This is a genomic window from Acinetobacter sp. DL27 (assembly GCF_055810995.1).
The window spans coordinates 288,358-749,730 of the sequence record NZ_CM147947.1; the positions used below are offsets into that span (position 1 = coordinate 288,358).

The 461,373-nt window shown below is 41.7% G+C and carries 442 protein-coding genes, 13 tRNA genes, 6 rRNA genes, 9 pseudogenes and 1 riboswitch (2 of these 471 cut by a window edge); of the genes and pseudogenes, 288 read left to right on the plus strand and 182 right to left on the minus strand.

Annotated features, from left to right (window positions below):
- The 7 genes from rsmH to AC0KVP_RS01320 all read left to right on the plus strand — a co-directional run.
- Window positions 1-193: the final stretch of a 16S rRNA (cytosine(1402)-N(4))-methyltransferase RsmH gene (gene rsmH / locus AC0KVP_RS01290; RefSeq protein WP_473338375.1), read on the plus strand. The gene continues 731 nt to the left of window position 1, outside the view; the window shows 193 of its 924 coding nt (coding positions 732-924); its start codon lies beyond the left edge, outside the window; the stop codon is at window positions 191-193.
- On the plus strand, window positions 193-525 hold the full coding sequence (ftsL, locus tag AC0KVP_RS01295; protein WP_004691506.1) for a cell division protein FtsL: 333 nt from the start codon (window positions 193-195) through the stop codon (window positions 523-525). Before rsmH ends, ftsL begins: the two co-directional genes overlap by 1 nt.
- 12 nt (window positions 526-537) lie before the next feature.
- Window positions 538-2,361 (plus strand): penicillin-binding protein PBP3, encoded by a 1,824-nt coding sequence (gene ftsI, locus AC0KVP_RS01300; RefSeq protein WP_010327652.1) that lies wholly within the window; start codon window positions 538-540, stop codon window positions 2,359-2,361.
- Window positions 2,362-2,368: 7 nt separating this feature from the next.
- Window positions 2,369-3,865 (plus strand): UDP-N-acetylmuramoyl-L-alanyl-D-glutamate--2,6-diaminopimelate ligase, encoded by a 1,497-nt coding sequence (locus AC0KVP_RS01305; protein WP_473338378.1) that lies wholly within the window; start codon window positions 2,369-2,371, stop codon window positions 3,863-3,865.
- A 9-nt stretch (window positions 3,866-3,874) separates the two neighbouring features.
- Window positions 3,875-5,284: a UDP-N-acetylmuramoyl-tripeptide--D-alanyl-D-alanine ligase gene (locus AC0KVP_RS01310; RefSeq protein WP_473338380.1), complete on the plus strand. Its 1,410-nt coding sequence runs from the start codon at window positions 3,875-3,877 to the stop codon at window positions 5,282-5,284.
- Window positions 5,285-6,403: a phospho-N-acetylmuramoyl-pentapeptide-transferase gene (gene mraY, locus AC0KVP_RS01315; RefSeq protein ID WP_058951625.1), complete on the plus strand. Its 1,119-nt coding sequence runs from the start codon at window positions 5,285-5,287 to the stop codon at window positions 6,401-6,403. It abuts the gene before it with no gap.
- A gap of 70 nt (window positions 6,404-6,473) precedes the next feature.
- On the plus strand, window positions 6,474-7,280 hold the full coding sequence (locus AC0KVP_RS01320; RefSeq protein WP_473338382.1) for a putative RNA methyltransferase: 807 nt from the start codon (window positions 6,474-6,476) through the stop codon (window positions 7,278-7,280).
- Window positions 7,281-7,311: 31 nt separating this feature from the next.
- Here the strand turns inward: AC0KVP_RS01320 and ponA are convergent, their stop codons facing one another.
- Window positions 7,312-9,840, minus strand: coding sequence for a penicillin-binding protein PBP1a (ponA, locus tag AC0KVP_RS01325; protein WP_473338384.1), 2,529 nt, complete (start codon window positions 9,838-9,840; stop codon window positions 7,312-7,314).
- A gap of 165 nt (window positions 9,841-10,005) precedes the next feature.
- Here ponA and AC0KVP_RS01330 point away from each other — a divergent pair, with 165 nt between their 5' ends.
- The 15 genes from AC0KVP_RS01330 to AC0KVP_RS01400 all read left to right on the plus strand — a co-directional run bounded on the left by AC0KVP_RS01330 (window position 10,006) and on the right by AC0KVP_RS01400 (window position 28,363).
- Window positions 10,006-11,064: a pilus assembly protein PilM gene (locus AC0KVP_RS01330; protein WP_004978085.1), complete on the plus strand. Its 1,059-nt coding sequence runs from the start codon at window positions 10,006-10,008 to the stop codon at window positions 11,062-11,064.
- The gene (locus AC0KVP_RS01335; protein ID WP_336956218.1) at window positions 11,064-11,720 is read left to right on the plus strand and encodes a PilN domain-containing protein; all 657 of its coding nucleotides are present in this window, start codon (window positions 11,064-11,066) and stop codon (window positions 11,718-11,720) included. Before AC0KVP_RS01330 ends, AC0KVP_RS01335 begins: the two co-directional genes overlap by 1 nt.
- The gene (locus AC0KVP_RS01340; protein WP_473338386.1) at window positions 11,717-12,439 is read left to right on the plus strand and encodes a type IV pilus inner membrane component PilO; all 723 of its coding nucleotides are present in this window, start codon (window positions 11,717-11,719) and stop codon (window positions 12,437-12,439) included. The genes AC0KVP_RS01335 and AC0KVP_RS01340 overlap by 4 nt, the downstream gene beginning before the upstream one ends.
- On the plus strand, window positions 12,439-12,966 hold the full coding sequence (locus AC0KVP_RS01345) for a pilus assembly protein PilP (RefSeq protein WP_094148569.1): 528 nt from the start codon (window positions 12,439-12,441) through the stop codon (window positions 12,964-12,966). Before AC0KVP_RS01340 ends, AC0KVP_RS01345 begins: the two co-directional genes overlap by 1 nt.
- Window positions 12,967-13,030: 64 nt before the next feature.
- Entirely contained in the window at window positions 13,031-15,064 is a 2,034-nt protein-coding gene (locus tag AC0KVP_RS01350; RefSeq protein WP_473340374.1) for a type IV pilus secretin PilQ, read from the plus strand.
- Window positions 15,065-15,152: 88 nt separating this feature from the next.
- On the plus strand, window positions 15,153-15,635 hold the full coding sequence (locus AC0KVP_RS01355) for a shikimate kinase (protein WP_207778853.1): 483 nt from the start codon (window positions 15,153-15,155) through the stop codon (window positions 15,633-15,635).
- A gap of 30 nt (window positions 15,636-15,665) precedes the next feature.
- Window positions 15,666-16,745, plus strand: a complete 1,080-nt coding sequence (aroB, locus tag AC0KVP_RS01360) for a 3-dehydroquinate synthase (RefSeq protein WP_473338388.1) — start codon at window positions 15,666-15,668, stop codon at window positions 16,743-16,745.
- Between the two features lie 13 nt (window positions 16,746-16,758).
- Window positions 16,759-17,598 (plus strand): hypothetical protein, encoded by an 840-nt coding sequence (locus AC0KVP_RS01365; protein WP_473338389.1) that lies wholly within the window; start codon window positions 16,759-16,761, stop codon window positions 17,596-17,598.
- A 447-nt stretch (window positions 17,599-18,045) separates the two neighbouring features.
- The gene (gltB, locus tag AC0KVP_RS01370; protein ID WP_473338391.1) at window positions 18,046-22,521 is read left to right on the plus strand and encodes a glutamate synthase large subunit; all 4,476 of its coding nucleotides are present in this window, start codon (window positions 18,046-18,048) and stop codon (window positions 22,519-22,521) included.
- Window positions 22,522-22,593: 72 nt separating this feature from the next.
- The gene (locus AC0KVP_RS01375; RefSeq protein ID WP_473338393.1) at window positions 22,594-24,015 is read left to right on the plus strand and encodes an FAD-dependent oxidoreductase; all 1,422 of its coding nucleotides are present in this window, start codon (window positions 22,594-22,596) and stop codon (window positions 24,013-24,015) included.
- A gap of 224 nt (window positions 24,016-24,239) precedes the next feature.
- On the plus strand, window positions 24,240-25,118 hold the full coding sequence (locus AC0KVP_RS01380; RefSeq protein WP_473338395.1) for a metal-dependent hydrolase: 879 nt from the start codon (window positions 24,240-24,242) through the stop codon (window positions 25,116-25,118).
- Between the two features lie 149 nt (window positions 25,119-25,267).
- Complete coding sequence (locus tag AC0KVP_RS01385; RefSeq protein WP_125280904.1) at window positions 25,268-25,858, plus strand: LemA family protein; 591 nt, start codon at window positions 25,268-25,270, stop codon at window positions 25,856-25,858.
- A gap of 46 nt (window positions 25,859-25,904) precedes the next feature.
- Window positions 25,905-26,978 (plus strand): TPM domain-containing protein, encoded by a 1,074-nt coding sequence (locus AC0KVP_RS01390; protein WP_473338398.1) that lies wholly within the window; start codon window positions 25,905-25,907, stop codon window positions 26,976-26,978.
- Entirely contained in the window at window positions 26,972-27,532 is a 561-nt protein-coding gene (locus AC0KVP_RS01395) for a TPM domain-containing protein (protein ID WP_473338400.1), read from the plus strand. Before AC0KVP_RS01390 ends, AC0KVP_RS01395 begins: the two co-directional genes overlap by 7 nt.
- Window positions 27,533-27,844: 312 nt before the next feature.
- Complete coding sequence (locus AC0KVP_RS01400) at window positions 27,845-28,363, plus strand: hypothetical protein (RefSeq protein ID WP_004691485.1); 519 nt, start codon at window positions 27,845-27,847, stop codon at window positions 28,361-28,363.
- A 67-nt stretch (window positions 28,364-28,430) separates the two neighbouring features.
- Here AC0KVP_RS01400 and AC0KVP_RS01405 read toward each other — a convergent pair.
- Together AC0KVP_RS01405 and AC0KVP_RS01410 are read right to left on the minus strand one after the other, a co-directional pair.
- Window positions 28,431-29,055, minus strand: a pseudogene (locus AC0KVP_RS01405) (HAD family hydrolase).
- Window positions 29,056-29,178: 123 nt separating this feature from the next.
- Window positions 29,179-29,445, minus strand: coding sequence for a hypothetical protein (locus AC0KVP_RS01410; RefSeq protein ID WP_004691484.1), 267 nt, complete (start codon window positions 29,443-29,445; stop codon window positions 29,179-29,181).
- A 162-nt stretch (window positions 29,446-29,607) separates the two neighbouring features.
- Here AC0KVP_RS01410 and AC0KVP_RS01415 point away from each other — a divergent pair, with 162 nt between their 5' ends.
- Complete coding sequence (locus AC0KVP_RS01415; RefSeq protein ID WP_004691483.1) at window positions 29,608-29,838, plus strand: helix-turn-helix domain-containing protein; 231 nt, start codon at window positions 29,608-29,610, stop codon at window positions 29,836-29,838.
- A 15-nt stretch (window positions 29,839-29,853) separates the two neighbouring features.
- Here the strand turns inward: AC0KVP_RS01415 and AC0KVP_RS01420 are convergent, their stop codons facing one another.
- On the minus strand, window positions 29,854-30,852 hold the full coding sequence (locus AC0KVP_RS01420) for an Arc family DNA-binding protein (RefSeq protein ID WP_017397242.1): 999 nt from the start codon (window positions 30,850-30,852) through the stop codon (window positions 29,854-29,856).
- A 429-nt stretch (window positions 30,853-31,281) separates the two neighbouring features.
- Here AC0KVP_RS01420 and AC0KVP_RS01425 point away from each other — a divergent pair, with 429 nt between their 5' ends.
- The 4 genes from AC0KVP_RS01425 to AC0KVP_RS01440 are packed head-to-tail and all read left to right on the plus strand — an operon-like array spanning window position 31,282 to window position 37,060.
- Window positions 31,282-32,709, plus strand: a complete 1,428-nt coding sequence (locus tag AC0KVP_RS01425) for a tyrosine-type recombinase/integrase (RefSeq protein WP_473338406.1) — start codon at window positions 31,282-31,284, stop codon at window positions 32,707-32,709.
- Window positions 32,706-34,643 carry a hypothetical protein gene (locus AC0KVP_RS01430; RefSeq protein WP_126035065.1) on the plus strand — a complete coding sequence of 646 codons (1,938 nt, stop codon included), beginning with the start codon at window positions 32,706-32,708 and terminating at the stop codon, window positions 34,641-34,643. The genes AC0KVP_RS01425 and AC0KVP_RS01430 overlap by 4 nt, the downstream gene beginning before the upstream one ends.
- Complete coding sequence (locus AC0KVP_RS01435; protein WP_473338411.1) at window positions 34,640-36,697, plus strand: hypothetical protein; 2,058 nt, start codon at window positions 34,640-34,642, stop codon at window positions 36,695-36,697. Before AC0KVP_RS01430 ends, AC0KVP_RS01435 begins: the two co-directional genes overlap by 4 nt.
- A 3-nt stretch (window positions 36,698-36,700) precedes the next feature.
- A complete protein-coding gene (locus AC0KVP_RS01440; protein WP_062032388.1) occupies window positions 36,701-37,060 on the plus strand; it encodes a hypothetical protein in 360 nt (119 codons plus the stop codon).
- 70 nt (window positions 37,061-37,130) lie between these two features.
- Here AC0KVP_RS01440 and tfpZ (AC0KVP_RS01445) read toward each other — a convergent pair whose 3' ends face one another.
- The 3 genes from tfpZ (AC0KVP_RS01445) to AC0KVP_RS01455 form a co-directional block, all read right to left on the minus strand.
- Window positions 37,131-37,865, minus strand: a complete 735-nt coding sequence (tfpZ, locus tag AC0KVP_RS01445; protein WP_062032385.1) for a TfpX/TfpZ family type IV pilin accessory protein — start codon at window positions 37,863-37,865, stop codon at window positions 37,131-37,133.
- Between the two features lie 4 nt (window positions 37,866-37,869).
- Window positions 37,870-38,253 (minus strand): PARP domain-containing protein, encoded by a 384-nt coding sequence (locus tag AC0KVP_RS01450; RefSeq protein WP_062032382.1) that lies wholly within the window; start codon window positions 38,251-38,253, stop codon window positions 37,870-37,872.
- Between the two features lie 80 nt (window positions 38,254-38,333).
- Entirely contained in the window at window positions 38,334-38,864 is a 531-nt protein-coding gene (locus AC0KVP_RS01455; RefSeq protein WP_473338413.1) for a pilin, read from the minus strand.
- Between the two features lie 762 nt (window positions 38,865-39,626).
- On the opposite strand from AC0KVP_RS01455, the gene AC0KVP_RS01460 reads away from it, so the two are divergent.
- The 3 genes from AC0KVP_RS01460 to tfpZ (AC0KVP_RS01470) are packed head-to-tail and all read left to right on the plus strand — an operon-like array spanning window position 39,627 to window position 42,573.
- Complete coding sequence (locus AC0KVP_RS01460; RefSeq protein ID WP_473338416.1) at window positions 39,627-40,088, plus strand: pilin; 462 nt, start codon at window positions 39,627-39,629, stop codon at window positions 40,086-40,088.
- Window positions 40,076-41,827, plus strand: a complete 1,752-nt coding sequence (locus tag AC0KVP_RS01465; RefSeq protein ID WP_473338419.1) for a PglL family O-oligosaccharyltransferase — start codon at window positions 40,076-40,078, stop codon at window positions 41,825-41,827. The genes AC0KVP_RS01460 and AC0KVP_RS01465 overlap by 13 nt, the downstream gene beginning before the upstream one ends.
- A complete protein-coding gene (tfpZ, locus tag AC0KVP_RS01470; RefSeq protein WP_473338421.1) occupies window positions 41,827-42,573 on the plus strand; it encodes a TfpX/TfpZ family type IV pilin accessory protein in 747 nt (248 codons plus the stop codon). Before AC0KVP_RS01465 ends, tfpZ (AC0KVP_RS01470) begins: the two co-directional genes overlap by 1 nt.
- A 54-nt stretch (window positions 42,574-42,627) precedes the next feature.
- On the opposite strand, the gene bfr is transcribed toward tfpZ (AC0KVP_RS01470), so the two are convergent.
- From bfr to gmk, 6 genes are all read right to left on the minus strand, one after another.
- Window positions 42,628-43,092: a heteropolymeric bacterioferritin subunit Bfr gene (bfr, locus tag AC0KVP_RS01475; RefSeq protein WP_004691472.1), complete on the minus strand. Its 465-nt coding sequence runs from the start codon at window positions 43,090-43,092 to the stop codon at window positions 42,628-42,630.
- Window positions 43,093-43,344: 252 nt separating this feature from the next.
- Complete coding sequence (locus tag AC0KVP_RS01480) at window positions 43,345-43,539, minus strand: bacterioferritin-associated ferredoxin (protein ID WP_010327639.1); 195 nt, start codon at window positions 43,537-43,539, stop codon at window positions 43,345-43,347.
- A 155-nt stretch (window positions 43,540-43,694) separates the two neighbouring features.
- The gene (locus tag AC0KVP_RS01485; protein WP_473338424.1) at window positions 43,695-44,078 is read right to left on the minus strand and encodes a RidA family protein; all 384 of its coding nucleotides are present in this window, start codon (window positions 44,076-44,078) and stop codon (window positions 43,695-43,697) included.
- A 69-nt stretch (window positions 44,079-44,147) separates the two neighbouring features.
- Window positions 44,148-46,247: a RelA/SpoT family protein gene (locus AC0KVP_RS01490; protein ID WP_348959180.1), complete on the minus strand. Its 2,100-nt coding sequence runs from the start codon at window positions 46,245-46,247 to the stop codon at window positions 44,148-44,150.
- A gap of 223 nt (window positions 46,248-46,470) precedes the next feature.
- Entirely contained in the window at window positions 46,471-46,752 is a 282-nt protein-coding gene (rpoZ, locus tag AC0KVP_RS01495) for a DNA-directed RNA polymerase subunit omega (protein WP_004978050.1), read from the minus strand.
- A gap of 77 nt (window positions 46,753-46,829) precedes the next feature.
- A complete protein-coding gene (gene gmk, locus AC0KVP_RS01500) occupies window positions 46,830-47,453 on the minus strand; it encodes a guanylate kinase (protein ID WP_178896389.1) in 624 nt (207 codons plus the stop codon).
- 134 nt (window positions 47,454-47,587) lie between these two features.
- On the opposite strand from gmk, the gene ispH reads away from it, so the two are divergent.
- The 12 genes from ispH to rplS all read left to right on the plus strand — a co-directional run bounded on the left by ispH (window position 47,588) and on the right by rplS (window position 58,168).
- Window positions 47,588-48,538 (plus strand): 4-hydroxy-3-methylbut-2-enyl diphosphate reductase, encoded by a 951-nt coding sequence (gene ispH, locus AC0KVP_RS01505; protein WP_126035090.1) that lies wholly within the window; start codon window positions 47,588-47,590, stop codon window positions 48,536-48,538.
- A gap of 163 nt (window positions 48,539-48,701) precedes the next feature.
- Complete coding sequence (locus AC0KVP_RS01510) at window positions 48,702-49,145, plus strand: GspH/FimT family pseudopilin (protein WP_473338429.1); 444 nt, start codon at window positions 48,702-48,704, stop codon at window positions 49,143-49,145.
- On the plus strand, window positions 49,142-49,648 hold the full coding sequence (gene pilV / locus AC0KVP_RS01515; protein ID WP_473338432.1) for a type IV pilus modification protein PilV: 507 nt from the start codon (window positions 49,142-49,144) through the stop codon (window positions 49,646-49,648). Before AC0KVP_RS01510 ends, pilV begins: the two co-directional genes overlap by 4 nt.
- A gap of 1 nt (window position 49,649) precedes the next feature.
- Window positions 49,650-50,621: a PilW family protein gene (locus tag AC0KVP_RS01520; protein ID WP_473338434.1), complete on the plus strand. Its 972-nt coding sequence runs from the start codon at window positions 49,650-49,652 to the stop codon at window positions 50,619-50,621.
- On the plus strand, window positions 50,621-51,427 hold the full coding sequence (locus tag AC0KVP_RS01525) for a PilX N-terminal domain-containing pilus assembly protein (protein ID WP_473338435.1): 807 nt from the start codon (window positions 50,621-50,623) through the stop codon (window positions 51,425-51,427). Before AC0KVP_RS01520 ends, AC0KVP_RS01525 begins: the two co-directional genes overlap by 1 nt.
- Window positions 51,424-54,993 (plus strand): pilus assembly protein, encoded by a 3,570-nt coding sequence (locus AC0KVP_RS01530; RefSeq protein WP_473338437.1) that lies wholly within the window; start codon window positions 51,424-51,426, stop codon window positions 54,991-54,993. The genes AC0KVP_RS01525 and AC0KVP_RS01530 overlap by 4 nt, the downstream gene beginning before the upstream one ends.
- Window positions 54,994-55,003: 10 nt before the next feature.
- A complete protein-coding gene (locus tag AC0KVP_RS01535) occupies window positions 55,004-55,441 on the plus strand; it encodes a type IV pilin protein (RefSeq protein ID WP_473338440.1) in 438 nt (145 codons plus the stop codon).
- Window positions 55,435-55,905 carry a type IV pilin protein gene (locus tag AC0KVP_RS01540; protein WP_473338443.1) on the plus strand — a complete coding sequence of 157 codons (471 nt, stop codon included), beginning with the start codon at window positions 55,435-55,437 and terminating at the stop codon, window positions 55,903-55,905. The genes AC0KVP_RS01535 and AC0KVP_RS01540 overlap by 7 nt, the downstream gene beginning before the upstream one ends.
- A gap of 145 nt (window positions 55,906-56,050) precedes the next feature.
- Entirely contained in the window at window positions 56,051-56,308 is a 258-nt protein-coding gene (rpsP, locus tag AC0KVP_RS01545; RefSeq protein ID WP_004718284.1) for a 30S ribosomal protein S16, read from the plus strand.
- A gap of 28 nt (window positions 56,309-56,336) precedes the next feature.
- Entirely contained in the window at window positions 56,337-56,885 is a 549-nt protein-coding gene (rimM, locus tag AC0KVP_RS01550) for a ribosome maturation factor RimM (protein ID WP_004978035.1), read from the plus strand.
- Between the two features lie 27 nt (window positions 56,886-56,912).
- Entirely contained in the window at window positions 56,913-57,653 is a 741-nt protein-coding gene (trmD, locus tag AC0KVP_RS01555) for a tRNA (guanosine(37)-N1)-methyltransferase TrmD (RefSeq protein ID WP_160362134.1), read from the plus strand.
- 140 nt (window positions 57,654-57,793) lie between these two features.
- A complete protein-coding gene (rplS, locus tag AC0KVP_RS01560; RefSeq protein ID WP_004691454.1) occupies window positions 57,794-58,168 on the plus strand; it encodes a 50S ribosomal protein L19 in 375 nt (124 codons plus the stop codon).
- A gap of 59 nt (window positions 58,169-58,227) precedes the next feature.
- On the opposite strand, the gene AC0KVP_RS01565 is transcribed toward rplS, so the two are convergent.
- The 3 genes from AC0KVP_RS01565 to AC0KVP_RS01575 form a co-directional block, all read right to left on the minus strand.
- Window positions 58,228-59,199 carry an esterase/lipase family protein gene (locus AC0KVP_RS01565; RefSeq protein ID WP_004978033.1) on the minus strand — a complete coding sequence of 324 codons (972 nt, stop codon included), beginning with the start codon at window positions 59,197-59,199 and terminating at the stop codon, window positions 58,228-58,230.
- A gap of 173 nt (window positions 59,200-59,372) precedes the next feature.
- The gene (locus AC0KVP_RS01570) at window positions 59,373-60,338 is read right to left on the minus strand and encodes an esterase/lipase family protein (protein WP_473338455.1); all 966 of its coding nucleotides are present in this window, start codon (window positions 60,336-60,338) and stop codon (window positions 59,373-59,375) included.
- Window positions 60,339-60,392: 54 nt separating this feature from the next.
- Window positions 60,393-61,424, minus strand: coding sequence for a lipase secretion chaperone (locus AC0KVP_RS01575; RefSeq protein ID WP_473338457.1), 1,032 nt, complete (start codon window positions 61,422-61,424; stop codon window positions 60,393-60,395).
- A gap of 154 nt (window positions 61,425-61,578) precedes the next feature.
- Here AC0KVP_RS01575 and truB point away from each other — a divergent pair, with 154 nt between their 5' ends.
- The 3 genes from truB (at window position 61,579) to AC0KVP_RS01590 (ending at window position 63,903) form a co-directional block, all read left to right on the plus strand.
- Entirely contained in the window at window positions 61,579-62,484 is a 906-nt protein-coding gene (gene truB / locus AC0KVP_RS01580) for a tRNA pseudouridine(55) synthase TruB (protein ID WP_473338460.1), read from the plus strand.
- 34 nt (window positions 62,485-62,518) lie between these two features.
- Window positions 62,519-63,286, plus strand: a complete 768-nt coding sequence (locus tag AC0KVP_RS01585) for a sulfite exporter TauE/SafE family protein (protein WP_004978029.1) — start codon at window positions 62,519-62,521, stop codon at window positions 63,284-63,286.
- Window positions 63,287-63,444: 158 nt separating this feature from the next.
- Window positions 63,445-63,903 (plus strand): hemerythrin domain-containing protein, encoded by a 459-nt coding sequence (locus AC0KVP_RS01590; RefSeq protein WP_004978028.1) that lies wholly within the window; start codon window positions 63,445-63,447, stop codon window positions 63,901-63,903.
- Between the two features lie 42 nt (window positions 63,904-63,945).
- Here AC0KVP_RS01590 and AC0KVP_RS01595 read toward each other — a convergent pair whose 3' ends face one another.
- The 3 genes from AC0KVP_RS01595 to serA all read right to left on the minus strand — a co-directional run bounded on the left by AC0KVP_RS01595 (window position 63,946) and on the right by serA (window position 67,243).
- Entirely contained in the window at window positions 63,946-64,818 is an 873-nt protein-coding gene (locus AC0KVP_RS01595) for an EamA family transporter (RefSeq protein ID WP_473340377.1), read from the minus strand.
- A gap of 178 nt (window positions 64,819-64,996) precedes the next feature.
- Window positions 64,997-65,872, minus strand: a complete 876-nt coding sequence (locus tag AC0KVP_RS01600) for an EamA family transporter (RefSeq protein WP_473338465.1) — start codon at window positions 65,870-65,872, stop codon at window positions 64,997-64,999.
- A 138-nt stretch (window positions 65,873-66,010) separates the two neighbouring features.
- A complete protein-coding gene (gene serA, locus AC0KVP_RS01605) occupies window positions 66,011-67,243 on the minus strand; it encodes a phosphoglycerate dehydrogenase (protein WP_004691438.1) in 1,233 nt (410 codons plus the stop codon).
- Window positions 67,244-67,607: 364 nt separating this feature from the next.
- Between serA and AC0KVP_RS01610 the strand changes: the two genes are divergently transcribed.
- Both AC0KVP_RS01610 and AC0KVP_RS01615 read left to right on the plus strand, forming a co-directional pair.
- Entirely contained in the window at window positions 67,608-69,017 is a 1,410-nt protein-coding gene (locus AC0KVP_RS01610; protein WP_004978025.1) for an FAD-binding oxidoreductase, read from the plus strand.
- A gap of 140 nt (window positions 69,018-69,157) precedes the next feature.
- A complete protein-coding gene (locus tag AC0KVP_RS01615) occupies window positions 69,158-69,529 on the plus strand; it encodes a hypothetical protein (RefSeq protein WP_004978014.1) in 372 nt (123 codons plus the stop codon).
- Between the two features lie 98 nt (window positions 69,530-69,627).
- On the opposite strand, the gene AC0KVP_RS01620 is transcribed toward AC0KVP_RS01615, so the two are convergent.
- Complete coding sequence (locus tag AC0KVP_RS01620; RefSeq protein ID WP_473338471.1) at window positions 69,628-70,197, minus strand: LuxR C-terminal-related transcriptional regulator; 570 nt, start codon at window positions 70,195-70,197, stop codon at window positions 69,628-69,630.
- 435 nt (window positions 70,198-70,632) lie between these two features.
- Here AC0KVP_RS01620 and AC0KVP_RS01625 point away from each other — a divergent pair, with 435 nt between their 5' ends.
- Together AC0KVP_RS01625 and craA are read left to right on the plus strand one after the other, a co-directional pair.
- Window positions 70,633-71,970, plus strand: coding sequence for an MFS transporter (locus tag AC0KVP_RS01625; RefSeq protein WP_473338476.1), 1,338 nt, complete (start codon window positions 70,633-70,635; stop codon window positions 71,968-71,970).
- Between the two features lie 278 nt (window positions 71,971-72,248).
- Complete coding sequence (craA, locus tag AC0KVP_RS01630; protein ID WP_473338478.1) at window positions 72,249-73,478, plus strand: chloramphenicol efflux MFS transporter CraA; 1,230 nt, start codon at window positions 72,249-72,251, stop codon at window positions 73,476-73,478.
- A 106-nt stretch (window positions 73,479-73,584) separates the two neighbouring features.
- Here craA and AC0KVP_RS01635 read toward each other — a convergent pair whose 3' ends face one another.
- The 5 genes from AC0KVP_RS01635 to AC0KVP_RS01655 all read right to left on the minus strand — a co-directional run bounded on the left by AC0KVP_RS01635 (window position 73,585) and on the right by AC0KVP_RS01655 (window position 78,963).
- The gene (locus tag AC0KVP_RS01635) at window positions 73,585-73,884 is read right to left on the minus strand and encodes a DUF3817 domain-containing protein (protein ID WP_087527333.1); all 300 of its coding nucleotides are present in this window, start codon (window positions 73,882-73,884) and stop codon (window positions 73,585-73,587) included.
- Window positions 73,885-73,998: 114 nt separating this feature from the next.
- Window positions 73,999-76,149 carry a YccS family putative transporter gene (gene yccS, locus AC0KVP_RS01640; RefSeq protein WP_473338481.1) on the minus strand — a complete coding sequence of 717 codons (2,151 nt, stop codon included), beginning with the start codon at window positions 76,147-76,149 and terminating at the stop codon, window positions 73,999-74,001.
- Between the two features lie 213 nt (window positions 76,150-76,362).
- Window positions 76,363-76,914, minus strand: a complete 552-nt coding sequence (sodC, locus tag AC0KVP_RS01645) for a superoxide dismutase family protein (RefSeq protein ID WP_005401320.1) — start codon at window positions 76,912-76,914, stop codon at window positions 76,363-76,365.
- Between the two features lie 145 nt (window positions 76,915-77,059).
- The gene (locus tag AC0KVP_RS01650) at window positions 77,060-78,181 is read right to left on the minus strand and encodes an AI-2E family transporter (RefSeq protein ID WP_171065377.1); all 1,122 of its coding nucleotides are present in this window, start codon (window positions 78,179-78,181) and stop codon (window positions 77,060-77,062) included.
- A gap of 137 nt (window positions 78,182-78,318) precedes the next feature.
- On the minus strand, window positions 78,319-78,963 hold the full coding sequence (locus tag AC0KVP_RS01655; RefSeq protein ID WP_004977991.1) for a ParA family protein: 645 nt from the start codon (window positions 78,961-78,963) through the stop codon (window positions 78,319-78,321).
- 123 nt (window positions 78,964-79,086) lie between these two features.
- Here AC0KVP_RS01655 and AC0KVP_RS01660 point away from each other — a divergent pair, with 123 nt between their 5' ends.
- Window positions 79,087-79,560 carry a Holliday junction resolvase-like protein gene (locus AC0KVP_RS01660; RefSeq protein ID WP_131230694.1) on the plus strand — a complete coding sequence of 158 codons (474 nt, stop codon included), beginning with the start codon at window positions 79,087-79,089 and terminating at the stop codon, window positions 79,558-79,560.
- 63 nt (window positions 79,561-79,623) lie between these two features.
- On the opposite strand, the gene AC0KVP_RS01665 is transcribed toward AC0KVP_RS01660, so the two are convergent.
- Window positions 79,624-80,265, minus strand: coding sequence for a class I SAM-dependent methyltransferase (locus AC0KVP_RS01665; RefSeq protein ID WP_473338486.1), 642 nt, complete (start codon window positions 80,263-80,265; stop codon window positions 79,624-79,626).
- Window positions 80,266-80,439: 174 nt separating this feature from the next.
- On the opposite strand from AC0KVP_RS01665, the gene AC0KVP_RS01670 reads away from it, so the two are divergent.
- Complete coding sequence (locus AC0KVP_RS01670) at window positions 80,440-81,000, plus strand: hypothetical protein (protein WP_058870379.1); 561 nt, start codon at window positions 80,440-80,442, stop codon at window positions 80,998-81,000.
- Between the two features lie 217 nt (window positions 81,001-81,217).
- Here AC0KVP_RS01670 and AC0KVP_RS01675 read toward each other — a convergent pair whose 3' ends face one another.
- Window positions 81,218-81,550 (minus strand): HopJ type III effector protein, encoded by a 333-nt coding sequence (locus AC0KVP_RS01675; RefSeq protein WP_339399731.1) that lies wholly within the window; start codon window positions 81,548-81,550, stop codon window positions 81,218-81,220.
- Between the two features lie 387 nt (window positions 81,551-81,937).
- Here AC0KVP_RS01675 and crcB point away from each other — a divergent pair, with 387 nt between their 5' ends.
- Window positions 81,938-82,315, plus strand: a complete 378-nt coding sequence (gene crcB, locus AC0KVP_RS01680; protein ID WP_004691408.1) for a fluoride efflux transporter CrcB — start codon at window positions 81,938-81,940, stop codon at window positions 82,313-82,315.
- A 121-nt stretch (window positions 82,316-82,436) separates the two neighbouring features.
- Here crcB and AC0KVP_RS01685 read toward each other — a convergent pair whose 3' ends face one another.
- Together AC0KVP_RS01685 and AC0KVP_RS01690 are read right to left on the minus strand one after the other, a co-directional pair.
- On the minus strand, window positions 82,437-82,691 hold the full coding sequence (locus AC0KVP_RS01685) for a type B 50S ribosomal protein L31 (RefSeq protein WP_004691406.1): 255 nt from the start codon (window positions 82,689-82,691) through the stop codon (window positions 82,437-82,439).
- A 129-nt stretch (window positions 82,692-82,820) separates the two neighbouring features.
- Window positions 82,821-84,119 carry an ABC1 kinase family protein gene (locus AC0KVP_RS01690; RefSeq protein WP_473338493.1) on the minus strand — a complete coding sequence of 433 codons (1,299 nt, stop codon included), beginning with the start codon at window positions 84,117-84,119 and terminating at the stop codon, window positions 82,821-82,823.
- Window positions 84,120-84,311: 192 nt separating this feature from the next.
- Here AC0KVP_RS01690 and AC0KVP_RS01695 point away from each other — a divergent pair, with 192 nt between their 5' ends.
- Window positions 84,312-84,521: a DUF1737 domain-containing protein gene (locus AC0KVP_RS01695; protein WP_005401312.1), complete on the plus strand. Its 210-nt coding sequence runs from the start codon at window positions 84,312-84,314 to the stop codon at window positions 84,519-84,521.
- A gap of 53 nt (window positions 84,522-84,574) precedes the next feature.
- Here the strand turns inward: AC0KVP_RS01695 and AC0KVP_RS01700 are convergent, their stop codons facing one another.
- Together AC0KVP_RS01700 and AC0KVP_RS01705 are read right to left on the minus strand one after the other, a co-directional pair.
- Window positions 84,575-85,876: an MATE family efflux transporter gene (locus tag AC0KVP_RS01700; RefSeq protein ID WP_080632284.1), complete on the minus strand. Its 1,302-nt coding sequence runs from the start codon at window positions 85,874-85,876 to the stop codon at window positions 84,575-84,577.
- Between the two features lie 101 nt (window positions 85,877-85,977).
- The gene (locus AC0KVP_RS01705; RefSeq protein ID WP_035326225.1) at window positions 85,978-86,439 is read right to left on the minus strand and encodes a DMT family transporter; all 462 of its coding nucleotides are present in this window, start codon (window positions 86,437-86,439) and stop codon (window positions 85,978-85,980) included.
- Window positions 86,440-86,562: 123 nt separating this feature from the next.
- Here AC0KVP_RS01705 and hemW point away from each other — a divergent pair, with 123 nt between their 5' ends.
- Window positions 86,563-87,717: a radical SAM family heme chaperone HemW gene (hemW, locus tag AC0KVP_RS01710; RefSeq protein ID WP_473338497.1), complete on the plus strand. Its 1,155-nt coding sequence runs from the start codon at window positions 86,563-86,565 to the stop codon at window positions 87,715-87,717.
- Between the two features lie 312 nt (window positions 87,718-88,029).
- Window positions 88,030-88,536 (plus strand): hypothetical protein, encoded by a 507-nt coding sequence (locus AC0KVP_RS01715; protein WP_473338501.1) that lies wholly within the window; start codon window positions 88,030-88,032, stop codon window positions 88,534-88,536.
- 158 nt (window positions 88,537-88,694) lie between these two features.
- On the opposite strand, the gene AC0KVP_RS01720 is transcribed toward AC0KVP_RS01715, so the two are convergent.
- On the minus strand, window positions 88,695-89,072 hold the full coding sequence (locus AC0KVP_RS01720) for a hypothetical protein (RefSeq protein WP_473338504.1): 378 nt from the start codon (window positions 89,070-89,072) through the stop codon (window positions 88,695-88,697).
- Between the two features lie 499 nt (window positions 89,073-89,571).
- Between AC0KVP_RS01720 and hchA the strand changes: the two genes are divergently transcribed.
- Window positions 89,572-90,441, plus strand: a complete 870-nt coding sequence (hchA, locus tag AC0KVP_RS01725; RefSeq protein ID WP_473338506.1) for a glyoxalase III HchA — start codon at window positions 89,572-89,574, stop codon at window positions 90,439-90,441.
- Window positions 90,442-90,565: 124 nt separating this feature from the next.
- On the opposite strand, the gene AC0KVP_RS01730 is transcribed toward hchA, so the two are convergent.
- The 3 genes and pseudogenes from AC0KVP_RS01730 to AC0KVP_RS01740 all read right to left on the minus strand — a co-directional run.
- Window positions 90,566-91,327 (minus strand): substrate-binding domain-containing protein, encoded by a 762-nt coding sequence (locus tag AC0KVP_RS01730; protein WP_473338509.1) that lies wholly within the window; start codon window positions 91,325-91,327, stop codon window positions 90,566-90,568.
- 209 nt (window positions 91,328-91,536) lie between these two features.
- A pseudogene (locus AC0KVP_RS01735) lies at window positions 91,537-91,881 on the minus strand (acyl-CoA dehydrogenase C-terminal domain-containing protein); the annotation flags it as partial.
- A gap of 53 nt (window positions 91,882-91,934) precedes the next feature.
- A pseudogene (locus tag AC0KVP_RS01740) lies at window positions 91,935-92,738 on the minus strand (IS5 family transposase); the annotation flags it as partial.
- Between the two features lie 51 nt (window positions 92,739-92,789).
- Between AC0KVP_RS01740 and AC0KVP_RS01745 the strand changes: the two are divergent.
- A complete protein-coding gene (locus AC0KVP_RS01745) occupies window positions 92,790-93,815 on the plus strand; it encodes an IS30-like element ISAba125 family transposase (protein WP_004994718.1) in 1,026 nt (341 codons plus the stop codon).
- Between the two features lie 4 nt (window positions 93,816-93,819).
- Here the strand turns inward: AC0KVP_RS01745 and AC0KVP_RS01750 are convergent.
- Window positions 93,820-93,957 (minus strand): annotated as a pseudogene (locus AC0KVP_RS01750) (IS5/IS1182 family transposase); the annotation flags it as partial.
- A gap of 465 nt (window positions 93,958-94,422) precedes the next feature.
- Between AC0KVP_RS01750 and AC0KVP_RS01755 the strand changes: the two are divergent.
- The 4 genes from AC0KVP_RS01755 (at window position 94,423) to AC0KVP_RS01770 (ending at window position 97,975) form a co-directional block, all read left to right on the plus strand.
- A complete protein-coding gene (locus AC0KVP_RS01755; RefSeq protein WP_473336427.1) occupies window positions 94,423-95,355 on the plus strand; it encodes an IS5 family transposase in 933 nt (310 codons plus the stop codon).
- Between the two features lie 372 nt (window positions 95,356-95,727).
- Window positions 95,728-96,105 carry a hypothetical protein gene (locus tag AC0KVP_RS01760; RefSeq protein WP_062032604.1) on the plus strand — a complete coding sequence of 126 codons (378 nt, stop codon included), beginning with the start codon at window positions 95,728-95,730 and terminating at the stop codon, window positions 96,103-96,105.
- Window positions 96,099-97,286, plus strand: coding sequence for a CsgG/HfaB family protein (locus AC0KVP_RS01765; protein WP_473338513.1), 1,188 nt, complete (start codon window positions 96,099-96,101; stop codon window positions 97,284-97,286). The genes AC0KVP_RS01760 and AC0KVP_RS01765 overlap by 7 nt, the downstream gene beginning before the upstream one ends.
- An 86-nt stretch (window positions 97,287-97,372) precedes the next feature.
- Window positions 97,373-97,975 carry a hypothetical protein gene (locus AC0KVP_RS01770; RefSeq protein ID WP_279677481.1) on the plus strand — a complete coding sequence of 201 codons (603 nt, stop codon included), beginning with the start codon at window positions 97,373-97,375 and terminating at the stop codon, window positions 97,973-97,975.
- Window positions 97,976-98,097: 122 nt separating this feature from the next.
- Here AC0KVP_RS01770 and AC0KVP_RS01775 read toward each other — a convergent pair whose 3' ends face one another.
- Window positions 98,098-99,921, minus strand: a complete 1,824-nt coding sequence (locus AC0KVP_RS01775) for an acyl-CoA dehydrogenase C-terminal domain-containing protein (protein WP_078389970.1) — start codon at window positions 99,919-99,921, stop codon at window positions 98,098-98,100.
- 231 nt (window positions 99,922-100,152) lie between these two features.
- Here AC0KVP_RS01775 and AC0KVP_RS01780 point away from each other — a divergent pair, with 231 nt between their 5' ends.
- Window positions 100,153-102,570 (plus strand): hypothetical protein, encoded by a 2,418-nt coding sequence (locus AC0KVP_RS01780; protein WP_473338516.1) that lies wholly within the window; start codon window positions 100,153-100,155, stop codon window positions 102,568-102,570.
- A 42-nt stretch (window positions 102,571-102,612) separates the two neighbouring features.
- On the opposite strand, the gene aroE is transcribed toward AC0KVP_RS01780, so the two are convergent.
- From aroE to hemF, 3 genes are all read right to left on the minus strand, one after another.
- The gene (aroE, locus tag AC0KVP_RS01785) at window positions 102,613-103,401 is read right to left on the minus strand and encodes a shikimate dehydrogenase (RefSeq protein ID WP_473338518.1); all 789 of its coding nucleotides are present in this window, start codon (window positions 103,399-103,401) and stop codon (window positions 102,613-102,615) included.
- Window positions 103,402-103,492: 91 nt separating this feature from the next.
- Window positions 103,493-103,699 carry a hypothetical protein gene (locus tag AC0KVP_RS01790; protein WP_086208984.1) on the minus strand — a complete coding sequence of 69 codons (207 nt, stop codon included), beginning with the start codon at window positions 103,697-103,699 and terminating at the stop codon, window positions 103,493-103,495.
- 285 nt (window positions 103,700-103,984) lie between these two features.
- Window positions 103,985-104,926: an oxygen-dependent coproporphyrinogen oxidase gene (hemF, locus tag AC0KVP_RS01795; RefSeq protein ID WP_062032571.1), complete on the minus strand. Its 942-nt coding sequence runs from the start codon at window positions 104,924-104,926 to the stop codon at window positions 103,985-103,987.
- 266 nt (window positions 104,927-105,192) lie between these two features.
- Between hemF and hemN the strand changes: the two genes are divergently transcribed.
- A complete protein-coding gene (gene hemN / locus AC0KVP_RS01800; protein ID WP_178895959.1) occupies window positions 105,193-106,557 on the plus strand; it encodes an oxygen-independent coproporphyrinogen III oxidase in 1,365 nt (454 codons plus the stop codon).
- A gap of 60 nt (window positions 106,558-106,617) precedes the next feature.
- On the opposite strand, the gene ribA is transcribed toward hemN, so the two are convergent.
- Window positions 106,618-107,220 carry a GTP cyclohydrolase II gene (ribA, locus tag AC0KVP_RS01805; RefSeq protein ID WP_058870370.1) on the minus strand — a complete coding sequence of 201 codons (603 nt, stop codon included), beginning with the start codon at window positions 107,218-107,220 and terminating at the stop codon, window positions 106,618-106,620.
- Between the two features lie 305 nt (window positions 107,221-107,525).
- Between ribA and dxs the strand changes: the two genes are divergently transcribed.
- The 8 genes from dxs to AC0KVP_RS01845 all read left to right on the plus strand — a co-directional run bounded on the left by dxs (window position 107,526) and on the right by AC0KVP_RS01845 (window position 116,690).
- On the plus strand, window positions 107,526-109,427 hold the full coding sequence (gene dxs / locus AC0KVP_RS01810) for a 1-deoxy-D-xylulose-5-phosphate synthase (protein ID WP_178895960.1): 1,902 nt from the start codon (window positions 107,526-107,528) through the stop codon (window positions 109,425-109,427).
- A 116-nt stretch (window positions 109,428-109,543) separates the two neighbouring features.
- Complete coding sequence (locus tag AC0KVP_RS01815) at window positions 109,544-110,374, plus strand: inositol monophosphatase family protein (RefSeq protein WP_004691373.1); 831 nt, start codon at window positions 109,544-109,546, stop codon at window positions 110,372-110,374.
- Window positions 110,375-111,126: 752 nt separating this feature from the next.
- Window positions 111,127-113,064, plus strand: a complete 1,938-nt coding sequence (locus AC0KVP_RS01820; RefSeq protein ID WP_473338529.1) for a DEAD/DEAH box helicase — start codon at window positions 111,127-111,129, stop codon at window positions 113,062-113,064.
- Window positions 113,065-113,466: 402 nt separating this feature from the next.
- On the plus strand, window positions 113,467-114,285 hold the full coding sequence (locus tag AC0KVP_RS01825) for an ABC transporter ATP-binding protein (RefSeq protein WP_473338533.1): 819 nt from the start codon (window positions 113,467-113,469) through the stop codon (window positions 114,283-114,285).
- Window positions 114,282-115,061: a lipid asymmetry maintenance ABC transporter permease subunit MlaE gene (gene mlaE / locus AC0KVP_RS01830; protein WP_004691368.1), complete on the plus strand. Its 780-nt coding sequence runs from the start codon at window positions 114,282-114,284 to the stop codon at window positions 115,059-115,061. Before AC0KVP_RS01825 ends, mlaE begins: the two co-directional genes overlap by 4 nt.
- Window positions 115,061-115,735 carry an outer membrane lipid asymmetry maintenance protein MlaD gene (mlaD, locus tag AC0KVP_RS01835; protein ID WP_224468200.1) on the plus strand — a complete coding sequence of 225 codons (675 nt, stop codon included), beginning with the start codon at window positions 115,061-115,063 and terminating at the stop codon, window positions 115,733-115,735. The genes mlaE and mlaD overlap by 1 nt, the downstream gene beginning before the upstream one ends.
- Before the next feature lie 20 nt (window positions 115,736-115,755).
- Complete coding sequence (locus AC0KVP_RS01840) at window positions 115,756-116,391, plus strand: MlaC/ttg2D family ABC transporter substrate-binding protein (RefSeq protein ID WP_004691364.1); 636 nt, start codon at window positions 115,756-115,758, stop codon at window positions 116,389-116,391.
- 11 nt (window positions 116,392-116,402) lie between these two features.
- Window positions 116,403-116,690, plus strand: a complete 288-nt coding sequence (locus tag AC0KVP_RS01845) for an STAS domain-containing protein (RefSeq protein ID WP_004691363.1) — start codon at window positions 116,403-116,405, stop codon at window positions 116,688-116,690.
- 82 nt (window positions 116,691-116,772) lie between these two features.
- Here AC0KVP_RS01845 and AC0KVP_RS01850 read toward each other — a convergent pair whose 3' ends face one another.
- Window positions 116,773-117,786, minus strand: a complete 1,014-nt coding sequence (locus AC0KVP_RS01850) for a CorA family divalent cation transporter (protein ID WP_004691361.1) — start codon at window positions 117,784-117,786, stop codon at window positions 116,773-116,775.
- Window positions 117,787-117,938: 152 nt separating this feature from the next.
- Between AC0KVP_RS01850 and AC0KVP_RS01855 the strand changes: the two genes are divergently transcribed.
- Both AC0KVP_RS01855 and AC0KVP_RS01860 read left to right on the plus strand, forming a co-directional pair.
- Complete coding sequence (locus tag AC0KVP_RS01855) at window positions 117,939-118,538, plus strand: LOG family protein (protein WP_004691359.1); 600 nt, start codon at window positions 117,939-117,941, stop codon at window positions 118,536-118,538.
- Complete coding sequence (locus tag AC0KVP_RS01860) at window positions 118,535-118,939, plus strand: NUDIX hydrolase (RefSeq protein ID WP_473338542.1); 405 nt, start codon at window positions 118,535-118,537, stop codon at window positions 118,937-118,939. Before AC0KVP_RS01855 ends, AC0KVP_RS01860 begins: the two co-directional genes overlap by 4 nt.
- Here AC0KVP_RS01860 and AC0KVP_RS01865 read toward each other — a convergent pair whose 3' ends face one another.
- The gene (locus tag AC0KVP_RS01865) at window positions 118,940-119,587 is read right to left on the minus strand and encodes a ComF family protein (protein ID WP_473338545.1); all 648 of its coding nucleotides are present in this window, start codon (window positions 119,585-119,587) and stop codon (window positions 118,940-118,942) included. It lies immediately after the preceding gene.
- On the minus strand, window positions 119,574-121,619 hold the full coding sequence (gene recG / locus AC0KVP_RS01870; protein ID WP_473338548.1) for an ATP-dependent DNA helicase RecG: 2,046 nt from the start codon (window positions 121,617-121,619) through the stop codon (window positions 119,574-119,576). Before recG ends, AC0KVP_RS01865 begins: the two co-directional genes overlap by 14 nt.
- Window positions 121,620-121,652: 33 nt before the next feature.
- Between recG and AC0KVP_RS01875 the strand changes: the two genes are divergently transcribed.
- Window positions 121,653-122,468, plus strand: coding sequence for an NAD-dependent epimerase/dehydratase family protein (locus AC0KVP_RS01875; RefSeq protein WP_473338550.1), 816 nt, complete (start codon window positions 121,653-121,655; stop codon window positions 122,466-122,468).
- Window positions 122,469-122,668: 200 nt separating this feature from the next.
- Here the strand turns inward: AC0KVP_RS01875 and AC0KVP_RS01880 are convergent, their stop codons facing one another.
- From AC0KVP_RS01880 to plsB, 3 genes are all read right to left on the minus strand, one after another.
- Complete coding sequence (locus AC0KVP_RS01880; RefSeq protein WP_473340379.1) at window positions 122,669-123,238, minus strand: RloB family protein; 570 nt, start codon at window positions 123,236-123,238, stop codon at window positions 122,669-122,671.
- Between the two features lie 144 nt (window positions 123,239-123,382).
- Window positions 123,383-124,762, minus strand: a complete 1,380-nt coding sequence (locus AC0KVP_RS01885) for an AAA family ATPase (protein ID WP_473338553.1) — start codon at window positions 124,760-124,762, stop codon at window positions 123,383-123,385.
- 292 nt (window positions 124,763-125,054) lie between these two features.
- Complete coding sequence (gene plsB, locus AC0KVP_RS01890; RefSeq protein WP_473338555.1) at window positions 125,055-127,628, minus strand: glycerol-3-phosphate 1-O-acyltransferase PlsB; 2,574 nt, start codon at window positions 127,626-127,628, stop codon at window positions 125,055-125,057.
- 291 nt (window positions 127,629-127,919) lie between these two features.
- Here plsB and AC0KVP_RS01895 point away from each other — a divergent pair, with 291 nt between their 5' ends.
- Both AC0KVP_RS01895 and AC0KVP_RS01900 read left to right on the plus strand, forming a co-directional pair.
- Window positions 127,920-128,792, plus strand: a complete 873-nt coding sequence (locus AC0KVP_RS01895; RefSeq protein WP_473338558.1) for an acyl-CoA thioesterase — start codon at window positions 127,920-127,922, stop codon at window positions 128,790-128,792.
- Window positions 128,793-129,010: 218 nt separating this feature from the next.
- Window positions 129,011-130,270, plus strand: coding sequence for a dicarboxylate/amino acid:cation symporter (locus tag AC0KVP_RS01900; protein ID WP_473338560.1), 1,260 nt, complete (start codon window positions 129,011-129,013; stop codon window positions 130,268-130,270).
- Between the two features lie 54 nt (window positions 130,271-130,324).
- Here AC0KVP_RS01900 and AC0KVP_RS01905 read toward each other — a convergent pair whose 3' ends face one another.
- The 8 genes from AC0KVP_RS01905 to AC0KVP_RS01940 all read right to left on the minus strand — a co-directional run bounded on the left by AC0KVP_RS01905 (window position 130,325) and on the right by AC0KVP_RS01940 (window position 138,934).
- A complete protein-coding gene (locus AC0KVP_RS01905) occupies window positions 130,325-131,269 on the minus strand; it encodes a metal-dependent hydrolase (protein ID WP_317454949.1) in 945 nt (314 codons plus the stop codon).
- A 141-nt stretch (window positions 131,270-131,410) separates the two neighbouring features.
- Window positions 131,411-132,271, minus strand: coding sequence for a ribosome biogenesis GTP-binding protein YihA/YsxC (yihA, locus tag AC0KVP_RS01910; RefSeq protein ID WP_004977914.1), 861 nt, complete (start codon window positions 132,269-132,271; stop codon window positions 131,411-131,413).
- Between the two features lie 103 nt (window positions 132,272-132,374).
- A complete protein-coding gene (locus AC0KVP_RS01915; protein WP_078390010.1) occupies window positions 132,375-132,824 on the minus strand; it encodes an RrF2 family transcriptional regulator in 450 nt (149 codons plus the stop codon).
- 89 nt (window positions 132,825-132,913) lie between these two features.
- A complete protein-coding gene (hmpA, locus tag AC0KVP_RS01920) occupies window positions 132,914-134,122 on the minus strand; it encodes an NO-inducible flavohemoprotein (RefSeq protein WP_062032527.1) in 1,209 nt (402 codons plus the stop codon).
- Window positions 134,123-134,244: 122 nt separating this feature from the next.
- Window positions 134,245-135,813, minus strand: a complete 1,569-nt coding sequence (locus AC0KVP_RS01925; RefSeq protein ID WP_473338566.1) for a hypothetical protein — start codon at window positions 135,811-135,813, stop codon at window positions 134,245-134,247.
- A gap of 62 nt (window positions 135,814-135,875) precedes the next feature.
- Window positions 135,876-136,028, minus strand: coding sequence for a hypothetical protein (locus AC0KVP_RS01930; protein ID WP_473338568.1), 153 nt, complete (start codon window positions 136,026-136,028; stop codon window positions 135,876-135,878).
- 108 nt (window positions 136,029-136,136) lie between these two features.
- Window positions 136,137-137,717 (minus strand): helicase HerA-like domain-containing protein, encoded by a 1,581-nt coding sequence (locus tag AC0KVP_RS01935; protein ID WP_473338570.1) that lies wholly within the window; start codon window positions 137,715-137,717, stop codon window positions 136,137-136,139.
- Window positions 137,718-137,725: 8 nt separating this feature from the next.
- Window positions 137,726-138,934: a PLP-dependent transferase gene (locus AC0KVP_RS01940; protein WP_473338572.1), complete on the minus strand. Its 1,209-nt coding sequence runs from the start codon at window positions 138,932-138,934 to the stop codon at window positions 137,726-137,728.
- A 161-nt stretch (window positions 138,935-139,095) separates the two neighbouring features.
- On the opposite strand from AC0KVP_RS01940, the gene AC0KVP_RS01945 reads away from it, so the two are divergent.
- From AC0KVP_RS01945 to AC0KVP_RS02095, 31 genes and pseudogenes are all read left to right on the plus strand, one after another.
- Window positions 139,096-139,821 (plus strand): type 1 glutamine amidotransferase, encoded by a 726-nt coding sequence (locus AC0KVP_RS01945; RefSeq protein WP_473338573.1) that lies wholly within the window; start codon window positions 139,096-139,098, stop codon window positions 139,819-139,821.
- A gap of 277 nt (window positions 139,822-140,098) precedes the next feature.
- Window positions 140,099-140,410: a 30S ribosomal protein S10 gene (gene rpsJ / locus AC0KVP_RS01950; protein WP_000070912.1), complete on the plus strand. Its 312-nt coding sequence runs from the start codon at window positions 140,099-140,101 to the stop codon at window positions 140,408-140,410.
- Window positions 140,411-140,470: 60 nt separating this feature from the next.
- A complete protein-coding gene (rplC, locus tag AC0KVP_RS01955; RefSeq protein WP_004691328.1) occupies window positions 140,471-141,109 on the plus strand; it encodes a 50S ribosomal protein L3 in 639 nt (212 codons plus the stop codon).
- 11 nt (window positions 141,110-141,120) lie between these two features.
- On the plus strand, window positions 141,121-141,723 hold the full coding sequence (gene rplD / locus AC0KVP_RS01960; protein WP_004691326.1) for a 50S ribosomal protein L4: 603 nt from the start codon (window positions 141,121-141,123) through the stop codon (window positions 141,721-141,723).
- Complete coding sequence (gene rplW / locus AC0KVP_RS01965) at window positions 141,720-142,040, plus strand: 50S ribosomal protein L23 (RefSeq protein WP_004691323.1); 321 nt, start codon at window positions 141,720-141,722, stop codon at window positions 142,038-142,040. The genes rplD and rplW overlap by 4 nt, the downstream gene beginning before the upstream one ends.
- 11 nt (window positions 142,041-142,051) lie before the next feature.
- Window positions 142,052-142,876, plus strand: a complete 825-nt coding sequence (gene rplB, locus AC0KVP_RS01970) for a 50S ribosomal protein L2 (protein ID WP_004691322.1) — start codon at window positions 142,052-142,054, stop codon at window positions 142,874-142,876.
- Window positions 142,877-142,895: 19 nt separating this feature from the next.
- Entirely contained in the window at window positions 142,896-143,171 is a 276-nt protein-coding gene (gene rpsS, locus AC0KVP_RS01975; protein ID WP_004281508.1) for a 30S ribosomal protein S19, read from the plus strand.
- 9 nt (window positions 143,172-143,180) lie between these two features.
- The gene (rplV, locus tag AC0KVP_RS01980) at window positions 143,181-143,510 is read left to right on the plus strand and encodes a 50S ribosomal protein L22 (RefSeq protein WP_004691320.1); all 330 of its coding nucleotides are present in this window, start codon (window positions 143,181-143,183) and stop codon (window positions 143,508-143,510) included.
- A 1-nt stretch (window position 143,511) separates the two neighbouring features.
- Window positions 143,512-144,328 (plus strand): annotated as a pseudogene (gene rpsC, locus AC0KVP_RS01985) (30S ribosomal protein S3).
- A complete protein-coding gene (rplP, locus tag AC0KVP_RS01990) occupies window positions 144,268-144,681 on the plus strand; it encodes a 50S ribosomal protein L16 (RefSeq protein WP_004691317.1) in 414 nt (137 codons plus the stop codon). Before rpsC ends, rplP begins: the two are co-directional and overlap by 61 nt.
- Window positions 144,681-144,878 carry a 50S ribosomal protein L29 gene (gene rpmC, locus AC0KVP_RS01995; RefSeq protein ID WP_004650482.1) on the plus strand — a complete coding sequence of 66 codons (198 nt, stop codon included), beginning with the start codon at window positions 144,681-144,683 and terminating at the stop codon, window positions 144,876-144,878. Before rplP ends, rpmC begins: the two co-directional genes overlap by 1 nt.
- Window positions 144,875-145,132 (plus strand): 30S ribosomal protein S17, encoded by a 258-nt coding sequence (gene rpsQ, locus AC0KVP_RS02000; RefSeq protein WP_004691314.1) that lies wholly within the window; start codon window positions 144,875-144,877, stop codon window positions 145,130-145,132. Before rpmC ends, rpsQ begins: the two co-directional genes overlap by 4 nt.
- Window positions 145,133-145,224: 92 nt before the next feature.
- A complete protein-coding gene (gene rplN, locus AC0KVP_RS02005; RefSeq protein WP_004657680.1) occupies window positions 145,225-145,593 on the plus strand; it encodes a 50S ribosomal protein L14 in 369 nt (122 codons plus the stop codon).
- Window positions 145,594-145,602: 9 nt separating this feature from the next.
- The gene (rplX, locus tag AC0KVP_RS02010; protein WP_004691313.1) at window positions 145,603-145,920 is read left to right on the plus strand and encodes a 50S ribosomal protein L24; all 318 of its coding nucleotides are present in this window, start codon (window positions 145,603-145,605) and stop codon (window positions 145,918-145,920) included.
- Between the two features lie 15 nt (window positions 145,921-145,935).
- A complete protein-coding gene (gene rplE, locus AC0KVP_RS02015) occupies window positions 145,936-146,472 on the plus strand; it encodes a 50S ribosomal protein L5 (protein WP_004691311.1) in 537 nt (178 codons plus the stop codon).
- A 9-nt stretch (window positions 146,473-146,481) separates the two neighbouring features.
- Window positions 146,482-146,787, plus strand: a complete 306-nt coding sequence (gene rpsN / locus AC0KVP_RS02020) for a 30S ribosomal protein S14 (RefSeq protein ID WP_004691309.1) — start codon at window positions 146,482-146,484, stop codon at window positions 146,785-146,787.
- 12 nt (window positions 146,788-146,799) lie between these two features.
- Window positions 146,800-147,195 (plus strand): 30S ribosomal protein S8, encoded by a 396-nt coding sequence (gene rpsH, locus AC0KVP_RS02025; RefSeq protein ID WP_004691308.1) that lies wholly within the window; start codon window positions 146,800-146,802, stop codon window positions 147,193-147,195.
- Between the two features lie 13 nt (window positions 147,196-147,208).
- Window positions 147,209-147,742 carry a 50S ribosomal protein L6 gene (rplF, locus tag AC0KVP_RS02030; protein ID WP_004691306.1) on the plus strand — a complete coding sequence of 178 codons (534 nt, stop codon included), beginning with the start codon at window positions 147,209-147,211 and terminating at the stop codon, window positions 147,740-147,742.
- Window positions 147,743-147,756: 14 nt separating this feature from the next.
- A complete protein-coding gene (gene rplR, locus AC0KVP_RS02035) occupies window positions 147,757-148,107 on the plus strand; it encodes a 50S ribosomal protein L18 (protein ID WP_004650473.1) in 351 nt (116 codons plus the stop codon).
- 2 nt (window positions 148,108-148,109) lie between these two features.
- Window positions 148,110-148,607, plus strand: a complete 498-nt coding sequence (rpsE, locus tag AC0KVP_RS02040; protein WP_004691304.1) for a 30S ribosomal protein S5 — start codon at window positions 148,110-148,112, stop codon at window positions 148,605-148,607.
- 6 nt (window positions 148,608-148,613) lie between these two features.
- The gene (gene rpmD / locus AC0KVP_RS02045) at window positions 148,614-148,790 is read left to right on the plus strand and encodes a 50S ribosomal protein L30 (protein WP_004691302.1); all 177 of its coding nucleotides are present in this window, start codon (window positions 148,614-148,616) and stop codon (window positions 148,788-148,790) included.
- A 3-nt stretch (window positions 148,791-148,793) separates the two neighbouring features.
- Window positions 148,794-149,234, plus strand: coding sequence for a 50S ribosomal protein L15 (gene rplO, locus AC0KVP_RS02050; protein ID WP_004691300.1), 441 nt, complete (start codon window positions 148,794-148,796; stop codon window positions 149,232-149,234).
- Window positions 149,235-149,279: 45 nt separating this feature from the next.
- Window positions 149,280-150,599: a preprotein translocase subunit SecY gene (gene secY / locus AC0KVP_RS02055; RefSeq protein ID WP_171054269.1), complete on the plus strand. Its 1,320-nt coding sequence runs from the start codon at window positions 149,280-149,282 to the stop codon at window positions 150,597-150,599.
- Between the two features lie 19 nt (window positions 150,600-150,618).
- Window positions 150,619-150,735: a 50S ribosomal protein L36 gene (gene rpmJ, locus AC0KVP_RS02060; protein ID WP_000867907.1), complete on the plus strand. Its 117-nt coding sequence runs from the start codon at window positions 150,619-150,621 to the stop codon at window positions 150,733-150,735.
- Window positions 150,736-150,842: 107 nt separating this feature from the next.
- On the plus strand, window positions 150,843-151,199 hold the full coding sequence (gene rpsM / locus AC0KVP_RS02065; protein WP_004691296.1) for a 30S ribosomal protein S13: 357 nt from the start codon (window positions 150,843-150,845) through the stop codon (window positions 151,197-151,199).
- 19 nt (window positions 151,200-151,218) lie between these two features.
- Window positions 151,219-151,605 (plus strand): 30S ribosomal protein S11, encoded by a 387-nt coding sequence (gene rpsK, locus AC0KVP_RS02070; protein WP_001040166.1) that lies wholly within the window; start codon window positions 151,219-151,221, stop codon window positions 151,603-151,605.
- A 12-nt stretch (window positions 151,606-151,617) separates the two neighbouring features.
- Entirely contained in the window at window positions 151,618-152,244 is a 627-nt protein-coding gene (gene rpsD, locus AC0KVP_RS02075; RefSeq protein WP_004691294.1) for a 30S ribosomal protein S4, read from the plus strand.
- Between the two features lie 16 nt (window positions 152,245-152,260).
- On the plus strand, window positions 152,261-153,268 hold the full coding sequence (locus AC0KVP_RS02080) for a DNA-directed RNA polymerase subunit alpha (RefSeq protein WP_004691292.1): 1,008 nt from the start codon (window positions 152,261-152,263) through the stop codon (window positions 153,266-153,268).
- 18 nt (window positions 153,269-153,286) lie between these two features.
- Window positions 153,287-153,652, plus strand: a complete 366-nt coding sequence (rplQ, locus tag AC0KVP_RS02085) for a 50S ribosomal protein L17 (protein WP_004691290.1) — start codon at window positions 153,287-153,289, stop codon at window positions 153,650-153,652.
- A gap of 195 nt (window positions 153,653-153,847) precedes the next feature.
- Window positions 153,848-155,338 (plus strand): flavin-containing monooxygenase, encoded by a 1,491-nt coding sequence (locus tag AC0KVP_RS02090; protein ID WP_473338592.1) that lies wholly within the window; start codon window positions 153,848-153,850, stop codon window positions 155,336-155,338.
- 135 nt (window positions 155,339-155,473) lie between these two features.
- A complete protein-coding gene (locus tag AC0KVP_RS02095; protein WP_473338594.1) occupies window positions 155,474-156,268 on the plus strand; it encodes an alpha/beta fold hydrolase in 795 nt (264 codons plus the stop codon).
- 35 nt (window positions 156,269-156,303) lie between these two features.
- On the opposite strand, the gene AC0KVP_RS02100 is transcribed toward AC0KVP_RS02095, so the two are convergent.
- Window positions 156,304-157,476 (minus strand): acyl-CoA dehydrogenase family protein, encoded by a 1,173-nt coding sequence (locus tag AC0KVP_RS02100; protein WP_473338597.1) that lies wholly within the window; start codon window positions 157,474-157,476, stop codon window positions 156,304-156,306.
- Window positions 157,477-157,668: 192 nt separating this feature from the next.
- Between AC0KVP_RS02100 and AC0KVP_RS02105 the strand changes: the two genes are divergently transcribed.
- The 6 genes and pseudogenes from AC0KVP_RS02105 to AC0KVP_RS02130 all read left to right on the plus strand — a co-directional run.
- Window positions 157,669-157,926 carry an FAD assembly factor SdhE gene (locus AC0KVP_RS02105; protein ID WP_473338600.1) on the plus strand — a complete coding sequence of 86 codons (258 nt, stop codon included), beginning with the start codon at window positions 157,669-157,671 and terminating at the stop codon, window positions 157,924-157,926.
- Window positions 157,927-157,931: 5 nt separating this feature from the next.
- On the plus strand, window positions 157,932-158,318 hold the full coding sequence (locus AC0KVP_RS02110; protein WP_473338604.1) for a protein YgfX: 387 nt from the start codon (window positions 157,932-157,934) through the stop codon (window positions 158,316-158,318).
- Between the two features lie 520 nt (window positions 158,319-158,838).
- Window positions 158,839-159,876, plus strand: coding sequence for a hypothetical protein (locus tag AC0KVP_RS02115; protein ID WP_473338607.1), 1,038 nt, complete (start codon window positions 158,839-158,841; stop codon window positions 159,874-159,876).
- A gap of 71 nt (window positions 159,877-159,947) precedes the next feature.
- Window positions 159,948-160,520: a rhombosortase gene (rrtA, locus tag AC0KVP_RS02120; protein WP_279688527.1), complete on the plus strand. Its 573-nt coding sequence runs from the start codon at window positions 159,948-159,950 to the stop codon at window positions 160,518-160,520.
- Window positions 160,521-160,702: 182 nt separating this feature from the next.
- Window positions 160,703-162,305: pseudogene (locus tag AC0KVP_RS02125) on the plus strand (TRAP transporter large permease subunit); the annotation flags it as partial.
- Window positions 162,306-162,445: 140 nt separating this feature from the next.
- Window positions 162,446-162,985, plus strand: a pseudogene (locus tag AC0KVP_RS02130) (TRAP transporter large permease subunit); the annotation flags it as partial.
- Window positions 162,986-163,490: 505 nt separating this feature from the next.
- On the opposite strand, the gene AC0KVP_RS02135 reads toward AC0KVP_RS02130, so the two are convergent.
- The 5 genes from AC0KVP_RS02135 to rnr are packed head-to-tail and all read right to left on the minus strand — an operon-like array spanning window position 163,491 to window position 169,662.
- On the minus strand, window positions 163,491-163,913 hold the full coding sequence (locus AC0KVP_RS02135; RefSeq protein ID WP_473338611.1) for a hypothetical protein: 423 nt from the start codon (window positions 163,911-163,913) through the stop codon (window positions 163,491-163,493).
- Window positions 163,914-163,925: 12 nt separating this feature from the next.
- Entirely contained in the window at window positions 163,926-164,138 is a 213-nt protein-coding gene (locus AC0KVP_RS02140; RefSeq protein ID WP_171054267.1) for a YheV family putative zinc ribbon protein, read from the minus strand.
- A gap of 52 nt (window positions 164,139-164,190) precedes the next feature.
- Window positions 164,191-166,233 (minus strand): M3 family metallopeptidase, encoded by a 2,043-nt coding sequence (locus AC0KVP_RS02145; protein WP_473340382.1) that lies wholly within the window; start codon window positions 166,231-166,233, stop codon window positions 164,191-164,193.
- A gap of 52 nt (window positions 166,234-166,285) precedes the next feature.
- Window positions 166,286-167,167: a VanW family protein gene (locus AC0KVP_RS02150; RefSeq protein WP_473338613.1), complete on the minus strand. Its 882-nt coding sequence runs from the start codon at window positions 167,165-167,167 to the stop codon at window positions 166,286-166,288.
- A gap of 56 nt (window positions 167,168-167,223) precedes the next feature.
- The gene (gene rnr / locus AC0KVP_RS02155; RefSeq protein WP_473340384.1) at window positions 167,224-169,662 is read right to left on the minus strand and encodes a ribonuclease R; all 2,439 of its coding nucleotides are present in this window, start codon (window positions 169,660-169,662) and stop codon (window positions 167,224-167,226) included.
- A 264-nt stretch (window positions 169,663-169,926) separates the two neighbouring features.
- On the opposite strand from rnr, the gene AC0KVP_RS02160 reads away from it, so the two are divergent.
- From AC0KVP_RS02160 to AC0KVP_RS02170, 3 genes are all read left to right on the plus strand, one after another.
- Window positions 169,927-170,016, plus strand: a tRNA-Ser gene (locus AC0KVP_RS02160).
- A gap of 14 nt (window positions 170,017-170,030) precedes the next feature.
- Window positions 170,031-170,107, plus strand: a tRNA-Arg gene (locus AC0KVP_RS02165).
- Between the two features lie 48 nt (window positions 170,108-170,155).
- Window positions 170,156-170,232 (plus strand) — tRNA-Arg (locus AC0KVP_RS02170).
- A 65-nt stretch (window positions 170,233-170,297) separates the two neighbouring features.
- Here AC0KVP_RS02170 and AC0KVP_RS02175 read toward each other — a convergent pair.
- Window positions 170,298-170,720, minus strand: a complete 423-nt coding sequence (locus AC0KVP_RS02175; RefSeq protein ID WP_473338618.1) for a hypothetical protein — start codon at window positions 170,718-170,720, stop codon at window positions 170,298-170,300.
- Between the two features lie 41 nt (window positions 170,721-170,761).
- Between AC0KVP_RS02175 and AC0KVP_RS02180 the strand changes: the two genes are divergently transcribed.
- The 4 genes from AC0KVP_RS02180 to AC0KVP_RS02195 all read left to right on the plus strand — a co-directional run bounded on the left by AC0KVP_RS02180 (window position 170,762) and on the right by AC0KVP_RS02195 (window position 173,803).
- A complete protein-coding gene (locus tag AC0KVP_RS02180) occupies window positions 170,762-171,694 on the plus strand; it encodes an IS5 family transposase (RefSeq protein ID WP_473336427.1) in 933 nt (310 codons plus the stop codon).
- A gap of 577 nt (window positions 171,695-172,271) precedes the next feature.
- A tRNA-Arg gene (locus AC0KVP_RS02185) sits at window positions 172,272-172,348 on the plus strand.
- Between the two features lie 270 nt (window positions 172,349-172,618).
- Window positions 172,619-173,116: a YcxB family protein gene (locus AC0KVP_RS02190; RefSeq protein WP_183174498.1), complete on the plus strand. Its 498-nt coding sequence runs from the start codon at window positions 172,619-172,621 to the stop codon at window positions 173,114-173,116.
- A gap of 42 nt (window positions 173,117-173,158) precedes the next feature.
- Window positions 173,159-173,803, plus strand: coding sequence for a fumarylacetoacetate hydrolase family protein (locus AC0KVP_RS02195; RefSeq protein WP_281199580.1), 645 nt, complete (start codon window positions 173,159-173,161; stop codon window positions 173,801-173,803).
- 59 nt (window positions 173,804-173,862) lie between these two features.
- Here the strand turns inward: AC0KVP_RS02195 and AC0KVP_RS02200 are convergent, their stop codons facing one another.
- On the minus strand, window positions 173,863-174,669 hold the full coding sequence (locus AC0KVP_RS02200; protein WP_148825451.1) for an AraC family transcriptional regulator: 807 nt from the start codon (window positions 174,667-174,669) through the stop codon (window positions 173,863-173,865).
- Between the two features lie 104 nt (window positions 174,670-174,773).
- Between AC0KVP_RS02200 and AC0KVP_RS02205 the strand changes: the two genes are divergently transcribed.
- Window positions 174,774-175,709 carry a DMT family transporter gene (locus tag AC0KVP_RS02205; protein ID WP_279693700.1) on the plus strand — a complete coding sequence of 312 codons (936 nt, stop codon included), beginning with the start codon at window positions 174,774-174,776 and terminating at the stop codon, window positions 175,707-175,709.
- 110 nt (window positions 175,710-175,819) lie between these two features.
- On the opposite strand, the gene AC0KVP_RS02210 is transcribed toward AC0KVP_RS02205, so the two are convergent.
- A complete protein-coding gene (locus tag AC0KVP_RS02210) occupies window positions 175,820-177,070 on the minus strand; it encodes a YihY family inner membrane protein (RefSeq protein WP_062032475.1) in 1,251 nt (416 codons plus the stop codon).
- A 115-nt stretch (window positions 177,071-177,185) separates the two neighbouring features.
- Here AC0KVP_RS02210 and wrbA point away from each other — a divergent pair, with 115 nt between their 5' ends.
- The gene (gene wrbA / locus AC0KVP_RS02215; protein WP_148825453.1) at window positions 177,186-177,779 is read left to right on the plus strand and encodes an NAD(P)H:quinone oxidoreductase; all 594 of its coding nucleotides are present in this window, start codon (window positions 177,186-177,188) and stop codon (window positions 177,777-177,779) included.
- A gap of 43 nt (window positions 177,780-177,822) precedes the next feature.
- On the opposite strand, the gene AC0KVP_RS02220 is transcribed toward wrbA, so the two are convergent.
- From AC0KVP_RS02220 to AC0KVP_RS02240, 5 genes are all read right to left on the minus strand, one after another.
- A complete protein-coding gene (locus tag AC0KVP_RS02220) occupies window positions 177,823-178,197 on the minus strand; it encodes a hypothetical protein (RefSeq protein ID WP_473338632.1) in 375 nt (124 codons plus the stop codon).
- Window positions 178,198-178,408: 211 nt separating this feature from the next.
- On the minus strand, window positions 178,409-179,461 hold the full coding sequence (locus tag AC0KVP_RS02225; RefSeq protein WP_473338636.1) for a sensor domain-containing diguanylate cyclase: 1,053 nt from the start codon (window positions 179,459-179,461) through the stop codon (window positions 178,409-178,411).
- Between the two features lie 276 nt (window positions 179,462-179,737).
- Entirely contained in the window at window positions 179,738-180,313 is a 576-nt protein-coding gene (locus AC0KVP_RS02230) for a xanthine phosphoribosyltransferase (RefSeq protein ID WP_004691243.1), read from the minus strand.
- 90 nt (window positions 180,314-180,403) lie between these two features.
- Window positions 180,404-181,114 (minus strand): DUF3108 domain-containing protein, encoded by a 711-nt coding sequence (locus AC0KVP_RS02235; RefSeq protein WP_078426185.1) that lies wholly within the window; start codon window positions 181,112-181,114, stop codon window positions 180,404-180,406.
- 155 nt (window positions 181,115-181,269) lie between these two features.
- A complete protein-coding gene (locus AC0KVP_RS02240) occupies window positions 181,270-181,947 on the minus strand; it encodes a hypothetical protein (RefSeq protein ID WP_473338642.1) in 678 nt (225 codons plus the stop codon).
- Window positions 181,948-182,207: 260 nt separating this feature from the next.
- Here AC0KVP_RS02240 and AC0KVP_RS02245 point away from each other — a divergent pair, with 260 nt between their 5' ends.
- Together AC0KVP_RS02245 and AC0KVP_RS02250 are read left to right on the plus strand one after the other, a co-directional pair.
- Window positions 182,208-183,065: an energy transducer TonB gene (locus AC0KVP_RS02245; RefSeq protein ID WP_473338645.1), complete on the plus strand. Its 858-nt coding sequence runs from the start codon at window positions 182,208-182,210 to the stop codon at window positions 183,063-183,065.
- A 289-nt stretch (window positions 183,066-183,354) separates the two neighbouring features.
- Window positions 183,355-185,502 carry a TonB-dependent siderophore receptor gene (locus AC0KVP_RS02250; RefSeq protein ID WP_473338649.1) on the plus strand — a complete coding sequence of 716 codons (2,148 nt, stop codon included), beginning with the start codon at window positions 183,355-183,357 and terminating at the stop codon, window positions 185,500-185,502.
- Between the two features lie 177 nt (window positions 185,503-185,679).
- Here AC0KVP_RS02250 and AC0KVP_RS02255 read toward each other — a convergent pair whose 3' ends face one another.
- From AC0KVP_RS02255 to miaB, 4 genes are all read right to left on the minus strand, one after another.
- Window positions 185,680-186,090, minus strand: a complete 411-nt coding sequence (locus AC0KVP_RS02255) for a hypothetical protein (protein WP_473338653.1) — start codon at window positions 186,088-186,090, stop codon at window positions 185,680-185,682.
- Between the two features lie 100 nt (window positions 186,091-186,190).
- Window positions 186,191-186,670, minus strand: a complete 480-nt coding sequence (gene ybeY, locus AC0KVP_RS02260; RefSeq protein WP_004691232.1) for an rRNA maturation RNase YbeY — start codon at window positions 186,668-186,670, stop codon at window positions 186,191-186,193.
- Between the two features lie 57 nt (window positions 186,671-186,727).
- Entirely contained in the window at window positions 186,728-187,804 is a 1,077-nt protein-coding gene (locus AC0KVP_RS02265) for a PhoH family protein (protein WP_004977846.1), read from the minus strand.
- Between the two features lie 38 nt (window positions 187,805-187,842).
- Window positions 187,843-189,300 (minus strand): tRNA (N6-isopentenyl adenosine(37)-C2)-methylthiotransferase MiaB, encoded by a 1,458-nt coding sequence (gene miaB, locus AC0KVP_RS02270; RefSeq protein ID WP_473338656.1) that lies wholly within the window; start codon window positions 189,298-189,300, stop codon window positions 187,843-187,845.
- Between the two features lie 309 nt (window positions 189,301-189,609).
- On the opposite strand from miaB, the gene AC0KVP_RS02275 reads away from it, so the two are divergent.
- The 5 genes from AC0KVP_RS02275 (at window position 189,610) to AC0KVP_RS02295 (ending at window position 194,211) form a co-directional block, all read left to right on the plus strand.
- Entirely contained in the window at window positions 189,610-191,577 is a 1,968-nt protein-coding gene (locus AC0KVP_RS02275) for a lytic transglycosylase domain-containing protein (RefSeq protein WP_473338657.1), read from the plus strand.
- A gap of 87 nt (window positions 191,578-191,664) precedes the next feature.
- On the plus strand, window positions 191,665-192,258 hold the full coding sequence (locus AC0KVP_RS02280) for a ribonuclease T2 family protein (protein ID WP_473340386.1): 594 nt from the start codon (window positions 191,665-191,667) through the stop codon (window positions 192,256-192,258).
- Between the two features lie 169 nt (window positions 192,259-192,427).
- Entirely contained in the window at window positions 192,428-193,414 is a 987-nt protein-coding gene (locus AC0KVP_RS02285; RefSeq protein WP_004691225.1) for a malate dehydrogenase, read from the plus strand.
- 173 nt (window positions 193,415-193,587) lie between these two features.
- Window positions 193,588-193,848 (plus strand): DUF2789 family protein, encoded by a 261-nt coding sequence (locus AC0KVP_RS02290; protein WP_473340388.1) that lies wholly within the window; start codon window positions 193,588-193,590, stop codon window positions 193,846-193,848.
- Between the two features lie 105 nt (window positions 193,849-193,953).
- On the plus strand, window positions 193,954-194,211 hold the full coding sequence (locus AC0KVP_RS02295; protein WP_004691219.1) for a DUF2789 family protein: 258 nt from the start codon (window positions 193,954-193,956) through the stop codon (window positions 194,209-194,211).
- A gap of 84 nt (window positions 194,212-194,295) precedes the next feature.
- Here AC0KVP_RS02295 and AC0KVP_RS02300 read toward each other — a convergent pair whose 3' ends face one another.
- Both AC0KVP_RS02300 and AC0KVP_RS02305 read right to left on the minus strand, forming a co-directional pair.
- A complete protein-coding gene (locus tag AC0KVP_RS02300) occupies window positions 194,296-194,823 on the minus strand; it encodes a hypothetical protein (RefSeq protein WP_004691217.1) in 528 nt (175 codons plus the stop codon).
- A gap of 72 nt (window positions 194,824-194,895) precedes the next feature.
- Window positions 194,896-195,498: a 2OG-Fe(II) oxygenase gene (locus AC0KVP_RS02305; RefSeq protein WP_473338663.1), complete on the minus strand. Its 603-nt coding sequence runs from the start codon at window positions 195,496-195,498 to the stop codon at window positions 194,896-194,898.
- A 115-nt stretch (window positions 195,499-195,613) separates the two neighbouring features.
- Between AC0KVP_RS02305 and AC0KVP_RS02310 the strand changes: the two genes are divergently transcribed.
- From AC0KVP_RS02310 to rrf (AC0KVP_RS02345), 8 genes are all read left to right on the plus strand, one after another.
- Window positions 195,614-196,471, plus strand: a complete 858-nt coding sequence (locus AC0KVP_RS02310) for a 23S rRNA (adenine(2030)-N(6))-methyltransferase RlmJ (RefSeq protein WP_473338666.1) — start codon at window positions 195,614-195,616, stop codon at window positions 196,469-196,471.
- A 43-nt stretch (window positions 196,472-196,514) separates the two neighbouring features.
- Window positions 196,515-197,345: a CDP-diacylglycerol--serine O-phosphatidyltransferase gene (gene pssA, locus AC0KVP_RS02315; protein WP_473338668.1), complete on the plus strand. Its 831-nt coding sequence runs from the start codon at window positions 196,515-196,517 to the stop codon at window positions 197,343-197,345.
- A 27-nt stretch (window positions 197,346-197,372) separates the two neighbouring features.
- On the plus strand, window positions 197,373-198,446 hold the full coding sequence (locus AC0KVP_RS02320) for a DUF6670 family protein (RefSeq protein WP_473338670.1): 1,074 nt from the start codon (window positions 197,373-197,375) through the stop codon (window positions 198,444-198,446).
- 436 nt (window positions 198,447-198,882) lie between these two features.
- Window positions 198,883-200,420: ribosomal RNA gene (locus AC0KVP_RS02325) — 16S ribosomal RNA — on the plus strand.
- A 61-nt stretch (window positions 200,421-200,481) separates the two neighbouring features.
- Window positions 200,482-200,558: transfer RNA gene (locus AC0KVP_RS02330), tRNA-Ile, on the plus strand.
- Window positions 200,559-200,626: 68 nt separating this feature from the next.
- Window positions 200,627-200,702 (plus strand) — tRNA-Ala (locus AC0KVP_RS02335).
- A gap of 338 nt (window positions 200,703-201,040) precedes the next feature.
- A 23S ribosomal RNA gene (locus tag AC0KVP_RS02340) occupies window positions 201,041-203,934 on the plus strand.
- Window positions 203,935-204,113: 179 nt separating this feature from the next.
- Window positions 204,114-204,228: ribosomal RNA gene (rrf, locus tag AC0KVP_RS02345) — 5S ribosomal RNA — on the plus strand.
- Together the 16S, 23S and 5S rRNA genes with 2 tRNA genes alongside form the textbook arrangement of a ribosomal RNA operon.
- A 746-nt stretch (window positions 204,229-204,974) precedes the next feature.
- Here rrf (AC0KVP_RS02345) and AC0KVP_RS02350 read toward each other — a convergent pair.
- The 3 genes from AC0KVP_RS02350 to AC0KVP_RS02360 all read right to left on the minus strand — a co-directional run bounded on the left by AC0KVP_RS02350 (window position 204,975) and on the right by AC0KVP_RS02360 (window position 207,315).
- The gene (locus AC0KVP_RS02350; protein WP_473340392.1) at window positions 204,975-206,351 is read right to left on the minus strand and encodes a dihydrolipoyl dehydrogenase; all 1,377 of its coding nucleotides are present in this window, start codon (window positions 206,349-206,351) and stop codon (window positions 204,975-204,977) included.
- Between the two features lie 210 nt (window positions 206,352-206,561).
- Window positions 206,562-206,987, minus strand: a complete 426-nt coding sequence (locus AC0KVP_RS02355) for a protein tyrosine phosphatase family protein (protein WP_473338672.1) — start codon at window positions 206,985-206,987, stop codon at window positions 206,562-206,564.
- On the minus strand, window positions 206,980-207,315 hold the full coding sequence (locus AC0KVP_RS02360) for a protein tyrosine phosphatase family protein (protein ID WP_005401736.1): 336 nt from the start codon (window positions 207,313-207,315) through the stop codon (window positions 206,980-206,982). Before AC0KVP_RS02360 ends, AC0KVP_RS02355 begins: the two co-directional genes overlap by 8 nt.
- 124 nt (window positions 207,316-207,439) lie before the next feature.
- Here AC0KVP_RS02360 and AC0KVP_RS02365 point away from each other — a divergent pair, with 124 nt between their 5' ends.
- From AC0KVP_RS02365 to AC0KVP_RS02375, 3 genes are read left to right on the plus strand one after another with little or no spacing between them, the layout of a single operon-like run.
- Complete coding sequence (locus tag AC0KVP_RS02365) at window positions 207,440-208,336, plus strand: alpha/beta hydrolase (RefSeq protein WP_473338675.1); 897 nt, start codon at window positions 207,440-207,442, stop codon at window positions 208,334-208,336.
- Window positions 208,337-208,768: a thioredoxin TrxC gene (gene trxC, locus AC0KVP_RS02370; RefSeq protein ID WP_201952554.1), complete on the plus strand. Its 432-nt coding sequence runs from the start codon at window positions 208,337-208,339 to the stop codon at window positions 208,766-208,768.
- A gap of 17 nt (window positions 208,769-208,785) precedes the next feature.
- Window positions 208,786-209,208, plus strand: a complete 423-nt coding sequence (locus tag AC0KVP_RS02375; RefSeq protein WP_010327557.1) for an acyl-CoA thioesterase — start codon at window positions 208,786-208,788, stop codon at window positions 209,206-209,208.
- Window positions 209,209-209,283: 75 nt separating this feature from the next.
- Here AC0KVP_RS02375 and AC0KVP_RS02380 read toward each other — a convergent pair whose 3' ends face one another.
- The 3 genes from AC0KVP_RS02380 to AC0KVP_RS02390 all read right to left on the minus strand — a co-directional run bounded on the left by AC0KVP_RS02380 (window position 209,284) and on the right by AC0KVP_RS02390 (window position 210,936).
- Window positions 209,284-209,781, minus strand: a complete 498-nt coding sequence (locus AC0KVP_RS02380) for a nuclear transport factor 2 family protein (protein ID WP_473338680.1) — start codon at window positions 209,779-209,781, stop codon at window positions 209,284-209,286.
- Window positions 209,782-209,918: 137 nt separating this feature from the next.
- Window positions 209,919-210,419, minus strand: coding sequence for a DUF4442 domain-containing protein (locus AC0KVP_RS02385; RefSeq protein ID WP_004697618.1), 501 nt, complete (start codon window positions 210,417-210,419; stop codon window positions 209,919-209,921).
- 28 nt (window positions 210,420-210,447) lie between these two features.
- Entirely contained in the window at window positions 210,448-210,936 is a 489-nt protein-coding gene (locus AC0KVP_RS02390) for a YajQ family cyclic di-GMP-binding protein (protein WP_004697619.1), read from the minus strand.
- 91 nt (window positions 210,937-211,027) lie between these two features.
- Between AC0KVP_RS02390 and AC0KVP_RS02395 the strand changes: the two genes are divergently transcribed.
- Window positions 211,028-211,342, plus strand: coding sequence for a rhodanese-like domain-containing protein (locus AC0KVP_RS02395; RefSeq protein WP_004983438.1), 315 nt, complete (start codon window positions 211,028-211,030; stop codon window positions 211,340-211,342).
- Window positions 211,343-211,443: 101 nt separating this feature from the next.
- Here the strand turns inward: AC0KVP_RS02395 and mnmC are convergent, their stop codons facing one another.
- Genes mnmC through AC0KVP_RS02415 form a run of 4 tightly spaced genes read right to left on the minus strand, consistent with a single transcriptional unit; the run spans window position 211,444 to window position 214,842 of the window.
- Window positions 211,444-213,357, minus strand: coding sequence for a bifunctional tRNA (5-methylaminomethyl-2-thiouridine)(34)-methyltransferase MnmC2/FAD-dependent 5-carboxymethylaminomethyl-2-thiouridine(34) oxidoreductase MnmC1 (gene mnmC, locus AC0KVP_RS02400; RefSeq protein ID WP_473338686.1), 1,914 nt, complete (start codon window positions 213,355-213,357; stop codon window positions 211,444-211,446).
- Window positions 213,358-213,387: 30 nt separating this feature from the next.
- Window positions 213,388-213,891 (minus strand): SH3 domain-containing protein, encoded by a 504-nt coding sequence (locus AC0KVP_RS02405; protein ID WP_148825464.1) that lies wholly within the window; start codon window positions 213,889-213,891, stop codon window positions 213,388-213,390.
- Between the two features lie 4 nt (window positions 213,892-213,895).
- The gene (locus AC0KVP_RS02410) at window positions 213,896-214,198 is read right to left on the minus strand and encodes a YciI family protein (RefSeq protein ID WP_279701304.1); all 303 of its coding nucleotides are present in this window, start codon (window positions 214,196-214,198) and stop codon (window positions 213,896-213,898) included.
- A 29-nt stretch (window positions 214,199-214,227) separates the two neighbouring features.
- Window positions 214,228-214,842, minus strand: coding sequence for a septation protein IspZ (locus tag AC0KVP_RS02415; RefSeq protein ID WP_004697624.1), 615 nt, complete (start codon window positions 214,840-214,842; stop codon window positions 214,228-214,230).
- Window positions 214,843-214,886: 44 nt separating this feature from the next.
- Between AC0KVP_RS02415 and AC0KVP_RS02420 the strand changes: the two genes are divergently transcribed.
- Window positions 214,887-215,738, plus strand: coding sequence for a PHP domain-containing protein (locus AC0KVP_RS02420; RefSeq protein WP_159153283.1), 852 nt, complete (start codon window positions 214,887-214,889; stop codon window positions 215,736-215,738).
- Window positions 215,739-215,805: 67 nt separating this feature from the next.
- Here the strand turns inward: AC0KVP_RS02420 and AC0KVP_RS02425 are convergent, their stop codons facing one another.
- Together AC0KVP_RS02425 and radC are read right to left on the minus strand one after the other, a co-directional pair.
- Window positions 215,806-216,717: a bestrophin family protein gene (locus AC0KVP_RS02425; protein WP_004697627.1), complete on the minus strand. Its 912-nt coding sequence runs from the start codon at window positions 216,715-216,717 to the stop codon at window positions 215,806-215,808.
- Between the two features lie 75 nt (window positions 216,718-216,792).
- Window positions 216,793-217,485, minus strand: coding sequence for a RadC family protein (radC, locus tag AC0KVP_RS02430; RefSeq protein ID WP_473338692.1), 693 nt, complete (start codon window positions 217,483-217,485; stop codon window positions 216,793-216,795).
- Window positions 217,486-217,596: 111 nt separating this feature from the next.
- Here radC and coaBC point away from each other — a divergent pair, with 111 nt between their 5' ends.
- Both coaBC and AC0KVP_RS02440 read left to right on the plus strand, forming a co-directional pair.
- Window positions 217,597-218,871, plus strand: coding sequence for a bifunctional phosphopantothenoylcysteine decarboxylase/phosphopantothenate--cysteine ligase CoaBC (gene coaBC / locus AC0KVP_RS02435; RefSeq protein WP_078390221.1), 1,275 nt, complete (start codon window positions 217,597-217,599; stop codon window positions 218,869-218,871).
- Between the two features lie 77 nt (window positions 218,872-218,948).
- Window positions 218,949-219,338: a cytochrome b562 gene (locus tag AC0KVP_RS02440; RefSeq protein WP_473338695.1), complete on the plus strand. Its 390-nt coding sequence runs from the start codon at window positions 218,949-218,951 to the stop codon at window positions 219,336-219,338.
- 60 nt (window positions 219,339-219,398) lie between these two features.
- Here the strand turns inward: AC0KVP_RS02440 and secB are convergent, their stop codons facing one another.
- From secB to rsgA, 4 genes are all read right to left on the minus strand, one after another.
- Window positions 219,399-219,848, minus strand: coding sequence for a protein-export chaperone SecB (gene secB, locus AC0KVP_RS02445; RefSeq protein WP_004697631.1), 450 nt, complete (start codon window positions 219,846-219,848; stop codon window positions 219,399-219,401).
- A 27-nt stretch (window positions 219,849-219,875) separates the two neighbouring features.
- Window positions 219,876-220,130, minus strand: a complete 255-nt coding sequence (grxC, locus tag AC0KVP_RS02450) for a glutaredoxin 3 (RefSeq protein WP_004697632.1) — start codon at window positions 220,128-220,130, stop codon at window positions 219,876-219,878.
- A 19-nt stretch (window positions 220,131-220,149) separates the two neighbouring features.
- Window positions 220,150-220,557, minus strand: coding sequence for a rhodanese-like domain-containing protein (locus AC0KVP_RS02455; RefSeq protein WP_004697633.1), 408 nt, complete (start codon window positions 220,555-220,557; stop codon window positions 220,150-220,152).
- Between the two features lie 97 nt (window positions 220,558-220,654).
- A complete protein-coding gene (gene rsgA / locus AC0KVP_RS02460; RefSeq protein ID WP_473338698.1) occupies window positions 220,655-221,713 on the minus strand; it encodes a ribosome small subunit-dependent GTPase A in 1,059 nt (352 codons plus the stop codon).
- A gap of 124 nt (window positions 221,714-221,837) precedes the next feature.
- On the opposite strand from rsgA, the gene orn reads away from it, so the two are divergent.
- The 3 genes from orn (at window position 221,838) to AC0KVP_RS02475 (ending at window position 224,233) form a co-directional block, all read left to right on the plus strand.
- Complete coding sequence (gene orn, locus AC0KVP_RS02465) at window positions 221,838-222,392, plus strand: oligoribonuclease (RefSeq protein WP_004697635.1); 555 nt, start codon at window positions 221,838-221,840, stop codon at window positions 222,390-222,392.
- A gap of 158 nt (window positions 222,393-222,550) precedes the next feature.
- Complete coding sequence (locus AC0KVP_RS02470; protein ID WP_004697636.1) at window positions 222,551-223,285, plus strand: Bax inhibitor-1/YccA family protein; 735 nt, start codon at window positions 222,551-222,553, stop codon at window positions 223,283-223,285.
- Window positions 223,286-223,429: 144 nt separating this feature from the next.
- Window positions 223,430-224,233: an enoyl-ACP reductase FabI gene (locus AC0KVP_RS02475; RefSeq protein WP_004697637.1), complete on the plus strand. Its 804-nt coding sequence runs from the start codon at window positions 223,430-223,432 to the stop codon at window positions 224,231-224,233.
- Window positions 224,234-224,345: 112 nt separating this feature from the next.
- Here AC0KVP_RS02475 and AC0KVP_RS02480 read toward each other — a convergent pair whose 3' ends face one another.
- From AC0KVP_RS02480 to AC0KVP_RS02490, 3 genes are all read right to left on the minus strand, one after another.
- On the minus strand, window positions 224,346-224,516 hold the full coding sequence (locus AC0KVP_RS02480; RefSeq protein ID WP_473338701.1) for a hypothetical protein: 171 nt from the start codon (window positions 224,514-224,516) through the stop codon (window positions 224,346-224,348).
- A gap of 142 nt (window positions 224,517-224,658) precedes the next feature.
- The gene (locus AC0KVP_RS02485) at window positions 224,659-224,817 is read right to left on the minus strand and encodes a hypothetical protein (RefSeq protein ID WP_473338702.1); all 159 of its coding nucleotides are present in this window, start codon (window positions 224,815-224,817) and stop codon (window positions 224,659-224,661) included.
- On the minus strand, window positions 224,817-225,098 hold the full coding sequence (locus tag AC0KVP_RS02490; protein WP_473338704.1) for an ECs_2282 family putative zinc-binding protein: 282 nt from the start codon (window positions 225,096-225,098) through the stop codon (window positions 224,817-224,819). Before AC0KVP_RS02490 ends, AC0KVP_RS02485 begins: the two co-directional genes overlap by 1 nt.
- A 339-nt stretch (window positions 225,099-225,437) precedes the next feature.
- Between AC0KVP_RS02490 and AC0KVP_RS02495 the strand changes: the two genes are divergently transcribed.
- Window positions 225,438-225,854 (plus strand): hypothetical protein, encoded by a 417-nt coding sequence (locus AC0KVP_RS02495; RefSeq protein WP_473338707.1) that lies wholly within the window; start codon window positions 225,438-225,440, stop codon window positions 225,852-225,854.
- A 24-nt stretch (window positions 225,855-225,878) separates the two neighbouring features.
- Here the strand turns inward: AC0KVP_RS02495 and AC0KVP_RS02500 are convergent, their stop codons facing one another.
- The 7 genes from AC0KVP_RS02500 to AC0KVP_RS02530 form a co-directional block, all read right to left on the minus strand.
- Window positions 225,879-227,288, minus strand: a complete 1,410-nt coding sequence (locus AC0KVP_RS02500; protein WP_473338709.1) for an efflux transporter outer membrane subunit — start codon at window positions 227,286-227,288, stop codon at window positions 225,879-225,881.
- Between the two features lie 9 nt (window positions 227,289-227,297).
- A complete protein-coding gene (locus tag AC0KVP_RS02505) occupies window positions 227,298-229,289 on the minus strand; it encodes a MacB family efflux pump subunit (protein WP_178928287.1) in 1,992 nt (663 codons plus the stop codon).
- Between the two features lie 2 nt (window positions 229,290-229,291).
- Window positions 229,292-230,626 carry a MacA family efflux pump subunit gene (locus tag AC0KVP_RS02510; RefSeq protein WP_178928286.1) on the minus strand — a complete coding sequence of 445 codons (1,335 nt, stop codon included), beginning with the start codon at window positions 230,624-230,626 and terminating at the stop codon, window positions 229,292-229,294.
- Window positions 230,627-230,741: 115 nt separating this feature from the next.
- Complete coding sequence (holA, locus tag AC0KVP_RS02515) at window positions 230,742-231,731, minus strand: DNA polymerase III subunit delta (protein ID WP_178928285.1); 990 nt, start codon at window positions 231,729-231,731, stop codon at window positions 230,742-230,744.
- A gap of 12 nt (window positions 231,732-231,743) precedes the next feature.
- Window positions 231,744-232,253, minus strand: a complete 510-nt coding sequence (locus AC0KVP_RS02520) for an LPS-assembly lipoprotein LptE (protein WP_062031226.1) — start codon at window positions 232,251-232,253, stop codon at window positions 231,744-231,746.
- Between the two features lie 247 nt (window positions 232,254-232,500).
- Window positions 232,501-235,122 carry a leucine--tRNA ligase gene (gene leuS / locus AC0KVP_RS02525; RefSeq protein ID WP_178928284.1) on the minus strand — a complete coding sequence of 874 codons (2,622 nt, stop codon included), beginning with the start codon at window positions 235,120-235,122 and terminating at the stop codon, window positions 232,501-232,503.
- Window positions 235,123-235,256: 134 nt separating this feature from the next.
- Window positions 235,257-235,622 carry a DUF4124 domain-containing protein gene (locus AC0KVP_RS02530; protein ID WP_473338713.1) on the minus strand — a complete coding sequence of 122 codons (366 nt, stop codon included), beginning with the start codon at window positions 235,620-235,622 and terminating at the stop codon, window positions 235,257-235,259.
- A gap of 770 nt (window positions 235,623-236,392) precedes the next feature.
- Between AC0KVP_RS02530 and AC0KVP_RS02535 the strand changes: the two genes are divergently transcribed.
- From AC0KVP_RS02535 to AC0KVP_RS02620, 18 genes are all read left to right on the plus strand, one after another.
- Window positions 236,393-238,120: an acetolactate synthase 3 large subunit gene (locus tag AC0KVP_RS02535; protein WP_010327538.1), complete on the plus strand. Its 1,728-nt coding sequence runs from the start codon at window positions 236,393-236,395 to the stop codon at window positions 238,118-238,120.
- Complete coding sequence (ilvN, locus tag AC0KVP_RS02540) at window positions 238,117-238,608, plus strand: acetolactate synthase small subunit (RefSeq protein ID WP_004697653.1); 492 nt, start codon at window positions 238,117-238,119, stop codon at window positions 238,606-238,608. The genes AC0KVP_RS02535 and ilvN overlap by 4 nt, the downstream gene beginning before the upstream one ends.
- A gap of 105 nt (window positions 238,609-238,713) precedes the next feature.
- Complete coding sequence (gene ilvC, locus AC0KVP_RS02545; RefSeq protein WP_004983494.1) at window positions 238,714-239,730, plus strand: ketol-acid reductoisomerase; 1,017 nt, start codon at window positions 238,714-238,716, stop codon at window positions 239,728-239,730.
- 72 nt (window positions 239,731-239,802) lie between these two features.
- Window positions 239,803-240,228, plus strand: a complete 426-nt coding sequence (locus AC0KVP_RS02550; RefSeq protein ID WP_473338719.1) for a DUF2971 domain-containing protein — start codon at window positions 239,803-239,805, stop codon at window positions 240,226-240,228.
- A 43-nt stretch (window positions 240,229-240,271) separates the two neighbouring features.
- The gene (locus AC0KVP_RS02555) at window positions 240,272-240,643 is read left to right on the plus strand and encodes a hypothetical protein (protein WP_473338721.1); all 372 of its coding nucleotides are present in this window, start codon (window positions 240,272-240,274) and stop codon (window positions 240,641-240,643) included.
- 104 nt (window positions 240,644-240,747) lie between these two features.
- Window positions 240,748-242,028, plus strand: coding sequence for a glycosyltransferase family 4 protein (locus AC0KVP_RS02560; protein ID WP_473338723.1), 1,281 nt, complete (start codon window positions 240,748-240,750; stop codon window positions 242,026-242,028).
- Window positions 242,029-242,220: 192 nt separating this feature from the next.
- Window positions 242,221-242,772, plus strand: coding sequence for a phosphatase PAP2 family protein (locus AC0KVP_RS02565; protein WP_178904921.1), 552 nt, complete (start codon window positions 242,221-242,223; stop codon window positions 242,770-242,772).
- Window positions 242,773-242,862: 90 nt separating this feature from the next.
- Window positions 242,863-243,063 (plus strand): Fe-S cluster assembly protein IscX, encoded by a 201-nt coding sequence (iscX, locus tag AC0KVP_RS02570; RefSeq protein WP_004697668.1) that lies wholly within the window; start codon window positions 242,863-242,865, stop codon window positions 243,061-243,063.
- A gap of 110 nt (window positions 243,064-243,173) precedes the next feature.
- On the plus strand, window positions 243,174-243,605 hold the full coding sequence (ndk, locus tag AC0KVP_RS02575) for a nucleoside-diphosphate kinase (protein ID WP_004697669.1): 432 nt from the start codon (window positions 243,174-243,176) through the stop codon (window positions 243,603-243,605).
- 123 nt (window positions 243,606-243,728) lie between these two features.
- Complete coding sequence (gene rlmN, locus AC0KVP_RS02580) at window positions 243,729-244,964, plus strand: dual-specificity RNA methyltransferase RlmN (RefSeq protein ID WP_004697671.1); 1,236 nt, start codon at window positions 243,729-243,731, stop codon at window positions 244,962-244,964.
- Window positions 244,965-244,980: 16 nt separating this feature from the next.
- Window positions 244,981-245,781 carry a type IV pilus biogenesis/stability protein PilW gene (pilW, locus tag AC0KVP_RS02585; RefSeq protein WP_279701324.1) on the plus strand — a complete coding sequence of 267 codons (801 nt, stop codon included), beginning with the start codon at window positions 244,981-244,983 and terminating at the stop codon, window positions 245,779-245,781.
- Window positions 245,772-246,548 (plus strand): helix-turn-helix domain-containing protein, encoded by a 777-nt coding sequence (locus AC0KVP_RS02590; protein WP_062031311.1) that lies wholly within the window; start codon window positions 245,772-245,774, stop codon window positions 246,546-246,548. The genes pilW and AC0KVP_RS02590 overlap by 10 nt, the downstream gene beginning before the upstream one ends.
- 18 nt (window positions 246,549-246,566) lie before the next feature.
- Window positions 246,567-247,682, plus strand: coding sequence for a flavodoxin-dependent (E)-4-hydroxy-3-methylbut-2-enyl-diphosphate synthase (gene ispG, locus AC0KVP_RS02595; protein WP_004697677.1), 1,116 nt, complete (start codon window positions 246,567-246,569; stop codon window positions 247,680-247,682).
- Window positions 247,679-248,974: a histidine--tRNA ligase gene (gene hisS, locus AC0KVP_RS02600; RefSeq protein ID WP_178928280.1), complete on the plus strand. Its 1,296-nt coding sequence runs from the start codon at window positions 247,679-247,681 to the stop codon at window positions 248,972-248,974. Before ispG ends, hisS begins: the two co-directional genes overlap by 4 nt.
- 27 nt (window positions 248,975-249,001) lie before the next feature.
- Window positions 249,002-249,700, plus strand: coding sequence for a YfgM family protein (locus AC0KVP_RS02605; RefSeq protein WP_473338741.1), 699 nt, complete (start codon window positions 249,002-249,004; stop codon window positions 249,698-249,700).
- Window positions 249,697-250,842: an outer membrane protein assembly factor BamB gene (gene bamB, locus AC0KVP_RS02610; RefSeq protein WP_473338745.1), complete on the plus strand. Its 1,146-nt coding sequence runs from the start codon at window positions 249,697-249,699 to the stop codon at window positions 250,840-250,842. The genes AC0KVP_RS02605 and bamB overlap by 4 nt, the downstream gene beginning before the upstream one ends.
- Before the next feature lie 168 nt (window positions 250,843-251,010).
- Complete coding sequence (gene der, locus AC0KVP_RS02615) at window positions 251,011-252,420, plus strand: ribosome biogenesis GTPase Der (RefSeq protein WP_004697684.1); 1,410 nt, start codon at window positions 251,011-251,013, stop codon at window positions 252,418-252,420.
- A gap of 90 nt (window positions 252,421-252,510) precedes the next feature.
- The gene (locus AC0KVP_RS02620; protein WP_473338747.1) at window positions 252,511-253,185 is read left to right on the plus strand and encodes a 4'-phosphopantetheinyl transferase family protein; all 675 of its coding nucleotides are present in this window, start codon (window positions 252,511-252,513) and stop codon (window positions 253,183-253,185) included.
- 32 nt (window positions 253,186-253,217) lie between these two features.
- Here AC0KVP_RS02620 and secF read toward each other — a convergent pair whose 3' ends face one another.
- The 7 genes from secF to queA form a co-directional block, all read right to left on the minus strand.
- Window positions 253,218-254,192, minus strand: a complete 975-nt coding sequence (gene secF / locus AC0KVP_RS02625) for a protein translocase subunit SecF (RefSeq protein ID WP_005401700.1) — start codon at window positions 254,190-254,192, stop codon at window positions 253,218-253,220.
- 8 nt (window positions 254,193-254,200) lie between these two features.
- Window positions 254,201-256,102: a protein translocase subunit SecD gene (secD, locus tag AC0KVP_RS02630; RefSeq protein ID WP_058870295.1), complete on the minus strand. Its 1,902-nt coding sequence runs from the start codon at window positions 256,100-256,102 to the stop codon at window positions 254,201-254,203.
- Window positions 256,103-256,157: 55 nt separating this feature from the next.
- Window positions 256,158-256,487 carry a preprotein translocase subunit YajC gene (yajC, locus tag AC0KVP_RS02635; RefSeq protein ID WP_004697692.1) on the minus strand — a complete coding sequence of 110 codons (330 nt, stop codon included), beginning with the start codon at window positions 256,485-256,487 and terminating at the stop codon, window positions 256,158-256,160.
- A gap of 103 nt (window positions 256,488-256,590) precedes the next feature.
- Entirely contained in the window at window positions 256,591-257,721 is a 1,131-nt protein-coding gene (gene tgt, locus AC0KVP_RS02640) for a tRNA guanosine(34) transglycosylase Tgt (protein ID WP_004697695.1), read from the minus strand.
- Between the two features lie 296 nt (window positions 257,722-258,017).
- Complete coding sequence (locus tag AC0KVP_RS02645; protein ID WP_168159464.1) at window positions 258,018-258,587, minus strand: LemA family protein; 570 nt, start codon at window positions 258,585-258,587, stop codon at window positions 258,018-258,020.
- 25 nt (window positions 258,588-258,612) lie between these two features.
- Window positions 258,613-259,641, minus strand: a complete 1,029-nt coding sequence (locus AC0KVP_RS02650) for a hypothetical protein (RefSeq protein WP_473338750.1) — start codon at window positions 259,639-259,641, stop codon at window positions 258,613-258,615.
- Window positions 259,642-259,650: 9 nt separating this feature from the next.
- Window positions 259,651-260,691 carry a tRNA preQ1(34) S-adenosylmethionine ribosyltransferase-isomerase QueA gene (queA, locus tag AC0KVP_RS02655; protein WP_279698310.1) on the minus strand — a complete coding sequence of 347 codons (1,041 nt, stop codon included), beginning with the start codon at window positions 260,689-260,691 and terminating at the stop codon, window positions 259,651-259,653.
- Between the two features lie 184 nt (window positions 260,692-260,875).
- On the opposite strand from queA, the gene AC0KVP_RS02660 reads away from it, so the two are divergent.
- The 6 genes from AC0KVP_RS02660 to AC0KVP_RS02685 all read left to right on the plus strand — a co-directional run bounded on the left by AC0KVP_RS02660 (window position 260,876) and on the right by AC0KVP_RS02685 (window position 265,284).
- Window positions 260,876-260,962: transfer RNA gene (locus AC0KVP_RS02660), tRNA-Leu, on the plus strand.
- Between the two features lie 157 nt (window positions 260,963-261,119).
- Window positions 261,120-262,448: a tyrosine-type recombinase/integrase gene (locus AC0KVP_RS02665; RefSeq protein ID WP_058951641.1), complete on the plus strand. Its 1,329-nt coding sequence runs from the start codon at window positions 261,120-261,122 to the stop codon at window positions 262,446-262,448.
- 57 nt (window positions 262,449-262,505) lie between these two features.
- Window positions 262,506-263,531, plus strand: a complete 1,026-nt coding sequence (locus AC0KVP_RS02670) for an IS30-like element ISAba125 family transposase (RefSeq protein ID WP_004994718.1) — start codon at window positions 262,506-262,508, stop codon at window positions 263,529-263,531.
- A 38-nt stretch (window positions 263,532-263,569) separates the two neighbouring features.
- Complete coding sequence (locus AC0KVP_RS02675) at window positions 263,570-263,848, plus strand: hypothetical protein (protein ID WP_473338755.1); 279 nt, start codon at window positions 263,570-263,572, stop codon at window positions 263,846-263,848.
- Window positions 263,849-264,080: 232 nt separating this feature from the next.
- Window positions 264,081-265,052 (plus strand): phage/plasmid replication protein, II/X family, encoded by a 972-nt coding sequence (locus AC0KVP_RS02680; RefSeq protein ID WP_058951643.1) that lies wholly within the window; start codon window positions 264,081-264,083, stop codon window positions 265,050-265,052.
- The gene (locus AC0KVP_RS02685; RefSeq protein WP_058951644.1) at window positions 265,039-265,284 is read left to right on the plus strand and encodes a helix-turn-helix transcriptional regulator; all 246 of its coding nucleotides are present in this window, start codon (window positions 265,039-265,041) and stop codon (window positions 265,282-265,284) included. Before AC0KVP_RS02680 ends, AC0KVP_RS02685 begins: the two co-directional genes overlap by 14 nt.
- A 62-nt stretch (window positions 265,285-265,346) precedes the next feature.
- Here AC0KVP_RS02685 and AC0KVP_RS02690 read toward each other — a convergent pair whose 3' ends face one another.
- From AC0KVP_RS02690 to AC0KVP_RS02715, 6 genes are all read right to left on the minus strand, one after another.
- Window positions 265,347-266,018: a hypothetical protein gene (locus AC0KVP_RS02690; protein ID WP_058951645.1), complete on the minus strand. Its 672-nt coding sequence runs from the start codon at window positions 266,016-266,018 to the stop codon at window positions 265,347-265,349.
- A gap of 83 nt (window positions 266,019-266,101) precedes the next feature.
- Window positions 266,102-266,791: a hypothetical protein gene (locus AC0KVP_RS02695; protein WP_439736491.1), complete on the minus strand. Its 690-nt coding sequence runs from the start codon at window positions 266,789-266,791 to the stop codon at window positions 266,102-266,104.
- Window positions 266,778-267,218, minus strand: a complete 441-nt coding sequence (locus tag AC0KVP_RS02700; RefSeq protein ID WP_058951646.1) for a hypothetical protein — start codon at window positions 267,216-267,218, stop codon at window positions 266,778-266,780. The genes AC0KVP_RS02695 and AC0KVP_RS02700 overlap by 14 nt, the downstream gene beginning before the upstream one ends.
- A gap of 3 nt (window positions 267,219-267,221) precedes the next feature.
- Window positions 267,222-268,316, minus strand: a complete 1,095-nt coding sequence (locus AC0KVP_RS02705; RefSeq protein ID WP_180009649.1) for a hypothetical protein — start codon at window positions 268,314-268,316, stop codon at window positions 267,222-267,224.
- 132 nt (window positions 268,317-268,448) lie between these two features.
- On the minus strand, window positions 268,449-268,823 hold the full coding sequence (locus AC0KVP_RS02710) for a hypothetical protein (protein ID WP_058951648.1): 375 nt from the start codon (window positions 268,821-268,823) through the stop codon (window positions 268,449-268,451).
- Between the two features lie 16 nt (window positions 268,824-268,839).
- Window positions 268,840-269,034: a hypothetical protein gene (locus AC0KVP_RS02715; protein ID WP_058951649.1), complete on the minus strand. Its 195-nt coding sequence runs from the start codon at window positions 269,032-269,034 to the stop codon at window positions 268,840-268,842.
- 118 nt (window positions 269,035-269,152) lie between these two features.
- Here AC0KVP_RS02715 and AC0KVP_RS02720 point away from each other — a divergent pair, with 118 nt between their 5' ends.
- The 5 genes from AC0KVP_RS02720 to AC0KVP_RS02740 all read left to right on the plus strand — a co-directional run bounded on the left by AC0KVP_RS02720 (window position 269,153) and on the right by AC0KVP_RS02740 (window position 276,220).
- Window positions 269,153-269,584, plus strand: coding sequence for a hypothetical protein (locus AC0KVP_RS02720; RefSeq protein ID WP_058951650.1), 432 nt, complete (start codon window positions 269,153-269,155; stop codon window positions 269,582-269,584).
- Window positions 269,585-270,098: 514 nt separating this feature from the next.
- On the plus strand, window positions 270,099-271,367 hold the full coding sequence (locus AC0KVP_RS02725) for a sensor histidine kinase (RefSeq protein WP_473338763.1): 1,269 nt from the start codon (window positions 270,099-270,101) through the stop codon (window positions 271,365-271,367).
- Window positions 271,368-271,448: 81 nt separating this feature from the next.
- A complete protein-coding gene (gene glnE, locus AC0KVP_RS02730; protein WP_473338765.1) occupies window positions 271,449-274,193 on the plus strand; it encodes a bifunctional [glutamate--ammonia ligase]-adenylyl-L-tyrosine phosphorylase/[glutamate--ammonia-ligase] adenylyltransferase in 2,745 nt (914 codons plus the stop codon).
- A 33-nt stretch (window positions 274,194-274,226) separates the two neighbouring features.
- A complete protein-coding gene (locus tag AC0KVP_RS02735; RefSeq protein ID WP_004983545.1) occupies window positions 274,227-275,153 on the plus strand; it encodes a branched-chain amino acid transaminase in 927 nt (308 codons plus the stop codon).
- Window positions 275,154-275,344: 191 nt separating this feature from the next.
- The gene (locus tag AC0KVP_RS02740; RefSeq protein ID WP_473338770.1) at window positions 275,345-276,220 is read left to right on the plus strand and encodes an ATP-grasp fold amidoligase family protein; all 876 of its coding nucleotides are present in this window, start codon (window positions 275,345-275,347) and stop codon (window positions 276,218-276,220) included.
- Between the two features lie 481 nt (window positions 276,221-276,701).
- Here the strand turns inward: AC0KVP_RS02740 and AC0KVP_RS02745 are convergent, their stop codons facing one another.
- Window positions 276,702-277,724: an NAD-dependent epimerase gene (locus AC0KVP_RS02745; protein WP_473338772.1), complete on the minus strand. Its 1,023-nt coding sequence runs from the start codon at window positions 277,722-277,724 to the stop codon at window positions 276,702-276,704.
- Window positions 277,721-278,890 carry a nucleotide sugar dehydrogenase gene (locus AC0KVP_RS02750; protein ID WP_473338775.1) on the minus strand — a complete coding sequence of 390 codons (1,170 nt, stop codon included), beginning with the start codon at window positions 278,888-278,890 and terminating at the stop codon, window positions 277,721-277,723. The genes AC0KVP_RS02745 and AC0KVP_RS02750 overlap by 4 nt, the downstream gene beginning before the upstream one ends.
- Window positions 278,891-279,072: 182 nt before the next feature.
- On the opposite strand from AC0KVP_RS02750, the gene AC0KVP_RS02755 reads away from it, so the two are divergent.
- From AC0KVP_RS02755 to AC0KVP_RS02800, 10 genes are all read left to right on the plus strand, one after another.
- Window positions 279,073-279,846: a glycosyltransferase gene (locus AC0KVP_RS02755; protein WP_473338777.1), complete on the plus strand. Its 774-nt coding sequence runs from the start codon at window positions 279,073-279,075 to the stop codon at window positions 279,844-279,846.
- Window positions 279,847-279,883: 37 nt separating this feature from the next.
- Window positions 279,884-280,855, plus strand: a complete 972-nt coding sequence (locus tag AC0KVP_RS02760) for a stealth family protein (RefSeq protein WP_473338779.1) — start codon at window positions 279,884-279,886, stop codon at window positions 280,853-280,855.
- A 9-nt stretch (window positions 280,856-280,864) separates the two neighbouring features.
- On the plus strand, window positions 280,865-281,629 hold the full coding sequence (locus tag AC0KVP_RS02765; protein WP_473340394.1) for a glycosyltransferase family 25 protein: 765 nt from the start codon (window positions 280,865-280,867) through the stop codon (window positions 281,627-281,629).
- A gap of 11 nt (window positions 281,630-281,640) precedes the next feature.
- A complete protein-coding gene (locus AC0KVP_RS02770) occupies window positions 281,641-282,411 on the plus strand; it encodes a glycosyltransferase family 25 protein (RefSeq protein WP_473338781.1) in 771 nt (256 codons plus the stop codon).
- Between the two features lie 88 nt (window positions 282,412-282,499).
- A complete protein-coding gene (rfbB, locus tag AC0KVP_RS02775) occupies window positions 282,500-283,558 on the plus strand; it encodes a dTDP-glucose 4,6-dehydratase (RefSeq protein WP_473338783.1) in 1,059 nt (352 codons plus the stop codon).
- Window positions 283,558-284,457 carry a glucose-1-phosphate thymidylyltransferase RfbA gene (gene rfbA, locus AC0KVP_RS02780; protein ID WP_473338788.1) on the plus strand — a complete coding sequence of 300 codons (900 nt, stop codon included), beginning with the start codon at window positions 283,558-283,560 and terminating at the stop codon, window positions 284,455-284,457. Before rfbB ends, rfbA begins: the two co-directional genes overlap by 1 nt.
- Window positions 284,442-285,464: a TDP-N-acetylfucosamine:lipid II N-acetylfucosaminyltransferase family protein gene (locus AC0KVP_RS02785; protein ID WP_473338792.1), complete on the plus strand. Its 1,023-nt coding sequence runs from the start codon at window positions 284,442-284,444 to the stop codon at window positions 285,462-285,464. Before rfbA ends, AC0KVP_RS02785 begins: the two co-directional genes overlap by 16 nt.
- A 3-nt stretch (window positions 285,465-285,467) precedes the next feature.
- Window positions 285,468-286,031, plus strand: a complete 564-nt coding sequence (locus AC0KVP_RS02790) for an acyltransferase (protein WP_473338794.1) — start codon at window positions 285,468-285,470, stop codon at window positions 286,029-286,031.
- Window positions 286,028-287,179, plus strand: a complete 1,152-nt coding sequence (gene rffA, locus AC0KVP_RS02795; RefSeq protein WP_473338796.1) for a dTDP-4-amino-4,6-dideoxygalactose transaminase — start codon at window positions 286,028-286,030, stop codon at window positions 287,177-287,179. Before AC0KVP_RS02790 ends, rffA begins: the two co-directional genes overlap by 4 nt.
- The gene (locus AC0KVP_RS02800) at window positions 287,176-288,006 is read left to right on the plus strand and encodes a glycosyltransferase (RefSeq protein WP_473338798.1); all 831 of its coding nucleotides are present in this window, start codon (window positions 287,176-287,178) and stop codon (window positions 288,004-288,006) included. The genes rffA and AC0KVP_RS02800 overlap by 4 nt, the downstream gene beginning before the upstream one ends.
- A gap of 22 nt (window positions 288,007-288,028) precedes the next feature.
- On the opposite strand, the gene AC0KVP_RS02805 is transcribed toward AC0KVP_RS02800, so the two are convergent.
- From AC0KVP_RS02805 to AC0KVP_RS02825, 5 genes are all read right to left on the minus strand, one after another.
- Window positions 288,029-288,949, minus strand: a complete 921-nt coding sequence (locus AC0KVP_RS02805) for a capsular polysaccharide synthesis protein (RefSeq protein WP_473338800.1) — start codon at window positions 288,947-288,949, stop codon at window positions 288,029-288,031.
- A gap of 11 nt (window positions 288,950-288,960) precedes the next feature.
- Window positions 288,961-289,179 carry a hypothetical protein gene (locus AC0KVP_RS02810; RefSeq protein WP_004983573.1) on the minus strand — a complete coding sequence of 73 codons (219 nt, stop codon included), beginning with the start codon at window positions 289,177-289,179 and terminating at the stop codon, window positions 288,961-288,963.
- Window positions 289,180-289,331: 152 nt separating this feature from the next.
- On the minus strand, window positions 289,332-290,216 hold the full coding sequence (locus AC0KVP_RS02815; RefSeq protein WP_473338804.1) for a lysophospholipid acyltransferase family protein: 885 nt from the start codon (window positions 290,214-290,216) through the stop codon (window positions 289,332-289,334).
- Between the two features lie 322 nt (window positions 290,217-290,538).
- Complete coding sequence (aspS, locus tag AC0KVP_RS02820) at window positions 290,539-292,323, minus strand: aspartate--tRNA ligase (protein WP_473338806.1); 1,785 nt, start codon at window positions 292,321-292,323, stop codon at window positions 290,539-290,541.
- Between the two features lie 151 nt (window positions 292,324-292,474).
- Window positions 292,475-293,239: a DUF4184 family protein gene (locus AC0KVP_RS02825; protein WP_473338809.1), complete on the minus strand. Its 765-nt coding sequence runs from the start codon at window positions 293,237-293,239 to the stop codon at window positions 292,475-292,477.
- A gap of 138 nt (window positions 293,240-293,377) precedes the next feature.
- Between AC0KVP_RS02825 and znuD the strand changes: the two genes are divergently transcribed.
- Both znuD and AC0KVP_RS02835 read left to right on the plus strand, forming a co-directional pair.
- The gene (gene znuD / locus AC0KVP_RS02830; RefSeq protein WP_473338811.1) at window positions 293,378-295,453 is read left to right on the plus strand and encodes a zinc piracy TonB-dependent receptor ZnuD; all 2,076 of its coding nucleotides are present in this window, start codon (window positions 293,378-293,380) and stop codon (window positions 295,451-295,453) included.
- A 164-nt stretch (window positions 295,454-295,617) separates the two neighbouring features.
- A complete protein-coding gene (locus AC0KVP_RS02835) occupies window positions 295,618-297,081 on the plus strand; it encodes a phospholipase D family protein (RefSeq protein ID WP_473338814.1) in 1,464 nt (487 codons plus the stop codon).
- 93 nt (window positions 297,082-297,174) lie between these two features.
- On the opposite strand, the gene AC0KVP_RS02840 is transcribed toward AC0KVP_RS02835, so the two are convergent.
- A complete protein-coding gene (locus AC0KVP_RS02840; protein WP_473338817.1) occupies window positions 297,175-297,627 on the minus strand; it encodes a hypothetical protein in 453 nt (150 codons plus the stop codon).
- A gap of 194 nt (window positions 297,628-297,821) precedes the next feature.
- On the opposite strand from AC0KVP_RS02840, the gene AC0KVP_RS02845 reads away from it, so the two are divergent.
- Complete coding sequence (locus AC0KVP_RS02845; protein ID WP_473338819.1) at window positions 297,822-298,277, plus strand: RcnB family protein; 456 nt, start codon at window positions 297,822-297,824, stop codon at window positions 298,275-298,277.
- 70 nt (window positions 298,278-298,347) lie between these two features.
- Here the strand turns inward: AC0KVP_RS02845 and AC0KVP_RS02850 are convergent, their stop codons facing one another.
- Window positions 298,348-298,845 (minus strand): phosphate-starvation-inducible protein PsiE, encoded by a 498-nt coding sequence (locus AC0KVP_RS02850; protein WP_004983586.1) that lies wholly within the window; start codon window positions 298,843-298,845, stop codon window positions 298,348-298,350.
- A 140-nt stretch (window positions 298,846-298,985) separates the two neighbouring features.
- A pseudogene (locus AC0KVP_RS02855) lies at window positions 298,986-299,156 on the minus strand (acyl-CoA dehydrogenase C-terminal domain-containing protein); the annotation flags it as partial.
- Between the two features lie 617 nt (window positions 299,157-299,773).
- Between AC0KVP_RS02855 and AC0KVP_RS02860 the strand changes: the two are divergent.
- Genes AC0KVP_RS02860 through AC0KVP_RS02880 form a run of 5 tightly spaced genes read left to right on the plus strand, consistent with a single transcriptional unit; the run spans window position 299,774 to window position 303,425 of the window.
- Window positions 299,774-300,169, plus strand: coding sequence for a type IV pilin protein (locus tag AC0KVP_RS02860; RefSeq protein ID WP_473338824.1), 396 nt, complete (start codon window positions 299,774-299,776; stop codon window positions 300,167-300,169).
- Entirely contained in the window at window positions 300,166-300,639 is a 474-nt protein-coding gene (locus tag AC0KVP_RS02865) for a GspH/FimT family pseudopilin (RefSeq protein WP_279744890.1), read from the plus strand. The genes AC0KVP_RS02860 and AC0KVP_RS02865 overlap by 4 nt, the downstream gene beginning before the upstream one ends.
- Before the next feature lie 3 nt (window positions 300,640-300,642).
- Entirely contained in the window at window positions 300,643-301,143 is a 501-nt protein-coding gene (locus AC0KVP_RS02870; protein WP_473338827.1) for a type IV pilus modification PilV family protein, read from the plus strand.
- A 13-nt stretch (window positions 301,144-301,156) separates the two neighbouring features.
- Window positions 301,157-302,251 carry a PilW family protein gene (locus tag AC0KVP_RS02875; RefSeq protein ID WP_473338830.1) on the plus strand — a complete coding sequence of 365 codons (1,095 nt, stop codon included), beginning with the start codon at window positions 301,157-301,159 and terminating at the stop codon, window positions 302,249-302,251.
- A 13-nt stretch (window positions 302,252-302,264) separates the two neighbouring features.
- Window positions 302,265-303,425 (plus strand): pilus assembly PilX family protein, encoded by a 1,161-nt coding sequence (locus tag AC0KVP_RS02880; protein ID WP_473338833.1) that lies wholly within the window; start codon window positions 302,265-302,267, stop codon window positions 303,423-303,425.
- Window positions 303,426-303,492: 67 nt separating this feature from the next.
- Here AC0KVP_RS02880 and AC0KVP_RS02885 read toward each other — a convergent pair whose 3' ends face one another.
- From AC0KVP_RS02885 to AC0KVP_RS02895, 3 genes are all read right to left on the minus strand, one after another.
- On the minus strand, window positions 303,493-305,274 hold the full coding sequence (locus AC0KVP_RS02885) for an acyl-CoA dehydrogenase C-terminal domain-containing protein (protein ID WP_473338835.1): 1,782 nt from the start codon (window positions 305,272-305,274) through the stop codon (window positions 303,493-303,495).
- Between the two features lie 197 nt (window positions 305,275-305,471).
- Window positions 305,472-307,274 (minus strand): acyl-CoA dehydrogenase C-terminal domain-containing protein, encoded by a 1,803-nt coding sequence (locus AC0KVP_RS02890; RefSeq protein ID WP_473338837.1) that lies wholly within the window; start codon window positions 307,272-307,274, stop codon window positions 305,472-305,474.
- 305 nt (window positions 307,275-307,579) lie between these two features.
- On the minus strand, window positions 307,580-308,197 hold the full coding sequence (locus AC0KVP_RS02895) for a hypothetical protein (protein WP_473338840.1): 618 nt from the start codon (window positions 308,195-308,197) through the stop codon (window positions 307,580-307,582).
- A gap of 137 nt (window positions 308,198-308,334) precedes the next feature.
- On the opposite strand from AC0KVP_RS02895, the gene baeS reads away from it, so the two are divergent.
- The 3 genes from baeS to AC0KVP_RS02910 all read left to right on the plus strand — a co-directional run bounded on the left by baeS (window position 308,335) and on the right by AC0KVP_RS02910 (window position 312,260).
- Window positions 308,335-309,987, plus strand: coding sequence for a sensor histidine kinase efflux regulator BaeS (baeS, locus tag AC0KVP_RS02900; RefSeq protein WP_078425720.1), 1,653 nt, complete (start codon window positions 308,335-308,337; stop codon window positions 309,985-309,987).
- Between the two features lie 19 nt (window positions 309,988-310,006).
- Entirely contained in the window at window positions 310,007-310,693 is a 687-nt protein-coding gene (locus tag AC0KVP_RS02905) for a response regulator (protein ID WP_473338846.1), read from the plus strand.
- A gap of 211 nt (window positions 310,694-310,904) precedes the next feature.
- On the plus strand, window positions 310,905-312,260 hold the full coding sequence (locus AC0KVP_RS02910) for an amino acid permease (protein ID WP_473338850.1): 1,356 nt from the start codon (window positions 310,905-310,907) through the stop codon (window positions 312,258-312,260).
- Between the two features lie 971 nt (window positions 312,261-313,231).
- Here AC0KVP_RS02910 and AC0KVP_RS02915 read toward each other — a convergent pair.
- The 7 genes from AC0KVP_RS02915 to AC0KVP_RS02945 form a co-directional block, all read right to left on the minus strand.
- On the minus strand, window positions 313,232-313,603 hold the full coding sequence (locus tag AC0KVP_RS02915; protein WP_473338853.1) for an MmcQ/YjbR family DNA-binding protein: 372 nt from the start codon (window positions 313,601-313,603) through the stop codon (window positions 313,232-313,234).
- A 68-nt stretch (window positions 313,604-313,671) separates the two neighbouring features.
- On the minus strand, window positions 313,672-315,117 hold the full coding sequence (locus AC0KVP_RS02920; RefSeq protein ID WP_473338856.1) for a protein adenylyltransferase SelO: 1,446 nt from the start codon (window positions 315,115-315,117) through the stop codon (window positions 313,672-313,674).
- Between the two features lie 78 nt (window positions 315,118-315,195).
- On the minus strand, window positions 315,196-315,525 hold the full coding sequence (locus tag AC0KVP_RS02925) for a DHCW motif cupin fold protein (RefSeq protein WP_473338859.1): 330 nt from the start codon (window positions 315,523-315,525) through the stop codon (window positions 315,196-315,198).
- A 74-nt stretch (window positions 315,526-315,599) separates the two neighbouring features.
- The gene (locus AC0KVP_RS02930; protein WP_473338861.1) at window positions 315,600-316,766 is read right to left on the minus strand and encodes an acyl-CoA desaturase; all 1,167 of its coding nucleotides are present in this window, start codon (window positions 316,764-316,766) and stop codon (window positions 315,600-315,602) included.
- A 277-nt stretch (window positions 316,767-317,043) separates the two neighbouring features.
- Window positions 317,044-317,766: a glycerophosphodiester phosphodiesterase gene (locus AC0KVP_RS02935; RefSeq protein ID WP_473338865.1), complete on the minus strand. Its 723-nt coding sequence runs from the start codon at window positions 317,764-317,766 to the stop codon at window positions 317,044-317,046.
- Window positions 317,767-318,067: 301 nt separating this feature from the next.
- Window positions 318,068-318,646: a cob(I)yrinic acid a,c-diamide adenosyltransferase gene (locus AC0KVP_RS02940; RefSeq protein ID WP_078388464.1), complete on the minus strand. Its 579-nt coding sequence runs from the start codon at window positions 318,644-318,646 to the stop codon at window positions 318,068-318,070.
- 99 nt (window positions 318,647-318,745) lie between these two features.
- A complete protein-coding gene (locus AC0KVP_RS02945; RefSeq protein ID WP_473338870.1) occupies window positions 318,746-320,620 on the minus strand; it encodes a TonB-dependent receptor plug domain-containing protein in 1,875 nt (624 codons plus the stop codon).
- A gap of 35 nt (window positions 320,621-320,655) precedes the next feature.
- A riboswitch (cobalamin riboswitch) is annotated at window positions 320,656-320,862 on the minus strand.
- Between the two features lie 144 nt (window positions 320,863-321,006).
- Between AC0KVP_RS02945 and AC0KVP_RS02950 the strand changes: the two genes are divergently transcribed.
- The 4 genes from AC0KVP_RS02950 (at window position 321,007) to AC0KVP_RS02965 (ending at window position 325,008) form a co-directional block, all read left to right on the plus strand.
- Window positions 321,007-321,648: a phosphoribosylanthranilate isomerase gene (locus AC0KVP_RS02950; protein ID WP_473338872.1), complete on the plus strand. Its 642-nt coding sequence runs from the start codon at window positions 321,007-321,009 to the stop codon at window positions 321,646-321,648.
- Entirely contained in the window at window positions 321,632-322,861 is a 1,230-nt protein-coding gene (trpB, locus tag AC0KVP_RS02955; RefSeq protein WP_279698817.1) for a tryptophan synthase subunit beta, read from the plus strand. Before AC0KVP_RS02950 ends, trpB begins: the two co-directional genes overlap by 17 nt.
- 478 nt (window positions 322,862-323,339) lie before the next feature.
- A complete protein-coding gene (locus tag AC0KVP_RS02960) occupies window positions 323,340-323,852 on the plus strand; it encodes a DUF1543 domain-containing protein (protein ID WP_473338876.1) in 513 nt (170 codons plus the stop codon).
- A 163-nt stretch (window positions 323,853-324,015) separates the two neighbouring features.
- A complete protein-coding gene (locus AC0KVP_RS02965; protein ID WP_159153230.1) occupies window positions 324,016-325,008 on the plus strand; it encodes a DUF2804 domain-containing protein in 993 nt (330 codons plus the stop codon).
- A 64-nt stretch (window positions 325,009-325,072) separates the two neighbouring features.
- On the opposite strand, the gene AC0KVP_RS02970 is transcribed toward AC0KVP_RS02965, so the two are convergent.
- A complete protein-coding gene (locus AC0KVP_RS02970; RefSeq protein WP_473338878.1) occupies window positions 325,073-325,948 on the minus strand; it encodes a metal-dependent hydrolase in 876 nt (291 codons plus the stop codon).
- A 135-nt stretch (window positions 325,949-326,083) separates the two neighbouring features.
- On the opposite strand from AC0KVP_RS02970, the gene AC0KVP_RS02975 reads away from it, so the two are divergent.
- Window positions 326,084-327,106 carry an AraC family transcriptional regulator gene (locus tag AC0KVP_RS02975; protein WP_473338880.1) on the plus strand — a complete coding sequence of 341 codons (1,023 nt, stop codon included), beginning with the start codon at window positions 326,084-326,086 and terminating at the stop codon, window positions 327,104-327,106.
- A 52-nt stretch (window positions 327,107-327,158) separates the two neighbouring features.
- On the opposite strand, the gene AC0KVP_RS02980 is transcribed toward AC0KVP_RS02975, so the two are convergent.
- A complete protein-coding gene (locus tag AC0KVP_RS02980; protein ID WP_473338884.1) occupies window positions 327,159-328,490 on the minus strand; it encodes a Na+/H+ antiporter NhaC family protein in 1,332 nt (443 codons plus the stop codon).
- A gap of 372 nt (window positions 328,491-328,862) precedes the next feature.
- Here AC0KVP_RS02980 and trpA point away from each other — a divergent pair, with 372 nt between their 5' ends.
- The 4 genes from trpA to AC0KVP_RS03000 are packed head-to-tail and all read left to right on the plus strand — an operon-like array spanning window position 328,863 to window position 332,861.
- A complete protein-coding gene (gene trpA / locus AC0KVP_RS02985) occupies window positions 328,863-329,666 on the plus strand; it encodes a tryptophan synthase subunit alpha (protein ID WP_005401958.1) in 804 nt (267 codons plus the stop codon).
- Window positions 329,663-330,559 carry an acetyl-CoA carboxylase, carboxyltransferase subunit beta gene (gene accD / locus AC0KVP_RS02990; RefSeq protein ID WP_004697788.1) on the plus strand — a complete coding sequence of 299 codons (897 nt, stop codon included), beginning with the start codon at window positions 329,663-329,665 and terminating at the stop codon, window positions 330,557-330,559. The genes trpA and accD overlap by 4 nt, the downstream gene beginning before the upstream one ends.
- Window positions 330,556-331,839: a bifunctional tetrahydrofolate synthase/dihydrofolate synthase gene (folC, locus tag AC0KVP_RS02995; protein ID WP_473338887.1), complete on the plus strand. Its 1,284-nt coding sequence runs from the start codon at window positions 330,556-330,558 to the stop codon at window positions 331,837-331,839. The genes accD and folC overlap by 4 nt, the downstream gene beginning before the upstream one ends.
- Window positions 331,830-332,861 (plus strand): SPOR domain-containing protein, encoded by a 1,032-nt coding sequence (locus AC0KVP_RS03000; protein WP_473338890.1) that lies wholly within the window; start codon window positions 331,830-331,832, stop codon window positions 332,859-332,861. Before folC ends, AC0KVP_RS03000 begins: the two co-directional genes overlap by 10 nt.
- A 25-nt stretch (window positions 332,862-332,886) precedes the next feature.
- Here the strand turns inward: AC0KVP_RS03000 and AC0KVP_RS03005 are convergent, their stop codons facing one another.
- From AC0KVP_RS03005 to AC0KVP_RS03015, 3 genes are all read right to left on the minus strand, one after another.
- On the minus strand, window positions 332,887-333,462 hold the full coding sequence (locus AC0KVP_RS03005; RefSeq protein ID WP_473338891.1) for a dual specificity protein phosphatase family protein: 576 nt from the start codon (window positions 333,460-333,462) through the stop codon (window positions 332,887-332,889).
- Window positions 333,459-334,283: an MBL fold metallo-hydrolase gene (locus tag AC0KVP_RS03010; RefSeq protein ID WP_159153222.1), complete on the minus strand. Its 825-nt coding sequence runs from the start codon at window positions 334,281-334,283 to the stop codon at window positions 333,459-333,461. The genes AC0KVP_RS03005 and AC0KVP_RS03010 overlap by 4 nt, the downstream gene beginning before the upstream one ends.
- A 309-nt stretch (window positions 334,284-334,592) precedes the next feature.
- Entirely contained in the window at window positions 334,593-335,234 is a 642-nt protein-coding gene (locus AC0KVP_RS03015) for a peroxiredoxin (protein ID WP_473338894.1), read from the minus strand.
- 345 nt (window positions 335,235-335,579) lie between these two features.
- Here AC0KVP_RS03015 and AC0KVP_RS03020 point away from each other — a divergent pair, with 345 nt between their 5' ends.
- The 9 genes from AC0KVP_RS03020 (at window position 335,580) to AC0KVP_RS03060 (ending at window position 342,628) form a co-directional block, all read left to right on the plus strand.
- Entirely contained in the window at window positions 335,580-335,999 is a 420-nt protein-coding gene (locus AC0KVP_RS03020) for a hypothetical protein (RefSeq protein WP_473338896.1), read from the plus strand.
- Between the two features lie 215 nt (window positions 336,000-336,214).
- Window positions 336,215-338,938, plus strand: coding sequence for a preprotein translocase subunit SecA (secA, locus tag AC0KVP_RS03025; protein WP_473338898.1), 2,724 nt, complete (start codon window positions 336,215-336,217; stop codon window positions 338,936-338,938).
- 192 nt (window positions 338,939-339,130) lie between these two features.
- Complete coding sequence (locus AC0KVP_RS03030; protein WP_004983653.1) at window positions 339,131-339,478, plus strand: hypothetical protein; 348 nt, start codon at window positions 339,131-339,133, stop codon at window positions 339,476-339,478.
- A gap of 157 nt (window positions 339,479-339,635) precedes the next feature.
- Entirely contained in the window at window positions 339,636-340,856 is a 1,221-nt protein-coding gene (argJ, locus tag AC0KVP_RS03035; protein WP_473338902.1) for a bifunctional glutamate N-acetyltransferase/amino-acid acetyltransferase ArgJ, read from the plus strand.
- 145 nt (window positions 340,857-341,001) lie between these two features.
- On the plus strand, window positions 341,002-342,069 hold the full coding sequence (gene nadA, locus AC0KVP_RS03040; RefSeq protein ID WP_168159492.1) for a quinolinate synthase NadA: 1,068 nt from the start codon (window positions 341,002-341,004) through the stop codon (window positions 342,067-342,069).
- 153 nt (window positions 342,070-342,222) lie between these two features.
- Window positions 342,223-342,299: transfer RNA gene (locus AC0KVP_RS03045), tRNA-Pro, on the plus strand.
- 46 nt (window positions 342,300-342,345) lie between these two features.
- A tRNA-Arg gene (locus AC0KVP_RS03050) sits at window positions 342,346-342,422 on the plus strand.
- 35 nt (window positions 342,423-342,457) lie between these two features.
- Window positions 342,458-342,533 (plus strand) — tRNA-His (locus tag AC0KVP_RS03055).
- 18 nt (window positions 342,534-342,551) lie between these two features.
- A tRNA-Pro gene (locus AC0KVP_RS03060) sits at window positions 342,552-342,628 on the plus strand.
- A gap of 122 nt (window positions 342,629-342,750) precedes the next feature.
- On the opposite strand, the gene yfiB is transcribed toward AC0KVP_RS03060, so the two are convergent.
- The 3 genes from yfiB to yfiR are packed head-to-tail and all read right to left on the minus strand — an operon-like array spanning window position 342,751 to window position 344,967.
- Window positions 342,751-343,230: an outer membrane lipoprotein YfiB gene (gene yfiB / locus AC0KVP_RS03065; protein ID WP_168159424.1), complete on the minus strand. Its 480-nt coding sequence runs from the start codon at window positions 343,228-343,230 to the stop codon at window positions 342,751-342,753.
- A complete protein-coding gene (dgcN, locus tag AC0KVP_RS03070) occupies window positions 343,224-344,462 on the minus strand; it encodes a diguanylate cyclase DgcN/YfiN (RefSeq protein ID WP_473338906.1) in 1,239 nt (412 codons plus the stop codon). The genes yfiB and dgcN overlap by 7 nt, the downstream gene beginning before the upstream one ends.
- A gap of 4 nt (window positions 344,463-344,466) precedes the next feature.
- A complete protein-coding gene (yfiR, locus tag AC0KVP_RS03075) occupies window positions 344,467-344,967 on the minus strand; it encodes a regulatory sequestration protein YfiR (RefSeq protein ID WP_473338909.1) in 501 nt (166 codons plus the stop codon).
- Between the two features lie 506 nt (window positions 344,968-345,473).
- Between yfiR and AC0KVP_RS03080 the strand changes: the two genes are divergently transcribed.
- The 5 genes from AC0KVP_RS03080 (at window position 345,474) to rrf (AC0KVP_RS03100) (ending at window position 350,819) form a co-directional block, all read left to right on the plus strand.
- A 16S ribosomal RNA gene (locus AC0KVP_RS03080) occupies window positions 345,474-347,011 on the plus strand.
- 61 nt (window positions 347,012-347,072) lie between these two features.
- Window positions 347,073-347,149 (plus strand) — tRNA-Ile (locus AC0KVP_RS03085).
- Between the two features lie 68 nt (window positions 347,150-347,217).
- Window positions 347,218-347,293: transfer RNA gene (locus AC0KVP_RS03090), tRNA-Ala, on the plus strand.
- Between the two features lie 338 nt (window positions 347,294-347,631).
- Window positions 347,632-350,525 (plus strand): 23S ribosomal RNA (locus AC0KVP_RS03095).
- 179 nt (window positions 350,526-350,704) lie between these two features.
- Window positions 350,705-350,819, plus strand: a 5S ribosomal RNA gene (gene rrf, locus AC0KVP_RS03100).
- 257 nt (window positions 350,820-351,076) lie between these two features.
- Here rrf (AC0KVP_RS03100) and AC0KVP_RS03105 read toward each other — a convergent pair.
- From AC0KVP_RS03105 to AC0KVP_RS03135, 7 genes are all read right to left on the minus strand, one after another.
- Complete coding sequence (locus AC0KVP_RS03105; protein WP_419276938.1) at window positions 351,077-351,484, minus strand: roadblock/LC7 domain-containing protein; 408 nt, start codon at window positions 351,482-351,484, stop codon at window positions 351,077-351,079.
- Window positions 351,485-351,502: 18 nt separating this feature from the next.
- Window positions 351,503-352,051: a GTP-binding protein gene (locus tag AC0KVP_RS03110; protein ID WP_004695077.1), complete on the minus strand. Its 549-nt coding sequence runs from the start codon at window positions 352,049-352,051 to the stop codon at window positions 351,503-351,505.
- A gap of 9 nt (window positions 352,052-352,060) precedes the next feature.
- Window positions 352,061-353,026 carry a hypothetical protein gene (locus tag AC0KVP_RS03115; RefSeq protein WP_473338912.1) on the minus strand — a complete coding sequence of 322 codons (966 nt, stop codon included), beginning with the start codon at window positions 353,024-353,026 and terminating at the stop codon, window positions 352,061-352,063.
- A gap of 82 nt (window positions 353,027-353,108) precedes the next feature.
- Window positions 353,109-353,468 carry a hypothetical protein gene (locus AC0KVP_RS03120; protein WP_004695079.1) on the minus strand — a complete coding sequence of 120 codons (360 nt, stop codon included), beginning with the start codon at window positions 353,466-353,468 and terminating at the stop codon, window positions 353,109-353,111.
- 396 nt (window positions 353,469-353,864) lie between these two features.
- Window positions 353,865-354,524 (minus strand): hypothetical protein, encoded by a 660-nt coding sequence (locus AC0KVP_RS03125; RefSeq protein ID WP_473338914.1) that lies wholly within the window; start codon window positions 354,522-354,524, stop codon window positions 353,865-353,867.
- Window positions 354,525-354,541: 17 nt separating this feature from the next.
- Window positions 354,542-354,973 (minus strand): ClpXP protease specificity-enhancing factor, encoded by a 432-nt coding sequence (locus AC0KVP_RS03130; protein ID WP_005400226.1) that lies wholly within the window; start codon window positions 354,971-354,973, stop codon window positions 354,542-354,544.
- An 8-nt stretch (window positions 354,974-354,981) separates the two neighbouring features.
- On the minus strand, window positions 354,982-355,635 hold the full coding sequence (locus tag AC0KVP_RS03135; protein ID WP_004695093.1) for a glutathione S-transferase N-terminal domain-containing protein: 654 nt from the start codon (window positions 355,633-355,635) through the stop codon (window positions 354,982-354,984).
- A gap of 171 nt (window positions 355,636-355,806) precedes the next feature.
- Between AC0KVP_RS03135 and AC0KVP_RS03140 the strand changes: the two genes are divergently transcribed.
- Complete coding sequence (locus AC0KVP_RS03140) at window positions 355,807-356,070, plus strand: hypothetical protein (protein WP_473338917.1); 264 nt, start codon at window positions 355,807-355,809, stop codon at window positions 356,068-356,070.
- Between the two features lie 126 nt (window positions 356,071-356,196).
- Here the strand turns inward: AC0KVP_RS03140 and rpsI are convergent, their stop codons facing one another.
- Window positions 356,197-356,583: a 30S ribosomal protein S9 gene (rpsI, locus tag AC0KVP_RS03145; RefSeq protein WP_004695095.1), complete on the minus strand. Its 387-nt coding sequence runs from the start codon at window positions 356,581-356,583 to the stop codon at window positions 356,197-356,199.
- A gap of 12 nt (window positions 356,584-356,595) precedes the next feature.
- On the minus strand, window positions 356,596-357,024 hold the full coding sequence (rplM, locus tag AC0KVP_RS03150; protein ID WP_004695096.1) for a 50S ribosomal protein L13: 429 nt from the start codon (window positions 357,022-357,024) through the stop codon (window positions 356,596-356,598).
- A gap of 492 nt (window positions 357,025-357,516) precedes the next feature.
- Between rplM and pdxA the strand changes: the two genes are divergently transcribed.
- Genes pdxA through AC0KVP_RS03165 form a run of 3 tightly spaced genes read left to right on the plus strand, consistent with a single transcriptional unit; the run spans window position 357,517 to window position 360,180 of the window.
- A complete protein-coding gene (pdxA, locus tag AC0KVP_RS03155; RefSeq protein WP_473338919.1) occupies window positions 357,517-358,485 on the plus strand; it encodes a 4-hydroxythreonine-4-phosphate dehydrogenase PdxA in 969 nt (322 codons plus the stop codon).
- A gap of 32 nt (window positions 358,486-358,517) precedes the next feature.
- Window positions 358,518-359,330, plus strand: coding sequence for a 16S rRNA (adenine(1518)-N(6)/adenine(1519)-N(6))-dimethyltransferase RsmA (gene rsmA, locus AC0KVP_RS03160; protein WP_004695098.1), 813 nt, complete (start codon window positions 358,518-358,520; stop codon window positions 359,328-359,330).
- 1 nt (window position 359,331) lies between these two features.
- Window positions 359,332-360,180, plus strand: a complete 849-nt coding sequence (locus AC0KVP_RS03165) for a symmetrical bis(5'-nucleosyl)-tetraphosphatase (protein WP_473338922.1) — start codon at window positions 359,332-359,334, stop codon at window positions 360,178-360,180.
- A gap of 43 nt (window positions 360,181-360,223) precedes the next feature.
- Here AC0KVP_RS03165 and AC0KVP_RS03170 read toward each other — a convergent pair whose 3' ends face one another.
- The 5 genes from AC0KVP_RS03170 to hflX all read right to left on the minus strand — a co-directional run bounded on the left by AC0KVP_RS03170 (window position 360,224) and on the right by hflX (window position 363,915).
- The gene (locus tag AC0KVP_RS03170; protein WP_004695101.1) at window positions 360,224-360,673 is read right to left on the minus strand and encodes a DUF2147 domain-containing protein; all 450 of its coding nucleotides are present in this window, start codon (window positions 360,671-360,673) and stop codon (window positions 360,224-360,226) included.
- Window positions 360,674-360,952: 279 nt separating this feature from the next.
- Window positions 360,953-361,396, minus strand: coding sequence for a DUF2147 domain-containing protein (locus tag AC0KVP_RS03175; RefSeq protein WP_058870235.1), 444 nt, complete (start codon window positions 361,394-361,396; stop codon window positions 360,953-360,955).
- A gap of 87 nt (window positions 361,397-361,483) precedes the next feature.
- On the minus strand, window positions 361,484-362,158 hold the full coding sequence (locus AC0KVP_RS03180; RefSeq protein WP_004695104.1) for an LrgB family protein: 675 nt from the start codon (window positions 362,156-362,158) through the stop codon (window positions 361,484-361,486).
- 10 nt (window positions 362,159-362,168) lie between these two features.
- Window positions 362,169-362,540, minus strand: a complete 372-nt coding sequence (locus AC0KVP_RS03185; protein WP_333653657.1) for a hypothetical protein — start codon at window positions 362,538-362,540, stop codon at window positions 362,169-362,171.
- Between the two features lie 43 nt (window positions 362,541-362,583).
- Window positions 362,584-363,915 (minus strand): ribosome rescue GTPase HflX, encoded by a 1,332-nt coding sequence (gene hflX / locus AC0KVP_RS03190; RefSeq protein ID WP_473340396.1) that lies wholly within the window; start codon window positions 363,913-363,915, stop codon window positions 362,584-362,586.
- Window positions 363,916-364,302: 387 nt separating this feature from the next.
- On the opposite strand from hflX, the gene AC0KVP_RS03195 reads away from it, so the two are divergent.
- The gene (locus AC0KVP_RS03195) at window positions 364,303-365,127 is read left to right on the plus strand and encodes a lysophospholipid acyltransferase family protein (protein ID WP_473340398.1); all 825 of its coding nucleotides are present in this window, start codon (window positions 364,303-364,305) and stop codon (window positions 365,125-365,127) included.
- A 4-nt stretch (window positions 365,128-365,131) separates the two neighbouring features.
- On the opposite strand, the gene AC0KVP_RS03200 is transcribed toward AC0KVP_RS03195, so the two are convergent.
- Window positions 365,132-366,673 carry a phospholipase D family protein gene (locus AC0KVP_RS03200; RefSeq protein ID WP_473340401.1) on the minus strand — a complete coding sequence of 514 codons (1,542 nt, stop codon included), beginning with the start codon at window positions 366,671-366,673 and terminating at the stop codon, window positions 365,132-365,134.
- A 188-nt stretch (window positions 366,674-366,861) separates the two neighbouring features.
- On the opposite strand from AC0KVP_RS03200, the gene AC0KVP_RS03205 reads away from it, so the two are divergent.
- A complete protein-coding gene (locus tag AC0KVP_RS03205; protein ID WP_473338929.1) occupies window positions 366,862-367,872 on the plus strand; it encodes a metallophosphoesterase in 1,011 nt (336 codons plus the stop codon).
- Between the two features lie 7 nt (window positions 367,873-367,879).
- On the opposite strand, the gene AC0KVP_RS03210 is transcribed toward AC0KVP_RS03205, so the two are convergent.
- From AC0KVP_RS03210 to trhA, 3 genes are all read right to left on the minus strand, one after another.
- Window positions 367,880-368,302 (minus strand): hypothetical protein, encoded by a 423-nt coding sequence (locus tag AC0KVP_RS03210; protein WP_201702540.1) that lies wholly within the window; start codon window positions 368,300-368,302, stop codon window positions 367,880-367,882.
- A 142-nt stretch (window positions 368,303-368,444) separates the two neighbouring features.
- Window positions 368,445-369,758 (minus strand): MFS transporter, encoded by a 1,314-nt coding sequence (locus AC0KVP_RS03215; RefSeq protein WP_005400235.1) that lies wholly within the window; start codon window positions 369,756-369,758, stop codon window positions 368,445-368,447.
- 143 nt (window positions 369,759-369,901) lie between these two features.
- On the minus strand, window positions 369,902-370,543 hold the full coding sequence (gene trhA, locus AC0KVP_RS03220) for a PAQR family membrane homeostasis protein TrhA (RefSeq protein ID WP_473338934.1): 642 nt from the start codon (window positions 370,541-370,543) through the stop codon (window positions 369,902-369,904).
- Between the two features lie 106 nt (window positions 370,544-370,649).
- Here trhA and AC0KVP_RS03225 point away from each other — a divergent pair, with 106 nt between their 5' ends.
- Both AC0KVP_RS03225 and AC0KVP_RS03230 read left to right on the plus strand, forming a co-directional pair.
- Window positions 370,650-371,864, plus strand: coding sequence for a class I SAM-dependent methyltransferase (locus AC0KVP_RS03225; RefSeq protein WP_473338936.1), 1,215 nt, complete (start codon window positions 370,650-370,652; stop codon window positions 371,862-371,864).
- A gap of 59 nt (window positions 371,865-371,923) precedes the next feature.
- Window positions 371,924-372,358: a GNAT family N-acetyltransferase gene (locus tag AC0KVP_RS03230; protein WP_473338938.1), complete on the plus strand. Its 435-nt coding sequence runs from the start codon at window positions 371,924-371,926 to the stop codon at window positions 372,356-372,358.
- A 32-nt stretch (window positions 372,359-372,390) separates the two neighbouring features.
- Here the strand turns inward: AC0KVP_RS03230 and AC0KVP_RS03235 are convergent, their stop codons facing one another.
- The 4 genes from AC0KVP_RS03235 to AC0KVP_RS03250 all read right to left on the minus strand — a co-directional run bounded on the left by AC0KVP_RS03235 (window position 372,391) and on the right by AC0KVP_RS03250 (window position 377,472).
- Window positions 372,391-372,732, minus strand: a complete 342-nt coding sequence (locus tag AC0KVP_RS03235) for a hypothetical protein (RefSeq protein ID WP_094148221.1) — start codon at window positions 372,730-372,732, stop codon at window positions 372,391-372,393.
- 189 nt (window positions 372,733-372,921) lie between these two features.
- Window positions 372,922-375,054, minus strand: coding sequence for a 3-hydroxyacyl-CoA dehydrogenase NAD-binding domain-containing protein (locus AC0KVP_RS03240; protein WP_473338940.1), 2,133 nt, complete (start codon window positions 375,052-375,054; stop codon window positions 372,922-372,924).
- An 11-nt stretch (window positions 375,055-375,065) separates the two neighbouring features.
- Window positions 375,066-376,271 carry an acetyl-CoA C-acetyltransferase gene (locus AC0KVP_RS03245; RefSeq protein ID WP_058870228.1) on the minus strand — a complete coding sequence of 402 codons (1,206 nt, stop codon included), beginning with the start codon at window positions 376,269-376,271 and terminating at the stop codon, window positions 375,066-375,068.
- Between the two features lie 190 nt (window positions 376,272-376,461).
- Window positions 376,462-377,472 (minus strand): AraC family transcriptional regulator, encoded by a 1,011-nt coding sequence (locus AC0KVP_RS03250; RefSeq protein ID WP_004695134.1) that lies wholly within the window; start codon window positions 377,470-377,472, stop codon window positions 376,462-376,464.
- Window positions 377,473-377,681: 209 nt separating this feature from the next.
- Between AC0KVP_RS03250 and AC0KVP_RS03255 the strand changes: the two genes are divergently transcribed.
- From AC0KVP_RS03255 to AC0KVP_RS03280, 6 genes are all read left to right on the plus strand, one after another.
- Window positions 377,682-378,800, plus strand: coding sequence for a CaiB/BaiF CoA transferase family protein (locus AC0KVP_RS03255; RefSeq protein WP_224468389.1), 1,119 nt, complete (start codon window positions 377,682-377,684; stop codon window positions 378,798-378,800).
- A gap of 119 nt (window positions 378,801-378,919) precedes the next feature.
- Window positions 378,920-380,197, plus strand: a complete 1,278-nt coding sequence (locus tag AC0KVP_RS03260; protein ID WP_473338943.1) for a carbohydrate porin — start codon at window positions 378,920-378,922, stop codon at window positions 380,195-380,197.
- Window positions 380,198-380,381: 184 nt separating this feature from the next.
- Entirely contained in the window at window positions 380,382-382,784 is a 2,403-nt protein-coding gene (locus AC0KVP_RS03265) for a glucose/quinate/shikimate family membrane-bound PQQ-dependent dehydrogenase (RefSeq protein ID WP_473338945.1), read from the plus strand.
- Window positions 382,785-383,165: 381 nt separating this feature from the next.
- Entirely contained in the window at window positions 383,166-384,809 is a 1,644-nt protein-coding gene (locus AC0KVP_RS03270) for a nitrite/sulfite reductase (RefSeq protein ID WP_473338947.1), read from the plus strand.
- Complete coding sequence (locus AC0KVP_RS03275) at window positions 384,802-385,287, plus strand: DUF934 domain-containing protein (protein WP_473338949.1); 486 nt, start codon at window positions 384,802-384,804, stop codon at window positions 385,285-385,287. Before AC0KVP_RS03270 ends, AC0KVP_RS03275 begins: the two co-directional genes overlap by 8 nt.
- Before the next feature lie 103 nt (window positions 385,288-385,390).
- Window positions 385,391-385,744: a DMT family transporter gene (locus tag AC0KVP_RS03280; protein WP_087528269.1), complete on the plus strand. Its 354-nt coding sequence runs from the start codon at window positions 385,391-385,393 to the stop codon at window positions 385,742-385,744.
- A gap of 13 nt (window positions 385,745-385,757) precedes the next feature.
- Here AC0KVP_RS03280 and AC0KVP_RS03285 read toward each other — a convergent pair whose 3' ends face one another.
- The 3 genes from AC0KVP_RS03285 to AC0KVP_RS03295 all read right to left on the minus strand — a co-directional run bounded on the left by AC0KVP_RS03285 (window position 385,758) and on the right by AC0KVP_RS03295 (window position 388,194).
- Window positions 385,758-386,210: a VOC family protein gene (locus AC0KVP_RS03285; protein ID WP_473338951.1), complete on the minus strand. Its 453-nt coding sequence runs from the start codon at window positions 386,208-386,210 to the stop codon at window positions 385,758-385,760.
- Between the two features lie 183 nt (window positions 386,211-386,393).
- Window positions 386,394-387,569, minus strand: a complete 1,176-nt coding sequence (locus AC0KVP_RS03290) for a thiolase family protein (RefSeq protein ID WP_473338953.1) — start codon at window positions 387,567-387,569, stop codon at window positions 386,394-386,396.
- A gap of 100 nt (window positions 387,570-387,669) precedes the next feature.
- Window positions 387,670-388,194: a GspH/FimT family pseudopilin gene (locus AC0KVP_RS03295; RefSeq protein ID WP_473338955.1), complete on the minus strand. Its 525-nt coding sequence runs from the start codon at window positions 388,192-388,194 to the stop codon at window positions 387,670-387,672.
- Window positions 388,195-388,569: 375 nt separating this feature from the next.
- Between AC0KVP_RS03295 and omp38 the strand changes: the two genes are divergently transcribed.
- Window positions 388,570-389,592, plus strand: a complete 1,023-nt coding sequence (omp38, locus tag AC0KVP_RS03300) for an outer membrane protein Omp38 (RefSeq protein WP_473338957.1) — start codon at window positions 388,570-388,572, stop codon at window positions 389,590-389,592.
- A 667-nt stretch (window positions 389,593-390,259) separates the two neighbouring features.
- On the opposite strand, the gene AC0KVP_RS03305 is transcribed toward omp38, so the two are convergent.
- The 3 genes from AC0KVP_RS03305 to AC0KVP_RS03315 form a co-directional block, all read right to left on the minus strand.
- Window positions 390,260-391,723, minus strand: a complete 1,464-nt coding sequence (locus AC0KVP_RS03305; protein ID WP_473340403.1) for an amino acid permease — start codon at window positions 391,721-391,723, stop codon at window positions 390,260-390,262.
- Window positions 391,724-391,732: 9 nt separating this feature from the next.
- Window positions 391,733-392,758, minus strand: a complete 1,026-nt coding sequence (locus AC0KVP_RS03310) for a methyltransferase (RefSeq protein WP_473338959.1) — start codon at window positions 392,756-392,758, stop codon at window positions 391,733-391,735.
- Between the two features lie 67 nt (window positions 392,759-392,825).
- On the minus strand, window positions 392,826-394,196 hold the full coding sequence (locus AC0KVP_RS03315; protein ID WP_473338961.1) for a uracil-xanthine permease family protein: 1,371 nt from the start codon (window positions 394,194-394,196) through the stop codon (window positions 392,826-392,828).
- A gap of 171 nt (window positions 394,197-394,367) precedes the next feature.
- Between AC0KVP_RS03315 and typA the strand changes: the two genes are divergently transcribed.
- The 3 genes from typA (at window position 394,368) to AC0KVP_RS03330 (ending at window position 397,299) form a co-directional block, all read left to right on the plus strand.
- Window positions 394,368-396,206 carry a translational GTPase TypA gene (gene typA / locus AC0KVP_RS03320; protein WP_473338963.1) on the plus strand — a complete coding sequence of 613 codons (1,839 nt, stop codon included), beginning with the start codon at window positions 394,368-394,370 and terminating at the stop codon, window positions 396,204-396,206.
- A gap of 201 nt (window positions 396,207-396,407) precedes the next feature.
- The gene (gene mscL, locus AC0KVP_RS03325; RefSeq protein WP_004695171.1) at window positions 396,408-396,842 is read left to right on the plus strand and encodes a large conductance mechanosensitive channel protein MscL; all 435 of its coding nucleotides are present in this window, start codon (window positions 396,408-396,410) and stop codon (window positions 396,840-396,842) included.
- A 127-nt stretch (window positions 396,843-396,969) separates the two neighbouring features.
- Complete coding sequence (locus tag AC0KVP_RS03330) at window positions 396,970-397,299, plus strand: gamma-glutamylcyclotransferase family protein (protein WP_473338967.1); 330 nt, start codon at window positions 396,970-396,972, stop codon at window positions 397,297-397,299.
- A 58-nt stretch (window positions 397,300-397,357) separates the two neighbouring features.
- Here the strand turns inward: AC0KVP_RS03330 and AC0KVP_RS03335 are convergent, their stop codons facing one another.
- Window positions 397,358-397,642, minus strand: coding sequence for a peptidylprolyl isomerase (locus tag AC0KVP_RS03335; RefSeq protein WP_004695176.1), 285 nt, complete (start codon window positions 397,640-397,642; stop codon window positions 397,358-397,360).
- Window positions 397,639-398,493, minus strand: a complete 855-nt coding sequence (gene mutM / locus AC0KVP_RS03340) for a bifunctional DNA-formamidopyrimidine glycosylase/DNA-(apurinic or apyrimidinic site) lyase (protein ID WP_473338971.1) — start codon at window positions 398,491-398,493, stop codon at window positions 397,639-397,641. The genes AC0KVP_RS03335 and mutM overlap by 4 nt, the downstream gene beginning before the upstream one ends.
- Window positions 398,494-398,846: 353 nt before the next feature.
- On the opposite strand from mutM, the gene AC0KVP_RS03345 reads away from it, so the two are divergent.
- The 3 genes from AC0KVP_RS03345 (at window position 398,847) to AC0KVP_RS03355 (ending at window position 402,385) form a co-directional block, all read left to right on the plus strand.
- Complete coding sequence (locus AC0KVP_RS03345; protein ID WP_473338976.1) at window positions 398,847-400,127, plus strand: carbohydrate porin; 1,281 nt, start codon at window positions 398,847-398,849, stop codon at window positions 400,125-400,127.
- Between the two features lie 108 nt (window positions 400,128-400,235).
- The gene (locus AC0KVP_RS03350) at window positions 400,236-401,351 is read left to right on the plus strand and encodes an NADH:flavin oxidoreductase/NADH oxidase (RefSeq protein ID WP_473338980.1); all 1,116 of its coding nucleotides are present in this window, start codon (window positions 400,236-400,238) and stop codon (window positions 401,349-401,351) included.
- 110 nt (window positions 401,352-401,461) lie between these two features.
- Window positions 401,462-402,385 (plus strand): AEC family transporter, encoded by a 924-nt coding sequence (locus AC0KVP_RS03355; protein ID WP_473338982.1) that lies wholly within the window; start codon window positions 401,462-401,464, stop codon window positions 402,383-402,385.
- 41 nt (window positions 402,386-402,426) lie between these two features.
- On the opposite strand, the gene AC0KVP_RS03360 is transcribed toward AC0KVP_RS03355, so the two are convergent.
- Window positions 402,427-403,236, minus strand: a complete 810-nt coding sequence (locus AC0KVP_RS03360) for a tetratricopeptide repeat protein (RefSeq protein ID WP_201952358.1) — start codon at window positions 403,234-403,236, stop codon at window positions 402,427-402,429.
- A 292-nt stretch (window positions 403,237-403,528) separates the two neighbouring features.
- Between AC0KVP_RS03360 and AC0KVP_RS03365 the strand changes: the two genes are divergently transcribed.
- Both AC0KVP_RS03365 and AC0KVP_RS03370 read left to right on the plus strand, forming a co-directional pair.
- A complete protein-coding gene (locus tag AC0KVP_RS03365; protein WP_004695190.1) occupies window positions 403,529-403,774 on the plus strand; it encodes a hypothetical protein in 246 nt (81 codons plus the stop codon).
- Window positions 403,775-404,115: 341 nt separating this feature from the next.
- Complete coding sequence (locus tag AC0KVP_RS03370; protein WP_473338986.1) at window positions 404,116-405,306, plus strand: PQQ-dependent sugar dehydrogenase; 1,191 nt, start codon at window positions 404,116-404,118, stop codon at window positions 405,304-405,306.
- A gap of 74 nt (window positions 405,307-405,380) precedes the next feature.
- Here AC0KVP_RS03370 and ygfZ read toward each other — a convergent pair whose 3' ends face one another.
- On the minus strand, window positions 405,381-406,103 hold the full coding sequence (ygfZ, locus tag AC0KVP_RS03375) for a CAF17-like 4Fe-4S cluster assembly/insertion protein YgfZ (RefSeq protein WP_473338990.1): 723 nt from the start codon (window positions 406,101-406,103) through the stop codon (window positions 405,381-405,383).
- A gap of 261 nt (window positions 406,104-406,364) precedes the next feature.
- Here ygfZ and acnD point away from each other — a divergent pair, with 261 nt between their 5' ends.
- The 6 genes from acnD (at window position 406,365) to AC0KVP_RS03405 (ending at window position 412,792) form a co-directional block, all read left to right on the plus strand.
- On the plus strand, window positions 406,365-408,971 hold the full coding sequence (acnD, locus tag AC0KVP_RS03380) for a Fe/S-dependent 2-methylisocitrate dehydratase AcnD (protein ID WP_473338994.1): 2,607 nt from the start codon (window positions 406,365-406,367) through the stop codon (window positions 408,969-408,971).
- Window positions 408,972-409,048: 77 nt separating this feature from the next.
- Entirely contained in the window at window positions 409,049-410,875 is a 1,827-nt protein-coding gene (locus AC0KVP_RS03385) for an NACHT domain-containing protein (protein ID WP_473338996.1), read from the plus strand.
- A gap of 123 nt (window positions 410,876-410,998) precedes the next feature.
- Window positions 410,999-411,142, plus strand: coding sequence for a zinc ribbon-containing protein (locus tag AC0KVP_RS03390; RefSeq protein ID WP_473338999.1), 144 nt, complete (start codon window positions 410,999-411,001; stop codon window positions 411,140-411,142).
- A 372-nt stretch (window positions 411,143-411,514) separates the two neighbouring features.
- On the plus strand, window positions 411,515-411,658 hold the full coding sequence (locus AC0KVP_RS03395; RefSeq protein ID WP_004695201.1) for a zinc ribbon-containing protein: 144 nt from the start codon (window positions 411,515-411,517) through the stop codon (window positions 411,656-411,658).
- A 119-nt stretch (window positions 411,659-411,777) separates the two neighbouring features.
- Window positions 411,778-412,353 (plus strand): DUF4126 domain-containing protein, encoded by a 576-nt coding sequence (locus AC0KVP_RS03400; RefSeq protein ID WP_159153321.1) that lies wholly within the window; start codon window positions 411,778-411,780, stop codon window positions 412,351-412,353.
- A gap of 232 nt (window positions 412,354-412,585) precedes the next feature.
- Window positions 412,586-412,792, plus strand: coding sequence for a hypothetical protein (locus AC0KVP_RS03405; RefSeq protein ID WP_004695205.1), 207 nt, complete (start codon window positions 412,586-412,588; stop codon window positions 412,790-412,792).
- Window positions 412,793-412,872: 80 nt separating this feature from the next.
- Here the strand turns inward: AC0KVP_RS03405 and AC0KVP_RS03410 are convergent, their stop codons facing one another.
- Entirely contained in the window at window positions 412,873-413,226 is a 354-nt protein-coding gene (locus tag AC0KVP_RS03410; protein WP_473339002.1) for a hypothetical protein, read from the minus strand.
- Between the two features lie 213 nt (window positions 413,227-413,439).
- On the opposite strand from AC0KVP_RS03410, the gene AC0KVP_RS03415 reads away from it, so the two are divergent.
- From AC0KVP_RS03415 to AC0KVP_RS03480, 14 genes are all read left to right on the plus strand, one after another.
- Window positions 413,440-414,138 (plus strand): hypothetical protein, encoded by a 699-nt coding sequence (locus AC0KVP_RS03415; protein WP_473339005.1) that lies wholly within the window; start codon window positions 413,440-413,442, stop codon window positions 414,136-414,138.
- A 106-nt stretch (window positions 414,139-414,244) separates the two neighbouring features.
- Window positions 414,245-414,517: a hypothetical protein gene (locus AC0KVP_RS03420; protein WP_473339007.1), complete on the plus strand. Its 273-nt coding sequence runs from the start codon at window positions 414,245-414,247 to the stop codon at window positions 414,515-414,517.
- 588 nt (window positions 414,518-415,105) lie between these two features.
- A complete protein-coding gene (locus AC0KVP_RS03425; RefSeq protein WP_010327416.1) occupies window positions 415,106-415,501 on the plus strand; it encodes a VOC family protein in 396 nt (131 codons plus the stop codon).
- A 637-nt stretch (window positions 415,502-416,138) separates the two neighbouring features.
- Entirely contained in the window at window positions 416,139-416,804 is a 666-nt protein-coding gene (locus AC0KVP_RS03430) for an RluA family pseudouridine synthase (protein WP_473339009.1), read from the plus strand.
- Between the two features lie 277 nt (window positions 416,805-417,081).
- Entirely contained in the window at window positions 417,082-418,038 is a 957-nt protein-coding gene (locus AC0KVP_RS03435; protein WP_473339011.1) for an SNIPE associated domain-containing protein, read from the plus strand.
- Between the two features lie 150 nt (window positions 418,039-418,188).
- Window positions 418,189-418,575, plus strand: coding sequence for a ribonuclease E inhibitor RraB (locus tag AC0KVP_RS03440; protein WP_004695219.1), 387 nt, complete (start codon window positions 418,189-418,191; stop codon window positions 418,573-418,575).
- Window positions 418,576-418,744: 169 nt separating this feature from the next.
- Entirely contained in the window at window positions 418,745-419,191 is a 447-nt protein-coding gene (locus tag AC0KVP_RS03445) for an SRPBCC family protein (protein ID WP_473339012.1), read from the plus strand.
- A 58-nt stretch (window positions 419,192-419,249) separates the two neighbouring features.
- Complete coding sequence (locus tag AC0KVP_RS03450; RefSeq protein ID WP_279739213.1) at window positions 419,250-419,600, plus strand: DUF488 domain-containing protein; 351 nt, start codon at window positions 419,250-419,252, stop codon at window positions 419,598-419,600.
- 180 nt (window positions 419,601-419,780) lie between these two features.
- Complete coding sequence (locus AC0KVP_RS03455; RefSeq protein WP_004695225.1) at window positions 419,781-420,119, plus strand: zinc ribbon domain-containing protein YjdM; 339 nt, start codon at window positions 419,781-419,783, stop codon at window positions 420,117-420,119.
- 141 nt (window positions 420,120-420,260) lie between these two features.
- Window positions 420,261-420,626: a 5-carboxymethyl-2-hydroxymuconate Delta-isomerase gene (locus AC0KVP_RS03460; protein ID WP_168158245.1), complete on the plus strand. Its 366-nt coding sequence runs from the start codon at window positions 420,261-420,263 to the stop codon at window positions 420,624-420,626.
- A 233-nt stretch (window positions 420,627-420,859) separates the two neighbouring features.
- Window positions 420,860-421,195 (plus strand): YegP family protein, encoded by a 336-nt coding sequence (locus tag AC0KVP_RS03465; protein ID WP_004695228.1) that lies wholly within the window; start codon window positions 420,860-420,862, stop codon window positions 421,193-421,195.
- A gap of 110 nt (window positions 421,196-421,305) precedes the next feature.
- Window positions 421,306-421,752, plus strand: a complete 447-nt coding sequence (locus AC0KVP_RS03470; RefSeq protein WP_348959709.1) for a YybH family protein — start codon at window positions 421,306-421,308, stop codon at window positions 421,750-421,752.
- Between the two features lie 98 nt (window positions 421,753-421,850).
- Window positions 421,851-422,255 (plus strand): NUDIX hydrolase, encoded by a 405-nt coding sequence (locus tag AC0KVP_RS03475; protein WP_348959708.1) that lies wholly within the window; start codon window positions 421,851-421,853, stop codon window positions 422,253-422,255.
- 39 nt (window positions 422,256-422,294) lie between these two features.
- Window positions 422,295-423,350 (plus strand): DUF1176 domain-containing protein, encoded by a 1,056-nt coding sequence (locus AC0KVP_RS03480; protein ID WP_348959707.1) that lies wholly within the window; start codon window positions 422,295-422,297, stop codon window positions 423,348-423,350.
- Here AC0KVP_RS03480 and AC0KVP_RS03485 read toward each other — a convergent pair.
- Complete coding sequence (locus tag AC0KVP_RS03485; RefSeq protein ID WP_213072649.1) at window positions 423,347-424,282, minus strand: tRNA dihydrouridine synthase; 936 nt, start codon at window positions 424,280-424,282, stop codon at window positions 423,347-423,349. The two genes, AC0KVP_RS03480 and AC0KVP_RS03485, sit on opposite strands and share 4 nt — an antisense overlap.
- A gap of 62 nt (window positions 424,283-424,344) precedes the next feature.
- Entirely contained in the window at window positions 424,345-425,931 is a 1,587-nt protein-coding gene (locus AC0KVP_RS03490; protein WP_473339015.1) for an ATP-binding cassette domain-containing protein, read from the minus strand.
- Between the two features lie 462 nt (window positions 425,932-426,393).
- Here AC0KVP_RS03490 and ampC point away from each other — a divergent pair, with 462 nt between their 5' ends.
- The gene (gene ampC / locus AC0KVP_RS03495) at window positions 426,394-427,560 is read left to right on the plus strand and encodes a class C beta-lactamase (protein ID WP_473339017.1); all 1,167 of its coding nucleotides are present in this window, start codon (window positions 426,394-426,396) and stop codon (window positions 427,558-427,560) included.
- A gap of 175 nt (window positions 427,561-427,735) precedes the next feature.
- Here the strand turns inward: ampC and AC0KVP_RS03500 are convergent, their stop codons facing one another.
- Window positions 427,736-428,545 carry a cytochrome C assembly family protein gene (locus AC0KVP_RS03500; RefSeq protein ID WP_010327405.1) on the minus strand — a complete coding sequence of 270 codons (810 nt, stop codon included), beginning with the start codon at window positions 428,543-428,545 and terminating at the stop codon, window positions 427,736-427,738.
- 139 nt (window positions 428,546-428,684) lie between these two features.
- On the opposite strand from AC0KVP_RS03500, the gene ffh reads away from it, so the two are divergent.
- Together ffh and AC0KVP_RS03510 are read left to right on the plus strand one after the other, a co-directional pair.
- A complete protein-coding gene (gene ffh, locus AC0KVP_RS03505; RefSeq protein ID WP_010327404.1) occupies window positions 428,685-430,091 on the plus strand; it encodes a signal recognition particle protein in 1,407 nt (468 codons plus the stop codon).
- 180 nt (window positions 430,092-430,271) lie between these two features.
- Window positions 430,272-430,871, plus strand: coding sequence for an RBBP9/YdeN family alpha/beta hydrolase (locus tag AC0KVP_RS03510; RefSeq protein ID WP_473339019.1), 600 nt, complete (start codon window positions 430,272-430,274; stop codon window positions 430,869-430,871).
- Here the strand turns inward: AC0KVP_RS03510 and AC0KVP_RS03515 are convergent.
- Window positions 430,862-431,593: a type III pantothenate kinase gene (locus AC0KVP_RS03515; RefSeq protein ID WP_062034027.1), complete on the minus strand. Its 732-nt coding sequence runs from the start codon at window positions 431,591-431,593 to the stop codon at window positions 430,862-430,864. The genes AC0KVP_RS03510 and AC0KVP_RS03515 overlap by 10 nt on opposite strands.
- Window positions 431,594-431,609: 16 nt before the next feature.
- Window positions 431,610-432,365, minus strand: a complete 756-nt coding sequence (locus tag AC0KVP_RS03520) for a biotin--[acetyl-CoA-carboxylase] ligase (protein WP_078389271.1) — start codon at window positions 432,363-432,365, stop codon at window positions 431,610-431,612.
- Window positions 432,366-432,393: 28 nt separating this feature from the next.
- Between AC0KVP_RS03520 and AC0KVP_RS03525 the strand changes: the two genes are divergently transcribed.
- From AC0KVP_RS03525 to ligA, 5 genes are all read left to right on the plus strand, one after another.
- Window positions 432,394-433,197, plus strand: coding sequence for a sulfite exporter TauE/SafE family protein (locus tag AC0KVP_RS03525; RefSeq protein ID WP_010327400.1), 804 nt, complete (start codon window positions 432,394-432,396; stop codon window positions 433,195-433,197).
- A gap of 159 nt (window positions 433,198-433,356) precedes the next feature.
- Entirely contained in the window at window positions 433,357-434,052 is a 696-nt protein-coding gene (locus tag AC0KVP_RS03530; RefSeq protein WP_473339023.1) for a GntR family transcriptional regulator, read from the plus strand.
- Window positions 434,053-434,062: 10 nt separating this feature from the next.
- The gene (smc, locus tag AC0KVP_RS03535; RefSeq protein WP_473339026.1) at window positions 434,063-437,515 is read left to right on the plus strand and encodes a chromosome segregation protein SMC; all 3,453 of its coding nucleotides are present in this window, start codon (window positions 434,063-434,065) and stop codon (window positions 437,513-437,515) included.
- 4 nt (window positions 437,516-437,519) lie between these two features.
- Window positions 437,520-438,515 (plus strand): cell division protein ZipA C-terminal FtsZ-binding domain-containing protein, encoded by a 996-nt coding sequence (locus AC0KVP_RS03540; protein ID WP_473339027.1) that lies wholly within the window; start codon window positions 437,520-437,522, stop codon window positions 438,513-438,515.
- A gap of 94 nt (window positions 438,516-438,609) precedes the next feature.
- A complete protein-coding gene (gene ligA / locus AC0KVP_RS03545; RefSeq protein ID WP_159153334.1) occupies window positions 438,610-440,649 on the plus strand; it encodes an NAD-dependent DNA ligase LigA in 2,040 nt (679 codons plus the stop codon).
- Window positions 440,650-440,925: 276 nt separating this feature from the next.
- On the opposite strand, the gene AC0KVP_RS03550 is transcribed toward ligA, so the two are convergent.
- Window positions 440,926-441,993, minus strand: a complete 1,068-nt coding sequence (locus AC0KVP_RS03550; RefSeq protein ID WP_473339029.1) for an SDR family oxidoreductase — start codon at window positions 441,991-441,993, stop codon at window positions 440,926-440,928.
- 273 nt (window positions 441,994-442,266) lie between these two features.
- On the opposite strand from AC0KVP_RS03550, the gene AC0KVP_RS03555 reads away from it, so the two are divergent.
- The 5 genes and pseudogenes from AC0KVP_RS03555 (at window position 442,267) to ftn (ending at window position 447,402) form a co-directional block, all read left to right on the plus strand.
- Window positions 442,267-444,408: a TonB-dependent receptor gene (locus AC0KVP_RS03555; RefSeq protein ID WP_473339030.1), complete on the plus strand. Its 2,142-nt coding sequence runs from the start codon at window positions 442,267-442,269 to the stop codon at window positions 444,406-444,408.
- Between the two features lie 74 nt (window positions 444,409-444,482).
- Window positions 444,483-444,773, plus strand: a complete 291-nt coding sequence (locus AC0KVP_RS03560; protein ID WP_279662116.1) for a hypothetical protein — start codon at window positions 444,483-444,485, stop codon at window positions 444,771-444,773.
- Entirely contained in the window at window positions 444,739-445,032 is a 294-nt protein-coding gene (locus tag AC0KVP_RS03565; RefSeq protein WP_183174132.1) for a hypothetical protein, read from the plus strand. The genes AC0KVP_RS03560 and AC0KVP_RS03565 overlap by 35 nt, the downstream gene beginning before the upstream one ends.
- Window positions 445,033-445,035: 3 nt before the next feature.
- Window positions 445,036-446,668, plus strand: a pseudogene (locus tag AC0KVP_RS03570) (PepSY-associated TM helix domain-containing protein).
- Between the two features lie 269 nt (window positions 446,669-446,937).
- A complete protein-coding gene (gene ftn / locus AC0KVP_RS03575; RefSeq protein WP_004695301.1) occupies window positions 446,938-447,402 on the plus strand; it encodes a heteropolymeric bacterioferritin subunit Ftn in 465 nt (154 codons plus the stop codon).
- Window positions 447,403-447,504: 102 nt separating this feature from the next.
- On the opposite strand, the gene AC0KVP_RS03580 is transcribed toward ftn, so the two are convergent.
- Window positions 447,505-448,074, minus strand: a complete 570-nt coding sequence (locus tag AC0KVP_RS03580; RefSeq protein ID WP_279669728.1) for a peroxiredoxin — start codon at window positions 448,072-448,074, stop codon at window positions 447,505-447,507.
- Window positions 448,075-448,224: 150 nt separating this feature from the next.
- Between AC0KVP_RS03580 and AC0KVP_RS03585 the strand changes: the two genes are divergently transcribed.
- The 11 genes from AC0KVP_RS03585 to AC0KVP_RS03635 all read left to right on the plus strand — a co-directional run.
- Window positions 448,225-448,971 (plus strand): alpha/beta hydrolase family protein, encoded by a 747-nt coding sequence (locus AC0KVP_RS03585; protein ID WP_473339035.1) that lies wholly within the window; start codon window positions 448,225-448,227, stop codon window positions 448,969-448,971.
- A 105-nt stretch (window positions 448,972-449,076) separates the two neighbouring features.
- The gene (gene bioA / locus AC0KVP_RS03590) at window positions 449,077-450,396 is read left to right on the plus strand and encodes an adenosylmethionine--8-amino-7-oxononanoate transaminase (RefSeq protein WP_473339036.1); all 1,320 of its coding nucleotides are present in this window, start codon (window positions 449,077-449,079) and stop codon (window positions 450,394-450,396) included.
- Window positions 450,393-451,550, plus strand: coding sequence for an 8-amino-7-oxononanoate synthase (locus tag AC0KVP_RS03595; protein WP_473339039.1), 1,158 nt, complete (start codon window positions 450,393-450,395; stop codon window positions 451,548-451,550). Before bioA ends, AC0KVP_RS03595 begins: the two co-directional genes overlap by 4 nt.
- A gap of 7 nt (window positions 451,551-451,557) precedes the next feature.
- Window positions 451,558-452,337 carry a malonyl-ACP O-methyltransferase BioC gene (gene bioC / locus AC0KVP_RS03600; protein ID WP_473339042.1) on the plus strand — a complete coding sequence of 260 codons (780 nt, stop codon included), beginning with the start codon at window positions 451,558-451,560 and terminating at the stop codon, window positions 452,335-452,337.
- Window positions 452,334-452,978 carry a dethiobiotin synthase gene (gene bioD / locus AC0KVP_RS03605; RefSeq protein WP_473339043.1) on the plus strand — a complete coding sequence of 215 codons (645 nt, stop codon included), beginning with the start codon at window positions 452,334-452,336 and terminating at the stop codon, window positions 452,976-452,978. The genes bioC and bioD overlap by 4 nt, the downstream gene beginning before the upstream one ends.
- A 627-nt stretch (window positions 452,979-453,605) precedes the next feature.
- Window positions 453,606-455,390, plus strand: coding sequence for an ABC transporter substrate-binding protein (locus AC0KVP_RS03610; protein WP_473339046.1), 1,785 nt, complete (start codon window positions 453,606-453,608; stop codon window positions 455,388-455,390).
- A 17-nt stretch (window positions 455,391-455,407) separates the two neighbouring features.
- Entirely contained in the window at window positions 455,408-457,216 is a 1,809-nt protein-coding gene (locus tag AC0KVP_RS03615) for an ABC transporter substrate-binding protein (protein WP_473339048.1), read from the plus strand.
- Window positions 457,217-457,240: 24 nt separating this feature from the next.
- Window positions 457,241-459,256, plus strand: a complete 2,016-nt coding sequence (locus AC0KVP_RS03620) for a M3 family metallopeptidase (RefSeq protein WP_473340406.1) — start codon at window positions 457,241-457,243, stop codon at window positions 459,254-459,256.
- A gap of 11 nt (window positions 459,257-459,267) precedes the next feature.
- Window positions 459,268-460,206: an ABC transporter permease gene (locus AC0KVP_RS03625; RefSeq protein WP_473339050.1), complete on the plus strand. Its 939-nt coding sequence runs from the start codon at window positions 459,268-459,270 to the stop codon at window positions 460,204-460,206.
- A gap of 7 nt (window positions 460,207-460,213) precedes the next feature.
- The gene (locus tag AC0KVP_RS03630; RefSeq protein WP_473339052.1) at window positions 460,214-461,359 is read left to right on the plus strand and encodes an ABC transporter permease; all 1,146 of its coding nucleotides are present in this window, start codon (window positions 460,214-460,216) and stop codon (window positions 461,357-461,359) included.
- 10 nt (window positions 461,360-461,369) lie between these two features.
- Window positions 461,370-461,373, plus strand: the 5' portion of a protein-coding gene (locus AC0KVP_RS03635) for an ABC transporter ATP-binding protein (protein ID WP_473339054.1). Its footprint extends 1,727 nt past the window's final position; the window shows 4 of its 1,731 coding nt (coding positions 1-4); the start codon lies at window positions 461,370-461,372; its stop codon lies beyond the right edge, outside the window.

Here is a 461,373-nt window from a genome sequence, read left to right on the forward strand (position 1 = left end):
TAAACAATTTATTCAAAAAGAGTCGACACTTGAGGAAGATATGGGTTGGGGTATGCCACAACAACGACCAGATACACGTCGTTTGAAGAAAGTATCACGTGTGAAAGCAAGTGATGCCGAGGTTAAAGCCAATCCACGTTCACGTAGTGCATGGCTTAGAGTTGCAGAGCGCTTAGCACTTAAAGGCGAATAATGAAAACTGAAGTCGTTGAAAAAATTCCAACAAAGTTAAAGTTTAAGAAGCTGATTGCCTATGTCATTTTATTGGTGCTGGTGTTTATCAGTGCCATGATGGTGGTGTTCCAAGTGTTTGAATACCGTCATGACTATCGCGAAATGAGCTCTTTTATGCGCGAGCGTGATGACTTAAATGCAGAGTGGGGCCGTTTGTTGATTGAACAGCAAACTTTTGGTGCAACTGCACAAATTGGAACGCGTGCAGTGACGCAATTGCGGATGTATTCACCACCTGCGGCGCAAACCGTAGTGATTTCTTTACCCACGACTTCAGAAGATAAAAAATAAGGCCGCTGTAACATGGTAGAAAAGCGTAAACCCACTCGTAAAAAACAACAAGCGGTGACTGAAAAATCGGCTCTACAGGTTGAAATGTGGCGCTTTTATCTCATGTGGGCAGTGGTTTTAGCTTGCTTTATTGCTTTGGTTGGACGTGCTTTTTACGTACAGGTCATCAATACTGAGTTTTTGCAAAACAAAGCCAATGCCAATATTTTAAGAACTGAAAAAATTAAAGCCATGCGCGGTGTGATTTATGACCGTCATGGTGTGCCTTTGGCGATCAGTACGCCGATTATGAAAGTGGTGATTGATCCACGTGATTATTTTGATAATAAAAAACTGTTTGATGAAATTACCGCTGAATTAGCCAAAGACCCGCACAATCGTAAATTGAAGCGTCAATTACCAGACAAAAACTTAAATCTGGATGAACTGGCTGATGCCGTGGGCATGGATCGTGCGGAACTGAAGCGGAAACTGAATGAACGTCCGCGTTCGCGTTACTTGGTCTTGAAAAAAGAAGTGCCACCTCAGCAAGCTGAATTGATTGCGAAACGTGAATTCCAAGGGGTGTATACAGAAAAGAACTACAAGCGTTACTATCCGCAACCACAACCGAATGCGCAAATTATTGGTTTGACCAACAGTGAAGGTTCGGGCATTGAAGGTTTAGAAATGCAGCTGAATCAACGCCTGTCGGGTATTGATGGTGAGCAGCAAATTGTTCGAGATAAAAAGGGCAATCGTTTTAAAGATGCTGAGGTGGTTAAAGAAGTTGAGCCGGGCGAAAATATTACGCTCAGTATTGATTCGCGCCTTCAGTACATTATGTACCGTGAACTGACTGCTGCGGGTGTAGCCAATAACGCGCGTTCTGCAACAGCGATTGCGGTCGATGTGAAAACAGGTGAAATTTTAGCGATGGCGTCGTGGCCGTCGTATAACCCGAACGATAAAAACAGTTTGTCCAATAAAGACGCCATGCGTAACCGTGGTGCGGTTGACTCTTTCGAGCCGGGTTCAACCATGAAGCCTTTGACCATTTCAATGGCTTTGGAAAGCGGAAAATACATGCCGAATACTGTGGTTAATACCACTCCGGGTTCGATGCGAGTCGGTAACCATACCATTCGAGATACACATAACTATGGTCCACTGACTTTGGGTGGAATTATTCAAAAATCGTCTAACGTGGGTGTGGCTAAAATTGCTTTGTCTCTCCCTTATGCAACTTTACCGACTTTTTATAAACGTCTCGGTTTTGGTCAGCGTTCTGCGGTTAAATTCCCAGGTGAAAGTGGTGGTTTAATTCTTCCGCCAAGTAAATGGAATGTATCGGAAGTCGCGACCATGGCATATGGCTATGGCTTAAATGCGACTGTGCTGCAAATGGTGGATGCTTATGCCATGTTGGCTAACAAAGGTGTGAAAATGCCTTTGAGTTTGTATAAGTTAGATGCGCCGCCCCGTGGTGAGCAAATGATTGATCCAAAAATTGCGGATCAAGTTTTGTTGATGATGGAAACTGCAACCTTACCAGGTGGTACCGCGACTCGTGCGACTATTCCGGGTTACCGTGTGGGTGGTAAAACAGGAACCGCACATAAGTTACGTGCTGACCGTAAAGGTTACTCAACCAATGAATATCGTGCACTTTTTGCCGGTGTAGCACCCGTTAGCGACCCGCGTTTAGCGATGGTGGTCGTGGTCGAAAACCCGCAAGGGACCTACTATGGTGGTACGGTGTCTGCGCCTGTATTTGCCCGTGTTATGCAAGAATCCTTACGTTTAATGAACGTGCCTTTAGATAAACCTTTAGATGCTCCTGTAATCAAGAGATAGGTGATGAATGTCCATTACATTTCAACAACTCTACACCGCTAACTTCAGCGCTGAATGGATGGCACAGCCATTTCAAGGTTTTGTTCTTGATAGTCGTAAAGTACAGGCAGGGCAAATTTTTATTGCGCTGACATCACTTTCACAACCTGAGAAAACAGAGCAGTTTGCGCAAATCGCCTTGGACAAAGGGGCTTTAGCGGTGGTGAGTGAAACTGAGCTTGCACTTGAAAACAGTATTGTGGTGCCGAATGTGCGTCACTTGATGGGAGACTGGCAAAAGCAATTTTTGTTGGCCACTAGCCAAGTCCAGCCTGCTCGTATTTTAGCGGTGACAGGAACCAATGGTAAAACCACGATTTCTCGTTTGGTTGCTGAGCTGTTGATGTTGCAAGGTCAGTCTTGTGCTGTGATGGGCACGACAGGTAATGGCATTTTACCGAATTTAGAAGCATCGTCGCATACCACTTTAGATGCGCTGCATTTACAAAATGCACTACATAGCTATGCCAAGCAAGGTGCTGAATTTGCTTCGATTGAAGCCTCTTCACATGGTTTGGAGCAAGGCCGTTTAGCGGGCAGTGAAATTGAAATTGCTGCATATAGCAACTTAAGTCGCGACCATTTGGACTACCATGGCACGCTTGAGGCCTATGCCGAAGCTAAATCTCGCTTGTTTCAATTTCCATCATTGAAAGTTGCAGTCATCAATCTGGATGATGAGCATGCTGGAGTCATGATTCAAGCGGCACAAAATAATCCAGCCCAACCGAAAATTTTAACCTATTCAACCACGCAGCCTGCAGACTATCAGGTGAAGAATATTCAATATAGCCTGACGGGTGCGAACTTTAGCCTGTGTACGGCACAGGCCGAATATCAGGTACAGAACCCATTATTGGGTCATTTTAATATTGAAAATTTGGTTGCAAGTTTAATTATGGTTGAACAAGCGGGTTTTGGTTTAGCCGATGTGGTTGCTACGACAGCACAGCTGAAGGGTGCACCAGGCCGTATGCAAGTGATTCGTGATGATGCGCGTTTATTTGTGGTTGATTATGCGCATACGCCTGATGCTCTGGTTCAAGTCTTAAGCACGTTGAAGCGCCATGTAGAACAGCAACTCTGGGCAGTATTTGGCTGTGGTGGAGACCGCGACCGTGGTAAACGCCCACTCATGACCCAAGCTGCTTTAAATGGAGCGGATGTAGTGTTGTTGACTTCAGATAACCCACGGACTGAAAATCCTGATCAAATTTTTGCCGATATGAAAGCGGGCGTTGATTTCTCAACTCGTGTGGTTCATGAAATCCATGATCGTCGTGAAGCGATTAAATTTGCCGTTCAACAGGCCCAAGCGGGTGATATTGTCGTGATTGCAGGCAAAGGTCATGAAAACTATCAAGAAATAGAGGGTGTTCGGCATTGGTTTGACGATGTCGTCGAAGTGCAATCCGCGATTGATGCACAGCACCACACTACTGATTCTGCTTATCCTGCACACTAAGGAAGTCATATGCATACCTCAACAACCAGCACAGTGCCTTTAGTGTCATGGAGCGCCGCACAGTTACTCGAAGCCACCCAAGGTTATTGGCTAAATGATCAAGCGCCAAATACTGAAATTAAACGTATTTTGACGGATTCGCGTGATGCAGAAGCAGGAGATGCTTTCTTGGCACTCAAAGGCGAACGTTTTGATGCGCATGCTTTTATTACGCAAGTTGCTGAACAAGGTTGCCAAGTGGCCATTGTGAGCCAGCCTGTAGATGCGGAGATTTGTCAGTTGGTGGTGCCTGATACACGTTTGGCATTAGGACAACTGGGGGCTTATCGTCGTGCACAAAACCCACAGCTAAAAGTGATTGCGCTGACGGGTAGTAGTGGTAAAACCACCACCAAAGAAATGTTAGGCAGTATTTTGTCACGTATAGCACCAACGTTGGTGACCCGTGGCAATCTGAATAACGACTTGGGTGTGCCGGTCATGTTATTGGAAATACGTCCTGAGCATCAATATGCAGTGATGGAGTTGGGTGCAAGCCATCAGGGTGAAATTGATTATACCTCGAATTTGGTCCAGCCCTTGGTTGCAGGCATTATCAATATTGGTACAGCACACTTGGGTGAGTTTGGTGGACGCGATGGCATCTGCCGTGCCAAGTCTGAGATTTATGCGCATATTGCTCCAAATGGCACATCAATTGTTCCTACAGCCGATGATTTTGCCGATAGCATTCGCCAAGCAGTACAAACTGAACAGGTGCTCAGTTTTGGTGCGGGTGGTGAAATCTTTGCCACTGAGATTGAGTTACAGGCACAATCTGCAACGTTTAAGTTGAATACCCCGCAAGGCGTGCATCAGGTGAATTTACCATTTGCTGGTGAGCATAATGTTCAAAATGCAACCGCTGCGGCAGCTTTTGCTTTAGCGATTGGCATCCGTTTGGATGAGATTGTAATTGGCCTTGAGCAAGCGGTCGGTGCAAAAGGGCGTTTGAACTTTATTCAACAAGGTCGACATTTGTTAATTGATGATACCTATAATGCCAACCCAACTTCGATGCGTGCAGCTGCTGAAGTGCTTGCACAGCAAGAGGGGGTTCGAGTGATGGTGATGGGCGATATTGGTGAGCTAGGCAGCTCTGCTGCACAGCAGCACTATATGCTGGGGCGTGATTTGGTCTCGGTGAAAGGGCTGAACTTCGTGGTGGCAGTCGGTGAATTTGCACCTGCGGCACAAGAAGGTGCTCGCAGCACCCAATATGGCAAAAAAATGCAGGCTTTTTTAACTCAAGAGCAGGCTTTGCCGTTCTTACTCAGTTTAATTGAAACACATCAACCCCAGTCTATGAGTTTCCTGTTTAAAGGTTCTCGTTATACCCATATGGAAACGTTGATGGCTGATTTGATGGAGAAACTCTAAATGTTGTTATGGTTATTTGAACAACTGGCGGGCTACCATAGTTCGTTTCAGGTGGTTCGTTATTTAACATTGCGTTCTTTGCTCAGTGTTTTAACCGCACTGACCATTGGTCTAGTGCTCGGTCCTGTGATGATTCGCAAGTTGCAAGCACTCAAATATGGTCAAGCCGTGAGTTCATATGCTCCTGAAAATCATGCCAAAAAAATGGGTACGCCAACCATGGGTGGGGTGCTGATCTTACTCTCAATTGGTATCTCCACACTGTTGTGGGCAGACTTATCCAACCCTTATGTATGGATTGTCTTGGCAGTGATGGTGATTTTTGGTGCAGTGGGTTGGGCCGATGACTGGATCAAGATTCGCTATAAAGACAATGCTGGCTTGCCTGCTCGTAAAAAGTTCTTTTGGACCTCGCTTGCATCATTGGGCGCAGGTATTGCGCTATATGTAATTGCACAGCAACAGACTAATCCTGTACATACCGCAAATATGCTGGATCTGCTGATTCCATTTTTTAAAGATTTAAGTATTCCTTTGTCGGTGATCCCGTTGGGTATTGGTTTTATCATTTTCACCTATTTGGTGATTAATGGTGCATCAAATGCCGTGAACCTTACTGATGGTTTGGATGGTTTAGCGATTATGCCTGTGGTACTGGTTGCAGCGGGTTTAGGCGTATTTGCATATCTGGCTGGTGATGTCCGTTTTGCCAATTATTTACATATTCCTTATGTGCGCTTTGCCTCTGAATTGGTGGTGATTTGTGCAGCTATGATTGGCGCAGGTTTGGCCTTCCTTTGGTTTAATGCACACCCTGCACAGGTCTTCATGGGCGATGTGGGTGCATTATCATTGGGCGCAATGCTCGGTACAATTGCGGTCATGGTTCGTCAGGAAATTGTCTTTGCCATTATGGCTGGTGTGTTTTTGGTCGAAGCGATTTCAGTCTTCTTGCAAATTGGCTCCCTCAGAATGCGCAATAAACGCGTGTTCTTGATGGCGCCATTACATCATCATTATGAGAAAAAAGGCTGGCGTGAAACCCAAGTGGTGATTCGTTTTTGGATTATCACAATTATGCTGGTAGTTTTAGGGCTAATGACCTTAAAATTGCGCTAAGCAAAAGTATGAAAAGAGTCGGCATTTGCCGGCTTTTTTTTATGCATGAGGTAATGTCTTGGAGAAAATAATGAATCTGCTCATGTGTCCTGTGTGTCGTGAGGCTTTAACTTTAAACGAAAGAACATGGCGCTGTGCGAATTCACATAGTTATGATGTGGCGAAACAAGGCTATGTCAATCTGCATGTCGTTCAACATAAGCACAGCAAAAATCCGGGGGATACGCCTGAGTCGGTACAAGCCCGCCGTGCCTTCTTAAGTGCAGGTCATTACGCGCCTTTACAGCAAGCAGTGGTAAATAAGGTGCGTGATTTACGTATTGAGAATTTACTTGATATCGGCTGTGGTGAAGGCTATTACACCGATGCGATGCAGGCTGAAGTGCTGCAATGTGTCGGTGTAGATATTGCAAAAAATGCGGTTCAAGTGGCTGCGAAAATCAATAAAAATATCACGTGGGTGGTAGGTACAGGAGCAACTTTACCCGTGTTGGATCAATCGATTGATCTATGTAGTAGTTTGTTTAGCCCGATTCCAAAACAAGAGATTTTAAGGGTGCTCAAGCCGCAAGGATATTTATTGGTGGTGACGCCTGCGCCTCAGCATTTATATGCAATGCGTGAAGCTTTGTTCGAAGAGGTGAAGCAGCATGAACCGAGCAAATTTGTAGAACAGTTGAGTGATGCGTTTGATTTGGTCAGTGATGATGTTGTTGATGCTGAACTTAAGCTTAATCAGCAGGACTTAAAAAACCTGATTGCCATGACCCCTTATGCCTATAAAGCAAAACAAGAGCGCCGTGAAGCCTTAGAGTCACAAGCAGCTTTTGACTTACATGCACAGTATCAAATTTTACTGTTTCAGAAAAAAGCATGAGTATAAAAAAGCCCGCAGATGCGGGCTTTTATTATTGGACTTGATCAATTAAATGATCGAGCGCATCCGATTTAGGTTTTGGTTGTTCTTTGGGTGCTTGCATGGTGGGTGGGGTGCTGTTCTTTGGAACCAACGTTTCCTCTTCACCTGGCAAATCATCAAAGTCACGCTCAGGAGCACGTGGAACCACCACCGGTGCAGGGCGATACAACGGTTGCGCCAAAGGTGGGGTTGGGCCTAAGTTGCTCTGAGGTGCTTCTTTCTGATGGCGTTGAATCGGGGCTTTGGCTTTGGCATCGAGTTGAACCCAAGCCGAAGGCGTGCCTTGTAAGGCCTTGGCCATGAAGTCTGTCCATATTGGGAGCGCAGCCACACCGCCGTATTCGCGGCGTCCTAAAGTCGTTGGTTGGTCGAAACCGACCCACGCTACGGTCACCAATTTGCCATTAAAGCCAGCAAACCAAGCATCTTTTGCATCATTGGTGGTTCCTGTTTTACCGCCCAAGTCATCTCGTCCAATCCGCAGTGCTGCACGGCCTGTACCATGTTGAATCACGTCTTTTAAAATATTCGCCATATCATAAGCTGAACTGGATTTTAAAATACGTTGCGCTTGACGATAGTCACTGTTGATTTCAACAGGATTTACCGATTTTTCAGCAGGGCTCAGCTCTTGGTTGGTGAGTTCAATTACTTCATCATCAGGTGTGATGGTGTCAGCAGATTGAGGATTTGGTTCTTGTTGAGAGATACAACTGATACATGCATATTCAGGGTTGTTTTGATAAATTACCTTGCCATAGGCATCTTCAATCCGATTGATGAAGTGTGGTTGAATGCGATAACCGCCATTGGCAAAGGCTGAGTAACCTGTGGCCATTTGAATCGGTAAAACCTGAGGTGTTCCGAGGGCAATGGTGTAGTTACGCGGAATCTGTTCATCGGTTAAGCCGAAGTCCATGAACAATTGACGTGTACGTTCAATGCCCACGGTTTGCAGGAGTCGAACTGACACGGTGTTACGCGATAAATAGAGTGCTCGACGCAGGGGAATCATGCCTAAATAGCGACCATCGGCATTACGCGGTGACCATTTTCCAATGGTGATCGGGCTGTCATTGACCATGCTATACGGTGTCATACCGCGCTCTAAAGCGAGTGCATAGACAAAAGGTTTAATAATCGAACCTGGTTGGCGCCAGCCTTGTGTGGTTCTATTAAATTTAGATTGATAAAAGTTATAACCACCAACCAATGCTTCTACAGCGCCATTGTTTGGGTTAAGTGCAATCAGCTGGCCCTGAACTTTAGGCAGTTGCACCAAAGCCCATGAGGTTTTGTTGTCATTGGGGCGCAGACGTACAATGTCTTTCACTTTAACAATTTGAGATGCTCTTGATGGTGCACCGCCTACCGCATTCGCATTGCGATAAGGACGTGTCCAAGACATGCCAGACCATGGCACGGTTACTGTTGAGCCATCTTGCATTAAGGCATCAAAACTATTTTGATTCACACGGGTAACTTCAGCAGGGAAGGTGTTGGCAAATGCACTAAAGCTACTTAAGGGTTTGTCATGGGCTTCCGCACCACGCCAACCATGACGACGGTCATAGGCTTCTAAACCATCTTGTACCGCTTGTTCGGCATAGGCTTGGCGTTCACTGTTGATGGTGGTATAGACCTTATAACCGGAGTCAATGGCATGCTCGCCGAACTTTTCAATCAGTTCACTACGGACCATTTCACCGATGTAGGGAAATCGGTTGCTTACCCCGCGGTCAGGCATATCAAGATTAATTGGTTCCGCAATGCCTTTTTCATATTGGCTTTGATTGATATAGCCTAGCTGGAGCATGCGACCCAAAATCCAGTTACGACGTTCTAAAGCACGTTCGGGGTTGACCACTGGATTGTATTTAGACGGCGCTTTAGGCAGGCCTGCAATCATTGCCATTTGCGCAATGCTGAGTTCATCTAAGCTTTTGTTGTAGTAGATTTTAGCTGCCGCTGCGATACCGTAGGCATTTTTACCCAAGAAAATCTTGTTGACATAGAGGGTTAAGATTTCCTCTTTCGTTAAATTCTGTTCAATTTTTCGTGCCAGAAAAACCTCAGTTAACTTACGTTTTAACGTACGCTCGGGACTGAGATAATAGTTTTTTGCCACTTGCATGGTGATGGTCGAGCCACCCGTTTGGACGTTTGACCCAGTAATACTTTCACTGACTGCACGTCCTAAACCTTTAAAACTGATACCACTATGCTCAAAAAAAGAAGAATCTTCCGCCGCTAAAAAGGCATGAATAAAACTTTGTGGGATCTGATCGTAATCTACGGGTACAGATAGCTTGCCACCGTATTCCGAAATGAGTTGGTTATCCGCACTATAAACTTGTAAAGGTTTTAGTAATGGCGCCTTTTTTAGAGTTGTCATTTGCGGCAAAGATGGGGCAATATAGAGATACATGCCATAAAAACCCATTGGAATTGAGACCAACATTATAATAATGATCAAAAAAAATGGATGAACACGGCCCGAACAAGATAGCTTTTTCATAACAAGTAAGTTTTAATAAGAGCTAATGGCAAACTAATTAGCGGTCAGTATATCCTGTACACATACGGAATGTTAGATGAGTTATTGTATCCGTATAAAATTATAGACGCAGACTAATTAGTGGGTTACTTTTTTTGGGGATAAAAAAATAATAGGAATGATACTGTGCTCAGGTTATATCGTAAGCCAAGTAAGGGGTTAATAGGAGTAGATATTAGTTCGACTTCTGTTAAGGTATTGGAACTTTCTGTTAAAAACAATCGGTATTGGGTGGAGAGCTATGCACTAGTCCCATTACCAGAAGGAAGTGTGGTCGAAAAAAATATATTGAATCCAGAAGCAGTTGGTGATGCCCTTGAGCGTGCGGTAAATTTGGCCAATGTTCAATCGACAGACGTAGCACTGGCAGTTCCGACGTCCATGGTGATTACTAAAATCATTGAAATGGATGCCGATATGAACGATGACGAACGTGAAATTCAGATTCGTGATGATGCTGAGCAATATATTCCATTCCCATTAGATGAAGCGAGTTTGGACTTTGAAGTCCTTCCAGACCGTTTAGCCAATCCAAATCGTGTCAATGTACTCCTCGTTGCAACTCGCATTGAAAATGTAGAGGCGCGTGCTGAAGCATTGGAGTTGGGCGGTTTAACGCCGAAAATTGCCGATGTTGAAAGTTTCGCCATTGAAAATGCATTCAAAGTCTTTTCAGATACACTCCCAATGGGCGTAAACACCGTTGGGATTCTGGACATTGGTCATACCATGACCACCTTGTCCGTCATGCAAAACAATAAAGTCATTTATACGCGTGAACAGGTATTCGGTGGTAAACAGCTGACCCAAGAAATTCAAAACCGTTATGGCTTGTCTTTTGAAGAAGCAGGACGTGCTAAAAAAAGCCGTACCCTGCCTGACGACTATGATATTGAAGTGCTTGAGCCTTTTCTTGAAGCAGTGGTGCAACAAGCAGCACGCTCTTTGCAGTTCTTCTTTTCGTCCTCTCAATTTAATGAGATCGACCATATTTTATTGGCAGGGGGGAATGCCAATATTCCAGGACTGGCGAAGTTATTACAACAAAAATTAGGTTATCGGGTCACCATTGCCAACCCATTTTTACAAATGGGCTTTTCTCCACAAATCGACATTAAAAAAATTGAAAATGATGCTTCATCACTCATGGTGGCATGTGGATTGGCATTGAGGAGTTTTGATTAATGGCAAAAATAAACCTACTCCCTTGGCGTGATGCGTTAAGAGAGAAACGAAAAAAAGAATTTATTGCCTATTGTATTGGGGCTGCATTAGTTGGGGTTTTAGCTGTTGCTTTGGCTTGGTTCTTTTACAGTCAAAAACTGGAAGATCAAGAACAAGCCAATCAGTTGGTGGTGAGTACCAATCAAAACTTAGATGTCCAATTAAAGTCATTGGAAGGTCTGCAAGAGCAGCGCAATGCGATTGTTGAACGGATGAAGTTGATCCAAGGTTTGCAAGGTCAACGTCCTGTGGCTGTGCGTTTGGTCGATGAAATGGTGCGTGTTACACCAACTAATATGTACATTACTAAGTTTGTGCGTACAGGTGATAAATTTACCATTGAAGGGAAAGCGGAAAGCCCGAATACAGTTGCGGAATTCTTACGAAATCTCGAAGCATCTGCGTGGTATCGCAATGCCTTTATGAATTCATTCTTGGTTGCTGAAGAGAAAAAAGATAAAGCGCCAAGTTCCATCGTGCCACGTGTTGAAGAAACCTATGGCACCTTTGTGGTTACGGCAGATTTAGATGAGATTGCACAGCCAGTAGCGCCTGATGCGACTACACCTGAAGCAGCAAGCACAGTTAATAATTCAACAGCGGGGGCAGCACAATGAGTCGCGATGAATTTGAAGAATTAACATCAGAAAACCATGCTGTAACCAAGAAAAAAATGACGGTTGATAAGTTTTTTCAACAGTTTAATACCTTAGATCCAAACAATTACGGTAGTTGGCCTTTTTCAGTCAAATTGACTTGTTGGATCTTTATCATTTTATTGATTGGGGCACTGGGTTATTTTGTCGTGATTAAGCCGAAGCTTGATGCGATTTCAAATGCACATGCACAAGAACAAAATTTACTGAATGAGTTTCGTGAAAAAGATTCAAAATTACGTAACTTGCAGCAATATCAAGCGCAATTGCAAGAAATGGAAGCTAATTTCAATCAGCAGTTAGAACAGTTGCCGAAAGAAACTGAAATTCCTGGTTTGGTTGAAGATATCAACGTGAGCGGCGTAAATTCTGGATTAAAGTTTAAAAATATTCGTTTAGAGCCAGAAATTCGCCAAGAGTTCTTTATCGAACAGCCGATTTCCATTGAAGCGACGGGTGATTATCATTCTTTTGGTTCATTTGTCAGTGGAATTGCAGCTTTACCGCGTATTGTGACTTTGCATGACTTCGATATCTCAGCATCAAGTAATAATGAGAAAAAGACGGATATTCCGCAAATTTCATACAGTGTAAAAGCGAAAACCTACCGTTATGTCGGGGCGACAGCTGCTACAGGTGTGGAAGATACAGCTAAGGCAGATGCAGGAGGTGCCAAGTAATGAAATATCAAAATCTCATGCTTAGTCTCTGCGTTGGACTATTCCTTGTGGGTTGTGATTCACGTATTGATGCGGTCAATATGCAAATGGCTGAAATTCGCAATCAGCCACCATTGCCGATTGAACCTGCGCCAGATTTCCCACCTGTACCGACTTTTAATTATGCAGCGCATCAATTAAAAAGTCCGTTTATGCCAAGCTCATTAGCGGCTGAACTGAAAATTATGGCTGGAAAACGTGTCTATCCAAACCTATCTCGCCAATTACAACCCTTGGAAAGTTATGCGATTGAATCGCTGAACATGAAAGGCAGCATGCGCGGACAAAATGGACAAATTTTGGCGTTGATTCAAACACCTGATGGTGAAATTGAACGCGTGCAGCGTGGTAGTTATTTGGGGATGAATCATGGTCGTGTGATTAATATCACCGCCACACAAATTGATTTGATTGAAATTATTCCGGATGGGCGTGAGGGCTATGTCGAGCGCCCGAGAAGCCTAGTATTAATTGGGCCGGCGCCTTAAAAAAGGAAAAGGAATAAAAATGAAAAATAGTGCTAAAGATTTTATATTTGGGGATGGCAATACGATGAACCATATGTTCCGTCAGTTTTCAATGGGTGCAATTGCAATGGCGGTGATGCAGGCTGCAAGTGCGCAAGTCAGTATTACGAATATTGTGCCAATGCAAATTCCGGGACAGGGAACAGAAATTCGTGTCATGTTCAACGGTTTGCCACCACAGCCGCAAGCCTATCAGTTGGAACAGCCATCACGTTTGGTTTTGGATTTTGATAAAGCACAGCAGAGCTTAAAACAAGGCAGTATTGCAGTGGCAACGGCTGAAGCAAGTACAGTAGATGTAACTTCAGATGCGCAGCGTTCACGTTTAACTGTAAATTTGACGGATGCCGGTGCATTTACTACACGTGTTGAAGGTAATACCTTTATTCTGAAAATTAACTCAGCGAACCCGGCGGTAGCAACACCTGTTGCTGCGGCGCGTTCAGAGCAAGGCATTTCAAATATTGGATTCCAACGCGGTTCAGGCGGTGAAGGCCAAATTGTGATTGATTTAAAAGGCAGTAATACGCCTGTCGATGTGAAACAGCAAGGCAGTAAAATTGTGGTGCGCGTTTTGGGGAATAAAATTCCTGCACACTTATCACGCCGTCTCAATGTGAATGATTTCGCAACACCAGTCTCGACCATTGATGCACAAAATGATGGTAGTAACGGCCTGATTACGATCCAGTCGAATGGCAGTTTTGAATATATGGCTTATCAGGCAGAAGATAAGCTCACGATTAGTTTAAAGCGTCCTGAAGATAAAAACCCAATGAAGCCTAAAGCACCAAGTGCTTATACAGGCAAAAAGATTTCTTTAGATTTCCAAGATATTGAAGTACGGCGTGTATTACAGCTCTTAGCTGATTTTACGGGCATCAATATGGTGGCTTCGGACACGGTACAAGGCAATATTACCTTACGTCTTAAAGATGTCCCATGGGATCAAGCACTTGATATCATTATGAAAACCAAGAATTTGGATAAGCGACGCAATGGTAATGTGATTTGGATTGCACCTGTAGCTGAGCTGATCAAATCTGAGGAAGATGAAGCGAAGGCCATTGCACAAAGTATAAAGCTTGCACCAATCCAAACCGATTATATTCAATTGAGTTATGCAAAAGCTGCTGATGTACTGAAGTTGTTAGAGGACTCCCGCGATGCTAAGGGGAGTGTGTCGAATCGTACCGCGGGTTCAGACTCCTTGGCTTTGGAAAGTTTATTGAGTTCGCGGGGGAGTGTTGTTTCTGACTCACGTACTAATACGCTAATTGTGAATGATACTTCACAAAATATTGATAAAATTAGAAAAATGATTGACTTGCTTGATGTGGCTGTGAAACAGGTGATGGTTGAAGCGCGTATTGTGACTGCTTCTACGGACTTTTCTCGTGAGTTGGGGATTAAGTGGAGTGCACAAAAACTTGGCAATAGTCCAGTATGGGGCGGGGATTTCCAACCGAGTTTTGATTTGGGGGTGGATTTAGCAACAAACACGGCTGGTACATTTAACTTTGGTTTATTGAAAATCTCGGATTATATGTTAAACCTTGAGTTAACTGCGCTACAGGCGGATGGTCATGGTGAAGTCTTGTCGGCGCCTAAAGTGCTTACTGGTGATAAACAAAAAGCCTATATTTTACGAGGAACAGAGATTCCTTATCAAACATATAGCGCGACAGAAGGCTTAAAAACCGAGTTCCGTGCGGCTAACTTAAAGTTAGAGGTGACTCCAAGTATCACGCCTGATGGTAAAGTTCAGATGGCACTCTTGGTTGAGAAAGACTCCATTGGTGCGATTACTAGTGATGGTATTGCGATTGACACCAGTGAATTACAAACCAATGTCTTAGTAGATGATGGTGAGACCGTCGTGCTGGGTGGTATTTTTGATGATGTGAAACGTAATGACTATGAAAAAGTGCCATTCCTAGCTGATTTACCAGTGGTGGGGAATTTATTTAAGAATAATGTCAAAACCACCATGCAAACTGAGTTATTGATTTTTGTGACACCACGAATTGTTAATGACAGTGTTTCAAGAAATCATTAATATATTTTCAATTTGAACAAATCTAAAAGGTGACTCCTTGCCAAGCAAAGAGTTTGAAACCCTACCAAATATTTATTTGGTAGGGCCTATGGGGGCTGGAAAAACAACGGTAGGACGACATTTAGCTGAACTGTTAGGACGTGAATTTCTCGATAGTGATCATGAGATTGAACGTAAAACAGGGGCAACGATTCCATGGATCTTTGAAAAAGAGGGTGAGCTTGGGTTTCGTAGTCGTGAAACGGTTGTAATCGATGAGTTAACCTCTCGACCCAACTTGGTCTTGGCCACAGGTGGTGGGGCGGTGACTCAGGCTCCAAATCGCGCATTTCTCAAACAACGTGGTATCGTTGTTTATCTTTATACTCCTGTAGAGATTCAACTACAGCGAACCTATCGTGATAAAAATCGCCCACTGCTTCAAGTGGAGAATCCTGAACAAAAGTTAACTGACTTACTCAGCGTTCGAGATCCTTTATATCGTGAAGTTGCCCATTATATTATCGAGACCAATCAAGGGGCTGCACGAGACCTGGCGCAGCGTATCTTAAACTTGATTCTTGTAAAGTAGTTTTGATTCAGTTTTGAAGTGATTTGATCCATGCAAACCTTATATGTTGAACTTGGCGAACGCCGTTACCCGATCTTTATTGGCAGTGATTTAGATCCGAAAGTTTTACTTGAGCCGTATATTCACGGACGCCAAGTGATGATTGTGAGTAATGAAACGGTCGCGCCTTTGTATTTAGCGCGTTACGTGGAAGCAATTGAAGCGTTGGGAAAAACAGTTGCAACGTGTATTTTGCCCGATGGTGAAAAATATAAGAATATTGAGCACCTCAACTTGATTTTTGATGCATTGTTAGCGTCAGGCTTCAACCGTGATTGCACAGTTTTAGCTTTAGGCGGTGGTGTGATTGGGGACATGGCGGGCTTTGCTTCGGCATGCTTCCAGCGCGGAGTCTATTTCATTCAGGTGCCAACGACACTTCTTTCACAGGTTGATTCGAGTGTCGGTGGTAAAACAGGGATTAATCATCCGCTGGGTAAAAATATGATCGGGGCATTTCAACAACCGCAAGTGGTCTTGGCGGATATGTCTCAACTCAAAACGCTGCCACCACGTGAGTTATCCGCAGGTTTGGCAGAAGTGATTAAGTACGCACTCTTGGGCGATGCTGACTTTCTCACTTGGTTGGAACAACATATGGATGATTTGGTGCAGGGTGATGAAGCTGCACTGGCTGAAGCTGTGTATCGTTCTTGTGCCCATAAAGCGCGTATTGTTGCCAATGATGAAAAAGAACAAGGCGAGCGTGCATTATTGAATCTTGGACATACTTTTGGACATGCGATTGAATCTTATCTAGGCTATGGTGAATGGCTCCATGGTGAAGCTGTGGCAACAGGTATGGTGATGGCAGCAGATCTATCGCAGCGTATGGGATGGATTAGTGCAGAAGATTTGGTACGTACAAAAAATATCATTCAACGCGCGAATTTACCGATAGTATGTCCGCAGATTCCTCTCGATGACTTTTTGGCATATATGGCTCATGATAAAAAAGTCTTGAACGGGCAATTGCGTTTGGTTTTGATGCAAGCGGTAGGACAGGCCATCATTACCAAAACATTTGATGTAGAATTGATGAAACAGGCGATTTTAGCCAACCAAGAATAGGCATAACTTTATTATGGTAACAACCCTTCGAACCCAGTGGCAGACAAAGCAAAATTATATTTGGCTTGCATTCGGAGGGGCATGCTTGTTTGGCGCTTTAGTCTTTTGGGCCATTACAGATCAAGAGACTGTGGTTGAAGTTGAAAAAAAAGCTGAATCCGAAGTTGAGTTACAAATTCAGCCAGAAAAAGTCGCAACCACCGCTCATTTAGGTTCATTCCTCGATGAAGTAAAACCTTTGGATATGACGACACGTGTTGTAGCAATCGCGCAGCATGAAGCTGAATTCCGTGGGACCAAATTTATTCAGGAAAATAAAAAGAACAGTACAGTTGAACTGTTTAGAGTCTCAGAAGAGGCGATTATTAAGCGCTTTTTGCAAAGGCAATCTGATCGTCAAGCTTTTAGCTACTTAAGACTAACAGGTGAAAACCAAATTGAGCAATATGTGCTGATCTATGGTGTATATAAAAATGCCAATGAGGCGCAAAAAGCATTGGCGGATTTAAAACTGACGTTGCCGAAGTCGGTGCAACCCAAAGTTGAAAAAATTGAAAGCTATGCAGACTATGTCAATGATCTTGGTTCTGACGAACTTGGACTTAGCAATAAGCTTTATGCTGTGCAGTTGAAACCAGCCGCTGTGCCCGTGATTGATGAAGCTACCCTTGCTGCGCGTCAACAAGCGGCACGTGCGGCAGTCGCACAAAATAAACAATCGACCACATCGACAACGGTTACTCGTCGTGATGCGGATGGAAATGTGGTTGATGTGCAAAAGTCACAAACGACCGTAGAGAATGCGCCACAAAATAAAACAAATGAACCTGAAGTGACCGACCCATTTAATTAAAATTGGTTCATTATGGCGCATCAAAAAATGTGAATTTCATATACGCACAAATATAGTGCAATAAATTGATTGTCTTCGAACTTTATTTTTACTTAAAAAACACAAACCTAATAAAACTAAAGCGCTTAACACACAAAATAAATAATTGGCACAGAACTTGCTTTAATGGTGCATGAATTGAGTTGATGTCACTGTTTTGGCGCAAAAAAGATTCGATTTATGAGCGAAATAGTAGCGGCCAAGTGCCTTAAATAAGTGCGTGACTGCTGCATACATTTTTTCAATTAAGACATGCATAAAGACGAAAATCAGTCTATCTTGGGTGTGAAGAAAAAATGCTGTACTTCAATCAGAATCTGAATATGAGTCAATTGAACGAATCGGCAAGAAGTAATTAGATTGTTAGACGCCCGACAGGGCCTGTAGAAAGAAGGGTACGCTATGCACATGCCATCGCCTAATACTGTAGCTCCCGCTCAAGGTTTATACCAACCGGATGAGTTTAAAGATAACTGTGGTTTTGGTTTAATCGCCCATATGCAGGGTGATGCAAGCCATGATCTTGTCAAGACTGCTATGCACAGTCTGAGCTGTATGACCCACCGCGGTGGTATTGCTGCAGATGGTAAGACAGGGGATGGTTGCGGTTTACTCTTAGCAATGCCAAAACAGTTTTTCCGTGAAGAAGCGAAAAAACTCAGTGATATTACGCTCAGTGAAGTTTTTGCTGTCGGCACGGTGTTTTTAAGCCTCGATCCAGCAATTGCAGCACATGCAAAACAAATTCTAACTAAAGAAATTGAATCTGAAGGTTGCCGAGTATTGGCGTGGCGTGTGGTCCCGACCAATAACGATGCTTTGGGTTCGATTGCGATGCAGTCACTTCCTGCATTTGAGCAAATTATTGTGAACTGCCCAATGGGTGTGTCTGAAGTTGAGTTTAACCGTAAACTCTTCTTGGCACGCCGCCGTGCAGAACAGCAGCTTACTAATGACCCTTCATTTTATGTAACCACATTATGTTCAACAGTGATTAGCTATAAAGGCTTGATGATGCCTGAAGCGATTGCTGACTTCTACACAGACTTGGCAGACCCACGTCTTGAGTCACATATTGTGGTGTTCCACCAACGTTTCTCGACCAATACATTGCCGCGTTGGCCTTTGGCTCAGCCATTCCGTTATCTTGCACACAATGGTGAAATTAATACCATTACTGCGAACCGTAACTGGGCGATGGCGCGTACGCCAAAGTTTGAAAACCCATTATTGCCTGGTTTAACTGAGCTCAATCCAATCGTGAACCGTACTGGCTCGGATTCTTCAAGCTTAGATAACATGCTTGAAATTCTTGTGGGCGGCGGTATGGACTTGTTCCGTGCACTGCGTATGTTGGTTCCGCCAGCATGGCAGAACGTGGAAACTTTAGATGCTGATTTACGTGCATTCTATGAGTTTAACTCGAAGCATATGGAAGCGTGGGATGGCCCTGCTGGTCTAGTGATTCAAGATGGTCGTCATGCGATTTGTATGTTGGACCGTAATGGTTTACGTCCAGCACGTTGGGTGATTACCAAAAACGGTTACATCACACTGGCGTCTGAAATTGGTGTATGGGGCTACGAGCCTGAAGACGTGATTTCTAAAGGTCGTGTCGGTCCAGGTCAAATTCTGGTGATTGATACTTTCACAGGTAAAATGCTCGACACTAAAGATGTCAGCACGCATTTGAAAAAAATGCGTCCTTACCGTGAATGGTTACGTGAAAACTCAGTCCGTGTACAAGGTAGTCCAGAGCTTGAAGAATATTTATGTGATCAAGGCTTAAAAGGCGACGACCTTAAAGCATCACAAAAAATGTTTATGGTGACCTTTGAAGAGCGTGACCAATTGCTTCGCCCAATCGCTGAAAGCGGTCAGGAAGCAGTGGGCTCAATGGGTGATGATACGCCAATGGCAGTTTTGTCTCGCCAAGTGCGTCATGTATCGGATTACTTCCGTCAACAGTTTGCTCAGGTCACTAACCCACCAATCGACCCATTACGTGAATCGATTGTAATGTCATTGGAAACATGTTTAGGCCGTGAGCAGAACGTTTTTGAACAAAGCCCTGAGCATGCAGATCGTTTGATTATTTCAAGCCCAGTGTTGTCAAATTCGAAAATGCATCAAGTCCGTACGTTGGGTCGTAAGGGTTATGAAATTGCAGATATCGATTTAAATTATGCGGAAGATGAAGGTCTAGAAGCTGCAATTGCGCGTATCTGTGAAGAAGCAGCGCAAGCGATTCGTGACGGCAAAACCTTGTTGGTGTTGTCTGATAAGAAAATTCGTCAAGGTTTCTTGCCTGCCAATGCATTAATGGCAACAGGTGCTGTGCATCACTATTTAATTAATGTCGGTTTACGTACGGATGCCAACATTATTGTTGAAACAGCATTGGCGCGTGATCCGCATCAATTTGCGGTTATTCTAGGCTTTGGTGCGACAGCAATTTATCCTTACCTTGCTTATGATGTGATCAATGACTTGGTTGCAAAAGGTGAGCTATTGGGTGACCCAATCCAAGCGCAAGTGAATTTCCGTAAAGGCATTGAAAAAGGCTTGTTAAAAGTCCTTTCAAAAATGGGTATTTCTACGGTGGCCTCTTACCGTGGTGGTCAGTTGTTTGAAGCGGTGGGTCTGTCTGAAGAAGTGGTTTCAAAATGCTTCACGGGTGTACCGAGCCGTATCAAAGGTGCAACCTTTGTTGACCTTGAAAATGACCAAAAGAAATTGGCCGATACTGCATGGAAAACACGTAAACCAATCGACCAAGGTGGTTTGCTGAAATTTGTCTTCGACAAGGAATACCATGCATTCAACCCAGATGTGATCAATGCTTTGCATAAATCAGTGCGTTCTGGTCAATATGCAGACTTTAAAGAATATGCTGAGCTGGTGAATAACCGTCCAGTGGCAACAATTCGTGACCTATTAAAGTTAAAAACAGATAACTCGATTGCTCTGGATCAAGTGGAGTCTGTAGAAGCGATTTTACCGCGCTTCGACTCTGCAGGCATGTCATTGGGTGCATTGTCTCCTGAAGCGCATGAGGCGATTGCGATTGCGATGAACACCATTGGCGGCCGTTCAAACTCTGGTGAGGGCGGTGAAGATCCAGCGCGTTATGGTACCATTCGTAACTCGAAAATCAAACAGATTGCATCAGGTCGTTTTGGTGTAACGCCTGCTTATTTAACCTCTGCTGAAGTTTTGCAGATTAAAGTAGCGCAAGGGGCTAAACCGGGTGAAGGTGGTCAATTACCAGGGGGTAAAGTGAATGGCTTAATTGCACGTTTACGTTATTCGGTACCAGGTGTGACCCTAATTTCTCCGCCACCGCACCATGATATTTATTCAATTGAAGATTTATCACAACTGATCTTTGACTTAAAACAAGTCAATCCTCAAGCGATGGTTTCCGTGAAACTGGTGTCTGAGCCTGGTGTAGGTACCATTGCTGCAGGCGTGGCAAAAGCCTATGCCGACTTCATTACCATTTCAGGTTATGACGGTGGTACAGCAGCATCACCATTGTCTTCAATTCACCATGCGGGTTCACCGTGGGAGTTGGGTCTTTCTGAAGCACATCAAGCACTTCGTGTGAATGACTTGCGTGGTAAAGTTCGTGTTCAAACCGATGGTGGTTTGAAAACAGGCCTAGATGTGGTTAAAGCGGCCATTTTAGGTGCTGAAAGTTTTGGCTTTGGTTCGACGCCAATGATTGCTTTGGGTTGCAAATACTTACGTATTTGTCACCTCAACAATTGTGCAACGGGTGTAGCAACGCAACAAGATCATCTACGTCAAGAACACTATATTGGCGAGCCACAAATGCTCATTAACTTCTTCACATTTATTGCTGAAGAAACACGTGAGTGGTTGGCAGCATTGGGTGTTGCAAGCGTGAAAGACTTGATTGGTCGTACAGACTTGCTTGAAATGCTTCCAGGTGAAACGGAGAAACACGCGCACCTTGATTTGAGTGCATTACTGGAGTCACATCCTTCTGCACAAGGCAAGGCACAGTACTGTGAAGTACAAGGCAATGCTCCATTCGATAAAGGCTTGCTTGCTGAGAAAATGGTTGCTGAAATGTTGCCAGCAATTGAAGCTGGGACCACTGGGGAATATCACTTCACCATTGGTAACTGTGACCGTTCAATTGGTGCACGTATTTCAGGTGAGATTGCGCGTCGTTATGGCAACCTCAGCATGGAAGCGCACCCAGTGAAGATGAACTTGGTGGGTACTGCGGGTCAATCCCTCGGTGTTTGGAACGCAGGTGGTTTGCACATTCGTTTAGAGGGTGATGCGAACGACTACGTGGGTAAAGGCATGGCAGGTGGTCGTGTGTCGATCTTCCCGCCAAAAGGTTCACCTTTCCAAACCCAAGAAACTGCAATCATTGGTAACACCTGTTTATATGGTGCAACGGGTGGTAAGTTGTTCGCAGCAGGTACAGCAGGTGAGCGTTTTGCAGTACGTAACTCGGGTGCTTTCGCTGTAATTGAAGGTGCGGGCGATCACTGTTGTGAATATATGACAGGCGGTATCGTGACCGTACTTGGTAAAGTGGGTCATAACTTCGGTGCAGGGATGACAGGCGGTTTTGCTTACGTTCTTGACCTTGATAATGACTTCGTTGATCATTACAACCACGAGCTGATTGAGCTGAATCGTATTTCGACTGAATCGATGGAAGAACATAAAGAGTTCTTAAGCCGTATCTTAGATGAACACATTGCTGAGACTGGTAGTGCTTGGGCGTACAAGATCCGTAATGAGTTTGATTTCTACAGTCGTAAATTCTGGTTGGTGAAACCGAAAGCAGCCAATTTACAGACCTTGTTGAAAACCACTCAAGCTGATCCACAATAATTCCACTACTGCTGATACATAGGCAGGTGCAGACGATAGATAAACGGGCTGCACCTACCCACGGAGAGAGACATGGCAGAGCGCCTAAACAATGACTTTCAATTTCTGGATGTAGCACGCCAAGATCCAGAGAAAAAAGAGATTCATGTCCGCAAAGCAGAGTTTGTGGAAATTTATAAACCTTTTACAGCGGAAGTGGCAGCAAATCAGACCCACCGCTGTTTAGAGTGTGGTAACCCATATTGTGAATGGAAATGTCCAGTACATAACTATATTCCAAACTGGTTGAAGTTAATTGCTGAAGGCCGTATTTTCCAAGCAGCAGAGCTGTGTCACCAAACCAACACGCTACCAGAAGTATGTGGTCGTGTTTGTCCGCAAGACCGTTTATGTGAAGGGGCTTGTACCTTAAACGATGGTTTTGGTGCAGTGACGATTGGTAATGCTGAAAAATACATCAATGACACCGCGTTTGCATTGGGCTGGCGTCCAGATATGTCTTCAGTAAAATGGACAGACAAAAAAGTCGCGATCATTGGTGCAGGCCCTGCGGGTCTAGGCTGTGCTGATATTTTGGTGCGTAGCGGGGTTAAACCTGTAGTATTCGACAAACGCCCTGAAATTGGTGGTCTACTGACTTTTGGTATTCCAGAATTTAAAATGGAAAAAGATGTGATGAAGCGTCGCCGTGAAATCTTCACTGGCATGGGCGTGGAATTCCGTTTAAATACTGAAATTGGTACAGATGTCACCATCGATCAATTGCTTACTGAATACGATGCGGTGTTCATGGGTATGGGTACTTATACCTACATGAAAGGTGGCTTCGCAGGTGAAGACCTTAATGGCGTCTATGATGCCTTGGATTTCTTGATTGCCAATGTCAACCGTACTCAAGGTTGGGAAAAAGACCCAAGCGAGTACATTAGTGTTGAAGGTAAAAAGGTGATCGTTCTTGGCGGTGGTGACACAGCAATGGACTGTAACCGTACCTCTATTCGTCAGGGTGCGGAAGTGGTGAGCTGTGCATACCGTCGTGACGAAGAAAATATGCCAGGTTCACGTCGTGAAGTGCAAAATGCCAAAGAAGAAGGTGTGAACTTCTTGTTTAACCGTCAACCGATTGAAATCGTCGGTGAAAATGGCAAAGTTACGGGCGTGAAAGTGGTTACAACTCAACTTGGCGAGCCTGATAGCCGTGGTCGTCGCAGCCCAGAACCAATTCCGGGTTCAGAAGAAATTTTACCTGCAGATGCAGTGTTATTGGCATTTGGTTTCCGTACCAGCCCTGCGGATTGGTTTACAAATGTGAATATTAACCTTGATGGTTCAGGTCGTGTGGTTGCAGCTGAACAGCAAACCTATAAATTCCAAACCTCAAATCCGAAAATCTTTGCGGGTGGTGATATGGTTCGTGGTTCAGACCTTGTTGTCACAGCGATTTGGGAAGGCCGTCAAGCGGCTGAAGGTATTTTGGATTATTTAGACATTTAATCTAAATCGTCCAACACAAAAACCCGCTTCGGCGGGTTTTTTTTATGATCACTATTTGCCTGAGATGATATGAAAGGGGTGGATCGGGATAAATCGAAAAAGATCTGGTGGATAGTCTGATAAAAATGGACGAATTTGCAAACGTACTAAGCATTTTTGCCATATGTGAACGGTCTCTAAATTCAGATACTGAAGATCGCTCGGTTAAATGTTAGGAAATAGACATGACTCAAGTGACGACAGAAAAACTATATCAACATCGTCCAAAAGCTCAGGGTATTACGATTCGACGTTTGCAATTCAACCCCAAAGCCATTCGTCGGCATTATTTTGCCAATTCACCGTTCATGTCGCATTTGCTGACGGCATTGTCTTCGACGTTTCCTATCGATGAGCAGTTCTTTGTGCATAGCGTACGCAATGTACGTGACCAAGTGAAGGATGACAATCTGCAAGCGCAGATTGCGGCATTTATTGGTCAAGAGGCGATGCATTCTCAAGCACACACGGCATTTAATGCTGCATGGCGCCGTGATGATTATAATCTCGACCGTTTTCAGGCATGGTTGGCGCGTAAAGATGATTATGTGAAAAACTTGCATCCTAAAATTCAGCTCGCAATTACCTGTGCTTTTGAGCATTTTACGGCACTTCTAGGCGGCTATATCTTAAGGCATCCTGAGGTATTGAGCACCTTGGATGATGATGCAGTGAAACTCTGGGTGTGGCATGCCATTGAAGAAATTGAGCATCGTGCAGTTGCGTTCGATGTTTATCAAGATGTCTATGGTGATGACAAGATTCGTCGTTTAATCATGCGCAGTGTAACAACAGGCTTTGCCAGTTTAACTTTTTACTCGGCCAGCCGTTTATTTTTACAAGACCGTAAAAAGAGTATACCGAAGTTGGGCGGGAATCTGTTTGGATTGTATTTACTGGCGAAGATGTTTGTGCAATTACTGCCTGAATATCTGTCTTACTACAAAACCAACTTCCATCCTTCTGACATTGATTACAGCCAGTTGTTGAAATACTGGAAAACCCGTTTGATAGAAGATTATCAACTAGACGGTTTTCAGCAGGAGTTGCACGCGGTTGTTTAGTATTAAATATAAAAATGAGCAATAAAGACCGAGTGAAAATCACTCGGTTTTTTCACTTTTAGCTACTTTAACTAAAAGCAACAAAAGGATAATCAAATGTGTTTACAATCAGGTTATTGCAATAAATACAAAAGAAAGAGGATAGCTGAATGAATTTTATGAAAAAAACTGCTGTCGTTGTTACCCTTGCGAGCACGTTAACGCTATCGGGCTGTGGTTATAATACCTTACAGGTTAAAGATGAGGCGGTTACAGCTGCGTGGTCGGAAGTACAAAACCAATATCAACGCCGCGCAGATTTGGTGCCGAACTTGGTGAATGTGGTGAAGGGGTATGCCAAGCATGAAGAGCAAGTCCTAACCGAAGTTACACAGGCACGTGCCAATGTCGCGGGTTTAAAAGTCGATAAAGAAGTATTAGAAGACCCTGCATTATTCCAAAAATATCAAGAAGCGCAGGCGCAAATGACAGGTGCGTTGTCGCGTTTAATTGCGGTCTCAGAAAACTATCCAGACTTAAAAGCCAATGAGCAATTCCGTGATTTGCAGGTTCAACTCGAAGGCACCGAAAACCGCATTGCTGTGGCGCGTAATCGCTACATTAGCACGGTGCAAGATTTTAACTCCTATGCACGTCAGTTCCCACAAGTCATGACCGCGAAGGTGATTGGGATGGATACCAAACCGAACTTTAGTGCGGAGCAAAGCGCGCAAAAAGCACCAACGGTGTCATTTAACTAACTGAAACTTCAGTGATCTAAAGCAATCGTGGGCATAGGGTAAATGTATGATAGGACAGCAGCAGTTCTTACGGTTTTCGTATACATGGGTGGTTGCATTCATTTTATCAGTACTGCTGTGTCTAAGTTCTTTAACATGGGCAGAGGTTGGTACAGCGACAGACAATGGGGCTGAAACAGCCATTACTGGAAAAATTATTCAAGGTCAGCAAGCGGCGAGTTCTAATAATGTAAGCTCGACGAATACTGATATCGTGCCACGATCACCAGTTGCCAATGAGATGGCAGAAGGTGAATCGATACGGACGTTGCCGACCTTAAATGAACCCGTGATCGATCAAGCGCATATTTTAAGTACTGAAGATAAGCAAGCCATTGGCCAAAAAATTCGTGCCTTGCATGACACAGGAAAAGCACAAATAGGCGTAGTGATTGTCCCGACCACAGGTCAAGAGGATATTTTTGGTTTTGCCATGCGTATTGCAGACCAATGGCAGCTCGGTTCAGCAAAGCAGGACAACGGTTTACTGATTGCAATTGCCGTTAATGATCGGCGTATGCAGATTCTTACAGGTTATGGTTTGGAGGGGGTTATTCCTGACATTATTGCGAATCGCATTATTAACCAACAAATCACGCCGTATTTTAAGCAAGCTCAGTATGCTCAAGGGATCAATGCGGGGCTTGCTGAAATTGAGCGTATTTTAAATCTTGATCCTGAAGTTGCAGCCCAAGCGGCGCAAGAACTACAAGAACGACAAGACCAAGCCATACGCGAACAGGAAGCCAAAAGTAAAACGTTTAGTACGGCTTTATTTATCTTAATTGCTGGCGCAATTGGCTCATTTGTGGTGGGTAAACGTTTAAGTGCTTCGACGGCTGCAGTTGCAGGAACCGTGGCAGGTTTGGTAAATGGAGCAGGCTTAATCACCAGTTTACTGATTGGTGGCGGTATTTTCTTTTTACTCATCACGACCTTAGCCCAAACGATATTTCAGCTCTTTCTCTCTTCTGGCGGCGGAGGTGGGCGTGGAGGTCGTGGTGGCGGTGGTTTTGGTGGGGGTGGATATAGTGGCGGAGGCGGCGGCTTCGGCGGTGGAGGAGCATCAGGGTCATGGTAACAACAACTGAAACGACGGACATCATCACTAAACCAAAGCTAGATGAAGTTGTACAACCCAGTTTTAAACGTTGGCTAAAGCATTTATTACACATGCCAGCGAGTAAACGCTTTTTTAATCAGCAAGATCAACATGCGATTTCGCAAGCGGTAGCTGCTGCTGAACATGGGCACATTGGGGAAATTCAGGTAGTAATCGAAGGGCATATGCCTGCTCGTGAGGCTTATTATCTAGACACGCGTGGACGTGCGAAACAGCTCTTTGCTGAGCTGGGTGTCTGGGATACCGAATTGAATAGTGGAATTTTGCTTTACTTAAACTTGTGTGAGCGAAAAGTTGAAATTGTGATTGATCGTGGGATACAGGATGCTACTACACAGCAAGTGTGGGATGAGGTTTGCCAGGGTATGATTGAAAAAATGTCACAGCAGCAGTATCGGCAGGCTTTAGTCGATGGTGTTATACAAATTGGGACTATTTTGGATCATTTCTATGCCAATAAAATAGACGATAAAGCTGATGAGTTGGGTAATTCTCCAATCATGTTGAACTAGAAAGAGGGAAACTGACAATATTTGTCAGTTTTTTACATAAAAATACAATGCTCAAAAATAAATTTTTAAATAGTGAAATAAAGTGCTGTTTTTTATTTGAAAATAAATATAATAAAAGTTGGCATAATACATGCTAATTACAAAGTAGCTTAAAAAGCTTATAAAAAATTAACAAAACATTTGTGGAGAATGTTATGAACGCTCAAAAGGGTTTTACTCTTATTGATACTCCATAAGTGTCCATATAAAATGAACATTCCATAAGTAAGCTCATATGGACATCATCGAATAAACGACAGACTCGTTCCCGCTATGAAGCAGAAATATTCCTTTGCTCTTCTTTTGTTTCTTCCTACATTGATTCATGCACAAGCGTTAGACTTAGATCAATATTCAGATATTTCATCAATTACGCAAATTGCTTCAAATCAAAAAATTCAAACAGAACTTCAAAAGCTGTTAAAGCATGATTATCAAAAATTTCAATCTCATTTTGAGCATTACTCAGCGCCTTATTTGTTGAAAACAGATGAGGCTTTGTACTATGAAGGTCGGTCTGCATCCAGTTTAGATGCTTCATCAGCGATTATTTTTGAAGATGGTCGATTGTTTGCTGCTATTTATTTTTATGAAACCAAGATACTAAAATACTTTAGTAATGATGCGAGTTGCTCAGAACAGTTACATCCTGCGATTCAAATTTTTGCTCAGCAGCGTGAAATTCAAAATATCGAGTATGTGACAGCTAGAGTAGATATCGCTTTAAAATATAATCTTGGTTTGCCTCCTCAATGCGAGGCTTATATAGAAAAACTAAAGAAAGGAGACTAATTTTAGTGATTGAACTTACATATATTTTTAAAAATAATTTTTTCTCAGTCCTGAGAGCAAATACTTGTCAGCCAATAATATCCACTAAAATATCTGCCAATTTTTGACCATTTTTACGATCTATCAATCTAGCAGACATGCCAAATGCTGTTGTCCCTGTAAAATCAGCCAAGAGCTGTGTCCCCAATAAATAAAACTTCTGAAGTTTGGCAACGTAGTTGGTCAATTAGCGATTGATAGATTTTCGGTCCAGGTTTAATTACACCAACTTCATAACTCCAAGCATAAGTATCAAGGGGAGGTAATAATGAAGAAAAAAATTTTCCATATGGCATAGCTAAATTTTAGCATAATCCCAATTTAATCCCCAATTTTTTTTAATTCTTCCAAAGTAGTTAAGGTATCTTCATATAGTGCAATAGACCGTAATTCTTCATTTAAATCATGTTCAAGTTCTTGCAGAAACTGGTCTGGAATATTTGCTGCTAATAGCTTTACACGTTCTACCAAATTTAAATTGCGGGATATAATAAATTTAGCATCATCAGGTTTTGGTTGTCACCCATTTTCTTTCAGCTATTTCATTAATTTTCTATATGGGAAACGTCTTTCTCCTATTTTATAAGTGTACCAAATACGTCAAAAGCAATGACTGATGGCTCAACATGACCTGTTTCTATAGATGATTCCATATTTTTAAAATCAATTAAATTAAGTTTCACTTTTAGTTGAGATTACCATAAGAGCATTGTCTCATTCTGAAGTAGATTGATGTAAAAAATTAAAGGAGATATTTATATCTCCCTTTGTTTGTTTTATTCACTAAAGTTTGTAAACATGATTTTAGGAAAATTTTTCATGAAGTGGCGACGAACTTGGTTGAAATCGTTAAGATCATGTTGAATTTTCGAAAAATTATTAACCCAAGCTAAAACGGCATCTTGATCATTTAAATTGGGGTTTACATTTAGAAACAAAGCTAAATCAAATGTCCGGTCAATATTAAACTCTTTGATGAGTGCAACGGCAGTCGAACGGACTTCTTCTGAAACAGATAATTTTGGGGAAAAGTAGTTATTCATCGCTAAAACTCCTTTGAAACAATATATAATGATATTTAAGAAGGTTAATTTGCTTCTTTGATATGTAAAATAACCTGTTGCAGGTTGAAATTAGCATAGATAGAACTTGGTATCAAGTTAAAATAACCTGCTATGGGTTGAAATGTTGTTTTGTGAGTTGTTATGATTAGATGTAGATTATCCGCTCTGATGGGCGAACGCAAAATTTTGAAGCTAAGTGATGTGGCGCATGCCACTAGTATTAACCGTAATACCTTGACGAATTTGTATTATGATCGTGCGATTCGAATTGAACTTTCGGTTGCAGATACCTTGTGTAAATATTTTAATTGTAATATGCAGGACTTGTTTGAATATAGTAATGAACCTGAAAAAAGGAATGACATTCAGTAATACGCCATCGCTATTTTAAAGCTGAATAGGATGCTTTAGATGCAATTCAGGATCATTCCAAATCGTCTGAATGTATTTCTCTTTAGCAAAATCTTGAATTATTCTTGCTCTTAATACATCAAAACCATTCCAATAGTCTAAAATTCCGTCAGGAAGTTTATCTGCTAAATCATCAATCCAAGGAATATGATGTAATTTTTCTACAATTGTTAAGGGATGAACTGTTCCAGTCAAAATAAGTTTAAACTGCTCTTCTGGAAGAAGGTGGCTATGTATAGATACATTGGGGTGGTAATATCGCAGTAACACTTTGGTCAATAAGCAAAAATATAACAATGATCTATATCCACCATCACCATTTACATTGCTAATATGGTATGGAGGTGAAAAAGTTTCAACTGCATAATTTTCATAGATTTTAAGAATAATTAATTGCCCCGTTTCTGACAGTTCTCGAATAAACTTTATTTCTTTCACCCTTGAGTTATTTAAATATTCATTATTAGGATTTGAACCTAAGAGCAGCTTTATATCTTTTTCTAAATACTCATTCAAACGTGTATGTTGAATATCATATGGAGTCTGTTTACCAAAGAGTAACCAGTTTGGATTTACTGAAGTATGTTGCGCTATTTTTTCCAGTTGTCCAAATGTAGGTTCTAATTCTGCCCTAAACCATGCTTCAGCTTCATCAGCCGTATCTTCACGTATCTCAAAAGCTAATTCAGCAATTGTAAATTCTCTAAAATGATAAATTTTTTTTAATTCGCTTAATACGAAATTTAAACGTTTAGCTACTACTTTTTTCCGTTCTGTAGGAGAGTGTGATCGTAAAAATTTTTCAACGATTTTTGCCGCTTCAACTTGGATATTATCATTCATGACGAATGAATCATAAAGCCGAGAAGTTGCTTCAGCATTGATGGAACGTTGATTGGCTTTCGCAGCATCATCCACTTTATTTTTTAACTCTTCTGGAATTCGAAGGTTAAATTGAATGTCTTTTTTACCCATACATTCCATGAATACTAGAAATTTTAGTACTAGCATTATGCTATAAAAAAAAAATTGACATAAGTGTTAGCATATTGCTATGTTAGCAATATGCTAACAAGTAGTTTATTGCATATGAAACAAACAAATCTTCGCTTACCCACAGATTTAGTTTCTTGGGCCAAACAAACGGCAAAGAAAAGACATCAGTCAATGAATGCTTTTTTTATTACAGAATTGGAACGATTAAGAAAGGAGGAACAGAGTGAATTGACAAAAAAGTAATTATTTTCATTCGGCAAAAAGTATAAAAGCCCATGTCGTAACCATGAGCTTTTATGGATGTCTTCATTGCTGATCAGACATTTGTATTTTGATGAATAGGGACATTTTTGTCAATCCTATCTCAAGATCACTTTTTGCCTGTTTTTAATAAACAGGAGGCTCAAAATGAGCACTAAACTTAAAAATGGTCAGTCACGCTACCAATCAAAAGCCAAAGTTGTGACCATTAAAAAATTTCAGTTATCGACGTTGAGAAAGGCAGCTGATCGTTTAAATGATGCAGCGTTCGAAAAACATGGTGATGCGTATCTCGAATTCCCTGTGATTATCCAGGGAGATGGCAACCCTTCTGAAATTTTTAATCTGTATTTGCTGAAAAAACTTGAGCAAACAATACAGTATGATTTTAAAACATTTGCATCTATTGCCAATCAGTTGGTTGATTTTCAGCGTTTTTTAGAAGATGAGCAACTAGACTGTTTGAAGTTCCACAAACTAAAACAGTCAAATGCGATTTTTAAATATCGCACTCGTCTTATTGAGCAAGCGAATGCAGGTCTAATTTCAGCTCGCTCTGCGAGTAATCGAATTAATGCGGTAGTGAATTTTTATCGATTTCTCGTTACAGAAGACTTAGTTGATCATCAGCGCTATGGCATACCGTTTAAAGATGTCTACAAATATATTGCCGTGGATAATGAGTTTGGCGCACGTCGAAAAATGGCAATTAAGTCGCATGATCTTGCGATACATGTTCCAGCCAAGGCTCCGAATTCTGAAGCCATTATTGACGGTGGTGAATTAAGCCCACTTACTGTTGAAGAGCAGGCTGTTATATTAAAAGCACTGCAAAAATCATCACGTGAATATCAATTGATGTTTTATCTTGCATTGTTTACAGGTGCTCGTTTACAAACGATTTGTACTTTGCGAATCAAAAACTTAATTGGTTGTGAGCTTGATAGTCATGGCTTTATTCGTCTGCCCGTTGGAGCGGGTACAGGTGTGGACACTAAATTTCAAAAGCCGATGACACTTTTGATTCCAAATTGGTTAGTACAAGATCTTAAAATCTATATCAATAGTGAGAAAGCGCGTCTGCGTAGACAGAAATCAAATTATGGCGACTCGGATGAAAACTATGTGTTTCTCACCAAGCTTGGTACACCTTTCTACACCAGCAAAGCTGAACAGCAGAAGTTAACTGAAAAGATCAAAGCATCTGACTCCTTTGAGACTCGACTGAAAATCTATGAAGGTGAAGCAGTACGTAGTTATTTTAAAATGGTGTTATTGCCTGAAATTCGTCTAATTGATCCACAATTTCCAAGCGTTAAATTCCATGATTTACGTGCCAGCTTTGGTATGAATCTGCTTGAAAGCCAGTTACAGCATTTACCCGAAGGGCATTCGGCTATGATAGCGGTCGAATATGTGCAAGCTAGGATGGGGCATCGCAATATTAGTACGACTTTGCAGTATTTGAACTATAAATCACGCTTGCAATGGCGCAATAAAATTCAGCATGAGTATGAGTCTAGCTTGATGAAATACGTCAAATCTTCTGTGGATTTAGCAGGAGATTTGTCATGAATTTTATTCGTACTCCATTGTTTGTAAATATCACTGATATTCATAAACAGATTACTGAACATGAGCATCTCATACTCGTGATCAAAGATAAAACAGCTTCATTTTCCTTTAGAACTTTAGACATCGGTACATTCTTTTTTGCTAAAAGAGTATGTTCTTCCGATATATCCGACCATGAGCTTGTTGCTTCTTTTGATGAAAAAAGACGCTATTTTTTAAAATGTTTTACCGATTATCTACTGCAAATGGATGGATCGGATCTATCAAAAGGGTTGTTCTATTTCATTATCAAAATATTTTTAGATTGGATTGATCAGCAAAAGAAAAATTTTGATTTATCCAATAAAGATAGTGTGATCGATGCCTATCGTCGTTACAGTAAATATTTAGTAGATCGGACTCTGCTTGCGGATACTGATGACGATAACTTGGCTGCGCATACCGCAAAGCAGTATCAGCGTTATGTTGCAAAACTGATCGCATATGTATTTGATTGTCATGAAATTGATATTGCTAGTCAAGCGATGCAAGTACAGTCGCAGCGTTATGATGTTCCCGTTTTACCAATTGCACAGGAGGATCATCAAAAAACGTATGCAACTTTGTTGAATGTATTTTCGGAAATCCATCGTATCGTTGTCCAGAAGGGTAACTTTCCCGCGCACTTTCAATCCGTGGATCAGGAAGAGTTCTATTTTTACTCAGGCTTTAATCATCAAATTGAAAAACAACATATTCAGTTTGATATGCACAGCTATTTGTCTAAATATTCAGCTATTCCCGATTTTTCAAAAATGTTGGTGGATTTCGGGCTTGCTGAAGATAGTGAGCATCGAAAGCGCTTACGTGAAAATCGTAATCAAGCGATTCGTAAGCTTGAAGAGCGTAATAAAGATAAACGACATATGGAGCGAGAGCGACTTGCCTCCTATGGTCTTTGCATCGGCATGTTGTTGTTTATCACACAAACGGGGGCTAATTTAGACACAGCTCAGCAGTTACAGCTAGATACGATGGAAATCTTGCCCTCAACTCAGGGGCGGAGATTCTCAGGAACAAAAAGTCGTGCTGGAGGGAAAGAAGTTCGGCCTGAGTTTGGGGTGACATTTGAACCTGTTTTTAGACAAATTTTAGAACTTAGAGCATGGTATATCCAAGATGAAACCTGTGATTTTGTCTTTCCACAACGTAATGAAATTCGAAGGCTTGTGCCGATTGGACATAATAAATTGCAAAATATAAAAAGCTTTTTACAACGCATTTTTCCTCAAATGGTTTGGATTACACCACAACAGTGGCGTAAGCATAAAAGCAGTCAAACCGTTGAGTTAAGTGATGGTGATTTACTGCTTGAAGCTGAAGTTATGGGTCACTCACTCGATACAGCAAGAAATAATTATGCACGTACGTCATTTAAAGATGCAGCTCAGCAAATTTCACTGTTCTTTAATGAGCTGAGAGATGTTGCAGTCGCACAAACTCGAACGCTTGAGCGAATTTCGGTACAAACGATAGATCAGCCTGTTGATGTTCAAACCTTACCTGTCGGTGCATGTGTGACAGCAACGCCACAGCCTGAAAAAGCACTTGGTTTTACTGCACAAGCGCCAACCCCAAACTGCCAGCAATTTGAGCATTGCTTGTTCTGTCATCACTATGCAATCCATGCCGATGATACGGATATTCGTAAGCTTTTATCACTGAAAAGTCTACTTGGTTATGTCAAACAAAAAGCCACGGATTTGATCAAATGGGAACAGCAGTTCGGTGTTGTACTACACCGAATTGACGAAGTACTTAATGATTTATCAAACACTTATGAAAATCTACATGACCGTATTTTTTCAATTCAAGAAGAAGTGGAAAGCGGTGATTTAGATGCCTATTGGCTCAATCATTTTGAATTATTACTTGATTTGGGGTGGATCGCATGAGTTCATTTAATTCGTATTTATATGCCAGTGGCGTTGCTGAGCAGTTTTTACCCGATGAATATCGGTTACAGAATCATCAGCTGACTGTTCCAGCCTCTTTTGTATTGTCTCGAATGAAAAGCGGTGCAATATTATCGGTTTATGCAGACAATGTTTGGGATCTTTCACCCTATTTGCCGAAGTGCCACTGTCGCCTGAATTTTGATAGCTGGCTTGAAAATGCTCGTGAAGATAATTTTCTCTTCTGTCAAATACGTACAGAAATGAAAAAAATCATCTTTGCGTTATTGTACGTTAAAACTGGTAAGTCGATTATTAAAAGTATTGAGCAGCGCCATCTTGCATTGCGTCAGTTTGCACGACTTGCATACAAGAATGGTTGTACGTTGCAGCAGTTATTTGGTGATGTCGCTTATCTATCGAAAGTCAATGATGCTTATGCTGGCTTGAGTTATCCAACCGCCTTGCGCATCAAAGCATTTTTAACCGATTGTTTTACTCTGCAACAGCAGTATCCCTCATTGATCCCAGCTTTTAGTACATATCAACTGATTGAGCATTTAGCAAAGTTAGCGGCTCAACTCAGATTGCGATCAGGTAAAGTCGGCCCGCAAACCAAAGTTATTCCTTCACGGCTTTATATCGCTTTAATTAATGCTTTAGCCGATAAATTGAATGAATTTAATCAAAATGCACCTGCCTTATTACAATGGTTTCAGCGTATTCAGCAGGATGCCAATTTTGCCCTGATGCCTGTGGAGTTTAAGCGTGCTAAACGAACAATAAGTTTCGACGATGCTCGTGATTTGCTGGGTTTAACTCAGCTTTTTGAAAATCATCAGATTGAAAAACATGCCAATCTCACTCGTTATATGACGATAATTCAAGGTATGGCCAAACTTTGGATTCATTTATTCACAGGTATGCGGGATAACGAAGTGAATCAGCTGTCTTATGACTGCTATCAAACCGTTCAGAGCAATGAACATCGTGTGCATGTGTTGATGGGTCACACCTCTAAGTTACATGGTGGCGGTAATAAATCGACCTATTGGATCACGTTTGAAGATATTCAGTTTGGCGTACGTGCAGCGCAAAGTATTGGTGAAATCTATGCTTTGCTCAATCCACATTATGATATGTCTAATCCTGCTGAATACCCATTATTTCCAACGCTTTACTCGCAAAAGCATCGAAATAAAAATAATCGAAATATTAAAAACGAAACGGATTTTATTTCCAATTTTTCAGGTGCTCCGACGCGAACGCAATCCAATTTTAATCTTTATCGATCTGCGATTTTAACGATGTTCGGGAAAGCATTAAGAATCTGTGAAAGTGATTTAGCCGAACTAGAAGCTTTCGATGCTTTCCGCAACTGGCGGGACGAAAAAGACTGTCAGATTGGCAAATATTGGAATATCTGTACTCATCAATTTCGGCGTTCTTTAGCAGTATATGGTGCGCGTTCAGGTGTGATCGGTTTGGGGGCTTTGTCAGTTCAATATAAGCATTTAACTGAAGCGATGACGTTATATTATCGGGAGAACTCAGTATTTGCTCCCAATATTTTAGCCAGCGATAGCCAAAAAGAGTTTCTTCAAGAGCTTGAATATCAGCGTTTAGTACACTCCTATGCACAGTTTGAGGAAGGTGTGATTCATAGTTCCAGTCGTTTGTTGGGTGGTGCAGGAACCTATTTGCAGCTGCAAAAAGACCGTGAGCAATTGTTGAAGGTTTTTCCTAATCGTGATGAGGCCATTAAGCGCATGAAAAAAGGTGAAATCGCCTATAAACCTAGCCTTTTTGGGGCTTGTACCAACCCTGATTCTTGCGAAAAAATTTCTTTTACGGCTATTACGAGCTGTCTAAGTTGTGCACATGCAGTGTTTGATGCTGTCAGTGCAGAGAAGATGAAAAAAGCAGTACAACGATTACAACGAGCACGAGATACACAAGCACCAAGCAGTTTGCTGTACGGTCAAATGGATAGCGAGATTATGGCTTTAAATAAGACTATTCAAAAAATTAAAACGATTAATATTGAGGTTTAAAATATGAGCGCACTCAATGAATACTATGCTGCTTTAGAGCGTTTAAAAGTCAATAAGCCGACAATTATTACCAAAGGCTCTGCAATTAATAATGACACTGTTGCACTGGAGGCTGGGCGTAAACGGGGTTCGATTAAGAAGAGCCGTCACGCTGCATTAATTGAGGCAATTGAGCTAGCTGCACAGGAAGCAGGGCAAAATATTCTTTCGCCTGCCCAGCAAATTGAGCAAGCGAAAACTAAGACCAAAGCGGTGAAAAGTGATTATGAGCAGCTGAAAGAAGATTATGAAAAACTGCTGGAAAAGTGCAATTCGCTGTTGCTGGAAAATTTTGAATTGAGGCAAAGTACTCGGACTATTTGATTGATATAGCCACTCAGTTTATGAACTTAGTGGCTTTTTAATAAATGGGGTAAAAAATATGCCGTTAAAATTATTCCCACGGTCTTAAGTCTACAATTTTGATGATAGAGGCGGATTCTTTATTGACCAAAACCACCATATCTAAAGCATTGGCTTTTAGTGGCAGCCATGCATCAGCTTTTGGATAGTTTTTCAAAAATTTTTCCACTTCCTGTTTTTTATTGTAGCGCTCTAGCTGGCTTAATGATAAAGCACGTTGTTGTACTTGTAGTTTAGCATCAATAAATTCAACATAGCGTTCTGGTTGTTGAGCAAGAGAAATACCCCCCAAAACCTCAGTAAAGATATCATCTTGATGTTGCTGAGCGCTCACTGCTGATTTTACTGCAACAAACTGTGGTTTGATTAATGATACATATTGAAATTGCGGCTGAGCTTGATCAATATTGTCTAAAATGATGTCATTTTTTCGCACTAACTCGAAACGATCTGCATGGAATACTAACCATGCAGGACGACCTTGTTCAATACTAAATATCCCATAACATAGAGCCGCAATTTGAATAATAATAATTACGCTTAGGTCAAGTTTAAGTGTTTTCTTACCTTCTTTATAGACCAATAAACCCAAGACTGGTCCGACAATCACGTCGATTGCCAACAGCATTAAAAAGATATGGGTAACGCCAACTGCGCTTGCGAGAGGAGATGGATACCAGATGAAAAAGACAAGTCCAACGACAAGTAAAGCAATCAGAAATGAAATAGATAAGTGGCTTAGAAAAAAAATTAGGCGTTTTGACATATTTTTACTTAAACTTATAATTTTCAGGAACTAAACAGTAGCCAATAATTTTAGGTTGAAATTTAGGTGATAAATGAATACCGAAGTTTTGCTCCACTATACATTCTTGTTTTATATTTGAAATGTCTACCATAATAATTATACCTTTTGGAGATAGATCGTTTCTAGCTGCACAAGCGTAATTCAATGCTAATGAACTGTTTTTAGCGAAGGAGATACTACTTAATTCACCACCAGTTTTTGGTTGAAAACCTTGCTTTTTAATATTTTCAAAATTCACTTCTGCGGTTCCGTGAAAGAGAATATGATTATTATTTTCAATTTCATCTGGAAATTGTCGATAATTACTTTCTTCACCCAATGATTGAAACTTATATTCTTTAATCATAATTTTTTATTTACTCAATAGTTGCTAACTTTTAACAATAAAAAAGACTGGCGCACCAGTCTTTTTAACACTAATTAAAATTAGTAAGTACCTTGACAAGAACCTGGTAAATATTTAATTGGCATTGGGTTGTTACCTGCAGCAGCAGGGCCACATTTCCAGCCTTCAATTGTCTGACCACCAGCCGTAGCGGCAACTAATTCACCTTTAGCAACAGCAACAGTAGCAATACCAGTACCTGCTGCAACAGCAGCCATCATTGGTGTGATACTAATTGAATTGGCCGTTGCGCTAGTTTCACCACCTAGATTAGCTTCATTACCAACTACTGTGATTACACCTGCAGTTGATGCAGATCCACTTGCAACCATTTTTGTTGGCTGGATTGAACAGCTTGATCCCAAAATATCACCTAAAGCCTGTGTAGGCGAGTTTTGAACTAAATCCGTAATGATTGTTCTACAAGAAGAAGCTGCCAAAATAACTTCAGATACACGCGCTTTAACTGTATAGTTTTGATAAGCAGGAAGTGCAACTGCAGCCAGAATACCGATAATAGCGACCACAATCATAAGTTCGATGAGCGTAAAGCCCTTCTGCATTGTATTCATAACATTCTCCACAAATGTTTTGTTAATTTAATTATAAGCTTTGTAAGCTATTTTAATATTAGCACTAAACGTGCCAATGTATATTATCTAATTATTTCTCATGAAATCAATAGATTGTTTAATAGATTAAAAATCTTAAAAACTTAAAAAGTAGATTTATGTAATTAAGTGACAAAAAATGTCAGTTTTATCGGTTTTGAGATATGTAAATATGAAAATTGCTTGTACTGGGAAAAGTTAAATTATTAGCAGCTAAGCGAGCAGAAAACTATGTTGCTTTGGTGGTGGTTGCTTGTGTGGGGATGAAAGCAATTTGGAATTGAAAGTGCTGTTGTATACGGAATGTTTCATATATCGGTGAGTAATAGAATGAAACGGCTTAAAGACTTCAAAATAACCGAACGAATACCTCGTGCAGCTGTAAAAGTTGTGTCCATGTAGTTTGGTGATGACGAAGCGACTAGGTGTATTGTTCTGCATCATACAAGACGTGAGATTCTTCAGCCTAAAGGAGAAATACAGAAGTTGACTTATAAATGAGTCTGGATTTTTTATTCAGTTTTAGCTTAACAAAATTTTAAAATATCTCACGATTAGTTTGCTTCATAAAATTCATGCTATCGCACTCAGTAAAAGCCATTTTCTGATATGGACAAAACTCAAAAGTTTGCCCATTAAAAAGCATGTCCATATGGACAAAATGAATAATGACGTAAAAATATATAATTCAGTAGTTTAATGCATGTCCATATAAAGTCACTTATGGAATGTTTTCTATTAATGATTGTTGTAGCCATTATTGGTATTTTGGCTGCAATTGCACTGCCTGCGTACCAAGATTATACAATTCGCGCTAAAGTATCTGAAGGAATTTTAGCTGGTTCAGCATGCCGTACAACAATTACAGAAGTATATCAATCTTCAGCATCTGGCTCATTGCCAGGAGCAGGAGCTTGGGGTTGTGAGAGTACCTCTGGTACTGCTCCAAGTAAATATGTTGCTAGTGTAACTACATCTGCTGCCGGTTTAGTTACAGTAACTTTAGGTGCAGATTCTTCTCTTAAAACGGCTGCAAATAAAACGATTGATATGACACCGTTGAAGAGTGATGGTACTGCTATGACTAGTGCTGAGGCTGGAACAAGTGTTCATTCGTGGAAATGTGGTCCAGGCGCTACAAATGGTATTGCTCCTAAATATTTACCAGGTTCATGCCGTGGTTAATATCTAATAGTTTAAAAAGGCTCTATATAGAGCCTTTTTTATTAGAGAAATTATTAATGTTAATAAAGTTTAAAAATATATTTTTATTGTTCTCTTTTTTATTAGTAGGATTTTCTTGGCTGACGCCTAATCACTATTTGCCTTGGACAACTGCTAATAATGATTTTTCAATTTTTTTAGCCTTATTTTTTTTGGGATTTTTTTTGCTTTTAAATAATATTAATTTAAGCATTCCTAAAATCTTTATTTTACTTATTGCTTTATCAGCTCTACCTTTATTGTTGTGGTCATTGAGAGGTAATGCTTTTTTTGGTGATGCATTGGTTTCTTCCATTTATATTGCGGGATTCTCTTTTGCATTTTTTATAGCTTTCAATCTTGCAAATGAAAGTGAAAAAATTAAATTCGAAATATATAAAGTATTCAGTTATCTAATTATTTGGACGTGTATTGTCTCGGTGGGAATCCAGTTAAGCCAATGGTTAATGTTAAAGATGGGCAGTGTCTTTATTGTTGATTTGGTGCCAGGAGGAAGACCTTATGCAAATTTTGCACAGCCAAACAATTTTGCGACATTCTTATGTTTAGGGTTGATGGCTAGCTTATATATATATGAAAAAAAATATATCAATGGAATATGTGGATCATTCTTAGCCATTTTTCTGTTATTTGGTTTAGTATTAACGCAATCAAGAACACCTTGGATATTTTCTATATGCTTTGCAATTTGGTGGGTTTGGAAAACGTATGATTTGAAGGTGTTGTTTTCGAGAAAAAAATTACTATTTTTTATAATTGTATATGTTGTCTTTCTTATCGTTATTCCTTTCTTATCTAAATTTCTAGGAGTAATCACAACTGCTGATATTGTTTCTAGAGCTACTAATGGATATTTGAGATTACCAATGTGGCATCAGATGTTGATTGCTATTCAACATGAACCTTGGTTGGGGTATGGCTGGAATCAGGTGAGTGTTGCTCAAATCACGGTATTTCTGGACTATCCAACAACAGAATGGATAGAACACAGTCATAACATTCTATTGGATTTAATAATTTGGAATGGTATCCCTTTAGGTATCTTGATTATTCTGGGTTTCTCATGGTGGTTATATCAATTAACTAAATTGGCAGCATCTATTGAAATAATAATTGCGCTTGCAATGATTGGCTCAGTGTTGGTTCATGCAATGCTAGAGTATCCTTTGGAGTATGCATTTTTTCTTATTCCAGTAGGTTTTTTACTGGGTTTAGTGCAAGCGGATCGATTGAATATAAAATTATTCAAAATTAATAAGAATTTTTTTGCTGTATTTTTATTATTTTATTTAATGTTATATGTCTGGATTTTTGTGGAATATCGAGTAATTGAAAAGGATGTTGAACTAGCAAGATTTGAATTAGCAAATATTGGAGAAATTCATTCAGAAAAAGCGGCACCAAATGTAATATTGTTGACTCAATTACGTGAGCAAATTCGTTTTATGCGTACGGAGCCAAAATCTAATATGACTTCTGAGCAGCTAAAATGGATGAAGCATGTGGCATATCGATATGCGATGCCGATTTCTTTGTATCGTTATGCGCAAGCATTAGCACTGAATGAGCAAGAGGTAGAGGCAAAACGACATTTACTCATTATTCAAAAACTATATGGTAGAACTTATACGTACGAATCTTTATTTAATAAGGATGCTACATTGGCTTTTAAGTGGAACGAACTGAGCGGATCAAAATAATGATGCCTTTCACATCGAAAAGAAAACTATTTTTTATTAAGCATTTAAGTGTTTCAATTTTAATTGCTTTAATTATTATTAGAATTGTCTTTTTTATTTGGTATCCATCACCACTTGCCACAGCGGTTGGCGTGACTCAAATCTTCCTTATGATGCTTGCTATAGATGTAATAGTCGGCCCTGTGCTGGGTTTATTGGTTTATAAAGAGGGTAAAAAAACCTTAAAAATAGATTTAAGCATCATCATTGCACTACAAATTTCAGCACTTGGCTATGGTATATATAGTATTGAGCAGGGCCGCCCTGTATGGGTTGCCTACAACGTAGATCGTTTTGAGTTGGTGCGAAAAAATGAAATGATTACAGATCATATAGAACAAGCACTTCCCCAATTTCAGCATCCATCTTGGTTTAAGCCACAATGGGTGGGTGTAGAGTTTGCTAAGGATGCAAATGTTCGGAATGATGATTTATTCGCAGAAGCATTAGGGGGTATTTCGATTGCGCAGAAACCTGAGCGTTATGTTGATTTTGTTCAAGCAAAACCACAACTGCAACAACGAACAAAAAGTTTGAAGGAGCTTAATCAGTATAATGATGTAAAACAAGTAGAGCGTATTGTGTCTAAATATCCTCAAGCAACTGGTTTTGTTCCTCTAAAAGCCAATGCTGTTGATATGACAGTTTTAATCAATAAAGAGAAAGGTGAAGTAGTGAAGATCGTCGATCTTCGACCTTGGAAATAAAGCTCAACAGTAAAAAAACCTGCATATGCAGGTTTTTTAAATGATAGAAAAGTTTTAAATCTGACTCTGAATATAATTCTCTACACCTACAGTCTCAACCAAATCAAGCTGTGTAGTTGTCCAATCTAACCACTCTTCTTCTTTTTCTAAAATTTCTTGAACAAGATCTCGAGTAACGTAGTCCAACTGCTCTTCGGCAAGCTTGACAGCAGCTTGAATGGATTCAATATTCTCTTTGACTTTACGGACATCACAGTTAAGAACTTCCACTGTGTGTTGACCGATGTAGAGTTTACCCAAGTGTTGTAGGTTTGGTAGACCTTCTAAAAAAAGAATGCGCTCAATGATTTTGTCAGCATGCTTCATTTGACGGATTGACTCTTTATATTCAGCTGAACCGAGTTGTTCAATCCCCCAGTCATTAAACATGCGAGAGTGTAGGAAATTTTGGTTAATGGCAGTTAAATGATGATAAAGCACCTGATTTAACTGATTAATTACATCACGATTGCCTTTCATGATAAAGCTCCATTCAAACTGCGGCTTAAAAATAATATCAATAACTTATGAGAAATATCTTAAACAACAAAGTGGTTTTTGGCGAGTAATTTATAGAACAGCAAATGAAAATCGCAATCAAAAGCATACGAGGTGGAAATTTGATTTTAGGCATTTAAAAAAGAAAACCCGCCTAGAGTCATAAGCGGGGGAGGAGTTACTCATAAAGAGTAAATTAATAATTATGGTTATTCTAAAAAACGAATCAAATACCTAGGCAGCAATGGCTAAGCGTGAGGCAATGGCAGATACTTCAGCACTGATGATTGAGCGTGCTTCTGGTGCACAACGACCACAGCATGTGCCGAGGTCGAGCATCTCGCGAACTTCGCGATAACTACCCGCACCATTTTCAACAGCGTCTTTAATATCTTGATCTGTAATACCACGGCATAAGCACACGTACATTTCAGCAAGCCACATGAAAGAAATAAGATAAGTGATATTATTGATAATTGTTATCGTTTGTCAATAAAAATCATTTGAAATCTCATTTGTCTTTATTGAGATTTTGGATAAAAAAAAGCCACTCAATCGGTGGCTTTTTCTTAAAAAAATATAACTTATTGATTAATAGTCACAATGCCATCCATCTCAACCAATGCATTTTTAGGTAGGCTAGCCACACCGAGTGCAGCGCGTGCAGGGTAAGGTTGTGCGAAATACTCGCCCATAATTTGATTGACCAACTGGAAGTTTGAAAGATCGGTTAAGAAAATATTCAACTTCGCGATATCAGCCAGTGTTCCACCAGCAGCTTCACAGACAGCTTTTAAGTTATCAAACACACGACGAATTTGTGCTTCAATGCCTTCAACCAACTCCATACTGTATGGGTCTAAACCGATCTGACCAGAAAGGTAAAGTGTATTGCCGACTAAGATTGCTTGCGAATAAGTGCCGATCGCAGCAGGGGCATTTTCAGTATGAATTACTTGGCGGGACATCGTGTTCTCCTATTATATTCACCATCAATCATAGCCTAGATTGGCATTAAAATGTGTGGATTTAAACAATTAACTCGCAATCGATGTTTCCGCAATACTAACAGGTTGAGCCAATCGACTGATACGTGGGAAGCCAAAATGCATACGTAGATCACGAATGATTTTTGCAATTTGCTTACGGTTGTGCACCACAACATTGACATAAGTCTTATCATCTTGATTACACACCATTTCAACCCCGATTTTTTCTTTACGGCATTGATAAATTAGGTCAGAAATTTGTTCGTCATCCATGGCCATGTTAATCAATAAATATGCAGTAAAACTAATTTCTTCTTCATTCTCGTTAGTCCACTGCAACGGCATGATATTTTCAGGGTGCAGATGTTGTTCATGTAGGAGGTTATGACAACGTGCACGATGCACAATAAGACCGCGGCGTGATAAATGTCCTTGAATTGGGTCACCCAACACAGGGTTACAGCAATGTGCGTATTTAACATCGACACCCTCAGTACCTTGAATGAGTCTGTCAGATTCCTGTGCACTTTGGTCATGCGCAAACAAATGATTCGCAACCAATTGCGGCAGTAAATCGCCCACGGCAATTTGTTCAAAGAGTTGGTCTTTACTTTCAATATGTCGCCATTGTAAAAGCTCTAACCAGTCTGATTCGGTTAAATCTTTAATGGATACATTGAATAGTTTTAAAGCGCGATTTAAAGCTTGTTGTCCAACAAGGCGTTGTTCTTCGATGTCTTGCTCACGCAGTATATTTTGTAGGGCACGGCGGGCTTTTTGCGTATTGACGAAGCTGAGCCAATCCGGGTTTGGGGTGGCCAAGACATCGGTTATAATTTCAATCACCTGACCACTGTGCAATGGCGTAGAAAGTGGTTTAGTTTCCCCATTGATTTTCGCACCTACCGCATGGTTACCTAAAAATAAGCTGGCAGAATATGCAAAGTCGACTACCGTTGCCCCTTGCGGTAACTCGTGTAGATGACCTTGTGGGGTATACACCCAAATTTTCTCTTGGTGTAAATAATCGAGCAGTTCGCTAAAAGTGGTTTTAGCACAGGCTCCATCGATCAAGACATTCAAGTTCTGCATCGAGGCTTGAATCGCAGAGCGGCAAGCTTGTGGAGCACTGTCGCCCAGTACTACACCAAAACGCGCCGCTTTACGCATCAGTTCGGTTTGAATGGTTACTGATAAGGTTGTATTTTCACCTTTTAAGCGCAGTAGCAGTGATTGGTTACCACCTGGGAGGGGTTTACGGATATGGTCTGCAAAGTGTAAAACTTGAAAACTCTCTCGCAACACATCGGCTAAGCGGTCACAGTCAGCAATGCTATTTAGAATAATTTCAAAGGCATGACTATGCGTGAGTTCATGTAGATCAATGTCATTTTTCACAAAGTGGCGTAACAGTTCGATATTATTATTTTTCTTTTTAATTCGACCTGAGATTTGATGGGTTTTTAATAGCTCAGTCAGATTATTTTCCCATTTGCTTTGATATTCACAGCGTTTGGGTTTGGTTTGCAGGAGGGCTTCTTGGACATTGTTATACATGTCGAGGTCAAGGTTTTGATAACACAGATGCTCGAGGTTATCGCCCATCTCATTCATACCAACAATACGTGCCATCGGGACAAAAATATCAAACGTTTCTTGGGCAATACGCGCACGTTTGTCGGGACGTAGTGCATCTAAGGTGGTCATGTTGTGATAGCGGTCAGCCAGTTTAATAATAATGACACGTGGGTCTTGTAGTGTGGCTTGCAGAATTTTTCGGAAAGAAGCGGCTTTATTATATTCTTTATCACTGGATTGGCTAAGTTTGGTGACGCCATCGACCAGTTCGGAAACGGTTTTTCCAAATTTTTCTGCAATATCTTCTTTGCTAAAGTCTGTGTCTTCAATCACATCATGTAAAAGTGCCGCCATCAGCGTTTCGGCATCTAGACGCATATGCGCTAAAATACAGCTGACCGCAATGGGGTGCAAAATATAGGGTTCGCCACTTTTACGGGTAATACCATCATGGGCAATATCCGCATAATCACAGGCCGCAAGCACTCGCTCGACGTCGCTTTCAGTTAAGTAAGCATCGATAATAGTTTTGAGCTGTTGTTTAGCTTGGCTGACCATTGGGCCTGGCATAAAACACCTTTAAGACGTAGCAATTACAAGAAAATTTTACTGATCCTCTAATGAAAAACATATTGCATGAGTTGTCAAATTTTTCATTGAGAGAAAAGCAAAAAAGATACACCTAAACCACGATGAATCCTATGTTCTAGTTATAACGTGTATTGGATAAATATAAAAGTTATCCAATAAAAAAGCCTAGTTAAAAACTAGGCTTTTAAGCGATAAATTTTTCTTATTGGAAAGAAAAACCATCTAAATTCAAATTGTTTGCAGAAAGTGCAAGATCAAGACTCGAAGTTTGGTAGTCTTGCTCACGTTGTTTCAAAATATCTTTAGAAACATGACCGATTGCGATTTCACGTAATGCAACAACAGTCGGTTTGTCATTGTCCCACTCAACAGTAGGTTCAATACCTTGACGTGCCAATTGACGCGCGCGTTTGCTTGCCACTAGTACAAGCTCAAAGCGGTTGTCTACATGGTCTAAACAATCTTCAACGGTTACGCGTGCCATAAGAGTTCTCGTTACAAAGGCTAAAATTAAACAGACTGTGCAGTATAAGGTGCTTTGTCTGTAGACTCAAGTTTTAATCACTTTTCAACAGGGGTGATCAGCTCAGAAATCATTTTCTGATGACGACTCGCTTGCTGTGTAATGACTAAACGATTGGCAATAATCACAGACTCAAGATCGTGCAATGCCTTATTAAAATCATCATTAATAATGACATAGTCGAAGTTAACATATTGTTGCATGTCTTCAACTGCACAGCCTAAACGCCGCTCAATCACTTCAACCGAGTCTGTGCCACGGTTAGACAGACGCTGACGCAGATCAAACTGGCTTGGTGGTAAAATGAAAATTTGTTTAGAGTCAGGAAAAAGCTTGCGAACTTGCTGTGCGCCTTGCCAATCAATTTCTAGTAGGACATCATGACCTTTCGCCAGTTGTTCTTTTACTGTAGTTTGAGCTGTACCGTAGTAATTACCAAAGACTTCGGCGTATTCAATAAAACCACCTTGTTCAACCAAGGCTAAAAATGAGTCTTTTTCGGTAAAATGGTAATGTACACCATCAAGTTCGCCGGGACGTTGCCCACGTGTAGTATGAGAAACAGAAACGTGAAGATTCGTTACACGGTCAAGGAGGGCTTTTACGAGGGATGTTTTGCCTGTTCCTGAAGCTGCAGAAACGACAAACAAGAGACCCGACATGATATTTTTCCTGATATGATAAAATATCTTCTCTATTTTAGAGCAGACAAGGTTTAAACGAAATAGCAAGGCGTCACTTTGTTTGCATTTATTTTATTAGTTTCCGCTGATTGAAAAGTGGTATCGAGGAACATATGGAAATTGTATTGGCCAATCCACGTGGTTTTTGTGCAGGTGTTGACCGTGCGATTGCCATCGTAAATCGTGCGCTTGAGTGTTTTAATCCACCCATTTATGTACGACATGAAGTGGTGCACAATAAATTTGTCGTAGACGATTTACGTCAACGAGGTGCAATTTTTGTCGATGAATTGGATGAAGTACCTGATGACAATATTGTAATTTTTAGTGCACATGGGGTCTCTAAAGCAGTACAGATCGAAGCCGAACGTCGTGGTTTAAAGGTTTTTGATGCAACCTGTCCATTGGTGACCAAGGTTCATATTGAAGTTACTAAATATGCTCGTGAGGGGGTTGAGGCCATCTTAATTGGTCATGAAGGCCACCCAGAAGTTGAAGGTACCATGGGGCAATATGACCTGAAAAATGGTGGTGCGATTTATTTGGTTGAAGATGAACAAGACGTGGCCGAGCTTCAAGTGCATCATCCTGAGCGCGTGGCTTTTGTTACTCAAACTACTTTATCAATTGATGATACTGCAAAAGTGATTGATGCGTTACGGGCGAAATTTCCTGAGATTCAAGGGCCGCGTAAAGATGACATTTGTTATGCGACTCAAAATCGTCAAGATGCGGTGCGTGATTTAGCAATCCAATGTGATGTGGTATTGGTGGTCGGTTCACCAAATTCATCGAATTCGAATCGTTTACGAGAATTGGCCGAGCGCATGGGTAAAGCCGCTTATTTGGTCGATAATGCAGATGAGCTTCAACAAGTATGGTTTGAAAATATCGTTAAAGTTGGTGTCACAGCGGGTGCGTCTGCACCTGAAATTTTAATTAAGCAAGTGATTCAACGATTACAAGACTGGGGTGCAACACCACCACAAGAGCTTGCCGGAACGGAAGAAAATATTACCTTTAGTTTGCCAAAAGAGTTACGTATTGCGGTAACTCAAGCCTAAAAGGTGGATTGGTTAACATTCTAATTTTATTGAAAAACTAACAGGTGATTGTAAATTGGCAATCATCTGTTTTTTTATGCCTTTTATCCTGTATTGTGCCGCTTTTGTAAAAAATTAGAATACGCTTTACATAGGCTTAAGCTTTGTTGCCGTGGGGGAGAGTATGCACAATAAACAAAAAGGGTTCACCTTAATTGAATTGATGGTGACGATTGCCGTAATGGCCATTATCGCAGTGATAGCGGTACCTTCTTTTGGCACTCTTTTACTAAGACAGAATTTAAAAAAAAGTACGCAAGAATTAGCTAATGTATTGGTTCAGGCAAGAGCAAAAGCAGCATTAGAACGTCGGGAAGTGACTGTGCAATTGAATACAACAGCTATTGCAGATTCAATCAGTCAATTGAACTGGATGCCAGAAGGCAAGGCTGTGCTTAAAGCTGGTTCTCCAACAAGTATTACATTTTTATCGAGTGGTTTAATTAAAAATGCAACGACCGATACCTCTTTTACTATTTGTGAGCAAAGTTCTGGCGAATTATCTAAAACAGTGAGCATTTCTAAAATGGGTACGATTCAACAGATTGCCGAGGGGACGTGCTCATGAAGATAATGATGTCGAGCCAAAAAGGTGTAGGTTTAATTGAAATATTGGTAGCGTTATTGATATTGGCTATTGGTATTTTAGGATTTATTGCATTGCAATATAGAGCTGTCGAGGCTACGTCTGAGGCGATTAATCGTGTGCAAGCAATGAATATTGCAAGAGATATGGCGGAGCGTATACGTGCGAATAGGAGTGGTTTCACTTCCTACAAGACAGAAACATCAACCGCAGGAAATCAAACATCATTTGCTACCAATTGTATAACTGACTCTTGTAGCGCGGCAGATTTGGCCGATTTTGATGTGGCTCAGGTTACGCAGAAGGCGGCTGTTTTGGGTATGACGGTCAACATGTTGTCTTGTGCAGGAAATAGTGATGGACGAAATTGTTTGTATGTTGCCTGGGGCGATACGAGTGCAACTGATGGTACCGCAACTGGGGATTGTACCAATGGGACTACTTATCATGGGGCTTCTACCTGCGTAATTATGGAGACCTATTAAAATGAAAAATAAGCAATTAGGTTTCACGTTAATCGAATTAATGATTTCTTTGGCATTAGGTTTGATTGTGGTTGCGGCTGCTATTTTATTATTTTTAACGGGGCAGAAAAGTGTAGCAATGCAAAAAGGTGTCGCGGAACTACAGGATAATGCCAACTTTGGTTTAAATTACATTACAAAAGATATTCGTTTGACTAATTTAAATGTGAGAAGTGCTGCAATTAACGATCAGACAACATATGGCGGAATAGTTTTAACAACATCGAATACTGAGCCAAAGAGTAATGTGTATCTAACTAGCACGGCATTAGATGTGGATTTCATTTCAAAAAATGATTTAACCAGTAATGTTGTAAATAGTAGTGATACTGCTGTGAATAGTGATCAGTTGGTGATCCAGTATTTGCCACAATACACTTTGGATGACAAAGGGACTGCGAGTACAACAGATGATGAGCTTGTTGGTGGTTTTGATTGTGAAGGTACTGAGCTTCGGTTTAATAAGGCATCGACAGGATTACAAGTCGTGGTGCAGCGTTACTTTTTAAGAGCAGATAGTAATAAAGCCGCAAATGAAAGTTTAGCTTTAGCTTTAGCTTGTGATGCTGGGCATTATGCATTAGAAACTCCGGCAGTGATTTCTAGTTATGGTGATGCTGGTGAAATTATCATGAAGCGTGTTGATCATTTTAGAGTGTTACTTGGTGTAGAAGCGAATGGCATGCACCGCTATATGCCCGTTTCAAGTTATATGGCATTAACGGCCCCGCGTCCTAGGATCTTATCTGTACAGTTGGGAGCATTGGTTCGTTCAACGCAACCCTTGGGAAATGATGCTGTTATTAAATCGAACCAAACCTTTCAGGTATTGGATCAGACCGTTAAAGTGAAAGCATCAACAGATCCTAAATATATTCGCCAAGTTGTATCACAAACTATCGCCTTGAGAAATGCTCTTGGGGAGCGTGAATAATGAAAACAAAACAAACGGGTGCAACGCTCATTGTTGTTCTGATCTTATTGGTTCTTGTGACCGTAATTGGTACATTGGCAGTGAGAAGTAGCCTGACTGCATTAAGTATTGCAACTAATAGCCAAGCACAGCAATTACTGGTGCAAAACTCTGATTCAGCAATATTTAATGTTGAAAACCCCGTTTTTTTGACTAGAAACACGGCTTATGATGGTCTGTTTGGGCAAATTAAAAGTGATGCGAACAAAGGTAAAGAGCTTGTTTTTTGTTATCGCGGTGCATCTAGTAATTTCTATGATTATAGTCAAGCGAGCTTTATGAAATGGGTGTCTGGGACTGCTCCTTCAAATAGTGAGTTGGGATTGGATGGTTACTGTAAAATTGGTGGTACGGAAAACTTTTTTACTAGTGGTCGCAGAGCTGTCATGACGCAAGTTGCGATTAAAGCCAATACAAGTTCTGATAGCTTGGATCTAGCTTTCCAACATATGCAAGAGGGCACGGATGTTGAAGCCTCAAAAATTGAAAAATCTGAAAAAATTTTAGTCATTGCGACATCTATAGTGCCAGCGTTAAGTACTGTCGAGGACTCTAAGATTAATAATTGTTTCTCTAAGCATATGAATCAAGTGGTTATTCCAAATGGAGTAACACCTGTACAAGACCCTGATGATTCTACTAAAACGATGGGTACTTCTGTTTCACAGTGCTTACAAAATTTAGGTGTGCCAGTCAACACACAAATTGCTGAATATAACTTAATGCAAGTCGTTAAAAAAACGGATTATTGGGAGGCAACATTATGAAAAATAAAGCGAAATTAATTACCTTTAATCTCTCGGTATTAAGCACTTTAATGCTGTGTGTGACTGCAAGTAACTATGCCAGTGATATTGAAATTTATAAAGCGCCGAATGCTTCAGATGGTAAAGCGCGAATCATGTTGAACCTTGATAACTCAACTTCTATGTCTGGCGACCCCTCCGGTATGAAAGGTGGACCGAGTACAATCAGTGATGACTTTCCTGGCGTAGATTGCCCTAGCGGTAAAGAGAAATATTATATCGATTCTGAAACAAAAACTTATGGTACAAAATCGTATACTTTTAATGCACTCTATTGTGAAATGCCCAAAGCGACTTATAACGGCTTAACGGGTGCAGCTAAAACTAGAGTCGATAATTTGTGTCCATCAACTACTTCGGGTAATCGTAAATGTTATAGCCGACTTACTATGTTAAAGCGTAGTGCCTTAGACGTGATTAATGATGTAAGTTTGGGGGCCAACGTTAAAATGGGTTTATCTTTTTTTCCTAAGCATGATGGTTCAAAACGTATTGCCGCAGGTCGTTTAGATGGTAGTGATAAAGTGACTAGGCCAGTGCCACTAGCTTGGTATAATCCGACTACAGGTGCAATTTGTGAGACAGCACCTTATACAGGGTGTAATGATGGCCGTGACCAACTAAGTAAGATTATAGCTAGTGTAGATATATCAGAAACAAATTATGATGAGAAAGAGGTTCCAGTAGCAAAAGGATATGGCGATGCAGCGCATGGATTATTGACGAATTCTGATGGCACAATTTTAACTGCAGACCAGTGTTCTGGTTATGGCATTTTTACCTTGACCTCAGGTATTCCTGATTCTGACGATGTAGGATACGCAAGAAATAAATTAAATTCTGTTTTAAGAGGGGAAACAGGAAGTACGATTTTGAATATGGTGGGTCAGTGTCCTGATGGTGGTAGTGGTGGATCTGCTGGCGATGGAATGGCTTGGAAATGTGTCAACGCTGCTGCTGCGCGATTGTTAGCTGGTAAAGCTAGAATTAACATGCCAGTCAAATCAGTCGTTGTGAGTTATGGTTCGACGATGACGCTCGGGCTTCCTGATTTACAACCATACGACTCTAAAGTGACCACGCAAAATACTATCAATACCAATCTTAGTAATTCATCAGTCGATACTAAAATCGTGAATGACAAAAGATATGCTGCCTATGCGGGATTAAATGGTGGTGGTGGCTATAATTCAGTTCAAGATCCAGATGCATTGTCTAAAACAATTAAAGACTTTATTGCAGATGTCGCTAAAGTAGACATTCCTTATATGACTACAGGAGCCCCGACCATTCCACAAGATCCACTAAATTCAGCATTGGTACAAAATAATGCTTATTTTTCTCAATTTAAACCGACACCAAACAAGTTAACGACTGTGGGAAGCCAGTTATGGGTTGGTAATATGAAAAAATATCGCGTCAATAATTTGGGGCGTTTAATTGGTAAAAATAATGACATCATTGGCGCAGCTGAAGTAAAAGAAGCGGTGACGAATGACCAAGGACAGTTAATTACGGGTACGCACGACTATTGGGCACCTGATGTCAGCTCTGTGGCCACTATCGCTCAAGGGAATGAAACGGTATGGGGGAGTGAGCTTTACGCTCGTATGGGCGGGGTGAAATCGCAATTGCCAATTGCGACTCTAGATCCTACTGGTAATATTACGTCAGATAATCGTAAATTACTGACCAACCGAGTGGTGAATGGTAGCGGTGTCGCTAGCGAAAGCACAGATTTAAGCCAAATTAACAGTGGGACTTGGGCAACTAATGATGCGAAACGTTCAGATATCATGAGTTTGTTCAAACTGCGTCAGTTAGGCGCAGTGATGCATTCATCGCCATTGTTACTTTCCAATGAAGGTAAAATGACCTATAACACGACGACCAATCAGCTCGAACCAAGTAATCGTGCAGATTATGTGTTGTTTGGTAGTACTCAGGGTTTACTTCATGTGGTCAAAGCAGATGACTATACTGCAATTAATGGTGGTGGTAAGGAGGTCTTTGCTTTTGTACCTCATGAAATGATTGAAAGACAAAGTAAAGCATTCTTAACACCTGAACAAACCTCAGAAGGCACAAATAAGCTGTTCTATGGAATCGATGCACCATGGGTAGCTTATACTGAATATGTACCTAAGACGGATGGTACTTTAACTGTGGGTCAAGGAAAACCAATTACTGTCGATGGTACGACCAGTTATTTACAAGGTAAACAACTGGTTTATGGTGGTTTGCGTATGGGGGGGCGTAGTTATTATGCGCTTGATTTACATGATATAAACAACCCCAGTTTAAAATTTCATATCAATCCAGCTAGTGCAGAAATTGGTACACCACTCAGTTATATGGGGCAAAGTTGGTCTAAACCTAAAATTACGTGGGTCAAGTGGAAAGGGCAACGTAAGTTGGTGATGTTTGTTGGTGGTGGTTATGATGCAGGTTATGAAACGGATACTTATAATCAAATCAATGGGACTGGCGCTGGTGTATATATGTTTAGTGCTGATGGTGCGGATGCGGGTAGTTTATTGTGGTGGGTAAGCAAAAACGCCGTAACTACGGATGCAACCACTAACCCAGATATTGCAGCGCTACATAGTCCAAATATGGCTTATAGTGTGGTCAGTGAAATTAAAACGACTGATCGAGACAATGATGGTTTGGTTGATCATCTATATTTTGGTGATTTAGGTGGTCAAGTCTTCCGTATCGATCTTAACAACAAAGCGACCATTACAGGTGCGTTTGCAACACGTTCAACTCGAATCCTCAATATGCATGCTTTAGGTGGAAAAAGCCCACGTTTTTATGCAGCACCTTCATTTGCAATTTTTAAAGATAGTCAAACCAGTAATTTATTTGCAGCGATCTCAATTGGTAGTGGGAATTTAAGCCATCCTTTGGCTGCTTATGATGAAGGTTCTGGCTGGACATCTGATGCTTTATATAACATATATGATAAAGACGTAACACGTTCAGATTTATATACATCAGATATTACCCTGAATACTCAAGATGCAGCGGTCGGAGCGACGGGTACGCGTGTAATCAATGAGTTGACTATGGCAAATCGTTTTATGCAAACTGCTACCAATATAGCGGCACCCGTAGCACCGTACGCAACTTCAGCAGGTTGGTACTATAAACTCCCAAGTGGCACCAAAATTCAGCATGAAAAAATCTTTTCTTCCCCGACTGCTATTGATTATGACCTATACGTGAGTAGTTATGATGCAAGTCGTTTAGGGTTAACGGGTGAATGTGGTGGTGGTGTACAAGGGGTTAGTACAGTACAAATTTTCTGTATGCCATATGGTCAATGTTCGGCAAGTGGTTATCCTGACCGTACATCTACTAATTACAGTGATGATCATGGACCAGGGATTCAGAATCATACGATTGCCAGTGGTGGTGATGGAACTACACGTTTGGTGGGTGGTGCAATTATTGGTAATAATTTAAATGATCAATATGCAACAACTATTAAATTCATTGCTCAACGCTGGTATGAGAAATAATAGGTGATCTATGACTAAGAATGGTTTCACCTTGATTGAATTGATGGTGGTGGTGGTGATTGTGGCAATTTTTGCTGCAATTGCCATCCCATCTTATCAAACTTATATCCGAAGAGCCGAGACATCGAAAGCACAGCAAGAAGTGAAGCGTATAGCGACACTACTTGAGCGCCATAAAGCACGAAATTTTAGTTATAAAGGTTTTGATTTATCTACACAGACGATTAATACCCCAAGAACGTACAGTTTTGAATTAAAAGATGGCTCAGATACTACGAAGTTGCTAAATGCAACTACTGCTTCAGGGCATTTATGGGTACTTAAAGCTATTACAACCGATGTTAAAAATTATAATTACTTAATCACAAGTACAGGAATACGTTGCAAAAATTTAACAGCAGCAAATATTACCTACACAGGATGTGGTGCGGGAGGGGAGGCATGGTAAGAATACAGAAAGGCTTTACCCTAATTGAGTTGATGATTGTTGTCGCTGTTATTGCAATTTTAGCAGCTATAGCCTATCCATCTTATCAAGAGTATGTACGTCGTACGAAGCGCGTTGACATGCAAGCAAGTCTTATGCAAATTGCTGATCAGATTCAAAGATATAAGATTGCAAACTTTAAGATTGTTGGGGCAACTGCAAGTGATTTCGGGATCGCCGCATCTTATCCAACACAGGGGGGCGGATTATATACAGTCAGTTTAACACCCGTGGCTGGAGTTCCTGCGGTTTTAAGTTCTCAGGATTGGATACTGACAGCCACACCTATTACAGGTTCTGCTCAAGAAGGAAATGGGCATTTGGTGTTAAACTCTCGTGGAGAGCGATGTTGGACCAAAGGAACAGACATTAATAGCGGTTCTGCCTGCACTCCTTCAGCCACCTCCAACTGGGACGGCAGATAAAATCCAAATTCAAAACTGTGGATAAACAAATTTTAATCTTTCTTTCGCAGCAAAGATAACGTAAAATATTGCCCTCTATGAAAGGGGTTTGAAATGTTCCGGTGGTCGGGGCAGGGATAATCCGTAAAAACTATAAGGTTGTATCATGGTAGTTATTCGTCTTGCACGCGGTGGTGCTAAAAAACGTCCGTTCTATCAAGTTATTGTAACTGATAGCCGTAATGCACGTGACGGTCGTTTCATCGAACGTATTGGTTTCTTCAACCCAACAGCTCAAGGTAAAGCAGAAAAACTTCGTTTAGATGCTGACCGTTTTGCACACTGGGTTGCTCAAGGTGCTCAACCATCTGAACGTGTTGCCTCTTTAGCTGCTCAAGCTAAGAAAGCTGCAGCTACTGCATAATTTTTGCTAATTAAGTAGTAGGTAGCCCATGACACCAACACAGAATGTTCCCGAAGATCGTATTCAGATTGGACAGTTACGTTCAGCATATGGATTAAATGGGTGGCTCTGGATCTATTCCAATACAGAACCGATGAGCAACATCTTTGACTATCTGCCTTGGTACATTGAAACCAAAGCAGGTTGGCAAACAATAGATGTAAAACGTTGGAAACCGCATGGCAAAGGCTTAGTTGTTTCGCTCAAAGGCGTCATTGATCGCACTGCAGCAGATAACCTAGTTGGCGCAAATGTCTGGATTTCAAAAGCGCAACTTCCTAAAGCAGGAATGGATGAGTTTTACTGGTCAGATTTGAAAGGCTTAACAGTGTTAGGTTTGGATGATGAAGAACAAGAAGTAAATCTCGGAAAAATCCATGAAATGTTTGAGACAGGTGCCAATGATGTGATGGTGGTTCACGCAACACCAGACAGCGTTGATGCTGAAGAGCGTATGATTCCATGGCATAAAGATGTGGTGCAACGCGTTGATCTCGAAGCTGGTCGTATCTACGTGAATTGGGGCGTAGATTACTAATTATTTTTGGAAATACGGGGGTCTGCGATGTTTTTTGCAGTCATTACGCTTTTTCCTGAAATGTTTGAAGCGATTACAGCCTACGGTATTAGCGGGCGTGCAGCAAAAAGTGATTTAGTACAAGTAACTTGTATTAATCCTCGTGATTATGCTGAGGGCAACTACAAACGAGTGGATGAACGTCCATTTGGTGGTGGTCCAGGTATGGTGATGATGGCTGAGCCTCTGGCAAAAGCAATTCAACGTGCCAAAGAGCTTGCCATGCAAGCAGGTGCAGTTCATGTTCCTGTGGTGTATATGTCACCGCAAGGAAAAACCTTAAATGAGCCTGCAGTACAACAGTTTGTCGACTATGATGGATTGATTGTGTTGTGTGGCCGTTATGAAGGGGTCGATGAACGTTTGATCCAAAAATATGTTGATCAGGAATGGTCGATAGGGGATTACGTTTTATCGGGTGGTGAGCTTCCTGCGATGGTTTTATTAGACAGTATTATTCGGAGACTTCCGGGTGCAATGTCTGATGAACAGTCTCATGTGCAAGACTCATTTGTGGATGGTCTTTTGGACTGCCCACAATATACCAAGCCAGACCATTTTGAAGGTTTGGATGTCCCTGAAGTCTTAAAGTCGGGACATCATGCCAATATTGAGAAATGGCGGTTTTTGCAGCGTTATCAACGAACACAACAACGCCGACCTGAGTTGGTGGAAAATGTGGAGTTGACGAAGCAGCAAAAGAAATGGCTAACAGATTTGAATACTTAATTGAGAGTATTCTTTTAATAGGCTCTTTGTGCATTGAAGTGGTCAAGCATAAAGAGAAAGATAATCGGGTCTATGCGATTTAGCCTCTATACCCAGCGGATATCAGACCTCTTCTGACCCGCACATATTGGAGATACCCCATGAGCGGTAAGCATCCTTTAGTACAAGCTGTTGAAAATGCACAGCTTAAACAAGACATCCCAGCTTTTGCACCAGGCGATACAGTTATCGTTCAGGTTAAAGTAAAAGAGGGTGACCGTGAGCGTCTTCAGGCATTTGAAGGTGTTGTAATCGCGAAGAAAAACCGTGGCTTGAACTCTGCGTTCACAGTACGTAAAATTTCTAGCGGTGTTGGTGTTGAGCGTGTTTTCCAAACTCACTCTCCAATCGTTGCTAAAATCGAAGTGAAACGTCGTGGTGACGTTCGTCGTGCTAAACTTTACTACCTACGTGAATTGTCTGGTAAAGCTGCACGTATTCGTGAAAAGTTACCAGCTCGTAAAGTTAAAGCTTAATTTTAAGTTTTATACGAGTAAAAAAATGCGCCCAATGGCGCATTTTTTATGCCTAAATTTTAGAGTCCTTGAAGCTTCAAACGGTTGGCGTGTTGACGATAAACATCCACAGGGTCTGGAGCAAAAATAGAACGTAGACCAAAGAACTGGTTAATCACATCTAAATGGTTCCAATTATAGTTATCGCGCACGGTCTTACCATATTTGGCACTACAACGTGAGACTAAGCCATCATTATCATTTGGCGCTTGCATGAGTAAGCCTGTCGCACCCAATAATGAGTCTGGATCAAGAATATTGGTTAATGTTGAGTTGCCAGAGAAAGAGTAAAAATAAACTCCATTTTCTTTCGCTAAACCTTCACCACAGCTTGTTTTTGGCATACCCAATGGATATTTCTGTGCAAAAGCTTTAGACCCAGCTTGACTCAAACTTTTACCAGCACCGAGTGCATCATGTGGAAGTGAGTTCGGATTTTGCTGTTGTGCCCAAACAATAGCCTTGGACCCAAAGTTGATTAAGCCTACCAGCGGTTGTTCTAGCGGCGTACCTTGCGCGGAAATAATCAAATCCGCCACAGGAGAGCCTTTTAAAGGACTAGAAATGGCTGTTGCAGACGCGATTTTATTGGGCATAACATTTGAGACATAGGCAATACTATGTCCGCCGTGACTATGACCAAGCAAATTGACTTTGGGTGCTCCTGTAATCGCTAAGATTTCATCTACTTGTTGCAGCAGTTGTTCACCACGAACTTCAGATGTGTTGAATGGAGAAACGCGTGTTGCCCATGCGTTTGCACCGTTACGGGCTAAATCTGGCAAGATTTGATACCAGTAATCCACACCAAGTTCATCGGTTCCTGCTCGAATCCAGCCACCCATACCATGTGCAAAAACCAAAGGGTATTTGGTCTTTGCATAATTAGAGGCAACGTAGTTTGATTTAATTTGTGAAGCAGCTGCTTGCGTTTGTGTAGCAGCAAGTGCGCAGGTCGACAGCAGTCCAGCTATCAATAATCCATATTTCATTGATCATCCTCGTTTTTTATTTTTTATGACGACAATTTAAGTTGTCAAAAATGAGTATAAAGGTGAGGGAGGAGGAGCGTAGAGAAATCCGATTAAATTAAATACAGTTTGTAACTGGATAATTCTAGGAGGCATCCCTCCGAAACGTTAAAGATTCGAAGGGAAAAATAGAACTAGAGTCCTTGCATTTTTAAGCGATTGGCATGTTGGCGATAGACATCAACAGGGTCTGCGCTAAATAGTCCACGTAGTCCCATAACTTGGTTGACCTCATCTAAATGGTTCCAGTCATAGTTATCACGGATGACTTTACCGAAGTGTGTACTACAGCGTGCCACTAAACCATCATTGTCTAAATGTCCATAGGCCAAAGGCCCCAACAGTGAGATCGCACTATCTGCAACATCGAGAATGTTCGTGACTTGAGACGTGCCAGTCCACGAATAGTAATACACGCCATTGCTGGATGTTGCACCGCTCTTGTTACAGTCTGAAGCCAGTGCTGTTGTTGGATATTTCTGATTAAAAGCACTGGAACCTTGCTCGCTAATCGAGGTGAGCGATGCCGTTAAATTGCTTTTTAATGCAGGGTTACTTTGTCCATAAGCAAGCATAGGACCAATAATATAATCCGCCGCTAGGCTGAGTAGTTGTGTTCCGCCTTGATTGGCAAGAAGCTGATCAGCCACTTTTGAACCTCTAAATGTTGCTCCCACACCTGTCAGTGAGGCCACATATTGCGGTTTAACTGCTTCTACATAGCGAATGGTTGGTCCACCATGGCTATGCCCAATCAAATTAACTTTGGGCTTGCCTGTCAGGGCGATGACCTCTTCAACTTGTTGTAGTAACTGTTCACCCCGTACTTCAGTTGACTCTAAAGGGGAAATTTGTGCTGCAAAGGTGGTTGCTCCATTTCGAGCCAAGTCGGGTAAAATTTGATACCAGTAATCTAGTCCAAGTTCGGCAACGCCCACTCGGCTGAACCCAAACATGCCATGGGTAAATAGCAATGGATATTTGGTTTGAGCATAATTACTTTTTACGCTTGCAGTCACCGTCTGTAATCCAGCTGTGGCTGTGGTTGCGCTGAGTCCAAGGCTGGTAATCAGTCCTACGAGTGACATTGTTTGTATCATTCTTTTCATTATAAACATTTTTTTCATCCTGAAAAAGTCAAACACGGTATAGCTTTAATCTGCGAACGGAAGTTTTCCTCCTGTGTCATGCGTGGTTTCAAAGGCTCCTAGTCGAAGTTGTTCTTGTGAATTATTAAACTGTTGATCACGTAGTTTTTGAATGGCTTGCTGCTGCGCATCTTGATTCATATTGCTTTTAAGAATGTTGTCGCGTTGTTCTAAGTAAGTATTGACCCGAGATTTCCAATTGCTTCGATCTTGGTCAAGTTTTTCTAAGCGTACGGTCGCTTCGGCACCGACAAGATTCTGGCGCATTTGGCGAATTTCTTCAGCAGAGCCGCCGCGCGCTTTAATATCTGAGGTCAGTTTACGCAGATCTTCGAGTTTGGAGAGTTGTTCTAGGTTTTCTTTCCAATCTTCGGGCAGTTGAGCAAACAGTTCTTTCAGTTTCTGCGCTTTCTGTACTTCAGTTAAGGATTGATCTGCCATGATGCTCATACGGTCTAAGGTATATTCATGGTAGGTATTTTCAGCGCCAAAGAGGCCTTCGATTTCATAGTCGGAAAAGAACTGACTGCGTAGGTTTTTCATCAAAGTGAAAATTTTACGATAGTACTCAGGGTCTTCTTTATTTAGGCTTGGCTCCTTCAGACTACCCAATTGCACACGATAATCTATATAGCGAGTCCAAAGATCTAAAATTTGCTTAAGCGCAGGTTCTTTATAACCTTGCTGGATATAGGCTTTAAAATCTTGCGTGATCTGGTCAATATTTTTTTCACCATATTGGGTAATAAAATATTCAAAACAGTTACGTGTTTGTTCATTAACAACTAAGCGATTACTTTGGTCAAGCACCAGTTGACAGTTGACTTCGGTGTCCTGTTGGCTGTTACTGGCAAAAGGCAACCCTGAAGCATGTGGCAAGTCTGACGCTGCGGGTAATAAGCCTGTCGTATTTTGAGCGCTAGAGCTAATCGGCCCTTGGTTTGAGCCGACAGTTGCATTAGGTGCGAGCCAAATGAGAAAACCAAGAATGACAACGATGATCACGGCGAAAATGAGCCATAATTTCTTTTTTTGCATATCCTATGCCTAACATCCCTATTGTATTTTTTATTTGGTTCATATGACTGAACTCGATTTATTCTGAAACAAAAGGGCAAATAAACAACAGAAAAGTTGTAAAACTAGACAAGCGGTTGATAGTATTGCGGCAGCTTTAAGACGTGTCTATGTTATGAAATCATCTGCTTCAAAAATCCAGCGCCGTGCCGTGAATGGTGTATTTTTATTGAATAAGCCATTGGGGATCAGTTCAAATGCGGCATTGCAAAAAGTGCGCTGGTTATACCGTGCGCAAAAGGCAGGGCATACGGGAGCGCTTGATCCATTGGCATCGGGATTGCTGCCGATTTGTTTGGGCGAAGCAACCAAGTTTTCGCACTTTTTGTTGGACTCGGTGAAGCGCTATCAAACCACCATTCAGCTGGGTCACAGTACCACCACAGGTGATGTAGAAGGCGAGCAGTTGTTAGAGCAGGCTGTACCTGAGTTAACCGAAGAGCTGATTCAGCCCGTTTTGGCTCAGTTTATGGGTGATATTCAGCAAGTGCCACCAATGTATTCCGCTTTGAAGAAAGATGGTCGTCCTTTATATGAGTTAGCCCGTAAAGGGATTGAGATTGAGCGTGAAGCACGCCCGATTACCATCTCTGCGATTGAGCTGCTTTCATTCACAGCAGACAGTGTCACCCTTGATATTACCTGCTCCAAAGGCACATATATTCGTGTTTTAGGCGAAGATATTGCGAAGGCATTAGGTACTTATGGTCATTTGACTTATTTACATCGCATTAAAACAGGTCATTTTGATCTGATTCCAAGTTATACCATTGAGTATTTGGAAAGTTTGTCTGAACAAGAGCGCGAAGCACTGTTGTTACCTGTGTATGCACCCGTAGATCATTTTCCTAAAGTACAAGTTCCAGAAGGGCGCAGTGAATACTTTAGTCGCGGTATGGAAAGTAATATTGAGCATACAGCGGAAGCGCAGGTCTTGGTTTTCGATGGGGAAAAATGCTTAGGTTTGGCTGAAATTACCGATAAGAAAAGATTGGTTCCAAAGCGGGTTTTAAATCTATAATCGAAATATATCACTCGGTAAAAAAGGATAAGGCGTGGACATTGACATTATTATCAGTCTGATCTTTTTTGCCTTTTGTGCAGGCGCAATTGACGCTGCCGTCGGTGGTGGTGGGCTGATCCAAATTCCCGCTTTGATGAATGCATTTCCGTCGATGGCACCTGCCACTTTATTTGGCACCAACAAATTAGCGGCAGTGGTGGGTACAGCCACTTCCGCCGTTTCCTTTGCCCGCAAAGTTCGCTTTGAATGGAAACTTTTGGCTGTGGTCGCAGTGTGTGCCACCATCAGTTCATTTGGGGGCGCGGCCAGTGTCGCCATGATTCCAAAAGAAGTCCTCCAACCCTTTGTCTTGGTCATGTTGATTGTGATGGCGGTCTATACCCTCATGAAGAAGCAATTTGGGCAAGTGCATATGGCACAGCGTGTGACGCCTAAAATTTTGCTGTTGGCGGGAATCGGGAGTTTAGCCATTGGCTTTTATGATGGTTTGTTTGGCCCAGGCACGGGCAGTTTCTTTATTTTCTATTTTATTCGCTATTTACGCGTCGATTTTTTGCATGCGGCGGCATTGGCTAAAATTGGCAATGTGATGACCAATCTTGCAGCGCTAAGCTTTTTTATTCCCTCGGGCCATGTGCTCTTTGCTGTAGGAGGCACGATGGCCGTCGCAAATATGATCGGGTCTATTTGTGGGGTAAAAATGGCGCTGAAATACGGCAGTGGTTTTATCCGCATTTTATTTCTTATTTTGGTGACGATTCTGATTGTAAGATTGAGCTATCAAATGTTTTTGATGTAATGGTGCGATACCTTTAAAACTTCATTACAAAAAACGCGCAGTCTGTGACCTCATTTCTCGTTTATTGCATTTATGATCAATACAGTGCACTCAATGCTGTACCAAGAAGCTTTTCAATAAAAAATGATGTTTTAAGTTGAATGGAACTGGAGCATAGAATGAATATATTTGAAGCCTTAAGAGAAAGTCACGTTATACAACGAAATTTGGCTGAACGACTACTCCAAACTTCAGGGGATACGCCTGAGCGCCGTGAGCTATTTGAACGCCTTAAAAATGAATTATTTGCCCATGCTGTGGCAGAAGACCGTTATTTTTATATCCCTTTAATGATGACTGATTCGGGCCTTAACATTACCCGCCATGCTTTGGCAGAGCATCATAAAATGGATGAGTTATTGGAGCAATTGACGGAGACGGAATTCTCAAATCCGGGCTGGTTGGCAATTGCAAAAAAATTATCGGAAACTGTACATCATCACTTACAAGAAGAAGAGCATGGTTTCTTTCAGCAAGCAGGAAAAATTTTACTCGATGCTCAAAAGACTGCGCTCGCCAAGCAGTATCAGCAGGAATATAAAAAATACAAAAAAATTGAAAAAGACAGTTTGGTTTAAGTCCATTTTAAACAAAAGATGGCGAGTGCCATCTTTTGTGATTTAAAGCGCGTCATCACTTTGCGGTTTGGCTCTAAAGGTAACACCAACGGAGGCAATCATAATACAAACTAGCGCTAACGTTTGCCACATGCTAATTTGTTCTTTCAGTAGTAACCAACCTGCCAAGGCTGCTAAAGCCGGCGACAAACTTGAAAGCGTCCCATAGCTGAGTTTACTTAAACGTTTCAAAGCCATCAGGTCTAGAGCATAAGGAATGGTTGTGGCGAGTAGTGCAATCAATAAGGCTTTGGGCCAGTATTCCGTTTGCATCAGCGCTGTTGGGTTATGCGTGGCACTAATGGGCAGAAGCACCAAGGCTGAGATCACAATAGCAATACTGAGAGCATGCATGCCGATATTTTGACGGACGACTTTTTGCCCAAAATAAATATACAGCGCCCAGCAAGCACCCGCTGAAACCGCAAATGCGGCTCCTAAGAACGAGAAGTTGCTTGCATTGGCTTGATGCCACGGCACCATCAGTGCAATGCCTAAAATCGCTAATCCGACCCAAATATAATCACGACGTTGTTTGATCGAGAGTAGCGCTAAAGTTAAAGGGCCTAAAAACTCTAAACCTACGGCAATACCTTGCGGCAGTTTACCCAGCGAAGCGTAGAATAAAATATTCATGAGGCATAAGGCTGCTGTATAGCTGAGTAAATCTTTCCACTTTAAATGCGGTAGGCGTTTAATGATGCTCCATGAGCGGAACATCAGCACAATTAAAATTGCGGCAAAGCACAGTCTAAGGGTCACCACGGTGAGGGGATCCAGCATTGCAATCAACTGCTTGGCAAAAGAAGCACTGATTTGATAGGACAGCATGGACAAGACCATGAACATCACTGCCATCAGTTGAGAATTAGGCATCATGCACACATCAGGTCATAGCGACCTGTTATTTTAAGACGGTGGATTAGTATAACGATTCAGCACCCAAGTTGGATGCTGAATAAGCTGAATTTTTTTAATGCAACGACATGAATTTAAAAGTAATCGATAGAGCCTTTGGATTTAAAAGCTAAATTCAAACTCTGGATTACATCGTTTAAACTGTAGCTTGGCGGTTTTTTTGGGCTGTATAAGTACAACCAATAGAAGCCATGATAATCACGCTGAGCGCAAGCCACTGTGACCACAATAGTTGCTCGCCTAGAAAGACAAAACCGGATAGTGCTGCGATAGCAGGTTCAAGGCTCATGAGCGTCCCAAAACTTAAAGCGGTTAAATTGCGTAGCGCAATCATTTCTAAGCTAAAAGGCAAAGCGCTAGCCAAAACTGCCAAAGCTATGAAATAGACCAAGTTTGAGGGTTTAAACACATTTGTGGGTAAACCACTGAATAGGGCAAGCGGCATTAATATCAGCATACCGACAAACATGCCTAAGCACACGGTATGGTTGCCCGAAACACCCGATGGGCGCTGCCCCGCCACGATATACAAGGCCCAACATGCACCTGCACCTAGTGCAAATGTGATCCCAAGAGGGTCTAAAGGTTGAGCAGCTTGGTCGAATGGAAACAGTAAAACCAAACCTAAAATAGCCAGCCCGACCCAAACAAAGTCAAAGCGTTGTTTGGCATAAAACAGAGCAACACTGAGTGGGCCAATAAACTCAAACGACACTGCAATGCCGAGCGGCAGGCGAGCAATGGATAAATAAAACAATAGGTTCATGCCTGCCAAAGCAAAACCATAGCTGAGAATGGCTTTATATTTGACTTGCTTAAAATCAACCTGCCAAATTTTAAACAGCACGGCCAAGATGATTGATCCCAACAGCAAGCGCATGGCGGAAACAGTTAAAATGGGAAATTGATCGAACAGCACTTTGGCCAGTGAACCACTACTTTGCAAGCTAAGCATTGCAATCAGCAATAAAAAGGTCGCTTGGAGGTGGGGAGTACTTTTTAGATTTGGCATTATTAGAATACTAGATAGAGAAATGAATACTTGCAAAAAGTAGCGGAGAATGTGCTTGGGTCGCACATAAAATTTTAACAAGTATTCAAAAATAAAAAAACCACAGCTTGGCAGCTGTGGTTTTTAAAAAGAGTCGAATTAGAACAATACGCGAACGCGGATTGTGCCTTCAACGTCTTGTAGAGTATCTAAAGCTTCTTGAGATGCTGTTGCATCTACATCCATTACCAAGTAACCCACATCACCTTTGGTCATGAGAGACTGACCTGAAATGTTGATGCCGTGTTCAGCAAACAAGTTGTTGATTTTTGACAACACGCCTGGCACGTTTTTGTGGATGTGAAGTAAACGGTGTTTACCTTCGGTCAACGGTAACGCGATTTCTGGGAAGTTCACCGCAGATAAAGTCATGCCTTTATCTGAATAAGAAACGAATTTCTCAGCCACTTCTAAACCAATGTTCGCTTGCGCTTCCATGGTCGAACCACCTACGTGAGGGGTTAAGATCACGTTTGGAATGTTACGTAGTGGAGAAATGAATTCTTCACCATTGGCTTTTGGTTCTTTCGGGAACACGTCAACCGCAGCACCAGCAACATGACCTGATTTCAAGGCATCTGCTAAGTCTTCAATCACGACACATGTACCACGTGCAGCATTGATGAAGATTGCACCTTCTTTCATTTGTGCAAATTTTTCTTTGGTCATGAAGTTACGTGTAGACGGAACATCAGGTACATGCAAAGAAACAACATCAGCATTGGCTAAAAGTTCGTTTAAGCTACCGACTTGACGTGCATTACCTAATGGTAGTTTTGTTACTGTGTCGAAGTAGATCACTTTCATACCTAAGCTTTCAGCAAGGACAGAAAGTTGTGAACCGATTGAACCGTAACCGACAATCCCTAAAGTTTTGCCACGAGTTTCGAACGAACCAACAGCTGACTTGTTCCAACCGCCTGCATGTGTATCTGTCGATTTTTCAGGTACACGGCGAAGAAGAAGAATAGCTTCAGCAAGTACAAGTTCAGCCACTGAACGTGTATTTGAGTATGGTGCGTTAAATACTGGAATACCACGAACCATCGCAGCATTTAAGTTCACTTGGTTGGTACCAATACAGAAACAACCAACAGCGATTAATTTATTCGCTGCTTCAAACACTTCTTCAGTGAGTTGTGTACGGGAACGAATACCAATGAAATGTGCATCTTTAATCGCTTCTTTCAACGCTTCACCTTCAAGCGCAGTTTTACGATAATCGATGTTGGTGTATCCGGCAGCATTTAGTGTGTCGATTGCGTTTTGGTGAACGCCTTCTAACAACAAGAAACGAATTTTATCTTTAGGAAGTGAAAGATGTTGGCTCATTACGGCTCCGCTACAAAGGCCAAATTTAGTGGCGATATAATAGCACGTACCGCGCCCGATATACATTTCCTTTATGCGGACTCTGCTGGGTATTTTTAGCCTCTATGGTGCGTAAAAAAGTCTTTTTGGTCTAATTAAACTAATCATTTCAAAGGTATCCTGAATAAAACAGCTTTTTCTGCGGGAAACAGAAAAAATGCCTTATAATATGACTCCGTGAAAATAAGCCAGTTGCACACTGCTGCTTAAATCCTCACGAACTGCCTGAGCCTTAGGGCATGGAAAGACTGAAATAAAGCGCTTTTCATGCAGAGAACCCTAGCGCCACAAACAACTTGTTTACTTCTTGCAAGGTCTGAAAACGATGAATGCTCCAGTCGCTTTAACCCCAGAGTTATTGACCCAATTGACAGCAATTGTAGGTGAAAACCGCATTAAAACCGATGCGGATAGCCTTGAAAATTGGGGACGCGATCATACCAAACATTTTGATCCAAACCCGTCAGTCATCGTTTTTCCATCGAGCACGGAACAAGTGCAAGCGGTTGTGAAACTTGCAAATGAGTTCAATGTTGCGATTACACCATCAGGTGGTCGTACTGGCTTATCTGCCGGTGCAGTCGCTGCCAACGGTGAAATTGTGGTAAGCATGGACAAGATGAACCAAATCTTGGAATTCTTCCCAGCAGACCGTATGGTTCGCGTCCAAGCAGGCGTGGTGACTGAACAGCTGCAAAACTATGCTGAAGAGCAAGGCATGTATTACCCCGTCGATTTTGCTTCTGCGGGTTCGAGTCAAATTGGTGGAAACATTGGCACCAATGCCGGCGGTATTAAAGTCATTAAATATGGCATGACGCGTAACTGGGTACTCGGTTTAACTGTAGTCACAGGTAAGGGTGATGTGCTGCGTCTAAACAAAGGCATGATCAAAAACGCCACTGGTTATGCACTGCAACATTTATTCATTGGTGGTGAAGGGACACTGGGTTTAGTGACTGAAGCTGAAATCAAACTGGAACGCCAACCGCAAGACCTTCAAGTAATGGTATTGGGCGTGCCTGACTTTGATGCTGTGATGCCTGTACTGCATGCTTTCCAAGCAAAAATTGACCTGACTGCATTTGAGTTCTTTGGTGAACTTGCAATGCAAAAAGTGTTGGCACATGGTCATGTACAACGTCCGTTCGAAACCGAATGTCCATTCTATGTATTGTTAGAATTTGAAGCGCCATTTGAGCCGATCATGGACAAGGCGATGGAAATTTTTGAGCACTGTATGGAACAAGGCTGGGTACTGGATGGCGTGTTGAGCCAAAGCCTCGATCAAGTGGAAAGCTTATGGCGCTTACGTGAAGACATTTCTGAGTCGATTGCTCCATTTACACCATACAAAAACGACATTTCAGTTTTGATTACCCACGTTCCTGCATTTATTAAAGAAATTGATGCGATTGTGGCAAGTAACTACCCAGACTTTGAAATCTGCTGGTTCGGTCATATTGGTGACGGTAATTTACACTTAAATATTTTAAAACCGGCTGACTTAAGTAAAGACGAATTCTTTGCCAAATGTCAGGTGGTGAATAAATATGTCTTTGAAACTGTAAAAAAATACGACGGTTCAATTTCTGCGGAGCACGGTGTGGGCATGACCAAAAAGCCATACCTTGACTACACCCGTTCAGCGGAAGAGATTGAATATATGAAGGCATTGAAGCAAGTTTTTGATCCAAACGGAATTATGAATCCAGGTAAATTATTCGATCTTTAAGTTCGAATTGAATTTTAAAAGCGCATCCATCGTGATGCGCTTTTTTATGGCTGAAGGAACTGAATTACATTTACTAAATAGTGTAATAGGCCTAAAAAAGGCATGATGGACTGATAAATAATGAATTTTGGGTGGGATTTATGTTGCGTCTTATTTTAGCTTCAGCCGTATGTGTGGGATTATTGTCAGGTTGTGCGACGACCAAAGAGTTAGTGAATAAAGTCGGTTCGTCAGATACGCCGTTGGCTCAGGTACTTAAAGAGCGTCCAGATTTGCGTAATGAGTTGGCTACGGTTGAAATCCGCCAATACTTTAATACGGTTGAGTCTCCGACTGCGGCAGAAGTCAAAGTGACTGAAACAGGGTTGTTAGATGATTCGGTGAAGTCGGTGCGTACCGTGTATAACTTTAAGTTGGTCGATGGCGACTGGGAAAAAACTGCGACGAAAACCTCTTACCAATGCGCGCGCGGTAAAAATACCAAGAACTTCCAAACAGCGAAGTGTTCTTGATTGAAATAGATCCTTGTTTTTCTGGTGATAAAAGTGGCGTAGTCGGTTTACGCCTTTTTATCATTATTATGTTGAACCATTCAAATAAAGATGACGTCTTAAAAATGTGTCAGGCGATTCTGAATAATAATTTTAGAGCTGAGTTCGCTTTTAGAATGAGCACCTAGCTTCTTCATTAAATTGGCTTTATGAACCTCGACTGTACGATGTGACAAGGAAAGTTTTCGTGCAATTTCTTTGCAGGTTAGTCCATTTACAAGGAGTTGCGTAATCTCAGACTCACGTTTGGTTAACTTCTGCTTACTTGTCAGCGGATGCTGTTCTTTACGTTCAAAATGCCACACCATCAATTGAAAAGGATCTTCAGGGGTGAGTGTACGTCCATGGGTATGTGTCCAGAAAATCTCTCCACTTTTATGCTGCATAAAGCGTTGATCCGAATAATGCAGGCTATTTTTTTGCAATAGGCTTTGCAAAGCATCATTTCCGACTTTCTCATAGTCTTCAATACTGGGGAAAATTTTAATAATGGAGTGATGAAGAAGCTCTTCACGCTCATAACCAAACATCTGAGCAAAGGCGTGATTCATTTCGACCATATGCCGATTACTGAGCACCACGATAGGTGCAGGGCTAAAATCAAAAGCCAATTTATTATAGTGAATCATAATAAGTATCCATACTTAGTATATGAAGCAATATAGTAAATTGTGCTGAATTAGCAATTGTAAAAAATGACCTTTTTATCTTTTCTATTGTTTTCAATGATGCATTTTTGATTCAAATATTGGGGTGGCCAAGTGCATCCTCAGTGCTTAAAAATCAAGAATTTATTTTTAAGCTTATGTAATCTAAATAAAAAATACTTTATGAAAACTACTTAAGTAATTAAGTAGATTGACTCTATTTCAAGATTCATCCACATTAATAAATTAGTGAATTTTCGTTCACTTTTATAATATTTTTCTTAAAGTTATGAGTCGTCATAGCTTTAAAACTCATGAAATCATAACCAATATCGTTATAGTCACGTGGTTTAAAAATCAGGACAGATTTTAAACGTGACAGAAAGCAGACAATACTAAGAATTGCAAGAGGTGGGTATGGAGCAGATACAAGGATCGGGTCTTCCACATAAAAAGTCTTCTCACCGTTTGGCTGGAATCTCCAGCATGGTGGGAACGACCATAGAATGGTACGATTTTTTTATTTATGGTGCCGCTGCAGCACTGATTTTTAATAAATTGTTTTTCCCAAATTTAGACCCTTTAACTGGGGTATTGGCCGCTTTCGCCACCTATGCGGTGGGATTTATCGGACGACCGCTGGGTGGGATTGTTTTTGGACACTTTGGCGACAAGATTGGTCGTAAAGCCATGTTGTTAACCACCTTGATTATGATGGGGATCCCGACGGTTTTGATTGGGCTATTACCTACATATGAAAGTATTGGTTATTGGGCAACTTTCTGTTTGGTCATTCTTCGATTTATTCAAGGTATGGCGATGGGGGGCGAGTGGGGTGGTGCTGTTTTGATGGCAGTTGAGCATGCACCCGAAGGTGGCAAAGGTTTCTGGGGAAGTTTACCTCAGGCCAGTGCAGGGGGAGGCTTATTATTGGCTTCTCTTGCTTTAGGCGCTGTTTCTTTACTGCCTGAAGCTAGTTTATTTAGTTGGGGATGGCGTTTACCATTCCTTGCCAGCATTCTGCTATTAGGAGTAGGTTGGTATATTCGCGTCAAAGTCCCTGAATCACCTGACTTCGAAAAAGTGAAAGAGCAGGCGCAGGAAATTAAAGTTCCTGCTATGCAAGTCTTTAAAAATCATCCACGTGAGTTGCTGACGATTATTTTTGCCCGTGCAGCAGAAAATGCTTGGTTTTATATTGCCTCTACATTTGCCTTGGCGTATACCACCACCAAACTAGGGATTCCGCGTCAGGATATTTTATTTGCAACGATTTGCGGTGCAGGCTTAATTATGGTGATGACACCATTGTGTGGACACTTATCGGATAAAGTCGGGCAACGAAATATGTTTATGTTTGGTCTCTTGGCCTTGGCATTATATTGTTATCCATTTTTCACTATGTTGGGGACCAAAGACCCAGTATTGGTTTGGACGGCGATTGTGTTAGGTATTGGTGTGGTTTTCCCAATTATGTATGCACCACAAGCCCAGCTATTTGCCCGTCAATTTCCCGCCGAAATTCGTTATAGTGGCATCTCTATTTCTGTACAATTTGCAGGTGTATTAGGGGGAGGCTTAGCTCCGCTTATTGCAACTAAACTCTTGAGTATTGGCGATGGCAGCCCACATTTAATAATTAGTTATATTGTGGGGATGGCTGTATTTGCAATCATTTGTTCTTTCTTTATGAAGCCAGATCATCTCACTCGTGAACCTAACACGATAAAAGTCAAAACTGAAATCTCAGCTTAGCGACTGTAAGAAAAATTACAATTTATCAAGTTATAAACTGCTAAAATACACCCACTTAAACTAGTGGGTGTATTTAGTTTGAGTTATAAAAATCTCACAACTGAAATCGTTTGATCTATCTTAGACACCTTGTGAATACGGTGTATTAAGCCGCGAAATCTCAGTGCATTCAAAAAACGTAATTTAATAAATTTTCTCAGTGCTTGCCATTGGGCTTAGTCGTCTCTCCCTCCAACGGACTTCGCTCAGGCTTGTACGCATTTTATATGTAGATAACAATGCAAAACGTACAAACTTTAAAGTTAAGCCGTGCCACATTGATGTTTCCTTTGGCATTGGTTTTATTCGAATTTTCGGTCTATATCGGTAACGATTTAGTCCAGCCTGCCATGCTCGCTATTACTCAAGACTTTGGGGTAAGCAGTGCATGGGCACCATCGTCTATGTCCTTTTATTTACTGGGCGGTGCTTGTGTCGCGTGGCTGCTTGGACCACTCTCAGACCGTTTAGGCCGTAAAAAAGTGTTGCTCGCAGGTGTGGCATTTTTCGTGCTTACTTGCCTCGCGATTTTACTTACTCAAAACATTGAGTCTTTTTTGGCGCTCCGCTTTTTACAAGGCGTGGGGCTATCGATGATTTCTGCTGTGGGTTATGCCGCAGTACAGGAAAGTTTTGAAGAACGTGATGCCATTAAAGTCATGGCACTCATGGCCAATATTTCTTTGTTGGCACCGCTGCTTGGCCCTGTAGTGGGCGCATTTATGATTGACCATGTGTCATGGCATTGGGGCTTTATTGGCATCGCCTTTTTGGCTTTTTTAAGTTGGTTTGGTTTAAAAGCCAAAATGCCTGCGACACAACAGCGTCATTCTAAAAAGCCGCTGCGCTATATTTGGGATGACTATAAAACGGTCTATAAAAATAAGACCTTTTTGGCGCTCACCTTTGGCCTACCGATGGTCGCCATGCCTTTGATGCTGTGGATTGCGCTGTCGCCTGTGATCTTGGTAGAGGAACTTGGCTTAAGCAGTATGCAATATGGCTTGGCGCAGTTCCCCGTCTTGGGGGGGCTAATTCTGGGCAACATTGTACTGATTAAAGTCATCGACAAAATGGCACTGGGTAAAACTGTATTAATTGGTTTACCTTTGATGTTCGTTGGTACGCTCTTGGTGGTGCTCGGCACCATTTTCCAAAGCTATTTCTTGCCGTTACTGATTGTGGGGATGACTTTGGTGAGCTTCGGTGAAGGCATTAGTTTTTCTGTGTTATATCGCTTTGCTTTGATGTCATCGGAAGTGTCCAAAGGGACGGTTGCCGCAGCCGTTTCGGTACTGATGATGTTTACGTTTTTCTTCGTGATTGAACTGGTTCGCATGGCTTATGTGGCATTTGGCCTTTGGGCCTATAGTTTGGTCTGCCTCATTTTGATTGCACTTTGGTTTAGCTTTCCACGTGCGACCGTGAAAAAAGTGATGCAAAAACGTCTCGAGCGTGGTGTTTACTAAGATTTTATTCAGCTAAGTGCACATCATAAAAAAGCGCGCATTCATTTGAATGGGCGCTTTTTATGACTGCTTTAAAAAATCCTTTTTAAAGCCAGTTTTTTTAGACTCAGGCTTCAGCTTGCTCAGGTTCTAATTTTTTAATTTTGGCATCAAACACAAAAGGGCCAAAAGGTAAGATCGAAGCGATCAAACCTAAAATAAACATCTTCAAAGACCACTTTTGCTTTTCACAGACCACAAACAGCACAATTAAAAACAAGATAAACAATACGCCATGCCCCATACCCACGTATTTGACTAGGATAGGGTTATCAAAGATGTATTTCATTGGCATCGCAATGAATAACAACAGTAAAAAAGAAATCCCTTCTAAAAATCCTACAACACGTAATGTCTGAATGTTCATGGTCAAAAAATCTATGAGAATGAAGCTCGAGTGTACGCAAGAACCAGATAAAAATGAACCACAATACGTCCTTACATCATGAACCATTTAAAGATCGTCGTTGTGTAGTCCATTTTATTTAATATCTCGGGCCAGTAGTTCAGTTTTTAACTTCAGCAATTCGGGCAAGGTTTCCAGTAGTAGACTGATTTGTTTGAGGACCAAGTGTAAATTCTGATTCATGGTTTCTTGAGCATTTAAGCGTTTAATCTCGGCCAGTTTCTGCTGGATGTCGAGTTCAGCTAATGCCTGCTGATGGAGCAGTACATGATTTAGCGTATTTTGACACCACAGCATGAGTTCCAGCACTTGTGTATCCTGTACCAATTCTCGGTGACTTCCCAAAGCAGAAATATAACTGAGTTGACTGTGGCTATATACCAAGTAGCGAAAAGCATGATGCACCAGCTCTGGGTTTGGATTCGGTTCAGTACTAAGACTGGAGATCATGTTCGCCAGTTCGGTTTGGGCATTATGCGCAGTACGACGTGCACTGCGGTAAGCTAGACTATTATTTTTGCCGTGTTGATATTGCTCACAGATGGCATTGAAATAGTTGAGGGTTGCATCGGATGCATTTTTAATGGTGTTGGAAATATTGCGGAAGTCCCAATCGGGCCAAATAAAACTCACTGCGAACCAAGCAATGGCACAGCCAATGAGGGTATCTATAATGCGCGGTAAAATAATGGCATAGCCTGCACCTTTTAAGTTAAAGATGAGCAGCACCATGAGTGTTGCCATCAGGGTCGCCATGGCATATTTCTTGGAGCTGAGATAGAAAAAGCACACGCCAAAAATAATGGTCAGTAACAGTTGTCCTTCAATACTTGGCACGAAATACAGCAGCGGAATCCCTAAAACAACGCCCAAAATTGTGCCCAAGGTTCGCATTTTTAAGCGGCTTTTGGTGGCAAAATAACGCATTTGGCAAACAAATAAGCCGGTGAGCAAAATCCAATAGCCATGTTGCGCAAAGGGCAGAAGCGAGATGCCATAACCTACAGCAAAGACAAAGGCGATGCGTACCGCATGTCGAAACAGTGCGGATCGGGGGGTGAGATGTTGACTGAGTTTGAGCCACAGATCATGCCAATCATGGATATCATCATCATATAAATTGAGGTTATCAATATGCTGCTGATAACGCTGTTCTTGGCGTGATTGTAGTTCGTTGAGGTGCTGAAAACGTTCATGCACACTGTCCAAATTATTTAAAATCAGTTGTAGATTTTTGACTTCAATATTGTGTGGATGATCTCGAATCCAGTCCTGCATGGAACTGTGTAAATTCAGCAACACCTGAGTGGTCGTTGGATCTGATACATAGGTTTGATTGTTCAAAATACACCGTGCCAAAGCCTGACAGGCAAGGGCTTGCAGCCGAATATTTTTTTGAATACGAAAAATGAGATCAGTTCGGCTAAAGTTTTGATGTAACTGCTCATAGTGCAAATAATTAGAGCTGGCTTGTTCATGAATGTCTTGAACGAGAAAATAGAGGTTGAGCCAATAAATCGTGTTTTGGTTAGCGCGAGACGCTTTTAGTCGCGTCAGTAGTGAACTTTTGGTGTGGTTAAAACTTTGCACCACAGTACTGTTTTGTAAGGATAAATCGTAGAGCAGCACTTCTACATTGTCTCGATTATCTGGGTCGAATAGACGTGCTTTTGCGTTGAGCAAATCGGCAACTTGGTTAAAACAGCGGCTTAAGTTGTCCTGAACGGCCAAGGTGGGTTTAAGGATATAAAACACAATGGCAGTACAGCCATACCATAATGCTCCCAAGACAAAACAACTGGGTTGAAAGTACCAAACCGAATATTCACCTAGGCCAAACATGCTGTATAGGGAAAGTAGAATGGTGCCAAAGCTCATTGCTGCATAGCGTTGCCCCAGTGCCCCCAGTAAAATAAAACAAGCACTAGACAGTGATAAATATAAGATGAAGAAGAATTTATAAGGATGCAAAAAATCTAGAATGCTACTAACACTAAAGAACAAGACACAGACATAGGCAAGGTTTCTGAGACGAATGCTGAGTCGGTCGTCGAAGTCAGTCAAGGCAGTTGCAATTGCACCTAATGTGGTCGGAACAATGAGTTGTTGTAGTCCTAAAAAATATAAACCTAAGGTTGTACCACTGAGCACAATCAAGATTTGCAAGCAATACATAAAAATTGCATTGGACTGAAAGGACTGAAACCACTGACGAAGATTGTTCACGATGTAATAGTCTAGGCTTAGTTTTATTTTGGTTTTAGCCTGAACTTTTTTCAGGGAACTGTCAATTTAATGCGGTGCTCCATCACATCAAAAATTCACCTCTTACACACAATGCAGCGGAGCATGGCTCCGCTGCATTGTGTATAAGTCGAAACTTATCCACATGTGCGAGGGGAAAACACTGCTTTATTCACAGTGCAGGGGACAATAGACTTATTTAATTACGCCACACGCAATACGGTCACCGCCACCGCCAAGTGGTTTAGGGGTGTCTGAATAGTTATCACCACCGGCATGCACCATCACCGCTAAGCCCTCAACGTCAGCTAAACTTAAGCGAGGAGCGAGTAAATTGACTTTTGCATTGCCTGCTGAATCGACATTCAAGATGGGTAAATCCCCCATATGTCCATTGAGTGGTGTGCCATGGTTTGGTGCTTTTTCTGGGTTAAAGTGTCCCCCAGCCGCTAAAGCAGCCACAGGTTTTCCTTCTTTTTCAGCTACATCACACGAACCTTTTTCATGGATATGAAAACCGTGTGGGCCGGGTGGAAGTTGAGTCAAATTGGTTTGAATTGCTAAACCAACAGGGCTATCAATAAAACGAATGGTACCAATTTTTTGTCCCACACCTGCAGTTGAAACAGCGTGTACATCGACGTCTTTGACCATCGTGTTGGTTTCAGTAGGTGTAGTGGTACATGCCACAGTCCCTAAACCGATTAAAGTCACAAGTGCGCTTAGTTTGAAAGCAGAAGACAACATGTTGGATCCTTTTTTCCTTAAAATTCAGAACTATTCAAACAAAGGCAGGGCTTCGGTTCAATGTTGTCCGTACAGCGTTTTTGTATCTGACATAAAAAAACGCATACTTTCGAGGAAAGCATGCGCTCAAGTCATTTCACTGAACTTATTTTTTGGGCGTATCTAAAGGCTCTTCAGGTGGATCATAAGCCAATGTCGCTTTCGGCATCATTAGGGGTTCGTTGACTTGTTCATGTAGCCATTCGCGCCAAATGGCTAACAGTACCGCTAGAATCACGGGCCCGACAAATAAGCCGACCATACCAAAGCTGGCTAAACCACCCAATACACCAAACATGATGAGTAAGAACGGAATTTGCGTTGCACCTGAGATCACCAATGGGCGAATCACATTGTCTGCTGTGCTGACCACACAAACACCCCACGCCATCACTCCAATCGCTTCAATGGTTTGCCCTTGAGAGAATAACCATAAAGACACGGCGCTATATGCCACAGGTGGGCCAAAAGGAATGAGTGCAAAGATAAAGGTTACAATGGTCAGTACCATTGGGTTTGGGACACCAGCAACAAAATAGCTCAGGCCTGCCAAGAGTGCTTGCGCAATTGCAGTCAGGCCAACTCCATAGACCACAGCACGCGTGGTTTCAGAAATAGTATCTAAATAGTGGTGGATACGTGGGCCAATCACCATCTCCAAAGCTTTACTGACCTGATTTAAAATGGTTTGTCCGTCACGATAGAAGAAGAATAACGACATCACCGCAAAGCAGAGTTTAAAAATATTTTTACTAATTTCACTCAGCACCAAACGACCATAGTTTAAGTGGCTTTGAAACCAGCCCGAGACATTTTGTACAATACTGTTCGGATCGGTGTTGATTTCTTTTAAGGTACGGGTGACTTCTTTACCAATGATGGGCAAGTCCCGAATAAATTGAGGGACATCTAAGTGACCTGAGAACACTTGTCTTTGCAGTTCATAAAACAGATTACGGCCTTCATGCTGCAGCATAAAGATGGCAAAGGTCAGCGGGATACCGACAACTAACACCACCATACTGATCATGATAGTGGCACTTAAGGTTGGACGTGGTCCACAGAGTTTCTGCACTGAGTGATATAAAGGCCATGTGATGTAGGCAATAATCGCAGCCCAAAGCACAGGTACAATAAAGTATTTCAGGACTTGAAAGCTCAAATAGAACAGAATAAAAATCAGTCCAAATAACAATACTTTTTGTAAGGCTGGTGCGTATCGTTGCACGGTATTCACTGCTATATCTCTAAGGTCAAAGTCATATTAACTGAAAAAAATGCGCACGAGAACGTACCCTTGGTAAGTTCTCGTGAATAACCGACTATAAACAGGGAATAGCCCCATTTTATCTATAGTAAAACATTTTAGAACCAAGCACTTGGATCATCGACAATGGCGTTGAGCAGCGGTTGCCATTGGCTTTGAATGGAGAGGTAATTCTTTTGTGTTTTATCAAATACGCTTAAACCTTGCATTGCCAATTGGCCATACGCGGTACGTTCTGAAATCCACGCTACAGGCTGTTGTTCAATTTTCGCAAAAAAATCTTGGATGTCTTTGGCACTGGCACTGTTGGCTTTGACCCGATTAGCCAAAAGCAAAATTTGCACTTTGCCTTTACGAATGCGTTTAATATCTTGTAAATGCTTTAAAAAACGGCGAGTACTGTCAATATCAAAAAATGAGGGTTGCAGTGGCGTCACAATTGCATGCGCTTCACTAACCAGTTGTTCGGCATGTTCACCAGACAGTGCACCTGGTGCATCGATAATTAAATATTCAATGTTTTTAGGCACTTCACCAATCGATTTCTCATGGCGCCAATCTAAACTTTGAATATGCGCTACTTGTTCTGGACGCTGTTTTAACCACTGACGAGCAGATTTTTGATTATCGGCATCGGCCAAAGCCACTTTATAACCTTTTTGTGCAAGTGCCGAAGCTAAATTGATTGCGGTTATCGTTTTGCCACAGCCACCTTTTTGGTTGGCGATTAATATCGTTTTCATGACCTTAAATGATTTTATTCTGCTCACCCCTAGCATATCATTCTTTTGTGTGTCGCATATGACACCAAACCAAAGTTGTAAGTTTAAATCTTGCTACCTGTAGCACAAAATTAGGAAAGAACCATGTCCATATGGATGGCAATGTTGATCGGTGCAGCAATTGGTGTGGTCTTGACCACCCTCATTTTAAGCCACAGCCGAAATGGACGCATCAAAGCAGAATATGAGCGCTACATTGCCGAATTAGAACTAGAGCATCAGCAGGCTTTAACCCATGCACAAAAGCGCAGTGTCAATACCAGTCGTGCAGTGCTCAAAGGTAAAATGGCGGAGCAACTGGCACCGATTATGCCCCAGTTTGAATACTTACCTAGTGATGCCAAGTTTTTGGGTGATCCTGTCGACTATGTGGTCTTTGATGGTTATACCGACCTACGTGATGGTGAAGGGCGACCAGAGGACATTGAAATTGTTCTCATTGATATTAAAAGCGGTGGGGCGAGGCTGACCAAAGGACAAGTTGCTATTGCACAAGCGATTCAAGCAGGGCGGGTTCGTTTTGAAACGGTCCGCATCGACTTCGATACGATCGAATAAGCTTGATAATGTCTACCCATGAAGGCATTTCTTTATATAGAGCAGATGCTTTCTACATGACTATCATGATCCATCGCTTGAGTGTGGCTTTTGAGCACGTGCAAAAAACATCAGTTGTCCGAGTTTCGGAATACCTTCGGCATAAAAGTAGTGCTGTTCTATCATATTAAATCCTGCTGCTTTTAAGGCCTGTTCAATGTTTCGATTGAGATGGCAACCATCGGCTAAACGCTTTTGCACAGGTGTGAGTAAGTGTTGTAGGCGCTGAATATAAAGGTTATTTGTATTTAATACATGTTCGACCACATGTAAGGTGCCACCCGGTTTGAGCACGCGTAATATTTCCGCCAAAGCCTGTTCTAGCTCAGCAATACTACACAATGTCCATGTACTGACTACATGCTCAAGGCTCTGGTCAGCAAAAGGCAACTTTTCCGCACGGGCTTGTACATGATGCACTTCAAATGCTGCTGCTTGTACCCGATCTAAAGCCAAATGATAAATTTCAGGACTGGGTTCAAGGGCAAAGACAGTATCGATATTTTGATAAAAGGGTAGATTCAGCCCTGTACCAAAACCAATTTCCAATACCTCTCCCTGAATCGGCAAAAGCAGTTCGCGGCGCTTGTCCATTAAGCTTGGTACTTGCATGACCTGATTCAGGACATGCGGAAAGATGTGTTGTTGATAGTATTTATAAAGCATGATTGTTTTTGGGGCTCTGTTCTTCAGCTCTAGCCTAACTGAAAAGTGTTGTGGCTAAAAGTAGACTGCATAATTCATTCATAATGTTACTAAGTTCATAAGCTTCTTTTCAGGAAACTGGACTAAGATGAAATTGTTTCGTATTTTCCTAGGTTGATGGGAATGAGGTTTGCAATGAAATCTAAATTTATCCTGCTCAGTTTACTCAGCAGTTTGCTGTTACCCATCAGTGCAAGTGCCACTGTAGATTACAACATTGCCAAAGGTTTAGCACCGACCTCTAAAGATCAATCGATTTCGGTATTGAAACCGTTTAAAGGTGATTTTCGAATTTTAGGTTCTAAAATGTATTCGGATGATGCACAAGCGAAATTCTCCCCGATTGACTACGCCGTGAGTTGGGGCTTGTTTGCTGAACCTGAAATTGCACGCCATATTACCGTGAATCAATACGACCGTTATCTCAATTGGAAAATCGATCGTTTGCCTGTGCCTGCCGAGCAAGCCATGCAAATGGTGTCGAATATGCACATTATTCCAGCCAACCCAGAAATTGCTAAACAAATTAAACACGTGAAACGTGGTGATTTGGTCCGTTTAAAAGGTGAGTTGGTTGAAATTAAAGACAAAGATATGGTTTGGACCTCATCCTTAACCCCGACCGATACTGGGGATGGTGCGTGTGAAGTATTTCGGGTCAGCTCAATTCAATGGATCGAACGGGTAAAGGGGTAATGTGGAAGTAGCGCGTAGTTACTTCATCGTGCTGTTTTAATGTTTTCTAGGCGATTAACACCCATATGAAGTCTTGCTCCACGTGAAACCTATTGGTCAAATCTGTGGATGCTTATAGGTGTATCAATGTTAATAGTATTTATAGTATCTGATAATAAAATTAATCTTGTATTGTTCGAAAACCACGTTCAAGTTGCTTGAACGTGGTTTTTTATCTTTATTTTGCAGTTAATGCCGTACCTTCAAATTCAATACCATCCCAACCATTTAACATGAACTGACGAATATTTTGATGATCTGTTGCATCAGGTGTCGCTAAAACAGAAGCATAGTGTTCTGCAAATAGGCTTAAAGTTTGCGCTTGATCGAGACCTTGAAGTTGTGCAAACGAAAACACTTTTGCGCTGCCTTGGTTTTCAGTTGCCGCATTGTGCTGCAAACCATTTTTAAATGCAGTTGGTGTATGTGTATAGGCTGCTTCAATAAAAGCCAATACATCTGAAAATTTTGCTTCGCCCGCTGCAAGCTGAGCCAATAATACCTGTGCCATGCGTCTATTTCCGACTAAATTTATATCCACATCATACCCAAAAAGTGTGCTCTTGTGAGTTTTTGCCTGAGAGAAAACCTTCTGTTTTGCATGAAGAACGAGTGCTAGTGATTTTAGGAATCTATGTTGTATTGGTCATAGAGTACATTAGGGGAAGTAAAGATATTCGGCGATGCTGGGTTTTCAATATCCCATGTAAAGCATGTGTGAGTTTGAATGCTGAAGTTCACTTTTGAGAGTGAGACAGCAAGATATGTAGGGGCAACAACCGATGTTGAAAAACCTTGAAGTACGAGGATTGATTCAGGTTTAATAGCATTATAGTTGATGGACTGTGGATAACTTCGGACTTATCCATACGCATTTTGTAAAGAATAGGATAGGTCAATGAATTGGATCTTGGTGGCAATGGGGGGCGGAATAGGGGCCTGTTTACGCTACGGTGCAGGATTATGGTTGTTTAAACCGAGTATGAGTTTTCCATGGCCGACATGGTGGATCAACATCATCGGTTGTTTTGCTGCGGGTATTTTCTTTGCTTTTAGCCAGAAGTTTCCAGTACTGCAACAAGAAGCACGTTTATTTTTGATGGTGGGCATATTGGGCGGTTTTACGACATTTTCTAGTTTTGGCCTCGAAACTTTTCAGTTATTTAGACAGGGACAAACAGTGCTGGCTTTGAGTTATGCACTGTCGAGTTTAGTGGTGGGCGTCATCGTGCTTGGGATCGGATTTTATCTGTTGGATAGTGTGCTTAAACATTAAGAAAAAAGCTGGTCAAAATAGGAACCAGAAAAGAACGCATAAAAAAGAAGCCTAAGCTGGAGGAGGTCTTAGGCTTCTTGATATCTTTACTATAACGCGTATAGCTTAAAGAAAAATGAAATTATTGTGAGCGTTTGAAACGCGCGAAACGTTTATTGAAGCTTGCAACACGACCTTCATTACTGGTTTGACGTTGTTCACCGGTATAAAACGGATGTGAAGCACTTGAGATATCTAAACTGACGTAAGGATAAGTCTTGCCTTCATACTCACGAGTTTGATGACTTTGTAAGGTACTGCCGATCACGAAAAACGCGTCGGCATTGGTGTCGTGGAACAGGACTTCACGATACTCTGGATGAATATTGGCACGCATAGACTTCTCCTTAAATGTATTATTTTGAAATGTTATAATATAACGATAAGGAAGTCAAAATAAACCCAGTGACTTTATGTAACTGGGTTTATTGAGTTGTAGCGATTTTATCGTGCCCGCAGTCTTTATTTAGGCGGGAGGCGGGACCAACTCTTCAAATAGATCATTGAGGTTGTCGTGCACTTTGAGATGAATCAGGTTCCAATAATGTCCTGAGACTGTGCGATTGACCATTAGTGTATCGGGTGAGGGTTTAAATACATCCCAGTATTTTAGTGATGGTTTGACCAGTTCAATACCATCATGATGCGCTGAGTTCTCAGCAAAGTCATACAAAGTGGTCAGTGGACGCATGAGCACCTCTAACCATGCTTTATACAAGTCGGCAGGGAACTTGCCTTGCTCAGACATCGAGTGCAAAGCAGTCAGTTGCTGTTCCATGACCAAGATATCACTGTCGCGCGCTGCTTGAATCAGCTGCTTAAAATGCATCACGATTTCAGTCGATAGGGTTTTTACACCGCCGTAGTCATACACGATCACGCTACCATCTTCTCGGAAAGCAAAGTTGCCCGGATGTGGGTCGCAGTGGAAGCGCTTTAAGAAGAAAATCTCACGGCCAATGGCACGAAATAAACGACGCCCCAGTTCATTGCGCGTCTCTTGTGACCATGTACTGGCAGTTTCAATGCTTTCGCCGTGCTCTAAGCTTAAGGTCAAAATATGACGGCTTGAATAGTCTTTGTAGACTTGAGGAATAATAATTTTAGAGTCTAACGCTTGATGAAAGGTTCTTGCGACCTCTAAGTTTTGGGCTTCTATTTGATAGTTTAGCTCATTGTCTAAACTGTCCTGAATTTCTTTAAAGAGTTGATCTTGCAGCTTACGGTCAATTTTGAGCACACCCATCAAGCGAAGCGCTAAACGTACTTGTTTTAAGTCACTTTCACAGGCTTCTTCTACACCCGGATATTGAACTTTAACTACAACTTGCTCACCACTCGGTAAAGTGGCTTTATGCACTTGGCCAATGGAGGCCGCGGCAAAGGGTTGTTCTTCAAAGGCTGTAAAAATTTGATTGAGCGGCTTGCCGAGTTCTTTTTCAACTTGAGCTTTGATCTCTTGAAAAGGCATCGCAGGCGCTTGACGTTGTAATTTACTAATCGCACGTGCCACTTCAGGCGGGAAAATGTCTTTGTATTGAGATGCAATTTGCCCGACTTTCATCACGGCACCTTTCATTTCACCTAAGGTATCTGCAATTTGAAGTCCAATGTCCTGAAAAAGCTGACTGCGCGCCGCATTTTTTTTATCTTCATCGGCATTGAAGTTTTTAATTGAATTGGTCACAGTCTTGGTTGCGATACTTGCCGTCATGCTGGCAAGTTTCATAAAGCGACGACCGGGCGTACGAGTCGTATTTGCCATGCGATATTCCTCGGGGCATCTTATTACATCTCAGATTTGATCATAGGCGACAAATGCAAAACTGCCTACTTTAAATTGTTAAGCTGATGTTTCTATTTAAATAATAGTGGTCAATTGTGTGAATTACACACAGGATGCTTTTGTATTTAAAAATCACGTTACACTGTGCGAAAAATTTTGAGTATGAAATAAATGAAAGTGTATCGTTATTTTACAGGCAAGGACGATGTGCATTTTTGTGCGCGCGTCACTCAAGCATTGAATGAAGGCTATAGTCTGTATGGTTCACCCACCATGACCTTTAATGGCAGTGAGGTAATCGTGGGGCAGGTGGTGGTTAAAGACGTTGAGGATGAGAGTGAAGTGCCACAAGGTTTGAAAGACGCTTTGGCACAACAGTAGAACAGTTAGAATAGGAAGAAAGGGCCTCCTTCCTATTCAATGCCATGCATAACTTAAGGATAGTCCTGACTGAGGCGTTTATTGTTGTTATAAAGTCGGAGCAAGAGCAGGGCACACGCCACGCTTAAACCGACAATCAGTCCAATCCAAACACCTGCTGCACCTATGTTGGTGTAGCGCGCCAAATAAATGCTGACAGGAAAAGCCACGATCCAATAGGCAACCATTGTGATCCACATTGGGCCTTTGGTATCTTGCATGCCGCGTAAACAGCCTGCGGCACTAATTTGCCAAGCGTCCATCAGCTGGTAGGCGAGTGCGAACAGCAGTAAATACATTGCAACTTCTGATACTTCATGATCCGAGGTATAAATCGCCACAATTTCAGGACGAAACAGTGCAATCAGCAGCATGGTCATCAGCGCCAAAACCGTACCTGTAGCCAGTCCGAGTTTTTGCACCTTTCGCATAGCCTCCCAGTTTTTTTCGCCATAGTAGGTCCCAACACGAATAGTCAGGGCGATGGCAAGGGACATCGGAATCATAAACAACTGAGAGGTGACCGACATTGCAATTTGATGCGCCGCCACAATGGTTTCACCCAGTGGGCTCAGAATAATTGCAGCGGTACTAAAAATACTGACTTCGAAGAAAATCGCTAAGCCAATGGGTAGGCCAAGTTTTAAAATGCGTTCGATCCAGTAGCGATCCATCTTCTCCCAAGTACTAAACACTTGAGTTTTTTGATATGCCGAAGCTTTAAAAATATAAGTGGCCAAGGTGAAAAACATGATCCACTGTAAAATTGCAGTGGCAAATCCACAGCCTGCTGAACCGAGCGCTGGAATCGGGCCGAAACCATACATAAAGACAAAGTTCAGTGGAACCAAAAGGACCAAGGCGGCTAAGCTAATGACGGTCACAGGACGTGGATGGCCGAGTGCTTCTGAGTATCCGCGCAGTGCTGCATACATAGTCACCGCAGGCATGCCAAAGCCAATGGCATGTAAAAATAAGCTGGCTTTAGGCAGTAAGTTTGCAGGTACACCCATGAGTGGTAGTAATAGTGGCATGCTTTGTAAAATTAAACCCGCAATGCTCCCCAAAATAAAGGCCACCCAAAGGGATTGGCGGGCAATGGTGGCGATTTTTTCAGGGGTACGTGCACCATTGGCTTCAGCCACCAATGGTGTTGTCGCAATCATGATGCCGCTGAACAGCAACATCACTGGTATCCATAAACCGACACCGACGGCAATTGAGGCTAAATCGGTAGGAGATAAATGTCCCGCCATGATGGTATCAATTAACCCGAGACCTGCTTGAGAAAACTGCGTGATCAGGATGGGCAGCATTAACACCAATAACTTTTTTAATTCGAAACGATGGGACGTGATTTTATTTGTAGTCGACACAAAAATTACTCATATTCATCATGTGCTTGGTCTAAATAAATTCAGCGTTGTAAAGTGAGAAGCACACCAATAAAAATTACGACGCCACCAAGTAAACGCTGCCAATTTACAGGCGTTTTTTCGGTACCAAGTAGACCATAGTGGTCAAAAATCACGGAGGTCAGGATTTGTCCAAAAATAACCAAACCTGAAAACGTGAGAAAGCCTAATTTAGGCGCAGTATAGATGCTTATACTGATGGCATAAACCCCTAAGCAACCACCGAGCCATAAGTACCAAGGAATATTTGAAAAATCATGTAACTGTGGTTTGTCGACGGGCTGGAGTACAACCAAAAGTGCTAAAACGCAGGTACCAATGAAAAAGGATAACAATGCGGCTTGTAGCGGAGAGTAAAAATATTCTCTGAGCTGTGTATTTAGTGCCGTTTGAAAAGTCATAGCAATGCCAATACCAAAGGCCAGTGGTAGCATAAACAGCAAGTGGCTCGATATTTTCATCATTTTAAACCATTCATTCTTCTTGTCTTTTTATCAGTCTAATCTAAATAGACGCAGATTTCATAAGTGTCTTGATGCAGTCATGTTAAAATATGCAAGATTACCGCTGTGCTTTAGAGTCTTTCCTTGACCGATTTACATCCTGCAAATATTCCGTTGTCTTTATATATTCACATGCCGTGGTGTGTGCGTAAGTGTCCCTATTGCGACTTTAATTCGCATGCAGTGCCAGATGGCAAGTTGTCTTTAGATTTAGAGCAAGAATATTTACATGCTTTGGTGGAGGACTTTAAAACTCAGCTTGAGTTTGCTCAAGGGCGTCACATTCATAGTGTGTTTATTGGCGGCGGAACACCGTCTTTGATTTCGGCACAAGGGTATCAATGGTTATTTGCCCAGTTAACAGCACTACTGCCTTTTGAGGCGGATTGTGAAATTACCTTAGAAGCCAATCCAGGTACAGTCGAACATGACCCTTTTGCCGATTATTTGGTGGCAGGTATCAATCGGTTATCGATCGGGGTTCAAAGTTTTAACACGGAACATTTAACCAAGTTGGGACGAATTCACAGTAATACCGATGCGATTTCTGCGATTGGCCTTGCGCGTGATGCAGGTTTTCAGCGAATTAATGTCGATCTGATGCATGGTCTGCCTGAGCAGACTTTAGAACAAGCTTTACTGGATTTGAAGCTTGCCGTGGACAATGGTGCAACCCATATTTCATGGTATCAACTCACGATTGAACCGAATACCGTATTCTTTAGAACCAAGCCTGTCTTACCTGTGGATGATGTGCTTGAAGAGATTCAAGCCCAAGGCGAAGCTTATTTAAGAGCGCAGGGTTTTATTAATTATGAAGTTTCAGCATGGCGTAAAGAGCTACCCTCGGCACATAATTTGAATTACTGGCAATTTGGTGATTACTTAGCAATTGGGGCAGGCGCACATGCCAAAGTTACCCAGCCAGATGGGGTCTATCGTTTTCAAAAAACTCGTTTACCGAAAGACTATTTAGCCAAAGTCCCTGCGGAGCATGTGCAGTGGAAACGCATTGAAGCAGATGAATTACCATTTGAATTTATGATGAATGCTTTGCGTTTAAATGATGGGATTGCAGCTGAAAATTATGCACAGCGTACAGGTTTGAGTTTGGATAGTTTAGCTGAAACGTTAGACTCACTCCGCAGTCGAAAATTAATGGTGGATGATGCCACACGTTTAGCGTGTACCGAGCAAGGGCATGTATTCTTAAATTCTGTTTTGGAAGAATTTATCTAAGTTTTATAAAGCCATGCTTGTGTGAATTATCATCATGGCTTAAATTTGGCTCAAAAGCGATACATGCGCTGCGGAAGTGATTTAAAAATTCTAATTTTTGGTGTTTTTTTATAAGGTATAGATTTATATAATAAAAATTGTTTTAGTGTTATTGATTGTAAGACCTATAAATCAGCATGGCACAGTCTTCATTTCGTAGTCGGCTAAGATATGTGAGAAAAAATAGAAGACATGAAATTGGGGAACGAATATCACGGCCTTCAGTAAGAATCTTCATTTAATTAAAAAAACTGAGAATTTGGGTATTCAAGCATGGCAAGAGTTTATACAAAGATCGGCGATATTTTTTCTGTAGACTTAGAGCATGGCACGAAGAAATATTTTCAACTTATTGCTTATGATCAAACACAACTGAATAGTGATGTGATTAGGGCATTTAAAACTGAGTATCCATGTGGACCTCACCCTGACATATCGGATATTGTTCATGGTGAGGTCGAGTTTTATGCCCACTGTGTGACGAGATGGGGAGTAAAAATGGATCTGTGGACTAAAGTTGGCAAGAGTACGGAGCTTGGAGATATTTCTAAAATTCTATTTAGAGATTCAAGAGATTATGGTGCGAAAGTAGGAGAGGAAACAATAAAAATATCTCAAAACTGGTATGTATGGCACATCAATGATGATCAATTTACTTATGTTGGAGAGTTAGAGGGGGAAAACCGTAAAGCCGAAATAGGGGTGGTTGTGAACCCTTTTGATATAGTGAAACGTATAAAAACAGGGTATTACGATTTCGTATATCCACAATTTGAATAGATATTTTCTTTTAAGTTCACTTAAGTTTTAGCTCAAATATTGAACAATAAAAATTGCGATTCAATCCACCTTTTTACATAAAGACTCATTCAAAGCCCAATCTGTGATTAGTGTTTCATGCATCTATATCGTTTTGATTTAAAAAATGATTGAATGATTTAATCATCATAGATCAGATCATCTTCATGCACATTGATAAAGTCAGGTTGCGGATTTGTATCAAATTGAACCGCAGAAATGGACTCTTTGCCTAGAATTTTCGCTTTCCCCACTCTGTGCATACCATCCATTAATCGGCCTTGAGCACATAAAATGATGGGATAAGCTAAATCTGCCTCTTGAATGAGTTGCATATGCGCAATAATGTCTTGAGTGGTTGGGTGAGTATCTGGATACCAATAAGCTTCGTCTAATTCCTTGATGTCTGATAGCGGAACTTGTCTGACTTGAAAAGATTGAGTGAGTTCGACCAAGCGATCGACATCCCAAATATGGGTATCGTTTTCAACTTTTCTAAAATGATATTGCTTTCTCATCAGGATTAAACCCAGCTAAAATACACAAGAATTAAAACATAAAGTCTAAAAGAATACCTGCGTGTAAAATTAAGCGAGTTAATAATCACCAGACTTTAAATGGTCAGCCCTTTTTGATTCAGCCACTATGAATAGGGTTGATTCATTTGTACGAATTAGCTTACATCAATTCTCGCTTTTTTCGCCTATACGTCTGCATGTGATTTTTTTAATATAGAACCATAGAGAGCAGGATGCTCCAATAGAATAACAATAAAGATCAGCTCAAGGACGAAGGTACGACAGGAGTCTTACCTCAGCACTTAATACGAAAAACCCCGACAGGATGTCGGGGTTTTTTATTGTCCAAATTTTTATCTTGTCATACAGGCAAGCTTATATTTACATCTTAAAACAGAGCCACGTTGAAACTTTGTTATGCTGAATAAATGAGCTGTGGTACAGAACTCTAGGTTTCGTAAAACTGAAAATAACCAAGTAATAATAAAGGAGAATCAGCATGGCACAGACCAGCCAAGACCGTAATCCAAGCCCAGATTTAGCTGAAGATAATGCATTCTTTCCATCGCCTTATTCACTTTCCCAATACACCGCCAGTAAAACCGACTTCGATGGAACCGACTATCCAACACCCTATATTGGGCATAAAAAAGTTTTGATGGTCGCAAGTGATGAGCGTTATTTACTGATGAAAAATGGCAAGTTCTTCTCCACAGGCAACCACCCTGTAGAAACTTTACTACCTATGTATCATTTAGACCGTGCGGGCTTTGACATTGATATTGCGACGTTATCCGGCAATCCAGTTAAACTTGAAATGTGGGCGATGCCCCATGAAGATGCTGTCGTGCCTGCAACATTCCAAAAATACTTAGCTCAGTTTAAGAAACCCTTAAAACTGACAGATGTGCTGAAAAATAGTTTGGGTGATGACTCTCCCTATTTGGCCGTTCTTATTCCCGGTGGGCATGGTGCTTTAATTGGTCTACCTGACAGTGAAGACTTAAAAACCTTACTGAAGTGGGCGGTGGCAAAAGATAAATTTGTCATTTCTTTGTGTCATGGGCCAGCAGGTTTATTGGCAGCCGCGGTTAATGAAGCGCCTGAAAACTATATTTTTAAAGGCTATAAAATGTATGTGTTCCCCGATGCACTAGACCAAGGGGTAAACTTAGACATTGGTTATATGCCGGGGGAGTTACCGTGGTTGCTGGCAGATCGCTTAGAAAAGTTGGGTGTTGAAGTGGTCAATAAAGAGATGTCGGGACAGTGTATTCAAGACCGTAAGTTAATTACAGGAGATAGTCCTTTGGCATCGAATACCTTGGGTAAAATGGCAGCACAAGCGCTTTTAGCCGAGGTTCAGTAGTTATATTTTCTTCAATCAAGAGCGCCGTGGCGCTCTTTTTTATGTCTAATTTGCTTGTTAAAGGTTCGATTTTTTAAGCTTGGAAACTGATCTTGAATGTGGATCAAAGATTAAAATTAAGCACTCATTTGTTCCAACCAAACTGTTTAAAAATCGCATGGCCTTGAGCAGAACTTAAAAACGTAATAAAACTTTTCGCTTCAGGATTTTTTAAACTGTGCTGAGTCAGTGCAACACCTGCATCACGGTAAATCACCAGTTCAGGTTCGATCGGAATAATTTGCCCAATGTCTGGATTACTGACTCCCCAAATATTGAACACCAACCATGCATCATAACTGCTGTCTGTTTCCCATGCTTTTTTCGCTGCGCCTGTATTGGGTGCATACATGGCGATATTTTTACGGAAGGATTTTGTGAGCTGAATGTTGCCCGTTCTACCCGCAATATCTTCCCACATGCCGACTTGGCCTGCGCCATGCGTGACCAGAACTTTAGTGTTTGGTTTGCTTAGATCTTTAAATCCCTGAATGTGTTTGGGATTGGCTTTTCTGACTAAAATGGCAGCAGGGCGTAAGTAAATGGGTTCAATGGAGTTTTTAATGATTTTGTCGGCAAAAACGCTTTCTAAATCAGACATCATGGCTTCCGAACCGCTATAGATGACGTCGGCATCGAGTTTGGCTTTGTCGGCCCATTGTGAAGTAGGACCAGCGGTTACATGGACATCTATCCCTGTCTTATTTTTAAATTGTTTCGCTGCTTCATGCATCGCTGGTGCTGGCCCACCTGGACCATAAACATTGATTGCCGCAATAGTGTCCATTGATAAAAAGCCCAGCATGAGCGGAAAGATATAGTAGCTCAGCTTATACATTTTTAACATTGTTATTTCCTTTATTGATATTTGAACGCTGATCATATTTGTTTTTCTGATGTAATTGAATATTTATATTATTTTTTTTGTTAAATGATTTTTTAATATGTGAAAGAGAACAGCAGCAACTACGAAGTTGCAGGTTTATGGAAATATAAGGTCGAACAAGAAATAAAAAGAGCGCCTAGACGCTCTTTTTATCGGTCTGATACTGTTAATTAGTAGTCAAAGCTAAAGTGTTCAGGTGCTAAAGAAGTCATGGTTTTTGAAGGATTGACCATTGCTTCGGCATGACCTTGGGTACGTGGCAATAAACGTTCGAAATAGAAGTCTGCAACTTTAATTTTTGCTTTATAGAATTCAGCAGATTCTTTGTCATCACCAGAAGCCAATTTTTCTGAAGCCACAGCCGCTTGTTGCGCCCAGAAATACACCATCATCACATAGCCAGAGAACATTAAAAAATCGACAGAAGCTGAAGATACCACGTCACGGTCTTTACGAGCTGCAAGCATAATGCGAACGGTTAAGGCATTCCATTATGCGCAAAGCTTAGTTAAGTTCGGCTTTGTTGCACAAAGATTTAAAAATTAAGATTTCCCATATCTACTCAAATTTAAGTGGCAACTTGGGTGTGAGGTCGGCCTAACTCTGTGAATTTATTTAATACTGCTACACGTGCATGCATCTCATTGACTTGGCTTTGAAAGTTTCTCGAACTGAGTTTATCCCCCAATAATTTGATGCAATGCATCTTAGTTTCGACCAAACTTCGCCGATGATAGCCTGACCATTTTTTCCATAGTGTCCTGCCTAAACGTTTAACTGTTCGAAGTAATTCATTTCGCTCTAGCGAGCTGATCTTTGTATCTTTCCAAGGTTTCGCATTTTTTCTTGGCGGAATCACCGCATGCGCTTGCCGATCTGCAATGACCTGACGGCATTGCTTGGTGTCATAAGCTCCATCGGTATAAACAGAGTCAATCTGATCATCTTGTGGAATCTGATCGAGTAAATCACCAAGCACTTGTGAATCACTCACATTATTTGTAGTGAGTTGAATAGCGCGTATTTGAAGGGTTTCAGCATCTATACCAATATGAAGTTTACGCCATTGGCGACGATATTCAGGTTGGTGTTTCTTACGCTTCCATTCACCTTCGCCTAGAAACTTTAAGCCAGTAGAATCGACGAGTAGCTGGAGACCATTACTGCTTTTTTGATAGTTAATTGCAATATCAATATGCTTTTGTCTTCTGCAGATGGTGGAATAGTCTGGTGCTGTCCAATCTAATCTACAAAGATGAATGAGACTTTGCACAAAGCCAGTGACCATGCGTAAAGACAATCGAAATAGGGATTTGATCATCAGACAGCATTGGATGGCTGTATCTGAATAAGTTTGATTTCGACCATGGGCAGAGTAAAACTTGAAGTGCGACATAAACCACCTAATTAATTTAAAGGGTTTATGGAGTATATAAAATTGTCATACCATCATCTTAACTTTGAAGATCGTACTGCATTAATGCTTGAGTCAAGAAAAGAAGGCTTTTCAGCCAGAAAATTTGCTGAACTCATTAAAAGACATCCTAGTACGATCTATCGTGAGCTTAAAAGAAATAGCATCAATGACGTTTATCAAGCTCGATATGCTTCTGATAACACCTTCGCTAGACGTAGACGTGGTCACAGAAAACTCAAAATCGATTCAATCCTCTGGAAATTTATTGTTGAAGCGATCCGTTGTTTATGGTCTCCTCAGCAAATAGCAAAGCGTTTAAAGACATTTCCTGATTTGGATCAAACAATGAATGTAAGCCATACAACGATTTATTCAACGATACGAGCATTACCAAAGGGTGAGTTGAAAAAAGACTTATTATCCTGTCTGCGTCATGAAAATAAAAAGCGAAAAGCTAACGGTGAACCTAAAAAAGATTCTATATTACAGGATATTAAAACTATTCATGAGCGCCCAGCCGAAGTTCAAGAAAGAAAAATACCGGGTCATTGGGAAGCTGATTTAATTAAAGGTAAAGACAATAAAAGTTCGATAGCAACACTTATTGAACGAAATACACGGCTCTGTATCTTGGCAACATTACCTGATGCAAAGGCAGAATCAGTGCGCAAGGCTTTAACTGAAGCTCTGAAATATTTACCTGCAGAACTGCGTAAAACGTTGACCTATGACCGTGGACGCGAGATGTCAGAACATAAAATACTCGAAGAAGATTTAGGCATAGATGTATATTTCTGTGACCCACATTCACCTTGGCAAAAAGGCACATGCGAAAATATGAATGGTTTAATTAGGCAATATTTACCTAAAGGGATTGATTTAAATCAGGCAGATCAGCATTATTTAAATCAAGTTGCCATGTCACTGAATACTCGTCCTAGAAAGGCGTTAGATTGGCTTACACCATTAGAGAAATTTGCTCAGCTTGTTGATTATCATATGGCTTTTGAAACTGTCGCACCTCATGTTTGAATTCGCCATGTTTACCTTTGGGTTGAGCGTACCATTGAGTCTTGGGATCGAACCAAATTGAGAGATTTCCTCGATTTATTAATGCACTGTTATAAGAAGACCAATTGGTTGTACGATAGATTTTAGGTGTGGGCTTATTCATTTGCGAATTATATTGCCGAATAAGACTTTATCGGTAGGTTTGTGCAACAAAGCCGTATAAAATCCATCTATATAATTTTCATAATTATTAGGTATGTGAAATTTTAAAAAACAAAATCAATAATAATATTTTTTATTTAAACCATATCCACCAAAAACAAATAACCCCCTATTAAAATAAAAATATTCAATTCAATTAGAAAAATTCCATATAACCATTTTTTTGCATCACCACTTATATCATTAACTTACATCAAAAAAAACAACTAAAAAAACCTATTAAATTAATTCTAAAAAAACCATAAATCAAAAAAAATCTTTAAATATATTTAACACACACATATAAATTAAAATTTTATCTAAATAAAGATATGCATATAACAGCTAGATGTATTTTTTGTTGGAACTTAACGGCTTTGTTGCACAAACCTACCGATAAAGTCTTATTCGGCAATATAATTCGCAAATGAATAAGCCCACACCTAAAATCTATCGTACAACCAATTGGTCTTCTTATAACAGTGCATTAATAAATCGAGGAAATCTCTCAATTTGGTTCGATCCCAAGACTCAATGGTACGCTCAACCCAAAGGTAAACATGGTCGAAATCAAACTTATTCAGATACAGCCATCCAATGCTGTCTGATGATCAAATCCCTATTTCGATTGTCTTTACGCATGGTCACTGGCTTTGTGCAAAGTCTCATTCATCTTTGTAGATTAGATTGGACAGCACCAGACTATTCCACCATCTGCAGAAGACAAAAGCATATTGATATTGCAATTAACTATCAAAAAAGCAGTAATGGTCTCCAGCTACTCGTCGATTCTACTGGCTTAAAGTTTCTAGGCGAAGGTGAATGGAAGCGTAAGAAACACCAACCTGAATATCGTCGCCAATGGCGTAAACTTCATATTGGTATAGATGCTGAAACCCTTCAAATACGCGCTATTCAACTCACTACAAATAATGTGAGTGATTCACAAGTGCTTGGTGATTTACTCGATCAGATTCCACAAGATGATCAGATTGACTCTGTTTATACCGATGGAGCTTATGACACCAAGCAATGCCGTCAGGTCATTGCAGATCGGCAAGCGCATGCGGTGATTCCGCCAAGAAAAAATGCGAAACCTTGGAAAGATACAAAGATCAGCTCGCTAGAGCGAAATGAATTACTTCGAACAGTTAAACGTTTAGGCAGGACACTATGGAAAAAATGGTCAGGCTATCATCGGCGAAGTTTGGTCGAAACTAAGATGCATTGCATCAAATTATTGGGGGATAAACTCAGTTCGAGAAACTTTCAAAGCCAAGTCAATGAGATGCATGCACGTGTAGCAGTATTAAATAAATTCACAGAGTTAGGCCGACCTCACACCCAAGTTGCCACTTAAATTTGAGTAGATATGGGAAATCTTAATTTTTAAATCTTTGTGCAACAAAGCCGGATTGAGTTGAAGAAATAAATTTATGTGGAAGTGTGTTTTTTATAATTTATTTTAATGAATTGTTTTAACACTTCTTATTGGGGGGTATTTTGTTGATTGAAATATTTTTTTACAATTGAAAGTGTATACCAAGTTTCAGTCAATAAAAAATAAAACAATAAGATACTTTTAGTTTGTTTTTCTGTTGAGTCATTTGTTTTTTCTTGGTGGTTTATTAAATTTTTTTATGTGATTTAATGTTTTTAGATTAAATAAAAATTAAATTTTATTAAACCGAGAGTGTGGAAATAATATGGGTTAATAGGGATGGTTAAAGTCATGAGAATAGCAGCAATTAATATAGGATTATGTTTTCTGTGTTTTTTAAGTAATTCCTATGCAACGTCGGATGAATGGAGTACACGCTGGAAACCTTCTGCGAACCGTTCAACAGAACATTTAGTTCAGGCCAATTTAATTGAGCTCATGGATTCAGACTATTATGACGGGCTGGGAAAAACCACAATTTACAGTACATCAACCAGCTCCATTGGTACGGTAAACTCATCTACAAGTAACGTTAATGTTAATGGTGGAGACAACACCGTCGATATTTCTAGTGATGCCGTGAATGAGGCAGATGTTACGTCAACAACCAATCAAAATAATCAAGCCTGTCCTAATTTGAGCACCCAACCGGGAGCCTCACTATGCTGAATTTTCAAGTAAATAGAAGAGTCGTATCTTCGGTGAGTGTTGTGCTTGTGTTAAGTCAAGTTGTGACAGGTTGTACTGGATTAGCGTTGTCTAATAAGAAGCCTGTCACCTTAGTGCAAGGTCCCCCAATTACAGATATTTTTACCCCTTTTGATATGGCTCTGTCTTGTCTAAAAGGACAGTTACGTAATGATGTTAATTTCTCCGTAGGCGCAATCTTAGATCAAACGGGTAAAGATGTGGTCACCAACGGAGGCAGCGGTAAAATGGTCACCCAAGGTGCAGGGGATATGGTGCAATCGGCATTGTTCCAAGCAGGTGTGAGTCTATTAAACCGTCGTGATCCCCGCATTATTGAAAGTGAGGCGAAGTGGGGTATTCGTGATCCAAGAAATATTCATGCTTCAGATTATTACGTCACTGGCAGTATCAATAGTTTAGATTTCATTCCAGGTGGTGGTTTTGATATGCAAATAGGCGGTGTTGGGCCAACCTATAGTCAAACCCGAATTATGGTTGGGCTCGATTTATCTCTCACTGATACCCGTAGCAGTAGAGTGGTCGCAAACGTCTCCTTACAAAAGCAAATCGTTTCGCAAGATTATGGTATTAATGCGGGTCGATTTGCAGGGCATACCTTACTGAATATTCAAGTAGGCAAGGGTGAACGTGAAGCAACCAATTTTGCATTACGTCAGATGCTCAATTTGGCGACCTTTGAATTGTTAAGCCAAGTGATTCCACCCAATACATTTGAAAGTTGCCGTGCAGCCATTCCACCTGAATTTGGAACTCTAAATTTAACCCGCAGTTCGGTTGCACTCCACAAATATAAAGAAAGCCAACAGCAAAACTATAGTGCAGGTTCAGAGACAGACAAAGCGTTGCTTGATACTCATTCCAAAAGCAGTGCACCTCTGAATGAAAAAAATAAATTAACGGATACACCAAGTAAAGATACACGACCTCCAAAACAGCGGGAATCGGATTTGATCAAAGATCCTGATGCGGAACAGGAGATGAGTAAACAAGATTTGATTAAATATATTAGTAAAAAACAGGCCGTACCATCACAGCCTGTAGAGAAAGAAGATAAGAAAACAGATGAACCACCACAATTGCTTTGGGATGCAAATCCAGCGGTCACTGAAAATTATTGGTCAACAAGCAATCGTGATTAACCGAATTTCAAGAATAGGCTCGCTCCTATTACATAAAAAAATGAGTACTTAGCGAGGAGTACTTTAGAGTGAATAAGGAAATAATTATGAATAATACTATCAAAACAATCGCCTTATCTGTATCTGTAGCTTTCCTATCAAGTGCTGCACTGGCTGGGGGAGGACATCATGTACAGGTGAATACAGGTTTACAAGACACTCTTGATTTATTAGCGCAAAATGCAACAAATGGAAGTGCTTTGAATCTTGCCATTAATACTAACAGTATCGATGCAACTGTGAATACTGCTGGTGGAATCAATAGTTTGGGAGATATTGAAACCTCTGCAATTGGTGCCGTGAACACTGGTAACATCACGCTTGAACAAGGCAGTGTGTATCAAGTGAGTTCTGGGTCATTTGCTGGAGAGTTTGATGCTTCTTTGAATGCTTGGAACGATGTGGGTGGTCATTATCATCAACAACTCGATTCAGGTGTTGAAGCTGCTGTTAGTGGAGCTGTTGATACTGAATATTATCAAGAGTTGAATAGTACTTTGAGTAATTACGCAGCTGCAAACCTAGCATTTAACTCAGGTTCTGTTGATGCTTCTGTGAATACCAAAGGCTTTAAAAACACAATTGATACCATCAAAACCTCAGCGATTGGTGCGGCGAACACAGGCAGTATTACTGTCACTGTAAAGTAAAATCATCCAACAACTTAGACAAAAAATCTAACTATCTGCCGATAGTTAGATTTTTTATTTTTGATGATTGTCATTCTATTTTATAAGGTACATAAATAGGATGATGCATTCAGTTTTTTCGCTTAGTAATCAAAGCTAAAGTGTTCAGGTGCTAAAGAAGTCATGGTTTTTGAAGGATTGACCATTGCTTCAGCATGACCTTGGGTACGTGGTAATAAACGTTCGAAATAGAAGTCTGCAACTTTAATTTTTGCTTTATAGAATTCAGCAGATTCTTTGCCATCACCAGAAGCCAATTTTTCTGAAGCCACAGCTGCTTGTTGTGCCCAGAAATACGCCATCATCACATAGCCAGAGAACATCAAGAAATCGACAGAAGCTGAAGATACCACGTCACGGTCTTTACGAGCTGCAAGCATAATGCGAACAGTTAAGGCATTCCACTGTGCGCATACTTTGGTTAAGTCCCATGCAAAACGACGCATGTATTTGTTGCGTGCCTGTTGACCACAGAATTTTAAAATTTCAGTGGTGTAGTCGCGAATCACTTTACCTTTAGAGGTCAGAAGTACTTTACGACCAATTAAGTCAAGTGCTTGAACACCTGTAGTGCCTTCATACAATGTCGCAATACGTGCATCACGTGCAATTTGCTCCATGCCCCATTCTTTAATGTAGCCATGACCGCCATAGACTTGCATACCATGGTTTGCAGCTTCCAAGCCTAATTCTGTTAAGAAGCCTTTTAAAATTGGGGTATAGAATCCTAAGTGATCATCATGTGCTTCAAATGCAGCAGTATCGCCACGTTCAAGCGCATCTGCCATTTTGTCGGCAATTTGCGCTGCGTAATAAATCATTGAGCGACCGCCTTCAGCAATCGCTTTTTGTGTTAGCAACATACGGCGAACGTCAGCGTGATGAATAATAGCATCCGCCACTTTTTCAGGGTCTTTCTTGCCAGAAAGTGCACGCATCGACATACGTTCTTTGGCATATGGAAGTGCACCTTGGAAAGAAAGCTCAGCATGTGCAATACCTTGAATTGCTGTACCAATACGTGCAGTATTCATAAAGGTAAACATGGCATGTAAGCCTTTGTTTGGCTCACCAATCAAGTAACCGACAGCATTATCAAAGTTCAACACTGCGGTTGCAGAAGCACGAATCCCCATCTTATGTTCAATTGAACCACAAGTCACAGGGTTACGTTCACCAAGGCTACTGTCTGCATTGACCAAGAATTTAGGCACAATGAACAGTGAAATGCCTTTGGTGCCTGCAGGTGCATCTGGAAGACGAGCAAGTACGATGTGAATGATGTTTTCAGTTAAATCTTGCTCACCTGCAGAGATGAAGATTTTGGTGCCTGAGATGTTATAAGTGCCATCGGCATTTAATTCTGCTTTGGTCTTTACTTGGCCTAAGTCGGTGCCACACTGAGGTTCAGTTAAACACATGGTACCTGACCATGTACCTGCCACTAAGTTCGGCATATACAGATTTTTTTGTTCGTCTGTACCAAACTGTAAAATGGTGTTCATACAGCCGATGCTTAAACCTGGGTACATTTGGAAAGACCAGTTTGCGGTGCCCATCATTTCCGATTTAATCAGATTTAAAGATTGAGGCAGGTTCTGACCGCCAAATTCTTCAGGGAAAGACAAACCTTGCCAGCCACCTTGGACAAACTGGTCGTAAGCGTCTTTGAAGCCTTTTGGTGTTTTCACTTCACCATTGTCGAAGGTACAACCTTCTTCATCGCCCGATTGGTTTAAGGGAGATAAAATATTTTCACAAAAATCTGCTGCGCCTTCTAAGATCATATCTACCGTATCAGCGTCGGCAGCTTCACCATTCGATAGGGTTTGATAATGTGCAGGATAGTCCAGCACTTCATTCATTAAGAAGCGAATATCATGTAAGGGAGCTTTATATGCAGGCATGTGTGTAATCCTAATTTAGAAATAGTATTGGATTATTTAAATCGATCATTTCATTATTCATACATCGTATCAAAATACATTGATAGATCCGACTTGAGAAAATGTCAGAAAGGCGAATTGGTAGATAAAATCATCAATCTAAAAAGACAGTTCTGTTACACTGACTCGGTGGTCTTTTGATCATGTACTTTTTTAATAAACTATAATTAACTCAGGTTTTCAGCAAGTATTATGCGCTTAAAATATATAACACTTTGTTTATTGGGTTTGAGTATCAGTGGGTGTACTCAGCATGTCATTAAATCCAATGCCTCTTCAGATCAGCAGCTCGGGCAACAAGCCACGCATGGTCTTAATGCCATGTTTGAAAATGCCAGCTATGATTTTAAAGGTCAGTTCTCTATTCAATCTGACTTTAATTTTAATGAGTCCAAGCCAAATTCCAAGTCCAATGCTCAGTCAAATGGGACGAATTTAGATCCAGAGCTGAAAAAACAATTAGATCAGTTATTAAAAAATCAAAAGATTTCCTTTACCACCAAAGAAAAACAAGCCTTATATGATGCACTTGCGCGTGAACAAAATCCGTATGCATCGTTGTATGGCAGTGGAGAATCACGTTCTGCTAAGGTTCAAATCGCAGAGTCTTTGGTAAATTTACTCAATGACTTACAGTTTAGTTATCAAGGTTCTGTGCATTTCCGTCAAAAATTGGCAGCATTGACTTTGCAGTTAAGTTATCAAAAACCAACCCTACAAGTGCAAGCACAGTTGCCGATGGTGGTTGATTTTAATGATTATAAATTTTACACCAACTACTTTGCCTTTATGCCGTTTATGGTGAATCGTGAAAGTCAGGATCGCTTTGCCTATATCGACTTTTCTAAGCATAAAGAAGCATTCAGTAATATCGATTTTAAAAAGTTTGCTGAATATTTGAAGCAGATGAATGCACTGCCATATGCTTTGGCAGAGCCAAATCAGGTGCATAGTGTTGATTTAAGCAAGTCAGAAAAAGAAGCAGGGCTAAGCAAGAAAATTCGCTATATGGGTGACTTAGAAACAGCACAAGTACAATTGGGCTTATTTGAATACGTCAATAAACTGCACTATACCCAGCAGATACAAGCTTTTGATGCTGAGAGTCTGATTAAGGATGCTGCAAAAACACCAAGGGCCGCGGAAGATGCAATGCAGGCAGCGAAAGAAGCAGAGATTGCTGCAAGTAGCGCAAGTGAAGACCCGGCCTATGATTCACTCGAACGTGTCAGTCATTTGGTGAACCAAAAAATGCAGAACTTGAGTGGTTATGGGCAGAGCGATGAACAAGACATTGTTGTAGATGCCGCTGCCGATGCTACGGTTGATGCAGCAGCAGATGTGGCTTATGCGCAGGCCGCGACAGAAGATGCTGATGAGACAGCAACTGAAGTGTCTGCTTCTGCAGCACCAAATACGCTATCTGAAGAAGCTTGCGATGCGCTCATCAACAGCAAGAACATTCCTATTGGTAAAGTGACCACATGCCGTGATTATCAAGATATTGATGTACTTGCACCTAAAATAACCAATGAATCTGTAGATGAAGAGACTTTTGGACAAGCAGCGACCAATGTTTTGGAAGAGCTGAAACCACTCTTTAGTGCGTATCAAACAGAGCAACTGGTAGACGCACAAAGCTTTAAACAACTTTGGCAAAAACATCAGGCTGAAATTACACCAATCATGGCACAGCTGGGTAGTGAGCGTTCACCGTTTGTGATGGATGTTGGACTGGACCAAAAAGGTCGTGCGCAAAACATGGATTACAACATTGTGATTAGCGATGAGCAAATTGGTAAGCTGCAAATTAAGAGCACCAATCAGGTGTTTAATTATGGCAGTGCGACCGCCATTGACCGTCAAGCTTTAAGAAATGCCAAATCGATTGAGGAAGTGTCTAAAGGTTCATTGCTGGAAAATGTAGTGAAAGGCATGCTGGGCCCGTTAGGTGCAGATTCATCAAGTGTAGAGAGCGCATCATCAAGCACAACAGAATTACCTAAGGCTATTTCAGATTATTACCAGCAGGCAGCGCAGCAAAGTTATGCACGTCATCATTCTGAAGTCAAAGCCTACCAAGCGGTATTTGCTTTGATGTTTGCCGCACAGCGTCCAGAGTATATTCGTTACTATAGCTCAGCGACCATCAATGAAATTTCAGAAGTGTATGCCTATGAGTTCATGGATGTTGCAGAGCCGAAGGGTGCAGCACTTAAACGTCTGACTCAGTTACGTCAAAAACATGCTTTACAACACAAACAAGACTTTGATGAGCTGGGTGAAAGTATCGCCAATATTGTTAATGATGCGTTGGAAAATGTACAAGAAAATCAGCATTGGAAGGATTTGGCGAAGAAATACAAAACCAAGCAAGCGGTCTTTGCTCAGGTCTATCAAGAAAAATTTACCGATACCTATGAGATTGACCAAGAGCAGAGCGCATATTTGACTCAGTCTGCACAAGTCTTTGCTAAAGCATTTGCAGATGACTTAAAAGGTCAATTGACAGAAAAATCGTTGCAAGGTTTGAAGCTTGAACATGACGACTTCTTTAGCGATTCGACCTATTACGAGACCTATAAAGCCGTACAGAAACACATGAACTAATCTGAAAAAAGAACCTCTGCAGAGGTTCTTTTTTATTTGTGCTTATAAAAAGTCTCTGAGGTTGGGTTTGATGCCATTCCAAATCGAAAAAGATTCAATTGCCTGACCAACCAGCATGCCGTAGCCTTCTGAGGTAGGTACGCCGCGAGCTTTGGCTTGATCCAAAAAAGTTGAGGGTTTGCCATAGGCCATTTCATAAGCATGTTGAAAGTGCAAATCTTCAGGCAGAATGAGGGCATCGCCACTTAGGCTGGCAGAGGTTGCGTTAATCACCAAATCAAATTGCCCTTCGAGTGCATCTAAGCCGATGGCTTGTAATTCAGCTTGCGGTACAGCTGTTTTTAAGTCACTCACCAGTTGCTCTGCACGGGCAAGGGTACGATTGGCAATCACAATTTTTTTCACCCCTGCTTGTACCAGTGGGTAAATGACGCCGCGAGTTGCACCACCTGCACCGATGATTAACACATCAGCCTGGTCTAAACTCCAGTCCAACGCACGAATGGCATCGACTAAGCCTTGTCCGTCGGTGTTGTCTCCATGCAGTTGACCATCGACCATCCACAGCGTATTGACTGCTTTCGCAATTTTAGCGCGTTCAGTGAGGACTGCGCAGGCGGCAAAGGCTTGTTCTTTAAATGGAACTGTGACGTTTAGACCTATGCCACCGTGGGCGAAGAATTCTTGAATGTTGGCGAGGAAGCCATCGAATGGCGCAAGACGTTTACTATAGTTGAGGTCGAGCCCCATTTTTTGTGCAAACGCATGGTGAAGTTCAGGTGAGCGAGACTGCTCAATCGGGTTGCCAATGACAGCGAATTGTTTGCTCATCGCACCAAGTCCATGTGAGAAATGCCGTTCAATATACGGCAAATTAGACTCAGGCTAAAGCGTTAGACTATTTTTTCTGAAGCAGAAGGGCTTATGGATTACAGATGTTGTGAATCGTATCAAACAATAGCTTTGCCGCTGTCAGGGTTAAGCCGATACCTGCAAATACAGTGATGCTGATGGAAGCATTGTCATTGAATGCACTTTCAGAAAAAATGGTGGTACTGATCGAGCTTAGCAACACAATAGCAAAGCAGAAAAGAACCATGGTGGTAGAGCTAACTCTTTTTGCGAACATGTTTGGGGCCTCATAGAACACAAAGGAGGATATTAAACATTGATGTCATTAAAATGAATGTATTGAAAATTACTTAATTTAGTTTACGGTTTTTGCGAACTTAAAAGAACCCAATTACTGTTTTAAACCTGTGACAATGTTTTAATAAATGCAAAGAAATGACGCTTTGTGTAGTGGTCATTCTACGGGGAATTGATCGGGAAATATATAAAATTTAATGTATAAGCTGCCCTAATCTGGTGAAAAGGGCATACGTGGGGGATTTAGAATTGTAAGTCTATGTGTCTATTTGAGCAGCTTGAGCCAATCTTGTGGTTTGAGGTAATAATCGGTGAGTTTTTTCTCAGCGGAATCAAGCTCCCATTCAGTTCGATATGACCAACCCGCCAAATTTGGCAAGCTCACTAAAATCGATTCAATCCGGCCACCTGTTTGTAAACCAAAGAGCGTGCCGCGGTCATAAACCAAGTTATATTCAACATAACGACCACGACGATAGATTTGAAAGTCGCGCTGTGCCTCGCTATAAGGCTTGTCTTGGTTACGTTGGAAGATTGGAAGAATGGCGTTGAGGTAGCCATTGCCCACAGCTTGGATATATTGGAAACAGGTTTCAAAGTCCCATTGATTGAGATCATCAAAGAATAATCCACCGACACCACGTTGTTCGTCACGGTGTTTTAAATAGAAGTAGTCATCACACCATTGTTTATGTTCGGCATAGACTTCAGCGCCAAAGGGCGCACATAAGTCATGCGCTGTCTGATGCCATGACAGTACATCTTCATCGTTGGGATAAAATGGAGTGAGATCGAAGCCCCCTCCAAACCACCAAATTGGATCTTGACCTTCTTTTTCAGCCACGAATAAGCGCACATTTGCATGTGAAGTCGGGACATTTGGATTTTTCGGATGGATCACTAAAGAAACACCCATGGCCTGTGCTTTGGCGCCTGCAATTTGCGGATGGCGTTCAGTCGCTGAAGCAGGGAGTTTAGATATGTTGATGTGTGAGAACATCACTCCACCTTTTTCAATCACCGTACCATTTTGCAGTACGCGTGAGCGACCCCCACCGCCTTCAGGACGCTCCCAATCATCTATTCCAAACTGCGCAGTCCCGCCACCTGCACGTTCTTGTTGTTCAAGTGCGGCACAAATACGAGCTTGTAAGTCGAGGAGAAATTCGCGAACACGTTGGATATCCGCAGACGTTGGGTGCTGCATGAAAAGCCTCATGGAAAAAGATGAAAACTGCCTACATCAAAACATAAAACAGCAAAAAGATTAAGAATATTTTCCGAAGAGTCCTACTGCAGCATTCGATGTTGTGAAGCAATTCAAAAATGAAATGCTGCCATTCGAAAATAACCTGACCAATTCGCTAGGTTGAATTCTGATTCTAAGCTCAGCAGAATAACCAAAGTACAGACCCGAGTTTGGCGATGCAGAATAGGCTGCATCTTCTGAATGCGGAAGAACTGATGGTAAATATGCGCGATTCATTGATTCAAAAATACAATGTTCCTGGTCCACGTTATACCAGTTATCCAACGGTGCCGTATTGGGAAGAGGCGCAGTTTTCTTTAGAGCAATGGAAACAGACGCTGAAAACATCGTTTGCTGAATCGAATTCAACTGAAGGCATAAGTTTGTATATTCATCTGCCTTTTTGCGAAAGTCTCTGTACTTTTTGTGGCTGCCACAAACGCGTGACCAAAAAGCATGAGATGGAGCAGCCCTATATTCAGGCGGTTTTAAAGGAATGGTCTCTTTATTGTGAATGGCTTGAAGAAAAGCCGCGCATTAAAGAAATTCATTTGGGTGGAGGAACGCCCACTTTCTTTGCTCCAGCACATTTAACTCAGTTAATTGAAGGCATCCTTGCGCATGCAGAGATTGCCGAGCAGTATGAGTTTAGCTTTGAAGGGCATCCGAACAACACCACACGGGAGCATTTGCAAGCCTTGTATGACTTGGGTTTTCGCCGTGTTAGTTATGGGGTACAGGATTATAATGAAACCGTACAAAAAGCCATTCATCGGATACAGCCTTTTGAACATGTTGCGCAGGTGACGCAGTGGGCACGTGAAATAGGCTATAGCTCAATTTCACATGATTTGGTCTTTGGTCTGCCTTTTCAAAACTTGGATGATGTGCTCAACACCATTGATCAAACCAATCGTTTACGCCCAGACCGTCTGGCCTTTTATAGTTATGCGCATGTGCCTTGGATCAAAGGCAACGGGCAACGTGGGTTTAAAGACCATGATGTGCCGAAAGATGAAATAAAACGGCAGTGCTATGAAGAAGGGAAAAAGAAGCTGCTTGCGCAGGGGTATCATGAAATTGGTATGGATCATTTTGCTTTAGAAAGTGATGCGATGTACCAATCATTTCAGGCAGGCACTCTGCATCGCAATTTTATGGGCTACACCGCATCAAAAACCCAAGTGATGATAGGTTTAGGTATTTCATCCATCAGCGATAGCTGGTATAGCTTTGCGCAAAATGAAAAAAAACTCGAAGATTATTATGTGCGACTCGAAAACAATGAACTTCCCGTCTATCGCGGGCATATTTTGAGTGCTGAAGATTTGCTAATTCGTCGCCACATTTTAAATTTGATGTGTAGCTTTCAGACGTCGTGGGCAGATTCAGATATGCAATTTCTGGAATTGGCTGAGGTCTTGGGACAACTGGAAGAAATGCAGGACGATGGTTTATTGGAAATTAGACCACACAGTATACGGGTGACTGAGCAGGGCAAAGCCTTTGTCCGCAATATTTGTATGGCGTTTGATTTGCATTTAAAACGCCGTCGACCTGAGAGTCGTATTTTCTCCATGACCATCTAATCTGATTGAAGTGCTCTAAGCCAGCCTTTTTCAAGCAGGCTTAGAGTAAGTTTTTAAATTTTAAAAATCATCTTTCTTGTACAAGTGTGCCATGCGTTCATGTTTGGTTTTTAAATATTCTTCATTGAAAGGATTTAAACCGACCGTCAAAGGCACACGATCCACCACATTGATCCCTTGTTCTTGCAGTGCTGCAATCTTCAATGGATTGTTAGTAATCAAACGGACTTGTTGAATATTTAAATGATCTAACATAATACTGACCATGTCATAACGACGTGCATCGGCAGGGAGGTTGAGCATTAGGTTGGCATCGACTGTGTCATGCCCTTGGTCTTGTAGCGCATAAGCACGAATTTTATTGGTCAGCCCAATGCCACGACCTTCTTGGCGCAAATACAGAATCACGCCTTGCCCAGCTTCATTGATCAGTTTTTGCGTGGCTTGCAATTGTGGACCACAGTCACATTTCAAGGAAGCAAAGGCATCGCCCGTGAGACATTCGGAATGAACACGGACTAAAACGGGTTCTGTGATCGGCTGATCCAAACCTTTTGAGAGTGCAACATGTTCTTCACCGGTCTTAGGATCTTGAAATACGGTGATGTTAAATTCACCAAAAGCAGTCGGTAAACGGGATGTAGCAACAAATTCAATAGGCACAGCTAAACCTGTAAATAGTTCAGAAATTGGCTAAAGTATAGCGTAATGCATCGACATTGGTAGAATTGCATCCATGAATTTATGCAGAAGATTTTCTTTTTTGTATAAAGCGAACGATAATAGTTGATAAATAGTAAGATTATTCAGGATAATCACCTGCACTAAACGAACACCCAGTGAGAGCACTGCTCAAAACTGCATCGCTAGAAATATGGCTGATTGAAGGTGATAGCATTCGACGATATGATCGAATTACCCATTTGACCTAGCTAGATTTGCCAGGCTTTAGAAGGCTTTGCCATATTATGTTGTATACAGAAATACCAGCTCATCGCCCTGTAACACCGTTGTTGGATACGATTGATCATCCTCAACAACTTCGCTCGCTTGAGCAAAGTCAATTAGCACAAGTGGCAGACGAGCTACGTCAATTTATTCTGTATGCCGCAGGACAAAGTGGGGGACACTTTGGTGCAAACCTCGGTGTAGTCGAGCTCACCGTGGCATTACATTATTGCTTCAACACGCCGAATGACCGCTTAATTTGGGATGTCGGTCATCAAGCTTATCCGCATAAAGCCTTGACGGGCCGCCGTGAACAGCTCACGACTATTCGTGCTAAAGATGGTTTGGCTGCCTTTCCTGCGCGTGATGAATCGGTGTTTGATACCTTTGGAGTCGGACATTCTTCGACTGCGATTTCAGCAGGTCTAGGTATGGCGCTGGCACGTCGTTATCAAAACAATCCATGTGAAGTGGTCGCGATCATTGGTGATGGGGCGATGACAGCAGGTATGGCCTTTGAAGCCATGAACGATGCAGTCGCGCATGATGCGGACCTGATGGTGGTGCTGAATGACAACGATATGTCGATTTCATGCAGCACAGGTGGTTTTGCTAAACATTTGGCTTCGATTTGGGAAAGTGGTCAGTCCATTAATATTTCGGCGGATGGCGAAGCTTATGTACAGCCACATCCTGAATGGATCTATAACTCACGCTTACATAGCGCAGCGACAGATGCGGCTGACAACGTCTTTAAAGCGATTGGTTTTGATTACTTTGGGCCTTTTGATGGGCACGATGTTGAGCAGTTGACACAAGTCTTTACCGCATTGAAAAAACGTAAAGGGCCACGTTTAATTCATGTTTATACCAAAAAAGGCAAAGGTTTTGCACCTGCTGAAGCTGACCAAATCAAATATCACGCGATTACAAAAATAAATGCCAAGTCTGCTCCGCAAACGGCGCCCAAATATTCAGATGTCTTTGGTCAATGGTTATGTGATGAAGCCGCACAAGATGAGCGTTTACTGGCGATTACCCCTGCCATGTGCGAAGGCTCAGGTATGGTGGGTTTTGCCAAACAGTATCCACAGCGCTTTTTTGATGTCGCGATTGCAGAACAGCATGCGGTGACTTTGGCGGCGGGCATGGCATGTGAAGGCTTAAAACCTGTGGTGGCCATTTACTCGACCTTCTTGCAGCGCGGCTATGATCAATTGATTCATGATGTGGCTCTGCAAAATCTCGATGTCACTTTTGGTATCGACCGTGCAGGCTTAGTGGGGGAAGATGGCCCGACTCATGCTGGGGCCTATGACTATGCCTTTATGCGCACCGTACCGAATTTGGTGATTATGGCGCCTAAAGACGAAAATGAATGTCGTCAAATGTTGCATACCGCTTATTTATATAATGGTCCTGCTGCAGTGCGTTACCCGCGTGGCAATGGCTTGGGGGTTGAGATTCAACAACAGATGACCCCGATCGAAATTGGTCAGGCTGAAATTGTAGCGAGCTTGAATGATGCCCAAGACGACGTTATTAGCATTCTTGCCTTTGGGAGTCGTGTTCAGGCCGCAGTAGAGGCAGCACAGGCATTGGCTGAGCAAGATTTAGCGGTTCGTGTGGTGAATATGCGCTTTGTTAAACCGCTTGATGAAAAGATGATAGCGACTTTAGCACCATCAACGGCTTTATTTGTTACGGTTGAAGAACATGCGGTAATGGCGGGTGCGGGCAGTGCAGTCAATGAATATTTGGCACAAGCTCAAATCGTGAAACCGATGTTAAATCTCGGTTTAGCGGATACCTTCATGCATCAAGCCACACATGCGCAAATGTTGCATCAGGCAGGACTAGATGCAGAAGGCATTGAAAGCTCGGTGCGCCAAGCGTGGTTAAAACTTGTACATATGGTTTAAGCACCGTTTTTAAATTTTAGAAACATTTTTTCCCTAAAAGCCCCGATCTTTGATAAGATGCGCGGGCTTTTATGCATTATTCTTTATCAATATCTTCAAATTGTAGTGGGTGTTCAATGGAACCTATGGTGGTGATGGCTGCGCGTGCGGCTCAATTAGTCGGTCAAGAGCTTTTAAAAGCGCATCAAAATCGTCATAAGCTCGATCTACAAGTCGAAGAAAAAGGAATTGATGGTCCTGTAACGCGTGTAGACCGTTACTTGGAACAATTGGCTATCGATACCCTACGTAAAAGCTATAAAAATCACAGCTTCCTTGGTGAAGAGTTTGGTTTTCAAGAAGGTAAAGGTCACGACGCAGATTGGTGTTGGATCATCGACCCACTTGATGGCACTTTAAACTTCATTAATGGCGTTCCTCACTTCTGTATCTCTATTGCAGTTCAACATAAAGGCATTACTCAACACGGCGTAATTTACGACCCTGTGAAAGATGAGTTGTTCTCTGCAAGTCGTGGTCGTGGTGCCATGATGAACCAACGTCGTATTCGTGTAAATGTGAAAGACAGTCTTGAAAATACATTCATGTCTGTGGGTCATGCTTACCGTGCAAAACGTAATGGCGAAGTGATTTCTTATGCAAAAAATCATTTTGATTCGTTGTTAAATGTGACTGAAGCTGGCGCGCAATACCGTCGTACAGGTTCAGCCGCATTAGATTTGGCGTACGTGGCAGCGGGTCGTTTCGATGCGTATTTTGAACTCGGCTTAAAGCCTTGGGATATCGCAGCTGGTGAGTTGATCGTGAAAGAAGCGGGCGGCACAGTGGTTGATGCACGTGGTGGTAGCGAATCTATGGAAAATGGCCAAGTACTGGCATGTTCTATGAAAATGTTGAAACCTCTGATGAAAGCAGTTGTACCTGCTTGGGGTGAAGCAGCTAAGTAATAGTATGCAGATCGTGTTTAAGACATTGAAAAAGCCCTCATAAGAGGGCTTTTTCTTTGATGAGGATGAAAAAAAGTAAAGACCTTTGTGGTGATTTACTTTATGGCTTTGACTTCTATTCAATTGTAAAACATAGGCTGTGCCAGATTCTGATCAACTCTGAATGCAGATCACGCTATACAGAAATAAAGTGGGTTAAAATTAGCCAGCGTATAGACACCTATTTAAGCTTGCTGTGTGTAATGTTCATTACAGGTCAGATAGCATGTCAAATCACGGCAGCATTAGAGCAAGAGCTAGTACAATTAATGGCGTTTTACGGCTGATAGTTGAGGGGGAGAAAGAAGAAAGCTATTCAATATTTTTCTAGATGGTCAAAAAAAATAAAGTGAAAACCTGCATTTATTCAATCTTTGAGGAAAATATTGTATCAATTTCACGAAAAGAGGTGACTTTTAAAAATATCCTGCTATACTCCGCCCACGCACTAAATTTCGTTCATTACCTGAACATTCTCTTCTATCATTGTGTATGCGCGTCCGGTCCAAAGAGAGGACATTATTTCGCGCCCCACCCAATCGCTTAAGCGATTCCTTCAGGTTGCGGCTGTAATCAAATGTGCGTTATACGCATCGTCGTTCTCGGATCGCCGCTGATTCTATATTTTCAGCGATTATTGCTGTGCCGCTTTTTGCCGATGTCCATCAGACCATATATTTAATGGAGCACCCATTTTTCGGGTGAAATACTCTATGAGCAAAACTTTTGCTGATTTTCCTTTACATGAATCGTTACAACAAGCTTTACAAAGCTTAGGTTTTACTTCTCCTACGCCTGTACAGGAACAATCGATTCCTGCAGCTTTAGAAGGTAAAGACCTTTTAGTATCTAGCCAAACAGGTTCAGGTAAAACTGCTGCGTTCTTACTTCCAACGTTAAACGCACTTGCAGCCCAAGAGACTTTCGTTCCGTTCAAAGAACGTATGAAAGCAATTACACAACCGAATATCTTGGTTCTTTGCCCAACTCGTGAGTTGGCGCAGCAAGTAAGCCAAGACGCGATTGGTTTTGTCCGTCACATGAAAGGTGCACGTATTGCAGCAATCATGGGTGGTATGCCTTTTGGTAAACAAATCCAACAGTTAAAAGGTGCGCAAGTTGTTGTTGCAACACCAGGTCGTTTACTTGACCTTGTAAACCGTCGTCAAATTAAATTAGACCAAGTTGATGCGCTTATTGTTGACGAAGCAGACCGTATGCTTGATCTGGGTTTCTCTGAAGACTTAGAAGCAATTAGCGATCTTGCTGCGAACCGTAAGCAAACCTTAATGTTCTCTGCAACATTTGCTGGTCGTATCATTACACTTGCTGAACGCATGATGAATGATCCACAACGTATTGCAATCGAAACTGGTCACTCTACGAATACTGACATCACTCAGACTTTACACTGGACTGATGGCTTTGAGCACAAGAAAAAATTACTAACGCATTGGTTAAGTGCTGAAGATCTTGATCAAGCTGTTGTATTCGCTTCTACTCAAGAAGATACCGATATGTTGGCTGAAGAACTTGCTGAAGCAGGTTTATCAGTTGTAGCACTTCATGGTGCTATGCCACAAACTGTGCGTAACCGTCGTTTACGTAGCATCCGTGAAGGTCGTGCAAAAATTTTAGTTGCAACCGACGTTGCTGCACGTGGTCTTGACGTACCAACTATTTCACACGTAATCAACTTCGGTCTTCCAATGAAGAACGAAGACTATGTACACCGTATTGGTCGTACAGGTCGTGCGGGTCGTACTGGTAAAGCAATCACTTTAGCAACTTACCGTGAACGCGGTAAAATCCGTGCTTTAGAAGATTTCTTAGATGCACGTTTGAATGTATCTGAAATTGAAGGTCTTGAGCCATCTCCACCTCCTGCACGCGGTAGTCGTGATGGCGGCGGTCGTGGTCGTGATGGTCGTGGTCGTGATGGTCGTGGTCGTGATGGCGGCGGTCGTGGTCGCGGTGGTTTCGGTGGTCGCGATGGCGGCGGTCGTGCTCGTTTCGAAGGTGAGTCTAACTTTAAACGTCGTGAAGGTGGTGATGACCGTCCACGTCGTAGCTACGATGACAAACCTCGTGGTGATCGTCCATCATTTGGTGGTGAAGATCGTCCACGTCGTGAGTTTAATAATGATCGTCCACGTCGTGAAGGCGGTTTCGGTGATCGTCCACAACGTTCTTTTGATGACCGTCCAAAACGTGATTTTGGTGATCGTCCAGCGCCACGTCGTGAAGGCGGTTTCGGTGATCGTCCGCAACGTTCTTTTGATGATCGTCCAAAGCGTGAATTCAACTCTGATCGTCCACGTCGCGAAGGCGGTTTCAACGATAAGCCACGTTTTGACTCGAATGATGACAACCGCGGTAACCGTGTAGACTACAAACCACGTCGTGAAGGTTCTTTTGGTGACCGTCCAAAACGTGATTTTGGTGATCGTCCAGCGCCACGTCGTGAAGGTGGTTTTGGTGACCGTCCACAACGTTCTTTTGGTGATGACCGTCCAAAACGTACTTTCGGTGGTGAAGACCGTCCTAAGCGTACTTTTGGTGGCGAAGACCGTCCGAAGCGTGAATTTAATTCAGATCGTCCACGTACTGAAGGTGGTTTTGACCGCCCACGTCGTAAGTTTAACGACTAAGTCTGAATGAATAAAAAAACCAGTGGAAACACTGGTTTTTTTTTGTCTACGGCTGTAAAAAAATAAATTAAAATGTATACTGAGTCATATTTTAATTGTATTGATAATAATGATGCACAATAATGAGGTTGAATCAATCGCCACACTCTCTGACGTGAAAGAGGTCAATATGGCACATTATCTCGGACTCTTTTTGCTGATTTGCAACATTCTTTTCTTTGTCTATAGTCGTTATGGATGAAGCAATTCATCTTATGTAACTTGTTTTCGCCGTTCAAATAAATATAAATACAACCAACTGAAATCAATTCGTGCACAAAATTAGACACGGAATACGCTAACATATCGTTTTTTAATCCTTTATAGTATGCATGCTGAAAAAATGCAGGAAAACGCACAGCTATGAATAATCAAGCGCCTCTGACTGCTCAAGCCCTCATTGAGGTCAAAGACCTGAGTTTTAAGCGAGGGGAACGTGTCATTTATGATCAGGTCAATTTAAAAATTCGACAGGGTCAAATTACGGGCATTATGGGACCATCGGGTACAGGTAAAACCACTTTACTGCGTTTAATTGGCGGTCAATTGACCCCTGACCAAGGTGAAGTGCTTTTTGATGGGCGAAATATTGCGAAAATGTCACGCAAAGATTTATTCGCTGCGCGTGCGCGTATGGGCATGCTTTTTCAAAGTGGCGCATTGTTTACCGATATGTCGGTATATGAAAATGTGGCCTTTCCGATAAGAGCACATACCAAGCTGCCTGAGCATTTACTGTCAGAAATCATATCTTTAAAACTAGAGTCTGTCGGCTTACGTGGTGCAGAACAGATGATGCCTTCTGAGCTCTCAGGCGGGATGAATCGTCGTGTTGCTTTGGCACGTGCAATTGCACTGGATCCTGAGCTGATCATGTACGATGAGCCATTTGCAGGACAAGATCCAATTGTGAAGGGTGTACTCACACGTCTGATTCGATCATTGAGAGAAGCTCTTGATTTAACAACGATTATTGTTTCACATGACGTGGCTGAAACTTTATCGATTGCAGACTATATCTATGTTGTTGCTGAAGGCAAGGTGCAAGGTGAAGGCACGCCTGAACAGTTACAGGCGAATGCATCTCCGTTTGTTAAACAGTTTTTAACAGGTACAGTTGAAGGGCCTGTCGATTATCAATTTAGCCATAAGGCATATCTAAATACTGAGGTGCAAGCATGAATGCGATAGCACTCTTAGGTCGACGCGTGATTGAACGGGTTCGCGGCATTGGTGTTGCCAGCCTGATGTTATTACAAATTTTATTTTCGATGCCCACTGCTTTAGGTGTTCGGTTATTTGTTTACCAAATGTACCGTGTTGGGGTGTTGTCGCTGCTTATTATTGTGGTGTCAGGGCTATTTATTGGTGCTGTCCTCGGGTTGCAGATGTATAGCATCTTGGTGACCTTTGGTAGTGAAGCGATGTTGGGTACAGCGGTTGCTTTGACTTTACTACGTGAGTTAGCACCTGTAGTGGCGGCATTGCTGTTTGCAGGTCGTGCGGGTTCTGCATTAACGGCTGAGATTGGCTTAATGAAAGCCACAGAGCAGCTGTCCAGTATGGAAATGATCGGGGTTGATCCACTTAAACGTGTGATTTCGCCGCGACTTTGGGCCGGTATTTTTAGTTTGCCGATGCTGTCTGTCATCTTCGCTGCGGTAGGGATTATGGGCGGTAAAATGGTGGGTGTGGACTTCTTGGGTGCAGATGAAGGTTCTTACTGGAGTGGCATTCAAAGTAGCGTAGAGTTCTATAAAGATGTCCTGAATGGCACCATCATTAAAAGTTTTGTTTTTGCTTTAATTTGTACATGGATTGCGGTGTATCAAGGCTATGCCTGTGAACCGACATCTGAAGGTATTGCGACATCAACCACACGCACTGTGGTGTATTCATCGCTCTGTGTTTTAGGTTTTGATTTTGTGTTGACTGCGGTCATGTTTGGAGGTGTTTAATGAAATCACGTGCAAGTGAGCTGGCAGTCGGCATATTTGTCATTTTATTCGGTATCGCTTTGTTCTTTATTGCGATGCGAGTGAGTGGTTTGGTGGGATCAAATCTCAGTGATCGCTATGAAATGAGTGCAACCTTCGATAATGTAAATGGTTTAAAACCACGTGCGAAAGTGACGATGAGTGGGGTGAAAATTGGTCAAGTTGATCAAATTAGCTTAGACCCTGTGACACGTTTAGCGACGGTTTCTTTTTCTTTAGATGGTAAATTAACGACCTTTAATGCAGCACAACTCAAAGAAGTTGAAAAGAATGCACTTGAAGAGCTTCGTTACAGTAGCGACTATACCTCTGCGGATGCTGCGCAACAAAAAGAAATGGAAAAGCAACTTATTGCGAACATGAAGTCCATCACCAGCATTGATGAAGATGCTTATATTATGGTGGCAACCAATGGTCTGCTAGGTGAGAAGTACCTGAAAATTGTTCCAGGGGGCGGTTTGAACTACGTGAAACGTGGTGAAAGCATTGGCAATACCCAAGGCACAATGGACCTAGAGGACTTAATTACTAAATTTATTACCGGTGGTGCAGGTAAATCGAAAGATGCTTCAGCAACAACTGAGCAACCTGAAACCGCTGAAACAGCAGATGCCAACGTGTCATTTGTTGAATGATTTGAAGAGGACCAATTGTAGTGAATACTTTATTGAAACAAACACTGACAGCTAGCATTTTAACTACAATGTTTGCAGGTACTGCTTTTGCAGCACCAAGTGAAGCACCACCTGCTTTTGTTAAAAAAGTGGCAGATGGCTTGATTGCGCGTTTAAAAGCGGATCATGCCAAGCTACAAAACAATCCAGCTGCTGTGAAAACGATTGTTCGTCAAAACTTAGACCCGTATGTGGATTCACAAGCGTTTTCTCGTATTGTGATGGGGACTTATGCAACCAATCAATACAGTACTGCTGCACAACGCGCGAAGTTTGAAAACAATTTCCGTGAAACACTGATTGAAAACTACGGTACTGCATTTGCGAAGTTCAGCAATCAGACATATACCATCCGTCCGTATAAAGAAACCAATAGCAAAAACCCTGTGGTGACGATCGACTTTAATAACAAAGGCGAAAAAATCCCAGTGTCTTTCCAGTTGGCGGATAAAGGCAACCAATGGAAAATCCGTAATATCAATGTGTCGGGTATTGACCTTGGTTTACAGTTCCGTAATCAGTTTGCGGCAACAGTTAAACGTAATGGCGGCGACCTAGATAAAGCGATTGCAAACTTCCAACCTGATGCAGAAGCAGCGGTTGAAAAGAAAAAATAAGTAGGTGAAAGGTGATTAACTTTAGCAATCAGGAAATGCAGCTTTCAGGTCAGATTACATATGACAATGCTGAAAGTTACTATCAACAAGGTTTGAAAGTGATTCAGTCACAGTCTTATCCTGTGGTGGTAAATCTGGCCCAGCTTGAGCATGGTAGTACATTGGCACTGGCGGTTTTGGTGCGTTGGTTGCGTCAAACACCCGATGCACATAGTTTACATTTTAAAGCTGTACCTGAAAAAATGATGAAGGTGATTCAAGCCTGTCATTTACAGGATGACTTAAAGTTAATCCCTTAAATAAAAAAAAGCACCCTAAGGTGCTTTTTTTATATGTTGCATTTCTTAAATCTATGAGGAAAAGCAGTGTTTTAAGCTGTACTCAAATCCATTTTTTCCAGCGGAAGTAAATGAGCGGACCAATCAGGAAAGCCATTAAGATCAGGCTCACCACAATAAAACTGGTGCCGCCTTTGGCAAAAGGTAACACATCGGTGTTCATACCGTAAATACTGGCAATCAGCATTGGTGGAGCGAGCATACTGGGTAAGATAGAGAAGCGACGAATCGTGTCATTCTGCTCGGTGTTAATGAAGCCTGAAGTGGTGTCCAGTAAGAATCGTACTTTTTGGAATAAGAAGGCATCATGCTCAACCAGTGAGCGAACGTCTTCACTGAGCTCTCGAATATCCGCATCATAAATATGACTGCCTAAAGCACGTGGACGTGATAAAAAGGTCAGTACACGGCGTAAGTCAATCAAACAAAGCTGTGCTTTTCCAAGCATATCTTCCAAGTGTGCTAGACGGGTAATCATGTCATCTAAGTCGAGAATCATCTCGCGGTGACGGTTATTCAGTACTTCTGTGGAATACTTTTCCAAGTCCTTGTGGATATCTTCTAAGATATCCGCAAGCTCGTCCAGCTTCGCCTCGAGTAAACCGAGTAAGATCCACGTTGGATCTTTATAATCGATTTCGTAGTCATTGCGGCGAGCACGCGCACGGAAGGCACGAAAGGCCACCAGTTTTTCACCACGAAGGGTAAAGAGCCGTTCTTTATGCAAAATGAAAGCGACAGTTTGTACCGTGGCAAGGGCACCGCTGCTTTCTTCAGGCTCACCATCGACTTGATAGTTTTTATTTTTCGTTAAAAAATACGTACTGATATGCAAAATACCGTCGTCATCACGGTAGAATCGAGCTGAAGATGAAATGTCTTCGAGTGATTTTAGCGTAGGTAAATTTTGTTCATATGCATCTAAAATCCACTGTTGTTCTTCTTGGGAGGGAGCAATGAGGTCAAGCCAGACCAAATCGGGCTGAAGATCGAAATCGCCATTAATGGTGATGTCTTCTAAGCTACCGCGCTCTGTGGCGTAAAAGGCTTCAAGCATGCCGTCTTTCTCCTTTGCGCAGTAATGGTTGAAGTGGATGGGTGTATTTTAGACAAGGATTGCAATAAAAACACTGATCGAATGGTTAAATTGCTAAAAAATATCCATTCATTTTAGTGAAGTTGCATGACAATTAAATATCAGAGTAAAAAATGACAAATTCAATTGCGATCTTTTGTGGTTCCGCATTAGGTTCAGATCAAATCTTTTCCGAAACAGCACGTCAGGTTGGACACGCCATTGCAGAACAAGGCAAAACCTTGGTCTATGGTGGTGGTCGTTCGGGCTTAATGGGTATTGTGGCAGACAGTGCTTTAGAGGCAGGCGGTCAAGTGATTGGCGTGATTCCACACGTGCTGGTGGATCGTGAGTTGGCGCATCAAGGTCTGACCGAGTTACATGTCGTCAAAGACATGCAAGAGCGTAAACTGAAAATGTCAGCCTTGTCGGATGGATTTATTGCAATGCCTGGCGGCGCAGGGACTTTAGAAGAAATTTTTGAACAATGGACGTGGGCTCAGCTCGGCATTCACCTCAAGCCGAATGCCTTTTTAAATGTAAATGGCTTTTATGATGATTTACTTAAATTCCTAAAGATGACCACCGACAAAGGCTTTACCCATGCACGCTTTACCGACAGCCTGATTGTATCGGATTCGGTGAAAGCCATTTTAAAGCAGATGGATCAGTTCCAAGCACCTGAACCGAAGTGGGGCATGGTTGATCCTGAGTTGTTGGATGTCAAAGCATGAAGGTGATTACGGTCGCTGCGGCTATTATTGTGAATGAACAGCAGCAGCTTTTGTTGGTGCGTAAGCAGAACACCGCATGTTTTATGCAAGTGGGTGGTAAGCTTGAGCCCAATGAAGCACCTGAGCAAGCCATGCTGCGTGAGATTCGGGAGGAAATTGGAAGTGATGCGATGATTGAACAGTTTGTTGGTCGTTTTGAAACTGCCACTGCCAATGAACCTGATTTTAAATTGGTCAGCTATGTTTACCATGTTCAGCTTCGGCAAGTGCCACAAATTGCAGCTGAAATTGCAGAAATGAAATGGGTCAGTTTGAATGACCAGCAGACTGCACTTGCACCGCTGACCACTGAGGTGGTCATGCCATGGGTACGTGAACATTTGATGATTGACGTAGTCTAATTATTCAAGTGCATAGGCAATACACGCGGCGCTGACTTTATGACAACCCAATTGTTCAAGCTGTAAAGTCAGTGCCTGAATCGAGCTGCCTGTGGTCACGACATCATCCAAAATCAAAACACGTCGGTAGCGTTTTACATACTGGCGCTGTTGTGGATCGATTTTAAATTGTTGTTGAATTTGATCTAAGCGTTCCAGTCGACTGAGTCCTTTTTGCGAATGTTGATGCAGTCGTATCACAGGCTGCCAAATGGGAACATTTAACTGCTTGGCTAAGTCTTTGGCGAGGATCATTGATTGGTTGTAGCCACGTTCCGCTAAACGCTGAGTCGAAATCGGCATCGGAACAATTGCTTGTACTTTAGTTAAGCGAATTTGCTGAAGAATGCCTGACAGTAGAGGTTGCCAATGCAGTTGTTGTTCATATTTGAACTGCTGAATAAGATGATCTAAAGGATATTGATACTGCCCTGCGACATGAATACTCAGCTCTTGTTTTTCAATGGTCTGTGGATGTATTGGGAGTTGTTGCCAACAGTCCAAACAGACCGAGTGCAGATCTGCGCGTACAATGCCACACAACTGACAAGGCTGTACTTTGTGTAGCAACTGTTTGGCGGTGTGCAGAAGATGACTAAACATAGGCATAGCGTGGTGCTTCAGGCAGCCAGCGTTTCAGTAAGGCTTCAGCATTTTGTGGATATTCTTTTAAGATCTGCGCTGCGACATAATGTGCTTGATTGAGCAAATGATCATCACGCTCCAGTTTGGCTACGCGAAAGCCCATATCACCCGTTTGTTTGGTACCGAGCAATTCACCGGGGCCACGGATTTCCAAATCTTTTTCGGCAATTAAAAAGCCATCATTGGTTTCACGCATGATGCGTAGGCGTTCTTGTCCATTTTGAGATAGTGGGCTTTTATATAACAGGGCGCAAAAGCTAGCCTTGGCGCCTCGACCAACACGGCCACGTAATTGGTGCAATTGAGAGAGTCCTAAACGTTCCGCATTTTCAATCACCATGATCAAGGCATTTGGTACATCGACTCCCACTTCAATCACTGTGGTCGCAATCAAGAGTTGTAATTCATTGGCTTTAAACTGTTGCATTACCGCTTGTTTTTCATCGGCTTTCATTTTGCCATGTACAAGGCCAATGTTGAGTTCTGGGAAGCGTTCTTTAATTTCTAAATAGGTCGCTTCAGCAGCTTGAGCATCTAAAGTTTCAGACTCTTCAACCAAGGTGCAGACCCAGTAAGCTTGTTTACCTTCTAGACAGTTGCAGGCAATACGCTGTAGGACTTCTTCACGGCGGTCGAGTGGAATGGTCACGGTTTGAATCGGGGTTCGTCCGGGTGGAAGTTCATCAATCACGGACGTGTCCAAGTCTCCATAGGCGGACATGGCTAAAGTCCGTGGAATAGGGGTTGCGGTCATGACCAATTGATGTGGGGTCATATTCTGCGCGCCTTTATTACGTAGGGCTAAGCGCTGATCGACCCCGAAGCGGTGCTGCTCATCAATAATTACTAATCCAAGTTTGGCAAAGCGGACATTGTCTTGAAACAGGGCGTGTGTACCCACCACCAGATGCGCTGTGCCATCTACAATGGCTTGTTCGGCTGAGGCACGGGCTTTGCCTTTTTGTTTACCTGAAAGCCAAGATACACTGAGTCCCAAAGGCTCAAACCATTTTTTAAAATTGAGATAATGTTGTTCCGCCAAAATTTCAGTCGGTGCCATTAACGCCACTTGCCAACCTTCTTCTAAGGCATGGCAGGCTGCGACTCCTGCAACCAAGGTTTTGCCTGCACCGACATCGCCTTGAACCAAACGTAACATCGGTTTATTGAGTTTTAAGTCTTGTACAATTTCTTTGGAGACGCGCTTTTGTGCATTGGTCATTTCAAAAGGCAGACTGCTGAGTAGTTGTTTGGCAAACTGACGACTGGCAGAAATACGTGGTGCTTCAATCTGTTGGATATAGGCACGACGGCTTAATAGACTGACCTGATGCGCAACCAACTCTTCAAAAATCAAACGTTGCTGGGCAGGGTGTGAGCCTTGGCCCAGTTGCAGCATATTGGCATCTACAGGAGGGTGATGGATGTAGTCCAACGCCTGTTTAAGTGCATAGCCATTGGTAAATTTTGCGGGTAGCAGTTCAGGTAAATCATCACTGTGCTTGGCTAAAGCCTGTTTGATGTATTCACGAAACTTAGGCTGAGTCAGACCTTCTGTGCTGGGGTAAATCGCAGTTAGTTGGGTTTGTGGAAGGGGCGTATGTTCTGTAATGAGTTGAATTTCTGGATGATACATTTCCAAGCCACGTGCACCCACACGGACTTCACCAAAAATGCGTAGACGATTACCGATCTTTGCACGGTCCGTTAAGCCTTTATAAATATGGTAAAAGCGCAAAGTCACTTTGCCAAAGTCGTCTTGCAGTCCAATCGCCATCGATTTACGTTTACCCGGCGGAAAGTCCACGCCTTGAATCGTGCCTTCAAGTAAGTAGCTACGCCCAACCGTCAATTGGTTCATGGGGATGATCGTGCTACGATCTTCATAGTCTCGTGGCAGATGAAACAATAGATCATCTGTAGTGAAGAGATTCAACTTTTCAAGTAGTGCAGCAGAGGCAGCTCCGACCCCCTGCAACTGATGGACTGCAGCCATGTCCCCTCAACTTTGTCTGTGATTTGGTGCTAAATGCATATTTTATTTATAGGTTATGGTAAAACATCTCAGCGTGTTGCTAAACAGTTATTTCAGCAAGGCCACCAAATTACCACAATTAGCCGGAGTCCGAAATCAGATGATTGGGCTGAGCATTTGACTCAAGATATTCATCAGTTGGATTTGTCTCAAGTCGCACCGATTGATGCCGTATATGTCTTACTCTCGCCTGAGAGCAGTATGGTGGAGTCGTATCAGAGAACTTTTGTAGACTCGATTGCACCCATGCTACATGCCTTAAAAAGTCATCCTTTAAAAAAAGTGATCGTGGTTTCTTCTACACGTGTCTATGGTGAAAGTGCAGGCGAGCGGGTTGATGATGATACTTGTCCCCAACCGAGCGATGCGCAAGGGCAGGTGCTATTGAACATGGAAACTTTGTGGCAACAGGCTTATCCATCTGAATGTGTGATTGTGCGTCCAACAGGAATTTATGGGACTTCAGTTGCACGTATGATTAAACTTGCAGCAACAACAAAAGCTTATCCCAAACTGCATTGGTCAAACCGAATTCATGTTGAGGATTTGGCTGCTTTTCTAGCGCAATTGCTTCACGTGGAACATACTGAAGAGTCTTACATTTGTAGCAATAGCCAACCGCTACCTTTACATGAAATTATTCAATGGTTTCAACAGCAGTTAGGACTACCAGCTTTGGTTTTGGAAAGGAATATGCCGTCAGGCAAGAAAATTTATGCTTCACGTATGCAACAGATGAGTTTTGAATTACAGCATCCACATTGTTTTGATGATTATTTGGCGTTGTTAGCAGAGTATGAGTCAAAATAATTTTCTACTTTCACTTATAAAAAATGTGAAGCATCGTTTGGAAAATGGCTGTGGAACGTGAAGAGTCATGATAAATCCGTTCTAGTGCGCTGAACTCTAGAACGAATTTAACTAAGACATTGATGCTTATATGAAAATTTCAAGAATTTCGTATAAGGTTTATTATGTTAATTTTAGAAGATATTTATAATTCATAAACATCAATTTAACGTTATTTCATTTTCTGTAAAAAACAAAGATAACATTTGATACATCTGTGACCCGAGCATTATAGGAAACTCATAACTTTCATTATTTTCCATCTCCATCTTTTCAATAGCATAAGCTTCATCTATTGCCTTTTGTATATTGCTAGGAATGAAGAAGAAATCAGGCAAGGTATGATTAGCTTTATACTTACCCAACTTTAGTTGTTTCATAATATTGGTTAGAAATTTTTCGATATATTTATATCTATTAGAAACATCGCCATTCAAAATAAGTTGGGCTTTTTCTTCTTCAGTCAATTCGACTAGTTTCTTAAAATAAAATACTAACCAAATTTCAAAACATGGAGCACTTACAATAGGGTTGTACTGTAATGTCTTACAATCTCTTACAGCATCTATAAGAACCTGTCCCCAAGAATCTCTATCCACAACTAACCAGCATGAATCACCTTCTTTCAAATTAGCTCTTCCTGCCTCACGCTTTAACTGTCCTAAAACTCTGTTAGGTGCGGAATGTGATGCTTCTTCTTTAGGGCGTTGAAAAGGGAGCAATCGACAAATTCTCCCGTGCTTCTCATTTAAGGCAGATAAGTATAAATATTCAGTTTTTGACCCTTAAGCAGCAATTAAAAAAATTTTATTAATTTCAACTGTGGAACTTATTCTATCAAAAGGTACTATTTCTCTAGGCATTTTATTAAAAATTTATAAAAAATAAGGGTTTCCATCAGTATCAGCTAAATCTAATTTATTTCCAAATTTAGGAATGCCATTAAATCTGCCAATTAAGTAATTTTTCCTAAGTTCCTTGTCAAAACGAACTTTAAATTCTTCCAAAGAGGATAAATGAGAAGAGCCGTCTTGAGCTTTCGCAATAAACCATACTTCATCTTTTCTAATTAATGTTTGATCTAGGAGGCCAGATTCATGAGTTGCTAAAATCAATTGTGATCTATTTGATATTGTTCTTGATGAATCTAAATAGAATTCAATAAAATTCATTACAAGATTAGGATGGAGACTTCTTTCTATTTCATCAATAATAATGACATTATCACCATCCATAGAGTCGACAAGTAGGGGGATTAAATCTAATAACCGCTTTGTACCATCTGATTCTTCATCAGTTGGATCAAACTCTATATATTGATCAGTACCCTGAACTTTCCTTTTTGTTATCATTTTAGAACAGGTTACGCTATCTCCATTTTTTTGTAAAAACACCAATTGGCCTGATCTTTGTTCAGAAAGAATAGCTGTTGTTTTTTCACCATCTTCCTCTAATAGTTCATTGATACTTTCAGTTAAAATATGTTCTGGGATTTTCACTCGGGAAGGATCAACGGAATGAAATTCAATAGAATTAATGCCAGTATCAAAGTATGATAGAAACTTACTAAACATTAATCTTAAATCTTCATTTTTCAATAATTCAAAATGAATACCAACAGATCTAGAATTTGGGTACACAATCGTTAAACTATTCTTAAACCAGTTCAGAATACTTCTTATGTGATCAAATGAAGAAAATTCTTTGTTAATCTCTAATTGTGAAGCATGGGTCAGTATTAATTTGTCTGACTTAACTGAGTTTACAAAGAAATTCCAAAATTCTTTTTCGGTATCTGAATATTTTTTAATTTTTTCATGATTAATTTTAATCTCATCATTAAGTCTTTCAAATATTAGGGTCTCTTTTGTTGGAGTTACTATATATAACCATTCTTCAACTACAGATTTTTTAGAAACTATAAAACCGTACGCATACATACGATCATTAACTTGGATTTCATATTCAAAACGACTATTAGAGTTGATTTCTGATGTAAGTTTGAACTTTTGATTTTGTATGGATGTCAGTCGTTCTTTACCGATAATTAATTTTCTACCAAAATCGATAGATTTAATTAAATTACTTTTACCAGAAGCATTGGCTCCAAAAACAGCAGAAAATTTTAATGTTTGTACGTTAGAAATAGCTTTATTTTTATGATATGCCTTACTTCTAGTTTTACCTGCAACCATTGAGAAATAAGTTCTTTCTTTAAAAGAAAGAAAATTTTCAACTGAAAATCTTACTAACATGGCATTCCTTATTGTGATATTTTCACATTTAAAACTATATTTATTGAATTTAAACCAAAAATCGTATCAATGAAAGTGAAAAAATCACATATAAAAATCAATTGTATGGCTTTGAAGCTGTAGAAATGGCTACAAAGGATCTATCAGTTCTAAAAATTTCCATTATTACAAAGCCTTGTTCAACACGAAGATGTAAGCCATTAAACATAAATTTCTTATACGAAATAGATTTTATTTTTATTCATTTACAGCATAGGCACCTACTCTCGCAGATACCTATGCACTTAAAAAATTACTTCTTCTTGCGTTTCAAACGCTTCTTCGCTTGTTCAGCAGCCACTTTGTCTAGCGTGTCTTTCAGTTCTTCATCGCTGAAAGTGGTGATGTGTTGCAACATTTGTAGCGTGACATCATCCAGTACCAAGTTGGCATATTGAGCAACGTTTTGAAAGTTCTCATCAAACACAATCGCGTTGTCTGAGTTGGTGCTGATATACCCTTGTTGCGTCAACACTTTAATAAAGCTTTGGAACAGGGCTTTATCAAAGAATTCAGGTGAGTTGAACTCATACAGGACAGACAGACGCTGACCCACCAAATGACTGAGCTCTTCAACCTGACGTGCTGAAATGTTCCCAGAACCGCGCTGTGTAATCAGCGCAAGCGTCATGTAGTAACGCTCAAGACTCTGCATGACTGGCGCAGCCAATACCACCAATTGGTTATGATCTTCGCTGTTTGGAGCAGGGGAAATCAAGTGGCCTTCGGCATCTTCAGAAATCAGTTTAGCTTGAATCAAACCATCTACATAAGCACAAATTTGATCTTTGAGTTCAGAATCTTCCCATTTTAAAAACAATTCTGCTTTTAAGAATGGATACAGCGTGCGAATTACATTGATTAAATCACCACGGCCAATGGTTCCATTGTGTTCAACCAAAGCAGCAACGAGTGATGGCAATACAAAGGCATGCAAAATGTTATTACGGAAGTAGGTCAGCAGTACCGCTTGATTGTCCGCAATCGCAATAATGTCACCAAGAACGTGATTGACGCGTTTGATCAGTTTCAGCTTTAAACCATAAGCAATGATTTCTTTACCTGATAATGGCGTGACCAAGAGGCGCTCATCATAAGGAAGTGTCGTCAACAACTTGCGATAGGTATCGAGCTGTTTGATACAAATTTCTTCATCAAGCGTATGCTTTTCAGTGGCTAGCAGCACCAAAGACAAGAGTGAAACAGGGTTCACTACAGCTGCACGGTTAATATTTTCTAAAATTGCATGTGCTGAACTGTTGACTGCATCAGAGACTTCTTGCGGAATTGGATCATCATTTTTAGCAATTTGTACATTCTCAGCGCCATGCTTTTTCAGCATGTCATCGAGGAAAACGGGCTCACCAAAGTTCAGATGGACTTTACCGAAAATACGTTCAATTTTGCGTAAAGTTTGCAGAATCCCAAAGACAGACTCGGCTTCTTTGGGTTTACCGTTCATCTCGCCGACGTAGGTTGCACCTTCCATCAAGCGTTCATAGCCAATATAGGTCGGAACAAAGACTATCGGTTTGGCACGACCACGCAAGTGACTGTGTACCGTCATGGCTAACATACCTGTCTTCGGTGGTAGCAGACGACCTGTACGTGAACGACCACCTTCGATGAAGTATTCTAAAGGCGTGTTACGCGACAAAATGCTGTATAGGTATTCTTTAAAGACCGAAGTGTAGAGCGCGTTACCGCGGAAAGTACGGCGAATAAAGAATGCACCGCCACCACGTAAAATTTGCCCAACAAATGGCATATTTAGGTTATCGCCCGCAGCAATATAAGGCACCATCAAACCACGGTTATAGACCACATAAGACAGCAGTAAATAGTCGATATGACTGCGGTGACATGGGGTATACACAATTTCGTAGTCTTTAGCCAACTCACGAACCGTATTGAAGTTATGTACTTCAACTCCGTCATAGAGCTGTGTCCATAAACGTGCCAGCGCCATTTCCGCAAAACGGATGGTTGAATGTGAGTAATCCGATACGATTTCATTGACATAACCAATGGCACGACGTTCAGCATCCAACATGCTAATTTTGCCGCGAATGCTTTCGCGGCGAATCGCATCTTGTACATCACTGGCTTTAATCAATGAATGCATCACGTTGCGGCGGTCTGAAAGGTCAGGGCCGAGTACCGCTTCACGGTGTGCATCGAGCTGATTATTTAAGGTATTTAGAATATACGTTGCAGGAGATAAATTTGGATAGGTGGTTTTTGCAAAGTCGACCAACGCACGTAAAGACTGACTTTCATGAAACTCTAAAAATGATTGACGACCATGTAAACCGATATTCATCAGCTGCTTCACCGTACTTGGAGTTGCCCAAGTGTCGGTAAATAGCAATTTAAACCAAGAGTCTTCTTTGTCTGGTGAACGTCCCCACAGTACCGTCACAGGTATCAGCTCCACGTCTAAATCGGGTTGTTGCTCTAAAGCTTCAACTAGACGTAATAGGCGCGGTGGAAAGGTGTGTGGTGAAGGGTTAAGTAAATTATTTTCATCGTTATGTTGTAAAAACACGATCGATGCTTTTTCTTGATGTGTCCCCACGACCAAAGGATCGAGTGCAGGAGCAAGTTTTAAACGACGCGTTTCACCATCCACCAATAGTGCATTACTGCGTGAGTGGTTTTGAAGCACATAACAGACAATTTTTTTGGGATGGCCTGAAGCTGCTGGGTCAGCATCTGTTGCTGTCGGTTCTGTTGGAACCTCACCCAATACATGTGGGGTTACTATGAGGTCAAGAAGCTTACTTGAAAGCTTTCTATACATTTGACCAAAGCCACTTTTGGACATATACACTCCTGCTTAAATGACCAATCCCGCAGTTTGTCTGAAGGGGTATTTATTTTGCGTAATTGTAAACATAAACCGTATGTCATTGCCTGACAAATTTGTTTTATATGGTGAATTTTATCGTTAAAAATCGTATTTTTAGTGGGAAATAACGAAAAAAACTTATGACAACTCAGTCAAGTAATCTATAGGGTTTTAGTCTGAATTTATGGCAAAATAGATTTTAATATCGATATCATACCTCATCACTTTACACAAAAATCTGGTCTCTCACCATTAAGTAGGTTGCTTATGAATGCCTTAACCCAAGAGTTGGTTGAATTACTGAGCCTCGAAAAAATTGAGGAAAATATCTTTCGTGGAAAAAGCCGTAATTTGGTTGGGAAGCGTGTTTTTGGCGGACAAGTCTTAGGTCAGGCTCTACGTGCGGCATCATATACGACGGATCGTCCAGCTCATTCTTTACATGCATACTTTTTATTTGGTGGCGATGTGAACGCGCCGATTATCTATGAAGTTGATCGAATTCGTGATGGTCGTAGTTTTGTCAGTCGCCAAGTGCGTGGTATTCAGCATGGTAAAACCATCTTTATGTGTATGGTGTCTTTTGCTGACAATGAAGAAGGCTTGAATTATCAAATCGGTGAGCCTGAGTATCCAGCACCAGAGTCTTTAAAGTCTGAGGCTGAACTGAAAAAAATGATGGTGGAATTTGTGCCTGAAAATGTGCGTGCAAGTTTTATGCGGGATCGTCATGTGGAAATTCGTCCTATCAATCCACAGAACCCGTACCAACCGCAGCCTGAAGCACCTGTGTATGCGCACTATATTCGTACGCATGACCGCATTGCAACAGAAGTGGATGAGATTTCGTTGCATCAGGCGATTGCAGCATTCTATTCAGATTTCACTTTAATGACCACGGCACTGCGCCCGCATGGTTTAAGTTATCTTTCGCCAAGTTTACAGTGTGCGAGTATCGATCATGCCATGTATTTCCATAAACCCTTTCGCGTGGATGACTGGATGCTGTATGACATGGATGCCACAGTCAGTGCCAGTTCACGAGGTTTAAACTTTGGACGAATGTGGCAAAACGGTGAGTTGGTGTGTAGCACTACGCAAGAAGGTTTGATTCGGCTCCGCGAAATCGAAGCCCAATAAAGTCTGAGTACAGAAAAAGCTGAGTGATATGACTCAGCTTTTTTTATGACTGAAAGGTGGTCAGAGCAGAGCTAGGAGTTGAGCTTCAATTGTAATAGTCTTATATTTTTGGGAGAGGCATATGGGGAAATGTGCAGTACTTGTGACAAAAAAATGCTCGATTCTAGTCCGTTCACATGGCATAGTTTCCCAAAGAAATCTTTGAAAAGCATGAAGCTATGAGCTTAAACACGCAAATTCTAATTGCAGCGATCTTTGGGGTCATCTTCGGATTTATTCTCAATCTTTTCCCGGGTACCGCTTTTTTAGACATGAGTTTGTATGGAATCGGGGTGGTCAGCAGTATTTTTATTGGTCTATTAAAAATGCTCTTGATTCCCCTTATTTTTAGCTCAATTGTTGTGGGGGTATCCAACTTACAAGCGGGTGGCCAGCTCTCCCGTGTTTGGAAAATTACGGTGGCATGTTGTGTCACTACCACGACTTTGGCCTTGATATTGGGTTTAAGCTGCGCGCATTTATTTGAAGTCGGCAAAGGTGTCGATATCGCCATGTTCCAAGACGCCATGGCCGCTCATCAAACTCCAGATACACTTACTCCATCTTCGTTCTTCACTAACTTTATTCAAAATACGCTGATTAACCCGTTTAAAGCTTTTGCCGAAGGCAATGTTTTAGCGGTGGTGGTTTTTGCGCTGTTCATTGGAGTGGCACTGGTTAAAGGCGGAGAAAAATTCCGTACGGTACGTAAGCTGAGTCAACAGTTCTTTGACATCATGATGTTGATGATTGGTTGGGTGATGAAGCTAGCCCCGCTAGGAATCTTTGCCTTACTTGCTAAGTTGATTGCCACTGAAGACATTTCGGTATTGAGTCGTTTGGCTGAGTTTGCGGCTGTGGTAACGGGCACTACCATTTTTCATGGTCTGGTGGTCTTACCGCTATTACTGTGGATTTTTGGCAAGATGAACCCGATGACCTTTTTTAAAGGTACACGTGTGGCGTTGATTACTGCTTTTGCCACCAGTTCAAGCTCGGCAACTATGCCTTTATCACTGAAATGTGCGCAAGAAAATCTCGGTGTACGTCCGCAAACAGCGGGCTTTGTGATTCCGTTGGGGACGCAGCTCAATATGGATGGTACTGCGCTGTATGAGGCAGCGGCAGCTTTGTTTATTGCCAACTTGATGGGACTAGATTTGACTTTGAGTCAGCAGTTGGTGGTGTGTCTGACGGCGATGATTGCCTCTTTAGGTGCTCCAGGGATTCCGAGTGCAGGCATGGTCACTATGATTATGGTATTGCAGTCTGTGGGGCTTCCTGCTGAAGCGATTGCGATTTTATTACCGATTGATCGCTTACTGGATACCGTGCGTACTGTGGTGAATGTACAAGGTGACATGATGATTAGTGTGGTGGTGGATCGACATACCAAGGATCTGGATGCACCTTTGCCCAATTTATCGAATCCGTCTTAAGTTTTGCTCTAAAATAAAAAAGCAGCTATTAAGCTGCTTTTTTTATTTTAGGATTTAAGCGACTTTGAGCATGGCACGTTTAGCCGCTGGGGATTGGTCTAAGTAGGCAATAGCATCTTCTGTTTTGGCTTCGTGTACAGGGTCATACCACGGCACTAAATAGCCAAATTGCTGTGAGATTAACCAGAGTGGACTTGGTAAAACTTGATGATTCCGTTTAGAAATAGACAGCCACTCACGCCAAATCCAAGGTTTAAACAGACTGGGTTGAATCGACTTAAAGCGGTCATCTTGTTTCATAATATGGGCCGCACCATCGACCCATAAACCCAGCACGGCAGCGATCACCACCAGACTCAAATAATAACGCGCAATGTAGCCACCACCTAAGTGTCGGTACAAATCAAATGCGACGGTTCGGTGTTCAATTTCTTCTGCGCCGTGCCATTTGATCAAGTCTAACATCGCAGGGTCAGCGCCCATTTTTTCCCATTCGGTGTTGTCCAGTGCATATTTTCCAAGGATACAGGTCATGTGTTCCACCGTGGCAATAATACCGAGTCGAAACAGATCCCACTGGTGCTCAAGTGCTTTAGGTACAGTGAGATCTAGTGGTTTATCAGCCAGTAATTTTCCAAATAAGAAATCCATCAACTCTAGATTACGGGAGACATCAATCTTTCTTTGGCTGAGATACTCTTTATTGGCTGAGTTGTGTGCCTGCGCATGCATGGCTTCTTGGCGAATAAAGGCTTGTACATCTTGCTTCAGCTTTTCATCGCTAATTTGCGGTAAGACTTTGTTATAGAGGCGGCAGAACCAGAACTCACCTGCGGGCAGGATCATATTAATTTCATTGATGAAATAGCTGGCAAAAGGTTGGCTGGGAATCCAATCAATTGGACTGTCTTGCCATTCAAATTTAACTTTGCGGGGCTTAATGGTGTAGGTAATCGAGGAACGAATTTTGTTTTTTTTCAAGCGAGACCATAATTTCATATGCTGACCTATTTTTATATGTATTGAATTTTTTTCACGTGCTGAATAAAGTCAGTATAAAAAAAAGTCCCCGATTGCGATTAGCAATAGGGGACACAGATACAGCAATAGATGATGCTTTTATAGGTTGGCGTTTAAAACTTAAGCCTCAGGCTGTGGTTTGGTTTCCACATCGTCTTCAGCATCAAGATCCATAGCGGCTTCAGGATCTTCATCGAATTCGTCTGCATCCAGCTCATCTGCCGTCGCATCTGGAATGCTGCTTAAGTCAAAATGTTGGGCTTGATCTAAAGTAAAATTCAGTCGTCCGCCCATCACACTCGCCAGTTCTTCTAGGCCTTGTTTGTTGAGAGAAGAGAACAATTGAATTGAGAAATCCAGTTTCATCTTTTTCAATTGGGCTTTCACTTCTTGCAATGCTTTAGATGCAGGGCCACGGTTGAGTTTATCGGACTTGGTCAGTAGCACATGCACAAACAATTTACGTGAATACGCCCATTCCAACATCATCACGTCAAAGTGCTGTAGCGGATGACGAATATCCATCAACAAGACTAAGCCTTGTAAGCTTTTACGCTGAATCAGGTAATTTTCTAACTCTTTTTGCCACACGATTTTCATCGCTTCAGGCACGGCTGCATAACCATAACCGGGTAAGTCGACGAGACGTTGATCGGGATTACCCAGACTGAAAAAGTTAATCATCTGTGTACGACCCGGTCTTTTCGAGGCACGAGCCAATTGCTTTTGATTGGTTAAGGCATTGATAGCACTAGACTTACCTGCATTTGAACGACCCGCAAAAGCAATTTCATAGCCTGTATCTTCTACACACAGGTTGAGCTTTGGGGCACTCATTAAAAACTCTGCTTTACGCAGCCAGTTGAGAGCGCGCACAGCATATTCAGTAACTGCAGAATCTACCTTTTTTTCATAGCTAATTTTTTGCTTTGGGGCAGCAGCAATTTTACTGTTTTTGGATTTTCCTCGGCTGTGGTGCATAACTCAACTTCAATTTATGATCTACAATCAGCCATTATAATGGAAGTCGAGCAGGCAATCGACCTTTGCAGCGTAAAGTCCGTAATCTTATCTATAAAAGACCTTAATCGGCGAGATTGATCAGGTTAATCGGCGAGTGGGTCGTGAACTTATTCTGAGCTTCAGTACCCAGTACATCCGCTAAGGTATATTGGTCTAAGCTGTGATAGAACTGGTCTAGCGCTTGATCTAAGATCCCTTTCAGTCCGCAATTCGAACGGAGTACGCAAGGCGGGGTGTTACATTCCACAATATTCTGATCCGCTTGCAAGATCCGTACAATCTCGCCCAGTCTTAAATGTAGGGTTTCTGGATTGAGTCGAATCCCACCGCCACGACCACGTGCAGTAATAATCCACTGCTGTTTCGCCATAAAGTGTACGATTTTCATCAAGTGGTTTTCGGACACTTGTAGAGCTTGCGCCAGTTCTGCGATGGTATGCGGCAGTGCTTTCGGCTGGGAAACATACATCAGAATTCGCAAAGCATAATCGGTAAATTTATTGAGCTGCATGAGGGTACTGATCGTTGATAAGCAAAAAAACAAAGGGCTAGTCTAGCATAACCTGACTAACCCTCTCTATTTTATGCCGATGGCATGGGTTAGTGGTGAACACCACCTGTGCCAAAAGCTTCACTGTGAATATTTTCGGCAGGAACACCACGGGCAATCAGGGCTTTTTGCTGTTCTGCCATAAATGGCATTGGGCCGCATAAGTAGTAATCTGCTTGAACAGGTAGAATCGCGCTATCAATGGTACTCAAATCAAGGCGACCCTTCGCATCATAATCTTGACCCAAAACATCGCTTTGATGTGGGAACTCATATGCAGTAAAGGTGCTTAAACGTGGGTATTTGGCTTTTAAGTCATGAATATGTTGTTTCATGGCATGCACTTGTTTGCTACGGCAGGCGTGTACAAAAGTCACAGGCTCTGGCATATCCAAAGTTACCAACTGATTCAGCATCGCCACCATTGGCGTGAGGCCTACACCACCACTAATAAAGACATTACGTTTGTTTGGGTCAATTAGGTAGAAGTTACCTGTTGGTGCAGACACTTCAATTTCAGCACCTTCGGCTAAACCATGCAGGGTATTTGACACCCAGCCTCCTGCCAAATCGCCTTTTTCATCTTCGCGTTTGACCGAGATACGTAAATAGTCAGCTTGAGGGCTAGTTGAAAGGGTATATTGGCGAGGTTGTTTTAGACCAAGTTCCTCAACAAATACACGGACTGAAATGTACTGACCTGCTTCATATTTTGGTAAATCACCACCGTCCACAGGGGCAAGATAGAAAGAGGTGATTTCATCGCTTTCCACTACTTTTTTCGCGATTTTAAAGTTGCGCCAGCCTAACCAGCTCCCTTTAGTTTGTTGATGTTGCTCATAAATCGCTTTTTCAGTACTAATGAATAAATCAGCCAATTGACCATACGCTGCAGCCCAAGCATCAATCAATGGATCTTCCATTGAAATACTTAAAACTTCACTAATCGAATGGAGGAGGTTTTCCCCAACAATGTTGTAGTCAGGTGCTTGAATATTCAAGCTGACATGTTTGTGGGCAATCAGCTCAACCACAGGAAGCAATACAGAAGGATCTTCAATGTTTTCTGCATAGGCCAACACAGCACCCGCCAAAGCTTGGGCTTGAGCACCACTGCGTTGATGCCCCATATTAAAGGTTTCTTTTAAATTAGGATTATTGCCTAACATACGGTTATAAAAATAACCTGTGAGTGCGACACCGTTTTCACGAAGGACGGGAACAGTTGCTTTTACAAGGTCAATTTGCTGCGGAGTCATGTTTGATCTCTCTTGGCTATCATTTATAAGATGTATTTAAAATATACCTTTAAAGGTGTAATGTAAATACATCTTTTAATAAAAATCATATTTTTTATATGGGATATATTTATAACATTGTTTTAATTTAAATTATCATGGTCAGGATGATAACCAAAAAAAATGCCAGATTGATGAATAACAGCATGTTGGTATTGTTGAAATAACACATGATCTTCACGATCAAGTGGAAGTTTGCCCTGCCATTGTCCAAAGTGATCCATATATCGTACCCATGATAAGGCTTTATCAAAGTCCTGTTTTTTTGTGAGTTGAGCACATGCCACTAAGTAATCTTCGACAAAGCGATGTTGGCGACAGGCTGAATATTTGATAATGTTAAAACATGATTGAAAATATTGATGCGCTTGTTGCAATTGATGCTGTAATAAGGCTTGTCGTCCAAGAACCCAATCTTTTAGCCATGGAAACATAACATATGCTTGGCTTTGTTCATGGTCTTGTAGCCATTGATTCATATCTATTGGTTTACCTGAGATAATGTCATAACCTTGCATCATATTTTCAATTGCAGGGTATTCATTGGTTTTGGCTTGATATTTCTGTAAGGTGTTCAGAACATGGGCAATCGTGACAATACAATACTGCTCTAGTGGTTGAAATAAAGAAATTTTTTGTGTTGCTTCTGCAAATTTCTTCGGTGAATGTTGTGCAAACTGTGCTATATTTTGTTGGCAGGGTGCTAAATATTTAAAGAATAAGTCCACGCATATTTGATCATGCATTTCCTGATTTTGTTCAAGGCTAAATCCTTCAGCCTGTTGTTGTAGTAAATGTTCTAATTCAGATGGACGCGCTTGATAAGCAGGCAAGAAAGCCTGGTTAATTAAGCTAAATTGTTGTTTGAATTGAGTAATTAAATTTTTGGTGAAATCTACGCCATAATGTTGGTCTACTTGCTCTAATACCGATGTCACCCATCGGGCTAAAAATAAATACGTTTTAAACAGTTGTTGTTGATCAGCTTTAATCTTATGTTGCTGCATAGCACGTTGAAAAGTTTGTTCTAAATCATGCCAAGTCGATAAATTTTTACCTTGTCGCCAATGACGGACGTTTTCCAAATCTCGTTGTTGAGTGATGTCATTTGATGAGGTGTGAAACGAGGTGGTGGTCTGTCCTGTCACTTGATAAATCCAGTCAATTACTATGGCTAGAGGTGTTTGCTGACCTCGCCCTAAAAACCAAAAAGGCGTGTCTATGGATTGAAATTTTTGAAAATGTTGATGGAATTTCCATTTGTATTTAAAGAATGACAGAACTAAACGAGGCATCCAAACCAGTTCAATCAAATAAGCAACATTGGTCTTTTTGTTCCGAAATGTTCCCTCACGATGAATGGTTTCCAAATAGCACTGAAATAAATCCACTAAACTCTGTCCAATCGCCGTGACCCAATCATCATCTTGAACAATTGACATGAGTTTTTCTCGAAGCAAAAATTGACAATCTTCAAAATTCTTTAAAAACTTTCCATCTTCTTTGGCTAGGCGACGAAGCTGAGTTTGTATTCGCTTAATTTCTTTTTGATTGTTATCAGATTGATCGTGACGGTCAGCTAAAATGCCTGAGCTATTAAAAATAAAATGGACAAGTTCACCTTGAGTTGGAAATCTGATTTGATTGCGCATTTAATGGATTCCCCCAAAAAATAAAAAGCACGTTATCGATGAGATAACGTGCAAATGAGTACTTATTTAGAACGATAAGTTGGATTCAGTTGTTTGCCACGATTACCCTGATTTTGATCATAGGTAAGGTTTGTACCTGTTGTACCACGATTGGCATTGACTATATTGGTGGCATTGTTTTGAATTGATTTTGGTTGAGATGATGATTTAGTCATGTTAAAACTCCAGTTGATTGTTAAGGAAATTTAACAATAAATCATCATCTCGTTATACTCACCGTGAAAATTGCCGACAAGATTTCATGATACTTTATGTTCCTTTTTTTACTTGCCGAAAATAGACCCTAAAATACCACGCATAATTTTCTGTCCCGTACTGCCGCCGAGGCTGCGTGCTGCACTTTTAGCGAACGTCCCCACTGTATCTTGAATTAGCTTCTCACGCTGTTTTGCTTCACGTTCAGCTTCCTTCTGCTGTTCTTTCGCGATACGTTCTTGCTCACGTGCTTGTTGCTTAGCCAGTGTTTCAGCTTCTTTGGCCTGCTGTTTCTCTAGCGCTTCTTGTTCTTTGGCTTGTTGTTTCTCTTGCTCTATCTGTACGGCTTGTTGTTGGCGTTCAACCACTTTATTTTGTAGAAGTTCAAAAGCACTTTCACGGTCTAGGCTTTTTTCATAAATGCCTGCCACGATACTTTGTGAAATTAAGGTTTGACGTTGTTCTGGGCTAATGGGGCTGAAAGACGAGTAGGGCGGCATCACCCATGCGCGCTCCACGACTTGTGGTGTGCCTTGTTCATCTAGGCAACTAATCAGAGCTTCACCCACGGCAAGCTCCGTGATGGCTTGCTCAACCTTAAATTCAGGGTTGGCGCGGAAGGTGTCTGCAGCCGTTTTGACTGCTTTTTGATCTTTCGGGGTAAAGGCACGTAAGGCATGTTGTACGCGATTGCCGAGTTGCCCCAACACGCTTTCAGGCAAATCCAGTGGATTTTGCGTGACAAAGTAAATACCCACCCCCTTGGAGCGAATCAGGCGCACCACTTGTTCAATTTTTTCTTGTAGCGCTGCACTGGCATTATCAAACAGCAAATGCGCTTCATCAAAGAAGAACACCAGTTTGGGCTTGTCCATATCGCCAACCTCAGGCAGCTGTTCAAATAATTCTGAAAGCATCCAGAGCAGAAAAGTGGCATAGAGCTTTGGGGTATTCATGAGTTTGTCTGCGGCTAGAATATTGATATAGCCGTGACCATTACTGTCGGTCTGAATAAAGTCGAGAATATTTAAGCTGGGCTCCCCGAAAAATTGATCACCGCCTTGATCGGCTAGTGCCAATAAATTCCGTTGAATCGCGCCAAGACTGGCAGGAGATAGGTTGCCATATTCGGCTTTAAACTCTGCGGCATGTTCACTGACATAACCGATCATGGCTTTTAAGTCTTTAAAGTCGATCAGTAACATGCCTTGATCATCTGCAATACGAAATACCGCAGATAGTACCCCTTCTTGGGTGTCATTCAAATTCAGCATACGTGCCAGCAACAGCGGACCAATTTCGGTAATCGTGGTGCGAATAGGATGACCTTGTTCAGCAAATAAATCCCAAAACACCACGGGTGATGCAGCAAAGGGAATGCTGTTGATGCCTAAACTTTTAATGCGTTCATCAAATTTTGGGTTGGATGCGCCTGCCTGCGCTAAGCTGGAAACATCACCTTTGGCATCGGCTAAAAATACGGGCACCCCGAGTCTGGAAAAACTTTCAGCCAACACCTTCAGGGTTACGGTTTTACCTGTCCCTGTTGCCCCTGCAATTAAGCCATGACGGTTGGCAAACTTCGAGTGTAGAACAACATCTTGTTGGGTATTCGTGGTTTTCTTGGCAATGATGATCGGGGTGCTCATACTTCTTCCTATTCAATTTTTTTGTGATGGTTATTCAGTTGTTTTAGTGCGTTTTCTATATCTTGAATTAAATCGGCAGGATGTTCTAGTCCTATACAAAAGCGAACCAATAAACCTTGTTGTAAATGTGTATGCTCAAGTACACGCATGTCTTTGAGGTCATAAAGCATCACCAAACTCACAGGACCGCCCCAACTAAAGCCGAGTTTGAAGAGTGACAGGGCATCACAAAACTGACGAATATCCTGCAGATCAAATTCGGGCTTGAAAATGACACTGACCAAACCTGCACTGTGTTGATCGACACAAATGTCTTTCCAATATAAATGACCTGCAGCACTCGAGTCAGCAGGGTGTAAGACCTGCACAAATTCCGGTTGTTGTTTTAGCCATGCTAGGAGTTGCAGCGCACTTTCAGACTGTGCGGCATAACGAATGCGCATTGATGCTAGACTGCGTTGGACTTGAGCAACATCATCCCCAGAGACGCTAATGCCTTGAATGGCATGCGTGCGAAAGAGTTGATGATGTAAAGCTCGCTCACGTGTCACGACTGAGCCCATTAAAATGTCTCCACCGCCACTTGGGTACTTGGTTAAAGCATGTACCGTCACATCTACACTTAAGTGCGCATCACTAAAATCAAAAGCATTAAAGGCAAGACCAGCGCCCCATGTATTGTCTAAAGCAGTGAGCACATGATACGTTTGCGCCTTTTTCACCAATCCAACCAAATCTGGAAATTCCAGTGTGACTGAGCCTGCGGCTTCTAGCCAAATCAGTTTTGCTTTTTCCGTCGGTTGGAAAGAGGACACATCAATAGGGTTATAAACACGAACATCAATGCAATAGCGTTTTTCTAGATTACGAAGATGCTCCATGTTTGGCCCGTAAATATTATCTGCCACCCAAACTTCATCACCGTGGCTTAGAAAGCATGAATTCACCAAATTAATTGCAGACAATCCACTTGGTGCGAGTAGGCAGTACTTTCCACCCTCAATTTGTGCAATGTTATCGCCCAATGTAAAGGTGGTAGGGGTGCCATGGGTGCCATAACTATAGTCATAGTCATCGGTCCAATGGCGATTAAATAGTGCATCGGTATCTTCAAAAATAATCGTCGATGCACGATACAGGGGAGGTTGGACCGTTGAGATGTACTGCGGTGCTTGTCTTGGTGCATGAACCAATGCGGTTTGCGGGTTTTTTTTCACGAATCGACTCATCATAAAGCGATAAATTGTTTTTAGCTTAAGAGAAAGTTTCTAAATAGGCGAGAAAATTGAACAAATGTGAATAAAGGTAAACAAAATAAAAAGTTGGCTTCAATTTTGCTAAATCATCTATAAGGATAGTAAAAAGAAGGCATAAGCGCATGACGTCGCATTTAAAAGTACATTATTTTCAGCATATTGCTGGTGAAGGGTTCGGCAGTTGCTATACATATTTAAAACAACAAGGTGCTGTAATCAGTGCAACAGAGTTTTTTGCTTTACCTATAGATCAAGCCTTAGAGATAGAAGCTTTACCGAGTATTGAGGATGTCGACTTACTGATTATTATGGGCGGTACCATGAGTGTGAATGATGAAGTAAATTTTCCATGGTTAAAGATCGAGAAGCGTTGGTTAAGGCGTTACTTGGCCGCTGGAAAGCCCGCGATTGGCTTATGCTTGGGCGGGCAATTGATTGCCAATGCGCTCGGTGCCGCGGTCAGTCGCAATGAACAACAGGAGTTGGGTTGGGCGACAGTGCGTAAAATCCAGCACGTCCCAACAGAATGCTTTGAGTTGCCTGAACAGTTTAATGTGATGCAATGGCATAGCGAGACCTTTGAAATTCCAAAAGGTGCTGTACATTTGGCTGAAAATACCGTCTGTCGCAATCAAATGTACCAAATTGGAAAGAATGTATTGGGTTTTCAATTTCACCCAGAGATCGTGCCAGAAACCTTAGCACTTTTTTTAGAAAATGATGACGAGCTGAATAAGTTTTCGGGGCAATACGTGGCAACTGAAACTGAATTGAAAAAATCACCAAAATTAAATTTTATTGAGGGAAATCAAATTCTTAACAGTGCAATTGATTATGTGTTGCGGTAAACAGTCTATTGATGCTTTTTTAAGCTACTGATAATCCAAACAAATTGAATATATTGTAAAAAACCAAAAATGGATTTGCTTATGCATTAAACAATGGCTATAATGAGCGACCCTTTAATGAAAGGGGGTTAACTGCGAATAAAGTAGTTAACATCGTGACAGTCGTGGCATCGATCATGACCTTAGTGATATTTCACTGCTCTTGACACTTACCTTTTTAGTGGGGTGAGATGCGTCAGGAGTGATTCTTTATATATTTGGCTTGGAGTTTACTGGTATGTCTAACCAGAGAATTCGTATCCGTTTGAAGTCTTTTGATCACCGTTTAATTGATCAATCAGCTCAAGAAATCGTAGAAACAGCAAAACGTACTGGCGCACAAGTTTGTGGTCCAATTCCAATGCCTACACGCATTGAACGTTTTAACGTTTTAACATCACCACACGTTAACAAAGATGCGCGTGACCAATACGAGATCCGCACTTATAAACGTTTGATCGACATCGTTCAACCTACAGACAAAACTGTAGATGCATTGATGAAGTTAGATCTTGCAGCTGGTGTTGATGTTCAGATCGCATTGGGTTAAGGCTTTCGGGTTAATTAACGCTCTAAGTTAATTAGGCCGCTTTTTTAGAGGTTTATGCACATGGCTATTGGTTTAGTCGGTCGCAAGTGCGGTATGACACGTATCTTTACAGATGCTGGTGTTTCTGTGCCTGTTACAGTGATTGAGGTTGATCCTAACCGCATCACTCAAATCAAAACGCTTGAAACTGATGGTTATCAAGCGATTCAAATCACTACTGGTGAACGTCGCGAATCTCGCGTAACTAACGCTCAGAAAGGTCACTTCGCGAAAGCGGGTGTTGCTGCTGGTCGTCTAGTTCAAGAATTCCGTGCAACAGAAGCTGATCTTGAAGGTCGTGAAGTTGGTGGAACTATCGGTGTAGACATGTTCACAGTTGGTCAAGTAGTTGACGTAACTGGTCAGTCGAAAGGTAAAGGTTTCCAAGGTGGTGTTAAGCGTTGGAACTTCCGTACGCAAGATGCTACTCACGGTAACTCACTTTCTCACCGTGTTCTGGGTTCTACAGGTCAAAACCAGACTCCTGGTCGCGTATTCAAAGGCAAAAAAATGGCTGGCCATTTAGGTGCTGAACGCGTAACTGTACAGGGTCTAGAAATTGTATCTATCGACGCAGAACGTTCAGTTTTAGTAGTGAAAGGTGCAATTCCTGGCGCTACTGGTGGTGACGTAACTGTTCGTCCTACGATCAAGGCCTGAGGGGAAATAACGTGAATTTAAATACTGTTTCCGGCTCTGCTGTTGAATTATCAGAAGTTGCGTTCGGTCGTGAATTCAATGAAGCTCTTGTACACCAGGTTGTTACAGCTTATTTAGCTGGTGGTCGTCAAGGTTCAAAAGCTCAGAAATCACGTGCAGACGTTTCTGGCGGTGGCAAAAAGCCATTCCGTCAAAAAGGTACTGGTCGCGCTCGTGCTGGTTCTATTCGTAGCCCAATCTGGGTAGGTGGTGGTAAAACTTTTGCTGCTCGCCCACAAGATTGGTCTCAAAAAGTTAACCGCAAAATGTATCGCGGTGCAATGCAATGTATCTTAGCTGAACTTGTTCGCCAAGATCGTCTTGTATTGGTTGAAGAGTTTGCTGTTGCTGCTCCAAAAACTAAAGAGTTGCTTGCAAAACTTAACGACTTGAATGCTACTCGTGCATTGATCGTTACAGAATCTGTAGATGAGAATCTATACCTTGCAGCGCGCAACATTCCACACGTTGATGTGGTTGATGCTGCTGCTATCGATCCTGTTAGCTTGATTGCGTTCGATAAAGTTGTTATGTCTGTAGCTGCTGCTAAGAAAATTGAGGTAGAACTCGGATGAACAACGAACGTATCTATCAAGTCCTACAAGGACCTGTATTCTCAGAAAAAGCACAAGTTTTAGGCGAAACTGCTGGTGTTCAAGTATTCAAAGTTGCACTTGATGCAAACAAACTTGAAATCAAAAAAGCTGTTGAGCAATTGTTTGGTGTTCAAGTTGTTAAAGTTAACACAACGATCACTAAAGGTAAGACTAAACGCTTTGGTAAAACATTAGGACGTCGTTCTGATGTTAAAAAAGCATACGTCACCCTGAAAGCTGGCCAAGATGTTGAAATGGCTGACTTGGGCGATACCGCTGAAAGCGCAGCGGAATAAGGACGAGAATTATGCCAATTCAAAAATGTAAGCCAACGTCTCCTGGACGTCGCTTTGTAGAGAAAGTCGTTCACGACCATCTTCACAAAGGTGCGCCTTATGCTCCGTTGGTTGAAGCTAAAAAACGTACTGGTGGTCGTAATAACAACGGTCACATCACGACTCGTCACGTTGGTGGCGGTCACAAGCAGCACTACCGTCTAGTTGACTTTAAACGTAACAAAGATGGTATTCCTGCAACTGTAGAGCGTATTGAATACGATCCTAACCGTACAGCACACATTGCACTAGTATTGTATGCTGATGGTGAGCGTCGCTACATCATCGCGCCTAAAGGCCTTCGCGCTGGCGATAAAGTTCAATCTGGTAATGATGCTCCAATTCGTCCAGGTAACTGTTTACCGCTTCGCAACATGCCTATCGGTTCTACTCTTCACAACATCGAACTTAAAATCGGTAAAGGCGCGCAATTAGCTCGTTCTGCTGGTACTTCAGTTCAGTTGTTGGGTCGTGACGGTTCTTACGCTATCGTTCGTTTACGTTCTGGTGAAATGCGTAAAATTCACGTTGAGTGCCGTGCAGTTCTTGGTGAAGTTTCTAACCAAGAAAGCAACCTTCGTTCACTTGGTAAAGCAGGTGCAGCACGCTGGCGTGGCGTTCGTCCTACCGTTCGTGGTATGGCGATGAACCCAGTAGATCACCCGCACGGTGGTGGTGAAGGTCGTAGCAAAGGTATTCAACCTGTAAGCCCATGGGGTCAAAAAGCTAAAGGGTACAAGACACGTACCAATAAGCGTACGACTAAGATGATTATTCGCGACCGTCGCGTTAAGTAACAAGTAAAGGAATCTGACAATGCCTCGTTCTCTGAAAAAAGGCCCATTCGTCGATGCGCACTTGTTCGCTAAGGTTGAAGCGGCTATCGCGGCTAATAACCGTAAGCCGATCAAAACTTGGTCGCGTCGTTCGATGATCCTCCCAGATTTTGTTGGTTTAACAATTTCTGTACATAATGGCCGTAACCATGTTCCAGTGATCGTATCTGAACATATGGTTGGTCACAAACTTGGTGAATTCGCGCCAACTCGTACCTATCGTGGTCACGGTGTTGACAAGAAATCTAAACGTTAAGGTGCTATGATGGAAGTTACTGCTAAATTACGCGGTGCCGCTATCTCGGCACAAAAAACTCGTTTGGTTGCAGACCTAATCCGTGGCAAATCTGTTGCTCACGCGCTTAATATTCTCAACTTCAGCAACAAAAAAGCTGCAGTTTTGGTTAAAAAAGCATTGGAATCTGCAATTGCAAACGCTGAACACAATAACAGTTTAGATGTAGACGACCTTAAGGTTACTACGATTTACGTTGATGAAGGCACTAGCCTTAAACGTATTATGCCACGTGCTAAAGGCCGTGCAGATCGTATTACTAAGCGTACTTGTCACATTACCGTTAAGGTAGGGGTTTGATATGGGTCAGAAGGTTCATCCAATCGGTATCCGCCTTGGTGTTGTAAAACGTCATAACGCCAACTGGTATGCGAGTCCGAAACAATACGCTGAATACTTGCTTAAAGATCTTCAAGTTCGTGAGTTTTTAACTAAAAAACTTAAGAATGCAATGATCAGCAATATTCTTATCGAACGTCCTACGGGCGCTGCTAAAGTAACTATTAGCACTGCACGTCCTGGTATCGTTATCGGTAAAAAAGGCGAAGACATTGAGAAATTACAGCGTGAGCTTACTCAAATTATGGGTATTCCAGCGCAAGTAAGCATCAATGAAATCGATCGCCCAGACTTAGACGCTCGTTTAGTTGCTGAAGCTATCGCTTCTCAATTAGAAAAACGTGTAATGTTCCGTCGTGCTATGAAGCGTGCGGTTCAAAACACAATGCGTGCTGGTGCTAAAGGTATCAAAGTTGAAGTATCAGGCCGTTTAGGTGGTGCTGAGATTGCTCGTACTGAGTGGTATCGTGAAGGTCGCGTACCTTTGCATACACTTCGTGCAGACATCGATTATTCAACTATGCGTGCTGAAACGACTTACGGTACGATTGGTGTTAAAGTTTGGATCTTCCGTGGTGAGATCTTGGGTGGCATGAAACAAGTCATGAACCCAGCTCCAGCTGAAGAGCGTCCAGCTAAACGCGGTCGTGGTCGTGGTGAAGGTCAAGAGCGTCGTGGTCGTCGCAATGATCGTTCTGCTGAAAAAGGAGAATAATCCATGTTACAACCTAAACGTACTAAATTCCGTAAAGTGCAGAAAGGCCGTAACACTGGTCTAGCTCACCGCGGTAGCTCGGTATCTTTTGGTACAATCGCACTTAAATCTGTTGAGCGTGGTCAAATGACTGCTCGTCAAATTGAAGCAGCGCGTCGTACAATCAGCCGTCGTATTAAACGTGGTGGTAAGATCTTTATCCGTGTTTTCCCAGACAAGCCGATTACTTCTAAGCCTCTTGAAGTGCGTATGGGTAAAGGTAAAGGTTCTGTGGAATACTGGGTTTGTCAAATCAAACCAGGTAAAGTCTTGTACGAAATTGATGGTGTTAACGAAGAATTGGCTCGCGAAGCGTTTACGCTTGCAGCTGCTAAACTTCCGTTTAAAACCACTATCGTGACTCGGACGGTAATGTAATGAAAACTAAAGATCTACGTGAAAAGTCGGTAGAAGAGTTGACAGCTTTGCTTGATGAGCAACAGCTTAACCAATTCCGTCTTCGTATGGCAAAAGCAACTGGTCAATTGGGTAAATCGCACGAAGTTGCACTTACTCGTAAGACAATTGCTCGTATTAAGACACTCCTTACCGAAAAACAGGGGAACGGACAATGAGTGAACAAACAGTTCGCACGTTAACCGGCAAAGTAGTAAGCGACAAAATGGACAAGTCTATTGTTGTACTTATCGAACGCCGCGTTCAACACCCGTTGTATGGCAAATCAATCCGCCGTTCAACTAAATTACATGCTCACGATGAGAACAACACAGCTAAAACTGGCGACGTTGTGACTATCAAAGAAAGCCGCCCAATTTCTAAAACTAAGTCTTGGACTCTAGTTGAAGTTGTTGAAGCTGCTGCTGAGTAATTAGACGTATCTGTTGCATCATCGGTTAATTTCGAGTACTCTTTGAGCCTTTCGAAATTGTGACCGGTGATGCTCGGTTTTGGAGTAGGGCAATGATTCAAACCGAAAGTATGCTAGACGTAGCAGACAATAGTGGTGCTCGCCGCGTACAATGTATTAAAGTACTTGGTGGTTCACACCGTCGTTATGCTTCTGTTGGCGACATTATTAAAGTTACTGTAAAAGAAGCTATTCCACGCGCACGTGTTAAAAAAGGTGACGTGATGAATGCTGTTGTAGTTCGTACAAAATTCGGTATCCGTCGTCCAGACGGTTCAGTGATTCGTTTCGACGATAATGCTGCTGTTATTTTGAACAACAACAAAGCGCCGATTGCAACTCGTATTTTCGGACCAGTGACTCGTGAACTTCGTACTGAACAGTTCATGAAAATTATTTCACTGGCTCCTGAAGTTCTATAAGAGGCAATCATGGCTAAGATTAAAAAAGGCGATCAAGTTATTGTGATCGCAGGTAAAGAAAAAGGCAAACAGGGTACTGTTCTGTCTGTTTCAAATGACCGTGTTATGGTTGAAGGCCTTAACTTGGTTAAGAAGCATCAAAAGCCGAACCGTGCAACAGGTGCTGAAGGCGCTGTAGTTACACAAGAAGCTTCGCTTCATATCTCTAACGTGGCAATTTTTAATGCTACAACCCAAAAGGCTGACCGTGTTGGTTACCAAGTGACTGAAGGCGTGAAAACTCGCGTTTACAAGTCAAATGGTGAATCAGTGGCGGTAGCGAAGTAATAGGTTGAAAAGGCAATGGCCAGACTTAAAACGCGTTACAACGACGAACTTAAGGCTCAATTACAAGAGACTTTAGCCGTTAAAAATGTGATGGATATTCCTCGCATTACTAAAATCACGATCAACATGGGTGTTGGCGCAGCTGCTGCTGACAAAAAACTCCTTGATGGTGCTCTTGCTGATATGCAAGCTATCGCTGGTCAAAAACCAGTTCTTACGTTAGCTCGCAAATCAATCGCTGGTTTCAAAATCCGTGATGGTTGGCCGATTGGTTGTAAAGTTACTTTACGCGGCGAACGTATGTACGAATTCTTAGACCGTCTAATCTCGATTGCGATCCCTCGTATTCGTGACTTCCGTGGTTTCTCTGCGAAATCGTTTGATGGTCGCGGCAACTACTCAATGGGTCTTAAGGAACAAATCATGTTCCCTGAAATCGATTTTGATAAGATTGATCGTATTCGTGGTATGGATATTACCATCACTACGACTGCTCGCACCGATGACGAAGGCCGTGCGCTTATGCGTGCATTCGGCTTCCCGTTCAAATAAGAGGTCGATATGGCTAAGAAAAGTATGATTAATCGCGAATTGAAACGCGAAGCTACTGTTGCTAAATACGCTGCAAAACGTGCTGAATTAAAAGCTGTTATTGCAAACGTAAATGCTAGCGACGAAGAGCGTTTCGAAGCGATGATGAAATTCCAAGCATTACCACGTAATGCGTCTCCAGTACGTTTACGTAACCGTTGTGGTTTAACTGGTCGTCCTCATGGTTACTTCCGTAAGTTCGGTTTAAGCCGTAACAAATTACGCGATACAGTAATGCAAGGTGATGTACCGGGCGTTGTTAAGGCAAGCTGGTAAGGAGCGCTATAGATGAGTATGCAAGATACCGTTGCCGACATGTTAACTCGTGTTCGTAACGCGCAAATGGCAAAGAAACAAACAGTTTCTATGCCTAACTCTAAGTTGAAGGTTGCTATTGCAAACGTTCTTCAACAAGAAGGTTACATTTCAAACGTAGAAGTTGCTGATGCTGAAGGCAAAGCAACTCTTACTTTGACTTTAAAGTATTTCGAAGGCAAACCAGTTATCGAAACTGTGAAACGCGTAAGCCGTCCAGGTCTACGTCAGTATCGCGGTAAAGATGCACTTCCGAGCGTTAAGCAAGGTTTAGGTATTGCAATTGTTTCTACAAGCAAAGGCATCATGACTGATCGCGCTGCACGTGCTGCAGGTATCGGTGGTGAAGTTATTGCTTTTGTTTCTTAATAGGTGATTCCTCATGTCTCGTGTGGCTAAAGCCCCAGTAACTGTACCTAACGGTGTAACAGTTACTCAGAACGGCCGGCAGGTCGAAGTGAAAGGTAGCAAAGGTACTTTGTCTTTCACCCTGCATGCGCTGGTCGAGCTTAAACAGGAAGACGGTATTTTAGCGATTGCTCCAAAAGCTGAGTCGAAAGACGCTTGGATGCAAGCTGGTACTGCTCGCGCTGTGCTTAACAACCTTGTAAAAGGTGTGAGCGAAGGCTTCGAACGTAAGTTACAACTTATCGGTGTTGGTTATAAAGCTGCGGTTAAAGGTAACATTGTTAACCTTAACCTTGGTTTCTCTCACCCGATTGACTATACGCTTCCTGAAGGTGTAACTGCTGAAACTCCTACAGCAACTGAAATTGTTCTTAAATCTGCTGATAAAGCACGTTTAGGTCAAGTTGCTGCAGATATCCGTGGTTACCGTCCACCAGAGCCTTATAAAGGTAAAGGTGTTCGTTATTCTGACGAAGTTGTACTTCGTAAAGAAGCTAAGAAGAAATAAGGCGCGAGGTTCTTATGAACGAAAAGAAACAATCCCGTTTGCGTCGTGCGAAAAGCACACGCTTGCACATCCGTGCGTTGGGTGCGACTCGTTTGTGTGTAAACCGCACTCCGCGTCACATCTACGCTCAAGTTATTTCAGCAGATGGTGGCAAAGTTTTAGCGCAAGCTTCAACTTTAGATGCTACTTTACGTGCTGGTACAACTGGTAACGTTGAAGCAGCTACTAAAGTAGGTGCTTTAATCGCAGAACGCGCTAAAGCAGCTGGTGTTACTAAGGTTGCATTTGACCGTTCTGGTTTCAAATATCATGGTCGTATCAAAGCCTTGGCTGATGCTGCTCGTGAAAACGGCTTGGAGTTCTAATCATGGCTAAAGTTGAACAAAACGAAGGTCTTGTTGAAAAGCTGGTTGCCGTTGATCGTGTAGCCAAAGTTGTTAAGGGTGGTCGTATCTTCTCTTTCACAGCATTGACTGTGGTTGGTGATGGTAATGGTCGTGTAGGTTTTGGTCGTGGTAAAGCACGTGAAGTTCCAGCTGCTATTTCTAAAGCACTTGAAGCTGCTCGTCGCAACATGATTACTGTTGACCTTGTTAACGGTACTGTACAGCACCCTATTAACGCGCGTCACGGTGCAAGCCGTGTTTACATGCAGCCTGCTTCTGAAGGTACTGGTGTAATCGCTGGTGGTGCTATGCGTGCAGTTCTAGAAGCTGTAGGCGTACGTAACGTATTAACAAAATGTTATGGTTCTACTAACGCTGCAAACGTAGTAAACGCGACTTTTAACGGTCTGCGTGATATGACTTCTCCTGAGAAGGTTGCTGCGAAACGTGGTCTTACAGTAGAACAAATTCAAGGGTAATCAATCATGAAAACGATTAAAGTTACCCAGACTAAATCTTCTGCGCATCGCTTGAAAAATCACAAGCTTAGCCTACAAGGTTTAGGTCTGCGTCGTATTGGTCATACTGTAGAAGTGCAAGATACGCCTTCTAACCGTGGTATGATCAACCAAGTCTACTATATGGTTAGTGTAGAGGAATAAGCCATGACTCTGCGTTTAAATGAGCTTGCACCTGCTGAAGGTGCAAAACGTGAAAATCGTCGTCTAGGCCGTGGTATCGGTTCTGGCGTTGGTAAGACTGGTGGCCGTGGTGTCAAAGGTCAGAATTCACGTAAGAGCGGTGGTACTCGTCCAGGCTTTGAAGGTGGTCAAACTGCGTTATATCGTCGTTTACCTAAATTCGGTTTCACTAGCCAAATCGCTTTGAAAACTGCTGAAGTACGTTTATCTGAGCTTACTAAAGTGGAAGGCGACATTGTTAGCCTAGAAACTTTAAAAGCTGCAAACGTTGTACGTAAAGATATGTTACGTGCTCGTATCGTACTTTCTGGTGAAATTACTCGTGCATTCACTGTTCAAGGTGTTGCTGTGACTAAAGGCGCTAAAGCTGCTGTTGAAGCTGCTGGCGGTAAAGTCGAGGAGTAATCGCTAGTGTCTATGTCTCCTAGTTCTTCAGGTCATGTCAATATGATGAAAGGCCAGCCATTTCATGTGAAATACCGTGAAATTATTCGCCGCATGATGTTTCTCATCGGTGCATTATTGGTTTTTCGACTAGGAGCACATATTCCAGTACCAGGCATTAATAATGCCGCACTTGAAAATCTTTTTAATGCAAACCAAGGCACGATCCTTGGTTTGTTTAACATGTTTTCAGGTGGTGCATTAGAGCGTATGTCCATTCTTGCTCTTGGGATTATGCCGTACATTTCTGCATCGATTATCGTGCAGTTAATGTCTACAGTTATTCCTTCGCTGGAAGCTTTAAAGAAAGAAGGCGAACAAGGCAAGCGTAAGATTAATCAATATACGCGACAGGGTACATTGTTCCTTGCACTCGTGCAGGCAATTGGGATGTGTGCTGGTCTGATCAGTCAAGGGATTACCTTAACTGCAGGTCTGGCTTTCTACGTACCAGCTGTAACCTCTTTGGTTGCAGGTACAATGTTCTTGATGTGGTTAGGTGAGCAAATTACCGAACGTGGGGTGGGTAATGGTATTTCCATGATCATCTTCGCCGGTATTGTTGCAGGTTTGCCGAATTTAATTCTGCAATCAATATCATCAGTAGATAATGGTCAAACCAGTCTAATCGGCTTGGTAATTTTTGGCGTGTTGTCTCTGGCTGTATTAGCTGCAATTGTGTTTATTGAGAAGGCGCAACGTCGTATTCCAGTAAACTATGCTCAAAAACAACAAGGACGTCGTGTATTTACTGCACAACAGTCACATTTGCCATTAAAAATTAATATGGCGGGTGTGATCCCTGCGATTTTCGCAAGTTCATTGCTTTTGTTCCCTGCGAGCTTAGGTCAATGGGTGGGTAGTGCAGATCCGAATGCGGGTATTATCAAACGTAGTTTGCAAGATTTGGCATTGGTGCTTTCGCCTGGTCAGCCGTTGTATTTGGTGCTCTTTGGTGCGTTAATTATCTTTTTCTGTTACTTTTATACAGCGCTTGTATTTAGCCCGAAAGAAGTATCGGAAAACTTGAAACGCAGCGGGGCTTATGTACCTGGTATTCGTCCAGGTGAGCAAACTGCTCGTTACTTAGATCATATTCTTAACCGTTTGACATTTATTGGCGCGATTTATATCACCATCATTTGCTTAATGCCGATGATTTTACAAAGCTCATTTGGTATTCCATTCTCTTTAGGTGGAACATCTTTGCTTATTGTTGTGGTGGTAGTGATGGACTTTATGGCTCAGCTGCAAGCTCATCTGACCTCGCATCAGTACGATAATCAAACGTTAATGAGAAAAACGACTGCTCATCCTAAGGGATAAGCGCACTTGAGGTTTCATCATGAAAGTACAAGCTTCTGTAAAGAAAATTTGTGGTAGCTGTAAAGTTATCCGTCGTAATGGGGTTATTCGCGTAATTTGTAGCGCAGAACCTCGTCATAAGCAGCGTCAAGGTTAATCTGATCAAGACCTGTTGATTTCAGTAGGCTAATTAGGTTATTATCCGCCCCTCAAGATTTTTGTGGGGCGGTTGATTGTCTTAACTGCCTTTTTGGAGAAAATTGAATGGCTCGTATTGCCGGTGTAAACATTCCGGATAACAAGCATGCTGTTATCTCTCTAACGTACATCTTTGGTGTAGGTCGCCACACTGCTAAAAATATTTTAGCTGCTGTTGGTATTGCGCCGACTACAAAGATCCGTGAATTAGATGACGCTCAGCTTGATGCGATTCGTGCAGAAGTTGCTAAGGTTCCGACCGAAGGTGATTTACGTCGCGAAATTTCCATGAACATTAAACGTTTAATGGATTTAGGCTGCTACCGCGGTCTTCGTCATCGTCGCAGCTTGCCTGTCCGTGGACAACGCACCAAAACTAACGCACGTACCCGTAAAGGTCCGCGCAAACCTATTAAGAAATAAGATTTCTGGAAGCTAAAAGATGGCTAAAGATACTCGCACACGCAAGAAGGTCACTCGTACCGTCTCTGAAGGTGTTGCACACATTCACGCTTCTTTTAATAACACCATTGTGACTATTACCGATCGTCAAGGTAATGCACTGGCTTGGGCTACCTCTGGTGGACAAGGCTTCCGTGGATCACGTAAATCAACTCCGTTTGCTGCTCAGGTAGCTGCTGAAGTTGCTGGTAAAGCTGCTTTAGACTACGGTTTGAAAAACTTGGACGTCCTTGTAAAAGGTCCTGGTCCTGGTCGTGAATCTGCGGTTCGTGCTTTAGGTGCAGTGGGTTATAAAATTAACAGCATTACCGATGTGACGCCAATCCCGCACAACGGTTGCCGTCCACCTAAAAAACGTCGCGTGTAAGGAGAAACATTCATGGCTCGTTATATTGGTCCAAAATGCAAACTCTCTCGCCGCGAAGGGACAGACCTGCAATTAAAATCTGGCGTTAAACCATTTGACGTCAAAACTAAAAAAGCTGCTAAAGCTCCTGGCCAACATGGCGGAGCGCGTGGTGGCAAACAATCTGAGTACTCACTACAATTACGTGAAAAACAAAAAGTACGTCGTATGTACGGTGTTTTAGAGCGTCAATTTAGTAATTACTATAAAGAAGCTGCTCGTGTGAAAGGCGCAACTGGTGAAAACTTGTTGAAACTGCTTGAAAGCCGTCTTGATAACGTCGTTTATCGCATGGGTTTTGGTTCTACACGTGCAGAAGCTCGTCAGCTTGTATCTCACCGCTCGATCACTTTGAATGGCCGTCGTGTTAACATCGCGTCTATCCAAGTTAAAGCTGGTGATGTAATTGCTGTGCATGAAGGTGCTAAACAACAATTGCGTATCAAAAACGCAGTTGAATTAGCTGCACAACGTGGTATTCCTTCTTGGATGGAAATTGACCATTCTAAGTTGGAAGGTACGTTTAAAGCTGCACCAGATCGTTCAGATTTACCTGCTGAAATCAACGAAAGCTTGATTGTAGAATTGTATTCTAAATAATCCTTGAGGTAGCAATATGACGCGTACTGCAAATGAGTTTCTAACTCCGCAAGCGATCAAGGTCGAAGCGGTTAGCGGGACCTCGGCAAAAGTTATTCTAGAACCCTTAGAGCGTGGCTTTGGTCATACTCTGGGCAATGCTTTACGTCGCATCCTTCTTTCTTCTTTACCTGGCGCTGCTGTGGTTGAAGTTGAGATTGAAGGTGTCGAGCACGAGTACAGTACTTTGGAAGGCTTGCAGCAGGACATCGTCGAGCTCTTGCTGAACCTAAAAGGATTGTCTATTAAGCTGTTCGATCAAAATGAAGCTTATTTGACATTAGAGAAACAAGGTCCTGGCGACGTAACTGCCGCTGACCTTCGTTTACCTCATAATGTTGAAGTGGTTAACCCTGAACATTTGATCGGTACTTTAAGTGCTTCAGGCTCATTAAAAATGCGCTTGAAAGTTTCTCAAGGTCGTGGTTATGAAACTTCTGACTCGCGTTTCCCAGAAGGCGAAACTCGCCCTGTAGGTCGCTTACAGTTAGATGCTTCTTATAGCCCAATCAAACGTGTGTCTTACACAGTGGAAAACGCTCGTGTAGAACAACGTACAGACCTTGATAAATTGGTCATTGATCTTGAGACCAACGGTACAGTTGATCCTGAAGAAGCGATCCGCAAAGCGGCAACAATCTTGCAACAACAAATTGCAATTTTTGTTGACCTTCAGAAAGATCAAGCTCCTGTTGCTCAAGAACCTCGTGAAGAAGTTGATCCGATTTTGCTTCGTCCAGTAGATGATCTAGAGCTTACTGTTCGTTCTGCTAACTGTTTGAAAGCAGAAAACATTTACTACATTGGTGATCTTGTACAGCGCACTGAGGTTGAGTTACTCAAAACTCCTAACCTTGGTAAAAAATCGCTTACTGAGATCAAAGATGTTCTGGCTTCAAAAGGCTTACAACTCGGCATGCGTTTAGAGAACTGGCCACCAGCTAGTCTCCGTATGGACGATCGTTTCGCCTATCGTAGCCGTTAATTAAGTAGGACTATCACCATGCGTCATCGTAATAGTGGTGTGAAATTAGGCCGTACAAGCAGCCATCGTAAAGCGATGTTTCAAAACATGGCTAACTCTTTGTTTGAGCACGAGTTGATCAAAACAACTGTGCCTAAAGCAAAAGAGTTACGTCGTGTAGCTGAGCCTTTAATCACTTTAGCTAAAAACGATACTGTTGCAAACCGTCGCTTAGCGTTTGCTCGTACTCGTTCAGCAGCAACTGTTGGTAAATTATTTACCGTTCTTGGCCCTCGTTACAAAGAACGTAACGGCGGTTATCTACGTGTTCTTAAAGCGGGCTTCCGTGCAGGTGATGCTGCGCCGATGGCTTACGTTGAACTAGTAGATCGCGAAGTTAAATAATTTCGTAGAACTATTCAGTTGTTCTTAGAAAAAGACCAGTGTTTCACTGGTCTTTTTTTATGGGTTTTTGTTCGACAATCTTTGTATTTTGGCCTGTAGTGACATATTTTACGACAGATATGTTTAAACTTGACATTGTGTATTGTCAGTTTTATGGTTTAATAAGAACAGAATATAAGACAGGATAAAAACAACATGGATAAGCACGTCGATCTGCTCATTGTAGGTGCTGGTATTTCAGGCATTGGCCTTGCGTCACATTTAACCAAGCATTGTCCACAACGTTCGTTTGAAATTATTGAACGTCGTGACAGCTTTGGTGGAACATGGGATTTGTTTAAATACCCAGGTATTCGTTCTGATTCAGATATGTCGACCTTTGGTTTTAATTTTAAACCGTGGCAACAAGCCAGCGTTTTGGCAGATGGTTCTTCGATTAAGGGCTATTTGGCGGAAGTCATTGATGAACAGAAACTCAAAGAAAAAATTCATTTTAAGCATCGCGTACTCAGCGCCAATTATGATTCTGCTCAGAAAAAGTGGCAGGTAGTGATTGAGAATGCAAAAGGCAAAAAAGAAAACTGGATTGCAAATTTTGTGTTTGGCTGTACAGGCTATTATAACTACGACCAAGGCTACCAACCTGATTTTCCAAATAAAGAAGTATTTAAAGGCGAGTTTGTAAATCCACAGTTTTGGCCTGAAAAATTAGATTATACAGGTAAAAAAGTCGTCATTATTGGTAGTGGTGCGACAGCGATTACACTGGTGCCTGCGATTGCCAAAGGTGGTGCGGCGCATGTCACTATGCTACAACGCTCTCCAACCTATATTGCTTCGGTACCATCGATCGATTTTGTATATGACAAAATGCGTAAAGTGTTGCCGGAAGATGTGGCGTATAAATTTACCCGTGCACGTAATATTGGGATGCAACGCGGGATTTATGCACTGGCGCAGAAACAACCGAAATTGTTACGCCGACTACTGCTCCAGTCGATTAAAATGCAGCTTAAAGGTAAAGTGGACATGAAACATTTTACCCCAGAATATAATCCTTGGGACCAACGTTTATGTGTGGTGCCAGACGGTGATTTATTTAAAATTCTTCGCTCAGGCCAAGCAAGTGTTGAAACAGATCAGATAGAGCGCTTTACTGAAACGGGCCTTCAATTAAAGTCTGGTCAGCATTTAGAGGCAGATATTGTCGTCTCAGCCACAGGTCTAGAAATTCAAATCTTGGGTGGCATACAAGCAACGATTGATGGCAAACCGTTAGATACCTCTAAGCATATGTTGTATCAGGGCGTGATGGTGAGTGATGTACCGAATATGGCGATGATTATTGGCTATATTAATGCGTCATGGACTTTGAAAGTGGATATTGCAGCTGAATATATTTGTCGCTTACTCAATTATATGGATCAAAGACAGTGGGCTGAAGTGATCCCGCAAGGGGATGCGACAGAGCTGATGGAAGATACGGTCATGGGCAGTTTAAGTTCGGGTTATATTGCACGTGCCGCCAATGTAATGCCAAAACAAGGTAAACATGCGCCATGGAAAGTCAGCAATAATTATCTTGCGGATCGGAAGACATTGAAAAGTGCTTCTTTTGAGGATGGAGTACTGAAATTTGCTAAACGTGATGCAGCATTGAACCAGAAACCTAAATTGGTGTCTTAGGCTGAGTAGTTGATTTAAAAGGAGCGTAACGCTCCTTTTTTTATGGAAATGACTTTAGGGTGTTCTGTTTTTACTTTCTTAAACTGTAGGACTGGTGGATGATTTTAAAAACTTAAAAGATAAAGAATAGGGAATATGTTGAATATCTTAGAACAAAGTTACCAAGTCCCATCTGCGTCAAATATGATTCATGCTAAAAAATGGCACACTGATGCAGCAGATCACGCTTTAGCTCCGATTATTTTAATGCACGATTCATTAGGTTGTGTGGCTTTATGGCGGGATTTCCCTGCCCAACTGGCACAAGCGACCGCGCGCGTGGTCTATGCCTATGATCGTTTAGGTTTTGGTCTATCTGATGCGAGTACACAGCCACTGGCGCATAGTTTTGTCATCACTGAAGCAGAACAGACCTTTAAAGCTGTATTGGATTATTTTTCGATCCAGGATTTTGTCATCCTCGGGCATAGCGTGGGTGGGGGGATGTCTGTTGCGATTGCTGCGGCGTATCCAGAGCGTTGCCAAGGATTAATTTCAATCTCTGCACAGTATGCGGTTGAAGCACTGACACTGAAGGGGATAAGTGAAGCGAAAGTTGGCTTTCAACAAGCGGGACAAATGGAGCGTTTGGAGAGGTATCACCCAGAAAAGGCGCAGTGGGTGCTTGATGCATGGACCGAAACATGGCTATCGCCCATTTTCCAAGATTGGAATTTGGCCAGTGTGATTGATGGTGTGGGTTGTCCAGCCTTGATTATTCATGGTGAACTAGATGAATACGGCAGTACGGCACAACCCCAGCAGATTTTTGAAGGGGTGTCTGGGCAGGCTGAGCTGCATATTTTAGAAGGTTTACATCATATGCCACATAAAGAGCAACCAGAGTTGTTGGTTGCTTTGATTGCGGAGTTTCATCAAGCACATTGTTAAAAGTAAAAGCCCATCCAAAGAGGGGCTTTTTGATCTTAGAGTGAACGGGAAATTAACTCTTTCATAATTTCATTGGTTCCTGCATAAATGCGATTGGCACGATTATCTAGATAAGCTCGTGCAATCGGGTATTCCAGCATATAACCATAGCCACCATGCAGTTGTAGGCATTCATCGACAACTTTAGAAAACATCTCGGAAATTTTATATTTGGCAGCCGCTGCGGCATCAATCCCGAGACTCTCTTCCAGTTGCAATTGCATACAACGGTCGAGGTAAGCGCGGCAAAAATCGATTTCTGTACGTAACTCTGCCAGTTTAAAACGGGTATTTTGAAAGCTAGAAATCGTTTTTCCAAAAGCTTTACGTTCTTTTGTGTACTGAACGGTATGTGCCAGTGCTGCTTCTGCACCCGCTTGGCAGATGATAGCCACCAACATACGCTCCCAAGCCAGTTCTTTCATCAGCATCATAAAGCCCATGCCTTCCATACCGAGTAAATTTTCTTTGGGCACGCGAACATGATCAAAAAATAATTCACAGGTGTCTTGTCCTTTCATTCCAATTTTATTGAGAGGTTTCCCTTTACTGAACCCCGCACGATCAGCTTCTACAATAATTAATGAGAGATTGGCTGAACCTTTTTCACTGTCGCCCGTCTTACAGACCACAATCGCCATATCGCAGAGATAGCCGTTAGTAATGAAGATTTTAGAGCCATTGATAATATAGTCATCCCCGTCTAAAACAGCCGTTGTACGTACCGCTTGCAAGTCTGAGCCTGTGCCAGGTTCAGTCATCGCAATGGCTGTGACGGTTTCACCCGAAGCCATCCGCGTTAACCAATATTGTTTTTGTACTTCACTGCCAAAGTTATTGATATAGTTCGCGACAATGTCAGAGTGTAGTGAAAATCCAGTTGAGGAATCCATGGCATAGGCTTGCTCCTCGATCAAAATCATACTGTACAAACGGTCTACACCCGAGCCACCATAAGCTTCAGGCATGGTGGCGCACAGTAGTCCCATGGCGCCTGCTTTATTCCATAGTTCACGATCGACATGCTGCTGTTGTTCATATTTTTCAATATTTGGAACAACTTCTTTGGCATAAAACTTTCGCACAGTTTCTCGAAATGCCTCATGTTCAGCATTAAATAAGTTGCGCGGCAGCATATTGTTTAACGGGCGAATTGCGCCTGATTGCATGGAAGCTCATCCTGATGTTGTTATTTTGCTAAGAGAGTAGTGAAAAGCAGCACATGCGACAATGGACTGAATGCTCAAATCTATTTGATTTTTTGATGAGTTTTGCCAGTTGTTAAAATTGCGACATTTAACTAGTGGCGAGGGAGGTGTGATCGGTTAAACTAAGCCGTTTCAATTAATTTGGGGAATGTAATGACTGAAGAAATGAGCTTGGAAGAACGTAAAGTAATCTACCGTGCACGTCGTGGTTTAAAAGAAATTGATGTGTACTTTGACCCTTATGTGAAAAATTATTATCTTCAGGCTGATCCTACGGAAAAGGCCATGTTTGCGGCCTTGGTTGAACAAGAAGATCCAGATTTGCTGGATTGGTTTATGGAAGTCTCTGAGCCGCCACACCCTGAAATGAAAACCTTGATTCAAAAATTAAAGCATTATGTACACGGATAAGTGCAATGGAACATCGTCATTTTCAACTTAAACCCAGCCGTTTGGCTTATGTGTTTCAGTTGTCGATTTATGCCGTTCTGATGCTGGTCCTGTATCAGCTACTTCCTTTTGGACTGTGGCTGATCGCTTTGGTTACAGGCTTTGTGCTGTATTTGTTTTTTCTACGTGGACCGCAACATTTTCAGCTTCAGCATTTAGACGGCCGTGATTGGTCTTTGTCACTTCAGAAACAAACCAATGTGAAACGAGTTCAAATCAGCCATATTGTGGATCATCGTGCTTATATTGTGATTTATTTTCAACACTTTAGAGCAAAACCGATGTTGGTTTGGTGTGATCAGTTACCCATCACACAATGGAAAGCTCTGAAAATACTCACTAAAATGCAATAATTGTTGGACAATTTTAACTCTCGAAATTTAATTAAGCAATTGAAAAATAATAAGTATAAATATATGAAGTCTTACTTTGTCTGACATATCTGAAGAAACTGATGTGCTTTTTTGGATTGTCAGACAACTTTCCTACAGTTTTTTGATCTTAAAATGTACATTCAAATCACCAACAGCAAACAAGGAAAATCGTATGATGATCCCAACTTGGATGTTTCTAGTGGTAGCAATTGTGTTAGCGATTGTTATAGGACGATTAGGAACTGTGCTGAAGGAACGATTTGCACCAAACAAAGCCTAGCTAGGCTTCCCAGTTGATAAGTAGCATGTGCCGAACCGTCGCTATGCTACTTTTTTTTGCCTAAAAAAAAGTTGAGGCGTCATTTTAGTCAATTTTCCGCTTTTTATTTCATGGCAGAGTAGTGGTCTGATTTAGAGTAAATACTCTTTTCTTCGGAAAATGCTTCTGCTATGTTTGTCAGCATGGACATATACAATTATACAAATAGAGGACAGGAAAATGTCGCAAGTCCAAAAAATAGGCCAAGGTGTGGCTGTTGTAGCGCTTACAAGTTTATTATTTTCGGGTTGTTCACAAGTGGTTAAAACAGGCGCCAATGTTGCGCTCGGGTTTAGTGAAAAACATATTGTGCCGCCTATCTTAGCTATGGAAGATGCTGAGATGGTGTGTAACTCAGGCAATGCTTTGACGCCTGCGATTATGTCGACTAAAGACATGGGGGCAGATCCAACGCGTGTGGCAGTTCTACTTTATTCAGCATCGGGTATTTGTGCGGAAAATCAGGCGCTTGGGGCTGAGTTACGTTATTTGCGTGCCTCGAAAGCAGGCAATGTCTCTGAGGCACAGGATGCTCGGATTGAACAAAAGCGTTGGGCGGCGACTGCGGCACAACGCCAATATACGGGTTATCAGCTTTTTCAAAACCGCTGGGAAAAGAAATATAAGAAACCATTGGGCGAAGGCTGTCCAAAAATGAACAGCGATTTGGATCAAACTGTGTATATGCTGGGGATGTTGAGTGGGCTACAAGCCATGACCAATGATATTAACTCAGGTGGTGCAGTCAATGTTCCTAAAGACATTGCTGCGATTGTCGAGCGTGGGATGGTGTGTTTAGACAATGAAAAGTTTTGGGGTGCGCCGAATGCAACACGTGCGGTGATTTGGACTTTATTGCCAGGTGCGGGTGAAGGTAAACCTGATCCGTATCAGACCTTGAAACAATCGATGCAAATTGGGGAGCAAAAAGGGGTTCGCTTATCTCATGCAATGTATGCTATAGCGGCTCAAGCCAGTGGGGACGATGCCAAAATTCGTGATGCATTGAAAAGTTATGCAGCATCTTATAGCGATGAAAAACAGAGCAATCCACAATTTAAACTGATTGATAGTATGGCCTCGAGTATGGTTCAGGGCATTTCGGATCGTTATTGGACTGAACACACAGGGACACGAACTGGGGATGGTGGTATGGCGCATTTCTGGGATGAAAAAGAAGACCGTTCTGAGCTAGATGAGTTGTTTAGTGAAAGTTAACCAATTTTAAACTGAGCGGAAGCGCAGAAAAAATAACAATAAATGAAAGAGCAACACGATAAGGACATGTGATGCATGATCAATTTATGAGTCGAAAAATCATTTTGATTGCGTTTGTCGTGTCGATCTCGGCATGCCTACAGATTTTTAAAGATCAATTTATTTATTGGCGGGTCGATATTTTTCCTGAAATTTGGCGCTTGTGGACCGCGCACTGGGTGCATGTGGGATGGATTCATTTTGCACTCAATATGCTGGCTTTTATGTGTTTGCCTTTTATTTTTCCACGGGCCCGTGTCTGGCATTTTGTGGCGTTATTGCTGATTTTACCGCCGCTGATTAGTCTCAGTTTTTACTATTTTCTGGCAGATATTGAAGCCTATGCTGGGCTGTCAGGTGTGCTGCATGGGATGTTCACTGCCATAGCCATTGTCCATTTGCTGTACCGTAAAGAGCGGATGTTTGCGAGTTTGGTATTATTTCTCATTTTAGGCAAATTGATTTGGGAAAATACCTTTGGCGAAAGTGCTACGGCTGAACTGATCGGGAGTCCAGTTTTGGTCGAAGCACATTTGTTGGGCGTGATCTGGGGGATTGTGATTGCAGCTGTGTATTTAATCGGGGTGAATCTATTTGATGAGTAATCTATCGACCTAAATTCTAAAAAGAAAATCTAGATTGTCATATTCAAAAATATAAATTTGATGCAAAGATAAACAAAACAAAAATCTAAAGGCATAGAGAAAGGACAAGCTCGAGCCGACTAAAACGACAGGTTCTGCGGTGCATTGCGCTGGACAGAACGGTAATAAAAATAGGAAACAACATGCAGAATCATGGACAGCGCAGATCAGGACTCGATCTGCTGAAGTATATATGGACCGAGTGGATTTCTACTTTTTTCATTCTGATTTTACTGTTACTTACGTTGTTAATTGGTACAGGTGAAATGATCCATGGCCAATTGCTACGTATGGGTGAGCGCTTATATGGCGACCCAGCCACGGGTATGCAGTATTCTTTTTTAAGGGCAGAGCCTGCCAAGCCAGAGTGTAATCGGCAGCCGAATGTGGATGCTTTGGTCAAAACCCAAATGCAAGCCAATGCTGCGGATGAGTTCGCTGACTTTTTTGGTACAGCTTCGGAAGCTGATGTGCGTGCATCCATTTTGGCGGGTGTGCAGCAGTGTGAAGAAAAGTATCAGTTTTATGATAAAGCCATGCAACATATGGAGGCACATCCAAGTATCCGTGCCTATCGTAATTTTGAAACCACCTTTTTCGGTATTTTTAAATTCGGAACAGAAAATCGCGTCATTCTATTAATTTTTATGGTGGTTTTAGCTGCGATTAGTGCCACCTTAAAAATCCATCATATTGGTTTGCGTGGCCCTGCAACCAAGCTGGATTATCGAGTTTATAGCCTCCTGATGACATTCGGTAATGGTCTATTAACCTACTCGAGCATTAGCCAATTTAACTCAGTCAAAGATTCGGGTGTACCGATGAATGGCGAAACCCAGCTGATTTATTGGCTGTGGATGATTCTGTTTTCGGTACTCACCTTGATAAGTGTATGGCAGCTGTTTAGCCCACCGAAAGAGGCCAAAGCTGGCGGGCGTCTAGGCTTTGCTTTCCTAAGTGTGCCTCTGTATGCCTACATGGCGGTGATTACGGGTGTGGCATTTATCTTCTTCATGGACTACCCCATGGGGCAAGGGATTTACTTGGGACAATTGGTTGAGTTTTCGAGTATTTTCCTAAATTTAGCCCTGTTTATTTGGGCGGGTATGTTGTTGAAACAAACCCGTGTCGTGGATCTGTTCTTAAATATTTTGCGTCCATGGAATTTGGCGCCCGAAACACTCACCTGGTTGATTTTAATCGCTGCAGCCTTACCAACGGCATATACGGGTGCATCGGGGATCTTTGTGATTGCAGCAGGGGCGATTATTTATAAAGAAGTTTGGAATGCAGGTGGACGTCGTCAGTTTGCTTTGGCTGCAACGGCAATGTCGGGTTCGCTAGGTGTAGTTTTGCGTCCATGCTTATTGATTGTGGTGGTGGCATCTTTAAATAAAGAAGTCACGACGGACCTGCTTTATCAATATGGTGTTTACACGTTCTTACTGACCTCAACACTGTTTTTAGTGGTTTCACTCTTCTTTGCAGAGAGTAAATTCCGCATCGCGGCACCGAGTTTGGCCGCCCCGAAATCAGGGCGTGCTTTCTTAGAAGTTGTGCCTTATATCGTGATTTTTGTCCTCACGTGGATGTTCTATAAATTCTTATTAGACACTGACCTAAATGAATTTACTGCACCCGTGATGATGCCTGTGATTTTATTGATGATCGTGTTGTTTGATAAATTACGTCATCAGCCTGCGCCTTTGCCTGCTGTGGGGCATTGGGATGAGACACTCAGCGCAAATTATAACTCGGGTGGTGAACCTGCATTGGCTGGGGCTCAAGTTGCCCATGCAGAATACCGTGAAGGGCTACATGGTAATTCCGCAGATGATGGACAAGTGGTGAATCATGGGGTGGTTCAATCTAGTTCCATGGACGTGTTACGCCAAGTCGGTTTTTGGAAATCGATGCATATCTCGACCAGTGAAACCGTTGGGCACATTGGTGCTTTGGTCATTTTAATGGCACTGTCGGTGAGCGTGGGCGGATTGCTTGAACGTACGGAGGTAATGAGTTTCTTCCCAACTGATATTAGCAGTACGTTCTTGGTCATTACTCTGATTTTGGGGTTGATGGTCTTTGTTGGGATGATTATGGATCCGTTTGGCGCCGTGATCTTGATTTCTGCGACGGTTGCACCTGTGGCCTATCAATATGGTATTCATCCTGTCCATTTTTGGATGATCACCTTGATTGGCTTTGAGTTGGGCTATGTGACACCACCTGTGGCCCTTAATCATCTTTTAGCAAGACAATCCATTGGTGATGTCGAGGTGAATGAGGCCGATGAGGAAGTGCGTCATTTGTCTTTCTATTATCGTTATGAACGTTGGATTTTGCCTTTGATCGTGTTGTTCCCAGCGATGCTGATCATTGCTTATGTTCCATACTTCTTTAAGTTATTTGGCTGGTATCACTAAGTTGTGAACTTGAGTTAGAACATAAAAAGCATCTTCGGATGCTTTTTTTTAATGCTTTAGCTTTATTGATGATGCTGGTCAGTAAACTGATTTCTTTGCAGAGACTATAGTCAAATCACTATAAAACTCATATAGCTAACTCTATGAATTATTTTGAGTTTTTTGGAATAATGTGTGGATAATAAAGTAGTTTGACTATACCAATCAAATCAAAACAAAGTACAAGGATATTGCTAAGCGTCCCATCTTAAAAAATCAGCCCTTACTTAAGCTCAATGATAAGAGCTAATCGACAAATACACTCCTTCTAAAAGATATCCTTGGTATGAGCTAGGGGTTGTGATGTATAACGACTAGAGACTTTATCACTGGAGGTAGTTCAAAAGAGATGATGAGTTATGTAATGGCTTAGTGCTGATTGAAAAGATAGGTGAAGCAGCAGGGCAAAAAAATACGTTAGCGTATCAGTCGATAGGCTAACGTCTTTAAAAATAACAACTGTATTTTACTGTGCAGCCAATTGTGCTTCTAACAGTTTAATTTGTTCTTCTTTGAGCTTTACGAGTTCATCGGCATCTTTATGCTGTGCTTGCAAGCTCTTTTCCTGTTCCTTTAACTGACTTTGAATATCGTCCAGTTTTGCCACTTCTTCTTTGGCAAGTGAGGCATTTTCAGGTACAGGTGCTTTTAAAATTTCTTCTTCAACCAGTTTAATAGTGTTGTCTGCCATGGCGGTCGAAGCTGCTTTTTCAGCTTCTGGAAGGGTCTTCACGGTCGGCTGAATCAACTCCGCTTGGTGCACCGGTGTTGCTGCAGACTCTTGTGCAGCAAACAACCACTGATAAAGTGCGAAAATCGCAATGATTGCAACTAAACCTGCTGTAATACCCCAGAGTAATTTAGGGTTGTTGTGTTGTACGGATGACATTCGATTCAACCTTTATTCTTTGGATTGACGTGGTTTAAATTGAATGACCCCAACCTCGTCAGGGATAGCGGGGATCTGAGGCTCGTCTACATGAGTTGGACGATTCTCAGAATAACCACAGTCGATACATTCAATCCATTCATCGTCATTCGAGGTAAGCATAACAACTCGATCCATCGCCTGACATTTAGGACATTTTGCACCTGCAATGAAACGACGTTTAATAGTCATTAGACTTACCTTCTGAACAATTTAGGCGCCTAGTTTACTCACTTTTTTAGCGGTTCGTCCAACCTTGATGACGAAGTAAAGCATCTATTTTTGGCTCGCGTCCACGGAAATTGATAAATGCATCAAGCGCTGTATCTTTTCCGCCAACTGCTAGAATAAACTGGCGAAATTCTTTTCCAGTGGCAGTATTAAAAATCCCTTCATTTTCGAAACGATCGAAGGCATCACTGGCCAAAACTTCCGCCCATTTATAAGAATAATAACCTGCTGCATAGCCGCCTGCGAAAATATGGCTGAAGCTATGCTGGAAGCGGTTATAAGGCGTGGTCTCTAAAACAGCATATTGTGTACGGATCTCATTTAAGGTGGCTTGGACTTGGTCCGCTTTCAAAGCAGGAGCTGCTTTATGAATGCTGAGGTCGAACAAGGCAAACTCAATTTGACGTAAACTTTGCATGCCAGATTGGAAGAAACGCGCATCCAGCAAGGCTTTCAGTAGACTTTCTGGTAAGGTTTCTTGGGTGTCAATATGTGCACTGAGTAGGTCTAAACTTTCAGTATCCCATGCCCAAAACTCCATGAATTGGCTTGGTAACTCTACGGCATCCCATGCCACGCCGTGTGTCCCCGCAACCGCAATATTGTCAACTTCTGTCAACATATGATGTAAACCATGTCCAAATTCATGGAACAAGGTAATCACTTCATCATGAGTCAGCAACGCTGCTTGATCTCCCACAGGTGGCGTAAAGTTACACACCATATAGCAAATCGGTTTTTGTAGGCCTTGCGTTGTTTGGGTGCGAGAGCGGAAACCACTCATCCATGCGCCACCACGTTTGCCCTGACGTGCATAGAGGTCAAAGTAGAATCCACCGACCACTGCACCTTGATCTTCTAGTTCAAAATAGCGTGCATCTGCGTGCCAAACAGGGGCTTCACGCTCCACAATTTGAATCCCATAAAGACGGTTCACAATGCTAAATAAGCCCTGCAAAATCTTGGGTGCAGGGAAGTAGGGCTTGAGTGCTTCTTGAGATAAATTGAACTGTTGGACTTTCAATTTTTCCGAATAATACGTGCTGTCCCACGGTTTTAAATCCTCAATGCCATCTTCAGCAGCAATAGCTTTCAGCTCCGCCACTTCTTTGAGTGCGGGGGCACGTGAATGTTCAGCTAAATCACGTAAGAACTGATCTACCGTTGCTACATTTGGCGCCATTTTGCTGGCCAATGAAAGCTCGGCGTAGTTGTTGAAACCTAACAGTGCAGCCATTTCCTGACGCAGGCTTAAGATTTCTTCCATCACTGCGGTGTTATCAAACTCAGCGTGTTCAGACTGATCAGATGCACGTGTGGTGTAGGCACGATACAGTTCTTCGCGTAAAGGGCGGTTTTCCGCATAGGTCATAATTGCCAGATACGACGGGAAGTCTAAAGTGGCAACGGGTTGATCCAGTTCACGCTGCTGACCATATTGTTTTAACAGCTCAATACTGCTTTGTGGTAAGCCTGCCAGTTCGTGTTCCGCTAAAGGTTTGAAATAGGCTTGTGTTGCATCCAGAACATGGTTGGAAAAGTCGGACGATAGTTGTGATAAACGTGCCGAAATTTCTGCATAACGTTTTTTGGCTTCGCCTTCTAAAGCCACCCCTGACAGTTTGAAGTCGCGCAGTGCAAGTTTAATTGCACTTTGTTGGGCTTCAGGGAGGTGATCAAATTGTGCAGCATCATGAATGTGTTGATAGGTTTGATACAGTGCTGTGTGTTGACCTAACTCGGTATAGTATTCACTTAAGCTTGGTAATAGTGACTGGTACACCTCACGAGTTTCAGCATTGTTCATCACCGCATTGAGGTGGGACAGCACGCCCCATGCTTCACTCATATTATTTTCTAAATGATCAACTTGTTCTAAAACAGCAAGCTGTGCCTGAATCGATTCAGGGACTTCGCTCAGGTCTTTTAAAAAACTTTGACCCTGTTGAATTGCCTGTTCGATCTGCTGTTGGAGTTGTACTAAGGTGATTTGATCAAACTGTGGAACAGGCAAGGTTGCTTTTTCTAATGTCATGCGTTTAAGCCAAATTAAATGTTCAGTTATCACTAGATGTAAGGGTGATGCACTGGGAAATCAAGTTCTAATTGGTTTTGATGTTTTGCGCTGCTTGAAATTCAGCCCATGATCGGTAGTGCTGGTCAATGTGTGAGGGCTGATAAAGCACTTTGGCAAAGTTACGGGTCATGCATTCAGTTGCTAAGATTTCACCGCTTTTATATTTTTCTTTACGGTGTCGCCAAATTTCGTTTTGTCGGTAGTAATCCGTCCCGATTTTTAGGAAGGCATGCTGTTGCTCAAACACATGGTAGACATAGCCTAAATCGGCGGAGCAGCGTAGTTCACCTTCTAAACATTTCTCACTAAACCACAGCCGAATTTGAAAGCTATGTGGGGTGGGGTTGTAAAATTGATAATCGATATAGTTATAAAAAATTGCAGCGCCACTACCAAAAGGAAGTACACGACCATGATCTGGGAAAGGGTCAAAGGAGTGCTGTGAACGTTGTACTACTTGCAACGGGCTATGCAAGACAAGCCAGTGAATGAGATTGGCAATTTGGCAAATACCGCCGCCGATGCCACCGCGTGCTTGACCAAAGCTGAGTTCCATTCCCTCAACATAGCCTTTTTGAGTTGTTGGTTTTCCCACTAACTGACAAAAAGAAAAAGTCTGTTGTGGGTGGATTAAAATCCCAGAAATACACGGACTGGCAATTTTGAGATTGATGACTTTATTGTGTTGCCAGTGCTGATCGCTGTCGCCTAATTTACGAATCAGAACGGACTGATGCTTTTTGACGCGAAAAGCCAAAGGGGCGTTAGAAAATGAATGTGCGTAGTCTTTCCCATCTGTTTTCCATTGCCAATAGCGCATCATACGTCGGCTACGCGTGGCCATGAAGTAAAGCAAGGGATGATATTGGCTGATAGGTTTGCTTAAAAATAAACGCAAAAAGTTCATGTTGGCCCTATGAAAAAAGGTGCTAGAACATTAAGCCCTAGCACCTTTTACATCATTTACTCAGTTTTCGCTTTTGCATTTGATTTTTTCTTTTTAGGTTTCGACTTTTTCTTCACTTTATCTTTAACCTTTGTTTCAGACTTTGATGAAGATTTTTTACCAGGCTTTTTGCTGTAGGAGCTAGGTTGGGATTTATCTTTTTTGCGTCGTATGGGCTGGTCTCCGCTGTTACTGGGAGAGGCGTTTGTCGACTCGCTAAAGACTTCTTCTTTACTTTCGCTTCGTGCTGTTTTGACTTTGCCAACACGAGGAGCTCGACTACGTATGGGCCGACCACCATGTGAGAGTTGCTGCAATAATTCAAAATCAATTTTGCGGTCTTCTAAATTCACTGCTGCAACTTTGATTTTCACTTCATCGCCCAAGCTAAAGCTTTGACCGCGTGCCTGCCCAATTAAGCTCTGACTTGGTTGGTCATAGACAAAGTAGTCATCGCCCAGTTGGCTGACATGGATCATGCCGTCAACATATAAGTCTTTGAGCGTGACAAATAGACCAAATTCTGCCACGGCAGAAATGGTACCAACAAATTCTTCACCCAAATGCTGCTGCATATAATGACATTTCAACCATGTGGTGACAGAGCGAGACGCTTCATCTGCACGACGTTCAGTCGCCGAGAAATGTTGACCAGCATCATCTAAAGCGGCCCCTGAAAGAGGTGCAGGTTTATGTTTTAACTTGGCTTTAATGGCACGGTGTAACAACAAGTCTGGGTAGCGACGAATTGGAGAAGTGAAGTGTGTATACGCTTCATATGCTAAACCAAAGTGACCTGCGTTATTCGCGCCGTAGTAGGCTTGCATCATCGAACGTAGCAGCACGGCATGGATACTTGGAGCATCAATACGGTCTTTGGTTGCATCAATCACGGCTTGGTAGTCTTTCTGAGTCGGCTGTTCTGGGAATGATAGACCTAGAAGTTTGACAAAATCGCGTACTTTTTGAATACGTGAAAACTCAGGTGGCTCATGAATACGGTATAACATTGGCACATCATGTTGTAGCGCATATTCAGCCGCTGCCACGTTTGCCAACAACATACATTCTTCAATCAGTTTGTGCGCATCATTACGCGTACGCGGTAAAATTTCCTTAATACCGCCCAGCTCATCAAAGGTCATGTAAGTTTCAACGGTTTCAAATTCCATGGCATGACGTTCTGCACGTAAACCTTTGAGGACTTGATAAAGTTGGAACAGGGTATTCAAGGATTTGCGCACATCACGGTCTTCAGGAATGGCACTGCTGTCGCCTTCAAAGTATTGGGCAACATTGGTATAGGTTAAACGTGCCTTTGAGTGCATCACAGATGGGTAGAATTCAAATTTGGTGACGCGACCAGCACGTGACAGGTTTAAATCACAGACCATACACAGACGGTCCACATGCGGATTGAGTGAACATAAGCCATTCGAAAGAGCTTCAGGCAACATCGGTAAAACAAAGTGCGGGAAATACACCGATGTACCACGTTCTTGAGCTTCATTATCCAGCGGTTTGCCTGAACGGACATAGTGACTGACATCTGCAATCGCCACCACCACACGGTAACCGCCGCCTGAACGTTTTTCTGCATAGACTGCATCATCAAAGTCGCGTGCATCTTCACCATCAATAGTGACTAAGGCTAAATCTCGTAGGTCAATACGACCTTCACGGTCCTGCGCTGAAGGCTCTTTAAAGCTTTCTGCTTCTTTAATCACTTCTTCTGGGAATTCATACGGCAAACCAAACTCTAAAATGGTTTGCGGAATAATAATTTCAGTGTCGGCCTTGTCTGCCATCGATTGCACAATATGACCTGTCGCCAACTCATCTTTGGTTGGGTAGTCATCAATTGCGACACGAACCGAATCGCCCACTTTGACTTGTGCGTGTTCGATTAACTCTTTTTCTAAGGTAATTGGTTGGTGCGCATTGGGATTTGCTGGCTGAATAAAGTATTCACCATCATGTATTGATACTTTACCAATGATTTGCTTCACACGGTGTTGCACTACCTCGGTAATAAAGCCCCAAGCTTTACCTTTGCGGTCCACTGAGGTTTGACGCACTTTAACACGGTCACCATTAAACACTTGGCGCAGTTCGCGTTCAGGCAGAAGTAAGTCTTCATGCCCTGCAATATTCGCCGTGCCAAAGCCTTTACTGTTAATGTAGACGGTTGCTTCATGTTCAGGTTGCTCTTCGGCAATTTGAAACTTGAAGCCATCTTTCATCAGTTGACCATCACGAACCATCGCAATTAAGCGATGGCTGAGCGCTTCAATACTTTTTTGATCTGCAATGTTAAAAATTTCGACCAAGTCTGCATGCGATAAAGCCGTCTTTTTTTCTTCGATGGTTTCTAAAATGAGCGTGCGGCTCGGAATAGGGTTGTCATAACGTTCAGCTTCAGCTTTTGCTTCAGGATCGACCCAATTTTTCATAATGTCTTTGGCTGTATGTCAGTAGATAGGATTAGCATAAGTCATGCGAAGACAGACTGCACGCAAATGATTGCAATATTGTGTTTTATGTCGACAATTTAGAATATCTGTTGTTTTATTCAACATGCAGATATAGAGAAAAGAAGAAATTCGGATGAATCCGCCCTAAATTGTTTAAAAAGTATTTAATTGAACAGAAATATGCAAAAAATTGAGTGTCTGTGCTTGCAGTGCTGGCATGAAGTTTGTATTATGGCCGCACGTTACGGTGAGATGGGTGAGTGGCTGAAACCACATCCCTGCTAAGGATGCGTACGGGTAACTGTACCGAGGGTTCGAATCCCTCTCTCACCGCCAACTTTACTTATGTCGCGCTCATAGCTCAGCTGGATAGAGCACTTGGCTACGAACTAAGGGGTCGGGAGTTCGAATCTCTCTGAGCGCACCAATAAGTAAACTGTATGTAACGTATCGCCTGAATTGGCACACAAGTAATGCGCTCATAGCTCAGCTGGATAGAGCACTTGGCTACGAACTAAGGGGTCGGGAGTTCGAATCTCTCTGAGCGCACCAACTTGAACAATCAACCGCACATGTTGCGGTTTTTTTGTGTCTGATCGTTTTATATTTGAAAAATATTAATTTTTCAAGAATGTAATTAATGTGATTGCAATTAAATAGCAGTAACACATACAGATTGCGATAATAATAGTTTTATTGATCTTTTTTTGCATTTTAATATTTTGAGGAATACTATCGGAAATCTGAAAAGATGCCACAGATCCGAAGAATAAATAACTTATAAATATGAGTATGAGTGAAATCCATAAACTATTTTTTTTATTAGAAATAGAGTTTTGATCATCTGGAGGTGTAGTTAAATAATTAAATGTTTGTTGGCGATTATTTTGATCTATGAAAACGATGTCTTTTAAATGTAGTGAAGTATATCGCCCTGTCCGTTTATGTATTTGAGCATAAAAAAGTACGCTTTCAACTTTTATTTCAGATGAATAAGCTAATTTACAGATATTTTTTAGTTTGTTGGGGCTTTGTTGCACAAACCTACCGATAAAGTCTTATTCGGCAATATAATTCGCAAATGAATAAGCCCACACCTAAAATCTATCGTACAACCAATTGGTCTTCTTATAACAGTGCATTAATAAATCGAGGAAATCTCTCAATTTGGTTCGATCCCAAGACTCAATGGTACGCTCAACCCAAAGGTAAACATGGTCGAAATCAAACTTATTCAGATACAGCCATCCAATGCTGTCTGATGATCAAATCCCTATTTCGATTGTCTTTACGCATGGTCACTGGCTTTGTGCAAAGTCTCATTCATCTTTGTAGATTAGATTGGACAGCACCAGACTATTCCACCATCTGCAGAAGACAAAAGCATATTGATATTGCAATTAACTATCAAAAAAGCAGTAATGGTCTCCAGCTACTCGTCGATTCTACTGGCTTAAAGTTTCTAGGCGAAGGTGAATGGAAGCGTAAGAAACACCAACCTGAATATCGTCGCCAATGGCGTAAACTTCATATTGGTATAGATGCTGAAACCCTTCAAATACGCGCTATTCAACTCACTACAAATAATGTGAGTGATTCACAAGTGCTTGGTGATTTACTCGATCAGATTCCACAAGATGATCAGATTGACTCTGTTTATACCGATGGAGCTTATGACACCAAGCAATGCCGTCAGGTCATTGCAGATCGGCAAGCGCATGCGGTGATTCCGCCAAGAAAAAATGCGAAACCTTGGAAAGATACAAAGATCAGCTCGCTAGAGCGAAATGAATTACTTCGAACAGTTAAACGTTTAGGCAGGACACTATGGAAAAAATGGTCAGGCTATCATCGGCGAAGTTTGGTCGAAACTAAGATGCATTGCATCAAATTATTGGGGGATAAACTCAGTTCGAGAAACTTTCAAAGCCAAGTCAATGAGATGCATGCACGTGTAGCAGTATTAAATAAATTCACAGAGTTAGGCCGACCTCACACCCAAGTTGCCACTTAAATTTGAGTAGATATGGGAAATCTTAATTTTTAAATCTTTGTGCAACAAAGCCGTTTGTTGGTACAAAGTTGAGAATAAAATACGTCACCATTCTGGCTTATATATAGGCTTTTACGATTGTCTCGAAATTTTGACACGGTAAAAAAATAGTTTGAATTCATATGCCTTTCAAATACGTGCCATTCGTTTGAGTGTAAGCTTTCAATATGTCGAACTTGATTTTTTATTGTTTTAATAGAATAGCCAATGACGATGAGCAGGATAAGTACAGATGCTATTGCTGGTCCAATTTTACTCATGTTTAAAGTTGATTGATCTGTTTGATTTGGCATTTGTATCTTAAATTAATTTTATGTAATTCTTCTATTTGATTATAAAGAATCTCATACTAGTTGTGGTTGCTGTTTGTGAATTTGCACTAATTTTTAATGTATTGAGTGAATGTTGTAATTATTTATATATTTTTTAGCGACTTAATCCGATTTATGTACGATTAATAAACATTTGATGGTTTGTTACTACAAAATGACTTATCAAAATGAAATAAACCATATACAATGCACCCCATCAAGACGTCGCGCTCATAGCTCAGCTGGATAGAGCACTTGGCTACGAACTAAGGGGTCGGGAGTTCGAATCTCTCTGAGCGCACCAACTTGATCAATATTGAAAAAACCGCACATGTTGCGGTTTTTTTGTGCCTGCACTTTCTGTTCAGTAGAAATCCATAGCATGGATGGATCTTTTTCCGTAGTTATTCAGTTGTTTCTTACATCTCCGTTTTATGATGTGGCTCTTATATCGGTATGGCCTCGGCTTGAGTGGATTACCAGCTAATCAACATCGATCTGCTAAAGTCCTAAAATAATGACCGATTGTGTTGTAGTATTGAGCACAATATTTTTAGCTATTTGATATAACCCTATGTCAGAGAACAAGCCTGCATTATCGACACGTTATTTCCTTACTTTAGAAGAATCCCAAGATGGTTTTGCCTTAGCGACCTTTGGTAAAAAGCAAATGACGCGTTTTATCACGCCGTTGATTAGTGTCGGGATTATTGTGTGGGGCTTTATGCTCGGCTTTTCAGGCGTCGGTCGCTACTATGTGGCATTGGGTATATTTTTCTTAGTTTTACAAATTCTCATGCGCTATTCGTTCCTGCCGATGATGTTTAAGCGCCAATTTGTGAAATATCAGTTTGGTAAAAGTGAGCAAGGCATCGATTTATACCAAGATTATGCGGAAATTTATGCCAATGGTCGCAAGCAAGTGGTCCATTATAATGAAGTGCAAAAGTTTGCCAGTGGCAAGTTGACCTATATGCTTGAGCTGAAAAACCGTACTGTGGTGATTGTGCCTAAGCGTGCGTTGGCCGATAGTGCGGATCAAGCAAAATTTGAAAATACTTTCAAAAAATAAGCATTTTGTTCCATAACACCATCAAAAAATCAGAGGAAGATCATGAGTACACGTCCATCTAAAATTGTCTGTGTCGGTCGTAGTTATGCAGACCATGCCAAAGAATTAGGCAATTCGATTCCTGATCGTCCGGTTTTATTTATCAAACCACCGAGCAGTTTGCTCAGTTTAGATGCGGGCATCTCTTGGAATCCTGCATGGGGCAGCTGCCATTATGAATGTGAACTGGTTTTACGCATTGACCATCGCCTAAGCAAAGCAACCGATCCAGCTCAAGCCCTTCAAGCGGTAGGGGCTGTAACTTTAGGTTTGGACTTAACCTTGCGTGACTTACAAGATGATTTGAAAACCAAAGGCCAGCCTTGGGAACGTGCCAAAGCCTTTGATGGTTCGTGTGTACTGGCAGACTGGGTTGCTGTTTCCGATGTGGTACAGGACTGGGATGATGTGCATTACAGTTTTCATGTCAATGATGAGCTGCGCCAAGCGGGCAACACTGCACACTTAATTTTTGACATTGGCACCTTGTTGGCCGACATTAGCCAAGTCTTCACTTTGGAAGCGGGCGATGTAGTCATGACAGGTACACCTGCTGGGGTGGCTGCACTACAGGCGGGTGAACAGTTGAAAATGACTCTAAAAGGGAAAAACCAAGATTATTCTTGGAATACCTTTGTTCAAGCTTAATTCACAGGCTTTCAAACCCCATCATTCAAAAAGATCACTTCGGTGATCTTTTTTTAGCGTTATTGGTGGCTATGGTACAGTTTACGGAACTGATCGGGGGTATATACCATCCAGCGTTTAAACATATTAATAAAGGCCGATGCATTGGCATAGCCCAAATCCAGCGCGATACTTTCGACCTTTTTTCCCTCTGTCAGCATGCTCATGGCTTTCATGACTTTTAAGCGCTGTCGCCATTCATTCAAGGACATGCCAAGTTCTTTTTGGCTATAACGTGCCAGTGTGCGTTCAGTCATATTGTGCTGTACCGCCAGTTGTTGCAAAGAACTGTTATCCGCAGGGTGCAGATGTAAAAAATCTAAAATGCTTTTCAGGGTCGGGTGTTCAGAGTGTGGTAAATAGCTGCTGACCAATTCTGCATGATGTAACTGATCAAGCAAAACATAGAGTAAGCGCATATGTTCAGGTGCATCATCTGGCAGACTAGATTGTCTCAAATGTTTGAATAGTGCCGAGACCAAAGGTGAGCTGAGCATAATACCCGCTTGCTGAGGTAGATGGGTGCATAAGCTTTCATGGATATACAAGGTGCCATGCGAGACATCGGTGCGATTTAAGCTGCTATGAGCCACATTGGGTGGGAGCCAAATGCCATAAGGTGGTGGGGTAAGGTAGTCAATCTGGTTAATATTCACTTCCATCACACCATTAAAGGCGTATACAAATTCCCCCCATGCATGTCCATGCACAGGATAAACCGACTGCGCGGGGTCTTCGCGAAAGCTGATCCACAATAATTTATCAATATGATCATTGGTCGGTAATTGTTTGAGTGGCGCGCTCTTTTTTTGTTGTCGTTGGGGCATGGCTGAAATTGCCTGAATAAGAAGATCTCTTGTCTGTTTTAAATTATATGTTTTATTTCAGACAAATCTATAGTGAGCTTTAATCTTTTTCAGTGGAGCAGGTCGTGAGTAGTCGTCAAGCGCTGGACAGTAAAGCTTCAGGGATTATGTTTGGGCTGTGTATTTTGTGGGGATTACAACAAGTGGTGTTAAAGCTTGCTGCCCCCGATATTTCTGCAGTGATGCAAATTGCACTTCGCTCAGGCCTCTCTGCGTTGATGGTTTACCCCATGATCAAGTTGGCAAAGGGCACATCTTTATGGGGGCGAGACTACTTACCCGCAGGAATTTTAGTTGGGCTTTTATTTGCAGCAGAATTTTTTCTGGTCGCTCAAGCTTTACGTTTTACCTCCGCGGCGCATACCGTAGTTTTGCTTTATACCGCGCCTATTTTTGTAGCATTGGGTTTGCACTGGAAGTTGCCTTCTGAACGTTTATCGCTCATTCAGTGGTTGGGCATTGCATGTGCATTTTTTGGGATTGTGATTGCATTTTTATTTCGTCCTGCAGGCTCACAAGCGGCTGCAAGTTCTGCACTTTGGGGTGATGCTTTAGCACTTTTGGCAGGGGTATTGTGGGCAGCCACAACCATTGCAGTGCGGTTGACTAAACTAGCAGAAGCACCTGCGACCCAAACTTTGTTTTATCAGCTCTTTATCGCATTTTTAGTGTTATTGACTGTGGCTTTCTTCATGGGACAAGCGACGATTCACTGGTCTGTATTATCCGTTACAAGTTTGCTTTTCCATACCATTGTCGTGTCATTTGCCAGTTATCTGATTTGGTTTTGGCTGTTGAAAAAATATTTGGCATCCCAGTTGGGAGTCTTTTCTTTTCTGACTCCAATCTTCGGGATGTGTTTTGGTGTGGTGTTACTCAATGAACAGCTGGAACTCAACTTTTTGGTAGGAACATGCTTTGTGTTGATGGGGGTGACGGTGGTGAGTTTGCATCACAAAATTAAGCAGTATGTGCAGGCATTTAGAATGGCTTTGCAGTAAATACTGAGTCGGCTTGAATCTACCTTAAATTCAGGGTGAAGGTTGAACTTAAATTGCTTTGATTCAACATATAAAAAACGTGTCATAGACACGTTTTTTAATATGAAGGCTTAAGATTTATCATCAAAAATTGTAGACAGCGGAATAGCGAGTTTGGCCGCCAAGTAATCATCCGATTCTACTAACGCTGGGCCAATTTTTTGCATCCAGACATCATCAGGATGGACATTACCCAAATCTTTACGCTTTGGTAAAGGGTAAGGAAGTTTGCTGTAAAAACTCCAAAAATCGACTTGAGATAAATTGCGTACCAGCACATATTGGTTGTCATCGGTACGTTTGACTAAGTTTTGTTGTTCAAGCATAAACACGTAACTCGGCCAACGCCCCAATTCATCCCGCCCTAATACATCTAAAGCTTCATCATCAGAGATACTGAGTCCTTGTTGCTGCTTTTTATAAAACAGCTCCAGCAAATCTAGTAGCATAATGACAGGGTGCCGTTTTTGCTCTTTATGGGAGGTAAAGGCGGTCAGGGCATAACTAATTTCGACCCCAATCAGGACAATATTCCACGACAGAAAAATCCATAACAGGAAAATGGGAATCGCGGCAAATGCACCATAGATAATTTCATAACTGGTGAAGTTCGACATAACGAAGCCGAACAAATTTTTCAGAAGTTCAAACACGACGGCACTAAATAAACCTGCAATCAAAGCCGATTTAATCGGGACGCTGCGGTTTGGAATGGTCCAATTCAGGATAAAAAAGCCAACAACGGTTAAGCAAAATGAAATCAGCCACAGGACAAATGCGCCATCAAGCTCATAGCCTGCAAAATTATTGCTCAGAACATTGAGGGAAGCCATCGTCGACGAAATGACAAAGGCACTACCGAGTAGAATGGGGCCCAAAGAAATAATGGTCCAATAGCGCATAAAGCCAATAATGCCGCCGCGAGTCTCACGAACGCGCCAAATTCGATTAAAGACCGTTTCAATACTGGTTAGCATCATGACGGTAGTGACGAATAAAAATAAGATCCCGATAATGGTTAAATTACTGGATTTATCGGTAAACGCATTTAAGGCCTTGTCAAAAGCAATCGTGGTTTTCGGTAAAAAATTACTATAGATCAGTTGTTGTAATTGCTGTCGTGCAGGTTCAAGCGCTTTGATTGAGGAAATGATCACCAAAAAAACGGTCAGCATTGGAACGACGGCAAACAGGGTCGTATAGGTCAGTGAACCTGCTTGTTCACGACATCGATCGGCCTCAAAGCGGCGCAGTACAAATAAAACGAACTGAAACCAAGTTTTCTCATAGAAAGGAAGTCTTCTTAAGTACTGTTCTAACATAGGCAAAGTATCTCTTTTGTTTTCTTCATCTTTTCTACATTTTTCACCCTAAGCTTAACCAAAAAATAGGAAAAATACCGTATAGTTTTATTTTTTCTGTCACCGAACTCTATTCATGCAAACCTATGTTTTAGTTTTATATTACAGCAAATATGGCAGTACCCGTGAAATGGCGCATCTGATTGCAAATGGAATTGAAGCCAGTGGTGTTGCAGTTAAAATTCGAACGGTGCCGAATATTGCGGCTGTGGTGAAGGAAGCAGAGCCGAGTATTCCTGCAGAAGGCGATATTTATTGTAGTTTAGAGGACTTGGCAAACTGTGCAGGTTTGGCGCTAGGCTCACCAACCCGCTTTGGTAACATGGCCTCTGAAATGAAATATTTCCTCGACCAGACCACCAGTCTTTGGCTCAATGGAGCTTTGCATGGCAAGCCGGCTTGTGTGTTTACTTCGTCAGGTTCGATGCATGGTGGCCAAGAAAGTACTTTATTGACTATGCTGCCACCATTGTTTCATCATGGCATGATGATTTTAGGGTTGAACAATGCCATTCCCGCATTGTCACATACTAAAACAGGTGGAACACCGTATGGCGCGAGCCATGTCAGCGGGCCTCGACATGATCAGCACTTAAGCCAAGATGAAAAAGTGCTGTGCGAAGCTCAAGGTAAGCGTCTTGGGGAAGTTGTGAAGAAACTACAAGCCTAGAACATTGAGACATGAAAAAAGCCCATCAAGGATGGGCTTTTTATTATTGGGCTGGCGTCAGATGCTGTTCTTTGAACTTTGTACCGCACTTGAGACATTTATAGTCAAGAAAGACATTTTTATCGACAATCGCACCCGCTTTTTTACCAAAACGATGTCCTAAAAACCCGCCTGTTACACCAATACTGACTGCACCGACAAAAGTGCCAATGGTACCACCCATAATCACCCCAAGAGGTCCAGCCGCTGCACCGATCGCTGCACCAATAGAGGCCCCAGATGCTGCACCACCGACGGTACCAGCGGTTGCACCTGCCGAACTGAGCAATACGCCCCCAATTTTAGTCAGTTGTTGCTCGTGATTGCGTTTTTCAACATCACTAGAGCCACATTTTGGGCAGAGAATTGTATTTTCCATAGTCTATTGGCCTATTCGGGTGACCAGTGATTGAAGCTGGCAGCCGTTTTACGGTGTGGATGACACGTTGTGCAGAACAACCGTGTTTTGAGCTTAAATTTGAAAGATCTAAACAACTGAATCTAGAGTAAATCTTAGTTGAACTTGCGGCAATAATATTTATTAAACTTGTAATTTCTTGAGTACTTTATGCTGTGTTTTTAAATACAGTTTAGTTGGCAAAGTGAATTCGGTTTCGTCCTGCTTGTTTGGCACAGTACAAGGCTTTATCTGCGCGTTTAAAAACATCCTCTGCATCTGCATCATGTTTGCCGACTTCAGCAACCCCTATACTGACGGTGAAACATAGCACTTCTTGCTCATAATGTACTTCCATCGCCTCAATTGTTGAACAGATGCGTTTAAAGACCCGCATAGCTTCATCACCCAAGCAGGCGGGTAAAATAATCGCAAATTCCTCACCGCCAATACGGGCTAGAAAGTCTTCGTCACGCAGTACGCTGCGGATTTTTTTGGTCATCTTTTTCAGCACATGGTCACCTGCGGTATGCCCATAACAGTCATTCAGCTGTTTAAAGTGATCAATATCTAAGATGCCTATCGTAAAGGGTACGCGAGTATGGCTGAAATGCTGCATGGTTTGATTACTTTCTTGCACAAATACTCGACGATTAAAGGTCCCTGTGAGTTCATCTGTAGACGCTAAGACAGCCATTTCTTGCACTTGTAAATGCAATTTAATGTTCAAAGCTAACCAAGTGGCGAGACTCTGTAAAAGAATCGCTTGCTGCAAAGTGTAGTGATGTTTACGTTGATCTGCCACATTTAAGGTACCAATACACACGCCATTGTGAATCATGGGTGCATCCATACAGGTGCCCATGCCATGCTCGGAAAGCATTTTACAATCCAGTTCATCCGACTGAGCGAGGTCATCGCAAATGATCAGTTGAGATTGGGCAAAAACTCGTCCGACAAAGGTCTGTCCAATCGGAATTTTAAAATCCATTGGAATCGCATGATTGCCTGAGATCGAATACAGCTTGAGATATTCTTCAGTATCTTGCAGAGTAATACTGGCCCGATCCGCATCAAACACGTGAGAAATCCAGTAAGCAATCGTATCTAGAACAGCTTGCAAGGAGTCTGCTTTACTCAAGTCGTGAATGAAGTCTACGGGGAGTTGAATGGAGTGCGCGCCATCAAAGCCAGATAATTGGCCTGGGGTAAATGATCGTTCAGTTAATTGATTCTTGTTTATCATTCAATTCGGTATCTCTATAAAATAGTATCCAATTTAGTCTTTGTTTGTTTTGCTCTTAGAAAGTGGACATTACCTTTTAGATTTGATCATGCTATATAAATCGCATTTCTCCAACTTCAATGTGTAATTAAATTGAAAAAAAACGATATATTTTTACTTTAAATTAAAAATAACCTACAGCGCAAATGTGGCATTTACATGTGGATGACCCGCGGGTCATCTGAGTGACAAAAAAAGAGCACCTGAAGTGCTCTTTTTTGAAGTTAAACGCCGTGATTAGTCACGAACAAATTCAACAGTGCCATTTGCCAATGACTTTACGCGTGCCAAAGATTCAACGCGGTAGCCTTTTTCAAGCAAAATGTCGCGACCAGGTTGGAATGATTTTTCAATCACAATACCGACACCTACAACTTCTGCTTTCGCTTGGTGAATTAAGTCAATCAGACCCAATGCCGCTTGACCATTGGCCAAGAAGTCATCAATCACGAGGGCTTTGTCTGCTGAGCTGATGTGCTTATTTGAAATTGCAATCGTGCTTTCGGTTTGTTTGGTAAACGAAAAGACTTTTGAGCGGTAAAGGTCATCTTTTAAGGTTAAAGATTGGTATTTACGCGCAAAAATAACGGGCACGCCCAGTTCTAAACCTGCCATGATTGCAGGTGCGATACCTGATGCTTCAATCGTGATGATTTTAGTGATGCCTGCATCTTTAAAACGAGCAGCAAATTCTTTACCGATTAATTGCATCATAACCGGATCAATTTGGTGGTTTAAGAAAGCATCAACTTTCAGAACTTCATCAGATAGAACGATACCTTCGCTTAAGATTTTCTGTTCTAGTGCGTACACGGGAGAATCCTCTAGGGGCAGGTGCTTTTTCAAGCAAAAGCGTATTTTAGGAAGCACCTGAAAAAATGCAAGTAAAATTCGTCAAAATGACTAATTGCTTGCACCTTTATAACCCGTTAATAGCAATCCATAGGATGTTTTCTTATCCACATGGCTGACTTTGACTGGAAGGTAGTCCAATTTAGGTGCTAACCAGAAAATAGTTTCGCGACCAGGTTTGTCATGTTTCATCACCACTTTAATGGTATCAAAGGTGCCATAATCGGTTTTGATTGATTCAGAACCTTGCTTCACAAATTTACGTGCTTCCACTTCTTTGGCATCGGCCAAATAATAAGTCGATTTTAAACCGCCATTTTTGATGTCTTCCCGAAGTTGTAATTCAGCATTCAGTTCATCCAGTACGCCTGCTTTCCAAGCGAAAGAACGCGCTTCTTTGTCTTTCTTGGTATTGATGGTTTTTGCCGCTGGATTGAAGTTAATACTCATGGTGTTGTTATGCACCAAAATTTTACTGCTACGACTAAAACTGCTGGACTGAATTTGTTTACCATTAAAACTAAAGCGACTACTTTCGGTTGCAGAGGCGATACCACCAGCTTTGGCTGCAAAGACATAGTTCCAGTTGTTGCCCGATTTCGATAACGTACGCGTCGCTGAGCCCATGTTTTTGCCATTATAGTTAAATTGATAACTGGCTTGGAATGGACTCATGGCAAAGGTTTGACTGGAGAAACCGACAAAGAGCAAGGTGCTGACACCTGTTGCCATTGCGACTGTTTTCAACATTGATTTAGCCATAAGAAAAAGTTTCCTATTCAGTTGTAGGCACAAATTTTTTGCATAGAAATATTATGCACGTTGATTATGAAGAAAAAATTCGAAACATAGGGCAAACTGTAGTTTTATGTTTCTTTTACCCACCTTAAGTCACATTTTAGTCGCAGCATCCCGAATTATTTTTGTCGAATTGGCGAGACCGTGCTTTGGTCTAGATTAGGTTCAATCAAGTCATCGATCGAGGTTTGCGAAAACTTATTGAACAATGCCGTTAAGTTGACATTACCGATTACTACCAATTCTGCTTCACGCAACACGGCATGATTGACATGGACTTTACCTAAGGTATCGATAATGGAACGATTTTTTCCTAACCAGCGATTCAGATCCAAATGCAGCAGATCATCTTTGACTTTAATCACATTCAGTTTTTCTAAAATCATGCCTAAGGGGTCTTGGTTCAGGACTTTTTGATAAAAGAATAGGGCACAGCGCACACCCATTTTATGAAATACCGTTGGGTATTCAGCATCCAGCACACTGGTGTCACTGATTTGCTCAAATACGATCAACTGTGTTTTTTTATTTAATTCCATTTGTGCCAGTTTCAAATCTACCGAGAGCGTGAGTTTGAGTCCGTTATAGTCGAGTGTGGCATATAAACGTAACCAATCATCATGTAAGTCGGCATGCAGGTCTTTCAACATTCTCACGTTGTCGGTCACAAAACGTTGAAAAGTGGCATTTAAAAAGACTTGAGACATTGGAAACTCGCGCTCATCCTCAATAAATCCTTCAGCCTTTTGATAAACTTGGCGTAAACGATTTGAAATGTTGGAAATAAGCGTTTGCATAAGAGGCGTCCTAGCGAATCAACGTGTTTGAGCGATCAGATCTCTGGTCGAAATGTTTGAAAAATACTGCTCATGAACCTTGCAGTTTAGCAAAATTAATTGCACCATTTTCATGATTTTATGAAACAGTGAATCTAAATGGCACAAGGTCTCATTCTACGCAATAAAATGAAGACTGTGTCTATTTTATACTGCGCGCCTGCGCTTTGGGGAACAAGACAAATTGTCGGTTTGGTGTGATGCTTAGAAAAATAAATGTAATGCCTTTGGCTCATGATTGGTGGAAAGACCCAATTTTTACAGCGACTGTTGTGCTGGCGGTATTTTTGCATCTCGTGATTTTGACTTTGCAATTTGCTATGCCTCAAGAGAATGATGCGGCAGTGAAAGAAATTGCCGTTACCTTGCGTCTTTCTGATAAAAAAATTGAAAATGCAGATTTTTTAGCGCAAGCCGATCAACAGGGTTCAGGGACCTTTCGTGAGTCACACCGCATGTCGAGTGACATGCCCGCACCAATGCTTGAGCAAAGTACAGGCGAACAGCAGCGTGAAACTTTAGAACAGATCCAACAAAAACGTGAGCTGAATTTTGAAGAAAAACTGTTAATGACGACTTTAAGTTGGCAAAAACAAGCTGAGGATAACCAGCGCAAAAAAGCCATGGAAGAAATGAACAGTCAGTTTCAAGCCAAAGCAGCAATGGTGGCCAGCCTTGAAGCGCAATATTTACAACGCCAACAAAACTTTAGCCGTCAGCAAAAAATCAAAACAGTCGATGGTATTCAAGCCAAGCAAGATATTTCGGCAGCCTATCTTGAAAAGTTCCGTCAGAAAGTGGAGTTTTATGGCAACCGTTACTACCCAGAAGCAGCTAAACAGCAGCGGCTGGCGGGTGAAGTGCGTTTAATGGTGATTCTAAATACATCAGGAGGTATCCGCGCCATTCGCCTGATTGATAGTTCAGGCCATGAGATGCTCGATGAGGCTGCAAAAGCCTCGGTACGTAAAGCTGCACCATTTGGTGGATTTGATGCCAAAATGAAGGATATTTCTGAGTTACGCATTGTGCGTACATGGCGTTTTGACCCAGCAGAGGCAGAGTTTGAAGTGCACTGAGTTGTGCACTTCTTTACGTAAAATTATTATAATTAATTTTAATTTAATAAATTTTTAAAAAACAATATATTATTTATTTGTTTTGATTTTTTATCATTATAAACAATAAAAAACAATACATTAAGTTTACTCCTTAAAACTTGAATTGATAATAAAAATAATTATCATTTGCAGTGTATTTTTTGTTAAATATTTTTAAGCATTGAGGCATCTTTCTTTATAGCGAAGCGATGGGGTGAGAGTGTGCATGCCTTTAAATATTCGATCCCTGTTATAAGGACATAGTTTTATGTACAACTCTCCAACATTGAATCGCTTCAAAGTTAGCCCACTGATGTTGGCTATGGCGGCAGCAACGGTATTTCTCCCGACGTTGGTATCTGCAGCATCTACAGTAGGCAATGAAAGTACACAGCTTGAAACCATTACTGTTCAGGCTGAGAAAGAGAATCCAGCCGTAACAGAAGGAACTAAGAGCTATACTGCTAAAAGTGCCAGTACCTCGACCAAATTAAATTTGTCGCTTCGCGAAACACCGCAGTCGGTTAAAGTTTTAACCCGTGAGTATTTAGATGATGCAAATATTAATTCTTTCCAAGATATGTTGAACAGCGTGACAGGAGTAACGACCAATCGCTGGGATGAACGTCAATATCCGACAGCACGTGGGTTTGATGTGGATTACTATTTATTTGATGGTGTTCCGAGTTCATCTGAACTGGACATTGCAAGTGATCCAGACCTGAGTATGTATGATCGTGTGGAATTGGTGAAAGGCGCTAATGGGCTAATGACGGGTGCGGGTAATCCCTCGATTGCGATTAACATGGTGCGTAAACATGCCAATGCAAAAGAGTTAACAGGTACTTTAAGTTCATCTTATGGTTCGTGGAATGCATGGAATAGCATGGCAGATATTTCTGCACCTTTAAATGCGGATGGTACTGTGCGTGGGCGAGTTGTTGTTAAACATGAAAGCACAGACTCTTTCGCAGATTTATATGAAAAAGAAAATAATTTATTTTATGGCGTGCTTGATGCAGATCTGACCGATAGCACCTATCTGTCAGTGGGTGCAAGTTATCAGGAACTTGATCGTTCAGGCATTAAATGGGGGGGGTTACCTGCATTTTATAATGATGGCTCGCTAACAGATTTTGATCGTGATTTAACAGTGACCAGCGATTGGACCTATTGGAATACCAATACAACTACAGCATTTGCCCAATTTAAGCAGAAGTTATTTAATGATATTACGTTGAACGTAAATTATGATTACCGCGAAATTGATGCAGAGACAGCATTATTATATCTGTGGTCCGACTCTGTAGATAAAGCAACCAATAGCAGTGGCGGGTTATATCCATACACCGATACTTCAAAGACTACGCAAAATAATGCAGATGTTTATATTTCAGCACCTTTCACTTTAGGTGGACTACAGCAAGAGGTTGTTGCTGGATTTATGTATAACCAAAGTGAGCTGACTGATCGTTATTATGGATCACCAACTTTAGATAATGAAACGATTGATTTTAATAATTTTACGCCATCAAAAATTCTTGGATCCATTAATAATAATGTCGCAAATCCATCTAATAAAACCACGCAAACAGGGGCTTATCTAGCAGGTAAGTTCACTTTGTTAGAGCCTTTAAAGTTAGTAACAGGTGTACGTGTATCCAATTGGGAGTATGAAAGTGCTGACGGTAAAGGCAATCGTAAATTTGATAATAAAGTGACGCCATACGCAGGGTTGATTTACGACTTTTTGGAAGATTACTCATGGTATGCCAGCTATACAGGTATTTTTAAACCAGAAGATAAGCAAGATGCGAATCAGCAATATCTTGACCCACGTGAAGGTAAAAGTTATGAAACAGGTTTGAAGGGAGAGTTTTTTGACAAACAGCTTAATGCATCAATGTCGGTATTTTTAACAAAACAAGATAATGTGGCTGAGAAAAGTGGATCGATTGAGATTGATACTAAACCAGTAGATGTTTACAGCAGTGCGGATGGTGTGGAGAGTAAAGGATTTGAAATAGAGTTAGATGGCAAACTGACGGACAAGTGGGACATGAGTTTTGGTGTCGCTCATTTTAATGCAGAAGATGCGAATGGCAAAAAAGTACAAACGACTGCTGCGAGAACTTCAGCCAATCTATTTACCAAATATACACTCGATAGATGGAGCTTTGGTGGTGGCTTAAACTATAAGAGCGAGGCATATAAAGATGAGACTGCGGGGCGCATTACGCAAGATGCCTATGTGTTGGCGAATTTAATGGCAGCTTATCAAGTTGATCAAAATATTAAACTTCAACTGAATGTGAATAATTTGTTTGATGAGAAATATTACGAAGGCTTAGGTAAAAATAGTATGGTATATGGTGCACCACGTAATGCAACGCTAACTTTCCGCTATCAATTCTAAAAATCTTGAGAAATACAAAAACGGCTTATTAATAGCCGTTTTTTATTCAAATGTGAATAAGTCTAGGCTTATTCACATGCCGTCTTGACTTGAGTCAGCGCATTCTCATTTTCAGACTTCAACCTTAAATGGCTGTATCATTGTTTTAAGTTGTTATGCTATCTGGGTTAGCTCGGTTTATTGGGTTGCGCGTACATAGGCACCGTCTTGACGTCCACCGATCCAAGTCACAGTTAAATGAGACTCTTCCACATCTAGGCGGGTAGGAAAAATTTCTAAGTGCTTGCTATATTTCGGTAATGCTTTTAAACCAATGCAGTTGCCATTTTTCCACCATGTCCCTTCAGCATATTGGTCTAAAGAGCCGACAGCTAAGTACCATTTAAATTTACCGTTGGGCTCTAGTAAAAGTTCGGAACCGACCTCCATAACGCCGTTTAAATAATAATGTCCAGCCCAGGCCTGATCTGCGTCTTGAAACTTCACTTCCTGACAGGATGTTTGATTTTCATCATTGCTCTTGGCATAAAGTGGCGTGGTGCAGAATAGGGTAATAACGCAGAGTAGTTTTGAAATCGATGTATGCATTTTTATAATCTCTTCATCTCTTTTTTCATCTTGCATTATTTTTAGCATAAATAAACCCGACACATCGAGATGAATCGGGTGAGTTGTTTAGATCTAATAGCTATTGTTCTAAATAAGGGTTTTCAAAACCGAGTTTAGCCAAAATTTCAATTTCGATACCTTCCATTTCTTCAGCATCTGCTTCTGACGTTTCATGGTCATAGCCCATGAGGTGCAATGTGCCATGTACCAACATATGGGTGAAATGCGTCAGTGGTGCTTTGTTTTGTTCTTTCGCTTCCAACAGCACCACAGGAATGCAAATGACTAAATCGCCAATAGGAAATGAGTCAAGAATTTGTGCCATTTCATCGGGCAAGTCACTCGGGAAAGACAATACATTGGTGGATTTATCTTTGCCGCGATATTCCAAATTCAATTTATGACTTTCGTCATGGTCGACACAAGCAATGCCAATTTCACAGTTACTCTGTGTGCCAATATGACGTAAAACAGTTTCTACAACTTTTTTGATATAACCACGTTTCAAGACCAATTCAGGTGCTTGAAAGTCCTGTTGTAGAGAAAGACTCAGTTTCAAAATAGATCCTTAAATAATGACATCTGCGGGCATTTTAAAATGCCCGCAGGCTTTAACTTAATGCTGAGCATCGGCAGCGGCATCATTTTCAGCCACTAAGGCCTCTTGACGCGCTTTGCGTTCAGCACGAGCTTCAGCCGTTAAGCGATGTTGTTCTGCATCCCATCCCTCATAAGCTTCAACAATTTTTTGCACTAATTGGTGGCGTACCACATCACGAGAGTGGAAGCGGGTAATGTGAATTTCTTTGATTTTGTCGATGATTCGTAAAGCATGCGCCAGACCAGATTGCTGACCACGCGGTAAGTCGACCTGTGTGATATCGCCAGTAATCACTGCGCGCGAACCAAAGCCTAAGCGTGTGAGAAACATTTTCATTTGTTCAGGCGTGGTGTTTTGCGCTTCGTCTAAAATCACGAAAGAGTGGTTTAAAGTTCGACCACGCATATACGCCAGTGGTGCCACTTCAATCACTTGACGTTCAATCAGTTTGGCTACTTTTTCAAAACCAAGCATTTCATACAAGGCGTCGTAGAGTGGGCGTAAATACGGATCAATTTTCTGGCTTAAATCACCGGGTAGAAAGCCGAGTTTTTCACCCGCTTCAACGGCAGGACGAACCAATAAGATCCGTTGAATTTCATTACGTTCTAGCATGTCGACTGCGGCTGCAACTGCGAGATAGGTTTTACCTGTACCCGCGGGTCCAATACCAAAAGAAATATCACTTTGTAGAATACGCTGCACATAACGCTTTTGGTTGGCACCACGTGGATTGATACGACCTTTACGGGTTTGGAGCCATACTTCATCTAAACCAGTGTGCTCTTGCCCGTCGAGGTCTTCTTGCAATTCACGGTCAGTCTGACTGCCTTGAATCATGAGGTGTAAGGTGTCGGCACTGATTTGTGCCGTATTTTCTGCTTCTTCATGCAGGCGATGGAGCAGACCTTCGGCTCTCTCAACTGCATCCATTTCACCATCGACATAAAATGCATCACCTCGATGGGAAATAGTGACATCTAAACGCTGTTCGATTTGTTTCAAATGACCGTTATAAGCACCGAGCATGCTCTTTAAACGTTCTATTGAAACCCCAGGAAAAGTTACTGTACGTCGAATCGCTGCAGTCAAGAGAATTCCTTTAAGTAGTCAGAATCTATTCCCTTACATTACGCCACGTCAGGCTCAAGATTCAAGAGTTCACCATAAACAAAATTCAAAGTTTTAATCTCTGTCACTTCGATTTCAGCGAAACGTCCGACCCATGCTGCATCACCAATAAAACTCACATAACGAGTATTATCAGCCGTACCAATCAGTAAGTTTGGATCTTTGTCAGAAACCTTTTCGACCAAAACGCGTTGAATCGTGCCGAGCATGGCATCGGTCTTGTCAATACTTGAGCGTTTGATCCATTTTTGAACTTTACTGAGACGCTCTTTTTTCACCTCTTCAGAGGTGGTGTCTTCAAGCTCAGACGCAGGTGTACCCGGACGTTTTGAATAGACAAAACTGTAGGAATGGTCGAAGTCCATATCTTTGATGAATTGATAGGTTTCTTCAAAGTGCGCATCGGTTTCACCCGGGAAGCCAATGATGAAGTCACTGGATAAATGCATATCTGGACGGACTTTGCGTAATTTGGCAATTTTGTCGATATAGACATCAATGGTGTGGTTACGCTTCATGGCTTGCAGAACATCGTTTGAGCCGCTTTGCACGGGCAAATGTAGATGCGACACCATTTGCGGTAGGTCACGGTAACATTCAATCAAGTCATCATTAAACTCAAGTGGATGTGAAGTGGTGTAGCGTAAACGCCCAATCCCCGGAATTTCTGCAACCAGACGTAACAAGTCTGCAAAAGTACAGATATTGCCTTCGAATGTTTCACCGCGGTAACCATTGACGTTTTGACCCAATAAAGAAATCTCACGGACACCTTTTTCGGCTAAAGTGGCAATTTCAGCTAAAACATCATCCAATGGGCGAGAAACTTCTTCACCACGGGTGTAGGGCACCACACAGAATGAACAATATTTTGAACAACCTTCCATAATTGAAACAAAAGCCTTGTAACCTTCAACACGCGGTTCAGGTAAAAAGTCGAATTTTTCAATGTCTGGGAAAGAAATATCGACCAATTTGATTTTTTCTTTCTTGGGTTTTTCGATTTGATCGAAGTGCTGATCCAGCATTTGTGGCAAACGGTGCAAGGTCTGTGGGCCGAAAATCATGTCGACATAGTTGGCACGTTTTTGAATGTTGTCACCTTCTTGAGAGGCCACACAACCACCAACACCAATGATCAGGTTTGGATTTTTGTCTTTCAGCTTGCGCCAGCGACCCAATTCAGAGAACACTTTTTCTTGGGCTTTTTCACGAATCGAGCAGGTATTCATGAGTAGAATATCGGCTTCTTTCGGGTCTTGGGTCAGCACATAACCGTGCGAGTCGCCAAGTAAGTCTGCCATACGATGACTGTCATACTCATTCATCTGACACCCTTGCGTTTCGATATACAGTTTTTTAACTGATCCATCGATGGCTGGGGTGTGCTGTGGCTGGGTAACAGTGTTTTCTGAGGCAGCTTGGGCACCATTTGGAATGAAGGTTTGAACCGTCATGTAGGCTCCTAAGGGGGATAAATCTAGGTTTTTGTGTCTGATCGGTATCTGTGGCGGCGAAAGCAGAGCTTGGCTGGCGACAAAAAGGGTCGATCAAACACCATGTGAAATCTACGAAAGGCGCATATTTTAGCAGGAAATCTGAATAAACTTATAGCTTTAAATCTGAAGCTAAAAAGATTGATTTGTGAAGTGAAAATGCAGGAAAATTAATATTGTCTAATCATAAGGTTACATAAGAGAACAATAGAGTCTGTTATGAGTTATTAAACTAATGAAAATGATGAGACGAGACTAGGCAATCCAAAGATGACTGAAGGCAAACCCATGTTAAAACGATTACAGAATAAATATTATCAAGTGTTTGCGTTGGGTGTGGCTGCCTTGGGTCTATCTGCAGCGACACAAGCCGCAGATGAACAGTTTAATGATGCCTTACGTGCCGCAAATGCAGGGAATGTAAGCTTATTACAAGAATATCAAAGCAGTATGCAGGGTGATGTGCTGGGCTATTACCCTGAATATTGGGTGCTTAACAGTAATTTGGCGTTGCAGCCTGCGGCGAATATTGTCGGATTTGCACAGCGCTATCCGCAATCTGCCATGGCTGAGAAGCTAGCAGCAGATTACATCGAAGAAAAAGTCAAAATGGCCGACTTTGCTTCTGCACAGCCGGTATTGGCCTATGTGTCCAATGCAGATCGCGCAGAAAGCTGTGCCATGGCGCAAGTCCGTGCCAAGTCAGGCGATCCTTTGGTTTTTGCCGAATATAAAGATGTTTGGCTCACGACCAATTCACAACCTGAATCTTGTACAGGGCTAGGGCGCATGATGTTGTCTAGTCCACTGATGACGGAGCAAGACAAACAACAACGTTTATGGGCGCAGCTACGTGCAGGGCAATCAGGTCAAGCGATTGCAACCGCACAAACCATTGGCATGAATCTGTCTTTGGCCCAGCTGAATAGTATTCAAGTCGATCCCCTGAACTATCTATGGTCCGCACCGAAAGCATCGGCGGCAGATCAAGCGTATTTAATTTATGCGATTGGCCGTTTAGCCGACAGTGATCTAAATACTGCACTGGCATCGGTCAAGCGAGCTGCTGAGGGGACACCTGAGGCGGTACAAAAAGCGTTGTACCGTGCCGTGGGGTATATCGGTGGCACAACCGTTATGAAAAACAATTTTAATGTGGAAGTGTTGCAAGCCTTCGATCGGAGCTATGGTTTAGCACTGAGTGAAGAAGAAGCTGAAATCTATGCACGTCAAGCCATTCGTTTCGGCGCCTGGGAGAGTGTCATTCGTGCCATTGATGGCATGAGTGTGACGCAGAAACAAGAAGATCGCTGGCAATATTGGTTAGCCCGTGCTTCAGAACAACGTGGTGATGCAAAGTCAAAAGCACTGGCCCGCGAGATCTTCAAAAAATTGTCAGTAGGTGACGATTATCATAACTTATTGGCAAAAGATCGTATTGGTCAGCGTTATCAAACGATTCCAGCCAATACCCAACCGAGCAATGCGGATGCGCAACGTTTGAGTCAAGATATTCACTTTAGCCGTGCTTTTGCACTGCGCAACGTCAATGCACCAGACAATTATGTTAACCGTGAGTGGAATTGGGCGGTTCGACAAGCTTATTTAAAACAAGATGATGGCTTAATTTTGGCTGCTGCTAAACGTGCCACAGAAATGGGATGGTATGACCGAGCGATCTATGCAGCCGATCGAACCGTCAAGCAGCATAACTACAGTTATCGTTATGCCATGCCGCATCAAAGCTATGTGGTCAGCCATAGTCGCAATGCAGGCATAGATCCTGCATGGGCGTATGGGTTAATGCGCCAAGAAAGCCGATTTGTTACCCATGCTCGTTCGCATGTGGGGGCAGGTGGTTTGATGCAAATCATGCCTGATACGGCAAAACTGGTCGCTAGACAAATGGGTGAAACCTATAATCCTGCTGCACTGAGTGATATGAATACCAATGTACGTTATGGCACATTTTACTTGTCCATGATTCAAAGCCAATTAAGTAACAGTCCTGTACTTGCCACAGCGGGTTATAATGCAGGGCCAAATCGTGCGCGCCGTTGGCAGCCTGAAAATCAGCCGATTGCGGCGGATCAATACACAGAAAGTATTCCTCTGACTGAAACTCGTGATTACGTCAAGCATGTCATGAGTAATGCGACACATTATGGTGTTCTGCTTGGACAGGGCCCACAGTCTATTACCCAGCGCATGCAAAATATTCCTTTTAGAAGTCAATAATAAAGGCACAGACATTTTATGGTTTTGATGTCATCCCAATCAGTCTTAACGCAAAAGCTTCTGCTGTTGATCAGCAGCGGCATTGCTATGGGATTTTTTGTGACGTCAGTCCATGCAACACCGACCGTGTTTGGCTATGTGATGGAAGTTCAAATGACACCCGCCGTTTGCTTGTTCGATAGTCAAGGCTCAAAGAAACGGAAGTGTTTGGAAGGCTATTCACTCAATATCACTGGCTTATACCCTGAAACTACGACACGAGAATGTCAGACCAAGTCTTCAGCTGTATTGTCTCCGCTTCAAACTAAAGTGGTGGCGAGAGTCATGCCTGATGAGCATGCACGTCGTCAGTTGTGGGCAGAGATTGGGGGGTGTGTGCCGATGAGTGCCAGTCAATATTTCCGTAACGTGATTAATTATGCAGAACGTTTAAAAATCCCCGCAGATTTGACTTCATCTGAAAATAAAACCGCGCAACTGCATAGCTTACGTGGACAGTTCCAACGTTTGAATCCTGGATTGCCTGCAAGCGGGTTACGTTTTAGCTGCCGTACTCACCGTCAAACCAATATTTTGACCGAAGTCAAGGTCTGTTATAAACCCAATGGTCAGTACAAAGGTTGTGCAGAGAATATACAAGAAAACTGTCCAAATTCTTTTGCGATCAAAGGTTCTTACTAATCTCTTTCCCTAAATTAATTTATATTTCCTATCATACTTTTGTTGGAATTCATTCTCTTTTACATGCATCTGCCAAAGTATTGGAGTACAATCTTTGCCGTTTATGATTATTAAGATTAGATAGAACAGCTATTTAATCATATAACGTTCCTCAAATGGAGATAAGTACATGAAGCAACCTGTTCGCGTTGCCGTTACTGGCGCTGCTGGTCAAATCGGTTATAGCCTATTATTCCGTATCGCTAGTGGCGAAATGTTAGGTAAAGACCAACCAGTTATTCTGCAATTGTTAGAAGTTCCTTTTGAGAAAGCTCAAGCTGCGCTTAAAGGCGTAATGATGGAATTAGACGACTGTGCTTTCCCATTATTGGCTGGCATGATCGGTACTGATGATCCAAAAGTTGCATTTAAAGATGCTGACTACGCGTTATTGGTTGGTTCACGTCCACGTGGTCCTGGTATGGAACGTGCTGACTTATTGAAAGTGAACGGTGAAATCTTCATCGGTCAAGGTCAAGCACTAAACGAAGTTGCTAGCCGTGACGTTAAAGTACTTGTTGTAGGTAACCCTGCAAATACAAATGCTTACATCGCAATGAAATCTGCTCCAGATCTTCCAGCGAAAAACTTCACAGCAATGTTACGTCTTGACCACAACCGTGCGTTGACTCAAATTGCTCAAAAAGCGGGTGTTGCTGTAGCAGACATCAAAAACATGACTGTTTGGGGTAACCACTCTCCAACGATGTATGCTGACTACCGTTTTGCAACTGTAAACGGCGAAAGCTTAAAAGACAAAATCAACGATGCTGACTGGAACGCGAATGTATTCCTTCCAACTGTTGGTAAACGTGGTGCTGCGATTATCGAAGCGCGTGGTTTGTCTTCAGCTGCTTCAGCTGCGAACGCTGCTATCGACCATATGCGCGATTGGGCTCTTGGCACAAATGGCGAATGGGTAACGATGGGTATTCCTTCTGACGGTTCTTATGGTATTCCTGAAGGCGTAATGTACGGTGTTCCTGTAACTTGCGAAAATGGCGAATACACACGTGTTGAAGGCCTAGAAATCGATGCGTTCAGCCGTGAGCGTATGGACAAAACTCTTCAAGAACTTGAAGAAGAGCGCGCAGCAATTGCTGACATGCTTAAATAATTAAAAACCGATCGGTTTAAGATCTGTTTTGAAAAAAGCACTCCATTTGGGGTGCTTTTTATATGGGGTGTTTATTGAACAAAAAATAACATGCTGTGATGTAGATACAACTGAGCATAGATGGCCAAAGGTTTATTCTAAAAGGGCATGATCAGGGCTTGAGGAGAACAATGATGTTTGACCAACAACCGACTTTAGAACTTTTATTTGAACAATTGGGGCTTGATGCGAGTGCGGAAGCAATCGATCAGTTTATTGAAACACACCAACTTACTTCAGACATTCCATTGCATAAAGCACCCTTTTGGTCAAAAGCACAGCATGACTTCATTATCAGTAATTGGAAAAAAGATGATGAATGGGCAATGGTGGTCGACCTGTTAAATGAACAATTGCATACAGAACATACGCTTTCAGGATCGTGTCATTTATAATCACAAATTGAAACAACAAACCTAGTTTTATGACTAGGTTTTTTTAGAAAATACATATAAGTTAATTCAATAATAATTGACAATAGTATTGATAAGGAGGCCGAGATGCTCAGTCAACATAAACCATCCTTAGAGCTTTTATTTTCGCAACTGGGACTCGCCAATAGTGCGGCTGCCATCGAGTTATATATTCGTACGCATCAACTTCCTGCTCATCAGTCTTTACACGATGCACCGTTTTGGAATTCCGCTCAACGTGCGCTATTAATCAGTCATTTGGTTCAGGATGATGATTGGGCGATTATGGTTGATGAACTCAATCAACAGCTACATCTTGATGCTTATAAACTTCAAACTGCCTAAATTGATCCTATGCCGTCGTGATTTACATAGTGGAATTGACCCATAAAAAAACGCCTGATTTCAGGCGTTTTTTATTTGTAGATTTTAGTGCAATTTACTTTGCATCAGCTTGATAAACCAATCTTCTTGATGAAGGTCAACAAAAGCGGCATGTTCACGCAGTAAAACGAAATCAAACTCGGTGCTTTTCGCATATTTGCCAAGCCAGTGTCGTGCCAATGCTGACTCTTTTCGACTGACCGAGGCATAGGCCAAAAACAGGTAAATATCGCCCTGACCATAGCTGGTCAGTGGTTTTAGAATTTGCTGTGTAATCAGTGCAAAGCGATCTTCTTTGGTGATTTCAAAGTACAGCATATAAGCCTTGGCAAGATGCAAAGACAAATTGAGGTACAAAGATAGAGGCATTTCCTCAAACTCAATTCGACCTTGCTCAAGTAATACCACCGCTTCTTGTAAAAAGTGGACTTGCTCTTGGCGCAGTTGGCTCAGTGTGACCAACTGTAAGCGCAAATCAGCACGCTCAAGGGCTAATTCAGGGCTATTGCCTTGTAGGTAGAGTTGATCTGTTTCACCAATACGCTGAATAATTTGTTGACTGCTGGCACGCATCGGTTACATCCTCATCAATTGATGTTCAGTATATGAGGATACTTCTTACAATTTAAAGTCTTTTTGCTTGAATCATAGGATTGTACTGTCACTTCGTAACCATCCAGTAATCGATAAACGCTGATGTTTAGCTTCTAAGACCTCATGCAGCAAGTCACTTTGAAACAGTGCAATACGATTCGGTTTGGGTTGTAGCACATGCCAAATGTCATTTTTATCTTGCAGATGAAGTTCACCGCCCCAACCGTCTTGCCAGTCTTCGTGTAAATAATAAACCGTAGAAATCATGCGGCCATTTTTGCCTTGAGGGTTATCACGGTGCAGGGCATAAAACTCGCCAGCGTTATAGCAAGCAAAATGTGCTTCGACGTCTCGAATACCAAGATAAAAGGCACGATTTAGTTCCTGACCCAAACTATAAAGGGCTTGAACATGATGATTGGAAATAACGAGCTCGGGATTGAGCCATAAAATGTGATCACTACGGATCTTGCTGATGACACCGTTTTGAATAGCAGCTTCACGAAAGCGGTTTAAGTTCGAAGTACATTCTTCAATGAGTTGATTTACATAGTCATTAGAGTAGGCATCATCAATGATGGCAAAACCATGTTGATCTAAATCATCTAGGATTTGATCAACATTCCAAGACTTTGGGAGAAGAACTGCTTCCATTACATTAACCTAAAAAAGACAAAGAAAAGCCACGGTTATTCTAGTGTATGAAAGCAATCTGAACGAAACTATTTTTCATGCTAAAATACTCATTGATTTTAGGAATGATAGAAACATGAATTACCGTCACCACTTCCATGCAGGTAACTTTGCAGATGTCATGAAGCATGTCCTTTTGCTTCAGATTTTGACTCGCCTCAATCAAAAAGATAAACCGTATCGTTATATTGATACGCATGGCGGTGCTGGTAAATATGATTTATCGACTTCAGAAGCACAAAAGTCGGGTGAGTTTTTAAATGGTATTCACCGCTTAGTAAAACTTGATGACTCAATTAAGCGTAATGCACCTGAAGGTGTTCAGCAGTATTTAAAAATTGTTGAAAAAATGCGTGAAGGTTCAGGCAAAGGTGCTTATCCAGGTTCGCCATGGTTTGCATTGGAAGGCATGCGTGAAATAGACAAAGCCACCATTTTTGAAATGCAGCGTGATGTATTCCAACAGTTGTATTACAACGTTCGTGATAAACGCGCGGGTTTACATGAGCGCGATGCGTATGAAGGGCTATTTGGCGTTATTCCACCCAAAGAAAAACGCGGATTGGTGATGATTGATCCACCTTACGAAGTGGAGCGTAAAGATTTCCCTCAATTGGTTGATCTCATAGCGACTGCATATAAAAAATGGCCAACGGGTGTGTTTGCAATTTGGTATCCGATCAAAGACCGTGCCATGATTGATCGTTTTGAAAAGAAAATGATTAAAACATGTATTCGTCGTCAGTTGATCTGCGAAGTATGTGTTTGGCCAGATGATACCCCAGTGGGCTTAAATGGTTGTGGTCTATTGGTGATTAACCCACCTTGGAAGTTTTCTGAAGATGCAGATGAAGCGCTCCAATGGTTGTTCCCACATTTGCGTATGAGTGAAAATGGTGGTCATGCTGCTGTTCGTTGGTTAGTTGGCGAATAAAGATAGACTATAAGAGAAAAGGCTACATTAGGATCGACAGAGAATGACAAATATAAATAAACCTGAAAGCGAATCTTCACCCCGCAGTACGCCTACTTTTGATGGGATTACTTTTGAGGTAGAAGAAGAAGAGCATACACAGGAAGGTCAAAAAGTAAAACGTCGAGGTATTTATTTGTGGCCGAACCTGATTACAACGGCAGCGTTGTTGTCAGGCTTTTATTCCATTATTGCCAGTATGAATGGCAACTTCCAGCAAGCGATTTATGCCATTTTCTTGGCAGCGTTATTGGATGGCTTGGACGGCCGCGTTGCACGAGCCATTGGTGCGCAGAGTGCTTTTGGTGAGCAGTATGATTCTTTATCTGATCTATTGGCGTTCGGTGTTGCCCCCGCTATTTTGATGTATAGCTGGAGTTTGGATTCGCTCGGTCGTATTGGTTTGGCGTGTTGTTTTGTCTATACCGCCTGTGCCGCGTTCCGTTTAGCACGGTTTAATGTGCAAATCGGTGTGGTCGATAAGCGTTACTTTATTGGTGTAGCTAGTCCACTTGCTGCGATTATTATTATTTCATTGGTTTGGGTCGGACTCGATTTCCCAGAAATTTTTGATCTTCGTGAGCGGGGTATTCAAGCCATCAGCGCAGCAGTGATTGTGTCTGTTGGACTCCTCATGATTTCGAATATTAAATATTATTCATTTAAGACGGTAGATCGTAAGCGCGTTCCATTTTTTGTCCTTCCTATCGCGGTCTTTATTTTTGCTGCAATGACTTACAATATCCCTGTGGGTATTTTGGTCATTTCCTTGATTTATGCACTATCTGGCTTTGTTACTACGTTTTTAGCACGACGTCAGCACAGCCCATCATGAGTTAATGATATGTAGAAGGAGTATGATATGTGGTTGTTTCAAGATTTTCTCGATCAGTCTAAACAACTTAATCAGGCTCCTTCACGGTCACTTCCTGCTTATCACCCACCCAATAAAAAATATAAAATTATTCATCAAGCTTTAACCATTCCCAATCTTCCTGCGCCACTACATTACTTAAATTTTTTGAGCATGATTGGTCAGCCCAATACGCCCATGTTTCGGAATAACAGTGCAATCAGAACTACCCCCTTAGATACTGCTACGGTATTGGCCAGCAGTAGTCCACATATGGCAGGGCAGCTGAACCGTTATTCAATTTCTGCGGAATGTTCATTTCAAGAAAAAACATTTAAATTTGCCAACAAAGAACAACTCATGGGAACGTTCCCAAAATTTCAAATTCAAAGAAAAGACACAGAATTGAGTTTTGAGATTGAAATAACAACAACACCACTGATTTCACATTTCACCAAATTGCGTTTTGGTCTTGCCGAGCATTGGTCTGTATTGTGTCGATGTCAGGGAGAAGTTAAATATAAAGAACAGCGCTATGACATTGACCAGTTAGGAGCTTTTGAATACGCGCGCAGTATCGACTTTAGTTATTTACCCTTAGCGTTTTTCACATATCAAGTCATTAATCTGGTGGATCAGCGTCAGCTATTGTTAGAACAAATTCGAGATTCGTTTAATCGAATTGTACAGTCACGTATGTATATACGTGATTTGCAAAAACAACAAACCCATATGTTTGATCGGATGGTTTGCTTTCAAGTTCATCGTGTTTATCCTGCTGTGAAAACCCCCAATGGGCAAAAAATGTATTTACCGCGAGAGTTTGAATGGCATTATCAAGATGAGCAGGGACATCACATTCATCTTTACGCTCAAAGTCGTGGTGATTTTAAATTTGGTTTGGCTGCGGGTTATGTAGGTAGCTTTAAATATCAACTCAAAATGGATAATTATGAGGAACAGGGCGAAAGTGGTTATTGTGAATATGTGGATTGTCGTGCATTAAAGTGGCAAGAAAAAAAATCGCAAGAAAAAAATCGAAATGAAATTGGAGAAATTGTTCCCTTTTCACTCAAAAAATAAGAAAAAATCGTCATTTTGCTGAATAAATAAACAAGTGGGAGTTTTTTTATAAATAATTGAGTAAAGGGGGTTGTGTTGGTTTGGAAATGCTGTAGAATGCACATCCATCGGCGGTGATGTTGATTAAAACTTGTTGAGAAACAAGGATTTAGCCCAAGCGGTAGAATCTGGAAGTCTTGAATAGGTTTAAAAATAATTAACAAAACCAGTTGACTTCTTCTTGAAAGAGAGTAGTATAGCCGACCTAGCTTGCTGATGACGAATCAGTGAGAAGATCATTAAGAGATTATGAAGAACAACTTGTGTGGATTTTTACTGATTGATCGATCGAAAATATTTCATTGATTGATGGTAAAAATTACTCGAAGTTTATTTGAGAAATATTTGTCAGAAAATTGATGAGCCAAGATTTGTAGCCATAAGCTACTAATGATTTTAACTGAAGAGTTTGATCATGGCTCAGATTGAACGCTGGCGGCAGGCTTAACACATGCAAGTCGAGCGGGGAAGGGTAGCTTGCTACCTGACCTAGCGGCGGACGGGTGAGTAATGCTTAGGAATCTGCCTATTAGTGGGGGACAACATTCCGAAAGGAATGCTAATACCGCATACGCCCTACGGGGGAAAGCAGGGGATCTTCGGACCTTGCGCTAATAGATGAGCCTAAGTCAGATTAGCTAGTTGGTGGGGTAAAGGCCTACCAAGGCGACGATCTGTAGCGGGTCTGAGAGGATGATCCGCCACACTGGGACTGAGACACGGCCCAGACTCCTACGGGAGGCAGCAGTGGGGAATATTGGACAATGGGCGCAAGCCTGATCCAGCCATGCCGCGTGTGTGAAGAAGGCCTTTTGGTTGTAAAGCACTTTAAGCGAGGAGGAGGCTACTGAGATTAATACTCTTGGATAGTGGACGTTACTCGCAGAATAAGCACCGGCTAACTCTGTGCCAGCAGCCGCGGTAATACAGAGGGTGCGAGCGTTAATCGGATTTACTGGGCGTAAAGCGTGCGTAGGCGGCTTTTTAAGTCGGATGTGAAATCCCTGAGCTTAACTTAGGAATTGCATTCGATACTGGGAAGCTAGAGTATGGGAGAGGATGGTAGAATTCCAGGTGTAGCGGTGAAATGCGTAGAGATCTGGAGGAATACCGATGGCGAAGGCAGCCATCTGGCCTAATACTGACGCTGAGGTACGAAAGCATGGGGAGCAAACAGGATTAGATACCCTGGTAGTCCATGCCGTAAACGATGTCTACTAGCCGTTGGGGCCTTTGAGGCTTTAGTGGCGCAGCTAACGCGATAAGTAGACCGCCTGGGGAGTACGGTCGCAAGACTAAAACTCAAATGAATTGACGGGGGCCCGCACAAGCGGTGGAGCATGTGGTTTAATTCGATGCAACGCGAAGAACCTTACCTGGTCTTGACATAGTAAGAACTTTCCAGAGATGGATTGGTGCCTTCGGGAACTTACATACAGGTGCTGCATGGCTGTCGTCAGCTCGTGTCGTGAGATGTTGGGTTAAGTCCCGCAACGAGCGCAACCCTTTTCCTTATTTGCCAGCGGGTTAAGCCGGGAACTTTAAGGATACTGCCAGTGACAAACTGGAGGAAGGCGGGGACGACGTCAAGTCATCATGGCCCTTACGACCAGGGCTACACACGTGCTACAATGGTCGGTACAAAGGGTTGCTACCTAGCGATAGGATGCTAATCTCAAAAAGCCGATCGTAGTCCGGATTGGAGTCTGCAACTCGACTCCATGAAGTCGGAATCGCTAGTAATCGCGGATCAGAATGCCGCGGTGAATACGTTCCCGGGCCTTGTACACACCGCCCGTCACACCATGGGAATTTGTTGCACCAGAAGTAGGTAGTCTAACCGCAAGGAGGACGCTTACCACGGTGTGGCCGATGACTGGGGTGAAGTCGTAACAAGGTAGCCGTAGGGGAACCTGCGGCTGGATCACCTCCTTAACGAAAGATTGACGATTGGTAAGAATCCACAACAAGTTGTTCTTCATGACGATGTATCTGAGGGTCTGTAGCTCAGTTGGTTAGAGCACACGCTTGATAAGCGTGGGGTCACAAGTTCAAGTCTTGTCAGACCCACCAAATCTGACTAACAAGCATTGTTAAATGCTGAATACAGAAAACCAGAAACATTGACTTATTGATAAGCTGGGGACTTAGCTTAGTTGGTAGAGCGCCTGCTTTGCACGCAGGAGGTCAGGAGTTCGACTCTCCTAGTCTCCACCATAGATTATAGAACTTAGTAAGTTAAAGCTTATTAACTTCTGTGATTTATCGCAGTTTCCTGACCTGACGAAGGCTGGAAAAATCATTAACAGAATATATTTGAGTTGAAATAATTTGTTCATACTCGTTTTTAAGATCGACATTAACAGTGATTTATTACTGATTGATGAAGATTGAAGAAATGAGTTACTAGCGAAATTAACTGAATCAAGCGTTTTGGTATGTGAATTGAATTGAAGCTGTACAGTGTTTAAGTACACAGAACAACAAACTGTATGATCGAGCAATCGATCTGTCCTAGTACTACTTGTAGGTACTACGACTGTTTGGGGTTGTATAGTCAAGTAATTAAGTGCATGTGGTGGATGCCTTGGCAGTCAGAGGCGATGAAAGACGTAATAGCCTGCGATAAGCTCCGGGGAGGCGGCAAATATCCTGTGATCCGGAGATTTCTGAATGGGGAAACCCACCTGTCATAAGGCAGGTATCGTATGATGAATACATAGTCATACGAGGCGAACGAGGGGAAGTGAAACATCTCAGTACCCTTAGGAAAAGAAATCAATTGAGATTCCCTCAGTAGCGGCGAGCGAACGGGGAAAAGCCCATTAAGTCATATAAGTTCTAGTGGAATGCTCTGGGAAGTGCAACCATAGTGGGTGATAGTCCTGTACACGAAAGGGCTTATATGATGATGTCGAGTAGGGCGGGGCACGTGAAACCTTGTCTGAATATGGGGGGACCATCCTCCAAGGCTAAATACTCCTGACTGACCGATAGTGAACCAGTACCGTGAGGGAAAGGCGAAAAGAACCCCTGTGAGGGGAGTGAAATAGATCCTGAAACCGCATGCATACAAGCAGTGGGAGCCGACTTGTTCGGTGACTGCGTACCTTTTGTATAATGGGTCAGCGACTTACATTCAGTAGCGAGGTTAACCGCATAGGGGAGCCGTAGAGAAATCGAGTCTTAATAGGGCGTTTAGTTGCTGGGTGTAGACCCGAAACCGGGTGATCTATCCATGAGCAGGTTGAAGGTTGGGTAACACTAACTGGAGGACCGAACCCACTGTCGTTGAAAAGCCAGGGGATGACTTGTGGATAGGGGTGAAAGGCTAATCAAACTCGGTGATAGCTGGTTCTCCCCGAAAGCTATTTAGGTAGCGCCTCGGACGAATACCATTGGGGGTAGAGCACTGTTTCGGCTAGGGGGTCATCCCGACTTACCAAACCGATGCAAACTCCGAATACCAATGAGTACTATCCGGGAGACAGACTGCGGGTGCTAACGTCCGTAGTCAAGAGGAAAACAATCCAGACCGCCAGCTAAGGCCCCAAAATTATAGTTAAGTGGGAAACGATGTGGGAAGGCATAGACAGCTAGGAGGTTGGCTTAGAAGCAGCCACCCTTTAAAGAAAGCGTAATAGCTCACTAGTCGAGTCGGCCTGCGCGGAAGATGTAACGGGGCTAAAACTATATGCCGAAGCTGCGGATTTGCAATTTATTGCAAGTGGTAGGGGAGCGTTCTGTAAGCCGATGAAGGTGTATTGAGAAGTATGCTGGAGGTATCAGAAGTGCGAATGCTGACGTGAGTAACGACAATGCGAGTGAAAAACTCGCACGCTGAAAGACCAAGGGTTCCAGTCCAACGTTAATCGGGGCTGGGTGAGTCGACCCCTAAGGCGAGGCCGAGAGGCGTAGTCGATGGGAAATTGGTTAATATTCCAATACTTCTATGTAATGCGATGAGAGGACGGAGAAGGTTAAGTCAGCCTGGCGTTGGTTGTCCAGGTGGAAGGTTGTAGGCATGTATCTTAGGCAAATCCGGGGTACTCTATGCTGAGAACTGATAGCAAGCTGTACTTGTACAGTGAAGTGGCTGATACCATGCTTCCAGGAAAAGTCTCTAAGCTTCAGTTACATAGGAATCGTACCCGAAACCGACACAGGTGGTCAGGTCGAGTAGACCAAAGCGCTTGAGAGAACTCTGCTGAAGGAACTAGGCAAAATGGTACCGTAACTTCGGGAGAAGGTACGCTGCCGACGGTGATAGGATTTACTCCTTGAGCTATTGGCAGCCACAGAAACCAGGCCCCTGCAACTGTTTATTAAAAACATAGCACTCTGCAAACACGAAAGTGGACGTATAGGGTGTGATGCCTGCCCGGTGCTGGAAGGTTAATTGATGGGGTTAGCGTAAGCGAAGCTCTTGATCGAAGCCCCAGTAAACGGCGGCCGTAACTATAACGGTCCTAAGGTAGCGAAATTCCTTGTCGGGTAAGTTCCGACCTGCACGAATGGCATAATGATGGGGGCGCTGTCTCCAGCAGAGACTCAGTGAAATCGAATTCGCCGTGAAGATGCGGTGTACCCGCGGCTAGACGGAAAGACCCCGTGAACCTTTACTGCAGCTTGACATTGAACTTTGATCTTACTTGTGTAGGATAGGTGGGAGGCTTTGAAACCGAGACGCTAGTTTCGGTGGAGCCAATCTTGAAATACCACCCTGGTAATATTGAGGTTCTAACTCTGTCCCGTTATCCGGGACGAGGACCATGTCTGGTGGGTAGTTTGACTGGGGCGGTCTCCTCCTAAAGAGTAACGGAGGAGTACGAAGGTGCGCTCAGCGTGGTCGGAAATCACGCGTAGAGTATAAAGGCAAAAGCGCGCTTAACTGCGAGACCCACAAGTCGAGCAGGTACGAAAGTAGGTCTTAGTGATCCGGTGGTTCTGTATGGAAGGGCCATCGCTCAACGGATAAAAGGTACTCTGGGGATAACAGGCTGATACCGCCCAAGAGTTCATATCGACGGCGGTGTTTGGCACCTCGATGTCGGCTCATCTCATCCTGGGGCTGAAGCAGGTCCCAAGGGTATGGCTGTTCGCCATTTAAAGAGGTACGCGAGCTGGGTTTAGAACGTCGTGAGACAGTTCGGTCCCTATCTACCGTGGGCGTTGGAAATTTGAGAGGATCTGCTCCTAGTACGAGAGGACCAGAGTGGACGAACCTCTGGTGTACCGGTTGTGACGCCAGTCGCATCGCCGGGTAGCTATGTTCGGAAGGGATAACCGCTGAAAGCATCTAAGCGGGAAGCCTACCTCAAGATAAGATTTCCCTAGGACTTTATGTCCTCTAAAGAGCCGTTGAAGACTACGACGTTGATAGGTTGGATGTGGAAGCATAGTGATATGTGAAGCTGACCAATACTAATTGCTCGTGAGGCTTGACTATACAACACCCAAACAGTTGGTGTTGTGGTTCAAATCACTGCAAACAACTTGATTTAGTTATAAAGCTAAGTACAATGTGCAAATTAAATTAACTCAGATATTCTGTTAATAACTCATTTGATGAAAGTTAGGCATACACAATGTGTAAATAAGACCAAACGAATAGTCATAAACAGTTGTGCTGGCGACAATAGCAAGAGTGAACCACCTGATCCCTTCCCGAACTCAGAAGTGAAACCTCTTAGCGCTGATGGTAGTGTGGAGTTATCCATGTGAGAGTAAGTCATCGCCAGCTCATTAATTCAAATCCCCCTCCGCTTAATGCAGAGGGGGATTTTTTTATGCAAGGAAGATTGAAAATATAAATAGAGAAAGAAAAGAATTAGAGCAGAGAATACGCTGCTAAATTATACAAGCATACATTTATATAAATTAAAATTAAAGGTTAAATAATAGGGGAATATAGAAGAAACGGCTAAAACATAGCCTCTAAAATTTAATAGGGAAAAATATGAAGAAGTAATCAGATGAAAAGAGCTGAAAATAAGCTATCTATAAGGGCCTAAATGGTAAAAAAGCCAGCATTTGCTGGCTTTTATGTCTTATATTTACAAGAGGTTATAGAGCACCTTTTAAGTTTTCCTGATGTGCTTTAACTTGTTTTGTTGGTACTTTCTATAGTGGTAATCTTTATCCCCTAAACAAAAGCAAGAATATGGTGAAATTATTCGCTAATTATGGTGAAATTATTCGCTAATTAAGCAATTATTTGGAGGGAATAGCTATTGCTGAAGCGAAAATGGATCGGGAATTACTGACTTATGTATTACAACACATGGTTTATTACGGGTATTAATGTGTTTTAGATCAGTTAAGTTACGCACTAAAATAAGAACTTTACCGCAAATCTATTAAGCACGTGTCTTGTAATTAAATCAACGCATGCAGCGAATGATTTATAGTTTGCTGCACAACGTTGATGAGATCGCTTAATTACACACAGAGAACCTTATTAAAAGAATATAAATCATAATTCGCAGCTTAGGTATTAAGCTGCCGGCGTGCATGTTTTAATGCCGTTCTTAAACCTTCTTCAAGGGTTGGGTGATAAAACGGTTTCTGCAAAATTTCATCGACGGTCAGTTGTTCTGCAATCATCCATGCCAGTAAATGAGCCAAATGTTCAGTAGAGTCTGTGAATAATTCAGCACCAATTAACTTGCGGCTGCTTTTCTCCACATACACCTCAATGGCCCCATGGTTTTTACCCAGAACCAATGCACGTCCTTGTTTAGCATAAGAGACTTCGCCGATGACAAAATCGATAGGTGCACTTTGTAGTTGCTTAAAGTTTTGTCCAACCATGGCCATTTCTGGGCTACTAAACACGATGCCTAAGGGTGTTAGAGTTTTGCATGATTCTATAGTAGGGAAGTTTAATGCATTTTTGACCGAGACTTTACCTTCGTGTGCGGCTTCATGTTGTAATGGAGTATCAGTATATGCATCACCAATGATAAAAATCGGGTAGTCAGCGAGTTGCTTGGTCTCAGGATCAACAGGCAAATGTTTTAAGTCTGTGAATGAGGTGTTGATATTGTCGAGTTTAAGAGTGTTTAAAAGACTGCTTCGTCCAGTAGCGACCAATAAATAATCGACGTTGAGTGTTTTAGGCTGAGCATTTTCAATAAAATTAAGTTTAACTTGATCGTTTATATACTTAACTTTAGTGGGTAAAACTTCGAACTTGATCTCAAGTTCAGCGCTAATTTCTGTTTGTGCCAACTGCTGCAATTTAGGACTGGTCAGAACGCCGACTTTACGACTACGTGCAAAGACTATGGTATTGACGCCAAGTCGTTGCATGGCTTGCGCAAGTTCAATCGCGATGACTCCGCTCCCAATAACGGCTAGGGAGTTTGGTAAAGTATCAAGTTCAAAGATTTGATCGGAGGTGATGAGTCGATCACCAAGTTCATCTTTCCATGCTGGGTCAAAGCTAGGTGTGGAGCCTACAGCTAAAATAAAGCTTTTGGCTTGGTAGAGTTGCCCATTAACTTCGACCGTTTTTGAATCGACAAAGCGAGCACAGCCCTGAATTTTATGAGACTCAGGCCAGTTCTCTAAGGTTTTAAGGGTGCTATGAGTAAAGCGATCACGGAGTTTTTGTACGTGTTGCATGACCTGACTGCGGTCTATTTTTGACTCTACTTGCAATCCGACACGATTCGCATGTTGTATATCATGCATGCGATTTGCTGTAGAAATCAGGACTTTTGATGGCATACAGCCAACACGTGCACAAGTGGTGTCCCATGGCCCATCATTAATGATTAATAGATTTTGTGTGGACTTCACGGCTTGTTGGTAGGCTGCGATACCCGCAGTTCCAGCCCCAATAATAATCAGATCATACATAAGCAAACGTTTATCTAAGCGAGACATATTCTATAGTTAACATATTCAGGGCTGTAGATGATTATATTTTGTAAAAAAAACGGCACTAGATGCCGTCTTCACTTTCATTTGACTTATAAGCCAGTACCAACGCTTACCCCAACGGTAGGACGGACATTCATTGAGCTACATGCTGTCATTAAGGTACAGCAGAGTAAAAGCAGCAACAGTTTATTCATGGAGTAATCCTCGTTGTTTTGCCTGATTGAACAGCAGACTAGAGCGAGCACCACTCTTACAGACCATTAAAATAGGCTTGGGCAATTCATTATAATATTTAGCAAATTCGACCACGTCTGTTTCAGAAATTTTACTGCTGGTAACCGGTTGGTAAATTACGCTGACTTTGGACTGTTCCGCAATATTACGCAGTTGATCAACGCGAACGGTATTACCTTGTTCTTGATCTGGTCGGTTGACAATGACGGACTTAAAACCTTGTTTTATCAACTGTTGAAACTTGTCTTGGGTCATTTCCCCTGAAACGCTGAGCTGCGGGCTGAGTGCTTGACTCAGGTTATTCGTTGCCGCCCACAATGCACTGCTCGTTAAAATCAGAGCAGTGTAGATGACACTTTTAAACAACCGTTTAGTCATCTAACAGGTCCATTTGCTTCGCTAGTTGGTATAAGTTGTTTGAGCGATTGCCTGTACGGCAGAACATTAAAACAGGTTTTGGTAGCTCATTGAAATGATTGGCAAAAGTGCGTACATCCATTTCTGTGATTTGCCCTGCAACGACAGGTTGATAGACATAATCGAGGCCTGCAACACGAGCTGCTTCTTCAATTTGAGCGCTGGTTGGTTGTTCTGGACCACCTTCCATATCTGGGCGGTTATTGATCACAGATTTAAACCCTTTTTCAACCACTTGAACCAAATGTTCTGGGCCAATTTGACCTGCAAAGCCTACATTTTCGCTCATGCTGTCACTCCAAAATTAAACTAATCGAGATATGCTTTATGATAGCATTAAGCTGAAAGTTCAGCCTATGCTGTTGAAATATTTATAAGCGATTACAACCATAAAATAACGCAATGGAGCAGGTATGCACGCCTATACCGTTGAACCGCTATATGTCAAAAGTGGCCAAGAGGTCATTGCTGCGGATTTTTATCGTCCGAAAACCGAAGAAAAACCAGCAGTGATTGTGATGGCCCATGGCTTGGCTGGGCTGCGCCAATTCAAACTGATCCAATTTGCGCAGCGTTTTGCACAAGCGGGTTATGCAGTCGTGTTATTTGACTACCGTTATTGGGGCGGTAGTACTGGACGTCCACGAGAGTTAGTCTCGATTAAGAAACAGCTGGAAGACTGGCGGACTATGATTAACCACCTCAAAGAACGTAAGTCGATCGATAGTCGACGGATCGTGTTGTGGGGGACGGCACTCAGCGGTGGATATGTACTCGATATTGCTGCAGAGTTCAAAAATGTTCAGGCGGTGATGGCGCAAGTGCCTTTTGTAGATGGGGCAGCCAGTGCGAAGTTATATCCTTTGCAACAGTTCCCTAAAGCCTTAAAACTATCGAGCCAAGATTATATGGGGGGGAAAGTGGGGATGTCCCCGACCACTTTACCTGTGGTTAATCCACGAGAGTTATGTTTTTTACCGACGCAAGATGCCTATTTGGGGTATCGTTCGATTATTAATCCTGATTATTATTGGAGTGGTGAGATACCTGCCCGATTATTTTTTAATTTAATTCGTTATCGTCCGATTCAAAATGTCAGACAAATTAATATTCCTGTACTTTTCATTGCCGCCAAGCATGATAGTTTAATTCCGATTGAATCCAGTCGTGAAGCAGCGACCAATATTGCCCCTTTTGTTCAATATCATGAATGGGAGATGCAGCATTTTGATATTTATCATGCCAGTTGGTTTGAAAAAGCCATTTCGACCCAATTAGAATTCTTACATCAACATATTGGAGTCAACTAAATGATTATCGTCTGTCCGACCTGTATGGCAAAAAATCGTGTCCCTGAAGAGAAGCTGAATGCTAATCCGAGTTGTGGTCAATGCCACGCAGCGCTTTTACCTGCGGCACCGATTGAATTGAATGAGCAGAATTTTAGCCAGTTCATTAGCCATAGCGATTTGCCTGTATTTATTGATTTATGGGCAGAGTGGTGTGGTCCATGTAAAATGATGGCTCCGCACTTTGCTGAAGTGGCGAAACAAAATCCACAAGTGATTTTTGCCAAAATTAATACCGAAGAATCTCCACGATTAAGTAGTGCCTTTAATGTGCGAAGTATTCCAACCTTAGTTTTAATGAATAAAACTACTGAAATTGCTAGAATAAGCGGCGCGCTCCGTGCGCCACAATTGCAACAATGGTTAGATCAACAGTTGCAAGCCCAGTCATAACGAAAATTGGAGTCAACGTGTCAGAGATTCATGTGAAACCAGAAGGGATGCTATCTCTTCAAACGATTGCAATGCCAGCCGATACCAACTGGAGTGGAGATGTGTTTGGTGGTTGGATTGTGTCACAAATGGATTTGGCCGGCGCAATTCACGCAGAACGCTTTAGTAAAGGGCGTTGTGCAACGATTTCGATTAATCAGATGACGTTCTTGGTCCCTGTCAAAGTCGGGGACGTGATTAGTTGTTATACTAAAATTTTAAAAGTAGGCAATACCTCGATTCAAATGGAAATTGAAGTGTGGGATAGCCATGACAGTTCACGCCCACCTGTACGTGTAACTGAAGGTGTATTTACCTTTGTGGCAGTGGATGTCAAAGGCAATAAACGTCAAATTCCAGCGGATGTTAAAGAAAAATTCCTTGCAAGCCAATCCAACTAAAGCTTGAGTTGGTCTGCAAAAAAAGCCAGTGTAATCACTGGCTTTTTTTATTGCTATTCCATGCAGTCCGATGGATTAAAACATAGTATTGCGGTTGGCGGACTCCGCGGGAATGCTTTGTACCACATCCCAATGTTCTACAATTTTGCCTTGTTCGACGCGGAAAATATCAACAACGGCCTCACCACGATCTTGTGCATTTTGAGTGGAATGTACATGAAGCACCACCAAATCACCTTCGGCTACGACACGCTTGATGGTGTTTTTTGCATCTGGATGTTCTTTAAAGTACTGGGTGAAGTAGTTTACAAAAGGTGCTTTGCCGTCTGCCACATAGGGATTATGTTGAATGTATTGTGTACCAATATAGCGGTCAGAATAGGTTTGAACCTGATGTTTGCTAAAAACGCCTTCATAAAAGTCCACTATAATTTTTTTATTTTGTTCAGTCAGGGCAGAGGTCGAATAGTCATTCGGCGTTGTTGAAACCGATGAGTTGGCTGGGTTGTGCTGTTGGCAGGCCACCAGCCCCAAAGAAAATAAGGCAGTCGCTAAAATTAGTCTTTTTTTCATCAAGTCAGCTCAAATATTCATGTTATGTAGCATGATTTTGAGCTGAGTCGAAACAAAGATATAGTAAGTTTTAGTCGCAGCTTTAGCGTATTGTTGTAAATTTTATACTTACCAAACAGTAAGTTATATTTACACTTTTACTTTTTCAATGATGCTTTGTCGAGCCATGCCCATAACATTTCACATTGAACAGGTGCTTCACCCGATTCATCCATCACTATCACAGAAACTAAAGTTTCACCCTTGGCGGTGGTTTGCATCAGTTGCTGTTGTTCTGGTGTTAAGGTGGCTGTCGCTGTCATGGCACCTTTACTCGGACGTTTAAAGTCAACGTGCATGCTTTTAATCAGAACGATGCAATGGTCAGGTACATTCATCCCTGTTACAAAACCCGTTGCCGTTTCAGCAATTAAGGCCATGGCACAGGCATGCAGTTGACCAATATGGTTTTGCATGGCACGGTGATTTTCGATTTTGACTACGACTTCGCTGTGACTGACTTGCAAATAACGAATATTGGCACTGCCGACCATGGGAACTATGCGACCAAAAGCTTGACTCCATAATCGCGTACGCAACGCTTTCGGCAAGCGTGACGTGGTTTTTACAAGTTTTGATAAGCGATTGGCCTTTGGCATAGTTACCTCAAATGATCAAACAAGAGTATTAGTCTTTAAAGTTATTGAACTGTAAAGGCAGACCAAATTGTTGTTCTTTTAAAAAGGTCATTACTTGCTGTAATGTATCGCGCTTTTTATCAGTCACACGAATTTTGTCGCCTTGAATTGAAGATTGCACTTTAATGCCGCTTTCTTTAATGGCCTTGTTAATTTTTTTTGCGGTATCTGAGTCAAGTCCGTCTTTTAATTTCACCACTTGAAGTACATTTTTACCTGAAGCAGTCATTTTTTGTGGATCAAGCGCTTGAATATCGACTTTACGCTTAAAGAAATGGTTCTCTAACATGGTATACACTTGTTCACACTGGAAATCACTTTCAGTTGAGATTTTGATTTCTTTGTTTTTTTCATTGAGTTCAATTGAAACGTCCTGACCACGGAAGTCGAAACGGGTTGCGATTTCCTTTTGGGTGTTCTGAACGGCATGATTTACTTCAAAAATTTCTAATTCTGAAACAATATCAAAAGATGGCATGGATTAAACCTTTACAAATGGAAAGAATATCTGAGATGCTAGGGATGTTTTCTTCATTTGCCAAGTGTTGTTTACATCAAAGGAGTGCGCAATGATCCGTAAACAAGAAATTACAACATTTGAGTTCCCAGAGGATGCGATCATCTGGGATGTACGCGATTCAAGTGCTTATGCTGAAGCACACGTGAAAGGGGCGATTAATCAGCCAATCACAGAACTTTCAGCACAGAGCCTTACTCAAGTGTCGACGGATCAACCGATTTACATTTTATGTGGTGGCGGTAGTAAAGCGCCACGTGCTGCAGAGTTACTCGAAGGTTTTGACAGTGCGCGTGAGTATGTGATTTTAATGGGTGGTACCCGTGCTGCTCGTGATGCTGGTTTAGCCTTAGAACAAAGTAATTAAGCAGAAGCAAAAAAAGCGCCGTAAGGCGCTTTTTTAATGTCTTAGAAATTTACATTTCTCTATTTATAGCGCCATATGCTGTACTTGAGTCATAAGCAGAACTAAGACTGCGCTTTAAAATAAGGCTTTTTGGCTTTGAGCTTTTTATGGAATCGGGTCGGACTGAGCTTTTGTAGTAGTGACTCAGGAACGGGGCAGGCCTCTTTCAGTATCTGCGCCGCTAAAATTTCACTACATAAAGGGGCAAACAAAAAGCCTTTAGAACCCAAGCCCGCAAAGCTATAAATTTCAGTCTGTTCAGACATTTTTCCAAGGACTGGAAAATAGTCCAAACTTTGCGCGCGAACAGATGCACGGCCTTGCCAAGTCCTCACATCAGGAAGTGATTGTGCATAATCTGGAAAGACACTGTGGATAAGCTCGTAGTTATGCACATGGTCTTCAAGCAAAACATCGCTGTCGTCCCGATTGGGATGGAAGGATGCACCTAAAATGAACTGTTGAGCATCAAGCTGCATACAGTAGCCGCCATAGCTATAAGCTTGATTGAGGGCTAAAGGTTGCGCAGTATTCTCCACCCAACTGACTTGTCCGCGAATGGGCTTCAGCACAGGGTAGTGCTCAAAAAAAGCAGCCGTGTGGCGCGCACAACAGACAATCACGTGATCAAATTGACCGAGAGATTGGGCTTGTTCATTGAAAAGTTCATTGTGCTCTGGATGGATTTGAGTAATGTTGGCTTGTACGAACTGAATGAGCGGATGCGCTAAGATTTGATCTTTGAGTTGATGTGGTGAGACAGCGCCGGCTTCAGTTAGATTCAGACTTGGATATTCAGTGATTAACGCAGAATCAGCAGCGGTTTCGGCTGTCAAAAGATACGCAGGGTATTGTTGTTCGAGATCGAGTAAGTCTTCGGCTTTTTTCAGCGCCAGTTGATGTACTTGAATGGGGCGAAAAGCTTGAAACTTGGGATAGTGCTGTAAAGCATGTTGCCAAGCCAAAGTCATTAAATGTTCATGACTTTGTTCAATCGGACAAAGTTTGGGGTTGAGTAAGGCCAGCGGATTGCCTGAACCTCCTGCAAGTGGCTCAGATTGGTCGTAGAGCGTGACTTGGTGCCCGCGCTCAGCAAAGGCCCATGCACTACTTAAACCTGCAATCCCTGCGCCAATGATAGCAATCTGGCGTTGTTTAAAAGCGTGTAGTACTTGATCAGGTCGATTTTGATTCAATACTGATTTGGTATCTACAGCGTCTGATGTGTTTTCAGGCTCAGCAGGTAACCAGATGGCTTTGAGCATTTCGCGTTTATGCTTATAGCCACGCGGACGTGAAATAGAAATACCATGCTGTGTTAAACCACGTTTGAGCACGCCTGCGACACTAAATGAAGCAAATGTCGTTCCAATACCAGATAGGCGAACGATGTGATTCAGTATTTGTTCTTCCCAGATGTCTGGGTTACAGGCAGGCGCAAAACCATCGAGGAACCATGCGTTAACGCGACTGGTTTTTGCCATGCTGGGGAAAACATCTTGGGCATCACCTAACCAAAGGTCAAGGCTAAAACGTTCCTCAGGGAAGCTCAGGCGATGACAACCCGCAATCGGATAAGGATACTGTGCAATCAGTTGATTGGCGATTGGTTTGAGTTCAGGCCAGACATTGAGTGCACGTATCAGATCAGTTTTAGACAGCGGAAATTTTTCAACTGAAATGGCATGAAGGTGGCTGTGGTTATTTGGGCGAACCTGTTGCCAAAGTTGCCAAAGCGCCAAGATGTTGAGCCCTGTGCCAAAGCCTGTTTCACCAACACTAAAATATTCAAAGGGCTGAAGATTGGACAGACGCTCAGATAAATCATTACCATTTAAAAACACATGGCGAGTTTCGAGTAGACCATTGTCCTTGGAAAAATAGACATCGCCAAATTGTTTTGAGACTGGCACATCTATGCCATCAATCTGTTGCCATTCTAAATCGGCAGTTTGAATTGCAAGCGACACAACCACAGCACCCTATTGTTTTCAATAGGGCTTAGCTTACCACTGACGACGACGTTTGGTATAAACGTAACTGGCAATTAAGAAGCCCAGTAATACACCAACAGCGATGGTTGCAGCGCCGTAGAGGAACATTTGCGCACTGCGTTCGCTTTGTAAGACTTGAACTTGTACACCGAGGCTATCATTTTTAAGTTGTAGCTCTTGGTTTTGCGCCAAAGCATCGAGATTGGCTTTTTCCAATTGTGCAAGACGTGAAGCTTGGTCTTTGACTAATGCTTTGACCTTGGCATCTTGCAATGCTTTGTTCTTGGCAAGTTGTTCAGCGGTGAGTGGTTTGGCTTCTTGCGGTTGACCTGTTGGGCTAACTGTGGCCACCGCAGGAATGATTTTCGGTTGAGTTGTACTACCTTGCACTTGAACAGGTGCGGCAGTCGTTGCTGGTACAGCAGAGGCTACACTCGGGGCAGGAGCAGTTTCAACGGCCCACGCCATAGAAGAAAGAAGAGATAAGCCCAATAAGCTTGTGACAACAACGCGCATGACCTTATCCTTGAGGGAATGCTTTATTAAATGGTTTAACATCAATTTGACGATAAACCCCTGCTTTTAAGAATGGCTCTTCCTGTAACCAGACATCGAGTGCTTCACGTGAGTCAAAGTCAACAATGATCGTACTGCCGTAAAAGCCTGCTTGTGGATTGTTTGGATCTTTCGGCATCGCTCCTGCAACAATTAAACGACCTTCATCATTGAGTTTTTGTAAACGAGCAAGATGTTCTGGACGTGTAGCAAGACGTTTTTCGACTGTACCTTCTTGATCGGTACATGTGACGACGAATAGCGGCATATGAGTTCTCGATGTATATTCTGGCTAAATTACTCTTCAGAAGATTTAAAGTATTTACGCAATACAATAAACTGAATAATGATAAAGGAAAACATCACGATCATGTCACCAAAAGCCGTGAATTCTCCCCAATATTTTCCGTCCATAAATAAAAATGCGAAAAATACGTGTAAAAAAGACATGAGGGCAAACATAGCAGCCCATGCAAAGTTTAAATTTATCCAACCCGAGTCGGTTAAATTGAAGATTGGGCCGAACAAGCGTTTGATCAGCGGTTTACGTTCTTTGCCAAAATAAGGAGAAAGTAAGAAAGCGCCTGAGAAAATAATGTTCAGCAAGGCCGCTTTAAGTTTGATGTAAAAGTCATCCGACAGCATTAAGGTGACACCGCCGAAAATAACCGTCATAAACAACACAATCCACTGTTGTTTGTCTAAACGGAACTTTTGCATGAAGAACAGTGCGCCGTAAACCACCAGCATCGAAATAATCAAACCTGTGGTCGCTACAAGAATATTATTATTATCGACACCCCCAGCAGAACCAATCAATTGGAGCAATGGGTGATCAGTATTTTTAGGATCTACAGTTTTATATAAATAAAAGAAAATTATCAGCGGCACAAAGTCTAAAAGTGCTTTCATGTTAGAGTATCTAAATCTGTTCAAATAAATAGCTAGTATAAGTGATGGAAGGCGTAGATTTACATACTCACAGCAATATTTCTGATGGTACTTTCACACCGAAGCAATTGGTTGATGCTGCCGCGGAAAAAGGCATCCATACTTTGGCTTTGACAGACCATGACACCATGGATGGTCTTGTGTTGGCAGAGTTGGCTGCAAAGTCGCATGCGATGCGTATTATTTCGGGGGTAGAAATTTCGAGCCAGTGGTCGAGACCCTCAACCCAGAAAAACTATGGTGTGCATGTGGTTGCATTGAATATGCAAGATCTAGAACCACTGCAAAAATGCCTTGAACAGCAAAAACAAATCCGTGCGCGACGTGCTAAGCAAATCTGTGATTTGTTGATTCCATTGATTGGTGAAGATATTTATCTCGATGTTTTAGCGAAAGTTGAACAGATGCCTGACCGTGTGACTCGAACCCATATTGCCAAGACCCTGGTTGAAAAAAAGTATGTGAGTCGTGCGCAACAAGCGTTTGATAAATATATTAAGGAAGGTAAGAAAGCCTACGTGAAATTTGATGGGCTGGGTTTAGAAGAGACCATTCAAGTGATTCATGCCAGTGGTGGTTTTGCCGTATTGGCGCATCCGACACGTTATGACTTATCTGCTACTAACATTCGTTATCTGATTGAAATATTTGCGCAGTTTGGTGGGGATGCGGTTGAATTGCCGCCCAATGTCGAACCGACATCTACCCGTCAAATGGTGGACCGAATGATTGCCGAGCATGGTTTAAAAGTATCGGTCGGGAGTGACTTTCATGGTGACAATATGCCGTGGATTAAGTTGGGCAATATTCCCAGAGTCAAAGACGGACAAGTGGGGATTTGGGAAAGTTTTATCTAAAGATTTTTGACCATTCCTACCTTCTCCAAGAGCTATATGGCCTAAGAGAAGGTCAGTGTGAGTTCGATTAGAGTAAGTTATTGTCTTGTGCTTGAATGGGTGGAGGAGTCGGTTTACCTAAAGTCCCAAGCAGTTCAATTTCGATGGTGCGTACCATCGAGTCCAGCGGCAAGTCATTACTTTGCGTTCCGAAAGGTTCTTCAATTTCCGAGCTCAAAGCATCGAGTCCTAAGAAAGTATAGGCCAACACACCAACCAAAAGCGGGGTGAAAATACCCAAGGTTGAACCTAAGCTAAACGGTAAAATGAGACAGAAAAAATACACCGTACGATTGAGTAATACTGAATAGGCAAAAGGTAGCGGCGTTGTCGCAATACGGTCACAACCGGTTTGCACCACACTCAAGTCAGCAACATGCTGATTCAACTGCGCATAGACAATGTCACTAATTTCACCTTCTTTTAATGCTTGCATTAACTCCCACTGAATCAAGCTGAGCGTATACTGCGGGGCATTGGCTTGTTGATATAGCTGAGTCAGTGCATTTTGACTTAAGCCACTGGTCTGCACCAATTCTGTTGGATTGGCTGTTTGATGGCGTAAACGGTCACGTAAGACATTGGCAAAGACAATCACATGTTGAATCACACGTTCACGACGACCTTGAGTCAAGATACGACAGTCACGGTCAAAGTGACGTGAGTTGGCAATTAAAATGCCCCATAACTTCCGCGCTTCCCACCAACGGTCATAGCAGGCACTATTTTTAAAGCCGAGGAAAATAGAAAGTACGACCCCAATGAGGGTGAAGCCGACCAAAGGCAGTTCAGGGAAGTGGAAATAGCCGACATAGGACAAAATGCCAATAATGGCGGAGACCAACATGACCACGCCCAAAGGGGGTAAAACTTTGGGAAGAATGGTGCCACGCCATGAAAAAAGCACCTTAAAAATACTGGGCTGATCACGCACAATCATGTGATTAGAATTCTTTTAAAATTTTGCTTGATCTTCATATTTGTCGCGGTATTTGTCAATCATTTGTCTGCATATTTAAACGGATTGGATCAGGCCGTGTTCAGCAAAAGAAAAAGCACCTTCGGGTGATAAAATGAAATGATCAATTAGTTGAATATCGAGCAGTTGACTGGCTTGAAGAATGCGCTCGGTCAGTTCGATGTCCGCCGCGGAAGGTTGAGCTTTTCCAAGCGGATGATTATGTGCAATCACGATAAAGGTAGCGTGTTGAGCAATACAATAACGGAGCAATTGATTGATCGATATTTCACAAGAATTGACTGCGCCAAAAAACAATTTTTTAAAGTTTATTTTTCTTAAATGTGCATCCAAGCAGAGCACCGCAAAGACTTCTTGGTTCTCGCCTGAAAATTCATACTGTAAAAACTTGAGCAATTGAGCTGAATGATTGAGTTCCAACTTGTGTTGCTTGAGCTGCTGGCTACTGTAGCGTCGTCCCAATTCTTTGACGGCCATTAATTGTGAATACTTGGTCGGGCCAATGCCGTGAAATTGGCTGAGCTCGGGCAGTTCAGCATCGAAAACCGCATTCAGACTACCAAAATGTTGCAACAAAAGACGTGCCAATTCGACCGCAGAATGTTGCGTTGAGCCCGAACGGATGAAAATGGCCAACAGTTCTGCATCGGAGAGGCTGGCTGGCCCTTGTTGTAATAAGCGTTCACGTGGCCGTTCTTGTTCAGGCCATTTTTTTATGGATAAGTGCATTATTTTATACTTTTTTATTCTTAATTTGAGAAACAGGGTCCAATCGATGATTGGGTGCGAGACTATTTAATGCTATTGTGAGCGCCACTGCAACAGAAAGGTAGCCTGTTCGTGAGCTTTGATCTCAGTGTAATTCCAAATAAAAATATCCTTTTAGCTGTTACGGGCGGTATTGCTGCCTATAAAAGTGCCATTTTGGTTCGCCGTTTAAAAGATGCGGGTTTTCAAGTCCGTGTGGTGATGACCGAAGGTGCGCAGGCTTTTATTACGCCGCTAACTTTTCAAGCTTTGTCGGGTAACCCCGTCCATACAGAACTTCTCGACCCTGAAGCCGAAGCGGGCATGGGGCATATTGAGCTGGCACGTTGGGCAGACTTGCTCTTGGTTGCGCCTGCCAGTTGCAACACCATTGCAAAGTTTGCTGCGGGTTTAGCCGATGATCTGCTTTCTACTTTATATTTAGCCACCAAAGCCCCTGTATGGGTCGCACCAGCCATGAACCAACAAATGTGGGCGGCAAAAGCGACGCAGCGTAATTTAGCGACTTTGGTGGAAGATGGCGTGCATGTGATCATGCCAGATGCGGGTGCGCAAGCTTGTGGTGATGTCGGGTTAGGCCGTATGCCTGAGCCTGAGGATTTGGCCCATCAAGTGACAGAATACTTCCATAAAGCACAGCGTGCCATGGCTGAAAAATTTGGGATGCTGGCGGGAAAAAAAGTCACTATTACTGCTGGTCCAACGCGTGAAGCGATTGATCCTGTGCGTTATATTTCCAATCACAGTACGGGTAAAATGGGCTTTGCTATTGCTGCTGCCTGTTATGCGGCAGGAGCCAAAGTGACTTTAATTGCAGGTCCCGTCAGCTTAGACACACCGAACGGTGTACGCCGAATCAATGTTTCATCTGCCATGAAAATGCTGGATACCAGTATGCAAATGTTAGATGAAGGCTGTGATGTATTTATCGCGACAGCCGCTGTTGCGGACTATCGCGTCGCAGAAGTCGCAGAGCATAAGATTAAGAAAGCTGGGGATGAGCTCAACGTTTCTTTAATCAAAAACCCTGATATTGTGGCGACCATTGCACAGCAAGATAAACGCCCGTTCATGGTGGGTTTTGCAGCAGAAACACGCAATGTCGAGGAATATGCCGCAGGTAAATTGGTGGCGAAAAAGCTCGATATGATTGCCTGTAATGATGTGTCACGTCCTGATATTGGTTTTGCTTCTGATGAAAATGCGATGACAGTCTTTTTTGCAGAAAGCTATAAAATGGAAAAGCGCGATTTGGAAAAAGCGTCGAAACAAGAAATTGCTTTACAGTTGGTTGAAGCGATTCACGATGCTTTACATCGAGACCCTGAAAGTGATGATGATTTTTAATTTACATCGGTCTTAATTTTTGCGATATTCAATGCAGCCTTAGGCTGCATTTTTTTTGCAAACTCATAGGAATAAGAATGAAAACATTATTAAAGGTTGTGCTGTTGAGCAGTGGTTTATGTTTGGCAGGACTTGCACAAGCGTCGGAAGTGCTAGAAGGTGCGATGAAATCTTTGGCAAAGAACTCAAAAGCTTTTAATCAAGCCAAGACTGCCACAGAGGCGAATACCGCATTAACTGAAATGCAAAAAGCCGCGGCAACTGCCAAACAAAACAAGCCTGACAGTTTGGTGAAACAACCGAAAGACAGTGTTAAAGTGAAACAATATGAACAAAAGTTTGATGCATTAACCCAAGAAATTGAACATGCTCAACATTTGGTACATGCTGGGAAACTTGCGGAAGCCAAACAAAGTTCAACCAAGTTTGAGGCCATTAAGCAGCAAGGCCATAAAGCATTTAAATAATTCAGTACAATAAAAAAGACCGCAAAAGCGGTCTTTTTTATGTTTGAAGGGCTTAAAGTTTTAAGCTTGACCTTCAACAGCAGCTGCTTGAGCACGCTGCATATTTGCTTCGAACTCAGCATCAAAGTTAATTGGTGTAAGTAACAATTGCGGGAAGCTGCCTTTAGTTACCATATCATTCACCGCTTCACGAAGGAATGGGAACAAGATGTTCGGGCAATATGCACCTAAGATGTACGGAAGACGTTCTTCTTCAACACCATCTACAAGGAAAATACCCGCTTGAGTGACATCGACAATAAACGCGGTGTCGCCTGCGTTGTTTGCTTGTACAACCACTTTAAGTGAAACTTCGTAGTGAGTTGGATCAACTTTTTCAGCAGAAGATGACAAGTTGATGTTCAACTCTGGTTGCCATTCTTTGGTAAAAACTTGCGCCCCAGGGACTTCAAAAGAAATATCTTTTGTATAAATACGTTCTAAAGCAAGTTGTGGTTGAGCTTCACTCATTTTCTAATCCTTAATATGCTGAGCTAATTATGCCAATAGTTGGTCGAGTTTGCCTTCACGCTCTAAAGCATAAAGTTGATCAAAACCACCAATAAATTGGTCATCAATAAAAATTTGTGGAACCGTACGGTGATTGGTGCGTTGCATCAATTCAATGCGGACTTCTGGCGCTTCTTTAGATAAATTAATTTCTTTATATTCAACGCCTTTACGCTCAAGGAGCTGCTTTGCGCGAACGCAATATGGACATACAGTCGTTGAGTAAATAGTGACTTGAGCCATGAGTTTCTCCTTGTGCGAATTATTTAGCTTTAACCAGTGGTAAGCCTTGAGCCTTCCAGTTGCTAATCCCGCCATCTAAACGATAGCTGTCAGTATGTGCAACTTGTTGTAAAGCGGTGCCTGCCACTTGGCCTAAGTTACAGATGAACACGAGTGGGCGATCTGCAGCTTTTAACTCTTCAGCATGTTTTGTAATTTGGCTGTAGGGAATGTTGCGACTTCCACTGATATGACCTTCACGGAAATCTTTGGCATCACGTAAGTCAATCAACATGGCATTTTTAGCTTTCACTAAAATACCTAAAGATTGTGGTGAAATTTTGCGACCATTGCGTTGTCCTTCAAGTACGAAAAACAAAACAACCAATACCGCAAGTGTTCCAAATAAGAAGGGGTGATTCCCCATAAACTCGAACCAACGTTCCACAAGTCACCTAAATTACAATTCAAAAATTGCTAGAGAGTATAGCTCATAAAATATGGTGATCAAAATCACCGCTTCAAGGGCTAAGGTTGAATAAAAATTAAATTTTTTGCTGAGCTTCAGCAATTTCATCAATCAGACGTAGATAGCTGTCTAAACGGCGCGTTAAAATTTCACCATTTGCCGCAGCTAAGCGTAAAGCGCATTGTTTTTCATGTTTATGGGTGCAGTTACGGAACTGACAGTAGCCCAACAAGTTTTCAATTTCAGGAAAGCCGCGTTGCACTTTGTCCGCATCTAAGTGCCATAAACCAAACTCACGAATTCCCGGTGAGTCAATCAGCGAGGCGCCTTCGCCAAAACCAATCAAACGGGTAGAGGTCGTGGTGTGCTGCCCTAAGGCTGAGTTTTCAGAAATCACATTGGTTTTTTGTGCAGCGTCAGGCACGATGGCATTAATCAGCGTGCTTTTACCAACCCCAGACTGGCCGACAAAGGCTACTGTTTCATTTTTTAAACGCTGAGTCAGTGCCGTTAAATCACCATCGGCTTGTGTTTGCATCACTTCATAGCCTAAGGCTTGATATTCCGCAATCAACGCTAAAATCGGGTCATTGTCTTTGAGCAAATCGGTTTTATTCAGCACCAAAAGTGCTGGAATGTTGGCATCGGCACAGGCCACCAAATAACGGTCAATCAGACCTGGTGCAGGCTCAGGCAGTGGCGCAAACACAATCACAATCAGGCTGATATTGGCAGCGACAGGTTTCACTTTGTGATAACGGTCTGGACGAGTTAGTAGTGACTGGCGTGGCTGTATGGCATTGATGATACCGAGCCCCGTATTGGGGTCGGCTTGCCATTTGACACGATCACCTGTGACCAGTAGTTCAAGGTTGGTACGTGTATGGCAGCGCCAAATACTGCCGAGTTCAATCGGTTTCCAAAACGGTTCAGGCTCGCCTGCTTGTACTGTCGGTTTGATGGGATGTAGATCTGGAGTCGTAAGGGCTTGTACTTCAAGCTGACGGCCATAGTGTTGCACCACCAAGCCTTCTAAGTCATTTGAAGTGTCGATATCTTCTTGACGTGTTTGCTGTTGTTTCTGAATGCGGCGTTGTTGCTGTTCAGTTAAACGACGTTTACGAATTAAAGCCATTCATATCCTAAAAAACCATGAATTCAAGATGGCAAAAATAGCACGAAGCAGGGTAGCAGTTACAGCATCGAAGCAATTAATTTGCTACTATCATCGTTTTTAAGCCGAATAAGATTGCACATTTATGAGCAGCACCGCTGATACGCGTTTGATTTGGATTGACCTTGAAATGACAGGTCTCGATACAGATAACGACCAAATTATTGAAGTTGCTACAATTGTGACGGATGATAACTTAAATATTTTAGCTGAAGGGCCTGTGCTTGCTGTACATCAGCCAGACCGTGTGCTGAATGCAATGGATGAGTGGAACACTCGCCAACATGGTCAATCAGGCTTAATTGAACGTGTACGTCGCAGTAAATTGACGGCGCAAGATGCGGAGCAGCAAACTTTAGAATTTCTAAAGAAATGGGTCAATCCAAAAAGCTCACCGATGTGTGGCAATTCAATCTGCCAAGACCGCCGTTTTTTACACCGTTTAATGCCTGAAATGGAACAATATTTCCACTACCGTAATTTAGACGTGTCTTCGGTAAAAGAGTTGGCTAAACGCTGGCGTCCAGAAATTATGAGTGGCTTGAAAAAGAATGCTTCACACTTAGCAATGGATGACATTCGTGATTCGATTGCGGAACTGAAGTATTATCGTGAATACTTTTTTATTATGAATAAATAAGTATTACAGAAAGAGGCGCTAGCCTCTTTTTTATTGAAATCGAATAGAATAGAGCTGAGGGTGTTTGTGTAGAAAAAAGAAACACTTTTTTGCTATACAAGTTTAAAACACGCTTTATGATAAAGTAAATTAATTAAATTATAACAAAGAGTTGAGTTATGCAAAGTAATAACCCTATTTTGAACCGCGTGGAAACACATGCGGACTATAGTCAACCAATGACTGTTCAAGGTGCTATTCAGAAGTCTGTATTACTTACAGTGATTGCGGCTGTGGTCGGTATGGCACTGTTTTTATACTGTTTTATGACCTTAAATATTTCGCTGGCCTATGCTGCAACCTTAGTCGGTGCGATTGGTGGTCTAATTTTAGGCCTGATTGCAACTTTTAAACCAAATACCGCACGTACCCTTGCCATTCCATATGCCTTGTTTGAAGGTGCTTTTTTAGGTGGGGTGTCGGTTATCTTCCAATTGAAATATCCGGGTGTACCTTTACAAGCGCTCTTGGCAACTTTTGTCACCACTTTAGTAATGTTTGGTTTGTATCGTTTTCAAATTATTCGTGCCACTGAAAAATTCAAATCGGTAGTGATGTCGGCATCGATTGCCATCGCGATTGTCTTTGTGGTGCAGATGGTTATGCGTTTGGCTTTTGGTTCAAGCATTCCATTTTTATTTGAAAATAACTTATTAGGTTTAGGTTTTGCCGCTTTTGTTGCAGTGATTGCATCACTGAACTTAATTTTAGATTTTGATTTGATTGAAAGTGCTGCGGCACAACACGCTCCGAAAGCGATGGAATGGCTGTGTGGTATTGCGCTACTAGCAACTTTGGTGTGGATGTACTATTCATTTCTACGCCTACTCAGCATGTTGCGTGGCGACGACTAATCTCGTTAGTTTTAACAAATACGCCCCTTCATTGGGGCGTATTTATTATTGAATGTTGATGAATTGAAAAAAGGCGCATTATGCAATTTCGGTTTCAACTTAAACTTGGCATTATGCAGATAAATTATTTTGAGTGAGAGTCACATGGCACAAGGACTATTGGCTGGAAAGCGTTTTTTAGTAGCAGGTATTGCAAGTAAATTATCAATTGCATTTGGTATTGCTCAAGCGCTTCACCGTGAAGGTGCGGAACTTGCGTTTACCTATCCAAATGAAAAACTGAAAAAACGTGTAGATGAATTTGCAGCACAATTTGGCTCAACGATTGTTCTACCATGTGATGTGGCTGTCGATGCTGAAATTGAACAAACTTTTGTTGAATTGGCAAAACACTGGGATGGTTTAGACGGTGTGGTGCATTCGATTGGTTTTGCGCCTGCGCATACCTTGGATGGTGACTTTACTGATGTAACGGATCGTGATGGTTTTAAAGTGGCACATGACATCAGTGCATATAGCTTTATTGCTATGGCGCGTGCTGCGAAGCCATTACTTTTAGTTCGTCAAGGTTGTTTATTGACTTTGACTTACCAAGGTTCTGAACGTGTGATGCCAAACTACAACGTGATGGGTATGGCGAAAGCATCATTAGAAGCGGGCGTACGTTACTTGGCGTCAAGCTTGGGTGCAGAAGGGATTCGTGTGAATGCGATTTCAGCAGGTCCAATCCGTACTTTGGCGGCATCAGGTATTAAGTCGTTCCGCAAAATGTTAGATGTAAACGAAAAAATTTCACCACTTAAACGTAATGTGACCATTGAAGATGTCGGTAATGCCGCATTATTCCTTTGCTCACCTTGGGCAAATGGTATTACGGGTGAAATCATGTATGTTGATGCAGGTTTCAATACTGTAGGCATGAGCCCAGACTTGATGCTCGATGACTAATTAGATTGATTCAAATCATTTGATAAAGCCGCTTTTATAGCGGCTTTGTTTTTTCAGAGAGTAGCGAGATTAAAAAAACAATAGAGTTGGTCTTGGAAAAGTCGTTATGTGCTTACAACGTTGGATAAACAACTTTCTCATTATTTTCTCCTGATGCATCTGACCATATTAGACGAATTGCATGCTTCCTTTTTGTTCCCATGTGCACAACTGCAACCAGTTCAACTGATTGATAGGTTTCAAGTGTTTCTAGAGGAAATTTCTCATCAATTTCTGATTGCATAAGAATGTTGTTTTCTTCTGGGAATTCAATTCTAACGTGCGTGGCACAGGCTGTTCCTTTATTCCATATTTTCAGTCTATATTTGCTGCTGCCTAACTTTATAAATGAGGCACCTAGATCTGCTTTTTTTGAGTTTTCAGCTTCATTCGACTCTTTTTAGAAGTAAATTATTAAGCTTTTCTTGGCTATCAATTAGGGATTGTTGGCGTTTGTTGAACTTTAAGGTAATCCATGTAGCATAGCCAGAAAGAAATAATGCCATTCCAGCTATGATATTTGCTGCGTCTACAGTAAATGCCATTACTTTATCCTAATATTCTTGCTGCTTTTAAAGGCTTTCTTTAAGGACTCGCGCAGTTGTTTGGCAATGTCATCAGTTCTACCCTTGCCAATCTCTTTTACATGTTCGTCTATGTTTTCGCTGTTCTCATGAATTAGCTCATCTTTTGTGACTTCTCGTGCACAAGACGCACACTTAGCTATTTCGATGGTTTCATCAACGCCATTCTCATATAGAAACTGAGAGCAGCCACAAGTAGGACATAATAAGCTTACGTTTCGGTTGTAGTTTTTATCTTTCAAGAGCTGACTCCTAATCTTACTAGCTCATAACTACAGTTATATAACAGACTTGCCGTATAACCATTTTGAGTATCTTATTAAGTGTGATTGTATTTTGATCAGCATATAAAACAGTAATATTTACGTCAACACGAAAGCTATGAGCAACATCACTCTATGAGTTTTGACTTGATATTCCATTGAGTGATGTTTGATCAGTTGAAGTTTTATCAAAAAGTATAATTATTTATTTGTCATCGAATATTTTATATGCTAATAAATCCTAGTTTTTGTTGAATTAAAATTCTAAAGATAATGTCGATAAAAATATAATTTTGAGCTTTCGGGGGAGGTTAAAGCGTGAAAAAAGTAACTGTTGTTTTAGGATTAGTCACTCTTCTTTCACTTCAAGGTTGTGCCGCAGTGATGGCGAGTAACCAGCCGCATAAAAAGAATCTGACAGTTTTAGAGGTTGGAAAACACCGTAATTATGTGATTTCTGAATTGGGTGCACCAGTTACTTCAGAAACCGTCAATGGAGAGCGTAAAGAGATTTATACTTTCCAACAAGGCTACTCAAAAGCAGCCAGAATCAGTCGTACGTTATGGCACACGACTGCGGATATTGCCTCGATTGGTCTATGGGAAGTGATTGGCTCTCCAGCCGAGATGTATTTCGATGGTCAGCAACTTTCGTATGAAATTGTTTTTGATGATCAAGACAATATTAAACGTATTCACCAGATCCAGAATAATCCAGATCTGGTGAAAGAATAAGAGAACAAGACAATAGTGCTAGGACTATTGTTTTGCTAGTTCTTTTACAGGACTTCCACCCAAGGCTTGCATCAACGTCACATAGGCGTTGTATTGGCTTTGTTTGGTATTGACCAACGTTAAGCGCGCAGTGCGCGTGGTTTCTTGTTGATCCAACAAGGTTTTTAAAGCCACAGCACCATAGCGATAACGCACTTGGGTCAAACGTTCCACTTTCTCAGCAAGTTCTAAATTCCGCTGTTGTAATTGTACTTGTTGACTCAACTCAGTTCGTGCAGACAGTGCATTTTCAACATCGGCAAAAGCTTGATACAAGGTCTGACGATATTGCACGATGGCTTTTTCATAGTCCAATTGACTAATCGCAAGGTCACGTTTCATGTCGTTATATTGCAAGAACGGCAGATTTAAACTTGCGCCTAAGGTTAGAGCAGGGTTCTTCAGCAGTTGTGTTAGCGAGGTGCTGCTTGAACCAAGATTCCCAGTCAAACTAATCGAAGGATAGTAGCTCGCCGTGGTGGCATCTTTGGTCGCTAAACTCTCACGCAAGCGGAGCTCAGCCGCTTTTAAGTCTGGACGGCGCGACAAAATGTCGGCAGGCAAGCCCGCAGCAATACTAGGCAAAGCTAAGCGTGGTAAACGCTGTGGTTCATCAATACTCAACTGCTGTACAGGCATATGCAGTAACACGGCAATTGCGGTACGGGTCTCGACCAAACTTTGCTGAATTTGACTCAGACTGGCTTTTTGACTTTGAACTGACTGTTCAGCTTGGGTTAAGTCCAATCCTGATACAGCACCAGCTTGATATTGAACTTTAACCAGATCGTAGAGTTTTTGTGAGGTTGCAAGGCTTTGCTCAGCCGTTGTACGGCTTTCATTATAATAGGCCAACTGCCAATATAATTTCGCCGTGGTGCCAATTAAGCTTTGAGCAGTGGCTTGTAAATCTTGCTCAGTGGCAAGAGCTTCCCATCTTTTTGCCTGAGTTTGACGGGCCAATTTACCAAATAAATCGACTTCATAACTTAAGCCAGCACCCAAAGACAGACCACTTGAGCTGTCATTGCCTGAGTTTAAGTCGAACTGATGACCTGTAGACACCGTAGAGTTCACTCGTGGCTTTTGCTGATTCTCAGCCAGTTCTGCTTGTAAACGCGCTTGCTTTAAAGTCATCCCTGCAACGGCCAAATCGGCATTTTTGGTTAGCACGGCATCGACCAGTTGATTGAGCTGTGCATCGCCAAATAACGTCCACCATTGATCGGCATACAAGGCTTGTTGACGTTGATGTGATGCTGCTTTGTCGTATTGAAACTGAGTCGGCGTCTCTACTGCAGGTGCTTGATAAGGTGTTTTAACCACAGCTGCACAGCCAACCAACGTGCTGCCAAGCAGCATCGCGGTACAAAGGCGCGTAAATAAAAAAGGCATATTTTTTCCTTATTCTCTGGCAAGTGCTGCAACAGGGTCGAGTTTGGCTGCATTTTTTGCAGGCAAGAAACCAAACACCACACCAATTAAAGTCGAGCATACAAATGCGGCGATAATAGACGTGGTTGAGTAAGCAACCCCGAAATTGCCCCCAGCAAATTTTTGAATGATTTGTCCTAGACCCAGCGAGAGCAACACGCCTAAAACCCCACCAATCAGGCAGACTAAAATGGCTTCTATTAAAAACTGCTGCAAAATATCACTTTGACGCGCACCCACCGCCATCCGAACCCCAATTTCTTGCGTCCGTTCGGTCACTGAAACCAACATAATGTTCATTACACCAATACCGCCCACCACCAAAGAAATCACGGCAATTGCAGAAACCAATAGGGTCATGGTACTGGTAGTCTTTTCAATGGTTTGGCGAATACTATCGCTGTTCATGGTGAACACATCTTGCTGACCATGGCGCAAGGTGAGTAAGTTCACAATTGCGTTTTCAGCCGCACTGGTGGAGTACTTATCATTGATTTGCACCACGATATTACGCACATTACTCTGACCGAGCATACGACTCATGACCGTGGTGTAGGGCATATATACATTCAAAGTATCATCGGAACCCATGGCACTGGTTTGCGGTTCGACGACACCAATAATTCGTGCAGGAACACTGCCTAAAAGTACGACCTGCCCAATCGGACTGCTACCATCACTAAAAAACTGTTTTTGTGTATTAGTGTCAATGACCACGTCTTGGGTGCGGTCACGGACGCTCCGCTGGTCAAAGGTTTGTCCATTTTTGAAGGTCAGGCCTTTCACTGTGAAATAATCACCGCCGACACCATTAATGGTGGCATTGGCTTCACTCTGTTGATAGCGAATGGTTTTGGATGAACTCACCATTGGACTAACCGCACTCACATACGGTTGGGTGGCGAGCGCTTCAGCATCGGCAGGAACAAGAGTTTTAAAGTTGGCCATTTTGGAGTTATCACCAAAACCGCGACCTTGGAACACCGTAATCGTGTTAGTTCCTAAACTACTGATGTTACTTAAAATCTGTTGTTGTGATCCATTTCCCAAAGCTACCACCGTCACGACGGAGGCAATCCCGATAATAATGCCGAGCATGGTCAAAAAGGTTCGCATGCGGTGTGCATTCATGGACAAAAGTGCCATACGGAAGGCTTCACCTAAACGGTCGAGCAGAGAACGCCATGCAGAGACACTTTTATTTTTTTCTTGCTGGGCAGAAATCGCAGTTTCTGCATCAGGGTCGCTGTGTAGTTCAGTGTCATGCTCAGGTTGATTGACACGGTCTGCAATGATTTGCCCATCGCTGATCTCGATAATCCGCGAAGCATTTTTCGCCACTTGCATATCGTGGGTGACCAAAATAATGGTATGGCCTGCGGCATTTAACTCACGCAAAATCCGCATCACTTCCACGCCACTATGCGAGTCTAGGGCACCTGTCGGTTCGTCAGCGAGAATGACATCACCGCCGTTCATCAACGCACGTGCAATCGAGACACGTTGTTGCTGTCCCCCAGAAAGTTGACTTGGTCGGTTTTGAGTTTTATTGCCCAGCCCTAATTCTGTCAGTAAAGCAGTGGCACGTTGTTTACGTGCATACGGTGTTGCCCCTGCATAAACCGCAGGGACTTCAACATTACCTTCTGCGGTTAAGTCGCCTAAAAGGTGGTAACGCTGGAAAATAAAACCAAAATACTCACGACGTAATTCGGCCAATTGATCCGGTTCGAGTTTACCCGTTTCGCGACCATTAACCTGATAACTTCCTGAGGTTGGGCGGTCGAGACAACCCAAAATATTCATCAGGGTGGATTTACCTGAACCCGACTGGCCGACAATGGCAACCAATTCACCTTCGTAAATGGTCAGGTCAATGCCTTTGAGAATTTGGACAGTACTTTCGCCAGCTGGAAACTCTCGCACCAAATTGCTGACTTCAAGCAAGGCTTTTTTGGTCATGCTTACATTCCCATTGGTGGACTGTTACGACGGCGGTTGCTGCTATTGGCAGAAGCGGCAGTATTCTCCGAACTGTCTGCAATCACCACTTGATCGCCTTCTTTTAAGCCTGCCAGCACTTGTGCATTGACGCGGTTATTGATACCCACCAAAATTTGTTTGGGTTGAGCTGAGCCATCCGCTTGTAAGACACGGACTACGCTCAGCGTAGCTTTACCTTCTTTGACCAATTGTTGTTGCGCTGCATTTAAATTCAGACGTTCAAGTCGCGGACCTTGAGGTCGGTCTGAGTCCGATTTGCTTTGTGTCGATGACGCTGCTTGCGTATTTGAACCGCTGTTCCGCTTTGCATTTGCAGGACGAGTTGAAATTGCAGAAGAAGGGACTAATAACGCATTTTTTGCAGAATCGAGCACGATGTAGACTTGTGCAGTCATATCAATACGTAGCTTGCCATCATGGTTGGGTACATCAAATAGAGCATTGTAGTAAATTGCGGTGCTGGTTGATGTGCTGGTGGTACTTTCATCGGTAATCGAGTCTGGCGCGGGCTCAACTTGACGTAGGTTAGCATAACGCTTGCTGTCATCACCTAAAGTGGTGAAATACACCTGTTGGCCTTTTTCAACTTTCATGATGTCCGCTTCACTGACCTGCGCCTTAATGGTCATATTTTGTAATTTTGCAATTTTAACAATAGTCGGCGCACTTTGATTGGCGTTTACAGTTTGACCTTCCTCAGTCACGATCGCCACCACGGTACCATCAGTCGGTGCCACAATGCGGGTATATCCGATATTGGTTTGCGCGGTCGACTTAGTCACCTTTGCAGATTCAATCTGTGCATCAATCGCTTTAATTTGTGCTTGTGCTGTTTTATAGCTGGCCTCAGCCGATTCTAATTCTGCTTTTGATGTGGCATCTTGCGCATACATTTGCTGTTGACGCTTATATGCCAGTTGCGCCTCATTAAGACTGGCTTCCTGTTGTAGACGCTGCGCTTGCAAATTTTTAATATTGGCTTCTGCTGTTTTAAAGCTGTTTTCTTGAGTGGTTGAATCAATCTGCGCAATCAATTGACCTTGTTTAACTTCATCGCCCAGTTGCACATACATTTTCTGTACTTGACCTGAGACCTGTGCGCCGACACTCACCAGTTTGGTTGCATCTAAAGTACCTGTCGCCAATACCGTATTTTCAAGATCACCACGAGTGACGGATTCGCTAATATACTGTGGTTGTTCTTGTTTTGGTTTGAAATATGTCCACGCGACATAAGCAAGTACGGCAACACAGAGTACCGCGATAACCATTTTGACAGCTTTTATTTTTTGCATTGGAATCAGGGAGTAAACAGAATTGCAGATAGTATAAAAGCGAAATACGGATAAATCGTGAATTTTTTGAACAAATAGAAATGATTATTATTTTTAAAAGACTCGTTGCGGTAATTTAAGCGGGAAAGAGTGACTTTCCACACAGCGTTGCAATGGCTTGCATCACGACATGTTCAGCATTTTCATGCCCCAAACCTTTAATCGAAGCATCAATGCGAAGCAGGAGACTGGGCCACGTTAAAAAGCACTGCGGGTTCAGTCGACGTAAGGCGTGTTGATAGACGCTGACTTTATTCTTCCAAATCCCCAGTTGTAGTGCATTTTGCGGTTGCTCAAACAGTTGCATGAGTAAACGCATTTCTTTACTGATACTCCACAAAATCAGACTAAGGGGTTCACCTGAGGCAATCAGGTATTGGTAAATTTTAATCGATTGCGCCAGATTGCCTTCGAGCAGAGCATCACTCAAATCGAAAGTACTATAGCGGGACTGGTCTTGTAAGCAGGCATGTAAATGATCAATCTGAATCAGCTCAACCTCGGCAAAGGTGTCGCTGACACGCATTAAGCTATTTTTAGCTGCGAGTAAGTTGTGTTCATGGTGTTGTTCTAACCATTGCCATGCATCCTGACTCAGTTTAACCCCAAGCTTATCTGCTTCAATGCTTAAAATCTGCTGACGGTCACGCGGATAATTTGCGGTCAGGGCAACATGCACGCCATTGGCTTCAACCGTTTGGAAAAAGCCCGTTTTTAGGCTGGCGCTGTCCTGTTTTGGCATCACCACCAAAAGCAAGTTCTGTTCATTGTTTTGGATATAGCTTTTTAGCAACTTTAAAGCGTTAGCATCGGGCTTAATATTGCCATGAACTTCAATGGCAAGCTGACTTGAAAATAAGGACAAACTATAGAGTGCATTAAAGACATTTTTCCAGTCATTGACATTGCTAATGTCATGCCGTTGTCGTTCAATTTCTTGCTTTTGCCAACTTGCTCGAAACGCATCCAGTAAATTTTGCTCAAGCAATGGTTCTTGACCTTGCATAATCCACACACCGCGAGCTTCATCGACACGTTTTAAGGCTTGCAAATAGTCAAGTTTCATTGTTAATAAACCTTACTGCTGTGCAGGTGGTAGACGGTTCGATGAAATCTGACGCACAATTTGCTGCGCGACATCATCCACGATGACTTGATTCAAATAGTTTTTCTCTTGGTCATCGGTGTTAACGGTTTCAACGTTGTATTGATAACTACGCGTTGCAACTACGGTCCGTGGTTCAGTGATTGGACGGCCTTGCGCATCTTCAATACGGAAGGTGACATTGAGGCGTAATAATACTTCAATCAGTTTACCGTTCAACTCTAAACGCTGCGGTTTATAATCTAGCACGCGAAGCACATAGGCATCTGAACCACTGCTCAGCTGTACACCCGACGCACCTAAATAAATGGCCAATTTTTCATGCAATTCATCGGTGTTCTTCGGAAGCACCAAATTCATTTTTGAATAAGCAATCGGTGTTGCGCTTGGATTGATGCCTTTCAAGTGAAAGCCACACCCGACCAAGCCCGCACTTAGGCCACAAGTTAAAACAATAGCTGCCAAACGTTTGCCTAAATGCATGTGTTGTCCTCTGTTTGCTCTTTTTTATAAAAGAAAAATAATATGCCGTGATTGTATGTGCAAAGCCCGTTGACTGGCAACGGGCTTTGTTTGGGTTTTGTTTATCATTTTCAGTTCCTTCTCCCTTAGGGAGAAGGTTAGGATGAGGGGAGTTTACCTCTCCCTAGCCCTCACTTGCAGAATTGTTTAAAGCAGTGCTTAAACAATTCTTCAGGAGAGGGAACCTAAGAAGGAGTTTTAAAGCTTTTTAAACCACCAAATTCACTAATTTATTTGGCACCACAATTTCTTTCTTGGTTGGACCTGTCAAGAATTGTTGAACTTCTGGCAAGGCTTTAGCCAATGCAAGCAATTCATCTTTCGATGTATCGACAGACACTTCTAATTTGCCACGCAGTTTACCATTCACTTGAACCACAATCGTTTGCGTATTACGTGTGAGTGCAGATTCGTCTACAGTCGGGAACAACACGCTGGTTAAGTCCAGTCCGAATTCAGCCAATAAAGTCTGGCTTAAATGTGGTGCAAATGGTGCAAGTAAAGTTAAAAGCGTTGTAATCGATTCACGAGCAACCGCAACATCATTATCATTTTTCGCTTCAAATTTATTGTTCGCATTTAATAGTTCCATCATCGCTGCAATAGCCGTGTTAAAGGCATGGCGGCGTTCGATGTCATCACCCACTTTTTGAATGGTTTCATGCGTTTTACGACGTAAGTCTTGTGCTTCTGTAGACAGTTGAGCAGTATCAATTGCAAAGGCTGCATTACCTTTTTCAAGGAAGCTGGCAACCAAACGCCATACACGTTTCAAGAAACGGTTTGCGCCTTCCACACCTGCATCAGACCATTCGAGTGATTGATCTGGTGGAGCTGCAAACATCATGAACACACGTGCCGTATCTGCACCGTACTGATTAATAATAGCTTGTGGGTCGATACCGTTATTTTTCGATTTCGACATTTTCTCTTGGCCACCAACAATTACGTCCTGACCATCACCTTGGTATTTCGCAGACAGAATACGCCCTTTTTCATCACGTTCGAGGTCGATATCTGCAGGGTTAAACCAAGTTTTCTTGCCTGATTCAGCTTCACGGTAATAAGTGTCTGCCAAAACCATACCTTGAGTTAATAGATTGGTAAATGGTTCATTACCTTGTACTACACCTTCATCACGCATCAATTTGTGGAAGAAGCGTGCATAAAGTAAGTGCAGAATCGCGTGTTCAACACCACCGATGTATTGATTTACTGGAAGCCATGTTTGAGCAGCTTCAGGTTTAACTAAACCATCAGTAAAATCAGGAGATGCATAACGTGCATAGTACCAAGATGACTCTACAAAGGTATCTAAAGTATCAGTTTCACGACGCGCATCACCACCACAGCTTGGGCAAGTGGTTTGATAAAACTCAGGCATCTTGTTCAATGGGTTCCCCGAGCCATCAGGTACGACATCAGTCGGTAAGACCACTGGAAGTTGCTCTTCAGGTACAGGAACCTGACCACATTTTTCACAGTTGATCATTGGAATTGGGCAACCCCAATAACGCTGACGCGATACACCCCAGTCACGTAAACGGAACTGAACTTTGGTGCTTGCAAGAGTTGTTGGTTCTAATTTCGCAAGGAACGCATCATAAGCTGCTTGAAAGTCTAAACCGTCGAATTCAGCAGAATTGACCAATTTACCCTCTTTAGAGCCGTACCATTCTTGCCATTGTGCAGCATCAAAGTCTGCATCGTCTGCACCTTGAGCATCAATCACTTGTTTAATGGTTAAGCCATATTTATTGGCAAATTCAAAATCACGTTCGTCGTGTGCAGGTACAGCCATCACTGCGCCAGAGCCATAAGACATCAACACGTAGTTGGCAATCCAAACAGGAACTGCTTCGCCAGTGACAGGATGCTTTACAGACAGACCTGTTGCCATGCCTTTCTTTTCAGCAGTGGCAAGGTCAGCTTCAGCCACAGAACCCATACGGCATTCTTCAATAAATGCTTTAAGTTCAGCATTATTTTCCGCAGCTTTCAGCGCCATTGGATGTTCTGCTGCAACAGCAACATAAGTCACACCCATTAAGGTGTCAGCACGTGTTGTAAATACTGTTAAGCCATCTGCATATACGTCAGGATTTGCAGAAGGGAAGGTAATATCCATCCCTTGTGAACGACCAATCCAGTTGCGTTGCATGGTCAAGACTTGCTGTGGCCAACCGTCTTTTAATGTGTCTAAATCGTCTAATAATTCTTGCGCATAGTCAGTAATGCGGAAGTAATACATTGGAATATCACGTTTTTCAACCAATGCACCTGAACGCCAGCCACGACCATTTTCAACTTGTTCATTAGCCAGTACAGTCTGATCCACAGGATCCCAGTTTACTGTTGAAAGTTTACGGTAAATGAGGCCTTTTTTATAAAGTTGCACGAACAACCACTGTTCCCAGCGGTAGTATTCAGGGGTACACGTTGCAAATTCACGATCCCAATCGACTGATAGACCTAATTTTTTTAATTGGTCACGCATATATGCGATGTTTTCAAAGGTCCATTTTGCAGGTGCAACTTGGTGTGCAATCGCAGCGTTTTCAGCAGGTAAACCAAAAGCATCCCAACCCATAGGTTGCAGGACGGTTTCCCCTTTAAGGCGGTGGAAACGACTGATGACATCACCAATGGTGTAGTTACGCACATGACCCATATGCAGTTTGCCACTTGGATAAGGGAACATCGAGAGGATATAACGACGTGGACCTTCTACAGAGTCGGCAACTTTAAAGGCTTTACGAGCTTCCCAGTCTTGTTGGACGGTAGGTTCAATCGCGCTCGCTTGATATTCAGGGTCAATGTGAGTAGTCATATACGTATGTAGAACAATGGTTAAAAAGTTTGTTGCACAGCATAGCGCAAAATGCACCTAAAAGTGAATTTTGCGCTATGTTTTGTGCAGGAAATTAAACAAGCTGAAAATAAATCTGGAACCGTACGGAATGATTAAACCGCAGGGCGGACTTGTTGGCCTTGTTGAAGTGCTTCATTCGCTTCACGTCGTTGATTTTCTAAATCAACTATTGCTGGTGCTGCTGGAGCAGCGCTTGGTACAGCATTGGGGGGAGCTGGTACGGTATTTGGTATATTGGCAGGTGCTTCCGATGACGCAGCTTGTGGTGAATTTTTCCAACCATAGGTGTCGACTTTGCCTTTTTTCTTTGCTGTTTTGGGTGGAGGTGTCGTGGTGTAATGTGTCGAGCCTTGGCTATCAACCCACTTATAATACGTCTTGGCAAAGCTTTGTGTACTGCCTATTGCAAGCCCCATCCCCACCAAACATGCTGCCATTTTTGCAAACTGAATACTCATCTACCATTGTCCTTTTTATATCCGGAGTCATTGGATTTTATCGGGTTTATCGTTGTCGTTATTTTATGCCAATTTTAGAACAATAAGCATCGCTTGATACATTTTTTCATCTGAGTTTTTTGAAATATTTTGCAGGTCAAATCCTCAGTTTAACGTGTGAAATATGCGTTATGGCACAGTATGAAAATAAGAAGGTTATGCTAAAACCTGATGAACAAATGCTGATCTATATTTAAAACTGAAAAAATCTGAGATAGATATTGGATTTAAATTTAAGTGAATATCTTATTAAACTTATTTATGGGTTTTATTATGTTTTTTTATTAATAAATTCAGTGAAATAGAAATCTATTTGTTTTTGAACTAAAAAACCGAGAAAAAGCGACTCAGTTTTCTTTGTCCGCGATGAATAAAAAACAAACGCTCTGTAAATAAACAAAAAAAAGCTAATTTTTAAACTTGACTTTAGTCACGAAACTCCTAAAAATGCTGTCTTTAGTTTTATATGCCTTTACTCGATCACCCTTCGATAAAGTGTCATTTCATGCAATGGACACGCTTTCTAGCCGAGACCGTGAACAAAGTAAAAAAATGTGTTTATCCCAACACGTTTTAGATCTCATATTGCTCAAACAGCATACAGATCAGAATTTTTTCCTATTGCTATGAAAACTAAGAAATATGTGTGCTATAACAGTGCAGACAATCAATGAATGAAACACTGCTGGTGCCTTCCACCATTGCAGTGATAAAGATTAGGGTGAATCACGTTGGAACTTTTATCTGGTGGTGAAATGCTCGTTCGCGCATTGGCGGACGAAGGCGTTGAACATGTATTTGGATACCCAGGCGGCGCAGTTTTACATATCTACGACGCGTTCTTTCAACAAGACAAAATCAATCATTACCTCGTGCGCCATGAACAAGCTGCTGGTCATATGGCAGATGCTTACTCACGCGTAACAGGTAAGACGGGTGTGGTCCTCGTGACTTCAGGTCCGGGTGCAACCAATACTGTGACTCCAATTGCAACGGCTTATATGGACTCAATCCCAATGGTGATTTTGTCAGGTCAGGTTGCGTCACATTTAATTGGTGAAGATGCATTCCAAGAAACAGATATGGTCGGTATTTCTCGTCCGATCGTAAAACATAGTTTCCAAGTGCGCCATGCCAGCGAAATTCCTTCGATTATTAAGAAGGCATTTTATATTGCAGCTTCTGGTCGTCCGGGTCCAGTTGTGGTCGATATTCCAAAAGATGCAACCAATCCAGCTGAGAAATTTGCTTACGAATACCCAGAAAAAGTGAAGATGCGTTCGTATCAACCGCCGCATCGTGGTCACTCAGGTCAAATTCGTAAAGCGATTGAAGAGCTGATTCATGCTAAACGTCCTGTGATTTATACTGGCGGTGGCGTGGTTCAGGGGAATGCTTCTGCACAGTTAACTGAACTGGCGCATATTTTGGGCTTCCCAGTCACCAATACCTTGATGGGGCTTGGTGCATTCCCTGGTAATGATCCGCAGTTTATTGGCATGTTGGGTATGCATGGTACCTATGAAGCCAATATGACCATGCACAATGCTGATGTGATTTTGTGTATCGGTGCGCGTTTCGATGACCGTGTAACCAATAATCCAGCAAAATTCTGTCCAAATGCCAAAGTGATTCATATTGATATCGACCCTGCGACGATTTCAAAAACTATCATGGCACATATCCCGATCGTGGGTGCGGTAGAACCTGTCCTTCAAGAAATGTTGACACAGTTAAAACAAATGAATGTGTCTAAACCAAATCCTGAGGACATGGCTGCTTGGTGGGCGCAAATCAATGAATGGCGTAAAGTTCACGGCATGCGTTATGAGTCTGGTGCAAATGGGGTAATGAAACCACAACAAGTGGTGGAAGCGTTGGATAAAATCACCAATGGTGATGCGATCATTACTTCTGACGTAGGTCAGCATCAAATGTTTGGTGCGAACTATTATAAGTATAAACGTCCACGCCAATGGATTAACTCAGGTGGCTTAGGCACCATGGGTGTAGGTTTACCCTATGCGATGGCGGCGAAATTGGCTTTCCCTGACCAACAAGTGGTGTGTATCACGGGTGAAGCATCGATTCAGATGTGTATCCAAGAGCTTTCGACGTGTAAGCAATATGGCCTAAACGTAAAAATCCTCTGCTTGAATAACCAAGCTTTAGGCATGGTGAAGCAGTGGCAAGATATGAACTATGAAGGACGTCACTCAAGTTCTTATATTGATTCATTACCTGACTTCCCTAAATTGATGGAAGCATATGGTCATGTTGGCATCCAAATTGACCATGCGGATGAGCTAGAGTCGAAGCTTGCTGAAGCAATGGCGATCAATGATAAATGTGTATTTATTAATGTGATGGTTGATCGTACAGAGCATGTTTATCCAATGCTTATTGCAGGTCAGTCAATGCAAGATATGTGGTTAGGTAAAGGGGAGCGCACGTCATGAGACACATTATCTCTGTACTTGTAGAAAACGAAGCTGGTGCGCTTTCTCGGTTGGTGGGTTTATTTTCTCAACGTGGTTATAACATTGAGACCTTAAACGTTGCACCAACCGAAGATCCGACCTTATCGCGTTTGACATTAACGACTTATGGCGATGACCATAAAATTGAACAAATCACCAAACAGCTCAACAAATTGGTTGAAGTGGTGAAAGTGGTTGATTTGTCTGAAGGTGCGCACATTGAGCGTGAGTTGATGTTGATTAAAGTCAAATCACTTGGCTCGGCACGTGCTGAAATCAAACGGACTGCGGACATTTTCCGTGCGCAAATTGTTGATGTCACCCCAACGACTTACACCATTCAAATCGCGGGTACGACTGAAAAAATTGATGGTTTTATTGATGCACTCGCAGAGAACACCATTCTGGAAGTTGTACGCTCAGGTGTTTCAGGCATCGCGCGTGGCGAAAAAGTTTTAACCATTTAATTCATTAACACGATTCAACCTCCTTTTGAGAAAGAGGGGGATTTCATCAAACAATAAACCCCTTGATGGAATTACAGAATACCAAGCATTTTAGCGGAGACAGCAATGCAAATTTTTTACGATAAAGACTGCGACTTATCTATCATTCAATCTAAGAAAGTAGCGATCATTGGTTACGGTTCACAAGGTCACGCACACGCGCTTAACCTTAAAGATTCTGGTGTGGACGTAACTGTAGGTTTACGCGCTGGTTCTACTTCTTGGAAAAAAGCTGAAAATTCAGGTCTTAAAGTTGCTGAAGTTCCTGCTGCTGTAGCACAAGCTGACGTAGTCATGATCTTGACTCCAGATGAGTTCCAATCACAACTTTATCGTGACGTGATTGAGCCAAACATTAAAGAAGGTGCAACATTAGCATTTGCCCATGGTTTCTCTGTTCTTTATAACCAAGTTGTTCCACGTGCAGACCTTGATGTAATCATGGTTGCACCAAAAGCACCAGGTCATACAGTGCGTTCTGAATACCAACGTGGTTCAGGTGTTCCTGACTTAATCGCGATTCATCAAGATGCGTCTGGTAATGCACGTAACCTAGCACTTTCTTATGCTTCAGGCGTCGGTGGTGGTCGTACAGGTATCATCGAAACTTCTTTCCGTGAAGAAACTGAAACTGACTTATTTGGTGAGCAAGCAGTTCTTTGTGGTGGTGCAGTAGAACTTGTGAAAATGGGCTTCGAAACTTTGGTAGAAGCAGGTTATGCACCTGAAATGGCTTACTTCGAATGCTTACACGAACTTAAGCTAATCGTTGACTTGATGTTTGAAGGCGGTATCGCGGACATGAACTATTCAGTGTCAAACAACGCTGAATATGGCGAATATGTAACTGGCGTTGAAGTAATCAACGAACAGTCTCGTGAAGCGATGCGCAATGCACTTAAACGTATCCAATCTGGTGAATACGCGAAGATGTTCATTAACGAAGGTGCGTTGAACTACCCATCAATGACTGCGCGTCGTCGTCAAAACGCAGCGCATGGCATTGAAGTAACTGGTGGTAAGTTGCGTGCGATGATGCCTTGGATTCAAGCAAACAAGATCGTAGATAAAGAGAAGAACTAATTCTCTGATCTAGCTGATTGATATGCTATAAAACCCTTGCGAAAGCGAGGGTTTTTTTATTGGATAACAAAAATGATTTTATATAAATATGTCAGTTTTGAAGCTGGATTAAAGATTTTAGAAACAAGTACTTTGGGGTTTTCTCATTTAGAGGACTTTAATGATCCATTTGAAGGAACTGGTTTGGGGCTTTATGATTTAGACGTTTCCTTGTCAGTTGCAATCAATGCATTCCGCAATCGCTTTTCGAGAAAATATTGTATTTTGAGTCTAACTAGAACGGCTTTGAATCCACTGATGTGGTCGCATTATGCTGATAGCTACAAAGGAATGGTCATAGGTATTGATACTAAAAAAGCAGGCTTTGAAAATATTGATCAATATGTAATTCCAGCCCAGAAGGGCGAAGTTAGATATTTGAAAACAGTTCCTAAAGGTGTTAATGCAGCCAATATTGATAATTTACTTTCAATAGGCAATTCGAGCTTATTAAATTAGCAAGTGAATGAAAATCTTCTGAAGCATGGTTTCCTTTTATAAAATGCAAGAATGGACATATGAGGAAGAAGTTCGAATTGTTAAAAATATCTCATCAGCGAATATCGGATATCATTATTCAACTCAAAGGGAGTTTGAGTTGAATGGTCAACTTTGGCATCGGGTGGAGCTTCTTACTAGACCAATATATACCACCAAAATTCCGAAAGAAGCATTTGTAGATGTGACCTTAGGTTTATCTACCTATCAGGAATTAAAGCGCTTACAAGAACGAGAGACACAGCAGTTTAACCCTGAAAAAGTGGAGCGGTTGGAAAAATTATTTGCATGGATTGGTTTGATGAACTTGCCAACTTATCGAATTGAAAGGGATAACCAAGATTGGGCGCTGAAAAGAAAAGAGATGACTAGATAATCTTTAAAATATGCTGGTGGTCCATATTAAATCTGTCATGAATTTATCATCAAACTGTCAAACTCGACATCTATGCTAAGGGAAAATCAAGCAATAGGTGTCATATGTCTTACATATCCACTGCGGGCCTGCTAAAACAACAAGATTTTCCAGATAGTTTTAAGTTTTATTTTAAATTACACCAAAACAAAAACAGCATAGAAGAAATAAGTGTTTTAAAAGATCTGGTTCGCCCGCGGTTAAAAATAACCATTGTGACGGAAACATGGTCACCAGAAATTAATGGTGTGGCGAACTCTTTGTTACAACTGTGTAAAGGTTTGCAGACACTGGGACATCGTATTCAGCTCATCCGCCCAATACAAAAAAACATATGTGCCGACTTTCAGGCAGAACAGGAGTGTTTGGTCTGGGCAAAAAGCATTCCTAAATATGCCGACATGCAGTTTGGTATGCCACAGTATGTCAAAGTCAGCAAAGCGATTGAATGCTTCGCACCAGATGTGGTCCATATTGTGACGGAAGGACCGTTGGGGTTGACGGCACTGTATGCTGCTCAAGCACATCAAATTCCAGTGTCTAGTGGTTTCCATTCAACTTTTCATGACTTTAGCCGCTTCTTTGATTTGGCTTTGCTGGTCAAACCGATTGAAAGTTATCTTCGCTGGTTTCATAACAATACGGTACTCACCTGTGTGCCGAGTCAAACCACATTAAATCAACTTAAGGCCTTTGGTGTGACTTGCCCCTTGGTTGAGGTTGGGCGAGGAGTGGATACAGCTCGCTTCCATCCAGAGCATCGCTCAGAACAATTGCGTCAGCGTTGGCATGCAGATGCTAATACTTCTGTGTTGCTATATGTGGGACGTTTATCTCCAGAAAAAGAAGTCGATGTGCTCATTGAAAGTTATTTGAATATCAAGAAGCAGCAATCACGCAAGTTGAAAATGGTGGTTGTGGGGGATGGGCCAGATCGTAAGCGCTTAACTGAGATGGCAAATGGCTCAGATGTTATTTTTACGGGAAGCTTAACAGGGCAGTCACTCGCTCAAGCCTACGCCAGTGCAGATGCTTTTGTTTTTGCTAGTCAAATAGAGACTTTTGGTAATGTGGTACTCGAAGCCATGGCCAGTGGTTTGCCAGTGGTGGCCTATAACTATGCCAGTCCACAGCGTTATATTAAGCAAGGTATAACAGGGTGGTTGAGTCCTTTTGGACAAGTGGCACACTTTATGCAAACTATTATTCAGTTGCCAGAGCAAAAGGTTCTCAGATGTATGGGAACTCAAGCGCGTCAAGAAATTGAAAGTGTGGGCTGGCAGTATCCTGTAAAACAGTTTGAGCAAGCCTTATATCACGCGGCAAATATTAAGGCAGTACCTTAACCAATAGCTGTATTAAAAGCGTCAGTGATAAAAATGAGTTGGGTAATTTTGATGGGTTTTAACTTAAATCATCAAACTGTCAAAAATACCCTTTAATATGAGCTTAACGAGAAGCGATTTTGATGAATTAAATCGTCATATAACAATGATTTTCCAGCTGAACTTTCAACATTGTTGTTAAGGAGAAGTGGTATGAATCTTAAAACTGCAAAAATAAGAATATTAGATTTAGATTTAAAAGGCTGTGTTTATCTCAATCATTTTTCCCATTCGCATACTGTAGCCAATTTTTTTAAGCGGATCAGTCGATTGGGGGATGGTATCTTTTGGTACACGATGTTGGCTTTAACTTGGTTGTTGCAAGGATTGGTCTACAGTTTGCAAATCGTGTATTTGGTTCTTGGTTCATTGTGCGGGACCTTAATTTATAAAGTCTTAAAAATCAAAACTATTCGCCCAAGACCTTATCAAGTACATCAGGTGATTCGAATGGGTGAGCGACCTCTCGATCACTTTAGTTTTCCTTCGGGTCATACTTTACATGCAGTGATGGTCAGTACGTTATTAGGCTTTGTACAGCCAATTTTATTGGTGCTCATGTTGCCTTTTACTGTTTTGGTTGCCGCGTCACGCATGATTTTAGGGCTGCATTATCCAAGTGATGTGTTGGTGGGAGCGGCTATAGGTGCGGTGGTAGCTGTTACTTTAATTTGTAGTGCACCATTTTTAAATATCGTGTTGTAAAAAAGCCCAATTTTATCTCAAACAAACTAGCGCTTAAATTTCAGAGTTTGCTACAGTACAGCATCTTCTACATTGTGATGAGACTCCACCATGGGCTTACGTTGGTCAGACACTATTGATATTGCTATTGAGTTGTATGAAGCTCATCCAGATGTCGATCCGCAGTGGATTCGCTTTACAGACTTACATGCTTGGGTATGTGCCTTACCAGACTTTAGTGATGATCCGACCAAGTCGACTGAAGGTTTGCTTGAAGCAATTCAAATGGCATGGATTGACGAAGCACGATAATCCTTGCATCGAAAAAAGCAACTTTTTACAGAGTAAAAGCAGAAAATTGTGCATTATGTCGGTATAATGCGCCAAAATTTTCATGTCTACATTGACTTAAGGAGCCAATCATGGCTATTGAACGTACTTTATCTATCGTAAAACCAGACGCAGTTGCTAAAAACCACATCGGTGACATCTTTGCTCGTTTTGAAAAAGCTGGTCTTCAAATCGTTGCAACTAAAATGAAACACTTGACTCAAGCTGAAGCTGAAGGTTTCTACGCAGAGCACAAAGAACGTGGTTTCTTTGCTGACCTAGTTGCGTTCATGACTTCTGGTCCAGTTGTTGTTTCAGTTCTTGAAGGTGAAAACGCAGTTCTTGCTCACCGCGAAATCCTTGGCGCAACTAACCCTAAAGAAGCTGCTCCAGGTACTATCCGCGCTGACTTCGCTGTAAGCATCGACGAAAATGCTGCTCACGGTTCTGACTCTGTAGCATCTGCTGATCGTGAAGTTAACTACTTCTTCGCTCAAACTGAGATTGCTCCACGTACTCGTTAATTCGAAGTATTCAAACCAGATAAGTGTTATTATACTTATCTGGTTTTTTTTATTCCCTGAATAAATTTCTGCTCGTTTATTGAGCTTCTCCTTTCATCGTTAGACATGGTTTAGGTAATACACATGAGTACTGAAGTGGTCGCTGTCTCTACAGTTTCGGCTGAACAGCAACAATCTCCATCCGCTCCTGCACAGCAAAATTCTGTTGCGAAAGTGAACTTACTTGGCATGTCACGTCCGCAGCTTGAAAAATTCTTCGAAGATATGGGAGAAAAAAAGTTTCGCGCAGGACAAGTGATGAAATGGATTCATCAGTTTTTTGTGACTGATTTTGCAGAGATGACCAATATCTCAGGCAAGTTACGTGAAAAACTTGAAAAACTTTGTGAAATTAAAGCGCCAGAAGTGGTGCATAAAAATTATTCTAAAGATGGTACGCGTAAGTGGGTGTTTCGTGTTGGTGAGGGCGAAGGTTCTTTGGTTGAAACCGTATTGATTCCTGCTGAACATCGTAGTGGTTTGCGCCGTACTTTATGTATTTCATCTCAAGTAGGCTGTGCACTGGATTGTTCATTCTGTTCAACCGGTAAACAAGGCTTTCAGCGTGACTTAAACCCAGATGAAATTATTGGTCAGCTATGGGTTGCAAACTATTCTTATATGGAAGATGTGCCTGTGGCTGAGCGTGAGCGCTCGGTGACCAACGTCGTAATGATGGGGATGGGCGAGCCATTACTGAACTATGATGCCGTTTTGAGCTCAATGCGTATTATGCTAGATGATTTTGCTTATGGCATGTCTAAGCGCCGTGTGACCTTATCGACTTCAGGTGTGGTGCCGAAAATTGATCAATTGGCACAAGATATTGATGTTGCATTGGCAATCTCCCTACACGCGCCAAATGACGAACTACGGAATGAGTTGGTTCCAATCAATAAAAAATATCCATTGGCACAATTGATTGCAGCATGTCAGCGTTATATCGCTAAAGACGGTAATGAAAGTGCACGTAAGCATGTCACGATTGAATATGTGATGTTGGATGGGGTGAATGATCATCCTGAGCATGCGCAGCAGATGATTAAACTGTTGAAGAACTTACCAAGTAAAATTAATTTAATTCCGTTTAATCCATTTCCACATGCGCCTTATGGTCGTTCAAGTCGCAACCGCATTATTTCTTTCCAAAAAACTTTGTCTGATGCTGGATTTGTGTGTACGATTCGTCAAACGCGTGGTGATGATATTGATGCTGCCTGCGGACAATTGGTCGGTCAAGTGGCTGATCGAACACGTCGTGCTGAGCAGTGGAAAAAGAAAGTAGCAGAGAAAAACGAGATTCTACGTTCACAAGGATAATATAAGGGGATGCCAATTGAAAAAACCCGTTTCTAAACTTTACCTTGCGCTGACACTGGGTGTGTCAGCGTGGTACTTGGTGGGTTGCCAAACCGTGAATACGAAAGGTGATCCAAGTAAAGCAGTACAAGTTAGAACGCAGTTGGCGGCTGAATATATTAAGTCGAATGATTACGATGCTGCAAAACGTACATTGGATCAGGCATTAGACATCGACTCTCGTGATGCATCTGCAAATATGATGATGGGGGTGTTGTTACAGCGTGAAGGCAGTCCGCAAAATGTGGAAAAGGCAGAGCGTTATTTTAAGCATGCAATTGCGGCTGAGCCAAAAAATGCACAGGCTCGTAACAACTACGGTACGTATTTATATCAAATTGGGCGTTATAATGACGCGATTGATCAACTTCAAGTTGCAGGTTCAACTTTAGGGTATGATCAACGTTATCGAGCATTGGAAAATTTAGGTCGTGCGTATCTACAAGTAGGTCGAGTAGCGGAAGCAGAAGCAGCTTTTAAACAAGCCCTACAGGTAAACTCAGGTGCCTATCTTGCCATGATCGAAATGGCGGAAATTTCATATTTACGTCAGCAAAATGCTGAAGCTACGCAGTACTATGAACAGTTTGTGCGAGCGGTTGGCGAGAAAAACTTAGATGCACGTGCGCTTTGGATTGGGATCCGAATTGCGCGAGCAAATCATGACACGATGGGTTCGCAAGTACTGGTCAACCAGCTACGTGCATTGTATCCAGACAGTCAAGAATACAAACGTTATTTGCAATTACAGTACACTACTGAGGCCGTATGGAAGTAAATCCTAATTCACCACAATCGAATGGTTCTAGCAATGCTTTAGGAAATATCCAACGTCCGGGTGATTATCTTCGTCAAATTCGTATTACACAAAAACGTGAATTAAGCGATGTTGCGAAAGAGTTGAATATTCCACTCAAGACTTTAACTGCGCTTGAGCAGGACGAATATACGGTGCTTCCAGAAGCGACCTTCATTAAGGGTTACTATCGTACTTATGCGAAGTTCCTAAAAGTGGATGCTACTACGATTATTCAGCGTTTTGATGACATCTATGCCAATGATACGGGGCTCTTGCCAAATCACGCATTGAATAATTCACCGATTAAAATCATGGGTAAATTACCCGGTTCTAACCGTGACCGTAACCGTAAATGGTTAAAACGTGGACTGATTGCGATTGTTGTAATTGCGATTTTAGCAGCGTTGTTCGGCATGATTCAGAATTGGTCAGGCAGTACAGATGAGACTGCGACTCCGCAGACTGAGTCTGATGTACAAATCATCAATATGAATGGGGCTGCTGCAACCACAGGGGATCAGTTGAAACTTGAGTTCAATCGTCCTACGTCTGTACATATTGTCGATTCAACTGGGAAAGTACTGGCAACAGGGCGTCAAGCCTCTACACTTGAGCTTGCTGGCGAGACACCTTTTCAGATTCGTATCGATGATGCTGCTGCTGTGTCACTCAGCTTAAATAATGAAAGTATTTCATTGTCACCATATACCGTCGGTGGAAAAGCAGATTTCCGCTTGTCACGTTAATGGGATCAAGGAAAAGCAATGATTGTAAATCCAATTAAACGCAAGCCTACTCGTAAGATTCGTGTAGGTTCAGTCTATGTCGGTGGCGATGCACCCATCAGCATTCAAAGTATGACCAATACTGAAACTTGTGATGTGGAAGCAACGCTGGCGCAAATTCAGCGTTGTGCAGATGTAGGTGCGGACATCATGCGTGTTTCTGTACCGACGATGGAAGCGGCAGAGGCTTTTGGTGAAATTCGTAAGCGTTCATCGGTGCCGTTGGTTGCAGATATTCATTTTGATTACAAGATTGCACTGCGTGTTGCAGACTTGGGTGCGGACTGTTTACGGATTAATCCGGGAAATATTGGCTCTGAAGCTAAAATCCGTGAAGTGGTGGCTGCAGCACGTCATAACGATATTTCTATGCGTATTGGGGTGAATGCAGGTTCTCTGGAAAAAGATATTCAAAAGAAATATGGTGAGCCAACCGGTCAGGCATTGCTTGAGTCGGCGATGCGTCATATTGATATTCTAGATCGTTTAGATTTCCATGAATTCAAAGTCTCAGTGAAAGCATCCAATGTCTTTTTAACCATGGATGCTTACCGTCTACTTTCACAGCAAATTGATAATCCGTTACATCTGGGTGTGACAGAAGCTGGGATTTATCGTACGGGTTCAGTGAAATCTGCGATTGCATTGGGCGGCTTGTTGTTGGATGGCATTGGTGACACCATGCGTATTTCCTTGGCAGCAGAACCTGAAGAAGAGATTAAGATTGGTTTTGATATTTTAAAATCACTCAGTCTTCGCTCAAATGGCATTAACTTCATTGCTTGTCCAAGCTGTTCACGTCAAGAGTTTAACGTGATTTCAGTGATGCAAGCCTTAGAAGAGCGTTTAGAAGATATTCGTACCCCAATGGATGTGTCGGTGATTGGGTGTAAAGTGAATGGTCCGGGTGAAGCCAAAGAAGCCGATATTGGTGTAGTTGGTGCAAGTCCACGTTCACTGGTGTATCGTAATGGTGAAAAGAGCCATTTAATTGACACAAATCAGTTGGTTGACGAAATCGAAACGATGGTTCGTCAGCGTGTTTCAGAGCTTGAAGAAGCTAAATCTAAAGAGATCATCCGTAGTTCATCATGAGTTCAATTGTCGCAATCAAAGGTTTTAATGACATTCTTCCTACGCAAACACCAGCGTGGAGACGTCTTGAACAGCATCTCGCATCATTGATGGATGCGTATGGCTACCAGCAAATTCGCCTGCCTATTGTTGAACAAACCAATTTGTTCAAACGTTCGATTGGTGATGCAACGGATATCGTTGAAAAAGAAATGTACACCTTTTTGGACAAAGGTAATCCGCCTGAGTCTTTGACTTTACGTCCTGAAGGAACAGCAGGCTGTGTACGTGCCATGCTGGAGCATAACTTGCTTCGCGGTGCAACGCCTCGTGTCTGGTATATCGGGCCGATGTTCCGTTATGAAAAGCCACAAAAGGGTCGTTACCGTCAGTTCCACCAGTTCGGTGTGGAAACCTTTGGTGTTGCAACCCCAGATATGGATGCTGAGCTGATTTTGATGACGGCACGTCTGTGGAAACGCATGGGTGTAGCAGATAAAGTTCAACTTGAGTTGAATACTCTCGGTGAGTCTGATGAGCGTGCAGCTTACCGTGCGGCATTGGTGGAGTTCTTAGAATCACATAAAAATGATTTGGATGAAGATTCACAGCGTCGTTTAACCACCAACCCACTACGTATCCTTGACTCTAAAGATGCAAAAACCCAAGCCATTTTAGAAAATGCGCCGAAGTTGCATGACTTTATGGAGGAAGAGACGCTACAGCACTTTGCAACCTTGCAGCAGTATTTAACCGATGCAGGTGTGAGCTTCGTGATTAATCAAAAACTGGTGCGTGGCTTAGATTATTACAACAAAACAGTTTTTGAATGGACCACCACGCATTTGGGTTCACAAGGCACAGTCTGTGCGGGCGGTCGTTACGATGGCTTAGTGGGTCAGCTTAAAGGCAAGGCAGATCAGTCTGTACCTGCAGTTGGTTTTGCGATGGGCATGGAACGTCTGTTGTTGTTGCTTGAACAAGTGGAAGACGCTACACCTGTACGTGACTGCGAAATGTTTTTATTGGCAGATCCTGTTTCTCAAGGCAAAGCTTTGGTGCTTGCAGAACAAATTCGTAACCAGTTAGATGCTGCATCAAGCACGCTTCGTTTGAAAGTTGGTTCACATGGTTCAATGAAGTCGCAAATGAAAAAAGCGGATCAGTCTGGCGCATTGTTTGCCCTTATTTTGGGTGAGCGCGAGGTGGAAGCTGCACAGTTTGCCGTAAAAGAGTTGGCAACAGCTGAACAAACTTTGGTTGCGGTGGATGACATCGTGCCATTTATGATTGAAAAATTTTCTTCAAAATAAGCCAAAATATAAGGAAAGGGTAGTCACATGAGCGCATTAAGTGATGAAGAACAACTTGATAGTTTAAAGTCTTTCACTAAGAAATATGGTTCAGCCATTATTAGTGGGATTTTAATTGCGCTGATTGCCTTTTTTGGATGGCAATACTGGCAGAAGAAGACTTTGGCCGAGAACCAAATGAACACGGCTAAAGTTCAACAATTGATGGATGAAGCACGTGCAACGCAAGGTGATGCATTTACAGCTTTGTCTGCAACTGCCGACAAAATTGTGAAAGAAGCACCAGATTCGGCGCAGGCCATTCAAACGCAATTGTTGATGGCAAAATTGGCCTATGACAAAGCGGATTATGCAAGTGCTGAAAAAGCACTGAAGAAAGTTGAAAACTCTAAAGTGGATGACGACGGCTTAGTGCAAATTGTGAAATTGCGTTTAGCGTATGCACAATTGGCGCAAAAGAAGTTTGATGATGCGATTAAAAACCTCGCATTGGTAAAAGATCCTGCTTTTAAAGCGACAGCCGATGAAGCTTTGGGCGATGTCTATGTGGCTAAAAATGACATCGCAAATGCGAAAAAAGCCTACCAAAGTGCATGGGATCAGTTGGTTGAACGTAAACAAGACCGCCAAATTTTACAAATTAAACTCGAAAGTGTTGGTATTTTAGTTGATGATCCTGAAATCGAACGTCCACTTATAGAAACAGCAGCGGAAGAAACTGAATGAATAGAAAATACAAAATTTCGTGCGCATTAACCGTATTAACTTTAGCACTTGCGGGTTGTGCAAGTAGCGGAAAAGTAGAAGAAGTTAAGCCGAATCCACTTCCAAAACTGACGCAGGCGAAAACCCTGACTCCTGTATTTTCTCAAAGTGTGTCTTCAACTTCGACTGCTGATCCTTTACGTTTACGCTTAGATGCAGACAACGGTGTAGTTTTTGCACTTGACCCTAAAGGTGTCGTGACGGCGTATCAAGGCAAACAAAAACTATGGCAGAAAGAAGTATCTAAAGCCGGTTTGAGTTCAGGTGTTGAGGCTGCCGATGGTCATGTCATTGTAGGCAACGCCAAAGGTCAATTGTTTGCTTTAGATCAGGCAACTGGCGAGCAAAAATGGACTGCACAATTAACAGGTGCACTTCTTGCACCATCGTTGATTCAAACTGGTCGTGTAATTTCTGTAAGTAATGATGGCACTGTTTTTGCGCATGATTTGGCAACAGGTCAGCAAGTGTGGACCTATAACTTACCGAATGTGCAACTTAGCTTGCGTGGCAACGCAGCGCCTGTTACTGTCGATGCGCGTACAGTGCTGATTTCTTCAGCTAATGCCTATGTCTATGCTTTAGATGTGCTCACTGGCGTACCACGTATGCAGCGCCGTGTGGCAGTGTCGGATGGTCGTTCGGATATTCAACGTTTGAATGATGTTGATGGTGATCCTGTAGTGGCAGGTCAGTACTTGATTACGACCAGCTATCAAGGTCAAGTGACCATGACAGATTTGGCTTCACAGCAAGTAGTGTGGAGTGAAGACTCAAGCAGTACGCAGCGCCCTGAAGTAGTGGGTAATGGTGTATTCGTGGCGCAAACTGACGGTAAGTTAGTGGCTTATGAAATTAGCACGGGTCAAAAGCTTTGGGAGAATGACAGCCTGCTGAACCGCCAATTGAGTAATCCTGTGATGTTGGGCCAAGACCTAATTGTCGGTGATCTAGATGGCGTATTGCACATGCTGAACCCTGCAACAGGTGAATTGATTGGTCGTGCGAAGACGTCTGGTGAAGTGCGTACTTTACGTGTGATTGATGATCAACTCTATGTTGCGACACGAAAGGGTGCATTAAGCATTTGGCAGAATCGTTAATTCTGTTCGACTTATGTTAAACTAGTCGAAATTCGTATTTTTTAAATTCCTCGGGGTGTTTGCTTAGTCAAAACCCCGAGTTTTTATTCAGGTTTTTCACCTAATTTTTCTTCCAGTTTCTGATGTTCAGACCAGTCTCACTGGCTGATCTTGAATAAAGGTTAATCTATGAAACCCGTAATTGCGCTCATTGGTCGTCCGAACGTCGGAAAATCAACGCTATTTAACCAGATCACCAAAAGCCGAGATGCGCTTGTTGCTGACTTTGCCGGTCTGACTCGTGACCGTAAATATGGTGATGCCGTATTTCAAAATAAGTCTTTCATTGTGGTTGATACTGGTGGTATTGGCGAAAATGAAGGCGGTATCGACTCTTACATGGCGGAACAGTCTAAAACAGCCATCAATGAAGCTGATATCATTGTCTTCGTAGTCGATGCACGCGCAGGTCTGCTCGCATCTGATGAGCAAATTGCGCGTGAGCTGCGTACACTGGGTAAGAAAGTTTACCTTGTGGCGAACAAAGTTGATGGTGTACATGCCGAAGCTGCACTTGTTGAATTCTACAAGTTGGGTATGGGCGAACCCATGCAAGTGGCTGCGAGCCATGGTCGCGGTGTACAGCAAATGCTTGAAGATGTGCTTTCAAGTGTGCCTGAAGATGAAGATGCAGATGAACACGACAAGAACACAGGCTTACGTTTAGCGATTATTGGTCGTCCAAACGTAGGTAAATCGACGCTAGTGAACCGTTTATTGGGTGAAGAGCGTGTAGTTGCATTTGACCAACCTGGTACAACCCGCGACTCGATCTATATTCCGTATGAACGTGATGGCCGTCAGTACACCTTAATCGATACTGCAGGTGTGCGTCGTAAAGGTAAAGTCGATGAAATGATTGAGAAGTTCTCAATTGTGAAAACGCTACAGGCCATTAAAGATGCCCATGTTATCGTGGTTGTACTTGATGCACGTGAAGGTGTGGTTGAGCAAGATCTACATCTGATTGGTTACGCGCTTGAAGCAGGCCGTGCGATGGTGATTGCGATTAACAAATGGGACAATATGTCTGAGTATGATCGCAAACAATGTAAATTGGATGTCGATCGTCGCTTTGACTTTATTCCTTGGGCGAAAGTGCATTTGATTTCTGCATTGCATGGTACGGGTGTCGGTGATTTATATCCATCGATTCACCGTGCTTATGATTCGTCACATTTGAAAGTTTCACCTGCAAAAATCACACAAATTTTAAGTGATGCTACGGATGCGCACCAACCGCCAATGGTCGGTGGTCGCCGTATTAAAATGCGTTATGCACATATGGGTGGTCAAAATCCACCAACGATTGTAGTGCATGGTAACAAAGTCGATAAAACGCCTGCGGATTATCGTCGTTATTTAGAAAACGTATTCCGTAAAGTGTACAAACTTGAAGGTACGCCAGTACGTATTGAGTTTAAAACCTCTGAAAACCCATTTGAAGGACGTAAGTCACAGGTGGATGAACGTACAGCAGCGCGTAAGCGTCGTTATGTTCAGAAGTTTAAGAAAGCTGAGAAGAAATTCAAACGCTAATCAGGCATTTAGGTTTTGATGCTGAAAAGCCCAAAGTGATCTTTGGGCTTTTTTATTTTATGATGCATGAAACCATGATAGGAAGGCAAAGTGGCAAGGACAATACGTGTTGAGCTGAAAAAGATTGAGGACATTGTGCAGGTGGATCACAGCCTGTCACGTGTTGAGCAAATTGTGCAGCGAAAACAAGCCATTTATCAATATCGCAATCAATGCTTATCCGAACAACGGCAGATGATTGTGGATGATCACTCCATTGCACTGAGTGAGACAGGTAAACCTTATTTGCTTGATCAACCTTCTTTTCATTTCAATCATAGTCATAGCCAAAACTACTACGCTTTAGCTACCAGTGAGCGGATGCAGGATCTAGGCGTGGACGTGGAGGAGTTAAGCCGAAAAGTCCGCTTTGAGGCTTTGGCTAAACATGCTTTTCACGTAGAGGAACTTCGCGTGTGGCAACAGTATGATCAGGACAAAGCATACTGGTTTAAGGTCTGGACCACCAAAGAAGCGGTGCTTAAAGCATCAGGTTTAGGCATTCGTTTAAACTTAAATGAACTGAACACTCAAGCACATCCAACGCATAATGGCGGCATGTGTAGTCATCCGCTGATTGGGAGTTTTGCCTATCAAAATTATGAGTTGGGAGATGTGATGCTGACCGTGGCTTGGCGGGCAGAGCAGTCCTGTCGTGGCTATGCGTTGCCTCAGATTGAGCTGGTACAACACCTTCACACCGACATAAAAAAGCCTCTCGATTGAGAGGCTTTCTTTTTTCACACTATGGTGTGCATTTATGGAATTTCATTTTCTTCTTCAAACTCAGGCTTCACTTGAACAATGAAGTCTTGACGGTTTAAGCCACGCCATAAAGCAAAAGCTGTACCGATGTAGATTGAAGAGTAGGTACCCACAAAAACACCCACAAACATCGCAACAGAGAACCATTTAAGGCCATCACCACCGAGGATCATCATCGAGATCACCACCAACAATAAAGTCATTGAGGTGTGAATGGTACGACGTAGGGTCTCAGTTAAAGCGATATTAACGATCTCTAAAGGCGAAGCGCCACGAATCTTACGGAAGTTTTCACGAATACGATCCGAAACGACAATGTTGTCGTTCAGTGAGAAACCAATCAGAGCCAGAATTGCAGCCAATACAGTTAAGTCAAATGGCCACTGCATCATGGCAAAAATACCGATGGTGACCACCACGTCATGGAACAAAGACAGTACCGCACCCATCGCCAGTTTGAATTCAAAGCGAATCGTTACGTAGACCAACATCAGCAGTAATGCTAAAGCCACAGCACCCGCTGAGCGAATGTAGAGTTCATTGCCGACTTGTCCACCCACCACATCAACTTTGTTAACTGAAGCAGAGTTACCCGGTAGCTGTACAGCTTGGGTAATAGTTTTGGTTAAGTCTTCTGCGGCTGTGTCCTCTTGTACAGGCATACGCACAATCAAATCACGATCTGAACCAATGGTTTGTACCACAGGGTCATGAAAGCCAGCTTTGGTTAGTGCGGCAGAGACATCGGCTGATTTCACTGGTTTGCTATAGTTCAATTCGGCAGAAATACCACCAGTAAAGTCCAAACCTAAGTTAAGACCCTTGGTGAAAATAAAGAATAGGCTGCCGATGGTTAAGACAATAGAAAGAATGGCTGCAGGCAGCGCAATCTTCATAAAATCAATCACACGTTCATCATCTGGACGGCCGTATTTTTTTGAATCTTGTTGAGTCACATCAGTCATCATCGATCTCCTTATATGCTCAACTTTTTCAAGTTACGTTTTTTGCCATAAATGAGCTGTACAATCGCACGTGTTACTGTAATAGCAGTAAACATAGAGCAGATAATACCGATCATTAAGGTCACAGCGAAGCCTTTAATTGGGCCTGTACCGATAGCAAATAGGATAAATGCAACCAAGAACGTGGTTAAGTTTGAGTCGAAAATGGTGTTATAAGCACGGTCATAACCCGCCACAATGGCTTGTTTGGGTGATGCCCCCCACTTCATTTCTTCACGTATTCGCTCACAGATCAAGACGTTGGCATCGACCGCCATACCAATGGTAATCACGATACCCGCAATACCCGGCAGGGTGAGGGAAGCACCAATCCAAGACATGACCGTTAGAATCATGGCTAAGTTGAAGACCAAGGCAAAGTTAGCAATTAAACCAAAGAGACGGAAGAAGACCACCATCCAGATTGCTACCAGTAAGAAACCGATTTGAGTCGATAGCACACCTTTATCAATGTTTTCTTGACCGAGGCTTGGGCCAACAACACGCTCTTCAACAAAGTACATTGGCGCAGCAAGTGCACCAGCACGTAGCATTAGTGCGAGTTCAGACGCTTCTTGAGGCGAGTCTAGACCCGTGATACGGAATTGAGAGCCGAGGACTGCTTGAATAGTTGCAGCGTTAATCACGACAGACTCTGCATAAGGTGTACGGACTTCAGTTTGCGCACCAGTCGCAGGATCGGTGATATAGCTAATACGTTGTTTATTTTCAATGAACAACACAGCCATACGCTTACCCACCGCATTACGGGTTGCATCGGCCATCAGTTTGCCGCCTGCTGTGTCTAAGGTAATGTTTACCTCAGCGCCACCAGTGTCTTGGCTAAAGCCACTTGATGCGTTTTGAACACGTTCACCCGTTAAAATACGGTTACGGTTTAAAAGTAATTCACGTCCGCTGTCTAAAGACTGATATGCAAAAAGCTCGGTTCCTGGTGGAAGCGGTTGACCATTGCTCTTGCCCGTATAAGGGTCAATCACTTGGTCATTTTGGTCAGAGACCAAACGGAACTCTAGGTTTGCTGTACGACCCAAGACACGTTTTGCTTCAGCAGTGTCCTGAACACCTGGGAGCTCAACCACGATGCGGTTACTACCTTGTGTTTGTACCAAGGCTTCTGCCACACCTAACTCGTTAATACGGTTACGTAAAGTGGTTAAGTTTTGGTTCACGGCATAAGATTGAATTTCTTGGCGGCGAACATCGGTATAGGTTAAACGTAAGGTTGAACCTGTCGCAGTTGCGACCGCTTGCTGATTAAACTCATTACCATTACTACGTAAGTAGTCTTGAGCCGCAGTACGATCATCATTGTTGGCGAACTGAACGGTAATGGTGTTGTTGTTTAATGCAAGGCTGTTAAATTTAATTTTGTTGTCACGGAACTGACGACGTAAATCCGTCGCAGAGGTTTCCATGCGCTGAGCAATCGCTTTATCCATATCCACTTCTAATAAGAAGTGAACACCACCACGTAAGTCCAGACCGAGCTTCATTGGTTTTGCACCAATTTTTTGTAGCCACTCTGGCGTGGTTGGCGCCAAGTTCAACGCGACAACATAGTCATCACCAAGGCCACGACGTAACGCTTCTTTGGCTTTTAATTGTGCTTCGCTAGAGTCAAGACGTAACAGTGCAGCATTATTGCTAAAACTGTTGTCATGGCTTGAAATACTTTCAGATTTTAAAATCTGCTCTGCTTTTTGTACGATGCTTTGGTCAATTTGGGTACCAGCTTTGGCACCAGAAATTTGAACCGCAGGCTCATCCGGATACAAACTAGGCAGGGCATATAATGTACTGATCGTCAAAACCACGAGAATCAGTAGATATTTCCATGCTGGGTAACGCATTTGTTTTCTTCTTAAAATGAAAAAAGTCGTGCGGATGCACGACTAATTTTTTTGATTAAAGGTTATTTAATGTGCCTTCAGGAAGAACTGAAATCACACTTGCGCGTTGAATTTTTACGTCTACACCGCGGCTCAGTTCAACCACTGCAAAGTCACCTTCGAGTTTAGTGATTTTACCCATTAAGCCACCAGCAAATACCACTTCGCTGCCTACGCCAAGACTTTCAACCAAAGAGCGGTGCTCTTTGGCACGTTTTGCTTGAGGGCGCCAAATTAAGAAGTAGAAGATTGCAATAAAAACAGCAATCATCAATAAGTTTGCGACCATACTTGGTTGTTGTGCAGCTTCACCCGCTGCGTGAGCTGTAGAAATAAAAAGGCTCATTTCAAATTCCTAAACTAAAAAACGGTGACCAACGAATTGATCATAAATAGACTTGTTCTGCAATTTACCTTGTCTTTTTACCAAGCGCAAATGCTCACAACAATTAATCTTGGGGGCAAGGTGGAACTTCTAAACCACGACGTGCATAAAAATCTTCAACAAAGGCATCAAAGCGATCGTTATCCAATGCATCACGAATGTCTTGAGTGAAACGTTGGTAGTAACGTAAGTTGTGAATAGTACCGAGCATTGAACCCAGCATCTCACCACATTTTTCCAAATGGAATAAGTACGCGCGAGTAAAGTTGGTACAGGTATAACAGTCGCAGTGTGGATCCAGCGGACTTTGATCATGACGGTATTTACTGTTACGGATACGTACTAAACCGTCGGTTACAAAATAATGTCCATTTCGGGCATTACGTGTAGGCATGACACAGTCAAACATATCGACGCCACGGCGGATGCCTTCCACGATATCTTCAGGTTTACCCACGCCCATCAAGTAGCGCGGTTTGTCTGCTGGCATTTTTTCTGGAAGATAATCCAGCACTTTAATCATTTCTTCTTTCGGTTCACCGACGGACAGCCCACCAATGGCATAACCGTCAAAACCCACTTCAAGCAAGCCTTTTAAAGACTCATCACGTAAGTCTTCATACATACCGCCTTGAATAATGCCGAATAGCGCATTTTTATTTTCAAGCACATCATGATGCTGAGTCTTACAACGCTTTGCCCAACGCAATGACAATTGTAGCGACTTTTGCGCTTCTTCATGCGTTGCAGGATAAGGCGTACATTCGTCAAAAATCATCACGATATCTGAGTTCAATGTATGTTGGATGTCCATTGAGATTTCAGGAGACAAAAATACTTTAGAACCGTCAATTGGAGAGCGGAACGTTACGCCATCTTCTTTAATTTTACGCATCGCGCCCAAACTGAAGACTTGGAAGCCGCCTGAATCGGTCAGAATGGGTTTATCCCACTTCATGAATTTATGCAGGCCGCCGTGCTCTTTAATTACTTCAAGGCCAGGGCGTAGGTAAAGATGGAAGGTGTTACCTAAAATAATTTGCGCTTTGATGTCTTCAATATCACGCGGGAGCATGCCTTTCACCGTACCATAAGTACCGACAGGCATGAACACAGGGGTTTCAACCACACCGTGCTCTAAAGTTAAACGACCACGACGGGCGCGACCCGACTGACCTAATTTTTCAAACTTCATAGAATATCCTGAACAAGAGCAAAGCACTGCTCTGCTTGCAGCGCAAGAGCGAAAAAACAGTTCGCCGCTAAAAGGAGGCTATTTTCCTTGATTATGCAAATAAACACCAGTGTTGTAACACTTTTAAAGCAAAGCTTTTTAAGTTGAATCGTAGCTGGTTACGGTTGTTTAAAGTTGTGTTGATGCTGTGGAGTGGTGTTAGATGTGATGGGAGGCTTTGCTGGAAAAAATAACACAGGAGATGAAAAAGGCACTCATCGGAGTGCCTTTAAATATACCTTTGGCTTATTACGGCTTTAATTGAAATTTGGACGGTAATCAAAATTTTGTAGTGCAGTCGCGTCGCGGAAAGGACGTACCGCTTTTTTACCCACGGTCATGGTGTTGACAATGTTGTTTGGAAAAACTTGAATGTGGTTGTTAAATAACTCGACATTGCGGTTAAAGATGCTGATCGCAGCACCGACATTTTCATTTTGCTCTTCAATTTCATTCATCATCTTTAGATAAATCTCATTGGCCTTGAGCTCAGGGTAGTTTTCGACCACAACATTGAGGCTGCGCATTAGCTCTTGGTTTAATGCTTCGATACGCTGCAACTGATTGACATCTGTATTGTTTAAGTTCAGGTTGAGAATGTTTTGACGGAGCTCAGTGACTTTTTCCAAGGTGCCTTTTTCAAAGCTAGAGTATTGTTCGACCAAAGGTTCTAAGCCATCTAGAATTTTTATTTTCTGACGCTCATAGGTTGCTACATCTGACCATGCGCGAATGGTTGCATTGTGGTGTCGCACAATATTATTGCGAATGACGATCACGCCAAACACGATTGCAATAATAATCAATAAGAAAATCAATAGCCCCATACAGTCCTCAAACGGCAAAATGTCATTATTTTAAAAATTGCGTTAGATCAGATTCTAAGCGCTCTAGATAAGGTAATTTAAAAGTGCGTAAGTGTCCACGCAATGTCGAAATGTCATTGATTTTTTTTGCTTTGCTGGATATTTCAAACAGGTTTTGTGGGCTGATATAGCACAAGATATTTTTTTCAGGATGAAAAAGTAAATCGCCTTCACGAGAACGGAAAAAATCGGCAGTACGCAGCACAAATGCAGGGGAGAGAAGTTTGGCCATCTGCATCTGGTCAGTACCAAAAAATTTGAGTTTCTGGTTAATCTGAATATCACTGCTATGCCATGGAAAACTATAAGGATAATAAAATTTTTTATTGTATGCGGTAATCGCGAGTCCTTGCGTGGGTACCTCAAAGACAAAACATCCCCATAAGTCTTTATGCACTTCTTTCACTTTTAGCTCATTGCCATCTTTATCACGTAGGCGAATTTCATCAACAAAATGATATTGAAACAACAAAACCTGATGTTGTTGTCCTGCTTCATCCTGCCAAGTGGTACTGGCGTAGTACGGAATATCGTTGCTGATGGTGCCTTGATTAAAAATTGGAAACAGCAGCTTTAAATGGGCAATAAAAAATGCAGGTTGTAGGGCCACGCCCATATGCTGCGGAGGGCTAAACTCGTTGAGCTGGTATTTTTTATGAATAATTTGTTTTTCGAGATAGTCAGTGACCTCTTCAAGCGGATCATCTTGCTCATAACTTAAATAGGCCCAAAGCAGACAGCCTAAGCCAAATAAAAAGCTGAATAAGGTCCAAATGTGCTCTCCGACAAAGAACACAGGCACAATAAAAAAAATGCCGACTATTCCAAGTAGAATAGGCAGCACATTTTCAAATTTCAGAGTAATCGGGGCGTTCCAAGGGTGCAGTCGGTCAAGAATATCTTGTGCAGAATCTGCCCCTCGGCCGATGTCCCAAAGCCTGTCGATATTATCAAACACAATTTTATTCTTTTTGCGTCGAATATGAATGGAATGTTTGATCGTATCGATAGGCATGTGTGGTTCTTATTTGGGTTGAAGTTGGTCGACTAACATGGCATCGCCATAACTAAAGAAGCGATACTGGTTGGCTACCGCATGTTGATAAGCTGCCAAAATATTATCACGATTTGACAGCGCTGAAACTAACATCAGAAGGGTCGATTCAGGCAGATGGAAGTTGGTGATAAGACGATCCACCACTTTGAACTCATAACCTGGATAGATAAAAATTTGAGTATCTCCCGTCCACGCTTTGAGTTCACCCTGATGCGCTTGAGCCGCACTTTCTACGGCACGGGTGGCGGTTGTTCCAACAGAAATGACCTTGTTACCACGAGCTTTGGTTTGGCGAATCAGCTCAACCGAGTGCTCTGGAACATCACACCACTCACTGTGCATAATGTGATTGGCAATATCATCGGTACGTACAGGCAGAAAGGTACCAGCACCCACGTGTAAAGTGACAAAGGTTTTCTGAATACCTTTGGCTTCAAGTTGATCCAACAGCTTTTGGTCGAAGTGTAAGCTTGCGGTAGGTGCAGCGACACTGGCTAACTTGGTTGGATCATTAAATACTGTTTGATAACGCTCGGTATCAATGGCTTCAGCTTCACGGTTGAAGTAGGGAGGGATCGGAAGTTGTCCGTATAAATCCAGCACCGTTAAAATTGGCTGGGAAAACTCCACAATAAATAAATTTTCATGACGACCTAGCACTGTGACTTTAACGGCATCTGGGCCAATAAAGAGCTCAGCGCCAGCTTTAGGTGTGTTGCTGGCTTTGATGTGGCAGTGTGCAATAAATGCATCTTGCATGCGTTCAACCAGAACTTCGACAGCTCCGCCGCTGGCACGTTTGCCTTTGAGACGTGCTTTCATCACTTTGGTGTCATTTAAGACCAGTAAATCACCTGCATCGAGCAAATCTAAAATGTCGGTGAATTGAAAGTCATGATGCTGACCTTGAGCATCGAGGTGTAACAGTCGAGAAGCACTGCGCGTGTCTAAAGGATAACGGGCAATGAGTTCATCGGGGAGGTCGAAATTAAAATCAGAAAGTTGCATGATGGGAAAACAGCGTCAAAATAAGGGAGGTCAAAATTGCGCTTAGTATATGCGTTTTTGTTGAAAAACGCTGAAATTGCACAAATATAAAGCTAAAAAAACAAATGTGACTTAAAAATAGCCAATCACTACCAACTTGCATTGACAAGTTTTTCAAAAAGTTTAATATACGCATCAACACCTTCCCGAGGTGGTGAAATTGGTAGACGCGGCGGACTCAAAATCCGCTGTCAGAGATGACGTGTCGGTTCGAGTCCGACCCTCGGGACCATATCTTTTAAGATATATGGATTAATATAATAAAATATCTTTGTAAATCCTGCATTTATCTAAATTATCAATCGTTATATCACGTTATATTCCTTGATACACCTATGCCAAATGAGTACCTTAATGAGTACCTCATATGCTCAAGGTATTGATTTGGAATGGCAATAAAAGTTAAACCTCTAACTGATACTAAATGTGCTTCTGCCAAACCTAAAGATACAGAATATCCATTGCATGATGGTGATGGTCTAATTTTACTTGTTAGACCCTCTGGTACGAAAAGTTGGCAATTCAAATATAAAAATAAAATAGCTGATAAAGTGTCTAAAATGACGTTAGGAACCTATCCTGAACTAAGTTTAGCTAAAGCTAGAGAATATCGTTCAGCTTACAGAACAATGCTTGCAGAAGGTTTAGATCCAAAAGAACAAAAGCATTTACAAAATCAGAAAAAAGATAATCAGCACACATTTAAGAAAATCACACTTGCTTGGTTAGAAGTTTATGCAAAAAAAGCTGAATTAGATGAAGAAACTAAGCATAAAAGACTAAGAAAATTTGAGAATCATGTTTTTCCAATCCTTCAAGATAAACTGATTGAAAAAATTACATTAAAAGAATTGATGAATCTTTTAAATAGAATCTATGAAAAGTCAGCAGATCATGCACAGAGAATCAGGGCAGACTTGATATTAATCTATGCATATGCACTACAGCATGGTTTTATCGAAACAAATATAGCTAGAGATTTGAAAGATACTTTAGATTTATCTGCTCCCAAAAAACATAGAGCTACTTTTAAATCACTAGATGAAATCCCAAACCTTATAAAAGGGATTAAGAAAGATACTGGACATTTTCTAACTAAGAGTTGTTTAAAACTAGTATTACATACATTCCTTCGTTCTTCTGAAGTTAGATACGCACGTTGGACTGAGATTGATTTTAAAAAGAAACAGTGGCGTGTACCTGCTAGAAGAGAATTAATTGAAGGGATTAAGTATTCGAATCGAGGGGCAAAATCAAGAAGAGAACATCTTGTGCCATTATCTCCACAGGTGATAGAAATTTTAAAAGAAATTTATACTTATAGTGGTAACTGTAATCACGTTTTTCCAAGTGTGAAAGACAAAAATAAATTCTTGAGTGGGGAAGCACCTAATAATGCTTTAAAGCGTATGGGATATGACAAAGAAGAGATTTGTTTACATGGTTTTAGGGCTTTAGCAAGATCTTCTTTAGCTGAAATGGGTTTGTTCCAAAGAGATGCTTTAGAAAAGCAAATGAGTCATATAGAAAAGAATGATACCGTTGGAGCGTATACTCATATTGCAGAATACTTAGAAGAACGTAGAAAAATTATGAATATATGGAGTAACTGGCTAACCTATATTGAAAATAATCCGTATATAACTCCTCATGAATATGGAGACTTACTGAATTTAAAATCAAAAGAGAAAATGAATGAAGCTCTTCTTAGCGAATAGTAGGGCAGAGTAAAACTTGAAGTGCGACATAAACCACCTAATTAATTTAAAGGGTTTATGGAGTATATAAAATTGTCATACCATCATCTTAACTTTGAAGATCGTACTGCATTAATGCTTGAGTCAAGAAAAGAAGGCTTTTCAGCCAGAAAATTTGCTGAACTCATTAAAAGACATCCTAGTACGATCTATCGTGAGCTTAAAAGAAATAGCATCAATGACGTTTATCAAGCTCGATATGCTTCTGATAACACCTTCGCTAGACGTAGACGTGGTCACAGAAAACTCAAAATCGATTCAATCCTCTGGAAATTTATTGTTGAAGCGATCCGTTGTTTATGGTCTCCTCAGCAAATAGCAAAGCGTTTAAAGACATTTCCTGATTTGGATCAAACAATGAATGTAAGCCATACAACGATTTATTCAACGATACGAGCATTACCAAAGGGTGAGTTGAAAAAAGACTTATTATCCTGTCTGCGTCATGAAAATAAAAAGCGAAAAGCTAACGGTGAACCTAAAAAAGATTCTATATTACAGGATATTAAAACTATTCATGAGCGCCCAGCCGAAGTTCAAGAAAGAAAAATACCGGGTCATTGGGAAGCTGATTTAATTAAAGGTAAAGACAATAAAAGTTCGATAGCAACACTTATTGAACGAAATACACGGCTCTGTATCTTGGCAACATTACCTGATGCAAAGGCAGAATCAGTGCGCAAGGCTTTAACTGAAGCTCTGAAATATTTACCTGCAGAACTGCGTAAAACGTTGACCTATGACCGTGGACGCGAGATGTCAGAACATAAAATACTCGAAGAAGATTTAGGCATAGATGTATATTTCTGTGACCCACATTCACCTTGGCAAAAAGGCACATGCGAAAATATGAATGGTTTAATTAGGCAATATTTACCTAAAGGGATTGATTTAAATCAGGCAGATCAGCATTATTTAAATCAAGTTGCCATGTCACTGAATACTCGTCCTAGAAAGGCGTTAGATTGGCTTACACCATTAGAGAAATTTGCTCAGCTTGTTGATTATCATATGGCTTTTGAAACTGTCGCACCTCATGTTTGAATTCGCCTAGGGTTGTAAAATGTTCAGTCAAAGATTTAATGAAATACCAAAATGTTGAATCAATTTTGGCTGAAGATATAAGTGAAAATAATGATGTTTTATCTTATGCGATTGAGTGCTGGATAGGATATGGTTTAATTTATCCAAAAATTGAAAATATAAAATTAGATGATCTAAGTAAAATAATTCCAAAAGTATTTTTGTTAAGAAATGATGATAATAATATAAAATTTTTTAAAAATTTTGGTCATGTGTTATTTGACTTCAAGGAGTATGAAAAAGAAGTTTTTTTACTGAAAAACTATGGCTCTTACTGACTTATAGAATGCTTAAAAGTTGACATTTAAAATAAATTATTGTATAATATATCTCATATATTTAATATTAATACTACGTTTGTAGCATAATAAAACAAAAAAAATAAATATATATTTCGAATTTTCTTAAATTAATTTTATCTTAAATTTTTCGTGTAAAAATAATGCACGGGGTATTTCTGTTCCTAAAATAATTTAAAAATTAATAATAAAAAAAATAATAGGAGATATTATGAATAAAAATAAAAAAAGTTTTGATGTTGATTGGATAGATGTTGTTGTAGATGTAGATCACAATCCTTTAGAGCTATCGGAAGGTGGATATATTTTCTTTGATAAAAATCAGAATATTGAACAAGAAAAAATATTATATAAATCTAAAATGATTGAATCTCAAACTAGACAGACAATTAAAGTTAAATCTAAAGGTTCAAAATTAAGAATCTCAGGTAACTTATATAAATGGTTAAATGGACAAAATGTAGATGGCAGTCACTCTGTAGTCAATTTAGTAACTGATACAATCTTAGTGCTTAAGAAAATGAATTTAATTTCACCTACTAATGCGCAGTTAAATGAAATAAAAAAAGGTAAATTTGAACTTTATTGTGTTCATATTAAATTTGATCTGATTTTTGATGATAAAGAAATTTCTATCAAGTATTTAAATAATATTAAAAATGGTGGTCGGTATCCTTATAGAAAGAAAACACTATATCAAAATGGTGTTTATTTTGGACAAAATTCTAAGCATTGGGTTTTAGGTTTTTATCATAAAGGAAATGAGTTAAGTTCTAATAAAAGAAAAAACTTAATAAGTAAAGAGCTAGCCTTATTAGCGAATCGCATGATTAGAAAAGAAATAAAGATTTACTCAAGAAAGTTAAAAGAGTTGAATTTAAAATTTGGATATAATTGGTTTGATATTAATTATTTGGAAAAATTATTTTATAATGAATTCAATAAATTGGAAATGCCTGATTTTAGACGTACAGCACAAGTTTCCACAATTAAAAATAAAGCTGACCAGAAATTTTATAACTTTGTTCTTGATGGAACGGTTCTAGATTTTTATTCAAGAACTACAATTCATCGAAAGAGAAAAGATTTTTTAGAAAAATATAATCTAGAAATTGATACATTAATAAATAAGGCAATTGCTAATAAAAAAATAATAGGGGAAAAATATAATGTTATTAAATAATGAAAATAATAATTTAAATCACGTTTGGGTTCCAAAATTCCGACTAACTGCAAAAGAAGTAAGTTCAATGCTTGGCATCTGTAGAGATAAACTAAATAGATTACAGAAAGAAGATAAAAGCTTTCCTAAAGCTCTGAAATCTGGCATCAATAGACAGTCAGCCGTTTACTTTGATTATTTAGAGGTAATGAATTGGTACGAAAATTGGAAGAATAAAGTTAGATCATATTAAAAAATGGAATTTTACATTTTTTTAAAATATTTAAAGGTTTTTCTAAAATATTATCTAATGATTTAAACGTGTTTATATAGAGAAATCTTTAATAAGGCTTCTCTATATATATCTTCATTATCTGTGAAATTATTTATAAGGGTTTGGATTTGAGCATATTGGTTATCAAATGTTTCTTGTAATTTATTATCATAAATTTTTTCATAGATAATTTTTTCATTATCATCAGTACAGCAAGCCATCTTAGCTAAGTTTATTAAGTCTATGAGTGCCTCTACACTTTTTAATAGTTTCATAAACTTATCAGTGAGATTTTTATCATTAAAAATATAATTAAGTTTTGTAAAGCTTTCTGATAAATCATCGTAATAAGAAGTAATAAGATGTTCTACCTTCTTTACAGATTTATCAATTTCTTTCGTTTCATGCATAGCATAAATTGCAATAATTACACTTGTAAAATTTGAACGGAAATTTTGGGACTTAGTGTATATATCAGAACTAATACTATGTGAAAGCTCGTATCTTTTTTGCTCTTTCCAACTATTAAATGTATAGAGGAGGGCAATAGTAGCAAATAAAGTAGCAGACCATGAAAGAAGGTCTACGGCAAGACTCTGATAGTCATGGTTAGGAATAAACTTAATAAGTAAGTGATATATAGCGATACATACGGCTATTAATGCTAAATAAATTACGGTAAGTGTTGTAGCAAAATTTGTAGATTTAGACATTTTTTAAGACTCTATACACAATCGCCACACCACTCCACAGCTGAATGACATCATCTATATATTAATATGTACAAATGTAAAGTTTACTTGCTTGGACCAATACTTGCACTTTCATATACGCTACGTCTTTTTGCATATTTTTTTGCATCTTTTCCACTGCTATCTTCAGGTAGGTGATGAAGTGTAAGCGGCATGTGTCTTACGGAATAATCATTACCTGAAGTGGGATGCTTATGGTCAGTAATGCTATTCGTATTTTTCTGAGTACATTGATAGTGAGTCACATATGAAGATTCATGTTCTTGCACATAACTTATCCAGTCACTCATAAAATTATTTTCGTTAGTAAACCTACTATTTGGCTTAAGATAGATTAAAAGAGAGCCATTAACAGCATTGCCTTGCCCTTTACTATAACGGGTTAGTAGTTGCTTCAATCCGCCGTGGAGATATTCAAAATCTGTTTTTGTACTGTTGTTGACAATCTTGGCTTCACCTATCCATAAAAATGAACCTGATTGAACACTTAAATCCGCATTACCGTTTTTATCTGAATCAACTTGTACATTATAGAATCTCATTTTAAGTCCCATACCTATCATGGAGCTTATTTCTGTCTCAGATAATTTGAGGAATATTTCAGTACTGTCTAGACAAGATGAGTAGACTTCATCTATATCCATATATAAAACTTTTATCCAATCATCGTAATTAGTAATAGAATTTCTTAAGGCAAGCATAGTTGCATTGATAGGTAAACTATTGAGATTCAAAACTTTCTCCCAATAATTCATTAGATGCGACGAAATAAGGTTGAACTAGTTCTAAATATTCAGTTTTAGTAATAGTTTCACCACTTTGAGGGTGAATGAATATATTATTAATTAAGTTCTTTGAAAATAGCTCTGCGGAGTAAGGTTCCCAGTCATCATTTAATTCATTGTGATAATGAAACTTTTGATTGAAGAAATTAACTTGTTCATTAACTAATAGATAAACAGCATTACTGAAGTTTTCTAAATCATTTTCAGTTGCTTCTGAAACTTTAAATAAGAAAGAGAATAAAAATTCTTGATCTCCTAAATTATCTAAAGTCTCAACATAACTAATAATATTATGTGAATATTTTTTAATATTATCACTATCTTTAAATTTTAGAAGAGCAAGAAAGCTATCAACTCTCTGGATAAAATTCTTCATAATCTATGAATTATCTAGAAGTTTTTTACAGCAATGTCTTAGATCATTAGCTTCCTGCATATAGTCTAATACAGCTATATAAATAGGGGTTAAGGCGGAAGCTTTATATTCTCTATAAGATAATGCTACAGTCACGGCACAATCTCTTTTTCCTGTATTATAGCGTTTTCTAATTCCATAATAATCCAGAATTTCACCTGTCGAACCTTTTGTAAAAAAGCTATCCTTTCGTACATCTGCTCTTTTTGAGGACGTCTTACCTAAATGATTGAAAGTTCCGCCTGATGAGCAAAAAGCATGTCCAAAAACAACTCCATCTGTTTCATTTTCCATATTTTCAATTGCATTTCTAAAATTTAACCTATTTAGATGAGCAAGACCTTTAATCTTTTTAATCTTATTTTCTAATTGATCTAAAGCTTTATTAATCATTGCTTTAGGGAATACATATGCTAGGTCAAAGCCAATAACTAAAATTTTTAGCTTCTTGTCTAAAACAACAAAATCAAAAGCAGGAATTGTTACTTTTATTACTTTAATTAACTCCAGTACTTCTTGATTTTCATCTAATGGATCTAGTTCGTTATTAAAAGAATCAATAACGTTAGCTGACTCTTCTTTACTACGAAAAACGTAAGAGCGTTGATCGTGATAAACGAAGATACTCATATCATCATCAGGTTGGAATCGAGCAATGAAATCTTTTTCTACTTTATCTTCATCTTCGATTGAGTAATATTTGTCATCTATAGAGCAATTTGAAGTTAGTGTACTTAAAGATTTTTCTAAATCATTTAAGTTCATATCATCAGGTAGCTTATAGATAGAAATAGCTTTATTGGCATATAGACAGTGTTTAACTACCTCAGGCGTTAAAGCCTTTCGAAAGTTAGTAAGGATTGTTACTACATCACCTTTAGTAATTTGCTGAATTTTTTTTAAGAGTGAGTCATACCCGTTTGAGGAAGAAATTCCATTCTGTTCAGCCAAATCATTTATAGGTGCAAAAGGATATTTTCTTTTACGTAAAAGGTTAACTTTTTTCAATAAATCTGCTCTGATCACTTCTAGATCAATAGATTCAACTTTAGAATTCATATTTCCCTCGGGGTTAAAGCAAAATTTATTGAGAATAAGAACTTAACTATTTGTAAAAGTTTGCAAGTTAAAGTTACTTGTACTTATGTATCAATAATATTATCTGATGGCTTTTGATTTTCATAGATTTTATTAAAGTGATTTTTGAATTTTAAGATTATTAGCAATAGCTTCCTCTAGTGCTTTCTTTCTTCTGTAATCTAATTCACTTGATTTAACATTTCTTAGGTTGATTGTGATGCTTGGATATAGCTTTTTCAATTTTGGTTCTACATGGTTTAGGAATTTTTGAGCTAAATTTTTATCTTCAAAAAACTCACATTTACTTTTTTTAAGTTTGCCGTTTAGGCTGATATAGGCATGAGCTTTATCGTCATCTTTAATACCATATTTGCCCTGTTCAAGCCCAAAACTAGGTGTCCAATCATCACGCATAGTTTTAGGTAGATCACCATGTTTCAAAAAAACTTCAATTGTATAAAGTTTTCTTAATTCTTCCTCTTTCATCTCTACTCCATGATCATTAGACTGATTCAATGATGTAATCTACACCTAGTACCATTTGTCTAGACCAATATTCTGCGGTTTCTTTTGCTTCTTCATATTCATCGAATTGCCCTTCAGAAATTGCTTCTTCTCTAGAGGGAGTAGTCACGATTTCTCCTTCATCACCAACAAAGTAATTTCCTGATTCTAATAGCTTTACAATATACCCCATGATTACACCCTTAAAGTCTAGACTATGATCTTAAATTACAATACTTTAGAAGCTATCACCATCAAAAAATTAGATTTTTAGTTTCATGTAATTCAATATTATTAGATAAGGAAACATAATGAAGTTAAAAGATGCTTTTGATTATATTCTTGATAAAAATAATACTTTAAGTAATTTCAATGCATATATGATTGGGGTGGTATATGAGGATAAGGATTCTTTTTTATTCGTAAATCTCAGCATAGATGATGAAGAAATAGAAAATAATATGCTGTACTACCACGCCCATGTTACAAGCGGAAAAATTGGAAGTTCAGAGGGGGAGGAGGATTTTTACAGTGCAGAGAGTATTGAAGACTTACTTGCTCAATTACCTCTGATTGCTTCTTATTTAAGTTATCATGTTTATAAGCTAGATGAGGATGTGTTAGGGCTAAGTAGTGAATACGCGTTAAAAGCACTTTTTCCTAGGCTACCTGACCCTGACTTTCATGATCTAGATGACTTTAAAGTAGAAGCTATTAAATTGGTGTCTACGCTTAATTATTAAGATTTTAGGATTGTTTTTTATTTAAGTTATTGTAATAGCAGGGTTTCTAATTTTGAAAATGAGTACCTTAGTGAGTGCCTTTTAATTTTTTAATTTTAATAAATTTAGTTAAAACAATTGGATATATTAATATATTGATCCCGACCCTCGGACCAAGATATTAAAAACCCAAGCATATTCAGTCTTGGGTTTTTTATTGCCCGAAATTTAAGATTTGAATCAAATCGCCGTAAAACATTACAGATGGCTTAAAACAATTGAATGTTTGGTGTGGGTTTGCTTAATTATGTCCTCATATGATGGACTCAAAATTTTGTTTTAATCCTTCTGATAAATAACGAATTTTCAAAAAGCAAAAGCAGTCACAAGATAAAAGTCTGACATAATTGATTTTTTTGTTAAATGCCACGCTTGTATTGTTGTATTTTTATATTGTTTTAATGTTGAAAATTTGCTAATAAATAGAAGTAAATAATAGGTTTGTGCCGAAAAAATCACAAAAGATGAGGCAGAAATGGGTATTCAATTGCTAGATGTCGGGTCTGATACAGAACAGTTAAGTGCTTGTCACTTATCTTTATTGTTGGGCGTGAACAGTAATGACAATAAAATTAAAAGCTTTCTCAAATTTGCGCGAAAAATTTTAGGTGCACATGCCGCAATTTTAACGTTTAGCAATGAACCTTATAGTTGGTATGCGGGCAAACATGCATTCAATGCTTTTCGGTTACCCGCTGAAGCTAATTTTGCTACTCATTTTGAAGGTGATATCACGATTGATACCCTACATCGCCATTATCATCGTCTTTCTCAGCAGGTGAGTGCTCTAGGCTTTGAGCATCGCCGTATCATCGCATTGGATTTAAAGGCATCGGATAAATCTGTAGGGCAAGTAATTTTCTTTGATGAACAGTTGGACGCTTTTACGCAAGATGCTGTAGAAAATGTATATGAACTGGCATCTGGATTTCTTAATCTGCTGCATTTGCGCATGGAAAATGCCGAGCTCAAAGAGTTGTATGAACAACAGGTGGCCATGAATGTCAGTAAAACCAAATTTTTCCAAATTATTGCACATGACTTAAGAGCTCCTTTTCATGGCTTAATTGGTTTCTCAGAAGTGTTGGCTGAAGAGCGCAAAAGTTTGGATGAGTCTGGTGTGCAAAGCATTGCAGATTATTTGCATGATACCGCGCAATCGACTTATAGCTTGTTAGAGAGCTTACTGAATTGGGCGATGGCAGAGGGCGGGCGCTTTGTTTATCACCCCATCCATTACAAGCTTAAGCAGTCCTCTCAAATCGTTTTTGATGTGTTGCATGCGTTGGCTATCAATAAAAATATTCAACTGATTGACCGTGTCCCCGATGATTTAAAAATCTTTGCAGATATCAATATGGTGACCTCGGTGATCCAAAACTTGGTCTCAAATGCGCTGAAATTTACCCATATGCATGGCGAAGGGGTTGTGACGATTGATGCTAAACAGCGTGATGACTTTATCGATATCTACATTCAAGATACGGGTCTAGGTATGACATTGGGGCAAATCGAATCTTTATTTGAACCGAAACTAACCGTTAGTTTTAAGGGGACTGCTGGGGAGAAAGGGACTGGTCTAGGTCTGGTGTTGTGTAAGCGTTTTGTTGATTTGAATAAAGGTGAAATTTCAGTCACATCGAAAGAAGGTGTAGGTTCAACTTTTATCGTCAGCCTGCCCCGTTCGAACAGCGCACATCAAGCATTGTCACTCGAGACATCCCTGCAAGAATTTAGTGAATAATCATACTTTTCTTATAAAATAATTCGCCTAATCTCATGATCTGCTGTTATAAATAACCAAAACAATCCGAAAGAGTCGATCATGAATGCTGAGCAATTGCAAAAGACATTGCGCGCAAGTCAATATGCGGAACAAGTCCTATCTATACATCAGGTTTATCTTGAACAAGATTATGCAATTGATCAATTTTCTCAGCCATTGACCACCGAACAAATTTTCGATGTCGTTCAAAACACCTTAAAAGACATCAGTGATGAAATCACGTGGATGCGCACCATCCGAATTTTACGTGCGCGTTTAATGTTTCGCTGGATTTGGCAGGATGCCAATCAACTGATCGATGTGATGACGCTAACGCGTGAGTTATCTGATTTTGCCGATGCAACCATTTGTGTGGCAAAAGCGTTTGCCTTAGCACCATTGGTAGCTAAACATGGTCAGCCTGTGGGTTATAACCATAAAATTCAAGATTTAATTGTGGTCGCGATGGGGAAGCTCGGTGCACAAGAGCTAAATCTCTCTAGTGATATCGACTTGATTTTTGCTTTTGATGAGCAAGGTGAAACTGATGGTCGTAAATGCATAGACGTACAACAGTTTTGCATTTTGTGGGGTCAGAAACTCATTTACTTGTTGGACCATATCACGGCTGATGGTTTTGTCTTCCGTGTGGATATGCGCTTGCGTCCTTGGGGTGATGGTTCTGCACTGGCGATTAGTCATGCTGCGCTGGAGAAGTATTTAAGCCAACATGGGCGCGAGTGGGAGCGCTATGCGTGGATTAAAGCGCGGATTGTGTCAGGGGGCAAAGAGGGGGGTGAGTTGTTGGATATGACTCGTCCTTTCGTGTTCCGTAAGTATGTCGATTACACCGCTTTTGAAGCCATGCGCGAAATGAAAGCCATGATTGAGCGTGAAGTATTACGCCGCAATATCGAAGATGATATTAAGCTGGGTGCAGGCGGTATTCGTGAAGTCGAATTTATTGTGCAGGTTTTTCAGCTGATTTATGGCGGGGCAAAATTAGAATTACAAGACCGTCAATGTTTAGTGAGCTTGCATCATTTGGGTGAAGTGGGTTTGCTGGATGGTCAGGCGGTCAGTGAGCTGGAAGATGCTTACTTATTTCTGCGCCGTGTAGAACATGCCATTCAAGCTCTAAATGATCAACAAACCCAGTCTTTGCCAACAGAACCAGAACTCAGACAAAGGATGATTGACATCTTGGGTTTTGTCAGTTGGGATGCATTTATTGAATACTTAAACCAAAAGCGCGCCAAAGTTATTTACCAATTTGAGCATTTAATTAAAGAAAAAGAACATGACCCTTTCGTAGAAAGTTTTAGTCAGTTAGAAGCGCGTTTAAATGAAGTGTTGGATGCGAATGCAAAAAACCTCATTCATGAATTTTGGAATGGTCATGCGCTGAAAAAACTGCCTGCGAAAGCGGTGCAGCGTTTAAAAATGTTTTGGCCGCATTTGATTGAAGCGATTTTACAGTCAGATAAGCCGCAAGCCGCGTTGCTTCGCCTTATGCCTTTGGTCGAGTCTGTGATGCGGCGCACCGTATATTTGGTCATGTTGATTGAGAGTAAAGGGGCGTTACAGCGCTTAGTTAAAATGGCAACCGTAAGTCCATGGATTTGTGAAGAATTGACCCATTATCCAGTACTCTTGGATGAATTTTTGTCCATGGACTTTGAGCTACCGCGCCGTCAAGATTTGGAAGATTCTCTGCGTCAACAGTTGCTTCGTATTGAGCTTGATGACGTTGAAGATTTGATGCGTGTGCTGCGCCTATTTAAAAAATCCAATGTATTGGCGGTTGCAGCCAGTGATGTCTTGGCTGAAAGTCCGTTGATGAAAGTATCCGATGCTTTGACCGATATTGCAGAAGTTTCGGTCAGTACAACTTTAAATTTGGCTTACCAAATGACGGCAAAGAAACATGGTTATCCGCTCGATGTTGAAGGACAGCGCTGTTCGATCGATCATTTGGCATTTGCCGTGGTGGGCTATGGCAAAGTTGGCGGGATTGAGCTGGGTTATGGCTCGGACTTAGATCTGGTCTTTATTCATTATATGGATGAGCAAGCCGATACCGATGGGCTGAAGTCGATCAGTGGGTTCGAGTTTGCAATGCGTGTTGCGCAGAAATTTATGTCGTTGATGACCACGCAGACCCTCGATGGTCGGGTCTATGAAATCGATACACGCTTACGTCCATCGGGTGAAGCAGGGGTATTGGTTACCAGTTTAAAAGCCTTTGAACAATATCAGTTGAAAAATGCATGGGTCTGGGAGCATCAAGCATTGGTACGTGCTCGCTCGATTGCGGGTGAGCCAAGTTTGCGTGATAAGTTTGAAGCATTGCGCTGTCGGATTTTGACGCAGCCACGAGATGAGGAAAATGTACGCGCAGAAGTGCTGAAGATGCGTCAAAAAATGAAAGACCATTTGGGTTCTTCTAAAGAACAACAAAAAGATGGAATTTTTCATTTAAAACAAGACGCAGGTGGTATCGTCGATATCGAATTTATGGCACAGTATGCTGTGTTGGCATGGAGCGGATCTCATCCAGATCTTGCCCATTATTCCGACAATGTACGAATCCTTGAGGACGCTGCAAAAGCCAGTTGCTTATCCAGTGACGATGCGACTGCATTGATTCAAGCTTATCTCAGTGAACGAGCCGAGAGCCACCGTTTAGCCCTTGCGAATCAATCCATGCAAGTAAATGCTGCGGACTGGCGCGATACCCGAGTGATCGTTTGCAAATTATGGCAAAGATTAATTGATCCAAGCTCAATCGTGAGCATTGGGTAACATGACTGTGTATATAAATTTGGAGTGTGTGTCATGAATTTGGCTGATCGTGATGGTTTTATTTGGCAAGATGGACAATTGGTTGACTGGCGTGAGGCAAAAACTCACGTATTAACACATACCTTGCACTACAGCATGGGTGTGTTTGAAGGTGTCCGTGCCTATGAAACACCGAATGGCACGGCTATTTTCCGTCTAAAAGAACACACTAAGCGTTTATTGAACTCTGCAAAAATTTATCAAATGAAAGTCCCGTTTGATCAAGCAACACTAGAGCAAGCTCAAATTGATGTGGTTCGTGAAAATAAATTAGCGTCTTGCTACTTGCGTCCAATTATTTTTATTGGATCGGAAAAATTAGGTATTGCTGCAACAGACAATACCATTCATGCAGTAGTAGCGGCATGGAGCTGGGGTGCATACCTCGGTGATGAAGCAATGGCGAAAGGTATTCGTGTGAAGACCTCATCGTTTACCCATCACCATCCAAACGTGACCATGTGTAAAGCGAAAGCATCAGGTAACTATACCTTGTCGATTTTGGCTCACCAAGAGGTGGCGCATTCAGGTTATGACGAAGCAATGCTGCTCGACCCTCAAGGTTATGTATGTCAAGGTTCTGGCGAAAACGTATTCTTGGTGAAAGATGGTGTTTTACATACGCCAGATATCGCGGGTGGTGCACTTGATGGTATTACGCGTCAAACCATTATTACCATCGCAAAAGACTTGGGCTATGACGTAGTTGAGCGCCGTATTACACGTGATGAATTCTACATTGCAGATGAAGCATTCTTTACAGGTACGGCTGCTGAAGTTACGCCTATTCGTGAATATGATGACCGTGAAATCGGTTCAGGTACGCGTGGTCCTATTACGGAACAAATTCAAACCACATTCTTTAATGCGGTTAAGGGTAAAGACCCGAAATACGCACACTGGTTAACTTATGTAAAATAAGTGATTCGGTGGAAAAGGGCTCTTCGGAGCTCTTTTTTTATATATTTTAAATGCTAGAGAAATGAGGTTTTATTGCTACTTACCCCATCAATGTCTTTTAGATGCTGAAAAAATATAATATACATAAAGCATACAAAATTACATTAATTTGCTATTATTTAGTAAGAATGAGATGCATTTAAAAACTACCCATGATTAACAGTCTTATATATAAAGCAAAAGTAATTAGAACGTTGTTTGTTTCAGATGAGAGTTATCTAAAAAAAAGGTTTATTAATAAATTAGGGTATACCCCAAATTTTAATCAACCTGAAAGTTTTAATGAGAAAGTTACTGCACGAATGATTTTTGAAAGAAGTGCACTACATACCAAATTAGCTGATAAATCGGCAGTAAGAGAATTGATTATAGATCGGATTGGAGAAAAACATCTGGTCCCACTTATAGGCACATATTGTGACTTTAAGAATATTGATTTTGATCAATTTCCAAACCAATTTGTTTTGAAATGTACCCACGACAGTGGAAGCGCCATTGTTTGTCGTGATAAAAGTACATTTGATGTTAATGGTGCGGAAAGCAAACTAAATAACAGTTTAAAAATGAATATGTACTACCGTAAGCGAGAGTGGCACTATAAAAATATTTCGCCGCTCATTTTGGCCGAGCATTATGTTGACTTGTATCGTGATGCTAACACGCATGCCACTATTACAACATGTCGTGTCCACTGTTTTGAAGGTCAGCCTGAGTATGTTGAAGTTGATGTCCAAGGGAATGATGGTACAGAGTATTCAAATATTTATGATACCTCATGGGTGTTACAGCCTTTCACGGTAGATTATAAAGTGAATACACCAGAAGCGGTGGTAGAGCCGTGCAAGATGCATAAAATGGTTGAGCTGTCTGAGCAGTTATGTTTGGAATATGGTTATAGCCGAATTGACTTCCTATTGTCACAAGATGAAGTGCTGTTTAGTGAAATCACATTGACCCCAAATGCAGGGCGTATGGTTATTTCTCCTGTTGAGTGGGATGCAAAACTTGGAGAATTATGGCGTTCTTAATCATATGTTGATAAATGTATGAAAAAATTAAAATGAATAAATTGTTTTTGTAAGAGTAGAGTCGTCATAGGATTATCTATGATTACTCGGTGGTGTTTAATTTATTATTTCTCTTGAGTAATTTAAGCCAATATTTTGTATAAGCTTAATGGTTTTTTGATACTGTAATTTTTAATAAAAGCCATTTTCATTAACCTCAGCGAGTATAAGTAAAAGTTATCCTATTGCTAAGATGTTGCTATTTAAAAATAAGCTTCTTTTATTTAGTTGAGGATCTTCAACCGAAGGATAGGTTTTTTTTATCTCAAAGAATTTTTATGGGTATAGGAGACAGGTTTGTGGTGGATGGTGATTTAGTAAGAAAAATTTTATGGTGTAACGATCTACAATTTAATTTAAATACATCTGTATTTAAAAACCCTAATTACACAGTAATTAGGGTTTTTATTTTAGATTAGTTTAATTAGCGAGTGGCTTTTATTTAAACCTGATAAAAGTCGCGATACCAATCTACAAATTGTTTCACACCATCTTCAACTGAAACAGATGGTTTATACCCCACACTTTTTTCTAAAGCACTGCTATCTGCCAAAGTATCAGCCACGTCGCCTGCCTGAAGAGGGAGTAATTCCGTGATGGCCTTTTTACCAGTAGATTTTTCAATTGCACTTATAAAGTCTATTAGCTTAACAGGGTTATTATTACCAATATTAAAAATACGGAAGGGCGCATTGCTGGTCGATGGATCTGGGTGATTGCTGTCCCAATTTGGGTTGGCTTGTACAATTTGATCGCTTGAACGAATCACACCTTCGACAATATCTGAAATAAAAGTAAAGTCTCGGCTATGGTTGCCATGATTGAATACTTGGATTGTTTTACCTTCAATAATATTTTTAGTGAATTTGAAGGGAGCCATGTCAGGGCGCCCCCAAGGTCCATAAACCGTAAAGAAGCGTAAGCCTGTGGTTGGCAATTGAAATAAGTGACTATAGCTGTGGGCCATTAATTCATTCGCACGTTTTGTTGCTGCGTAAAATTGGACAGGATGATTGACACCATGCTGCTCACTAAAAGGCATGGTGGTATTTGCACCGTATACGCTGCTGGTGCTGGCATAGGTCAGGTGTGGTGTTTTCGCATAGCGGCAAGCTTCAATAATATTGGTAAAGCCAATAATATTGCTTTCTACATAACTCATTGGATTTTCAAGTGAGTAGCGCACGCCTGCTTGTGCAGCCAAGTGAATCACACGGTCAAACTGGTATTGTTGAAAGCATTGATCAACTGCTGTTTTATCGGCAAGATTGGCTTGAATGAAGTCAAATTGGCCAGCACTTTGCTGAGCAGTCTGATGTAATAAGTCGATACGTGCTTGCTTTAAAGCCGGATCATAATAATCATTCATATTGTCAAAACCGATAACACTATCACCACGCTCAAGTAGTTTTTTAGAGACATGAAAGCCGATAAAGCCTGCTGCACCTGTTACTAAAACGTTCATTCATCGCCTCCAAAAATATCACGGGTATAGATTTTGTCTTCAACATCACTTAAGTCCTGTGACTTACGATTGGCGATGATGACATCACTTTGTTGTTTAAATTGTTCTAAATCATTAATCACTTTGGATTTGAAAAATTCATCTTCATTTAAGGTTGGTTCATAAACAATGACATCAATGCCTTTGGCTTTGATGCGTTTCATGACGCCTTGGATCGCCGATGCACGGAAGTTATCGGAGCCACTTTTCATCACTAAACGATAAATGCCGACGGTATTAGGATTTTTTGCAATGATAGAGTCTGCAATAAAGTCTTTACGCGTACTGTTGGAATCTACAATGGCCTGAATCAAGTTACTCGGCACTTGATTGTAGTTGGCAAGAAGTTGTTTTGTATCCTTCGGTAGACAATAGCCACCATAGCCAAACGATGGGTTGTTATAATGATTGCCAATGCGTTGATCTAAACATACGCCTTCAATAATTTGACGGGTATCCAGACCGAAGGACTGGGCATAGGTATCGAGTTCATTAAAGTAAGCGACACGCATCGCGAGATAGGTGTTGGCAAATAACTTGATTGCTTCAGCTTCAGTTGAATCGGTAAACAATACAGGACTATCTTTTTTGATTGCCCCTTCGATCAGCATATCCGCAAACAACTGAGCACGTTGTGACTTTTCACCGACAATAATCCGAGATGGATAAAGGTTGTCATGCAGCGCCTTGCCTTCACGTAAGAACTCAGGGGAGAAGATCACATTTTCAGTGTGATATTGGCTTTTGACTTTTTGAGTAAAGCCCACCGGCACTGTTGATTTGATAATCATCGTTGCCTGAGGGTTGATCTCGACCACATCTCGAATGACACTTTCCACACTCTGTGTGTTGAAATAATTAGTTTGCACATCATAGTCGGTGGGTGTTGCAATGATGACAAAATCAGCGCCTTGATAGGCTTCATATTTGTCAGTTGTGGCACGAAAATTGAGCGGTTTCTCGCTTAAAAATGTTGATATATCTGTGTCTTGAATCGGGGAGATTTTTTGATTCAACATGTCAACTTTCGTGTCGATGATGTCTAGTGCAATCACTTCATGGTGTTGTGAGAAGATCATGGCATTAGAAAGGCCGACGTAACCTGTGCCTGCAACTGCTATTTTCATATCAACCTGATTATATATTCTTCATATGAGAGCTAAGTGAACCCTGTAAAGGATTTATCTAAGCGATTTCGTATCATAGCACAAACTATTTTTGAGTATTATGAGGGCTTTGAAAAAGCCATACACTAACTTATTGCAAGAAATGTTATGATACAACGCAGAATGCTGGTGGATGATAGAACATGCAGGAAAACGTAAACGACTCGTTGTCAAAACAGGCTGAAACACAGACAGAACAAAACATTGTGTTATGCATGAAATGGGGCACCAAATATGGGGCCGAGTACGTCAATCGTTTATATAACATGGTGAAGCGTCACACCACGGTTGATTTTAAAATGGTTTGTCTAACAGACCGCACCGAAGGAATCGATCCTGCAGTTGAATGTTTTCCCATTCCACCTTTAGCGCTTCCAGAGGGAAGTCCTGAACGAGGTTGGAATAAATTGTCTACATTCGAGCCAGACTTGTACGGTTTACAAGGTAATGCGGTCTTTTTAGACTTGGATGTAGTGATTGTTGACAATATCGACAGTTTCTTTACCCATCCTGGGGACTTCCTGATTATCCATGACTGGAAACGTCCTTGGCGTATTACAGGCAATAGCTCGGTTTACCGTTTTAAACTGGGCGCTTTCCCAGGGTTGATGCCATATTTTCGTGAACATTTTGATGAAATTCGTCAAAAGTTTCGTAATGAGCAAGCTTATTTGTCTTGGTATGTCGATCAAGAGAAAAAACTTTCTTACTGGCCTGATAGTTGGTGTAAGAGTTACAAATATCACTGTTTGCAAAAAATTCCGTTGGCATACTTTAAACCACCTGTAAAACCTGAAGGGGTTAAGGTCATTATTTTCCATGGTGAAATCAATCCACCTGATGCGATTAATGGTGGTGGTGGAAAATGGTATCGTTATGTACTGCCATCACAGTGGATTAAGGATGCGTGGCAATAATTGCCCATTAGACTCAGATTTTGAAGTGATCAAGTGAATGCAAAATATTGATATCGTGATTGCCTGGGTAGATGGCAATGATCTTGAATTAAAAAAGAAACGCCATAAATATCTGACCGGTGAAGATGCCTCTGATGCAGTCAGTGGGACGCGCTTTGCCAGTAATAACGAAATTTATTACAACATTGCTTCCATTTTAAAATATGTACCGTTCTGTCGTCATATCTATGTGGTGGCAGATAATCAGCGTCCTGAGTTTATCGATGAATTTGCTGCGCAAGGTTTGTGTGTTGCCGATAAAATTCGTGTGGTTGATCACCAAGAAATTTTTAGAGGTTTTGAAGAGCATTTACCAACCTTCAATACCCGTTCTATTGAAAGCATGCTTTGGAATATTGAAGGGCTGTCGGATTATTTTATCTATTTGAATGATGATTTCTTTTTTAATGCGCCTGCGCAAGTCGAAGACTTTTTAAAAGCGGAAAGCTTGGTGATCTATGGTCATTGGCAAAATAGTTTTGCACTCAAAGCAAAGCTCAAATATCGTCAGTTGATGAGTCGTCAATTTGGAAAGCCAATTCAGCCGAAACATATGATTGCACAGATGCTTGGCGCGGATGTTTTGGGATTCAATAAATTTTTTGAAATCCATCATTATCCACATATTGTAGATCGTCATGCATTAAAAGATTATTTGCTGCAGCATCCACAGCTTTTAGAAACGCAAATCAAGTTTAAATTTCGTAGTGTAGAACAGCTGAATCCAATTTCATTAATGAACCACATTAAGATTCAAAAACAGCAGGTGGAGTTGAAGCCAGATCTTGAGTTGGCCTATCTTAAAAATCAGGACAGTTTGAATGGTTTTATACAAGCGTTGCATAATCCTGAGATTAAGTACGGTTGTATACAGAGTTTGGATCAGCTTGATAGTGATGCTGCAAAGAAAATCAGTATAGCTATGCAGGAAAAATTAGCAGGCTATTTGCCCCATTCAGTTTTAGTTTAAAGGTTCATGATGAAAGTTGTTACTTATTTGATTAATTTGGACGGCAGTCAGGAACGACTTGAAAGAGCAACTCAGCAGCTGAATCAAGTCAACTGGCCTTTTGAACGCTTTTCTGCAGTCGATGGACGTGGTAAAGATCTAACTGAATTTGCAGACTATGATGACCAAGGGGCGAACGACGTACTTGGCCGTAAATTGATGAATTCAGAGTTGGGCTGCTATTTAAGTCACTATGGCTGTGCGGAAAAATTTTTAAGTACGGATGCTGATTATTTGGTGGTACTTGAAGATGATATGAAAATCAACCAAGATTTTAAAGACAAGCTTGATGGTGTGATTGAGTATCTCGATCAGCATAAAGAGCTGGATTGGTATCTGATTAACATTGCAGCCAAAAAGAAAAAGCTGGCCAAAGATATTACGAATATTGAGGGTATGAGCTTATGGCATGCTTTTTATTTCCCTATTCGTGGTTTAGGGTTGGTGTGGTCGCGTCAAGGTGCTGAAGCATTTATGCAGGCTGGAAAAAAAATGACCATGCCTGTCGATATTTTCTTCCAAACTTGGCTCAGTAAAAATGGAAAGGGGTTAGGCGTGTGGCCTGCTTTAGTGAAACCTGCTGGCTTGGATAGTGATATCTTGGGCACTGTAGCAGTACAAGGTATTTCCCGTAAAGAAAAAGAAGGGCGTAGTTTTTCTCACGGCCTTAAAAAACAAAAACGGATGTGGCGTGATAAATTTTATGCCATGAAGCATTTGGTTGCATCGAAGTAAGTAGTATTGATATGAAAAATATAGTCATCAGCTTAAAGACAGCCACAGCGCGTCGTGAGCACATCGTGCAAGAGTTCGGCAAACAGAATATTGGATTTGAGTTTTTTGATGCGCTAACGCCCGATTTAGCACGTCCTTTAGCTGAAAAAATGCAGCTTAATATTCAGGAAGACTTTTTAAGTCCAGGTGAATTGGCTTGTTTTATGAGTCATGTCTCGATTTGGCAAAAAATGGTGGATGAGCAAATCCCTCATTTGGCTATTTTTGAAGATGATGTGTATTTAGGGAAGGATGCTGCTGAATTATTAAATAACGCAGGCTGGATCAACCCAAGTTGGGACATTATTAAGACGGAAGCATTTGCAGATCAGGTTTTTCTAGGTAAAACTCAGTCAGAAATAGCAAATGGCATGCGTCATATTATTCAACTCACGGGAAAAAACTTGGGCACCGCAGGTTATATCCTGAGTTTTGACGGTGCTCAAAAATATTTGGAGTATGTGAAAAAAATTCAATTGATCCCACTAGACCAAGTGATGTTTGATGAATTTATACGTCATACATTTCATCCCGTGTATCAGATGACGCCTGCTTTATGTATACAGGAAATGATGTTATATCCTGAAAAGAAAACGGTACTTTCAAGTGATTTGCTTGCAGAGCGTAAAGCTCGGATGAAAAAGCAAAAGAAGAAGGGTTGGGCTAAAGTCCAACTGGAGATTTTACGTATATTGAAGCAAGTGAAATATGCGTTAGTGGGGAAGCCTGTTGAGTTTAAATAAGAGCCGATCGGGCAGTTAAACTGAATACATTGATAACTTACTTAAAAAACAAAATACAAATGTGATGAAATGATAGGAACAGCTTGAAATGCACATTCTAGTAACAGGTGGAGCTGGATTTATTGGTTCAGCAGTAATACGTCATATTATTGAAAACACCCATCATCATGTTTTAAATGTAGATAAGTTGACTTATGCAGGTAATCTAGAGTCACTTCAATCGATTGAAAAAAGTGAACGCTATCAATTTTCCCAAACAGATATTTGTGATCAAGTCGAACTAGAAAAACTATTTCAGGAATTTCAACCAGATGTAGTTATGCATTTGGCTGCTGAATCGCATGTTGACCGCTCTATTGATGGTCCTGCTGCATTTATTCAGACCAATATTGTAGGCACTTATAGCTTATTGGAAGCCGCACGAAAATATTGGTTAAGTCTAAGCGTAGAAGCAAAAGAAGCTTTTCGCTTCCATCATATTTCGACCGATGAAGTGTATGGTGATTTAGAGGGAACCACGGACTTATTTACTGAAACAACGCCCTATGCACCAAGTTCACCGTATTCTGCAAGTAAAGCCAGTTCAGATCATTTGGTTCGTGCATGGCAGCGCACGTATGGTCTACCCACGATTGTAACCAATTGTTCAAACAATTATGGTCCATATCACTTCCCTGAGAAATTGATTCCTTTGGTTATTCTCAATGCCCTAGATTCGAAACCATTACCCATTTATGGCAAGGGTGATCAAATCCGTGATTGGTTATTCGTTGAAGATCATGCACGTGCTTTATATCAGGTTGTTACAGAAGGTGTTGTTGGTGAAACTTATAATATTGGTGGACATAACGAAAAGCAAAATATTGAAGTCGTAAAAACGATCTGTAAGATCTTGGATGAGCTAAAGCCTCAGTCCACTGGGCAGAAATATGAAACACTGATTACTTTTGTGAAAGATCGTCCAGGGCATGATTTGCGTTATGCGATCGATGCGGCAAAAATTGAAAAAGAACTCGGTTGGATGCCACAAGAAACCTTCGAAACGGGTATACGAAAAACGGTTGAATGGTATTTAAATAATTTAGATTGGTGCCGTCGAGTTCAAGATGGTAGCTATCAACGTGAAAGATTAGGTGTAAACGCATAATGGCAATAACAACAAAGGGTATTATTCTGGCGGGTGGCTCAGGTACACGTTTGTATCCAATTACAAAAGGTGTTTCAAAGCAACTTTTACCTATTTATGATAAGCCCATGATTTATTATCCACTTTCTGTGCTCATGCTGGCAGGAATTCAGGATATCCTTATTATTACAACACCAGAAGATAAAGAGAGCTTTGAGCGTTTACTGGGTGATGGTTCACAATTTGGTGTTCGTCTCCAATATGCTATTCAACCAAGCCCAGATGGTTTGGCACAAGCGTTTATTATCGGCGAAGCGTTTATTGGTGATAGTAATGTGTGTTTGGTACTAGGCGATAATATTTTCTATGGTCAAGGCTTTACGCCAATGTTAAAACAAGCCGTTGCCCGTGCAAAAGGCGCAACAGTCTTTGGTTATCAAGTTAAAGACCCTGAGCGTTTTGGTGTGGTTGAGTTTGACGAGCAGAAACGAGCAATTTCCCTAGAAGAAAAGCCTCAGTATCCGAAGTCTCATTTTGCGGTAACGGGACTGTACTTCTATGACAATGAAGTGATTCAAATTGCCAAACAAGTGAAGCCTTCTGAACGCGGTGAATTAGAAATTACTACAGTGAACCAAATGTATTTGGAGCGTGGTGATTTAAATGTTGAGCTTCTTGGGCGAGGTTTTGCATGGCTTGATACAGGTACACATGCAAGTTTGCTCGAAGCGGCGCAATTTGTAGAGACATTAGAGAAACGCCAAGGCTATAAAGTAGCATGTTTGGAAGAAATCGCATTTAATCAAGGTTGGTTAAGTAAAGAACAAGTGTTAGAAATTGGCCAAAGTATGAGTAAAAATGATTATGGGCAGTATTTGATCTCATTAGTTGATTGGGTAAAACGGTGCAAAAAAAAATAATTCACGTCGGTATGGCTGATAAGTTTTTACCGCCTTTGATTGACTTTATACAGGAAAAATTTCCCCAAGAGAAAAATACTTTTTATCTCTACGGTGATGAGACTGTTTATGGTTTTTTAAAAGATAGAGGGGTGTTTTTTTTAGGGAAAAAAGCTAATAACATCAGCTATTTTAGGCTCTTATCAGAAATGTATAGCGCTGATAAAGTGATATTACATGGATTATTTAGTTCAAAAATTATAAAACTTCTTTTTTATAACCCGTGGTTATTAAAGAAATGCTATTGGTTGATGTGGGGGGGAGATTTATATGAGACTCATAAAAATTCTGGCCTATCTACTTATTATAAAAAATATATCATAAAGAATATGGGGTATTTGCTCACATATCTACCTGGCGATGTTGAATATGCGAGAGAAAAATATGGGGCTAGGGGTAAATATCTAGAGAATCTATGCTATTTGAGTAATATTTTTACTCATGAACAGCATTTGGCTGTAGAGAAGAGAGAATGTACAAATATTTTATTAGGTAATTCTGCTGACCCTGCAAATGAGCATATTGAAGCTTTAGCTAAACTTGAAAAATTTAAAGAGTCAAATATTAAGATTTATGTGCCTTTATCTTATGGAAATCAAGATTATGCTGACCAAGTGATCGAATATGGCAAGACTATATTTGAGCATAAGTTTGTCCCCTTGACTGAGTTCATGACCTATGAAAAATATCAGTGTTTTCTTCAAAATATAGATATTGCTATTTTTAATCACAAACGGCAGCAAGCTATGGGAAACACTATTAGTCTCTTGGGAATGGGGAAGGTAGTGTACTTGAGATCTGGAACGTCTCAGTGGAAACTATTGAAAGGAATGGGCATTGATATTTTTGATATTGAAGAATTTAATTTAACTAATAATCAAAAATTAGTTAAAAATGAAATCAATATAAAGAATTACTTTTCAAAAGAAAAATTTGAAGAGAAATGGAAAAATTTGTTGGAGTCATAAGAAATGGCATATTTATCTGAAGAACAACTCAATGCAATGGGTTTTAAAAATTTAGGTATAAACGTAAAAATTAGTGATAAAGCTTCGATTTATAATTGTGAACAAATAACGATTGGTGATCATTCGCGGATTGATGATTTTTGTGTTATTTCTGGAAATGTAACCATAGGTCAATATTGTCATATAACACCGATGTGTCTATTAGCCGGTGGTATACCAGGTATTATTTTACATGATTTCGTGACAGTGGCTTATGGTGTAAAAATATTTAGCCAAAGTGATGATTATTCTGGGAATACTATGACGAATTCTCTTGTTCCCACCAAATATAAAAATGAATATAGAGCCGAAGTAATCGTTGAGAAATATTCTATAATTGGGGCAAATTCAACAATCTTACCTGGTGTAAATGTTGCAGAAGGTTCTTCTATTGGTGCAATGACTTTAATATTAAAAAGTACCGCACCATGGGGAATTTATCTTGGAATACCTGGGAAACGAGTAAAAGATAGAAGTCGTGAAATGTTAAAATTAGTGGATGAATTTAACTCGGAGTCAAATAAGTGATTCCTTTTAATAATGCGCCAGTATTAGGTTCTGAAACTAAATTGATTGTAGATGCTATCCAGTCTAAAAAGCTCTCAGGTGATGGTAAGTATTCGAAGTTATGTCAAAAATGGTTTGAAGACTCATTTACTTGTAAAAAAACTTTATTAACCCCTTCTTGTACACATGCACTTGAGCTAGCAGCATTATTACTAGATATTTGCGAGGGGGATGAAGTCATTATGCCAAGCTATACTTTTGTAAGTACGGCAAATGCATTTGTTTTACGAGGTGCAAAAATTATTTTTGTAGATATTCGTCCGGATACAATGAATATCGATGAAACAAAAATAGAAGCAGCAATTACATCAAAAACAAAAGTGATTGTTCCAGTGCATTATGCAGGTGTTGCATGTGAAATGGATGTAATTATGGATTTGGCCCATAAATATCATTTGTATGTCGTTGAAGATGCTGCGCAAGGTGTCATGTCTAGTTATAAAGGAAAGGCATTGGGGACAATTGGACATTTAGCTGCTTTTAGTTTTCATGAAACAAAAAATTATACGAGTGGCGGTGAGGGCGGGTTATTACTCATAAATGATCAACGGTTTATAGAAAGAGCAGAAGTTATTAGAGAAAAAGGTACTAATCGTAGCCAGTTTTTTAGAGGTATGGTGGATAAATATACTTGGAGTGATATTGGTAGTAGTTTATTGCCAAGTGAACTTCAGGCTGCTTATTTGTTTGCTCAGTTGGATAGTGCTGAACATATTAATCAAGAGCGCTTAAAGGCATGGAACTATTATTATGAAAAATTGGTTCCCTTAACATATAGCTCAAAAATTGAATTATCACAAATTCCTGAAAATTGTAAACATAATGCTCATATGTTTTATGTAAAAGTTAAAGATATAAAACAAAGAAGTAGTTTACTCCAATATTTGAAAGACAACGGTGTTCAGGCTACATTTCATTATGTTCCCTTGCATAGCTCTCCTGCAGGTGAAAAATACTCTGAGTTTTGTGGCCTTGATGAATTCACGACTAAAGAGAGCGAGAGATTGCTAAGGTTGCCTTTATGGTATGGTATTTCTACTCAACAACAGGAAACTGTCGTGAAAATGATCTATACATTTTTTGAAACTATGATTAGTGCAGATGAATGATGGAACCACTAATTTCTGTATATATACCAACATATAATAGGTTAGAGCTTTTAAAAAGGGCTGTTCAGTCTGTACAGAATCAAACATATAAAAATTTTGAAATTATTATTGTCGATGATAACTCATCAGATGGTACGCAAGATTTTTTAGTTGGGTTGGCCAAAGTAGATTCACGCATTCGCTATTTTTTTAAAGATAAAAATAATGGTGCATGCGTAAGCCGAAATATTGCAATTGATTTAGCACAAGGTGAGTTAATTACAGGCTTAGATGATGATGATTATTTTTTACCACATCGCCTTGAGTTCTTTCTAGATTATTGGGTAAATAAAAAGAGAGAAGACTCAATCGCTTTATTTACCTCAAATATTAAAAGTGAAAAAAGCAATCAGGCAAAAGAACATAGCTTATTTTCTAAAAAATACTTTAAGAAAGATGATCTCCTTTTTGCAAACTATGTTGGTAATCAAATTTTTACAGAAACAAAAACGTTGCGACAAGTTTTTGGTTTTGATGAGAGCTTCTGCATGTGGCAAGACCTAGAGCTTTGGTATCGAATTGGAGACTTGGGTAATTTTGAGCACGTTGATAAGCCTACATATTTCTTTGATACAAGTCATTTGTATGGGAGAATTAGCGAAGCTAAATCAGAAAAAATATTTAAAACAGTTGAGCAGTTTTCTGAAAAAAATCAGTTAAATAATTTTAAAAAAAGAATGTTAAATAATCATTTATATAACTATAAAGTGATACATAAAGATCGTTTCGCAAATTTTATTAAAGAAATTTTGAAGTTAACTATTATTATGAGAAACTTTTTTAAATAAATAAGCTTCTTTCAGGGAGTACTTAGAAATACTCTCTGAAATAAGTTTTATTCTTATTTGCTTTTTCAGCCCTAAATTTATAAGTTAATTTATATATTTTATATATATCCTGTTCTAATTTGGAACTATCAATTTGATTAATCTCTTTAAATAAAATGCTATTTAAAAGATGGCGATTGTCACCATATTGAGGTAGTTTTTCAAGATTCTCTTGGAAAGATTGGATATTTCGATATAAAAGTTCGAAATAATAGTCAATTAAGAAGTAATCTATAAGTTGATCGTTATTTTTCCAATACTCGAAAAATAAGTCTTTAAATAGCCAAGCAATTAAATCATTTTTACCAAACTTTATAAAATTACCAGCCCAACGACCTTTTGATATTGAGTAAGTAGGAAAAACAGCGCTAGTTAAGCTAAAAAAAGAATGATTTGTTACGTATTTAGGAAGTGGTGACAGGGTCAAATATGTTGAATCAATCCATATACCCCCATGCGTTGCTAACAAGGTAAATCTTAATATATCCGAGAGTTGTGTATAAGAGATGATACCTTTTTTAAATTTTTCTTCAATGTAAGAAGGTAAATCAATAAATTCTTTATAATTATCTAATGTTACTATTTTAATCGTGTATTCGTCTTGATTAAATTGCTTTAGATTCAGGATACACTTCTGTACCAGAGCAGGAGCCTGATCTTCTCCCTGAAACCAGCATAACCAAATGATATTAGTGATGCTTGGATGATGATTTATTAATATTTTCTCTTTGTAAGTTTCTAATGTATCGAGATGTAACTTTCGTAATTCCTGAACAATTAAATTTGTTTTTTTCTGGAATAAAAAATTTGAAAATCTTCTTAAAAAAGAATGTTTTTTTGAAATTTTAAACAACTTATTGATCAATTGAACTTGTCTAAATGTTTTCGGCGAAATTGTTTGCATATATTTAGAACCTATTCCTTATCCGCATTTCCTTTCAGGACCATATAAATTAAGCCAACAAAAATGACAAAAGCACCCGCAAGGCTACTTACACAGAAAAAGACAATACGGTCATAGGTGGTTAAATTAAATAATTGATTGTCTAAAATATAGCGCATGAAAAACCACTGTACGATTGCAAAAACAATTAGCACAATACCACGACGACGGACTTCAGGACGCATAGCCATTTGGTTGCTCACAACTTATCTAAAACAGTGCGCTATTATGCCACTGCTGAGAATTGATCTCAAATGAATAAAAGTATTCTATTCAGGCCTTTAGGAAATAGCATAAATTATTGCTTTCGAACTGCTTGAGATCATGTGCGAGTTTGTGGAGCCTACATTGGTGGCTGTATCCGATAAGCATTGATATTGCCATAACAATTTCTAAAACGTTTATAGGACCAAATATACTGTTCAGGTGCTTGGTTAATTATGTCTTGCATGGCAAGATTTAAACTGTCCACCGACAGCTGTAGATCTGTCGATAAAATATCTTGAGATAATTCTGTACAGTACACATCAAAACCCGCTGCGTCAGCACTACGAATACAACTTAATCCAATCACATTGCATTGCGTTTTAGCCGCCATTTTAGAGACCAGTGTCGTGGACAAAGTATTCTGCTGGAAAAAACAGGAATAAATACCCCCACTCAGTTTTGGCAGATGATCAGGTAAGATTACGGTGAGGCCACCGTGTTTTAAGTGTTTGAAGATACTGCGGATACCTGTTTCATCAGTAGGAACTAGGGTCGCATTAAACTTCTGACGCGCCTCTAAAATATAGCGATTAACACCTTTAATTTTATAGGGTTTATACATGATCATCGGTTGCGTATGGACATTTAACCATGCATTTAACAGCTCCCAACAACCAAAATGCGGAATGATCACAATCACGCCTTTTTTATTGGCTAAAGCTTCTGTTAGAACAGATTCACCATGAATGTTTTTCAATAAATCTAGGTTGTATTGTGGAGGCATTCCCCAACATTTTAAAAATTCAATATAGGTCTGACACTGGCTTTGAATGCTGAGATGAACGCGTTTCTGGAGTGCTATTGGGTCGAGCTCAGGGTAGGCCAACTGCAGATTAATGGTAGTGATACGCTTAATTGAAGAGTCACTATAGTAAAGCAGGTGCGCAATTCCGCGTGCGATGTATTGTAAAAAGGACAATGGAAAAAGTGAGAAGATTTTAAGTAGATAATACATAGCCATATTTAAACTCAGAGATCTTATGCAAAAGATGTGATGAGAGAAAATTTTGCAAAGAGACTTAAAAATCTAAGATAGATAAAATCGAAAAAAGATGAGCGTCTTAAGAACAAAATAAATGAATAAATCAACAGAATGCTTTAGTGCCAGAACTACTGCAATAAAATATAGACTATCGTGACCCACTGTAAGGGTGATAGGTCAAAAGTTCAAAGGAAATTTTGGAAAATTTGAAGCGAAAAATCAGATCTAGCGGGAGGAGACAGCCTTGTCCTAAATAAAAAACCCTGCACATGGCAGGGTTTATTTAATCAAAATCTAAAGATTATTTAGTTTCTTCAGTTTTTGGTTTTTCACGTAAGCGAATGCCTAAATCACGTAGTTGATTTGATTCAACTGGTGCAGGCGCTTGGGTTAATGGACATTCAGCAGTTTTGGTTTTCGGGAATGCAATCACATCACGAATAGAAGCACCACCCGTCATGAGCATGACTAAACGGTCTAGACCGAATGCTAAACCACCATGTGGAGGCGCACCGTAACGTAATGCGTTCAGTAGGAAGCTGAATTTCTCTTCGGCTTCTTCTTCACCAATACCCAAAGCTTCAAAGATCGCTTTTTGCATTTCTAGGTTATGAATACGCAGTGAACCACCACCAATTTCAGTACCGTTTAACACCATGTCATAAGCCACAGAAAGTGCAGCACCTGGGTTATTCTTCACATCTTCAACGCTTGATTTAGGGAGTGTGAATGGGTGGTGAACAGAGGTCCATTTGCCATCATCTGTTTCTTCAAACATTGGGAAGTCAACCACCCAAAGCGGTGCCCACTCGCAAGTCGACATCTTCAAGTCATGACCAACTTTAATACGTAAAGCACCCATGGCATCGTTCACAACTTTAGCTTTGTCTGCACCAAAGAACACGATATCGCCATTTTCTGCGCCAACACGTTTCAAGAGATCAAGCACGATTGGCTCGATGAATTTCACGATTGGAGACTGTAAGCCTTCGATGCCTTTTTCAAGCTCGTTTACTTTAATGTACGCTAAACCTTTTGCACCGTAGATGCCGACAAATTTCGTGTATTCATCAATTTGGCTACGTGGTAATGAACCTGCACCCGGAACACGTAATGCAACGATACGACCTTTAGGATCTTTCGCTGGACCTGCGAATACTTTGAATTCAACCTCTTGCATTAGGTCTGCGACGTCAACCAATTTCAAAGGAATACGTAAGTCTGGTTTGTCCGATGCATAGTCACGCATAGCATCTGTATAGGTCATGCGCGGGAATTTATCGAATTGAACATCAAGAAGTTCTTTGAACATCTTAACGGTCAACGTTTCCATTAAATCCATGATGTCATCGTCACTCATGAACGATGTTTCAACGTCGATTTGGGTGAATTCAGGCTGACGGTCTGCACGTAAGTCTTCATCACGGAAACATTTTGCGATTTGGTAGTAACGATCAATACCACCGACCATCAACAATTGTTTGAATAATTGTGGTGATTGTGGAAGTGCATAGAAGCTACCGTTAGATACACGGCTTGGCACTAAGTAGTCACGCGCACCTTCAGGCGTTGCACGGGTTAAAATCGGAGTTTCAACGTCTAAGAAACCATTGTCTTCGAAATAGTTACGAATTAAGTTGGTTAGTTTAGAACGGAAACGTAAACGATCTAACATTTCAGGACGACGGATGTCCAAGAAACGGTATTTCAAACGAATTTCTTCAGAAATATTGGTGTTGTCGTCATTCAATGGGAACGGCGGAGTTTCTGATGCAGCAAGAACTTCGATTTCTTTACCTAAAACTTCGATTTGACCGCTCACCATATTGGCATTTTCTGTGCCTGCGTAGCGGCGACGTACGCGACCTGTAATTTTTAATACGAATTCTGAACGTACTTTGTCTGCAGTTGCGAATGCATCAGGAGTGTCTGGGTCAATAACCACTTGCACAAGACCATCACGGTCACGCATATCAAGGAAGATGACACCACCGTGGTCACGGCGACGGTGTACCCAACCGCAGAGGGTTACTGTTTCATCAATTTGAGCTTCGGTTAAAGAACCGCAGTAATGAGTTCGCATCATGGCGTTAAAAATCCAACTATATGGCTAAAGGTAGCGAATACGTAAACAGCGTACCGCCAGAAATAAAGGTAGGATTATGCCTCTTTGGGCATTGACTCTCAAGGTATAGCTTAAAAAAGGCATGAAATAGCATTTAAGCGTTGGTCTAAATTCAGCCTAAACGATAGTCTCGATCTAAAAATAAAAACAGAATGCAGCCAAAGATTAAAATTAGCAAAGCGACTTGGCTAAACTCATTAATACTTCGCCCCGTAAAATAATACAGGTCTGACTGCCACACTTGCGTGGGAATATAACGTGCATAGTCCCAGACACTGATTAAACTGCCCAACAGGCTCAGTATAAACAGTCCAATTGCAAAGCGTTTGATTTTTAAACTCACTGGAAAATGTTGCTGATAGGTTTGGTAATAGCGCCAACCCATCGACGCCAACAAGGGCAAAGCCAGTGCCGATGTGCCAATTTGTAAAATGCGGTGTAGCGGATAGCCGTGCCCTAACAAAGAGATTTTTTGGCTTAAAAATGCATGTCCAAACAAGGTGCGGAAGTCAGCATGGGTGAGTCCGTCCCATAACAGATGCGTTGCTGTACCCAGCAGGATCGCGAGAATAACGCCCACAGAAAATTTAAAAAAACGCAGCATACTGCTGAGCCTTAATTCATGCTGAATGCCTAAAAAACGATAAAAACAGGGCCGTAATAGCGCGTACCACAAAACACAAAAACTGAGTCCAATCCAAAGATTGGGGTGAATCAGTGAAGTCCAGTAGTGAGTAGTATTTGAATTGGCTTGTGTAAACAGTCGATAAAGATCAGGGGTCATACTGCCAATGGCAATGGCAGCAATCGGTAAACGGTTACCACTGAGTTTGGCTAAAGGGGGTGCGAGAACGGCATGTGAAATGGTAAAGGGCATTGATCTGTTGGCGTTGGCATCGACTTAGATGGATAGGGCAGTTTATCTTTTTTCTACGATTGGAATGTTTTTTATTGCAATGAATTTGAAATGTTATATTATAACAATATTCAAAAATTGTACGCTTGAGTGAGTTCCATGGCTTTCCATAAAAATTTGATAACGCTCTCTATTTTGGCGGTGGTCGCACCTGCCGTTTTTGCAGATGACACAACAACACAACAACTTGAAACGTTGACCAGCCAAGCACATCCACTCGTTCAGACTGCTGCTGATTTTGCAGTCGCCGATCAGGTGATTGAGCAAAAAAGCTTAAAAGAACGTGCACCGACCATTGGGGATGCTTTGGCTGATGAGCTAGGCGTATATTCAAATCAATATGGTTCAGGTTCAAGTCGACCCGTGATTCGAGGTCAAGATGGTCCACGCGTGAAAGTTTTACAACATGCTTCAGAAACTGCTGATGTCTCGACTTTATCGCCAGACCATGCCGTGACGGTCGATCCGATTTTGGCCAAGCAAATTGAAATCATCCGTGGCCCTTCAACCCTGTTATACAGTGCAGGCACCGTGGGCGGTTTGGTCAATGTCACCGATCAAAAAATTCCAACCAGCATGCCTGAAAAAGGTCTAGAAGGTACGGCGGGATTACGCTACAACTCTGGCAGTGATGAAAAGTTGGCCAGTGCTGGGGCGACGGTTGCTTTGGGCAGTCAGTTTGCTCTACGGGTTGAAGGTTCAAAGCGTGAAGCGAATGACTATATTGCGCCGAACTATTTCCATGAGCATGAGGGTGAACTCGAAAAAGAACGTCGTGTCGGAAATACCTTTGCCAAAGGCGAAACGGTCAGTGTTGGTGGTTCATGGATTGGTGAGCGTGGTTTTGCGGGTATCGCCTATACCAACCGTCAAGATCAATACGGTTTACCTGGGCATAGCCATGAATATGAGAGCTGTCATCCGCATGAGGATCATTTGCACTGTGACGGAAGCGATAATCATGGACATACGGATGAACATGATCACTCAGGACACGACCATGCGCATGACGAACATGAGGCAGGCCCTTGGGTTGACTTAAAGTCGGAGCGTTATGACTTCCGTACAGAAATTTTAAATCCGATTGCAGGGTTTGAGAAGTTACGTGCCCATGCCAGTTATACCGACTACCAACATGATGAAATTGAAGGTGATAGCGTTGCAACCACTTTTAAAAGTAAAGGTTATGATGCGCGTCTAGAAATGGTGCATCAGCCGATTGCGGATTGGGAAGGTGTGGTTGGCGTACAGTACAATCAACAAAAACTAGATATCACGGGTGAAGAGTCTATTTTAGAACCGACCAAGACGCAAAAGTGGAGCGTATTTGGTTTAGAACATAAGCAGTGGAATGACTTTCATTTTGAGTTAGGGGCACGTATCGATCAGCAGACGATTGATATTGAGTCAGATCGAAAAGACTATGATGATTATGCCGTGTCCTATTCGGGTGCTGTGAATTGGATGTTTGCACCGAACTATAAACTGTCTTTGGTCGGGTCACATCAAGAGCGTTTACCTTTGGCACAAGAGCTTTATGCTGATGGTAAGCATCTTGCAACCAATACCTATGAGCGTGGCAATGAAAATCTCGATGTTGAAAAGTCCAATAATCTAGAATTAGGTTTCCATTACGATACGGATAAAATTGATTATCACGTTCATGTTTACCATAACTGGTATGACAACTACATTTATGCTCAAACAACTTATCGTTACAAAAACTTCCGCCTAGTAGACTACACTCAAGACAAAGCGCGTTTTTATGGGACTGAAGCAGAAGCGTCTTATGCCATCAACGATGTTTATAAAATGAGTGTCTTTGGTGACTATGTACGTGGCAAAATTGACAATGAAAATGCTCCGCGAGTGCCTGCTGGCCGTTTAGGAACAAAAGTGAATGCTAACTTTAGTGACACGTGGTCAGGAACGGCAGAGTACTACCATGTGTTTGAGCAAGATCGAATTGCAAGCTATGAGACCGAAACCGAGGGCTATAACATGGTGAATTTGGGCTTGGCATATAATGGTCAGTATATGCAGGGCAATGATTATCGCGTGTATTTCAAAGCCAATAACCTCTTAGATGAGACGGTTTATTCGCATACCTCTTTCTTATCGACCATTCCACAAGTTGGGCGTAACTTCACAGTTGGACTGGACTTTAGTTTCTAAGTGCTATTTCAAGACTCAACCCCACCTTTTCCGTAAAGAGGAAGTGCTCCCTCTTCTTAAAGGAGAGGGTTAGGGAGAGGTTGCCAAAACATTGACAACAGAAATCCTCTTGAAAAATCAAACAATAAAACCTAGTCTGAGTATATTGGATTAGGTTTTTTGTTATGCGTATCTTTCGAAAATTACATCAAAAGCTCAACTGGACATCGACCCGTTATGTCGGTGTCGTGGTGGGTTTATTGGCTCTGACTTATTTAACCTCCGCAGTTTACCATAGCGTTAAACCACTGCCTGATGGGCTGGACTATACGGGCAAGTTACGTCATGCCGATGTCAAATTTATTGCAGATCAAACCTATATCGATGCACAAGGCAAGCAGCAACAAGATCATCATATTTTCAATGCAGTGTTTAAACTGATTGAAGATGCACAAACCACGATTGTGTTGGATATGTTCTTGTTTAATGATGAAGTGGGGACATCTCAAGCATCACAACGGGCGTTGACTCGGCAGCTGACCGATGCATTGATTGTCAAGCGAAGCTTGCATCCGAATATTGAAATCAAAGTCATCACTGACCCGATTAACTCGGTATATGGCGGGCTCTTACCAGAGCATTACCGTAAATTGCGTCAGGCGGGTGTGGATGTGATTGAAACGGATTTACGTCCACTTCGTGCCTCGAATCCAGTTTGGTCTGGTTTTTGGTATATCTGTTGTCAAAACGCAGGCAATAATCCCGACGGCGGTTGGTTAAGAAACCCGTTTGGGGATGAAAAAATTACCCTACGTAGTTATTTAAACTTATTTAATTTTAAAGCCAATCATCGCAAAACATTGGTGGTCGATACCGCGGAAGGTTGGAAAACCTTGGTCACATCGGCGAATCCGCATGATGGCAGTTCACGACATTCCAATGTAGCGCTGTTGGTGACAGGCAATACCGCAATAGATGTGTTGAAAACAGAGCAAACTGTAGCACATATGTCTCAGGGCGATGTACCAATGGTGATTCTGGGCGAAATTGCAGGAAATCCATCTCAACCGCAGGTACAGGTGCTGACTGAAAAAGCAATTCTAGATGCAACACTCAACTTGTTGAATACGGCAAAAGCTAATGACCAGATTGATTTGGCGATGTTTTATTTGTCTGAGCGTCAAATTATCAATGCTTTAAAAGATGCGCAGAAGCGCGGCGTTAAACTTCGGATTTTACTCGACCCTAATAAAGATGCATTTGGTCGTCAAAAGAATGGAATTCCGAACCGTCAAGTTGCGTCTGAGCTTAACGATGCAGGTATTACAGTACGTTGGTGTAATACTCAAGGAGAGCAGTGCCATAGCAAAATGATTGTAAAACGCCATGCACAAGAAGCAGAGCTCATTTTAGGTTCAGCAAATTTTACCGCACGGAATTTGAAGAATTATAACTTAGAGACCAATTTACGTGTGATTGGCCAGTCTAATGCAGCGGTGTTTACAGATGCACAGCAATATTTTGATGGGGCATGGTCGAACTTAAATGGTCGTCAAATGAGTGTGGGCTATGAGCAATATAAAGATGAGTCGAAACTCAAATATGGGCTATACCGCTTTATGGAGTGGAGTGGTTTATCGACGTTTTAGAGATTTTTTTCCTTCTTAGAAAGGGCGTAGCACAGCTAGGTAAGAGAAAAACTAAAATAAAAAAAGCGCAATATGCGCTTTTTTTATTTGGACTTACTGTTTAGGATTTGGCGGGATGATTTGATCCAAATCTTTATCGGTCATCTTATCGATTTCATGTAGATCAGTTTTGATTTTCCATTTTTCGGCATCTTCCACTGGACTCGGTAGACGTGCTTCTAACCAGTCACATATGACATCGGGTGGAAAGTCAGGATGGTTACACTGAATGACCCATGCCAAGAATTGCTTGGCTTCACCATTCATATATGGCGGCGGTGAAACAGGTAGAAACTGCGTCGGTAGGCGCTCATTTTTAGAAATATAGTTCAGTACATGTCCAAGCTCTTGTACCGTTTGCCATGCCAAAGGATGATCTACATCAATTTGAAACTTAAACCACCATGCACTTTTGCCATCTGTGCCATAAGCATCAATCAGATTTTTTTGAATACTGGGCACTTTTGCAAAATATTCATAGAGTCGATCAAAACTTAATTCAGCCACGATTGTTCATCCAATACGTTTATAAACAAAGATTAAGTATAAACTGAAAACATATATGATTTTTTGCTTTTCAAAGAAATCCTGCTTCAAACCTTATATTAGTGATAACGGGCAGTGATCTAAAATTGACAGTTTGTACATTTTTTATCCATAAAATTGGTTTAAAATAATAATATTCACCTCAGTGGAGGAAGATGATGAAATATTTAAAAATAATCTATGGAATAAGTTTACTCAGCTTATTTCCTGCACTGAGTTTTGCTCAACCAGCGACGCGTTATTATGGAAAACCGCTGACTTCGCAAACGCAGCGTTTCCCAACCTATGCTGGGCCGTATCAAGGAGCAATGCCCAGACCTACATCACCGCCTCCAATTGAGCCACCTCATCACAGGCCACCTCCGCACCATCCTCCTCATGGCGGATATCCAATGCGACCGGGTGTGAGTATTATTTATCGGGCCCCTAGCTATTCAACTTATAGTCAGGAAACCAATAGCTATGTGTATGGGGATGGCGACTCCAGTATTGAAAGCCGTGATTATGTGCTGATTACCGATTGGCGACGTTTGGGATTGCCAGACCCACCTGAAGGCATGCACTGGATCTATGAAAATGGACGCTACGCTTTAGAAGCGGATTCAAAATAAATGAATCTTTGATTGATACAGAAAACCCTCCGTTGTTTAGACGGAGGGTTTTTTAGTGGTCAATAAAGAATTAAGCGAGTTCATCATCTTGTGGGCGTGGTGTTTTCCCTTCAGGTAAAGGCTTGTCGGCATGTTTATCCCGAATTACTGAAGGATAATTCCACGATGCATAACGCACCACTAAGATTGCAATCGCCATAATTAAAATTGAACCCGTAATAATCACCAAATCCATATCAGCTTTGTGGTCATGCTGGATATCGGAAATTAAAAGTCGGGTGAGCGCAGTGATGGCGATATAAATTAAAAAGCGGACAGGCATGTGGTTGGTTTTAAAATAGATACCAACCATTGCGCCCAGTTCGAGGTAGATGAATAACAATAAAATATCATCAATCGAGGCATATTGTTTAATGGTCAGGATCTCATAAACGGTATGTCCTGCCGACCAAATCACCATACAGCCAATAATAAATAAAGCCACATAGTGAAAGCTTTCTACTGCAGTATTGCCCAGTTTATCGAGGAGGGTTTCTATTTTCTCTATTTTAGGGTCACGGTTAGTCATGGCTGCCTCCTGATATGTTGATGGTGGTTTATTGCATCATAAGCAAATTTCATGCACATGACGTATAAAAGCAAAAATAAAGCTGAGTAATAAAAAAACGCCTGACGAAGCAGGCGTTTTTTTATTCAGTCTTTAAGCGATTAAGCTTGGCTGGTGAAGTAGTCTTCAGAGAAGTTCATGATGACTTCTGCACCTGCTTTTACTTTTGCAATACGTAAGTCGATTTCAGGCAAAATGCGTTGAGCAAAATAAGCTGCAAGTGCCAGTTTGTTTTGATAGAAGTCACCATCTTTAGCTTTTGCAGCATTGGCAAAGTTGCCTACTTGATAGCATGTGTATTATCAACAAACACCACATGCTTTACATTTGGTGCTCTTCAAGATTAGCAAAATATTACCTACTGATAAATTGATTCAACTATGTTTCCTGTGTGTAAAAATCAGAGTATTTAGTACAATAAAGTATTGTTAGTGGTTAAAGCATGAGAAAAACTCGATGGAATATGGTCTTTTAGTTGTAAGTGGCTCCTCATAAGAAATCAGTTAGGTACGCGGTCTTATCAGAAATAGTTGAGAACCCGATAAAAAAATAGAGAAAAGGTATTTGCTGACCATGCTTATATCCGTTTAGTGGGAATAGGAGCTTTTTTTGTCATAATAAAATAAGACAGAAGTATTGATGGATATTTGCTAGGAATTTCTGTTGAGTTACGTGTTTATCAACTTGCCGTCAAACTAAGCTTGTCATTAGGCTTATGTTTAAAAGGATAATTTAGATTAAATTCAGTAGGTTTTAACAAAAAAAACACATAAATGACGTTTTTAGTCATATGATTTTTTATTTTTTGATAAACATGTAAATTGGTTATATTATGACAATCTAAAATTTTGTCTAAAAAAATTTATAAAGGCTTAAGCTGGGGTGGCAAATGAAATCATCATCGGGGTTTACTTTAATTGAGTTAATGATCGTTGTAGCAATTATTGCAATTTTTGCAGCTATTGCTATACCGAGTTATACAAAATATATCGTGGCAAGCCATAGAACAGAAGCACAAGCTGCCATGTTAACTTTAGCTCAATTTCTAGAGAGCAAATATAATGCTTCATTTAGTTATCCAGCAGTTGCAGATATCCCTACAGCATTAAAATCGCCTGCAAATGTAACAACCTACTATACTTTATCAATTAATGTGGCTAACTCCTCTCAGACTTATACAATTACCGCGACACCAACAAATGTACAGTCGGACTCTGTATGTGGGACATTAACACTCAAAGAAGATGGCACTAAAACACCAAGCACATCGGGGTGTTGGAAATGAAAAGTTTAAAAGGATTTACACTTATTGAACTCATGGTCACGATTGCTGTACTCGCTTTAATCGCGACATTAGCTGCCCCCAATTTAAGCCAAACATTAAAAAATACTAAAGTCAAAACAAGTAGTGGAGAGATTCTTAATTTCCTTCAGCAAGCACGAACTGAAGCAGTTAGACTTGGAAAGACAGTTACCATTTGTGGTAGTTCAGATGGTACAAATTGTTTAAGTGCAAATAAAATCAATTGGTCAACGGGCCTCATTGCAATACCTTCTGCTTCATCTGCACCAATTCAGAAACTAACCTTTGATAATTCACAACTTTCGATTACGGCACCAGAAACTATAGCTTTTAATCCTGTTGGTTCAACGACTGCTGAACATGAAATTACCGTAGCTATCGCTGGCGCAGATACTTATTCAGTCTGTGTCGAAGTCATTGGCAGAGCATTCAAAAGTAAAACAGGGTGTTAAATCATGAATAAAATAAATTCTCAACAAGGGTTTGTACTATTTGAAGCTTTAATTGCAATGTTTATTACTGCTGGAGTACTACTAGGGCTTGGCATACTGCATATGAAATCCATGCAGCAAAGTGCACTCACAACACAACGAACGATTGCGACGATTCAAGCAAATGATTTGACAGATCGAATGTGGGCGAGCGTGTGTTCGCTAGATGATAACTCTGGGCAACTTGCTGCAGGGCAAATCAATGCACTCAAAGAACGATGGCAAAAACGCTGGAAAGTTACGGGAAATGAGAGTGATTTTGTTCAGGGGCTTACAGCTAGTCAAAAAGCTATACATAATCGTATGAACAGTTGGAGTGGTGATCTGGTAATTCATGATGAAGCCAAGAGACAATTTGAAATAACGATCAAGTGGGAAAATAGAAAAGCCAAATGGTATGACACTGATCCATCTCAGAAAGAAACATTTGTCTATTATTTTTCAGTACCGAAGTGTGAAATTTAATAGGGAGAATTAGATGAAAAGAAAAATAGTTATGAATCGATATTCGCAAGCTGGTGTTTCTCTTATTGAGCTAATGGTGGGGTTAACCATTGGTCTGATTATTACCGCTGGGGCCTTAGCCATTTTATTTTCGAATCAAAAATTGATACTAGAAAAAGATGTAATGGATCGGTCACAGGAGAATTTTCGTTTTGCTTCGACCACAATTACACGATTAGTAAGACAAGCGAATTCATTTGGATTCCCAGAAAGTAATAATGAGTTGGTTATATATTTTGACCGTTCGCAAAGGGATTGTTTAGGCAAGGAAAATAATTCCAGTATGAATACATTTAAAGTGAATGAACAAAATGAACTTATTTGTATCTTGGCATTGGATGATGGAACAACGCAAACTGTTACCTTGGCCAAAGATATTCCTGAAGTAAAATTTGCTTACGGTATTCAGAATGGTACTAGTGCGAATTCGTTGGTTTATCAATCTTTTTTTAATGGATCTAGTGGTGTAGAAAATACATCTGTGAGTAATGTTTGGGGCACGGTAACCAGTGTACTTTCTCAAATGAGTGTGTCTGAGGGAAATACTAAACAATCTACTATTGATTTTATTTCAACCTCACATCTTTTAGCTATGACGCAATTGGCTTCGAGTGGGGGGAGTAGTAATGTCAATTTACCAACAGGAACAGGAACAGGAACAGGAACAGGAACAGGAACAGGAACAGGAACAGGAACAGGAACAGGAACAGGAACAGGAACAGGAACAGGAACAGGAACAGGAACAGGAACAGGAACAGGAACAGATGTAACTTGTGCCAGTGATATGTTGACTAAAATTACGTTAAAAGATGAAAAAAATAATACCTATAACTGGGCAAATACGAGTGCAATTGCTGCTAAAAAGAACACAAATATCAGGCTTATATTGGACATAAGTGCAGATGTCTCAGACTGGGAAATTAAACGAGATAGTGGGGCTTTTTCGGCATTGAAAAGTGATACATATTTGTTACCACAAGATAGCAAGCAAACTATGATTTTAACATTAAGGTGTAACACGTCAGTTAACAAATCTATAACATTTACTACAACTAATGGTTGGTCTTAGTGAGGATAAAAGAATGAAGAAACAACAGGGTTCCGTCCTCATTATTACAGTGGTAGTTTTATTTGCTGCAACCATGATCAGTCTTTACGCCATGCGGGGCACGATCATCCAAGACAAAATGACTGCCAATATTAATAATAAAGTGATTACTATCAATTCAGCCGAAGATGGGGCAGCACAATTTTTAAATTGGGCAAGGAATCGTTTTAAGAATAATGGATGGCCTACAGGGGGTGATACCAGTTGGAGTGTTATTATACCGAATGTTGGAACAGGGACGGTTAATTCCGGAAATAATGGTTATTATTGGATTGATACGGCTAGAAGTATACCTGGATGTGTCGTTGCGAATAGGAATCCCTGCTGGGATGATGATAATAAAATTGTAACGGTGCAAATCACGGGTAATTTAATTAAAACCAGTGGGAGTAGTACTAAAGTTTTGGGTGAAAGTGTTTACCAGATCAAGATAAAGGGGCAATTCCCTAATGCTGTTAAATTACCTGATCTTCCTGCCGCCTTAACATTAGGTGGTACTGTAGGCTCATTTACAGGTAAAAATAGTAAGAATTTTAAAATTAATGGTCAAAATAAGCTTGCTATTGCAACTATGAACTCAGGTGCAAGTACGGTTCTAGCGGGTATTCCTAACAATCGCGAAACTTCAGAGCATTATAGTGGTGGTGCTAATTGTCCTTCCGCAAGTGGAGCATGTGTTAAGGATACGGATTTAGGGCTCTGGGGAGATCCAAATCAAGTTATGGCTTTGGCTGATTCTATTAGATATGCGCAAGGTGTGACTTATATCGATGGAAGTGTAACTGGTAAGTTGGAAACATATGTTCCATCATGTGCAGGTATTGTTATTATTCGAGGTAATTATTCACCAACGGGTAACCAATGTGATTTCAAGGGAGCCCTACTGATTTTAGGTGGATCATTTAATGGAAGTGGTGGTGGAAATACTGCTATTCGTGGCGCCATATATGTTGCTAATATTCAGGGAAGCCCAGGAGCATATACTTTTGGTGGTAATGCATCTGCTAATTTAAGTGGCGGTGGTAATATGACTATTACATATGACTCTAGTTTTCTGGGGGGTGACCCAAATAACCCGCTAATGAGCGGCACACAGAAAACAACAATATTAGCTTGGAATGAAATTATTCTTTAATTTTATATGAATACTGAATAAAAAAACGCCTGACGAAGCAGGCGTTTTTTATTTAGTCTTTAGGCGATTAAGCTTGGCTGGTGAAGTAGTCTTCAGAGAAGTTCGTGATGACTTCTGCACCTGCTTTTACTTTTACAATACGTAAGTCGATTTCAGGCAAAATACGTTGTGTAAAGTAAGCTGCAAGCGCCAGTTTGTTTTGATAGAAGTCACCATCTTTGACTTTTGCAGCATTGGCAATTCTTGCAAACATATAGGCAAAACTGAGTAGGCCGACTGCATGTAAGTAATCTACTGCTGCTGCATTCGGGAACTCTGCACTTTCAGCAGCACGTTCAAGGATATACTTGGTCACTTCTTCCACTTCAGTTGCTGCATCGAGTGTTGCATCTTTAATGAAGTTTAGGTCTGCATCTAAGCCGTTAGCAAAGTCACGGATTTCAGTAATGTAGTCTGCAATGAATGCACCACCACATTTAATGGTTTTACGACCGATTAAATCTTGAGACTGAACGCCGTTGGTGCCTTCGTAGATTTGTGCAATACGTAAGTCACGTACACATTGCTCCATGCCCCATTCACGAATATAGCCATGACCACCGAAGACCATTTGTGAATCAATTACTGCGTTAAATGCAGTATCGGTTAAATACGCTTTAGCAATAGGGGTTAACAGTGCAACACGGTCATTGGCTGCTTTCACAGCTTCAGGGTCTGTTGAGAACTTGGTGATATCCAGTTGTTGACCGACATATACTGCAAAGGCACGAGATGCTTCATTATTGGCACGTGCATTAAGCAACATGCGACGCACATCACCATGAACTAAAATGCTGTCCGCAGGTTTAGCTGGCGATTGAGCACCCGACGCACTACGACCTTGTAAACGGTCTGTCGCGTACTGTGCAGCATTTTGGTAAGCAAATTCAGATGCGCCTAAACCTTGAATACCCATCGATAAACGTTCGTAGTTCATCATCACGAACATTGCCGCAAGGCCTTCATTTTCTTTACCGACCAAGTAACCTTTGGCACCGTCAAAGTTCATTACACAAGTTGCAGACGCTTTGATCCCCATTTTGTGTTCAATTGAACCTGGACCTGCCGCATTACGCTCGCCTACAGAACCATCTGCATTCACGAGGAATTTAGGCACGATGAAGAGTGAAATACCGCGTGAACCCGCAGGTGCATCTGGTGTTTTCGCTAGAACCAAGTGAATGATGTTTTCAGCTAAGTCGTGGTCACCGCCAGTAATAAAGATTTTAGTCCCTGTAATGTTATAGGTGCCGTCTTCGTTACGTTCAGCTTTAGTTTTGATAATGCCTAAATCTGTACCTGCATGTGGCTCAGTTAAACACATGGTCCCAGACCATTCGCCTGAGTAAATTTTGGGTAAATAGGTTTCTTTTTGTTCTTGCGATGCGTAGCTGTTCAGCGCCATACCTGCACCGACAGAAAGAAGCGGGTAGAGCATGAATGATGGGTTAGTTGCGAACAGCATTTCATCTGCCAGAACCGTCAGCATTTTTGGCATGCCTTGACCGCCCCATTCTTCATCCGCCGCTAAGCCAATCCAGCCGCCTTCAGCATATTGCTTAAACGCTTCTTTAAAACCAGCAGGTGTAGTCACTACTCCATTGCTAAATGTTGCACCTTCTTCATCACCTGTACGGTTTAAAGGCAGGGTGACGTTCTGCGCAAATTTAGCCATTTCCTCGAGGATCGCTTCAGCCGTCGCACTGTCTACATGAGCTAGATTTTCATTAGACTGCCAGAACTGATCTGCATTGAAAACGTCATTGAGGATAAATTTCATATCCGCAAGTGGGGCATTATAAATTGGCATGTTCGTTCACCTGTTTATTGTTTGAATCTCTGTAGACTTAGGACAGCTTAATTAACAACGGAGAGTGTTATCAGATGACCCAAGCGAAATAACGCTCTATTTATAAAGAAAAAGGACCGCCAAAGCTATGACTGTCCTTTTTCATTTCTGTACTCAAGAGTACAATTATTTCTAATATCGACTTAGTTATTAACTACTTAGAATGCAAAGTGCTCTGCATCTAATGCAAGTAACGGTTCTACGCCACCCGCAATCACGTCAACGTGTGAGCGAACACGTGGAAGAATCTTCTTGAAGTAGAAACGAGCTGTCGTGACTTTCGCATTATAGAAGTCAACGTCAGTTGTACCTGCAGCTAATGTTTCTTGAGCCACAAGTGCCATGCGTGCCCATAGGTAAGCAAGCGTTACATAACCAGAGAAGTAGAGGTAATCGACCGCAGCAGCACCCACTTCATCTGGGTTTTGCATTGCTTTCATACCAATTTGCATGGTTAAGTCGCCCCACTCTTTGTTTAGAGCAGCAAGAGGTTCAACAAACTCTTTCATTGCAGCATTGTCTTTGTTTGCTTCAACAAATTTGTGAATAATCTTAGTGAAGTCTTTCAACATTGCACCTTGAGTACCCAAAACTTTACGACCTAACAAGTCAAGCGCTTGGATTTCAGTTGTCCCTTCGTATAGACACGCAATACGTGTATCACGAACGATTTGTTCCATGCCATGCTCTGAAATAAAGCCGTGACCACCAAACACTTGAACGCCGTGTTTTGCAGATTCAGAACCCGTTTCAGTCAAGAATGCTTTTGCAATTGGCGTAAGCAGTGACAAGATATTGTCAGAAGATTTACGCTCTTCTTCCGTTGCCCCTTGCTCAACCACGTCCGCATGTAGAGACAATAAGTAAACCAGTGCACGACCACCTTCAGCAAATGCTTTTTGCGTTAATAGCATGTTACGAACAGCAGGGTGAACAATAATTGGATCGGCTTCTTTTTCTGGTGCTTTAGGACCTGTTAAAGAACGCATTGCCAAACGGTCTTTCGCATAAATCAACGCACCTTGGAATGCACCTTCAGATGCAGATAAACCTTGGATTGCAGTACCAATACGTGCAGTGTTCATGAAGGTGAACATGCAGTTTAAGCCACGGTTTTCAGGGCCAATCAGGAAACCTTTTGCATTGTCAAAGTTGATTACGCAAGTTGAGTTCCCGTGGATCCCCATTTTGTGTTCGATAGAACCACAACGCACCGCGTTACGCTCACCGACAGTACCGTCTGCGTTTAAGTTAAACTTCGGTACGATGAATAAAGAAATACCTTTGGTACCTTTAGGTGCGCCAGGAAGACGAGCAAGGACGATGTGAACAATGTTCTCAGCCATGTCATGTTCACCCGCTGAGATAAAGATTTTCTCACCAGTGATTGCATAGCTACCGTCAGCTTGTGGCTCAGCTTTAGTACGGATAATACCCAAGTCAGAACCAGCGTGTGATTCTGTTAAGCACATCGTACCTGTCCAAACACCTGAAACAAGGTTTGGTAAGTAAGCATCTTTTTGTTCAGCTGAACCGTGATGTTCTAAAGTACGAACTGCACCATGAGAAAGACCTGGGTACATGCCCCATGCCCAGTTTGCAGTACCGACCATTTCTGAAATCACGTTACCCAAAGAAACAGGTAATGCTTGACCGCCGTATTGTTCTTCAGCAGAAAGAGACGGGAAGCCAAGTTCGATATATTTTTGATACGCTTCTTTAAAGCCAGTTGGAGTTGTAACAACGCCATCATTCCAAGTACAACCTTCGCGGTCGCCGCTTTGGTTGATTGGAGACAATTCGTTTTCACAGAAATCTGCAGCAGCTTCTAAATATTGGTCAACCAATTCACGGCTTACGGTTTCCTGAAATGCAGGCAATTTAGAATAGTGTTCTTCTGCATTCAATAGCTCATGCAGTACGAATTGCATATCACGTAAGGGCGCTTTGTATTGTGGCATATCGGTTTCCTCAATACTGGTTTAACCAGCTTATAATCCTAATAAACATAAAAACGTGTCTTCTTTGACACGGATTGGAATAACTTAATCGTGCAACATCTTCTAATTTGGTACAAGCGGTTCAGGTGCTTTTCTTGGTGACTGTAAAGTCAAATAAATATTATTCAAAATCGCTAAGTGCACTGAGTGTAAACAGTTTTGCTGCTTTTGGCATGACATAAATAGTCAAAAAGCGTAAAAAGTTATGTCCAATAAAAAAGGCGCAATTTGCGCCTTTTTTATATATTTATGCTTTTTAAAGTGGCTTAAGCAGCCTTATTCGGTGCTGAAACAGGGGCTTTAGGCTGGAAGTGAACGATACATTTGCCATCTACTGTTTGTGTGCCAACTTTTAACTGCACGACTTTACCATCGGTTTGACCTTGGCAGGCTTTGGTCGCAGCTTGTTGGCGCGCTTGACGTTCAGCTAAACGTTGATCGTATTGCTGAGTTAACTCAGCACGTTTCGCATCGGTTAGCGGTTCGCCGCGTTGCATATGCATGCCACGGAACTCACCACGATCGGCTTGATCGCCACGCATTAGGCGATGTTCACCACGTTTCATTTCATCACGGTTCGGTTTAAACGAAATCGCACATGTGCCATCTAGCGTTTGTTCACCTGCTTTGACTTGGACTGCTGACCCCACCGCTTTGCCATCGCAGGCTTTTTTAATGTCTTGCATGACTTGCTTGCGTTCAGTACGCATTTTTTTAAATTGTTCGCGTTGTTCAGGTGTCATGTGACGGTCTTTTTGATAATGACCATGCATATGTTGCGACTGCTCCATATCTTTCGGTGCTTGGGTAGATTGACAGGCTGTCAACGCACCTACAGATAAAACGCTGGCAGTGGCTAAAGCCAATTTTGTCATCTTATTCATTCTACAACTCCCCCATACAAGAGCATGTGATTTTGGATGATTAAAGATTAAATAATAAAGATGTAGAAACAATGGAGAGTTTTTTGGTGCAGTGTTCTATACAATAACAAGGCAAAAGAACGACCGAGAGATTGCTTTTGAAGATTCGCCGCGTACCGATTGCTTTACGCTTATTCCTCACTGTATTGCTGACCACTTTGGTGATTACCACGGTGAGTTTAGGTGTGTTGCATTGGACGATGCAAAAGAATTTTGCCAAATATGTGGCGGACGTGGAAATGCAAAAGCTCGATCATCTGATTGATAACTTAGCAGGCGTTTATAGCACTTATCATGATTGGGGCAATGCCATTCAAGCGCAAATTTTGCAGATTGAAGGACATGCCGCGCCAGATGATTATGACCGTCTCTCTCGTTGGTGGTTACGTCGCCAGTACGACATTGCTCTGCAACAGCGTTATTTTAAAGAGAATACCAAAACCTTACTCAGTGATGTCTCTACCACTGAAGTCAAACATGAAAAACAGATTTTAACCGAACAAGAACTGCAAGCTTTGGAGGAAAACTTACCTTCGGAGTTTCAACCCTTTGAAGGTTTAAAGTTTCCGCTCAGCGCCAATCAAAATGTTTTCCGTCCAGATCGTAAAAAAGAAGAGATTGAACAAGAGAGCAAACAAAACACAGGCAAAAAACAGTTTATATCCACACCTGACCGTTTGGGGCTTAGCTCGCGTTTGTCTTTATACGATACGCAGCGTCAGTTCGTGGTCGGTGAACCTTCGGATGATCAAGTTTCTTTCCGTCCTATTGTGGTGAATAATCAAGTGGTGGGGTATTTGGGGTTGAAACCAGTTCTCGATCAAGATGATGCGTTGAGTATTAACTTCTTTAGTAACCAAAAACGTTATTTATTACTGGTCTATGGTTTAACCGTTTTTGCCAGTTTAATTGCTGCGTTGTTACTTGCGACTTATTTTAAGACACCGATTCAACGCTTGTTGAATGGTACGCGTGAATTAACCAAGGGTAATTTTCAGCATCAAGTTAAAGTGAATCGAAACGATGAGCTGGGTGATTTATCTAATGAACTGAACCAACTGGCGGTGATTTTAGATCAGCATGAAATTTCACGTCGTCAATGGGTGTCAGATACTTCGCACGAGTTGAAAACGCCGCTGGCAGTGTTACAAGCGCAGATCGAAGCGATGCAAGACGGAATTCGAAAACCAACACCTGAGCATTTTGAATCGATGCTACGCCAAGTCACCAGTTTGAAAAAACTCACGCATGACTTGGCCGATTTGGCACAAGCAGAAGCACAGCAATTAAACTGTTACTTTGCAACCGTGAACCCGTGGGCGGTGATTGAGCAAGAAGTGGAAAACTTTAAGCCCAAATTTGAACAAGCCCATTTAAGCATTAGTGTCGAAGGTGAGGGCGCTGAGTTACAACTTGATATTGACCGCTTTAAGCAAATCATGGTCAATTTGTTGGGTAATAGCATTCGTTATACCGAAGCAGGTGGTCAGGTTCGAGTTCATACGGAACAGTCTGCAACAGACTGGACGGTCTATGTCGATGACAGTCCATATGGCTTAAGCGATGAGCAATTGGCACGACTCGGTGAGCGTTTCTATCGAGTCGATGACTCGCGTACGCGTAGCACAGGTGGTACAGGTTTAGGTTTGGCTTTATCGGCTAAACTGGCACAGGCTTTAGGCGGCGAATTGAGTTTTGATCATTCGCCTTTGGGAGGTTTACGTTGCAAGTTAACGTTCCCAAAAAAATGAAACACAAAAGGAAGTATGTATGAAACATATTATGCTGGTTGAAGATGAAGTAGAACTTGCACAATTGGTCCGCGATTATCTTGAAGCAGCGGGCTTTGAAGTCAGTATGTTTCACGATGGTCATGAAGCCTACGATAGCTTTACGCAGCGTAAACCGAGTCTGATGATTTTAGACTTGATGGTGCCGCGTATGGATGGCTTGACCATTTGCCGTAAAGTCCGCGAACAGTCAGATTTACCGATCATTATGGTTACCGCGCGTACGGAAGAAATCGACCGCGTGCTTGGCTTGAACATGGGGGCAGACGACTATGTGTGTAAGCCCTTTAGCCCGAAAGAATTGGTGGCGCGTGTCCAAGCCGTGTTACGCCGTTTAGAACGTAAGGCTGAGCCTGAAGATCAGTCTTTGTTCCGTATGGATAAAGCGCAGCAACGCATTTGGTATCAGCAAAAGCCTTTAAACCTAACACCGACCGAGTTTCGTTTACTGGAGTTGTTTTTAGAGCATGTGGGGCAAGTTTATTCACGTGCGCAGTTACTGGATCATATCAACCCAGACAGCTTTGAAGTGGCTGACCGTGTGATTGATAGCCATATTAAGAACTTACGTCGTAAGATTTCGGATGCTGCTGAAACAGGTAATCGTCATGAATGGGTGCAGGCAGTATATGGAGTAGGCTATCGTTTTGAATATCCTGAAGATTAATTCAGTTTTCTGAGCGATAAAAAAAGCGGATAAGCCTTGGTTTATCCGCTTTTTTTATGGGATGGACTCAAGGCGGTAATCAAAATCAACAGTTCGCTTAAATCTCTAGCTTGTGAAATGAAACTGATCAATTGGCGATTTTAAAGGACAAGACTGGTTGATCGTCTGTGCAAGCGGTACAATTCATTTTTTTATCAGATGAGCATGTGTTTTGAGCAGCGAGACGCCTAAACTTCAGCGCCGTTTAAAGAACCGCCATATTCAATTGATCGCCATGGGCGGTGCAATTGGTACAGGTCTGTTCTTAGGTTCAGCACATATTATTGAGTCTGCTGGCCCATCTATTATTTTGGGTTATATGATGGGCGGTTTGATTGCATTTTTAATTATGCGTCAGCTCGGTGAAATGATTGTGCATGAGCCAGTGACGGGTTCATTCAGCTACTTTGCCTTTAAATATTGGGGGCGGTTTTCAGGCTTTTTAACGGGCTGGAACTACTGGGTGCTGTACATCTTAGTGGTGATGACTGAGCTGACCGCGATTGGTAAGTATGTGAATTACTGGTGGCCACATATTCCTGCGTGGGTCTCGGTGCTGGTGTTTTTTGTGGTGATCACGTTGGCCAATCTCGCTAATGTCAAACTGTATGCGGAGTCTGAGTTTTGGCTGTCGATGATTAAAGTTGTGGCGATTATCGCCATGATCATCTTCGGGGTTTACCTGTTGTTGACGGCAGATGTAGGTTCAACCGCATCCGTCACTAATTTGTGGGCACATGGCGGGTTTTTCCCACATGGCTTTGAAGGCTTGTTTTATATGTTGGCCTTTATGATGTTTGCCTTTGGCGGCATCGAGCTGATCAGTATGGCGGCTGCGGAAACCGAAGATCCTGAAAAGAACATTCCAAAAGCCGTCAATCAAACGGTGATTCGGGTTTTCCTGTTCTATATTTGCTCGCTGGCGATTCTTTTGTCTTTAGTGCCTTGGAATCAATTGGATTTGGGTGGTTTAGATAAAAGTCCATTCGTGCTTATTTTTAAGCAAATGGGCATTGATTGGGCAGCGCATTTACTGAATTTTATTATTCTGACTGCATCGGTTTCTGTTTGTAATAGTGGGATGTATGCCAATAGTCGCATGCTATTAGGTCTGGCAGAACAAGGCAATGCCCCACAAGTTTTTAAGCAGGTGAATCGACAAGGGACACCGATTGCGGCGGTTTTATTTTCAGCATTACTGATTTTTGGGTGTGTGCTGTTGAATTACTTTTTGCCTGAAAAAGCGCTCAGTTATCTGATTTATATTGTGGTCAGTGCGGCTGTGCTGAATTGGATGATGATCAGTTTGATCCATCTTAAATTTAGACAGAGTATGAAAAAGCAGGGCATTCAAACTAAGTTTCCAGCGTTATTTGCACCGTTTAGCAATTATTTTGTTTTAGTATTTATGCTGATGATTTTATATATCATGTGGAATCAAGGTTTTATGCTTTCCGTGTTGATGCTTCCTGTTTGGATTCTCGTGTTATTTGTTTTATTTAAAACATTGAAGACGAAAAAGAGCTAAAGCGCAGGTGATGATGTTAAAAAAGGACTCACTATGAGTCCTTTTTTATTGGGCTTTTGATCATTGAGGGTTCTGATTCATGGGTAAGTTATAAGCATTTTAAATAATGTTTTAGTTTGTCTTTTGCTATGCAGAGGGTCTATCAGTCTGTATTCAAATCAGCGAAGCATTCTGCTAGCCCTATGTATGTCACTTAGGGTTGGACTATAAGATAGCGTCCAAACTTTTCGACAATACATTCAAATAAGCAACTGAATATGAAAATGACTAAGACTTTACTGATTCTCAGTCTGTCTTTGTACGAGTTCAGCATGGCTTTCTGATTAACTTGGATGGAGAGTGAGCGACTTGCATACTCCATCTTTTCAGATTGGTCTGTGTAGATAATTAAATAGGCAAAATTGAGAAAAGAGTGGTTGTATTTCCGACAGATTGAAGCAGTGGGCTATAAAGTTGGTTTTAAATCACGCAAAAATTTATTTTAAGGAGTCAGGTTTAGCTTCGGTTATCCTGAAAACTATCCACAATTTCTGCGGATAATTTTGGGGGTAAGTCTAATTAAGCTTATTTTTCCATGTACGTTTTGGCTTACAACTATTCAAGTCGATTGCGTCTAGGTCAGTCCCAAGATTTTTTATATGATGCAGTCATAGAGAACGGGAAGTTCCAAAACATAAAACAAAAATGATAAGTTCAACACTAGGATGTGAGGTACAACAGGAGTTATACCTAGCTAACCAATACGAAAAAGCCCGACAGGATGTCGGGCTTTTTTTATCATCTATAAATGTCTCATTTCGCTTTTCTTTTCAAAATTTGGGTTCCAAATGGGCAATACGTAGAAAACGTTGAAAAACTGTTTAGCCGAGACAATATACCTTCAAATCCATGACCTGTTTGATGCAGTGATAGGGTTGCGCTTTAGAACATGTAATAGGCGTAATTAAAAATCTTTTTCATTCAATACATATTTAGGTGATGGCTTTAAGCGCAGCGATTCGCTGTCTTTGTAGTTTATTCAGCTTGGATACCACGAGTTCATAAGAGCTATGTACTAGATCAATGACTAAATCCGAATCTAAGTTTTCATGCTCATAAATTGAAATCCAATGCTTTTTATTCATATGCCAACCTGCATGAATATACGGATAAATATCACGTAACATCGCGCCGTGGTCAGGCGTAACTTTTAAGTTACTTAAAGCTGCCCCACTTAAAGATGAATTGAGCAAAAACATTTTATTCATGACTTTATAGACATCACAGCCTTCACCAAAGGGCTGACTGCACATCACTTCTGGCAGGGCAAGTGCAGCTTTTGCAGCAATAAGGTGTAAGGACATGTTGATCATCACTCTAGTGGAAAGCCTTGTGGATATTGTTTAATTTATCCACAGTTTAAGCCAAATGCTTAAGAGGAACAACTCACCATCACCTCAGGAACATCCGTTGGCAAAGGTGCTAAATCTTCCGCTTTCTCTAGTGCTACATTTCGTTCAAACGGGTGGCTAAGCAGGTCAAATAAGCGTTCGACTTCTGAGAAATCATTCCGTTCAGCCAGCTCAATCGCTTTTTGTGCCATGTGATTGCGTAGGATATAAACAGGATTGGCTTGTTGCATGGCTGCATTGAGTTCTGCTGTGTCTTGATTTGCACGAATTTGTTCATATTGCGCGAGGAAACTTTCAAATTGACGACGGTCAAGGCAGTCATCTTTAATCGTTTCATATTGTTGATTCTGTAAACGCGTAAAGCTTTGTGTGTAGTCGAGCTGTTCGGTTTGTAGAATCCGTAAGAAGGTCATGGCACAGTCAAAACTTTCAGTATGAAAATGAGGTAAGCCCATTTTCTGACTTAAACTCAGTTTGTAGTGCTCCAAGAACGTGGGTTCATAGTGTTCTAGGCAAGTGGCAAGGTCTTGCTTCCATTGTTCTTTGTCATAGTCTTGCGGACAAAGCGGAATGAGGTTATTCAACCATGTCCATAAGTTCCAGTGTCCAATGCTCGGCTGCTGCTGATAGGTATAGCGGCCTTGGTAGTCGGAGTGATTGTTAATCCAATTCGGACGGAAGCGTTCCATAAAACCATAAGGACCAAAATCGAGGGTTGAACCTGTAATGTTTAAATTATCAGTATTCATCACTCCATGTGCAAAGCCGACCAGTTGCCATTTGGCAACCATTACCGCAGTCCGTTGAATTACTTGGGTTGCAAATGCCAAAACAGGTTGTTCCGCATCTAAACACTCGGGGTAATGCCATGCGATGCATTCTTGGGTGAATTCGCCGAGTAAATCAGGTTGATACTGGTTGATCCACTCAAAATGCCCCAAGCGAATATGACAGTCCGATGTACGTAACATCATGGCACCGAGTTCCAATTTTTCTCGCTGCACGCCTTGAGCCGATGAGGTAAAGCCAACAGCATTACTTGATGCGACACCTAAACTATTCAGCGCATGTCCAGCCAAATACTCACGAATGACGGAGCGAAGTACCGCACGACCATCTCCCATTCGAGAATAAGGAGTAGAACCTGCACCCTTTAAATGCAGGTCAATGGTTTGCCCATGTTGATCGAGGATTTGTGCGATCAATAAACCCCGACCATCACCGAGCTGTCCTGCCCACTGACCAAATTGATGCCCAGCATAGACCATTGCCAATGGTTCAAATTCACTAAAGGTTTTTTGTCCGCTACAAATCTCTACCCAAGACTGTTTGTCGGCTTCAGACCATTGCAACTGTTCTGCTAAAGCAGCATTGAAATGACCTGCTTTTGCGCCTTTCAGTGGCAGGGGCTGTTGATGGTGATAAAGTTTTGACGGAAGGAGAGAATAGCGTGAATTGAACTGCATAGTGAAGGATCACAAGGGATAAGCCATGACCCCATCAATATAGCAAAGTTTTAGTGTTAAGACATATATCCAACTGTTTTAGTCAACTATAAACAGTTTAGCACCTTTTGAGGTGGACGAGCGATGGGCTTCAGCTTGATCTGCAACTTGGTAACTCATGCCAGCTGTGAGGGTAAAAGTTCGACCATCATCTAGTTCGGTGTGTAGTTCGCCTTCTAAGCACAACAGAATATGCCCTTTAGAACACCAGTGGTCGGCCAAATAGTTCTCAGAATACTCCACCATACGCACGCGAATCGCGTCAAATTGCTGAGTACGCCATAGGGCATGACCCTGATCACCTGTATGGCGGGTGGTTGGTATCTCGGCCCAGTTGGTAATACCGAAAGGAATATTGTTAATATCCATGCTGTTATCCTTTATGAACTGCTAAAAAAAGCCCCTTGCGGAGCTTTCTTTTGAAATGGTAAATCAGAGATCAATTATTGTGAAACAGGCGCTTTTTTAATGCTACGCATCAAGGTGGTCAAGGTTTGACGGTGATGACCTAGACGCTGTTCGACTAACTGAAACTCAATTTTGAGCTTTTCATCCATTTGATGGATTTTTTCAGCCACTGCTGTTTTCTTGGCTTGAATTTCTTGTTCTTTCAATTTTGCCCAGTCATTCAAGGTTTGGGTGAATGCATCATACTCTTGCGCAATACGAGCTTTCGCCGAGCTGATGTCATCATTGACATTGAGACCATGAACTTCTAAGTCTTGTTCTGCGTATTTAAACTTCATCGCAAGTTCAGCTTTTTTAATATTAAAGCTCGGAATACGACGTAAGTTTTTAGCTAAACCAAGTTTTGAGCATGACCAAATCAACCATTTAGTTGGGTCATACTGCCACCATTTCACCCCGTTACGATAGTCGTATTGGAAAATGTGGTGGTAGTTATGATAACCCTCACCCCAAGTGGCAATAGCTAACCAGAAGTTGTCACGTGCGGTATTTTCGTCTGTATATGGACGTTTGCCCCACATGTGGCATAAAGAGTTAATGAAGAACGTGACGTGGTGGCTGAGAATTAAACGCATTAATCCGCCCAACAATAACACGCCCCATAAGTCGCCTACAGCCCAACCAATCGGTAATAAAATACCAGTGTGGACGATGATCACTAAAGGAACATAGTATTTGTGTTGGAACATCACCAATTTATCATTCAGTAAATCGGGTGCATTTTTAAAATCAGGTTCTGCTGATGGATAGTCACGAAGCATCCACCCCATGTGCGCATACCAAAAACCATTGTTAATCGAGTAGGGATCTTTCTCGATATCATCGACATGGCGGTGGTGGGTACGGTGACCTGAACCCCAATATAAAATACTGTTTTGCACAGCAAAGGTACCCATAATCATTAAAATGATTTTTAAAGGTAAGTTTGCTTCATAAGCACGGTGTGCCCATAGACGGTGATAGCCAGCGGTAATACCTAAGCTACTAACACCCAGTAATACAAACATACTGATCCAAGCGGCTAAGCTGAAATCATGCTGAAAGGCATATAAGGGAATTGCAATCACAGCCACAATCGGAAGAAAAACCAATGCAAAAATTGCAACCCAGTTAAATGGGGCTTTGGGTAGGGGAGCATTCATCTCCAACAGCACTCCTGAAACCTTGGGAGGTATAAATGGAAGGTCAATCCATTACTTTTTGCATGGATTAAGCTACAGCATATTAGCATGAGCGAACCTTGGTTCACTAGCATTATTGTACAGATGTATTGTACTAAACAGTAACAGAATACGAATGTTTAGATATCGAAATTATCGAAGCATTTCTAGGCTTTATATTAGCAGAGCGATCAATATGAAAAATGAACATTTTCAGTGCCACTGCTCATGTAAAACTCAAGTCCATCTTTGGCATTGTTCAATGCGCATCTGCCAAATGTTGTAGCATCATTTTAGGAAAATCGGTAATTAATCCATCAATGCCGCAGTCACGTAAATGTTTGGCGCGCTCGATGTCATTCACTGTCCAAACACTAATGGCTAAATTCGCTTGTTGTGTGGCTTTTAACAAGTCATCGGTTGCGAGTTGGTTCATCCAGCCGATTTGGCAACAGTCGTATTTGAGCGCTTGTTCAATCGCAAGATGTTGAATATCGTCTTCAATCAATAAGCCACGTTTAAATGTTGAGTTTTGATTTTGGAGTGCTTGTAGGATTTTAAGATCAAAACTGGTGATGACCGCACTGTGTTCAAAGCCTCTAAGTTGCTGTGTGAGATGTTGTGTTAGTCGTTCCGCTTCAGCTTGTGTTTCTACAGCTTTGACTTCAACTTCAAGATGTTCAAAGTCCTGCATAATCTGGAGGGCTTGTCGTAGTGTTGGGGTACTTTGCTTTTCCCAGTCTAGCCAAATATGTGCTTGATTATAGCTATCGAGTTCTGTGCTGCTTAATGGGTAGAGTGCTTGGTCGATCCCAGTGGTTCGGAGCATGTTGTCATCATGCATAATGATCAGCTCATGGTCTTTGAGCTGACGAACATCAAATTCGACCGCACGTATGCCTAGATCATAAATATATTGAAAACCGCCGAGTGTATTTTCTGGGGCTTCGCCACGTGCACCACGATGTCCGATGATTCTCATATTGAACCTGAGCTATATACGTCTTTTGAGTGATTGTAGCGCTAAAAATATCTGATTGGGATAGATTCTAAGGTAGAGATATCAGATATGCGTAAATGTGATTCGTAATGGTTTGAGGTAGGACTGAATTTGAATGAAATGTTTATATTCACGATAAGTGATGGTATTTGACGAGTTTTACGCTTGGAAAAATGGTTTTGATTGCTTTGCCCAAAAGAAAAGTAACATCAAAAAGTCTTGCAGTGAATTGATCACTGCAAGACTCCGAAAAGATCTATTTCGTTCTAAAACTTAGAAACGTTTAAATAGTTTCATTAATATTTTTTTGCCAAAGTACTTCCGAGCCACCTTCAGCACGCTGTAAAGCACGCGATGCGACAAAAAGCCAATCCGATAAGCGGTTGAGCAACTGTAGTGCGGTGCTTTGAATATTTTGATCACGCGTGTGCACTGACATTAAGCTACGTTCAGCTCGGCGACATACCGCGCGTGCTTGGTGTGCATAGCTACATGCTAAAGAACCCGAAGGTAAGATAAATTCTTTCAGCATGGGTAAGTCTTCATTCATACGGTCAATTTCTTGTTCAAGAAACTCAATACAAACAGGTTGAAGCAAGTGATAGTTGGGAATACAGACTTCACCGCCTAAGTCGAAAAGCCAATGCTGAATCAGGCTTAAGCTTTTATCCCATGTTGCTTTGTCCGTGATTTGACTTGCGGTAATTTGAGCACGAAGTACGCCAATTGTTGAATTAAGTTCATCCACATCACCAAGTGCGGTAATTCTTAGATCATCTTTAGTCACACGTGATCCATCGCCCAGACCTGTGGTGCCTGAGTCGCCAGTACGGGTATAAATTTTACTTAAACGGTGGCCCATAATTTGTCCTGCCTAAAGAATGAAAAAAAGGATAATGTCGGTCAAAACATTATCCATAAACTGCGCTGTTTTTAAATTTTTTTGAGTCTTTACGTTAAATTAATAACGGAAAGTGACTCCTACAGAGGCTTGACGTCCCCCGTTAACATACCAACCATCGCCAAAGTTATCAGCTGTTCTATATTCTACATCGCCCATATTTTCAATATTGCTAAACACTTTAATATTAGGATTGATATTCCAGTACATGTTTAAATCAACGGTTGCATAACCAGGAGCTTTAACTTTATTGGCAGTATCTGCATAAATATCTGATCGTGCAATAAGTGAAGCACTGATTCCGTAAATCGAATTCTCAAGTCCAGTCGTTAAAGTGAAAGTTTGTTTAGGCTTATATGCAATTCTCAGATCAGTCTTTTTATCTTTTGAATCAACATAAGCGTATTCTGTGTTTAGGAATAGGTCATCTTTTTTCCATTTAAGACCTAGCTCACCACCATTGATTTCAGCTTTATCTATGTTGATATAAGTTGAGTTCGGGCTTGAGTATTTATAGCTGATTAAATTTTTTATTTCAGTATGGTAAGCAGATAAAAAGGCATTTAGGTTTTGCCCAATTCTTTGATCTACACCAATTTCATAGGAAATACTTTCTTCTGGTTTGAGATCAGGATTACCATAGGTATTTCCATAGGACTTTTCTGAAAAATAATAGAGTTCTGTAAGGGATGGGGCTTTAAAAGCTGATCCGATATTGGCATAAATACTTGTTTCGGGTAATACTTGATAACGAACAGCTCCTTGACCGATTGTATGTGTACCGAATAGTTCATTATCTTCAGTACGAACACCAACCTGAGTATTTAGCTTATCTGTCTTATACTGATGTTGAACATAATAACCGGTAGAATCGATACTTTGTTTTTTATCTTTTACATCATTACTTTTAAAATCTGATTTTAGATAAGTTACACCTGCGAGTAAATTATTCTTAGAGTCTATATTCCAGTTTAAGTTTAGATCACCTTCATTGTTTTCTGTATCAAAGTGGTTTGGATCACTATCTTTTACTTGTTGGTTATCAATAAAGTTTGAATAACGTGCAGATAATGTAAGATTTTCAGCAAAACCATATTGAATGCTTGAATTAATCAGACGGTTCTCAAATATACGCTCTGCATTATTTTTGATAGTCATGTAATTGTAGAATTGACTCAGCCCTTCATTTTGACTGATTGACAGGTCAGTTTTAATATTCTTTTTATTGTCGTAACCTACTTTCGCACTATAACCTTTCTGATCATAAGCGGCTTTTTGATCTTTGCTTTGATTATCTAGAACTCGTGTTCCATCACTTTCTAAGCGCTGTCCTCTAATTTGTGCATAAAAACCATCTTGAATGAGGTCAGCTCCTGCAATAGATTTATAGGTATTATTTTCCCCATAGATACCTGTAATAAAACTGCTATTTTTTGTTGGAGTTGAGGTTATCATTTGAGCCACTCCACCAATTGCCTCTGTTCCATATTGTACAGAGGCTGGACCTTTAAGAATTTCTATCTGTTCAAGATCAGATGAATCAAGAAATGATGGATAAATTGCAGCAAGGTGGTTTTGGCTATTTAGACGAGCGCCATCTTTCAATATGAGAGTGTGATTTGGTCTAGTTCCACGAATTGAGATTTCCGTGATCTGACCTATTCCGCCACTTTGTTTGACAAAAACAGACGGATCACGTTGAATTAAATCTGATAAGTTGAGAGCTGGATTTTTTTCGATTTCACTTTTTGAAATCACAGTAATACGTGCTGGTACGTCTTTAATCTTTTCTTCAGAACGGGTTGCAGTGACCACCAATGTTTCTAAAGATGCATTTACAACATTAGAACTGTCTTGTGCAGATACAGACGTAGAGAAACCCATCGCAATAGCGATTGCGCCCACTAAAGCTGTAGGCTGACATAAATTTGACATGCTGGCTCCATACATTCACCCCCCGTGAATGATTGAGTTAAATGGCGCAACAAGCAGGTCTCCGGACTTAAATATAAATATTGCGAACAATATTGGTATATCCATCTTCCCACACGAGTGCAGTGATGTAAGTGCAAATACTTATAAAGATATACGTTTCGTTTTACCGTTGCGGGGGCAGTGTTGGACTCTCACCAACTTCCCTAAAGCATAGTGCTTAGACTTATTGCATTTGAGCGAAGTATAAGGTTTGTATGCGAATTAAACAATCTATGTAAAGATTTTTTCAGGATGAACTTTACGCAAGGTGAAAAAATTGCATTACAATGATTTGCCCTGTTATTTATAGATCAGCTATAAATAGGGTTGAGCCAGAGTCATAACCTATGCGAACCCGTGCCAAAATTTGTGGAATTACCCGTAGCCAAGATATTCAAGCTGTGGTCAATGCTGGGGCTGATGCGATTGGTTTTGTATTTTTCCCGCCTAGTCCACGTCATGTCAGTGCAGCTCAAGCTAAAGAATTGATTCGACATGTGCCTGCCTATGTGCAAACTGTTGGGCTTTTTGTGAATGCAACTGCGGATGACATTGCCGATGTGTTAAAACTAGTAGCGCTGGATATCATTCAGTTTCATGGTGATGAAACACCAAAAGACTGTCAGGCAATTGCTGCACAAGTAGGACGTCGTTGGTATAAAGCCATTCAAGTGAAACCTGAAATGGATGTGGTGGCAGAAGTTCAACGCTTTCAACAGGCAGGGGCAAGCGCAGTGCTCTTAGATGCATGGCATCCTGAACTGAAAGGGGGAACAGGACACAGTTTTGACTGGTCACAATTCCCCAAACTGGATATTCCTTTAATTTTAGCTGGTGGTTTAACCCCAACTAATGTTGAAGACGCTATAAAGACGACTGGGGCTTATGCTGTAGATGTCAGCGGAGGCGTCGAATCCGCTAAAGGTATAAAAGACCAACAACTTATAGAAAACTTCATGCAAGGAGTCCATCGTGGATCAGCAAAGTAATGTGATTGACTATACCCAATACCCAGATGCAAAAGGGCATTTCGGTATCCATGGCGGACGTTTTGTGTCAGAAACTCTAATGGCAGCATTAGAAGACTTAGAAAAGCTCTATTTCCGTATGAAGGATGATGAGCAGTTTCTGGCAGAATTCGACCGTGACCTCGCCTACTATGTAGGTCGTCCTAGTCCTTTATATTATGCTGAGCGATGGTCGAAAGAGTTGGGTGGTGCGCAAATTTATTTAAAACGTGAAGACCTCAATCATACGGGTTCGCACAAAGTGAATAACACCATTGGTCAGGCTTTACTGGCAAAACTGTCAGGTAAAAAACGAATTATTGCTGAAACAGGTGCAGGGCAGCATGGCGTTGCAACGGCTACGATCGCAGCACGTTTAGGTCTTGAATGTGTCGTTTTCATGGGCGCAGAAGACGTAAAACGTCAAGCCATGAACGTCTATCGTATGCGTTTGTTGGGTGCAACCGTTGTGCCTGTGGAAAGTGGCTCTAAAACATTGAAAGATGCCATGAACGAAGCGATGCGTGATTGGGTCACCAATGTTGATTCAACTTATTATGTGATTGGTACGGTTGCAGGCCCACATCCTTATCCACAATTGGTTCGTGATTTCCAATCGATTATTGGTCGTGAAGCACGTAAACAAATTCAAGAGCAAGCAGGGCGTTTACCTGATGCTTTGGTGGCATGTGTCGGTGGTGGTTCAAATGCAATGGGCTTGTTCTATCCATTCTTAAATGACCCAGATGTAAAAATGTACGGCGTTGAAGCCGCGGGTTATGGCATTGAAACAGGTAAACATTCTGCTCCATTAAATGCAGGTCATGTTGGGGTTTTACACGGTAACCGTACTTATTTGATGTCGGATGAACAAGGTCAAATCATTGAAACACATTCGATTTCAGCAGGTTTGGATTATCCAGGTGTAGGCCCTGAACATAGCTTCTTGAAAGATATGCATCGTGTTGAATATGTGCCGATCAATGACAACGAAGCTCTACAAGGTTTCCGTGATTTAACCCATATTGAAGGGATTATTCCTGCACTGGAAAGTTCTCATGCCATGGCGTATGTCACTAAACTTGCGCCAACGATGTCAAAAGATCAAATTATTATTGCGACGGTTTCAGGTCGTGGTGATAAGGACTTAATGACTGTGGCACGTATTGATGGTGTGGAAATGGTTGAGATGTAATTTTCCTCTGGTGTGAAGCTTCTCTCTGTGGAGAAGGTTATACAATATGAAAATCGTGCTGAAGTAATTCAGCACGATTTTTTTGAAATAGAAGGTTATCAAAAACATGAATAAGGGAAGGCAACATGGCTGTCTGCTCAACAAGATGGTTTTGTTACTTTTTCCGAAACCAAAGTAAGATATTTCCTACTAATGAAAACTTTGGTCAAATTTATCTTAATGGTCATGTAACGTTATCTGCATTTTGACGGAGTCTTACTGCTTACACCTCAAATGTAAAGAGTTCATAATGTTACTTTGAATAAGCCCAAAGTAACCAAAGGCATTGTCATTCGCAAAACTCGTCCTATACTTTCATGTGATTAATGTCGTTGCGAAAACATTTCTCTCGAAGTGTGGTCTACCTCGAACAATTGCGAATGACGTTTCAGTGAGTCGCATGTTAGCTGTAAAAATGTCTCAAAAGAAAGGAAATAGAATGCCCAGCCTATTTATTGTCATGCTCGGTGGCCGTCATGCCCGCGCCAATACAGAAGTTCATGATGTGGTTTTAGCCGCTGGTGATTCGCTTGAAGATGTTTATCCGCAACTTAAAAATGCGTGGTTTGGTGAACAAAAAGGCTTACATATTGATGCTTGGGCGCAAGTGAATGGCATTGAATGTCGAGGAAAAAAATACCAAATACAGTTTAGTGATGCCCAACCCCAAGCAGAGGATGAAAAACTGTGGCTCATAAATTTAGGTGGCTATGACACACGTGAATTTGGTGAATTACATCGTTATGTACTCGTCGTTGCTCCGCATGCCACAGAAGCCAAACAACTTGGCAAACAACATTTTGATCAAACGTGGCAAAAGCAACATACTGACCGTGTTTTAGATGTCGATGACTGTATCTCGATTGATTGTGTATATGGGCGTTATGTGACTTTGGTTGAAGCTGAGTTTGATGTAAATACATGGGAAAATACATATCTCATGTTAAATTAAGTTTGAATCATTCCTAATTTTTTTTAAGTGATGTATTAAAAAGAAAAAGCAGGTTTGGTGAATAATTTGATGAAAAAACAAACTAAATACTTTTCACCTTTAAAATTATAGGCATAATAGGCTTATGGATATTAATTAACTTTTGCTTAAGGATAAAGCATCAATGGATTTGATTCAGTCCAATGGACAACCACATTATGGTCGGTTTAGCGAACTTCCAAAAACCATTGATTTAAATAAGTATCAGTATAAAACCCCATATGGTGAAGTACTCACTGGCTGGCGGAAAAAGCTGAAATATAAGAAATTTAAGTTTTGTAGCATTCAACATGAGCATTACACCATTGGCTTAGCGATTGCTGATATTGCTTGGGCTGGGCATGGTTTTGTTTATATTTATGATCATCTCAAAAATGAAGTACTTGAATGGAACGCCGTGAATTTTTTGGCGCGTAAAACCGTATTAGATGAACAGCCTTTATATAATCAAAGTGTGTTTGCAAATTCACCTTTTCAAATTGAAATTCAGCATGCCAATGGGGTGCGCTATGTTCAAGTCACCAAGTATGGTGAGATTAAGCTGAGCGCCCGTATTTTCTGCGCAGGTACTGATCCATTGAGTATGTGCAGTCCAACAGGGATTAATGGTTGGACTTATACCCAGAAACTGACCACCTTAGCTTGCGAGGGGTTTTTTACCAATAAAGCGGGGCAGATCATTCAGTTTAATGAGCGAACCTTGGCTGCGCTAGATGATACCTGTGGTTTCCTTCGACCGGAAACAGCTTGGTTTTGGCTCTCTTGTAGTTTTTGGGATGCACAGGGTAAGCGTATTGGTCTGAACTTAGCCTCTGGTGTGAATGAAAGTTTTGGCAATGAAAACTGTTTGTGGGTGAATGGAAAACTATACACCGTCAGTGATGTTCTGTTCCAAATGGAAGAAGAAGGGCGTTGGAGCATTCGTTCGCTAGATGAACGCTTAAATTTAACCGTGACCACCGGTTGGCGCCGTTTTGAAAACCTAAATTTGCGTCTTGTGGGCAGTCAGTTTAGTCAGTGGCAAGCCAAGATTAGTGGTACGATTCAGCAGGGTGATCAAGAGATTGTATTACTGAATGAATATGGACTGCTCGAACAGCACTATGCAAAGTGGTAAAAGACCAGTGATAAGAAAAACCGGCTTCATGCCGGTTTTTTTATACTTTGTTGCGCTTATTGAATTATTTGCCTGCTTGCCAAAAAGCTTCACCCGCTAAAATCGGATCATGGTTTTCTGCTAGGGTATCGATCCAAACATCGTACTGCGCAATCACGGGATGTTGATTGGGATGAAAGTCTTTCTTAAACCAATCGAGATATTGACCACGCATTCGAGACAGTATCCCTTTTTTCCCAAAGAACCAAGGCAGTCCTTTACGCATCATTTGCAAGCGTTGAATACGGTTAAAGCCATCATGCTTGAGCATGACATCTGCACGATAGGTAGTGAAACCAAACATCATCACCGTGGTAAAGGCCAATGCAAATAGACGCGTCGCTTCAGGCACATGTCCGACTTGCTTCATCACATCAAACGCGACATCACGATGTTCCATTTCTTCAATGGCATGCCATGCAAATAAAGCACGCACATAAGGGTGAGCCTCAGCCAACGTGGCTTTATGGCTATAAAAAGTCTCGGCCATCAGTGCAGTTAAATGTTCTGCTGCCGCAGTCATAGCAATGTTGTATTGCGGCGAGCGTTTGCTTAATTCGAACTTAAAGATTTTATTTAAACGCTGAATGAACTGATCGACAGGCATGCCTTGTTCTCGCATGACCTGATTCATTTTGTCATGGGCAATGCCATGCTGTGCTTCCTGCTTAATAAAGTCGGTGACACGAGCCGCTAAGCTTGGGTCTGTAATTTGGTCCCGAAACAAACGCACGCTTTGAATAAAATAGCGTTCTCCATCGGGGAAAGTGAGGCTGAGTGCATCAAACATACGCGTCCGAAATGGGTCGCCGCCAAACCAAAAACGGGGCACTTCATCGAGCTTAAAATTAAGTTGGGTTCGCACAATCGGTTCAATAGGGGCTTTAACAATGGCATTCATTTTGTTTTACTTCATTTGCCTTGGATGATTGCAGTATGTCGGAGAAAATGCAGTTTGTTTTGACAGATATTGCCATTTTTTATACATTTTACGCCAATGTGAAAATATCGCATGTCAAATAGCGGGTGGGCCGTCATGCAAGAATTACAAATCCCCAATAGTTATTTTCAGCTCTTGAATATGTATCTCATAGAGCAAGGAATTGATTTTCATCAACTCGATTTTTTAGCGCAATATCAGTATGAACTGGAGCATGTATTACAACTGCCAATTGATACCCAATCGCCATTTTCGTTCTTTCAAACGATTTTACAACTGACGCGAGAACAGTTGGATTGCCCTCAGTTGATTATGGAGATGGCAAAATTTATTCAACCTGAGCATTTTGGTGTTTTGGGCTATATGGCCACACGCAGTAATAGCGTGGCTGAAGCACTGAGTTATGTGATGCGTTTTAGTCGTTTGGTGATTGATGGTGCAGAAGTGAGTCCCATGCAGATGCAGCAAAGGGGCAGTGAGATTTGGCTGACTTGGCCTTTTCTCAATGAGAAATATGCTTCACTGAATGAAATGACCATGGCATCCATTGTGCATTTGGCCAAGAAAATTTTTCCCGATCAATTACAGTTCTTAAAAATCCAAATGGCGCATCCAGCCCAGATGGCACAGTATCATTATCAAAAATTTTATGGCTGTGAAGTGAGCTTTAATCAAGCCTGCTATGCCTATGTGATGAGTGCGGACAGTCTGGCGTTAAAATCGGGCTTTGCTGATCCATCTTTAACGCAGCTTTTACTGAAACAAGCAGAAGTTGCAATTGCACTCAAGCCTCGTTATGAAAGCGTATTGCAACAGATTCATAGCGCCGTGGCTGATTATCTTAAAGCACATGCGGAAGCCCCTAAAATTGAACAGATTGCCAATGAATTACACTTGTCAACGCGGACTTTACAACGCCAGTTACAAGACTGGGATAGTTCATTTAAGCGAGTACGTGAGTCAGAGCGCATGAAGCGATGTGAATATCTCTTACAACAAGGTTTGAGTTTAACTGAAATCGCCTTACAACTCGGCTATTCGGGACAGTCTGCTTTAGCGCGTGCCTATAAACAGCACAGTGGACAGACCTTATTACAGTTGAAACGACAACTGAAATAACAGCAGGCATAAAAAAAGCGCCTTTTGGAAGGCGCTGAAATGTATGCAATGATCAGGCTGATTTCAGTCGTGGAAAACGGAATGCAATTGCAAGGATGGCAAAGATCGCCAGTATCCAACAGTAGTAAATGCTGCCGATGAGTTCAACTGGCGAAAGCTTTGCAATTGAGCAGGCCAATAGAAGCTGTGCTCCATAGGGAATAAGCCCTTGTACAACACATGAAAAGATGTCGAGCAAAGCTGCTGCACGTTTGGGGTCTACGCCATATTCTTTAGCGACTTCACGCGCCATATCGCCCGATAAAATAATCGCTACAGTGTTGTTGGCCACAAAAATGTTAGAGAAAACTACTAAAAAGCTCAATCCGATTTCACCTGCGCGCTCACGACCAACTTTAAATAAACGGGTGAGGCTGTAAATGCGTTGAATAAGCCAGTCGAGACCACCTTCTTTTTGCATAATGGTCGAAAGACCGCCCAAGAACATCGACAGTAATGCGACTTCAAACATACCGACAAAACCATCATAGATGGCTGTGTTGAGTTGAATGACGGTAAATTCTGGCTGTGTAATCAGTCCCATCACCCCAGAGAGCACCACGCCGACTGTAAGTACGGCAAGTACATGTAAACGACTGAAGGCAAGGAAAAACACCACCACATAGGGCAATACTAGCCAAGGATTAAAGTCTTTGGACTGAATGGTTTCGGTTTGGTGAATACTAAAGACATAAATCGCGATTGTGATTAAAGCCGCAGGTACTGCAATCCAGACATTGACGCGAAACTTGTCTCGAAGTTGAACTTTTTGACTGGTGGTGGCTGCAATGGTGGTATCCGAAATCATCGACAGGTTATCACCAAACATCGCACCGCCCACGACCGCACCTATGGCATAGACAGCAGCAATATCGGTGGCTTGAGAAAAACCAAAGGCAATCGGTGCACAGGCCGCAATGGTGCCCATCGAGGTGCCCATTGCTGTTGCAATGAACGCTGAAATAATGAATAGCATGGGCAGCACAAAGGCTGGTGGAATCGCAGACAAGCCCATTTGCACTGTGGCATCTACACTACCAATGGCGCTGGTGGTACTGGCAAATGCACCTGCCAACATGAACACCATGAACATTAAGATGAGGTTCGGGTGACTTGCACCGCGCAGAAAGGTTTCGATGCCTTGATTCAGCTCACCGCGGTAGATCAACACCGCCAAAATAATGGCAGGAATGGCCGCAACAGGCGCTTTCATTTGATAGAACGCAAACTCGGTTCCAATCATAGAATGGTAAATACCACTGCCTAAGAAAATGGCTAAAAAAACAATAAGCGGTAACAGCGCAAGCGCACTTGCTTGCACTAAACCTGAGTTATCGGTGGTCATAGGAGATAGGGAAATGAAAGAATGTGCGTAGTATAATGCAGGTTTTGCTATTTCATAAAACTTTAAATGTAAAAGCTAAACCGCCTATTTTTATCATTTTTTTGCAAATAAAAATAAGTTTATCTAAAACTTAGACATTTTGGTATTTCCTAAAATTAGGCATCTTTGATCATTGAGAAAAAAACCGAAATATCAGTAAATGGTGCTTTACGGTTGTTCTGAAAATATTTGACGAAAAATGAATTGGAACGCGAACGCGATGTGCTCTATTCAATGAGTAAAAAATAGCGTTACAATGCAGCGTCTTGTATTTTTACAAAGCCAACTCCTCAGTAGTTTTAATTTTAAACAAGTTAAGGAAAGCACAACCCTATGTCACGTTTAGCCACTCGTTTTGGACAGCTTAAATCTCAACAGCGTAAAGCTTTGGTTTCTTATGTTATGGCTGGTGACCCTCATCCACAGGTAACAGTTCCTTTGTTACATCAGATGGTCGAGGCGGGTGTAGATGTGATTGAACTCGGTCTTCCATTTTCAGACCCTATGGCAGATGGTCCTGTGATTGCCCTTGCTGCAGAACGCGCATTGGCAGGTGGCACCAATACCTTAGATGCTTTGAATATGGTCAAAGAGTTCCGTCAAAAGGATCAAGAGACCCCAGTCGTATTGATGGGTTATCTGAATCCAGTTGAAGTCATTGGTTATGAAAAGTTTGTATCGACTGCGCATGCATGTGGTGTCGATGGCATTCTTCTGGTGGACTTACCACCAGAAGAAGCAGCAGAGCTTGATGTTGTATTGAAGCAATTTGATATGGATCAAATCTTTTTACTAGCGCCAACCTCAACGGACGAACGCATTAAACATGTGGTGAAACAGGCGAGTGGTTTCATCTATTACGTGTCTTTAAAAGGGGTCACAGGTGCAGCAACTTTAGACGTTGCTGAAGCTGCAAACCGAATTGCGAAAATTAAAGCAGAAACAGATATTCCTGTCGGTGTTGGTTTTGGGATCAGTGATGCGACATCTGCCAAAGCAATGGGCGGAGTGGCTGATGCTGTGATTGTTGGTAGTGCTTTTGTTAAGCAATTTGCAAACTTAGCACCAGAACAAGCCGTGGTTGAAACGGTTAATAAAGTCAAGGAGCTTCGAGCAGCGCTCGATGAGTTAGTATGAGTCAAGATGTTAAATCAGGGAAAATCCTAAGCCCATCGACGCCATGGACTGAACGTGGTGTACCCGGTATTCAAGTACCTGATGAGCAAACCTCACTCAAGGCGACGTTTACAGAACCAACGATTGAATGCCCTGAGTGCCATGCACTTGTTACACGTACTGCAATGTCATTTAACGCGTATGTTTGCCCTCAGTGTGATGAACATTTGCGTATGAAAGCCCGTGATCGTTTGAATTGGTTCTTTGACCAAGTGCAAACAGAATTGGGACAAGAATTTAAAGCCAAAGATCCGTTGAAATTTGTCGACTCAAAGCCATATCCAGCGCGTATGAGTGAAGCACAGACCAAAACAGGTGAAACTGAAGCCTTGGTGGTGATGCAAGGTTTACTTAAAGGTATTCCTTTGGTTGCCTGTGCCTTTGAATTTGACTTCATGGGTGGTTCAATGGGTACGGTTGTTGGTGACCGTTTTGTGCAAGCGGCCGAAAAAGCCATTGCGGACAAACAACCTTTGATTTGCTTTGCTGCTTCAGGCGGTGCACGTATGCAAGAAGGCATGTTGTCTTTGATGCAAATGGCGCGTACTTCAGCGGCCATCCAAAAAATGAAAGACGCGGGGCTGCCATATTTGGTGGTGTTGACGCATCCAGTTTACGGCGGTGTAACGGCATCTTTAGCAATGCTCGGTGATGTACATATTGCAGAGCCGAAAGCGATGATTGGTTTTGCAGGTAAACGCGTGATTGAACAAACTGTGCGTGAAAAGCTAGAAGAGCCGTTCCAGCGTGCGGAATACTTGCTTGATCATGGTGTAATCGATCAAATTGTTCACCGTCACGCATTACGTGATACAGTTTATCGTATTGTCGCGAAACTGATGAATTTGTCTTGAACACAGCACCACTTGCAACAGACTCTTTAGAAACATGGCTCGATTATTGGGGCCATGTTCACGTTACGGGGATTGATTTAGGATTGGAACGGGTTATTCCTGTAGCTGAAAAGCTCGGTGTAACGCGTCCCGATGCCAAAGTTTTAACTGTAGCGGGAACCAATGGAAAAGGTTCGACCACCACCACACTGGCTGCCATTTTAAATGCGCAAGGCTATAAGGTGGGATTGTATCAGTCACCACATATTTACCGTTTTAATGAACGAGTCAAATTGCGTGGTGTAGAGGTCGATAACCAACGTTTGGTCGATGCTTTTGTACAAGTGGATCAAGCGCGCCGTGATTGTGATTTAAGCCTCTCGTTCTTTGAGGCGACCACACTCGCGGCTTTTGTCATTTTTAAAGACCAAGCATGTGATGTTTGGGTGCTTGAAGTGGGTCTAGGTGGTCGTTTAGATGTGGTCAATGTGATTGAACCCGATGTTGCGGTGATCACCAATATTGGTTTAGACCATACTGACTGGCTGGGCGATACTATTGAAAAGATTGCCTTTGAAAAGGCAGGTATCATCCGTCCTAATATTCCTGTGGTGTTTGGTGGCTTACAACAAATCCCTCAAGCGATTATCGATAAAGCGGATGCTTGTGCTGCAAAACTTTATGCAGTGAATCGTGACTATTTTTATCAACGTAGTGAGCATGGTCAGTCATGGATGTTTGCATCCTCTGGTACAACCTTAAAATTACCGCAGGGTGCACTCGCTGTTGAAAATATTTCAACAGCCGTTGCTGCTGTTTTATTGAGTGGTTTAACGGTTACTCAAGCGGCTATTTCTGAAGGAATTCAAAACGCAAAACTGCAAGGTCGTTTTGAAATTCGCCAAATACAGAACAAAACGGTAATTTTTGATGCAGGGCATAACCCGCATGGTGTTGCTTTTTTATTAAATCAATTGCGAAATTTCCTAAAATACAATAAACAGTACACTGAAGTAGTCAGTGTTTTCTCGATGTTGGCAGATAAAGATGTGAAATCTGTCACAGAGTTATTGAAAGACTCCATACAAACGTGGAAAATTGCGGCATTAACGGTCCCGCGTGCAGCTCCAATTGAACAATTGGATCAAGCGCTGCAAGGGCAACATGTGCAGCACTTTGACAGTGTGAAATTGGCTTTTAAATCAGCGCTCGACGAAACAAAGAATAATCAGCTGATTTTGGTATGTGGTTCATTTCATACCTTAGAAGCGGTATGGGAGTATTTGGAAGAATGTCAATGAATAGCAAACAACGTTGGATGGGTGGCGTTGTTTTATTAGGTGGTGGTGTCCTTTTGGCGGCATTACTGCTTAAAGGCAAAGAAGAAATACATCAAAATAATATTAAAACACCAGAGCTAGTCACACAAAATGTGCAACGTAATGCCGAAGGTGAGTTGGTTCAACTTCAGCCGTTAACGGTTGATGTTGAAACAGAAAAGCGTTTACTGGAACAACAACGTGTAGCACGTGAAAAATCGGTTGCTGAACAAGAAGCTCGTGCGGCCGAATTTTTAGCAATGCAACAGCAAGCCGAAGCAGATGCTGCACGTAAAGCAGCGGAAGAATATGCCGCGTTGAATGCGCACCGTAATGCTGCACAGCAAAGCTCGGACAACATTCCACCAGAATTGGTTGAAGATGAAAAAGCCAAGCAACAGCGAATTGCTGCGGACAAAGCGGCTGAAGTAAAGAAGTTGGAACAGCAAAAGCTGCAAGCGCGTACTGAAGCTGAAAAAGCAGCGGCTACAAAAAAACTGGCTGAGCAAAAAGCCTTAGCAGAAAAGCAAGCACTTGAAGATAAAGCTAAGCGAGAAGCAGAGGCTAAACGTAAAGCAGAAGACGAGCGTAAGGCTGAAGCGAAAAAAGAAGCCGAACGTAAAGCAGATGCTGAGAAAAAAGCGGAAGACAAACGTAAGGCAGATGAAAAGCGTAAAGCTGATGAAAAGCGTAAAGCTGATGAAGCCAAGAAAAAGGCGGAAGCTGAGAAAGCGCGTGATTTGCTTGAACATGGCGATAAGCAGTGGATGGTACAGGTGGCATTGGCTGCCAATGAAGCCAATGCGGATGCACTGGCGGCGAAACTTCGTGCTAAGGGCTATAAGGTCACTAAAAGTCCAACCTCTAAAGGCGTACGGATTATGGTGGGGCCATCTAAAGACCGTGATACTGCCGATGCAGCCCGCAAAAAGATCACTTCAGATGCGAGCCTCGGTATGAAGTCCGCATGGGTGATTGACTGGGTGCCACTCGACAAACGCTAAAATTGGGTTAACCCATTTGCCTTCACTATGATGGATTCAACAGTTGCTGTTGAATCCATTTTATATTTGCAGGGCTAAATAACGGTTCGATATTTTGCCAAATCGGATGAAAACCATAACCCCCATGTTTCATCTCAGCCAAGGCATCAGTGGTAGACCAGTTTTGAAAAATAATGCGATACATAGCCACACTGGCGCCTGTACGGTCTGAGCCATGGTAGCAATGCAGTAAAACTTTTTGCTGGTTTTGCTCCGCATGTTGAATTTGTTGCATCACCTTTAACAAATCGTCTCGGTCAATCGCCCATGTATGAATCGGGATATGCACCAGTTTAAACCCTTGGTTGGACAGTTTTTTCAGGTTTTGATTACGTGAGCGTAAATTAATAATCACATCAATTTTCTGTGCCTTTAAACTCTGAACTAAATCTTGATCGGGTTGCTCACTACGAAAAACAGTTTCACTGATTTGATAGAAATTATGCGCAGGTTGGATAGACTGTCCCCAGTGTTGTGGACGCTCTGTCTCGGGCAGCGCAGGCGTAGTCATACAGCCAGAAACACTGATACACAGAGAAAGCATAACAAGATATTTGGTCATAGGATCAGGCTCTGATGGTGTGAAAGTTCAACCGGATCATGCGCGCAAAAGATTTCGATACGTGGTTCCGACTGTGCCAATTGTTGAATTTTATACAGGTTGTTTAAACGTTGTGCATTATCTTCGGCAAAAAATACTTCCAAGGCATTTAAGCTGCGAAGTTTGTTTTGGGGATTGAGTTCTAGGTGGGAGTAGTAGGCATCTCCGCAGAAGAGTTTCCAACCCTGTTGGGTTTTAATGGCAATGCCACAGTGACCTTCAGTATGCCCAAACAGTGGAATCAAAAGAATCTCATTATGAAATAAGTCAAACCCTTGTACTTGAGTCAAATTAAACCATGCGTCACCGTGAATCGGCTCAATAAAGTGCCAATGGCGATGCTGCTGAAATTGTTGTGTTTTATAACGGGCTTTATTTTTGAATGATTTCAGGTTTTGTGCCGCATTATATTCGTTAGACAGAATATGTACGGTTGCATTGGGAAAGTCGGAAATACCCCCCGCATGGTCAAAATCCAGATGTGAAACCAAAATGTGTTTGACATCCTTTGGGCTAAAGCCAAGTTTTTGGATTTGTGCAATGGCGGTTAATTCTAAGTTTTGTTCAATTTTTCCAATTCGAGCCACCAACTGCCCCAAACGCTGTTTGGTGTGTAGATAGTCCTGTATGCCTAAGCCCGTATCAATCAGCACCAGCCCTTGATCTGTTTCAACCAAAAGACAATGGCACACGACCTTAGCTTGAAAACCTTTTTGACCAAAGAGTGGGGCACACACTGGACACATGGTGCCGCAATGTAAATGGTGAATGTTATAGATCATAAAGTCATTTTTATCGTATTGTTTTGACTGTTATAGCGGAAGATTTGAGTTTTAACAGTTTGATTTTGTTAAAGAGTCATGTATGCCTGCTTTAAGCGGAAAAAAGCCTGTCGATTGACAGGCTTTCAAAAGTTCAAACTCGGCTCGTCATTGGAGTTTGAAACGATAATATAAGGTGACTCTGAACGTATTTTTATGGGTTAGTTTCCTCTTTGGATTGCTTGGAGCTCAGTGTCCCATTTTTGTTTTCAATAGGGCTGCTCGGTTAAAACTTCGGGCTTCGCTTGTCTAGTGCAAGAGTAGAGTATTTTATCCTTGTTCAGGCTGTGGAGTCAGGCGTAAATACGGGGTGACTGCTTTATAACCTTTCGGAAAGCGCTGTGCGATTTCAGCTTCATCTTTGAGTGATGGCACAATCACCACATCTTCACCTTGTTGCCAGTTCGCAGGAGTTGCAACTTTGTAGTGATCGGTCAGTTGCAGTGAGTCAATCACGCGTAAGATTTCATGGAAATTACGACCAGTCGATGCAGGGTAGGTAATAATCAAACGGACTTTTTTGTTTGGGTCGATAATCACTAAAGAGCGGACAGTCAATGTTTCACTGGCATTGGGATGGATAAAACCATATAACTCAGACACTTTACGGTCTTGGTCGGCAATGATCGGGAAGTTCACCGTGGTATTTTGGGTTTCATTGATGTCTTTAATCCAACCCTGATGCGATTCGACATCATCGACCGAGAGGGCAATGGCTTTTACTCCACGTTTTTCAAATTCATCTTTGAGTTTTGCGGTAAAGCCAAGCTCGGTGGTACATACTGGCGTGTAGTCAGCAGGATGTGAAAACAATACCCCCCAGCTGTCACTTAAAAATTGATAAAAATCAATTTCGCCTTCGCTCGAAGCCTGTTGAAAGTTGGGTGCGATGTCGCCTAAACGTAAACTCATGTTGAACCTCAAATTATCTTTATGTTTATGGAATGAACATCACTATGGCGCAATTTCTTTTGCATGAAAAATAGTGTTTTATTATTTGTTTATACAAAATATTCATAATTGATCGGATAAGTGTTCTGTATTTGGTATGCCAAAGATGACTTTCATTGTTGCTCTAGACACCGCTTATTTGCATATTTGGTAACGGTGTTTAGACGAGATTTTTTCTGCTTTTGTGAAGTGTATCGCTCTATAGAATTGATCGCACATACGATCGGCTATAATTATTTTCATGATTGATTTATAGTTGTTTTTTAAAGCAATTCCACAAAGTATAAAAACTTGAGCATTCCAACAATGAAAAAAATAGGTATCGCCCTGACTTTAGTGTTATGGGGACTGGAAGTAACCCATGCGCAGAATGGTGGGCAATTGAAACAAGCCCAAGTCAGTACTGCTCGTCAAACGCCACAACAAATTACAGATCAATATCGAGCGTCTCAAAAAAGCCTTACACAGCGGAAAGTGGCGCTGTCTCAGGCTCTCGAACAGGAGTTAGCTCGAGGTCAGAATGCGAATAATATTTATCAAGTTGCTTGTGTACAGCTTGTTCCGATTCTTACCGCAATGCGAGTCAATGATGAACAACTCTTGAGTTTCCTACAGAGCATAAATCCAAGTCAGTCCAATAATGGGGTGAAAGCCTCGCTGCGGCAAAATCAAGCACTTGAAAGCAAAACCTTGAATAACTGCAAACAATTAAAGTCACTACTTTAAAAAAGACTGTTGAATCCTGATGAGTTCGGATGAAATCTCTATGTCGGCTGTTTAAAATTTGTTACATTAGTTTGCCTTAGATTCGACGGGCTAGAAACAATGAATAGATTTTTTAAATGGTTTTGTGTAAAGCCCTTGTACTTCAAATTTCTAGCACCATAATAACGACTAAGAAAACATATTCATTTGACAAGCAAGATTTAGAGAGTCTATTCATGTTGGCAAGTCTGATCGGAGGAATCTTCGGTACCAAAAATGAGCGCGAACTCAAACGCATGCGTAAAATCGTAGACAAGATTAATGCGCTCGAGCCGACGATATCCGCTCTTGGCGATGCAGACTTATCTGCAAAAACTGAAGAATTTAAACAACGTTATAACAAGGGCGAAAGCCTCGATAAATTACTCCCGGAAGCATTTGCCGTCTGCCGTGAAGCAGCTAAGCGTGTCATGGGCATGCGTCATTACGATGTACAGTTGATCGGTGGTATTACCTTACACGAAGGTAAAATTGCAGAGATGCGTACAGGTGAAGGTAAAACCCTGATGGGTACCTTGGCGTGTTATTTAAACGCGATTAGTGCTCAAGGTGTTCACGTCATTACCGTGAATGACTACTTGGCACAGCGTGATGCTGAGTTAAACCGTCCGCTCTTTGAATTCTTGGGTTTAAGCATCGGGATTATCTATTCCATGCAAGATCCAACAGAGAAAGCTGAAGCCTATCGTGCTGATATTACCTACGGTACCAACAACGAATTTGGCTTTGACTATCTACGTGACAACATGGTGTTCTCGCTTGCTGAGAAAAAACAACGTGGTTTGATCTATGCCATCATCGATGAAGTCGATTCGATCTTAATTGATGAAGCGCGTACGCCTTTGATTATTTCAGGCCAAAGTGATGATTCTTCACAGTTGTATGCCGCAATCAACAGTATTCCGCCCAAACTGTATGCACAGAAAGAAGAAAAAGTCGCAGATGGCGGTCATTTCTGGATTGATGAAAAACAACGTTCTGTTGAAATGACAGAAATTGGTTTCGAAACGGTTGAAAATGAACTGATTGAAATGGGCTTGTTGGCTGAAGGTGAAAGCCTGTATTCATCGACCAACCTAAATCTAGTTCATCATGTTACTGCCGCCATTCGTGCGCATTACTTGTATCAACGCAATGTGCATTACATCATCAATGATGGTGAAGTGATCATTGTCGATGAAAACACAGGACGTACCATGCCAGGTCGTCGCTGGTCTGAAGGTTTACACCAAGCAGTTGAAGCAAAAGAAGGCTTAGAAATCCAGCCTGAAAACCAAACGCTTGCAACCACAACCTTCCAGAACTATTTCCGTCTATACAAAAAGCTTTCGGGTATGACCGGTACTGCCGATACTGAAGCTGCGGAAATGAAAGAAATTTATGGTCTAGACGTGGTCATCATTCCGACGCACCGTCCAATGATTCGTCTCGACCAAAACGATTTAATCTATTTAAATCGTAATGGTAAATACAACGCAATTATTCAAGAAATTCAACGTGTGCATGAGTCTGGTGTCGCACCAATTTTGATTGGTACAGCAACCATTGAAGCCTCTGAGATTCTTTCTGATAAATTACGTGATGCTGGTATTCAGCACGAAGTGTTAAATGCGAAACAACACGAACGTGAAGCGGATATTATTGCGCAAGCGGGTGCACCGCGAGCAGTAACTATTGCAACCAACATGGCAGGTCGTGGTACAGACATTCTGCTCGGTGGTAACTGGAAAGCTTTACTGGCAAAAATTGAAAACCCAACCCCTGAAGATGAAGCGCGCTTAAAAGCAGAATGGGAACAAAACCATGAAATGGTATTGAGTTCTGGTGGCTTACACATCATTGGTTCTGAGCGTCACGAATCACGTCGTATTGATAACCAGCTCCGTGGTCGTGCAGGTCGTCAGGGTGACCCTGGTGTATCACGTTTCTACTTATCACTTGAAGATGACTTAATGCGTATCTTTGCGGGTGATCGTGTTGTGGGCATGATGCGCGCGATGGGCTTACAAGAAGATGAAGCCATTGAGCATAAAATGGTGTCACGTTCGATTGAAAATGCGCAGCGCAAAGTTGAAGCACGTAACTTCGATATTCGTAAGAACTTATTGAAATACGATGACGTCAACAACGAACAGCGTAAAATTATTTACTCGCAACGTGATGAGGTTTTGGCGGAAAGCACATTGCAAGATTACATCGAAGAGATGCAACGTGATGTGATGAAAGGCGTGATTTCTAACTATATCCCACCTGAGTCAATTCATGACCAATGGGATATTGATGGGCTTGAAAAAGCGTTACGTGAAGACCTTGCGATTGATTTGCCAATCAACCAATGGTTGGAAGATGACCGTCGTTTAGATGAAGAGTCTTTGGTTGAGCGTATTACTGATGAAGTGGTACAGCGCTACCGTAGCCGCCGTGAGCAAATGGGCGATGAAACAGCAGTTATGCTGGAGCGTCACTTCATGTTGAACTCGCTGGATCGCCACTGGAAAGATCACTTGGCGGCGATGGATTATTTACGTCAAGGCATTCACTTGCGTGGCTATGCACAGAAAAATCCTGAGCAAGAATACAAAAAAGAAGCGTATAACTTATTTGTAAATATGTTGGCGATTATTAAATCAGATGTTGTGACCGATTTATCTCGCGTACATGTACCAACGGCTGAAGAGCTGGCTGAAATGGAAGCTCAAAAGCAAGCTCAAGCTGAAGCGATGCAATTGAACTTGTCGCATGCAGACTTTGATGGTTTGTTGGCCGATGATCAAAGCCAATTCGCAGAAGTAGATGCACAGTACGAGCCTGTAGAAGAGTTTGCGGCACCTGCGAGTCGTAACGCGCCTTGCCCATGTGGTTCAGGCTTAAAATACAAACAGTGTCACGGTAAAATCTAAACTGTGAACGAGTGAAAAAGCAGAACTTCGGTTCTGCTTTTTATTGGCATGGCTGAAAAATTGACATTAAGATCAATCCAAATACGATTCTGATTACAGCTAAAGCGTTGCATAATGTGAATAGCATTTGCAGTGTTAGGCATTAAATGCTATTTAGTTGCTCATCATCTAAACCTCTAAAGTGGAAAGACAATGAAAAAAGTATTAAAACCAATCATGATTGTAGCTTTAGCGCTTCCAACTTTTGCATTTGCAGATACCACTACTGCAGCTAAAGTTCAACAAGCACGCGGTGCAACCACAGCACCTGCGGCACAAGCCAATGGTAATATTACGGTACAAAGTCCACGTACAGGGATTCGTTATACCTTTGCCAACCCGAATCAACGCCCAGTGGTTCTGCAAACGGCTGCTATAGCTCCTGTAAATGCAGCAACGGTGAACCGTATTGTGGCTTCAAACCCAGCGCTTTCTCCTGTAAGTCAAGAAAATGCTAAACAAGCGCTTTTGTCTAGCTCAGCACAGCTTGCTTCAAATTAATCAAATGCTGCTGCATAAAACCAATCTTCGGATTGGTTTTTTTATGTCAAAAATGAGTGTGCATTGAAAAGTTAAAGCAAACAAAGTCTTCTGCTCGATTTTTTCTGAAAATTCTAATAAGCTGTGTTTTTTCTAACAAATGAATTGGACGTTTAAAATGCCAGTAGGTGACGTATCAATGCCACAAATGCACGTGGTGAAAGGGGTGAGAATCGGAACGGCTGAAGCTTATGTGCGCTATCAGAACCGACGTGATCTTGTCATTTTCGAATTTGCTGAAGGAACGAATGTTGCGGGTGTTTTCACTCAAAATGCGTTCTGTGCAGCACCTGTGCATGTGTCAAAAGCGCACTTACATGTGGCGAATCCGCGCTACCTCATTATTAACACCGGTAATGCCAATGCAGGTACAGGCAAGACAGGCATGCTGAATGCTGAGCGTACTTGTGCACAGTTGGCTGAACTTGCTGGTGTGCAATCAACGGAAGTGTTACCGTTTTCAACAGGGGTGATTGGTGAGCAATTGCCGTTGGATCGTTTGTTAAATGGATTACAGCCTGCATTAAATAGTTTGAGTGCTGATGCTTGGGATGCTGCTGCTACCGGGATTATGACCACAGACACCACACCGAAAGGCGCATCTGAGCAATTCGAATTGGATGGCATCACGTATACCATGACGGGTATTTCTAAGGGTGCAGGCATGATTCGTCCCAACATGGCAACGATGTTGGGCTATGTTGCAACCGATGCACCTATCAGCCGCGAGTTGGTTCAGCAACTGTTGAACGAAACGGTTAATGTTTCGTTCAACCGAATTACCATTGACGGTGATACTTCAACCAATGACTCATGTATCTTTGCGGCTACGGGTCAAGCGGGTGGTGTTGAAATTAGCTCAACCCAAGATGCACGCTATACCGTAGTACTAGATGCACTCACGCGTATGATGAAACGTCTTGCACAACTAATTGTGCGTGATGGTGAAGGTGCAACTAAGTTTATTACGGTTGCTGTTGAAGGTGGTCATGACACGCAAGAATGCTGCGATATTGCTTATAGTATTGCGCATTCACCTTTGGTTAAAACTGCGATTTTTGCGTCAGATCCGAACTGGGGACGTATCTTGGCTGCGATTGGTTATGCTGGGGTTAAAAATTTAGATGTTGAAAAAATCCAAGTTTGGTTAGATGATGTGCAAATCTGTAAGGATGGTGGCGCAGCTGCCGATTACACGGAAGCGGAAGGTGCTCGTGTAATGTCACAAGCTGAAATGACCATTCGTGTAGATCTAGGACGCGGGGCAGCGAAAGACACAGTGTATACCTGTGACTTATCTTATGACTATGTAAAGATTAATGCGGATTATCGCTCTTAATCTTAACGAGTTTAAAAAAAGCCTCCTTTGGAGGCTTTTTTACCATAAGAACTTTTGAATGATTGGTCAAAAGCCGAGAAGCCATTTGGCCAATAAATTAAGTGCGGGACTTGCTTGCCGACAAGCATGAAGGGATGAATGAATGATGAACAATGCGACCAATTTAATTGCCAATGACGCAAAATCAATTGTGCAGGCGCATTTGGACCGTTTGGGTGAAACCAAAGACTCAAAGCTCAGTGAAGAAGTGAAGCAAGAAAAATTTGCTTTAATCTTGGAAGAGTTGAAAAAGCGCGATGCGGTATTGGTAGCGCACTACTATTGCGATCCTGAAGTGCAGGAATTGGCCGAGTTAAGTGGTGGCTGTGTATCCGATTCATTGGAAATGGCCCGCTTTGGTCGTGATCATCCAGCATCGACCTTGGTGGTGGCGGGCGTTAAATTTATGGGTGAAACCTCAAAAATTTTATCACCGAATAAAACCATTCTGATGCCCACTTTAGAGGCTACATGTTCTTTAGATTTGGGTTGTCCTGTTGAAGAATTCAGTCAGTTTTGTGATGCCCATCCAGACCATACAGTAGTGGTCTATGCCAACACTTCAGCAGCCGTTAAAGCCCGTGCCGATTGGGTGGTAACTTCAAGTTGTGCGGTTGAAATTATTGAGCATCTAGACAGTTTAGGTGAAAAGATTATTTGGGCGCCTGATCAGCATTTAGGCCGTTATATCCAAAAGAAAACGGGCGCAGACATGTTGCTTTGGGATGGTGCATGTATTGTGCATGAAGAATTCCGTGCACGTGGCATTGCGAAAATGAAGGCGCTTTATCCTGATGCTGCGGTGCTGGTACATCCTGAGTCACCTGAGTCAGTGGTGGATGTTGCTGATGCCGTTGGAAGTACTTCACAACTGATTAAAGCTGCGCAAACCTTACCCAATGAACGACTGATTGTGGCAACCGATCGGGGGATTTTTTACAAAATGCAACAAGCTGTACCGAACAAAATTTTGGTTGAAGCACCAACAGCCGGAGAGGGTGCAACCTGTCGTTCTTGTGCACATTGTCCATGGATGGCAATGAATGAGCTGGATGGTATTTTAGAGGTATTACAGCGTGGCGATCAGGAAATATTCGTAGATCCTGCACTTGCGGAGCGTGCGAAATTACCTTTAGATCGTATGTTAGATTTCAGTGCATCGCTAAAACGTTAAAATTTGTATAAAAAATGCCTGAAACGCTTGATTAATATACATTTGACGTGATTTTTTTATTTTTTTTAAATATAGGTGTTGACGTTATCAAGCGTCACGCCTAGAATGCACACCGTACCGAACGAGATGTTCGATATAAAAGCTGAGATGAATCGGAGCATAGCACAGCCTGGTAGTGCACCTGGTTTGGGACCAGGGGGTCGTAGGTTCGAATCCTACTGCTCCGACCAATTCTTCAAGGCAAGGTTATCCATAATACCTCGTATTATTGGTCATGCGCCTGTAGCTCAGTTGGATAGAGCATCCGCCTTCTAAGCGGATGGTCACAGGTTCGAATCCTGTCAGGCGCGCCATTAGGTAGCTTGGTATTAAGAACCGACACGTTATGGTGGATGTAGCTCAGTTGGTAGAGCCCTGGATTGTGATTCCAGTTGTCGCGGGTTCGAATCCCGTCATTCACCCCAACTTTAAAAAGTTGAAATCGGAGCATAGCACAGCCTGGTAGTGCACCTGGTTTGGGACCAGGGGGTCGTAGGTTCGAATCCTACTGCTCCGACCATTTATTAAAATGGTCGAGATAAAGATACCGCGTTAAGCGGTTTTTTTATGCCTGCAATTTAGTGCAATAGATAAAAAAGCCTTCATGTCGAAGGCTCAAGATAAAACATAAAACAGAAATATTTATGGAATAATAATAATATTCACGCGACGATTCAGCGCTCGATTTTCCTCGCTGCTATTTTCTACCAGAGGTTGTGATGCACCGCGACCCATGCTCTGAATATTTTGAGTTTTAAACCCTGTTTCGATAAAAATCTGGCTAACTGTTGATGCGCGTTTCTCCGAAAGTGTTTGGTTGTAGCTTGGGTCACCAATATTGTCTGTATGTCCAACCACTTTAATTTTATTCAAATTATACTGCTGCAACTGTTTAGAAAGTGCTTCGAGTGCAGGTTTTTGAGTGGCTTGAATATCAGATTGGTCAAAACCAAACAATAATTTTTCAGGCAGTCTCAGTGTCCAGCCTTCTTCAGTCAGGGTAAAGCCTTGTTTTTTCAGCATGCGCGCTTGTTTATAGTTGAGATGACCTAAACTAAGGCAGCCAGATAAAGCAGTGATAAGACCTGCGATAAGCATAAATTTACAAAGATGTTTTAACATGAGGATTCCTGATCAGGATTTAGGCAAGGTGTGATGTACCACCCTTGAGCTAAGTTTTTGGCTTTATACATGGCATTGTCTGCTTCAGCAATCAAATCTTCAGGTGTTGTTGCACATTTTGAGAAAGCAACGCCAATACTGAAACTAAAATGAATCTGATGTTGATCAAAAGATAACGGGGCTTTACTGCATTCGATTAAATGCTCACAAATCAGTTCTAAATGATCATAGTGTTTGATATTACGAAGCAGAATTGCAAATTCATCACCACCTAAGCGCGCAACCACATCGTGGCTTCTGACATTCTTTTTCAAACGTTGGGCCATTTCTTTGAGGACGGCATCACCTGCTAAGTGCCCATAAACATCATTAATGTTTTTAAAGTTATTGTTGTCAATAAAAAAGAGAGCGGTCTGGTTTTTCTCAGGGTGCTCAAATTGATTGAACAAAATATTGTAAAAATAATGACGATTCGGGAGTTCAGTTAACTGATCATGCAATGCTTGATGTGATAATTGAGAGTTTTCGCTTTGTAGCTTTTCATTGGTACGCTGCACCTTATCTAATAAATTATTAAATGCACCACTGATGACGCGAAACTCATAAATGGGGGATGATGGAAGACGTGCTTGATATTGAGTATCAAGATTAAGGCTTTCAACGGTATTGACCATGGGTTGAATCGAGTGCATCAGTTTTTGATAGGTTGAATGTACCAACCATAACATAATCAACAGGATGACAAAAATCCCAGCGGAGAGACAAATCAAGAGCTGAAAGAAAAAGCTCATGAGTTGAGTGGCACTACCGTAAATGATCAATGTCCCATACTGGTTATTTTGATGTTTGATGGTGCGTGTCACGGGGTGTTTAAAGAAGACCTTATCAAACAGATTTTCCATCCATGCAAACTCAGGTGTAGGTTTGTATGCCTCGGCCAGTGGTTTTCCTTGTAGATTGATGACTTGAATGGCGCGAATGGGATATTGCTGAATATGATTGTTCAGCGTTTGCTGTAGCGTAATACGATCATTGAAAATGACAGCAGGTTGAATTTGCTCACTTAAGGTTGCGCTAAAAATATTAAGGCTTTGTTTGGCATAGGTATTCATGGTGTAGATGGAAATCACCACGAAAATTAAACTACAAATTCCAAGAGTAAGAGCAAAAATCAGCAATTGAGACTGACTAAAAATTTTTTGTAGAGAAGTATTAGAGCTTTTACGAAACATTGACTTAAGGCTCCGTAGACTTTGCTAATAATAAAACACGTGGATCTACACGCGCTTGGGACTGGGACAGGCTGGCCAAGTTTACCTTAAAAGAAGTTCGCGTTTTATTTTGATATAAGCAAAATGCGCTACCTAATTCGCATTCAGTATTGTTAGAGCTAAAAGTCAGTGGAGCATCTTTTAGGTTATTTATAATATTTTGCTCTTCACGTGGTGTGTAGGTTGAGAAAAAAACAGCATTGCACATAACCTTATTTAATTCAGACAAACTGACCGCTTGAATTTGATACGCACTCTTGAGTTGCTGATTCACTTGAATGAACTGATTGGATAATTGGTTATTATTTAAAATGCATAAAGAAATAGGATTGGGTGTATTCCAACGCACATAGCTCAAAATCGTCAATGTGGTTGCGGGGAGATTTAGTTGCGGCTGTGCCTGTGCCTGAGAAATCATTAAACAGGACAAGAGAGTTAAATAAATTTTGTATTTAGAAGCTGTCATTATTCATTTTGCTTGGCAGCGAAAGTGAGCTTATTTTAACGAAAAATAAACAGTGATGGTTAAAATTGCTTTAATAATCGACAAAAATCACATTTTTGACCAAAAAATATGCGCTTGAAATAAAATAATAGAAAAAGGTGTTGCAAGGGATTAGAAATACTGTAGAATGCACATCCATCGGCGGTGATGTTGATTAAAACTTGTTGAGAAACAAGGATTTAGCCCAAGCGGTAGAATCTGGAAGTCTTGAATAGGTTTAAAAATAATTAACAAAACCAGTTGACTTCTTCTTGAAAGAGAGTAGTATAGCCGACCTAGCTTGCTGATGACGAATCAGTGAGAAGATCATTAAGAGATTATGAAGAACAACTTGTGTGGATTTTTACTGATTGATCGATCGAAAATATTTCATTGATTGATGGTAAAAATTACTCGAAGTTTATTTGAGAAATATTTGTCAGAAAATTGATGAGCCAAGATTTGTAGCCATAAGCTACTAATGATTTTAACTGAAGAGTTTGATCATGGCTCAGATTGAACGCTGGCGGCAGGCTTAACACATGCAAGTCGAGCGGGGAAGGGTAGCTTGCTACCTGACCTAGCGGCGGACGGGTGAGTAATGCTTAGGAATCTGCCTATTAGTGGGGGACAACATTCCGAAAGGAATGCTAATACCGCATACGCCCTACGGGGGAAAGCAGGGGATCTTCGGACCTTGCGCTAATAGATGAGCCTAAGTCAGATTAGCTAGTTGGTGGGGTAAAGGCCTACCAAGGCGACGATCTGTAGCGGGTCTGAGAGGATGATCCGCCACACTGGGACTGAGACACGGCCCAGACTCCTACGGGAGGCAGCAGTGGGGAATATTGGACAATGGGCGCAAGCCTGATCCAGCCATGCCGCGTGTGTGAAGAAGGCCTTTTGGTTGTAAAGCACTTTAAGCGAGGAGGAGGCTACTGAGATTAATACTCTTGGATAGTGGACGTTACTCGCAGAATAAGCACCGGCTAACTCTGTGCCAGCAGCCGCGGTAATACAGAGGGTGCGAGCGTTAATCGGATTTACTGGGCGTAAAGCGTGCGTAGGCGGCTTTTTAAGTCGGATGTGAAATCCCTGAGCTTAACTTAGGAATTGCATTCGATACTGGGAAGCTAGAGTATGGGAGAGGATGGTAGAATTCCAGGTGTAGCGGTGAAATGCGTAGAGATCTGGAGGAATACCGATGGCGAAGGCAGCCATCTGGCCTAATACTGACGCTGAGGTACGAAAGCATGGGGAGCAAACAGGATTAGATACCCTGGTAGTCCATGCCGTAAACGATGTCTACTAGCCGTTGGGGCCTTTGAGGCTTTAGTGGCGCAGCTAACGCGATAAGTAGACCGCCTGGGGAGTACGGTCGCAAGACTAAAACTCAAATGAATTGACGGGGGCCCGCACAAGCGGTGGAGCATGTGGTTTAATTCGATGCAACGCGAAGAACCTTACCTGGTCTTGACATAGTAAGAACTTTCCAGAGATGGATTGGTGCCTTCGGGAACTTACATACAGGTGCTGCATGGCTGTCGTCAGCTCGTGTCGTGAGATGTTGGGTTAAGTCCCGCAACGAGCGCAACCCTTTTCCTTATTTGCCAGCGGGTTAAGCCGGGAACTTTAAGGATACTGCCAGTGACAAACTGGAGGAAGGCGGGGACGACGTCAAGTCATCATGGCCCTTACGACCAGGGCTACACACGTGCTACAATGGTCGGTACAAAGGGTTGCTACCTAGCGATAGGATGCTAATCTCAAAAAGCCGATCGTAGTCCGGATTGGAGTCTGCAACTCGACTCCATGAAGTCGGAATCGCTAGTAATCGCGGATCAGAATGCCGCGGTGAATACGTTCCCGGGCCTTGTACACACCGCCCGTCACACCATGGGAATTTGTTGCACCAGAAGTAGGTAGTCTAACCGCAAGGAGGACGCTTACCACGGTGTGGCCGATGACTGGGGTGAAGTCGTAACAAGGTAGCCGTAGGGGAACCTGCGGCTGGATCACCTCCTTAACGAAAGATTGACGATTGGTAAGAATCCACAACAAGTTGTTCTTCATGACGATGTATCTGAGGGTCTGTAGCTCAGTTGGTTAGAGCACACGCTTGATAAGCGTGGGGTCACAAGTTCAAGTCTTGTCAGACCCACCAAATCTGACTAACAAGCATTGTTCAATGCTGAATACAGAAAAACAGAGACATTGACTTATTGATAAGCTGGGGACTTAGCTTAGTTGGTAGAGCGCCTGCTTTGCACGCAGGAGGTCAGGAGTTCGACTCTCCTAGTCTCCACCATAGATTATAGAATTTAGTAAGTTAAAGCTTATTAACTTCTGTGATTTATCACAGTTTCCTGACCTGACGAAGGCTGGAAAAATCATTAACAGAATATATTTGAGTTGAAATAATTTGTTCATACTCGTTTTTAAGATCGACATTAACAGTGATTTATTACTGGATGATGAAGATTAAAGAAATGAGTTACTAGCGAAATTAACTGAATCAAGCGTTTTGGTATGTGAATTGAATTGAAGCTGTACAGTGTTTAAGTACACAGAACAACAAACTGTATGATCGAGCAATCGATCTGTCCTAGTACTACTTGTAGGTGCTACGACTGTTTGGGGTTGTATAGTCAAGTAATTAAGTGCATGTGGTGGATGCCTTGGCAGTCAGAGGCGATGAAAGACGTAATAGCCTGCGATAAGCTCCGGGGAGGCGGCAAATATCCTGTGATCCGGAGATTTCTGAATGGGGAAACCCACCTGTCATAAGGCAGGTATCGTATGATGAATACATAGTCATACGAGGCGAACGAGGGGAAGTGAAACATCTCAGTACCCTTAGGAAAAGAAATCAATTGAGATTCCCTCAGTAGCGGCGAGCGAACGGGGAAAAGCCCATTAAGTCATATAAGTTCTAGTGGAATGCTCTGGGAAGTGCAACCATAGTGGGTGATAGTCCTGTACACGAAAGGGCTTATATGATGATGTCGAGTAGGGCGGGGCACGTGAAACCTTGTCTGAATATGGGGGGACCATCCTCCAAGGCTAAATACTCCTGACTGACCGATAGTGAACCAGTACCGTGAGGGAAAGGCGAAAAGAACCCCTGTGAGGGGAGTGAAATAGATCCTGAAACCGCATGCATACAAGCAGTGGGAGCCGACTTGTTCGGTGACTGCGTACCTTTTGTATAATGGGTCAGCGACTTACATTCAGTAGCGAGGTTAACCGCATAGGGGAGCCGTAGAGAAATCGAGTCTTAATAGGGCGTTTAGTTGCTGGGTGTAGACCCGAAACCGGGTGATCTATCCATGAGCAGGTTGAAGGTTGGGTAACACTAACTGGAGGACCGAACCCACTGTCGTTGAAAAGCCAGGGGATGACTTGTGGATAGGGGTGAAAGGCTAATCAAACTCGGTGATAGCTGGTTCTCCCCGAAAGCTATTTAGGTAGCGCCTCGGACGAATACCATTGGGGGTAGAGCACTGTTTCGGCTAGGGGGTCATCCCGACTTACCAAACCGATGCAAACTCCGAATACCAATGAGTACTATCCGGGAGACAGACTGCGGGTGCTAACGTCCGTAGTCAAGAGGAAAACAATCCAGACCGCCAGCTAAGGCCCCAAAATTATAGTTAAGTGGGAAACGATGTGGGAAGGCATAGACAGCTAGGAGGTTGGCTTAGAAGCAGCCACCCTTTAAAGAAAGCGTAATAGCTCACTAGTCGAGTCGGCCTGCGCGGAAGATGTAACGGGGCTAAAACTATATGCCGAAGCTGCGGATTTGCAATTTATTGCAAGTGGTAGGGGAGCGTTCTGTAAGCCGATGAAGGTGTATTGAGAAGTATGCTGGAGGTATCAGAAGTGCGAATGCTGACGTGAGTAACGACAATGCGAGTGAAAAACTCGCACGCTGAAAGACCAAGGGTTCCAGTCCAACGTTAATCGGGGCTGGGTGAGTCGACCCCTAAGGCGAGGCCGAGAGGCGTAGTCGATGGGAAATTGGTTAATATTCCAATACTTCTATGTAATGCGATGAGAGGACGGAGAAGGTTAAGTCAGCCTGGCGTTGGTTGTCCAGGTGGAAGGTTGTAGGCATGTATCTTAGGCAAATCCGGGGTACTCTATGCTGAGAACTGATAGCAAGCTGTACTTGTACAGTGAAGTGGCTGATACCATGCTTCCAGGAAAAGTCTCTAAGCTTCAGTTACATAGGAATCGTACCCGAAACCGACACAGGTGGTCAGGTCGAGTAGACCAAAGCGCTTGAGAGAACTCTGCTGAAGGAACTAGGCAAAATGGTACCGTAACTTCGGGAGAAGGTACGCTGCCGACGGTGATAGGATTTACTCCTTGAGCTATTGGCAGCCACAGAAACCAGGCCCCTGCAACTGTTTATTAAAAACATAGCACTCTGCAAACACGAAAGTGGACGTATAGGGTGTGATGCCTGCCCGGTGCTGGAAGGTTAATTGATGGGGTTAGCGTAAGCGAAGCTCTTGATCGAAGCCCCAGTAAACGGCGGCCGTAACTATAACGGTCCTAAGGTAGCGAAATTCCTTGTCGGGTAAGTTCCGACCTGCACGAATGGCATAATGATGGGGGCGCTGTCTCCAGCAGAGACTCAGTGAAATCGAATTCGCCGTGAAGATGCGGTGTACCCGCGGCTAGACGGAAAGACCCCGTGAACCTTTACTGCAGCTTGACATTGAACTTTGATCTTACTTGTGTAGGATAGGTGGGAGGCTTTGAAACCGAGACGCTAGTTTCGGTGGAGCCAATCTTGAAATACCACCCTGGTAATATTGAGGTTCTAACTCTGTCCCGTTATCCGGGACGAGGACCATGTCTGGTGGGTAGTTTGACTGGGGCGGTCTCCTCCTAAAGAGTAACGGAGGAGTACGAAGGTGCGCTCAGCGTGGTCGGAAATCACGCGTAGAGTATAAAGGCAAAAGCGCGCTTAACTGCGAGACCCACAAGTCGAGCAGGTACGAAAGTAGGTCTTAGTGATCCGGTGGTTCTGTATGGAAGGGCCATCGCTCAACGGATAAAAGGTACTCTGGGGATAACAGGCTGATACCGCCCAAGAGTTCATATCGACGGCGGTGTTTGGCACCTCGATGTCGGCTCATCTCATCCTGGGGCTGAAGCAGGTCCCAAGGGTATGGCTGTTCGCCATTTAAAGAGGTACGCGAGCTGGGTTTAGAACGTCGTGAGACAGTTCGGTCCCTATCTACCGTGGGCGTTGGAAATTTGAGAGGATCTGCTCCTAGTACGAGAGGACCAGAGTGGACGAACCTCTGGTGTACCGGTTGTGACGCCAGTCGCATCGCCGGGTAGCTATGTTCGGAAGGGATAACCGCTGAAAGCATCTAAGCGGGAAGCCTACCTCAAGATAAGATTTCCCTAGGACTTTATGTCCTCTAAAGAGCCGTTGAAGACTACGACGTTGATAGGTTGGATGTGGAAGCATAGTGATATGTGAAGCTGACCAATACTAATTGCTCGTGAGGCTTGACTATACAACACCCAAACAGTTGGTGTTGTGGTTCAAATCACTGCAAACAACTTGATTTAGTTATAAAGCTAAGTACAATGTGCAAATTAAATTAACTCAGATATTCTGTTAATAACTCATTTGATGAAAGTTAGGCATACACAATGTGTAAATAAGACCAAACGAATAGTCATAAACAGTTGTGCTGGCGACAATAGCAAGAGTGAACCACCTGATCCCTTCCCGAACTCAGAAGTGAAACCTCTTAGCGCTGATGGTAGTGTGGAGTTATCCATGTGAGAGTAAGTCATCGCCAGCTCATTAATTCAAATCCCCCTCCGCTTAATGCAGAGGGGGATTTTTTTATGCAAGGAAGATTGAAAATATAAATAGAGAAAGAAAAGAATTAGAGCAGAGAATACGCTGCTAAATTATACAAGCATACATTTATATAAATTAAAATTAAAGGTTAAATAATAGGGGAATATAGAAGAAACGGCTAAAACATAGCCGTTAATATTTAATAGGCTTCATTCTGAATAAAAATTAAATTTGTTTATATTTTTATTAGAGATATCAGTATTGCATAATTTTGTTGCTTGCATTTTTTAGGGTATAGAGTAGCTGCCCTAAGAGTACATCTTTTTCAGTCAAGGTTACGATAATCATTGGATGATTTGAAGAAGGGATCGAGGTTAAAATGGCTTTACCATTGTCCGCATCTAAAGTAATTGATTGACAACCTTCGAGATGAATTTCATTCATAAAGGCTGCAACCATAGCTAAAATCGAGCTGCTAACTGCTGCAAGTTTAGTGCTGTTATACCCATCTCTTTTATAGACATGAGCTAACTCGAAACCATCTGTGCTACACAGCATGACATAATTGACACTGCGGACATTCATGAGAACATCTTGAATCTCACTCTTTGCAAAATCAATTAACTCTTTTGGTGCTGTGCGGCTTTGCGCTAAAGTAAACATATAGAACCTCGTTAAGGGTTAATTGGCAATATTTGAGTTGATCTCAATGGAGGTAATGAGCGCTTCTAATAATAACAAAACGTCATCTTTCTTCCTTGCATCGATAAAGAAGAGTGGAGAAAAGAGATCATTTTGTAATAACCAGTCTTTATAGATAGTGGTTGATTTGGTTGACTCAGAAAGAAGATCGGTATGTGTAATGCCGATTGCAATATTGTCGGTAAAGTTTTGGAAGGTTTCCAGATAGCTTTCTAATTCTTGAATAGGGTTGTCTGAATGATGGTCAATCAAAATCACCGCACCAATAGCACCTTTAGTAATGGCAGACCAAATAAAGTCGAAGCGGCTTTGCCCAGGTGTACCATATAGCCCAATGGTCAGGTTTTCATCAAGCGTGATTTCACCATAATCAATACCAACGGTGGTTTCTAATTTGGTATGACGCTGTGCGTCTGTATTGAAAGCCTCCGTTTGCAGTACGGGAATCTCTGAGAGTGATCGAATCGCCTCCGTTTTACCCGCACCCATACCACCAGCAAAAACAATTTTAAAGCGCTGTAAAATCATATTATTATCCTATATGCCTAGTTTTTTTCTTAGTTTTCCAAAAAAGCTTTTAATTAATCCTGCTTCTTCTGTAACTTGAGGCATTTCTGGTGGGTTAAAGTGTTTATCCCAAATATTGATTTTTGAGAGATTATGGGTCGCAATATTGGCTGCAATAAAGCGCTGCACAGTTTCAATGGGGAGGTTCAATTGCGTCGCAATTTTTGAAACTTTACCACCTTGAATAAAGCAGCTGGAAAGTTGAAAAATGGTTTTCCTGTCCATATTGCTTGCTGGCTTAGGCCACATATGGATTTTAAAATGTCCATCTTCAGGCGCAATTTCTTTCAAAAATATGGGTGAATCCCAAAAAAATTGCCATAACCAATCGCTAAGTATATGAGGGTGCTTACGTGAGACTTTCATGAAGTTACTGGTGCTGGCAATGTCATAATCAAAACCAGAATCTGTAAAGGCTTGTTCTCGCTCTGTATTGAGCCAAGCGATATTTTTCTGAATATCAATGATGGCAATGGTACCCAAAGTATCAAAAAGATGTAGCTTTGAGTTGCGTTCGCTATCCAGCATTTTACTGAAATATTCTAATTTGTACGGTGTTTTTTTATTCTGAGTTTCGATAGGAAGGATTTGTTTGTTGTCAAAAGAGGGGTGTAGTAGATGTTGAATAATCCAATTCGAGAAGCTTTCAAGATGTGTAATTGGTAAAGAAAGTATGTTTTCGTGGAGTCGATTTTCGTTATGGGTTTGCTTAGAAATTTTTAGCCATGGGAACTGACGACTTCGAATGATCTTTTGGATCCCTTCGGTTTCATAAAAACTTTCATGGATAAATAAACAATCAATCGTTGGGTCAGCAGCGGAGCTCCAGTTAATTTGATACTCTTGAGGAATGAGATTACGTAGCTGTGTTTTAAGTTCGTCAGAATGGTTCGAACTCAGGCCGGTAATCGCAATATTAATATATTGCTTATTCATAGTGTTTCTTTAATTTAATTAGGTTGAAGAGGACAACGCATACAACCCCTTTCCCAAAAGGATGAGAAAGGGGCAATTCAAATTAAGAAAAATCTAGGCCTTTTTCATACCCTTTGAGTTCATGGCGAGCCATGGCAAGGTTTGCTTTAGAGCGTTCAAGGACAAGATATAAGAAAATTTTGTCATTGCCTTCTAAAGGACGAATAAGGTGATACTGCTTACCTAGCGTAATTAGAATATCTTCAATTGAGTCATTTAAGTTCAATGCTTGTGCAACACGTCGTTTTGAGCGAACAACTTCAGTATTACCTGCCGCCGCGAGTTCTAAATCAATGCTTCCACCGCCTTGAGTTGCTAGGGCCAAACCACTTTCCCCATCGACCAATGCTGCTGCATAGAATCCATCGATATTTGCTAATGCTTCCAATGACACTTTAGCCATAGTTTTTCTCTTTAATTTTATGAGTTTTAAAATCCTTTTAACTTGTTGTTTCACAAGTTGATTTAATTATATGGACGGCGTGAAAAAATTATCAATATAAATAAATGTAACAAAAAAAAGATGAATAAATGTACGATTAATCCCGAGCCTTTTAGTCAGTTTTTGCTAGAGATTCTGTGATTGGGTTTGCGTATTTAAAAAAGGAGTGTGAGAAAGTTTGTTGTTATTTGTAAAAGTGTTTAATTTATTTGCCATTGTAACAAAATGTAACTTTTACCATTTAGACAAATAAAAGCAAAAAATAAATCGATTTTTTTGATTTTTAAAGATGAAATATATAATTATTTTTCATTGAAAAATAAAGGGATGCGCAAAATGAGTGCATCCCTTGGAGAATTAGACAAACATTTGACTTGCTGCGCAATAAAGTCCCCATAAAATGACGATAGCCACAGCAGGCTCAATCAGTTTTGCCCATGTTGGTGTTGGATTTTGCTCTGCTACCTGTACATGTAGCTGATCTGAGTGGTCTGTTGCGTGTTGATTTACCATTTGATTAAACTCCTTCATCGTCTCTTCTAATGATAGCTCTTCTTCAGGCTTTGGTTTAGAGCCAATCAGCTCTGTTAGCTCACTTGTTGTCCAAACCCAGTCATCAGCCAGACCTGAGAGGTGCTCAATTTGACCGACAAGCAGCTCACGAATTCCATGTTCACCAAAGTTCCCTGTGACATCAAGTTGTTTGAGTTCAGCAAACTGGAGACTCAACATGGTGGTTAGGCTATGCTCTAAGTCTGCCTTCGCTAACTGTGATTCATTTTGCGGAGACGTGGTGAGATGCCTTGCAAGTTCTTGAATATAGAGATGATCTTGAGTTTGAATCTCTTGATAGAGCTTGGTGCCATCTTGACGCATCAAAGTGATGAGTTTTCCAAGGGAGAGGGTGTTGGCCTCAGAAAGATATTGAAGTCGCTCCTCATCTGAATATTGACTCAGAAGCTCAGGCTTTTGAATTTTAATCTGCTCTGCAAAATATTGTACTAAATCAAAAGCCATATAATTACTCCATTTTATTAATCTAATAACCTTAAACTTGGTTTTTTCTTAGCGGGTTCAGTTTTTTCTTCATTGTCTGATTTTAAAGCATTTTGCTCACTTTGGGTATGATTGTCATACTCACTTGGATCGAAGAACAGGCCTTGTCCATTTTCACGGGCATAAATGCCTATCACAGCATTAAGTGGGACATAAATATCACGAGATACGCCACCAAAACGTGCAGAGAAGGTAATCGCATCGTTGCTCATATGTAGCGCATGTACTGCATGAGGGACGATGTTTAAGACAATTTGGCCATCTTGAATAAACTGTTCAGGAACGAGAGTATTGGGCTGGGTTGCATCGACCAATAAATGCGGTGTCAATTGGTTATCACAAATCCATTCATAAATGGCGCGAGCTAAATATGGACGAGTCGGCGTAAGGTTTAATTCTTGATCAGACATAATGTTCTCTACGGCTGTTTAAATTCAGATTGATAATGGTTTTTCTCCTGCAAAGTTAAAGACTTTAAAAATGCAGGACGACTAAAAATACGTTGACAATATAAATAGATTGGGCGGCATTGCTGTTTGGGTAAATGCACGCCCATGCTGTTTAAGCGTAGAAAGATAGGAGCAAGCATGCAATCTAAAATACTAAAGCTTTCCGACATGAAATAGGGGAAATGTTGGAACAATGGTGTTAGGGAAATGAGTGTGTCTTTCAGTTTTTTTTGTGCTTTCAGCTTTGCTTGTTCATCAAGTGTATCTGGATGGCGCAGCATCATATCAGCAAGCTTTAACCAATCTTGTTCAAAGCGCCAAATATACTGACGCTGTTCCGCACGAGGCATAGGGGCGTCGGCATAGAGCTTGTTTTGACGATAACGATCGTCTAAATACTCAGAGATGATATTGGCATTAAATAGTTTTAAATCATTTTCAATCAACATCGGCAGCTGATTATAAGGGTTTAAGCTGGCGAGATCTTCATCATCAGCATCACTTAAAACCAAATGGTATTTGATTTGCTTCTCTGCAAGTACATAACGAATCCAATGGGAGCGAAAATCATCTGCATGGCTATACAGCGTAATTCCTTGAAGCGGAGTAGTTTCGACAGACATATTTCAAGAAACTAGGTGAAGTGAATCGGTTAGAATACTAAAAATAGCCAATAAAATCATCTTAACTTTAATATGCTTATACAATCGAACAACTTGGAATAAATGAAAAATAAGGATAGAACCATGCAGCTTAGGCTCAGAATCACCCAATCGGTCGCAGTTATTATATTAATGACTTCCATCTCAAGTAGTTATGCTCAAAATCAAGATGTAGCGCAGCAGACTGCTGAATATGCAGCTTGTATTGCCGATGAAGCCTGTGATGTCGCTACCTCTATCTCTGAGGATGATATGTATGGCGGCATTCAGCAAGAATATACAGTAAAAGGCTGTAAGGTCACTGTTTATAATGATGGGCCTGTGAAAATGGTCGATGAGAAAACCGACGAGCCGTGTAATGCACCACTTCCCAAAGATCATCAATTATCAAAATAAGCTGGAATATGCAACTAGAGGCATGTAGTAAGAATAGAGCAGGAAACTTAGACTTAAAACTTGAAAATGACGCATAAAAAAAGCCTTGGATAAACCAAGGCTTTTTTGTCCGATTCGGTAAACGAATTAACGTTTAGAGAATTGAGGACGTTTACGAGCTTTACGTAAACCAAGTTTCTTACGTTCAACTTCACGAGCATCACGAGTAACGAAACCAGCTTGACGAAGAGCAGGTTTAAGTGTTTCGTCAGAAGCGATCAACGCACGAGTAATACCGTGACGGATAGCGCCAGCTTGACCACCGATACCACCACCAGCAACAGTGATGTAAAGGTCATACTTTTCAGTAACTTCGAGAAGCTCTAAAGGTTGACGAACAACCATACGAGCAGTTTCACGACCGAAGTATTGCTCAAGAGTACGGTTGTTAATTACGAGCTTGCCTGTACCAGCTGACAAGAAAACACGTGCAGTTGCGGTCTTACGGCGACCTGTACCATAATTAGTAGCCATGTGCTGTATCCCTTAGATGTCCAAAACTTGTGGCTGTTGAGCAGCGTGTGGATGCTCTGTACCTGCATACACTTTCATTTTCTTGATCATTGCATAACCAAGAGGACCTTTTGGTAACATACCTTTAACAGCTTTTTCTAAAACTGCTTCAGGTTTGTGAGCGATTAACTTTTCAAAGTTAGTCTCACGGATACCACCAGGGAAGCCAGTGTGGCGATAGTATTTTTTATCAAGCGCTTTTTTACCAGTCACTTGAATTTCTTCAGCATTGATTACAACGATATAATCGCCAGTGTCAACGTGAGGAGTATAAGAAGTCTTGTGCTTACCACGTAGACGACGAGCGATTTCAGTCGCAAGGCGACCTAAAGTTTTGCCAGAAGCATCAACAACGTACCAGTCGTGTTGAACTTCAGCAGGCTTAGCGCTGAGAGTTTTCATTAAACCACTACCTATTATAGTTGGTTTGGACTATGGAATCTGTCCAAACAAAAGGAGACGCGATTCTAAACGAAGTTGCTCAGAATCACAAATGAAAATATAAAATTTCAAGAGCCGTATTTTAAGGTATTTCCCTACATAAAGGAAGAGATCAAAGTTTATTCTTTTTAAAAAACCACAAAAGAGTTCAAACTTTAAAAAAATGAGTAAACAGCGATATTGAACTTTATGACTTCACTGAATGAAATGCGGGATCATCACCATAGAAGTATTTTAAAATAACGGATAGTACAGGAGTTACGACTCGCAATTTCTTTGCTCATGTTTTATATGTTTGAGGCTTTATTTTTTCTTTGAAAGTCGATGGAATGTGAAAACAGGATAAGTGAGGATTTAAATATAAAAGAATAGGTTTAAGTTGAGTACGGTGAATGCGGAGATACTGGGTGAGACGTTGTATAATAGTCAAAACGCATTTAATTTGAGTTGATCATGCTGCCTTTATATGTCACCAGTGGTGAACCTGCTGGGATTGGTCCAGATATTTGTTTAAGCCTTGCCGCTCGTATAGATGAACGTCCGATCGTGGTCCTTGGTGATATGAATTTGCTGCGTACACGTGCAGCATGTTTGGGATTGGACATTGAACTGATTGAATATTCAAGGCAAGAAGCATCATCAACTCAGGGACAACTTTATGTTGAGCATGTGCCTTTAAGTGAAGCTGTTGTAATGGGTGAGCTCAATCCTCAAAATGCACCCTATGTCTTAGAACAGCTACGACGTTCGGCCGCTTATGCCATGTCCGGTAAAAGTGTAGGTGTTGCAACTGCACCTGTACAAAAGTCAGTTATCAATGATGCTGGGATTCACTTTAGTGGACATACCGAATATTACCAAGAGTTTGCTGGAGTTGAACGTGTGGTGATGATGCTTGCAACCAAGACCTTGCGTGTTGCGCTGGCTACTACACATTTGCCATTAAGAGCTGTACCCGATGCGATTACCAAAGAGCGACTGCATCAAGTCATTGATATTTTAATTCAAGACTTAAACAGCAAATTCAAAAAAGAGCATCCCCACATTTTAGTGTGTGGCCTAAATCCACATGCAGGGGAGGATGGTTATTTGGGCATGGAAGAAATTGAGGTGATTAACCCTGTGCTGGAAAGCTACCGTGCTCAAGGCATAAATATGAGCCTGAGCCTACCTGCCGACACCTTATTTACCCCAGAAAACTTAAAAGATGCCGATGCTGTTTTGGCGATGTATCACGATCAAGGCTTACCTGTGTTAAAATCGCAAGGGTTTGGTGAAGCCATTAATATTACTTTGGGCTTGCCGTTTATTCGTACCTCAGTCGATCATGGCACAGCTCTCTCCCTCGCAGGCACAGGTCTTGCGAAAAGCTCAAGCTTACAGGTCGCTGTTGATTTAGCGTTAGAATTAGCTCGTCACTAATGTTCAGTGATTAACTCACGTTGGAAAATTTTATGTATCAAATTAATGCCTTAAACCCTAAAGATGAAGGGCACCATACGCGGAAGCGTTTTGGGCAAAACTTCTTACATGACCAACGTGTGATTGCCAAGATTGTACGTTCAGTTGCACCACGTTCAGGTGATAACATTGTGGAAATTGGCCCTGGTTTGGCAGCCTTAACCTCTCCGTTGATTGGTGAGTGTGACGCACTTACGGTGGTCGAATTAGACCGTGATTTGGCAGCCGGTTTGCCAGGGCGTGTGCCACATCCTGAACGTTTAACCATTATTGAAACCGATGCACTGAAGTACGACTTCACTAATTTATTTGAAGATGGTCGTCCTTTACGTGTTGTGGGTAATTTGCCGTATAACATTTCGACGCCACTTTTGTTTCATCTCTTGGAGTTTGGTGACAAAGTTAAAGACATGCACTTTATGCTACAAAAAGAAGTGGTTGACCGTATTACGGCTTCTCCAAATAGCAAAGAATATGGTCGTTTGTCGGTGATGATTCAGTATTTTTGTAAACCTACGTTCTTGTTTGAAGTACCACCGGGTTCATTTAACCCGCCACCCAAAGTGACGTCTGCGGTGTTCCGTTTAGAGCCGTATGCGGTTAAGCCTATTGTGGCAAAAAATGAAAAAGCCTTGGCACGTTTGGTCTCGCATGTCTTTACTCAGCGTCGTAAAACTTTGCGTAATAGCTTAAAAGGCATGTTGGTTGAAGATGGTTTTGAACAAGCGGGTGTTGATCCGATGGCACGTCCAGAGACTTTAACACTGGCTCAATTTGTGGCATTAGCAGATCAAATGGTGGCTTAAGGTGACAGGTGCAGAGATTCGATACAATTATGTCATTGGTGATGTGCAGGGTTGTTTTGAAGCACTAAAAGCCTTGTTAAAGACCATACAGTTTGATCCTGACCAAGATTTTATTTGGTTTGCAGGGGATTTGGTTGCCCGTGGTGAAAACTCATTGGGTGCTTTACGCTTTATTAAAAAATTAGTAGAGCGTAATGCGGCTGCAACAGTTTTAGGCAATCATGATTTAACTTTGCTTGCGGCTGCACGTGGCATTAAAGCAATTAAAGACAAAGATAACATTCGTGATGTGATTGATGCGATTGATAGTGATGATTTGATTGATTGGCTACGTAAACAACCCTTGTGTGTGTTTCCAAACGCAAAGACGGTTCTGACGCATGCGGGCATTCCAACCAATTGGACAGCAGAACAAACTGCTGCTTTAGCCGCAGAAGTTGAGGCGGTCATTGCAGCGGATGATTTTGATGTTGTCGATGCCTTTTTAAAAGAAATGTATGGCAAAGAGCCTACCTTATGGTCGGATGAACTAACGGGACACGCGCGTTTACGTTGTATCGTAAATTATTTGACCCGTATGCGTTTAACCGATAGTGCTGGGCGTTTGGAGTTTAGTTTTAAAGATTCACTCAGCGACCCGATGCCTGAAGGCTTCAAACCATGGTTTGAATTTGCTTCACAAGCAGCGCAAACCCATAAAGTTGTGTTTGGTCACTGGGCTGCTTTACAAGGTAAAACCATTTCGGACTCGATTCAAAATGTAGATGGCGGTTGTGTTTGGGGGCATCAATTAATGGCTTACCGTTTAGAAGATGGGACCTTATTTGCAGTTGATAATCCAGTTCAATAGCACATGCATTAAAAAAGCCACGAAGTTCGTGGCTTTTTTATTCTTAGTCGATTCTTAACCAGGTTTGGTTACGACCTAAAGCAGAAACACCGATGTATGCACGTAGAGAAAGACGCTTTCCTGTGGCATTCAGTTTCATTTTCGCATCATAAAGTTTGCCAGACAGTGGATCAATCACACGACCTTTTTCATAGTTATTGGTGCCGTCGACATGCTTTAAGCCTTTAATAATGTCCATACCCAAAATTGGTTTGTTGGTATATGGCGTAGGGCAATTCACACAAGTTTCTTTTGGCGTATAACCTGGGCGTGGTGTAATTTTTACAATTTTTCCAGTGTAAGTATTATTTGATTCTTTACGAATTTCGATGATGGCTTTTGGTGAGCCTGACTTATCATCAATTTGTTGCCATGTCCCTGTTAAGTCCTGTGCAAATGCTCCCCCGCAAAGCATGGACAATGTTAATCCCGCGATAAAAAACTTACTTTTCATATAAGGTTCTCTATAGTTTCACAAAAAGATATCCAAGACACAGAAAAATAAACAGTTTGCACAAGGCAAACTGTTTTGTGTTTAGATATGAGTTAGGCAGTTGCCTTTAAAAATTGAAAAATCATACACGCTGAGCTGAAACTCTTTTATTCATTGAATTTGAAACCATCAGACTAAGTTTGGTGCAATGTATGAATGACTCAGTGGTGGTCTACAAAATCTAAAATGAATCTATTAAATGATTGCGTAGACCAAGCCTGTTTAGTAATAGAACTCAGATTATTCTCGAATCCACGTTTGACTACGACCTAGAGCAGATATGCCTACGTAGCCTCGCAAGGTTAAGCGTTTGCCATTCGAACTGAGTTTTGCTTTACAGCTATAAATATTACCAGACAGTGGATCAATGATTTTTCCACCCGTGTAATTGGTATCACCGCTGTGTTTCAAACCTTTCATCACATCCATGCCTAAAATAGGCTTATTGGTATACGGCGCAGGGCAATTAATACACGTTTCTTTTGGTGTGTAACCCGGACGAGGCGTCACTTTAACGATCTTAGCGGTATATGTCCCATTTGATTCTTGGCGAATCTCAAGGATGGCTTTTGACGACCCAGTTTTGTCATCAATATTTTTCCAAGTGCCGCTAATATCTTCAGCGAAAGCTGTACTACCTATAACGGTTGTAGCGAATGCGATTGCAAGTGTCAATTTGCTCATGAACAAAATCCTTTTATCATTTAATCAACGACAAACTCATCTTAAGTCGATTTTTTAAACAATACAATTGTTTATGTGAGGAACATATCACATTTTTTGCAAGTATAGAATAAACAACGGTAACCAGATTGCTGTAAATACCGCATTGACAGCCATTCCAAAGGCTGCATAACGTCCAGCAATACTTCCCCGTTGCCATGCTTGAGCTGTACCGATGGCATGAGCTGCAAGACCTAGCGCTAAGCCCGATGCTCGTTCATCATTAATGTGTTTGAGGATCAGTGGTGAAAATGCAGCACCAATCACACCAGATAAAATCACGATTAAAATAGCCAGACTCACAGGGGCTTGCAGCAGTGTTGCAATGTTAATTGCGATAGGCGTTGTGACTGCGCGTGTAGCAAATGCCATAATGGTAGGATCGGACAAATGTAGTAGATAAGCCAGTCCCATCGGCAGTCCGACCGCACTGATACTGGCAAAGACCAAGATACCCACCACGGCTTTGAGGGGGAGGTCGTCATAGCGCATTGCAGCCAATGGAATAGCCAAAGCGACTGTGACATAACCGAGCAGATGGTTAAACACTGGATTTACCTGTGCCATATATTGCTCATATGGAATGTTTAACAACAACAGCAGGGCAATCACAAAGCACATGCCAAAAACAATCACGGGAATTTGTGGCAGTTTTTTGTTGAGTGGCTTTGCCAGTAAATAGGCAACGAGGGTTAGGAAAAAACCGAAAATAATGGGAATCATGTGCACACTCCTAAAGCCATTTCTTAGACATTTTTGCGTAAACCCACAGAGGAATTAGTGTGCTGACAAATAGCACCACTAAAAACATTGGGATTTCACTGCCTAAATGCGTCATCATCAGCAGGGAGCCTGCACTGATAGGTAGAAAAGCAAAGGCACTTTCTTTCATGATTTTATTGTTGGTATCGACCAAACGTACTGGAATTTTATAAAATTTTCTCCAACCCAAAAGGACGATTAATAAACTAATCAGTCCAATTAAATTGCCCAGTTCAGGATGTCCAAAACGTCCAGTGATCCATACAGCCGTTTCACGAAAGATGATGATCAGGGCAACCGTGCCTATCCATGCTTTCCAATCAACAGTTTTTATCCATTCCATTTTGTTCTGTCATTAACATTTTACTTATCACGTTTTAACCGATTTAGTTTTTGATTTCAAATTCTTCGAGTTCACGATGAAATTGTTTTGCTTTCAAACCTAAAATTTCATCAATCGGTAAATGTGCTTGTTTAATCAATTGTTCAAGTTTATGTGGTGCAATATACACTTGTAGGTGGAGGTTGCCTTCATCATCATAATTTTCAGATTGAATCACATTTAGGGCGTACAGTTGATTACGCAATTTGCCATAAGCAGGTTTGAGTAAGACGTCAAAGTTTTGAATTTGGCCCATCAAGCACTCTTGTACCGCTTGGCGTAGTAGATCAAATCCTTCGCCTGTATGTGCTGAGACATAGACACGTTCAGGTACATTTGGTTCAGCGTAAATGATTTTGGCTTGTTCACCACTTTGATCGATCTTGTTATACACCCGTAGAATCGGAATATCTGCGCCAATTTCTTTGAGCACTTTTTCAACGGCTTCAATTTGTTCCATATGGTCTGGACTGCTCGAGTCAATCACATGCAACAGCAAGCTGGCCTCTAATGTTTCCTCTAGCGTCGCTTTAAACGATTCCACTAAAGCATGCGCAAGATTACGCACAAAACCAACCGTGTCGGCTAAGACCAACGGGCCAATACCATCCCATTCCAAACGTCTTAAGGTTGGATCTAAGGTTGCAAATAACTGATCTGCGGCATAAACATCAGATTTGGCTAGAGTGTTAAACAGGGTTGATTTACCCGCATTGGTATAACCAACCAAAGAAACGGTTGGAATTGCAGCTTTTTGACGTGCAGCACGCCCTTGGATACGGGTCTGACGGACTTTTTCTAATTTATCTTTAAGTTGTCCAACACGGACACGGAGTAAACGACGGTCAGTTTCGAGTTGCGTTTCACCTGGACCACGGAGTCCAATCCCGCCTTTTTGGCTATCGAGGCTAATGCCTGTACCGACTAATCGAGAAGACAAGTGATCCAATTGAGCCAATTCGACTTGAAGTTTCCCTTCATGGGTACGGGCACGTTGTGCAAAGATATCTAGAATAAGGCGTGTACGGTCAATGACGCGGCAGTTGATAATGCGACTCAGATTACGTTCCTGACTGGGTGTCAGGGCATGGTCAATAATCACCAGCGTGGCTTCAAGTTCCTCAACACGAGCAGCAATTTCTTCTGCTTTGCCTGAACCAATGAAATATTTAGCATCGGGTTTGAATCTTTGAGCGTGAACATGCTCCAGAATTTCTGCACCTGCCGACTTAGCAAGCAAACGAAATTCTTCTGCATCAAGGTCTTCCAGAATATGGATGGCAACACTGACTAAAATGGTTTTTTCGCCACCTTGCTTCTGCTCAAAATATTCCACTAAATTCGATCTCACATTGAAAACTCTAGTGTAGATGAATTTGCTGAGATTGAGCGAAATAGTTATGCCGTTGCCTTACATTGAGCGAAATAAGTGAACCAAAAGCAGTAAGGTACCAAAGTATAAAATACTGAGCCCTATAATAAATTTCAGTGCCTGAATAGGATTTAACGGCGGAGCTGGAGGGTTCATTTGATCGTTCATGTACACACCATGTTTTAGTATTTCGATTGATTTATTTTAATTAATTTATTTAAACGATTAAAATTGAAAATAATCATCTGGTCCTTCGGTTTTTATGATCAATGCAAGTTACTTAAGATCAGTATAGAATGAGCCGAAATCAATGATTAAATGTTGAATGAAGCTGTGCCAAGTGAACCGTCTATGCAATCGAATACTGAAATAAAAACAACATCAATAAAAGGTGTCTCTAAGCTTTTTCTGTATGGCAAAAAGCTGGCTTCGGGGCTTGGCGCCGTGTCCGAAGGGTTTTATTTGGTCTATCGACATGGCTTGTATAAAGACATTAACAATCCACAAAATACCCGTTACGTGCAGTATTTTTGCCGTCGACTGTGCAAAGTTTTTAACATTGATGTGCATGTCCACGGGGATATTCCACGTAAGCCTGCACTTTGGGTCAGCAATCATATTTCATGGTTAGATGTCGCGGTTTTAGGCTCAGGCGCACGAGTTTTCTTTTTGGCCAAGGCTGAAATTGAAAAATGGCCTGTGTTTGGCAAGCTGGCAAAAAGTGGTGGAACCATGTTTATTCAACGTGGTTCAGGCGATTCCATCAAAATTCGAGAGCAAATTACGGCGTTTTTAAAACAAGATATTCCTGTGTTGTTTTTCCCGGAAGCGACCACGACCGATGGTTCTAAAGTGAAAAAGGTTCATGGACGTATATTAGGTGCTGCGATTGAGGCCCAACGTGATGTGCAAATTTGTTTGATTTGCTATGTGAATCAACAAGGCGGACTTGACCAAGTCTCTCCGTTTATCGGTAACATTAGTTTTGCCGAGCATGTTAAAAAAGTACTAGAGATGCCACAAGTCACGGCACATTTAGTTGCGCTCCCAGCCATTTGTACCACAGGACATACGGTTGATAGTTTAACGGCACTGGTCCAACAAAAAATGGTGCAAGGTTTGGCTGATTTACATCATAAAGTTTTGAAGTCTCAACTAAACATGGAACAAGCTTGAAGGCTTACATAAAGCCTTCAATCGGTAGCCAAGAAACGACTTTGAGACCAGCACGTTTGAACCAATTCATTTTTGGTTCAGTGGTATAGGTTTTGGTAGAACCATCTGCTTGTTTGATTTGCCAGTTAATGTTTTTGTTTGCATCTAGGACCAGCTTATAGGCATATTTGCTGAGATTTTGGTCCATGGTGTAGTGTACTGCTTTGGCCAGCGGTGGACTGTTCAGTAAAACCCCAATTTCTGTATTTAAGTTGGCAGAGCGGGGATCAAAATTAAATGAACCAATAAAAACCTGTTTTTCATCAATGGCCATGAGTTTGGCATGTAGACTCGAGCGGCTTAATCCTTTGATGCTGACTTTGGCTTTTTTCGAAATTTCTTCATTGTTTTCATTTAAGGCTTCGGCCGCAGGTGTAGCTAAAAACTCATAGAGTTGGACACCACTTTCCAGCAAGTCTTCACGATATTTTCCATAGAAAGCATGTACCAATGGTACATCATTGGCTATAAATGAGTTGGTCAGTACACGGACTTGAATGTCACTCTGTGCTAAGTTCGCCAACTGTTTTTTGCCTTTACGTTCAGGTACAAAATAGGCTGAAATAATGTCGATGCTTTCCATGGGTTTTTCTAAATGGGTTTGCAACTGGAAGTTTAAATGTTCTTCTTTTTTTGCCCGTGATTTGGTTTTGCTTGGCGAGTCTTTCACCACTTCAGCTTTGACCCAATCGAATTGGATACTATCATTCAGCCAGTGTTCAAAGGCCTGCGAACGATTGGCCAGATCCAAATAATTTTGTACAGTCACTTCCTGATAGTGCTGCTCTAACTGGGTTTTTAAACCCTCATAACGCAAGCTGTAATGGTTGGCGTTGACAATTTGACGCACTGGAAAGGCATAGTCGTCATTCCAGTATTCATCGAAGGAGTGCACAATTTCATCTGAGGCAGAGCCGACTAACATGACATCAACATCAGAAAATTGATAACTGTCGCTAACGTTATAATATTGATTGCTCATGTTACGCCCACCAATCAACGAAATTTGATTATCTGCAATGAAGCTTTTGTTGTGCATCCGGCGGTTGATGCGTTTTAGATTTAAGACCATATCCATCGCGCGGTAGTGACGGAAGAGGTAGGGGTTATACAGTTTGATGTCGATATTGGCGTGTTGATCGAGCGCCAAATAAATGCCTTCCATTTTCTTGGCATTGTTATCATCGATTAGTAATCGAACCTTCACCCCGCGATCAGCGGCTTTCAAAATAGAATAAAGCGCTAAAGAACCAATACGATCGTTGTCCCAAATATAGTATTGTAGATCTAAGGTCTTTTCTGCCTTATCAATGAGATGGATACGCGCGGCCAATGCTTCGAGAGGATTATAGAGAACATGGAAACCTGTAAGGCCTGGATTTTGTTCACGTAAAGGCAGAACGATTTTGCCTAAACTGGTTTGATCTGTTTGCAAATCAAAGGCATAGACGGGCGTCTGTGGGATCTGTTTGGGTAAGGTGTTACACGCTGGGACAGTCAAAACCATACAGCTCAGCAACAACAGTTTGGCACCTTGCTGAGTCGAAGATGAGCGGAATAAAGTTTGTTTCGCTAAGCCGTGAGGTTTTTCCATCGTCATAAAGTCTATAAATTTGGTTTGAGTATAATTCTGAGCTGTGAAAAGATAAACAGAAGATTATGTGTTCTTGATGAACAATTTGTGAGTAAAAGTCTATGATGAATATACACTCCGTCGTGTTCTATTTTTATATTGCGATGGCCTTGCTTGCGGGGTGGGCGGTGTATCAGGCATGGATCAGTCAAACCAATACAGAGACGATTCATCCGTTTAAGGCCTTTGTGCATTTGTTGGCTTTTTATCTCTCTTATTTACTTATTCCTTTATTTTTCTTTAGCTTGTATGCAGGTTTTCAGGGCTATTATTCATGGCATGAAGCTATTTTTGTGTTTTTGGTCAGTGGTGTGCTGTGTTATGCACGTTTCATTGAACCGCATTTTGTACATGTCAAAACCACTCAATATCAAATCCAAGAAGATTATAAATTACTCAAACCCGTTCGTATTGCCTTAATTGCGGATTTACATATTGGCCTATTTTCAGGGCATGAGCGACAACTGAAAACTATCGTCAAACGACTGAATGAACAAAAACCTGATTTGGTGGTGGTTGCAGGGGACTGGACTTATGAACCTGAAAATACACTGGCAGAAGAATTAGAGGTGTTGCAAGAAATTAATGCCCCAGTCTATTCGGTCAATGGTAATCATGATGAGCAATATCCAGGTCCGCCGATTCAAAATTTGTTAAGACATGCTTTGAAGGTGAATAATGTGATTGATATTGAAGGTCAGATTGTTGAATTTGAAGAGTTTCGTCTGATTGGAGTTGGGGATTTGTGGGCAGGCAAGGCGGATATGCGTTTTATGCCGCATTTACCGCAAGACAAACCGTGGGTCATCCTATCACACAATCCAGACACGATCGATATGGTCCCTGCTTTACCTAGTCGTCCTTTAATGCTTTCAGGTCATACGCATGGTGGTCAAGTTGAGCTGCCATGGCTCACAGACTATATAATGAAAAAAGTGTCTATATTAGGACACAAAAAAGGCTTATACCGACATGAACATGCGGATGTGTTTGTTACGGTTGGAACAGGCATGGTGGGTGTGCCGTTTCGTTTTCGCGTACCACCGACTATCGATATTATTGAACTGATTTAAGTTGGGTTTAGAACCAATAAAAAATAAAGCTTAAAACCAAAATGACCACAGCCAAGACGATCCAAAGGTTGTGGTTTTTTGTATGGAGCTCTTGTAGGTCTTGTATTGCATCGAGGTTATTCACTGCTGTGCTATGCGGGCTTTGTGGCTGTTGTTGTGTAAAGCTCCGTCCTTCAGACACAAGGGAGCTGTGGTGTCTTAATTCAGCGGTTGATATGCGTTGTTGTTGATGTCGTTTATGGCGATACATGCTTTTTAGCGCAGCATCATGCCGCTTCGTGAGTTCAGTCACGATCTCTTGTGCATCATCGTATTGAAAAGCGGTATGTGTGGCGATGTATTGAATGGCTTGAATAATTTTATTTTCTTCAACTAATACGATGACATCAAGGAGTTGTTCATTAGTGAGTTGTTGTATTTTTTCATCCATTTTTCGGTCCTATTCATCTGTATCTCTCTCTATTTTTGAAGTAAAACGACAGATTTTAAATATGGTTTTTGTAGCGTTTGTTAATGCATTGGTATAAAAAAACCAGCATCATTGTGCTGGTTTTTAGACATCAAATTCAGGGTTAAATTTGATTGTTTACATCATCATTTTTGGTTTCACGGATCATTAAGAACGCACATAAAGACAGAAGCGATGCCGCCGTGAGGTAGTAACCCACTGCATGTAAACCATAGGTGGTTGCAAGCTTGGTGGCAATGAGAGGTGCAAATGATGCCCCAAAGATCCCCGCAAGGTTAAAGGTTAGTGCTGAACCTGTATAACGAACGGATATTGGAAAAATTTCAGAGAGCACGGTGCCAATTGGTCCATAGGTTAAACCCATGATGGATAAGCCAATACATAGGAACAAGAACACAATAAGGGTACTGCCTGATTCCAACATGCTTGAGAATACTAAACCAAATAACGCCGCAGCAATACAGACTGCAATAGACGTGGTTTTACGACCAAATTTTTCAGCAAAAACCGCAGACAAGGGGATGAATGCAGCAAAGCACAGGGTTGCGACCAGTTGAAGTTGTAAGAACTGTTCGCGGGTGTAACCCAGCTGTTTGGTACCCCATTGTAAAGCAAAGACCGTCGTGAGGTAGAACACCACAAAGGTGCAGATGGCTGCAATGGTACCTAAAATTAACATGCCCCAGTGCTTGGTGATCACTTCTTTAAATGGAATGTTAACTTCTTTTTGCTTGTCTAAAACTTTCTGGAACGCAGGAGTTTCATGGAGTTGTAAACGAATCCAGAGACCTACAATTACCAGTAACGCACTAGAGATAAAAGGAATACGCCAGCCCCAAGTCATAAACGCTTCTTCAGTCATAAAATGACCCAGCGTTAAGAATGAACCAGTTGCCAAGATAAAGCCAATCGGCGCGCCCAGTTGGGGGAACATACCATACCAAGCACGCTTACCTTCAGGTGCATTTTCTGTGGCAAGCAATACCGCACCCGACCATTCACCACCTAAGCCGAGACCTTGACCTAAACGACACAGCGCAAGCAGTAATGGTGCGGCAATTCCAATTTGCGCATAGGTGGGTAATAAGCCGATACACACGGTTGAAAGTCCCATGGTCAGCAAAGCTGCAACCAAGGTCGCCTTTCGGCCGATACGATCACCTAAATGTCCAAAGAGTGCAGCGCCAATCGGGCGTGCAATAAAGGCAATCGCGAAGGTCGCCAAAGACTGAATGGTTGCGGTCATTGGATCGGTACTTGCTGGAAAGAACAGGTACGGAAAAATAATGACAGCCGCAGTGGCATAAATATAAAAATCGAAGAATTCGATAGTTGTACCTACCAGACTGGCTGTAAGTACGCGGAATTTTGAGTTTACAGGCTGCTGTTCAGCAACAGCAGTATTTAATGACGCCATGGTAGACCTTACACTTAAAAAATAGTCGAACTGAGTTTTAAAAGCGTCATCTTTTTAAAAAAGGCGTAATTTTTTAAAAAAATACGAATGTTCCTCGGGCAGACTACGGAATTAGGGTTGCTAAAAAAGGTAGTGTGCGCGGGTTATATCACGTAAAGATAGATGGACAAGAAATGTGATCCTGCACCAATCAATACAAAAATATGCCAGATAGCGTGCGTATATCTTACCTTTTTTAGCGCATAAAACAATGCACCGATGGTATAGGAAAGTCCACCAATGATTAAAAAAGTCAAAGCTGGTTTAGATAAAAAGCGTTGCATATCATCCATTACCAGTACAGCCAGCCAACCCATAAGCAGATAAGCAATCAGTGAAATTTTTTCAAAGCGATGAATGAAAACTAACTTGAATAGTGTACCAATGAGTGCAATCACCCAAAGTGCAATGAGCAGGTAATGGGCTTTTTGTGTGGGCAGTGCGATAGACAAAAATGGGGTGTAGGTGCCTGCAATCAGATAATAAATGGCAGTGTGATCTAATTTTTTATACCAGCCACGACGCTCTGGAGATTCGGCAAAATGATATAAGCTTGATGCGGCGAACAATAAAAATAGGCTCAAAGCATAGACCCACAGCCCGATCCACTGCGCTGTTTCTAAGTAAGACCCTTTGATAATCAATAAAATACCGGCTATGAGTGCAAGCGCAGCACCAATAGCATGGCTAATAAAATTGATTCTTTCTTCAGCTGGATCGTAGTTTACAACAGGGTGAGCGCTCATAAGTCGTGTGCATTTTTATAAAATATACAACTGTATCGTAATTCAAATTTGCATTTAGCGTAAGACGCTTTAAAATTTAATCGCAATTCTTTTTTTGGTTTCTATTATGACCGTTTCGGTATCGTCCTCTGCACAAGAGCAGCAATTCCTTCAAGCCTTCCAGCAAGCGCTTGAATCTCAAAGTTTTGATCGGATGATTCTGAGTCAATATCAGGGTGAACTGGAGCAACTCGAGAAGATGACTTTTCGAGTCGTCATGTTACAAGGGCAGCCTGTATTGAGCTGTTTATATCGCCATAAAACCCAAGATGTCACCAAAAATTATTCATTAGACATAGCACTTGAAACGGTAACTGCACTTTTGGCGCAGTGTAAACAAGCCAATCTGCTGACAACTGAACAAGAGTTGCAACTGAAGAAGAACAAGAAGAAAGCCATACTGACGCAAAGTAAAAATAAGACGGTAACCAAAGCTGTTGAGCAGCAAGGTCATGATCGTGTCAAACAGCGTTTTGTGGATCAAGACAGTTATTTCTTACAGCCACTTGGTATTACCGATGCAAAAGCGCACATCATTCCCAGTATGGCGCGTAAGTGGAAGCAGATTAATAAGTTTGTCGAAATTTTCTCAGGGGCACTAAGTCATATTCAGCTGCCTGAACAACTGCGCGTGGTCGACTTTGGTTCAGGAAAGGGCTACTTAACCTTTGCTTTGTATGATTATTTGCTGAAGCAAGATTTGAACCCTTTTGTGACTGGGGTTGAGCTAAACAGCAAAATGGTGGAATTTTGTCAGGAAGTTGCGAACAAGTCGGATTTTCAGCAACTTGATTTTTTTCAGGGTGATGTTCGGACGTACCAACCTGAACGCCTCGATGTGATAATTGCGCTGCATGCATGTGATGTCGCGACTGACTTTGCGATTCATACCGGCATTCGTTTAAATGCCGAAATGATCATGTGCGCGCCGTGTTGTCATAAAGAATTACGCCCGCAACTGAAAGCTCCGCTCGTGTTGCAACCCATGTTGCAGTTTGGCATTCATGCAGGACAGCAAGCTGAAATGCTGACGGATACTATTCGTGCCTTATTACTCAAAGCCTATGGCTATGAAACCAAAGTGTTTGAGTTTGTAGCACTTGAGCATACCAGCAAGAATAAAATGATTTTGGCAACCAAGCGTAAGGATTATCAAGCGCCCGATGTTGCTGTCTTGGCACAAATTCAAGCCTTGAAAGAGATGTATGGTATTCAAAAGCATTCACTGGAATTGCTGTTGAATGATCAATGGGATCAGCAAGATGTAGGCTGCAAATGCTGATCTGAACATCATTTTTTAGTGTAATGACCAATACAAAAATGATTTATAGGGAAATAAAAATGCCAAGCTTGAAAATTATCCATGGAACATGGGATGGGCTGCAACAGGCTGCGAAAATGATTCGTGAGCAGGTCTTTATTCAAGAGCAAAACATTGCTGCTGAAGATGAATGGGATGAGCAAGATGAAATCTCAGTTCATTTTGTGGTCTATGAGCAAGATCAAGCCATCGCCACCGCACGACTTTTGCAAAATCATAGTATTGGTCGTGTTGCAGTTTTGAAGTCTCATCGTGGTTTGGGCGTAGGCAAAGTCCTGATGCAGGCGGTGATAGCATATGCCCAACAGCAACAGCGTCCATTTGTAGTCTTATCCTCTCAAGTGCATGCACAAGCGTTTTATCAGGCTTTGGGCTTTATGCAAGAGGGCGAGGAGTATTTGGATTGTGGTATTCCGCATATCCATATGCGTTTATCATCCATAAAAAAGCCCTGATCTTTCAGGGCTTTTTTATTAGTCACAGCATATTAGTGACCATGTTCAGATGACATTTTCGCATGTTCATCGGCACTCATGTCGTGCTCATCAGCGGTTGCATGTTCTGTGGTATCTTCAGAAGCTGCTTGAGCTCTTGCTTCGCGCGCATCTTTATCCGCTTGTGCTTTGGCCATGGCTTCTTCAGACATTGCAGGCGCGTTTTTAAAAGCATGTTGCTGAGAGTTTTGCTGCGTTTGCTGACTTGGCATATAGTCAGGCTCATTGGTGATCGCAAGGTAGAAGATACCTAAGAAAATTCCACTTAAAATGAAAGCAATAATCAGTGCTTTCCAACCCCATGGTGATTTTTCAGGAGAAGTATTGTCAGTCATGTGCAACAGCCCAATTGAATAAAAATAAATCTAAAACTATGTAACTTTATAACACAAAAAACTGCGTCGGGCTTGAAAAGAATGCACTAAAATAAGTCAAAATTAGATGCTGAATCAGCAGGTTAATTTTGTTGTGTGCTGAGAGCGCAAAAAAAGGGATCTGCCGATCCCTTTTTTAAGGTGGAAGTTTTAGCGAATCTGACCTGATGGCACCGATTCAACCAGACGTTGCGGTGCTTTAAAACGCTCACCATATTTCGCTTCAAGTTCATTGGCACGTTGTAAAGCTTGGTCTAAACCATATTGATTTAAAAACTGAATTGCACCCCCTGTCCACGGCGCAAAACCAATCCCAAAGATCGAACCGATATTGGCATCAATGACAGACTCAAGGACATTTTCCTCATAACAACGTAAGGTATCTAGCGATTGTACAAACAAGAAACGGTCAATCATTTCTTGTTCAGAAATATCTACATCTTTCTTCCAATGGTTCAACCCCTCCCAAAGAAGTTTTTTGCCACCTTCTGGATAATCATAGAAACCTGCACCAGCAGCTTTACCTTTACGGTCAAAAGTATGAATCATGGTTTGAATCACATCATCTGCACCTGAACGTGGTAAATCTTTACCCTCAGCCTGCAATGCTTTACGTGTTTCATTGGCAACATGCTCAGAAAGTGTTAATGCAACTTCATCTTGAATGGCTAATGGGCCAACGGGCATGCCTGCTTTGAGTGCAGCCATTTCAATACGAGCTGGGTGTACACCTTCATGCAGTAAACGTAAACCTTCTTGAACAAAAGTACCAAATACACGACTGGTGAAGAAACCACGGCTATCATTCACAACAATCGGAATTTTGCCAATTTGCTGTACATAGTCATATGCTTTTGCCAAAGTTTCAGCAGAAGTGTTTTTACCTTTAATAATTTCAACCAATTGCATTTTATCGACTGGACTAAAGAAATGCAGACCAATGAAGTTTGCTTGATCTTTCGATGCATTTGCCAAACCAGTAATTGGTAATGTCGAGGTATTTGAAGCCATCACACCACCTTCTACAAGGAATGCTTCGGCTTCTTGGGTAACTTTCGCTTTGAGTTCTTGATTTTCAAATACCGCTTCGATTATTAAATCACAGCCTTTTAAATCTTCCGCAGATGCTGTAGCTGTAATTAAACTTAAAATCTGATCACACTTTTCAGCAGTCATACGACCTTGCGATACTTTTTTATCCAATAATTTTTGGCTATAGGCTTTGCCTTTTTCTGCATTTTCAACAGAAACATCTTTGAGTACAACGGGAATGCCTTTAATTGCTGTTGAATAAGCAATGCCTGCACCCATCATCCCTGCACCAAGCACACCAACTTTGGTCGCTTGCCATTTTGCAACATCTTTAGGACGGCTTGCCCCTGCTTTAATGGCATTCATCCCATGCCAAAAAGTACCGATCATATTTTTTGAAATTTGACCTGTCGCAAGATAGGTAAAATAACGAGATTCAATGGTTAGTGCCGTATCCACATCGACTTGCGCACCTTCAACCGCAGCCGCCATGATTGCTTCAGGAGCAGGATAACAACCTTTGGTTTTATCACGGAGCATCGCTGGAGCAATCGCCAGCATTTGTGCAACCGCAGGTGTTTTAGGATCACCACCCAGAATTTTATAGCCTTTAACATCAAAAGGTTGTTGTGATTTCGGATTAGCTTTTACCCAAGCAATCGCCTTATCCATCAACTCTTCAGGTGTTTCCGCAGTATCTTGAATTAAACCGAGAGATTTTGCTTTATCTACACCAAACTGCTTACCTTCCATTAAGAATGGAAAAGCATTTTGTAGACCTAAAAGGCGTACCATCCGCACGATACCACCACCACCCGGCAGCAGACCTAAAGTCACTTCTGGAAGTCCAAATTTAGTTTTAGGATCATTCAATGCAATACGTGCATGACAACCTAAAGCAATTTCCCAACCACCACCTAAAGCCGTACCATTCAATGCTGCAACCACAGGAACACCTAAAGTTTCGATATAACGAAACTCTGCTTTCATTTTCTGAATCATTTCAAAAAATGGTGTAGCATCTTCCAAGCGCGCTTGGATTAGCTCATCCAAATCACCGCCCGCAAAGAAAGTTTTCTTCGCTGAACGGAGAATAATCCCAGTAATCGATGTTTCAGATTTCAGTTTAGAAACAATATTTTCTAAAGCTACACGGAAATCTGCATTCATAGTATTTGCAGATTGGTTTGGAGAATCTAAAGTCAGAATAATAATGCCATCGTCATTTTTTAAATATTGAATTGCGCTCATTATTATTCTCCTTATACCAACTCAATAATGGTCGCAATACCCATGCCACCACCCACACATAATGTTGCCAAGCCACGCTTTTTACCTTGACGCTCTAACTCATCCAGTAAAGTTCCAAGAATCATCGCACCTGTCGCACCCAATGGATGTCCCATCGCAATTGCACCACCATTCACATTGACTTTCTCAGCAGGAACTTTTAATTCGGTCATAAAGCGCATCACCACTGATGCAAATGCTTCATTGACTTCAAATAGATCAATATCGTCAATCGTTAAACCAGCTTTTGCCAATGCTTTACGAGCAGCAGGTGCAGGTCCTGTCAGCATAATGGTTGGATCTGAACCCACCAATGCGGTCGCCAATACTTTGGCACGTGGTTTTAAACCTTGTTCTTTGACCGCTTTCTCGGAAGCAAGTAATACAAGTGCCGCACCATCAACAATACCCGATGAGTTTCCTGCATGATGCACATGGTTAATTTTTTGCGCTTCTGGATATTGTTGTAATGCAATTGCATCAAAACCCATTGCACCCATCATTTCAAAACTTGGATTGAGTTTTGCTAAACCTTCTGCTGTTGTTGACGGTTTGATAAATTCATCTTGATCTAAAATGGTCACGCCTGCTTTGTCTTTAATAGCAACCACTGATTGATTGAAATAACCCGCAGCTTGCGCAGCTGCTGCTTTGCGTTGCGAATTTGCTGCAAAGGCATCGACATCTGAACGGGTATAACCATCCAATGTTGCAATTAAATCTGCACCAATCCCTTGCGGAACAAAGTGTGATTTTAAATTTGTTTCAGGGTCTAATGCCCATGGCCCACCATCTGAACCCATTGCAATACGTGACATTGACTCAACACCACCTGCGACAACCACATCTTCCCAGCCTGAACGTACTTTTTGCGCAGCCATATTGACAGCTTCAAGACCTGAAGCACAGAAACGGTTGATTTGCACACCAGCAACATCATTGTCCCAACCTGCCGCAATTGCAGCAGTTTTAGCAATATCACCACCTTGGTCTGCAATTGGAGTAACACACCCCAAGACAATATCGTCTACTTTAGAGGTATCTAAGTGATGACGATCTTTGAGCTCATTCAATAATGTTGTCAGTAAAGTAATTGGCTTCACTTCATGCAATGAACCATCTTTCTTTCCTTTTCCGCGTGGTGTGCGAATGGCGTCAATGATATAAGCCTCGCTCATAGCTGTTCCTTTTTATGACTTTTAAGTTGTTATGCATTTGAGTGTACAAATTAATGGCCGTGATGCAATGACTAGAACGGGTCAGGTCAGATGAGTCTTTTTGCCAATAGACTGAAGATTGGGGCATAAAAAAACCCAAGATCGAAATCTTGGGTTTAGCAATGTGCCGAACCGTCGTCAAACTAGAAAATTAGTGATAGCCATGTAGTTGGCGATATAAACCGGGTGTAACTCCAGTCCATTTTTTAAAGGCACGGTGGAAGGTACTGGTTTCACTAAAGCCCACTTGTTGTGCCACATCTTCTAAAGTCAAACCTGGGTTCAATAGTAGGTGGATTGCGGCATCACGACGTAATGCATCTTTCACGCCTTGGTAACTTTTACCTTCAGCAGCTAAGCGGCGACGCAGCGTTTGTGGAGATAAATACAACATGGAAGCCACATCATTCAGGGTTGGCATTTCCTCACCAATTTGACTCTTCAACACATCACGAATACGTGAAGTGAGTGAGTTGGTGTTTTTAAATTTCACCAACAACTGTGCAGGCGCGGCTTTTAAAAACTCTTCTAACGTTTCTTCATTCTGACGAATCGGTAAGTCTAAATAATCTGCTGCAAAAGTGATTTCGGTACGCGGCATGTCGAACTGCATCACAGGTGCGAAGAACAGGGCATCATACTCATCTGCATGAGTCGGACGTTCATAACCAAAGTGTACACGTTCCAGTGGTAAACGACGTTCAATCAACCATGACGCGAGACCATGCCAAATCATCAGCATACTTTCGGTAATGAAGTGATCTGGGTCCATCGATTTTGGAATCTGAGGAACAAGACGAGCCTCATGTTTGTCGCGCTCTAAGGTCACCGACCACTCATCGCCAAACAATTTATAAAACTGTGAAGACAGTTCTAAAGCATCACCTAAGGTTTTGGCATGAATAATCAGCTGACACATGATGGCAAACGTACCTAAACGACGTGGTTGCTTATCGAAGCCAACATGTTCGTCTTGGGTCACCATCCATAACATTTTAACGAAGCGAGTATATTGTTCTGGAGAAATACGGGCTTTAGGTTGACGCAGCAGTTCTGCCTCAATCCCTACGTGAGAAAGTAATGTTTCGACATCCATGCCGAGACGTTTTACGCCAGTTAAAGCCGCATTGACGAAATGGATACTAATGGTATCGCGGCTCATATTTAATCCTTCAGTCTCTTTTATATTCACTTGCGTTTGACCTAAATGACGCTAAAAAAAGTATTTTAGGCAATTTACACTAAAGTTTTTTGCCTTTTTACATGTTAAATTGCCGAAATGATCAAGGTAAATGGCTGAACATGACATTGTTTTGTTGCTTTTATATTTCTAAAATAGCTAAAAAATCAACATAAAAAGAGAAAATAAACATGGATATGGCATTGAAAGGATTGAAAGTTCTCGATTTTTCTACACTTTTACCCGGACCTTTTGCAACAATGTACTTAGCAGACTTAGGTGCAGAAGTGATCCACATCGAGTCTCCAACCCGCCCCGATCTGATCCGTTTAATGCCACCTTATGCCAATGGACAGGCCACTGCACATAGTTATCTCAACCGAAATAAGCATGCTGTCGCTCTGGATTTGAAAGATCCTGCCAATATTGAACTGATCAAGTCGAAAATTTCAGACTATGACATTGTGATTGAACAATTCCGTCCAGGTGTGATGCAAAGATTAGGGCTCGATTATCAGACCTTATCTGAAATTAATCCACGCTTGATCTATTGTTCCATTACGGGTTATGGGCAAACAGGGAGGTATCAAAATAAGGCAGGACACGATATCAACTATGTGGCTTTGTCAGGGATCGCGGGACATAGTGGCCGGCAGCACAGTGGACCACCCCCAATGGGGATTCAAATTGCGGATATTGCTGGAGGCTCTTTGCATAGTGTGATTGGAATTTTAGCCGCAGTAATTGAAAGGCAGCGGAGTGGTTTGGGACAGTATATTGATATTTCCATGACCGACTGTGTGGTGGGACTCAGTAGTATGGCCGCAGCTGCGAGCTTAGCAGGGCAGGAAAAACAAGGGCCCGAGCAAAGCTATCTCAATGGTGCGACTTTTTATGACTATTATGAAACGCAAGATGGGCGTTATTTATCGATTGGGAGTTTAGAGCCACAGTTTTTATATGGGTTGGCACAAATTTTAGAATTGCCGATTGTGGCTGAAAAAGGAGCTTCATTGGCAACTGATGACCGTCAGGTGGTGAAACAAGCAATAAAAGACAAAATTAAAACCCAAGATTTTGCCACGTGGAACGCAATTTTTCAGCAGCAAGATGTCTGCGTTGAGCCTGTATTAAAGTTGGATGAAGCACTCGATTCGCAGTTAGCAAAAGATCGTGCATGGGTGGTTTCTGTACCTTTACAAGAGGGGAGTACAAAAAGCGAACAACAATTAGCTTGTCCAATTAAGTTTTCACGTTCAAAAATAAGATATGAATTTATAGGCAAACCGCTCGGTTTTGATTCTTTATAAATATCATATAGCGATAATTTGAATAGATTTAAAACAACAAAACGTCATAAAATGGGTTTTTATACAAATAAAGCGTATCATATCGATTAGTTGTAATTTTGTAAGAAAGGTCACCAATTATGAATAAATGTAAAAGAAGTTGGTGTTTTAACCTCAGTCTCTTAGCGCTCAGTTGCTGCTTTCAAAGTGTGTATGCTGCAAATGCCTTTGAGGCAGAAAGCCCTTGGATGCTGGGTGACTGGAATGGTCAGCGCAGCGCATTGCAGCAAAAAGGCTACGACTTTAGCTTTGGCTATACGGGTGAAATGGCAACGTTGCTCGATGCCTCACATTCTTCAAGTCATGGTACCGAATATGCAGACCAGTTTGCATTTGGTACGCACTTTGATTTAGACAAGATTTTGGGCTGGCAGGATACTGAGGCTCAAATCACCATTACCCAACGCAATGGGCGTTCACTTTCTCAAACATCCGATGCTTTAGATGGGTATTTAAGTTCCACTCAAGAAGTGTGGGGACGTGGGCAGACGTGGCGTTTAACCGATTTGTGGATTAAGAAAAAGTTCATGGATCAAAAGTTAGACATCAAAGTCGGTCGTTTTGGTGAAGGTGAAGACTTCAACAGTTTCGACTGTGATTTCCAAAACCTTGCGCTCTGTGGCTCTCAAGTTGGTAACTGGGTCGGTGACCAGTGGTACAACTGGCCTGTCAGCCAATGGGCTGCGCGAGTCAAATATAATCTTCGGCCAGACCTGTATGCACAAGTTGGGGTGTATGAATATAACCCTGAAAACTTAGAACGTGGCAAAGGTTGGAACTTAAGTACCGACGGTTCGCAGGGGGCCATTATTCCTGCTGAAGTGGTGTGGTCTCCTCAGTTAGGGACTGAAAAATTACCCGGCGAATATCGTGTGGGTTATTACTACAGTTCGGCAGATGCCACAGACATTCAAAACCCACAGCAAACCTCACATAAACAAGGCGGCTGGGTTGTTGCCAAGCAGCAACTCACAGCACATCACGGTGATGCTGCACGTGGTTTAACAGGTTTTGTGAATCTCACACTACATGATTCAGATACCAATACGGTTCGCGACATGCAGAACATTGGTCTAGTCTATAAAGGTGCTTTTGATGCCCGCCCTCAAGATGAAATAGCGATTGGCCTAGCCCGTATTAATATCAATGATGATGTCAATGACGCGAATATTGCCAATAACAGCGTCGATACCCGTGGCTTACAAAGTGAAGAATATGATGCCGAGATTTACTACGGTATACATGCAGCCAATTGGTTAACCATTCGTCCCAATATCCAATATATCCGCCATGTAGGCGCGTATAAAAATGGTGAAAATGCATGGGTCGGCGGAATTAAATTCCAGACCGCATTTTAGTTTCTAGATCGATAAGTATTTGTCCAACAAGGTTAATAAATACTTTTTACGGTTGCTCAAAGCATAAAACTGTTCGAAATAAGTCGTTTGGACAGATACTTAAAATCTAAAAACTGTCTAGGTGCTCATATCGATATTGAAACGATATGAGCTTTTAACAGAATCTAAGAAAAAGGTGGTCAATATGAGTACTCCGTCTTCAGGTTCAGGGCTTAAAACTTTTACAGCTGTGATTGCTGTGATCTTTGGTTTAGTCCTGCTGATAGGAGGGATTTATCTTGCAGTGCTTGGTGGGTCTTGGTACTACATCATTGCAGGTTTACTCTTCATCGCGACTGCAGTTCTACTGCAAAAATTAAAAAGTACGGCATTAATCGTTTATGCGTTGTTGGTCTTGGGTACAGTGGTTTGGGGCTTATGGGAAGTGGGTTCAGACTTCTTTGCCTTGGCACCACGTTTAGATATCCTTGGTTTATTTGGCTTGTGGCTACTCATTCCAGCGGTCACGCGCGGTTTTGACAACGCTAAAAGTGCAAAACTGGTTTTAACAGGTTCACTGGCGGTGACTATTGCCGTGATGATTTTTGCTGTGTTTAATGACCCTCAAGAAATTCGAGGTGAACTGAGCAGCAAGCAGCCTGCAACCGCGCAGTCCATTCCGGGTGTTGCTGATGGCGACTGGCCTGCTTATGGCCGTACTCAATCCGGCTTACGTTATTCTCCTTTAACGCAAATTAATTCTGAGAATGTTAAAGATTTAAAAGTCGCTTGGACCTATAACACAGGCGACTTTAAAACAGAAAATGACTCTGGTGAAACCACCAATCAGGTCACCCCAATTAAAGTTGGGGACAATATGTATATCTGTACCACGCACCAAAAACTGGTTGCACTTGACCCAGCTACAGGTAAGGCGAAATGGACTTTTGATCCGAAACTCAAAGCGGACAATACTTTTCAGCATTTAACCTGTCGTGGCGTGTCTTATTATGATGCGAACAATACGGCTGGTTTTGAAGCCAGCTTGCAGAATAAAAAGTCATCGTCTGAGCTATGTCCACGTAAAGTAATCTTACCTGTCAATGATGGCCGTTTGGTTGCCATCAATGCTGATACTGGTGAGCGTTGTACTGACTTTGGTAAAAATGGTGAAGTTGACTTACAAAAAGATATGCCGTTCCCTTATCCGGGTGGTTATATCCCAACGTCGCCACCTGTGGTCACAGGCACGACTATTATTATTGCGGGTTCAACCACAGATAACTATTCAACTGAAGAGCCTTCAGGTGTGATCCGTGGTTATGATGTGAATACGGGTGCATTGTTGTGGGTCTTTGACACAGGTGCAGAAGATCCAAACGCGATTCCTGCCCCGGGTCAAAAGTATGTTCAAAACTCACCGAATGCATGGGCACCATTAGCCTATGATGCAGCTTTGGATATCGTTTACATTCCAACGGGTGTGGGTACGCCAGATATTTGGGGCGGTAACCGGACCGAGTTGCATGAGCGTTATGCCAACTCAATGCTGGCATTGAATGCCTCAACAGGTAAGTTGGTGTGGAATTTCCAAACCACGCATCATGATTTGTGGGATATGGATGTACCATCACAACCGACATTGACGGACATTAAAGACAAGTCGGGCAAAATGGTTCCTGCCATTTACGTGTTAACGAAAACAGGCAATGCCTTTGTTCTAGACCGTCGTACTGGTGCAGCCATTGTTCCAATTACGGAAAAACCTGTACCACAAACAGTGAAACGTGGGCCGCAAACCAAAGGTGAGCGTTACTCTGCGACACAACCTTTCTCTGACTTTGACCTTGCGCCAAAAGAGAAATTGACGGATAAGCAGATGTGGGGTGCAACCATGTTTGACCAGTTGATGTGTCGGGTGTCTTTCCACAAACTGAACTATGACGGTATTTATACCCCACCTTCAGAAAATGGAACTTTGGTTTTCCCAGGTAATTTGGGTGTATTTGAATGGGGCGGTATGTCCGTTAACCCTGACCGTCAAATTGCGGTGATGAACCCAATCGGTTTGCCGTTTGTATCTCGACTCATTCCAGCCGATCCAAACCGTCCGAAAACAGCCAAAGGTGCAGGCACCGAAGCGGGTGTACAACCGATGTATGGTGTGCCTTACGGTGTTGAAATCAGTGCGTTCTTGTCTCCATTTGGTTTGCCATGTAAACAGCCTGCTTGGGGCTTTGTGGCGGGTGTGGATTTAAATACTCACGAAGTTGCATGGAAACGTCGTATTGGTACGATCCGTGACAGCTTACCAGGAATTCAATTACCACCATTTAAAATGGGGGTGCCTATGCTTGGTGGTTCAATCTCAACTGCGGGGAATGTGATGTTTGTCGGTGGTACGCAGGATAACTATATCCGTGCCATCAACGTGACCAATGGTGATGAACTTTGGAAAGGTCGTCTACCAGCGGGCGGTCAAGCAACACCAATGACCTATGAAGCCAATGGCAAACAGTATGTGGTCATTATGGCGGGTGGTCATGGTTCATTTGGCACCAAGATGGGAGATGCTTTGGTGGCGTATGCCTTACCCGATGCAAAATAATCTTCTGTAGTCATTTAAACTTTCAAATAGCCTGATTCGTCAGGCTATTTTTATGTGCAGTTGGTTTAAAAGGGCAAAGTGAGAACGAGGAAGCAATAGAAAAATTGAGATCTGCCCAGATAAGCAGAGTTTAAAATTTATGCGGTAGTAATGGATGGGTTTGTGTGTATGTGATCGGCTGAACGGAGTTAGCTGAATAATGTATAAGTATCTAATAAAAAATAATTTAATCAGAAAAAACCTTTAGGATTAGGGACAAACAGTACATCTACTTATCCTTATCAATAAAACAGCTATGAAATATGTAAAAAACGCATTTTGTTGATAGTTTAAATCTCGTTATGCTGTCAGCCGTTATAATGAAACTACTAGCTGTACGCCATGTATTTATATACTGATTTCGATCAGCAACTGATCAATGAACGTGTTGCACAGTTCCGTGACCAAACGGAACGTTATTTAGCTGGAAAACTCACTGAAGATGAGTACCGCCCATTACGTCTTCAAAACGGTCTCTATGTACAACGCTATGCGCCAATGTTACGTATTGCTGTGCCTTATGGCTTAATGAACTCAACGCAATTGCGCAAAGTTGCGGAACTTGCAACTGAGTTTGACCGTGGTTATGCACACGTTTCAACGCGTCAGAATATTCAGTTTAACTGGCCTGCGCTAGAAAATGTTCCAGACATGCTTCAAGAGCTAGCTTCTGTACAAATGCATGCAATCCAAACTTCGGGTAACTGTATTCGTAACACCACCACAGACCAATATGCTGGTGTGGTTGCAGGTGAAGTGGCTGACCCACGTCCAACGTGTGAATTGATCCGTCAATGGTCAACCTTCCACCCAGAGTTTGCTTTCTTGCCACGTAAGTTCAAGATTGCTGTATCAGCACTTGAAGAAACCGATCGTGCAGCGACCTCATTCCATGATATTGGGGTGTATATCGTTAAAAATGCATCAGGTGAGATCGGCTATAAAATTAAAGTCGGTGGTGGCTTAGGTCGTACCCCTGTGATTGGTAGTTTCATTCGTGACTTCTTGCCACGTGAAGACCTGATTGCTTATTTAGAAGCTGTGCTGCGTGTTTATAACTTACACGGTCGTCGTGATAACAAATACAAAGCACGTATTAAGATTTTGGTGAAAGCGTTGACGCCTCAAGTCTTTGCTGAAAAAGTCGAAGCTGAGTTTGCGCACACCATTCAGACTTTAAAAATTCAGCCTGAAATTTTGCAGAAATTAGACGAAGAATTTATACCGTTTGATTATCAAGATTATGCAGATGAAGACTTTTCTGAGCAGTTTGCTGCGCATCCCAAATTCAAACAGTGGTTCAATATCAATACCAATGCGCACAAAGTGAAGGGCTATCGTATTGTAACAATTTCGTTGAAGCGCACGGGTATTGCACCGGGTGACGTGACCACGGAAGAGATGAATTTGATTGCAGACCTTGCAGACAAATACACCTTTGGTGAACTGCGGACCACGCATGAGCAAAATATTTCACTAGTAGATGTGCCACAAAAAGATTTATTTGAATTGTGGCAGATTCTTGAAAACAATAACATGGCGCGTGCGCACATTGGTTTCTTAACCGACATTATTTGCTGCCCAGGCGGTGACTTCTGTTCACTGGCAAATGCGAAATCAATTCCTATTTCAGAAGCGATTTCACGCCGTTTTGATGACTTAGATACCATTTATAACCTTGGCAAACTGGATCTGAATATTTCAGGTTGTATGAATGCCTGTGGTCATCACCATGTGGGCAATATTGGTATTTTAGGTGTGGACAAAAAAGGCGCTGAATTCTACCAAATCACTTTGGGCGGTAATGCCGATCATGATGCTTCGATTGGTGACATTTTAGGCCCATCATTTGCAGCTGAAGTGGTACCAGACATCGTTGAAGAAATTTTAAATACCTATCTTGACCTTCGTGCTGAGGGTGAAGAATTCATCGATACTTATCGCCGTGTGGGCATTCAACCCTTTAAGGAGCGTGCATATGCTTAATACAGCACTACAAGTCCTCTCTAAAGATGGCTCGATTGCAGACAACACTTACCAAGTGATTGGTGAAGAGGGTGTTTTACCACAAGGTGATGTGGTTTTAATGGTTGAGCAGTTAGATCAATTGGCTGAAGTTTCAGGTAAAAAAGCATTACTTGTTACAGTCGATGCTTCTCCTGAAACGCATGAGTTCCCTTTAGATCAGTTAGATGCCATCTTTATTGATTTTGCGGGCTTTAACGATGGTCGTGGCTATTCATTTGCAGCGCTCTTACGTCGCCAAGGTTTTCAAGGTGAACTACGTGCAACAGGTGATGTGTTTAAAGATGTCTTGAATTACATGAAACGTTCAGGCTTTGATACCTTTGTGATTAAAGAAGGTAAAGACATTCTTGAAGCTGCTGCGGGTTTAAATGATTTTAGAAATCCATATCAAGCATCAACAGCCGTTGCACAAGCCAGTTATCAAACGGGCGCTTAAATTTTCAAGTGAATAAAAAGCTGGACTTCGGTTCAGCTTTTTTGTATTTATACGCAGCATTTTTGATGAACAAATTGAAGAAAAAGAAGCAGGTAGATTGGACATGATGGCACTTTTTGCAAAAATTAATCCCGGTGTCATTTGGCTACTTATTGCTATTGCTACAGATGTGCTTTCGACTTTTTATTCCGCAAAAGGTAATGGCTTGGTCAATAAATTGGATCAAGGCATTGCACTGGTGCTTTATATGATTTCTTTTGCGTGTGCAGCCTATGCCTTAAAATTTATGCAAGCGGGAATTTTATATGTGCTGTGGTCTGGCATTGGTGTCATTGCCACAGCACTCCTTGCTAAAACATTCTTAGGACAGAATATTGATTTGGCTGGATGGCTCGGTATCGGTTTTATTACCGTGGGGCTCACTATTATTGCGCAATTTTCAAATATTGATGTTTAAAAAGAAGACGCTTTTATCCTTCTTCTAGTTGGCAATTCACCATCCATTTAATTCCAAACTGGTCGGTAAATGCGCCATAGAGTGCACCCCAAAAGGTTTTTTCTAGAGGCATCTCTATTTTTCCATTGACTGAAAGCGCATCAAATAAGCGTTTTGCATCGGCTTGTTCATGGGCATCTAAGTTAATCGAAATATAGTGGTTGTTGCCTACAGTAAAGACAGTATTGCTTTGAGCACAAAACTGATCGTTGGTATCCGAAGCCATCAGAATCGTGCTGGCATTGATGGGAAGTGAAACATGCATGATTTTTTGTTGGTCAGCTTCGGAAAGGGCGACTGAACTTTCATCTGAAGGTAAGTCTCCATAACGCATGAACGTTGCAAACTCTCCACCAAAGACAGATTTGTAAAAATTAAAAGCGGCTTCAGTTTGATCATCAAAGTTGAGGTAGTGATTCAGTTGCATTTTCTTATCCTTGTTGTTTTTTTCGTCGTTATTTTAACAAGTCGTTGAGATCGGCCCTAATACAATCTTGTAATAAAAAATCCCTCGCAGTCGAGGGATTTTCATAAATGTCGCTTTTATATCAGCTAATTATCCTATGTTTTATTGTATAAAATATGTCAATAAAAGCAGGTTGCTTGCATCTTAAAGTAATTCAATCGCTACAGCAGTCGCTTCACCACCGCCGATGCATAGTGCTGCAATCCCTTTTTTACCACCTGTACGTTTAAGCGCATGAATCAAAGTCAGGATAATACGTGAACCGGTTGAACCGACAGGGTGACCCAGTGCGCAGGCTCCACCATTGATGTTCACTTTTGCAGGATCAAGTTTGAAGTCATCGATTGGACACATGGTTACCATTGCAAAAGCTTCATTGATTTCCCAAAGGTCTACGTCCTGCACATTCCAACCCGTTTTCTTAAGCACTTTTTCAATTGCACCGACTGGTGCAATGGTAAACTCTGATGGATGCTGTGAATTCGATGCATAAGCTACAATTTTCGCTAATGGTGCTAAACCTTTGTTCGATGCATTTTCTGCTGACGTTAAAACCAGTGCAGATGCGCCATCTGAGATTGAGCTTGCATTTGCTGCAGTGATGGTGCCATCTTTAGCAAAAGCAGGGCGAAGGCTTGGAATTTTTGCAATATTGGCATTGAACGGTTGCTCATCTTTATCAACGACAACATCACCTTTGCGAGATGAAACTGTCACAGGCACGATTTCATCTGCAAAGTAACCTTCGTTGACTGCTGTTTGTGCGCGTTCTAAAGAGCGGATTGCGAAGGCATCCATTTGCTCACGCGTATAGCCACGGGTATTGGCCATATCTTGTGCAAAAGAACCCATCAAACGACCTGTTTCTGCATCTTCTAAGCCATCAAGGAACATGTGGTCTTTAACATCGCCATGACCCATACGGTAGCCCGCGCGTGCTTTGGTTAAAATATAAGGTGCATTGGTCATCGACTCCATACCACCTGCAACCACGATATTTGCAGAACCTGCTTTGATCATGTCTGCTGCTTGCATTACCGCTTTCATGCCAGAACCACATAATTTATTAATGGTCACAGCACTTGTTGAATCAGGTAAACCTGCTTGGCGCATAGCTTGACGTGCTGGACCTTGCTTTAATCCCGCAGGTAGAACACAGCCCATAATGACTTCTTCTACATCGTTTGCGTGTAGGCCAGCACGAGCAATTGCTTCTTTAATCGTCACAGCACCGAGTTCTGGAGCGGTTACACTTGCTAAACTGCCTTGAAAACCGCCCATTGCCGTACGAGCACCATTCACAATTACGATGTCTGTCATTTTCTACTCCGAATTACTTATACGTTTTGTTGGAAACTTAAGCAGTATATGCAAATTTGCTAGAGAGAAAAGCTGAAAACGTGATTATGGACTCATGGGTCTAGTTACAGGTATTGATGAGTTCAGTTCGGATCTGCCCCATTCTACTCATAACCAGTTTAAAGTGATCCTGACTTTGCATAGAGCAGTAATAGAAGGTTCCATTTGAGCCAAGGGGGAGGCCATTTTCAGCTTTAAAGCTTAAAGATGGAAGACTGAGGGTGCCACGCCAATCAAGATTGCCATATTTGAGCTGCTGTTGTTCTGTCTGAATAATGGTTTCACTGGTATCTACTCGTCGGTTTTTATTATTATCGATAAATACAATAAAGCCTGTGTTCCATTGATGATTTTGGCATTGAACGAGGTCTTGACTTGGACAAATGGTGATATTTTGACGCTGCAGATTGGCTATATTTTTGGCTGCCTGAATACTATTTCTTAATGTATTCAGTGTCTTGCTTCTCTCTTGTGAGGCCATATACTGATGAAAGTGAGGAAGCGCGATTGTACAAATGATCATAATAATGCTAATAGTGATCATCAGTTCAAATAAAGTGAACCCTTTTTTATTTATAAAAAACATATGGTTATCCAGTTTTATTGTTGTAGAGCTATTTTTTATTTATTAAAGCTTTGTTTATCAAACAAATTTTATACATAATTAGTAGTACTCAACTTGTTTAAAAAGCTGTTAAAATGTAAGACAAGTGAAAATAAGCTATTCGCAAGTAAAAATTGAGTAAAAAATTACCGAATTACAACGGAAATTGTAAGTAATTTTGTCAATAATTTACTTGATTAAAGTTATCAAGCACTTGGAAAAAAAATAAAGTGTTTGTATGATTCATTGCGAATAGCTTAAAAATAAAACTGGGGTATAAAAAAGCCTATCTCAGAATGGTTAAATAATTTTAAGCTTAAGCTTGAAAAACAATTGTTATCTCTGGAGGATAAATCCATGAAAATGAGTCGTATTGCATTAGCAATGCTCGTAGCTGCTCCTTTAGCTGCTGCAAACGCGGGCGTAACTATTACTCCATTAATGCTTGGTTATACTTGGCAAGACAGTAAACACAACAATAGCTGGAGCAACCATTTAACTGATGGTCCTGAGCTTCAAGACGATTTATTCGTTGGTGCAGCACTTGGTGTTGAATTGACTCCTTGGTTAGGCTTCGAAGCTGAATACAACCAAGTAAAAGGTGATATCGACTATACTGGTATCTCTGGTTCTGAGTATAAGCAAACACAAATCAACGGTAACTTCTATGCTACTTCTGATTTGATCACTAAAAACTACGACAGCAAAATCAAGCCGTATGTACTTTTAGGTGCTGGTCACTATAAATACGATTATGACGTTCCTGGTGTTTCTGCTGAAGATGACGAAGGTACTTTGGGTAATGCTGGTTTTGGTGCTTTCTGGCGCTTGAACGATGCTTTGTCTCTACGTACTGAAGCTCGTGCTACTTACAACATCGATGAAGATTTCTGGAACTACACAGCACTTGCTGGTCTTAACGTAGTTCTTGGTGGTCACTTGAAACCTGCTGCTCCAGTAGTAGAAGTTGCTCCGGTTGAGCCAGTTGCTCCAGTTCAACCACAAGAGTTAACTGAAGACCTTAACATGGAACTTCGTGTGTTCTTTGATACAAACAAATCAAACATCAAAGACCAATACAAGCCAGAAATCGCTAAAGTTGCTGAGAAGTTAGTTGAATATCCAAACGCTACTGCTCGCATTGAAGGTCACACAGACAACACTGGTCCACGTGCATTGAACGAACGTTTATCTTTAGCTCGTGCTAACTCTGTTAAATCGTCTCTAGTAAACGAATATAACGTTGACCCAGCTCGTTTGTCTACTCAAGGTTTCGCTTGGGACCAACCGATTGCTGACAACAACACTAAAGAAGGTCGTGCTATGAACCGTCGTGTATTCGCGACAATTTCTGGCAGCCGTACAGTTCAAGCTCAATAATCTGAGTTTTAACTAAAAAACGACTCTTCGGAGTCGTTTTTTTATGTCTAAACCAATGAAATTTATGTTAGCTCGTGTTGTTGAAAATAAGCTCAATGCAAGAGCCGTTAAGACTTACGGTGGTCATGGTCATTTACGCATAGGATATAAGACACTGTTAGTAGTATTTAATTTTAGAGGATGAATATAAGAAGAATGAAAAGGGGGATTTCTATTACTCATGCTTCACGACATCGATAATAATTTTGCCTTTAGAGTGAATGGATATTTCTAGTTATTTAGTTTTATAAGGATTTATTTTGCCAATGAGATAAGATTTCTGGTTTGATATTTAGGGTCTAGGAATTTGATAGAGATCAGCACTCAATGATCCGTAATATTAAGTAATGACTGTGCGAATTGAGAGGCTAAATCAAGTATGTCCTTTTACTGCCCAAGTATGTAAATTGTTCATCACATAAGTGAGCAAATGCTGGTTACAGAATATTAACTAGTTTTAGGCTAGATCCGAATCATAGGTATCGCTTTTATGTGACGTCAATAATTGAACTGTCTTATTGAAAATTACGTTATTAATTGATGTTTTACGGTTTGAGTAAATGAATAAACGATGAAATGATGACAATAAAAAAACAGCCCGAAGGCTGTCTTTTATTATGAATGGATTTTATTCGCGATCAGGATTCATTGGACTGACATCCATCTCTTGATAAGAAACCAGTTTGGTTTTGTATTTCCATTTATAGCCTAGCCAAATCACCAAGAATAAGAAAATACCAATATAGGTCGATAAAACGGAGAGCCATTCGCCATCAAGTACCGCTTGGTAGTTTTGACCTAAAACAACAATCGCACACAGGATAAAGGCAAACCACGGTGCAAAGGGGAAGAATTTCGCACGATAAGCTAAGTCTTCAACCTTATGACCTTGGGTAACATAGCCTTTACGGAAACGATAGTGTGAAACTGCAATCCCTAACCAAACGATAAAGCCACACATACCTGACATGTTGAGCAACCAATTAAAGACCTGTTCTTCACCAATAAAGGTGGTTAAGAAGCAGAGTGCAGCAATTGCTGTTGTCGCATAAAGCGCATTCATAGGTACGCCGCGAGGGTCTAATTTGGCAAACACTTTAGGTGCACTGCCATTTTGAGCCATATTGAACAGCATACGCGTTGACGAATACATCCCCGAATTACCTGCCGATAGAATCGCAGTTAAAATCACGGCATTCATCACGCTGGCAGCAAAGGCAAAACCAGCTTTTTCATAGAGTAAGGTAAATGGAGAGAGTGCAATATTCTCTGATGAAGCTGCTTGTAACAAAAGTGGATCATCATATGAAATGAGTGTGCCGATAATGAAAATACACACTACATAAAACAGTAGAATGCGCCAAAAAATCTGTTTGATGGCAATCGGAATCGTTTTTTGCGGATCTTTTGATTCACCTGCAGCAACACCGACCATTTCGGTACCTTGGAACGAGAACCCTGCAATCATCGCCACACCAATCAGTGCAGATAAGCCACCAACGAAGGGCGCTTCACCTTTGGTCCAGTTGGCAAAAGTTGCGACACCTGGCGTCATCATGATTTTAGCGATCATGAAAATACCAATGATGATAAACACAATGATGGCAAGGACTTTAACCAAGGAGAAGAAGAACTCACTTTCACCAAAGCCTTTGACTGTCAGTGCATTGATCCCAAAGACAACAGCTAAGAAGAGAGCACTCCAGTAGAAACCGGGCAGGTCGGGAAACCAGAATTTCATGATGAATTGTACTGCAACCAATTCAAATGCAACCGTAATGGCCCAGTTATACCAATAGTTCCAGCCAAGGGCGAAACCAAAACCGCCTTCAACATACTTGGTGCCATAGGTGAAAAATGCACCCGATGTTGGGTTGTGTGTTGCCAACTCACCCAGACTGGTCATGAGAAAGTAAATCATTACACCAATTAAGCAGTAGGCCAATAACGCCCCGCCAGGGCCAGCATTTGCAATGGTTGCACCTGAGGCAAGGAATAAACCTGTACCAATTGAACCACCAATGGCGATCATATTCAGATGGCGAGCTCCAAGCTTCCGCTTGAGTTGAGCTGGTTGAGTCGTTTCGCTCATCATTGTTCCTTAAGATTTCTTTTGTGTGCTAGCAAACAGCACTTTAAAGCCTTGTTGATCGGCTTTGGTTGTACATTGGCCAAAACTTTGCTCAATGAGTAATGGATAATTCAGAAAGCGGTTGGCAACAATCCACAACTCACCATCCGATTTAAGATGGCGACGGGATGTTTTGCATAAATTTTCGCTGGCATTGTAATCTGTATGAATGCCTTGATGGAATGGGGGATTACTGACGATTGCGTGTAAAAACAGAGGAGCATCCTCAATTCCGTGTACCGCCTTAATCTCAAGTTGTTCTGGTAAAAGGTTATTTTTCTCAAAAGTCATTTTTGTTGAAGCCAGTGCAAAGGCATCGACATCCAGTGCAAAAATGCGATTTTTCGGATTTAACTTGGCCAAATAAGCACTGATCACGCCTGCACCACAGCCAAAGTCTGCAATTTTTCCAGAAGTGACCTGTGAAAGGTGAGGCAATAACACGGCTGTACCCACGTCCAGACGATTTTGACTAAACACACCCGGTAATGCGCAAATCTGTAATTCACCTTTCGGGGTTGGCACTGTATAGAGTTGTGCCCAATCGGCCAAAGGTTTTGTGGTTACGGTTTTTTCGGTGACTAACTGCCACATTTGACAATGTCGAGCGCTGTCTAATTTGAGGGTTTTACCAAAAGGTTGTAGCTGTTTAGAGGCGCGTTCTACACCGCCTTTCTTTTCACCAACTAAAAAGATTGATGCGCCTACGGCCAAGCGACTCACCAGTTGGTGTAGGACATAATTGAGTAGTTCTTTTGACTTTGGAACAAACACGATGGCTTGATCAAAAGCGACATCAGGCAAATCTGTGCCAAAATGTACTGAGCTTTGTTGAGCCTCAAAATATTGTAATTCGTTAAGATTCCATGTCCAAAAATGTGGTTCTACAGTACCAATTAGCTGTGTGTTTAATTCGTCACACGGTGCATTGACCAGTAAAACTGAACCAGAGAGAAATTCCTGCTGGCGAAGAACAACTTCACTTCGTGGATCCATTTTATATACTCCATTGTAAAAACGATGCCCAGACAGTGCTGGGCAAAGTGCATACTGAAATGAACAATTATTTCTTCGTTTCAGGAAGAATAATATTTAATAACAAGGCTGCAATACCACCTGTCGCAACACCCGAGCTAAAGATGTTACGGAATAATTCAGGTAAGTGTTCCAAAATTTGTGGAACTTGTGCAACACCCAAGCCGAGTGCCAATGAAATGGCAATAATCAGTAGTGCGCGGCGGTCAAGATGAATACCTGACAGAATGTTAATTCCAGAAGCTGCTACAGCTCCAAACATCACCATTACAGCGCCACCTAAAACAGCTTGAGGGACCGCCTGAATCACACCTGCAACAGCAGGGAGTAAACCTAGAATCACCAATAACGCAGCAATCCAGATGCCGACATAACGGCTCGCAACACCAGTAAGCTGAATCACGCCATTGTTTTGTGCAAAGACCGAGCTAGGGAAGGTGTTGAAAATACCCGCAAGGAAAGAGTTTGCACCATTTACCAAGACACCACCTTTAATACGCTCCATCCATGTTGCACCATCGACAGGTTGGTTGGAGAGTTTAGAGGTTGCCGTAATATCACCAATTGCCTCTAAAGAGGTCACAAGGTAAATAAAGGCCATTGGAATAAACAAACTCCAAGAGAAGCTGAGTCCAAAATGCATTGGGGTTGGAATTTGAACCAGAGGTGCATCCTGAAGACCTGAAAAGTCGAGATGCCCCATAAAGCCTGCCAACACATAACCGACAATTAGTGCGATTAAAATAGCCGAGCTTTTCACCCAAGTAATACGAATGCGGTTCAATATAATGATCAGTGCCAATACTGTACAGGACATGATTAAGTTGTCTGCATTAGCAAAGGTATTGTTTGACATGGCTTGATAGCCACCCCCCATGCTGATTAGACCTTCTTTAATGAGAGTCAAACCAATCAATAACACCACAATGCCTGTAACTAATGGGGTAATGAGCATTTTCACCCATGGCAGAATGCGTGACACGCCCATTTCAATAAATGAACCTGCGATTACCACACCAAAAATTGCAGCCATGACGGATTCTACAGGAGTCCCTGCAGCCACCATGGCTGAACCAATTCCAATAATCGGGCCGATAAAGTTAAAACTGGTGCCCTGAACAATCAATAAGCCTGCACCAAAAGGTCCAACTTTTTTACATTGTAAGAAGGTTGCAATCCCTGAAATGACCAAAGACATGGATAAAATCATGTTGGTGTCTTGTTTTGAAACACCTAAAGCTAAACAGATCAGTAAGCCGGGTGTAACAATTGGGACAATAATTGCAAGGAGATGTTGAAAGGCAGCAAGAAAAGCAATGATTGGGCGAGGGCGGTCGTTTAAACCATAGACCAAATCGAGTTGATCTGTTTGATTGGGAGAGAGTTTCTGATCAGACATATGTCAAAGGGTGTTAGCAAGGTGGCGCTATTCTAATCGCTTTACACAGCTTTACAAAATTAATTACACACCACTTATCAAAAAAAATGAGTCTGTCAATAAACTGTCACTACTAAATTCTATTATTTTTCTGTATAATTTGCCCTCAAACTTTAGGCGTATCGAATTTACATGTCAGATATCAAAACTCTCCGCAACATTGCCATCATTGCGCACGTTGACCACGGTAAAACCACTCTAGTAGACAAACTTTTACAGCAATCAGGTGCACTTGGCGATCGTGCAGGCGAGATTGAGCGTGTCATGGATTCAGGCGCGATTGAAAGTGAACGTGGTATTACCATTCTTGCAAAAAACACGGCAATCAAATGGTTAGATGCACGTACCAATACAGAATACCGTATTAACATCGTCGACACCCCAGGACACGCAGACTTCGGTGGTGAAGTTGAACGTGTAATGTCGATGGTTGACTGTGTACTTCTTCTTGTTGATTCTCAAGAAGGTCCAATGCCACAAACTCGTTTCGTAACGCAAAAAGCGTTCGCACGTGGTTTGAAGCCAATCGTCATCATCAACAAAGTCGACAAGCCAAGCGCGCGTCCAGATTGGGTTATTGACCAAGTATTTGATTTGTTTGATAACCTTGGTGGTTCTGACGAACAGTTAGACTTCCCAGTTGTTTACGCTTCAGGTCTTCGTGGTGTTGCTGGTCCATCTCCAGAAGAACTTGCTGAAGATATGACTCCATTGTTCCAAACCATCGTAGACATTGTTGAGCCACCAGCAGTTGATGTTGATGGTCCATTCCAAATGCAGATTTCTTCACTTGACTATAACAGCTTCGTAGGTGTTATCGGTGTTGGTCGTATTCAACGTGGTTCAGTTGGTCTGAACACTCAAGTTACTGTAATTGATAAAGACGGTAAGACTCGTAACGGTCGTATCTTAAAAATCATGGGTTACCACGGTTTAGAACGTGTTGATGTTGATTCTGCTCAAGCAGGCGATATCGTATGTATCACAGGTATTGATGAACTTCATATCTCTGACACAATCTGTGATCCGAAAAATGTTGAAGCTTTACCACCATTGTCTGTAGATGAGCCTACAGTAACGATGACTTTCCAAGTAAACAACTCACCGTTTGCTGGTAAAGAAGGTAAATTCGTAACTTCACGTAACATCCGTGAGCGTTTAGACCGCGAATTGATTCATAACGTAGCGTTACGTGTTGAAGACACTGACAGTCCAGACCGTTTCAAAGTATCTGGTCGTGGTGAACTTCACCTTTCAGTTCTTATTGAAAACATGCGTCGTGAAGGCTTCGAGATGGGCGTATCTCGTCCACAAGTAATCTTGAAAGAAGTTGATGGCGAAAAGCAAGAGCCATACGAAAACGTAACATTTGACGTTGAAGAACAGCACCAAGGTTCTGTAATGGAACAAATGGGTCACCGTAAAGGCGAAATGACGAATATGGAAGTTGACGGTAAAGGCCGTATCCGTATTGAAGCAACTGTTCCTTCACGTGGCTTAATTGGTTTCCGTTCTGAATTCTTGACCATGACTTCTGGTACAGGAATCATGACTTCAAGCTTCTCGCATTACGGTCCAATGAAACAAGGTACTGTTGCGAAACGTCAAAACGGTGTGTTGATTTCTATGGTTCAAGGTACTTGCCTTGGCTATGCATTGTTTACATTGCAGGACCGTGGTCGTCTATTTGCTAAACCTCAGTTAGAAGTTTACGAAGGTATGATCATTGGTATTAACTCTCGTTCAGATGACATGACAGTTAACCCAACTAAAGCAAAACAGTTAACAAACGTACGTGCTTCTGGTACTGATGATGCGTTGACTCTTGTTCCTGCTGTTGAATATACACTTGAACAAGCACTTGAATTCATTGAAGATGATGAATTAGTTGAAGTAACACCTAAGTCAATCCGTATCCGTAAGCGTTACTTGACTGAAAACGAACGTAAACGTAACCGTTCTGGTAAATAAGTTTTAAAAATGATGTTGCCCCATGCAGGGCCGCGACATTTAAAAATGCCATCAATTTATTGATGGCATTTTTTTGTTTAAAATTAGCAAACCAATATATAAAAGCAGATGATTTCCGAGTAAATTACGTGGAAATGAAGCTATAAAATTAATGTATACTTCGTCACATAAATTAAAGTCAAAAAATAACTGGAGATTTAGATGAGTATTGTTCAAGAATTCCGCGAATTTGCGGTAAAAGGCAACATGATTGATTTGGCTGTCGGTGTAATCATCGGTGGTGCATTTGGTAAAATTGTCGATTCATTGGTGAAAGACATCATCATGCCATTGATCACGGTTGTGACTGGTGGTGGTGTAGATTTCACACAGAAATTCTTTGTTTTGGGGGACAACCCAAACAATTTACAGTCTTTAGATGAGTTAACCAAAGCTGGGGTAAACGTCCTGACTTATGGTAACTTCCTTACGATTTTAATTAACTTCATCATTTTGGCATGGGTGGTGTTCTTAATGGTGAAAATGATTAATCGTATGCGCCGTAAACAAGAAGAAGCAGCGCCTGAACCAGCAGCAACCCCAGAAGATATCGAGTTGTTACGTGAAATTCGTGATGAATTGAAAAAACGTCAGTAATCGAATGGTTAAAATAAAACGGCACATCAAGTGCCGTTTTTTTATGTCTGAGACTGATCCAAAGACTGGTTTTTGTACAATTTTGACTTTATGATGCGCGCTGATTGAATAGCTGTGGTGATGCCGAATGAACCAATTATTTGTCTATGGGACACTTCGTCCCAATCATGAAAATGCCCATCTTTTAGAGCGTATAGGTGGAACATGGCAAAAAGGCTATGTGCATGGCGTGGTGCATATTTTGGATTGGGGACCTGACAAAGGCTTATTCGCCATTGTTTTAGATCCGCAAGCAGCAGCAGTTGAAGGATATTTTTTTAGCAGTAAAAAATTAACCGAACATTGGGATGCGTTGGATGAGTTTGAAGGGATACAGTATCAACGGGTGAGGGTACAAGGGACGTTGGAGTCAGGCGAACGCGTTGATGCTTGGACATATGAGATGAAAGAGGCTTAATCAAATACAGTGTTCGTGATGTGTTTAGGCTTAAACACATCACATACCGCACAGCCTTTTAAAAATCCATACGGAATTTAATTTCTAGTAAATGAAAACCAAATTGGCTCTTGATGGGGCCATGTAGTACTTTTTCAGCAGCACTAAAGACCAATTTATCAATCACAGGCACCAGTTGGCCTTTTTTGACTTCACCCAGTTCACCACCGCGCTTAGCTGAATTACAGGTGGAATATTGCTTGGCAATTTTGGCGAAATCGGCACCATCGTGGATTTTCTTTTTCAGTTGTTCAGCGAGGTCTTTGTCTTTGACCAAAATATGACGAACAATGGCAGTTTTCATTTGGTTTTTCCTCGAGCTGTGGCTTTGGGCTTAGGTTGCACTTTTTTCAGCGGTTGGCATTCGGGACAAAATACAGAAGCACGCTGTCCCAGTTTAATGTTTTCAAGCGTAGTCTCGCAGTTCACACACATTTCACCTGCTCGACCATAAGCCAATAAGGTTTGTTGAAAGTAACCATTTTCACCCATCGCATTGGAATAGTCCCGCAGGGTAGAACCACCTAAATCGATGGCCTGCTGCAAAATACGTTTAATTTCGACCACCAATTTTTCAATTTGGCTGGGCGTTAAACTAGACGCCACTTGCGCAGGGTGTATGCCCAAATTAAACAAACTCTCTGTGGCATAGATATTTCCAACACCAACCACCACATGGTTATCCATGACTGCAACTTTTATGCCGACCTGTTTGCTTTTTAACTTTTGACTTAAATATTCAGCGTTAAAATCAGCACTCAGCGGTTCAGGCCCAAGGGTATCGATTAACTTGGTTTGCGAATATTCATCCAGCCATAAAATACAGCCGAAGCGGCGCGGATCATGGTAGCGTAGCTCGACATCTTCAAAACGAATAATCAAATGATCGTGTTTACGCAGCGTTTCACCGACCTCACAAATACGGAAACTCCCTGACATGCCCAAATGCCAAAGCATCGTGTCTTGTTCAAAAACGGCCAAAATGTATTTAGAACGGCGTTTGAGTTGAATTAAACGCTGTCCTACCAGTTTGCTGAGATCGGCGGGAATCGGCCAGCGCAGGCTCGACTGGCGAACTTCAATACTGAGTACTTGTTGATCTAATAACGGCGCTAAACTGGCTTTGGTGGTTTCAACTTCGGGTAATTCTGGCATGGCAACATGAGCTGATAAAACTTGAGGCTAATATTGCGGTGTACACGCAAGATTGCAAGTGATTTCAGTCAGAGGCTTGCTTTTAGCGCATTTGCACAAAGCAAAAGTGCGGGATTGTGTGCTGCGATCAGGAATCATCCTCTTTAAATAGCATTCTTGAATCGAGTGAAAACTGGCATGAATCACCCAAATCCAATCTTCTATTTATAGCTGTGGACGATATTGATAACTTTTTTTTGACTTAATGATAAAAATTTTGCTGAGATCTTTGTTTAAAAATTATGTACTTTTCATTAAATTTTTCATTTAAATGAAATGGATTGTTCTTCATTTTAGTTTGGGGCTTAGGTTTTATGCGACAGTTTTCTTTCTCTTTATTAGCAACTGCAATGTGTGCTTGGGCGACAGTGAGTCATGCGGAGCAAATGTTGGATGTACATGGCCAGTATTTGTTTGGTGACTGGCAGGGAAAACGAACTGAATTGGCGCAAAAAGGCATTAAGTTTGAAGCCAATGCTTTAACAGATACCAACTATTTGGCGGATGGCGGTCGCAATGCAGGTGCAAGCCCAAGTACCGCTTCGCAGTTTTGGTTAGGAACACAATTTGATTTAGAAAAGCTAGCGGGCTGGGAAGGGGTCACTGTTCGTTTTGTTGCGACTGCGCGTCAAGGACAAAGTACCTCAATTCGAGATTTGCAAGATCCTTCTGCACCGCAATTAGCCAATGTGCAAGCCACTTATGGCCGTGGAAACCAAGACAGCCGTTTATCTGAGCTTTCGATTGAAAAGCGTTTTAAAGCACAAGGGCTCAGTGTCAAAGTTGGGCGACTGGGTTTGGGTTCTGATTTTGATGTGATGGCCTGTGATTTTGTTAGTAATGCCTTTTGTGCCGCGCAAATGGGGAAATGGCAGGGCAATATCTGGATGAATACGCCGGTTTCACAATGGGGCGGTCGCATTAAATATCAAGTGACTCCTGAAGTGGCAACGCAAATTGGGGTGTACGAATTTAATCCAGATAATGGCAATGGCAAAGCCGAGGGACAAGGTTGGAGCCTAGACACAGAACATGCCGACGGTGTGACTATTCCAGTAGAAGTGATTTGGACACCGAAAGCACTGTTCAATGGTTTGGTGGGGAGTTATCGGGTCGGTGGGATATATAACACCGCAGATGATCCAAATAACCAATATGACGTGGCTTATGGCAAAGGTGTGGTTGGCGAAGACCGGACATTTGCAGGATGGATTGCCATCGAACAGCAACTGACTTCAACGGGTGCAGGGCGCCAAGGTTTGCATAGTTTTGCCAACTTTACATGGCATGACCACATCACCAATAAAGTAGACAACTCGCAACAAGTGGGGCTGAAATATATTGGGGTATTTGAGCAGCATCCGACGGATATTTTAGGTTTGGGTGTGAATCGAGTACATCTGAATGAGCGATTCACTGCGGGTAAAGCACAGTATGATGCGAGCGCGGAATACAATATTGAACTGAACTATAGCTATAACGCTACGCCGTGGTTAATGTTACGTCCCAACATCCAATATGTGATCAACTCAGGTTCAAGCCATGTGGTGGATAATGCATTGGTCTTGGGGCTCGGAAGCCGCATTATTTTCTAAATAGATAGCCATAAAAGTGCAAAGGTTTGACAGCAGATTTGCACTTTTAGCGTTGAATGCAAGGCACTTTATTTGTTATAGATCATAGTGAGTACAGGGAGAGCGGTGATGCCATTATTATTTCAACCCATTCAATTTGGGGATCTAAACTTAACAAATAAAATCGTGATTGCGCCGATGTGCCAATATTCAGCCAATGATGCGGGTGAGCTGAGCTATTGGCATGAGCAACAATGGGCCAATTATGCTTTGTCAGGTGCAGGCTTATGTATTGTTGAAGCGACAGCCGTACAAGCGGTAGGACGGATCAGTTTTGCGGACTTAGGACTGTGGAATGATTTGCAACGTGCGCAAATGAAGGCCTTACTTCAAAAAGTCAAAACACTCTCTCCAATGCCTTTTGCCATTCAACTGGCACATGCGGGACGTAAAGCATCGACTGATCGTCCTTGGTCGGGAAAAGGTCAGATCAAACCGAATGAACCGCATGGTTGGCAAACGGTGTCTGCCAGTGATGTCCCCTTTAAGCCTGAAGAGCATGCACCACATGCTTTGAGTGTGCCAGAGATGCAAGACATCATTGATGACTTTGCCAGTGCTGCAGTACGCGCTGTAGATGCAGGTTTTGAGCTGATTGAGCTACATGCAGCTCATGGCTATTTGTTGCATCAGTTCATGTCACCGCTGTCGAACCGACGTACAGATGAATATGGCGGAAGTTTTGAAAACCGCATTCGATTTACTTTAGAAGTCTTCCAAGCTATTAAACAAGCTGTTCCTGAAAATTATCCCGTGGGTATACGTTTATCTGCAACTGATTGGATGGAGTCGACCACAACAGAAAGTTGGGATATTGATTCAACAGTGGGGCTATCGAAAGCGTTGGAGCAACTCGGTGCGGCTTATATTCATGTTTCAAGTGGTGGCTTGCATGTGGAACAAGACATTCAGATTAAGGCCAAGTATCAAGTGCCTTTTGCCCATGCAGTGAAACAAGCGGTGAAAATTCCAGTCATTGCGGTGGGCTTGATTACAGAAGCTAAGCAGGCTGAACATATTTTAGAAGCGCAAGAAGCCGATGCAATTGGTCTGGCGCGCGCCATGTTGTATGACCCACGATGGCCGTGGCATGCCGCTGCAGAACTGGGTGGGAAAGTCTCTATTGCACCGCAGTATTTACGGTGTCAGCCTCATGGGATCAAAGATTTGTTTTCTGCGTTTTAATCACATAAGCATTCTACTTCGCCCATTGGTCTTTTAAAATATTTCAACTGAGTAAAGGTGTATTCTAGGATAGGTCTTTACTTACATCATCTGGAAAAGGAACAACTTGAATGATTTTTTCGGTAATTTTTCCAGTATTTTTCCTGCTCTTCCTCGGTTTTGCCTCTGTCAAAATCCAGTTGCTCGCTAAAGAGCAAATGACTGCAATCAGTGCTTTTGTCATCAAAATTGCGTTACCTGCTTTATTGTTGCACGCCTTAGCTTCAAAAGATTTGCATGAAATTTGGTATCCGTCATATTTTTATGTTTATGCCGCTGTGACCTTTGGCTTATTTATTACGGCTTTTATTTTAGGTCAAAAGTTGTTTAAGAATCACTTTACCCACGCTGCAGTCTTTTCACTGGGTGCATCCATGTCCAATACGGGGTTATTGGGAGCAGCGATTTTGACGCTGCTGATGGGAAGTGAAGCGATGATTTATATTTCATTGGTGGTGATCATTGAAAGTGTATTTCTTGTACCGCTGATGCTCACTCTGGCAGAAATAGGGCGACAAAGACAAGCCAATTTAGCCTCCATTTTAAAAACTACATTTCTTACGCTACTTAAAAATCCACTGTTCTTGTCGGTGATGCTTGGTATGAGTTGTGCGATTTTCGAAATTCAAATTCCACATTTAATCGACCAAGTGTTTGCGATGTTAGGCCAGACTGCTGCACCTTTAGCGCTCTTTATTATTGGTGGGGGAATGGTGGGTCTCACTATTCAGTCTTTTAACCTGCAAACGGTTTATCTGGTGGTATCTAAAAATATTTGTATGCCACTATTGGTTTATTTAGGACTGACCTATTTGACTGCATTGGACCCAAAGATGATTTATGCAGGAACCTTGATTGCAGCTTTACCAATGCCGTCTTTGTTTGGAATTTTTGGGCAAGTGTATGGCTTAAATGAAAAAGCACTCACCCCATTGATGATCAGCACGCTATTGAGTTTTGTGGTGGTCAGTGTCTTGATTGGTCTTTGGTGGTGAAAAAAATACTCTCAATTGAGAGTATTTTTTGAAGAAGAGATTTATTTTTTGACCGCAGCTGTTGCAGCAGGGGCTTTGGCTTGATCGGCAATCATTTTATCAACCATCGCCAAAGACTCTTTGGCCTGTGGCACATTTTCCTTGGCTAAAGCGGTGAAAATTTTCTTCGCTTCAGGCAAGTTCTGCGGAATGATATTGCCATTAGCAAACATATTGCCTACGGCCATCAGTGCAGGAATATAGCCTTTTTTGGCTAAGTCTTGAATGCTGTTGAGGCCTTTTTGAATGGGTGCTTCCTGTTTGTTTTTAAAGCCTGTGCTGATGTCGTACAAGGCTTGTGCATGAATGGCTTGATAGTTACCTTTTTTCACCAAAGGCTCAAGTTTCTTAAGGGCTAACTTTTCAGACTCTGGTTTATTTTCGGAAAATAACAGTACGGCATATTCAACGGTTGCATCATCAAAGCCTAATTTAGATGCGGCTTCAAAGTGTTGTTTGGCTTTGTTGATGTCTTGAGGCAAGCCTAAAGTACCAGTGACATAGTTTTTCGCAAGCACATAATGCGCAACAGGGTAGCCTTTGTTTGCAGCATCTTGATAGAGCTGAATGGCTTTCTTCTCATTCTTCGCTGTGCCTTGGCCAGTCTGAGTCAAATAAGCCAAGTTGTACATGGCTTGTGGGTTGCCAGACTTTGCCAGTTTTTCTAAAGCCTGATATGCCCCCGTCATATTGTTGGCTTTGACCATTTCTTCAATCTTGGCAAATTCGGGGTTGATGGTATCTTGAGTGGAGGCTGCAAGTGCAAGCTGACTAGAGAGTGCAATTAAGCTTGCAAGTACGAGTTTCTTCATGTTTTATAAACCTTTTTCATACACATAAGTCCATCTATGTGTGTATTTGTTTTGAGTCATTTCACATCATAAGTTGAATTGTGTGAATGTAAATATCTGAATTGTGTCTTGGTCTTACAAATTTCCGTTGATTGTGTTGATCGGTATATATTTTTCCAATACAAACTGCATACTTTACAGTGGAAAGGACTGAAAGAGGTTATTGGTATTTGCAGTTGATGGCTTCGGGTTTTATTAGGATTCTGGCTTAGATTCTGTTTAAATAGCGCTGAAAATGAGTAGTGAGTTCAGCATGTTTATTAAGTCAATTAAGCGAAATTATTTAAAAGTTTTGGCCGATGAGTCGATTCCAGATGGTGAAAAAATTGATGCCTTATTGATGAAATTGGGTGGTGAATTTTTAGTGAGCAAAGATGACCGCGTGTATATCTTTGAAAAAGACGGTGTGACTGCAAAATTTGATGCTAAACATGCACGAGACTTTTCATTTAAAGACTATCTCTGCAAAGACATGAATAAGCTGTTTCATGATTTTTGATATTTCATATTCATTGAAAATGAGTGAACTATTAAATAAGGCTCTAAAAAGGGTTTAAGTCCTTGGGTGAGCCTTTTATCCAAGGACTGATGGTTGCTATAGAGTTCTAAAGCAACAATTTTTTATGTTTTGTTTATACCCGAAGAACGAGTGTGAATGGCTTAACCCACTGTAAAGACACTTGCAGTGGTTAGGCTAAAAGATAATATAAAATAATAGTTTGTATATGAAGAGCCTATACGATTTTCTAGCAAAAGCGTTTGACTATGTGCTCATCATTCAAGTTATATCATATAAAAAAGAAGGTTACTTTTCATAAGATGAATCGAGACGTCTCTAAAATGATAAAAATATTCTCAATCTTATTCATAAGCTTAATTAGTTCAATGGCAGTTTTAGCGGGGCAGCCAAATCTTGTGCCTCATCAAATCAACTTGAAAAATGGGAAGCGTTTTTCTCTCAATCTTCCAGAAAATTACGACATTATTCCTGCGGCTGAGGGCTTAAAACGTGTTCGTTTTTTTAGCAAAGCACCTGACGGTAGAATGTTTGTAACGGACATGCACGATTTGACCGACAATAATAAAGGCATCGTTTATATTTTGGATGAATGGAATGCTGAAACTGGTAAATTCAGCAAAATTATTCCTTATATGACAGGTCTGAAAAATCCAAATTCAGTTCAATTTTATACCGATTCTTCAGGGCAAGACTGGTTATATTTGGCTGAAACTCATCAGCTCACCCGACGAAAATTCACCCAAGGTGAAATAAAACCCACGGCTAAAGCTGAAGTTTTAGCGACTTTTCCTGATTATGGTTTAAGTTATAAATATGGTGGCTGGCATTTAACACGAACCATTGCAGTAGGTGGGAACGGAAAAATTTACGTTTCAGTGGGTTCAAGTTGTAATGCTTGTGCCGAGAAAGAAAAAGTTCGAGCAACAGTTTTAGAAATGAACCCTGACGGTTCGGAACAAAAGATTTATGCCACAGGCTTACGCAATGCTGTCGGTTTGAAATGGGTGGGTAAATTTTTATTTGCCACCAATCAAGGTGCAGACCATTTGGGTAAAAATAAACCTGACGAAACTTTTTATGCACTCAAACGTGATGCCGACTATGGTTGGGCTTCATGCTATTCGTCGAATGGTAAGATTTTTCCAGATTCAAAATTCAAACGTCCAACAGGATGTAAAAATGTACCATCTCCTTATGCCTATTTCCCATCGCATTCATCTGCACTAGGATTTGACTATTTTGATCATCCAAATACGGATGAAACCATTAAAAATTCTTTTTTAGTTGCTTTACATGGTTCTACGGATGCCACAATTGGTCATGGTTATAAAATTGTGATTATGCGTAAAGGGAAAAAACTTGAAACCTTTATGGATGGTTTTTTAGTGGGGAATAAGGTGAATGGTCGGCCTGCGGATATTTACCGTATAGATGCAAATTCCTTTTATTTTTCTGACGATAAGGGCGGTGTGGTTTATTATGTGAGGAAGAAAGAGTCCTCATCGCTTTAAGTTTAAAAAAAGCCCCCAAAACCAAGAATAAGTTTTAGAGGCTAATTTATCATAATAATATAAAATTTAAAGACTTAAGCAGGTCTCGCCACATCACCATTTAAGTGTTCTGGTAAGTCTAAAACTGTTACATCCAGTTCGGTCAAAGACTCAGGACGTGCCACCACCAACGCGACATAACCGATATCAATCGCAGCACTATTCACCACTTGAATACCTTTGTTTAACTGTTCAGCTTGCGCAGGCGCACTGCCTGTACCCTGAATTAAATGCAACCATGCTTTGGGTTTGGCTTTAAACCATAAACGCGCAATTACTTCCTGACCCAAGTAACATCCTTTGTCATAGTGCACGCCTTCACGTTGGTGTAAACGTAGCTCTTGAGGTTGAAACACATGCTCAATGGCTTGGTCGATATACGCTTCACCATGAGTAATGGCTTGCACTTGCCATGCTGCAATATCGGTAGGCTCAGCAGAGAAAGTGGTACGGTCTTGCGTGAAGGTTGGGAAAACTGAACCCATAGGTTCAAGTTTCATTTTAGAAAAAGCACCAAACTTTTTAATGTGCTTAGCAAACTCTTCCGACTGGTCTTGAGTGGTGACAATTTCAAAATGTTCAGGGTTACGTTTTGTCAGCCACAAACCGAAGTGAATACGGCCTTTCAAGTCACAAATGGCGGTGTATTGCGTTGTATTTTCAGCTAAAGCTTCAACGTTGACCGTCACTTGACCTTGTAAAAATTTGAGTGCATCTACACCAATTAAAGTGAAAGAGGAGAAAGCTAGATCGCTCATGAATTGCTCGCCTACCTTAAAATCTAATACTAAAGAATTAGGGCTATTTTCCGCTATTTTTCAGAAAAAATCATATTTAGAGTAAATATTTAAAAGTTAATGTAACTAAATATTTCAAAAACCCCTGTTTTTATATCTAAGTTTATGAAATATAAACGATTTGGGAAATGGGTTTTCGACAGTGTAGTATGCCTAGCAGACAAAGATGAATTGTCTCGTAAAGACAGTGAAGAAAAATGAAACACCAAAGGCAGGAACGCTATGAACAATAATCACCGCAAACCACTGCAAGGCACCCAGCTAGAATACTTTGATGTGCGAGAAGCCGTTGAACAGATTCAGCCAGGCGCTTACGCAAAACTTCCATACACGTCAAAAGTATTGGCTGAACAGTTAGTGCGTCGTTGTGATCCTGCCATTTTGGAGCAGTCACTAAAAGAACTGATTTTCTCAAAACAAGATCACGATTTCCCTTGGTATCCTGCGCGTGTCGTCTGCCATGACATCCTTGGACAAACAGCACTCGTAGACCTTGCCGGTTTACGTGATGCCATTGCAGATCAAGGTGGTGACCCATCAAAAGTAAATCCCGTTGTACCGACTCAGTTGATTGTCGATCACTCTCTTGCTGTGGAATACGGTGGTTTTGATCCAGATGCATTTGAGAAAAACCGTGCCATTGAAGATCGTCGTAATGAAGACCGTTTCCACTTCATCGAATGGACTAAGACCGCTTTTGAAAATGTCGATGTGATTCCTGCGGGCAATGGCATCATGCACCAAATCAACTTGGAGAAAATGTCTCCAGTGGTGCAAAGTCGTGAAGGTGTAGCATTTCCAGATACGTGTGTCGGTACAGACTCTCACACACCACATACCGATGCGCTCGGTGTGATTTCGATTGGTGTCGGTGGTTTGGAAGCTGAAAATGTGATGCTCGGTCGTGCATCGTGGATGCGTCTTCCAGACATTATCGGGGTTGAATTTGTTGGACAACGTCAAGCGGGGATTACTGCAACCGATATCGTATTGGCTTTGACTGAATTCTTGCGTAAAGAACGTGTCGTTGGTGCATATTTAGAGTTCTTTGGTGAAGGTGCGGACAGCATGTCAGTAGGTGATCGTGCCACGATTTCCAATATGACCCCTGAATATGGCGCAACAGCAGCCATGTTCTATATTGACCAAAACACCATTGATTATTTAACGCTGACAGGTCGTGAAGCTGAGCAGGTTGCACTTGTTGAAAACTATGCCAAAGAAATTGGTCTTTGGGCATCAGACATGAAACAAGCGGAATATCCTCGTGTACTTCGCTTCGATCTTTCAACGGTAACACGTAATATTGCAGGCCCATCAAACCCACATGCGCGTGTATCTACCAGCGACTTAAAAGAAAAAGGCATTGCAGGTGTTGTTGAAAATCGTACCGATGGCTTAATGCCTGACGGTGCTGTGATTATCGCTGCAATTACTTCGTGTACCAATACATCAAACCCACGTAACACAGTTGCAGCAGGTTTATTGGCACGTAAAGCCAATGAATTGGGTTTAACCCGTAAACCTTGGGTGAAATCTTCTTTTGCACCGGGTTCTAAAGCTGCTGCTTTGTATCTTGAAGAAGCAGGCGTATTAGACGATTTAGAGAAACTCGGTTTTGGTATCGTGGCGTATGCATGTACCACTTGTAACGGTATGTCAGGTGCGTTAGACCCTAAACTACAACAAGAAATTATTGACCGTGACTTGTATGCAACTGCGGTACTTTCGGGTAACCGTAACTTCGATGGTCGTATCCATCCTTATGCAAAACAAGCATTCTTGGCATCTCCTCCGCTGGTTGTTGCATATGCGATTGCAGGAACGATCCGTTTTGACATCGAAAAAGATGCATTGGGTACAGATAAAGAGGGTAATCCAATTTACCTGAAAGACATTTGGCCATCGGATGAAGAAATTGATGCATTGGTTAAAGAAGCGGTGAAACCTGAACAGTTCCGTAAAGTGTATATTCCAATGTTTGACTTGGGTGTAACAGAAAAAGCGGCCAGTCCTTTATATGACTGGCGTCCGCAAAGTACCTATATCCGCCGTCCACCGTATTGGGAAGGGGCTTTGGCTGCACCTCGTACACTGGCAAATATGCGTCCGCTTGCCATCTTGCCTGATAACATCACCACAGATCATTTGTCACCATCGAATGCAATTATGATGGATTCGGCAGCAGGTGAGTACCTACACAAAATGGGTGTACCTGAAGAAGACTTTAACTCCTATGCAACGCACCGTGGTGACCATTTGACTGCACAACGTGCAACGTTTGCGAATCCAAAACTGTTTAATGAAATGGTGGTTCGTGCGGACGGTACGATCAAGCAAGGTTCGAAAGCACGTGTTGAGCCTGAAGGCGAAGTGATGCGTATGTGGGAGGCGATTGAAACTTATATGAATCGTAAGCAACCGTTGATCATTATTGCAGGTAAAGACTATGGTCAGGGCTCTAGCCGTGACTGGGCTGCCAAAGGTGTCCGTCTTGCAGGTGTTGAAGCGATTGTGGCAGAAGGTTTTGAGCGTATTCACCGTACTAACTTGGTGGGTATGGGCGTGTTACCGCTTGAGTTTAAAGCGGGTGTTGACCGTAAAACCTTGAAGCTAGATGGTACTGAGCTGTATAGCGTGATTGGTAATATCGCGCCGCGTTCGACGTTAACTTTAGTCATTGAGCGTGCGACGGATGAAGGTAAGAGTGAAATTGTTGAAGTACCTGTCACTTGTCGTCTAGATACTGAAGAAGAAGTGTCTGTATATGAGGCGGGTGGTGTATTACAACGTTTTGCTCAGGACTTTTTAGAAGGTCAAGTGGCTTGAGATTTTAGCTAAAAGCAATTGATTCTGTTGAACAAAAGCCCTATCTTGATGATAGGGTTTTTTATACTGGGAATAATATGCAAGAAGAATTAATTAAAACTTTTGTTTCTGAATTAATTACTCAATTTACGTTACCTATATTTAATGGGCTAAAAAAGCTAACTAAAGAAACAAATAATAAGATTCAAGTATCATTTAATTTATGCTTTTCTGAATATTTAGAAAGGAATTATGAGAGATATTCAAAAACAAAGACTCTTTTGTATAGAGAAATGCCTGTTAATATAAAAGATTTTTATGTCAGAACTGATTTGAGAATTAATTCTAAACTTATAAATGAAAATAATTTTATTGATGAGATAGAAAAGAATAAACGATTAATTATATTGGGGAATGCTGGTAGTGGGAAGTCAACATTTTGCAAGAGTCTTTTTGTTGAACTAATAGAAAAACCTGTTGGAGTCTTTCCAATTTTTATTGAATTAAGGCATCTTAATAGTTCTTCTGACAAGTCTATATATAATTTTATACTAAATCTAATGATTTCTATAAATCCTTCATTTAATAAAGAGCAATTAGACTATGCTTTTAAATTAGGGAAGGTTTTAGTTGTTCTGGATGGTTTTGATGAAGTGAATAGTGAAGATCGTGAATTAATAGAAAAAGAAATATTGTATTTATCAAACAATTATCATGGTGTCAGGATATTGATTTCTAGTCGCTTTGATAATAGGTTTTCTTCCTGGGAGGAGTTTTATCAATATAGGATTTTAGAGCTTGATAAAAATAAAGCTTTAACTTTAATTAATAAGCTAGATTATGATAGACAGGTTAAGACATCATTTTTAAAAGATTTAGACAAGAAACTTTATAGATCTCATACTAGTTTTGCTTCAAACCCATTGCTATTAACAATGATGCTTTTAACTTATGAGCAAATAGCAGAAATACCGAACAAGATACATTTGTTTTACGAACAAGCCTTTTTAACATTATTTAATAAACATGATTCACTGAAAAGTATGTACAAAAGAAAGTCATTTTCTCAACTTCCTTTAGATGATTTTAAACGTTGTTTAGAAGCATTTTGTATATTAAGTTATTGTGATCGTCTATATTCATTTGATGAAAATGAAATAAATAAATATATTGATAATTCTATTGCTATTTCAGGTGTTAATACAAATTCAATTGATTTTTTGAATGACTTGTTAGACTCGGTATGTATATTGCAAAGAGATGGCCTAGGTTTTAATTTTACTCATAGATCTTTTCAAGAGTATTTCTCTGCTCAATTTTTAGTAAATGTGACTAGTGCAAAAAAATATGATTTATTTGAAAAAATATTTAATATTAGTAGGCAAGATAGTGTTATTAGTATGGTGTATGATATAAATCCATATTTATTAGAAAAGGAATGGATTATTGATAAAATTTATAGAGTATCTTCCGATATTAATAGCCTCCGTAATTATAAAAATTATGATTTGTTAATTTTACAAAAATTTTACTCATCAGTCTCTATACATTATGATGAAGAAGCACAAGAAGAAATCATTGTTTTTGGAGTGGGAGGGGCTAGAAAATATAATGTTTTTTGTAGCCTCATACGAGGACTCTACCAAGATAGTTCTAAGGAATATTTTTTAAACAATAAGATTGCAACTAGGCAAGATATTGTGGAGTTTGAGAAAGAACTCATTGAATATATTAGGAATAATGGTGATATAAGTTTGGATAATGTAGATGAAATTGATCCGTATGCATATGAACTGATAAAAAAATCCCATTTATTAGAAGGTATTATTCAACAATTTGATTTTTTAAACTATCAATCTTCAATTTTGAAGCAAAACCATTGCAAACAAGATGTAGACATTATGTCTTTCCTGCTTAATAAATAATTTACTTTATTGGTTTTAAGTTTATCCTTTCCGCCACCGACTACCCGTCGGAAAGGTCAATAAATAATCAAAACTATCACGCTATAGTATATGTACCATTTCTAAAATCTATGGAGAACAAAGATGGTAACTGCTGGCGAAAAACCTGGAACAGGCTTCTATTTTTGTGTTCAATGCGGACACCGCACCTATTTAGAAATTGGTACTGATCGTTTACCTCCGTGTACCAAATGCTTTGGCCATCAATTTAACAACAAGATTGCCTAAGCTGCACACTGCAAACAGTTATCCACTGTTTTGAATCATGCCCTGTCATTAGATAGGGCTTTTTATTTGTTGGAAGAAGTGTTTTTGGATAAGCTAAAAATGCATGCCATGACACAAACGCATCTCGGCTTAAGAGAGTACATTTAAGATTCAACGCACTAAAGACAATAAGATAAGCCACCGACAGCAAGTTCATGTTTTGGATGTCAGGAAAGATACACTTTCATGACTAAATTTTATTTAGCTTAGCTATTTTTGAAATACATCATTTCTTACATTTATGACGTCATCATTTGTCAAAATGATCAATAGACATCCATCATAAAATGCATATACTAGTAAGACCATTTTCTAAACATATGGAGAACAAAAATGGTTACTGCTGGCGAAAAACCTGGAACAGGCTTCTATTTTTGTGTTCAATGCGGACACCGCGTCTACTTAGAAATTGGTACAGATCGTTTACCCCCGTGTACCAAATGCCAAGGCAATCAATTTAACAATAAGAATGCCTAAGCCAAAGATTTAACAGTTACCCACTGTTTTAAAGAAAAGCCCTATCACCCGATAGGGCTTTTTGCTAAGTTATAAAAAAGATAAAAAACATCCCAACTTAGGCCACATAGGAAAAGCACATGGAAACCATATTAGGACTTTGTATCGGTATTGGCTTAAGTGCGGCCTGTGGCTTTCGTGTCTTTGTCCCACTCTTGGTTATGAGCCTTGCATCTATTATGGGATGGTTCGAACCCATGCAAGGTTTTGAATGGTTAAGCATGCCATCGGTGTGTATCGCCTTAGCCATTGCAACTGTCTGTGAAATCGCAGCTTATTACATACCTTGGGTCGACAACGCTTTGGACACCATTGCAACGCCAGCCGCGATGGTCGCAGGAACACTCACCACTATGGCAGTCAGCAGCGGTGAAATGTCGCAGTTTGCCAGTTGGGCTGCGGCAATTATTGTCGGTGGAGGAACAGCAGGCGCCGTGCAAATGAGTACCGTTGCTGTCCGTGGGGTTTCAACCGCAACGACAGGCGGGGTTGCCAACCCACTGGTGTCTACAGTGGAGTGGGTCGGAGCCGTTTTACTGTCCGTGCTTTCACTACTGGTTCCAGTCTTGGTGGTGATTGTGGGCATTATTTTGGCGATCTGGGCCGTACGTTGGTTTAAACGTAAAAAACAACAAAGTATCAGAACACCTTTATAGTCTCGGCCGTTTTCTTATGGCATTGCTGGGTCTCTAAATTTTAAAAATAGAGTGGCTAATTTTTCCGTTATGTGGACATCAATCCTTTTAACTTGATATGGCTTAGAGATCAGTTTCACTTTTAAAATAATGATTGATTTTCATACGCTATCCGTTTAATTTTATAAATACATACTTTTTGTATGGTTTTGTTTGTAGTTGAACTTTATAAAAATTATTCGGGGAACTGTAAATGATAAAATTTATTGTAAATGAACAGCCTAGTGAAAAAGGCATTCATCATATTCATAATGCATCCTTAGGTTGTGCAGATTTACCCAGCTCGGAGGATCAAATTCTGATTGGTTATTTTGCCAATTATGAGCTGGCCTATAAACGGGCAAGAATGAACTGGCCCAGAGAAAAAGTCGAAGGTTGTGACAAGTGTTGTTTCAAATAATCAAAAACAAAAAAGCTCTGCAATTTATGCAGAGCTTTTCATTGTTGGATATGGATGCTCTATTTTTAAGCATTACAACATTAATGAATTTCAACTCGGGTTGTGACTTTAATTTTTCGACACTCTCGGTCAGCCTCGACTAAAGCGCGAATTTTAAAGTCAGAAAATCGAACCACTCGGTTTCGCATGGCAAACTGTTCAGATGTTTTAATTTCTAAGCACTGAAAAGGACGCAGATTTTTTAGGATGTGTTTTTGTTTATCTGTCATGTTCTGTGTCGATAAGTACACATAGCCTTTGGTGGTTTTTAGCAACATTTCATTTGGCTGAGCTTCGGTTGAGCTGGTGACTTTGACGATATGTGTTTTTAACACTTTGCATGCACTGAGGGAAAGCGCAAGGCATAGCATCAGCAGGGCAGTTTTGGTTTTCATGATGAAACGTATTTGAATGGTCTTTCGTCACTTTAGCCGAAAGTTTTCAACGGCAGCAATCAAAATATGACACTGATACGGTCATCTGTTTTAATTGTAGAGCATCCTACAAATAGGCTTCTGATAAATGCTAATTTGTGGTACAGATGCCAAAAATGAAGCATTCATTAGCGTGCGCTTTTACCTACTTTATTTAAAAAAATTAAGCAGACTATGAAAAAACAGTTCATTCAAACTTCTCTAATGTTCGCTGCAATGTTGGGTGTCTCCGCCAATCTGTGTGCTGAAAACTTAAGTGTAGAAGACATTCAGCGACAAAAAGCCACCAGTCAATACAAAGTTTATCTTCCTGCAAAATATACGGTGTTTGAGGTCGTACAAGGGGACTTAAACAAAGATGGCTTAAAAGATGTAGTTTTAATCGTCAAAGGTACGGATCCGAAACAGTGGGTCACCGATGAATACCGTGGGAAACTAGACCGCAACCGCCGTGGTGTGATTGTGTTGTTGAATGCAAAAGGGCAGTACCAAAAAGTCGTTCAGAACCTGTCACTGTTTTCTTCAGAAAATGAAGATGGCGGTGTGTACTTTGCGCCCGAGTTGGTGCCCTCTATCGAAAAAGGCCTGTTAAAACTGCATTATGCACATGGCCGTTATGGATATTGGGCCTATCAGTTCCGTTTAGAGGGGCGTGATATGCGCTTGATTGGCTATGACAGCTCCGATAATTTTGGCCCTTATGTGAATAGCGAAACCAGTGTCAATTTTCTCACCGCTAAGAAGCTGGTCAGAGAAAATCTCAACAAAGACCCTGATAGCGACCCTAAATTTAAAGAAACATGGAGCAAAGTGAATGTTGCTCCAATGTATTTGAGCACAATTCAGGACATCGACGATCTGAGTTTTGAATAGTCTTGGCTTAGTTTTTGCTAACTTATATTTCAAAATACACTTTTATGAGTGACGTGAGTCTGAGGCATCAGTCACATGACTGCTTGATCATGTATAGGGGAAAGAGATGGAAAATAAAGAACTGGCCTTGAGTGTTGAAGAGAAACCTAAGCTGAGTACAGCTGCTCATTTGATGGCAGGTTGGCCTTTGTTTTTAGTAATCATTGGTGGAGCAATCGGTGGAGCCTTAGCTGTGGTTGCTTATGTAATTAACCGAAAAATCTATCTGTCTCAGCTCAGTAATCTGCAGAAAGTTTTAGCTAATTTACTCTGTGGTATGTCCGCGATCAGTTTGTGGTGGTTTATTGCAACGTGGCTGCAAGGTTATATGGGGACTTAAGCATTCTGAAATGAGGGTGTAAAAAATGATAGAAGTTCATTTTATGCGATGAAATAGATGATTAAAGTATCACTATGAATGTTTTTTTCTGTTATTTGTGTATTTTGGGAAATATTTTTCATCATTGATTGAAATTAGCCAATCTTCGAAAATTCATCCCGTACCAATTTGCTTAATATAGCGTTTAAGGGTACAGGAATCGAAAAGAGTAGTTTGCGACTTGTTATCTATCAGATCAGCGTCGTACTTACCCACAAGGTCTCGATTCGGCTTAGGACGCTATAGATTATCCATTTATAGGCAAAAGTTTAGAACTTACCCAGTTTTAATCGTTGAAGTTATCTCCTGATCCCTAGAAACTAAATTATAAAAACAACACGATAAAAGATACATCCATTCAAATATTTTCTTCCATTTTAAAACTTCTATATTGCTCCGAATTTATCCAAATATTTGCTCTAACTGTGTCAAAACAAATTGGCGCTTTGGTTTGCGAAAACGGCTTTAAAAAAATTGCGATTTGATAACATTGGAACGCTTAGAGTTCTGCTATAACCATTAAAAGTCTGATAAAAATCTGGAACAACAATGAAAATATATGTCACCAGCATCATGGTCGATAGCCAAGAAAAAGCTTGTCAGTTTTATACAGAAAAACTCGGTTTTAAAGTCAAACATGATGTACCTGTGGGGGATTATCGCTGGCTGACTTTGGTTTCACCCGAAAGTCCAGAGGGGGTTGAACTGCTACTGGAGCCTGATGCACATCCTGCGGCACAGCCGTTTAAGGCTGCGATTAAAGCAGATCTAATTCCCTATACTTCTTTTCAAGTGGATGACCTTGATGCGGAATATGAACGACTCAAAAACCTAGGGGTACGTTTTACCAGTGAACCGATGCGGGCAGGAAAAGTTAAAGTTGCAGTCTTTGATGATACCTGCGGGAATCTCATTCAGCTGATGCAGGTCTGTGCAGGAAGTTGATTTTCTCATCTGTGATGCAGCAAAGAAATAAAATCCTGAGAAAAGCGCTTTTATGTGAGAAAAAAATCATAAATACGCTGCATTTGGGAAAATATTTTTTAGATAACCTGAAAGCCAAGATTTTTTTCCAAAAAAAGCCAAAAAGACTTTATCTTCGGGAAACAATCCCGCCCTTGGATTGTTAAATTATATCTCAAGGGTGTGACGGGATCGAAAAGAGTAGCATGCTACCAGTGGCGCAAAACGCGTGAGTAGTACTTACCCAAAAGGTCTTGATTCGGCTTAGGACGCTATAAATCAAAAGTTTATAGGCTATAAGATCATCACTTACAAAGTTATGATAGTTGAAGTAAACAACATGTTTTCCCAGACACCCTAAAAAATTTGAACTCGAATAAAATATAAATCAAAAAAATAAATTTTAATATTTCCTGCAGAAATTGAAAAATCCTGCTGTTGTAGTTTCACTTACATCATTTTATTTTAAGCTTTCAAGCCAATCAGCGCTGCTAAAAAGCTGGCTTATATGGAGTGATGGATGCCTAGGGTTAAGGCTGTTTTCCATATTTGGTGAATGATTGACAGCAGAAACACAGCTTGCTATTTTTCGCGCTCGCTTTTGTATGCTGTTATTCCCATGGCTCTAAATGACAACTTTATTTATGCACCGCCCCAAGAAGACTTGGTGATCGTTTATGAAGACGATGATTTGGTGGTGATTGAAAAGCCTGCGGGCTTGTTGTCGGTGCCAGGACGTTTACCAGAACACCAAGACAGCGCCTATTTACGGGTTTTAGCCCAGTATCCACATGCCAAAATTACCCATCGTTTAGATATGGCGACCTCGGGGATTTTAATGTTTGCCAAGCACCGCGATGCCGAAGTTGCTGTCAGTAAAATGTTCCAAGCCCGCACGGTGGATAAACACTATATTGCTTTAGTTCAAGGCCAGTTGGATGCTGAAGGCAGTGTTGAAGTACCACTGATTACCGACTGGGAAAATCGACCACGGCAGATCGTGCATTTTGAACTGGGTAAGCCTGCAAAAACGCTTTATCAAGCTCTTAGCTATGACATTGAGACCGATATTACGCGAGTTTTACTAACCCCGATTACGGGGCGTTCACATCAGCTACGTGTGCATATGCAATATATTGGACATCCAATTACAGGGGATAAGTTGTATCACCCTGAGCCGACACGGAGTCCATTAAAACGTATGGCTTTACATGCCAGTTTTCTCGCCTTTCAGCAGCCTTTAAGTGGAAAAGCGGTCGCGATTCATGGAAGTGTGCCATTTTAATTGCATCACATTTTGTCTCAATTGTGAGAAATACTTAAAATTTGGGATATCGGGCGGTTTAAAAAACCGTTAGCGTAAGTTGTGTAAGTGCACTTTTATCCAGTGTGCTTATCTTTGTTGAAATTAACATTTGAGTTTGGCTTTTTGGCCATGGTCACGACTGATTGAAATTGAATGAAAATAGGTTTGTCTGTTCCAAGGCTTACTGTTCGAGTTTCATGTGTTCTTACAGCTGAGTCTTTAAAATAAAAATGACATTCCCGTAGGGAGATAGGCCATGCTTTATGTACTCGCTGTCGTTCTTGTCCTGCTGTGTGCTGTTATATGCGGGCAAAAAATACACAGCCTTGCCCAAAAAAAGAAGATTGAATCCTTAGAAAGCAATTTAGAGCGCAGTCGAAACAGTTTAGAAGTTTATGAACAGCAGCAAAGTGAATTACAACATCGGCTGACCAGTTTAAGAATTGAGCTTGGAACACTCAGACAACGCAATGAAACCTTGAGTCCTTACCAAGAAATTATTGATGTCGAACACTATGTTATTGAACGGCACAACCAAGTTGAATTGTTTGCTGAGACGGTCAAATTTGATGCTGAACAAATGCTCAAACAATGTCGGCAGCGCATTGAAAAAGTACATCACTTCTTAGCGGAATATGAATGTAAAGCCAAAGAAGTTACCATGCAGCGCGCCAGAGAAAAACTGGGTGCTTTTTTTCACATGGCTGAAGAACGACAACATCTGGCTGAAATATCGAAGGCACTACACCATAAAATTGAAACCTACAGCCAGAGTTATCAACTGCCTTCGGAGCAGTTATTAGATGAACTCATCGAAGGCTATGGGAAAACGGATGCGGCTGGTCATTTACAAAAAGTCCGGCAACAAGTGATTCGTGCGGTTGAGCAAAATGAAGTTGTGACCTGTGCCTTTATGGATGAACATCGACGACTATCGGTGATGGTCTTGGTTTCACAGTTGTTTAATACGAAAGCAGATTTTTATTTACAACGTGTGAGTAAAGATAATCTTGGTCTTTTGATTCAAGCTTTGCAGGATGACTTTACCCTCATCAATCACTATGGTGCGGCCTTTGGTCATACTCAGATACAAGACAGTTATCTGGCTCTACGCTTAGAAGAACTTAAATTTGCGGCCTTATTAGAAAGCCTAAAAAGCAGTGATTTACAGTTTCAAGCGGATATTTTAGTTGAACATCGGGTTTTACAATAACGCGGTAAAGCCTACGTGAAATAAAGTCCAAACAACCTTCGAAAAATCAGATGTAACTGCTATAAAAATGAGCAAAATATGCTATGTTGAAGTCACTATTTTGTCACTTGCCAACGATATATTGGCTAAAAAGATAACAAGGACATACGCATGACACGTGATTATGAATTATATCCAGATGATGATAACGGAAATGTACTTTGGCAAATGGCTGAGGATGGCGACGACCTATCTGAACCGCATGAAATAGAATATTCGATTGCCTTTCAAGAGCAGTCACAAGCAGAAAAGTGTGCGTTGTATTTATTACAAGAAGAGCAAAAAATCACGTTGTTTGTTGATGAAGAAAGCGACGTATCTGAGTGGATTATTACCATCTATGTGTATATGGAACCTGAGTATTCAGACATTGTCGACTTAGAACAATGGTTTACTAAAATTGCAGAACAGTTTGGTGGTGAATATGACGGCTGGGGCTGTATGGCCTATGTCTATGACGACGAAGATGACGAGGACTATGAGCAAGGTCAGGCCTAAAAAATGGTCAAATTTAAAGCATGTTGAAAAACATGCTTTTTTTGTTGGTGGGTAGAAAAAGACAGCTGGCCACGTTTGGTTGTTTAAAAAAAGATGCACAAAAAACTACCGTATGTGGGGTTGAGCGTTCTAAACTAAATCTGAATATTTGAAAAGAACGAGAAAAACCATGTCAAATAGTGTCCAATTACACCGCGTATTTAGTGCGCCCGTCGAGCGCGTCTATCGTGCTTTTACCACCGCAGATGCATTAGTGAAATGGATGGCACCACACGGCTTTACCGCACATGTAGATCAGTTCGATTTGGGTGAAGGTGGTCAATATCGCATGTTCTTTACCAACTTCAGTACAGGCATGCAGCATTCATTTCATGGCACTTATCATGAAATCGTTGAAAACAGTTTATTACGCTATACCGATGAGTTCGATGTACCTGAACTGGCAGGAAAAATTGAAGTGCGTGTTGAGTTTAAAGAAGTATCTGTCGGTACAGAGGTTCATATTACGCAGTCTGGTTTACCCGATGTGATTCCTGTCGATGGCTGTTATCTGGGCTGGCAAGAGTCATTGCAACTCTTGGCTTTTTTAGTGAATCCAGACATTCCCGATGAATAGTGCTTCGTCATTTTTGAACAATAGAATAAGTTGCACAAAAGAATAAAAGGAGTTTTGTATGCCAATACGCATGAAGCGAATTTATGCGCCTGTCGAAGCAGAGGATGGTAAACGGATTTTGGTTGATCGGCTATGGCCGAGAGGGGTCTCAAAACTTGAGGCAAAAATAGATGAATGGCCAAAAACTCTTACGCCATCCAATGAACTGCGGAAATGGTACCACCAAGACATGGTGGCACACTGGGATGAGTTTAAAGTCCGTTATATGAAAGAACTGGAAGCACATCCCGCCGAGTTTAATGATTTGCGCCAACTGGCAGTGCGTGAGCAGATCACTTTACTTACCGCAGCCAAAGAAGAACAGCATAACCATGTGGTGATTTTGAAGCAGTGTTTGGAACAAAAGTAAGTATTGAGCTGATGCTATTACAGGGAAAATTTATATTTTCCTAGGCTTTATTTTATTCATCCCATGATAAGGCTAAAGCCTTAAAATAAATATGTGATTTGCATCGCTTTCGTCTGAAAAATGCTATATTGGCGCTTTAAGCAATGTGAATTGCTTATTTTTTTTATTTTTGAGGTTTTTATGTCTTTACCCAACTGCCCAAAATGCCAGTCCGAATATACCTATGAAGATGGTGACTTGCTGATCTGCCCTGAATGTTCAAATGAATGGAAAGAGGGAGAAGCAACTGAAGAAGTGGTGGCAATTAAAGATGCCAACGGCAACTTACTTGCTGATGGTGACACGGTAACGGTGATTAAAGATTTAAAAATTAAAGGTTCGTCATCGGTGGTGAAAGTCGGAACCAAAGTGAAAAATATTCGTTTATTGCCAGATGCCGCAGATGGTCATGACATTGACTGTAAAATTGACGGTGTCGGTGCGATGAAACTGAAATCTGAGTATGTGAAAAAAGCGTAATCCGCTGAGTTTGCAGTTCGAGATTAAAACGGAGTCAATTGGACTCCGTTTTTTGTTTTTTCAGCCATTTTGAAAAGACATTAAGCGTTGAAACACCCGCACAGCATGCTATAAAGATAAAAACTTGTTGAAGAATACGCTATGCCACATATCCACCTTGAATATTCAGACAATATCGACACCCTTGAAGTTAAGCCGATGTTATTGGCGTTAAACCAAGCTTTGCTGGATGGCCAGTTTGTACAATCGGGCAATGACATCAAAAGTCGTGCCATTCGACAGTCCGATTTTATGATTGGGGTAGAAGGCGATGCACAGGCTTATTTGCATGCCAAAGTGTCTTTATTAAGCGGACGAGATGAAGCTACTAAGTGTGCCATTTCGAGCCAATTGCTTAAAACTTTGCAGCAAAACTTTACCGCTCCTCAGGATTTAACGGTACAAATTTGTGTAGAAATTATTGAAATGCCAAAAAGCAGTTATAGCAAATTGGTATTAAAAGCATAAAATGATGAAGAGTGCCAAACCGTTTATTGGGCCGATACTGCGTGTCATTTAAACGGTTTGTGGCTGTCATGCGTTATTCATATAGCGCTGTTATTTTAAAAAAATAAAATTTGGGCTGGTAGTAAATGCACTTTTTTTTATAAAAGAAGTCATTTATATTTTATGAAATTGGATGTTTTTTTATTCAATTTTGGTGGATCTACAATCACTTTAAAATAACAATAGGTGAGCTTATGTCAGGATGGTACGAAGTAAGTCAGGCAAATGATGGCCAATATCGCTTTGTTTTAAAAGCGGGAAATGGCGAGGTCATTTTGACCAGTGAACTGTATAAAGCAAAAGCGTCAGCACATAATGGAATTGAGTCGGTGCAAAAAAACAGCCCCGATGATACGCGTTATGAACGCTTAGAAGCCAAAAATGGCAAACCTTATTTTAACTTAAAGGCTGCCAATCATCAGATTATTGGTACCAGTCAGTTTTATGCCAGTGAGCAATCCCGAGACAAAGGCATTGAATCGGTCAAAAACAATGGTTCAAGTACCACGATTAAGGATTTGACGACTTAAGATCAGATTACATATTTTGCTTGTTTTAAGAATTAAAGAAAACCGCGTGTTTGCTATGGATGGCGCACGCGTTTTTTTATGCAGTCTGATTTGTAGTGTGGGAGTGCGATGTGGATTTTCGATTAGTTGGAGATGAGCATGCAGGGCATGAAATTATCTTCAAACTCAAACAATGGGATGATGCCATTTGTAAAATGGATGTACAAAATATCATTCGTCTTTGTCAGAGTGATGTCAGCTTGTTTGATATTGGCTTTGAGCTAGAAGGTGTACAAGCCTACCAAGAATTGTGGAGACGATATGCCCCATTTTTTCAGGGGGAAATCAAAGTGTTTAGGCGTAACATCAATATTTTTAGTCGTGATGGTTTAGCTTTTTTACATTGTTATTCTAAACTGGATCATGCCAGTGGCGTTGCAACCCCAGAGATTCCTTGGTGCAGAACCACGCTATGTTTTCAAAAAACGGCAGGTGAGTGGTTGGTTGCCCATCAGCATATTTCGGTGCCTGTGGACTTTGAAACTAAAATGTCAAAGCCGATTCATTTTCCAGACTGAGCTCGACTAAAGCTTTGGCTTGGGTACAGGTTGAGCCACCTCCGTTTTGCTGGACTATGTTTGAATGACAACATGAACAACTTAAGAAGAAGGTATCTATGGCATTTCAAGACTTCTACCGACTGAGTTCTCATGCGGTGCTGACCAATGACGCAGGACAGGTTTTATTACTGAAAGCCAATTATGCCGATCAGGCTTGGGGGCTGCCTGGTGGAGCCTTGGATATGGGAGAAACCATTCATCAGGCTTTATTGCGTGAGTGCCAAGAAGAGCTCGGTTGTCAGGTTCGGATAGATTATTTATCGGGCGTGTACTTTCATTCGGCAGTGACCTCACATACATTTATTTTTAGGTGCCATTTGACTGCATCTGCTGAGATCAGCCTCAGTGATGAACATACTGCTTATGCTTGGTTTGATTTAGATCAGCTGTCGAAAGTACAACGGATTCGCGTTGAAGATTGTTTAAATTACACAGGTATCGTGCAAAGCCGAAGTTTTTGAGTGCAAAATTAAGATTCCTCTGAAGTGGAGTGAGTGCATATGTTGAATAATAAGATTATAAAACGAAATAGTCCCATTATTGGTGTGTTGCTGATGAGTGCCTTGAGCCAGTTGGCTCATGCTGAAACGGGTAACTATTTTATGCATAAAGACTGGGAACTTGCCTGTGATAATACGGGCATGTGCCGTGCGGTGGGGTATCAAAGTGATGCTCAGTTTGGTCATCCTATTTCATTACTGATTTCTCGCCCCGCAGGTGCAGGCAGTGCGGTACTCAGCCAAATTCAAGTGGCTGAGGAATTTACACAGGATACTGAAGCCAATTTAAACGTAGGAGGAACATCTCTGGGGAGCCTGACCATCGATGCCAAGAAAAGTACTGCGAAACTGTCCAGTGCTCAAAGTGCGCTGTTGTTAAAGGCTTTGGTAGGTGCAGAAGATATTCGTCTTACGACCCAAGCACAGCAATGGCAAATTTCAACTGCTGGGGCAAATGCAGTTTTGCTCAAAATGGATGATATACAAAAGCGTGTAAATACACCGAATGCGGTATATCAAAAAGGCAATCAGTCTGAGCAAAATGTTTTACAACCCAAAGCCATCCCCAAAATTGGCATCACGGGATATCGCCCTGCGGTTGCCAGCCACTTTGCCGTGGACAGTAAAAATGCCAATCAACTCTTTAAAAAGTTAAAAGCAACAACAGATGAACAAGACTGTCCAAATCTTTATGAGGCACGGTTTTTTGAGGAAGATCGGGTTTCAGTCTATCCGCTGAATGCGGAACAAGTGGTGGTTCAAGTACCATGCTGGCGTGGAGCGTACAATGAAGGTCTAGGCTACTGGGTCATGGACAAAGCATTGCAAAAGATTCAGCAGCAAGTCACCACATCAGGCTCAAGTTTTAGTGAGGCACAAATTTTCTCAGAACAAAAAGGGCGGGGTATCGCTGACTGTGGTATTCGTTCTGAGTGGGCTTGGAATGGAAAGGCTTTTGTCCTCAGTTATCAGGCACAATCGCAGCAATGTAAAGGCTTTGCAGGTGGTGCGTGGAACTTACCCACTTTTGTCGCGATCGTTGCGCGAACGGATTAAGTTGAGCTTGCGTTTAGTTTAAGAATAATGTCATCCAGCGGCTTGATACGTTTGACTTCATCCCAGAGGGCTTTGGCTTCAGGATAGTGTTTAGACATCATGCCCAACCATTGCTTATAACGTCCGACCATATTCATTTCTTTTTTATAGCCGCCGTTTAAAAAACGGATTTGTAAGCTCAGCAGCTCATTCCATGTCAGCAGAGGCGTATCGATATTTTGACGAATACATTGGGTCAAATCGGGTGTGGTCACAGCACCACGTCCAATCATCAAATCTTCACAGCCAGATTCTAAGCGACACTGTTTCGCGTCTGCATTGTTCCAAATTTCACCATTGGCAATCACATTGATCTTCAATGCTTCACGAATCGGGCGGAGCTGATCCCAAAAAGCGGGTGGGGTATAACCATCGGCTTTGGTACGTGCATGCACCGTAACCCAAGCCGCACCAGCATCCTCAATGGCATGAGCATTGTCCAACATAAAATGTCGGTCCATATAACCTAAGCGCATTTTCGCAGAAACAGGAATGTGTGCAGGAACCGCATCACGTACTGCTTTGACCAGTTCATGTACCACTTCTGGCTCATCTAAAAGCACCGAGCCACCACGGTGACGGTTCACGGTTTTGGCTGGACAGCCAAAGTTCATATCAATGGCGGGTGCACCGAGTTTCACTGCACGGATGGCATTGGCAGCCAACATTTCAGGGTCATTGCCCAAAAACTGCACATGCACGGGTGTTCCTGCCGCCGTTTTTCCGCCATTGAGTAATTCAGGGCAATACTGGTGGTAAATATGATCGGGTAAGACCGAATTGGTCACACGGATAAACTCGGTCACACACCAGTCGAAGCTACCTACAGACGTGAGCACATCACGCATGATTGGGTCGGTTAAGCCTTCCATTGGTGCAAGAATGAGTTTCACAGCGGTGTCACCAGTCAAATAGAAAAACGGTGTTATACGCAAATCCGATCACGCTGTCTAGTCTAATGCGTTTGGGTTAAATCGAAATAGCTTTGAATCTGTGTCTCCTCGACAAAGGCGTCATCATGTGAAACTAAAATAACCGCCCCTGTAAAATCGCGAATAGCCTGTGCCAACAGTTGTCTTGAGTCGATGTCGAGATGATTTTCAGGTTCATCCAGTAGCAGTAAGTTCACAGGCTGTGCTGCGAGACTGATACACAGTAAGGCAACTTTGAGTTGTTCACCGCCACTAAGTAGTGAGATGGGAAGCAGAGCTTTATCTCGTCGAATTCGAAGTTGCCCCAATTGATTTCGACACGCCTCATCGGACAAAGACGGATTCAATAACTGTAAATTGTGTACCGCATTCAGTTCTGGATTCAGTAGGCTAAAGTTTTGATCTAAATATAACGATGCTCCTCGCTTAAAAATGTCTCCCGATTGAACATGACTATGATTTTGAATGGCACGAAGTAGAGTCGACTTACCTGAACCATTTTGGCCGCGCAGTTGGATTTTTTCTCCGCTATGTAAGGCAAAAGAAATAGGGGAGATAGAAAGTGCTGCTAAAACCACTTCTTTTAAACGAAGAATTTCACCAGTTTGTTTAGGTTGAAAATGGAAATCAAACTTTTGTGACTTAATCTGTTCTAGTTGCTGCTGTTTGTTTTTGAGCTCATCTTGCGCTTGTTCCTTTTGGCGAAGTTGTTGCTGCGCGACTCCCGATAAGGTTTGACTCGCACGTTCTTTTTTAAAGTCGAGTAGGATTTTGGCTTGAGAACCAGAGCTTCGTAATTTCTGCCCAGACTTTTGCCTTTTCTGGGCTTTCATGCGCTGTTCATGCTGTTGGATTTGTAATTGTTTGAGTTCGCGTTTCTCTTGCGAGATATTGTGTTGTAGCGCCTGCTGGTGTTGCTCTGTGTGTGACTGATACTCGGCATAGTTGCAACGGAAGTGTTGCAAACCAAAATCATTTAAAACATAGGTATTGGAGATTTGATTTAACAATGTGCGGTCGTGGCTAATGACTAAACAGCCAGCAGGATGTTGAAGGATTTTTTGACTTAACCACGCACGACTTGCATGATCTAAGTGATTACTGGGTTCATCAAGAAGTAAATAATGCCCAGTTTGTAAAAAAAGGCAGCACAACGCCAGTTTGGTTTTCTGACCTTCACTGAGTTGAGAAACTGAGCTAGATAGATCTGTAGGTAAGTTTGCACTTTCTAGCAATTTCAACCATTCAGTGGGTTGATGCCATGCATGTTCGACGCGATCATAGTCTTCAAAGCTCGCAGTCGATTGTTCAATACGCTGAAAACTTACATACAGGTCAGCAATATTAAGGGCTTCGGCAAGCGTACAGTTGCTTAAACGCTCGAGCTGACTTAAGTAGGAAAATGGCATACGCCAAATCACTTCGCCACTCGCATAATTGGGCATGTGCGTCTGAGTGAGTAGCGACATTAATATTGATTTGCCTTGACCATTTCGTCCAATCAGAGCTGAACATTGGGCAGCGGGCAATTCAAAGTTTAAATGCTGAAAAAGTGGTTCATAAGCAAATTGAACGTTGAGATTTTTTACAGTACAGGCCTGTTGGGTCATTGAAGACTCCTTTATACAGGACATACAAAATAAATTTTTATAGAGATATAGAGTAGTAAATAAGTTTATTTTGCACGTCAGAAAACACATAAATTAGATTTGACGGAAAAAAAAACTTACTTCATTGGCGTTACTCTAAAATAGAACAAGGGAGGTGTAATAATTTTAATAAGTATAGCAGGTGGATAAAAAACGATCCATCTTATTGTCTTTCTTATGTACTTAAGGTTTATCGATCAGTGCTATTGGTTAGGGAGTTGTCATACACTAGTCGAAGCTTTCTGTAGATGTATGTACAACCCGCATGATTGGTTTAGTTAGGCTTTTGTGAGTGCCTAGATGAGTTTTAAACTTATTTCGCATAACGCCCACTTCATTAAAGAAGAGGTAAGGATTTATTACAGAAAATATATTAGATAAGTGAGAACATTGTTATTTGTATTATTGAGGCTAATAGCAGGAATGTTATCTAAAACCCAAAGACTATTTGAAACTAGTCTCTTTATCTTTGCCGTGGGATGTAGCATCCATTCAAATGCATATGAAATCGAGGCAAATCAAAAAGATATTGAAACTGCTGTTAACCAGTCATTTAAACCACTTATGGAACAGTATGGTGTGGCAGGAATGGCGATAGGCGTCATTTATAAGGGAGAAAACTACGAACACTATTATGGTCTTCAATCTAATAATGATAATAAAAAAGTAGATAGTCGGACTATCTTTGAGTTGGGTTCTGTCAGCAAACTTTTTACTGCAACCGCGGGTGCTTATGCTAAGGCTCAAGGAAGATTATCTTTTAACGATCATCCAAGTCAATATTGGCCAGCTTTAAAGAATTCAGAAATTGATAAGGTGAGTTTGCTGGAATTAGCGACCTATACTAGCGGTAATTTACCTTTACAATTTCCTGATTATGTCAAAACAGATGAGCAAATTTTAGACTATTTTAAAAATTGGCATATAAAAAAACCTTCTGGTAAATATCGTCAATATTCAAACCCAAGTATTGGATTGTTTGGCGAGTTAACAGCAAGATCAATGAAAGTCCCTTTCCCATCATTACTAGAACAGGTGATTTTTCCAAGTCTTCATTTAAAACACACTTATGTGAACGTTCCAGAGGAACAGATAGAACATTACGCTTTTGGGCATGATCAAAAGAATAATCTTATTCGAGTTAATCCTGGTGCATTAGATGCTCAAGCATATGGGGTTAAATCTACACTTCCAGATATGCTGAATTTTTTAAACTCAAATTTGAATGTAGAAAAAAATAGTTCAAAGATAAAGACAGCCATTTTAGAAACGCACAAAGGCTATTTCAAGCTTGGAAATATGACGCAGGCGCTTGGGTGGGAGACATTCTCTTATCCGACTACTTTAGAAATTTTGCAAGAGAGCAATTCTGAAAGTGTTGTTATGCAATCAAATCCAGTTATAAAGGATATTAGTCAGTCAAAATCCAAAGTTTTTCATAAAACTGGTTCTACTAATGGTTTTGGAACTTACGTTCTTTTTATTCCTGAAAAAGGCTTTGGGCTAGTCATGTTAATGAATAAAAGAATCCCAAATGAAGAACGGATAAAAGCGGCATACAACGTATTCAATACAGTAAAAAGTATTTAAGTTTTTCTAAAATTTACATAATACGAAATGCACTCGATAATTTATTCTAAATCAAAATATTGAGGTCTACTAAAAAGCCCAGTTTATTTAAGCTGGGCTTTTCTACTGAATTATCACGCTCCTACTTATCGAGCAGTGCTCTGCATATTTAATAATGCAAACTTAACAAAAGACTTTATCGACCTAAAATCATTTCCAATACAAACTTAGATCCGATAAAACCGACAGCCAACAAGAAGAATCCAATTAAGGTAAAACGAATCGCTTTTTGACCGCGCCAACCAAAACGGTAATGTCCGATGAGTAAAGCCCCATACACAAACCAAGAAATAATACTAAAAGCGGTTTTATGTGCCAGATGTTGGGCAAAAAAGTTATCGATGGTAAAGAAACCAAACACCAATGCTACAGTCAGTAAAAGAAAACCCGTTTTAATTAAGTCAAACAGTAAAGATTCCATCGCTTGAAAAGAGGGCAGTAAGTTGACCCAAAAGCGTTTTTTTTGTTTGTTCTTTAACTCTCGATCTTGGAACCATAAAATCACGGCTTGTATGGTCGCCATCAGTAGCACGGCATAGGCGGACAGCGATAAAATAATATGAATATCTAAGCCCAATGAGCGCTGTTCAATAAATTGAGTGGACTGACTAAAGGCAAAACCTAAAATGAGTCCTGTAGCGGCCACAGGAATGCCAATCAGGTTCAAAGCTAGAATTGGACGATAAGTGCTATAGAGTAGACTAAGTAATAGCATGAGCCCCGATGTAAATGACATTAAGACAAAAACGTCATAATTCACCCCCATCGGCGTGAGCATGTCATGGTACAAAACAGTTGCATGTAGTAATAAGCCTAAGCCTAAAATAATGCCAATAAACCAATGGTTTGGATCACGTTTAGCCATTAATTTGAGGAACAAATACCAAAAAGAGGTGGTATAAGCGACTAATGCTAAGATGGTGTAAACCAAGGGCAGGCTAATCATGTCAAACCTTTTTCAGGATGATGAATATTCATTTATATAAATTCGGTGCGAACTACAGTATCCTATAGCATTCTATGCATAAATTTTCTATTTTAAGAAAGATTTTTTTTGCAACTAGCAATTTTAAGCGGATTTTGCAATGTTTGATACCTTAACGGAACGACTCACGCAGAGTTTAAGAAATGTTACTGGCTCTGGGCAGCTAACCGAAGACAATATTAAAGATACCCTACGTGAAGTACGTATGGCACTTCTTGAAGCCGATGTTGCACTTCCTGTAACTCGTGAATTTATCGCGAAAGTTAAGGAAGAGGCATTGGGTCAAGAAGTCATGACTCAATTATCGCCGGGCCAAGCATTTGTTAAAATCGTGCATGACGAATTAACAAAAATGATGGGCGAGGCAAATGAAAGCCTTGATCTTGCAGCAAAACCTCCTGTTGTAGTCCTACTCGCGGGCTTACAAGGTGCAGGTAAAACAACAACGGCTGCAAAACTTGCTCGCTTCTTACAAGAACGCCAAAAGAAAAAAGTAGCGATGGTATCTGCCGACGTTTACCGTCCAGCAGCAATTAAACAGCTACAAACCGTTGCAGGTGAAGTTGGCGCGATTTTCTTTGAATCGAGTGCAGACGAAAAACCGATTACCATTGCAACACGTGCAATTGAACAAGCCAAAATTCAGTTTGCGGATGTCTTGATTGTCGATACTGCAGGTCGTCTACACGTAGACGATGAAATGATGGACGAGATCAAAGAACTTCATGCGGCAATTAAGCCAACTGAAACTTTGTTCGTGGTCGATGCAATGACCGGTCAGGATGCGGCAAATACAGCCAAAGCCTTCAATGATGCACTGCCATTGACTGGTGTGATTCTGACCAAAACTGATGGTGATGCACGTGGTGGTGCGGCGCTTTCAGTACGCGCAATCACAGGTAAGCCAATCAAATTTTTAGGTATGGGCGAAAAGCTCGATGCCTTAGAGCCATTCCATCCTGAACGTGTTGCACAGCGTATCTTGGGTATGGGTGACGTACTTTCTTTGGTCGAAGAACTTGAACGTAAAGTCGACAAAGAAAAAGCCGAAAAAATGGCGAAAAAACTGCAAAAAGGCGGCAGCTTCAACTTTGAAGATATGCTAATGCAGTTTGAGCAAATGAATAAAATGGGCGGCATGATGGGCTTCTTGGATAAGCTGCCTGGCATGAGCAATGCAGGGATTCAAGATGCGTTGGCGCAAGCGAACCCTGAAAAGCAAGTGAAAAAGATGGAAGCGATTATCCAATCGATGACCATCAAAGAGCGTCGTAATCCGGACCTGATGAACCCAAGCCGTAAAAAGCGCATTGCAGCAGGCTGTGGTATGGATGTTGTTGAAGTCAATAAATTGATTAAACAACATGCGCAAATGGCGAAAATGATGAAGAAATTTGCCAATCCATCGGGTATGGCAAAAATGATGAAATCATTAAGCGGTATGCAAAAACAGTTTGGTGGCGGCGGCGGAATGGGACCATTATTTGGTGGGAACGATAAGAAGTAATCTACTTCTTAGCATTTCAGCAAAAGGCGCCTTGAGCGCCTTTTTTTATGTTGTTTTGTGAGTCATGGAAAATATTATGTGTATTTTTAATACCGTCGCTTAATAACAAAAACGCACTGTTTATGGCTTGAAAGTTGCGTAAAATTTATTCTTTTCAAACATTATAATAAGAAGTTGAAAATGAATGGATCAAAACAACATATCTATATTGTGCATGGCTATCAAGCATCGCCCAATGACCATTGGTTTCCGTGGCTAAGTCAAAAACTCAGTCAGATGGATCTGCATGCTGAAGTAAAACGCTTAGTGCTCCCGCACAGCGATGCACCACATTTCGAAGAATGGCAACAGGCTTTGGCCCTGCAAATGACCGCTTTGGATGAAAATACCATCATCATTGCGCATAGTTTGGGGTGTCTAGCAGCTTTACATTATCTCAGTAGTAGACTGCGTGAACGTCGAATCAAAGCGATCTTCTGTATTGCGGGCTTTAAAGCGGCTTTAACAACCTTACCTGAGTTAAGTGGCTTTATTGCGCAAGCGAAGTTGGACAGCGGGATACTCCACTCTCACATCGCTTCACGTGTGGTGATGTTTTCCAATAATGACCCTTATGTTCCACCGCCTTTGGCCCTTACCTTTGGGCATTTTTTGAGTGCAGAGATATTGGAGGTGAAACGTGCAGGGCATTTTATGCGTGAAAATGGCTATGCGGAATTTGAGCTACTGCTCAATACCTCAAAACCCCTTTTACAACAGCAGGCGGTGGCTCAGGGGTGATGCTGAATATAATATTGTAGTCCTTTAAGTAATAAATCATTTTCAATGCATGGTGCATACTCTGCCAAATAGCGTGCAAATACAGGTGCATCACCGCCAGTTAAAATCAGTTGGCGTGGAGACTGTTGCAAGACTTTTTCAATGGTACTGACCAAACCGAGCAAAATCCCATGATGCACTGCGTCGATGGTATTACGACCGGGCCCAAGTTCATCAAAAGCAGCATCTGGAATTTTAATGCCTTTGGTGTTTTGGATCAGCGAGTCTCGTTGTAAGTAGAGGTTGGGTAAAATATAGCCGCCCAAATGCTGTAAACCATCTGCCAAGTCGATGGTCAGCGCCGTGCCACAGCTAATCACACAATAGTTCTGCTCTGGATTACGTGCGACAGCCAACACTTGCAGCCAACGGTCAATTCCGAGTTGTTCTGGATGTTCATAACCACACTGCAGGCCTGCATAGTTGGCCTGTACTTGGGCAAAGGTGATCGGTACATTTAAACTTTTTAAAAGTCTACGGATTCGGTCATTATTTTTTTTGTCCTGAACCGAAGAAACACCAATCTGTTGGATGTTTAAGTTTTTAAAATGCTGAATTAGGCCTAAAAGCAAATCGGCAGGGGACTGTAAATGTAACTCAGCCCCTTGTTCCAAAATTTGATCTTCCTGCGTAATCCAATACTTCAGACGAGTATTACCAATATCTAACCATAAATTTTTCATGATGATACTCAATCATTTAAACAGGAATCATTGGGCGTAAACGGCCTTGATAAAAATTTTCAACACCATTGGCGGTCTGAATTTGTACAGCACCATCATCTTGAATGCCTAAAAAGATGCCTTGAGACAGACCTTTCATATGTTCAAATTCGACCTGTTGCTGCATAAATGCTGCGTAATGATTGAAACGAGAAGCCAAATTTGCACTATTATGGGTGAACCATAGGCCTGCTTGTTGAATTGCCAGATATAGTTCCGCCATTAAGCGAATTCGCTCTGCTTGGGCTAAACCCAGCTGTTCAAGTGAGCTGGTGGCTTGATCAAGCTGGGTATCTTCGACTTGGTTGATATTGATGCCCACCCCAATAATAGCTTGGTGGCTCGACAGTGGTTCAACTAAAATTCCGCCCCATTTACCTTGAGCACTGTAAAGGTCATTCGGCCATTTCACTTGCAGAGCAAGGCCTTGCAAACTCGGCATTTGCAAGATATTTAACGCAATTTCTAAAGCCAAGCGCCCATCTATAGGTGTTTTGGTCTGTAGCAATGTGCTTAAATAGATATTTCCTTCAGGAGAAACCCATTGTCGTTGACGCTGTCCACGACCTTGAGTTTGTCGTGTACTGCAGACCAAAACGCTCTGAATCCCTTTTTGCGCAATTTCACGCACATCATCATTGGTGGATGTGGTAACTGGCTTAAGCAATAAAACTTCAGGAAGTTGCTGTGCTTCAGCGAGAAGCTGTTGTAATTGGCGTGTCTCTAAATCCATATGAATCTGAGAAAAGTGAAAAATGATCATGGAGTTAATCATATATTTACTGATTGGTGCAATCGCTGGTTTTGCTGCGGGGCTATTTGGGGTCGGTGGTGGACTCATTATCATCCCGATTTTATATGTGGTGTTTACTCATCTGAACTATGACCCGAGTGTCATTATGCATATGGCGGTTGGCACATCACTGGCGACTATTATTGTCACTTCAATGAGTTCCGTGAGTGCACATCATAAACGCGGGGCAGTGTTATGGTCTGTGTTTCGCAATTTGGCCCCAGGTCTAGTCATGGGCGCTTTTTTAGGTGCGGGCATTGCAGACTATATGTCGGGACATGGCTTACAGTTGCTGATCGGTTTTTTTGCAGTGTGGGTGGCGTACAAAATGTTTAGTGGCGCACATGTTGAGGTGGATCCATCGCGTCAGTTGCCGTCTACAGGCAAACAGTTATTTGTCGGTGCTGGCATTGGTGTGGCTTCTGCGATCTTTGGCATTGGTGGGGGAAGTTTGACGGTGCCATACTTAAACCGTCATGGTGTGGTTATGCAAAAAGCGGTGGCGACGTCTGCGGCTTGTGGCTTACCAATTGCAGTGGCTGGAGCTTTAGGTTTTATGTGGTTCGGGCATCGGGCTGAAGTGAATGTACCGAATACCATTGGTTATATTCATGTCTATGCCTTTTTCGGGATTGCGGTCATGAGTTTTATCACCGCAAAGTTTGGTGCGAAAGTGGCGCATCTTTTATCGCCTGCGATGTTGAAAAAGTGTTTTGCTGGTTTGTTGGTGGTAGTTGGTTTATATTTTATTTATCAAGGTTTTAGTTCTTAATTTCTTTGACAATGTTGTGTGCGTTGCTGTTGATTGGCATTATAGACGGTAAAATTGTTAGACAATGACATAGTGTTTAGCGTTTAAGATCGGGTAAAACCTAAAAATAGGTCACTAAAGACCATGGATTGCATCTTATAAAAACAAGTTAGGAACAGTATGCAAGCACATGATACAGAGAGTTTGTCCGAACAAATTGCCAAGCACATCAGTGAACAAATCATTCGCGGTGAGTTGGTCGAAGGTGAGCGCATACAAGAATTACGTATTGCCGCTGAACTGGATGTGAGTCGCGGCTCGGTGCGTGAGGCCTTGTTACTGCTTGAACGTACACATCTGATTGAAATCTACCCCCGCCGTGGTGCCATCGTTTCTGAAATGTCGGCTCAACAAGTGCGCGCCTTGTTTGACACCAGTAGTCTGCTGTTGGGGCAAATTGTGCAACGCATAGCGGAGACATGGCGCAGCTATGAAGCGGAACGTTTACAGCTGTTATTGGATGAGTTGGGGAATCAACTGAAACAGGGCAGTATCGAAAAATTTTATGATTTGATTTTTGAAGGATTGGCGCGCCAGCATGAAATGGTGGGCAATGCTTATTTGATGAAGTTTTACCAAGAATTGTTACCCGCGATACGTCGGAGCTATTTTTTAACCTTAAATACTTCGCGTAGAGAGTTACAAGAATCTTATGATTTATTTAAACTGGTGACTGATGCTGTTTTAATCAGAAAATCACAACAAGCTACTTTATTTATGGAAGATTTTTGTCGACACTTACGTAACTTGGTGTTGGAATCTCTGACCCGAATGAAACAAATTGAACTTGCGTGGGCGAGACGCTCACGACGTTAGTCAGGACATTATGCGTTTAAGCAGTTTAAAACTTTCCGGCTTCAAATCTTTTGCCGACAGTACCACATTACACTTTAAAGATAACCGCACCGCAGTCGTTGGGCCGAACGGTTGTGGCAAATCCAATGTGATCGATGCTATTCGCTGGGTCATGGGCGAATCCAGTGCGCGTCAGTTGCGTGGTGGCAGTATGCAGGATGTCATTTTTACAGGTACGGCAAAGCGTAAACCTGTCAGTGTCGCCAGTGTAGAACTGCGTTTTGACAACACTTATGGCAAGTTAGGCGGTAGCTATAATGCCTATACCGAACTGGCGGTCAAACGTCAGGTTAACCGAGATGGCAAGTCTGAATACTTTTTAAATGGTACTAAGTGCCGTCGTCGGGACATTACCGATATTTTCTTGGGCACAGGTTTAGGGCCACGTTCTTATTCGATTATTGAACAGGGCATGATCAACCGTTTGGTCGATGCAAAACCTGAAGAAATGAGGGTGTTTATTGAGGAAGCTGCAGGAGTTTCGCGTTATCAAGCACGTCGCCGTGAAACTTTATTGCATTTGGATCACACCACACAAAATTTATCGCGTTTAGAAGATATTGCCTCCGAGTTAAGATCACAGTTAAAAACTTTAAAACGTCAGGCTGAAACCGCAATTCAGTACAAAACACTGGAAAGCCAAATTCGCACCATTAAAGTCGAAGTCTTGTCTTTTCAATGCGAACAAAGCAGTCGTTTACAGCAAGAATATACGCTGCACATGAATGATTTAGGTGAGCAGTTCAAGCTGGTGCGTTCAGAGTTAACCACTTTAGAGCATGATTTGACATCGACCAGTGAGCTATTTCAACGCCTGATTCAGCAGTCCACACCACTACAGAGTGAGTGGCAACAGGCCGAGAAAAAGCTGGCTGAGCTGAAAATGACTTTGGAACAAAAGCAGACACTGTTCCAGCAAAACACCACTACTTTGGCACAGCTTGAACAGCAGAAGGTGCAAACCAAAGAACGGATGCAACTGATTGAGCTGCAACTGGAAAGTTTGCACGAACAGAATGAGCTTCATACCGAACAGTTACAACAGCAAGAAAGTCAAAACCAACAGCAAAGCCAAGGTTTAACGGACTTAAAAGCACAGCAGCAACAGTTGCTTCAACAGTTTGAACAAGTCAAAAGTTTGGTTGAAAAACAGCAGCAACAAAAAACGCAAATGTTGGCGCAAAGTGAACAGTTGGCCAAAAATATTTTACGCTTTGAACAGCAAAAGCAGATTTTAGAGCAGCAAGCGGCGCAAATTCAAAACCAAAGCCAGTTGGATGCGATAGACCAGCTGTTACATGCCAAGCAAAACGCCGAGGCACAGCAGTTACAACGTGAGCAAAGTATCATTGAGGTGCAGTTGCAGCTGGATGATTTGCGTATCCAACACCAAGCTGCTCAAACTGAGTTGAATCAGCACAAAGCAGATATACAGGTCTTAAGTGCCGAACAGAAGCATCTAAAGCAGCTTCTGGTTAAAGTTAGTGCCTTAAAAAATAGTGATCATCCACAGTTGATGCATGTGCTGAAGCTTAAAGATGCGGCTAAAACCCATGCCGCGCTGGTCGAAAAATTCTTAGCCAAATGGCTTTCAGCGCATTGTTTGGACAACAGCGATGCATTCACCGATGCCGTTGCACGTCAGTTAACGCCTCAGCCGCATGTTGAACTGATCGAAATTGCAGGTTGCGATAGCCTAGCCAGTTGGATTGAATCGCCACAATCCTCTTTGTGGCAGCAGGTGGGGGTGACCACCAACTTAAAACAAGCCCTAGCGCTGCAAAAGCAATTGAAAGATGGTCAGTCTCTTTTAAGTTTAGATGGATACCATGTTGGCATGGACTGGGTGATTGGTTTGGATTATGACGAAGCGAGCCAAGCTGGACAGGGTGCGCTAAGCCATCGAATTCGTTTAGATGAAATTGAACAGAGTCTTGCTGAAAAAACGGGACTTCTGACTCAGCTTGAAACGAAAACTACAGAGCTTCGTACTCAAGTCCAAGCGGTGGATGAGCAGTTAAAAGCGGATCAACAACTGTTGAAAAAAGAAGTTCAAGCGACGCAGCAGATTGATTTGAATATTGCCAAAGTGCAAAGTACCAACCAAGCCTTTGAAGTGCAAAAGCAACAATTGGCCAATCAACTGGCGCAGCTAGACAGTCAGCTTGAAGAAGATGCCATGCAAAAAGATGATCTGGAGATTGATCTGCATGCATTAAATATTAAGCTAGAGCAAAACTTGCCAAACTATAAAACCATGCAGTTCCAAGTGGAGTCATTGACCGAGCAACTGGATGATAGCCAGCAGCAGGCACAGCAGGTTTGGCAGGCGCTTGAAATGGTGCGTCGTCAGGCGGTGCAAACCACACAGCAGATTGAACTGTTAGAAAAAGACAGTACTTTCTTAAAGGCGCAGTATCAGCAAATATTGTCACAGATGGAGCAGGCCAAAAAGTTTATTGACCCTGTACAACTTGAACTGCCTGCCTTGGAAAGCCAGTTTAGCGAACAAGCACAGATTACTGAAAAGCTGCAAAAGACATGGTCTGAATGGCAAGTTGAACTGAATGCAGTGCAAGAGCGCCAGCAAAGTTTGACCGAACACCGTCATCAACAGCAACAACAAGATGAAAAGCTAAGAACCCAGTTAGAAGAGAAACGTTTGGCGTGGCAAGCGGCAAAGTCAGACTTACAACATTATTCTGAACAGCTGAAAGAGATGAATGTTGAAGCTATTGAGGGTTTGAGCATTGAGATCAGTAGCCATCAACAAGTTTTAGAAAAAGCACAGCAGCAGTTTGAGAAATTGGGCGCAGTCAATTTGGCGGCTTCAGAAGAATATGAAGAAGTATCAAAACGTTTTGAAGAGTTGAGTCATCAAATTCAAGATTTGGAAAATACCGTTGAGCAGTTGCGCGCTGCAATGAAAAGTATTGATCAAGAAACCCGTAAACTGTTCATGAGCACTTTTGATCGGGTCAATACCGAACTACAAGATCTGTTCCCGAAAGTTTTCAATGGCGGAGAAGCGAGTCTGACTTTAGAAGATGACTGGCAGTCAGGGGTTAAGCTCATGGCCCGTCCGCCAGGCAAACGCAATAGCTCATTGGCGCTACTTTCAGGGGGAGAAAAAGCCCTGACTGCGTTGGCCTTGGTGTTTGCGATTTTCCGTCTCAATCCATCGCCATTTTGTGTTTTGGATGAAGTTGATGCACCTTTGGATGATGCGAACGTGGGAAGATTTTGTAATCTTGTAAAAGAGCTTTCTGAACAGGTGCAATTCATTTACATTACCCATAATAAACTCGCAATGACGATGGCGACCGACTTGTTAGGTGTTACGATGCCTGAACCGGGAACATCAAAGTTAGTGACTGTAAATTTAGAACAGGCAAAAGAATACGGTTTAGTCGCGGAGGCCTAATAAGATGGAATACACAACAATTATTGGTATTGTCATAGCAGTGATCATTATGCTGTTTGGGGTTCGAATGATTTTTCGAAAGCCGGCAGATGCAGCGCCTTCACTTGAGTCCGCATTGCATATCGATGCTGACAGTCAAAAACCGATTATCCCGCGTCACGTACGTGACCAACTGCAAACGGCATCAGTTGAAGAGGCTGAACGTAAAGAGCCGACTTTAAACGAAAGCTCTGTAGAAGAGACACTGCCTGAAAAAGCCGAACCGAAAGCTTTGGATGCAGACAGTGTGCTCGAAAGCAGCAGTACTGAACCAAGTTTGGATGCATCAGCTGAGGTAGAAAATAAAGCAGTAGACTCAGTCGCTCCTGAAAATGCTGTAGCAGATGCAACGGAATTAACGACTGAAAGCGCAAGCTCCTCGCTTGTCGATGACCAAGCAAAAGCGGATAAAGCTGAATTTAGTTTAAATGCCAATGTCGAAAAAGCCGAAATTTTGGAGTTTGACGATGAAAGCAGCATTTTAGATGCACATTTGTATGAGCAAAAAATTGTCGATGATGAAAGTGCCTTAGCCACAGCAGAGTCGTTTATTGCCCTGAATGTTTATCCTGAACGTCGCGCGTTGTCTGGTGAGAAAACCTTAAAAGTTTTAATGAAGTATGGTTTACGTTTTGGCGAAATGTCTTGTTTCCATCGTTATAACGAAGATGGAACCAAATTGCTGTTCTCTGTGTTGCAAATTACTGATACAGGCATGGATGGTTTTGACTTGGAAAATCTGTCGACCGATCCAATTAAAGGCTTGGCATTTTTCTTGGCCTTACCACACCGTGACGTGCAAAATGCCTTCGACACCATGGACAGTATTTCACGTTTGATTGCTCGTGAAATCGATGGAACGGTTTATGACCAAAACAACCAAGAGTTCACGCCACAACTGCGAGAGCATTGGCGCCATTTGGCGATTGATTACCGTGCTGGACAAGCAATCGACGCTTAATCTGATTGAAAGCAGTGGTAACGATTTCTATAATAGACAGTAGAAATACAATTTTTAGGGCGGAACAAAGACCGCCCTTTTTTATGGTGAAATTATGACTCAACCTTCGACTGTCGTTGCGCAAATGCGTCAACTGATCCAAATTTTGGCACAGCATAATCATGCTTATTATGTGATGGATCAGCCGACTATTTTAGACAGTGAATATGATCAGCTTTTTCATCAGTTGAAAGCTTTAGAAGAACAATACCCTGAGTATATTCAGCCAGATAGCCCGATCAATAAAGTCGGTGGTAAACCTTTGGCGAAGTTTACGAGCGTGACCCATGTGGTACCGATGCTGTCTTTAGGCAATGTGTTTAATCAAGAAGAACTTTTTGCCTTTGCACGCCGTGCAGAAGAACGTTTGCCGAATCAAACGATTCAATATGATGTCGAACTGAAGTTTGATGGTCTTGCGATTTCACTGTGGTATGAACAGGGTGTGCTGGTTCGTGGAGTGACGCGTGGTGATGGTGAGACAGGGGAAGACATTACCCAAAACGTCAAAACCATTCGTAACTTGCCGAAGGTGTTGACCACAAATCAGGGCGAAGTACCTACGCTACTGGAAGTTCGTGGCGAAGTTTTGATGCCTAAAGCAGGTTTTGAAAAGCTCAATGCAGAAAATGAAGCTAAAGGGGAGAAGACTTTTGCCAACCCACGTAATGCCGCAGCGGGAAGTTTACGTCAGTTAGACCCGAATATTGCGGCTTCGCGTCCACTCGCATTTTATGCTTATGGTATTGCGCAGTGTGAACCGAACCATGGTCAAAGCACCATGTCGGAAAGTCTAGAGTGGTTGCAACAGTTTGGTTTTGCGGTTGGCGAGCGTCATTTTGTCTGCGATAGTATTCAAGAAGTTCAAGCGGTTTATGAGCAAATCAATGCGGAACGACCACAATTGAGTGTGGAAATTGACGGCATGGTGATCAAGGTCAACAGCCTCAAACAACAGCAACAGCTCGGCTTTTTAAGCCGAGAACCACGTTGGGCAACGGCTTATAAATTCCCTGCAGTGGCTGCGCTTACCACGGTTGAAAATATTGACTGGCAAGTGGGGCGTACAGGTACACTCACACCTGTGGCGCGTTTGAATCCTGTTGCTGTGGGCGGCGTGACCGTTTCAAATGTGACCTTGCATAATATTGGGGAAATTCACCGCCTAGATGTGCGTATTGGCGATACTGTCAGTGTCTACCGTAGTGGTGATGTGATTCCCAAAGTGGAAAAAGTGTGGCCTGAATTCCGTCCTGTCGATGCGACTGAAGTTGAACTCCCGAGCCAATGTCCCGTGTGTGAATCGCCAGTGGTGATGCCCGAAGGTGAAGCTTTAGCACGTTGCTCAGGTGGTTTGTATTGTGCCGCACAGCGTATCGAAGCAATTCGCCACTTCGTGTCACGTAAAGCTCTTGATATTGAAGGGTTGGGCGATCGTTGGGTCGAGTCACTGTTACATCTTGATCTGCTTAAAGATGTGGCTGATATTTATCACCTACATGAGCACCGAGAAAAGCTATTAACCATTGAAAAAATGGGTGAGAAGTCCGTTCAGAACTTGATTGATTCGATTGAAAATAGTAAGAAAACCACTTTGGCTGCATTTATTTATGCATTGGGGATTCGTGGGGTGGGTGAAACCACAGCACGTATGTTGGCCAATACTTTCCAAACTTTAGATGCGCTACGTGTCGCAGACATTGAAGCTTTAAAGAAAACCCCAGATGTAGGGGATATCACGGCGGAGTGGATTGTCGACTTTTTCCAAGCGCCGCATAATCTTGAAGTTTTAGACCGATTATTGGCGGCAGGTATTCACTGGGATGCACCTGTGGCACCAAGTCGCCAACCTTTAAATGGCGAAAGTTGGGTCGTGACGGGGACACTCAGTACGATGGGGCGTGATGAAGCAACACAGCTCCTACAAGCACTGGGCGCACGTGTCAGTGGTAGTGTGTCGAGTAAGACCAAGTGTGTTGTTGCAGGTGAAAAAGCAGGTTCAAAGCTGGATAAAGCGGAGAAGCTCGGTATTGCTGTGATTAATGAAGCTGAGTTTATTCAATTGATGAAAGATTATGGACAGTTAGAGGCTTAGATCATTGACTCAGGTTAAATCAGAAATATGATACTTGGGCACGTCATCTGCAACCTGCGTGGTGTAAGTAAGATAATGTTTCTGCGACATATTTCTGATACATCAAAAAGTGGTCAGGTTTTGCAGATGACAATGGTTTTGCCTACTTTTGCCGAAACAAAAGTAGGGCCAACTGCAGGCTAATGATGAAATGGGGTGAGAACTTGATAAGACTCCGCCAAGATCATTTCTTCAATAAGCTGGAGAAATATTTAATTCAAACTTAGGTTGTTTATTTCAAGGAATATATTGCTTGATGACACCGTCATCGAGCAATTGTTGGAAGTGCTCAACGAGGCTTTCTTTGACATCTCGATACTCTAAGCCTAATTCTTTTTGGCTCTTGTTCGCATCAAAATAAATCGGATAACCCATATTCAATTCAACAAACTCGCGGCTAAAACCAATGAATGGACCAATCACCTTAAAGGCTGCTTTAGGAAGTTCATTTCGTGGAAATGGGAACTTCCAACCAAAATGTGCTTTCAGCAATTGACCGATTTCAAGCAGACTTAAAGTTCCACCACTCACGATGTAACGACCTGTTGCTTCTGGGTTGAATGCTGCTTGTAAGTGCGCTTCAGCAACATCTTGAACATCGACCACACCATTCCACATAGGTGGGACACCAGCTAAAGTCAAACCATTGGTAAACTGTTGTAAGACCTCAATTGAGCCTGACTGTGTATTTGGTGTCAATGAACGCCCAAAGACCAATGCAGGGTTAATGCATACCAACTGCCAGCGGTTTTGTGCATCTGCCATTTCCCAAGCTTTACGCTCAGCCATCACTTTAGAATATGGATAAGGCTGATGAGTCTCTGAGCTGCTGGTATTCCAGTGACTTTCATCAAAAGTATTATGATCCGTTTTTAAAATATCAATGGCATCGCCATAGGTCGACGCAATACTCGAAGTGACAATAACGCGTTTAACAGACTCGGTTTCATTTACGGTGTTTAAGACATTTTCTGTGCCCAAAACAGCAGGTTCAATGATGTCTTTCACTGCATCTTTATAGTTAGTAACGACGAAAGGAGAGGCCATATGAAAGACAATTTCACAGCCTTGCATCGCTTCTTTAAAGGAATTGGGTTCGAGCAAATTGGCTTTAAAGAGTTTCAGTGTTCCAGCACTGCTGTCTGCAATTTTAGATAAATGCGCGAAGCTTTGGGTTTTGTTCAAGTCACGTACAGTGGCATGAACGGTATACCCTTGGGTTAATAATTTTTGAATCACCCAACTGGCAATATAACCCGATGCACCTGTAACCAGTACCGGTGCTTGTGTTGCTAAGTTTGTCATAGATTACCCATTGTTGTTTTAAGTATTGGCTTAGTGTAAACGTGAATGCCATGAAAGTCTTTGCCTATGGGGTGAACAGGTGTCTGACTTATGCGTCATTTTATAATATTGCACCAAACTGTATTGAAAATGAGCGAGTAGAACGTATTTTTTGAAGTAACCTTAAATTTGTATTTTAGATCAGATAGATAAGTCAAATGATAAAATACAATAAATAATGATAATTATTTTACATATAATAATGATTCTCATTAAAAATAAGTGTTGTTTAAAATGAAATCCTTCTCTAAGAAAATTCTTGCAAGCTCTGTTGGGCTTTTGATGATGGGTGGAGGCTGTTTACAGCTTGCTTTTGCAGAGGAGGTTTCAGTTTTACCTGCCTTAAAATCAGAAGCGCAATCACAACAAGGCTATGCCGATGGTAAATTGGCGAAGGCGGCTAACTTGGGTGCTTTAGGGAATAAGTCAGCGATTGATACACCATTTACGGTTTCTACTTATACAGAGCAACTGATTCGTGATCAACAAGCATCTACAGTGGGGGAAGTTTTAGAAAATGATGCCAGTATTCGTGCGACGACCAATCAAGGTCATTTAAACGAAAACTTCCAAATTCGTGGTTTTAGTGTCGGCTATGATGATATGGCTTATAACGGGTTATACGCTGTAGCTCCTATGGGACGTATACCAACAGATTTACTAGAATCGGTGACAGTATTGAAAGGGCCGAATGCTTTGGTTGCAGGTATGGCACCAGCAGGAAGCGTTGGCGGAGTAGTGATTGCGAATTCTAAACGTGCCGACCAAGATCTAACACGTATTTCGACGTCATTAGAAGATGAGAGTTATTATAAAACCAATGTGGATGTTTCTCGTCGTTTTGGTGACCAAAAACAATTCGGAGTTCGTGTAAACGGCACATATGGAGACGGTGAGCATCTTATTGAAGGTATGGATGACCGTTTAGCACTGGGTTCGATTGCAGCGGACTATACGACCGATAAATTAAAACTAAACTTTGATGCTTATGCCATTCGTGAAAACCGTGATAATGGTTCACCTGCAATGGTCTCTATGCAAAAAACAGGCGTAGTTGCTGCACCAAAGGGTGATAATAATTACTTTGATCAAATTCATGGGGAAACCTATAGCCGTTATGCGGGCTTAAATGGTGAATATAAATTCACTCCTGATACTAAGGTTTTTGCAGGTGTGGGTTATGTTGAAAAAGGTTATTCGGGGCATATTTTTGGTACGCGTATGATCTTGCAGAACAGTGCAGGTGATGCAACTTCGCAGTATTATCGAGTCGCATCTAAAGAAAATAACCTAAGTGGTAATACGGGTATTGAAACTAAATTCAATACAGGCGCCATTAAACATACCCTTGGGTTACGTGCAGATTATGTGCATCGCGAATACGATCAACACTCTCGTGCGACCAGTTCATCATTTACAACGAATCTTTATAATCTTAACTCGAACGGGACAATGCCAACGACCTATCCAACAGTTGTACCTTATGAAGATGATAAATTCATGAGTTATACCTTGACGGATCAAATTTCAATGTTGGATGACAAATTTCAGTTGATTTTGGGTGCTCGTTATCAAGATATGCAGTTAGAAAGTCTCACTACAGATGTGAAATACGATGAAAATAAGCTTTCACCAAGTTTAGGGATAGTAATCAAACCGTTTGGAGAAAATTTATCTTTCTATGCAAGTTATGTTGAAGGTTTATCAAAAGCAGACTCAGTAACTTCTACCGCGGATGTGAATGAAGGAAAACTGTTTAAGCCTTACGAAACGAAGCAATATGAAGTGGGGACAAAGTATCAAGCTGGTTCTTGGTTAAATAGCTTGGCACTTTATCAAATTGAAAAACCGACTCTGATCACAACAGCTTTGGCGACAGCGGTTAATGGTAATACACAGATCACTGAAGATGGTGGGGAAAGTCGATCACGTGGTATTGAATGGTCCTTCTCAGGGAATTTGACTGAGGACTTAAGTCTACTGGGAAGCATGGCTTATATTGATGCTGAATATACAAAAGGTTCTACAAGCACCACTGATATTTCAGGCAATACGATTTATGGTGTGCCAGACTTTACTGCCTCATTAGGCTTGGATTATGCCGTACCTGTGATAGATGGTTTAAATGTTAATGCTCGGGCTAACTATGTTAGTGAACAATATTTAGATAGTTTGAATACCTATAAACTTCCTGACTATACTATTCTCGATGTTGGTGCGCGCTATAAAACAAAACTGGGTGGTGTAAACACGACTTTCTTAGCCAATGTAGATAACGTGACTAATAAAAAATATTGGGAAGGTGTGTTCAACTCTTACTATGCAACGGTTGGTGGTGCACGTACCTATAAACTTGGCGTCACTTTCGATTTCTAATTTTTATGATCAGCCCATTGCGATGCATTGGGCTTTTTTTATGTCTGAATGCTGTCTCATTTAAGTTGAACGCAATGATGAAATTTCTCGGTTTACTCCTGTGCTGCGGTGGTTGTGTACTGCTGTATTTGACCCATCCTAATCAAACGGTTCTTAAACAGGCTGTGGCGAAAAAGTATCGTTGGGTCGGGTGGTTTGCTTTTATTTTGGCATTGGTTCTTTTACTGGCGGTATTACCAAAACTGGTGGCCGTGTTGATGTGGTTGCTGATGCCATTGGTGTTGTGGTCAGTACTGCCATTTATTCCTTTATTACATGGGGCTTTGACGCATGACGTTGCTACGCGATCAAAAGATACAACCTGACTGGTGGACGAAAAGCTTTGCGGGCGCAGTTCTTGGACTCAGCCTAGCTTTCGCTTTAGCTGCGTTAATCACGATGTGGGGACTGCAATCTGAGTATCGTAGCCTTGCTCCACAGTTAGGGATGTGGTCGATTCCGTGGATTTGGCTACCGCTCTTTTTCATGGCCTATTTTATTCCACGCGGTTGGCAGTCCATTGTGATTTATCTGTTTTTCAATGTCGTGGCTTACACATTTGTGTTTTGGCTCAGAGGGCAATAGGGCATGAAGGTACGTACAGATATTCTCCGACTGGCTAAAGAGCTGCATACGTGGGTAGGAATTTGCGCAGGCATTCTCTTGTTCATCTGCTTTTTTGCAGGTGGGCTGAGTATGTTTCAGCATGATTTGAGTAAGTGGGCAACGCCACCGCAACAAAGTTTAAATACGGTTGAACTCCATCAGTACAATGACTTGGTATTGCAGGTACAGCAGCACTATCCTGAAGCGCAAAAAAAGTTTCCAGATCAATTTAAACTCCAAAGAGTTCCATTATGCCCCGATTCAGTGGCAACCTGCGCAAAGTCAAGCACATGATGATCATGCCTTTGATACCGATCAAAGCGCGATGTTAGCGACACTGAAACCAGATGGAACTTTACAGGTTGAACAGGAAAACCTATCCAAACTGGGTTGGTTGATTGAACAACTGCACGAAACGGCAGGCATTCCCAGAATGCTTGGGCACCATACACTCGGTGTTTATGTGATGGGTGTGGTATCCGTCTTATATTTTTTGGCGCTAATGACAGGTTTGATCATCCTCTTGCCAACGTTGGTTAAAGACTATTTTGCGATACGGCAAGGTAAGAACAAAAAACGTTTTTGGCTCGATGCGCATAATGTGATTGGCATTACCAGTTTACCGTTTCATATTTTGATTAGTGTGACAGTGATTGTTTTTGCATTTCATGATCTATTTTATGATGGCTTGGGGCAGTTGGTGTCCAAAGGCAAACCATTGTTTGAACGTCCCGCTGCGGTGCAGATTGCAGATCCAGTTCCTCGACTGGATGTTGAAAAGATACTCTTACAGGTACAGCAACAAGCGCAGGGTTATGAGGTCTCGTCTGTAAGCTTTAACAATCTAGACCAACCCGCCAAGGCATCGGCACGCGTCAGTTTATACAGCCCTGACCAGATGTTACGTGGTGATAACTTCGACGTGATGTTTTTCAATCCTTACCAGCCCGCACCCTATAGTACAGCCAATTTAAATACCCAAAGTTCTGGTCTAGATCAACTGATTCGATCCATGTTCAGTTTGCACTTTGGTAACTATGGCGGAGATTTTACCCGGTGGTTGTATTTGGCCTTGGGGCTGGGCGGAGCATTTTTATTTTACTCAGGTAATCTGTTATGGATTGAGTCTCGAGTGAAACGACAAAAAAATCCAAAGTTAGCACCACCTGCACAGCGTAAGGATGTGCAATTCATCGCAAACTTAACCATAGGCGCATGTTTGGGAACGGTCTTTGGCATTGTTATGAGTATGTTGATCGGGCGCTGGGCCTATGTACTCAGTCCTGAACTACACAGCATCAACGCATGGTTTATGTATATCTATTATGCGATTTTTATCTTCAGTTTAATGCTTAGCTTTCTACTGGGCGCAGCACGAGCATTACCAACGTTATTGCTGTCGATTGTGATTGTTTTACTGCTCATACCTTTGACTTCTGCTATAGCACTGCTCTTACCTGAGATTGGGCTATGGTCATCTTCTTCCTCTTTATGGTGGGTTGACGTCTTTGCTCTTCTTTTTGCTGGGTTATTTTTCCGTTTTTATCGTCAAGCTCAGACCCGAGTACAGTCCGCAGAAGAGGGTTCTATTTGGTCCGTTGCTCAGAAAAAATGAAAGATTGTGCACCGTTCCAAGGTTGAAATAAGAAGCATTTTTAATGGTTACAAAATGAAGCACAGGGCGGTTCAAGCCTAAAAAGCCTTTGCAAAAAGGATGAAGTTTTGCAAAGGCTTCTTTTATAACTATTATTTTGATGATTCATACTGCAAATGCGTATGTTTCTCATTTTAATTTTATAAAAATCATAAACTTACATAATTTATCTTTTGCAAAGTGAATTAAATGTGTCCATAATAGTTGCATTAGAGAATGGAGATTTTGAAATGCGTGGCAATCCTGAAGTCGTAGACTACTTAAATATGTTGATCGGTGGAGAATTGGCTGCACGCGATCAATATCTCATTCATTCACGTATGTATGAAGATTGGGGTTTGAGCAAAATCTTTGAACGTATCGATCATGAAATGCAAGAAGAAGCACAACATGCGGATGCAATTATTCGCCGTGTTTTGTTTTTGGAAGGTACACCAAATATGCAACGTGATGACGTTGAAATTGGTGAAGATGTCGTTTCATGCTTAAAAGCTGATTTAAAGCTTGAATATCATGTACGTGAAAAATTGGCGCAAGGCGTAAAATTGTGTGAAGAAAAGGGCGATTACATTACCCGTGACATGTTACGTCAGCAAATGTCAGATACTGAAGAAGACCACACCTATTGGTTAGAAAAACAATTACGTTTAATTGAATTGATTGGTCTGCAAAACTATATTCAGTCTCAAATGTAAGAGATGCCAGCTACCAGTTTTATCTAAAGGTGGCTTTTGCATTTACATACTGAGTAATCAAAAAAGCCTTCGAATCAATGTCCGAAGGCTTTTTTGTATGGGTTATTTTTTAGAGAATTTTTGAATATCTGCCAATACTTGTCCCGCATGGGTTTGGGTATTCACACTGCTGTAGTGATAGACCACTGTACCTTGTGGGTCAATCAGAAAGGTTTCACGTTTGGCAATTTTTGCGATGCCCAAGTTCCGTACGATGCCGAGCTGATTTGCCAGTTGATGATTGTGATCAGCCAAAATAGGGAAATTCAGCCCCAACTTTTTAGAAAATTTTTGATGTGACTGTACGTCATCCAGACTTACACCTAAGACCACCGCATTATTTTTGCTAAATTGTGGGTAGAGTGCTTTGAACTGATTGGCTTCTTGGGTGCAACCTGGTGAGTCATCCTTCGGATAAAAATATAACACCACCCATTTGCCTTGATATTGTTTGAGCTCATGCCATTTGGCATTTTGATCTTGTAACTTAAAACTCGGTGCGGGCTTGCCGACCCATTGTTTTTGGTCTGATGAAGCGCTTGAAAAAGCCGGTGCTGCATAAGTGGCGCTACTGATGGCACAGAAACTACCTAGCGAAATTAAGCTAATCGTTGCCATTTGCATTATTTTCATTGTGTAGGCTGTCCAGAAATGTATTTCATTGATCTTAGCAAATTTTAAGGCACTAAAGTGCTGAGATTCTGGTGTCTAAATCTGAATTATTTAAATTTACTGTTCATTCAAAGGGCTTGCTTTGCAACGGAGTCTGAGGTTTTATACTGTTTGAAATTTACAGTTTTAGAGTCTGCATTGAATCAACGTATTTTACTCATCACGGGCTGGGGTGGTGGGACCAAGTTACTACAACCTTTGGCTCATGCTTTGCAGCATAAAGGCCATTCGGTTGAGCTGATCAATATTTTTAATGGATTGGATACACAGGCGTTGCAGCAACATGCTGAACAAGCCAAAGATTTTGATGTCATTATCGGTTGGTCTTTGGGGGGGCAACTGGCGACTTTATTGGTCGATGCTGTTGAACAGCAGTATCAACAGCAAAAAGTGTTAATCACTCTGGCTTCAAATCCGTGTTTTGTGGCGCATGAAAACTGGGCAACCGCGATGAGTCCAGCGATATTTAAAAGCTTTAAACAATCCTTCGAAGCAGATGCGATTGCAACCTTAAAGAAATTTGGATTTATGGTGTGTCAAGGAACGACAACCACCAAGCAAGATTTTTTACAGTTGCAAAGTTTGATTCAGCCTCAATCTTTAGATCTGTTAAAACAGGGACTCAATTGTTTAGAGCATTTAAATACGGTTGAAATCTTACAAAATTATACGGGACATCAACTCCATCTATTGGCCAAACAAGATTTTTTAGTTAGCTACAAAGTCTTGGATAATTTAAAAGCTTTAGGTGCAAATTTTTTAGATGCGATGCTTTTAAGTGGTTCACATGGGCTTCCAGTTTTTCATGCCGATGAAGTAACTGACAAAATCTGCCAATATTTACAAAAAATGGATTAAACAATTCGCTGAGTGGCGAATATCGCAATTTCTTTTTGATGCGCGCAGGTTTAAGATCAGTCAAATTGAAATTTTGCTGTAACTGTAGTCGATATGGAGTTAAGGATGACTGAGATCAATGCCAAATTGGATGGTGAGTTGGATGACTTAGCATTTGATCGGGAACATATTTGGCATCCTTATACCTCGATGACCAATCCGCTCCCCACCTTTAAAGTCAAAAAAGCCTTTGGTTCAACCATTGAACTAGAAGATGGGCGTCAGCTGATTGATGGAATGTCTTCGTGGTGGTGCACCATACACGGTTATAACCACCCTGAACTGAATCAGGCCGTGACAGATCAATTGCAAAACATGTCGCATATTATGTTTGGTGGTTTTAGCCATGATCCCGCCATTCAACTGGGCAAATTACTATTGCAAATCACCCCGCCAAGTTTAGATAAAATTTTCTATGCAGACTCGGGTTCTGTTGCGGTTGAAGTGGCATTAAAAATGGCAGTTCAGTATTGGACTTCGCTTGGAAAACAAGACAAAACCAATTTTGTCACCCCGCGTTCGGGCTACCATGGTGATACATGGAATGCGATGTCGGTCTGTGACCCTGTCACAGGCATGCATCAAATCTTTGGCTCAAGTTTACCCAATCGTATTTTTGTTCCTGCACCGCAAGTTGCCTTTGATGCAGCATGGGATCAGAAGGACATTCGTGAGCTTGAAAACACCTTAGCTGCACAGCATGAAAGTATCGCCGCGCTGATTATTGAGCCGATTGTTCAGGGTGCAGGAGGGATGCGTTTTTATCATCCTGAGTACTTACGACAGGCCAAATTGCTCTGTGAAAAATACGGTGTTTTACTGATCTTTGATGAAATTGCGACGGGTTTTGGGCGTACGGGGAAACTCTTTGCTTGGGAGCATGCACAGGTCGAACCTGACATTATGTGTATGGGTAAAGGTTTAACAGGCGGTTATATGACCTTGTCTGCAACCTTAACCACAAAGCATATTGCTGAAACCATCAGTCGAGGCGAAGCGGGCGTATTTATGCACGGCCCAACGTTTATGGCCAATCCCTTGGCGTGTGCGGTGGCGGCGAAAAGTACAGAACTCCTCATTTCACAAGATTGGCAAAGCAATATTCAACGCATCGAAACACAACTTCGTACTGCTTTGACCCCGTTGCAGTCACTTGAATATGTCCATGACGTTCGTGTACTGGGGGCCATCGGTGTGGTTGAACTGACGTTTAATGTGGATATGAAGACCTTACAACAGGAGTTTGTCCGCCGTGGTATTTGGGTGCGACCATTTGGAAAACTGGTTTATGTGATGCCTCCTTATGTGATTACCACACAGGAACTGAAGACCTTGCTTGAGCAACTGGTTGAAGTGGTAGCGCAGATGCAGGAGCCTGTTGTATGAAGCATGTAGAACATTTTGCAGCACAACTGGATGTACTTAAACAGCAAGGCAATTTGCGCCAGTTTACGTCCAATGTGCAGCAAGGGCGGATGATTCGAATCCATGATCATGAGATGTTGAATTTGGCATCGAATGACTATCTAGGATTGGCTGCAAATATCGAATTACGTGAACAGTTTTTCGATGAAACACCGAATACACAGCGCTGGATGAGTTCAGCTTCTTCACGTTTATTGACGGGTAATTTTCCTGAATATGAACAGTTTGAGAGCAGTCTGAGTCAAGCTTTTCATGGTCGAGCGGCTTTGGTATTCAACAGCGGCTATCACATGAATATTGGTATTTTACCTGCGTTAGCGGACAGTAAAACCCTAATTCTGGCTGATAAATTAATCCATGCCAGCATGATTGATGGTATTCGTTTATCGACAGCGAAGTTGGTACGTTATCGCCATAATGACTTGGCGCATTTAACCCAACTTTTGCAAAAGTATCATACCGATGATGCTTTTGAGCGGATCATTGTGGTGACCGAGTCCATTTTTAGTATGGATGGTGATGAAACCGATTTGGCTGAATTGGTCCGCATCAAAAAACAGTTTGAAAAAGTCATGCTCTATGTCGACGAAGCACATGGCATCGGTGTGCGTGGTGAGCAAGGCTTGGGCTGTGCTGAGCAATACCAAGTGATTGATGAGATCGACTTTTTGGTTGGCGCTTTGGGTAAGGCTATGGCTTCAATCGGTGGCTATCTGATTTGTCACCCTGTGATTCGAGACTATCTGATCAATACTATGCGCCCATTGATTTTTAGTACGGCACAACCGCCGATCTGCATGGCGTGGAGCAACTTTATCTTGCAACAAGTCTTGCAGTTAAATAATGCACGTCAGCATTTACACAGTATCAGTCAGCGTCTACAGCAAGCAGTTCAGACCAAAGGTTTTGCTTGTCCTTCAACTTCACAAATTGTCCCTGTGATCATCGGGGATTCAAGCAAAACTGTAGAGAAGGCAAAAGCTTTGCAACAATCGGGTTTTTATATTATGCCTGTACGACCACCGACTGTGCCGCAGCATAGTTCTAGACTACGTATTTCCTTGACCGCTCAAGTTCGCCATACTGATTTAGATCAGTTGATTCAGTTGTTGTGAGTGAGTCGTGAAGAATTTAGAGATTGATAAAGCACAAGTCGCATTGCGCTTTGCTCAGGCAGGAAAAAGCTACAGTGAGCATGCGGTTGTTCAAAAGCAAATTGTACGCCAGCTTTTTAATTTAATCCAAGGTTATGCCGTTAAAACGCAATTTGAGCGGGTGTTTGAAATTGGTTGTGGTTCAGGCAATTTAAGCCATCTTTTGCTGAAGGATTTCCAAATTCAGCACTATCTACTGAATGACTTGTATGCCGAGGTGCAGCAGCACTTTCAGGGTTATTCGAATATAGACTGGTTATTGGGCGATATTGAACAGCTTGTTTTTCCAGCTCATTTAGAACTGATAGTATCGACCTCTGCACTGCAGTGGATGACGAATCTTGATGCTGTTTTTCAGAAAGCGAATGACAGTCTGCTTCCACAAGGGCTGTTTTGTTTTTCCACTTTTGGGGAGCGGAATTTACAAGAGATTAAGACCTTAACGGGGCAAGGTTTAGATTATGTCAACCTCGATCAACTACGGGAAAAATTGCAAAACCAAGGCTTTGAAGTTCTGCATTTGTCTGAACAGATTGAGTACTTAGACTTTGCGACACCGAAACAGGTACTGCAACATTTAAAAGCCACTGGTGTCACGGCAACTGCATCGAGCTTTCGTTGGACCAAGCACTCGCTCGAATGCTTTTATCAAGATTATCAACAATTTTCACAACTCGATACATTAGGACAGATTCATTATCGCCTGAGTTATCACCCTATTTATTGTATTGCACGGAGAATGCCATGACTGGATCAGTTTACTTTATCAGTGGAATCGATACAGGCATTGGGAAAACCTATACCACGGGCTACTTAGCCAAGCTTTGGAATGAACAAGGCCAAAAAACCATTACCCAAAAGCTAGTACAAACGGGCAATGTTGATGTTTCTGAAGACATTGAACAGCATCGTAAAATTATGGGTATGGGCTGGTTTCCAGAAGATGACAGTAAGCTGACCATGCCTGAAATTTTTAGTTATCCTGCATCGCCACATTTGGCGACTAAAATTGATGGTCGTGAGATTGATTTTGCAAAAATCGAGTGTGCTACTCAGCAGCTGGCTGAAAAATATGAGGTGGTGTTGTTAGAAGGTGCGGGTGGTTTGATGGTGCCTTTAACCACAGATTTGCTCAGTATTGACTACATTGCAGCCAAGCAACTGCCTGTAATTTTGGTGAGTTCGGGGCGTTTGGGCAGTATTAACCATACCATTTTAAGTTTAGAAGCACTGAAAAACCGTGGTTTAGAGCTTTACGCTTTAGCCTATAACTTAAATGATGAATCTCAAGATGAACTTATTTCTAAAGATACAGCAACCTATTTAAAAGCATATTTGGCGACACATTTTCCGCAAGCATTGTGGATCGATATTCCTGTATTGAAGTAATCTTTTTTATTTGTATTGCTTAAATGTAAAAAAGAATGAGACATCCTCTTTCAAAGTGCGCATGATCATGCTGCACTTGGAGGATGAGTTGTTGCTAAATTTTGGAAAGTTTCAAGCCGAACTTCGCTCAAAGTAATATGAAGATTTTGCGGTAACGAAAACGTTTTTATGAATACCGACTAGAAAAATAATTCAAATGACATCAAAGAAGTAAAAAGATAGTGGGCGCAATACAAGAGGGGGAGCTGCACGGCGCATCACATTTATAATGTCTAAAGTGAATAAAGAGCAGGTGTAAATTACTGTCTACGGCCACTCATCAAAAAGAAATCGATGTTTTACCTAAGTTATATCTGAAGCTTAGTCGTATAAATTGGATGGAACATTTTTCGACTTATGGTACAACATCCTAAGGAATTAGAAAAAATAGGCGTGGCATGATATTCGCTTTGTTGCTGAGGTGAATATTTGCCCATGACCGTTTTTTAAATTTTGATACTTAAAATTTAATTTATAAAACATGGGTTTATGTTTTAAGTTTTTGTCAGTGTTGTCTGAAAAATAAAACACTGACATTGAACATGGATGGCATGAGATCACCTTGCTTAAAAAAAGATGTGTATAGGTATGAACTTGAATTCAAAAAAACTGAAGCTTGCTGCTTTATCCCTTGCGATGGGTTTTGGCTTTTCTGCCTATGCAAAGTCGCCTGCAGATCCAAACAAAGTATTAAATATCGCTTATGAAGCGCCTGATGATGGTTTTGATACGGTTAAAACCTATAATTTTTATAGTGGTAGTATTGCCCAAGCCATTTTTGAACCGCTTTTAAAATATGATTATTTGGCGCGTCCCGCTCAATTGGTTCCAAATACAGCAGTGGCGATGCCAAAAATAGAACAAGAGGGCAAAGTCTATATCTTTAAAATTCAGCCCAATATTTATTTTAGCGATGACGCGGCCTTCAAAGGCAAGCCGCGGGAGTTGGTCGCGCAGGATTATATTTATTCCATGATGCGGATTATGGATCCGAAAAACCGCTCACCGACCTATTCATTTATTGAAGGCAAAATTGTCGGTGGCGATGCTGCTGTTGCTCAAGCCAAGAAAACAGGCCAGTTTAATTACGATGCCGCGATTCCGGGTTTAAAAGCCCTCGATAAATACACACTACAAATCACATTAACTCGTCCTGACTATAATTTTCCGTATATCTTGGCTTACGCCACATTTAGTGGAACAGCGCGGGAAGTGGTGGAGTTTTATGGGGACCGAATCGCGCAGCATCCAGTGGGAACAGGGCCTTACCAACTGAGTAAATATGTACCGCGGAGTCGTATTGAACTGGTGGCCAACCCGAAATATCGTGGTTTTACATGGAACTTTAAATCTACAGGTTCAAGTTGGGACAACCGTCTGGTCAAGGAGATGCAAGGCAAAAAAATGCCGCAAATCGGCAAAGTCAGCGTCAGTATTATTGAAGAAGAACAGTCTCGCTGGCTCGCGTTCAAATCGGGGCAACTCGACTTTGACAAGCTGACTTCCAATGCGGTACCACAGGCTTTAAATGGCAAACAACTCAAACCTGAACTGGTCAAGCAGGGTATTCAACATTTTCCCAATAAAGACGCTGAAATCACCTATACCATGTTTAATATGCAAGACCCTACAGTGGGTGGTTTTGGGCTTGAAAAAGTTGCATTAAGACGTGCGATTAGTCTGGCTTACAACCAAGCAGAAGCCATTAAACAACTGTATAAAGGGCAGGCGGTGAAGTCGGAGATGTTAGTGCCTGAGGGGGTACAAGGCTTTATTCCCAACTACCGGAGTAGTGTGGCCTATAACCCACTCTTGGCGAATAAATTACTGGATCGTTTCGGTTATAAAAAGGGTATAGATGGCTACCGCCGACTACCGAATGGTCAGCCTCTAACGCTTAAATTTATGACTGAAAATAGTTCCAGTTCCGTGATTCAGTCTGAACTATGGAAGAAAAATTTAGATGCGATTGGTCTGCGTGCCGACTTTGTGGTGAGTAACTTTGCTGACAATTTAAAAGCAGCGATGCAATGTAAATATATGATTTGGGGCGGGGCTTGGATTGCGGACTATCCTGAAGGGGAAAACTTTGCCCAACTGCTGTATGGGCCTAATTCGGCGCAGGGCAATCTCAGTTGCTACCAGTCCAAAGCCTATGATGCACTTTATACACAAGCAATGGCACTCCGACCACCTCAGCGTTTGCCATTTTATGAAAAACTCAGTCGTCAAATTGAAGCTGATAATCCATGGATTATTCATAACAGTCGAATTCGAAATTGGTTGTTGCATCCACAAGTTCAGGGTTTTAAAGCACATCCGATGATGAACACCAATTGGCAGTATTTGGATATTCAGCCCATAAAAAAATAATTGAGATGTAGAAAATAATGAAAGATCTAAATCAGAAATTGAAACGATGGGGGTTGGGGATTTGGGTAGGCAGTATTCTGCTGAGTAGTTCAGTTTCCAGTTTTGCACAAAGCCCTGCCGACCCGAAAAAAGTTTTACGTTATGTTTTTCCTGTGGCTGAAACAGGCTTTGACCCTGCGGGCGTGCATGACTTGTACTCGGCGCATGTCAACGGTTCGATTTTTGAAACGTTGTTTACCTATGATTATTTGGCCTCACCTGCGAAATTGATACCACGAACAGCTGTGGCTTTACCCGAGGTGAGCGCGGATGGATTGACCTATACCATTCGTCTGCAAAAGGGGATTTATTTTGCTGCTGACCCAGTGTTTAAAGGTAAAAAGCGTGAGCTGACCTCAGCTGATTATGTATATACCTTTAAACGCTTAATGGATCCGAGCTTGCGTTCACCCAACAGTTGGCTGCTTGATGGGCGAATCTTAGGGATGGAGGCTTTGCTGAAACAGGCGCAGAAAACAGGAAAATTCAATTACGACCAATCTGTCGCGGGCTTGCAAACACCAGACCGTTATACCTTGGTTATTCGCCTGACCAGCCCAGATCAGAACTTTCCAATGCTGCTTGCGCATCAGCCTGCAGGCGCGGTTGCACGGGAAGTCATCGAAAAATATCGTGACAAAGCGGGTTTTGTGATGGGGCATCCAATAGGAACGGGGCCGTATATGCTCAGCCGTTGGACGCCAGGTTCGCGGATTATTTTAAAGGCCAATCCTAATTTCCGAAGTTTTGTTTGGAACTTTAAAGCCAGTACGTCTGAGGACCAAAAAATCGTCAAAGCCATGCAAGGCAAAAAGATGCCGCAAATTGGCGTGATTGATATTCAGGTGATGGAAGAAGGCCAGTCGCGATGGTTGTCCTTTATTAAAGATGAAGTGGATTTGTTTGCATTAGATGGTGAGCTGACGGTTCAAGCCTTGCAAGATGGAAAGTTAAAACCGGAATTGGTTAAAAAAGGCGTACAGCTGTCACGGATCACCGATCCTTCGATTGACTATCATTATTGGAATATGCAAAACCCAGTGGTCGGCGGCTTAAGTAAAGATAAAATTGCCTTACGCCGTGCCATGGCAATGGCTTTTTCAGCCGATAATTACATCAATATTTTACAAAAAGGTGATGCGCAAAAACTGCAAGCACCGATTCCAAGTGGTGTGGTGGGCTACGATCCCAATTATCGAAGCGGTATTCCTTATTCAGTCAAAGCGGCAAATTTATTGTTAGATCGTTATCACTATAAAGTAGCTGCGGATGGTTGGCGTACTCAGCCGAATGGCAAACCTTTGGTGATTGAGATGACGCTTTCGGGCAATAATTTACGCAGTCAACAACAGGCGGAGTTTTGGAAAAAAACCTTAGACAGCGTCAAAATTAAAATGACCACCAAGTCGATGCCTTTTGCTGAAGCTTTGAAATTAGAAAAACAATGTAAAACTATGTTTAAGACATCGGCATGGATTGCAGACTACCCAGATGCAGATAACTTTATGCAGCTGTTTTATGGCAAAAACATCAAAATTACCAACAATGGCTGCGCCAAAATTCCTGAATATGACCGTCTATATGAACAAGCCCAAAAGATGATACCGAGCCCAGAACGCGATGCAATCTACGCCAAAATGTCGCGTCTGCTAGAGGTGTATATGCCTGTGCAGGTGATTGGTGCGCGTTACCGCAATATCTTGGCACAACCGCGTGTAATTGGTTTTAAAAAGCATCCCATACTGCCCGCAGAGTGGATGTATATCGATATTGATTTGAAGAAATAGAAATTAAACAAAACTGGAGTCATGATGAAAAAGCAACATTTTAAATTCACCGCATTGTGCATGTTGGGCCTAGGGATGAGTCAGATGGCTTTGGCGGAAACAGCACCGCGCCAAACATTACCCAGCTTTCAAGCCAAAGACATCCCTGCAATGTGTAATGCCAAAATTGCGGATGTGAAAAAGCAACTTAAAACGTTTGAAAATAAGCCCCTTAAAAACGAAACGGCAGCAGCGCCCGTATTGGCTGAATGGGATCGTATTTTTGCATCATTTGAAGATTTTTATGGCCCGATTGCTCTGTATAGCAATGTTGACCCTGATGAAGCACTGCGTAAAGCGGCTGAAGACTGTGAAATTAAAATTAGCCAATTCCAAACTGATGTTTATCAGAATCCAAAGCTATATCAACAAATTAAGAAAATTAAAATTGCTGATCCGATTGAAGCCAAGTTCCGTGAAGATATTTTGGAAGGTTTTGAAAAAACAGGGATACAGCTTTCAGCAGATAAACAAGTACGTTTAAAAGTGATTTTTGATGAACTGGCAAAAATTGAACAAGAGTATGCGCGTAATGTCCGTGATAATCCTGAAAAACTCGAATTTAGCCCTGATGAGCTAAAAGGCCTACCACAAAGTTATATCGATGGCTTAAAGAAAAATGACAAAGGTAATTACCTACTCGGTTTTGAGTATCCCGATTATCGTCCGTTTATGGAGTTGGCAGATAACGATGATGCACGTAAGCGTTATCAAATTGCATTTACCCGACGTGGCGGTGAGAAAAATCTGGCGCTGCTGAAGCAAGCCATGGACTTACGTTATGAGTTAGCACAACTGTTTGGTAAGTCCAGTTATGCCGAATGGGTACTGCAAAGCCGGATGGCGAAAGCCCCTGAAACTGTGAATAAATTCTTGGCAGAGGTGCATGCCACCGTGGCACCCCTAGAGAAGAAGGAAGTCCAAACTCTACGCGAGTTTAAAGCGCAAAGTTTAAATATCCCTGTTGAGCAAGCCAGTATTGAGCGTTGGAGCGAAGCATATTGGAGTGAAAAATTACGCAAAGCCAAGTATCAGGTCGACCAAGAACAGCTACGTCAGTATTTCCCAACGCAAGCCTCTCAGGACTGGCTATTTGCCATTTCTGAAAATCTGTATGGCATCAACTTTAAGCCTGCCAAAGTCGAGGTTTGGCAAGATGAAGTGGAATATTACGATGTGACCGATGCCAAAACTGGGCAACTGCTCGGCGGTTTATATATGGATAAATTTCCACGTAAAGGCAAGTATGGACATGCTGCTGTGTGGGGCGTTTATGGCGGCAGTAGCTTAACTGGGCGCAAACCGATTTCAGCACTGGTCACTAACTTTAACCGCAATGGTTTAAATAGCGATGAACTAGAAACTTTTGTACATGAGTTTGGTCATGCACTGCATGGCATTTTATCCAACACACGCTTTTCGTCTCAGTCAGGAACTTCAGTTGAGCGAGACTTTGTCGAAGCACCGTCACAAATGTATGAAGAATGGGCACGACGTAAAGAGACTTTGTCAAAGGTGGCAGATTACTGTAAACCTGACTGTCCACGCGTGGATGATGCATTGATTACGAAACTCAATGCCGTGCATAGTTATGGGCGCGGTTTGCATTATGCTCGTCAGACGTTGTATGCACAGTATGACATGGCGCTACATGGTAGTGATGCACGAGAGGTTCAGCCCTTAAAGGTTTGGGAAAAAATGGAAGGCGAAACGGCCTTGGGTTATGTTCCAACCACCGAGTTTCCGGGGCAGTTTGGTCACATCATGGGCGGTTATCAAGTCGGGTATTACGGTTATATGTGGTCAGAAGTGATGGCGTTGGACATGCTTTCAGCCTTTGGTGATAACTTAAATAACCCTGAAGTGGGACAGCACTATCGTCAAACCATTTTGTCCCAAGGTGGTCAAAAACCTGCCAAAGCATTGGTCAAAGACTTTTTGGGTCGTGAGCCTGATAACAAAGCCTTTTTCGATGAAATTACCGGTCAACGGGTGAAATAAGGGGCATTTTTATGCTGGCATATATTATTCGTCGAATTTGGCAAATGATCCCGACCATGCTTGGGGTGGTGTTGCTGATTTTTTTCTTGTTTAACTGGGTCGGTGGCGACCCTGCCTATATTTTGGCGGGGAAAATGTCGAACCCTGAACAGATTGAAAATATCCGACAGCAGCTTGGGGTCGATCAGCCCTATTATGTGCAATTGTGGATTTTCATTAAGCAGATTTTGACATTTGATTATGGGCTAAGTTGGAGTACAGGGGAGTCAGTATCGCAAATCATCACGACACGACTCGGGCCCTCGCTGACTTTGCTCATTCCACTGACGATCTTACAAACCATTATTTCTATTATTTTGGCTTTGGCTGTAGCAGCCGTGCGCGGCAGTTTAACGGATCGTATGGTGATGATGCTGTGTACCATCGGTATGTCGATCAGTATCTTGGTGTATGTCATTGTTTTTCAGTATGTCTTTGCCTATCAGCTGAGCTGGTTTCCAGTACAAGGCTGGAGCGATAGCTTCAGCGAGAACCTGTTTAAGTATGCTTTATTGCCTATTCTGATCATGTTGGTGGTCAGTATTGCCCCGACTTTAAGGTTGTATCGTAGTTTTGTTTTGGATGAAGTCAATCAAGACTATGTTCGTACTGCACGTGCCAAAGGGATTGGTGAACGGCGCATTTTAGGTGTGCATGTGCTACGTAATGCCTCGATTCCAATTATTACAGACGTGATGGCAAGTTTACCTGCTTTGCTGATTGGTGCATTTTTGATTGAGCGTTTCTTTGGTATTCCGGGCATTGGTCGTGAAGTAATTATTGCAGTAGAGCGTAGTGATTTTCCTGTGATTAAAGCCATTACTGTGTACGTTGCTCTCGCAACGATGTTTTTCAACTTGATTGCCGATTTGATTTATAAATGGGTCGATCCACGTGTACAGTTGAAGTAGGTGAATTATGCTCAGTGTTCTCACTAAAAGAAAACCAGATACTGCCGAACCTACAACAGCGTCTACAGGACTATGGCAACTCGCCATGCGCCGTTTAAAACGCGATCGAATCGCCATGTTTTCCCTCCTAATCGTACTGTTTTATTTGGTGCTGTTAATTTTGTCATCCACAGGATTGATTGCAAAAGACTGGAATAAAGAAGTTGCGGTGAGTTATGCACCCCCTACGTTTATGGGGGCTGCTGCAATACCTGCTACGCAAAGTGAAACACAAAAAGTCGAAGCGGCTGTGCCTGAAAACCCTGTTGATCCTTTAAAAGATGTCATTCGTGAGCTCAACGCAGAAATTGCTGCTGAACAGGGTGTGGGGGGGGCAATTGATTACTATGGGGTTGTTGATCCTTTAGCCGAAGATATGAAAGCGATTGACCAAGCGCTGGATGGTCATTTACTAGATCAGCAAGCGGAACTCAAGCAAAGCCTGATTTTAGGTGCCGACAAATGGGGACAAAGTATTTTACTGAAAACCATTAAAGGTGCAGAAACATCAATTATTGTTGGCTTAGTCGCAGCTTTTCTTGCTGTCGTGATTGGTACCGTTCTAGGTGCAATTTCGGGCTACTTTGGTGGCTGGGTCGATGATGTCTTGAACTGGTTTTATAACATTTTCACTTCGATTCCTTATCTGCTCTTGGTGCTAGCGATTGCCGCAGTACTGCAACAAAAAGGTGTCTTATCCATTGTTTTGATTTTGGGTTTAACGGGGTGGACGGGAGTATATCGTTTAATTCGTGCCGAATATATGAAGCATACTTCGCGGGAATATGTACTGGCGGCAAAAGCAATTGGGGTGAGTCATGGCCGACGTATCTTTGTGCATATATTTCCCAATGTCAGTCATATCGCACTGGTTCAAATGTCAATTTTAGTGGTGGCATTTATTAAATCAGAGGTGATTTTGAGCTTCTTAGGTTTTGGTGTCCCTGTCGGTGTGGTGTCATGGGGCAGTATGTTGAATGAAGCGCAAAGTGAACTGATTTTAGGCAAGTGGTGGCAGTTAGCGGCCGCTTCGGTAGCAATGGCGGTTCTGGTCACTGCATTTTCAATGTTTACCGATGCACTGCGAGATGCATTAGACCCGAAACTGAAATAGGAGCATGAGAATGT

What these genes read in the sequence shown, in the direction of transcription:
- AC0KVP_RS01860 (WP_473338542.1), top strand. Translation starts at nt 118,535, where the DNA reads ATGAAGGTGATTACGGTCGCTGCGGCTATTATTGTGAATGAACAGCAG.
- AC0KVP_RS03400 (WP_159153321.1), top strand. Translation starts at nt 411,778, where the DNA reads ATGGAAACCATATTAGGACTTTGTATCGGTATTGGCTTAAGTGCGGCC.
- AC0KVP_RS01395 (WP_473338400.1), top strand. Translation starts at nt 26,972, where the DNA reads ATGGTAACAACAACTGAAACGACGGACATCATCACTAAACCAAAGCTA.
- AC0KVP_RS03475 (WP_348959708.1), top strand. Translation starts at nt 421,851, where the DNA reads ATGGCATTTCAAGACTTCTACCGACTGAGTTCTCATGCGGTGCTGACC.
- AC0KVP_RS02420 (WP_159153283.1), top strand. Translation starts at nt 214,887, where the DNA reads ATGGAAGGCGTAGATTTACATACTCACAGCAATATTTCTGATGGTACT.
- AC0KVP_RS03625 (WP_473339050.1), top strand. Translation starts at nt 459,268, where the DNA reads ATGCTGGCATATATTATTCGTCGAATTTGGCAAATGATCCCGACCATG.
- AC0KVP_RS02750 (WP_473338775.1), bottom strand. Translation starts at nt 278,890, where the DNA reads ATGAAAATAGCAGTTGCAGGCACAGGTTACGTCGGCCTTTCTAATGCC.
- AC0KVP_RS01420 (WP_017397242.1), bottom strand. Translation starts at nt 30,852, where the DNA reads ATGGGTAAAAAAGACATTCAATTTAACCTTCGAATTCCAGAAGAGTTA.
- AC0KVP_RS03425 (WP_010327416.1), top strand. Translation starts at nt 415,106, where the DNA reads ATGAAAATATATGTCACCAGCATCATGGTCGATAGCCAAGAAAAAGCT.
- rplO (WP_004691300.1), top strand. Translation starts at nt 148,794, where the DNA reads ATGACTCTGCGTTTAAATGAGCTTGCACCTGCTGAAGGTGCAAAACGT.
- AC0KVP_RS02105 (WP_473338600.1), top strand. Translation starts at nt 157,669, where the DNA reads ATGACTGAAGAAATGAGCTTGGAAGAACGTAAAGTAATCTACCGTGCA.
- tgt (WP_004697695.1), bottom strand. Translation starts at nt 257,721, where the DNA reads ATGAAGTTTGAAAAATTAGGTCAGTCGGGTCGCGCCCGTCGTGGTCGT.
- argJ (WP_473338902.1), top strand. Translation starts at nt 339,636, where the DNA reads ATGCCAGTAGGTGACGTATCAATGCCACAAATGCACGTGGTGAAAGGG.
- AC0KVP_RS02710 (WP_058951648.1), bottom strand. Translation starts at nt 268,823, where the DNA reads ATGAAAGAGGAAGAATTAAGAAAACTTTATACAATTGAAGTTTTTTTG.
- AC0KVP_RS01865 (WP_473338545.1), bottom strand. Translation starts at nt 119,587, where the DNA reads ATGCCTATGTTTAGTCATCTTCTGCACACCGCCAAACAGTTGCTACAC.
- AC0KVP_RS02090 (WP_473338592.1), top strand. Translation starts at nt 153,848, where the DNA reads ATGGATAAGCACGTCGATCTGCTCATTGTAGGTGCTGGTATTTCAGGC.
- AC0KVP_RS01685 (WP_004691406.1), bottom strand. Translation starts at nt 82,691, where the DNA reads ATGCGTGCCAATATTCATCCAGAGTATCGTGAAGTCCTGTTCCACGAC.
- AC0KVP_RS02940 (WP_078388464.1), bottom strand. Translation starts at nt 318,646, where the DNA reads ATGGGCCACCGTTTAAGTAAAATTTATACCCGTACTGGCGACTCAGGC.
- AC0KVP_RS02895 (WP_473338840.1), bottom strand. Translation starts at nt 308,197, where the DNA reads ATGAATAAGATGACAAAATTGGCTTTAGCCACTGCCAGCGTTTTATCT.
- rpsK (WP_001040166.1), top strand. Translation starts at nt 151,219, where the DNA reads ATGGCTAAAGATACTCGCACACGCAAGAAGGTCACTCGTACCGTCTCT.
- rfbB (WP_473338783.1), top strand. Translation starts at nt 282,500, where the DNA reads ATGCACATTCTAGTAACAGGTGGAGCTGGATTTATTGGTTCAGCAGTA.
- secD (WP_058870295.1), bottom strand. Translation starts at nt 256,102, where the DNA reads ATGCGTTACCCAGCATGGAAATATCTACTGATTCTCGTGGTTTTGACG.
- AC0KVP_RS02475 (WP_004697637.1), top strand. Translation starts at nt 223,430, where the DNA reads ATGGCACAAGGACTATTGGCTGGAAAGCGTTTTTTAGTAGCAGGTATT.
- AC0KVP_RS02565 (WP_178904921.1), top strand. Translation starts at nt 242,221, where the DNA reads ATGAATCTTAAAACTGCAAAAATAAGAATATTAGATTTAGATTTAAAA.
- AC0KVP_RS03580 (WP_279669728.1), bottom strand. Translation starts at nt 448,074, where the DNA reads ATGAAAATAATGCAAATGGCAACGATTAGCTTAATTTCGCTAGGTAGT.
- AC0KVP_RS01695 (WP_005401312.1), top strand. Translation starts at nt 84,312, where the DNA reads ATGAAAGTGTATCGTTATTTTACAGGCAAGGACGATGTGCATTTTTGT.
- AC0KVP_RS01820 (WP_473338529.1), top strand. Translation starts at nt 111,127, where the DNA reads ATGAGCAAAACTTTTGCTGATTTTCCTTTACATGAATCGTTACAACAA.
- yfiB (WP_168159424.1), bottom strand. Translation starts at nt 343,230, where the DNA reads ATGTTAAAACATCTTTGTAAATTTATGCTTATCGCAGGTCTTATCACT.
- ygfZ (WP_473338990.1), bottom strand. Translation starts at nt 406,103, where the DNA reads ATGAGCGATCTAGCTTTCTCCTCTTTCACTTTAATTGGTGTAGATGCA.
- AC0KVP_RS02285 (WP_004691225.1), top strand. Translation starts at nt 192,428, where the DNA reads ATGAAGCAACCTGTTCGCGTTGCCGTTACTGGCGCTGCTGGTCAAATC.
- AC0KVP_RS01755 (WP_473336427.1), top strand. Translation starts at nt 94,423, where the DNA reads ATGAATAAGCCCACACCTAAAATCTATCGTACAACCAATTGGTCTTCT.
- mlaE (WP_004691368.1), top strand. Translation starts at nt 114,282, where the DNA reads ATGAATGCGATAGCACTCTTAGGTCGACGCGTGATTGAACGGGTTCGC.
- AC0KVP_RS03455 (WP_004695225.1), top strand. Translation starts at nt 419,781, where the DNA reads ATGTCTTTACCCAACTGCCCAAAATGCCAGTCCGAATATACCTATGAA.
- AC0KVP_RS02405 (WP_148825464.1), bottom strand. Translation starts at nt 213,891, where the DNA reads ATGCGCGTTGTTGTCACAAGCTTATTGGGCTTATCTCTTCTTTCTTCT.
- AC0KVP_RS02835 (WP_473338814.1), top strand. Translation starts at nt 295,618, where the DNA reads ATGCGTATCTTTCGAAAATTACATCAAAAGCTCAACTGGACATCGACC.
- AC0KVP_RS01400 (WP_004691485.1), top strand. Translation starts at nt 27,845, where the DNA reads ATGAAGCAGAAATATTCCTTTGCTCTTCTTTTGTTTCTTCCTACATTG.
- glnE (WP_473338765.1), top strand. Translation starts at nt 271,449, where the DNA reads ATGAATGCTGAGCAATTGCAAAAGACATTGCGCGCAAGTCAATATGCG.
- AC0KVP_RS02225 (WP_473338636.1), bottom strand. Translation starts at nt 179,461, where the DNA reads ATGATAAACAAGAATCAATTAACTGAACGATCATTTACCCCAGGCCAA.
- rsmA (WP_004695098.1), top strand. Translation starts at nt 358,518, where the DNA reads ATGTATCAAATTAATGCCTTAAACCCTAAAGATGAAGGGCACCATACG.
- dxs (WP_178895960.1), top strand. Translation starts at nt 107,526, where the DNA reads ATGTTGTATACAGAAATACCAGCTCATCGCCCTGTAACACCGTTGTTG.
- AC0KVP_RS03480 (WP_348959707.1), top strand. Translation starts at nt 422,295, where the DNA reads ATGTTGAATAATAAGATTATAAAACGAAATAGTCCCATTATTGGTGTG.
- AC0KVP_RS01730 (WP_473338509.1), bottom strand. Translation starts at nt 91,327, where the DNA reads ATGTTAAAAATGTATAAGCTGAGCTACTATATCTTTCCGCTCATGCTG.
- AC0KVP_RS03530 (WP_473339023.1), top strand. Translation starts at nt 433,357, where the DNA reads ATGCAAGCACATGATACAGAGAGTTTGTCCGAACAAATTGCCAAGCAC.
- AC0KVP_RS03305 (WP_473340403.1), bottom strand. Translation starts at nt 391,723, where the DNA reads ATGAGCGAAACGACTCAACCAGCTCAACTCAAGCGGAAGCTTGGAGCT.
- AC0KVP_RS01575 (WP_473338457.1), bottom strand. Translation starts at nt 61,424, where the DNA reads ATGCAAAAAAAGAAATTATGGCTCATTTTCGCCGTGATCATCGTTGTC.
- AC0KVP_RS02920 (WP_473338856.1), bottom strand. Translation starts at nt 315,117, where the DNA reads ATGCAGTTCAATTCACGCTATTCTCTCCTTCCGTCAAAACTTTATCAC.
- omp38 (WP_473338957.1), top strand. Translation starts at nt 388,570, where the DNA reads ATGAAAATGAGTCGTATTGCATTAGCAATGCTCGTAGCTGCTCCTTTA.
- rpoZ (WP_004978050.1), bottom strand. Translation starts at nt 46,752, where the DNA reads ATGGCACGCGTAACCGTTGAAGATTGTTTAGACCATGTAGACAACCGC.
- AC0KVP_RS02245 (WP_473338645.1), top strand. Translation starts at nt 182,208, where the DNA reads ATGCCTTTGGCTCATGATTGGTGGAAAGACCCAATTTTTACAGCGACT.
- AC0KVP_RS02825 (WP_473338809.1), bottom strand. Translation starts at nt 293,239, where the DNA reads ATGCCCTTTACCATTTCACATGCCGTTCTCGCACCCCCTTTAGCCAAA.
- AC0KVP_RS03515 (WP_062034027.1), bottom strand. Translation starts at nt 431,593, where the DNA reads ATGAAAAATTTATGGTTAGATATTGGTAATACTCGTCTGAAGTATTGG.
- secB (WP_004697631.1), bottom strand. Translation starts at nt 219,848, where the DNA reads ATGAGTGAAGCTCAACCACAACTTGCTTTAGAACGTATTTATACAAAA.
- AC0KVP_RS01490 (WP_348959180.1), bottom strand. Translation starts at nt 46,247, where the DNA reads ATGCCAGGCCCAATGGTCAGCCAAGCTAAACAACAGCTCAAAACTATT.
- AC0KVP_RS02255 (WP_473338653.1), bottom strand. Translation starts at nt 186,090, where the DNA reads ATGCATACATCGATTTCAAAACTACTCTGCGTTATTACCCTATTCTGC.
- AC0KVP_RS03345 (WP_473338976.1), top strand. Translation starts at nt 398,847, where the DNA reads ATGCGACAGTTTTCTTTCTCTTTATTAGCAACTGCAATGTGTGCTTGG.
- AC0KVP_RS03200 (WP_473340401.1), bottom strand. Translation starts at nt 366,673, where the DNA reads ATGGTTTTGACTGTCCCAGCGTGTAACACCTTACCCAAACAGATCCCA.
- AC0KVP_RS02685 (WP_058951644.1), top strand. Translation starts at nt 265,039, where the DNA reads ATGTTATTAAATAATGAAAATAATAATTTAAATCACGTTTGGGTTCCA.
- AC0KVP_RS02290 (WP_473340388.1), top strand. Translation starts at nt 193,588, where the DNA reads ATGTTTGACCAACAACCGACTTTAGAACTTTTATTTGAACAATTGGGG.
- AC0KVP_RS01720 (WP_473338504.1), bottom strand. Translation starts at nt 89,072, where the DNA reads ATGAGAAAGCAATATCATTTTAGAAAAGTTGAAAACGATACCCATATT.
- truB (WP_473338460.1), top strand. Translation starts at nt 61,579, where the DNA reads ATGAAATCATCTGCTTCAAAAATCCAGCGCCGTGCCGTGAATGGTGTA.
- AC0KVP_RS02500 (WP_473338709.1), bottom strand. Translation starts at nt 227,288, where the DNA reads ATGCCTTTTTTATTTACGCGCCTTTGTACCGCGATGCTGCTTGGCAGC.
- bfr (WP_004691472.1), bottom strand. Translation starts at nt 43,092, where the DNA reads ATGAAAGGCAATCGTGATGTAATTAATCAGTTAAATCAGGTGCTTTAT.
- hmpA (WP_062032527.1), bottom strand. Translation starts at nt 134,122, where the DNA reads ATGACTCCGCAGCAAATTGACCTTGTAAAAGCAACTGTTCCCGTCCTT.
- AC0KVP_RS01655 (WP_004977991.1), bottom strand. Translation starts at nt 78,963, where the DNA reads ATGAAAACGATATTAATCGCCAACCAAAAAGGTGGCTGTGGCAAAACG.
- rpsP (WP_004718284.1), top strand. Translation starts at nt 56,051, where the DNA reads ATGGTAGTTATTCGTCTTGCACGCGGTGGTGCTAAAAAACGTCCGTTC.
- mraY (WP_058951625.1), top strand. Translation starts at nt 5,285, where the DNA reads ATGTTGTTATGGTTATTTGAACAACTGGCGGGCTACCATAGTTCGTTT.
- AC0KVP_RS02240 (WP_473338642.1), bottom strand. Translation starts at nt 181,947, where the DNA reads ATGCAAACGCTTATTTCCAACATTTCAAATCGTTTACGCCAAGTTTAT.
- AC0KVP_RS02960 (WP_473338876.1), top strand. Translation starts at nt 323,340, where the DNA reads ATGCCCAGCCTATTTATTGTCATGCTCGGTGGCCGTCATGCCCGCGCC.
- AC0KVP_RS02080 (WP_004691292.1), top strand. Translation starts at nt 152,261, where the DNA reads ATGACGCGTACTGCAAATGAGTTTCTAACTCCGCAAGCGATCAAGGTC.
- tfpZ (WP_473338421.1), top strand. Translation starts at nt 41,827, where the DNA reads ATGATGCCTTTCACATCGAAAAGAAAACTATTTTTTATTAAGCATTTA.
- AC0KVP_RS03280 (WP_087528269.1), top strand. Translation starts at nt 385,391, where the DNA reads ATGATGGCACTTTTTGCAAAAATTAATCCCGGTGTCATTTGGCTACTT.
- rpmC (WP_004650482.1), top strand. Translation starts at nt 144,681, where the DNA reads ATGAAAACTAAAGATCTACGTGAAAAGTCGGTAGAAGAGTTGACAGCT.
- secY (WP_171054269.1), top strand. Translation starts at nt 149,280, where the DNA reads ATGAAAGGCCAGCCATTTCATGTGAAATACCGTGAAATTATTCGCCGC.
- AC0KVP_RS02235 (WP_078426185.1), bottom strand. Translation starts at nt 181,114, where the DNA reads ATGGCTAAATCAATGTTGAAAACAGTCGCAATGGCAACAGGTGTCAGC.
- AC0KVP_RS02915 (WP_473338853.1), bottom strand. Translation starts at nt 313,603, where the DNA reads ATGTCCTTACACCTTATTGCTGCAAAAGCTGCACTTGCCCTGCCAGAA.
- ligA (WP_159153334.1), top strand. Translation starts at nt 438,610, where the DNA reads ATGACTCAACCTTCGACTGTCGTTGCGCAAATGCGTCAACTGATCCAA.
- AC0KVP_RS02195 (WP_281199580.1), top strand. Translation starts at nt 173,159, where the DNA reads ATGAGTACACGTCCATCTAAAATTGTCTGTGTCGGTCGTAGTTATGCA.
- AC0KVP_RS01365 (WP_473338389.1), top strand. Translation starts at nt 16,759, where the DNA reads ATGGTAACAACCCTTCGAACCCAGTGGCAGACAAAGCAAAATTATATT.
- AC0KVP_RS02390 (WP_004697619.1), bottom strand. Translation starts at nt 210,936, where the DNA reads ATGCCATCTTTTGATATTGTTTCAGAATTAGAAATTTTTGAAGTAAAT.
- AC0KVP_RS02850 (WP_004983586.1), bottom strand. Translation starts at nt 298,845, where the DNA reads ATGACTAACCGTGACCCTAAAATAGAGAAAATAGAAACCCTCCTCGAT.
- AC0KVP_RS03395 (WP_004695201.1), top strand. Translation starts at nt 411,515, where the DNA reads ATGGTTACTGCTGGCGAAAAACCTGGAACAGGCTTCTATTTTTGTGTT.
- AC0KVP_RS03435 (WP_473339011.1), top strand. Translation starts at nt 417,082, where the DNA reads ATGCTTTATGTACTCGCTGTCGTTCTTGTCCTGCTGTGTGCTGTTATA.
- AC0KVP_RS01935 (WP_473338570.1), bottom strand. Translation starts at nt 137,717, where the DNA reads ATGAGCACCCCGATCATCATTGCCAAGAAAACCACGAATACCCAACAA.
- pilV (WP_473338432.1), top strand. Translation starts at nt 49,142, where the DNA reads ATGAAGATAATGATGTCGAGCCAAAAAGGTGTAGGTTTAATTGAAATA.
- AC0KVP_RS01900 (WP_473338560.1), top strand. Translation starts at nt 129,011, where the DNA reads ATGAGCTTAAACACGCAAATTCTAATTGCAGCGATCTTTGGGGTCATC.
- AC0KVP_RS01340 (WP_473338386.1), top strand. Translation starts at nt 11,717, where the DNA reads ATGAGTCGCGATGAATTTGAAGAATTAACATCAGAAAACCATGCTGTA.
- mscL (WP_004695171.1), top strand. Translation starts at nt 396,408, where the DNA reads ATGAGTATTGTTCAAGAATTCCGCGAATTTGCGGTAAAAGGCAACATG.
- typA (WP_473338963.1), top strand. Translation starts at nt 394,368, where the DNA reads ATGTCAGATATCAAAACTCTCCGCAACATTGCCATCATTGCGCACGTT.
- AC0KVP_RS01320 (WP_473338382.1), top strand. Translation starts at nt 6,474, where the DNA reads ATGAATCTGCTCATGTGTCCTGTGTGTCGTGAGGCTTTAACTTTAAAC.
- yihA (WP_004977914.1), bottom strand. Translation starts at nt 132,271, where the DNA reads ATGCACCACAGCCGAGGAAAATCCAAAAACAGTAAAATTGCTGCTGCC.
- rplB (WP_004691322.1), top strand. Translation starts at nt 142,052, where the DNA reads ATGCCAATTCAAAAATGTAAGCCAACGTCTCCTGGACGTCGCTTTGTA.
- rpmD (WP_004691302.1), top strand. Translation starts at nt 148,614, where the DNA reads ATGAAAACGATTAAAGTTACCCAGACTAAATCTTCTGCGCATCGCTTG.
- AC0KVP_RS02745 (WP_473338772.1), bottom strand. Translation starts at nt 277,724, where the DNA reads ATGAACGTTTTAGTAACAGGTGCAGCAGGCTTTATCGGCTTTCATGTC.
- AC0KVP_RS03510 (WP_473339019.1), top strand. Translation starts at nt 430,272, where the DNA reads ATGAATGGATCAAAACAACATATCTATATTGTGCATGGCTATCAAGCA.
- gmk (WP_178896389.1), bottom strand. Translation starts at nt 47,453, where the DNA reads ATGTCGGGTCTCTTGTTTGTCGTTTCTGCAGCTTCAGGAACAGGCAAA.
- AC0KVP_RS02650 (WP_473338750.1), bottom strand. Translation starts at nt 259,641, where the DNA reads ATGCCTATCGATACGATCAAACATTCCATTCATATTCGACGCAAAAAG.
- AC0KVP_RS01480 (WP_010327639.1), bottom strand. Translation starts at nt 43,539, where the DNA reads ATGTACGTGTGCTTATGCCGTGGTATTACAGATCAAGATATTAAAGAC.
- AC0KVP_RS02735 (WP_004983545.1), top strand. Translation starts at nt 274,227, where the DNA reads ATGAATTTGGCTGATCGTGATGGTTTTATTTGGCAAGATGGACAATTG.
- plsB (WP_473338555.1), bottom strand. Translation starts at nt 127,628, where the DNA reads ATGTCCAAAAGTGGCTTTGGTCAAATGTATAGAAAGCTTTCAAGTAAG.
- AC0KVP_RS02150 (WP_473338613.1), bottom strand. Translation starts at nt 167,167, where the DNA reads ATGAACTTTTTGCGTTTATTTTTAAGCAAACCTATCAGCCAATATCAT.
- AC0KVP_RS03490 (WP_473339015.1), bottom strand. Translation starts at nt 425,931, where the DNA reads ATGACCCAACAGGCCTGTACTGTAAAAAATCTCAACGTTCAATTTGCT.
- AC0KVP_RS02885 (WP_473338835.1), bottom strand. Translation starts at nt 305,274, where the DNA reads ATGCCAATTTATAATGCCCCACTTGCGGATATGAAATTTATCCTCAAT.
- rpsM (WP_004691296.1), top strand. Translation starts at nt 150,843, where the DNA reads ATGGCTCGTATTGCCGGTGTAAACATTCCGGATAACAAGCATGCTGTT.
- leuS (WP_178928284.1), bottom strand. Translation starts at nt 235,122, where the DNA reads ATGACTACTCACATTGACCCTGAATATCAAGCGAGCGCGATTGAACCT.
- AC0KVP_RS02415 (WP_004697624.1), bottom strand. Translation starts at nt 214,842, where the DNA reads ATGAAAGCACTTTTAGACTTTGTGCCGCTGATAATTTTCTTTTATTTA.
- AC0KVP_RS01825 (WP_473338533.1), top strand. Translation starts at nt 113,467, where the DNA reads ATGAATAATCAAGCGCCTCTGACTGCTCAAGCCCTCATTGAGGTCAAA.
- AC0KVP_RS03235 (WP_094148221.1), bottom strand. Translation starts at nt 372,732, where the DNA reads ATGACTGACAATACTTCTCCTGAAAAATCACCATGGGGTTGGAAAGCA.
- AC0KVP_RS01410 (WP_004691484.1), bottom strand. Translation starts at nt 29,445, where the DNA reads ATGAATAACTACTTTTCCCCAAAATTATCTGTTTCAGAAGAAGTCCGT.
- AC0KVP_RS01390 (WP_473338398.1), top strand. Translation starts at nt 25,905, where the DNA reads ATGATAGGACAGCAGCAGTTCTTACGGTTTTCGTATACATGGGTGGTT.
- mutM (WP_473338971.1), bottom strand. Translation starts at nt 398,493, where the DNA reads ATGCCAGAATTACCCGAAGTTGAAACCACCAAAGCCAGTTTAGCGCCG.
- rrtA (WP_279688527.1), top strand. Translation starts at nt 159,948, where the DNA reads ATGCATGATCAATTTATGAGTCGAAAAATCATTTTGATTGCGTTTGTC.
- AC0KVP_RS02755 (WP_473338777.1), top strand. Translation starts at nt 279,073, where the DNA reads ATGCAGGAAAACGTAAACGACTCGTTGTCAAAACAGGCTGAAACACAG.
- holA (WP_178928285.1), bottom strand. Translation starts at nt 231,731, where the DNA reads ATGAAACTTGACTATTTGCAAGCCTTAAAACGTGTCGATGAAGCTCGC.
- AC0KVP_RS01670 (WP_058870379.1), top strand. Translation starts at nt 80,440, where the DNA reads ATGAAATCTAAATTTATCCTGCTCAGTTTACTCAGCAGTTTGCTGTTA.
- AC0KVP_RS02395 (WP_004983438.1), top strand. Translation starts at nt 211,028, where the DNA reads ATGATCCGTAAACAAGAAATTACAACATTTGAGTTCCCAGAGGATGCG.
- AC0KVP_RS03630 (WP_473339052.1), top strand. Translation starts at nt 460,214, where the DNA reads ATGCTCAGTGTTCTCACTAAAAGAAAACCAGATACTGCCGAACCTACA.
- AC0KVP_RS03010 (WP_159153222.1), bottom strand. Translation starts at nt 334,283, where the DNA reads ATGATCTATAACATTCACCATTTACATTGCGGCACCATGTGTCCAGTG.
- secA (WP_473338898.1), top strand. Translation starts at nt 336,215, where the DNA reads ATGTTGGCAAGTCTGATCGGAGGAATCTTCGGTACCAAAAATGAGCGC.
- aspS (WP_473338806.1), bottom strand. Translation starts at nt 292,323, where the DNA reads ATGATGCGAACTCATTACTGCGGTTCTTTAACCGAAGCTCAAATTGAT.
- AC0KVP_RS03330 (WP_473338967.1), top strand. Translation starts at nt 396,970, where the DNA reads ATGAACCAATTATTTGTCTATGGGACACTTCGTCCCAATCATGAAAAT.
- AC0KVP_RS02320 (WP_473338670.1), top strand. Translation starts at nt 197,373, where the DNA reads ATGTGGTTGTTTCAAGATTTTCTCGATCAGTCTAAACAACTTAATCAG.
- AC0KVP_RS03260 (WP_473338943.1), top strand. Translation starts at nt 378,920, where the DNA reads ATGAATAAATGTAAAAGAAGTTGGTGTTTTAACCTCAGTCTCTTAGCG.
- AC0KVP_RS02480 (WP_473338701.1), bottom strand. Translation starts at nt 224,516, where the DNA reads ATGCAATCAGAAATTGATGAGAAATTTCCTCTAGAAACACTTGAAACC.
- AC0KVP_RS02410 (WP_279701304.1), bottom strand. Translation starts at nt 214,198, where the DNA reads ATGCCGCTATTCGTCGTCACATGTACCGATCAAGAAGGTACAGTCGAA.
- AC0KVP_RS01335 (WP_336956218.1), top strand. Translation starts at nt 11,064, where the DNA reads ATGGCAAAAATAAACCTACTCCCTTGGCGTGATGCGTTAAGAGAGAAA.
- AC0KVP_RS02810 (WP_004983573.1), bottom strand. Translation starts at nt 289,179, where the DNA reads ATGGCTATGCGTCCTGAAGTCCGTCGTCGTGGTATTGTGCTAATTGTT.
- AC0KVP_RS03285 (WP_473338951.1), bottom strand. Translation starts at nt 386,210, where the DNA reads ATGCAACTGAATCACTACCTCAACTTTGATGATCAAACTGAAGCCGCT.
- ffh (WP_010327404.1), top strand. Translation starts at nt 428,685, where the DNA reads ATGTTTGATACCTTAACGGAACGACTCACGCAGAGTTTAAGAAATGTT.
- AC0KVP_RS03440 (WP_004695219.1), top strand. Translation starts at nt 418,189, where the DNA reads ATGACACGTGATTATGAATTATATCCAGATGATGATAACGGAAATGTA.
- AC0KVP_RS01460 (WP_473338416.1), top strand. Translation starts at nt 39,627, where the DNA reads ATGGAATGTTTTCTATTAATGATTGTTGTAGCCATTATTGGTATTTTG.
- AC0KVP_RS02485 (WP_473338702.1), bottom strand. Translation starts at nt 224,817, where the DNA reads ATGGCATTTACTGTAGACGCAGCAAATATCATAGCTGGAATGGCATTA.
- rplP (WP_004691317.1), top strand. Translation starts at nt 144,268, where the DNA reads ATGTTACAACCTAAACGTACTAAATTCCGTAAAGTGCAGAAAGGCCGT.
- AC0KVP_RS03360 (WP_201952358.1), bottom strand. Translation starts at nt 403,236, where the DNA reads ATGAAGAAACTCGTACTTGCAAGCTTAATTGCACTCTCTAGTCAGCTT.
- AC0KVP_RS02800 (WP_473338798.1), top strand. Translation starts at nt 287,176, where the DNA reads ATGATGGAACCACTAATTTCTGTATATATACCAACATATAATAGGTTA.
- AC0KVP_RS01675 (WP_339399731.1), bottom strand. Translation starts at nt 81,550, where the DNA reads ATGGCACAGGTATTATTGGCTCAGCTTGCAGCGGGCGAAGCAAAATTT.
- miaB (WP_473338656.1), bottom strand. Translation starts at nt 189,300, where the DNA reads ATGACGGTTCAAACCTTCATTCCAAATGGTGCCCAAGCTGCCTCAGAA.
- AC0KVP_RS03315 (WP_473338961.1), bottom strand. Translation starts at nt 394,196, where the DNA reads ATGTCTGATCAGAAACTCTCTCCCAATCAAACAGATCAACTCGATTTG.
- AC0KVP_RS02280 (WP_473340386.1), top strand. Translation starts at nt 191,665, where the DNA reads ATGGGATTTTTTGTGACGTCAGTCCATGCAACACCGACCGTGTTTGGC.
- AC0KVP_RS02310 (WP_473338666.1), top strand. Translation starts at nt 195,614, where the DNA reads ATGAATTACCGTCACCACTTCCATGCAGGTAACTTTGCAGATGTCATG.
- AC0KVP_RS03450 (WP_279739213.1), top strand. Translation starts at nt 419,250, where the DNA reads ATGCCAATACGCATGAAGCGAATTTATGCGCCTGTCGAAGCAGAGGAT.
- AC0KVP_RS01930 (WP_473338568.1), bottom strand. Translation starts at nt 136,028, where the DNA reads ATGACTAAATCATCATCTCAACCAAAATCAATTCAAAACAATGCCACC.
- AC0KVP_RS03225 (WP_473338936.1), top strand. Translation starts at nt 370,650, where the DNA reads ATGACCGTTTCGGTATCGTCCTCTGCACAAGAGCAGCAATTCCTTCAA.
- AC0KVP_RS02675 (WP_473338755.1), top strand. Translation starts at nt 263,570, where the DNA reads ATGAAATACCAAAATGTTGAATCAATTTTGGCTGAAGATATAAGTGAA.
- AC0KVP_RS02440 (WP_473338695.1), top strand. Translation starts at nt 218,949, where the DNA reads ATGAAAACATTATTAAAGGTTGTGCTGTTGAGCAGTGGTTTATGTTTG.
- AC0KVP_RS03415 (WP_473339005.1), top strand. Translation starts at nt 413,440, where the DNA reads ATGAAAAAACAGTTCATTCAAACTTCTCTAATGTTCGCTGCAATGTTG.
- AC0KVP_RS02760 (WP_473338779.1), top strand. Translation starts at nt 279,884, where the DNA reads ATGCAAAATATTGATATCGTGATTGCCTGGGTAGATGGCAATGATCTT.
- AC0KVP_RS02970 (WP_473338878.1), bottom strand. Translation starts at nt 325,948, where the DNA reads ATGAATGCCATTGTTAAAGCCCCTATTGAACCGATTGTGCGAACCCAA.
- AC0KVP_RS03205 (WP_473338929.1), top strand. Translation starts at nt 366,862, where the DNA reads ATGATGAATATACACTCCGTCGTGTTCTATTTTTATATTGCGATGGCC.
- AC0KVP_RS01770 (WP_279677481.1), top strand. Translation starts at nt 97,373, where the DNA reads ATGAATAATACTATCAAAACAATCGCCTTATCTGTATCTGTAGCTTTC.
- gltB (WP_473338391.1), top strand. Translation starts at nt 18,046, where the DNA reads ATGCCATCGCCTAATACTGTAGCTCCCGCTCAAGGTTTATACCAACCG.
- nadA (WP_168159492.1), top strand. Translation starts at nt 341,002, where the DNA reads ATGAACAATGCGACCAATTTAATTGCCAATGACGCAAAATCAATTGTG.
- AC0KVP_RS02555 (WP_473338721.1), top strand. Translation starts at nt 240,272, where the DNA reads ATGCAAGAATGGACATATGAGGAAGAAGTTCGAATTGTTAAAAATATC.
- AC0KVP_RS03310 (WP_473338959.1), bottom strand. Translation starts at nt 392,758, where the DNA reads ATGGATCCACGAAGTGAAGTTGTTCTTCGCCAGCAGGAATTTCTCTCT.
- AC0KVP_RS03620 (WP_473340406.1), top strand. Translation starts at nt 457,241, where the DNA reads ATGAAAAAGCAACATTTTAAATTCACCGCATTGTGCATGTTGGGCCTA.
- AC0KVP_RS01775 (WP_078389970.1), bottom strand. Translation starts at nt 99,921, where the DNA reads ATGCCTGCATATAAAGCTCCCTTACATGATATTCGCTTCTTAATGAAT.
- dgcN (WP_473338906.1), bottom strand. Translation starts at nt 344,462, where the DNA reads ATGTTTCGTAAAAGCTCTAATACTTCTCTACAAAAAATTTTTAGTCAG.
- AC0KVP_RS02925 (WP_473338859.1), bottom strand. Translation starts at nt 315,525, where the DNA reads ATGGATATTAACAATATTCCTTTCGGTATTACCAACTGGGCCGAGATA.
- AC0KVP_RS02365 (WP_473338675.1), top strand. Translation starts at nt 207,440, where the DNA reads ATGCACGCCTATACCGTTGAACCGCTATATGTCAAAAGTGGCCAAGAG.
- AC0KVP_RS01535 (WP_473338440.1), top strand. Translation starts at nt 55,004, where the DNA reads ATGACTAAGAATGGTTTCACCTTGATTGAATTGATGGTGGTGGTGGTG.
- AC0KVP_RS03540 (WP_473339027.1), top strand. Translation starts at nt 437,520, where the DNA reads ATGGAATACACAACAATTATTGGTATTGTCATAGCAGTGATCATTATG.
- rplM (WP_004695096.1), bottom strand. Translation starts at nt 357,024, where the DNA reads ATGAAAACTCTCAGCGCTAAGCCTGCTGAAGTTCAACACGACTGGTAC.
- AC0KVP_RS03215 (WP_005400235.1), bottom strand. Translation starts at nt 369,758, where the DNA reads ATGGCGTCATTAAATACTGCTGTTGCTGAACAGCAGCCTGTAAACTCA.
- AC0KVP_RS03335 (WP_004695176.1), bottom strand. Translation starts at nt 397,642, where the DNA reads ATGAAAACTGCCATTGTTCGTCATATTTTGGTCAAAGACAAAGACCTC.
- AC0KVP_RS02095 (WP_473338594.1), top strand. Translation starts at nt 155,474, where the DNA reads ATGTTGAATATCTTAGAACAAAGTTACCAAGTCCCATCTGCGTCAAAT.
- rpsQ (WP_004691314.1), top strand. Translation starts at nt 144,875, where the DNA reads ATGAGTGAACAAACAGTTCGCACGTTAACCGGCAAAGTAGTAAGCGAC.
- AC0KVP_RS01530 (WP_473338437.1), top strand. Translation starts at nt 51,424, where the DNA reads ATGAAAAATAAAGCGAAATTAATTACCTTTAATCTCTCGGTATTAAGC.
- rpsI (WP_004695095.1), bottom strand. Translation starts at nt 356,583, where the DNA reads ATGGCTACTAATTATGGTACAGGTCGCCGTAAGACCGCAACTGCACGT.
- AC0KVP_RS02530 (WP_473338713.1), bottom strand. Translation starts at nt 235,622, where the DNA reads ATGAGTATTCAGTTTGCAAAAATGGCAGCATGTTTGGTGGGGATGGGG.
- AC0KVP_RS03555 (WP_473339030.1), top strand. Translation starts at nt 442,267, where the DNA reads ATGAAATCCTTCTCTAAGAAAATTCTTGCAAGCTCTGTTGGGCTTTTG.
- AC0KVP_RS01790 (WP_086208984.1), bottom strand. Translation starts at nt 103,699, where the DNA reads ATGTTCGCAAAAAGAGTTAGCTCTACCACCATGGTTCTTTTCTGCTTT.
- rpsH (WP_004691308.1), top strand. Translation starts at nt 146,800, where the DNA reads ATGAGTATGCAAGATACCGTTGCCGACATGTTAACTCGTGTTCGTAAC.
- AC0KVP_RS03240 (WP_473338940.1), bottom strand. Translation starts at nt 375,054, where the DNA reads ATGAGCGCAATTCAATATTTAAAAAATGACGATGGCATTATTATTCTG.
- rplV (WP_004691320.1), top strand. Translation starts at nt 143,181, where the DNA reads ATGGAAGTTACTGCTAAATTACGCGGTGCCGCTATCTCGGCACAAAAA.
- AC0KVP_RS02275 (WP_473338657.1), top strand. Translation starts at nt 189,610, where the DNA reads ATGACTGAAGGCAAACCCATGTTAAAACGATTACAGAATAAATATTAT.
- bioA (WP_473339036.1), top strand. Translation starts at nt 449,077, where the DNA reads ATGACTGAGATCAATGCCAAATTGGATGGTGAGTTGGATGACTTAGCA.
- AC0KVP_RS02510 (WP_178928286.1), bottom strand. Translation starts at nt 230,626, where the DNA reads ATGCAAAAAATAAAAGCTGTCAAAATGGTTATCGCGGTACTCTGTGTT.
- AC0KVP_RS01895 (WP_473338558.1), top strand. Translation starts at nt 127,920, where the DNA reads ATGAATGCCTTAACCCAAGAGTTGGTTGAATTACTGAGCCTCGAAAAA.
- mlaD (WP_224468200.1), top strand. Translation starts at nt 115,061, where the DNA reads ATGAAATCACGTGCAAGTGAGCTGGCAGTCGGCATATTTGTCATTTTA.
- rplC (WP_004691328.1), top strand. Translation starts at nt 140,471, where the DNA reads ATGGCTATTGGTTTAGTCGGTCGCAAGTGCGGTATGACACGTATCTTT.
- AC0KVP_RS03210 (WP_201702540.1), bottom strand. Translation starts at nt 368,302, where the DNA reads ATGGATGAAAAAATACAACAACTCACTAATGAACAACTCCTTGATGTC.
- AC0KVP_RS01615 (WP_004978014.1), top strand. Translation starts at nt 69,158, where the DNA reads ATGTTGCGTCTTATTTTAGCTTCAGCCGTATGTGTGGGATTATTGTCA.
- AC0KVP_RS01450 (WP_062032382.1), bottom strand. Translation starts at nt 38,253, where the DNA reads ATGATTAAAGAATATAAGTTTCAATCATTGGGTGAAGAAAGTAATTAT.
- rpsE (WP_004691304.1), top strand. Translation starts at nt 148,110, where the DNA reads ATGGCTAAAGTTGAACAAAACGAAGGTCTTGTTGAAAAGCTGGTTGCC.
- AC0KVP_RS03140 (WP_473338917.1), top strand. Translation starts at nt 355,807, where the DNA reads ATGACTTCCATCTCAAGTAGTTATGCTCAAAATCAAGATGTAGCGCAG.
- AC0KVP_RS03170 (WP_004695101.1), bottom strand. Translation starts at nt 360,673, where the DNA reads ATGAAAAGTAAGTTTTTTATCGCGGGATTAACATTGTCCATGCTTTGC.
- ispG (WP_004697677.1), top strand. Translation starts at nt 246,567, where the DNA reads ATGATTGTAAATCCAATTAAACGCAAGCCTACTCGTAAGATTCGTGTA.
- rplF (WP_004691306.1), top strand. Translation starts at nt 147,209, where the DNA reads ATGTCTCGTGTGGCTAAAGCCCCAGTAACTGTACCTAACGGTGTAACA.
- AC0KVP_RS01925 (WP_473338566.1), bottom strand. Translation starts at nt 135,813, where the DNA reads ATGCGCAATCAAATCAGATTTCCAACTCAAGGTGAACTTGTCCATTTT.
- AC0KVP_RS02705 (WP_180009649.1), bottom strand. Translation starts at nt 268,316, where the DNA reads ATGAATTCTAAAGTTGAATCTATTGATCTAGAAGTGATCAGAGCAGAT.
- AC0KVP_RS01885 (WP_473338553.1), bottom strand. Translation starts at nt 124,762, where the DNA reads ATGTTAGTAAGATTTTCAGTTGAAAATTTTCTTTCTTTTAAAGAAAGA.
- AC0KVP_RS03560 (WP_279662116.1), top strand. Translation starts at nt 444,483, where the DNA reads ATGATGAAATTTCTCGGTTTACTCCTGTGCTGCGGTGGTTGTGTACTG.
- AC0KVP_RS02135 (WP_473338611.1), bottom strand. Translation starts at nt 163,913, where the DNA reads ATGTCATCCGTACAACACAACAACCCTAAATTACTCTGGGGTATTACA.
- ampC (WP_473339017.1), top strand. Translation starts at nt 426,394, where the DNA reads ATGTTATCTAAAACCCAAAGACTATTTGAAACTAGTCTCTTTATCTTT.
- AC0KVP_RS01815 (WP_004691373.1), top strand. Translation starts at nt 109,544, where the DNA reads ATGGAACCTATGGTGGTGATGGCTGCGCGTGCGGCTCAATTAGTCGGT.
- AC0KVP_RS03460 (WP_168158245.1), top strand. Translation starts at nt 420,261, where the DNA reads ATGCCACATATCCACCTTGAATATTCAGACAATATCGACACCCTTGAA.
- yfiR (WP_473338909.1), bottom strand. Translation starts at nt 344,967, where the DNA reads ATGACAGCTTCTAAATACAAAATTTATTTAACTCTCTTGTCCTGTTTA.
- AC0KVP_RS02470 (WP_004697636.1), top strand. Translation starts at nt 222,551, where the DNA reads ATGCAAAGTAATAACCCTATTTTGAACCGCGTGGAAACACATGCGGAC.
- radC (WP_473338692.1), bottom strand. Translation starts at nt 217,485, where the DNA reads ATGCACTTATCCATAAAAAAATGGCCTGAACAAGAACGGCCACGTGAA.
- AC0KVP_RS02645 (WP_168159464.1), bottom strand. Translation starts at nt 258,587, where the DNA reads ATGGGGCTATTGATTTTCTTATTGATTATTATTGCAATCGTGTTTGGC.
- AC0KVP_RS02115 (WP_473338607.1), top strand. Translation starts at nt 158,839, where the DNA reads ATGTCGCAAGTCCAAAAAATAGGCCAAGGTGTGGCTGTTGTAGCGCTT.
- AC0KVP_RS03195 (WP_473340398.1), top strand. Translation starts at nt 364,303, where the DNA reads ATGCAATCGAATACTGAAATAAAAACAACATCAATAAAAGGTGTCTCT.
- AC0KVP_RS02355 (WP_473338672.1), bottom strand. Translation starts at nt 206,987, where the DNA reads ATGACTAAACGGTTGTTTAAAAGTGTCATCTACACTGCTCTGATTTTA.
- AC0KVP_RS01380 (WP_473338395.1), top strand. Translation starts at nt 24,240, where the DNA reads ATGACTCAAGTGACGACAGAAAAACTATATCAACATCGTCCAAAAGCT.
- ponA (WP_473338384.1), bottom strand. Translation starts at nt 9,840, where the DNA reads ATGAAAAAGCTATCTTGTTCGGGCCGTGTTCATCCATTTTTTTTGATC.
- AC0KVP_RS03595 (WP_473339039.1), top strand. Translation starts at nt 450,393, where the DNA reads ATGAAGCATGTAGAACATTTTGCAGCACAACTGGATGTACTTAAACAG.
- ftn (WP_004695301.1), top strand. Translation starts at nt 446,938, where the DNA reads ATGCGTGGCAATCCTGAAGTCGTAGACTACTTAAATATGTTGATCGGT.
- AC0KVP_RS02860 (WP_473338824.1), top strand. Translation starts at nt 299,774, where the DNA reads ATGAAATCATCATCGGGGTTTACTTTAATTGAGTTAATGATCGTTGTA.
- AC0KVP_RS03020 (WP_473338896.1), top strand. Translation starts at nt 335,580, where the DNA reads ATGAAAAAAATAGGTATCGCCCTGACTTTAGTGTTATGGGGACTGGAA.
- AC0KVP_RS01540 (WP_473338443.1), top strand. Translation starts at nt 55,435, where the DNA reads ATGGTAAGAATACAGAAAGGCTTTACCCTAATTGAGTTGATGATTGTT.
- rplX (WP_004691313.1), top strand. Translation starts at nt 145,603, where the DNA reads ATGGCTAAGATTAAAAAAGGCGATCAAGTTATTGTGATCGCAGGTAAA.
- AC0KVP_RS03270 (WP_473338947.1), top strand. Translation starts at nt 383,166, where the DNA reads ATGTATTTATATACTGATTTCGATCAGCAACTGATCAATGAACGTGTT.
- AC0KVP_RS03445 (WP_473339012.1), top strand. Translation starts at nt 418,745, where the DNA reads ATGTCAAATAGTGTCCAATTACACCGCGTATTTAGTGCGCCCGTCGAG.
- AC0KVP_RS02680 (WP_058951643.1), top strand. Translation starts at nt 264,081, where the DNA reads ATGAATAAAAATAAAAAAAGTTTTGATGTTGATTGGATAGATGTTGTT.
- AC0KVP_RS01690 (WP_473338493.1), bottom strand. Translation starts at nt 84,119, where the DNA reads ATGGCAAATACGACTCGTACGCCCGGTCGTCGCTTTATGAAACTTGCC.
- rplN (WP_004657680.1), top strand. Translation starts at nt 145,225, where the DNA reads ATGATTCAAACCGAAAGTATGCTAGACGTAGCAGACAATAGTGGTGCT.
- AC0KVP_RS01570 (WP_473338455.1), bottom strand. Translation starts at nt 60,338, where the DNA reads ATGATACAAACAATGTCACTCGTAGGACTGATTACCAGCCTTGGACTC.
- AC0KVP_RS01525 (WP_473338435.1), top strand. Translation starts at nt 50,621, where the DNA reads ATGAAAACAAAACAAACGGGTGCAACGCTCATTGTTGTTCTGATCTTA.
- AC0KVP_RS02520 (WP_062031226.1), bottom strand. Translation starts at nt 232,253, where the DNA reads ATGCATTTAGGCAAACGTTTGGCAGCTATTGTTTTAACTTGTGGCCTA.
- AC0KVP_RS01665 (WP_473338486.1), bottom strand. Translation starts at nt 80,265, where the DNA reads ATGCTTTATAAATACTATCAACAACACATCTTTCCGCATGTCCTGAAT.
- ndk (WP_004697669.1), top strand. Translation starts at nt 243,174, where the DNA reads ATGGCTATTGAACGTACTTTATCTATCGTAAAACCAGACGCAGTTGCT.
- AC0KVP_RS03275 (WP_473338949.1), top strand. Translation starts at nt 384,802, where the DNA reads ATGCTTAATACAGCACTACAAGTCCTCTCTAAAGATGGCTCGATTGCA.
- AC0KVP_RS02505 (WP_178928287.1), bottom strand. Translation starts at nt 229,289, where the DNA reads ATGACCAAAAAAGCCTTGCTTGAAGTCAGCAATTTGGTGCGAGAGTTT.
- AC0KVP_RS03110 (WP_004695077.1), bottom strand. Translation starts at nt 352,051, where the DNA reads ATGATTTTACAGCGCTTTAAAATTGTTTTTGCTGGTGGTATGGGTGCG.
- rlmN (WP_004697671.1), top strand. Translation starts at nt 243,729, where the DNA reads ATGAGTACTGAAGTGGTCGCTGTCTCTACAGTTTCGGCTGAACAGCAA.
- iscX (WP_004697668.1), top strand. Translation starts at nt 242,863, where the DNA reads ATGGGCTTACGTTGGTCAGACACTATTGATATTGCTATTGAGTTGTAT.
- ilvC (WP_004983494.1), top strand. Translation starts at nt 238,714, where the DNA reads ATGCAAATTTTTTACGATAAAGACTGCGACTTATCTATCATTCAATCT.
- AC0KVP_RS01850 (WP_004691361.1), bottom strand. Translation starts at nt 117,786, where the DNA reads ATGCTTGAAGCCTTTTACGCCACAGAGCGCGGTAGCTTAGAAGACATC.
- grxC (WP_004697632.1), bottom strand. Translation starts at nt 220,130, where the DNA reads ATGGCTCAAGTCACTATTTACTCAACGACTGTATGTCCATATTGCGTT.
- AC0KVP_RS01345 (WP_094148569.1), top strand. Translation starts at nt 12,439, where the DNA reads ATGAAATATCAAAATCTCATGCTTAGTCTCTGCGTTGGACTATTCCTT.
- AC0KVP_RS02200 (WP_148825451.1), bottom strand. Translation starts at nt 174,669, where the DNA reads ATGCCCCAACGACAACAAAAAAAGAGCGCGCCACTCAAACAATTACCG.
- aroE (WP_473338518.1), bottom strand. Translation starts at nt 103,401, where the DNA reads ATGAGCAAACAATTCGCTGTCATTGGCAACCCGATTGAGCAGTCTCGC.
- AC0KVP_RS03230 (WP_473338938.1), top strand. Translation starts at nt 371,924, where the DNA reads ATGCCAAGCTTGAAAATTATCCATGGAACATGGGATGGGCTGCAACAG.
- ilvN (WP_004697653.1), top strand. Translation starts at nt 238,117, where the DNA reads ATGAGACACATTATCTCTGTACTTGTAGAAAACGAAGCTGGTGCGCTT.
- AC0KVP_RS02425 (WP_004697627.1), bottom strand. Translation starts at nt 216,717, where the DNA reads ATGATTGTGCGTGATCAGCCCAGTATTTTTAAGGTGCTTTTTTCATGG.
- AC0KVP_RS02865 (WP_279744890.1), top strand. Translation starts at nt 300,166, where the DNA reads ATGAAAAGTTTAAAAGGATTTACACTTATTGAACTCATGGTCACGATT.
- AC0KVP_RS01565 (WP_004978033.1), bottom strand. Translation starts at nt 59,199, where the DNA reads ATGAAATATGGATTATTGATAGCTGGACTGCTGTCGACCTGCGCACTT.
- AC0KVP_RS01305 (WP_473338378.1), top strand. Translation starts at nt 2,369, where the DNA reads ATGTCCATTACATTTCAACAACTCTACACCGCTAACTTCAGCGCTGAA.
- AC0KVP_RS03120 (WP_004695079.1), bottom strand. Translation starts at nt 353,468, where the DNA reads ATGGCTAAAGTGTCATTGGAAGCATTAGCAAATATCGATGGATTCTAT.
- AC0KVP_RS02295 (WP_004691219.1), top strand. Translation starts at nt 193,954, where the DNA reads ATGCTCAGTCAACATAAACCATCCTTAGAGCTTTTATTTTCGCAACTG.
- AC0KVP_RS01745 (WP_004994718.1), top strand. Translation starts at nt 92,790, where the DNA reads ATGGAGTATATAAAATTGTCATACCATCATCTTAACTTTGAAGATCGT.
- aroB (WP_473338388.1), top strand. Translation starts at nt 15,666, where the DNA reads ATGCAAACCTTATATGTTGAACTTGGCGAACGCCGTTACCCGATCTTT.
- AC0KVP_RS01635 (WP_087527333.1), bottom strand. Translation starts at nt 73,884, where the DNA reads ATGAACATTCAGACATTACGTGTTGTAGGATTTTTAGAAGGGATTTCT.
- AC0KVP_RS02670 (WP_004994718.1), top strand. Translation starts at nt 262,506, where the DNA reads ATGGAGTATATAAAATTGTCATACCATCATCTTAACTTTGAAGATCGT.
- bamB (WP_473338745.1), top strand. Translation starts at nt 249,697, where the DNA reads ATGAATAGAAAATACAAAATTTCGTGCGCATTAACCGTATTAACTTTA.
- AC0KVP_RS03350 (WP_473338980.1), top strand. Translation starts at nt 400,236, where the DNA reads ATGCCATTATTATTTCAACCCATTCAATTTGGGGATCTAAACTTAACA.
- AC0KVP_RS02890 (WP_473338837.1), bottom strand. Translation starts at nt 307,274, where the DNA reads ATGCCACAATACAAAGCGCCCTTACGTGATATGCAATTCGTACTGCAT.
- AC0KVP_RS03355 (WP_473338982.1), top strand. Translation starts at nt 401,462, where the DNA reads ATGATTTTTTCGGTAATTTTTCCAGTATTTTTCCTGCTCTTCCTCGGT.
- AC0KVP_RS02305 (WP_473338663.1), bottom strand. Translation starts at nt 195,498, where the DNA reads ATGGAAGCAGTTCTTCTCCCAAAGTCTTGGAATGTTGATCAAATCCTA.
- AC0KVP_RS02845 (WP_473338819.1), top strand. Translation starts at nt 297,822, where the DNA reads ATGATGAAATATTTAAAAATAATCTATGGAATAAGTTTACTCAGCTTA.
- AC0KVP_RS02880 (WP_473338833.1), top strand. Translation starts at nt 302,265, where the DNA reads ATGAAGAAACAACAGGGTTCCGTCCTCATTATTACAGTGGTAGTTTTA.
- AC0KVP_RS02560 (WP_473338723.1), top strand. Translation starts at nt 240,748, where the DNA reads ATGTCTTACATATCCACTGCGGGCCTGCTAAAACAACAAGATTTTCCA.
- AC0KVP_RS01425 (WP_473338406.1), top strand. Translation starts at nt 31,282, where the DNA reads ATGAGCACTAAACTTAAAAATGGTCAGTCACGCTACCAATCAAAAGCC.
- AC0KVP_RS02220 (WP_473338632.1), bottom strand. Translation starts at nt 178,197, where the DNA reads ATGGAAAATACAATTCTCTGCCCAAAATGTGGCTCTAGTGATGTTGAA.
- der (WP_004697684.1), top strand. Translation starts at nt 251,011, where the DNA reads ATGAAACCCGTAATTGCGCTCATTGGTCGTCCGAACGTCGGAAAATCA.
- AC0KVP_RS01705 (WP_035326225.1), bottom strand. Translation starts at nt 86,439, where the DNA reads ATGATGAAAATATCGAGCCACTTGCTGTTTATGCTACCACTGGCCTTT.
- ftsL (WP_004691506.1), top strand. Translation starts at nt 193, where the DNA reads ATGAAAACTGAAGTCGTTGAAAAAATTCCAACAAAGTTAAAGTTTAAG.
- AC0KVP_RS02815 (WP_473338804.1), bottom strand. Translation starts at nt 290,216, where the DNA reads ATGGCTATGTATTATCTACTTAAAATCTTCTCACTTTTTCCATTGTCC.
- AC0KVP_RS03615 (WP_473339048.1), top strand. Translation starts at nt 455,408, where the DNA reads ATGAAAGATCTAAATCAGAAATTGAAACGATGGGGGTTGGGGATTTGG.
- AC0KVP_RS02805 (WP_473338800.1), bottom strand. Translation starts at nt 288,949, where the DNA reads ATGCAAACAATTTCGCCGAAAACATTTAGACAAGTTCAATTGATCAAT.
- AC0KVP_RS01700 (WP_080632284.1), bottom strand. Translation starts at nt 85,876, where the DNA reads ATGCTGCCCATCCTGATCACGCAGTTTTCTCAAGCAGGTCTCGGGTTA.
- AC0KVP_RS03000 (WP_473338890.1), top strand. Translation starts at nt 331,830, where the DNA reads ATGTCAATGAATAGCAAACAACGTTGGATGGGTGGCGTTGTTTTATTA.
- AC0KVP_RS01350 (WP_473340374.1), top strand. Translation starts at nt 13,031, where the DNA reads ATGAACCATATGTTCCGTCAGTTTTCAATGGGTGCAATTGCAATGGCG.
- AC0KVP_RS02360 (WP_005401736.1), bottom strand. Translation starts at nt 207,315, where the DNA reads ATGAGCGAAAATGTAGGCTTTGCAGGTCAAATTGGCCCAGAACATTTG.
- secF (WP_005401700.1), bottom strand. Translation starts at nt 254,192, where the DNA reads ATGATGACTGATGTGACTCAACAAGATTCAAAAAAATACGGCCGTCCA.
- AC0KVP_RS02950 (WP_473338872.1), top strand. Translation starts at nt 321,007, where the DNA reads ATGCGAACCCGTGCCAAAATTTGTGGAATTACCCGTAGCCAAGATATT.
- hemN (WP_178895959.1), top strand. Translation starts at nt 105,193, where the DNA reads ATGCGCGATTCATTGATTCAAAAATACAATGTTCCTGGTCCACGTTAT.
- AC0KVP_RS03030 (WP_004983653.1), top strand. Translation starts at nt 339,131, where the DNA reads ATGAAAAAAGTATTAAAACCAATCATGATTGTAGCTTTAGCGCTTCCA.
- AC0KVP_RS02965 (WP_159153230.1), top strand. Translation starts at nt 324,016, where the DNA reads ATGGATTTGATTCAGTCCAATGGACAACCACATTATGGTCGGTTTAGC.
- AC0KVP_RS03015 (WP_473338894.1), bottom strand. Translation starts at nt 335,234, where the DNA reads ATGAGTTTACGTTTAGGCGACATCGCACCCAACTTTCAACAGGCTTCG.
- rpsJ (WP_000070912.1), top strand. Translation starts at nt 140,099, where the DNA reads ATGTCTAACCAGAGAATTCGTATCCGTTTGAAGTCTTTTGATCACCGT.
- AC0KVP_RS02100 (WP_473338597.1), bottom strand. Translation starts at nt 157,476, where the DNA reads ATGCAATCAGGCGCAATTCGCCCGTTAAACAATATGCTGCCGCGCAAC.
- AC0KVP_RS02350 (WP_473340392.1), bottom strand. Translation starts at nt 206,351, where the DNA reads ATGTATGATCTGATTATTATTGGGGCTGGAACTGCGGGTATCGCAGCC.
- AC0KVP_RS03420 (WP_473339007.1), top strand. Translation starts at nt 414,245, where the DNA reads ATGGAAAATAAAGAACTGGCCTTGAGTGTTGAAGAGAAACCTAAGCTG.
- AC0KVP_RS03365 (WP_004695190.1), top strand. Translation starts at nt 403,529, where the DNA reads ATGTTTATTAAGTCAATTAAGCGAAATTATTTAAAAGTTTTGGCCGAT.
- AC0KVP_RS03180 (WP_004695104.1), bottom strand. Translation starts at nt 362,158, where the DNA reads ATGATTCCCATTATTTTCGGTTTTTTCCTAACCCTCGTTGCCTATTTA.
- AC0KVP_RS03130 (WP_005400226.1), bottom strand. Translation starts at nt 354,973, where the DNA reads ATGTCTGATCAAGAATTAAACCTTACGCCGACTCGTCCATATTTAGCT.
- rplQ (WP_004691290.1), top strand. Translation starts at nt 153,287, where the DNA reads ATGCGTCATCGTAATAGTGGTGTGAAATTAGGCCGTACAAGCAGCCAT.
- AC0KVP_RS03465 (WP_004695228.1), top strand. Translation starts at nt 420,860, where the DNA reads ATGTCAGGATGGTACGAAGTAAGTCAGGCAAATGATGGCCAATATCGC.
- AC0KVP_RS03430 (WP_473339009.1), top strand. Translation starts at nt 416,139, where the DNA reads ATGGCTCTAAATGACAACTTTATTTATGCACCGCCCCAAGAAGACTTG.
- AC0KVP_RS02210 (WP_062032475.1), bottom strand. Translation starts at nt 177,070, where the DNA reads ATGTTAGAACAGTACTTAAGAAGACTTCCTTTCTATGAGAAAACTTGG.
- AC0KVP_RS03500 (WP_010327405.1), bottom strand. Translation starts at nt 428,545, where the DNA reads ATGATTAGCCTGCCCTTGGTTTACACCATCTTAGCATTAGTCGCTTAT.
- AC0KVP_RS01510 (WP_473338429.1), top strand. Translation starts at nt 48,702, where the DNA reads ATGCACAATAAACAAAAAGGGTTCACCTTAATTGAATTGATGGTGACG.
- AC0KVP_RS02385 (WP_004697618.1), bottom strand. Translation starts at nt 210,419, where the DNA reads ATGCCAAAGGCCAATCGCTTATCAAAACTTGTAAAAACCACGTCACGC.
- AC0KVP_RS01590 (WP_004978028.1), top strand. Translation starts at nt 63,445, where the DNA reads ATGAATATATTTGAAGCCTTAAGAGAAAGTCACGTTATACAACGAAAT.
- rplW (WP_004691323.1), top strand. Translation starts at nt 141,720, where the DNA reads ATGAACAACGAACGTATCTATCAAGTCCTACAAGGACCTGTATTCTCA.
- AC0KVP_RS01375 (WP_473338393.1), top strand. Translation starts at nt 22,594, where the DNA reads ATGGCAGAGCGCCTAAACAATGACTTTCAATTTCTGGATGTAGCACGC.
- AC0KVP_RS03005 (WP_473338891.1), bottom strand. Translation starts at nt 333,462, where the DNA reads ATGACCAAATATCTTGTTATGCTTTCTCTGTGTATCAGTGTTTCTGGC.
- AC0KVP_RS01905 (WP_317454949.1), bottom strand. Translation starts at nt 131,269, where the DNA reads ATGAAATTATGGTCTCGCTTGAAAAAAAACAAAATTCGTTCCTCGATT.
- trxC (WP_201952554.1), top strand. Translation starts at nt 208,337, where the DNA reads ATGATTATCGTCTGTCCGACCTGTATGGCAAAAAATCGTGTCCCTGAA.
- yajC (WP_004697692.1), bottom strand. Translation starts at nt 256,487, where the DNA reads ATGAGCCTTTTTATTTCTACAGCTCACGCAGCGGGTGAAGCTGCACAA.
- AC0KVP_RS02690 (WP_058951645.1), bottom strand. Translation starts at nt 266,018, where the DNA reads ATGTCTAAATCTACAAATTTTGCTACAACACTTACCGTAATTTATTTA.
- AC0KVP_RS03265 (WP_473338945.1), top strand. Translation starts at nt 380,382, where the DNA reads ATGAGTACTCCGTCTTCAGGTTCAGGGCTTAAAACTTTTACAGCTGTG.
- AC0KVP_RS01660 (WP_131230694.1), top strand. Translation starts at nt 79,087, where the DNA reads ATGTCCATATGGATGGCAATGTTGATCGGTGCAGCAATTGGTGTGGTC.
- craA (WP_473338478.1), top strand. Translation starts at nt 72,249, where the DNA reads ATGCAAAACGTACAAACTTTAAAGTTAAGCCGTGCCACATTGATGTTT.
- AC0KVP_RS03105 (WP_419276938.1), bottom strand. Translation starts at nt 351,484, where the DNA reads ATGTTTACTTTAGCGCAAAGCCGCACAGCACCAAAAGAGTTAATTGAT.
- trmD (WP_160362134.1), top strand. Translation starts at nt 56,913, where the DNA reads ATGTTTTTTGCAGTCATTACGCTTTTTCCTGAAATGTTTGAAGCGATT.
- AC0KVP_RS03185 (WP_333653657.1), bottom strand. Translation starts at nt 362,540, where the DNA reads ATGGAATGGATAAAAACTGTTGATTGGAAAGCATGGATAGGCACGGTT.
- AC0KVP_RS01435 (WP_473338411.1), top strand. Translation starts at nt 34,640, where the DNA reads ATGAGTTCATTTAATTCGTATTTATATGCCAGTGGCGTTGCTGAGCAG.
- AC0KVP_RS01915 (WP_078390010.1), bottom strand. Translation starts at nt 132,824, where the DNA reads ATGCAGCTCAATAAATTTACCGATTATGCTTTGCGAATTCTGATGTAT.
- crcB (WP_004691408.1), top strand. Translation starts at nt 81,938, where the DNA reads ATGAATTGGATCTTGGTGGCAATGGGGGGCGGAATAGGGGCCTGTTTA.
- AC0KVP_RS02930 (WP_473338861.1), bottom strand. Translation starts at nt 316,766, where the DNA reads ATGAATGCTCCCCTACCCAAAGCCCCATTTAACTGGGTTGCAATTTTT.
- AC0KVP_RS03370 (WP_473338986.1), top strand. Translation starts at nt 404,116, where the DNA reads ATGATAAAAATATTCTCAATCTTATTCATAAGCTTAATTAGTTCAATG.
- AC0KVP_RS02770 (WP_473338781.1), top strand. Translation starts at nt 281,641, where the DNA reads ATGAAAAATATAGTCATCAGCTTAAAGACAGCCACAGCGCGTCGTGAG.
- AC0KVP_RS03385 (WP_473338996.1), top strand. Translation starts at nt 409,049, where the DNA reads ATGCAAGAAGAATTAATTAAAACTTTTGTTTCTGAATTAATTACTCAA.
- orn (WP_004697635.1), top strand. Translation starts at nt 221,838, where the DNA reads ATGAGCAGCACCGCTGATACGCGTTTGATTTGGATTGACCTTGAAATG.
- AC0KVP_RS01855 (WP_004691359.1), top strand. Translation starts at nt 117,939, where the DNA reads ATGACAAATTCAATTGCGATCTTTTGTGGTTCCGCATTAGGTTCAGAT.
- AC0KVP_RS01455 (WP_473338413.1), bottom strand. Translation starts at nt 38,864, where the DNA reads ATGAATACAATGCAGAAGGGCTTTACGCTCATCGAACTTATGATTGTG.
- trpA (WP_005401958.1), top strand. Translation starts at nt 328,863, where the DNA reads ATGTCACGTTTAGCCACTCGTTTTGGACAGCTTAAATCTCAACAGCGT.
- AC0KVP_RS01310 (WP_473338380.1), top strand. Translation starts at nt 3,875, where the DNA reads ATGCATACCTCAACAACCAGCACAGTGCCTTTAGTGTCATGGAGCGCC.
- AC0KVP_RS03405 (WP_004695205.1), top strand. Translation starts at nt 412,586, where the DNA reads ATGATAAAATTTATTGTAAATGAACAGCCTAGTGAAAAAGGCATTCAT.
- rpsS (WP_004281508.1), top strand. Translation starts at nt 142,896, where the DNA reads ATGCCTCGTTCTCTGAAAAAAGGCCCATTCGTCGATGCGCACTTGTTC.
- wrbA (WP_148825453.1), top strand. Translation starts at nt 177,186, where the DNA reads ATGCAAACCTATGTTTTAGTTTTATATTACAGCAAATATGGCAGTACC.
- AC0KVP_RS02110 (WP_473338604.1), top strand. Translation starts at nt 157,932, where the DNA reads ATGGAACATCGTCATTTTCAACTTAAACCCAGCCGTTTGGCTTATGTG.
- rplE (WP_004691311.1), top strand. Translation starts at nt 145,936, where the DNA reads ATGGCCAGACTTAAAACGCGTTACAACGACGAACTTAAGGCTCAATTA.
- AC0KVP_RS01485 (WP_473338424.1), bottom strand. Translation starts at nt 44,078, where the DNA reads ATGTCCCGCCAAGTAATTCATACTGAAAATGCCCCTGCTGCGATCGGC.
- AC0KVP_RS01620 (WP_473338471.1), bottom strand. Translation starts at nt 70,197, where the DNA reads ATGATTCACTATAATAAATTGGCTTTTGATTTTAGCCCTGCACCTATC.
- AC0KVP_RS02190 (WP_183174498.1), top strand. Translation starts at nt 172,619, where the DNA reads ATGTCAGAGAACAAGCCTGCATTATCGACACGTTATTTCCTTACTTTA.
- AC0KVP_RS02975 (WP_473338880.1), top strand. Translation starts at nt 326,084, where the DNA reads ATGCAAGAATTACAAATCCCCAATAGTTATTTTCAGCTCTTGAATATG.
- AC0KVP_RS01610 (WP_004978025.1), top strand. Translation starts at nt 67,608, where the DNA reads ATGAATGCTCCAGTCGCTTTAACCCCAGAGTTATTGACCCAATTGACA.
- AC0KVP_RS03135 (WP_004695093.1), bottom strand. Translation starts at nt 355,635, where the DNA reads ATGTCTGTCGAAACTACTCCGCTTCAAGGAATTACGCTGTATAGCCAT.
- AC0KVP_RS01440 (WP_062032388.1), top strand. Translation starts at nt 36,701, where the DNA reads ATGAGCGCACTCAATGAATACTATGCTGCTTTAGAGCGTTTAAAAGTC.
- queA (WP_279698310.1), bottom strand. Translation starts at nt 260,691, where the DNA reads ATGCAACTTTCTGATTTTAATTTCGACCTCCCCGATGAACTCATTGCC.
- AC0KVP_RS02380 (WP_473338680.1), bottom strand. Translation starts at nt 209,781, where the DNA reads ATGAAAAAAAGACTAATTTTAGCGACTGCCTTATTTTCTTTGGGGCTG.
- AC0KVP_RS03520 (WP_078389271.1), bottom strand. Translation starts at nt 432,365, where the DNA reads ATGGATTTAGAGACACGCCAATTACAACAGCTTCTCGCTGAAGCACAG.
- AC0KVP_RS02300 (WP_004691217.1), bottom strand. Translation starts at nt 194,823, where the DNA reads ATGCGTGCCAGCAGTCAACAAATTATTCAGCGTATTGGTGAAACAGAT.
- AC0KVP_RS03390 (WP_473338999.1), top strand. Translation starts at nt 410,999, where the DNA reads ATGGTAACTGCTGGCGAAAAACCTGGAACAGGCTTCTATTTTTGTGTT.
- rpsD (WP_004691294.1), top strand. Translation starts at nt 151,618, where the DNA reads ATGGCTCGTTATATTGGTCCAAAATGCAAACTCTCTCGCCGCGAAGGG.
- AC0KVP_RS02870 (WP_473338827.1), top strand. Translation starts at nt 300,643, where the DNA reads ATGAATAAAATAAATTCTCAACAAGGGTTTGTACTATTTGAAGCTTTA.
- rsgA (WP_473338698.1), bottom strand. Translation starts at nt 221,713, where the DNA reads ATGGCTTTAATTCGTAAACGTCGTTTAACTGAACAGCAACAACGCCGC.
- AC0KVP_RS02720 (WP_058951650.1), top strand. Translation starts at nt 269,153, where the DNA reads ATGAAGTTAAAAGATGCTTTTGATTATATTCTTGATAAAAATAATACT.
- AC0KVP_RS01520 (WP_473338434.1), top strand. Translation starts at nt 49,650, where the DNA reads ATGAAAAATAAGCAATTAGGTTTCACGTTAATCGAATTAATGATTTCT.
- AC0KVP_RS02700 (WP_058951646.1), bottom strand. Translation starts at nt 267,218, where the DNA reads ATGAAGAATTTTATCCAGAGAGTTGATAGCTTTCTTGCTCTTCTAAAA.
- AC0KVP_RS02180 (WP_473336427.1), top strand. Translation starts at nt 170,762, where the DNA reads ATGAATAAGCCCACACCTAAAATCTATCGTACAACCAATTGGTCTTCT.
- AC0KVP_RS02945 (WP_473338870.1), bottom strand. Translation starts at nt 320,620, where the DNA reads ATGTCAAATTTATGTCAGCCTACAGCTTTAGTGGGCGCAATCGCTATT.
- hemF (WP_062032571.1), bottom strand. Translation starts at nt 104,926, where the DNA reads ATGCAGCACCCAACGTCTGCGGATATCCAACGTGTTCGCGAATTTCTC.
- AC0KVP_RS02980 (WP_473338884.1), bottom strand. Translation starts at nt 328,490, where the DNA reads ATGACCACCGATAACTCAGGTTTAGTGCAAGCAAGTGCGCTTGCGCTG.
- rplR (WP_004650473.1), top strand. Translation starts at nt 147,757, where the DNA reads ATGAACGAAAAGAAACAATCCCGTTTGCGTCGTGCGAAAAGCACACGC.
- pdxA (WP_473338919.1), top strand. Translation starts at nt 357,517, where the DNA reads ATGCTGCCTTTATATGTCACCAGTGGTGAACCTGCTGGGATTGGTCCA.
- AC0KVP_RS02875 (WP_473338830.1), top strand. Translation starts at nt 301,157, where the DNA reads ATGAAAAGAAAAATAGTTATGAATCGATATTCGCAAGCTGGTGTTTCT.
- AC0KVP_RS03525 (WP_010327400.1), top strand. Translation starts at nt 432,394, where the DNA reads ATGGAGTTAATCATATATTTACTGATTGGTGCAATCGCTGGTTTTGCT.
- accD (WP_004697788.1), top strand. Translation starts at nt 329,663, where the DNA reads ATGAGTCAAGATGTTAAATCAGGGAAAATCCTAAGCCCATCGACGCCA.
- rplS (WP_004691454.1), top strand. Translation starts at nt 57,794, where the DNA reads ATGAGCGGTAAGCATCCTTTAGTACAAGCTGTTGAAAATGCACAGCTT.
- AC0KVP_RS03245 (WP_058870228.1), bottom strand. Translation starts at nt 376,271, where the DNA reads ATGAGCGAGGCTTATATCATTGACGCCATTCGCACACCACGCGGAAAA.
- AC0KVP_RS01715 (WP_473338501.1), top strand. Translation starts at nt 88,030, where the DNA reads ATGGCAAGAGTTTATACAAAGATCGGCGATATTTTTTCTGTAGACTTA.
- AC0KVP_RS03250 (WP_004695134.1), bottom strand. Translation starts at nt 377,472, where the DNA reads ATGAGCCGCGATACCATTAGTATCCATTTCGTCAATGCGGCTTTAACT.
- trhA (WP_473338934.1), bottom strand. Translation starts at nt 370,543, where the DNA reads ATGAGCGCTCACCCTGTTGTAAACTACGATCCAGCTGAAGAAAGAATC.
- AC0KVP_RS03565 (WP_183174132.1), top strand. Translation starts at nt 444,739, where the DNA reads ATGACGTTGCTACGCGATCAAAAGATACAACCTGACTGGTGGACGAAA.
- hchA (WP_473338506.1), top strand. Translation starts at nt 89,572, where the DNA reads ATGGCACAGACCAGCCAAGACCGTAATCCAAGCCCAGATTTAGCTGAA.
- bioD (WP_473339043.1), top strand. Translation starts at nt 452,334, where the DNA reads ATGACTGGATCAGTTTACTTTATCAGTGGAATCGATACAGGCATTGGG.
- AC0KVP_RS02740 (WP_473338770.1), top strand. Translation starts at nt 275,345, where the DNA reads ATGATTAACAGTCTTATATATAAAGCAAAAGTAATTAGAACGTTGTTT.
- rpmJ (WP_000867907.1), top strand. Translation starts at nt 150,619, where the DNA reads ATGAAAGTACAAGCTTCTGTAAAGAAAATTTGTGGTAGCTGTAAAGTT.
- AC0KVP_RS02715 (WP_058951649.1), bottom strand. Translation starts at nt 269,034, where the DNA reads ATGGGGTATATTGTAAAGCTATTAGAATCAGGAAATTACTTTGTTGGT.
- AC0KVP_RS01600 (WP_473338465.1), bottom strand. Translation starts at nt 65,872, where the DNA reads ATGCCAAATCTAAAAAGTACTCCCCACCTCCAAGCGACCTTTTTATTG.
- AC0KVP_RS01760 (WP_062032604.1), top strand. Translation starts at nt 95,728, where the DNA reads ATGAGAATAGCAGCAATTAATATAGGATTATGTTTTCTGTGTTTTTTA.
- AC0KVP_RS02250 (WP_473338649.1), top strand. Translation starts at nt 183,355, where the DNA reads ATGTACAACTCTCCAACATTGAATCGCTTCAAAGTTAGCCCACTGATG.
- AC0KVP_RS03175 (WP_058870235.1), bottom strand. Translation starts at nt 361,396, where the DNA reads ATGAGCAAATTGACACTTGCAATCGCATTCGCTACAACCGTTATAGGT.
- AC0KVP_RS03125 (WP_473338914.1), bottom strand. Translation starts at nt 354,524, where the DNA reads ATGGCTTTTGATTTAGTACAATATTTTGCAGAGCAGATTAAAATTCAA.
- AC0KVP_RS03255 (WP_224468389.1), top strand. Translation starts at nt 377,682, where the DNA reads ATGGATATGGCATTGAAAGGATTGAAAGTTCTCGATTTTTCTACACTT.
- AC0KVP_RS02935 (WP_473338865.1), bottom strand. Translation starts at nt 317,766, where the DNA reads ATGAGAATCATCGGACATCGTGGTGCACGTGGCGAAGCCCCAGAAAAT.
- AC0KVP_RS03550 (WP_473339029.1), bottom strand. Translation starts at nt 441,993, where the DNA reads ATGACAAACTTAGCAACACAAGCACCGGTACTGGTTACAGGTGCATCG.
- AC0KVP_RS01465 (WP_473338419.1), top strand. Translation starts at nt 40,076, where the DNA reads ATGCCGTGGTTAATATCTAATAGTTTAAAAAGGCTCTATATAGAGCCT.
- AC0KVP_RS01430 (WP_126035065.1), top strand. Translation starts at nt 32,706, where the DNA reads ATGAATTTTATTCGTACTCCATTGTTTGTAAATATCACTGATATTCAT.
- znuD (WP_473338811.1), top strand. Translation starts at nt 293,378, where the DNA reads ATGGCTTTCCATAAAAATTTGATAACGCTCTCTATTTTGGCGGTGGTC.
- AC0KVP_RS02590 (WP_062031311.1), top strand. Translation starts at nt 245,772, where the DNA reads ATGGAAGTAAATCCTAATTCACCACAATCGAATGGTTCTAGCAATGCT.
- rpsN (WP_004691309.1), top strand. Translation starts at nt 146,482, where the DNA reads ATGGCTAAGAAAAGTATGATTAATCGCGAATTGAAACGCGAAGCTACT.
- AC0KVP_RS02725 (WP_473338763.1), top strand. Translation starts at nt 270,099, where the DNA reads ATGGGTATTCAATTGCTAGATGTCGGGTCTGATACAGAACAGTTAAGT.
- acnD (WP_473338994.1), top strand. Translation starts at nt 406,365, where the DNA reads ATGAACAATAATCACCGCAAACCACTGCAAGGCACCCAGCTAGAATAC.
- AC0KVP_RS01765 (WP_473338513.1), top strand. Translation starts at nt 96,099, where the DNA reads ATGCTGAATTTTCAAGTAAATAGAAGAGTCGTATCTTCGGTGAGTGTT.
- AC0KVP_RS01625 (WP_473338476.1), top strand. Translation starts at nt 70,633, where the DNA reads ATGGAGCAGATACAAGGATCGGGTCTTCCACATAAAAAGTCTTCTCAC.
- AC0KVP_RS01355 (WP_207778853.1), top strand. Translation starts at nt 15,153, where the DNA reads ATGGGGGCTGGAAAAACAACGGTAGGACGACATTTAGCTGAACTGTTA.
- serA (WP_004691438.1), bottom strand. Translation starts at nt 67,243, where the DNA reads ATGAGCCAACATCTTTCACTTCCTAAAGATAAAATTCGTTTCTTGTTG.
- AC0KVP_RS02790 (WP_473338794.1), top strand. Translation starts at nt 285,468, where the DNA reads ATGGCATATTTATCTGAAGAACAACTCAATGCAATGGGTTTTAAAAAT.
- AC0KVP_RS01595 (WP_473340377.1), bottom strand. Translation starts at nt 64,818, where the DNA reads ATGCCTAATTCTCAACTGATGGCAGTGATGTTCATGGTCTTGTCCATG.
- smc (WP_473339026.1), top strand. Translation starts at nt 434,063, where the DNA reads ATGCGTTTAAGCAGTTTAAAACTTTCCGGCTTCAAATCTTTTGCCGAC.
- AC0KVP_RS03410 (WP_473339002.1), bottom strand. Translation starts at nt 413,226, where the DNA reads ATGAAAACCAAAACTGCCCTGCTGATGCTATGCCTTGCGCTTTCCCTC.
- AC0KVP_RS03610 (WP_473339046.1), top strand. Translation starts at nt 453,606, where the DNA reads ATGAACTTGAATTCAAAAAAACTGAAGCTTGCTGCTTTATCCCTTGCG.
- AC0KVP_RS02550 (WP_473338719.1), top strand. Translation starts at nt 239,803, where the DNA reads ATGATTTTATATAAATATGTCAGTTTTGAAGCTGGATTAAAGATTTTA.
- AC0KVP_RS01780 (WP_473338516.1), top strand. Translation starts at nt 100,153, where the DNA reads ATGCGCTTAAAATATATAACACTTTGTTTATTGGGTTTGAGTATCAGT.
- tfpZ (WP_062032385.1), bottom strand. Translation starts at nt 37,865, where the DNA reads ATGTCAAAACGCCTAATTTTTTTTCTAAGCCACTTATCTATTTCATTT.
- AC0KVP_RS01415 (WP_004691483.1), top strand. Translation starts at nt 29,608, where the DNA reads ATGATTAGATGTAGATTATCCGCTCTGATGGGCGAACGCAAAATTTTG.
- ispH (WP_126035090.1), top strand. Translation starts at nt 47,588, where the DNA reads ATGGAAATTGTATTGGCCAATCCACGTGGTTTTTGTGCAGGTGTTGAC.
- AC0KVP_RS01875 (WP_473338550.1), top strand. Translation starts at nt 121,653, where the DNA reads ATGCATATTTTATTTATAGGTTATGGTAAAACATCTCAGCGTGTTGCT.
- AC0KVP_RS03290 (WP_473338953.1), bottom strand. Translation starts at nt 387,569, where the DNA reads ATGACAGACATCGTAATTGTGAATGGTGCTCGTACGGCAATGGGCGGT.
- AC0KVP_RS01385 (WP_125280904.1), top strand. Translation starts at nt 25,268, where the DNA reads ATGAATTTTATGAAAAAAACTGCTGTCGTTGTTACCCTTGCGAGCACG.
- pssA (WP_473338668.1), top strand. Translation starts at nt 196,515, where the DNA reads ATGACAAATATAAATAAACCTGAAAGCGAATCTTCACCCCGCAGTACG.
- recG (WP_473338548.1), bottom strand. Translation starts at nt 121,619, where the DNA reads ATGGCTGCAGTCCATCAGTTGCAGGGGGTCGGAGCTGCCTCTGCTGCA.
- rimM (WP_004978035.1), top strand. Translation starts at nt 56,337, where the DNA reads ATGACACCAACACAGAATGTTCCCGAAGATCGTATTCAGATTGGACAG.
- ftsI (WP_010327652.1), top strand. Translation starts at nt 538, where the DNA reads ATGGTAGAAAAGCGTAAACCCACTCGTAAAAAACAACAAGCGGTGACT.
- AC0KVP_RS03295 (WP_473338955.1), bottom strand. Translation starts at nt 388,194, where the DNA reads ATGTTTTTTATAAATAAAAAAGGGTTCACTTTATTTGAACTGATGATC.
- rfbA (WP_473338788.1), top strand. Translation starts at nt 283,558, where the DNA reads ATGGCAATAACAACAAAGGGTATTATTCTGGCGGGTGGCTCAGGTACA.
- AC0KVP_RS02905 (WP_473338846.1), top strand. Translation starts at nt 310,007, where the DNA reads ATGAAACATATTATGCTGGTTGAAGATGAAGTAGAACTTGCACAATTG.
- AC0KVP_RS02665 (WP_058951641.1), top strand. Translation starts at nt 261,120, where the DNA reads ATGGCAATAAAAGTTAAACCTCTAACTGATACTAAATGTGCTTCTGCC.
- AC0KVP_RS02765 (WP_473340394.1), top strand. Translation starts at nt 280,865, where the DNA reads ATGAAAGTTGTTACTTATTTGATTAATTTGGACGGCAGTCAGGAACGA.
- AC0KVP_RS02605 (WP_473338741.1), top strand. Translation starts at nt 249,002, where the DNA reads ATGAGCGCATTAAGTGATGAAGAACAACTTGATAGTTTAAAGTCTTTC.
- hisS (WP_178928280.1), top strand. Translation starts at nt 247,679, where the DNA reads ATGAGTTCAATTGTCGCAATCAAAGGTTTTAATGACATTCTTCCTACG.
- sodC (WP_005401320.1), bottom strand. Translation starts at nt 76,914, where the DNA reads ATGTTGTCTTCTGCTTTCAAACTAAGCGCACTTGTGACTTTAATCGGT.
- AC0KVP_RS03115 (WP_473338912.1), bottom strand. Translation starts at nt 353,026, where the DNA reads ATGAATAAGCAATATATTAATATTGCGATTACCGGCCTGAGTTCGAAC.
- AC0KVP_RS01945 (WP_473338573.1), top strand. Translation starts at nt 139,096, where the DNA reads ATGACGTCGCATTTAAAAGTACATTATTTTCAGCATATTGCTGGTGAA.